This window comes from Nocardia sp. 149-1B, from assembly GCF_057747975.1.
The window spans coordinates 3610315-4064375 of the sequence record NZ_CM173233.1 but is presented as its reverse complement, the minus strand read 5'-3'; the positions used below and the strand labels follow the sequence as shown (position 1 = coordinate 4064375).

The window sequence follows — 454061 nt, the reverse complement described above, 5'->3', positions numbered from 1 at the left end:
GGGCACCGAGATCTGGACGCCGGCCCACATCGCGCCCGTGCTCGCCACCCCGCTGCACCACGACCTTCCGTGCCAGTGGTTCGACCCGATCCCCTCCGACCGGGTGCTCGAGGTCGGCGGCACCGTGCGGTGGCGGGAGTACGAGATCACCGTCCACGACCTGCCGGGGCACACGCTGTTCGCCGCGGCGTACGAGATCGAGGTCGACGGCGTCCGGGTGCTGGTCACCGGCGACCAGCAGGACGGGTCGTGGGTCCCGGGCGAGCGCGCCGAGACGCTCAACTACCAGTACCGAAACCGGTTCCAGGTCGCGGACTTCCGCAAGAGCGCCGCGCTCTACGCCCGGATCCGCCCCGAGCTGATGGTCAGCGGCCACTGGATGCCGCGCTGGGTCGACGACGCCTACCTCGAGATGCTGGCCCGCCGGGGCGAGGAGGTCGTGGATCTGCACCGCCTGCTGCTGCCCGACGACCTGCACCTCCCGGTCGACAGCGTGCTCGCGCGGCTGACGCCGTACTACTCGCTGGTCCAGTCCGGTGCGGAGCTCCTCCTCACCGCCGAGGTGCACAACCCGTTCGACCACGACGTCACCGCCGAGATCGGGCCCGTGACGCCGTACGGTTGGCACCACTCGGGGCCGGTGCGCCGGCTGGTGCAAGCAGGAGGGACGGAGCAGGTGGAGTTCAGGATCGTGGCCGCGGGGCCCCCGCGTCGTCGCGCTCGCGTCGCGGTCGACGTCCGGCTCGGTGAGCTGAGGCTCGGGCAGCACGCTGAGGCGCTCCTCGACGTGCTCGATCCCGAGGGTTCGCGATGAACCAAGCGAGCCGCCGCGCCACCCTCCGCGACGTCGCGGAGGCCGCAGGGGTGTCCCGCTCCACCGCCTCGCGGGCGCTGACCGGACAGGGGTACGTCGCGGAGTCGGTCCGCGACCGCGTGCGCAGCACCGCGCTCGAGCTCGGCTATGTCCCCGACGCGATGGCCCGCACGCTCAAGCAGCAGGTGAGCCGGTCGATCGGCATCCTCGTCACCGACCTGCGCAACCAGTTCTACGCCGACCTCGCCGCCGGGGCGAGCCAGCAGGCGAAGGCGAACGGCTACACCACGATGCTCGTCGACGACGGGCCGTCCGCCGGTGACGACGACTCGGTGGCCGAGGCCTTCGTCGCGCTGCGCGTCGGCGGCGTCGTGGTCACGCCGACCTCCGCCGCGGTCCCGGAGTACCTCGGGCGGCACCGGATCCCCGTCGTCGAGGTCGACCGGCAGTTCACCTCCGAGGTCAACGACGGGGTCGTCGTCGACAACCCCGCGGGCGCCCGTGCCGCCACCGAGCACCTGCTCGGGCTGGGCCACCGCCGGATCGCGCTGTTCATCGACGAGACCGACTGGACCACCGGCGAGGGCAGGTGCCGGGGCTACCGCGACGCGCTGCGCGACGCCGGGCTCGAGGTCGACCCCGACCTGGTGGTCTCGGCCGGCTGGGACGTCGAGGACTCCCGCGCCCGGGCGCTCGCGATGCTCCGCGGCCCCGACGCCCCCACGGCGGTCTTCGCCGCCAACAACGTGCTCGCCGAGGGCGTCTGGCGCGCGATCGCCGAGCTCGGCCTGGCTGTCCCCGGCGACGTGAGCCTGGTGGCCTTCGACGATGCGCCGTGGATGAGCATGGTGACCCCCGGGGTCACCGCCGTGGCCCAGGACTCCGTCGAGCTGGGGGCGGCCGCCGTACGCCGGCTGCTGCAGCGGCTCGAGCATCCCGACGCGCCGCCGGAGACGACCGTCGTGGAGGTCGAGCTGCTGACGCGCGGGTCCACGGGACCGGCTCCGCAGGCCTCCTGAACGCCCCGGCCTGGTTACGTTCCCACATTTCTGCCCGGATCGGTTGACCCGCCGGGAAAGCGGCGCCTACGATCCTGTGTGGGAACGTTGTCACATAGCGGTTCCCCGTTGACCCGGATCCGGAGGAACCTCATGCAGCAGGCGTTCCCGCCTGACGTGCCACCCGTGCTCGCGCTCGACATCGGCGGCACCAAGCTGGCCGTCGCGGTCGTCACCCCCGACGGGGTGACCCGAGGCTGGCAGCTCGGCCCCACCCACCGCGAGGAGGGTCCCGACCGGGTCCTCAAGCGGCTCTTCGAGCTCGGTCACCAGGCCGTCGAGGCCGCGGGTGCCGGGCCGGTCGCCGCGGTCGGCATCTCCTGCGGAGGCCCGCTCGACGCCGTCGCGGGGGTGCTCGAGTGTCCGCCGCACCTGCCGGGCTGGATCGACATCCCGGTCACCTCGCTCGCCGCTGAGGAGTACGGCGTCCCGGCGTACCTCGAGAACGACGCGACCGCCGGGGCCCGCGCCGAGCACCTCTTCGGCGCCGGGATCGGCGCGGGCACCATGGTGTACCTGACGGTGTCGACCGGCGTCGGCGGCGGCGCGATCATCGACGGCCGGCTGCACCGCGGTGCGGCCGGCAACGGTGGGGAGTTCGGGCACGTGATGGTCCACCGTGGTGGGCGGCCGTGCTCCTGCGGACGGCGCGGCTGCGTGGAGGCCTACGCCTCGGGCAGCGCGATCGCCGACCGGGCCCGCGAGGCGCTGCTCGACCACCCCGCCTCCGCGCTGGCCGGGCTCGACCCGCTCACCGCCATCGACGTGTCGCGTGCCGCCGCAGAGGGCGACCCGCTCGCCCGGCGGATCTGGGAGGAGACCACCGACGCCCTGGGCTGCGCGATCACCGATCTCGTCAACGTCTTCGAGCCCGACCTCGTCGTGCTCGGCGGCGGCGTGACCCGGTCGGGGTCGATGCTGCTGGAGCCCGTGCGTGCCCAGGTGCGCGCGGAGGCGATGGGGCCGGCGGCCCGGACCGCCCGGATCGAGCTGGCCAAGCTGGGCGACGCGGTGTGCGTCGTCGGTGCGGGCGCCGTCGCGCTGGAGAGGGTGGCCGCCGGTGCCTGACTGGATGCGTGCCCACGTCGCCGAGCACATCGCGGTGGCCCGCGAGCTCGACGCGCTGCTGCCCGACGTCGAGGCGGCGGCCGCCGCCATCATCGCCGCGTTCGACCACGGCGGGGTGCTCTACACGATGGGCAACGGTGGCAGCGCGGCCGACGCCCAGCACTTCACCGGTGAGGTGATCGGCCACTACAAGCGCGACCGGCGCCCGCTGCCGGCCGTCACCCTGACCACGGACGCGACCGCCGTCACCTGCATCGCCAACGACTACTCCTTCGACGACGTGTTCGCCCGCCAGGTCGAGGCGCTGGCCCGGCCCGAGGACGTCGTGTGCGTGTTCACGACCAGCGGCACCTCACCCAACGTGGTGGCCGCCCTCGCGCAGGCTCGGGCGCGCGGTGCGCGCACGCTGCTGTTCGGCGGTGGCACCGGGGGCGACTGCCTCCGGCACGCCGACGTGGCGCTGGTGGTGCCCTCGACCGCGACCCCACGCATCCAGGAGATGCACACGCTGATGATGCACGTGATCAGTGAGAGGATCGACGCCTGGGCCGCCGAGGAGGACCCCGAGTGACGCCAGAGCCGGACCGTCCCGCGCCGATCGCGAACGCCCCTTCGGGCGCTCAGCCTCGCGACCTCCCCGGCGTACCCCGCCCGGTCTCCACGCCCGGCCGCACTCTGCACATGGTCGGCAACGCCCACCTGGACCCGGTGTGGCTCTGGCCTTGGCAAGAGGGCTACCAGGAGGCCCGGGCGACGTTCTGGTCCGCGATCGAGCGGATGGAGGAGTACGCCGACTTCGTCTTCACCTGCGACCAGATCGTGCTGCTCTCCTGGGTCGAGGAGTCCGACCCGGTGCTGTTCGAGCGGATCAAGGAGAAGGTCGCCGAGGGGCGGTGGGTCAACGCCGGCGGCTGGTGGGTCGAGCCCGACTGCAACATGCCCTCGGGTGAGTCCTTCGTCCGGCAGGGCCTGGTCGGCCAGCGCTACCTGCGCTCGCGCTTCGGGCGCACGGCCACGGTCGGCATGAACGTCGACCCGTTCGGCCACAACGTGATGCTTCCCCAGATCCTGCGCGGCCAGGGCATGGACTCCTACTGCTTCCTGCGGCCCGGTCCGCACGAGAGCGACCTCGACGACACGCTGTTCTGGTGGGAGGCCCCTGACGGCAGCCGGGTGCTGGCCTACCGCATCCCGTTCGAGTACTGCTCACCGCCCGGAGAGGTCGCCGGCCAGACCGAGAAGTCGCTGGGCCAGCTGGACCGCAGCCTCGACACGCTGATGGTCTTCTACGGTGTCGGAAACCACGGTGGTGGCCCGACCAAGGCGAACATCGAGTCCATCCACCGCTACGACCGGATGGGCAGCTTCGGAAGGATGCGGATGTCCTCTCCCCGCGAGTACTTCGACGAGGTCGCCGCGCGGCTGGGCGAGGACGGCCTGGCCCGGCTCACCGTGCGCCGTGACGACCTCCAGCACCACGCGGCCGGCTGCTACTCCTCCCACTCCGGCATCAAGTCCTGGCAGCGGCGTGGCCAGGCAGCCGTGCTCTCCGCCGAGCGCTGGGCTGCGATCACGGCCCGCGCCGGTGGCACGCCGTACCCCCACGACGACCTCGACCGCGCCTGGAAGCAGGTGCTGTTCAACCAGTTCCACGACGTGCTGCCCGGCTCGGCGATCGAGTCGGCCTACGACGACGCGCGCGACCAGCTCGGCGAGGCGGTCGCGATCGCGAAGCGGATCATCACCCGCTCCCAGAACGTCATCGCCCGCGACATCGCGATCGAGCAGGACACCGACAGCTCGCCGGTCGTGGTCTTCAACCCGCACCCGTGGTCGGTCACCGCGCACGTCGAGATGCAGTACGGCGTGGCCCCGTCGGGTGTCCACGTCGTCGACGACGCCGGGGCCCTGGTGCCGTCGCAGGCCATCCAGTCCGTCGCCACCACCGACGACAAGGGACGCGGGGCGACCGCGTTCAAGGCGCAGGTGCCGGCGCTCGGCTACCGGCTGTTCCGGATGGTCCGTGGACCCCAGCCCGCCGAGCCGGCCTGGTCCGGCGGCGCGCCCGGCGAGCTCACCGCCTCGGACTCCGTCCTCGAGAACGCCGTGCTCCGCGTCGAGATCGACCCGGGCACGGGCTGGCTGTCGAGCCTCCTCGACAAGCGCACCGGGGTCGACCTGGTCGCCGGTGCTCGGGGCGAGCACACCGTGATCTGCGCGGACCCCACCGACACCTGGGGGCACCGGGTGCTGTCCTACGACTGGCCCGGCGAGCCGATGCGCACCACCCGCACGGTGCTCCGCGAGCACGGCCAGCTCCGCGCGCGGCTGCGCGTCGAGCGGGCGTGGGGTCGCTCCACCATGGTCGAGGAGCTGATCCTCGGCGAGGACAGCGACGCGGTCGAGGTGCGGGTGACCATCGACTGGCGCGAGCAGGCCCACCTGCTCAAGCTGCGCTTCCCGGTCGCGGTCGACGACCCGGTCGCGACGTACGAGATCCCCTTCGGCAGCCTCGAGCGGCCGGTCGACGGCGCCGAGGAGCCGGCCCAGTCCTGGGTCGACCTCACCGGCACCGTGGGCGGCGTGCCGGCCGGCCTGGCGGTGGTCAACAACGCCAAGCACGGGTACGACGCCGCACCCGCCGGCCCGGTCGACGACACCTCGCGCTCGGCCAGCATCGGCATCACCGCGGTGCGCAGCCCGGTCTACTCCTGGCACGACCCGCGGCTGCTCGACCCGGAAGGCTTCTACTCCTTCCAGGACCAGGGCACGCAGACGTTCCGCTACCTGCTCGTCCCGCACGCCGGCGACTGGCGCGAGGCCGGGCTGCACCGGCGGGCCGCCGAGCTCGGCGGCCCGGTGCGGGCGATGCAGGAGAGCTTCCACGAGGGCCCGCGGCCGGCGTCCGACTCGTTCGCGAGCGACGGCGGCACGCAGGTCCTGATCACCGCGGTCAAGCAGCACGAGGACGGCGACGACCTCGTCGTCCGGGCTGTGGAGACCTCCGGGCGGCCGGCCATCGGCATCCTCGACCTGCCGGTGGCCGGCATCCGCCTCGAGACCGCCTTCGGGCCGAGCCAGATCCGTACGTTCCGGATCCCGCGCGTGGAACCCACCGCGGTCGTCGAGGTGGACCTGATCGAGGACGACCTCGACGAGCCGTCGGCACCGATCACGGTGACGCTCCTCGATGGCTGAGGCCGAGCTCGAGGTCCGGGCGAGCGCCCCCGAGCTGGAGGTCGCGCAGCGGTGGGGCCCGACGCACCCCACCGGACGGCGCGACCTGGTCATCACCGTCACCCACCGGGGTGCGGCGCCGGTCGTCGCGAACGTGTCGGTCACGGCGAGCGTGCCCGCCGCCGACCCGTGGTGGCTGATGCCCGGGCTCTTCTACGGCGAGAACCGGCCCGAGGGCTGCTTCCGGGTCTTCCCGCGGTTCGAGGCGGGTGGTTCTCGGCCCGAGGAGCTGGTCAGCGACCACTGGGAGTTCCGCGCGGACCGGGCGTCCACTCCTGCCGCCTTCGTCTGGGGCGACGACGGTGGGGTCGCGCTGATCGGCGAGCAGACCACGGCGGTCGGCGTCACCGGGCTCTCGCTGGCGCACGCGGGCGCCATGGCGACCGTTGGCCTGCGGTTCCCGTACGCCGAGACCCCGGTGACCTACTACGGCTCCGCGGAGCCCCGGCCGGCACAGGTCGCGACGTACTCCTGGGAGCCAGGGGAGACCCGCACCTTCACGGTCGGGGTGGGTGCCCTCTCGGCAGACCGCCACGACTACGCCGCGCTGCTGCGTGAGGACTGGGCGCTGCGCCTCCCCGGTGCGCCCGTCGAGCCGTGGGTCGACGTCGTCACCGCGGCCGACATCGCCGCCGAAGGGCTGCACCGCTGGCACTTCGACCCCGACCCCGGCGTGCTGCTGGAGACCGTCGGCTTCGATCGCGAGGTGTCGGGCCAGGACGGCCGGCCCGTGGACCGGCAGGCGATGCACGTCGGCTGGGTCAGCGGCATCCCCTGGGCCTACGCACTGCTGCGCCACGGCCGGCGCGTGGCGAGCCCGGCGTACGTCGAGGCCGCCGAGCAGGTGATCGACCTGATCTGCGACAACCTGGCGCCGTGCGGGACGTTCTGGGGAACGTGGTACCGCGAGCACGGCTGGTCGCAGAGCTGGACGCCGATCCAGGGCGGCCTGCACGCGCGCACCCTGGGTGAGGCGACGCTCTTCCTCGGGCGGGCTCTCGCCGAGCACGTGGGGCCGGCCTCGTGGGACGAGGCCTACCGGGCCAACCTCGACGCCGTCGTCGCCCGGCAGCGTGCCGACGGCAACCTCGGCTCGGTCCACGACGCGCAGACCGGCGAGGTCGTCTCGTGGAGCGGCGCGTCCGGCCTGATCTGGGTCGCGGCCCTCGCCGAGGCCGCGCCGTACGACGACGGCCGCTACCTCGCCGCCGCCGAGCGGGCCGGCGACTACTACGTGCGCTTCGTGCTCGACGAGCTGATCTGCGGTGCTCCCGAGGACGTCGACCTGGCGCCGACCTCCGAGGACGGCTACTGCGCGCTGATGGCGTACGTCGCGCTCTGGCGGCGGACCGGCGCCAGTCGCTGGCTCGACCTGGCCGAACGGGCCGCGGACTGGATGCTGACGTTCCGGTACTCCTACAACGTCGACTTCCCCGAGCGGACGCCCCTGGCGGCGTACGCGTTCGCGACCCGCGGCGGCGACCAGGCCTCACCCTCCAACCAGCACCTGCACGCCTACGGGCTGGTGTGCACCGCCGAGCTCCTCGAGCTCGCGGTCGCGCTCGGTGACGACTTCTACGCCGAGCGGGCCCACGAGACGCTCGCGTGCTTCCGGCAGCTGGTCCCCGTCGAGGACGGTCAGGTCAACGGCTACCGCGGGATGATCACCGAGCGGTACTACCAGACCGAGTGCTTCCAGCCGCAGGGCATGTACCTCACGCTGTCGCACGCGTGGAGCGCCGGCGTCCTGCTGCTCGCGTGCGAGCAGGTGCTCGAGCCGTAGCGACGGGTGTGCGTCCCGGGCCACGCGCTCACCGCTGCTCGCGGACGACCTCCGCGATCGCCGACCAGTCGTCGAGCTCGGCCCCGGGGCGGCGCGCGGCCGCCTCGAAGGCGGCGCGCAGTACCGGTGCCGTCGGCAGGGTGAGACCGGCCGCCGCGGCCGCCTCCTCGGCCAGGCGGAGGTCCTTGGCGCCGAGGGCGACCGTGAAGCCGGCCGGACGGTAGGCGCGGCGGGCGATGAGATCGCCGTACCCGCGGTGGACGACCCCGCCGAACAGGGTCTCGGAGAGCAGCGTGGTGAACTCGGACGCCTCGACGCCGTAGGCCTCGACGAGCGCGACCGACTCGGCCAGCGCCTGCAACGCGTGGACGATGTTGTAGTTCACCGCGATCTTGACCAGCGCGGCGGTGCGCGGGGTGGGGCCCATCGGCCAGGTGCGCCGGCCGATGCTCGCGAGCAACGGCCCGACCCGCTCCAGCGCCTCCGGGCTCCCGGCCGCCAGGACGTTCAGCTGGCCGGCCGCGGCCACCGGTGGGCGCCCGAGCACCGGCGCGGCGACGTACTCGACGCCGGCGGTCGTCGCCACAGCGGCGAGCTCGTCGGTGGCGGCGGGACTGAGCGACGACAGGCAGACGTGCACCCGGCCACCCGGCTGTCCCGCGAACGCCTCCCCGGTGAGGACCGCCGAGGCCGCCTGGTCGTTGGCGAGCATCGAGAACGACGTCTCGCAGCCGAGCGCCTCCGCGGGCGACGCGGCCACCCGGGCACCCGCGGAGACGAGGGCCCGGGCTCGGTCCGCGGACCGGTTCCAGACCAGGACGTCGTGGCCGGTCTCCAGCAGCCGACCGGCGATCGCCGTCCCCATCGAGCCGAGGCCGAGGAAGCCCACCGTGCTCATCAGGCGACCCACACCGTCTTGAGCTCGCAGAACTCCCGGATCCCCTCCGCCGCCAGCTCCCGGCCCACTCCGGAGTCCTTGACGCCGCCGAACGGCAGCTCGGGGTGCGAGACGGTCATGCCGTTGACGAACACCGCCCCGGACTCGATGGCGTCCACGAGGTAGGCCTGCTCGTCGGGGTCGGTGGTCCACACGGACGCACCCAGCCCGAAGGTGGTGCCGTTGGCCACGGCGACCGCCTCCTCGGCGTCCGCCACTCGGTACGCCGTGGCGACCGGCCCGAAGGCCTCCTCGGTGTGCAGGCGCATCTCGGCCGTGATGCCGTCGAGCAACATGGGGGCGACGTACCACCCGACGGCCGGCACCGCACCGCCGCCGACCACCACCCGAGCACCGAGGGCGACGGCGTCGTCGATCAGGCCGAGGACCTCCTCGCGTCCCGACCGGGTCGCGAGCGGGCCGACGTCGGTGGACTCGTCCAGGGGATCGCCGACCTTGAGCGCGCGCAGCCCGTCGGCGAACCGCTCGACGAAGGCGTCGTAGACCGCGTCGTGGACGATGAACCGCTTGCCGGCGATGCAGGACTGGCCGTTGTTCATGGTGCGCGCCGTGACGGCCGTGCGGGCCGCGGCGTCGAGGTCGGCGCTGGGCAGCACGATGAACGGGTCGGATCCGCCGAGCTCGAGCACGGTGCGCTTGATCTCGCCGCCCGCGACGGCCCCCAGGGCACGCCCCGCCGGCTCGGAGCCGGTGAGCGTCACGGCCGCCACGCGGCGGTCCCGCACCAGCTCCTCGACCCGGGCGGCCGGGACCAGCAGGGTCTGGAAGGCGCCGGCCGGGAACCCGGCCCGGGCGAAGAGGGTATCGAGGTACAGCGCGGTCTGCGGGACGTTCGAGGCGTGCTTGAGCAGGCCGGCGTTGCCCGCCATCAGCGCGGGGGCAGCGAAGCGCAGGACCTGCCACATCGGGTAGTTCCAAGGCATCACGGCCAGGACCACCCCCATCGGCTGGTAGCGCGTCCAGGCCGCGGAGGCGCCGACGGCGGAGGGGTCGGCCAGGGGAGTGTCCGCGAGGAACTCGGCGGCCCGGTCGGCGTAGAAGCGCGCGGCCCGCGCGCACTTGAGCACCTCGGCGCGGGCCTGGGCGATCGGCTTGCCCATCTCGCGGGTGAGGAGGGGGGCGACCTCGTCGAGGTCGGCCTCCAGCAGTGCTGCGGCGCTCCGCATCCAGGCCGCTCGCTCCGCGAAGCCGGTGCCGCGCAGCGCCGCGACGGCGTCGCGGGCACGGCTGACCCGGCGCTCGACCTCGGCGGCGTCGTGGGCGTCGAAGCTGGCTTCGACCTCTTCGGTGGCGGGGTTCAGCGTGACGATGGGCATGGACACCTTCCGGGACTGACTCCAGTGAATGGATCCATTTCAGCCACAGAACGAGGCGATTGTCCAGGTCGAAGCGCGACTCATCGCGCTATTGGATCCACGAGCGGGAGGTTCAGGAGTGCAACGAGGGCAGGTGGGTCACGTGCGGCGAGGGCGCGCTCAGGCCCGCGGCGCGGTCGTCGGCTCGGCGGGCCACCACGAACCAGATCGCCCGGCAGGCCTCCTCGAACGGGTTGCTGAGCCGGTGCGGTGTCATCGCGTCGAACGTGATCGAGTCGCCGGGCTCGAGAGCGTGGACGTCGAAGCCCACCTGGACCTCGAGGCGGCCGGAGACGATGAAGCCGTACTCGTGCCCGCCGTGGCGCATCATGTCGTCGTCCGGACAGCTGGAGCTGCCGGGCGCGTACTCCACGTTGAGGAAGTCGACGTGCGGATCGGCGTCACGGGTGAGGCGCTCCCAGACCACGCCCGGGAAGGTGATCCGGGCGCGGTTGGCGGAGCGCTGGACCGGGTGCAGCACGCGCGGCCACAGCCGGGGCTCGAGGCCGTCGCGGTCGGGGAAGCGGTCGAGCGAGGACGCGTGGGCCGCGAGGTCGCCCCCGGCCCCGTCCTCGGTGCCGTTCGGCCGCCCCGGAGCGGTGGCGAGCGCCTGATCCGCACGGACGCCCGCGGCGTCGCCGTCGCGTGCGTCCTCCTCGGCGCCGGTCATCAGCTCGTCGAGCGAGATGCCCAGGCAGGTGACCAGCGAGTAGAGGGTCCCGACGCTCGCGTTGACCTTGTCGTTCTCGAGCTGCGAGATGAAGCTCGGCGAGACGCCGACCCGGCGGGCCAGCTCCCTGAGGGTGAGTCCCTCTGCCTGGCGGGCCGCTCGGAGCCGAGCGCCGAGCGCGGGCCCGGCCGAGACCCCGGAGGAGGGGTCGGTGCTGCCAGCGGTCATCAGTGCCTCGCGAGATCGTCGGGGAGCCCGGCCGGGCGCCGTCGTGTTCAGTGTAGGCGAACGCTGCGCCACGTCCACTGGTCGCTCCGAGGGCCCACTTTCCCGGTGTTTCGAGCGCCTTCCCGGCGTGGGCGCGCTCCCAGCAGGCAGGTTTTACCGTCACTGAACATTTCTTCCCTCATGTCCCTTGACGTTCAGTGGTGCTACATCTAGCGTCTCGCCGAGTGACCCACGCCACTACCGGACCGAGGAGAGCAATGGCCAGCACGAGGACCCTGTTGCGCGGAGGGACCGTCATCACCTCGCGGGAGACGGGCGAGGTCCTGGAGGACGCCGACGTCCTGATCGACGGCGAGACGATCGCAGCGATCGGGCACGACCTGCCGGAGGCCGACGCGGAGGTGATCGAGCTCGGGGGCCGCCTGGTGCTCCCGGGCTTCGTGGACACCCACCGGCACACGTGGCAGTCGGTCGTCCGCAACATCGCGTCCGACTGGTCGCTGACGGAGTACCTCGCCGGCCTGCACACCGGGCTGAGCCGGCACTTCCGTCCCAGCGACACCTACGCGGCCAACCTACTCGGGTCCCTCGAGGCACTGAGCGCGGGCATCACCACACTCGTGGACTGGTCGCACAACCTGTTCACCCCCGAGCACGCCGACGCCGCCGTCCAGGCGCTGCACGACGCCGGCCTCCGGGCGGTGTTCGCCCACGGCGGCGGTGCGCAGCAGTGGGGCGCGCCGCTGCCCTCGGCGGTGCCGCACCCCGAGGACGCCCGCCGCGTGCGTGCCGAGCACTTCTCCTCGAGCTCGGGCCTGGTGACGATGGCGCTCGCGCTGCGCGGCCCGCAGTTCTGCACCCGGGAGGTCAACCGGCACGACTTCGAGCTCGCGAAGGACCTCGACCTCGACGTCACCGTGCACGTGGGTGACGGCTACTGGGGCAAGTCCGGGCCGGTCCGGGTGCTGCACGAGGACGGGCTGCTCTCGAGCCGGACGACGTACGTCCACTGCTGCACGCTCGGCGACGACGAGCTCGACCTCATCGCCGAGTCCGGTGGCAAGGCGTCGGTCGCCCCCGACGTCGAGATGCAGATGGGCCACGGGTTCCCGGCGACCGGGAGGCTGCTGCGGGCCGGGATCCGGCCGAGCTTCTCGATCGACGTGTGCAGCAGCAACGGCGGTGACATGTTCGGGACGATGCGATCGGCGATCGGTGTCCAGCGAGCCCTGGACAACGCGCCGGCAGTCGAGACCGGCGAGGTGGTCGAGCGCATCGGGCTGAGCTGCGCCGAGGTGCTGATGTTCGCGACCCGCGACGGGGCCACCGCGGCGGGCCTCGGCGACCGCACCGGATCGCTCGAGGTCGGCAAGGCGGCCGACGTCGTCGTGCTGGCCGACGACCCGCTGGCGTTGCGCCCCCTCAACAACCCCTTCGGCGCCGTCGTCTACTCCGCCCACCCGGGCCACGTCCAGGACGTGTTCGTGGCCGGTCGCCGCGTCAAGCGCGACGGTCAGCTCGTCGGCGTCGACCTCGCCCGGGTGCGGCAGCTCGCCGAGGAGACCCGTGACCACGTCGTCGGGGCGATGGAGGGCGCCACGCTCGGTGGCTCCTGGCACCCGGTGGTCGGCGCCTGATGGCCGTGGACACCGCCGCTCCGCCGGCGCCGGCTCGGCGCGAGCTCCGCGACCACGTCCCGGTCTCGAGCCAGGTCGCTGCCTGGCCGGCGACCCGTGCCCTGGCAGCCGTCGCGCTGCTCTTCCTGGTCAGCCCCCTGGTCGCGTCGGGCAGCGTCAGCCACACCGCGGTCTACTCGATGCTTCCGTTCGCGGCCCTGACCGCGCTGGTCGCCGTCGGCCAGACGCTGGTGATCCAGCAGGGCGGACTGGACCTCTCGGTCCCGGGCGCGGTCACCCTGGGCGCACTCGTGGTCGCGAAGTTCGGCCACGAGGGCTCGTGGGGGCTGCCGACCGCGGTCGCCGTCGCGGTGCTCGGCACCTCGCTCGCCGGGCTGCTCAGCGGCCTGGTGGTGGCCTGGGTCCGGCTCCCTCCGCTCGTGGTCACGATCGCCACCAACGCCTTGCTGGTCGGGGCGGTGCAGTACGCCTCCGGCGGCTTCGGCGCACAGACCGACCCGGCCCTGAGCGACTTCGCCCTGGGCAAGGTGCTCGGTGTGCCCACCCTGGCGGTGCTCGCGCTCGTCATCGTCGTGGTCGCGCAGGTCGTGCTGAAGCTGACCCGGGCCGGCCGGCGTTTCGAGCTGGTCGGCGAGAACACCCGGGCGGCCGGCGTGATCGGCATCGGCACCACCTACCACCAGGTCGCGGCGTACTGGCTGTCCTCGCTGCTGGCGGCGGTCGCGGGCGTCCTGCTGGCGGGCCTCTTGCGCAGCCCGACCCTGACCGCCGGCGACACCTACCTGCTGCCCTCGATCGCCGCCGTGGTCTTGGGGGGCACCGCCCTCACCGGTGGGCGGGGCAGCCTCGTCGGCACGGCCCTGGGCGCCCTGTTCCTGGTCCAGCTGAGCCAGCTCGTCCAGACCTTCACCTCCCTGACAGCCGTCCAGAACATGGTGCAGGCCCTGATCATCGGGATCGGCATCGTCCTCCAGCTCCGTCTCGGCGGACCGAACGCGCGACTCTCCCTCGTCCTCCGACGGGCTCCGCGTCCGCGCTGAGCCCACACCACACCGGCACCGTCGCGGGCCATCCTCGCCGCGGCGCCGTCCACCACCCCTCCGGCTGACAGCGGTCCTACCTCTGCCGACGCCACGGGGCCGTCCCACCCACCCCGCGGCGGAGCCCTGCCCTGCTGCCCGACGGGGATCGGCCTGCCTCGGGCGCCCGTCCTCCCTGCCCTCACCCATCCGCGCCCTCGGGCGCAGCACACGTAAAGGACCACCATGAACGCGTTGCGCAACCACCGCGGCCGGGCCAGCGCCCTGGGCCTCGCGCTCCTCGCCGGAGCGGCACTCACCGCCTGCTCCTCGACGAACGCCGAGTCCGGGGACGCCGGCTCCTCGAAGGCCGACATCGCCGTCGGCAAGGTCGGCTCCGTCGACGAGTTCGCCAGCATCGACTCGGTCTGCGGCGACAAGGACGTGACCGTCGGCGTCGTCGACGGATTCGGCACCAACTCCTGGTCCAAGACCGTCAAGGCCGAGATCGAGAGCGAGGCGGCCAAGTGCTCCCACGTGACGAGCGTCGAGTACGCCGCCGGGCGCGGTGACCTCCAGGCCACCAACCAGGCGATCGTGAGCATGGCGGCCAAGGGCACCGACATCATCCTGGTGATCCCGGACGCGGGCCCGGGCGAGGCCCACCTGCCCTCGATCCGCAAGGCGACCAGCTCCGGCTCGATCGTGGTGCCGTTCGCCTCGGACCCCACCGGCAAGCCGGGTGCCGACTACCTCGACTACACCGACTGGAGGCCCTACGCCAGCGGCACCGCCTGGGCGCAGTGGGTCGTCGACCAGCTCGGCGACGCCGGCGGCAACGTGGTCTTCCTGGGTGGCCCGGCCGGATCAGCGGTCACCGCGGGCACGTTCGAGGGCATCAAGTCCGTGCTGGCCGACAACCCCCAGGTCACGCTGCTCAACAAGGAGCCCGTCGTCACGAACTGGGACCCCGCGGTCGCCCAGCAGGCGATGTCCGCCCTGCTGTCGCGCTACCCCAAGATCGATGCCCTGATCGTCGACTACGGCACCGCGGCCGGCGGCGTGATCCGCGCCTACGAGAGCGCCGGCAAGAAGCTGCCGCCGCTGGCGACCACCGACGACAACTCGCTGAGCTGCGGGTTCGACGCCCTCAAGGCCGACAACCCCGACTACGAGCTGGCGACCGTCTCCAGCCGCACCTGGATCGGCCGGGTCGCGCTGCGCAAGGCGCTCGCGAGCATCAATGGGATCGACGACACCGAGCCGTCGCTGTTCGACCTCGGCCTGGCCGAGGACTCGACGCAGGGCGCCGCCGGCGCGAAGCTGCCCTCGCAGGCGTGCCTCCCCGACGCCCCGCCGGACGCCGCTCCGTCCTCCCTGCTCACGGCCGACGAGCTCGCGAAGGTCTTCGGCTGAGCCATGAGCATCGTGACTGACGCGGCCACCGGTGCCGGGGTCGAGGCCGTCGAGGCGCTCCGGCTCGACGGGATCGGCAAGACCTATCCGGGCGTGCGCGCCCTCGACGACGTGAGCATCACCCTCACGGCAGGGCGCGTGCACGCCATCTTGGGTGAGAACGGCGCCGGCAAGTCGACCCTCGTCGGGATCGCCGCCGGGTCGGTCGTCCCTGACGGCGGCACGATCGTGCTCGGTGGCCGCAGCTTCACCAGGCTCCGGCCGGCGCTCGCGCGCGACCGGGGGCTGGCGATCGTCTACCAGACCCCGGCGCTCGCACCGTCCCTGACGGTGACCGACGCCGTGCTCACCCTCCTTCCCGCCGAGCGGCTGCCCGCTCGGCGGGAGGCGGAGGCCTGGCTGCGCGGGCACTTCTCGGAGCTGGGGCTGACCATCGACCCGGCCGCGGTGATCGGAGACCTCAGCCAACGTGAGGCCCACCTGATCGAGATCGCTGCCGCCCTCGCCTCCGAGCCCTCGGTCCTCGTCCTGGACGAACCGACCGAGGCACTCGGCGCGGAGGAGACGGAGTGGCTCTTCGAGCGCGTGCACGAGCTGCTCGCGCGAGGCGCCGCCGTCGCCTACATCACCCACCGCATCCCGGAGGTGGTGGCGATCGGTGACGACCTCACGGTCCTGCGGGACGGCAAGGTCGTGGGCCGTGGCGAGGTCGCGGACTTCGACGAGGACCAGATCGTCGGCCTGATCATCGGACGGTCCCTCGAGACGACCTTCCCGCCCAAGTGCGCGGACTCCTCGGACGGTCCGTTGCTGGCGGTCGCGGGCGCCTCGGGGTCCGGGTTCTCGGGCGTGTCCTTCCAGGTGCGTCCCGGCGAGATCGTCGGCCTCGCCGGTGTCGAGGGCAACGGTCAGCGCGAGGTGCTCCGAGCACTGGGTCGAGGCGGACTCCGCTCCGGCGTCGTGTCGATCCGGGGACGCGACGTACGCCTGCGCGGCTCCCGCGACGCGGTGCGGGCCGGCATCGTCTTCCTCCCGGGCGACCGGCTGGGTGAGGCGATGTTCGGCGGACTCTCGATCCGGGAGAACGTCGTCGCTCCCTCGCTCGACGCCGCGATGCCCGGGGGATGGACCCGGCGCGACCGGGAGTACCGGCTCACCCGCGAGGCCGTCGACCAGCTCGCCGTGAAGACCGCGACCCTCGAGTCGGCGGTCTCGTCGCTCTCCGGCGGCAGCCAGCAGAAGGTCCTGCTCGCGCGCGCCCGGCTCGGCCGGCCCGCGGTGCTCCTGGTCGAGGACCCGACTCAAGGGGTCGACGCCGGAGCGCGTGTGGAGATCTACGCGTTCCTGCGTGAGATGGCGGCCTCCGGCGTCGCCGTCGTCGTGCTGTCGACCGACGCCGTGGAGCTCGAGGGACTCTGCGACCGGGTGCTCGTCTTCTCGCGCGGCACCCTGCGTGCCGATCTCGCCGGGGACGAGGTGAGCGAGCGTGCCATCACCGGCGTCGCCGTCCTCGCGGTCAGCGAGAGCGGTGGGCACACGACGGTCGCGGCACTGCCGCGCCGCACGCGCTCCGGGCTGCGGGGACACCTGCACACTCCCGCGCTGCTCGCACTCGTCGTGCTCATGGGTGGCTTCACGGCGGGCTCGTCGTCGTCGTTCCTCGAGCCGCTGAACATCGGCCAGCTGCTCGCAGCCGCGGCCGTCCTGATGTTCGTGGGGCTGGCCCAGCTGCTGGTCGTCGTGACCGGCGGCATCGACCTCAGCGTCGGCTCCGTGGTCGCGGCGTCGGGCGTGGTCGTGTCCTTCTTCGCGGGCGGGAGCGTCGCCGGGTTCGCCGTCGGAGCCGTCGTGGCGATCGCCGCCGGCGCGGTCGTCGGCCTGGTGAACGGTCTGCTGGTGACCTGGTGCGGCATCCCGGCGGTCATCGCGACCCTGGTCTCGTCCGTCGGCGTGGTCGGCATCGCCCAGATCATGAGGTCGGAGCCGGGGGGCTCGGCGTCCCTCGACGTGCTCACGGCCCTCGGCACCACGGTCGCCACCGTGCCGGTGGTGTTCGTGGCCGCCGTACTGTCCGCGGTGGCCGTCGCACTCGTCCTCGGGCGCACGGCTCTCGGGCGGGGGCTGCGGGCCACCGGGTCCGACCCGGTCAAGGCCAACCGGATGGGTGTCGCGGTGTCGCGGACCCGGGTCGCGGCGATGGTCCTGGGCGGGGTGCTCAGCGCCCTGGCCGGTCTCGTGCTCTACACCCAGACCGGGATCGGTGACGCCAACAGCGGCGGGGCGCTCACGCTCTCCTCCGTGACGATCATCGTCATCGCGGGCGTCAACATCTTCGGCGGTTCGGGCTCGGCCATCAGCGTCGCCGCCGCCGCCCTGCTGCTGCAGGTGATCACCAACTCCCTCACCTTCCTCGACCTCAGCTTCGCCTGGCAGTACTGGCTGCAGGGCGCGTTCGTGCTCGTCGCGGCCGTGCTTCCCATGCTGGCCGGTCGCCGCGGCGCCGCCACCACCCGCTGACGTCACCCCACTCACAGGAGACCCGATGTCCTCGACCACCCGACCCGTCCCCGCCGACCCCTCCCGCTTCGACGGCCGCCCGCTCGTGCTCCGCGACGGCATCGTCGTCACCGTCGACGACGCCGGCGTCCTCGACCGCGCCGACGTGCTCGTCGTCGGCGACCGCATCGAGGCCGTCGGCCCCGGCCTCGAGGTGCCCGAGGGCACCGTCGAGATCGACGCCTCGGGCGGCATCGTCATGCCGGGCATGATCGACACCCACCGGCACATGTGGCAGTCGGCCCTGCGTGGGTACGGCGGCGACTGGGCGCTGAGCCAGTACTTCGCCTTCTACTACCTGCGCTGGGGCGACGTGTTCCGGCCCGAGGACATCTACGCCGGCAACCTGCTCAGCGCACTGGAGTCGGTGGACACTGGGGTGACCACCACGCTGGACTGGTCCCACGGCCTGCGGACCACCGACCACGCCGAGGCGGCGCTCGAGGCGTTGCGTGCGATCCCCGGTCGCTTCGTACTGGGCTACGGCAACTACCTCGGAGCGCCCTGGGAATGGGCGAACTCACCGGAGTTCCGCGCCTTCGTCGGTCGGCACTTCTCCGGCACCGACGACCGCCTGAAGCTGCAGCTCGCCTTCGACGTGACCGGTGACCCCGCCTTCCCGGAGCGCGGCGCCTTCGACGCCGCGCGTGAGCTCGGGGTGCGGGTCACGACCCACGCCGGCGTCTGGGGCGCGACCACAGACACCGGCATCGAGCAGATGTACGAGCACGGCTACATGACCGAGGACATCAGCTACGTCCATGCCGCGACCCTTCAGCCCAGCAGCTACCAGAAGATTGCGGCGACCGGCGGCACCGTGTCGGTGGCGACCGAGAGCGAGCAGAGCGCCGGGCAGGGCTACCCGTCGACCTGGGAGCTGCGGAAGTACGGCATCGCGTCGTCCCTGTCGATGGACACCAGCGTGTGGTGGAGCGCGGACTTCTTCTCGGCCATGCGAGCGACGCTGAGCGCCGACCGGGTGCGCGACCACCTCGAGGCGCATCGGCGCAACGAGACCGTGGTCGCCAACCGGCTCCGGGCCGAGGACGTCGTGTGGTCAGCCACGATGGGCGGCGCCCGGGCGATCGGCATGGAGGACCGGCTCGGGTCGATCCGTCCCGGGAAGCTGGCCGACCTGGTGCTGCTCAAGAACGACGAGTCGCCCGCGATGACGCCGATCCTGCATCCCTACGCCCACATCGTCTACCAGGCCGGGACCGCCGACGTGCACACCGTCGTGGTCGGCGGCAAGGTCGTCAAGCACGACGGCCGGCGCCTGGGGTTGCCGCTCGCCCCCGCGCGCGACGCCGTCGCGGCCAGCGTGGCGCACGTCCGCGCCGCGCTGGGCGAGGACGCCTGGCACGAGGGCATGCGGCCCGAGCTCCCGCCCGCCGAGGAGCTCCAGAACCCCTACCGCTACACGGACGCCGGCGACGCCCACGTGCGGGCCGAGGTGGCGCCGTGATCCTGCACCTGGCGTTCTTCACCTGGGTCGAGGACGTCACCGACGAGCAGGTCGCCGTCCTGACCGCCGACCTGGAGGCGATGGCAGTGCAGATCCCATCGATCCTCCAGTACGCGTGCAGCCCGAACCTGCGGCTACGGCCCAGCGACGTCGACTTCGTCGTGGCCGCGGCGGTCGCCGACGAGGCAGGACTCGCCGCCTATCTCGACCATCCCGCTCACCTCGAGGTCCAGAGGACGTCGCTCGCCGGGATGGTCGGCGAGCGCCGGGCCGCCCAGCTGCCGATGCCGTTCGTGGTGGACGCCGTCGGAGTGCCGTGACCCACGGCCCGCGACCCGACCACGACCACGACCGATGCCCGCGAGGGCTCCAGGAGGAACGATGCTCAACACCGCGACCACCGGCAGCAACGCCGTCGACTGGGAGGAGCGGATCGACTTCGGCCGGCTGCGCACCGAGCGTCTGCGCCGGCTGAAGGACGAGCTCGCGAAGTCCGAGTGCGGGGCGATCCTCGCGTTCGACTTCTCCAACATCCGCTACATGACCTCCACCCACATCGGCACCTGGGCGATGGACAAGCTGATCCGCTTCAGCCTCCTCACCCGGGAGACCGACCCGATCTCGTGGGACTTCGGCTCGGCCGCGAAGCACCACCAGCTCTACAACCCGTGGCTGGGCACGACCACCGCCGAGGCCGACGCGGACCCCCACGCACCGCACCACGGCGCCGTGCGGCCGCGCGCGGAGTCCGGTGCCCGCGCCGGCATCTCGACCCTGCGTGGCGCGTTCACGCCGGACGCCGGGATCGCCGAGGGGGTCGCGCGCAAGATCAAGCGCGAGCTGGAGAAGTTCGGGGTCGCGGACCAGCCGCTCGGGGTCGACGTCATCGAGCTGCCGATCCTGTTCGCGCTCCAGCAACAGGGGATCACGGTCGTCGACGGCCAGCAGGTGTTCATGGAGGCGCGGCGGATCAAGACCGACGACGAGGTGCGGCTGCTGACCCATGCCGCCTCGATGGTCGACGCGGCGTACGACGAGCTCTACCGCTTCCTGCGGCCGGGCGTGCGCGAGAACGAGTGCGTCGGGCTGGTCGCCAAGACCCTGTACGACCTGGGCTCGGAGTACGTCGAGGGCGTCAACGCGATCTCGGGGGAGCGCTGCTCGCCGCACCCGCACGTCTTCTCCGACCGGCTGATCCGGCCCGGCGACCCGGCGTTCTTCGACATCCTGCACAGCTTCAACGGCTACCGGACCTGCTACTACCGCACGTTCGCGGTCGGGTCGGCGAGCCGGGCACAGCACGACGCCTACCACCGGGCGCGCGAGTACATGGACCGGGCGATCGCGCTGGTGCGTCCCGGCGCGACCACCGCCGACATCGTGTCGGTCTGGCCGACCGCGCAGGAGTTCGGGTTCCCCGACGAGGAGGCGGCCTTCGCGCTGCAGTACGGCCACGGGGTCGGCCTGTCGATCTGGGAGAAGCCGATCTTCTCCCGGCTCGTCTCCCTCGACCACCCCGAGGTGCTCGAGGCGGGCATGGTCTTCGCGCTCGAGACCTACTGGCCCTCAGCAGACGGCATCGGCGCCGCCCGGATCGAGGAGGAGCTCGTGGTGACGCCCGACGGCTGCCGGGTGATCACGAAGTTCCCGGCCGAGGAGCTCCTCGTCGCCGGACCGCGCTACCACGCGGTCGGTGGCGACCTGCCGACCATCCGCGATGCCGAGTCGCACAAGAACACCCCGTGGGGCACCGACCGGTGACCGCCGCCCGATCGCAGAGCACCCAGGAGCAGACATGACCGAACTCAAGATCGCCGTGCTGGGCACCGGCGCCAACGGCGCCGGCATCGGAGCCGATCTCGTCAACGCCGGGCTCGACGTCACGTTCGTCGAGCAGTGGCCGGCGCACGTGGAGGCGATGCGGGCGCGCGGCCTCGAGGTGCGCTCGGGAGGGCGGACGACGCTGACCCAGGTCGACGCGCTGCACCTGTGCCAGGTCGCCGAGCTCCGCGACCGCTTCGACCTGGTCTTCTTGGTGATGAAGGCCTACGACACGCGGTGGGCGTGCGAGCTGATCCGCTCGGTGCTGGCACCCGACGGGATCGTCGTCGGTCTCCAGAACGGCATGAGCGCCGTTGACATCGTCGACGTGCTCGGACCCGAGCACGCGGTGGGCGCGGTGATCGAGGTCGGGTCGCAGATGTTCGAGCCGGGCCTGGTGGTCCGGGACACCCCGACCGAGCAGTCCTGGTTCGCGGTCGGCACGCTCGAGGGAGGTCCGGCCCACCGCCTGGAGGAGATTGCGGCCGTGCTCGGCCATGCCGGCACCGTGGCGATCAGCGACGACATCCTCTCCTCGAAGTGGATGAAGCTCGTCGTGAACGCCACCGAGCTGGTCAGCGCGGCCATCGTCGACCTGCCGATGATCGAGGCCTCCGACCTGCCGGGGATGCGGGACTTCATGGTCCGCGCAGGAGTCGAGGCGCTCCAGGCGGCGCGCGACCTCGGTCACCGGGCGCTGCCGATCCTCGGGCTCGACTACGCGGTGGACGACCCCGCCGAGGACGTCGTGAACGCTCTCATCGACGCGGTCTACCACCACTTCGCGGTGCCCACCTCGCTCACCACCGTCCACCAGGACTGGATGAAGGGCCGCCGCAGCGAGGTGCGGGAGATCAACGGGCTCGTCGTCGACGTGGCCGCGCAGTTCGGCCGCACGGCTCCCGCCAACGCCGTCACCCTCGAGATCGCCCTCGAGATCGAGGCCGGGAGGGAACGGGCCGGACGGCACCAGCTGCCCCGCCTGCTGGCGGCGCTCGGCTGAGCCTCGCGGTGCCCCGAGGTCAGGAGACGATCTCGGGGTGCCGCGCCAGGGCGAGGCGGGTCCGCCGGATGTGGACCGCGAGCATCGCCGAGGCGATGTCGCCGTCGCGCCGGGTGACGGCGTCGAGGATGAGCTCGTGCTCGGCGTCGATGCGCCAGGACGCGTCACCGTGCTGCAGGAGCACGAACGCGCGACGGTAGTGCTGCGTGGTGTCCCACAGCCGGTTGACCATCGAGACCAGCTCCATGGCCGAGCTCCCGGCGTACGACGTCCAGTGGAACTCGCGATCCAGCACGAGGAAGCGCTCGACGTCGTCGGTCGCCGCGATCTCGTCCTGCACCTCGCGCATCCGCGCGACGTGGTCGTCGGTGAGGTGCGGGAGGCTGTCGAGGAGCAGCAGTGGCTCGATCCGCTCCCGGATCTCGTAGGACAGCTCCAGGTCACGCCGGGTCATCGTGCGCACCCATGCGCCGCTGTTCGCGCGGAGGCTGACCAGGCCACGCGAGTCCAGGATGCGCAGCGCCTCGCGCACCGGCAGGCGGCTCGCCTCGAACTCCTCGGCCAGCTCGTCCTGCTTGATCCGGGTGCCCGGCTCGAGCCGGCCGGTCAGGATCCGCTCGGCGAGGACGTCGGCGATGCGGTGGCTGGCGACGGGACTGGCGCCCTGGGTGTCTCCGGCCGTACGCGCGGGTCGTGGCATAGCTCCTCCTCCTGACCCGCCGAGAGTAGTGGTCGAGGTCGCGGGGTGCGGCGGGTCGTCAGGCGAAGTCCCCGGGCCGGTGGTCGAAGGCCTTGCCGGCCGGGTAGGAGACGAGCTCGAGCTGGAGCCCCCACGGGCTGAGGAAGTACACCCAGCGCTGGCCGAGGCTGGGCCCCGTGCTCGATGTCGGCTCGCCCAGCACCCGCAGCCCGTGGCCACGCAGGGACGCGATCGCGGCGTCCAGGTCGTCCACGTAGAGCGCCACGTGGTGACCGCCGACGTCGCTGTTGCGCGGCGGGGTGGGCGCCTGGCCGGGGGCGTCGTACTGGAAGACCTCGAAGATCGCCTGTCCGCCGAGCCGGTAGAACCGCAGCTCGCGCATCACCGTGCTCTCGTCCACGCCGAGGTGGACCCGCATCCAGTCGTCGCCCGGGTCGTCGTGACGGAACGGCCCGAGCCGGTACAGGTACTCGCAGCCCAGGACCTCGGTGAAGAACCGGTGCGCCTGGTCGAGATCGGGGACGGTCAGGCCGATGTGGTCGACCCGCCGGAGGCCGGGGAGAGGAGTGGGGGGCATGGGTTCTCCTTGGGTTGCAATGGATCCATTCGCACCCTATCTTGGGCCGAACCGGACGCGGAAGCGTCTGAGTGGATCCCCCTCAGCTTCGGAAGGTGCCTCCCTATGCCGACCCGCCACGACCTGGCCGCCGCTGCCCCGTGGGTGGAGCTCGCGACCGACGACCGCGACTGGTCGGGCGCCGACGCCGACGTCCTGCTGCAGCTGCTCGGCCGAGCGCAATGGATCCGATCGTTCGAGGAGCAGGTCCTCGAGCTCGCCGCGCAGTCCCTGGTCCACGGCCCGGCTCACTCCAGCATCGGGCAGGAGGGCGGTGCGGTCGGATCGGTGCTGCCCCTGCGCTCCGACGACTACGTCACCGGCTCGCACCGCGGGCACCACCAGTTCCTCGCCAAGGCCTTCGGACACGTGGTCGTGCCCAAGTCGGGTGCGCTGCCCGAGCTCACCCCCGAGGTGCACGAGGTGCTGCGGCGCACCCTCGCGGAGATCTGTGGTCTCGCAGACGGGTACTGCCGGGGCCGGGGTGGGTCGATGCACCTGCAGTGGGCCGAGGCGGGCGCGATGGGCACCAACGCGATCGTCGGCGGCGGCGTGCCGCAGGCCGCCGGCTTCGCCTGGAACATGCGGCGCGCCGGCACCGACGCGGTCTCGGTGACCTACTTCGGCGACGGCGCGGTCAACATCGGCTCGGTGCTCGAGACCTTCAACCTGGCCGCCGCCTGGAAGCTACCCGTCTGCTTCTTCATCGAGAACAACCAGTACGCCGTGTCCACCCACGTCTCCAAGGCCACCGCGGAGCCCCGGGTCTCGGGGCGCGGGCTCGGGTTCGGCATCCCCAGCTGGCGCGTGGACGGCATGGACCCGCTCGCCGTGCACCTGGCCATGACCGAGGCGCTCGAGCACATGCGGGCCGGCAACGGGCCCACCATCATCGAGGCCGACGTCTACCGCTACTTCCACCAGAACGGCCCCTACCCCGGCTCGGCGTTCGGCTACCGCGACAAGGCCGAGGAGAAGGCCTGGCGCGAGCGCGACCCGATCGACCAGCTGCGCGGTCAGGTGCTGGCGCGCGGGCTGCTGAGCTCGGCCGAGGTCGACGCGGCCAAGGCGGAGGTCGATGCGGTGATGCGCGCCATCGCCGACGGCTTCGTGGAGGCGCTGCCGGACGGCAAGCCCGGCCAACGGCGGATCCGGGCCGGGCTGTGGCCGGACCCGGGCTTCGTGGACGTCGGCGTCCGCGGGGACCTCTCCGAGCTCGACGGGGCGCGCTTCGAGGACGAGGACACCTACGGCGGCGAGCTCGGCGAGCGCCGGTTCATCGACTGCGTCAGCGAGGTCATGGCCCGCCGGATGGAGACCGACGAGCGGGTGGTCGTCCTCGGTGAGGACGTCGACGGCCTCAAGGGCGGCACCAACGGAGCGACCCGGCGGCCGCTCGAGGTGGCGCCCGACCGGGTCCTCGGCACCCCGATCAGCGAGAACGCCTTCACCGGCCTGGCCGGCGGCATGGCCCTCGATGGCCGCTACCGGCCCGTCGTGGAGTTCATGTACGCCGACTTCATGTGGGTCGCGGCCGACCAGCTGTTCAACCAGGTCGCGAAGGCGCGGCACATGTTCGGCGGGCACAGCGCGGTGCCGTTCGTGCTGCGCAGCAAGCTCGCCGCAGGCACCGGCTACGGGTCGCAGCACTCCATGGACCCCGCCGGGATCCTGACCTCGGCCCCCGGCCTGCGCGTCGTCGCGCCGTCCACGCCGTTCGACTACGTCGGCCTGATGAACACCGCCCTCGCGTGCGACGACCCGGTCGTGGTGCTCGAGCACGTCGACCTCTACGGCTCCACGGGCATCGGGCCGGTCGACGACCTCGACTACCTCCTGCCGGTCGGGCGGGCGGCGCTGCGCAGCCGGGGGGACGACCTCACCGTGATCACCTACCTCTCGATGGTGGGGCACAGCCTCGAGGCGCTGGACCAGGTTGCCGCGGAGGGTGTCGCGCTGAGCGCCGACGTGGTGGACCTGCGCTGGCTCGACCGGGCCTCGCTCGACTGGGACACGATCGAGACGAGCGTGCGGCGGACGAACCGGGTGCTGATCGTCGAGCAGGGCGCCGTCGGTACGTCGTACGGCGCCTGGCTCGCCGACGAGATCCAGCGCCGGCTCTTCGACTGGCTCGACGCGCCGGTCGAGCGCGTCACCGGCGGTGAGGCGTCGCCGAGCATCAGCAAGGTCCTCGAGCGGGCCGCGATCGCGCGGACCGAGGACGTCGCCGTGGCCCTGCGCCGCATCGCGGCCGAGTGACGACCCGCCGGAACCCCGAGAGGAACGACATGGCTGACCTGCTTCCCGTGCCCGAAGTCGCGGCGGGAGCCACCGACGTGCTCCTCGCCGAATGGCTGGTCGCGCCCGGTGAGGAGTTCAAGGCCGGCGACCCGATCGTCGTGCTCGAGACCGACAAGGCGGTCGTCGAGGTCGAGGCGGAGAGCGGTGGCGCGCTGCTGCGCTCGCTGGTGGCGCCCGGGACCCGGGTCGACGTGGGCGCCCCGATGGCGCTGGTGGGCACCCTCGCGGAGGCCGGCGGTGATCTCGACGCGATGCTCGCCGGCCTCGGCCTGGCCGGCTCCGCGCTGGTGACCGCGGGCCCACCTGTCGACGAGCCGGGTCCGGAGCCGGCTCGGCAGGCGGCACCGGCCCCGTCGTCCCCCTCCGGCCGGATCTTCATCAGCCCCATCGCTCGCAAGCTCCTCGCCGAGGCGGGGATCGCCCCCGAGGAGGTCGCGGGCACTGGGCCGCGCGGACGGATCCGCCGGCACGACGTCGACGCCGCGATCGCGGCGCGGGCGACCGCGCCGGTGGCATCGTCGGTGGCTGCGTCGATCTCGCCCGCCCCGGCGGCCCAGGACCGGGAGACCGCGGCGGGGTGGACCGAGGACCCCCACAGCCGCCTGCGGCTCGCCCTGGCCCGACGGCTCACCGCCAGCAAGCAGGAGACGCCGCACTTCTACGTCAAGAGGTCGGCCCGGGCCGACGCGCTCCTGGCCCTGCGCGCCGAGCTCAACCGGGTCGCGCCGGCGAAGGTCTCGGTCAACGACTTCATCCTCAAGGCCGTGGCCGTGGCGCACCTGGAGGTCCCCGAGGCCAACGTCACCTGGGCTCCCGAGGCGATGCGGCGCTACGACAGCGTGGATGTCTCGGTGGCGATCGCATCGCCTCGGGGCCTGGTCACCCCGGTCCTGCGTGGGGTCGAGCACAGCTCGCTGAGCGCGATCGCGGCGCAGGTGCGTGGCTTCGTCGAGCAGGCGGCCGCGGGCCGGCTCCAGCAGCGCGACCTCGAGGGCGGGTCGATCTCGGTGTCCAACCTCGGCATGTACGGAGTCGAGGAGTTCGCGGCGATCATCAACCCGCCGCAGTCCGCGATCCTCGCGGTCGGTGCGGTGCGCCAGGTGCCCGTCGTGGTCGAGGGCTCCGTCGAGATCGCCGCGACCGTGGACCTGGTCCTCTCGGTCGACCACCGGGCGATCGACGGCGCTCTCGCGGCGCGGTGGATGGCGGCGCTGGTGACCGCCCTGGAGGAGCCGTTCCGGCTCATCGTGTGAGCAGCGGTCACACGTTGCCGAGGAAGCGCTCGACCTCGATGCGGACCGCGACCCGGGCGGGGTTGGGCCGCGGCTGGCGGTAGCGCAGGGTGTAGCGCTCCATCGCCCGGCGTACGGACTCCTCGTCCTCGAGCACCTCGCCACGTCCCTCGATCGTGGACCAGCGGCGGCCGTCGACCTGGCAGACGGCCAGCACCGGGTTGTCGCGCACGTGCCGCACCTTGCGGGACGTCCCGGACGTGATCACCCAGGCGCAGCGCCGTTCGACGTCGACGGTCACCCCGACGGGCACGACGTGTGGGGTCCCGTCGCGACGCAGCGTGGTCAGCGTGCACAGGTGTCGCTCGCTCCAGAAGTCCATCAGGTCCTGGGGGAACGCGTCCCAGCCCGGTCGCCACGTGGTCACCCGGAGATCCTGCCATGTCAACAAGGGTTGACAGATCGGCCGTGTCAACTTATGTTGACAACCATGACCGAGACGAGCGAGGCGGCGGCCACCGCGACCGCAGCGGCGGACGCCGACCCCCGGGTGGGGCTGCGGGCGGTCCGGGCGCTGCGCCGCCTGGTCGAGCACCTCGAGACGACCCAGGTCCGGCGGGCCCGGGCCGCGGGGTGGTCGTGGCAGGAGATCGCCGAGGCGCTCGGCGTGAGCAGGCAGGCCGTGCACAAGAAGCACGGCCGCGGCTGATCCAGGGCTGAGGAGCGAGACATGTTCGAACGGTTCACCCGATCCGCGCGGCGCGTGGTCGAGACGGCGGTGGAGACGGCCCGCGAGCAGGGGGCCGCCGAGGTGCGGCCCGCCCACGTCCTGGCGGGGCTGCTCGCCGACGAGACGTCGACGGCCGCGCGGGTGCTCGCCGGGCTCGGTGCTCCGGCCGAGGAGGCGCGGCGGGTCGCGGACGGTCTGCGGAGCCCCTATGTCGAGGGGCTCGACGCCGACGACGCCGAGGCGCTGAAGGTGCTGGGCATCGACCTCGACGAGGTGGTGCGCCGGATCGGCAGCGACCTCGAGGGCCGGGCGCCGCGCCGGAGCCACCTCCGCTTCGCCCGGTCGTCGAAGAAGGCGCTCGAGCTGGCGCTGCGCGAGGCGATCCACCTGGGGGACGGGTTCATCGGCACCGAGCACCTGCTGCTGGGGCTGGCGCGCACCGACGATCCGGTGGTGCGCGGGACGTTGGCCGCCTTCGACCTGACGCTGAGGGACCTCCGGGCGGGCGTCGGCGACCTGGACCGCCGTACCGGCTGATCGGCTGCAGCGCCCGGTGGCAGGATCGGGGCATGACCTACACCGCCGCCGACGACCGCTACGAGACCGACGCCACGGGGATGAGCTACCGGTTCACCGGGCGCAGCGGACTGCAGCTGCCGGTGATCTCGCTCGGGCTCTGGCAGAACTTCGGTGACGACCGTCCCGAGGACTCCCGGCGCGCGATCCTGCGCCGCGCGTTCGACCGAGGGGTGACCCACTTCGACCTCGCGAACAACTACGGCCCGCCGTACGGCCGGGCGGAGGAGAACTTCGGGCGCTACCTGCGCGAGGACTTCGGGTCCTACCGCGACGAGCTGATCATCTCGACGAAGGCGGGCTACGACATGTGGCCCGGCCCGTACGGCCAGGGCGGTGGCTCGCGGAAGTACGTGCTCGCCTCGCTCGACCAGTCGCTGGGCCGGATGGGCCTCGACTACGTCGACATCTTCTACAGCCACCGCTTCGACCCCGAGACGCCGCTCGAGGAGACGATGATGGCGCTCGACCATGCGGTGCGGCAGGGCAAGGCGCTGTACGCCGGCATCTCGTCGTACTCCGCCGCGAAGACCAACGAGGCGGCCGCGATCGCGCGCGACCTCGGCACGCCGCTGCTGATCCACCAGCCGTCGTACTCCATGCTCAACCGCTGGATCGAGGAGGACCTTCTCGACGAGCTCGAGCAGCAGGGGATGGGCTGCATCGTGTTCTCGCCGCTGGCCCAGGGGCTGCTGACCGACCGCTACCTCGACGGCGTCCCGGCCGACTCGCGCGCGGCGCGGCAGGGGTCCTCGCTCCCGGGTGACCACCTCGACGAGGCCACACTCACCCATGTCCGACGGCTCAACGACCTCGCGCAGTCGCGTGGGCAGAAGCTCGCTCAGCTCGCCCTGCAGTGGGCGGTGCGCGACCCGCGGGTGACCTCGGCGGTCATCGGCGCGAGCTCGGTCGAGCAGCTCGACGCGAACCTCGACGCACTGAGCTTCCCCGACCTGACCGCGGAGGAGCTCAAGGCCATCGACGACCACGCGGTCGAGGCCGGGATCAACCTGTGGGCGCGCTCGACCGCGGAGTGACCGCGCGGTCGCGGCTGTTCTCCCACACCTGGCAGCCGACGAGCACCACCCCGGCGAGCAGCGCCCCGGCGAGCACGTCGATCACGTAGTGCTCGGCGTTGTAGACCAACGCCGTCGACATCGTCAGCGGGTACAGCAGCAGCACCCACCGCCACCGGCTGTGCAGCCGCTGGACGCCGTAGAGCGCGATCAGGAACGAGATGCCCGCGTGCAGCGACGGCATCGCCGCCACCGGGTTGCCGACACCCTGGAGGATCAGGTCGATCCGGCCCAGGCCGACGCGGTGCCAGCCGCGGGCGGTGATCCGGGTGACGTCGGCGTCCAGCCAACCCCCCTCGGACGCCATCCACGGCGGCGCCATCGGGTAGGCGATGTAGACGAAGAGGGCCCCGAAGTTGATCACCAGGTATCGCCGCATCCACCTGATCCACTCCGCCCGTCGCCGGACCCACAGCACCGCGGCGATCGTCAGTCCGCTGACGAAGTGCGTGGCGTAGACGGTGGTGAAGAGGAGGTCGTACCACCGCGGGTCGCTGCTCTTGTGGCACGGGTTGCCACACAGGGCGCCCTGCAGCCGCACGGTCGGGAGCTCGCCGCCCCCGAGCCAGGTGTCGACGTGGATCGGCATCATCACGTGCACCGGGAGGCCGAGCTCGTCGGTCAGCCCGCGGCTGTAGAAGTAGATGACCAGTCCGACGACCGGCAGCCACCAGTCCTTGAGGAAGTTCAGGTGGTAGCGCGGCCGGGCCTCGATGTTCCAGGCGACCGTTCCCAGCCACAGCCACAAGAACAGCTGCACGGTGTCGTTGGGGATGCCGAGCAGCTCCGACCAGACGGCCAGCGCGACGGCGTACGCCACCATCGCCAGCACCCGCATCCGCCGGCGGGTGCTGGGATAGGGGAGCGGCCGGAGGGTGATGGAGACAGAGGTCTCCGGCTCCTCCACGCCCCGCGTCATGGGCAGAGTGTAGGAGCCCTGGCGGCTAGCGTTCGCTGCGGCTGTCGCTCACGACGCCTGGGTAGGCCTCGACCAGGCCGGTGAGCGCCGCGTCCGTGCGGTCGATGCCGAACACCTCGCGCAGCTGGGCGATCACGACGTGCTGGATGGCCGGCCACGCCTGCGTCGCCGGCAGGACCGGATCGATGCAGCCGTCGGTGGCGAGCGGCACCAGCGCGGCCGGGATCGGTACGCCGAGCAGGTCGGCCAGCGCGATCAGCCCGCCGTCCGAGGCGCCGACCTCGCAGAGGTCGCTGAAGGCGAGGTGCCCGGCTCCGCCCAGGAGCACGAGGCGCTTGGGCGCCTGGAGGTCGGCGTACGCCTGCTCCATCCGGTCGAGCCCGACGATCGTGTCGGCGGTCCCGGCCATCAGCAGCCCGGGCTCGTCCGGCACGGCCGTGGCCGTGTCGTCGAGCGCGCCGACCGAGGCGCCGGCCAGGCCCACGAAGGTGTCGACCCGCTTGTCGACGGTGGCGAGGTTCTCCACCGCCCGGCCACCGGCCGAGTGCCCGACCGCACCGATGCGTGTCATGTCGACCCGACGGTGCAGCCAGCTGCGCTTCTGCGTGGTCCGCTTGCCGACGAGCGTGATCGTCGCCCGCAGGTCCTGCACGTCGGTGGTCGTCCCCGCCGGACCGCCGAGCACCTTGGTCAGGTCGCGGCTCGGGTGGTCGGGAGCAGCGACCACGAAGCCCCACGACGCCAGGGCCGAGGTCAGGAACGTCGACTGGTCCCGGAACCCCGCGAACCCGTGGCTGAACACGACCAGGGGGAACTTGCCACGCGCGACCGGCACCGCGCGCACGCCACCGCTGGGGTAGGCGACCGACTCGCCCGGCGGCACCAGGGCCGCGAGGAAGTCCGGGAGCCAGTCGACGACGTCGTAGGTGCCCACCGGGTGCCCGGCGACATCCGCCTTGCGGGCGGGGTACCAGACCTCGACCGACGACCCGGACGGCAGCTTCAGGGTGCGCTCGCCCACGCCGTACGGCCCCGGCCCGCTGTAGCTCGTGGGCGTCGGCGTCGGGGCGGTGACGCTCTCGGCGGAGGCCGGAGCCGCGAAGCCGCTCAGTCCGGCGGTCAGGGCAGCGATGGCAGCAGCGGCGCGGAGCCGTGTGAGGTGGGTCACGACGGCGACGGTAGACGTCCACCACCGCCCTCGCTGGAGAACCGGGCAGGAGACGTCCGTACCTCCAGACCGGCACTGGGCTCCGAGTCCCTACCCGTCGGCGACGAGGCCGCCGGGGACGGGGCGCCTATGCCTGTCCGGCCGTCCTGTGGAGAAGCGCCGGGCGGGCGCCGGGAGCGGGGAAGCCTCCTCCCATGACGAGACTCACGACGACCCTCTGCCTGCTCGCAGCGCTCCTGGCCTTCCTGCCCCTCGCGGGCTGTGCGTACGGCGGTGACCTGCCGTCGCGGGAGGTCGAGATCGCCGACGGGGCGATCGCACTCGACCTGCCGGCCGAGTGGCAGCCCGCGCCGGACCACATGGAGCCGCCGACCGTGCTGGTCGCCGAAGGGCCTGAGCAGGACGAGCACCTGGTCGTGAGCGTGTTCGACGGGGAGGACACGGCGGAGCAGCGGGCCATCGAGACGGTCACCGGCTACATCGACGCCTACGGCCTTCCGTGCCGCCGGGTCGACGACAACCCGATCTGGGACGGCCCCGCCTTCGACTGCGCCGACCACACCCGCCGGCCCTGGATGCACAAGGTGCTGGTCCCGGTCACCGGCCACGGGGTCAGCGCCCTCCTGCTCGTGCAGGCGAAGGCTGACTCCTTCGACGAAGCCGCGGAGGTCATGCGGCCCGTGGTCGACTCGTTCATCTGGCAGTGAGACGTAAACCTGGTGCCCGGTTGCATCCGATGCCGGACAATCGGTCGACGTGGGACACGTGGACGTTGCCGGGGTGCGCTATGAGCTGCCCGACGGACGAGTGCTGCTGGACGACGTGTCTTTCCGGGTGGGCGAGGGTGCCAAGGTCGCGCTGGTCGGGGCGAACGGCGCGGGCAAGACCACGCTGCTGCGGATCATCACCGGCGACCTGACCCCGCACGCCGGGGTGGTCACCCGCTCGGGCGGCCTCGGGGTCATGCGGCAGATGGTCGGTGCCGGGCTCGGCGAGGCGCCCACGGTCGCCGACCTGCTGCTCAGCGTCGCACCTGCGCGGGTCCGCGCCGCGGCGTACGACGTCGACGCCTGCGAGCGGGCGCTGATGGACACCGACGACGAGAAGTCGCAGATGGCCTACGCGCATGCGCTCTCGGAGTACGCCGACGCCGGCGGCTACGAGCTCGAGGTCACCTGGGACGTCTGCGCGACCGCGGCGCTGGGGGTGTCGTTCGACCGGGTGAAGTACCGCGAGCTCAGCACGCTCTCGGGCGGTGAGCAGAAGCGGCTGGTGCTGGAGTACCTGCTGCGCGGGCCCGACGAGGTGCTGCTCCTCGACGAGCCCGACAACTTCCTCGACGTGCCCGGCAAGATCTGGCTCGAGGAGCGCATCCGCGAGTCGGCCAAGACCGTGCTGATGATCAGCCACGACCGGGAGCTGCTCAACAACACCGCGACCCGCGTGGTCACCGTCGAGCTCGGATCGGCCGGCAACACCGTGTGGATGCACCCGGGCGGGTTCGCGTCCTACCACCAGGCCCGCGCGGACCGCTTCGCGCGCTTCGAGGAGCTGCGGAAGCGCTGGGACGAGGAGCACGCCAAGCTCAAGCAGCTGGTGCTGCACTACAAGATCAAGTCCGAGTACAACGACGGCATGGCCTCGCAGTACCGCGCGGCCCAGACCCGGCTGCGCAAGTTCGAGGAGGCCGGCCCGCCGACCGAGCAGCCGCGCGAGCAGCAGGTGACGATGCGGCTCAAGGGCGGGCGCACCGGCAAGCGGGCCGTGGTGTGCGAGCAGCTGGAGCTGACCGGTCTGATGAAGCCCTTCGACCTGGAGGTCTGGTACGGCGAGCGGGTGGCCGTCCTCGGCTCGAACGGGTCGGGCAAGTCCCACTTCCTGCGACTGCTCGCGGCCGGAGGGACGCGTCCCGACAAGGAGCACGAGCCGGTCGGCGAGGTGGAGATCGCACCGGTGCGGCACGGCGGTCTGGCCAAGCTGGGGGCACGCGTGCGCCCCGGCTGGTTCGTGCAGACCCACGAGCACCCGGAGCTCCGGGGCCGCACGCTGCTGGAGATCCTGCACCGCGGCGACGAGCGTCGCGACGGCATGGGGCGCGAGCAGGCCAGCCGGGTGCTGGACCGCTACGAGCTGGCCCACGCGGGCGAGCAGCGGTTCGAGTCGCTGAGCGGCGGCCAGCAGGCCCGCTTCCAGATCCTGCTGCTCGAGCTGTCCGGCGCGTCGCTGCTGCTGCTCGACGAGCCGACCGACAACCTCGACGTGCAGTCCGCCGAGGCGCTGGAAGAGGGGCTCGAGGCGTTCGAGGGCACGGTGCTGGCGGTCACCCACGACCGCTGGTTCGCCCGGGGCTTCGACCGGTTCCTCGTGTACGGCGCCGACGGTGAGGTCTACGAGTCCGACGGGCCGGTGTGGGACGAGGGCCGGGTGCAGCGGGTCCGATGAGCGCCCTGCAGGTCCGCGAGGTCGACCCCTTCGACTCCGACGCGTTGGAGGCGTGGCACGCGGCGTACCTCGCCTCCGACCTCGCCGCACCCGAGGGCGTCACCTCACCGTGGCAGCTCGAGGAGGTACGGGCGATGCTGCAGGACCAGGGGACGCGGCACCGCATGACCGCGTACACCGGGGTGACGGCCGGTCGGCTGGTCGCCGCCGGGCTCCTCCGCGCGCCGCTCGTCGACAACACCGACACCGCCGAGCTGATGGTGCACGTGGTGCCGGACGCCCGCCGCCATGGCCACGGCTCCGCGCTGCTCGCCCACCTCGAGCAGCGCGCCCGCGACGCCGGCCGCACCGTCCTCCACGCCGAGTCGTCCTGGCCGTACGACGCCGGGCCCGACGGTGCCGGCGAGGCCGGGCCGGCCTTTGCTGCGGCCCGCGGCTTCAGCCTCGGGCTCGGCGACGTCAAGCGCGTGCTCCGACTGCCGGTGCTCGACGGGGTCCTCGACGACCTCGCAGCCGAGGCCGAGGATCACCACGCGGGCTACGAGCTGAGGTCGTGGGCCGGTCCGGTGCCCGACGAGCTCGCCGAGGGCTGGGTGCGGCTGTCCTCGACGCTCAACACCGAGGCCCCGGCCGGCGAGATGCACCGCGAGGCGGAGTCAGTGGACGTGGCGGTGCTCCGCGAGGCCGAGGCCAACCAGGTGGCGCAGGGTCGGACGAAGTACAACACCGTCGCGCTGGACCCGGCCGGCCACGTGGTCGCCTACTCCGATCTCGCGACCACGATCCACGAGCCCGGCAAGGCCTACCAGTGGGGCACCCTGGTGCGCCGCGACGCGCGGGGTCATCGGCTCGGGATGGCGGTGAAGGTGGCCAACCTGCGGCTGCTGCAGGCCGAGCGGCCCGACATCGTGCTGGTCACGACGTACAACGCCGAGGTCAACGCGCACATGGTCGCGGTGAACGAGCGCCTGGGCTTCGCGCCGATCGGTCGCCTCGGGGAGTTCCAGAAGCGAGCGCCCTCAGCCCGAGCTTGCGAGGGCTGAGACCCGGGCGCCGGATCGAGTAGCCGCGCGACCGACGGAGGAGGTCGTGACCGGCGTATCGAGATCGGTTGCACTGGCCCCGTTCATCGACCGGCGTGCCTTCCTCGGCACGAGAAAGGGCCCCACCGGCGTGACGGGAGACGGACCTGCTGTGCCGGTGGGGCCCTGATCCCTTCCCGGAGGCGAGAAAGGTTCGGGGGAGCTGGGTCAGGAGTTGGATGCCTTCGCGTCCGAGTCCAGCTCGAGGGTGACGGTCTTGGAGTCGCCGTCGTGGGTGTAGGTGACGCTGACCTTGTCGCCGGGCCGGTAGGACCGGATCGTGGCGACCAGGGAGTCGGCGTCCTTGATCAGGTGGTCGTCGACCTTGGTGATCACGTCGCCCTTGGCGAGGCCGGCGTTGTCGGCCGTCGATCCGCTGGTGACCTCCTGGATCTGCGCGCCCTCGGTGACCGTCGCGCCGGGCTGGTTGGCGCCGACGGGGGAGACGGAGATGCCGAGCCGGGCGTGGGTCGGCGTCTCGCCGTTGCGCATCTGGTCGACGATCGGCATCACCTCGTCCATCGGGATCGCGAACCCGAGCCCGATCGAGCCGGCCTCGCCCTCACTGGAGCTGGCCGTGCGGATCGAGGAGTTGATGCCGACGACGTTGCCGTTGAGGTCGACCAGCGCGCCGCCGCTGTTGCCGGGGTTGATCGCGGCGTCGGTCTGGATGGCGGGGTACGTCGTGCTGTTGCCCTGGCCGTCCGAGCCGACGTCCACGGGCCGGTTCAGCGCGCTGACGATGCCGCTCGTGACGGTCGAGTCGAGCCCGAACGGCGAGCCGATCGCGACCACGCTCTCACCGACCTTGAGGTCACTCGACTTGCCGATGGTCGCGGGCACCAGGCCGGAGACGTCCTGGGCCTTGATGACGGCGGTGTCGGTCAACGGGTCGGTGCCAAGGACCTCGGCCTTGGCGGTCGAGCCGTCGTTGAACGAGACGCTGATCGTGCCGCCGTCGCCGGCCAGCTCGACCACGTGGTTGTTCGTCAGGATCTCGCCGTCGGAGCTGAGGATGATGCCCGAGCCGGAGCCCGCGCCCTGCGCTCCCGAGACGTCGATCTCGACGACCGAGGGCAGCACCTTGGCGGCCACCTGCTCCACCGAGCCGGCCGGTGCCTCGGAGTCGGGGCTGTCGACCACCTGGGAGGTCGTGCGGGTGTCGGGGCTGCCCGCGTTCGAGGACCCGTTGTCATCGAACGCGCTCCAGGCGGCTGCGCCGCCGACACCCGCCGCGCCACCCGCCACCAGTGCGGTCGCGACGACCGCGGCGGCGAGACCCGTACGGCGAGGGCGACGCTGGACGGGCAGCGGCGCCGTCAGGTTCGTCGTGCTCGCCGAGCCCGCCGGAAAGGCCGGCGGACCCTCCGGAGGCGGACCCAGAGGATGGGGGCCTTGGGGGTAGGGGCCCTGAGGCTGGGCGCCCTGAGGGTTGCCGCCCTGAGGATCGGCGGAGTTGTACGGGTTCTCCGGTCCCGGGGGCGGACTGGTGGGCTGGTCGTTCATGCCTCAACCATGCGGGGGCCGCCTGTGACGTTGCTGAGACTGCGCTGGGGCGGTCCGAAGAAACGCACGGCGTGCGGTCAGCCCTCCTCGGCCTCGACCGCGAGCGTCATCTTCTTCAGCAGTCGCGCCAGGGTGGCCCGCTCGGCCGGCGAGAGCACGTGGACCACGTCGTCCTCGGCCCGGCCACGCAGGTCCATGGCCTGCCGCCAGATCCGCGCCCCACTGCGGGTGACCTCGATCTCCACCCGGCGGCGGTCGTCGGCATGGGCGCGGCGTTGGATCCATCCGGCCTTCTCGAGCCCGTCCAGGCGGCCGGTCATCCCGGCGCCGCTGATGCCGAGGTCGGCGGCGAGCGCCGACGGGCTGGCGTGTCCGGGGGTGTCGCGGATCATCAGGTGGTGCAGGGTCTTGTACTCGAAGTCCTGCAACCCGACCTCAGCCAGTGCGTCCTGCGTGGAGGTGCGGAAGTGCTGGACCAGCCGGCTGATGCGCACCACGATCGCCTCGACGTCGTCCTCGAAGTCGACGTCGATCCAGTGGTCGCGCCAGCGGGCCACGTGCCGGTCGGCCCAGTCCTCCTGAAGGTCCACGGACCCATCGTAGGAGATAATTCGTTGACGAATAGTTCGCTGGCGAATTAGATAGCGGCGTGCCCTCGCTCGATGACCCGTCCGCTCGGCAGGACCGGCTCGGTCCGCTGCGGTTCCGCAACTTCCGCCTGCTGGTGACGGGCTCGGCCACCAGCTCGCTCGGCAACGCGATCGCGCCGGTCGCGCTGGCGTTCGCGGTGCTCGACCTCGGCGGCTCGGCCTCCGACATCGGGCTCGTGGTGGCGGCGTACGCCCTCGCCGACGTCGTGACGGTGCTGTTCGGCGGCGTCCTCGGAGATCGCGTCGCCCGGCAGCTGATGATGGAGGGCTCCAACGCCGCCTGCGCGGTGAGCCAGGCCGTGGTGGCGGTGCTGGTCATCGGCGGGTGGGCCAGCGTGCCGCTGCTCGCGCTGTTCGGCGCCGTCAACGGCAGCCTGGGCGCCCTCAGTGGGCCCTCGTCCTCGGCGATGACCAAGATGACGGTCCCGGCCGAGCGCCTCGGGTCCGCGGTCGCTATGCGCGGCCTCCTCCAGACGAGTGCCGCGGTGGTCGGGTACGCCGTCGGCGGGGTCCTGGTCGCTGCTGCAGGACCGGGTTGGGCGATCGGCGTGGACGCCGCGACGTTCGCCGTCGCCTCGTTCTGCTTCGGTCGCATCGACGTCCCCCACACGCGACCGGAGGGCACGCGTGCGTCGTTCCTCGACGACCTCGGTGACGGCCTGCGCGAGGTCCTGCGGCACACCTGGCTGTGGCTGCTCATCGGCCAGGCGCTGCTCTACCACCTCTTCTACGGCGGCGCGCAGTCCGTGCTCGGGCCGATCGTGATCGGGGACGAGTTCGGCCGGTCCAGCTGGGGCCTGGCCCTGGGCACGCTGATGGCCGGGTTCGTCGTCGGCGGACTGATCTGCCTGCGGTGGCGGCCCCGCCGGGCGCTCCCGATCGGCACCGCCCTGCTGTCGCTGACCGCGGCGTTCCCCCTGGCGATGGCGCTCAGCGACCACCTGTGGCCGATCCTCCTCGGCGCGTTCCTGCACGGCGTCGGCCTGCAGATCTTCGACGTGTTCTGGCAGCTCTCGATCCAGGAGAACATCGCCGAGGACAAGCTCGCCCGGGTCTTCGCCTTCGACCTGGTGGGGTCCTTCGTCGCCCGGCCGCTGGGCTACACCCTCGTCGGGCCGGTGGCCGAGGCCGTCGGCTTCGACCGGTGGCTGGTCGTCGTCGGCTGCGTCATGGGCGGATCGGCCCTGCTCTCGCTGCTCTCCCCGGAGGTCAGGGCACTGCAACGTCACGGCTGAGGCCCGGCGACTGGTCCAGCCCTCAAGACAGGATTGCGACGTTCCGCGTCCGTCGCCCCTCCGTTCTGGCATGGTCGAGGCCGTAGACCTACTGGGGGGTTGGTTTCGATGAACATCTGTCTGTCCGCGCGCGCCCGTCGCGCTGTCCGTCGGCCGCTGGCCATCGCACTCGTCTCCGGGGCCTTGACACTCGCCGGCCTGCAGACCGCGATCGTCGAGCCGGCCGGTGCCACCACGCCCGCGACCTGTGTGCCGGTCTCGAACGCGTTCGGTCCAGCCACCGGGTGGACCGAGTTCGTCGAGGGCGACGGCACCCGGGGCGCCGAGTCCGAGGGGGCCATCGCCTACGGTGGCAACCACACGGCCTCCGGCATGACGGTGAACAAGGACGCCTCGGGCTTCCCGGTCGGGTCGGCGTCGCTCGTCGTGGTGGGCAGCCACGGCACCTACAACCTTCAGCACGGCAGCGCCTACCTCAGCCCCCAGAGCGGCGTGAACTTCAACGGGTCGGGCCACTACCTCGCCAGCAACCCGGTCGACTTCGCTGCTGCGTTCGCGCAGCTGCGCACGCTCTCGGACCAGTGGGGCGCCGCGGCGGCCACAGGCACCGTGACGGCCGGGGTCACCGGCGGCAATGCCGCGTTGATCCTCACCGGGACCAGCACCTCGCTGAACGTCTTCGACCTGACGAGCGCCCAGGCCGCCGAGCTCGCCGCGGGCAAGCACGTCGGGTACGACGTGCCCGCGAACGCCACCACGATCATCAACGTTCCCGGCACGAACGTGACCATCGCGGGCCAGGCGTGGCTCCGCACCGGCTCGACCTGGAGCCAGGTCAACGACGGCAATGTCAAGGGCACCCAGAGCGGCCTCGTGTGGAACTTCCCCCAGGCCACGTCGCTGACCCTGGCCTACGGATCGGCGTGGGCCGGGCATCTGCTCGCGCCCCGGGCCGCCGTCACGGTCACCTCCGTCGGGCACACGATCGGGCAGGTCATCGCGAAGTCGTTCTCGTCCGGGTTCGAGACCCACCTCAACCTCTTCCCCAGCCAGGCGTGCGTCCCGACGCCGCCGGAGACCCCCGGCGCGTCCGACGTCACCATCACGAAGTCCGCGTCGACGGCCACCCCCCTGGGCGGCTCCACGTTCAGCTACGTGCTGACCGCCACCAACGTCGGCGACGCCACCGCCACCGGCGTGACGATCCAAGACGTGCTTCCCGCTGGAGTCACCTACGTGTCGGCGACCTCGCCGTGCACGGTGTCGGGCGGTGTGGTGAGCTGCGCGGTCGGCACGCTCGTGGCCGGAGCGTCCACCTCAGTGACGATCACGGTGACCGCGAACCCGATCGCCGGTGCCGGTCCGGTCGTCCACCCCGGCGGTGACCACTGGATGACGCCGTACCACCCCGAGTCGCAGGTCGACCTCGAGCCCGGGCAGCAACGCAGCATCACGCTCGCCTGCAACCCCGGCGACATCCTCAGCGACGGTGACTTCCGGATCGACCACGTCGACCAGGGGACCGGCGCGTTCGCCGACGTGAAGGTGCTGAGCTCGCAGAGCACCGGCACCGGGACCTGGAAGGGCGTCATCCGCAACGACGCGACCGGCCGCGTGCAGGCGAAGGCGTTCATCGTCTGCCTCCCCGGCACGACCGAGGGTGGCAACGACGGGCACCGGCACAACCTGCTGGTCGACGGCGCCCCCGTGACGGCCACTCAGTCGCTGCCCGCCGGACGTACCGACGTCGCCGTGACCTGCCGGGCCGGGACCGTTCCGATCGCGCCCGGCTACGACCTCTCCTCCGCGGGCGCTGCCCTGGTCGCCTCGGAGACCGACCAGACCGCACGCACGTGGACCCAGACCTTCGTCACGGCCGCTCCGGTCACGGTGACCGTCAGTGCGCTGTGCCTCTCGACGACCACGAGTGCCGTGGGTGGGCACACCCACCAGCTCCACTTCACCCACGTGGTCCGGACGGTGAGCGTGCCGATGCTGACCCCGGACGAGGGCACGGAGTTCAAGGTCGCCTGCCCCGACGACGCCAAGGGCGTGGTGGCGACGTTCGACCTGCCGCCCGGCGTGACCACGTGGGGCCACGACCCCCGGCTCAAGGAGCGGGCGTTCCGCCTCTACAACCCGTCGAACAGCGCCCAGACCGCCACGATCGACCTGGTCTGCCTCCACGACCGGGTCGGCACCGACATGGGCACCGACGACCCGGTGACCGTGGTCAACACCGCCACCGTCTCGTCGGTCTCGACCGACGCCAACCCGGCCAACAACGCCGCCAGCGCCACCGTGACCGTCCTGCCCGGCACGGCGACGACCACCGTCGCCGGGCGGGCCGTGGTCCGGGGCGCTGCCCTCAGCCTGCAGGTGCTGTCCTCGATGCCGGGGCGCGGCGCGCTGGCGGTGCGTGCGCACGGCGTCGTGCTCGCGCGAGGCTCGGTCGGCCTGCGTGCCGGTGGTGCGACCACGGCGAGCCTGCGGCTCACCGACGCCGGCCGGCGACAGCTGTCCCAGCTCGAGCAGGTGACGGTGAGCGTCGACCCGACGCGCGGCAAGACGGTGCGCCAGAGCGTGGCGCTCCAGCGGTAGACGTCAGACCGGCAGGCCGCGGCTGCGCAGCTCGGTGCGCAGGGCGGCCGCGTCGGTGAACAGGATCGCCTGCATGCCCAGCGCCGCCGCGGCGTCGACGTTCGCCTGCTTGTCGTCGACGAAGACCAGCTGGTCCAGCGGCAGCCCGCTGCGCTCCGCCACGATCTCGAACACCCGGGCGTCCGGCTTGGCGACCTTCTCGGTGCCGGAGACGACGACGTCGTCGAACAGCGCCATCACCTCGAAGTTCTCCGGGGCGTGCGGGTAGAGCTCGTGCGACCAGTTGGTCAGCGCGAACAGCGGCACCCCCGCGGCGTGCAGGTCGCGCACCACGTCCCCGGTGCCCGGCACCTCCCCGAGCAGCGACTCCAGGAAGTGGGCGCGATACGCCAGGGCGTGCTCGAGCCAGTGCGGGTGGCTGCGGCGTACGGCGTCCTCCGCGTCCGCCCACGTGTCACCGGAGTCGGGGCCGAGGTTCCACGCCATGAAGTCGAAGTCGTCGGCCTCCAGGAACCGCTTCGCCTCGTCCGCCCCCACGCCCGCCGCGATCGCGGGGTAGGGGTCCCAGTCGATGACCACGTTGCCGAGGTCGAAGACGACTCCCTGGGGGATGGCGAGTTTCATCGGCCGGCCGACGAAACTCGTGGCTGGACGACGAAGCTTCGTCGTCCAAGGTCGAGAAACGTCGGCCGGCCGACAAAACTGGACCGCTCTCCGGTCACGCCCAACGCTCGGCAGCGGGCACGAAGTCCAGGCCGCGCTCGCCGGTGTAGATCTGCTTCGGGCGCGCGATCTTCTGCTCCTTGTCCTGGACCAGCTCGAGCCACTGGGCCAGCCAGCCCGGCGTGCGGCCGATCGCGAACAGCACCGTGAACATCTCCGGCGGGAACTGGAAGGCCTCGTAGATCAGCCCCGAGTAGAAGTCGACGTTGGGGTAGAGCTTGCGCTTGACGAAGTACTCGTCCTCGAGCGCGATCTTCTCCAGCTCCAGCGCGATCTCCAGCAGCGGGTTGGTGCCGGTGACCTCGAAGACGTCCTCGGCGGACTTCTTGATGATCTTGGCGCGCGGGTCGTAGTTCTTGTAGACCCGGTGCCCGAAGCCCATCAGCCGCTCGTTGCCGTCCTTCACCCCCTGGATGAAGGAGGGGATGTTCGACTTGGTGCCGATCCGGCGCAGCATCCGCAGCACCGCCTCGTTGGCGCCGCCGTGCAGCGGGCCGTAGAGCGCACCGACGCCGGCCGCCACCGAGGAGTACGGGTCGACCTGGGTCGACCCGACCGAGCGGACCGCGTTGGTCGAGGCGTTCTGCTCGTGGTCGGCGTGCAGGATGAACAGCACGTCGAGGGCCTTGACCAGGCGCTCGTCGGCCTCGAAGCGGTGCTCGCTCATCTTGAACAGCATCGAGAGGAAGTTCGCGGTGTAGCCGAGCTCGTTGTCGGGGTACACGAACGGCTTGCCCTGGGCGTGCCGGAACGACCAGGCGCCGAGCGTCGGCATCTTCGCGATCATCCGCACGATCTGCATGTGCCGGTTGTCGGCGTCGCTGATGTTGCGGGCGTCGGGATAGAACGTCGAGAGAGCACCGACCGACGCCATCAGCATCCCCATGGGGTGCGCGTCGTACCGGAAGCCCTGCATGAACTCCTTGACGTTCTCGTGGACGAACGTGTGGTAGGTGATCTCGTGCACCCAGGACTCGTACTCGGCCTTCGTCGGCAGGCTGCCGTGGATCAGCAGGTAGGCGACCTCGAGGAAGCTGGACTTCTCCGCCAGCTGCTCGATGGGGTACCCGCGGTACTCCAGGATGCCCTTGTCGCCGTCGATGAAGGTGACGGAGCTGCGGCACGAGGCAGTGTTCACGAAGCCGGGGTCGTAGACCGCCAGGCCCGGCGTGTCCTCCTCGGCCTTGATCTTGCCCAGATCAGCGGCCTTGATGGTGCCGTCGGTGATCGGGACCTCGTACTCCTGTCCGGTGCGGTTGTCGCGGACGGTGAGGGATTCAGTCACGCCTGCCAACTTAGTCTGCGGCGTGGCGGCATGCGAAACCCGGTGTCCGTGGGTGGAGAATGGACGGTTGCCAGGAGCCCGTCCGGGAGCGCCTGCCCTTTTGACCTGTACGTCGAGCGCCCCGTACTCTTGTCAGTCGCGCCTCCTGCCGCGCTCGCTCCGATGGTGTTCATGGACTTTCCGTGCCACGGGGAGCGGGTGCAGATCCGGACCTCACCTCGGTGAGCAGCCGGGCCGTGTTCGTCAGAAGGCGTGGCTCCACCACCCGGGAGCAGCAGCTCTCCGGGGCCCGACGAACGAAGAAGGAAACTCTTCCGTGCGCACGTACAGTCCCAAGCCCGGCGACATCCAGCGCGAGTGGCTCGTCATCGACGCCACCGACGTCGTCCTCGGCCGCCTGGCGGTGCAGACCGCCAACCTCCTGCGCGGCAAGCACAAGGCGATGTTCGCCCCCCACGTCGACACCGGTGACTTCGTCATCATCGTCAACGCGGAGAAGGTCGCCCTGTCGGGTGACAAGAAGACCACCAAGATGGCGTACCGGCACTCCGGCTACCCGGGCGGTCTCTCTGCCACCCCGATCGGCGAGATCCTGGAGAAGGACGCTCGCAAGGCCATCGAGAAGGCCGTGTGGGGCATGCTCCCGAAGAACAAGCTCGGCCGTCAGATGCTGAAGAAGCTGAAGGTCTACTCCGGGCCCAACCACCCGCACGAGGCCCAGAAGGCCACGCCGTTCGAGATCAAGCAGATCTCCCAGTAATCCGCCTGTACGAGCACTGAGAAAGCCTGAGGAACATGAGCGACACCACCAGCGAGGTCGAGGAGACCTACGAGGCCGACGAGCAGGGCATCGCCTACAGCTCGGAGAGCGCCCCGTCCGCCGACGCCCCGCAGCGTCCCGCCACCATCGCCCCGGCCAACGCCACCGGCCGCCGCAAGGAGGCGGTCGCCCGCGTCCGGATCGTCCCGGGCACCGGCCAGTGGACCGTCAACGGCCGCACCCTGGACTCCTACTTCCCCAACAAGCTGCACCAGCAGGTCGTGAACGAGCCGTTCGCGAACCTCCAGCTCGAGGGTCGCTTCGACGTCATCGCCCGCATCCACGGCGGCGGCATCACCGGCCAGGCCGGCGCCCTGCGCCTCGGTGTGGCCCGCTGCCTGAACGCGATCGACGTCGAGGCCAACCGCCCCTCGCTCAAGAAGGCCGGGCTGCTCACGCGTGACGCCCGCGTCATCGAGCGCAAGAAGGCCGGTCTCAAGAAGGCCCGGAAGGCCCCGCAGTTCTCCAAGCGCTGATCAGGCGCCGCGTGGGCGGGCGCCTGGCTGCGTTGTCGTCGGTCGACGGCCAAACCCGGGCCGCCTTCCCTCCTCCGCCTTGCCATGCACTCCGCCACGCGACGCCTGTCGGAGGGTGAGTAGTAGATGAAGCGGATTTTCGGCACGGACGGGGTCCGGGGCCTGGCGAACGGTCAGCTGACCGCCGAGCTCGCCCTGGACCTCTCCGTCGCCGCTGCCCGTGTCCTGGCCGACCGGGGCGAGTTCGAGGGGCACCGTCCCCTCGCCGTCGTCGGCCGGGACACTCGCATCTCCGGACAGTTCCTCGAGCACGCGGTCGTCGCGGGGCTCGCCTCCGCGGGCGTCGACGTGCTGCGGCTGCGGGTGCTGCCCACCCCGGCCGTCGCCTACATGACCGACGCCCTCGGTGCCGACCTCGGCGTGGTGATCAGCGCCTCGCACAACCCGATGCCCGACAACGGCATCAAGTTCCTCGCCCGCGGTGGCCACAAGCTCGACGACGCCGTCGAGAAGCTCATCGAGCAGCGCCTCGCCGAGGAGTGGGAGCGGCCGCTGGGCGGTGACGTCGGGCGGGTCACGCCGTACGCCACCCCCGTCGAGGAGTACGTCGGGCACCTGGTCGGCACGATCAGCCGGCCGCTCGACGGCATCAAGGTCGTGCTCGACTGCGCGAACGGGGCGGCGCACGAGGCCGGCCCCCGCGCGCTGCGCGCCGCCGGCGCCGAGGTGATCGCGATCGGGGTCGACCCCGACGGGCTGAACATCAACGACGGCTGCGGCTCCACCCACCTCGGACCGCTGCAGGTCGCCGTGGTCGAGCACGGTGCCGACGTCGGCTTCGCCCTCGACGGCGACGCGGACCGCTGCCTGGCCGTCGACCACCAGGGCAACACCGTCGACGGCGACCAGCTGCTCGCGGTCCTCGCGCTCGGCATGGCCGAGTCCGGCCACCTGGCGAAGAACACCGTGGTCGCGACCGTGATGAGCAACCTCGGGTTCGTCAAGGCCATGCGTGCCGCGGGGGTCGGCGTACGCCAGACCAAGGTCGGCGACCGCTACGTGCTCGAGGCGATGCGGGTGTCGGGCTACTCCCTCGGCGGTGAGCAGTCGGGCCACGTGATCATGAGCGAGCACGCCACCACCGGTGACGGCATCCTGACCGCGCTGCACGTGCTGGAGCGGATGGCGGTGACCGGTCAGAGCCTGCAGGCGCTGGCGTCGGTCGTCACCCGGCTGCCGCAGGTGCTGGTCAACGTCCCCGACGTGGACAAGAGCCGCGCCGACGAGGACCCGGTGCTCGCCGCCGCGATCGCCGAGGAGGAGGCCGCGCTCGGCGACACCGGTCGCGTGCTGCTGCGACCGTCCGGCACCGAGCAGCTCGTCCGGGTGATGGTCGAGGCCGCCACCCAGGAGGAGGCGGTGTCGGTGGCCGGGAGGCTGGCCGACGTCGTGAAGCGACAGCTCAGCCTCTAGGGCGGGGTGCTGCCGCGCCGCTCAGCGGGGGCCCTAGGCTGACCCTCGTGGGGTTCAGCGGGACGACCGGCCCGGCGCTGGCCGTGGAGGGTCTGGGGAAGACGTTCGGCTCGATCCGCGCCGTGGACGACCTGAGCTTCGGCGTCCGACCCGGTGCGGTGACCGGGTTCCTCGGTCCCAACGGGGCCGGCAAGACCACCACGCTGCGGATGCTGCTCGGCCTGACCCGGCCCACGGCCGGACGAGCGCTCGTCGGTGACCGGCCGTACGCCGAGCACCCGACCCCGGCGCGGGTCGTCGGCGCCGCGATCGAGTCCTCGGGGTTCCACCCCGGACGCACCGGTCTCGGGCACCTCGAGGCCTACGCGCCGCAAGCCGGTGTCGACAAGGCGCGCTGCCACGAGCTGATGGAGTTCGTCGGGCTCGCCGAGGCCGCCGTCCGGCGGGTGGGTGGCTACTCGATGGGGATGCGGCAGCGGCTGGCACTGGCCACCGCGCTGCTGGGCGACCCACCGGCGATCGTGCTCGACGAGCCGGCGAACGGGCTCGACCCCGAGGGCATCGTGTGGCTGCGCCAGCTGCTGCGGAGCTTCGCGGCCCAGGGCCGCACCGTCCTGGTCTCCAGCCACGTGCTCGCGGAGGTGCAGCACACCGTCGACGACGTGGTGATCATCGCTGCCGGCCGCCTGGTCCACGCCTCCTCGCTCGCCGACCTCGCTGGGCTCGCGGCCCCCGAGACCTACGTCGAGTCGCCCGCGGCACAGGCGCTTGCGGACCTGTGCCGCGAGCGTGGCTGGACGACCCGCCCCGAGGGGCCCGGCCTCGTGGTCACCGGCGTGCTCGCGGCGGAGGCCGGGGCAGCGGCGTACGCCGCCGGGATCGAGCTGCACCAGCTGGCCAGTCGCGGCGCCGGTCTCGAGGACGTCTTCCTGCGGCTCACAGCGGGCGACTCATGAGGGCCGCGCTGGTCGCGGAGTACCGCAAGCTCCTGAGCACCCGGATGTGGTGGCTGCTGCTGCTCGTGCTCGCGGGCTACCTCGCGTTCATCGGCGTGGTGATGGCCTCGTCGTTCGTGTTCGCGTCCGAGGACCCGAGCAGCGACTCGGTGACCCTGCACGGGGTGGAGGCGGCCCGCTCGATCTACGCCCTGACCAATGCCGTCGGCTACGTGTTCCCGCTGGTCATCGGCAGCATGGCGATCACCACCGAGTTCCGCCACCAGACCATCACCCAGACGCTGCTGGTCGAGCCCCGCCGCGGCGTACTGCTCGGTGCCAAGCTGCTGGCCACGCTCCCCGTCGGGCTGCTGTACGGCGTGGTGGGCACCCTCGCGGTCGTCGGCGCGAGCGCCCCGCTGCTCGCCGGATGGGGTGACGGCGCGTTCCTCACCGACGGGTCGGTGCTCGAGGTGCTGGCTCTGGGCGTGGTCGTCACCGCCTTGTGGGCGATGATCGGCGTCGCGTTCGGCAGCGTCGTGCCCAACCAGGTCGCCGCGATCGTGGTGATCTTGGCCTTCACCCAGTTCGTGGAGCCGATCGCTCGGCTCGCGCTCGGCTCCTTCGACGCCACGGACGCGATTGCCAAGTTCCTGCCTGGCGCCGCTGCCGACGGGTTGATCGGCTCCAGTCTCTTCGGCGAGCTGGGCGGCGGCGCCGAGCTGCTGTCGCGTCCGGTCGCGCTGGCCGTGCTGCTGACGTACGCCGGAGGTCTCGCGCTCGCCGGCCGGTTCACCACCCTGCGCCGCGACGTCGGTTGAGCCGGGCTGGCTCGGGCTGATCCGGGGTGATCCGGGGTGATCCGGGATGGGCGGTGTGCTGTCCACGTGGCTGGGGCCCGATTGGGTGGAGGAGTCACCGCCGGCCTGGGCTGATCCGGCTGCGCCGGGCCGACCCGGCGCCAGTTGCCCGGTGTTCTCGTCCACAGGACTCGGGTGGGGCGGTGTCGAGACGGGGGGCTCGGGGTAGACACCCGGCATGACGCGGGTCCGGATCGCGCAGGTGCTGGCCGTGCTGGCCACGCTCGCCGTGCTGGGCACGAGCGCGGTCGCGACGGCCCAGTGGGGGGCCGACGAGCACCGGGAGCGACCGGCACCGGATCGGGGTGATCCCGCCGGGCTGATCGTGCGGGATCCCCGCACCGGCGCGACGTTCGAGGTGCCGGGCGACCGCTGGCGGGTGGAGGGGAGGGCGGTGCGCATCTACTACGCCGACGACGCCGGCCGGCCCACCGCCGTGGTCCGGGGCCCGGCGGTGTTCCGGCCGGGATACTGCGCGGCCGCGAAGGACTCCAACCGCGGCTTCGCGGGCTTCACCCGGCAGGGCTTCGGGGCATGGCTCAGAGGACTCGGCCGGGTGGTCTCGCAGGCGGAGGGTCGTCTCAGGCTCCCCGACGGCACCGTCGCGCGGCTTCGGTGGGCGCAGGTGGACCCACCGGCGACCGGTCGCTGCGGCACGCCGCAGGTGTACGTCGCGATGGTGCTGGCCGGCGACACTCGGGTGGTCGTCGTGGCGGACGCCGGCGCGCCGGGGACGCTGCCAGAGGAGCAGGTCGAGGCGGTCCTCACCAGCCTGCGGCTCGCCCCCTGATCGGGCTAGAGCTTGCGCAGCCGCACGTAGCGCACCGAGTGGTCGCGGTCCTTGCGCAGGACCAGCGTGGCGCGCGAGCGGGTCGGGAGCACGTTCTGGGTCAGGTTGGGCCCGTTGATCGTGTCCCAGATCCGCCCGGCCTCCGCGACCGCCTCGTCGGCGGACAGCGTGGCGTACTTGGCGAAGTAGGACCCGGTGTCCTGGAACGCGGTCTCCCGCAGTCGCAGGAAGCGGGAGACGTACCAGTCGCGGATCGTGCTGGTCGCGGCGTCGACGTACACGCTGAAGTCGAAGAAGTCGCTCAGCGTGAGACCGGTGCGGCCGTCCTCACGCGCACGCGGCGGCTGCAGGACGTTGAGGCCCTCGATGATCACGATGTCGGGCCGGCGGACCACGACCTTCTCGTCGGGCACCACGTCGTAGACGAGGTGGGAGTACGTCGGGGCCAGCACCTCGTCCTTGCCGGACTTGATGTCCACCACGAACCGCAGCAGGGCGCGGCGGTCGTAGGACTCCGGGAACCCCTTGCGCTGGAGCAGGCCGCGCCGCTCGAGCTCGGCGTTGGGGTACAGGAAGCCGTCGGTGGTCACCAGCGCGACATTCGGGTGCTGCGGCCAGTGGGCGAGCATCTGCTGCAGGACACGTGCGGTCGTGGACTTGCCGACCGCCACCGAGCCGGCCAGGCCGATCACGAACGGCGTGCGCGGCGGCTGGTCCTGGTGGAGGAACTCCTCCTGGCGGCGGTACAGCCCGCTCGCGGACTCGACGTACAGGCTCAGGAGCCGGGAGAGCGGGAGGTAGATCTGCTGGACCTCGTCGAGGTCGAGCTGGTCCCCGAGCCCGCGCAGGCGCTGGATCTCCTCGGCGCTGAGAGGGTTCTCCACCTCGCTGGCGAGCGCCGCCCAGGCGGAGCGGTCCAGCTCGAGATAGGGGGAGGACTCCCGACCGGCGTCGGCGGGGGTCACCTCGCCGTGGGCAGCGCCGTGAGAGGGCATGATGGCGATTGTTGCAAAGGCCCGCCGTTACAGTGACACCCGTGTGCGGGATCGTGGGTTACGTAGGTCACCAGGCTGCTCAGGACGTCGTCATCGAGGGGCTCCGGAGGCTGGAGTACCGCGGCTACGACTCCGCCGGGATCGCGCTGGTCGCGGACGGGGCGCTGGCCACCGACAAGCGGGCCGGCAAGCTGGCCAACCTCGAGAAGGCGATCGTCGACAGCCCGCTGCCGGCCTCGACGACCGGCATCGGGCACACCCGGTGGGCCACCCACGGTGCGCCGAACGACGTCAACGCCCACCCGCACCTGGGACGGGCGGCGCGCGTGGGGCTCGTGCACAACGGCATCATCGAGAACTTCGCCGAACTGCGGGACGAGCTCGAGGCCGCCGGGCACCGGCTGCTCTCCGAGACCGACACCGAGGTCGCCGCGCACCTGCTCGAGGCGGAGGTGGCCGCCGGCGCGGACCTCACCGAGGCGATGCAGCGCGTCGTACGGCGCCTCGAGGGCGCGTTCACCCTCGTCGCCGTCGACGCCCAGGACCCCTCGCGGGTCGTCGCCGCCCGGCGCAACTCACCGCTGGTCGTCGGCATCGGCGAGGGCGAGAACTTCCTCGGCTCCGACGTCGCGGCGTTCATCGAGCACACCCGGGAGGCCCTGGAGCTCGGCCAGGACCAGGTCGTGACGATCACCCGCGAGGGCGTGTCGGTCACCGGCTTCGACGGCACGCCCGCGGAGGGCCGGCGCTACCACGTCGACTGGGACCTCTCGGCCGCCGAGAAGGACGGCCACGACTGGTTCATGCGCAAGGAGATCTACGAGCAGCCGCACGCGGTCGCCGACTCGCTGCTGGGCCGGCGTACGCCCGAGGGCCACCTGCACCTGGACGAGATGCGGCTCTCCGACCAGGAGCTGCGCGACGTCGACAAGATCATCATCATCGCGTGCGGGACGTCGTTCTACGCCGGCATGGTCGCGAAGTACGCCATCGAGCACTGGACCCGCACGCCGGTCGAGGTCGAGCTGGCCTCGGAGTTCCGCTACCGCGACCCGATCCTCGACTACTCCACGCTCGTCGTCGCGATCAGCCAGTCGGGGGAGACCGCCGACACCCTGCAGGCGATCCGGCACGCGCGCACCCAGCGCTCCAAGGTCCTCGCGATCTGCAACACCAACGGCTCGACGATCCCGCGCGAGTCCGACGCGGTCATCTACACCCACGCGGGCCCCGAGATCGGGGTCGCGTCGACCAAGGGCTTCCTCACCCAGCTGGTCGCGTGCTACCTGCTCGCGCTGTACCTCGCCCAGGTCAAGGGCACGCGGTACGGCGACGAGATCGACGAGGTGATGAACCAGCTGGAGGAGATGCCGGCCCACATCCAGCGGGTCCTCGACGACGACGCGAGCGTCTACGAGCTGGCGCGCGAGCACGGCGACGCGACCTCGGTGCTGTTCCTGGGCCGCCACGCGGGCTACCCGGTGGCGCTCGAGGGAGCGCTGAAGCTCAAGGAGCTGGCCTACCTCCACGCGGAGGGGTTCGCCGCGGGTGAGCTCAAGCACGGGCCGATCGCGCTGGTCGAGCAGGGGCTGCCGGTGTTCTGCGTGGTGCCGCCCGCCGGCCGGGACCAGCTGCGGGACAAGATGGTCAGCGGTATCCAGGAGGTCCGCGCCCGAGGGGCTCGCACGATCTGCCTGGTCGAGGAGGGTGACGACGCGATCACGCCGTACGCCGACGTGGTGATCCGCCTGCCCCAGGTCCCCGTGCTCCTCCAGCCGCTGGTGGCGGTCGTGCCGCTGCAGCTGTTCGCCTGCGAGCTGGCGACCGTGATGGGCCACGACGTCGACCAGCCGCGCAACCTCGCCAAGTCCGTCACGGTCGAGTAGGCGCACGTGATCGTCGGGGTCGGCATCGACGTGGTGGACGTCGAGAGGTTCGGGGTCTCGCTGGCCCGCACCCCCGGTCTCGCCGACCGGCTGTTCACCGCTCACGAGGCCGGCCGGCCGCTGGCGTCCCTGGCGGCGCGGTTCGCGGCCAAGGAGGCGCTGGCCAAGGCGCTCGGCGCGCCGGTCGGCATGCACTGGCACGACGCCGAGGTCGTCTCCGAGGAGTCGGGCCGTCCGGTGCTCGAGATGCGCGGGTCCGTCCTGCGCCAGGCCACCGAGCTGGGTGTCGCCTCGGTGCACGTCTCGCTCTCCCACGACGCCGGCATCGCCTCCGCCGTGGTGGTGCTGGAGTCCTGAGCGGGTCCAGGCACCGTGCTCAGGCACACGACCCGTCCCCGCGGAGCCCGCTAGCGTGAGGGGCATGAGGAGCGCGCACACGACTGAGCAGGTGCGGGCGGCCGAGGCCGAGCTGATGGCCACGCTGCCGGAGGGTGCGCTGATGCAGCGGGCCGCGGCCGGGCTGGCGTACGCCGCGCTGGACCTGCTGGGGTCGGCGTACGGACGACGGGTGCTGCTGCTGGTGGGGTCGGGCGACAACGGCGGGGACGCGTTGTACGCCGGGGCGCTGCTCGCCCGGCGGGGCGTCCAGGTCGAGGCGTGGCTGCTCTCCGAGCGGGCGCACGCGGGCGGCGTCGCGGCCCTGCGCGCGGCCGGGGGCCGCACGATCACCGGCGAACCGCGCCGGCCCGACCTCGTGGTCGACGGGATCGTCGGCATCGGTGGCCAGGGCGGCCTGCGAGACGACGCGGTCGCGGCCCTCGCCACGGTCGCGGGCGTGCCCGTGGTGGCCGTCGACACGCCGTCGGGCGTCGGCGTCGACACCGGTGAGCTCGACGGACCGCACGTGACGGCGGCGGTCACGGTCACGTTCGGCACCCACAAGGTCGCCCACCTGGTCGACCCGGCGGCCGCGGCCTGCGGCGTGGTGCAGCTCGTGGACATCGGCCTCGACCTGCCGCAGGCGCCGGTGGAGTCGCTGCAGCCCGAGGACGTGGCGGCGCTGCTGCCGCGCCCGCACGGCGAGGTCCAGAAGTACCAGCGCGGCGTGGTCGGCGTGCGCGCGGGCTCGGCGCAGTACCCCGGCGCCGCGCTGCTCAGCGTGTCCGGCGCGTCCAGCGGCCTGTGCGGGATGGTGCGGTACGTCGGGGACGCCTCCGTGGCCGACCGGGTCCGCGCGGCCCATCCCGAGGTGGTGGGCGCCGGCCAGGTGCAGGCGTGGGTGGTCGGGTCCGGGGGTGGCGACCACGCCGGGGACGAGCTGCGTGCGGCCCTGGCCGACGGGGTGCCCGTGGTGGTCGACGCCGATGCGCTTGCCCACGCGGACGGGCCGCTGCCGGTGCCGGCCGTGCTGACGCCGCACGCCGGCGAGCTGTCCCGGATGCTCGGCGTGGACCGCGCCACGATCGAGGCCCGGCCGCTCGAGCACGCGCGCCACGCGGCTGCGACGTACGGCTGCGTGGTGCTGCTCAAGGGCCGGCACACGCTGGTCGCGACCCCGCAGGGCCGGGTGCGGGTGACGACCACCGGCACGCCCTGGCTGGCGACGGCCGGAGCCGGTGACGTGCTCGGTGGGCTGATCGGGGCCCTGCTGGCCGCCGGCCTCTCGCCGTACGACGCGGCCTCGGTCGGCTCGTGGCTGCACGGGGCCGCCGCCACCCTGGCCGCGCACGGCGGCCCGATCGTCGCCGGTGACGTGGCGCGTGCCATCCCGGCAGCCGTCCGCAGCCTGCCGGAGGCGTGATGGGACAATCGTTCCCATGAGTTCCACCCCACGGAATCGCACGGTTCCCCCGCTGCGCTCCTCCACCGCACGATTCCGCGGGGACCCCGAATGACGTCCACGCCGGTCGCGCGCCCCGAGATCGTCGTCGATCTCGCTGCCGTCCGGCACAACGTCCAGCGGCTCCGCGAGGTCGCCGGCGTGCCGACGATGACCGTGGTCAAGGCCGACGGCTACGGCCACGGGATGGTCGAGGTCGCGCTGGCCGCGCGCCAGGCGGGCAGCGAGTGGCTCGGGGTCGCCACCGTCGACGAGGCGCTCGCGCTGCGCGCCGCCGGGGACGAGGGCCGGGTCCTGTGCTGGCTGCACGCCCCCGGGGAGAGCTTCGTGGCCGCCGTCGCCGAGGGCGTCGAGGTGACGGCCTCGACCGTCGACGAGCTCGACCGCATCGCTCGGGCCGCAGCCGAGACCGAGACGGTCGCCGCGGTGCAGCTCAAGGTCGACACCGGCCTGTCCCGCAACGGCGCCACGGTCGATGCCTGGCCCGGCCTGGTCGCGCGCGCCCGTGCCGGCGAGGCCGAGGGCCGCTGGCGGATCACCGGCATCTGGTCCCACTTCGCGTGCAGCGACGAGCCCGACCACCCGGCCAACGACGCGCAGGAGCAGGTGTTCCGCGACGCGCTGGCGATCGCCGAGGCCGCCGGGCTGCGGCCCGACGTCCGTCATCTCGCCAACTCCGCCGCCGGCCTGCTGCGCCCGAGCAGCCGGTTCGACCTGGTGCGGTTCGGGCTGGCGTCGTACGGGCTCGACCCGGCGCCCGGCCACACGGCCGACCTCGGCCTGGTGCCCGCCATGACGCTGCGCGCCCCGCTGGTCGGCGCCAAGCCGATCGCGGCCGGCGCGGGGGTCTCCTACGGCCACACCTGGACCGCCGACACCGCGACCACCGTCGGCCTGGTGCCCCTGGGGTACGCCGACGGCATCCCGCGGCACGCCAGCAACGCCGCCCACGTGCTGGTCGAGGGCAAGCGGCGGCCGATGCGGGGCCTCGTGTGCATGGACCAGTTCGTGGTCGACCTCGACGGTGACCTGCCCGTGGCCGGCGCCGACGTCGTGCTGTTCGGTCCGGGCACCGCAGGCGAACCGACCGCCCAGGACTGGGCGGACGCCGCCGGCACGATCTCCTACGAGATCGTCACCCGGATCGGCGGCCGGATGACCCGGATGAGCAGGAGGTACGTCGACTCGTGAGGCTCCGCACCCATCTGATCGGCGCCGCCGCGACCGCGGGCCTCGCCGCCGCGGGCGCCCGCGTCGGCGTCGCGCGCCAGCGCCGCGCGATCAGCCGCCGCCCGGCGGACACCCACCCGGCCTTCGGGTCGCTGCGCTCGCAGCCCGTGACCGTGGTCGCCGACGACGGCACCCCGCTGCACGTGGAGGTCGACGAGTGCGAGGGCTCGCCGCTGACGCTGGTGTTCTGCCACGGCTACGCCCTCAACCTGGACTGCTGGCACTTCCAGCGCGAGCACTACCGCGGTCAGGTGCGCGCGGTCTACTACGACCAGCGCTCCCACGGCCGGTCGGGCCGCTCGCCGATCGGCAGCGCCACCATCGACCAGCTCGGCCGCGACCTCCTCACGGTGCTCGACGCGGTCGCTCCCGACGGCCCGGTGGTGCTGGTGGGCCACTCCATGGGCGGCATGACGATCGTCGCGCTGGCCGACGAGCACCCCGAGCTCTTCGGCGACCGCGTGGTCGGCACCGCCCTGCTCTCGACGACCGCCGGCGGGCTCGACCCGACCCGGGTGCTGCTGCCGATCGCGCCCCCGTGGGCGGGCATCGGCGTCCACCGCGGGGTCGCGGCGCTGGCCCGCGGACACCGGGCCGTGGACGTCGTACGCCGTCTGGGCCGTGACGTGGCGCTGGTCGCCACCGACCAGCTCGCGTTCGGCGACGCGGTCCCCGCCAGCTACGTCGAGTTCGTCGACAAGATGCTCTCGGACACGCCGTTCGAGGTCGTCGCGGAGTTCTTCCCCGGGTTCGGGAGCCTCGACAAGTTCCACGCGGTCGGGGTGCTGGCGAAGGTGCCGACCGCGATCGTGTGCGGCACCGAGGACCGGCTCACCTCGATCGGCCACAGCCGCAAGCTCCACTCGATGATCCCCGGCTCGTCGCTGCTGGAGTGCCTGGGCGCCGGGCACATGGTGATCCTGGAGCGCTCCGACGAGGTCAACGGCGAGCTCGACCAGGTGCTCGAGGCCACGGGTGAGGTGGAGCGCCGGTGACGGTCGATCCACGGCTGAGCATCCGCCACGTCGGTCCGGAGGCAGCCAGCTCGGTCCTCGCGGTCGTGCGCGCGGCGTTCGAGGCCCGCCCACCCCTGGACCCGCCGGCCGCGGCGCTGAGCGAGACCGAGGAGTCGATCGCGCAGCTGCTGTCCGGACGCGGCGGCCTGCTGGCGTGCCTCGGCGAGCAGCCGGTGGGGACGCTGGTGCTCGACCGGGTCGGGAGCACGACGTACCTGCGCCGCTTCGGGGTGAGCCCGTCGGCCCAGGGCCACGGTGTGGCCGCCGCCCTGATCGAGGCCGCGGTCGAGGCCGCGGAGGGCTCCGACGACCTGACCGTGGTCGCCCGCGAGGAGCTGCCGGCGACGATCCGGTTCTGGGAGCGGCAGGGGTTCCGCGAGATCCGGCGCTACCGGCCCAACGTCGAGCTCCGCCGCCCGCTGCGCACCCATGTGCTGCAGGCGCCGGACGCGGAAGCCATGCGCGGGCTGGGCCGCTCGCTGGCCGGACAGCTCACCGCCGGTGACCTGATCGTGCTGAGCGGCGAGCTGGGGGCGGGCAAGACGACGTTCACCCAGGGCCTGGGGGCCGGGCTGGGGGTGCGCGGTGAGGTCACGTCCCCGACGTTCGTGATCGCCCGCGTGCACCCGTCGCTGGTGGGCGGCCCCGACCTCGTGCACGTCGACGCCTACCGGCTCGGCGGTCTCGACGAGCTCGACGACCTCGACCTCGACACCTCCCTCGACGACGCCGTGACGGTCGTGGAGTGGGGCGAGGGTCTCGCCGAGGGCCTCTCGGAGTCGCGACTGGAGGTCGTGATCGTGCGCAGCGAGGGCGACGACCCCGCGAGCGCGGACGACGGTCTCGACCCGCGCCGGGTCGAGCTGACCCCGGTCGGTCCCCGCTGGCACGCCCTGTCGTTCCGCGGCCTCGGCTGAGCCCGGCTGAGTCCGACGACGGCCCCGCGGTAGCCTCCCGGGGTGTCCAGCAACGTGAAGCTCGTGATCGTGACCGGCTCCGGGCGCAGCGGGACCAGCAGCGTCGCCGGCACGCTCAAGCGCCTCGGCCTGCACGTCCCGCAGCCGGAGGTCGAGGCCGACGAGTCCAACCCGCGCGGCTACTACGAGCCGCTGTGGGTCACGGAGTTCCACAAGGAGCTGCTCAACCCGATCCCGGTGCGCACGATCGACTCGCGCCCCACGGCACCCGAGCGGGCCGCCGAGGCGGTGACCCCGGAGGTCGAGCAGCGGCTGCACGACTGGCTGGCCGGCCAGCTCGACCACCCCCAGCTGGTGATCAAGGACCCGCGTGAGTTCTGGGTCCACGACCTGTGGGTACGCGTCGCGGGTGAGCTGGGTGCCGAGGTCACCACGCTGACGATGCTGCGGCATCCCACCGAGGTGGTGCGCAGCCGCGACACGGCGTACCTCACCGAGCAGACGCCGGCCTTCCGCCGGCAGCGCGAGACCACCAACGTGGCGGCGTGGGTCAACGCGGCGTTCGAGACCGAGCGGGCGACGCGCGCCCACCGGCGCGCGTTCGTGCCGTACGCCGACCTGGTCGCCGACTGGCGCACCGCGATGACCCGGGCGGGGGAGCAGCTCGCGATCACCTACGACGGCGACCTGGCCGCACCGCACCCCGTCGACGACTTCGTCGACCAGCGGCTGAACCGGTCGCAGGTCACCTGGGACGACCTCGTGGTGGCTCCGCAGCTGCGCGACCTGGCCGAGCGCACCTGGGCCGCGATGAACACGCTCGTGACCAGCCCCCACGACGAGGCCGCGGCCGCGACGCTCGAGCAGCTGCGCACGGAGTACGTCGAGATGTACGAGTTCGCGGCCGCGATCGCCCTCGACGAGACCACCGCCCAGGTCGGTCGGGTGCGCCGCAACCTCAACCGCAAGCTGGCCAACCGCGACCAGCGGATCGCCCGGCTCGAGGAGCAGCTCAGGGGGCGGTGAGCTCGCGCTCCCACGGCGCGGTGACCGGGAAGTACGTCGAGAAGAACGCCGCCAGCTCCTGGTCCAGGCGCTCGGCGACCATCGCGTAGTCGTGGTGGTCGCCCAGGCAGAAGAAGTCCTGGTCGCGGCGCAGCAGCTGCTTGAGCTGACGGTTGAGGTCGCTGTTGCTGAGGTTGACGAACTCGAACTCCGCCTCGCCGAGGTAGGCCGTGCCGGTGGTGAGCCCGTAGTGCTGGCCCAGCGAGCTCAGCATCGAGACGTCGGTGTCGGAGCGGAACGGCGCCGCCGCGGTCGCGGCGACCGCCTCGGGGAACCGCCGCTCGATCTCGTCGAGCACCGATCGCCGGTGGGGGTGCGGGGTGTGCGCGAGGTTGTTGGTCGTCACCACCCCGAACGCCTCCTGCAGGAGCCGCCGGTTGTTCCACGCCGCCTTGAGGAACGGGGCCGCGCCCGGCACGTCCTCGAGCCCGACCTGGGTGGGCGACATGAACGCCGCGAAGAGACCGGCGGGGCTGAAGAAGATCTCGGGGCGCACCGGCCGGCCCAGGAACACGTCGTCGTTGAGGTACACGAAGTGCTCGGTGAGGTCGGGCACGTGGTGCAGCGAGGTCTCGATCGCGTGCGAGTTGAACGTCGGGAGCGCCTCGGCCGGCAGGATCTCCCGGTGGTCGACGACCCGGATCGCGGGATGAGAGGTGTCCAGCCAGTCCGGCACCTGCCCGGCGGTGACGAGGTGGATGCGGCGCACCCACGGGGCGAACAGGTGCAGGCTGCGCATCGAGTAGCGCAGCTCGTCGCGGGAGACGAAGCGCGCCCGACCGCTCGACTCGCGGGTCAGCGCGGTGCCGGTCGCGCCCGCGAGCCGCTGCTCGCGGGCGGCGTTCCACTCCGGGTCGTTGCCGTCGACCCAGGTGTAGACGACGTCGACCGGGAACCCACACTCGTTGACCGTGCGCTGCGCCATCAGGGGCAGGGTGCGCACCGCGACCCCGTCGACCTCGATGTCGACGGTGGCCGTGCCGCGGGGGATCCGCCGGGTGTAGCGGTTGTCGCGCGGCGCGATCAGCTCGTCGTCGATGCTGGTCTCCCAGAACTCGAGCGCGACACCGCAGCCCTGCCCGAGGACGCTCGCGCGGTCGCCGTCCTCGGGCCAGGGCTCGAGGAAGACCGCGCCGGTGTGACCGCGGCGCAGGTCGGCGGCGGTCGGTGCGACCGGCCCGCGGCGCTCGGGCCAGCCCTTGGCGGCGGGCTCGCGCAGGCAGAGGTACGCCGGGAGCTCCGCCTCGGCGAGGGCGACCAGGACCGCGTCGCGCGCGGACATCGGCACCACGACCGACGGCGTCGGCGACTCGTGCTCGGGGATCACCAGCCACTCGTCGGTGGCCGAGCGGACGGCCGCGACGGCCGCCGCCAGGGCGGTGTGGCGCGCCTGGGCGGGCGTGATGCCCGCGAGGTCGGCCGCGGGTGCGGACGCGGCGGCCTGGCGGCGGGGTGCCCCGGCGCGGGCCGTCACCTGGCCGAGCGTGCCGCGGCGGGCCCGGGCGTCGGAGAAGATCCCGACCCACTGCTCGGCCAGCGCGCGGGCGTCGTACTGCCGCGAGGAGTGGAAGGCCCCGGTGCCGAGCCTGCTGCGCAGGTCGTCGTCGGTGGCGAGCCGCAGGAGCGCCGCCGACATGCCGGCGACGGAGCCGGGTGCGACCAGCAGGCCGTTGACCTCGTGCACGACGATCTCGCGCGGCCCCGACGGGCAGTCGAAGCTGGCGACCGGGACCCCGGCGGCCATCGCCTCCTGCAGCACGAGGGGGAAGCCCTCGGTGCGCGAGGTGAGGGCGGCGATGCTCGCCTTGGCCCACTCGCCAGCCATGTCCGTGGTGGTGCCGGGCAGCTCGACGCGGTCGTAGAGCCCGAACTTGCGGACCTGGCGACGCAGCTCGTGGCGCTGGAAGCCGTCACCGAGGATGCGCAGCCGCCATCCCGGCAACTGGTCGGCGACCTCGCCGAAGGCCTGGACGAGCTTGTGGAACTGCTTCTCGAGCACGAGGCGGCCCGCGGAGACGATCAGCTTGCCGTCGAGCCTCGAGCGCGGCGCGAAGCCCAGGGGAAGCGGGTTGGGCATCACGACGAGCTCGGGGGTGAGGTCGCCGAGCTGCTCGCGCAACCAGTCCGCAGTGGTGGGGGTGAGCATCGCGACCACGTCGGCACGCGGCGCGAACGCCAGCAACGGCTCCAGGCCGCCGGCACGGTCGGAGGACGAGCGGTGCTCCTGGTGCACGAGCACCGTGCGGTCGGGCACCAGCTGGGCGACGGCGGCGAGCAGGGACGGGGTCACCGTGACCACGACGTCGGCGGCCAGTGCGGGCAGCGCCTCGGCCATCGCCACGTCGGTGAGCGCGGAGAACTGGTTGTCCCAGTGCGGCGGGACCAGCACCGACGCGCGCTCGCTCAGGACCCGCGCCTCGGGGTCCTTCAGCGCCTCCTCGCGCACGTCGGCGAGGTAGTCGACACGCACCCGCGCGTCGATGTCGTAGTGGGGGCGGTCGGCGCTGCGCGTGATGCTCACCAGGCGTACGTCGTGGTCGCCGGCGAGCGCGTTGGCCTGGGTGATCGCCGACCGGGACGTGCCTCCCATCCCGTCGGCGTTGAACACGACGTAGGCGATCCTCATGCCTCGCCGCCCACCGCTGCCGGGTCGACCACGCGGGCGAGCAGCGTCGCGTCGGGGGCGTACCGCATCCGCAGCCGGTGCTCGTCGGAGCCGGTCGCGTTGAGGACCGGGAGCAGCACGGCGGCGTTGGGGCTGGCGAGGTCGTTCGCCGACCGGCGCAGCGGCACCCAGGACTCCGGGGACCCCAGCCCCCACCGGAGCAGCTGGTCGCGGCCCTCGGGCAGGCCGGCCTCGGTGATCGTCGCGACCAGGACGTCGGGGACGTCGTCCTGGTGGGTCACCGGGAAGGTCGCCACGACCGCGTCCTCCTCCAGGGCGAGCAGCGCGGCCTCGGGTCGTCCCGGCCGAGAGTGAGCCGCGAGCGTGAGCCGCACGCCGGTCTCGGTGAGGTCGATGCCGAGCACGTCGCAACCGGGCTCGGGGCGGGTGCGCCGCACCCGGAGCATGCCGTCGTCGGTGCGCACGAGCCCGAGCTGCCAGGCGCCGCCCGGGGCGGGCGGCGTGCGCATCGGCGTCCGCGCGAACGGCGCGGTCCACACGGTGAGGGGACGGCCGCCGGGCGGGACCACCACCACGTCGTAGCCGCACTCGTCCTCGCCGGGGAGGTCGAGCAGGTCCGCGCGGACCGAGCGGTACGCCGGGTCCTGCTCGGGCAGGTCGCTGTGGAGCGGGTGCACCTCGCCCGCGTCGTCGCGCAGCGCGAGCACGCCCGCGACCGGCTCGAGGGCGAGCCAGAGGGTGTGGCCGTCGAGGATCCCGGCGTACGCCGCGACGGGGCTGCCGCGGGGCGGAACCGGTGGTGGCGGTGGGTCCTCGGCGCCGGGTGGGACGCCGTGGTCGCCGGGGCCGCTGTGGCCGGCGTGGTCACCGGGGCCGCCGGACGGCCGCCGGAGCCGGGTGGAGAGCTTCACGCGGTGATCAGAGCCCCGTGACGCCCTCGTCGCCGTAGCCCTCGGCCTGCTCGTCGAAGGTCTCGTGCTCCAGCAGGTGGAGGATCGGCACCCCGAGGCGCCGGCGGGCCTTGGAGGTCCAGTCGAGGTGGAAGAACTCCGCCACCACGTGCGGCCGGGTCAAGATGATCGCCTCGCGGCCGTCGACGGCGGCGACCTTGGCGGCCAGGGCGTCGATCGGCGGGTCGGTGACGATCTCGCCGACCGCGGTCGCGCCGCTGGAGCGCAGCGCCTCGAGCGTGGACTCGAGCTCCGCGCTCGAGCGCTCCTCGCAGTCCTTGCGCACCGCGTCGAGGTCGACCTCGCCCATCGGCATCGTGGGGGTGGCGAGCATGTCGCCCGCCGTGAGCGAGCCCATCGCGGACTCGATGCGAGCGGCGGCGTCCTCCAGGGGGAGCAGCACGTAGTAGGTGACCGGCTCCTCGAGCCCCTCGTGCAGCGAGTGCACCTGGGCGGCGTCCCGGGGGGTCAGGGCCTGCTCGACGAGGAGCACGACGGCGTAGTCCCCGGCGGTGCTCGCCGACGGGCTCTGGGGCGAGTTCTCGGACATGGTGCTGCCTCCTGGGCCTGCGGGGAGTCGAGTCAGTCGACGCTCAGAATCCTAGCGAGGTCATAACCGACCGGTTCGTCGAGTTGGTCGTAGCCGCACGACTCGGGGTCACGGTCGGGGCGCCAGCGCCGGAACTGGGCGGTGTGGCGGAACCGGCGTCCCTCCATGTGGTCGTAGGCCACCTCGAGGACCAGGTCGGGGCGCAGGGGGACGAAGGAGAGGTCCTTGCCCTGGCTCCAGCGGCTCTGGGTGCCGGGGACGCGGTCGGGGTTGGCCGTCAGGAACTCCGACCAGCGGCCCCAGGGGTGCTCCTCGATCGGGACGACGAGCGGCTGCAGCTCCTCGATCAGCTCCGCGCGCCGGGCGGCGGTGAAGCTCGCGCTCACCCCGATGTGCTGGAGCTCGCCGTCGGCGTAGAGGCCCAGCAGGAGGCTGCCGAGCAGCGGCTTCTCCGGCGTGCTGGTCTTGTGCTCGCGATAGCCCGCGACCACGACGTCGGCGGTCCGCTCGTGCTTGATCTTGAGCATGCTCCGCACGTTCTGCTGGTACGCCGCGGTCAGCGGCTTGGCCACCACGCCGTCGAGACCCGCGCCCTCGAACTGGTGGAACCACTTCTCGGCGAGCGCCGGGTCGGTGGTCGTCCGGGTCAGGTAGCAGGGGCCGGTCAGCCCTGCGAGCGCCGCCTCTAGCGCGGCCCGGCGCTCCGCGAACGGGCGCTCGGCGTACGACTCGTCACCGAGCGCCAGCAGGTCGAACGCCACGAACGACGCCGGGGTCTTCTCGCTGAGCATCTCGATGCGCGAGGCCGCCGGGTGGATGCGCTCCTGGAGCACCTCGAACTCCAGCCGGTCGCCCACCGCCACGAAGACCTCGCCGTCGAGCACGCACCGCTCGGGCAGCTGCTCGCGGGCCGCGGCCACGACCTCGGGGAAGTAGCGGGTCAGCGGCTTGGTGTTGCGGCTGGCCAGCTCGACCTGGTCACCGTCCTTGAACACGATGCACCGGAAGCCGTCCCACTTGGGCTCGAAGCTCAGCCCCCCGTGCTTGGCGGGGTCGGGGATGCCCTTCACCGACTTCGCGAGCATCGGCTGGACGGGCGGCATCACGGGCAGGTCCACAGGCCGAGGTTAGCCGCGCCTCGCGCGTCGACTTCGTCGCCGCGCGCGGTCGCGGATCGCTCTGGGGTCGGTCGTCAGACGGTGTGGCCGCGCCTCGCGCGTCGACTTCGTCGCCGCGCGCGGTCGCGGATCGCTCTGGGGCCGGTCGTCAGACGGTGTGGCCGCGCCTCGCGCGTCGACTTCGTCGCCGCGCGCGGTCGCGGATCGCTCTGGGGCCGGTCGTCAGACGGTGTGGTTGCGGGAGGCGCGCCGGCTGCGGATTCAGGCCCCCGTGGCATCGGCAGGGCGTCGGGCCTCGTCGCAGCGAGCCTCGAAACCACCGCACCCGCGTGCCTGCCCTAGCCTTGGGGGGTTCCCTCCGGGGAGCGTTCCCCGGTTGGTCTGCCGGCAGGGCCCGCCTGACTTTGAATCAGGACTAGCGACGTAGGTTCGACTCCTACCCGGGGAGCACAGTTCACCTCCTCCTCGGCGCCACCTCGACCGCACGCCCTAGAGTGAGACGACCGGCCACCTCGGAGGGGAAGCTGCGTGAGCGCAGAACAGGCGACGGGACTGACCGTCATCGTGCTGGCCGCCGGAGGCGGCACCCGCATGAAGTCCAAGACCATGAAGGTGCTGCACCCGATCGCGGGTCGCACGATGATCGAGCACGTGCTCGTGGCGGCCCGGGCGATGGAGCCGGACCGGATCGTGGCGGTGGTCGGCCACCAGCGTGAGCAGGTCTCAGACCACATCCGTGGGCTCGGCCCCGACGTCGTGCTCGCCGTCCAGGAGGAGCAGCTCGGCACCGGGCATGCCGTCCGGGTCGCCATGGAGGCGCTCGCCCGGCAATGGGGGAGCACGACCGGCACCGTGGTGGTGGCGTACGGCGACACCCCGCTGCTCGAGGGCGAGTCGCTGCGCGCGTTCGCGGCGGAGCACGAGGCCGCCGAGCGCGCCGTCAGCGTGCTCAGCGGGATCGTCGACAACCCCTTCGGCTACGGCCGGGTGCTGCGCAACCACGAGGGCGATGTCGAGGCGATCGTCGAGGAGAAGGACGCGACGCCGGCCCAGCGCGAGGTGTGCGAGATCAACTCCGGCATCCTCGCGTTCGACGCGGAGTTCCTGAGCAGCGCGCTGCCGCGGATCGGCAACGACAACTCCAAGGGCGAGTACTACCTCACCGACGCGATCGGGATCGCCCGCGAGGACGGCCTCACCGTCGGCGCCCACACGATCGAGGACGTCATGCAGACCGAGGGCGTCAACGACCGCGCCCAGCTCGCGCGGCTCGGCGCCGAGCTCAACCGGCGCATCGTCACCCGGTGGATGCACGACGGGGTGACGGTCATGGACCCCGCCACCACGTGGATCGACGCCGACGTCGTGCTCTCCCCGGACGTCACCCTGCTGCCCGGCACCCAGCTCCTCGGCACCACCGTGGTGGCCGAGGACGCGGTGATCGGCCCCGACACCACGCTCAAGGACTGCGAGGTCGGCGCCGGCGCGCGGGTCGTGCGCTCCCACGGCGAGCTGGCGGTGATCGGCGGCGAGGCGACCGTCGGCCCGTTCTCCTACCTGCGCCCCGGCACCAACCTGGGGGCCGGCGGCAAGATCGGGGCGTTCGTCGAGACCAAGAACGCCACGATCGGCGACGGCGCGAAGGTCCCGCACCTCTCCTATGTCGGCGACGCCGAGATCGGCGAGGGCACCAACATCGGCGCGGGCACGATCTTCGCCAACTACGACGGGGTGAACAAGCACCGGACGAAGGTCGGGCGGCACGCCCGCACCGCGTCGAACAACACGTTCGTGGCCCCGGTCGAGATCGGTGACGGGGCGGCCACGGGTGCCGGGACCGTCGTACGCCGCGACGTGCCGCCCGGCGCTCTGGCGGTGTCGAGCGGCCCGCAGCGCAACATCGAGCGCTGGGCGCTGGACAAGCGCCCCGGGACCGCCCAGGCGCGAGCAGCGTCACAGGCTCTGGGGGAGACCGCGGACGCTGGTCGGGACGGTGAACGGGACGTGGCAGAATCCTGACCATCCCCCTCCGGCGACCCCCGTCCGATGACTGAGGAGCAGCACACCGTGACCGGAATGAAGAAGACCACCGAGAAGAACCTCATGGTCTTCAGTGGCCGGGCACACCCGGTGCTCGCTGAGGAGGTCGCCACCCTGCTGGGCACGCCGCTGACCCCGCAGTCGGCGTACGAGTTCGCCAACTCCGAGATCTACGTGCGCTACGAGGAGTCCGTCCGCGGCTGCGACGCCTTCGTGATCCAGAGCCACACCGCTCCGATCAACGAGTGGATCATGGAGCACCTGATCATGGTCGACGCGCTCAAGCGGGCCTCGGCCAAGCGGATCACCGTGGTGATGCCGTTCTACGGCTACGCCCGGCAGGACAAGAAGCACAAGGGCCGCGAGCCGATCTCGGCCCGGCTGATGGCCGACCTGTTCAAGACCGCCGGCGCCAACCGGCTGATCACCGTCGACCTGCACGCCGACCAGATCCAGGGCTTCTTCGACGGACCCGTCGACCACCTGATGGCACTGCCGATCCTCGCCGACTACGTCAAGGAGAAGTACGGCCACCAGCCGCTCGCCGTGGTGTCTCCGGACGCCGGCCGGATCAAGGTCGCCGAGCGCTGGTCGGCTCGACTCGGTGGCGCGCCCCTGGCGTTCATCCACAAGAGCCGGCGCACCGACCGCCCGAACGAGGTCGTCGCCAACCGCGTCGTCGGCGACGTCAAGGGGCGGATGTGCGTGCTGGTCGACGACATGATCGACACCGGTGGCACGATCGTGAAGGCCGCGGAGGCGCTGATGAACGATGGCGCCGCGGGCGTGGTCATCGCCGCCACGCACGCGATCCTCTCCGACCCGGCCGTCGACCGGCTCAAGAACTCTCCGGCCGCGGAGGTCGTGGTCACCAACACGCTGCCGCTTCCTCCCGAGCGCGAGTTCGACAAGCTCACCAGCCTCTCGATCGCCCCGCTCGTCTCACGTGCGATCCGTGAGGTCTTCGAGGACGGCTCGGTCACCTCGATGTTCGACGGGCACGCCTGACGGGGACGCGCCAGCGGACCCGTCGATGGTGGTCGAGCAAGGAGCGCGGCTGAGGGACGAAGCAGCGACCGACGTGTCGAGACCCGGTGAGACGGGCGCGGACCTCAGCTCACATCGTCTCTCCAGTCCTCCCACTGCCGGCGCAGCACCGTCGGCAGGTCGCCTGTGAGGGCCTGGTCGAGCGCGACCACCTGTGCGGCGTCCAGCGCGAGGGCCGGCCGGCTGCGCCCGACGACCAGCGCGAACGCCTGGCCGCGCCGGGCCCAGGCGGGCGCCTCGCGCAGGTAGCGCTCGACGTACGGCGCCAGCAGCTCGGTCTGCTCGACCGACCAGAGCCCGCTCATGAGTGAGCCGAACCGGCGGTTGTCGACATTCGGGTCGGACACCGCCGCCCAGGCCTCGTCCTTGGCCCGTGCGGTCGGCCGAGCAGCGCGGGCGGCCGCAGCACCGAGCTCGGCCTCGACGCCCGGCTCGCGGAGTCGCTGCTCCTCGATCAGATCGGCGCCGGCGGCGCCGGTCTCGGCCAGGCGACGCACCGCCCGCCAGCGCAGCGCGGGGGAGAGCGGCAGGTCGCCCAGGGTGCCGGCCTCCAGCCAGCCGCGTATCGTCGCCGTCTCACGGGAGGTCGCAGCGAACCCGGACGCGAACGCGAGCGCGAGGTCGGGCGTGCACGCGTGCATGAGCCCGGTCTCGCACGCGGAGGCGATCTGGTCGAGTGCGGTGGCGGCGGCGCCAGCCGGAACTCGCAATGGCAGCACCCGGTCGAGCGTGCGTCCCAGGACGGCGGAGATCAGCGTGGCGCTGCGCTCGCCGGGGAGGTGCTGTGCCACCAGGTCGACGAAGGCGAGCGGGTCCAGGAGCCGCGTCTGCACCTCGTCGAAGGCCATCGTCCACAGCACCGCGCGGGTGAGGTCGTCGTCGACGCGGCACAGCCCGGCGGCGACCGCGGCACGTGACGCCGGGTCGAGCAGGACGCGGGCGAACGTCTCGCCGTGGCTGTTCGCCACGACGACCCGGCCGGCGAACGCCGGGAGCGCGACGGGCTCGTCGCCGATGTCGACCAGCTGGCCGCCGACCTCGGCCCAGGAGTCGTCGTACGCCGTGACTCGCAGGCGGTGCGGCCGGGTGCCGTCGCGGCGCACGACCGGAACGTCTCCGTCACGCTCGACGCGCACGGTGTCGAAGCCAGTGGTCCGCAACCACAGCCGGACCCACTCCCGCACGTCGCGGTCGGACGCCTCGTCCAGGGCGGTCACGAAGTCGTCGAGGGTCGCGTTCGCGAAGCGGTGCCTCGTCAGGTAGGTGTTCACGCCGCGCAGGAACGTCTCGTCGCCGAGCCAGGTCACGAGCTGGCGCAGCACGGAGTTGCCCTTGGCGTAGGAGATCGAGTCGAAGATCGTCGCGGCCGCGTCGACGTCGGGCACGTCCTCGGCCTCCGGTGCGACCGGGTGGGTCGAACGGCGCTCGTCGGCGTCGTACGCCGCTGGCTTGCGGGCGGCCTCGTGTCCCAGGATCGCGCCCGGGTAGCCCGCGCCGTCGGCTGCGACGCGGTAGCCGAGGTAGTCGGCGAACGACTCCTGCAGCCAGCTGTCCTCCCACCACGTCATCGTCACCAGGTCGCCGAACCACATGTGCGACATCTCGTGGGCGATCACCGCCGCGCGGAACATCCGCAGGTCCTCGGGGACGGCGCCGCGGGGGAGGTACTCGTCGCGGTAGGTCACGCACCCCGGCATCTCCTGGGCGCCCCAGTTCAGCCCCGGAACGAAGACCTGGTCGAAGGAGTCGAACGGGTAGGGCTCCTCGAAGATCCGCGCATAGTGGTCGAAGCACCCCTCGGTGATCGCCCGCAGGTCGTCGAGGTCGCGGTCGAGCTCGGCGACCAGCGACGCGCGGGCGTGCCACCCGAATGGCAGGTCGGCGTGCTCCCAGCGCCGCGAGACCCACGGCCCAGCGGCGACCACGAACAGCGCCGGGGGGATCGGCGGCGTCGCCGCGAACTCCCAGGCGCCGTCGGTCTCGGCTCCCGGCGCGCGCAGCGTGCGGCCGTTGGCGAGCACGGTCGAGGCCGGATCGGCCCGCACCGTCAGTGCGATCGGCGCCTTGAGGTCGTTCTGGTCGAAGCAGCAGAAGACCTTCTGCGCGATGTCCATGCCGAGGTAGGCACCGACGTACGTCGCCCCGTCGGCCGGGTCGACCATCCGGTGCATCCCGTCGCCGTCGGTGACGTAGGGCAGCCGGGCGCTCACCACGACCTCGTGCTCGCCGCCGAGCCCGTCGAGGTGCAGGCGCCGCCCGTCGTACGCTGGATCCGCCGCTGCGCCGTCGAGCGTCACCGTCAGGTCCGAGGCGCCGGTGAGCTCGAGGAAGGTCCGCTCGGCGGACGCGGTGAAGCGCACGGTGGTCCGGCACCCGAAGGTCCCGCCGCCGGGCGAGGTCAGGTCCAGCTCGATCGCGTAGGAGACGGCGGAGACGGCGGAGGCGCGCTCGCGCGCCTCCGCAAGCGTGAGGGACCCCGTGGGTGACATGGGTCGACCCTACGTTTTCGCGCAGCGCCCGTTCGCGGCTAGACTTCTGCGGTTGCCTCGGCGAGGGACCGGCCAGTGCACCTGGGTCGGTCCGTGATCGACAGGGCTGGCTGATCCGTCCGGACGTGCCGCCTCGATCCGAGCCGCGGCCCCGAGACCGAGAACCACCATCAGGCCAGCACCACCGAGGAGAAGAGCGCATCATGTCCGAGAAGATCAAGGCCGAGACCCGCACCGAGTTCGGCAAGGGCGCCGCCCGCCGGATCCGCCGCGAGAACAAGGTCCCGGCGGTCCTGTACGGCCACGGCAACGACCCGATTCACGTCACGCTGCCCGGCCACGAGACGATGATGGCCCTCAAGCACGGCGGCGCCAACGCCCTGCTCGAGCTCGACATCGACGGCAAGGCCCACCTTGCCTTGACCAAGCAGGTCCAGATCGACCCGATCAAGCGGCTGCTCGAGCACATCGACTTCGTCGCCGTCATCAAGGGCGAGAAGGTCACCGTCGAGGTTCCGGTGCAGCTGGTCGGCGAGGCCGCCCGCGAGACGCTGGTCGTCACCGAGACGGCCACCATTCAGCTCGAGGCCGAGGCCACGCACATCCCCGAGTTCATCGAGGTCGACATCGAGGGCGCCGAGGCGGGCACGCTGATCCACGCGTCCGACCTCAAGCTGCCCTCCGGCAGCACGCTGCTGCTCGACCCGGAGACGCTGATCGTCAACGTGACCGGGCAGCAGTCCGCGGAGGCCCTCGAGGCGGAGCTGGAGGAGGCCGAGGCCGAGGCCGGCATCGAGCGCGAGGAGTCCGACAACGACGTCGACGAGGTCGGCGCCGAGTCGTCCGAGGGATCCTCCGAGGAGTGACCTTCGGTCACCTGCGTCAACTGATTCGTAGAGAGGGCCGGGATCGCGTGGCCGACTCCACCACCCCCGTGTGGCTGGTGGTCGGGCTGGGCAATCCCGGCCCGACCTATGCCAGCCACCGCCACAACGTGGGCTACCTGGTCGTCGACGAGCTCGCGTCTCGACTGGGGTCACCGTTTCGTGCCCACAAGTCGGGTCGCGCGGAGGTCGTCGAGGGCCGGCTGGGCATGCCCGGGCAGGACGGTCCGCGCGTGGTGCTGATGAAGGCTCGCTGCTACATGAACGAGACCGGCGGCCCGGTCAAGCAGCTCGCCGGCTTCTACAAGGTGCCGCCGGAGCGGATCATCGCGATCCACGACGAGCTGGACATCGCCTTCGACACGATGCGGGTCAAGCTCGGCGGCGGCGACAACGGGCACAACGGCCTGCGCTCGATGCGCTCCTCGCTCGGCACCGGCGACTTCTTCCGGATCCGGGTCGGCATCGGCCGGCCGCCGGGTCGGCAGGACCCGGCCGACTTCGTGCTGTCGAGCTACTCCACGGCCGAGCGCAAGATCCTGCCGTTCCAGGTGGACCGCGCCGCCGACGCGGTGGAGACGCTGGTCAGCGAGGGGCTCGAGCGCACCCAGCAGCAGTTCAACTCCTGATCGACGTTGACCCGCCCGAAAGTCTCGGGCGGGTCAACGTCGGATCGGGTGCTCGATAGGGTTCGGGGCATGAGCTTCGACCCCGGCACCCCGCCCGCCGCCGCCGCGACCGACGACCACGTGCTGGCCGCCTGGCTGGCGACGGTCGCCGGGGATCGCCTCCTCGAGGTGCGCCAGGAGGGTCTCGAGGGCCGCGAGCTCAAGGACGCCGGCGACCGTGCCGCCCACGAGCTGCTGATGGACCTGCTCGCCCAGCACCGGCCGGGCGACGCCGTGCTGTCCGAGGAGGGCAAGGACGACAAGGTGCGGCTGACGAGCAGCCGGGTCTGGATCGTCGACCCCCTCGACGGCACCCGGGAGTTCTCCGAGGTTCCCCGCGACGACTGGGCCGTGCACGTCGCCCTGTGGGTCGACGGCGACCTGGTCGCCGGCGCGGTCGCCCAGCCCGCGCTCGGCGAGACCTTCCACACCGGCGCGCCCCCCGTCGTACCCCCGAGCACCGCGCCGCGCCCGCGCATCGCCGTCTCACGCAGCCGTCCGCCGGCGTTCGTGCACGCGCTCGCCGAGGAGCTGGACGCAGAGCTGGTGCCGATGGGCTCGGCCGGGGTGAAGGTGATCTCGGTGGCCCGCGACCTCACCGACGCCTACGTCCACGCCGGCGGCCAGTACGAGTGGGACTCCGCGGCACCGGTCGCCGTCGCCCGTGCGGCCGGTCTCTTCACCTCGCGCATCGACGGCACGCCGCTGGCCTACAACCAGGAGGACGTCTACCTGCCGGACCTCATCGTGTGCCGCCCCGAGCTGGCCGAGCGCATCGTCGCGTTCGTCGCCGAGCACGGCTACGAGTGAGGCCTCGGGCCGGCGTACGCACGCCGGCCCCCGGTGCCGGCCGACCGGTCAGGGACTCGGTTCGGGAGCCTGCCAACCCACGCTGCGCGCCAGGCCGGCAGCGGCCAGCTGCGAGCTGACCTCGAGCTTCGCCAGGATCGACTTCACCTGGGTGCGGACCGTCGCCTCCGAGACGAAGTCGTGGCGCGCGATGTCCCGGACCGGGTGGCCCTCCATCAGCTGACCCAGGATCTCGCGCTCGCGCGGCGTGAGCGTCGCGAGCTTGTCGCGAGCCGCCTGCTGCGCGCGACACCGCTCCTGCCACAGGCGGAGGAGCTCCTCGCGCTCCGCGTGGTCGATCACGGGCAACCCCTGGCTCAGCCTGCGCACCACCGCGAGGATGTCGTTCAGCGGCTGGTTCTTCGACACGACCTTGCGGGCGCCGTGCTGCACGCACTCACCCCAGCGGGCGTGGTCGGTCGACGCGGTGACCACGACGACGTTGACGCCGGACCTGGCCAGCGGGTTGATCAGGTCGACGCCGTCACCGAACCGGCCCAGATCCAGGTCCACGAGCGCGATGCGTGGCTTCCACCGGTTCGACACGGCGAGCACCTGCCCGGGCGCACTGGGGTGGTCGGGCACCGGGACGCGCCGTACGTCGTAGCCCTCGAGGGTCAGTGCGAGCTCCAGCGACTCGGCGAAGAGCGCGTGGTCCTCGACGACCACGATGCGCACCCTGCTCCTGGCCGGCGCCGGGTGCATGGTCATCACGGTGTCCACCACCATGCCGTCCGATCGGATCGATCCTGGTGGTGCTGACCTCCGATGTCCCGCATCTGACTCTCCCCCGTCATGGCGCGTGCCCGACCGTACGCCGGACCGGTGGCCGCGCAGGGAGCCTCGTGGGCAATCCCCCATTTGGGGGACGCCCGACCTGTCGCGTCCGGTGGGGGTCCCCAATATCAGGGTGCGGCCGGTGTCGACCGGTGTCCGCCGGCGAGGCGGGGACCACGCTGGTGGGGTCATGTTCCAGCGCCGAGTCGTCGTCTGCGCCGACCACCTGCTGGTGGTGGAGTCGGTGGGGGCGGCGTTGTCCTCTGTCGGGTTCCGGACCCAGCGGGTCAGGGGCTGGCCGGTCGACGCGGGGGAGGTGCCGGTCGAGGCCGAGGTGGGTGTCCTCCTCAGCGACCTCGAGCCCGACGCGCGCCTCGAGGAGGCCCGTGCCCTGGTGAGGGGGACGGCGCCCCCGTGGATCGTCCTCGCGGGCGCAGCTCCGGGGCCGACCTGGGGAGGGGTCCTCGATGCCGGCGCGGCCGCGGTGCTGTCCAGCACCGTCAGCCTCGAACGGTTGTGCGGCGCGATCGAGAGCGCCGCGAACGGTGAGCCGGGGCTGGGTCCTGACGACGAGCAGGCGCTGGTGGAGGCCTGGCGGGTCGTCGGGCTCGGGCGTTGCCTGGTCATCGGACGGGTGCGGTCGTTGACCCCGAGAGAGCTGGCGGTGCTGCGCGAGCTGCATGCAGGAGACGCCGTCGCCCGGATCGCCGAGCGATCGGGTGTGGCTCGTGCAACGGTGCGCAGTCAGGTGCAGGCGATCTTGCACAAGCTCGGTGTCCGCACGCAGCTCGCAGCCGTTGCGGTCTACGACACGGTGAAGGACGACGTCGCCGGTCCGGCTCGCACGCGGGACGCCTGCTGACCCGCCGGGCCGGGCGCCCCGGGTTCATGCCGATTCGCCGCGCAGCAGCCTCAGGTGCAGGTCCTGGGTCTGGGCGGAGGGGTCGGCGCCGAGCGTCTCGGCCAGGTGTCCGCGGCAGGCCTCGTAGGCCTCGAGCGCCCTCCCGGTGTCTCCGAGCGCCGCGTACGCCTGCATCACCAGGCGGTGGCCGGTCTCCGAGGAACGATCGGCCCGGACGGCCATCGTGGCGAGCTCGAGGGACTCGTGGGGTTGGTGCAGCTCGAGGCCCGCGGCCGCTGCGTCGCAGAGCAGCTGGTGCCAGGCATGGCGCAGGTTCTCCCGCTCGGCGAGGGCCCAGCTGCTCTCGTCGTCGTGGGCGTGGAAGTCGTCTCCGTAGAGCGGTCCGGCGGCGTAGAAGATCGCGAGCACCCGGGTGTGGTGCCGGATCCGCGCCGCTGCCGCAGCCCGGTGCGCGGCCTGCATGAAGCTCGAGGTGTCGACCCAGGCGTCGCTGAGCACCAGGCCGTCGGGTCGCCGGAGGACACAGTTCGTCCGCATGACACGGCGGATCTGACAGCACGCGGTGCGCAGGCTGGCCCGCCCGCGCTCGGGGTCGACGTCGGGCCAGAGCCGCTGAACGATCGTCTCCGTGCGCACGGAGCGTCCCCCGCTGAGCGCGAGCATGCAAAGCAGATCCCTGGTCTTGCCGGTTCTCCACTCCTCGAGAGCGACCACGGATCCGTCGAGCCGGCGCACCTCCAGCGGCCCGAGGAGCCTGATCTGGATGAGGTTCTGCCTGTCAGTCATGCCGATCGCCTCGTTCCTGCTCGCGGCAGGAACCGGTCGTGGACCGCTCTTCTGGTCAGGCTAGCCGCGTGCCTCGCCTCGTGCAGGCGAACGTGATCCGCAGAGCACAAGGTCCTGAGGGCGGTCCAGACCTGGACTCGGAGAGGGCCCACCAGCCGCATCCGGCCTCCGCCGACCGCCGCCATGGGGGGACATGGGTAGGGCGGAGCCGGCGCCACCGCAGCTCCCCGTGAAGGGCCGGTGCCGCGCGCAGCCCGGCACCGGGTGGTACGGCTGGTGAGCCGTTCCGGGCACCGGACTGGGTCCGGTGAGCTCCACGATCCCCGGTCGCGACGGCCCGCACATCCCCAAAACGTGGGAAACGCAGGCGTCGTGGACTCCTCAGTAGGCGCCGCGATGCCCGACCACCGCGCCCACGGTGCGCAGCAGGATGCGCGCATCGAGCCCGGGTGACCAGTCGTCGACGTACCGAAGGTCCAGGCGCAGCGACTCCTCCCACGAGAGGTCGGAGCGTCCGGAGACCTGCCACAGACCGGTCATGCCCGGCGTCACCGCGAGGCGCCGGAACGCGTCGGCGTCGTAGCGCTCGACCTCGCAGGGCAACGCCGGCCTCGGCCCGATGAGAGCCATCTGTCCCAGCACGACGTTGACCAGCTGCGGGAGCTCGTCGAGCGAGTACGTCCTCAAGAGCCGCCCGAGCCGGGTGATGCGGGGGTCGGCGTGCATCTTGAACAGCATGAGGTCCGCCGGCGTCCGGGCCGAGAGGGAGGCTTGCAGCTCGGCGGCGTCCGCCCGCATCGTGCGCAGCTTGAACATGGTGAACGTGGCACCGTCCTTCCCGATTCGGGTCTGACGGAACACCGCTGGGCCCGGCGACTCCGCGCGGATCAGGAGAGCGAGGAGAAGCAGGAGCGGGGCAAAGACGATCAGGCCGAGGGCTGCGAGGGAGCGCTCACCCACCAGCTTGCCGGCGTGGGCCGCGCCCGAGACCGGAGACGCCTGGGCCGGACGGAGCCGGACGAGTGGGACCGCTCCGGCGGCCGCCACCCGCAGGCGATCCGCTCGCGCCTGGGGCAGACCGGTGGTGACGAACAGGTCGGGGCCGTCGGCACCGGAGGTGTCCAGGTCCCAGCCGAGCCTGCGGATCAGCATCGGCTCGACGTGCGGGCAGGGGACGACGACGACGGCCTCCGCGCCGTGGGCGGAGACGCAGCTCCTGAGGTTGCCGAAGCCGGTGACGACGGGCACGCCGAAGTCGGCTTCGGTGGCGCGCTCGGTCAAGCACACCGCGACCACCGAGAGCCGCCCGCTGGCCTGGAGGTCGTCGAGCATCCACTGCACGCCGTGCGCGTGGCCCGCCAGGATCGTGCGTGCGGGCGCGCCGGTGCGCCTGGCGACGAGGTCGGCGATCACGTGCTGGGCGTACGCCGTCGCCGCGACCGCGGTCGTCAGCACCACCAACCGGGACGCGTCGACGGTGGCGCCCCGCAGTGCCGCGGGCAGGAGCACCGCGAGTGGCAGCACGGCCGCAGGCAGGAGGGTCCGGGTGCTCGGCTGCGGTCCGAGTGCCGTCGAGTCGTAGGCGCCGCCAGCCGCGAGCAGCCCCGTCCACGCCGCTGCGAGCCCTGCGGCCGCCAGCACGGACGCGCCCGGCGTCGTACCGACGAGCCCACCCCACGGCCGCACCGCCAGGGCGGCGAGGAAGGCGGTGAGCCCGTCGACGGCCGGCAGCAGGCGGGGCCAGGTGACGCGTCCGGGTGCGGTCAGGACCCGGCCGCGGGCCCGCTCCTCCAGGAGCGCCGAGGCGCGGAAGGGCAGCACGGTCGTCATATGAGATACCTCCTCGCACCGAGGGTCATCGCGCGCTCGTCGCGCGGTGTCGGCTGCGACGGCACATCCCGCATTTCGGTGATGGGCAGGCTGCGCGGCGCGTGGCGCCGACCGCCCAACCGGCCGCCCAACCGGCTGATCAGCCCAGCTCGCCGACCCACGACGCCGACGCGGGCATGGCCGGGAGGCACAGGACGAACGTGGACCCGGGGCTGCTCGAGTCGCTCGGGTCGAGCCGGAGGACCGCGCCCATCTGGTCGGCGAGCCGGCGGGCGATGCACAGACCGATGCCCTCACCCGGGGAGTCCAGGCGACGGACACCGCGCTCGAACAGGTCCTGCCGGACCTCCGGTGCGACACCGGGTCCGCGATCGTGCACCCCGATCTCCACGGTCTCGACGCCCGGGCAGACCGTCACCTCGACCTCGTTCCCGAAGGCATGACGGACCGCGTTCTCCAGCAGGACGTGGAGGACCTGGGCGACGTCGTCCTGGCGGCCCCACGCGCGGGTGGTGGTCCCTGCCCACGCGACATCGTGGCCGCGCACCCGGAGGGTCTCGACCAAGGTGTCGATGATGGCCCCGAGGTCGATCGACTCCGTGGGACCGGTGGCCTGGTCGGCGAGAAGGCGCTCCAGGCGGTCGAGCTCGGCGCCGTGCAGCTGCTCGAGCCGCGACCGGGCCGCCGAGTTCAGCTCGACCTGCCGCTCCTGCAACAGGTGGTACGACGCGACCAGCCCGCTCACGGTGGACCGCAGCTCGTGCAGCCGATCGCGCTCGTGGGCCAGCTCGGCCTCGAGCTGTGCGGCCGCGTCGTCGGACGCGCGGTCCGAGGCGTGGCCACGGTGGTCGCGTACGACGGGCGCGACGACCAGGCGCAGTCGCTCGACGGTCGACCGGATCGGACGAGGCTTCGCGGCGGGGCGCCTCATCGGGGACCCCAGCCGCGGCGGGCGGGCCCCGAGCTCCGGGTGCGGGTGTCCCTGTTGGATCTCATCGACGAATGCGTGGTGCATCGTGCCCCCTGGTGATGTTCCTCGAAGTCAAGCAACGCCGGCGCAAAACGAGCGTCAACAGAATGCGAAATCGGACGTGCAGCGGCCGCTGGTCCAGGCCACGTACGGCGAGGACGGGGGCTCATGGCGGCCCGTCCTCGGTCTGGGGGTGGGCCGCCAGCCACTGGTCCAGGCGGTCGTCCCGGACGGCGCGCCACAGCGCCGCGCCCCGTCGCCGGTCGAGCCAGACAACGCTCTGGTCACCGGCCCAGCCGAGGCCGCTCACGGGCGCGGTCAGGCAGCGGACGCCGTCACTGCCGGCGTCGCGGAGCGACCAGGCCAGTGTCGCCAGCTCGCGTGAGCTCCACCTGTCGTCGACCGAGACGTGGTCGGTCAGCATGTTGACGAACTCGACGATGCCGGTCGGACTGTCGCGCAGCCCCATCGTCTGCTCGGCCAGGGTGCCCAGCACCTTCTGCTGGCGCCGGACGCGGTCGAGGTCTCCGCCCGGCAGCCCGTAGCGCTGTCCGACGTAGTCCAGCGCGCGGTCACCGTCGAGGTGGTGGTCCCCGGCGGTCCAGGTGATGCCCCGCGCGGAGTCGTAGACGGTCTCGGGCACGGTGACGGTGATGCCGCCGACGGCGTCGATCAGCTCACGGAAGCCGTCCCAGTCGATCACCGCGAGATGGTCGATGTGGACGCCGGTGAGCTGCTCGACGGTCCGGATGGCCAGTGCCGCGCCGCCGTAGGAGTAGGCGGCGTTGAGCTTGGCCATGCCGTAGCCGGGGACCGGGACCCAGGAGTCGCGCGGCAGCGACGTCACCGTGATCTGATCGCGGTCCCCGTCAACGTGCACGAGCATGATCGCGTCGGAGCGCTGGGCGCCGTAGACCCACGCCGATCCGGCCGCCGACGACCCCGTGGTCGGCACCTTCGAACGGCGGTCGGTCCCCAGCAGCAGGATGTTCATCGCCGTGGCCGCGGATCCGGTCCGGACGCGCTCCGGGCGGGGCCCGAGCTCGTCGAACACCCCGGGTATCCGATCCACCTCGTCGAGCTGGTGGTCCAGGTAGGCAAGAGCCCCCAGCCCCGACCCGACGACCAGGGCCAGGCAGGCGGCCACGGCGATCAGCGCCCTGCGGGCGATGTGAGCAACGCTCGTGGTCATCCGCGCCCCCCGGGGATCGACCTGGGTGGTCCTGTCCCTCCGACCTTCGGCGTGCCGCCCGGCACGACGCCGGTGGGGGCGCCGGAATCCCCAAGAGTGGGGACCCTGGCGAGCTGTCGCCCATCGCGCCGTCCGGGCGAGGTCTGCTCGCACCGGGGCCGGTCGCGAGGGCGACCGCACTGCCGCGAGGAGGAGCCGTGACGACTCGCCGTCTCGCTGGACCGTCCGGACGTACGGCGGCGGTCGGCGCTGGCGTCGCAGCGGTCCTCCTCGGCGGAGCCGTCCTGATCGGGTATGGCACGCCCGACGACGCGGCCGGCCCCGACCACCCCGCGGCGGCGGTGGCTTCGGCGGGTGCGCCGGCGTCCCCGGCGTCGAGCGCGACGGCCCCTCGGCCCCCGGCGACGGTGCCTGCCGGGGAGATGCGGATCCGGCGCCCCGTCCCCCTCGACGTCACCGCGCACTTCGACGCGGTTCTGAGCCTGCGGGTGACCGGGGTCGACGCGGTCCGAGGTGTCGCCCGAGGGCCGGGCGAGATCGCGGGACCCGCCGTACGACTCACCGTCGAGATCAGCAACCGGGCGCGCCGCGCGGTGTCGCTGGAGAGCGTGGTGCTCTCCGTGTCGTACGGCGCGGCCGAGACGCCGGCCGTCACGTTGACCGGGGCGGACGCGCGACCGTTCGGCGGGCTCCTCGGAGCCGGGCGCTCCCAGGTCGCCCGCTACGTCTTCGCGATCCCCGTGGCGGAGCGCGGGGATGTCCAGGTGGTCGCGAGCTACACGGGAACGGCCCCCGGCGTGGAGCTGATCGGATCGGTCGCGTGAACACGGATCCCCGGGCGGGCTCGGCCGGCCGTCCCCAATTTCGCGTAGCGGGCGCCTCCTGCGGCCGGACGTGGTGCAGGTCGCTCCTAGCGTCCCGCAGGACCAAGGCCTCGAGCACGCCGTACCGGCGCGCCTGGTGATCGGAGCAAGGCAATGACGGTGATCGCAGCTGGCCGGACCCGGCACGTGGTCGGGCCCACGGTCAGGTACGACGTGGGGCGGGTCCTCCTGAGCACGCTGGTCGTGATCGCCCTCGCCGTGGCGGGCCTGCTGCTGGTCCCCGCACCCCGAGCGATGTCGGACACGGCGCCGCAGGATCCCCTCGACCCCCGGTCCCCGGTCACGGTGTCCGCCGACGGCCTGCCCACGGCCCAGATCGACGGTGTCGTCTGGTCGCAGGCCATCATCGGCGACATCGTCTACGCCGGCGGCAGCTTCACGACGGCGCGGCCGGCGGGGGCCGCCGCGGGGACGAGCACCGTGACGCGGAACAACATGCTCGCCTACAACGTGCGGACCGGCGAGCTCGTGACCTCGTTCGCCCCCTCGTTCAACGCCCAGGTCCGCGCGGTGACCGTCTCCCCGGACCGGACCCGGATCTACGTGGGTGGCGACTTCACGACGATCAACGGCATCTCGCACCGCCGCATCGCGGCGTTCGACGCCACCACCGGGGCGCTCCTCGCGTCGTTCAACCCGCCGATGAACTACCACGTGAACGCTCTCGTGGCGACGAACACCACCGTCTACGCGGGCGGTGAGTTCCAGGACGTCGGCACCCAGGTGCGCCAGGGTCTCGCGGCCTTCAACGCGGCGAACGGGGCGCTGCTCGCGTGGACGCCCGCGGTGACCGGGGGAGACGTGTGGGCGCTCGCGATCAACCCCGAGGGCACCAAGATCGCCGTCGGCGGGTCGTTCACGGCACTCAACGGCTCCGACAACCCCGGCTACGGCCTCGGCATGGTCGACGCCGCCACGGGCGTGAGCCTGCCGTTCCTGGCGAACTCGATCATCCGCGACGGCACTGCCGACGGCGCGATCACCACTCTCGCTGCCGACAGCGACTACGTGTACGGCGGCGGCTACACCTATGGGCGCACGGGCGGGACCTGGGAGGGGACGTTCTCGGCGTCCTGGGCCGACGGGTCGGTCCACTGGACCGACGACTGCCACGGCGACACGTACTCACTGCACGTGCAGGGAGACGTCGTGTACGCCGCCAGCCACACGCACTTCTGCGAGAACATCGACGGCATCCGCCAGGGGGCGGGCGACGTGGGCGACTACCCGTACTTCCGCGCGACCGCGTTCGGTCGCGACGTGACAGGCACGGTCACCTGGGAGCCCGACCAGGGACGCTACTTCAACTTCGAGGGGCAGCCGCGCTCCTCGATGCTGACCTGGTTCCCCAGCCTGAACGCCGGCACCTACACGGGTCAGGTGCAGGGCCCCTGGAGCGTGACCGGCAACGCCGACTACATCTCGATGGGCGGCGAGTTCACCCGCGTCAACGGCCGAGCGCAGCAGGGGCTGGTCCGCTTCGCGCGGCCCGGCCTGGCACCCAACAGCCAGGGGCCGAGCCTCTACAGCACGACGTACCCGTTGAACCTGCGCTCCACGGAGAAGGGCACGGTGCGGATCAGCTGGGCGACCAATCAGGACATCGACAACGACTACCTCACCTACCGCCTCTACCGCGACACCCAGAGCGGCGCCGGACTCCTGCAGTCCCGCAGCGTGCGGGCGAGCTGGTGGAACCCCTACGGCATGGACTACACCGACACCGGCCTCGACCCGGGATCTACCCACCGCTACCGGGTGGCGGTGACCGATGCGTACGGCAACATCGCGAACACGCCGTGGACCGAGGTCACGGTGGCCTCCACCGGCGCCGACAGCCCCTACGCCGATGCCGTCGAGGCGAGCGAGCCCACGCACTGGTGGCGCTTCGACGAGGCCTCGGGAACCACGGTCGCCGACGCGGCGGGCTTCCAGCCGTTGACCGCGACGGCGACGGGCGCGACGCTCGGGGCGCCGGGGGCGCTGCTGTCCGAGCCCGGTTCCACCGCGGTGCGGCTGGCCGGGTCGACGACGTCACGGGTCTACACGAGCGTGCAGGACAGCCCGCCGGACGTGTTCACGCTCGAGGCGTGGTTCCGGACCACCTCGACCAGGGGGGGCAAGCTCGTCGGCCGCGGTGACCGGATCGACCGCAACTCCAGCAAGACGGACCGGCAGCTCTACCTGGACAACGCCGGGCACGTCCTGTTCGGGGTGAAGCCCAACCAGAACCGGCAGGTCGTCGCCAGCCCCCAGACCTACAACGACGGCGCCTGGCACCTCGCCACGGCCAGTCTCTCCCCGGAGGGCATGCGACTGTACGTCGACGGCACCCTGGTGGGCGCGCGTTCCGACGTCACCGTCGGGGAGCACCTCGCGCTGGGCTACTGGCGTGTGGGTGGTGACTCCTTGAGCCGTTGGCCCTCGGCCCCGTCCAACGCGTTCTTCGCCGGCGACCTCGACGAGGTCGCGGTCTACTACCGTGCCCTCGGCGAGGCCGAGATCGCGGCGCACTACGTCGCCGCCGTCACGGGCAACGTCTCGCCGGTCGCGAGCTTCGGAGCGACCGTCGACGGCCTGACCGCGACCTTCGCGTCGACGTCGACCGACGAGGACGGCACGATCGAGAGCCTGGAGTGGGCCTTCGGCGATGGTGAGACGTCCACCGAGGCGGCTCCCGAGCACACGTACGCCGAGGCGGGAACCTATGCGGTGACGCTGACCGTGACCGACGACGACGGAGCCACGGGCACCGTCACGCAGGAGGTCGTCGTGACCGAGCCTGTTGCGCCGGTCGCGTCGTTCGAGACGACGGTGGAGGACCTCACCGTGACCTTCGCGTCCACGTCGACCGACGAGGACGGCACGATCGCGGGCCAGGAGTGGGCCTTCGGTGACGGTGGGACGTCGACCGACCCCAACCCGGTGCACACCTATGCCGAGGCGGGGACCTATGACGTCACGCTGACCGTGACCGACGACGACGGCGCCACCGGCACCGTCACCCAGCAGGTCGTCGTGACCGAGCCGGTCAACCTCGCCCCGGTGGCGTCGTTCACGGCGACCGTCACGGACCTGAAGGTGGGCTTCGGGTCGACCTCGACCGACGAGGACGGCACGATCGCGGGCCAGGAGTGGGCCTTCGGTGACGGTGGGACGTCGACCGACCCCAACCCGGTGCACACCTATGCCGAGGCGGGGACCTATGACGTCACGCTGACCGTGACCGACGACGACGGCGCCACCGGCACCGTCACCCAGCAGGTCGTCGTGACCGAGCCGGTCAACCTCGCCCCGGTGGCGTCGTTCACGGCGACCGTCACGGACCTGAAGGTGGGCTTCGGGTCGACCTCGACCGACGAGGACGGCACGATCGCGGGCCAGGTGTGGGCCTTCGGTGACGGTGGGACGTCGACCGACCCCAACCCGGTGCACACCTATGCCGAGGCGGGGACCTATGACGTCACGCTGACCGTGACTGACGACGACGGCGCCACCGGCACCGTCACCCAGCAGGTCGTCGTGGCGCCGGGCGCCGTGACCCCCTTCGCGCTCGACGGGTTCACCAGGACCCTCACCGACAGCTGGGGGACCGCTGACCTGGGCGGCACCTGGGTCCGGTCCGGGTCTGCGACGAACTTCTCGGTGGCTGACGGTGTGGGCCGGATCCGGATGGGACGCGCCGGCGCCGGTCCCGGCATGGTGCTGAGCTCGGTCTCCAGCACGGACACCGACCTGCAGGTCCGGGTCGGGGCGGACAAGGCGCCCACCGGCGGCGGCATCTACCTGACCGTGCAGCCACGGCTGCTGAGTGGGGGCGACGGCTACTTCGCCGACGTCCGGCTGGTCTCCGGAGGCGCGGTCGCGCTCTCGGTGGGGCGCAACACCGGTGGCACGGAGACGAGCCTGCGGTCGCGGACCGTGTCCGGCCTGACCTATGTGCCGGGCACCCTGCTCCACGTCCGGGTCCAGGCCATCGGCACCGCGCCCACCACCGTGCGGGCCAAGGTCTGGGCGGACGGTGCCGTCGAGCCCGTCGAGTGGACGGTGACCGCGACCGACACGACGGCGGCACTGCAGGTGCCTGGTGGCATCGGCCTGTACGCGTACCTGTCCGGCTCGGCGACCAACGCGCCCGTGCTGGGGCTCGTCGACGATCTGCGTGCGAGTCCGGCGTGACCTTCGCGGAGTACGTCCTCGTGCTGCAGCGACGCTGGCGGGTCTGGGGCGCCGGGCTCGCCGCCGGGCTGCTGGCGGCCGGCGTGGTGATCCTGATGTCGCCGACGCGCTACACGGCCACGGCCATGTCCTTCGTGACCGTGGCCGAGCGGGTGGACAGCTCCGGGCAGTCGGAGATCTTCCAGGGCTCGCAGTTCGCGGTCCAGCGAGTGAAGTCGTACGCCCCGCTCGTGAAGAGCCCCGAGGTCCTCGACCCGGTGATCGCGCAGCTGGGCCTCACGACCACCGTGCGGCAGCTCGGGCGGCAGATCTCGGTGAGCAGCGCGCCGGAGACCGTGCTGCTCGACGTCTCGGTGTCCGATGCGGACCCGGCTCTGGCAGCCCGTCTCGCGGACGCCGTCTCGGTGCGCCTGGGCATCGTCATCGAGGAGCTGGAGACGCCGCGTGACTCCCAGGTGTCCAACGTGAAGGTGTCGCTCGCCCGGCCGGCGGCGGAGCCCACGGCGCCGTCCTCCCCACGCGTGCTCGTCGACCTGACGCTCGGAGCGGCCGCCGGGCTCGCGCTGGGGCTCGCCGGTGCCGTGCTGCGGCACAGTCTCGACCGCCGCCTCAAGTCTGCCCACGACGTGCGGGCGCTCACCGGCATGTCCCCGCTGGGGTCGAGCCTCCACGAACGGTCCGCGCGTCGGCGCCCCCTCGTCGCGCTCGAGTGGCGGTCCACCTCCGCCGAGCGCTACCGCACGGTGCGCACCGCGCTGAAGTTCGCCGCGGTCGACCACGACCTGCGTCACTTCGTGGTCACCTCCTCCGTCACCGGGGAGGGGAAGACGACGGTCACCTGCAACCTGGGGATCGCCTGGGCACAGTCGGGGGCCTCGGTGTGCCTGGTCGAGGCCGACCTGCGCCGACCGTCCGTGTCGAGGTTCCTGGGAATCGACGGGAGCATCGGTCTCTCCGACGTGCTGGTCGGTGAGCGCGACCTGGACGAGGTGCTGGTGTCGTGGAACGACGGCATGCTCACGGTGCTCCCGGCGGGCTCGCTGCCTCCGGATCCGGCGGCGCTCCTCGGGTCGGCTGCCATGACGGCACTCGTCGCCCAGCTGCGCGAGCGGTTCGACATCGTCCTCTACGACTCGCCGCCGATGCTGTCGGTGACCGACGCCGTCGTCCTCGCGCGGTTGGTCGACGGGGTGGTGCTCGTCATCAGGTCCGGCCTCGTCCGCCGCGACCAGGTGACGGGCTGCTTGGAGACACTGCGCGGATCCCGGCTCACCTTGCTCGGCAGCGTCCTCGCCGGCGAGCGACGCCGTCGCGGGTCCGAGAGCCGCGACTACACGGCCCGCCTCGACGGGTCACGCGGCGAGCTCGCGACGTTCCCGGCCGGTGCGGCCCGGTCGGACGCGGCGACGCTCGCGGGCGACCCGGTCGACGTCGACATCCGAGCCGTCATGGGATCGGGCCGGTCGCAGGGAGCCGAGGTGACCGGGTCCGCCCTCCGGCTGCGCCCGCGGGGGACCGGGTCGGACCACTACTTCGTCCAGGTGGTCGTGGATGCTGCGGGGGCCGTGTCGCTGATGCTCGGCCTGCGGACCGGCGGCGTCGAGCGCACGCTGTGGGACGGGCCCGCCGACCGGGTCGTGGCCCCGGGCGAGCAGGTCGAGGTCCGGGTGCACGCGCGGGGCAGGTTCTCGACGCTGCTGCAGGCCAAGGCCTGGCGGGCCGACGAGCCCGAGCCCGACGAGTGGACAGCGTCGGTGACCGACCACACGCCGGCACTGCAGCCGTTCGGGGCCCGCCCGCTCCCGCCGGCCGGGTCGGAGCCAGACCCGGCGACCGTCCCGCGGACGGCCGCCGAGCCCGACGACGTCCCGGTCGGGCGACACGGATGAGTCTGCGGTCAGCCGTTCCAGGCACCCAGGTGGAGGACACCGGGCGTGCGTCCGAGCAGGCGGGCGATCGTCGCCGGCAGCGGTACGGCGACGCTCGCGGTCGCGTTCTGGACCTCGCTGGTCGGCCGCAGCGCCGCCGTCACCGCCGGGCGACCGACGATCTCGAGCCGTCGCCCCTCCTGACCGGTCGCCCGGTTGAACTCGTCCAGCGAGGTGAACACGTCGGGGTTCCCGGAGCCCTGGGACCACACGACGTCCCAGGTGGGGGCGGACCGGGTCGGGCGGGCGTAGACATTCCCGGAGGCGGTGACGCCGAGCTGGTCGGCACTGAACCGGCCGGAGTAGTCCTCGACGCACAGCAGGCAGTTGGCCTCGGGACGGCCGCGGGTCAAGACGTTGTTGTGGACGTCCACCGGCCCGTTGATCCAGGTCACGCCGGGCGTCGGCACCGGAAAGCGCGGATCGTGCCCGGGAGTGCGGGGATCGTTGGCGTCACGATCGTCCTGGACGATGTTCACGGGCCGGCCGTTGTCGACGATCGTGTTGTTCCAGATCGCGACGTCGCTGGTGTCGTTGACCTTGATGCCGAACCCGGCGTTCCCCGCGATCACGTTGTCGGCGACCGTCGCGGTCGCCGAGATCTCCAGCGACAGCCCGTGGTTGGTGTTGTCGCGCATGCTGCTGTCGATCACCGTGATGTCCCGAGCCGACTCGTCGAACCACAGCCCGCTGCCGTTGTTGCTGCGGATGTCGGCACCCGAGACGAGCACCCCGCGGGTGCGGTCGATCTTCACGCCGCCGGCGACGGGCGCCGCGTTGAACAGCTCGGTGTTGTTGCGGCGGCTCACGAGGTGCAGGACCCGGATGCGGTCGGCGTACGTCGCGCCCAGGCCGAGCATGCCGTTGCGCAGCACCTTGACGCGGTCGAGCACCGCGTCGGTGTCGGCCACGAAGAGCCCGGTGGTGGCGTTGTCGCTGATGACCAGGTGGTCGAGGCTCACGTTGGGCGCCTCGACGGTGACCGCACCCATGTGCGGCACCGAGGGGGCGAACCGTCGTACGTTGATGCCGTCGACCGTCGTGCCCGCCGCCCGGATGGAGAGCGCCTTCGCCAGGGTGCTCGCGAGGACGGTGTGGCCGGTCGGGTCGCTCCCGAGGAGGAGCTTGTCACCGGTCTCGTCGACGAAGAAGGCGCCGGGGCCGAGCTGGGACGCCGAGGCCACCTGTCGCTGGGCGACCCCGTCGAGCCAGACCTGGTCGGGGTGGGCCGCCATGGGGTGGTCGGGGTTGACGAACGACCAGTCGGGGTCAGTGCCGTCGGCCGCGCCCCAGGTGTAGGTGGGGCTGTGGTCGAACTGGACCGTCCACCCCGAGTGGACCCACGCGTTGCCCGACTGCTCCCACGTGGTGACCGGCGACGAGCCGTCCAGCCAGACCTTCTCCTTCGGTGCGGCCACGAGGGTGAGCTGCTTGCCCGCGGGCACCGTCACGGACTCGTGGTAGACGCCGCCGCGCACGACGATCCGGTCTCCCGCCGAGGCTTGGTCGATGGCGGCCTGGATGCTGCTCAGCGGCGACGCACTGGTGCCGCGGCCGGACGCTTGACCGTGGGGGGAGACCACGAGGGTCGAGCCGGCGGACGGCGTGACCGAGGTCGCCGGCGAGGTGCCGGCCGCCACGAGGGTGGCGCTCCCGAGCGCGAGAGCCAGGGAGAGGGACAGTCGAAAGGGGCGGGAGGTCGACAGGGGGCTCGATGAGGGCATGGGCATACCTCGGACGTGATGTGGCGCGGCCATGCATGTCCCCCTGGACGTGCTGGACGCTGCCATTCCCGGGCGAGCTTTGTCAAAAACCTGACGCCCGCCGGCGCTGTCGCGGTGCCCTCAGCCTTGATCCAGGCTCAGGGGCGCTGGATCCAGGCTCAGGGGCGGCTCCCGGAGCGCAGCCGCGACGAGCGCGCCGAGCCGTCGACGACCTCGAGCCGGCCGGCCCGGTTGACCGTGTGGAGGCAGCGCCCCGGCCAGGGTGGCCCGGGCGACACGCGGGCGACGACCCGCTGGGCGAAGGACTCGGTGGTGAGCTCGACGACCTCCGCCACGGCGAGACCCCCGCCGTACCTCCTCGAGCAGTCCTGTGCGGGGCGGAGCAGCCGGGTGCCGTGCAGCTCGAGCCGGCCGGCGGGCCGGGCGCTGGCGATGTCGACCAGCACCGGGTTGCGGTCATGGGGCAGCCACGGTCCGCGCAACCGGTCGGCGTGCCACAGGTGCAGGGTGTCGGAGCAGGATCCGCCATCGCGCACGGTCGCGGACAGCCACCACCTGCCGCCGTGGCGGAACGGTGTCACGTCGTTGGCGTCGATGCCCTCGAGCAGCACCGTGTCCAGCGTCCAGTGGTCGGGGAACGCGGTCGCGCGGTAGAGCTCGACCCGGTGTGCTCCGGAGGTCTCGGGGATCATCCAGAAGCAGCCGCCGTCCTGGAGAACGGCCGGGTAGGACAGGTGGACGGCGCTCTCCAGCACCGGCCGAGGGGTCGCACGAGGGCCGTTCTCGTCCAGCTCCACCACCGAGATCACTCCACGCCCGACGCGGTGGTCGAAGTCCTCGACGAACACGTAGGCGCGGCCGTCGACGAGGATCGGGAACGGGTCGGCGTAGAAGTGCTGCCCGTCGTCGGGCAGCCGGTGCCAGCCGAGCGTCGGGAGCTCGGCCTGCTCGAGGAGCCCGGGTCCGTCCACCCAGCGCCAGCCCACCCTCCAGTGCGGGCTGCGGTAGAGCAGGTGATAGGCCCGGCGGGCAGGCGCCGAGGCCAGGGACCGGCGCCAGGCCTGGGCGGGTGTCCGGTGCGGCGCGGGGCCGGTGGCGGGTCCGCCCTCCGGCTCGTCGGGGAGACGCAGCGACCGACCGGTGACCGCGGCCAGCGCCAGCTGCACGCACCCCGCGAGCACGTCGTCGAGCGCCGCGGTGGCCACCCCGGGCACCTCGCTGCCGGGACGGCCCTCGACCAGCACGCCGCCGTCCGCGTCGACGACTCGGACCACGGGGAACCGGCCCGCGAGGAGGGCGCGTACCGCAGCGTCCTCGTCCGTCTCGCCGTCGTAGGTGAGCCGCCAGCAGCCGGCTCGGTCCGGGGCGCCGGTGAGGTCGAGCCGGATGTCCGGCGGGGCGACGCCGCGGGCGTGTCGCCCCGATGTGAGACCGGAGAGGTGCTCTCCGGGGAGTGTCGCGGACCCGCTCGGAGCGAGGTGGTGCCACCGCTGCTGCCGGCGCTGCAGCGTGGTGGTGGCGGTGCTCCAGGTGCGTCCGGCGGGGACGCGTGAGACGCGGACGGACGCGCCCGCCTCCGTGAGAGCCTGGGCGAGCGTGGCGTGCCACCCGCGCAACCGGTCGCCAACCACGAGCAGCTCGACGTCCACGGGTCACCGGATCCCGGCCGCGGAGCACGCCACGAGGCTCCGGCCGAACTGCCGCGTCGACTCGGTGGAGATCCGGTGCACCAGGCGGTGTGGCGCCAGGTCGTGCTGGTGGGCGTCGGGGATGTCGTGGTCGTGGACGGGCAGAGGACGCCACGTCAGGGGCATCGCCAGCAGGTGCCGGGTGCGGGGGAGCTCCACCAGCCCCCGCCCGGTGTTCAGGGCGTCGACCCAGGACCACAGCCGGTCCTCGGCCGGCCCGGACTGTTGCGGCGGCCCCAGGCGCTCGGCCAGCGCTGCGGCCTCCCGGACGGTGAACGTGTACGGCGCCGCGAGCGGTGCCAGCCTCAGCAGACTCGCGCGCACCTGTCGGTCCGAGGTCAGGATCAGGTCGGCCAGCGCCACGTGGTCGTGGGTGAGCTGGCGCGAACGGTGCGCGGCAAGACGATCGGGGCACAGGCCGTGTGCGGCCGCCATGCTCGCCATCTCCAGACAGGCGGGCTGCCCGTCGACGGCGCGGACGCCCGCGCTCCCGACCTGGACCCGATCACCCGACCCCGCGAGCTCGAGCTGCTGGGCCAGCTGGAGGGCGACCAGGGGCGAACGACACACGTTGGCGCTGCAGACGACCAGGACGTGGAACCTCATGAGGACTCCCGGGCGGTGAGGGGGCTGACCCCCAGGGCGAAGCACAAGAACGGGACGTACGCCGGTGACGCGTCGAACAGCCCGCTCTCGAGCACGCTGCGGACGACCAGCAGCGTCAGCACGGCGAAGCTGAGCGAACGCAGCGGAGGCTCGAGCCGGAGTGCCCGGACGAGGGTGACCAGGACCATCGCCGCGAGGATCGCGGTGCCGATCACGCCGGCCTGCACCACCCCCGAGACCCAGGTGCTGTCGAGGATCTGCTCGCTGCGGTAGAGCGCCGACACCGGCACCTCCTTGACGGCGAGGCCGGACCCGAAGAGCCGGCTGGACCCGTCGTCGGCGTAGTGCACCGCGGCCTCCCAGGCCACCGTGCGGGAGTTGAGCGTGAGGGTGGCCGCCGGGTCGCCGCGCGTCACGTAGCTGGACAGCAGGGGCGTCAAGAACGCGACGAACAGCAGCGCGGGCACCAGGAGCGCGCCGACCACGACCAGCGCCGGCGGGATCCTCGCCGTCATCACGACCAGCAGCGCGAACGCGAGCAGCAGCGCCGCCAGGCCGGTGCGCGTGCCGGTCAGCCACACGACCGTCAGGAGGGGCGGGATCGCCGCGACGTCCCACCAGGTGCCGCTGCGGTTCACGCACCGCCAGACCAGGCAGACGAGGGGGACGCCGACGAGCAGCGAGATCTCGTTGGCGTTCAACGGCGGGATGCCGCCGTACAGTCGCCCCGACTCGGCCAGCGAGCCGAGGCCGGTGACGGTGCCCACCCCGGCGAGCACCAGCATCGCCGTGGTGAGGGCGCTGAGCAGCTCGGGCCACGGGTAGGCACGGACGAGCAGGACCACGGTCACCGTGATCAGCACGACCCGGGCGGCGAGGACCGCGGTGGCGAAGCCCGTGCCGTGCAGCAGCGCCCCGACCACGGAGATCGCCAGGTAGGCGGTGACCCAGGGGACCGGGCCGGCGCGCAGCTGTGCCCACGAGGGACCGGTGCGGGGTGCGGTGGCGGCGAGCACCAGCGCGAGCACACCGAGCGCCGCCTTCGCGAGCACCACGACGTCGAGCCCGCCGGAGTAGTAGACCCCGCGACGCCAGGCGACGGACGAGACCAGGACGACGAGCCACACCGTGAGCAGGCGGGTCGACGGCCGTGTGAGTGGCGACACAAGGACCGGTGGGTCGGGTGCGCCGAGCCGTGGCTCGGTGAGTGTGGCGGTCGGGCTCACGCGACCACCTCGCGGGGTGCGGCGAGTGCCGCCGTGACGGTGAGCGGGCGGAGCAGGAGCTGGCGGCACAGCACGCCGCCGGCGAACGAGCCACCCGCGAGCAGCCAGGGCGCGGACGCCGGGGGCAGGCCGAGGAGGACCAGCGCGATCGACACCGCCGCCAGCGCGAGTGCCGCATCGGCGACGCGCAGGCCCAGCACGGCGACCTGCCGTCCCCGGACCGCGGCCAGGCTCCCGTAGGGGAGCACGGCCGCGCACGACCCGGCATAGCAGCCCCAGCCGAGCAGGGCCGGGAGCGAGAGCCGGTAGGCCGAGCCCAGCAGGGGGCCCGCCAGGGGCACGGCGGCCGCCGCGGTCACCGTGACGACCAGCGCTCCGAGCAGCATCACCGCGGCGGCCCGGTCCGCGCGTGCGAGCAGCGTCGAAGCCGCGGCCGCGCGGTCCGCGGCGTACGACGCGAACAGGTAGGACCCGAGTCCCTGAACGAGGAGCATCGCGGGCGCCACCACGAGTCGGCTGGCCTCGAGCTGACCGACGGCCGCCGTGCCGGCCGCCACGAGCACGAGCCAGCGGGTGAGGTTGAGCGTCGTCGGCCGCACGAACTGCTGGACCGCGCGCCAGCCCCCGAAGCCGAGGACCTGACGCATCCCCCCGGGGCAGGGGCGAGGGCGGGTCCGCTCCGACACGGGCGCGCAGCCGAGGGCGATGCCGCACGCGGTGGCCTGGCCGAGCGCGACGGCCAGGAGGACGGCGGTCAGCGACAGGCGTCCACTCGCCGCAGCCACGGTCAGCGCGCCGACGGCAGCTCCGAAGGCGAGGCCGTCGACGAGCACCAGGTACCAGAACCGCAGCGCCGCCATGAGCAACCGGCGAGCCAGGTCGGCCGCCATGAACGCCCCCGTCGCGGCGCCGAAGGCGATCGCCTCCGTGGGGGACAGGCCGGCGGTCGCGACGGCGGCCAGGGGGCCAGCCGCCGTCGCGACCACGATCGTGAGCACCGCACAGCGGGCGAGGGCGGACCGAACGGCGGGGTCCTGCCGGTCGAGGACCGTGAGCGAGTCACCGACCAGGCCGGTGGACACGGCGGTGGCCATCACGATCGTGCCGAGGAGCAGCGCGAACACGCCGAAGTCCGCGGCCCCGAGTGCGCGGGCCGCCACGAGCTGCAGCACCAGGCTGCCGCCCGCGAGGGTCACCTGCCCCGCGAGGGCGCCCACGGCCGCCGGCACCCCGGTCTTCGCAGCTGTCGATCCGTGCCCCACCCTCATGGCGTCCCCGGGTGTGCCAGGCGGACCGGCGCGGCGTGCCGGCCCCGGATCCGGGGCCGGCGGCCACTGGCACTGCCGCGGACCGACTCCCCGGCCGCGAGCCGCGCGAGCAGGCGTTCGTAGCCGGCTGCGACGTCGTCCCAGCGGTAGCGCGACGCGGCGCGGGTCCGCAGCCTCCGGCCCGCCGCCGCCGACCCGTCGGGGTCGGACTCGGCCCAGGCGAGGATCGGGGCGAGGTCGTCGCTCACGGCGAAGAAGCGTGCGTCGGCGCCGGCCACCTCGCGGTTGAAGCCCACGTCGAACGCGACCACGGCGGCGCCCGCACCCATCGCCCGCAGCAAGGAGGGGTTGGTGCCTCCGACGCTGTGCCCGTGGACGTACGTCGAGCATCCGGCGTAGAGCTGGTCGAGCAGCTGCTGGTCCCAGACCGCACCGGCGAACCGGACCCGCGGGTCGCCGGCCGCCTGCTCGTGCACGTGGTCGGTGTAGCGATCGCCGTACGGTGCGGACCCGACGACGACGAGGGGCAGCTGCGCGGACGAGCGGCGGTAGCCGGTCACGATCTCGGCCACGTGGTTCTCCGGCTCGAACCGCGCGACCACGAGGTGGTAGGCGGCCGGCGCGAGGCCGAGCTCGCCGAGGCGGTCGGTGCACGGGTCCTGCTGCACGGGCGCGCCGTACGTCAGCAGCTCGGTGCGGACGCCGAACTCCGTGCGGTAGTAGTCGGCGATGCCCTGCGCGTCCGCGATCAGGGCATCGGCCCACCGCACGGCGAGCGTCTCGGCCCACCGGTAGTAGTGGCGGCCCGCGCCGTTCCACTTCGCCCGCTGCCACTCGAGCCCGTCCACGTGCACGGCGACCGGGACGTGCGCCCGACGCAGGGCGGGCAGGAACGGAGCGTTGGCGGCGTTGAAGACGGCGGCGACGTCGTGGTCGCCGGTGCGCCACAGGTGCGCCACCGAGACCGCCGTGTGGCTGAGCGTCTCCAGTGACCGCGAGTGCACGGCGGGCAGGTGCACCAGACGCATCCCGAGGTACTCCTCGGCCCGCGGCTCGGCTGCGTCGCGGCAGTAGACCGTGACGTCGTGCCCACGCTCGACCAGCCGCCGGCCGATCTCCTCCACGGCGGTCTCGAAGCCGCCGTACCGGGCCGGGACGCCACGCGTCCCGATCATCGCGGCCCTCATCGGACCACGCCCGCATCAGCGGCCCGCAGCTCGCGCCACCACTTGCGGCAGGCCAGCACGAGCAGGCCTGCGTTGGCGGCCAGCATCAGCGCGTAGCACGACACGAAGGCGACCGGCGCGCCGAGCAGGACGAACATCCAGCACTGGGTGCCGTAGTCGCTCGGCAGGATCAGCCACCGGCGCCAGGGGCCCTCCCCGCGCCGGGTGCGCTCGTCCGGCGCGGGCCCGCCCGCTGTGCGCAGGTGGGGGAGCAGCACGATCCCGAAGAAGCAGGTCACGTCGACGACCAGGTAGGCGAGCGGGAGCAGCAGCACCGCCTCGTTCGACACGGGCGCGAACCGGTAGAACGACACCAGCACCGCGATGTGCACCAGGCAGGTCTTCACGCAGTCGACCGTGTGGTCTAGCCACTCGCCCGCGACCGAGCCCCGCCCCCGCAGCCGGGCGAGCTGGCCGTCCACGGAGTCCATCACGTAGCCCAGGGCCAGCAGGACGGCGGCCACCACGCCGGTCCACCACGCCGGGCGAGCGAGCGCGACGACCGCGAGACCGGTGGCCGACAGCGTGGCGCTGACGGCGGTGGCGGCGTCGGGCGTCATCCCCATCTGGTGGACCAGCGCCGCGACCCGTCGAGCCGCCGGCCGGTTGACCGAGCGCGAGTACGCCGCGGTCCCGCGCGCCGGTTTCTGCGCCGCGGCGAGCGCGGCGAGGTCGGTGCGGAACCCCGTCGTCGTCGCACTCACGTCCAGCCCCCGTCTCGAGTCCTGGCCGGAACCTAGTGAGCCGGCAGGGGCCCGAGGGGGGAACCGTCTCCCCGGTCGCCAATATTGGGTGAAGCGCCGATCGCGCCCCGGCAGACGAAGGGGCACGTGGGTCGAATGCGGGTGTGTGGACACGGCATCCCGAGACGATCCTGGTGGCCAACCCGTCGGCCGACGTGTACGGGTCGGACCTGCAGATGCGCGAGAGCGTCGCCGCTCTCCTGGCGCGTGGCAGCCGGGTGGTGGTGGTCGTCCCGGCGCTGGGCCCGCTGGTCGCGATCCTCCGCGACCTCGGTGCGGAGGTCCGGGTCCTCGAGTTCCCGGTCCTGTGCCGGGCGGCTGCGTCGCCCCGGGGCCTGGCGCACCTGGCGGACGCCGCGGGCCGGGCGCTGCCCGGGATCCGCCGGTTGGTGCGCGATGTCGGCCCGGACGTGGTCTACGTCAACACACTGACGCTGCCCTGGTGGCTGGTCGCCACCCGTGGCCTGGACACGCCGACCCTCTGCCACGTCCACGAGGCGGAGGCCGCCGACCCGCCCGTCGTACGCCGAGGGCTGGCGGTGCCGTTGCTGCTCGCCGACCTGGTGGTGGCGAACAGCTCGACGACGGAGCGGTCGCTCCTGGAGTCGGTGCCGGCGCTCCGCCCACGGATGCGTCTGGTGCGCAACGGGCTGCCCGGACCTCCGGTCCCGCCGCACCTGCCGCGCCACGACACCCCTGGAGCCGCGACGCGGCTGGTCATGGTCGGCCGGCTGTCGCGGCGCAAGTCGCCGGAGACCGCGCTCGAGGCTGTCGCGCTGCTGCTCGCGCGCGGTCACGACGTGCAGCTCGAGCTGTGCGGCACACCGGCCGCGGGCCAGGAGGGGTTCGCTGCGCAGCTGCGTGCCCGCGCTCAGGAGCCGGACCTGCGCGGGGCGGTGACGTTGAGCGGCTACGTGACGCCCGTGTGGCCGGTCCTCGAGCGTGCGGACCTCCTGGTGGCACCGTCGCTCGGCGAGTCGTTCGGCAACGCGGTCGTGGAGGCGCAGCTGGCGCGCCGACCGGTGATCGCCACGGCCGTCCCAGGCCATCTCGAGACCGTGCGGCACGGCGTGACCGGGTTGTTGGTCCCCCCTTCGGACCCGCGCGCGCTGGCGGACGCAGTCGGCTGCCTGGCCGAGGATCCCGGGCTCGCGCTGCTGCTCGCCGACGCCGGTCACCGGGCGGCGCGGGCAGACTTCGGCATCGAGCGCTACCGGACCGAGATCGCCGACCTCGTCGAGGCGTGTGCTCAGACCCGGTCGACCTCGCGCCACGCGCGGCTCAGCTCGACCTCGTCGCCGAGCCGCAGGAGGGCCTGACGCAGCCGGGTGCTGGAGGTGTGCACGGTGTAGGGGAAGTAGACGACCTCGACGCCGACCGATGCGAAGTCCCGCTCGAGCTTGTCGCCCTTCGGGGTGCCGCGCCAGTCGTCGCCCTTGAAGATCCGGTCGAACCGGAGCAGCCGCCAGGTGTCGAGCTTCTCCGGGATCGTCTCGGCGTGCACGGAGTCGACGAAGTCGATGTGCCGGACGATCTCCAGGCGCTCGGCCAGGCAGATGAACGGGCGGGTGCCCTTGGCGAGCTCGCACATCTCGTCGGAGACGACTCCGGCGATCAGGTGGTCGCAGTGGGCTCGCGCGTGCTTGAGCACGTTGAGGTGGCCGACGTGGAAGAGGTCGTAGACCCCGGGGGCGTACCCGACCACTTCTCCCATCGACGTCCACCCCCATCCACGGCGGCCTCTCGGACAGCCGCGCCTTGCCAAGCAACCTAGGAGGCGTCGCGATCCTCCGACGGCCTCCGGCCGGACATACCCAAGACGGGGGAGGTTGACCCGGGGTGACCGTGCGGCATGCGGCAGCCGATTAACCGCTTGAGCCGACGGCAGGGACCCGTCAGGGTCGCGTCATGACCGCCTTCGTCTCGCACACCACCATCGACTGTCACAACGCCTTCGAGCTCTCGGAGTGGTGGAAGCCCGTGCTCGGGTACGTCGACCTCGACGGCGACCCGAACCTCCCGGGGCACGAGGAGTGCCTGATCCGCGACCCCGAGAGCGGCCACCAGCTGCTGTTCATCGAGGTACCCGACGACAGGGTCGTCAAGAACCGGATGCACCTCGACCTGCGTCCGCGCACCGGCACGCGCGACGAGGAGGTCGAGCGGCTGCTGGCCTACGGCGCGACGCAGGTCGCCGACCATCGAGGGATCCACGGCCTCGGGACGGGGTGGGTCGTGCTGGCCGATCCCGAGGGCAACGTGTTCTGCATGCTGCGCTCGGAAGGCGAGCTCGCCGGGTGAGCTGACGGTCGGGTGGTTTCGAGGCTCGCTTCGCTCGCACCTCAACCACCGTGGGCGGCCCGCTTCGCTCGCACCTCAACCACCGTGGGCGGCCCGCTTCGCTCGCACCTCAACCACCGTGGGCGGCCCGCTTCGCTCGCACCTCAACCACCGTGGGCGGCCCGCTTCGCTCGCACCTCAACCACCGTGGGCGGCCCGCTTCGCTCGCACCTCAACCACCGTGGGCGGCTCGCTTCGCTCGCACCTCAACCACCGCGTTCGGGGCGGGTGAACGGCAGGTGAACGAGGTTCTCCGGGCACCCGTGGCCCCTTCGGGCTAGGCGATGCCGGGCGAGTATGACCCGTTCGGACTAGAGCAAACCCCGGTGGCCGCGGAGTTCGGCAAAGGGGTCGGCGCTGTTCGCGCGGCGTTCATCGACAACGGCCCTTTCGTTCCGGTGCGCTCCTGACACTTCTGGCGATTCAGCACTCCGCTCCACCGAGCGGCGCGTGGAAACATCGTCAGAAAGCACCGCGTGACCACCCTTCCTGTGCCGGGCGCCTCCACCGAGGTGGTCCCCCGCAAGATCTCCCGCAAGGCGGCGGGAGTGGACGCGTTGTTCGTCCACTCGGCCCGCGCCGTCGGTGCGACCGTGCTCGTCATCACCGGCGGCGTCGGCCTGTTCCTCGGCTGGCAGGCCTACCCGACGCTCCAGCACTACGGCTGGAGCTTCTTCACCGAGGCGACGTGGCAGCCGGAGGCCGACGTCCTCGGCATCGCTGCCGTCCTGACCGGGACGCTCGAGGTGGCGCTGGTCGCCATGACGATCGCGTTCCCGCTCGCGCTGCTGACCGCGCTCTACATCAGCGAGTACGCGCCGGCCGTCATCAAGAACACCCTCGTCTCGATGGTGGACCTGATGGCCGCGGTCCCCTCGATCATCTGGGGGCTCTGGGGCTTCTTCCTGATCATGCCGCGGGCCGCCGAGCTCTCGGTGTGGCTGGACCGGAACTTCGGGTGGATCCCGATCTTCAACGTCCACGACGCCGACCCGAACGCCGCGGTCCTCGACATCTCGCGCTACAGCTTCAGCGCCTTCTGCGCCGGCATCGCGGTGTCGATGATGGTCCTGCCGATGTCGTGCGCGGTGATGCGCCAGGTCTTCTCCCAGACGCCCGAGGGCGAGAAGGAGGCCGCGCTCGCGCTGGGCGCCACCAAGTGGGGCATGGTCCGCACCGTCGTGCTGCCGTTCGGCCGCGGCGGCATCATCGGCGGCACGATGCTCGGCCTGGGCCGGGCGCTCGGCGAGACGATCGCGGTGCTGCTGATCATCTCCCCGGCGTTCGAGGTCAAGGGACGGATCCTCGAGGTCGGCACCAACACCGTGAGCGCGCTGATCGCCGGCCGCTTCGGTGACGCCAGCAAGAGCCAGCTCTCGGCCCTCCTCGCTGCCGGCTTCGTGTTGTTCCTGATCACCCTCGCCGTCAACACGCTCGCCGCCGTGATCGTCAACCGAAGCCGCTCGGGCGCCGGGACGGACGCCTGATGACGCTCGCCCCCCAGCTCGACGGCCAGACCAGTGACGCCGTCGGCACCACCTTCCTGCCGCGGTACGACGAGGACGCCCCGCAGGCGGTCCCCCGCAGCGCCCTGGGCCGGCTCACGGCCGACGAGCTGTTCGCCCGGGGGGGCTCCTGGGCCGCGGGCCTCGCCCTGGCGTGGCTGATCACCCAGCGGCTGCTGCCACTTCCCGGCCTGCCGTGGTTCCTCATCCTCTGGTTCGTCTCCGGCCTCGCGGTGACCGCGGTGACGGCCGGGATGTCCGGCGGCCTGGTGGAGGTGCGCGACCGGATCGCCGGCTCGGTGATCACGGTCGGCGCGATGCTCGTCGGCACGGCTCTGATCAGCGCGATCGTCTTCGTGGTGATTCGCGGCCACGAGCCGTTGCTGCACGCCAACTTCTACCTCCACGACATGTCGGGCGTGGGCCCCAAGGACCCCTTCGACCAGGGCGGCATCCTGCACGCGATCGTCGGCTCGCTGATCGAGCTCGGCATCGGCATCGCGATCACCCTGCCGCTCGGCATCGGGACCGCGGTCTTCATGACCGAGGTCGGGGGCCGGTTCGCCCGGGTGGTCCGGACCGTGGTCGAGGCGATGACGGCCCTCCCGTCGATCGTCGCCGGCCTGTTCATCTACACCGTCCTGATCGTCGCGATCGGCTACCCGCGCTCGGGTCTGGCGGCCTCGCTCGCCATCGCGGTGATGATGCTGCCGATCATCGCCCGGGCCGCGGACGTCGTCCTGCGGGTCGTGCCCAGCGGCCTGCGCGAGGCCGGTCTCGCGCTCGGCGCGAGCCGCTGGAGCACGGTCTGGTACGTCGTTCTCCCCACCGCCCGGCCCGGCCTGGCCACCGCGGTCATCCTCGGCGTCGCGCGCGGCGTCGGCGAGACGAGCCCGGTGCTGCTGACCTCGGGCGCCGCGTCGTTCCTGGTGACCAACCCGACCGACGGCGTGATGAACTCGCTGCCGCTGTTCGTCTACAGCCTGGTGCGCTCGGGTGAGCCGAACGCCATCGCCCGGGCCTTCGCCGCCGCCACCGTCTTGATGGCCATCGTGCTGGTGCTCTTCATCACCGCACGCCTGGTCGCGCGTCCCCGGAAGACCAAGCGCGCCAAGCTCAGCCGCCGGCTCACCGGAGGCACCAACCGTCTCGGGATCAACCTGCGCCGCGCCGACCCGCTCGTCGAGATGGGCCCCGTGCGCCCACCTGACGAGCTCGCGCTGACGTACCCGCCCGCCCCGAACGAGGAGATCCCGTGAACCGCCTCATCCGCACGATCCTGGCCATCGCGGCGGCGATGGCCTGCATCGTCGCCCTGCCGGCGGCCGCGAACGCGACGGTCTACGCACAGATCGAGGGCACCGGCTCCACCTGGTCCGAGCTGATCGTCCAGCAGTGGATCGCCGACGTCGACGCCAACGGCATGAAGGTCGTCTACACCGGCGGCGGCTCCACCAAGGGCCGCAAGGACTTCGCGCAGGACAGCACGGACTTCGCGATCTCCGAGATCCCCTACCAGGGCACCGACGAGCAGGGCCAGGCCGACACCAGCAACGGCCGCGAGTTCGCCTACCTGCCGATCGTGGCCGGCGGCACGGCGTTCACCTACCAGCTCAAGGTCGGCGGGCAGTTGGTGCGCAACCTGCGGCTGTCCGGCGAGACGATCGCCAAGATCTTCACCAACCAGATCACGAACTGGAACGACCCAGCGATCAAGGCCGACAACAACGGTCGCGCGTTCCCGTCGCTGCCGATCACGCCGGTGGTCCGCTCGGACGGATCGGGTACGACGGCGCAGTTCACCACCTGGATGGACCACGAGTACCCGAGCGTCTGGCGGCCCTACTTCGGCCAGTCCGGCCTGACGTCGTACTACCCGAAGAAGTCGGGCAGCCGGATGATCAGCCAGGCCGGCTCCGACCAGGTGATGAACACGATCAAGGGCTTCGCGGGCAACGGGACCATCGGCTACGTCGAGTACTCCTACCCGCTGAACGCCGACTACCCGGTCGTGAAGGTGCTCAACAAGGCGGGCTACTTCGTGGAGCCCACGCAGTACAACACCGCGGTCGCGCTGACGAAGGCCAAGATCAACCAGGACAAGAACAGCCAGCAGTACCTCACCCAGATCCTCGACGGCGTCTACACGAACCCGGACCCGCGGGCGTACCCGATCTCGTCGTACTCCTACATGATCATCCCGACGGGCAAGGACGACCCCCGGATGACGACCGCGAAGCGGCAGACGCTCGCGGACTTCATGTACTACTCGCTGTGCGCGGGGCAGACCAAGGCCGGTCCGTACGGCTATTCGCCGCTGCCGCTCAACCTGGTCCAGGCGGGCTTCTCCCAGATCGCCAAGCTGAAGCAGGCCGACTCGGCCGTCGACCTCACCGACCGCGACGTCACCAGCTGCAACAACCCCACGTTCGACGGCAAGAACCTCAACCACAACGTGCTCGCGGAGAAGGCACCGCAGCCCGCCGCCTGCGACAAGGTCGGCGCCGGGCCGTGCGGCACCGACACCGGCACCAACCAGCCGAGCACCGACGGCCCCAACGGCGCCGGCAACGGCAACGGGGGTGGCAACGGGACCAACGCCGGCGGTGGCCCGAACTCCGGCGGGCCGGGCGACGCGCCACCGGCGACCGACCCCGACACCGGCTTGCCCGTGAGCGGTGGCGGCGACACGACGTCCTCCGGTGACGCGATCTACGCCAGCCCGACCGAGCTGGTGTCCAGCCGACCCGGCGACCAGCGGACCTTCGGCTGGCTCGCGGTGCTCGAGCTGTTCGCCCTGGTGCTGCTGCCGGGCTTCTACGTGGCCGCGCTGCGGAGGCGGCAGTCGGTCAAGGCGCAGAGCCTGAAGACGGGGGGCCGGCCGTGAGGCGCGCGATCGCCCTGGTCCTGCTCGTCGCCGGCCTGGCCATCCCGGGCAGCGCCCTCGCGGACCCGTCCGCCGGTGACCACCAGCCCCGGAAGGCGAAGGACGGGTGGAGCGAGACCAAGACGCTCACCCGCAAGTTCGTCCAGGCGGACGGCTCGACGTACTCGTTCCCGAGCCACACCGTGACGGTGACCGCGGACGAGACCAAGAACCTGCGCGGCCGCCAGCGGATCCTCATCCGCTGGAAGGGCGCGCAGCCCAGCGGCGGACGGGCCAGCAACCCGTACGGCGAGAACGGGCTCAACCAGGAGTACCCGGTGGTGATCCTGCAGTGCCGGGGAGTGGACGACCCGTCGCTGCCGGCGAAGAAGCAGATCTCGCCGTCGACGTGCTGGACGGCGTCGGTCGCCCAACGCTCCCAGATCACCCGCTCCGAGGGTGAGGCGACCTGGACCCACGACCTGGAGGCACCGGCCGAGGACAAGGGCCGGATCACCGGGCTCGACCCGTTCCCGTCGGCCGAGGAGTGCCCGACCGCGGACATCGACCCGTTCTACACGCGGCTGACGCCGTTCGTGACCGCGAAGGGCAAGGTGTTCCCGGCCTGCGACGCCGACCACATGCCGCCCGAGGCGGCCGTGGGCGCGGCGTTCCCGCCGGCGGAGATCGCGGCGTTCACCGACACCGACGGCACCGGATCGGTGCAGTTCGAGGTGCGCAGCGACGTCGAGAACGAGTCGCTCGGCTGCAGTGACAAGGTCGCCTGCTCGATCGTGGTGATCCCGATCGTCGGGCTGAGCTGCGACCAGCCCAGCAGCCCGATGAGCCTCTCGGACCTCGCCTGCCGCAAGGGTGGACGCTTCCCGGCCGGTTCGAGCAACTTCGCCAACGAGGGCGCCGACCAGGCGGTCTCCCCGTCGCTGTGGTGGGCCGCGTCGAACTGGAAGAACCGGTTCGCCATCCCGATCACCTTCGGCCTGCCGCCGGACACCTGCGACGTGCTCGACCCGCGGCCGCCGACGGGCTTCTACGGGTCCGAGCTGCTCGCGCAGGCCGCGCTCCAGTGGGCGCCGGCGTACTGCCTGAACAAGCAGCGCTTCAAGTTCCAGCTCAACCAGATGTCCGACGAGGCCGGTTGGAACCTGATGGAGGACGGCGGTGGTGCGGCCGCGGAGGTCTCCTCGGAGCACCCCCAGCAGGGCGACGACCCGGTCGGCTACGCGCCGACGGCGGTGACCGGCTTCTCGATCGGCTACCAGATCGACAAGCCCGACAACGCGGGTGAGTACACCGACCTGAAGCTGAACGCCCGGCTCATCGCCAAGCTGCTCACCCAGTCCTACCTCGGCTCGGACCTCGGGCGTGGGCACCCGGGCATCGGGAACAACCCGCTGGCGATCATGAACGACCCCGAGTTCATCAAGCTCAACCCGGGGCTGAGCCAGATCTCGCAGGAGGTCGGTGCGACCGTCCTGTCGCTGTCGAACTCCTCCGACGTCATCGAGCAGCTCACGGACTACATCGCCCACGACAAGGACGCGATGGACTTCATCCACGGGAAGAAGGACCCGTGGGGGATGGTCGTGAACCCGAAGTACAAGAACCTCGACATGCCGCGCGCGGACATCCCGCTGCTCGACGACTACATCCCGGAGACCTCGAGCGACTGCCGCCAGAAGAACCCGGCGGTCTACTTCAACCAGCTCGCGGCCCCGGTGACGACTATGCGCAAGATCGCCGAGGCGCTCCTGGACGCGTGGCCCAACGTGCAGACCCGGTGCGACTTCGACCCGAGCACGGGGCTCTACAAGCTCGGCCGGATCGACCGCCAGTCCTACGGATCCCGGTTCATGCTAGGCATCGTCAGCCTCGGCGACGCCGACCGCTACGGCCTGCGCTCCGCGGCGCTGGAGACCAAGCCGGGCACGTACGTCGAGCCCACGACCAAGTCGCTGGCCGCCGCCGTCGGGCTCGCGAAGCAGAGCAAGCCGCTGCACCCGTTCGTGCTCGACCAGGGCGTCGTCCGCAAGTCGGGCGACGCCTACCCGGGCACGATGGTGGTCTACACCGCGGCCCGCCTGCAGAACCTGGCGAAGGACGACGCCGCGAAGGTCGCGCAGTTCATCCGGGTCTCGACGACCGAGGGCCAGAAGCCGGGCAGCGGGAACGGTGAGCTGCCCGACGGATTCCTCCCGATCGAGAAGACCGGCGTGACCGCGAAGCTGTTCAACGCCGCGCAGGACGCCGCTGACGCGATCGAGGCCCAGCACTCCCCGGCTCCGCACCCGAGTGGTGGCCCGGGCGACGGCGGCGCGGACGGCGGGGGAACCGTGTCGCCCCCGGGCGTCCCGGGTGACGGGGAGCCGTCGACCGCACCGAGCCCGTCCGCGGCGCCGTCGATCCCGCCCGCGGCGCTCGAGATGCCGGCCACGGAGCCCGTCGGCTCCGATCTCGCCGGTGGCCTGCTGCCGGTGCTGATCCTGCTCGGCGCGATCGGCTGTGTGGCCGCGACCGCGCTGCGGGTCGCCGCGCCGGTGGTCCGGAGGCGGAGATGACCGTGACGCTGGAGAAGCCGACGCGGCCTCGCCGGTCGCTGCGCCCCACGATCCGTTCGGGAGGGAGCCGCAAGAAGGCGGAGCGCGCGCCGCGACCGGCGCGCCGGCCGGTCGCACCGCCGGCCGGACCGCCGACGAGCGCCGACACCGCGTCCTCGGTGCTGTCGACGTCCTTCACGATGATCGCGATCGTCTGCCTCTGGATGGCGGCGCAGCTGCTCTTCCTCGGCTCGATCTCCGAGCACCGCGCCCAGGACCTGCTCTACGACGACCTGCGGCACGTGCTCGCCGGCCCACCGGACCAGGCACCGCCGCTCGGTCCGGTCGTCCCGGTCGGCGACCCCGTCGCCCTGCTGACGATCCCGGCCATCGGGGTCGAGCAGGTCGTCGTCGAGGGCACCGCGTCGGGCGACCTCCTGGCCGGTCCGGGCCACCGTCGCGACACGGTGCTCCCGGGTCAGGTCGGCACCTCGGTCGTCTACGGCCGGGCAGCGTCGTACGGCGCGCCGTTCGCCGACCTGCCCGACCTGCACGCGGGTGACGAGATCGAGGTCACCGGCGCGCAGGGGACCGTCACCTACACGGTCCTCGGCGTGCGTCGTGCCGGCGACTCGCTGCCGCAACCGGTGGCCGCCGGCGCCGGCCGCCTCACCCTCGTGACGGCGGAGGGGAGCGGACGCCTCGGCGCGATCGCACCCGACTCGGTCGTGTACGTCGACGCGGACGCCACCAAGGCGTTCCCCGCGCCGGCCGGCCGCCCCACGGCGGTCCCCGATTCGGAGAAGGCGATGGCCAAGGACCTGGGAGCACTGCCGCTCCTCGCCCTGTGCCTGGCCCTGCTCCTGGCGCTGACCCTCGGGGTCGTCGCCGCTCGTCAGCGATGGTCGACGGTGCTCGTGTGGGTGGTCGCCAGCCCCCTTGCGATCGCATTGTCCTGGGCCTCCACGGACGTGGTGATGCGGCTGCTGCCCAACCTGATCTGACCCGTCCCGCCCTGGGTCACTCGGGGCGCTCTCGGGGCGACACAGCAAGAACACCCGAAAACGCATCACCCATCACAGGAAGCGAATCAGGATGTTTGTACGCAAGACCCTCGCCGGCGTCATCGCCGCGACCCTCACGACATCGGTCGTCGCCCTCACGGCGGGCTCGGCCTCCGCGGCCGTCGACCCCGACGACACGACCTTCAACCCGACCACGGCCGACCTGATCGGCGTGGGCTCGGACACCAGCCAGCACGCGCTGAAGCTGTTCGCGGACGCCTGGAACGCCAGCGGCCAGGCCCCGGTCAAGCTCGCGACGTTCTCCGCCACCGGCGGTGGTGACATCCCGCTGCCCACCAAGGCGATCGCCCGCCCGAACGGCTCGGGTGCCGGCAAGGCGCTGCTCTACGGCACCGGCAACAACACCGACATCGACTTCGCCCGCTCCTCCTCGGCGCAGAGCACCGCGGAGACCCAGGCCGGTCTGCAGTCCTTCCCGTTCGCCCTCGACACCCTGGTGATGGCGGTCTCCAACAACACGCCGTCGAACGCGCCGGCCTCGCTGACCCCGGCGAACATCGTCGGCATCTACAAGGGCGACATCACCAACTGGTCGCAGATCGACCCGAGCAAGTCTGGTGTCATCGCTCCGAAGATCCCCCAGGCCGGCTCCGGTACCCGCAGCTTCTTCACCGCCCAGCTCAAGACGATGAACGGCGGCGTGGACGTCACGCTCGGTTCGGCCGTCAAGGAGGTGCAGGAGCACGACGACTCGCAGATCAAGGGCGACCCGAACGCGATCGCGCCGTTCTCCAAGGGCCGGGCCGGCCTCCTCGGCACCACGCTCCGCCTCGAGACCGGCTGGAGCGCCGACCGCGCCCTGTACAACGTGGTCCGCGGCACCGACGTCGGCAACCCGCTGATCCAGGGTGCGTTCGGCTCGAACGGCGCGCTGTGCTCCACCGACGCGCGTCCGCTGATCGAGGCCGCCGGCTTCCAGCAGCTCGCCACCCCCGCCCACGGCGGTGTGTGCGGTGCCCAGACCCAGACGGCGACCACGAACTTCACCGTCAACAAGCAGGTCGTCACCGCGACCGACCTCGAGGCCACCAGCTCCAAGGCCAAGTCCGCCACGCTGGTCGCCACGGTGACCGCCGCGACCTCGCCCTCGGGCACGGTCGACTTCCTCGAGGGTGACACCGTCGTCGCCAACGACGTGCCGCTGGTGTCCGGTGCGGCCACCTTCACCGCCACTGGCGTCTCGGTGGGCTCGCACACCTACAAGGCGGTCTTCACCCCGGCGGAGGGCTCGGCGTTCGAGTCCTCCGAGGGCACCGCGACCGTCTCGGTGTTGACCTCCGCCACCGTCTCCGAGTCCTTCCCGGCCTCGGTCGCCGCGGGCGCGAAGGCCAAGGGCACCGTCACCGTGGTCGGTGACGGCGCGACCGCCACCGGCAAGGTCACGATCATGCTCGGCGCCAAGACGCTGAAGACCGCCACGCTCAAGGGCGGCAAGGCGACGTTCACGCTGAAGCTTGCCAAGGGCAAGAACAAGCTCAAGGCCGTCTACTCCGGTGACGCCCAGGTCGCCGGCGCCACCAAGGCGTTCACGATCAAGCAGAAGTGACGTCAGCTCCACCGTGACATCAGCTCCACCGTGACACCGGCCGTGCCGGTCCGCCCCCTCCCGGGCGGACCGGCACGGCTCCCCATCTTCCGAAGGACAGCACCATGACGACTGCAGCCGACGAGACCACCGTCCTCCCGGCGGCGACCCCGCCCGTGGCCCTGGCTCCCGAGCTGGCCGAGATCGAGGCGCGCGAGATCACCGCGTGGTTCGGTGAGCGCAAGGTTCTCGACCGGGTCTCGCTGACGATGCCGGCCGGTGGCATCACCGCGCTCATCGGTCCGTCCGGCTGCGGCAAGTCGACGTTCCTGCGCATCCTCAACCGGATGCACGAGCTGGTGCCCTCGGCCCAGCTGGCCGGTGAGGTCCTGCTCGACGGCGAGGACATCTACGACCCCGCCAAGCGGCTCATCGACGCCCGTCGCGCGATCGGCATGGTGTTCCAGAAGCCCAACCCGTTCCCCGCGATGTCGATCCGCGAGAACGTGCTCGCCGGTCTCAAGCTCACCGGCACCAAGGTCTCGCGGTCCGCGAAGGACGAGCTCGTGGAGACCTGCCTGCGCAAGGGTGGGCTCTGGGAGGAGGTCAAGGACCGCCTCGACGCCCCCGGCGGAGGTCTCTCCGGCGGCCAGCAGCAGCGGCTGTGCATCGCCCGCTCGCTGGCCATCAAGCCGCGGGTGCTGCTCATGGACGAGCCCTGCTCGGCGCTCGACCCCACCTCGACGCGAGTGATCGAGGAGACCATGCGCGAGCTCGCGCAGGAGGTCACGATCGTGATCGTCACCCACAACATGCAGCAGGCGGCCCGGGTCTCGGACACCTGCGCGTTCTTCCTCGCCTCCCAGGGCACCCCCGGAGTCATCGTGGAGCACGGGGATACTGGTGCCATGTTCCAGAGCCCGCAGGACCCGCGGACCAGCGACTACGTGCACGGTCGCTTCGGATGAGTCGATGACCCATGCTCGTCTGATCGCGTCGTTCGCCACCGCGCTGCTCATCGTGACCGGCCTCGGCTACCTCGCCTCCCAGACCATCCTGGCGCGCCCGGAGCTGCCGGTGACCGGCTCCTCGGCGTACGTCGAGGCTCCGCGCCCGGACACCCGGATGGCGGCGCAGCAGGGTGCTCCGTCCGCGCCGACCGAGGTCGACCCGCACTGGGTGGCGCAGACGGCCGCCCAGGCCGGCATCCCGGCTCCGGCCGTGCGCGCCTACGCCGACGCGCAGCTTGCCGAGCCCGACGGCTGTGACGTCGGCTGGACCACGCTCGCCGGCATCGGCTGGGTGGAGTCGCAGCACGGCACGATCGGCGGACGCACGCTCGGCGACGACGGGCGGTCCTCGACGCCGATCCTCGGCCCCGCGCTGAACGGGCACGGCGACTTCGCCGCGATCCCCGCGACGCCGGAGACGACCACCTGGCACGGCGACCCCCGCTGGGACCACGCCGTGGGCCCGCTGCAGTTCATCCCGTCGACCTGGGAGACCTGGGGTGCCGACGGCGACGGCGACGGTACCGCCGACCCCAACGACATCGACGACGCGGCGTACGCCGCGGCCCGCTACCTGTGCGCGGACGGGCACGACCTCGAGTCCGGGCAGGGCTGGGCGGACGCGATCTTCTCCTACAACCACGCCCAGTCCTACGTCGACGCGGTGTACGCCGCGGCCTCGGCCTACGCCGACCGCACCAGCTGAGCGCTGCTGAGGCTGGACCGTAGACTGGGTCGACCACCCCCTGTCGCGCGCTGACCGGGGGCTCTCGTGCTGTCCGTCCCTCCTGGAGCCTCCTGTGCACCTCTCCGGCCTGGCCGACGCCGTCCTCGCCGACCCCACGCTCGCCGAGGCGATGGTCGACGCGCGTGGCGGCGGCGTACCCGCCCTCGACCTGACCGGCCCGGCGTCGCTGCGGCCCTTCGTGGTCGCCGGCCTGGTCCGCGAGGGGCGCACCGTCCTGGCAGTGACCGCGACCGCGCGCGAGGCCGAGGACCTGGTCGAGTCGCTCGGCGACCTGATCGACCCCGCCCTGGTCGCGTACTACCCGAGCTGGGAGACGCTGCCGCACGAGCGGTTGAGCCCGCGAAGCGACACGGTCGGGCGACGGCTCGCGGTGCTGCGGCGGCTGAGCCATCCGGGCACCGACGCCAGCAACGGTCCGCTCAAGGTCGTGGTCGCGCCGGTGCGCTCCGTGCTCCAGCCGCAGGTAAAGGGGCTCGGTGACCTCGAGCCGGTCGAGCTCGAGCCGGGGCAGACCGCACCCCTCGAGGACGTCGTACGCCGCCTGGCGGCCGCGGCGTACTCCCGCGTCGACCTGGTCGAGAAGCGCGGGGAGTTCGCGGTCCGCGGCGGGATCGTCGACGTGTTCCCGCCGACCGAGGAGCACCCGCTGCGCGTGGAGTTCTGGGACGACGACGTCGAGGAGATCCGGTCGTTCTCGGTCGCCGACCAGCGGACGCTGGACAAGGTCGACCGGCTGTGGGCGCCCCCGTGCCGCGAGCTGCTGCTGACCGACGAGGTGCGGGCGCGTGCCGCCGCCCTCGGCCGAGCCCACCCGCAGCTGCTCGAGCTGACCGACAAGATGGCCGCCGGCATCGCCGTCGAGGGCATGGAGTCCCTGGCGCCCGTCCTCGTCGACGACATGGAGCTCCTGGTCGACCTGATGCCCGCCGACACCCACGTGCTCGTGCTCGACCCCGAGCGGGCCCGCAGCCGCGCGCACGACCTGGTCGCCACCAGCGAGGAGTTCCTCGGCGCCAGCTGGGCCGCGGCCGCAGGTGGCGGCACGGCCCCGATCGACACCCTGATGCTGGGCATGGGTGCGGCGTCGTACCGCACCATCGCCGACGTGCGCGAGCGCAGCCTCGACCAGCACAAGCCCTGGTGGACGGTCAGCCCGTTCGGCATCGAGACGCAGGCTGAGACCGACCCGGACGTGATCGCCGGGGCGGTGCCCACCCGCACCGTCGCCGCGGCCAGCATCGACGCCTATCGCGGCGAGATGGAGCGGGCGATCGCCGACATCGACGGCTGGCGCCGCGCGGGGCACCGGGTCGTGGTGCTGCACACCGGCCACGGGCCGGCGCAGCGGATGGCCGAGGTGCTCTCGGAGCACGACGTACCGGCCCGCGTGGTCGACGACATCGGCAGCGCCGCCGACCTCACCGACAGCGTCGTCACCATCACCTGTGGTGCGATCGACCACGGATTCGTCGACGAGACCAACCGCCTGGCGATCCTCACCGGCGAGGACCTCTCGGGCCAGAAGGCATCGACCCGCGACATGCGCAGGATGCCGGCCCGCCGCAAGCGCCAGATCGACCCACTCGAGCTGAGCGCGGGCGACTACGTCGTGCACGAGCAGCACGGTGTGGGCCGCTTCGTGGAGATGAAGCAGCGCGAGGTCGGGGGAGCGGTCCGCGAGTACCTCGTGCTCGAGTACGGCGCCTCCAAGCGGGGCGGTCCGCCCGACCGGCTCTACGTGCCTGCCGATGCTCTCGACCAGGTCACCCGCTACGTCGGCGGCGAGCAGCCCTCGCTGGACCGGCTCGGCGGAGCCGACTGGACCAAGCGCAAGAACCGGGCGCGCAAGGCCGTCCGCGAGATCGCGGCCGAGCTCATCAAGCTGTACGCCGCGCGGCAGGCGACCCAGGGCTACGCGTTCGGCCCGGACACGCCGTGGCAGCGTGAGCTCGAGGACGCGTTCCCGTTCCAGGAGACCCCCGACCAGCTGACCACGGTCGACGAGGTCAAGGGCGACATGATGCGCACCGTCCCGATGGACCGCCTGGTGTGCGGTGACGTCGGCTACGGCAAGACCGAGATCGCGGTGCGCGCGGCGTTCAAGGCGGTCCAGGACGGCAAGCAGGTCGCGGTGCTGGTGCCGACCACGCTGCTGGTCACCCAGCACCTGAGCACGTTCGCGGAGCGGATGAGCGGGTTCCCCGTGGTGCTCAAGGCCCTCTCGCGCTTCCAGACCGACGCGGAGGCCCGCGAGGTCATGGCCGCGATGGCCGAGGGCTCGGTCGACATCGTGGTCGGCACACACCGGCTGCTCAACCCCGACATCCGGTTCAAGGACCTCGGCTTGATCATCGTCGACGAGGAGCAGCGTTTCGGGGTCGAGCACAAGGAGCAGATGAAGCGGCTGCGGACCTCCGTCGACGTGCTGTCGATGTCCGCGACGCCGATCCCGCGCACCCTGGAGATGGCGATCACCGGCATCCGCGAGATGTCCACGATCACCACGCCGCCCGAGGAGCGGCACCCGGTGCTGACCTACGTCGGCGCCTACGAGGACCGCCAGATCGTGGCCGCCGTACGCCGCGAGCTGCTGCGCGAGGGCCAGGTGTTCTACATCCACAACCGGGTCAGCTCGATCGACAAGGCCGCGGCCAGGATCCGAGAGCTGGTGCCCGAGGCGCGGGTCGCCACGGCACACGGCCAGATGGGGGAGCACCAGCTCGAGCAGGTGATGCTGGACTTCTGGGAGAAGCAGTTCGACGTGCTCGTCTGCACCACGATCGTCGAGTCGGGGCTGGACGTCTCCAACGCCAACACGATGGTCATCGAGCGCGCCGACACCCTCGGCCTCTCCCAGCTGCACCAGCTGCGCGGCCGCGTGGGCCGATCCCGTGAGCGGGCGTACGCGTACTTCCTCTACCCGCCGGAGAAGCCGCTCACCGAGACCGCGCACGAGCGGCTCGCGACCCTGGCCCAGCACTCCGACCTCGGCGGCGGCATGGCGATCGCGATGAAGGACCTCGAGATCCGCGGCGCCGGCAACCTGCTGGGCGGGGAACAGTCCGGCCACATCGCCGACGTGGGCTTCGACCTCTACGTCCGGCTCGTGGGCGAGGCCGTGCAGGAGTTCCGGGGCGCTGGGGCGTCCGGCGGGGAGCCGGAGCTCAACGAGGTCCGGATCGAGCTGCCCGTCGACGCGCACCTGCCGCACGACTACATCCCCAGCGAGCGGCTGCGGCTGGAGATCTACAAGCGCCTGGCCGAGGTCCGCTCCGACGAGGACGTCGACCAGATCAACGAGGAGCTCCTCGACCGGTACGGCGAGCCGCCGCAGGAGGTCGCCTCGCTGCTGATCGTGGCGAGGTTCCGCGCCCGTGCCCGCCGCGCGGGCATCGGCGAGGTCACGATCGCGGGCCGCAACGTCCGCTTCGCGCCGGTCGACCTGCCCGAGTCGCGGGTGGTCCGGCTCAACCGGATGTACCCCAAGTCGATCGTGAAGGCCCCGGTCAGCACGATCCTCGTCCCGCGTCCCCAGACCGCAGTGGTCGGGGGGCATCCGATCACCGGCATCGCCCTGCTTGAATGGGCTCGGCAAGTGATCGACGCTGTGATCGACCCGATGGCACCGATCCCGTGAAGAAACCTCAGGAGAGCACGTGAACCGCATCCGTCTGGTCGCCCTGGCCTCGGCCTCGATCTTCCTGCTCACCGGCTGCGGTGCCGTCCCTGCCTTCAGCCCCGGCGTGGCCGCGAGGGTCGGGGACGAGACCGTGTCGGTCGACAAGGTCGACGACGTGTCGACCTCGTTCTGCAAGTACGTCGAGGGTCAGCTCCAGGCCGGCCAGGTCCTCGCCCAGCACTACCTGCGCAGCCAGGTCGCCGGGTCGCTGGCGCTGCGGGTGGCGGTCGACCAGTTCGCCGCCGAGCAGGGCGTCTCGGCCGCTGCTGACTACGACCAGGCCGTCGCCCAGGCCGAGAAGCAGCTCTCCTCGCTGCCCCACGACCAGGTCCAGGCCGTCATCGACGTCCAGGGCGTGCAGGCCTACCTCCAGGCCGTCGAGAAGTCCGTCGGCGAGCAGCAGGGCGCGAGCGGCGACGACGCGACCAAGGCCGGTGAGAAGGAGTTCCAGGCCTGGCTCGCCGACCAGGACATCGACATGAACCCCCGGTTCGGGGTCTCCATCGCCGACGGCAAGGCCACCCCGGTCGACACCAGCCTGTCCTTCGCCCTGGGCGACACCTCCACCAAGGCCGACGCGGACCAGCCGGACACCGACTACGCCGGCGACCTCCCCGAGACCCAGCGCTGCGGCTGAGCGCCCTCTACGGTGGTTGAGGTGCGAGCGAAGCGATCCTCGAAACCACCCGGCCCAGGCGAGCCGCTCCTCGAGTTCCTCGAGGTGATGCGCCGGCTGCGCGCGGAGTGCGCGTGGAAGCGCGGCCAGACCCACCGCTCCCTGTCGCGCTACCTGCTCGAGGAGACCTACGAGACCCTCGATGCGATTGACACGGGTGACGCGACCGGCGACTGGGAGCACCTGCGCGAGGAGCTCGGTGACCTGCTGCTGCAGGTGTACTTCCACGCGGTGATCGCCGAGGAGGCCGGCGAGTTCACCCTCGACGACGTCGCGCGCGACATCGCCGACAAGATGTACCGGCGCAACCCGCACGTCTTCGGGTCCGCCGACGAGAACGCGGCCGGCGGCACCCCGGCCGAGATCAACGAGGTCTGGGAGCGGATCAAGGCCACCGAGAAGCAGCGCACCTCGGTCACCGACGGGCTCCCGCCCGCACTCCCCGCCCTGCTGTACGCCGACAAGGTCCTCGACCGGCTCGTCCGGGAGGGGCGCAGCCCGGTGGTCGAGCCGTCCCCTCCGCTGGTCGAGCCTGTCGAGACCATCCCCGACCACCGCATCGGCAGCCGCCTGCTCGCCCTGGTCGCCGAGGCCCGGGAGGCCGGCGTCGACCCGGAGCAGGCGCTGCGCGACGCCGTACGCGACCTCCTGGGTGCCTGACGACCCAGGTCACCCAGGAGCGCCGGTCACACGGGGGGCTCGGCCACCTGCTCGATCACGATCGACGCGTTGACGTTGATCTGGGTCCCGCCGGCCAGGGTCTGGAGCGTGACGGCGGAGATGGACGTGTGGTTGCGGAGCGTGAGGACGTCACCGGCCGCCAGGGTCACCAGCACCTCGCCCACGTTCGACTGGGTGCCGGCGGCGCTGCCGTAGGTGCCGCCCGCCACCGGGGCACCGTTGACGAAGAGCGAGAACTGGTTGGGCTCCACGGCCGAGACGACGAACCGGACGAGGTACGTCCCGGAGCTGGTCGCCATGATCGTCGTCGTGCCCGGTGTGTGGTCGAACCCGTTGAGGACGCCGTTGCTGTCGAAGGCGATGTCGGCCTCCATCGCCACCACCTGTCCGCTGGTGTTGTACACGTAGCCGCTGTTGCTGGCGGCGCTCAGGCCAGCGGGTCCGGTCGCGCCGGCGGGACCGGTGGCGCCCGTGGCACCGGTCGCTCCGGCCGGGCCGGTGGCTCCCGTGGCGCCGATCGATCCAGTCGCGCCGACTGCGCCGGTCGCACCGAGCGTGCCGGCGTCGCCCGTGGCTCCGGTCGCGCCCGTGGGGCCGGCGGGTCCGGTCGGACCGGTCATGCCGATGCCGCCGGTGGCTCCCGTGGCGCCGGCGGGGCCCGCGGGACCAGCGGGGCCGGCCGCGCCGGCAGGCCCGGTCGCGCCCGTGGCGCCGACTGCTCCCGCGGCTCCAGTGGCTCCGTCGGCACCGGCTGCGCCCGTCGCGCCCGTCGCGCCCGTCGCACCGGTGGCGCCTCGCTGCCCTTCACGGTTCCAGCGGATGTAGTTCTCGTTGGGACGGCACTTGGTGACGTCGTCGCCGGGGATCAGGCGCATCACGCCCGTCCTCATGTTGAAGCACGCGGTGATCGCGTCGTCGGGGGAGGGAGCGGCCACGGCCGCGGTCTGGCCCATGACGGCACTGACCGCCAACGTCGCGAGGGAGAGGGACAGAAGGCTGGCCGTGCGGGAGGTCCTGGTCACGGACGGAGCCTAGGGATCCGGCGCCCACATGGACACCGGTGGCCGGAAGATGGCGGACGATCGGGTCATCGACAGGCGCACAACGAGGGGTTCCCGCCCACCTGGGCTAGACCAGGTGGGCGGGGCCAAGCGGGACGTCGGAGATCGACCGCGTCGACTGGTGCGCGTCAGCCGAGCGACAGCCCGGCGGACCAGTAGCCCTGGATCGAGGCAGCGGTGTCGATGCCCGCGGTCACGTCGGCACGCACCACCACAATGGCCTGGGTCTGGTTGGTCATCGGGATGGACAGGCCAGTGGTCGTGCACGTCGAGACGGTTCCGATCGACACGATGCCGGTGAGGGGGGGAGCCAGCGTGCAGACCGCACCTGGCACTTGCGTGAAGACGTCGTTCGGGGTCGGAGACGTCCACAACTCGACCGTCAGGGTCACGCTGGTGCCGATCAGGGCGTTCCCGGCCGTCGTGGTGAAGTAGCCGTTGACGGCGGTCAGCGTGTGGTCGCCCGTGATCGGCTGCGCCAAGCCGGCGATCGCATTGTTCGTGCCGTCGATCGTCCCGCCTGTGATGGTGACGTTCTGGGCCGCACCGGCGCCGCTGATCGGCAGCACTGCCACTTTGTTGTTCAACCCGCCGAGCGTCGTCGTCACCGTCACGTTCTGGCCGCTGCTGCTGGCGAGCATCGGCCCGGAACCGTTGACGCCGGCGGGACCGGTCGCTCCGACTGCTCCGGTCGCGCCCTCGGCGCCCGTGGGTCCGGTGGCACCGGTGGCACCCGTGGGTCCGGTCGGACCGGTCATGCCGAGCGCGCCGGTGGCGCCCGCGGCCCCTGCGTCGCCGGTGGCCCCGGTGGCACCCGTGGGTCCGGTCGGACCGGTCATGCCGATGCCGCCGGTGGCTCCCGTGGCGCCGGTGGCTCCCGTGGCGCCGGTGGCGCCCGCGGCTCCGGCCGCGCCTGCGGGGCCCGCGGGACCAGCGGGGCCGGCCGCGCCGGCAGGCCCGGTCGCGCCCGTGGCGCCGACTGCTCCCGCGGCTCCCGTGGCTCCGTCGGCACCGGCTGCGCCCGTCGCGCCCGTCGCACCGGTGGCGCCTCGCTGCCCTTCACGGTTCCAGCGGATGTAGTTCTCGTTGGGACGGCACTTGGTGACGTCGTCGCCGGGGATCAGGCGCATCACGCCCGTCCTCATGTTGAAGCACGCGGTGATCGCGTCGTCGGGGGAGGGAGCGGCCACGGCCGCGGTCTGGCCCATGACGGCACTGACCGCCAACGTCGCGAGGGAGAGGGACAGAAGGCTGGCCGTGCGGGAGGTCCTGGTCACGGATGGAGCCTAGGGACACGCGGTGCCGTTGGCCATGGGCTGCCGGGAAAGTGCTGAGAGCGACGCCGGTCCGACGACAGCTGAGAGCGATCGGTCGCCACGAGCCTGGCGGAGGGAGCCGAGCCCCGCGACCGGAGACGGCATGATCTGCCGCGTGTCCGTCCCTCGCTGTCGCGCCGTGCTCACCTCGCTGGCGCCTGCGGTGCCGGCGGCGGTGGTCGCGTGGGTCGTCGCCGCGGCGGCGCTGCTGCCCGCCGACGCGCTCGCGGGGGTCCACTCCTACACCGGCAACGGGTACGACGACGGCGTGTATCTCGGGGCGTCGGTCCGGCTGCTGCACGGCTCGCTGCCCTGGCTCGACTACGACCTCCTCCATCCGCCCGGTGCGGTGTGGATCGGCGTCCCGTTCGCGATCCTGGGCGAGGTCACGCACGCCTCGGTCGGCCTCGCCGCCGCGCGCATCGCGACCGTGGTCGTCGCCGGGCTCGACGTGCTCCAGGCGGGGGCCGTCGTCAGGAGCCGCGGCCGACTGGCCGTGTTCGTCACCGCGATGCTGTTCGCGGTGATGCCCGTGTCGTACGCCGCCACGCAGACGCTGCTCCTCGAGCCGTACGTGGTGCTGTTCTCGCTCGCCGGGCTGACCGTGCTGACAGTTCGGTCCGGGGAGATCGCGAGCGGTCGGCGGCTCGTGCTCGCCGGGTCCCTGGTCGGCACGGCGATGTCCATCAAGCTCTGGGCGGTCCTGGTGGTGCTCGCCGTGGTGGTGGCGCTGCTCCCGTCGTGGCGGGCGATCCGGGACTGGGGCGTCGGAGTGCTCGCCGGCGCGGCGGTGGTGACGCTGCCCCTGGCGGTCCTCGCACCGGGACGCTTCGTCCACGACGTGGTCGTCGCCCAGCTCTCCCGACGCGACCTCGGCCGAGGCCCCAGTCTCCACGAGCGGCTCCCCGTCGTCCTCGGGCTCGAGGCATTCCCGGGCGGGGGTGCCGTCGCGTGGGCACCGTGGCTGCTGGCCGCGGCCGCGGCCGTCGTGGTGGCCGGCTTCGTCGCCGACCGGTCGCGCGGGCGGCTGGCTCGCCTCCACCTGGTGACGGCGGTCGTGGCTCTCGCGACCCTCGGCCTCATGTCCCGGCCACGCCAGTTCTTCGACCACTACGCGTACTTCGTGGTCGCCATGCTGGTGCTCCCGGTCGGCCTCGGCGTCGCTGCGATGGTCGACGTGCTCGCGACGCTGCCGCGGCGCGGCGGTGCGGGCGGCCGGCGCTCGCCGTGGCCGTCGCGGGCGGCGTGCCTGGTCCTGGTGCTGGCGGCACTCCGCCTGATGCCGGGTGCCGTCGAGCGCTCCTACGACTACACCGCCCAGAGCGACGACCCCGGCCAGCTGATCCGCAGCTACGTCCCGAGTGGTTCCTGTGTGGCGACCGACCTACCCACGATGCTGCTCGTCGCCGGCCGGCTGTCCACGTCGGCGTCCTGCGGCCCGCTGGACCCGTTCGGTGCGTGGTTCGCCGAGGACGACCTCTCGCCGCCCGGCGCCCCGCTGCCGTACGAGCCGGCCTTCGTCGACCACTGGGCCGCGTGGCTCGAGCACGCGGACTACGTGGTCCTGTCGATCGCGCAGAGCAGCTTCGTCCCGTGGACCCCGCAGCTGGTCGCGTGGTTCGACCGCCACTACGTCCTCGTGGGTGCCGGCCCGCGGACGTACGTCTACTTCCACCTTCCGGACGCCTGAGGCGCGGTCACTTGTACGACGGCGCCTCGACGTCGGCCATCGACGGATCCAGCTGGACGCCCTTGCCGAGGTACTTCGCACCCTCGTCCTTCTCTCCCAGGTGGACGAGGGCGAACCCGAGGCGCATGTAGGCGGCCGCCATCTTGGGCTCGGCCGCGATCACCCGGCGGTAGAGCTCGACCGCGGCCTCGAGGTCGGTGGACTCGGTTAGGATGCCCTTGTTGAAGAGCGCCGGGGCGAACGCGTCGTCGGAGGAGAGGGCGGCGTCGTACGCCGCCATCGCGGCCTTGTCGTTGCCCGCCCGCTGGGCGATCACACCGAGGTTGTAGTGCGCGTAGACGTTGCCCGGGTCGAGGGCGAGGACGTTCTCGAAGGTGCCCGTCGCCGCCGCGGTGTCGCCGGCGGCGAGCTGGTCGAGGCCCTTCTGGACGAGGGCGTCGGCGGCGGCTGTCGTGGACGACGCTCCCGCGCTGGCGTCGTCCTTCGACCCTCCGTCGCTGTCACACCCGGCACCGACGGCAGAGACGAGCAGAAGGACCGCGGAGGCAGCGAGCAGGCGCAGGGGTCTCGGCACGGCGCTCAGTGTAGGGAGCGACGGCCCTAGGATGCGCGCATGCCCGGCCTCGGACTGCACATGATCGTCAAGGACGAGGCACACGTGATCGAGCGGTGTCTGCGCAGCGTGCGCCCGCTCGTCGACTGGTGGGTGGTGTCCGACACCGGGTCGACCGACGGGACGCAGGACCTGGTGCGGCGCTGCATGACCGGCGTCGACGGCCTGCTGATCGAGCGGCCCTGGGTATCGTTCGGCCACAACCGGCAGGAGGCGCTCGAGGCCGCGCGCACGCTCGAGCAGAGGCGACCGGGTGACTACGTCCTCTGGATCGACGCCGACGACGAGCTCGTCGACCTGCCGGCCGAGATGCCCGAGCTGACCGCGGACGGCTACCACCTGGAGGTCCAGTACGGCGCCACCCGCTACCAGCGGCTGGCCGTGGTCAGGCTGGGCCGGCCGTGGCGCTGGGTGGGTGCGATCCACGAGCACCTCGAGCTGCCCGGGGCGACCCTCGACCGGCTGACCGCGCCGCGCATCGTCCAGCGGCACGAGGGCGCGCGGTCCCGTGACCCCGCGACGTACCTCAAGGACGCCGCCGTCCTCGAGGCCGAGCTGCGCCAGCACCCCGACGACCCGAGGACCCAGTTCTACCTCGCCCAGTCGTGGCGCGACGCCGGCGATCCCGAGAAGGCCGCCGCCGCCTACCGCGTGCGGATCGCGAACGAGGCGGGCTGGTCGGAGGAGCGGTGGTACGCCCGCTTCCAGCTCGCGGTGTGCCTGGAGCGCGGAGGCCGGCCGCACGCCGAGATCGCCGCGGCGTACCTCGATGCGTACGCCGCGCTTCCCTCGCGCGCCGAGCCGCTGGTCGAGCTGGCGCGGCTCGAGCGCCTCCAGCAGCGCTTCGAGGTCGCGGTCCTCTACGCCCGGACCGCGTCGAGGATCCCGCAGCCCGGTGCCGACGCGCTGTTCGTCGACCGCGACGCCTACGCCTGGCGGGCGCTCGACGAGCTGGCGGTCAGCTGCTACTGGTGCGGGCGCTTCGACGAGGGCAGGCAGGCGGCCGAGCGTGCCCTCGCCGTGCGGCCCGGAGACGAGCGACTGCGTGCCAACCTGGGCTGGTTCGACGCACGCTCCGGCTGACGGGGTGGTGCGCCGGTGCACCCCGGGCCACACGACCTGAACTCGCCGAGTCGTTGGTCCCGAGGACGCCTGGAGGACGGGTCGCGGGCCCCGGCACGGTCTAGGGTGGTCATGCCCGCAAGAAGACCCCCAGCAGACCCAATCCAGGAGCAGTCACGTGGCATCCATCGAAGCCGTCGGCGCCCGCGAAATCCTCGACTCACGAGGCAACCCCACCGTCGAGGTCGAGGTGCTGCTCGACGACGATTCCTTCGCCCGGGCCGCCGTGCCCAGCGGCGCCTCCACCGGCGCGTTCGAGGCGGTGGAGCTGCGTGACGGCGGCGACCGTTACCTCGGCAAGGGCGTGACCAAGGCCGTCAACGCCGTCATCCAGACCATCGCCCCCGCCGTCGAGGGCCTCGCCGCCGACGACCAGCGCCTGATCGACCAGACGATGCTCGCCCTGGACGGCACGCCCAACAAGGGCACGCTCGGCGCCAACGCGATCCTCGGCGTGTCGCTGGCCGTCGCCCGCGCCGCCGCCGACTCCGCCGGCCTGCCGCTCTACCGCTACGTAGGTGGCCCCAACGCCCACGTGCTGCCGGTGCCGATGATGAATATCCTCAACGGTGGCTCCCACGCCGACTCCAACGTCGACGTCCAGGAGTTCATGATCGCCCCGATCGGTGCGCCGACCTTCCGCGAGGCCATGCGCTACGGCGCCGAGGTCTACCACGCCCTGAAGTCGGTGCTGAAGAAGAAGGGCCTGTCCACCGGTCTGGGCGACGAGGGCGGCTTCGCGCCCAACCTGGACAGCAACCGCGCCGCGCTCGACCTGATCGCGGAGGCCGTCTCGGCTGCCGGCCTGACCTTCGGCAAGGACATCGCGCTCGCCATGGACGTCGCCGCGTCGGAGTTCTACAAGGACGGCGCCTACCAGTTCGAGGGCGGCGCCAAGACCGCTGCCGAGATGACCGCCTACTACGCCGACCTGGTGTCGTCGTACCCGATCGTCTCGATCGAGGACCCGCTGGACGAGGAGGACTGGGACGGCTGGAAGACCATGACCGACCAGCTCGGCAGCAAGATCCAGATCGTCGGCGACGACCTGTTCGTCACCAACGTCGAGCGCCTGCAGCGCGGCATCACCGGCGGCCAGGCCAACGCCCTGCTCGTCAAGGTCAACCAGATCGGCTCGCTGACCGAGACCCTCGACTCCGTCGACCTCGCGCACCGCAACGGCTACCGCTGCATGATGAGCCACCGCTCCGGCGAGACCGAGGACACCACGATCGCTGACCTCGCCGTCGCGACCAACTGCGGCCAGATCAAGACCGGCGCCCCGGCGCGGTCCGAGCGGGTCGCGAAGTACAACCAGCTGATGCGGATCGAGGAAGAGCTCGGAGATGCAGCGCGCTACTCCGGCGCGTCGGCGTTCCCTCGGTACGCCGGCTGAGCGAACCTAGGACGTATGCCGTCCGAGAGTCGCCGCACGCCGCCGCGCGCACCGCGCCCCCGGGGGCGGTCGGGACCTGGAAGGGTCTCGGCCGCCACCCGCACGGGCCGGCCCGTGCCGGCGGCGTCGGCGTCTCCGGGCACCCCCGGGCGGCCCGGCGCGGGGTCTGCCGAGAGGCGCCGGCCGCGGCTGACCGGCCGGGCCGCGATCCTCGTGCTGGTGCTCGCGGTCCTGACTGTCTCCTACGCCTCCTCGCTTCGGGCCTACCTGCAGCAGCGTGACCAGATCGGCGACCTCAAGAGCCAGATCGCCCTGCGCCAGGCCGACATCGACGACCTCGAGCGTGAGAAGCGGCGCTGGGAGGACCCCGCGTACCTCCGCCAGCAGGCGCGGGACCTCAACTTCGTGATGCCGGGCGAGACGGCGTACGTCGTCCTCGACGAGAACGGCGACCCGTTGCAGAGCGACACCTCCCTCACGGATCCGTCCACGGTCGCCCGCAAGGCCCCGAAGGCCTGGTGGTCCACCGCCTGGGAGTCCGTCGAGCTGGCCGGGCACCCGCCGGTCCCCGACCCCACCCCGACCGGCAAGATCGACGAGAAGATCACCGGCACCGACTGATCGCTGCCCCACGGTGGTTGAGGTGCGAAGCGAAGCGAGCCGGCACGGTGGTTGAGGTGCGAGCGAAGCGAGCCGGCACGGTGGTTGAGGTGCGAGCGAAGCGAGCCGGCACGGTGGTTGAGGTGCGAGCGAAGCGAGCCTCGAAACCACCTGCTGGAAGAATGCCCCCGTGATCGACGCCGACGACATCGCCGCCATCGAGGCCCAGCTGGGCCGCGAGCCCCGCGCCATCCACGAGGTCGGCCACCGCTGCCCGTGCGGCAACCCCGACGTGGTCACCACCGAGCCGCGACTGCCCAACGGCACGCCGTTCCCGACGACGTTCTACCTGACCTGCCCGCGGGCCGCGTCGCGGATCGGGACCCTCGAGGGGTCGGGCCTGATGAAGGAGATGCAGGACCGGCTCGCGGACGACCTGGACCTGGCGGCGGCGTACCGCCGCGCGCACGAGCGCTACCTGGAGTTCCGGGCCGGCCTGGGTCAGGTGGAGGAGATCGAGGGGATCTCCGCGGGTGGGATGCCCGACCGGGTCAAGTGCCTGCACGTGCTGGCCGGCCAGGCGCTCGCCCAAGGCCCCGGGGTGAACCCGCTCGGCGACGAGGTCCTCGAGCTGCTCGGCCCCTGGTGGGAGTCCGGCCCGTGCGTGGAGGTGTCCGACGGTGGTTGAGGAGGTTGCGCCGCAACCGTCTCGAAACCCGGTGGCGGCGATCGACTGCGGCACCAACACGATCAAGCTGCTCATCGGTGACCTCCCGGAGGTGGCGGTCCGCGAGATGCGGATGGTGCGCCTGGGCCAGGACCTCGACCGCACCGGCCGGATCGCCGACGAGGCGCTCGAGCGGGCGTTCGCCGCGATCGACGAGTACGCCGGGCTGATCCGCGCCCACGACGTGCCGGCTGACCGGATCCGCTTCTGCGCGACCTCGGCGACGCGGGACGCCGCGAACGCGGCCGACTTCGTCTCCGGGGTCCGTGACCGGCTCGGGGTCGAGCCGGAGGTCGTGTCCGGCGCCGAGGAGGCCGCACTCTCCTTCGCCGGGGCGGTGCGCCACCTGCACACCCGGCCCGAGCTGCCGGTGCTGGTGGTGGACATCGGCGGCGGCTCGACCGAGCTGATCCTCGGGTCGGCCGGCCCCGAGCAGGCGCACTCGATGGACATCGGGTCGGTGCGGCTGCACGAGCGCCACCTGCCCGGCGACCCGCCCACCCCCGAACAGGTGGCGGCCTGCACGGCCGACATCGAGGCCCACCTCGACGCCTCCCCCGTCGACGCCGCCGCGGCCGCGACCGTCGTCGGCGTGGCCGGCACGGTCACCACCTTGGCGGCCGCCGTGCTGGACCTCCCGGCGTACGACCGCGACGCGCTGGACCAGGCCGTCCTGCCCGTCGCCGACGTGCACGCCGCGGTCGACCGGCTGGTGGGGATGAGCCACGAGCAACGCCGGGCGCTGGGCTTCATGCACCCGGGCCGTGCCGACGTCATCGACGCCGGGGCGCTGATCCTGTCCGCGGTCCTGCGGCGCACCCGCGCCACCCATCTCGTGGTCTCCGAGGCCGACATCCTGGACGGGATCGCCTGGTCGATCGCGCGGTAGCCACCCGTTTCCCGACCGCACGAGGTGGGCACCGGGCCCTCATGAACGACCCACGTACGACGACGGACGAGCCGATCGGTGCGCTCGTGCACCGGCTGTCCGAGCAGATCCCGGAGCTGGTGCGCGGCGAGCTGCGCCTGGCCCAGGTGGAGCTCGCGCAGAAGGGCAAGCGCGCCGGGCTGGGCATCGGCATGTTCAGCCTGGCCGGCATCCTCGCGTTCTTCGGAGCGGCCACGCTGATCGCGACCGCGATCGTCGCGCTCGACCTCGTGCTGCCGCTGTGGGCGGCGTGCCTGATCGTCGCCGGCGTGCTGCTCGTCGGGGCGCTCGGCGCGGCGCTGGGTGGCCGCAACGAGATCCAGCAGGCGACACCGGTCGCGCCCGAGGTCACGATCGCCAACGTCAAGGACGACGTCTCGGCGCTGAAGGGGGAGTCCCGATGAGCAGCAACGGCACCTCGCCGGAGCAGATCGAGGCCGACCTCGCCCGCCAGCGCGAGGAGCTCGCTGCCACCGTGACCCAGCTCCACGCCAAGCTCGACGTGAAGTCGCGCGCCCAGCACAAGGCCGCCGGTCTCAAGGAGCGGGCCACCACCGCGGACGGCAAGCCCCGTCCCGATCTCACGGTCGCCGCGGTGCTCGCTCTCGCGCTCGTCGCCGGGCTCGTCGCCTGGCGACGGCACCACTGACACCCGCACGCACGACGAAGGAGACTCCATGAAGAAGCTCACCCTGCTCACCGGCTTCGCCGCCGGCTACGTCCTCGGTGCCCGCGCGGGCCAGGAGCGCTACGAGCAGATCAAGGCGGGCGCGTCGCGCTTCGCCCACAACCCCAAGGTGCAGGCAGCCGCCACCAAGGCCCAGGACACGGTGACCGAGCAGGCAGCCACCGCCGCCGACGCCGCCAAGGAGAAGGTCTCGGACGTCGCCTCGACGGCCGCCGACAAGGTACGCCGCGAGGCCTCGATCCAGCCCGCCCCCTGATCCGTCTCCGGGCTCGACAGGGGGTGCGGGAGGATGGCCGGGTGACCGGCCTGCTCCCGCACCCCGCCACGGGCGAGCTCTTCGACTCACCCGTCGCGCCCGGCACCGGGTGGCCGGGCGACCCGGCCACCGCGGCTACTCCCGTGGCCGCGACCGCGGCGCAGGTCGGCCGACTGGCGCGTACGTCGGACCTCGCCGAGCTCGACGCCCGGGTCTCGGTGTGCCGCGCCTGCCCGCGGCTGGTCCGCTGGCGCGAGGACGTGGCGCGCGACAAGCGGGCCTCGTTCTCGAACCAGCCCTACTGGGGGCGCCCGGTGCCCGGGTGGGGCGTGCCCGACCCGCGGGTGCTGGTCGTGGGCCTGGCCCCGGCCGCGAACGGTGCCAACCGCACCGGGCGGATCTTCACCGGCGACCGCAGCGGCGATTGGCTGTTCGCGAGCCTGCACCGCGTCGGACTCGCCACCCAGGGCACCAGCGTGCACGCGGCCGATGGTCTCGAGCTGATCGGCACCCGGATGATCGCGACCGTGCGTTGCGCGCCACCGCAGAACAAGCCCAGCGTCGTCGAGCGGGACACCTGCGCCCCGTGGATCTCCGCCGAGCTCGCGCTCGTGGTCGACACGGTCGAGGTCGTGGTCGCGCTCGGGTCGTTCGGCTGGGACGCGACCCTGCGCTCCTTCGCAGCCCTCGGCTGGGACGCCGTACGGCCCAAGCCGCGCTTCGGCCACGGCGTCGAGGCCGTGCTCACCGGCCCGGACCGCGACATCACGCTCCTCGGGTGCTACCACCCCAGCCAGCAGAACACGTTCACCGGCCGGCTCACCGAGCCGATGCTGGACGACGTCCTGCGCCGCGCCGCGGTCCTTGGGAGAATCGAGGCCTGATCGGCCCCCGTATCCCAACCGGCAGAGGAAGCCGCCTTAAAAGCGGCGCAGTCTGGGTTCGAGTCCCAGCGGGGGCACCGCGCGGACCAAAGTCCCGTCGAGATGTGCCTCAGGTCCTCCTCGGAGCCGCCGAATGTGGTGATATCGCCCGCCAACACGGGCGGCATCTCGGGCCCACCCCAGTCGACTCCGCAGGGAGTCCCCCATGGAAGGACCCAGGATGCGCAACATCCGTTGGACCGTCGGCCGCCGGATCACCGTGATCACCGGTCTCGGCCTGATCACCACCGCTGTCGTTGCCCTCGTCGCGGCGTCCGCCGCCGGCGGTGTCCGCAACGACGCCGGCCGCGCGCTCGCCCACCAGGACGCCCGGGCGATCTACCTGCAGCTCGACACCCGCTCCAGTGAGCTCAAGGTCGACGCGCTGAAGTCCCTCACCGCTGCCGACCCGGCCAGCCTCCAGGCCGACGTCACCGACGACACCGGCAAGGTGGCGGACTTCATCGCGCAGCTGCGCCAGATCCCGCTCGACCCGAACGACAAGGCCGAGATCGACGACGTCGAGAAGGCGTTCAAGGACTACACCGACGCGATGGCGGCGTTCGTCGACGGTGCGGTCGCCGACCAGGCGGCGCAGCGACGGCAGGCCGACCAGATCCAGGCGGCCAACGACAAGATGGACGTCGTCCTCAGTGCCGCCTCCGAGGCGCTCAGCAAGGACGCCGCGGCCGCGTCCGCGAACACGGTGTCCGTCGCCGGGTCCATGCGGACCACAGTGATCCTCGTCGCCGTGCTCGGTCTCCTCATCGCGGGTGCCAGCGCCTGGCTGATCACCCGGAGCCTGGTGCGCCCCCTCAAGGCGAGCATCGCGGCGCTCGAGCGGTTCGCGCGCGGTGACCTCTCGCACCGCCTTCCCGAGAAGTCCTCGGGCTGTGTCGGAGACTTGGAGAAGGCCTTCAACGGGTCCATCGAGTCCGTGAGCTCGATCGTGGGGACGGTCCGGTCCTCGGCGGATGCGGTGGCGGCTGCGTCGGAGGAGTTGTCGGCGTCGTCGCAGCAGATTGCTGCGGGTGCTGAGGAGACGTCGGTGCAGGCGGGTGTGGTCTCGGGTGCTGCGGAGGAGGTGTCGCGGAACGTGCAGACGGTTGCTGCGGGGTCGGAGGAGATGGGTGCGTCGATCCGGGAGATTGCGCATTCGGCGAATGAGGCGGCGCGGGTGGCTTCGCAGGCGGTGTCGATGGTGGAGGTGACCAACGAGACGGTGGGGAAGTTGGGTGCGTCGTCTCAGGAGATCGGGAATGTGGTGAAGGTGATCACCTCGATCGCGGAGCAGACGAACTTGTTGGCGTTGAACGCGACGATCGAGGCGGCTCGTGCTGGTGAGGCGGGCAAGGGTTTTGCGGTGGTGGCGAACGAGGTGAAGGAGCTGGCGCAGGAGACGGCGCGGGCGACGGAGGACATTGCTCGGCGGGTGGAGGCGATCCAGGCTGACACGGGTGGTGCGGTGGGTGCGATCGGTGAGATCGCGGCGATCATCACCTCGATCAACGACTATCAGTTGACGATTGCTTCGGCGGTGGAGGAGCAGACGGCGACGACGAACGAGATGTCGCGCAACGTGGCGGAGGCCTCGACGGGTTCGGGTGAGATCGCGACCAACATCTCCGGTGTGGCTGCTGCTGCTGACACCACGACGCAGGCGGTCAACCAGACGTTGACCGCGATCCAGGAGCTGGCGCGGATGTCGACCGAGCTGCGCTCCGAGGTCTCGCGGTTCAGCCTGGTGTGACCCCCTGCCCAGGTTTCCCCAGGAGGGGGCGGGGTACGGTCGCGTCCATGCAGGTACGCCGGTCTCTCGGGGATCTCGGACCGGTCGCTCGGGGTCCCCGGGTGACGTGAGCGGGTCGTCGGAGCGACGCTGGCTGCGAGCCCACCGGGCCGACCTCCTGCTCGTCGCGATCATCTCGGGTGCGGCCTTCGCGTTGTCGGCGTGGCTCGACCTGTTCGAGCGCTACTACCGCTGGTCGCGTCCCCACGAGCGGCTGAACCTCGACGAGCTGGTCATGGCGGGGATGGCGACCATCCTCGGGCTGGTCCTCTACGCCTGGCGCCGGCACCGCGAGACCGAGGCCGAGACCGCGGCGCTGCGGTCGACGGAGCGGGCACTGGCCGAGACCGGCGAGCGCTACCGCTCGCTGTTCGACTACCACCCGCACCCGGTGTTCTCGGCCGATCTCGAGGGTCGCTTCACCGCCGCGAACCGGGCCTCCGAGCTGCTCGCGGGCTACTCCGTCGACGAGCTGCGGTCGATGGACTTCTTCGCCCTCGTGACCGACGAGGACGCCGAGCGGACCGCCGAGGCGTTCGTGGCGGTGCTCGCGCGCGAGCCCCGGGTGCTCGACCTGCGGGTCCGCCACCGAGACGGCCGGCTGATCGAGCTGACCGTCACCGCCGTCCCGATCGTGGTCGGCGACGAGGTGGTCGGCGTCCACGGCATCGCCGAGGACATCACCGAGCGCAACCGGCTCCAGCGTGACCTCGAGGAGGCGCGTCGTGCCGCGGAGGACGCGAACGCGGCGAAGTCGGTGTTCCTCGCCAACATGAGCCACGAGATCCGGACGCCGCTCACCAGCGTCCTCGCCGCCAGCGAGCTGCTCGCCGACAGCGGGCTGGACCCCCACCAGCAGCGGCTGACCGACATCATGCACCGCTCGGGTGCGCGACTGCTCCGGCTGGTGGACGAGATCTTGGACCTCTCCCGGGTCGAGTCCGGACACGCGACACTGGACCGCAGCGAGCTCGATCCCCGCACCCTGATCGGCGACGTGGTCGCCCCCGCGGGCGAGGCGGCGCGTGCCAAGGGCCTCGACTTCGAGGTGGTCGTCGACGGTGCGCTCCCGGCCCGGGTGTACGGCGACGGCGTCCGCGTCGCGCAGGTGCTCACCAACCTCCTCGACAACGCGGTGAAGTTCACCCCCGTTGGCTTCGTGCGTCTCTCCGTGCTGGCCGAGCCCGTCGACGACGACCGGCTCGACCTCCACCTGGTCGTGGCGGACTCCGGCATCGGGATGAGCGCCGAGGAGCTCGGGGGCGTCTTCGAGTCGTTCCGACAGGCCGACCCCTCGATCACCCGCCAGTACGGCGGGAGCGGGCTGGGCCTGACGATCGCCAAGCAGCTCGTCGAGCTGATGGGCGGCTCGATCGAGCCGGCCAGCGCACCTGAGAGTGGCACGACGTTCACCGTGCGCCTCCCGCTCGCGTTGCGCTAGCGCCCTATCATCGCCAGGTGCCGCCGCTCTGGTCCCGACCCCGCACCCCCGAGCCCGTCCGCGAGCGGCCCGCCGGCCCACCGACGTCGGCCCCGGCCGGGTCTCGCCAGGTGGGGGAGGGGTTCTTCGACCGGTTCCCCGCCTTCTACGACACCAGCGAGACCTCGTCGTTCCCGTGGCGGCTGAACCTGCGCCACGAGGCGGTGTTCACCGAGAACGCCGACCTGTTCCCCGGCGCGCGCGTGCTCGACATCGCCAGCCACGACGGACGCTGGTCGATGGCCGCCCTCGAGGCGGGCGCGGCCTCGGTGCTCGGCGTGGAGGCCCGGCCCGAGCTCGTCGACCAGGCGAGCGCCACCCTGCGTGGCTACGAGGTCGACGAGTCGCGGTACCGCTTCGTGGCCGGCGACGTGTTCGACGTACTCGCCCGTGAGGAGCCGCAGGTCGACGTCGTCCTCTGCCTGGGCTTCCTCTACCACACGCTGCGCCACAACGAGCTCCTCACGCGGATCCGACGTACGGGCGCCCGACACGTCGTCATCGACACCGAGATCCACCGCGGCGAGGAGGCGGTGCTCTGGCTCGACGACGAGCACGTCGCGCGCCAGGGCAACGCCGTGGCCGACGAGTTCTCGTACGGCGACACCGTGCTGACCGGCCGGCCGACGCTCGCCGCCCTCGCACTGCTGGCCCGCGCCCAGGGGTTCACCGTCGAGCGCCTCTCGGACTGGGACGCGCTGCTGCGCGACAACCCCGAGGCCGACCAGGTCCGCGACTACCGGATCGGCCGGCGCGCGACCCTGCGGCTCACCCGCACCTGAGGCCGGCGCGGCTCGGGAACCAATCGAGGAGGCCAGGCGTTCAACCCGGTGAGCCCGCCTAGACTGGGCTCTACTGGTGACCCGTCAGAGCGACGACGCCCCCGGCCTCGAGGAGAGACCATGCAGAGCAACAATCCTGTGTTCCGCCGCTCGGAGGAGTTCCACGCCTCCGGCGCCAACGCCTACGGCAACCAGACCTACGCCGGCAACGGGTCGGCGCACCAGGGTTACGGCCAGACCGGCTACACCGACCCCGCCACCTGGGGCACCGGGACGCCCGGCCAGCCGGGCACCAGCCCTGCCGTGTCCAGCGGCCCGATGACGATCGACTCCGTGGTCCAGAAGACCGCGATCTCGCTCGGCCTGGTCATCGTGGCCGCGCTCGCCACCTGGGTGCTGACCCCCGACATCGAGAACGGCCAGGTGAGCGGCGGCCTGATCTCCGCGGTCACCCTCGGCTCGCTGGGCGCCTTCGTGCTCTCGATGGTCAACTCGTTCAAGCGAGTGATCAGCCCCGCGCTCGTGATGGCGTTCGCGGTGCTCGAGGGCGTCGCCCTCGGTGGCCTGAGCAAGCTCTTCGACGTGCAGTTCGGTGACGGCGTCGTCTCCGGCGCGGTGATCGGCACGTTCGCGGCCTTCGCCGGGACGCTGGCGGCGTACAAGGTCTTCGACATCAAGGTCGGCAACAAGTTCCGGATGTTCGTGATGGCCGCGGTGTTCGGCATGGTCGGCCTGAGCCTGATGGAGCTCGTGCTGAGCATGTTCAACGCCGACATCGGTCTGTTCGGCTTCGGCACGATGGGCATGCTGACCGCGATCGCCGGTCTCGCGCTCGGTGTGTTCATGCTGGTGATGGACTTCGACTTCGTCGAGCAGGGCATCGCCAACCGCCTCCCCGAGCGGGAGTCGTGGCGCGCGGCGTTCGCGATGACCGTCAGCCTGGTCTGGATCTACACCAACCTGCTGCGCCTGCTCGCGATCTTCAGCGACAACTGAGCTGCCCGAGGCGGCGCTTGCGCCGACTCGGACCCAGCAGCCAGATCGAGTAGCCCCGCGGCTGAGCGAAGCGAAGCCGCGACGGGCGAATCGAGATCCACCACATTGACCCGCCCGAAAGCCTCGGGCGGGTCAACGTGATTTCGGGCCGTCCAGCCAGGCGAGCACGGCCAGCACCCGGCGGTTGTCGTCGGGTGCCGGGGGCAGGTCCAGCTTGGTGAAGATCGCGTTGGTGTGCTTGCCGACGGCCTTCTCCGAGACGAACAGCCGGGCCGCGATGGCGGCGTTCGAACGCCCCTCGGCCATCAGCGTGAGCACCTCCCGCTCACGGGGCGTGAGCCGCTCCAGCGGTTGCTCGCGGCCGGCGCCGCTGACCAGACCGGCGACGACCTCCGGGTCGAGGACGGTGCCGCCGCCCGCGACCTGGCGGACCGCGGCCACGAAGCCGTCGACGTCCGCGACGCGGTCCTTGAGCAGGTAGCCCACCGCGCCCTCGCCGCTGGCGAGCAGCTCGCGGGCGTAGAGCGGCTCGACGTACTGGCTGAGCACGAGGACTGGGAAGCCCGGGCGGGCCCGACGGGCGGCGATCGCGGCGACCAGGCCCTCGGTGGCGTACGCCGGGGGCATCCGCACGTCGACGATCGCGACGTCCACGTCGGGCGAGGTCAGCGCTCGGGTGAGCGACGGCGCGTTGTCGACCGCCGCCACCACCGTGATGCCGCTCGCCTCGAGGATCCGCGTGAGCCCCACCCGGAGCAGCGCCTGGTCCTCGGCGACCACGGCCTTCAGTGGGGCTAACGGGTCGTCCGGCACGGGACCTCCATCGTCACGATCGTCGGCCCGCCTGCCGGGCTGGCCACCTCCAGTGTGCCGTCGAACGCCGCGAGCCGCCGCGCGATCCCGGCGAGCCCGCCGGCCGGGTCGTCGGTGTGGTCATCGGCGCCGCCCCGGCCGTCGTCACCGACCTCGAGGTGCAGCGTGCCGTCGGCGTACGACCCGACCACCCAGGCGCGGGAGGCGTCCGCGTGCTTGACGGTGTTTGCCAGGCACTCGGCGACCGCGAAGTACGCCGCGGACTCGACCGGCTCGGGGATGCCCCGGGGCAGGTCGACGGCAACGGTGACCGGCAACGGGATCGGCAGCGCGAGCGCCTCGATGCCACCGGCCAGGCCGCGGTCGGCGAGCGCGGGCGGATGGATGCCGCGCACCACCGAACGCAGGTCCTCCAGCGCCGAGACCGTGGTCTCCCTGGCTTCGCGCAACAGCTCGGCGGCGGCAGCGGGGTCGGACTGGAGCAGCTTCTCCGCGAGGCCGACGTTCATCCCGACGGCGGCGATCCGCGCCTGGGCGCCGTCGTGGAGGTCGCGCTCGATGCGGCGCACCTCGGCGGCCGAGTGGTCGAGGGTCTCGCTGCGCGAGGCCGCCACCTCCTCGACCCGGCGCTCGAGCCGCTCGACGCGGGAGTGGCCGAGGATGTTGCGCTCGGCGACCGCGCGGCCCCGGACCAGCGCCGGGGTCACGCACCACCAGACGACCAGCAGCGGCCCGTCGAGCAGCACGAGCAGCCACCACCAGAACCCGCCGTCGAAGACCACGCCGCCGAGGTGGGTGATCGGGGCCGTCAGCATCGCCACGGGCAGCAGCGACATCACGAAGCCACCGGTGGCGGAGAACCACAGGAAGCCCACGTCGCGCCAGCGCGCCTTGTCGGTCAGCCACCGCACCGGCCGGGTGACGACGTTGGTGCCGGTCGTGTCGGCGTACGCCGTGGTCACGCGCTCGCCCAGCAGGGAGCCGCTGATGCGCCGGTGCACGGCCGTCAACGCGGCCGTGGCGGGCACGACCCCGAGTGCGAGCACGAAGCCCGCGAGCACCAGCCCCAGCGGAATCGCCAGGAACGTCAAGATGCCCAGGGCCAGAGCCGGTGCTGCGAGGGCGGCGTAGACCGCGGAGACGGCCGTCAGCCGGAGCCGGTCGACCAGGGCGTCCCCGTCGACCGGCACCGGGCGGAGCGATCCGATCGGCCGCAGCAGCATGGTCGCCCAGTCTGTCACCGGGACGCACCCGCCGGCACGTGGGCGCGGCGGACCGCGGACCGCGCGGCGAGGAGGGTCAGAGCCACCGCGGCCGCCATCACCAGCGGCGGCAGCCAGAGCTGGCCGTCGGGCACCACACCCTCGTGACGGGCGATCCCGAACGGGATGACGGCCGCCAGTGAGGACACCGCCCCGAGCACCACCCCGATCGCGGCGACGCCGCGGGCCTCGGCGAGCACGGAGGCCTCGACCTGCTCGGGCGTCGCGCCCAGCAGCCACAGCTGGTGCAGCTCGGCGCGCCGGTGGGCCACCACGGCGGCGAACGTGTTGACCACGACCACCGCCGCGAACACCACCATCATCCCGACGACGACGTTGTTGAGCAGGTTGATGGTGCGGGCGTCGTCCTCGAACCCCGCCGGGCGGGTGCGGTTGTCGGTGCCCACGATCATGAACACACTGATGCCCGAGGCGGTGAGCACGATCACCGGCGCCAGGACGCCGCTCAGCAGCCGGGCCCGGCGACGTGAGTTGTACGTCGCCAGGTAGCCCGCCGGTCCGCGACCCAGCAGCGGCCGGGCCGGTGCCGAGAGGACGCGCAGCAGCCACGGCGCCAGGCAGCCCAGGCCGACCGCGACGAGAATGCCGAGCTGCCCGGAGGTCGCCATTGCGGAGTACGGGTCCGCATCGTGCGCGGTGACGGTGATCGTGACCACCGCCATCGTTGCGCTGTAGCCGAGCAGCAGCACGGCGGCGGCGATCCGCCACCACTGCAGCCGCCCCGAGCCGGGCCGGCCCTCGCTGGGGGTGATGCTCGCCGGGCCCCGGGTCGCGCGGCGGGAGGCGAGACCGGCGCCGAGCAGGCTCACCAGCACGACCAGCGCGGCCGTCGCCACCGGCGCGAGACCGGGCGCGTAGGTGACCGAGTCCTCGACGGTCCCGGTGTTGCGCAGCAGCGCCATCAAGAAGCCGCCGCCCAGCCACGCCAGCACCGCACCCAGTGCCGAGGCGACCGTCGCGACCAGGACCGTCTCGGCCCGGACCAGGCGGGACGTCTGGCGCGGGGTCGCGCCGATGGTGCGCAGCAGCCCGATCTCCACCTCGCGCTGGGTGACGGTGATGCCCACGGTCGAGACGACCGCGGAGAGCACGATGATCGCGCCCCAGGCGCCGACCACCGTGCCCATGGTCGTGAGCGTGTCGTGGTCCGCGGCCGAGACCGTCCCGGACGCACTCGCGGCCAGAGCGGCGAACGAGCCCATCAGCCCGGTGCCGAGCAGCACGGTCACGAACGTCGCGCTCGAGGCGGTCGCCCGGTGGCGCAGCGAACGCCAGGCCAGGCCGGTCATCGCGCACCGCCGGCGACGAGGTCGGACAGGTGTGCCAGCTGCCCGGCGACGGCATCGGCGGTGGGCCGGTCCATCCGCCCGGCCACGCGGCCGTCGACGAGGAAGACCACCGTGTCGGCGTACGACGCCGCCACCGGGTCGTGGGTGACCATCACGACGGTCTGGGCGAGCTGGTCGACGCTGTCGCGCAGCAGCGACAACACGCCGCGGGCGGTGGCCGAGTCGAGTGCGCCGGTGGGTTCGTCGGCGAGCACCACGGCGGGCTCGGTGACCAACGCCCGGGCGATCGCCACGCGCTGCTGCTGCCCGCCGGACAGCGCTCCGGGCAGGTGCGTGCGCCGGTCCCCGAGCCCGACCCGCTGCAGGAGGGCCGCGATCCGGTCGCGGTCGGGGCGGCGACCGGCGAGACGGAGCGGGAGCGCGACGTTCTGCTCGGCAGTGAGGTACGACATCAGGTGGAAGCCCTGGAAGACGAAGCCGATGCGTTCACGCCGCAGCCGGGTGCGGTCGTTCTCGCTCCAGTCGGTGACGTCGTGACCGTCGACGACTACCCGGCCGGCGGTCGGCGGCTCCAGGCCGGCGGCGCAGCTGAGGAAGGTCGACTTGCCGGACCCGGAGGGCCCCATGACCGCGGTGAAGGTCCCGGGGGCGAAGGCGAGGTCGACGCCGTCGAGCGCGGTGACCGCGCCGGCGCCCTCGCCGTAGGTACGGGTGAGGCCGTGGACCTCGAGAGAGGTGGTGGGTGAGTTCATGTCATCGACGCTAGGAGCGCCGAGGCCGGGTCTCGATGGGCCTGGACCGCCGATCGGGGTGGGGTTTTCCCTACCCCTCGGGGGCCGCCTGGAGCTCCTGGTCGGGGGCCTCGTCGTGGGCCTCGTCGTCCGAGTCGTCCGAGTCGTCCGAGTCGTCCGGGGCCTCGCCCTCGGTGCCGGGCCGGCGCCGGCGGTGGCGCAGCTCCACCCAGAGGCCGCGCACGCCGCGGCGGGAGCCGCCGACCTCGGTGCCGCCCAGCTCGGTGCCGGGGACGTTGACGGCCTGGATGGCGGCCGTGGTGATCGGCAGGACGCCCTCGCCGCGGTAGGCCTCCGGCTCGGCTTCGTCCTCGGGGATCAGGCCGAGTGCGGCGAGGGTGGAGGGGAGCAGCACGCCCGCCATGGAGCGGTAGCCGTCGGCCGAAGGGTGGAACTGGTCGGGCCCGAACAGGATCGCGGGAGCCGCGGCGAACTCCGGCCCGAGGATCGAGCCGAGGGAGACGGTGCGGCCGCCCTCCTCGACCACCGCGATCGTCTGCGCCGCCGCGAGCCGGCGCGACCAGGCCCGGGCCACCTGCTTGAGCGGTGGGGCGATCGGCTTGATCGTGCCGAGGTCCGGGCAGGTGCCGACGAGCACCTGGACGCCGGCGTCGCGGAGGCGGCGTACACCCTCCGAGAGGTGGCGCACCGACGCGGAGGGCAGCACGGTGTGGGTCACGTCGTTGCCGCCGATGAGGATCACCGCGATGTCGGGCTCGATCGGCAAAGCGGCGTCGATCTGGCTCGCGAGGTCGGAGGACAGCGCGCCCACGACCGCGAAGTCGCGCAGGTAGACCCGCCGGTCGGCCTGATCGGCCACCCCGGTGGCCAGCAACGCCCCGGGTGTCTCCTCGACGCGCTCCACGCCGTAGCCAGCGGCACTGGAGTCGCCGAGCACGACCACCTTGATCGCCGGGCCCGGGCGGCCCCGGCCGTACCAGCCGGTCGGGTCGGGCGGGTCGTCATCGAGGCGTCCGATCCGCTTGCGCGCGACCGTCGCCTCGGCCCGCAGGAGGCCGTAGAGCGCCCCACCGAGCACCGAGACGCCGCCGCCGCCGTACGCCGCGGCGGAGGCGAGCTTCCGAGCAGCAGCCGCTTTCCCCACGCCGCCACTCTACGGACGCGCCCCAGGCCGTGCTCCGGGGTTTACGCGATGGGGTCGGGCGCCTCTAGATTGGCGCGATGCAGTACGTGAACTCGCTCCTCGACCTGATCGGCAACACCCCGCTGCTCAGGCTCTCGACGTCCATGGGCTCGCTGAACGGCGCAAAGGGACCGATCGTCCTCGCCAAGGTGGAGTACCTCAACCCCGGCGGCTCGGTGAAGGACCGCATCGCGACCCGGATGATCGAGGCCGCCGAGGCATCCGGCGAGCTCCAGCCGGGCGGCACGATCGTCGAGCCGACCTCGGGCAACACCGGTGTCGGCCTGGCGATGGTCGCGCAGGCGAAGGGCTACAAGTGCGTGTTCGTATGCCCGGACAAGGTGAGCGAGGACAAGCGCAACGTCCTCAAGGCGTACGGCGCGGAGGTGGTCGTCTGCCCGACCGCCGTCGAGCCCGAGCACCCCGACTCCTACTACAACGTCTCCGACCGGCTCGCCTCCCAGCCGGGCGCGTGGAAGCCGGACCAGTACTCCAACCCGCACAACCCGCGGTCGCACTACGAGACCACCGGGCCCGAGATCTGGGCGCAGACCGACGGTCGCATCACGCACTTCGTCGCGGGTGTCGGCACCGGCGGCACGATCACCGGCACGGGCCGCTACCTCAAGGAGCAGAACGCTGCCGTCCAGGTGGTCGGCGCCGACCCTGCGGGCTCGGTCTACTCCGGCGGCACCGGGCGGCCCTACCTGGTCGAGGGCGTGGGCGAGGACTTCTGGCCCGAGGCCTACGACCGCGACGTCGCCGACCGGATCATCGAGGTCTCCGACGCTGACTCCTTCGCGATGACGCGACGGCTGGCCCGCGAGGAGGCACTGTTGGTCGGCGGGTCCTCCGGCATGGCCGTGCACGCGGCGATCCAGCTGGCCCACGAGCTGGAGGGGACGCCCGAGGGCGAGAGCGCCGTCATCGTCGTACTCCTCCCGGACTCGGGCCGCGGCTACCTCACCAAGGTGTTCAACGACGACTGGCTCGCGCAGTACGGCTTCCCCGTCGACGGTGCGGAGCGGCCGGTGCAGAACGTCGGCGAGGTGCTGCGCGGCAAGAGCGGCCGGCTGCCCGACCTGGTGCACACCCACCCGAACGAGACCATCGCCGAGGCCGTCGCGATCCTCCAGGAGTACAACGTCTCCCAGATGCCGGTCGTCCGCGCCGAGCCGCCGGTGGTCGCGGCCGAGGTCGTCGGCTCGGTGTCCGAGCGGACGCTGCTCGACCTGCTCTTCACGGGTACGGCGCGGCTCACCGACTCGGTCAGCCAGCACATGTCGCCCCCGCTGCCCACGATCGGCTCGACCGAGCCCGCGTCCGACGCGGTCGTCGCCCTCGAGGGTGCCGACGCGCTGCTGGTCCACGAGGACGGCAAGCCCGTCGGCGTCGTCACCCGCCACGACCTGCTGGCCTACCTCGCGCGCGGCTGACCGCCATGGTGGTTTCGAGGCTCGCTTCGCTCGCACCTCAACCACCGTCGCGGTGGTTGAGGTGCGAAGGCCGCCAGGCCTGAGCCTCGAAACCACCCCACCGACGCGTGCCCTAGGATGAGAACACGTTCTAGTTCTCCGGAGGCAACATGGCGGCGACGGGCACGCCCGCGATCGACGGGTGGTTCACGACCGGGCCGCAGCCCGCCCTGCTCGGGTCGCGGTGCACGACGTGCGGCACGGTCTTCTTCCCCCGGGCAGCAGGTTTCTGCCGCAACCCCGCCTGTGCCGGCGAGGAGTTCGAGGAGACCGAGCTCTCCCGGCGCGGGACGGTGTGGTCCTACACGGACGCCCAGTACCAGCCGCCCCCGCCGTACGTCCCTCGCGCCGACCCCTATGAGCCCTTTGCGCTCGCGGCCGTCGAGCTGCCGGAGGGCCTGGTCGTGCTCGGTCAGGTCGCGGAGGGGTACGGCGTGGCCGACTTGCGGGTCGGCGCCGAGGTCGAGCTCGTCGTCGAGACGCTCTACGCCGACGACTCCGGCGACCGCCTGATCTGGCGCTGGAAGCCGACCATCGAGCTGGGCGAGGAGGCCGACCAGTGAGCAACGACGTGGCCGTCCTCGGCGTCGGCATGCACCCTTGGGGCAAGTGGGGCCGCCCGTTCGTCGAGTACGGCGTGCACGCCGCCCGGGCCGCCCTGGCCGACGCGAGCGTCGACTGGCGCGACGTGGACCTGATCGTCGGCGGCGAGACCGTGCGCAACGGCTACGGCGGCTACGTCGCCGGCGCGACGTTCGCCCAGGCCCTCGGCTGGAACGGCGCCCGGGTGGCCACGTCGTACGCCGCCTGCGCCACCGGAGCCCAGGCCCTCGACACCGCCCGGGCCAGGATCCTCGCGGGGATGTGCGAGGTGGCGCTGGTCGTCGGCTCCGACACCACGCCGAAGGGGTTCCTCGCACCCAACGCGGGGGAGCGGTGGGACGACCCGGACTGGCTCCGGTTCCGGCTGCTGGGCATGACCAACCCGGCGTACTTCGCGATGTACGCGCGTCGCCGCATGGATCTCTACGGCGCCACCCAGGAGGACTTCGCCCGGGTCAAGGTCAAGAACGCCAAGCACGGGCTGGAGAACCCCCACGCGCGCTACCGCAAGGAGGTCAGTGTCGAGGACGTGCTGACCAGCGCCGTCGTCTCCGACCCGCTGCACCTGCTCGACATCTGTGCCACCTCCGACGGGGCCGCCGCGGTCGTGCTCACCTCCACCGAGTACGCCCGCCGGCACGGGATCGCGTCGCCCGTGCGGGTCAACGCGGTCTCGACCGTCACGCCGACCTTCCCCAACACCGTCCTGGACATGCCGAACCTCTCGACGGACTCCAGCCTCGTCACGGGCGTGCCGGACTCGACGTTCAAGGAGTCGATCGGGCGAGCGGCGTACGAGGAGGCCGGCATCGACCCGGCCGACGTCTCGCTCGCCGAGGTCTACGACCTCTCGACCGCCCTCGAGCTGGACTGGATGGAGGACCTCGCCCTCTGCAAACGCGGCGAGGCCGAGGCGCTGCTGCGGGCCGGCGACACCACCATCGGTGGCCGGATCCCCGTCAACCCGTCCGGCGGGCTGGCCTGCTTCGGTGAGGCCGTCCCCGCCCAGGCGCTCGCCCAGGTCTGCGAGGTCACCTGGCAGCTTCGCGGCCAGGCCGCCGGTCGCCAGGTCGAGGGAGCCCGTGTGGGCATCACCGCCAACCAAGGCCTCTTCGGCCACGGCTCGTCGGTGATCCTCAGCGTCTGACCTGCGTCAGCGACGGTGGTTTCGAGGCTCGCTTCGCTCGCACCTCAACCACCGTCGTCGCCCGATTCGGGTGGCTGTCGCTCGCACCTCGACCAGCGTCGTCGTCCGGTGGTTGAGGTGCGAAGGCCGCTAGGCCTGAGCCTCGAAACCACCGATTCGGGTGGCTGTCGCTTGCACCTCGACCAGCGTCGTCGTCCGGTGGTTGAGGTGCGAAGGCCGCGAGGCCTGAGCCTCGAAACCACCGATTCGGGTGGCCATCCACAGGCGGCGACAGCGCGATTGCCGTGCGCTGATCGCAGACCGACCCTGGCGCGATGCCCTACACCTACATCGTCCGCTGCTCGGACGGCACGTACTACGTCGGCAGCACCTGGGACGTCGAGGCCCGCGTCTGGCAGCACAACAGCCCTGACCTCGGCGCGCAGTACACGCGGCATCGCCAGCCCGTCGAGCTGGCGTGGGCCTGCTGGTTCGACTCGATCGAGCAGGCGTACCTGTTCGAGAAGCGGGTCCAGGGTTGGAGCCGCGCGAAGCGCGAGGCACTGATCGGAGGTCAGTACGACGCTCTTCCCGACCTCTCGCGACGCCTCGCGGTCCAGCGGCGGGTGCGAGAGAGCGGCGAGCCGCTGAACCGCCCCGGGATGTCCGGAGACTTCATTAGTTGGAAGAGGATGAAGTCATGGCACGTCCCAGCAAGTACCCCCGGGAGCTGCGTGAGCGCGCGGTGCGGGCGGTGGCCGAGTCGGTGGCGCAGGGTGAGTACCCCACTGAGTTCCAGGCGATCCGTGCGATCGCTGGTCAGCTCGGGCTTGGTTCGGCAGAGACGCTGCGCAAGTGGGTGCGTCAGGCCGAGGTCGACGGGGGCACTCGTCCGGGCAAGACGACCGAGGAGATCGTTGAGATCCGGGAGCTGAAGAAGAAGGTCGCTGAGCTCGAGCGGGCGAACCAGATCTTGAAGTCGGCCTCGGCTTTCTTCGCGGCGGAGCTCGACCGCCAACCCCGGTTCTGATCGAGTTCATCGACCAGCATCGCGACCTGTACGGAGTCGAGCCGATCTGCCGGGTGCTCACCGAGCACGGCGCCAAGATCGCTCCGTCGACCTACTACGAGGCCCGCACCAGGGCGCCCTCGAAGCGCGCCCTGCGTGACGCCGAGATCGTCGCGTTGATCCGGGTCGCGCGTGAGCACCGGTTCCGTGCCAGGTTCGGTGCCCGCAAGATGTGGCTGCACTTGCGTGCACAAGGCCACGACGTGGCCCGGTGCACCGTGGAACGGCTGATGGCCGCCCAGGGCTGGACGGGCGCGTTGCGGGGCAAACAGGTCCGCACCACGATCCCCGCCCCGGCCGACCCGCGCCCGGCCGATCTGGTCGACCGGGACTTCACCGCACCGGCCCCGAACCGGCTCTGGGTCGCGGACTTCACCTACGTCGCGACCTGGTCCGGCACCGTCTACGTGGCCTTCGTCTTCGACGTCTTCTCACGCCGGATCGTGGGCTGGCGGGCAGCCACACGGATGACCACCCATCTGGTCCTCGACTGCCTCGAGCACGCCCTGTGGACCCGCGACCGTGACGGTGTCGGCGACCTGACCGGGCTGGTGCACCACACCGACGCCGGCAGCCAGTACACCTCGTTCGCGTTCACCAATCGCCTCATCGAGGCCGGCGTGGATGCCTCAGTGGGTTCGGTGGGTGACGCCTACGACAACGCCCTGGCCGAGTCGCAGATCGGGATCTACAAGACCGAGCTCATCCGCCCCGAAGGCCCCTGGAGCGACGTCGAGGAGGTCGAGCTCGCCACCTTGACGTGGGTCACCTGGTTCAACACCGAGCGCACCCACGAATCCATCGACGACCTGACACCCATCCAGGCCGAGGAAGTTCACTACGCTGCACGAAACCGTCTCCTCCCGACCGGGTAGAGACACCACACGAAGTATCCGGAAACCCCGGGGCGGTTCACGCCGGGGTGAGGGTGGTTTCGAGGCTCGCTTCGCTCGCACCTCAACCACCGTGCTGGCTCGCTTCGCTCGCACCTCGACCACCGTGCAGGCTCGCTTCGCTCGCACCTCGACCACCGTCTGCGACTCTTTCGGACGGGGTTGGGCGGCAAATGGCCCGGACTTCGGTACGCCAGAGACGGGTGGGGGTGATCCAGGTCTCGCGGCCCGTGGTAAAACGGGACCTAGGTCCCGGACATGGGGTCCTGGGACCATGCCCTACTACCGGGGCCCTGGTTGAAGGTTCTATCCGTGGACATCCTCGACGTCGCACGGTGGCAGTTCGGCATCACCACCGTCTACCACTTCCTGTTCGTCCCGCTCACGATCGGGCTGACGCTGCTCGTCGCGGTCATGGAGAGCTTCTGGCTGCGCAGCGCGAAGCCCGAGTGGCTGCGGCTGACCAAGTTCTTCGGGAAGCTCCTCCTGATCAACTTCGCGCTCGGCCTGGTGACGGGCATCGTGCAGGAGTTCCAGTTCGGCATGAACTGGTCGGACTACTCCCGGTTCGTCGGCGACATCTTCGGGGCGCCGCTGGCCGTCGAGGCGCTGCTGGCGTTCTTCCTCGAGTCCACGTTCCTCGGCCTGTGGATCTTCGGCTGGGACCGGCTGCCCCGCAAGCTGCACGCGAGCTGCATGTGGCTGGTCCACATCGGCACGCTTGCGTCGGCGTGGTTCATCCTGGCGGCCAACTCCTGGATGCAGCACCCGGTCGGCTACAAGTACAACCCCGACACCGGCCGCGCGGAGCTCACCGACTTCTGGGCGGTGATGACCAACAAGGTCCAGCTCGTGACGTTCCCGCACGTGGTCGCCTCGGCGTACATGACCTCGGCCGCGTTCATCCTCGGCGTCAGCGCCTGGCTCTACGCCAAGAAGCGCTTCGAGCAGGACCGCGGGATGTACCGGATGGGCATCCGGCTGGGTGCCTCGGTGGCGCTGGTCGCCGGCCTGCTGGTGGCGGTCACAGGTGACGCCCAGGGCAAGGTGATGACCGACGTCCAGCCGATGAAGATGGCGGCCGCCGAGGCGCTGTACGACACCGAGAGCGACCACGCGCCGTTCTCCCTGTTCACGATCGGGACTCCGGACGGCAAGGAGGAGAAGTTCTCCATCACCGTCCCGGGCCTGCTCTCCTTCCTCGCCACCGGCCACTTCGACGGCAAGGTCGAGGGCATCAACGACCTGCGCGCGAAGTACCAGGACAAGTACGGCCAGGACCCCGGCGCGGCGTACTACTCGCCCGGCGACTTCACGCCGTACATCCCCATCACCTACTGGTCCTTCCGGTTCATGATCGGGCTCGGCCTCCTGGTCGCCGCCGGCGCCGCTCTCGTCCTCTTCCTGACCCGCAAGGGCCGCGCGCCGACCGCCCGCTGGTTCGGGCCCGCGGTCATCGCGATCCCGGTGGTCGCGGTGCTGGCGAACTCCTTCGGCTGGATCTTCACCGAGATGGGCCGCCAGCCGTGGGCGGTGTTCGGGCTGATGACCACCGCGCACGGCGTCTCGCCGGGCGTGAGCCAGCTCGAGGCGTGGATCTCCGTGATCGTGCTGACCCTGCTGTACGCCGTCCTCGCGGTGATCGAGGTCGGGCTGCTGGTCAAGTACGTGAAGAAGGGTGCCGACCCGTTCGCCGAGCCCCCGGACCCGACGCTGCGCGGCAGCGACGAGGACCAGGACCGACCCATGGCGTTCGCCTACTAAGAGAGACGGATCGATGGAGCTCACCACAGTCTGGTTCACCCTGATCGCCGTCCTCTGGATCGGCTACTTCACCCTCGAGGGGTTCGACTTCGGCGTCGGCATGCTGCTGCCGGTGCTCGCCCGTGACGACCGCGAGCGGCGGCTGATGATCAACACCATCGGCCCCCACTGGGACGGCAACGAGGTGTGGGTCCTGACCGCCGGCGGCGCGACGTTCGCGGCGTTCCCCGAGTGGTACGCCACGTTGTTCAGCGGGTTCTACCTGCCGCTGCTGCTGATCCTGGTCGCGCTGATCGTGCGCAACCTCGCCTTCGAGTACCGCCACCAGCGCCCCGAGCAGAGCTGGAAGGCCCGGTGGGACCTGGCGATCATCATCGGTTCGTTCCTGCCCGCGCTGCTGTGGGGCGTCGCGTTCGCGAACATCGTCCGCGGCGTGCCGATCGACGAGACCAAGGACTTCACCGGCAACCTGTTCACGCTGCTGAACCCCTACGGCCTGCTCGGCGGCGTCGTCACCCTGCTGCTGTTCCTCACCCACGGCGCGATGTTCATCGCCCTCAAGACCGACGGCGAGATCCGAGGCCGGGCACGCAACCTGAGCGTGCAGCTCGGCCTGGGTGCGGCCGTGGCGGCGGTCGTGTTCCTGCTGTGGACCCAGGTCCACACTGGCAACGTGGGCTCGGCGATCTTCTTCGTGCTCGCAGCGGCGGCGCTCCTCGGCGGGATCTTCATGGCTCACGCCGGGCGCGAGGGCTGGGGCTTCATCGGGACGTTCGTGACGATCGCGCTCGCCGTGGCGGGCCTGTTCGTGGCGCTGTTCCCGGACGTGATGCCCTCCACCACGGACGCGGCGTACTCGCTGACCACCACGAACGCGGCGGCCACGCACTACACGCTCAAGGTGATGACGATCGTCGCGGCGATCTTCACCCCCATCGTTCTCGGGTACCAGGCGTGGACGTACTGGGTCTTCCGCAAGCGGATCTCGGTGCACCACATCCCCGAGGCTGAGCTGGAGAACGCGGGCCGGTGAGGCCGGGCGACCCCCGGATCCGGCGGCAGCTCGCTCCGGCTCGCTCCCAGCTCGCGGTCGTCCTGGCCGCAGGTGTGGTGGGCAGCGTCCTGCTCGTCGCCCAGGCCTGGGTGGTCACCGAGCTCATCCTCGCGGCGCTCCACGACGGTGACGTCGGCCGTTGGGCGGCCCTCGTGGTCGCGGTGTTCCTGGCCCGGTCGGCGACCGGGTGGACCACCGACACGATGGCCGCCCGGGCGGCGGCGGTCGTCGGGACCGACGTACGTCGTCGCGTCGTCGCCGCGATCCTGCGCTCCGATGGCGCGCGCTCGTCCGGGGAGCTGGCGACGCTGGCGACCCGGGGCGCGAGCGCCGCGGAGCCGTACCTGACCCGCTACGTCCCGGCGCTGGTGCTGGCCGGGGTGTTGCCGTGCGTGACGCTGGTCGCGATCGCCACCCAGGACCCGATGAGCGCGCTGATCGTGGTCTGCACGCTGCCGCTGATCCCGGTGTTCGGGATCCTGGTCGGCCTGGCGACCCAGGACCGGGCCCGCTTGCAGTGGCGGGCGCTCGCCTCGCTCTCGGGGCACTTCCTCGACGTGATGCGCGGGCTGCCGACGCTGGTCGCGTTCCGCCGCGCCGAGGCGCAGGCGGCGACGATCCGCGCGGTCACGGACCGCTACCGCCGGCGCACCATGGAGACGCTGCGGATCGCGTTCGCCTCCTCCGCGGTGCTCGAGCTGGTCGCGACGCTGTCGGTGGCGCTGGTCGCGGTCACCGTGGGCCTGCGGCTCGCGCAGGGTGACCTCGACCTGGAGACCGCGCTCGTGGTGCTGCTGCTCGCGCCCGAGGCGTACTGGCCGCTGCGCCGGGTCGGCGCGGAGTTCCACGCCGCCGCCGAGGGGGTGGCGACGTTCGAAGCCGCCAGCGAGCTCACCGAGCAGCCCGAGGAGAGCGGCGTACGCCGGGCCGGGCCGATGTCGGTCGAGAACGTGACCGTCCTGCGACCGGGCCGGGCGGTGCCCGCGCTGGAAGACCTCTCGCTGAGCGTGCCCGACCGCGGCGTGACCGCGGTGACCGGGCCGTCCGGGTGCGGGAAGTCCACCCTGCTGGCGGTGCTCGCCGGACTGCTCGAGCCCAGCTCGGGCGTGGTCCGGGGGCCCTCGCGCAGCCAGATCGCCTGGCTGCCCCAGCGGCCGGTGTTCGTCGCGGGATCGGTGGCCGACAACCTGCGGCTCGCCGTGCCCGACGCCGATGAGGCGCGGCTCTGGGAGGCGTTGCGCCGGGTGGCGCTGGAGGAGCGGGTGCGGGACCTGCCCGCGGGGCTCGACACCCCGATCGGTGAGGACGGGGCGACGCTGTCCGCGGGCGAGCGGGCGCGGCTGGCGCTGGCGCGGGTCGTGCTGTCCGAGCGGCCGTGGGTGCTGCTCGACGAGCCCACCGCCCACCTCGACGCGCTGACCGAGCAGGTCGTCGCCGACACCGTGCAGGAGCTCGGACTCACCCGCGCGGTCGTGGTCGTCGCGCACCGGCCGGCCCTGGTGGCGCTCGCCGACCGTGTCGTCGAGCTGACCCCGCCGGAGGTGCCCGCGGTGGTGCCGACGGCCGAGGGCGCGGCCGCGCGCCCCGTGCCGGCCGACGCCCCGGCGCCGCCGCGCAGCCGCGGGCTGCTCGGGCCCACCCTCGTCGGGGGCCTCGCCTCCGCGTCCGGCGTCGCGCTCACCGCGACCGCCGGCTGGCTGATCGTGCAGGCCGCCACCCGCCCGCCCGTGCTCACGCTGCTGGTCGCGATCGTCGCCGTGCGGACGTTCGGCCTGGCGCGTCCCGCGCTGCGGTACGTCGAGCGGCTGCGCTCCCACGACGTGGTGCTCCGGATGCTCGCCGAGCGGCGGGTGGAGGTCTACGACGCCGTCGTACCCCTCACCCCCGGGGCGCTGGGCCGGCGCCGCGGCGACGTCCTCGCCGCGATCGTCGACGACGTCGACTCCGTGCTCGACCGCGAGCTGCGGGTGCGGATGCCACTGCGAGGGGCGTACGTCGTCGCCGCGCTGGCGGTGCTCGTCGCCGCGCTGGTCGAGCCGCGTTCGGCGCTGGTCGTCGCCGGGACCTGCGTGGTCGGCGGGGGAGTGGGCTACCTGCTCGCGCGCACCGGCGCCACCCGCGCTGAGCAGCGCGCGGTCGCCACCCGGGCGCGACTCTCCGACGTGGTCGTCGAGGTCGCCCAGACCGCCAGCGAGCTGCGCATGTGGCAGGCCGAGGAGCGCGCCCTCACCTCGGTGAGCCAGGTGAGCAGCGAGCTCGGTCGCGCCGCGGTCACCGCCGCGACCTGGCTGGCGTGGGCCCGCGCCGTGGTGCTCGCGGTCTCCGGGCTGGGCGTCGCGGCGATGGCGCTGCTGCTCGCACCCGTGGTCGCGGACGGCCACCTGTCCGGCCCGCTCCTCGCGCTGCTCGTCCTGATGCCGCTCGCCCTCGCCGAGGTCGCGACGTCGACGGCCGACGCCGGCGCCCTGTCGGCCCGCACCGAGGCGGCCGAGCAGCGGCTGGCCCGGATCGCCGCCACCCCGCCGGCCGTGGCCGACCCCGAGCACCCGCTGCCCGCCGACGGCGGGGACGAGCCCGGTGTCAGGCTGGGTGTCAGGCTGGGCGTCGAGCACGTCTGGGCGTCCTGGGAGGACCGGGAGGTGCTGCGCGACGTCTCGCTGGACCTGCAGCCCGGTGACCGGGTGGCCGTGGTCGGGCCCACCGGGTGCGGCAAGAGCACGCTGGCGCCGCTGCTCCTGCGGTTCGTCGACCCCGTGCGCGGCACCGTGCGCCTGGGGCACCAGTCGCTGCGCGACCTGGCCCTGGACGACGTACGCCGGACCGTCGGCCTGGTCGACGACGACCCGCACGTGTTCGCCACCACGCTCGCCGAGAACGTCCGGCTCGCCCGGCCCGGGGCGAGTGACGAGGAGGTCGAGGACGCGCTGCGCCGAGCCCGCCTGGGGGGCTGGCTCGACTCGCTGCCCGCCGGGCTGGACAGCTGGCTCGGCGACGGCCACGCCGGTGTCTCGGGCGGCGAACGGGCCCGGATCGCCATCGCCCGGTCACTGCTCGCCGACCAGCCGGTGCTCGTGCTCGACGAGCCCGCGGCACACCTGGACGGCGCGACCGCGGAGGCGCTGGCGGCGGAGGTGCTCGGCGACGAGGAGCGTCGTACGGTTCTCTGGATCACGCACGCGAACGCCGGACTCGACCGGGTCGACCGCGTGTTCGACCTCGGTGCTGGTAGAACAAGGGCATGAGCACCCCGCCCGAAGCCCCGGCGAAGATCCGCGTCTACCTCCTCGACGACCACGAGGTAGTCCGTCAGGGACTGCGCGCGCTGCTGGAGAGCGCGGGTGACATCGAGGTCGTCGGCGAGTCCGGCTCCGCCACCGACGCCAGCCACCGCATCCCGGCGCTGCGGCCCGACGTGGCCGTCCTCGACGCCCGCCTGCCCGACGGCTCCGGCATCGAGGTGTGCCGCACGGTGCGCGCCGTCGACCCGAGCATCTCGGCGCTGATCCTGACCTCCTACGACGACGACGAGGCGCTGTTCGCCGCGATCATGGCGGGCGCCGCGGGCTACGTGCTCAAGGAGATCAAGGGCTCCGACCTCGTCTCGGCGATCCGCCAGGTCGCGGCCGGCAACTCCCTGATCGACCCGACGCTCACCGCACGCGTCCTCGAGCGGGTGCGCAACCCACCGACGACCGCCCCGGAGCTGGCCGAGCTGACCGAGCAGGAGCTCAAGTTGCTCGCCTACATCGCCGAGGGCCTGACCAACCGCCAGATCGGCGAGCGGATGTACCTCGCCGAGAAGACCGTCAAGAACTACGTCTCCAGCATCCTGGCCAAGCTCGGCCTCGAGCGGCGTACCCAGGCCGCGGTGCTGGCCAGCAAGCTGCTCGGCGGCTGATCGCCGGCCGTCGCCCGCCCGGGTCGGGCGCGGGGTCGGCGGTGAACTGTCCACCTGCGGTGTGGTGTCCGGGGTGGATGACGCACCGCCCGCCCGGGTCGGCGCCCGCAGTGGCCCCGCTGTGACCGGCTGCTCAGCGCAGCGGGACCCGCCACACGAACGACGTACCGCACGGCTGGCGCGGGCCGAGCTCGAACGACCCACCGAGCGCGTTGGCGCGACGACGGGCGTTGCGCAGGCCGCTCTCGGCGCTGAGCGACCCCAGACCCACCCCGTTGTCGAGGACGGTCAGGCGCACCTCGCGGTCGTCGACGGCCAGCTCGACCTCGGCCTCGTCGGCGGCGGCGTGCCGGGCCAGGTTGGAGAGGGCCTCGCGGAGCACAGGCAGGAGCTGCTCGCGGACCTCGGGGGGTACGGCGGTGTCGACCGGGCCGACGGTCTGCACGCTGGGGTCGAACTTCAGCAGCGGCGCGTACTCGCGAGCCAGCTGACGCAGGTCGGCACGCAGCGACGGGGCGTGCCCGCGGTGCTGGAGCTCGAAGATCGTGCCCCGGATGTCCTTGATCGTCATGTCGAGCGCCTCGACGGCGTTGTCGATCCGCTCGGCCAGAGCCGGGCTGTTCGCCATCGAGCCGGCGCCCTGCAACTGCAGGCCGGTGGCGAACAGCCGCTGAATGACCAGGTCGTGGAGGTCGCGGGCGATCCGCTCTCGGTCGGAGGTCACCGCGAGCTCCGCGCGGTCCTCGATGGCCTGCGCCCGGTCCAGGGCCAGACCGGCCTGGTCGGCGAACGACGCGAGCAGCGCCCGCTCGTCGAACGCCAGTGGCGGGGTGCCGCCCTCGAAGAGGATCACCAGCAGGCCGCTGCCGACCAGGTGGGTGCGCAGCGGCACGAGCAGAGCTTCCAGACCATCGATGGTCAGGTCGACCGGCGAGGCGTCCCCCCGCGGCCAGACCTCGTCGCCGAGCAGCTCGAGGGCGCCCTCGACCTGCTCCTCGTCTGCGTCGTCCACGGCGGTCGTGTGCACGGCTACGCCGTTGTCGAGACGGAGCACCGAGGCCGCCACCGCCCGGGTCATGGAGCGGGCGGAGCGGGCCACCTGGCTCAGCGCCCGGCCGAGCTCGATGGGCGGCTGCAGGGTCTCGGAGAGCTCCGCGGACGCCTCGAGCCACTGCCGTCGGCGCTCGCTGAGCCCGTAGGCGCGGGCGTTGTCGATCACGAACCCGGCGGTGGTCGCGAGTGCCTCGACCAGCATCTGGTCCTCGGCTGTGAACGGTCCGCCGCCGGCCTTCTCGGTGAGGTAGAGGTTGCCGAACACCGTGCCGCGGATGCGCACCGGCACGCCCAGGAAGGCGTGCATCGGCGGGTGGTGGGCCGGGAAGCCGGCGGACTGCGGGTGCTCGGTCAGGTCGTCGAGGCGCAGTGGACGCGGCTCGTGGATGAGCAGGCCGAGGATGCCGCGGCCGTGGGGCGGGTCGCCGATCTCGGCGCGGTGCGGCCCGTTGATGCCGGTCGTCACGAACTCGGCGAGCACGAAGTCGCTGCCGACCACGCCCAGGGCGCCGTACTGCGCCCCGGTGAGCTGGGTGGCGGCCTCGACGATCCGCGACAGCACCGCGTTCAGGTCGAGGTCGGAGGAGATCGCCGAGACCGCCTCGAGGAGGGCTCGGGTGGACGCGGGCAGCGCCTCGTGGTGCTCGGACGTCACGGAGTCATCACGAACGCCAGTGTGCCGCAGTGTCGCGGGGTCGATCACACGGAACGCCGGACGGGCAGCGCCGCCTCGACGTCCCAGCCGGAGCCGATGCGCCGGCCGGACAGCTCGCTCCAGCGCAGGCGCAGGTGCAGGCTGCGACCGCCGGAGGCCCACGGGCGCGGCTCCCAGACCGCGCGGATGTGCTCGAGCTCCTCGCTGTCGGAGACCACCTCGCCCCGGCCACGGGCCACGACGCTCCATCCTCGCTGGCGCTCGTGGTCGAACTGGTCGACCTCGAACGCGAGCATGCTGTCGCGTCCGTACGTGCCCAGCACGCTGTACGGCGAGGTGCGCACCACGATCGTGTCGTCCACCACGGAGTAGTTGACCGGCACGATGTGGGGACCGTTCGGGGACGACAGCGCGATCCTGCCGCCGACGCCGGCGCGCAGCAGTCGCTCGCACTCCTCGCGGCTCAGGTCGATCGCTTCCGGCACGGGGTCCCCCTCGGGTGTTTTCTGTGGTGCTCCATGCTGTCCACGGGGTCGCTACGGTCAGCAGGGCCGATGGTCCTGACATGCGGGGCCTTCGGCGCTACTCGCTCCGGACCCCTCGGCGCACGGTGGATCCATGGAGACCACTGCGATTCCTGCGGGGACCATCGTCGTCGGGACGGACGGTTCCCCGTCCGGCGAACGGGCCCTCGAGTGGGCGATCGACCAGGCCCTGCTGGAGTCTCGGCAGCTGACCTTGGCCCACGGTGTGGACCCTTCTGGGTCCGTGTGGGTCGACCCAGCAGGGGTGGACCACCGAGCGGTGCTCGAAGCCCTGCACAGCGACGCGGTCGTGATGCTCGAGCACGCGCGCGAGCAGGTCGCCCGGCGGGCACCGGACCTGGTCGTGCACGAAGTCGTGCGGATGTCGGATGCCCGGCTGACGCTGCTGGAGCTCTCCGAGGAGGCCGCCCTCGTGGTCGTGGGCTCGCGGGGCCGCGGGCCGATCAAGAGCCTGCTGCTCGGCTCGGTGAGCCTCGCGGTCTCTCGTGAGGCGAGCTGCCCGGTGGTCGTGGTCCGGCCCAGCCAGCCCGGCACCGCCCGCAACGGCGTCCTGGTCGGGGCCGATGGCACCGACCGGTCGCTGGCGACGGTGGAGTTCGCCTACCGGCAGGCATCGCTGCACCGGATGCCGTTGACGATCATGCACTGCTTCTGGGACGCCCGTCCCGGCACCGAGGAGGAGCCGGTGGCCAGCGACGTACGCCTCGAGCTCGCGGAGTCGATCGCCGGGCTGGGGGAGAAGTTCCCGGAGGTCTCGGCTCGCACCGAGCTGGTGCGCGGGATGGCCGACGAGCGGCTGGTGCGTGCCTCGCAACGGATGGACCTCGTGGTCGTCGGTGCGCACCACGGCGGCACGCTCACCACGCTGCTCTACGGCTCGATCGCCAACGCGGTGCTCGAGCACGCCACCTGCCCGGTCGCGATCGTCCCGGAGCCGGAGGGCTGACCCGTGGACGCGGTGTCGACCGTGATGTCGCGCCGTGTGGTCGCGATCCGGTCCGACTGCGACCTCTCGGTCGCCGTCGACACGTTCCTGGCCTCGGCGGTGCGCCACCTCGTCGTCGTCGACCCCGACCGGACGGTCCGAGGTCTGCTCTCCATCGAGCAGGTCCTGGCCGCACTCGGCCTGCCCGGCTGGCCCGGGCGGGTCGGTGACCAGGTGCTGCTCGAGCCCGCCCGGGTGCGCCCCGACGACGACCTCCAGCGGGCCGCCGAGGTGATGCTCGACGCCCTGGTGGACGCGGTCGTGGTCGCCGACGAGACCGGTCGCGTCGTCGGCCTGCTCACCTGGGCCGACCTCGTGACTCATGTCGCCGGACGGCACCTGGCCGGTGAACCGGTGGTGCGGCCGTAGGTGCCGGGCTCAGTGCACGTCGCCCTCGACGTACACCCACCGGCCGGCCCGCTGCTCGAACCGGCTGCGCTCGCGCAGCTCACCCGGCACGCCGTCGCGCTCGTACGACGCCACGAACTCGACCCAGTCAGCCCCCGACCCGTCGATCCGCAGACCGGTCCAGGTGAGGCTCGGGTCGGGGGTGAGGTCGTCGGGCCGGGTGCGTGGGTGCCAGGTGCGGAACACGTAGTCGGTGTCGCCCACGGCGTATGCCGCATAGCGCGACCGCATCAGCTCCTCCGCGGTCTGTGCCGTGGCGGCCCCGCGGTGCAGCCGTCCGCAGCAGGCGTCGTAGGCCGAGCCGGAGCCGCACGGGCAGGTCCTGAGCCACGACATGTGGCGAGCCTATGATGCCGCGATGGGGATCCAGCGCACCGAGGCCGAGCGGATCGATGCCGCGCTGGAGGCCGTCCGCAAGGCGCTCTACGCGCTCAACGAGTCCGCCGACAAGCTGCGCGGCGCGCGGAAGCTGTCCGAACAGGACGTGGCCGGGGGCGGGGTGCTGTCCAGCCTCCTCAAGCGCGACGGGTTCGACCGAGCCGACCTCTCGATGCGCAGCGTCGACCTCGAGCTGGCCGAGGTGCGCCGGTGGCTCGCGGACGTCGAGATCGAGGACCTCAGTGGTCTCGGCATCGGGCGCGCCTCCCACGCCATGGACGCGTGGTTCGACAACGTCGTGACCGACCTGATGAACCACCAGCGGGTCAAGAACGCCCAGGAGCGCGTCGAGGTCCTGGGCCGCGCGCTGGTCCGGGTGCAGTCCGAGCTGCAGCGCCGACGCGCCCAGCTGGAGGCGTGAGCGCAAACGGAGACAGGGCCCGGTTGTTGATCCGCTGAGTAGCGTGGTGATGTGACCTCGGCTCCTTCCCCGAAGACGGTCGGCGAGCTCCGCGCCTCCGGCCACGTCCACAAGCACCTCCGCCAGGAGGTGCGTGACAACCTGCTCTCCGCGCTGCGCGAGGGCCGCGACCCGTGGCCCGGGCTGCACGGGTTCGACGACACCGTGATCCCGCAGCTCGAGCGGGCCCTGATCGCCGGGCACGACGTCGTGCTGCTCGGCGAGCGCGGCCAGGGCAAGACCCGGCTGCTGCGCACCATGGTCGGGCTGCTCGACGAGTGGACGCCGGTGATCGACGGCTCCGAGCTCGGCGAGCACCCCTACGACCCGATCACCCACGTCTCCCAACGGCGGGCGGCCGAGCTGGGCGACGAGCTGCCGGTCGCGTGGCGGCACCGCAGCGAGCGCTACTCCGAGAAGCTCGCGACTCCCGACACCTCTGTCGCCGACCTGATCGGCGACGTCGACCCGATGAAGGTCGCGGAGGGGCGGTCCCTGGGCGACCCGGAGACCATCCACTTCGGCCTGATCCCGCGCAGCCATCGCGGCATCGTGGCCATCAACGAGCTGCCCGACCTCGCCGAGCGGATCCAGGTCGCGATGCTCAACGTGATGGAGGAGCGCGACATCCAGATCCGCGGCTACGTGCTCCGGCTGCCCCTCGACGTGCTCGTCGTCGCGAGCGCCAACCCGGAGGACTACACCAACCGCGGCCGGATCATCACCCCGCTCAAGGACCGCTTCGGCGCCGAGATCCGCACCCACTACCCGACCGTGATCGAGGACGAGATCGCGGTGATCCGGCAGGAGGCCGACCTGGTCGCCGAGGTGCCGGACGCCCTGGTCGAGATCCTGGCCCGCTTCACCCGCGCCCTGCGCGAGTCCAACGCCGTCGACCAGCGCTCCGGCGTCTCCGCGCGGTTCGCGATCGCGGGCGCGGAGACCATCGCCGCCTCAGCGCTGCACCGGGCCACCTCCCAGGGTGAGGACGCCGCGGTCGCGCGGGTCGTCGACCTCGAGACGGCGGTCGACGTGCTCGGCGGCAAGATCGAGTTCGAGAGCGGTGAGGAGGGTCGCGAGACCGAGATCCTCAACCACCTGCTGCGTACCTCCGTCGCCGAGACCGTGCGCCACCACTTCCGCGGCCTCGACTTCGCCCTGCTGGTCGCCGCGATCGAGAACGGCGCGATGGTCACCACCGGCGAGCAGGTCACCGCGCGCGACTTCCTCACCGGCCTTCCGGTGCTCGGCGAGTCCGAGCTGTACGACGAGGTCTGCGACCGGCTGGGCGCGACCAACGACGGAGAGCGAGCCTGCGCGATCGAGCTGGCGCTGGAGGGCCTCTACCTGGCCCGCAAGATCGGCAAGGACGCCGCCGGCGGGGAGACCGTCTATGGCTGACCTATGGGCGGCACGCCGATGAAGGACCGGACGCGGTTCAAGCGCTACGAGGGCGGTGACCCGCTCGCGCCACCGGTGGACCTCGCGGAGGCGCTGGACGCCATCGGTGAAGACGTGATGGCGGGGTACTCCCCGGAGCGGGCGATGCGCGAGTTCCTGCGCCGCGGGGGGCAGGACCAGGCCGGCCTCGACGAGCTCGCGCGCCGGGTGGCCGAGCGCCGGCGTGAGCTGACCCAGCGTCACAACCTCGACGGCACCCTCCAGGAGGTGCGCGAGCTGCTCGACCACGCGCTGCTCGAGGAGCGCAAGCAGCTGGCCCGGGACGCGATGATGGACGACGCCGACCGCGCGTTCCGCGAGATGCAGCTCGAGGGTCTCCCGCCGTCGACTGCTGCGGCGGTGAGCGAGCTGTCGTCGTACGACTGGCAGAGCCGTGAGGCCCGCGAGGACTACGACAAGATCAAGGACCTGCTCGGCCGGGAGCTGCTCGATCAGCGGTTCGCGGGCATGAAGCAGGCGCTGGAGAACGCCGACGACGGGGACCGCGCCGCGGTCAACCAGATGCTCCAGGACCTCAACGGCCTGCTCGACAAGCACCGGCGCGGCGAGGACACCCGGGCCGACTTCGACGAGTTCATGGCCCAGCACGGCGACTTCTTCCCCGAGAACCCCCAGAACATCGACGAGCTGCTCGACTCGCTCGCCCAGCGCTCCGCCGCCGCGCAGCGGATGCTGAACTCGATGAGCCCCGAGCAGCGCGAGGAGCTCATGCAGCTCTCCGCGCAGGCCTTCGGGTCCCCGGAGCTGATGGAGTCGCTCAACCAGCTCGACGCCAACCTGCAGGCACTGCGGCCCGGTGAGGACTGGGGCGGCTCGGAGCGGATGGACGGCGACCAGGGCCTCGGGCTCGGCGACGGCACCGGTGTCTTCCAGGACCTCGCCGATCTCGACCAGCTCGCCGAGCAGCTGTCGCAGTCCTACGGCGGCGCCCGGATGGACGACCTCGACCTCGACAAGCTCGCCCGCCAGCTCGGTGACGACGCCGCGGTCGACGCACGCACCCTCCAGCGGCTCGAGCAGGCACTGCGCGACTCCGGCTACGTCAAGCGCGGCACCGACGGTCAGCTGCGGCTCTCGCCGAAGGCGATGCGCCAGCTCGGCAAGGCGCTGCTCCGCGACGTCGCGGAGCGGATGTCGGGCCGCCAGGGCCAGCGCGACCTGCAGCGCGCCGGTGCGGCCGGCGACCTGTCCGGCGCGACCCGCGAGTGGGCGTACGGCGACACCGAGCCCTGGCACGTGCCCCGCACCATGCTCAACGGCGTGCTGCGCCGCGCCGGCGACCCGTCCGCGCCGCTGCTGAGCATCGACGACGTCGAGGTGCAGGAGACCGAAGGCCGCACCCAGGCCGCGGTGGCGCTGCTGGTCGACACGTCGTTCTCGATGGCGATGGACGGCCGCTGGGTGCCGATGAAGCGCACGGCGCTGGCGCTCCACACGTTGATCCGCTCGCGCTTCCGCGGCGACGCGCTGCAGCTGATCGGCTTCGGGCGCCACGCCGAGGTGATGGAGATCGAGGAGCTCACGGGGCTGGACGCACGCTGGGACAAGGGCACCAACCTCCACCACGCGCTGCTGCTCGCCAACCGGCACTTCCGCAAGCACCCCAACGCCCAGCCGGTCCTGCTCATCGTCACCGACGGAGAGCCGACCTCGCACCTCGAACCCGACGGCGAGGTCTACTTCTCCTACCCGCCGCACCCGCTGACCGTGGCGTACGCCGTACGCGAGCTCGAGAACGCCGGCCGCCTCGGTGCGCAGACGACGTTCTTCCGCCTGGGCGAGGACCCGGGCCTGGCGCGCTTCATCGACCAGATGGCGCGCCGGGTCGACGGGCGAGTCGTCGCTCCTGAGCTCGACGACCTCGGCGCCGCGGTGGTCGGGTCCTACCTGGGTTCGCGGGCCCCTGGCCGCGGTTCGGGCGGTGGCGGCTACGACGACTGGTTCGGCGGTCGCGGGTTCTGGGTCGGTGGCTGAGCCCGCCTCCACGCGCGGACTGCTCACGTTCGGCCACGGCACGGCCGGGCGCGACGAGCTCGTCGCTCTGCTGCGCGGAGCCGGCGTCGCGCAGGTCGTCGACGTGCGCCGGTTCCCGGGCAGCCGGCGCGACCCGGACCTCAGCAGCGAGGCCATGGGCACCTGGCTCCCCGACGCCGGGGTGGAGTACCTCTGGGAGCCGCGGCTGGGCGGCCGGCGCCGGATCCCCGCGGAGCAGGACGCCGACGTAGACGGCTGGTGGCGGGTGGCGGCGTTCCGGGCGTACGCCGCGCACATGCGCACCGAGGAGTTCCGCGGCGGCCTGGAGGAGCTGCTCACGCGCCTGTACGTTGCCCCGACCGCCATCATGTGCAGCGAGTCGCTGTGGTGGCGCTGCCACCGCCGGCTGATCAGCGACGCCGTGCTCCTGCTGCGCGGCATCCCCGTCGGTCACCTGGCCCACGACGGCCGGCTGACCGAGCACGTGCCGCCCCCGGCAGCCACGGTCGTGGCGGGGCAGCTTCACTACGACGAGTGAGAGGGCAGCCGGCTTCGGCGTGCTACGGGACTAGGACGATCCGGCCGAGGACGCCACCCTGGTCCATCTGGCGATGAGCGTCGGCGGCCCGCTCGAGCGGCAGCACCGCGTGGACGACCGCCTGCAGCTCGCCACGTGACGCTCGGGCAAACAGGTCGGTTCGGACGGCGTGCCGCGCGGGAACGGGCACCGACCCGAGGCTGAACGTCGCGACCGATCGGGACTGCTGGAAGCTCTCCATCAGCCGCAGACCGAAGTCAGCCGGCGGGAACCCCGCGACCGCGCCGACCAGGACCAGGCGACCGTTCGGCGCGAGCCGGTCGATGAACGAGGGCACGTCGGGCCCGGCGACGACGTCGATGATGACATCGAACGACCCGGGCGCACCGGGGCTGCCGTTGCCGGCGCGGTCCAGGATGTCGGTCACGCCGAAGTCCCTGAGACGCTGGCCGCGCTCGACCGACGACGTGGTCACCGCGATGCGGCCGGCCCCGCGGCGGACGGCGATCTGCAGGGTCGAGAGGCCGATGCTCCCGGCTGCGCCGCGCACGAGGAGTGACTCGCCCGCAACGAGACGTGCGTGCTCGAGGGCGAAGTGGGCGACCGTCGCCGCACTGCCGAGCGTCACCGCCTGGATGGGAGAGAGTTCATCCGGGATGATCACGAGCTCGTCCACGGGCGCGACAGCGTGCTCAGCGTAGGCACCGGACGTGCCGGTGCCGGCCCACGCACGACGTCCGATCCATGCCGGGTCGACGCCGGCTCCGACCGCGGTGACCGCCCCTGCCACCTCCCCGCCCGGAACCATGCCACGCGGGAACCCCGAGCCGAGCGTGCCTCGGCGAATGGCCGCGTCGACACCGCCGACGCCGATCGCCTCGGAGCTGACCAGGACGTGACCGCGCGGCGGAGCCGGGATGGGAACGTCCACCACCGTCATGCCGCTCGGATCCCCGAACTCCTCGATCACCACTGCCTTCACGGGGTCTCCTCACCTGCGGGGTACCGTCACGACGTTAGGGGACGCTCCCGTCCACATGACGGAAGTGAGGAGCATGGGGTCGGAGATGCCTCAGAAGCTCCGCGCGGATGCCCAGGGCAACCGTGAGCGGATCCTGGTGGCGGCGCGGGAGGCGTTGTCCGAGCGCGGCCTGGACGTCGGCATGCGCGAGATCGCCCGTCGTGCCGAGGTCGGACCAGCGACCCTGTATCGCAGGTTCCCCACCAAGCAGGTCCTCGTCGAGGAGGTGTTCGAACTCGAGCTGCGGACCTGTCGAGAGATCGTGACCGACGGGTGTGCCGACACCGACCCCTGGCGCGGGTTCGCCTCTGTCGTACGCCGGCTCACTGCGTTGAACGTCCTCAATCGCGGATTCGTCGACGCGTTCATGTCGACTGAGCCCGATGCCGCTGCGATCGCCGGCCACCGGCGCGAGCTCCTGGGCGCCCTCGATTCGCTCGCGCGTCGGGCTCAAGCGGCTGGCGAGCTGCGTCGGGACTTCATCATCGACGACCTGGTGCTCGTGCTACTCGCCGGACGCGGGTTGGCGGCCGTGCCCGGTCCCGCGCGCGTCAAGGCCGCGGAGCGGTTCGCCGGACTTGCCCTTGACGCGTTCCGCGCACCGAGGCCGCCGGTGGTCGACGCGTGATGGCCTGCGCGGGGTGGCGGTGGTCGAGCGGTGTGCGGGCGCGCGGGTGGTCCCGCTTCCTGGTGGTTGGGGCGGCGTGGTTGCGGTCCGCGGTCGGGTTGCGGGTGCGCGGTGGCCCGGGTGCTGTGGTGAGGGCTTCCAGGTCTTCGGTCTATGTGCGTCGGGTGAAGGCGACCTTTCCGTTGGGGAGGTAGGTGGTCTCGTAGTCGGGGTCGTGCGCCCGCGCGTGGTGGTGGGGGCAGTAGAGCCGGGCGTGTTTGAGGTCGGTGACCCCGCCGGATGCCCAGGGTGGGTCGTGGTGGGTCTGGCAGCCGCCGGGTGGGGTGTCGCAGTCGTCGGAGGTGCAGCCGCCGTCGCGGATGCCGAGGGCGATCCTCTGGGCTTTGGTGTGGAAGCGGCGGGTGCGGCCGAGGTCGAGGACTTCGGAGGGTCCGCTGAGGACGGCGGGGATGATCCCGGCCTCACACGCCAACCGGCGGGCTTGGCCGGGGGAGATCACGGCGCCGGTGTCGAGGACCCCGGGCTTGAGGCCGTCGGTGAGGGTCTCGACCGGGATGGTCACGACGACGGTGGCGGACACTCCGCCGGCGTGGGGGAGCTTGTCGGCGGGGTAACGCTCGATCAGCTCGACGAACGCCTGGCCCATCCGTTCCGGGCTGGGCTTGCGTTCCCCGAGGTGGCCCTCGACCGCGGCGCGGTGTTTGGGGGCCGCGATCGCGAGGAGCTGCTTGCGGAGCATCTGCCCCTGGACGGTGGGCAACGCGAAGGTGCCGCGGGTGATGCCGTCGGGGTCGTCGTGCATCGTCAGGCGGGTGGCCTGGGCGGCGACCCGTTCCTCGGCCTGCAACAGCTTGGCCTGGTGGGCGTCGGCTGCTTCGGGGTCGATGACGTGCAACAGACCCTTGCCGAGGTGGCGTAGCGCGATGGCGTCGAAGTGGGCTGCCTGCCCGACGAGGTGTTCCTCGGCCTGTTGCACCAGCCCGGGGTCGAGGTGGTCGGGGAGGTCCTCGACCGCGCGGATGATGACCCGGGCCTGGTCGACCAGCAGGTCCCCAATCTTCAGCGCGTCGTGGACGACCGGGTGGTGCTCGAGGCCGGTGGCGAGGCGGGTCTTGCGGTGGGCCTCGGTCCTTGTCATGCGGGTGGTGTGGGCCCACCAGTTCGCCACCGACGTCGCGCCGACCTGCTCCGCCACGCCGACAGCGCCGGCGTGTGACGCGACCCGGGCTTCGAGCTCCGCGATACGAGAAGCAGCGCGGGTGATCTCGGTCAGCGTGTGGGCGGTCTCGTCGGTGCCCATGGACCACAGCGACGTATCGGAGATGTCGTCGAGGAGGGCGTGGAGATCGGTGACGGCGCGGCTGACCCGGTGTGAAGGGTGTGCTTGTGCGGTCATCGCCACTCCCGAGATGAAGTCGTGGCGACAGTCTAACGAACAGGTGTTCGAGTTGTCAAGGAGCAGAAGTCGACTCGTTCCGGCGGGGTGGTTTCGAGGCTCGGGCCTGGCGGCCCTCGCACCTCAACCACCGGAGGTCGGTGGTTGAGGTGTGAACCGCCCCGGGATGTCCGGAGACTTCATTAGTTGGAAGAGGATGAAGTCATGGCACGTCCCAGCAAGTACCCCCGGGAGCTGCGTGAGCGCGCGGTGCGGGCGGTGGCCGAGTCGGTGGCGCAGGGTGAGTACCCCACTGAGTTCCAGGCGATCCGTGCGATCGCTGGTCAGCTCGGGCTTGGTTCGGCAGAGACGCTGCGCAAGTGGGTGCGTCAGGCCGAGGTCGACGGGGGCACTCGTCCGGGCAAGACGACCGAGGAGATCGTTGAGATCCGGGAGCTGAAGAAGAAGGTCGCTGAGCTCGAGCGGGCGAACCAGATCTTGAAGTCGGCCTCGGCTTTCTTCGCGGCGGAGCTCGACCGCCAACCCCGGTTCTGATCGAGTTCATCGACCAGCATCGCGACCTGTACGGAGTCGAGCCGATCTGCCGGGTGCTCACCGAGCACGGCGCCAAGATCGCTCCGTCGACCTACTACGAGGCCCGCACCAGGGCGCCCTCGAAGCGCGCCCTGCGTGACGCCGAGATCGTCGCGTTGATCCGGGTCGCGCGTGAGCACCGGTTCCGTGCCAGGTTCGGTGCCCGCAAGATGTGGCTGCACTTGCGTGCACAAGGCCACGACGTGGCCCGGTGCACCGTGGAACGGCTGATGGCCGCCCAGGGCTGGACGGGCGCGTTGCGGGGCAAACAGGTCCGCACCACGATCCCCGCCCCGGCCGACCCGCGCCCGGCCGATCTGGTCGACCGGGACTTCACCGCACCGGCCCCGAACCGGCTCTGGGTCGCGGACTTCACCTACGTCGCGACCTGGTCCGGCACCGTCTACGTGGCCTTCGTCTTCGACGTCTTCTCACGCCGGATCGTGGGCTGGCGGGCAGCCACACGGATGACCACCCATCTGGTCCTCGACTGCCTCGAGCACGCCCTGTGGACCCGCGACCGTGACGGTGTCGGCGACCTGACCGGGCTGGTGCACCACACCGACGCCGGCAGCCAGTACACCTCGTTCGCGTTCACCAATCGCCTCATCGAGGCCGGCGTGGATGCCTCAGTGGGTTCGGTGGGTGACGCCTACGACAACGCCCTGGCCGAGTCGCAGATCGGGATCTACAAGACCGAGCTCATCCGCCCCGAAGGCCCCTGGAGCGACGTCGAGGAGGTCGAGCTCGCCACCTTGACGTGGGTCACCTGGTTCAACACCGAGCGCACCCACGAATCCATCGACGACCTGACACCCATCCAGGCCGAGGAAGTTCACTACGCTGCACGAAACCGTCTCCTCCCGACCGGGTAGAGACACCACACGAAGTATCCGGAAACCCCGGGGCGGTTCAGTGCGAGGAGCCCCAGCGACGAGCCTCGAAACCACCGCGCGGGGAGGCGGCGGTCAGGGGGCCGGGAGGAGGCCGTGGCCGCGGCGGACCTGTCCCGCCTTGCTGCCAACGACGGCGACCACAATCGGCCTGAAGCCGATGCACATCTCGACGCGGGCGCTTGGGCTTCGGCGGTTTCGAGGCTCGCGCCTGGCGGCCCTCGCACCTCAACCACCGTCGTCGAGGCGGCGGTCCGAAGGCCGGGAGGAAGCCGTGACCGCGGCGGACCTGTCCCGCCTTGCTGCCAACGACGGCGACCACAATCGGCCTGAAGCCGATGCACATCTCGACGCAGGTGGGTGGGCTTCGGCGGTTTCGAGGCTCGCGCCTGGCGGCCCTCGCACCTCAACCACCGTCGTCGAGGCGGCGGTCCGAAGGCCGGGAGGAAGCCGTGACCGCGGCGGACCTGTCCCGCCTTGCTGCCAACGACGGCGACCACAATCGGCCTGAAGCCGATGCACATCTCGACGCAGGTGGGTGGGCTTCGGCGGTTTCGAGGCTCGGTCCTGGCGGCCCTCGCACCTCAACCACCGTCGTCGAGGCGGCGGTCCGAAGGCCGGGAGGAAGCCGTGACCGCGGCGGACCTGTCCCGCCTTGCTGCCAACGACGGCGACCACCGACGACCTGAGACCGACGTACATCTCGACGCGGGCGCTTGGGCTTCGGCGGTTTCGAGGCTCGGTCCTGGCGGCCCTCGCACCTCAACCACCGTCGTCGAGGCGGCGGTCCGAAGGCCGGGACGAAGCCGTGACCGCGGCGGACCTGTCCCGCCTTGCTGCCAACGACGGCGACCACCGACGACCTGAGACCGACGTACATATCGACGCAGGTGGGTGGGCTGCGGTGGTTTCGAGGCTCGCTTCGCTCGCACCTCAACCACCGGATCCGCGGCGGACAGGCGGCGGTCCGAAGGCCGGGGACAATGGTGAGTGGAGCGCGCCGTATCCGCCTTGCTGCCATCCGCGGCGACCACCGCCTACCTCAAGCCGACGTCCGTCTCGGCGTGGCTGCGTTGGCTGCGGGGTCTCGACAAGCTCGACCAACGGCCAGGCGATCGTCGCACCTCGACCACGGCTCAGAGGCCGGGGACCATCCGGACCCAGTTGGCGCAGGCGCGGGTGTTGGTGCGGCGGACGCCGGCGCAGGGGGGCATCCGGTCGGGGCGTTCGAGCTCGTCGGTGTGGAGGTCGCGGACGAGCAGCTCGCGCACGAGCTCGTGCGCCTCGCCGACCACCAGGCAGTCGCAGATGACCAGCCGCTCGAGGTAGCGACGCTCCAGGGACGTCGCGGTGGGGGAGCGCAGGTCACGGAAGCGCTGCGCCCACAGCAGGGAGGAGTCGCAGCCGAACTCCTCGACCATCCGCCCCACGAAGCACACCAGGCACTCGCCCTCCTGTGGCTCGCGCTCGACCACGGCCGCCAGGTAGTGCTCGGCTCCCGCCGCCACCGACGTCTCGTTCATGGGGACTGTCTAGCGCCCGCCGCCGACATTACGGGTCCAAGGACCCTGGGGCGGCCGACTGAGCCGGGTGACCATGGGCCGGTGGAGCACGCGCGTGTCCGCGTCTACTGGCTGCCCCTCGGGGCGGGCGGGCGGCTCGTGGCGCGCAACGGCCGCGCCTTCGAGTCGTGGGCCGCCCGCCGCGAGCGCCGGGCTCCGTGCGACCTCTACCACGCGGCGCTCGAGGTGAAGATCTGCTCGGCGAGCTACGTCATCGAGATGGCACCCGCTTGGAGCCGGGTCGCCGAGGACCGCGGCGCGGTGGCGACCGGGCCGGTGGGGATGCGGTGGCTGGGCCGGCTGTCGCTGTTCCGCTACGAGGTACGCCGCTGGCGCGACGGCGTGATCCCCGACCGCGACGCAGCCGTCGGCGGGCCGGTGGCCGTCGGGACGGACTCCACCCGCGCGATCCACCTGCTCGCGCTCGTGCCGCTGGTGCCCGAGCTCACCTGGGGCCGCGACGAGCTCGGCCTGGGCGAGATGTGGAACTCCAACTCGCTGGTCGCCTGGCTGTTGGCCGGCAGCGGCCACGAGGTCGAGGGGCTGGGACCGCCGGCGGGTGGACGGGCGCCCGGGTGGGATGCCGGGCTGCGGCTGGTCCGGGCCTGGGACGACGTGGCGGCCTGAGCCAGCCGGTCAGGCCGGGTGCAGGATCGCGGCCAGCTCCTCGACGCCGTCGACGAGCCGGGTGCCGGGCCGGGCCCACGAAGCGTTGGCGTCCACCGGATGCACCGGCACGCCTGCCGGCAGCACTCCACTGGCGACCAGCGACGAGGCGAGCGCGGTGGCGCCGGCCAGGTCGTAGCCGCACGGCGCGACCACGATCACGTCGGGGGCGGCCTCGTGGACGCTCTCCCAGAGGACCCGCTCGGACCTGGCGCCGGCCTTGCCGAGGAGGGGTACGCCGCCGGCCGCCTCGATCATCTCCGGCACCCAGTGCCCCGGGGCGTACGGCGGGTCGGTCCACTCCAGGAGCATCACGCGCGGCCGAGCCCGGCCGGACACGTGGGCGGCCACCGCGGTCAGCCGCGCCCGCTGCGCGTCGACCAGCGCCGCCGCCTCGGCCTCGTGGCCGGTCACCACGCCGAGCTCCAGGATCGAACCGAAGACCTCGCCGAGCGTGTGCGGGTCGATCGTGAGGACCCGGGCGGTGCAGCCGAGGTGGGCGAGCGCGTCGTCGACGACCGAGACGTCGACCGCGCACACCGCGCAGAGGTCCTGGGTGACGACCAGATCGGCATCGAGGTCGGCGAGGGCGTCCTCGGCCAGGTGGTAGAGGTCCTCGCCGCGGGCCATCGCGCCCACGACGTACGCGTCGATCTCCGCCGGCGTCAGCCCGTGCGGCATCGCGGAGGTGGACACGATCGTGCGGGTGCGCGCGTCGGGAGGGAAGTCGCACTCGAACGTCACGCCCACGACATCGTCGCCGGCGCCGATCGCGAACAGGATCTCCGTGGTGGAGGGGAGCAACGAGACGATCCGCACGCCTCGACACTAGGGGGAAGGCCCTGGGGTCGAGGCGTGCGGATCGGTGAGGAGGCGGTCGTCAGGAGACCGTCTTCAGCGCCAGGTCGGTCATGTCGATCGACTTCGGGATCGAGGGCGCCGTGGCGTCCATCGACATCGCGCTCGTGTAGACGATGAACTTGCCCTGGCGGGCGAACAGCGTGTTGAACACCATCGACGTGGTCTGGTCGCCGGTCTTGCAGGTGGACTTCATCTGGTAGCCCCAGCGCTCGTCGCCGAGGCTGAACTTGATCTTCTTCATCGAGGTCTTGCAGTCCGGCTGACCGCCGCCACCGCCGCCACCACTGCCGCCGCCCGGGTTGGTCGGGCAGTCCTTGGTGGCCTTCGCGGACCCGTGCAGGTAGGCGATCGCGGCCTTCGTGCTCGGGAACTGCATCGCGGTCGCGGAGACCATGGGCCGCTCGCCGGTCACGACGTACGCGTCGGCGTCGCCGGAGCTGTAGTCGGGGGAGTACGACGCGCTGCGCTGCGACGCGCCCTTGATCACCTTGGTGGTGCCGCACTTCTTGCCCGGGCCGTAGACCTTGCCGGCGCTCTCGCTCGCGGTGCCGCCGTCGAGGTGGGGGTAGATCTTCGCGACGGCCTCGATCGTCGGGACCTCGGCGCCGGCCGCGGTGGCGGCGGGGGCGAGTGCGACGACGGTCAGGGCGGGGGCGACGAGCGCGGTCAGCGCCCGGGTCAGCCAGCGGCGGTGCATGGGGACTCTCTCTCGTTGAGGGGTGTTTGCTTCGGTGAGAGGACGATGTCGCGGGCCGCTTGAGGTCCGCTGGGAGCCGACTTGGAGAATGGCCGCGATGGACGACCCCACGGTGACCGTGCTCGCCCTGCTCGGCCTGGCGGGGCTCGCGGCAGGGTTCGTCGACGCGGTCGTGGGCGGCGGCGGGCTGATCCAGCTCCCCGCGCTCCTGCTCGGGCTCCCGGGTGCCAGCCCGGTCCACGTGCTGGCCACCAACAAGCTCGCCTCGATCTGCGGCACGACGGTGAGCAGCGCGACGTACTACCGCCGGATCCGGCCCGATCCGCGCACCTTCGGGCCGCTGATGCTCTTCGCGTTCGCCGGGTCCGCTGCCGGCGCCGTGGTCGCGAGCCACATCCCGGGGGAGGCGTTCCAGCCGATCGTGCTCGTCGCGCTGGTCGTGGTCGGCGCGTACGTGCTGTTCCGGCCGTCGCTCGGCGACGAGACGCTGCTGCGGTTCGCCGGTCACCGGCACACGACGGTGGCGATGCTGACCGGGCTGACGATCGGGTTCTACGACGGCGCGCTCGGCCCGGGTACCGGCAGCTTCTTCGTGATCACGCTGGTAGGTCTGGTCGGCTACAGCTTCCTCGAGGCCTCCGCCAAGGCTCGGATGGCCAACTGGGCCACGAATCTCGCCGCCCTGTGCGTGTTCGTCCCCCAGGGCGCGGTGGTGTGGCACGTCGGGGTCGTGATGGGCGGCTGCAATCTCGTGGGTGGTTACCTGGGGGCGCGTACGGCGGTCGCGCGCGGAGCCGGGTTCGTGCGGGCCTTCTTCGTGGTGGTGGTCGCGGCGTTCGTGGTCCGCATCGGCGGCGACGTCCTGGGGCTGTGGTCATGAGGCTGGGGTCGTGATCAGCTACCTCACGATCGCGCGCGACGCGGAGGCCGAGATCGAGGTCAAGCGCTCGCGGTTCCTGTGCACGCTCGTCCGGGTCGAGGACGAGGAGGCGGCCCGCGCGGTCGTCGACCGCCTGCGCCGCGAGCACTGGGACGCGCGTCACCACTGCTCGGCGTTCCGGATCGGCCAGGTCGAGCGCTCCTCCGACGACGGCGAGCCCGCCGGCACCGCCGGCGCCCCGATGCTCGAGGTGCTCCGCGGCCATGCCGGCGAAGGCGTGAGCGACGTCGTCGCGGTGGTGACCCGCTGGTTCGGGGGCACGCTGCTCGGTGCGGGCGGGCTGGTCCGGGCCTACGGCGACGCCGTCCGCGCCGGTCTCGACGAGGCGGGCACCCTGCGCCGCACGCTGGTGCGCGAGCACCTGCTGGAGCTCGACCACGCCGAGGCCGGCCGGATCGAGAGCGAGCTGCGGTCCCGCGGCGTCGTCGTGCTGGACTCGGCGTACGCCGCGAGGGTCACCCTGCGGCTCGGCGTACCGCCCGAGGAGGAGGCACGGCTGGCCGCACTGGTCGCCGAGCTCACCGCCGGCACCGGCGAAACGCGGGTGGCCGGCGAGCGATGGGTGGATAGCCTCACATCATGAACTCACCCCACGAAGCCGCTCGCTGCGCTCACGCCTCCGCGGGGACCCCGACATGAGCATTCCGGTGGACCTCGCCGACCTGCCGAAGACCCTGGCGGACTTCGACCGCGGCTACCTGCTGACCAGTGCGGAGGGGCGCGTCAAGGCGGTCTCGGTGCGCGCGGTCGCTGCCGACGGCACGCTGCGGGTCGCGAGCCCGGGCCGCGGGTCGGTCGCCAACGTCGGCGCCAACCCCACGGTCACCCTGCTGTTCCCGCCGCTGGAGCCGGGCGGCCTCACCTTGCTGGTCGACGGCACTGCGGCGACGGAGGGCGACGACGTGGTGGTGACGCCGGGCAGCGCGATCCTGCACGTGTCCGTCGCTGGGGACCGCGTATGAACACCTCACCGTTCTGGGTCAGCGCGTTCCTCGACTTCGCCCCCGACGACTTCGAGCGGGGCGTGGCCTTCTGGCAGGGCGTCACCGGCTACGAGCTCTCCGAGCGGCGTGGCCTCGACGGTGCGTTCGCCACGCTGGTGCCGCCGGACGGCGACGACTACCTGCGGGTGCAGCGACTCGGCGGCGGCGACGGGCGCGTGCACCTCGACCTCCACGTCGAGAGCCCGATGGTGGCCGCCGAGGCCGCGATCGAGCTCGGCGCCCAGGTGCTGATGCGCCACGAGCAGGGGTACGTCGTGCTCCGCTCGCCCGGTGGCTTCGTGTTCTGCTTCGTGCGCCACCACGCCTCGCACCGCCCCGCGCCGGCGACCTGGCCGGGCGGCAACCGCTCCTCCGTCGACCAGGTGTGCCTCGACCTGCCCTCCGACCTGCACGCGGCGGAGGTGGCCTTCTGGCAAGCGCTGACCGGGTGGGAGTTCCAGGACTCGGTGTCCGCGGAGTTCTCCCGGCTGCACCCACCGGACGGCCAGCCGTTGCGCTGGCTGCTGCAGCGGCTCGACGAGCTCGACGGCGAGGTCTCCGCACACCTCGACCTGGCCACCGACGACCGGGAGGCCGAGGCCGCCCGGCACGTCGCCCTCGGCGCGAGCATCGCCCGGGTCCACGAGCACTGGACCGTGCTGATCGACCCCGTCGGGACGACGTACTGCATCACCGGGCGCAAGCCGTGACGCGCGCGGACCCGCCCGTCGCAGCGGACGAGAGGACGACCCTGCTCGCGTTCCTCGACTACCACCGGGACACGCTGCGGCTCAAGACCGACGGCCTCGACGCCGCGCAGCTCGCGACCACGCTGCCGCCGTCGGAGATGACGCTCGGCGGGATGCTCAAGCACCTGGCGCTGGTCGAGCAGTCCTGGCTCCGCCGGGTCTTCCTCGGGGAGGAGTTCTCCGAGCCGTGGGCCTCGGTCGACTGGGACGCCGACTGGGACTGGGACTGGCACAGCGCCGTCGACGACTCACCCGAGGAGCTCCGGGCGCTCTTCGACGAGGCGGTCGCTGACTCCGACACGGTGATCGCAGCCTCGAGCCTGGACGACCCCGCAGTCCGGCCGGACAAGCGGACCGGCGAGCACGCCAGCCTGCGGTGGATCCTGCTGCACCTGGTGGAGGAGTACGCCCGCCACAACGGCCACGCCGACCTGATCCGCGAGTCGATCGACGGCGCCACGGGAGAGTGAGGGGCCGGGTCAGCCCTCGCGGAAGGCGACCCCGAAGCCTCCTCGCGGGTAGTGCCACCTCAGCCCGCGGTCACCTGCCAGGGCGAAGCAGGCCCCGCACTCGAGGCACGCGGCGTGCTGGACGACGATCGTGTCGTCGGGCCCCGGTGAGTAGACGTGGGCCGGACAGACGCGGGTGAGGAGCTCCAGCAAGCCGGTCGCCCGGGCGACGTCCTGGTCGATCTCGATGTGGGACTCCTCGTGGTCGACCGTGTAGCGGTTGCGCGCGAGCCGCTCGGGGACCGTTCCGATGCCGGCCATCACAACGACCTCGATGCCGAGAGCGCGTCGGCGGCGACCCTGCGGATCGAGACGCCAGAGCCGCGCAGGGTCCGCCACCCGGCGCGGACGAGGTGGCGGCGAGGCGAGGTGTCGAGGTCGTAGACGTCGTGGAGAACGTCGGCAGCGAGCTGGCCGTAGGCGCCGTACAGGCCCTGCCGCTCGAAGAAGCGCGGTGCTCGAGCGTAGGTCGTCATGTCCTGCCCCACGAACGACCGGTCCAGTGCTGCGGGATAGTCGGCCAGGGCCGCCATCGACCGGTCGCCGGACTCGAGCGCGCGGTGGATCACCTGGGCGGCCACGATGCCGGAGCCCGCCGCGAGGTCCATGCCGCGGACGGTGAAGCCGGTGTTCAGCGTCAGACCGGCGGCGTCGCCCACCACGACCAGCCCGGGCCTGGTGAGGTCGTGCATCATCGCGCGGCCGCCCTCGGCCACGAGGTGGCAGCCGTACTCCAGGGGCTCGCCGCCGGCGATCAGGGGTGCGATCGCCGGATGCGCCAGGAGGCGGTCGTGCAGGTCGCTGGCCGCGAGCCGGGAGTGCTCGAGCTCGTCGAGCCGGACCACGACGCCGACCGAGACCGAGTCACGGTTGGTGTAGAGGAACCCACCTCCGCCAAGACCGGCCGTGCAGTCGCCGACCAGGGCGTACGCCGCGCCCTCACCGGGCGCCAACCCGAACCGTTCCTCGATCATGGCGGCGGGCATTCCGAGCACCGACTTGACCCCGAGTGCCAGCTGCTGCGGCGGTGCTGCCTCGCGGATGCCGATGCTGCGGCACAGGAAGGAGTTCACGCCGTCGGCGGCCACGACCGCGTGGGCGCGCAGCTCGTCGCCGCCGGCCCGGATCCCGACGACCCGGTCGCCCTCGCGGATGAGGGTGTCGACGAGCACGCCCGGCATCACCACCGCGCCCGCGGACTCGCACTGGGCGGCGAGCCAGGGGTCCAGCCGGGCGCGCAGCACCGAGACCGCGTTGACGGGGCTCGCCAGACGGTCGTCGCTGTAGTCCAGCGTCACGTGGGATCCGGGGTTGAGGAAGGTCATGCGGTTGCTGGTGATCACCCGCTCGACCGGGGCCTGCGCGGCGAAGTCCGGCCAGACCTGCTCCAGGATGCGGCAGTAGAGGATGCCGCCGGAGAGGTTCTTGGACCCGGGAGCGGGCCCGCGCTCGACCAGCAGCACGTCGTGTCCAGCGCGCGCGAGCTGGTAGGCGCTCACGCATCCGGCGATCCCGGCGCCGACCACGATGACGTCGAAGTCGACGTCGGGGCCGGTGTCGGGGCCGGTGTCGGGGCCCGGTGACGAAGTCATGTCCCGCTCCTCGGGGTAGGTCCCCGGGATGGAGTGGGCGCTCCATCCCGGGGAGAGGGGGTCAGACGAGCACGCCGTGCTCGATCTGCTCGGCGATGTCGTCGGCCGCCAGCCAGCCCGACGTCAGGGAGAACCCGTTGGCCGAGCCCGGGATCGGGAGGCTGTAGCTCTCGCCCCAGAGACCTCCGGCGTCGCAGCCCACGACGTACAGGCCCGGGATCGGACGATCCTCCGCGTCGAGTGCGCGCCAGTGGTCGTCGGTGCGCATGGCACCCATGCTGATCATGATGCCGGTCTCCATCTTGACCGCGTAGAACGGCCCTTCGGCGACCGGGATCAGGTAGCGCGCCTCCTTGTGGAACCGCCGGTCCACGCCGTCGTGGCAGTAGTGGTTGTACTGGTCCACCTCCGCCGCGAGGACCGCCGGGTCGACGCCGATCTTGCCGGCGAGCTCCTCGATGGTGCCGGCGCCGAACACGTTCGTGCGGGACTCGTCAGCGGCGTCCGCCTCGATCTCGGTCGCGAGGCCGGGCAGCTTGGCGTAGTTGTTGATGTAGATGCCGAGTCCGACCTCGTTGCCCACCTCGACCAGCTTGCGGATCTGCTCCTGCCCGATGATCGCCCAGTACATGGCGTCCGGCAGGCCAGCGACGATGTCCCCGGCGTGGCCGAAGTTGAGTCCCGCGATCTCGTCGGTGAACCGCTTTCCGTACTTGTCGACCCACAGGTAGGGCTGGAAGCCGGCGCAGTTGGTCTCGCTGACGATCGCCTTGTCCCGCATGAACGGGAACAGCAGCAGGGTGCCGATGTTGCGGTTCACGACCGCTCCCGCCTCCAGCAGCATGTTGATGCCGTCGCCGGTGTTGCCCTTGCCGCCGACGTTGATCATCTTGCTGCCCACGCCGTAGCGCGTGTACTTGTCGAGCATCTCCGGGCTCGCTGCGTAGCCGCCGGTGCCCACCACGACCGCCTTCGCGCCGAGGTGCACCTCCTCGCCCGCGGAGTCGGTGGCGGTGACGCCGGCGACCTTGCCGTCGGTGACCACGATCCGGCGCGCCGGCGTGCTCAGGAAGATGTCGACCCCGCGTCGGCGTGCCTCGGCCTCCTGCAGCTCGATCACATGCGCGATCTCGCCCTCGGGCAGGTGCCAGGTGCGCAGCTCGCCGGGCTGGTCGGGGGCGGTGATCTGGACGTCGTGGTAGACGACACCGAGCTCCTCGCGCAGCTTCACGATGCTCGTCGCGGCGTTCTCGACGAAGCGCGACACGATGGCGGGGTCGGCCCGCCAGTGCGAGTAGTCGAGGTAGCGGTCGTACGCCTCGGCCTTGCCCACGTGGATGCCGCGCTTCTCCTGCTCGTCGGACTCGAAGGCGGCATGGCCCTCGGCGAACGCCGAGCTGCCGCCGACCTGCGGCTCCTTCTCGAGCAGTGCGCAGGTCAGCCCGTGCTGAGCTGCCTGCAGGGCAGCCGCCAGACCCGAGATGCCGCCGCCGATGACCACGACGTCGTACTCGGCGTCCAGTCGTTGCGTCATGACTCTTCTCCTCTTCCTTGCTGCTGTGAGCGGTCCTCGAGCAGCGCAGCGCGGAGCTCGGGGAGGACCTCGTAGAGGTCGCCGAGGATCCCGTAGTCGGCACGCTTGAAGATCCGTGCCTCGGGATCGTTGTTGACCGCGACCACCGTCTTGGCGTCGCGGACGCCGTCCAGGTGCTGGGGCGCGCCGGAGATGCCGACGGCCACGTACAGACGCGGTGCGATGTGCTGGCCCGAACGCCCGATGTAGCGCTCCTGGGGGATCCAGCCGAAGTCGTCGGCGATCGGCATCGAGCAGCCGATGGCGGCGCCGAGCGTCTCGGCGATCCCCTCGACGAGCGCCAGGTCTGCCTGGGCCTTCAGGCCCCGGCCGACCGCGACGACGCGAGCGGCCTGGGCGAGACCGCTGTCCGCGCTCGCGACCGGTTCGCTCTTCTCGATCCGTACGTCGGCGTCGTCGAGCCCCGTGAGCGGCTCGATCGGAGGCTCGGCCGATGCCCCGGGCACCGCCGCGACGTCGGGACCGGCGAACAGGCAGGCGACGGGGCCGGCCGACGCCAGCGTCTCCTGCACCCGGCCGCCGAGGTCGACCCGGTCGATCACGACTGTGGCTCCCTCGACAGCCAGGGACTGGGCGCCAGGGACCACGGCCGCGCCCAGGGCGTGCGCCGCGGCCCCGAGCAGGATCCGGGTCGGGAGAGCCGGAGTCGCCAGGACCGCCCGTGGCTCGGCGGTGACCAGCAGGTCGGCGACCGCCGGGGCATACGCCTCGGCCGGTACGCCGGGGGCCGGGTCGAGCCACGCGACGTGGTCGGGCCGCGCGGCTGCGGCCGCCTCGGCGAGGGGCCGGGGGCCGACGGCGAGGACCGCCACCGGCGCGCCCGTCGCGCGTGCGGCCAGCACCATCGCCGTGAGCTTGCGGTCGTCGGTCGCCAGCACCCACACGCCGCCGTTCACCACGGCGCCCGCGGGGCTCACAGCACACCGTCCGCGCGGAGAGCGGCAACCAGCTCGCGTGCCGCCACTGCGGGGGCCCCGTCGAAGACCCGGGTCTGGTGGCCGGGCACCGGACGCGTGCCCCGCGAGTCCAGCGCGCCGCGGCTCGGAACGTCCAGGTCGGCCAGCGACACGGTCGTGACCGGACGCCTGCGGGCGGCGAGCACCTCCTTCATCCCCGGTGCCTGCTTCTCCGCGGCGGCCGCGGCGACGCCGACGACCGCGGGCAGCGGCAGGCTGAGGACCTCGTCGAGGTCGTCGAGCCGACGAGCCACCTCCACCCGGCCGTTGTCCGTCCGGGCGGTGGAGGCGCCGAGGACACCGGGCCACCCGAGGAGCGCGGGCAGCGCGGCGGCGACCCCGGGGGAGCTGTCCGCGTCGCCGATGACGACCAGGTCGACGTCGCCGATCCAGCGGATCGCGGCCGCCAGCAGCTCGGCGGTGGCGGCGTTGTCCGGCAGACATGGCGCGTCCGTGACGGCGACGGCCTCGTCGGCTCCTCGGGCGAGTGCCCAGCTGGCGTCGCCGTCACCGATGGTGAGGCCCACGAGACGGCCGTCGGCCGCCGTGACGTCGCGGGCGAGCGCCACCGCGGCCGCGTCGTCGTCCCCGGGAACCATCGTGGCGCCCCGCCAGTCCACCGAGCCGTCGGCGCGGACCAGGGCGTCCTCCGGGTCGCGAGCCCAGGTGTACGCGACGACTGTCTTCATGCCTGTCATCGTGGTCGCCGGCTCGTGGCGCCCGATAGCACCGAAGCGCTACGCCGGGGTGGCGGATCCGATAGGGCCTCTTGGCCCGGGCCTCGCTCGGTGGTCCGACTCAGTCGGCGAGGCCGTGCCGCACGCCGTAGACCGCGACCTGGACCCGGCTCTTCATGTGCAGCTTGACCATCACCCGGCCGAGGTGCTTGCGGACCGTCGCCTCGCTGACGCACAGCGCCCGGGCGATCTCGTCGTTCGACATCCCGTCCACCAGTCGGCGCAGCACGTCACGCTCCCGCGCGGTCAGCACCGCGGCCGCCGGCGGCAGGTCACCGGTCGGCGACCCGCTGAACTGCGCGAGCACCCGCCCGGCGATCGCGCTCGAGAGCGCCACCTCACCCTCCCGGACCGCGACGAGCAGCTCGTGGAGGCGCTCGACCGGCTCGTCCTTGCTGAGGTAGCCGTGGGCGCCGTTGCGCAGCGCGTGGAAGACGTCCTCGCCGAGGTCGGACATCGTCAGCATGACGACGCGGGTGCTCGGGAGGAGGTCGTGGATGCGGCGGGTGGCCTCGACGCCACCGATCCCGGGCATCCGCACGTCCATCAGGACCAGGTCCGGTCGCAGCCGGAGCGCCGACTCGACGGCCCGCTCGCCGGTGGCGACGCTCGCGACGAGCTCGAAGTCGGCCCAACGCTCGATGAGGGCGGCGAGCCCGTCCCGGAACAGCTGATGGTCGTCGGCGACCAGCACGGTCGTCCGCTCGGGGTCAGGCGAAGTCATCGGCCGCCACCGGGATCGGAGCGAGCGAGCGCACGGGCGCCTCGGCGGTCAGGATGGTCCCGCGCGGGTCTGCGGCGCGGACGGTGAGGGTGCCGCCGATCTGCTCCAGCCGCTCGCGCATGATGCGTACGCCGAGCCGGGTGTCGAGGATGCTCGCGGGGTCGAAGCCCTCACCGTCGTCCTCGACCACGAGCCCGACCTTCGTGCTGGTGGCCTCGACACCCACCCGCACCCGGGACGCCCGTGCGTGGAGGTAGCAGTTCGACAGGGCCTCCTGGAGCACGCGCACGAGCTGGGCGCCCACCTCGATCGGGACCCGCTCGGCGAGATCCGGTCGCCGGCACTCCAGCTCGGTGGGCAGACCCCAGTCCCGCTCGAACTTCTGGACGTGGACGCGCACCTGGTCGAGGAACCTCCCCTCGGTGAGCGCGGCGTCGGCCCTCAGCCCGAGCATCAGGTGGCGCAGCCGGGCGCGCAGCTCACCGACCATCTCGTCGACCTGTCCGAGGAGGATCCGCATCGCCGCGAGGTCGCCCTGCTCGAGGTCGAGCTTCATGCTGGCGACCCGCAGGCCCAGACCCGCGACCTGCTGGGAGAGGTCGTCGTGGAGCTCGTCGCTGAGCCGGCGACGCTCCTCGAGCGCTCCGAGCTCGCGCTCGCGGGCCGCCACCTGCCAGCGGTAGAGGGCGCTCCCGATGATCCGGCCCGCCACGGCGAGGAACCCCCGGGTGGCCTCGGTCGGGACGAAGTCCCGGTCGAAGCACAGCAGGATCGCGCCCAGGTGGCGCCCGTCCGCGTGCAGGGACACGACGATCCCCGACGTACCGAACCAGGCCTTGAAGTCGTCGGGCAGGGTGCGCCACGCCTCGTCGTCGAGGTGATGGGACGCCGAGACCGGCCACTCGCCCCGGTTGAGCCAGGGCGCCCGGATGTGCTCGCTCGCCGGCATCGAGTCGAAGCCGGGGCCGATCGCCGCCCGGTCGGACTCGTCGGCCACGAGCCGCAGCACCGTCGCGGAGTCGTCGAGCAGGTAGGCCGGCGACACCGAGGCGCCGACGGCGTCCCGCACGATCCGCACGGCCCGCAGGAACGACTCGCGGTGGTCGCTCGACCACGTGAGCGTGTCGCTGATCCGAACCAGGTCGGACAGACGTGGGGGCACCGCGCCGACAACCGGCTGCACATGACCACGCTAGGGCCAACCCCGCGCCCGGGGATGGGTCGGAGGTCCTGGGCCGGTCCGCACCGTCCGGCGCGGTGAGGAGCGTCAGGCTTCGGCGAAGCCCGGCAGCGACTCGGTGAGGATCTGGCGGAACGGCGCCTCGCACTCCAGCTGGCAGAGCACGCCGACGCCGGCGAGCCAGGTGCGGTGGATGAGCAGGTACGACGGCGGCAGGTTGATCTTCATGCCGACGGTGTAGGCGGGGTCGCGGGGGTCGTTGATGCGGGCGAACTGGCTGCGCATCCACTCCCGGGAGAACCGGAACCGCTCGACCTTGGTCGGCTCCACGAACGGCGCGAGGTAGTCGAGCAGCTGGCGGGGGTCGACCTTGATCTTGTCCTTGATGAACCCCTCGCGGCGCAGGCCCTCGATCAGCTCGTCGGGGTCCTCGATGGCGGCGACGCGCAGCAGCCGGCCCATCGCCTCGGGCAGCCCCCGCTCGGGGAGGCGGGCGACCGCGCCGAAGTCGAGCACACCCAGCCGGCCCGGCTCGCCGCCGGGGCCGGGGAGGATCCGGTAGTTGCCGGGGTGCGGGTCGGCGTGCAGCATGCCGGTCCGGGCCGGCCCGGAGAACAGGAACCGCACGAGCAGCTCGCCGTAGTGGTCGCGCTCCTCCTGGGTGCCGTTCGCGATGATCGAGGCCAGGGAGGCGGGGCTCTCGAGCCACTCGGTCACCAGCACGGTCGCGCCGACGGCGACCACGTCGGGCACCACGATCTCGGGGTCGCCGCGGAACGCCTCCGCGAAGACCCGTTGCGCGTCGGCTTCCAGGTCGTAGTCGAGCTCGTCCTCGGCGCGCGCCTGCAGCTCGGCCACCAGCGGCTTGAGGTCCAACCCGGGGATCAGCGGCGCGGCGGTCCGCGCGACACGTGAGAGCTGGCGCAGGTCCGAGCGGAGCGCATCGCCGGCGCCCGGGTACTGCACCTTGACCGCGACCTCGCGGCCGTCGTGCCAACGCCCCTGGTGCACCTGCCCGATCGAGGCCGCCGCGGTGGGACCCCCGTCGAGCCAGACCAGGCGCTCACGCCAGTCGGGCCCGAGGTCGTGGGCGAGGATGTCGCGCACGGTCTGGGTCGGCATCGGCGGTGCGTCGTCCTGGAGCCGGGTGAGGTGCTCGCGGTAGGGGCCGGCCATGTCCTCGGGCAGCGCCGACTCCATGATCGAGAGCATCTGCCCGACCTTCATCGCGCCACCCTTGAGCTCGCCGAGGGTGCGGAACAGCTGCTCGGCCGTGCGCTGCTGGATGTCGGTCATCACGGCGTCCGCCGAGGCCCCGCCGATCCGGCGGCCCAGACCCACCGCGCTGCGCCCGGCGTACCCCAACGGCAGCGCGGCCAGCTTGGCCGTCCGTGCCACTGCCTTGCGGGGGAGCTCGGTCACCCGGACATTCTCCCCGACGACCGAAACGCGTGGTCCGCATGGGCTCGGCGCGGCGGGGTACGGTCCGATCGTGAGCCAGGAGTACGACGCCGTCGTCGTCGGCGCCGGACCCAACGGCCTGGTCGCGGCCAACCATCTCCTCGACCGCGGCTGGTCGGTGCTGGTGCTCGAGGCGCAACCGGACGTCGGGGGCGCCGTCGCCAGCAGCCGCGAGCTGCACCCGGACTTCGTGCACGACACGTTCAGCGCGTTCTACCCGCTGGCGGCGGTCTCACCGGCGATCCAGGGCTTCGGGCTGGAGCAGCACGGTCTGCGGTGGACGCACGCCCCGGCGGTGCTCGGTCACTGCCTGCCGTCGGGGGACTGGGCGCTGCTGCACCGTGACCGCGAGGTCACCGCCAGGCTCCTGGACACGCAGCACCCGGGCGACGGCGAGGCGTGGCTCGCGCTCTGCGCCGAGTGGGACCGCATCGGCGACGCGATCGTCGGTGCCCTGCTGACGCCGTTCCCGCCGGTGCGACCCGCGCTGGCGGCACTGCCCCGGCTGCGCTCGGTCGGGGGGCTGCGGTTCGTGCGCGAGCTGCTGACGCCGGCCGCGGACCTGGCGCGGCACCGCTTCGGTGGCGAGGCCGCCCGCATCCTCCTGGCCGGCAATGCGGGCCACGCCGACATCCCCTTGAGCGCGCCCGGGTCAGGGCTGATGGCGCTGATGATGACCATGCTCGGGCAGAGCGTGGGCTTCCCGGTGCCGGTCGGCGGCGCGGGCGAGCTGGCCCAGTCCCTCGCGCGCCGGCTGCGCTCGGGGGGTGCGGCGATCCACTGTGACAGCGAGGTCAGCGCGATCGAGGTCGCGAAGGGCCGAGCGGTCGCGGTGCGTACGGCGGCCGGTGAGCGCTACGCCGCCCGTCACGCGGTGATCGCGGACGTCGCCGCGACCAGCCTCTACGGGCGGTTGCTGCCCCCGGAGACGCTGCCCCGGCGCACCCGGGAGGGGATGCGCAGCTTCGAGATGGACCCGGCGACGGTCAAGGTGGACTGGGCCCTCTCGGGGCCGATCCCGTGGCGGTCGGCTCCGCCGTACGACCCGGGGACGTTCCACGTGGCCGACTCCGTCGAGCAGATCGCCGCGGCCATGCACCAGGTGGGATCACGGACGATCCCGGCCACGCCGTTCCTGCTCGCCGGCCAGATGACCACGACCGACCCGACCCGCTCGCCGGCGGGCACGGAGTCGCTGTGGGCCTACACGCACGTCCCGCAGGACACCGAACGCGACGCCGGCGACGGCACGGTTCGCGGGCTGTGGGACGAGGCCGACTGCGAACGGTTCGCCGACCGGATGCAGGCCCGCCTCGAACGGCTCGCGCCGGGCTTCGGCGACCGGGTGCTCGCCCGGCGGGTGCTCGGGCCGCGCGAGCTGGAGGCGCGCGACGCCAACCTCGTGGGCGGCGCGATCAACGGCGGTACGGCGCAGCTGCACCAGCAGTTGGTGTTCCGCCCGGTGCCCGGGTTGGGCCGGGCCGAGACCCCGGTGCGGGGCCTCTACCTCGGCTCGGCGGCCGCGCACCCGGGTGGTGGGGTGCACGGCGCGCCCGGCACGAATGCCGCGCGCGCCGCGATCGCCCACCGCCGGGTGCGCGTCCTGCGCTGAGCGCTCCGCTCAGGCGACGACGGGCGGGTCGACGGGCGGGTCGACCGGCGGGTCGACCGGCGCCTGGGCGGCCAGGCAGGTGTCCAACCGCTGCTGGGCCTTGTCCAGCCGCTGCTGCTGGGCCTTCTTGACCTTTCCGGCCTTCAGCTCGGCGACCTGGGCCAGGCGCAGCAGCTTCTGGGCCGCTGCCTTATGGCGAGGCGTCGTGGCCGCGGCCACCGCGGCCTCGGCGTCGGTGACCGTCACCTGGATGCGGTCGAAGACGGCCGTGACCCGCGCGAGCGCGTCCTGGGCCTTCGCCACCTGGGCGGTCTGGGTCGCGCAGGGAGCCGTCGGGTCAGGCGTGCTGCCGACCGCCTGCGCGGCGCCCGCCACGCCGGCGACCAGGCCGCCGCTGAGCACGACTCCCGCGGCCGCGGCCGCGATCGTACGAGTGATGTGTCCCATGTGGATCCCCTCTGACGCAGATGTCCCCCAACACGAGGGTCATCGGCTGGGGGACGGGCCTGCTTGAGGGGAGGACACCTGCCCGATGAGACAGGTTGCGCTCAGGCGACCGGTGGAGCCGGGGGCGCGGGCGGGGCCGGCTGGACGTAGGTGACGTACTCCTCCGACGGCATCAGGATCCACAGGATCGGGTAGATCAGCAGCTGGCTGCCGGGCAGCACCATCAGCGCGAGGACGAACAGGATCCGGGCCGGCCAGGGGTCGATGCCGAACCGGCGTCCGAGACCGGCGCAGACGCCGCCCAGGACCCGGTGGTCCCGTGGCCGGACGAGCCCGTTGCCGGCGAAGGTCTGGTGGATGTCGTTCATGGTGGCGCACTTCCTCTGGGTGGCTCTGGCGGTGGTCCGGGATGTCTTCCCCGGGTATCTCCACTGTGCGCCGCGGACGACCCCCGCCACATCGGGATCTGCCCTGTGCCGACCCTGATCCTCGAGCCGACGTGCCGGGGGTCAGGCGCCCGCCGGCCGCGGCTTGAAGCGGCGTACCTCGTGCGGCCACCCGCAGGCCTCCGAGATCTTGGCGGCCCACTTCTTGGCCTCGTCCGCGGTCGGGACGTCGATCAGGGCGAAACCGCCCAGCCACTCCTTGGTCTCCGCGAACGGGCCGTCGGTGATGATCGTCGTGCCGCTGGTCGGGTCGGCGCTGAAGGCCTCCTCGAGCTCCTCCACGAGACCGCCGGAGAACACGTGCACCCCGGCCTCCTCCATCTCGTGCACGACCGCCATCGCCAGCGGCCCCCGGCTGCGGAACCACTCCTCGGAGTGATCGCCGACCCACTGCTGGTTGAAGAACATGAGGTACTCCGCCACGTCTGCTCCCTTGCTCGAGCGGACCCGGTGCCCGCCGCTGCCTACGCTACGAATGGCGCGGGGCGGATACGACACCCTTTTCGGAGAGACGACGATGGGCATCTTGTCGTCGCGGGGCGGGTGACCTGGTCGTCTATCCTGAGGTCTTCACGAGCACAGGGGGTCTCGGGTGCGGGTGTCGAGCAGTGTTGCGATCGGTGTGTCGGCGGTGGTCCTCGCCGCCCTGGTGCAGGTGGTCCCCGCTGAGTCGGCGGGCACGGTGCCGATGTGTCAGGGTCACCGGGCGACGATCGTCGGCAAGCCCGCCGATCTCGAGCTCGACGGCACTGCGGGTGACGACGTGATCGTGACTCAAGGGGCCGCGAGAGTCCTGGGCGAAGGCGGGTCGGACCGAATCTGCGTGACCGGCGACAGCAGACCCCACGGCGGCACCAGCATCGACGCCGGGCCCGGAGATGACCGGGTGCGGGTGGCGACCTCCCGGACATATCAGCTCCGGGCCGTCCTCGGCGATGGCGACGACCGGATGGTGGTGGCGACCACCCCAACGGACCGGATCTATGCCCAGCTCGGTGCGGGCACGGACGTGTACCGCGGCGGCTCCGGCCCCGACTCGGTCAATGCCGACTCCGGGGCTCCTGCCGACGAGTACGACCGGATCAGCACCGGTGCCGGTGCTGATCACGTCACCGTCGGGAAGTTCGACATGCCGACCCACGATGACGTCGACCTCGGGCCTGGTGACGACCAGCTCCAGGTGCACGGATGGCTGGTGCCCGACGCCCGGCCGCTGGGCGGTGCTGGTTCCGACAGCCTCGATGTCAGGTGGGGCCCCTGTCATGGGCACGTGGGCGATCCCGACTGCGCGGACACGACCGAGTGGGTCATCGACAACAGGCTCGGGGTCGCCACCGTCGATGGTGTCGTGCAGACCCAGTGGTCCGGGTTCGAGGTGTTCCAGCCGTACACCTGGATCCCCGGACCGGTGACCTTCATCGGCAGCGACGCCGACGAGGTCGTGGGCGTGGAGCCAGGCGGCCTGGCCGGCGCGACCATGGGTGCGGGTGATGACATGCTGGAGATGTTCTCGGGGCGTATCGACCAGCAGCGCGCGATCTCCGGTGGCCCCGGGCGCGACACCCTCAGCGTGGGGGGCCATGCGCTGACGCTCGACCTGGCTGCAGGCGCGATGTGGGAGCGGCGCACCGGCTCGGCCACTGACCCGAGCGCGCGGTTCACCGGATTCGAGAGCGCCGCGGGTACAGGTAGCGCAGGAGTGCTGCTCATCGGCGACGAGGGGGACAACACCCTTCGCGTGTTCGGCTGCAACGTCGAGGCTCGCGGGGGTGCCGGTGACGACCACGTGTCGGTGTTCCCCGGCCTGCTGACCGGTGACGTGGTTCCCTGCGCACCCTCCGGACGAGACGCGCGCTTTGACGGCGGCCCGGGAGACGACGTGCTGCGCGGAGGTCAGGGCCCCGACCGTCTGGACGGCGGCGGCGGCTTCGACAAGGCCTACGGACTGCGAGGCAACGACGTCTGCCTCGCCGAGGTCCGCCGCGACTGCGAGCACTGACCTGCCGGCCACCCCCTGGCTGTCTCGTCGATGGCCGCAGGGGACCGAGCGAGCATCCCGTACCGCAAGCGAGGGCGGGCCCCGGTGAACGACCCGGGGCCCGTCGTCAGGTCAGGCGGTCTCGGGGAACTTGACCCCGGTGTTGGCGTGGCAGCGGTAGCCGTTCGGGTTCTTCGCGAGGTACTGCTGGTGGTGGTCCTCGGCGTAGTAGTACGTCGTGTCGCTCACCGGACGGATCTCGGTGGTGATCTGGCCGAGGCGGCGGCGCTCGAGCTCTGCGCCGTACACGGCGGTCAGCTCGCGGGCGACCCGCTCCTGCTCGGGGGAGGTGTAGTAGATCGCGGAGCGGTACTGGGTGCCGATGTCGTTGCCCTGGCGGAAGCCCTGGGTCGGGTCGTGGACCTCGAAGAACGTCTTCACGAGGTCGGCGAAGGACACCTGTGTGGGGTCGAAGACGATCCGCACGGCCTCGGTGTGGTTGGTCGCGCCGGAACAGACCTCCTCGTACGACGGGTTCGGGGTCGTTCCGCCGGCGTACCCGACCGAGGTCGACCAGACGCCCGGCACCTGCCAGTAGATCTCCTCGGCGCCCCAGAAGCAGCCCAGCCCGAAGACCGCCACCTCGTAGCCCTCGGGCACCTCGTCGGTGATCACGGGTGCGTCGAGGACGCGGTGTCGCTCGGAGATCGGGAACATGCGCTCGCTGCGGCCGGGCAGGGTCTGCTCGGGGGCGACCAGCTGGGCCTTGCGGGTGAGGAACACGGGCACTCCTAGGTGTCGCAGGGACGTTGCACAGTCTCCAACAACGGTGGTGAGCGTGGCGTTCCCGCTCAGAGGGGTCCTGCGTCACGCGCCACGTAGAGCTTGAGGTGACCGCGTCCGGCGTGTCGGCTCCGCCCCGACGCCGGCCGCGGATCGATCTTGGATCGATGATCCGACGGTGTGGTTGCGGAGCGCGCAGCGCGGCACTCTCAGCCGACCCCGTTGTCCTCGACGAACCCGGGCTCGAGCGCCACGGACTGGCAGGCGGTGCAGTGCGGATCGGCCATGCGAGCGAGCGTAGGCGACCTGGTGCGGTGGTTTCGAGGCTCAGGCGTGGCGGCCTTCGCACCTCAACCACCGGGTCGGCAACGGCCTCCGCGAACTCGATCGCCGTCGCGGTCGTTGAGGTGCGAGCGCAGCGAGCCTCGAAACCACCGCCGGCGAGCACCGGCGATAGCCTCGACCGCATGACCAGCCAGGAGCACCTCCACAAGTCAGGGTTCGAGACGCGTGCGATCCACGCGGGCTACGAGCCGGACCCGACGACCGGTGCGGTGATCCCGCCGATCTACGCGACGAGCACCTACAAGCAGGACGGCGTCGGCGGGCTGCGCGGCGGCTACGAGTACAGCCGCTCCGCCAACCCCACCCGCACCGCCCTCGAGGCCAACATCGCGGCGCTGGAGGAGGGGGAGCGCGGGTTCGCGTTCGCCTCCGGGCTCGCGGCCGAGGACACGCTGGTGCGGGCGCTGTGCCGGCCCGGCGACCACGTGGTGATCCCCGACGACGCGTACGGCGGCACCTTCCGGCTCTTCGACAAGGTCGAGCAGGTGTGGGGCCTGGCGCACAGCCCGGCGCCGGTGTCCGACCCGGAGGCGGTCGCCGCGGCGATCCGCCCGGGTGAGACCAAGCTGGTGTGGGTCGAGACGCCGACCAACCCGCTGTTGAACATCGGCGACATCGAGGCGCTCGCCGCCGTCGCCCACGACGCGGGCGCGCTGCTCGTCGTCGACAACACGTTCGCCTCGCCGTACCTCCAGCAGCCGCTGACGCTCGGGGCCGACATCGTCGTGCACTCCACCACGAAGTACTGCGGCGGCCACTCCGACGTGGTCGGCGGCGCCCTGGTCGTGCGCGACCTCGACCTCGCCGAGAAGGTCGAGTTCCACCAGAACTCCATGGGTGCGGTGGCCGGCCCGTTCGACGCCTGGCTGACGTTGCGCGGGCTGAAGACGCTCGCGCTGCGCATGGAGCGCCACTGCGACAACGCCGAGCGGGTCGTCGACTTCCTCACCAGCCACCCCAAGGTCGGCGACGTGATCTACCCCGGTCTCGAGACCCACCCCGGTCATGAGGTCGCGCAGCGGCAGATGCGGCGCTTCGGGGGGATGGTGTCGTTCCGGGTCACCGGCGGCGAGCAGCACGCCCTGCAGGTGTGCGAACGCGCCGAGATCTTCACTCTCGGCGAGTCGCTGGGTGGCGTGGAGTCACTGATCGAGCACCCCGGCCGGATGACCCACGCGAGCGTGGCCGGCACCGATCTGGAGGTCCCCGGCGACCTGGTGCGCATCAGCGTCGGCATCGAGACCGCCGACGACCTGGTTGCGGACCTCGAGCGCGCGCTTGCCTGAGGTCGGCGCGCCTGAGGTGGTCGTCTGCGTCGACTTCGGGTCGACGTTCACCAAGGCAACGCTGGTCGATCTCGCCTCGGCGCGGATCGTCGCGGCCGCGGAGCACCCGACGACGATCCCCGGGGCCGATGGACGAGGCGACGTCCTGGACGGGTACGACGACTGCCTGGCGGCCCTCGTCGCGCAGGACCCGCGGGCGGGCGACGCGGAGGTGCTGGCCTGCTCGAGCGCGGGCGGCGGCCTGCGCATCGCGGTGGTCGGCAACGAGGAGCTGGTCACCGCGGAGGCCGGACGCCGGGTCGCGCTCTCCAGCGGCGGCAAGGTGGTGGCCGTCCTCGCGGCGGCGGGTCGTGTGCCTGAGGACGAGGCATGGGCCGTTCTGGGGCACACGACCCTCCCTGACGTGGTGCTGCTGACCGGCGGCACCGACGGCGGCAACAGCGAGGTGCTTCTCGGCGCGGCCCGCGGGCTGGTCGCCGGCGGCTGGCGGGGTCCGGTCGTGGTGGCCGGCAACACCGAGGCGCAGGCCGAGGTGAGCGCGATCCTGGGCGACGTGCCGCACGTGCTGGCCGCCAACGTCGTACCCCGCATCGGCGAGCTCGCACCCGAGTCGGCTCGGGCCGCGGTGCGCGAGGTGTTCCTGGCCCACGTGATCGGCGGGAAGCACCTGAGCCGGCGCACGGACCCTTCGACAGGCTCAGGACAGCGCTTCGCCGCGATGGTCCGCGGCGCCACCCCCGACGTGGTGCTCACCGGGGTCGAGGTGCTCGCCCAGGGGGTCGGCGACGTGGTCGTCGTCGACGTCGGCGGCGCCACCACCGACGTGCACTCGGTCGTCGAGCTCGACCCCGACTCGATCGGCCGCGAGGTCGTCGCCACCACCCGGGTCACCCGCACCGTCGAGGGCGACCTCGGCATGCGCTGGTCGGCGCTGACGACCGTGGCCGACGCCCCGGAGCTCGTCGCGGCGGCCCAGCGGCGCCATGACGACCCGGGCTTCCTGCCGGACACCGCGGAGGAGCGCGAGGCCGACGAGGCGATCGCGCGCTCGGCCGTCGGGCTCGCGCTGCGCCGCCACGCCGGCCGGTCCAAGGTCGTGCTCAGCCCCGAGGGCCGGGTCGTCGAGCGCACCGGCAAGGACCTGCGGCGGGTCGGGTTGCTCATCGGTTCGGGCGGGGTGCTGCGGCACGGACGCCCGGATGTCGCCCAGCGGGTGCTCGCCGGGAGCACCGGCGAGATCGAGGGCGGCTGGCAGCTGCCCCGAGCGCCCCGAGTGGTGGTCGACGCCGACTACGTGCTGGCCGCGGTGGGGCTGCTGGCGGCCGACCACCCCGACACGGCGTACCGACTCGCCATGACGCTCGCCGAGCGCTGATCCGCTCGCCCGGGCCGTAGCCTGTCGCCGTGAGCAACGACGCTGACGACCAGGCCCTCGACGGGGCCGGCGACGGGGCGGGTGCGGGTCCCCCCGAGCCACGCCCCCAGGGCCGGCGTCGACTGCCCTCGATCCACCTGCGGCAGCGCCCCGCCGACGTGAGCGAGGAGGGCATCGCGGCCCGGCTTGCCCAGCAGTGGGCCTCCTTGCGCGACGTACGCCGCGCCGCGCCCGCCCCGGTCACGGCGGGGGCCTCGAACTTCAGCCGCGCCCAGGTGCCCTGGGGCCTGGACCTGGCCGCCGCCTGGGCGTGGCGCTTCCTGGTGATCGCGGCCGCGGGCTACGTGCTGCTCTGGCTGGTCGCGTTCTTCGCGGTCGTCACGATCCCGCTGGCGATCGCGCTGCTGATCTCGGCGCTCGCCGCACCGCTCGTCGGCGGGATGCACCGGTTGGGCCTGCCACGTGGACTGTCGGCCCTGCTCGTCGTGGTCGCCGGCATCGCGTTCGTCGTCGCGATGCTGACGTTCGCCGGCCAGCAGGTCGCCAACGGCGCCAACGACCTCGCCGACCAGTCCGCCCAGGGTCTGGGCGAGATCAAGGACTGGCTGCGCGACGGCCCGCTGCACGCCAGCGACTCGCAGATCGACCACTGGATCCAGTCGGCCCAGGACAAGCTCGAGAACAAGGGGAAGGGCTTCGACCTCGGCAACGTGACCGAGGTGGGCACCGCTGTCGGGCACATCCTGGCCGGGTTCTTCATCGTGCTGTTCTCGACGTACTTCTTCCTCGCCGACGGTGAGCGGATCTGGGCCTGGCTGGTGCGGCTCGCGCCCCGTGCCGCCCGGCAGCACGTCGACAGCTCGGGGCGGGTCGCATGGATCTCGCTGACGCAGTTCGTCCGCGCCACGGTCATCGTGGCGGCGGTGGACGCGGCCGGGATCATGACGGTCGCCGGCATCCTCGGGGTGCCGTTCGTGCTCGCGATCGGCGTGCTGGTGTTCCTCGGGTCGTTCGTCCCGATGGTCGGCGCGACCCTCGCCGGCACCGTCGCGATCCTCGTGGCGCTGGTCGACCAGGGCCCGATCACCGCGCTGTTCATGCTCGGCGGCGTGATCCTCGTCCAGCAGATCGAGGGCCACGTCCTGCAGCCCTTCCTCATGGGCCGCTGGGTGTCGCTGCACCCGCTCGGCGTGATCGTCGCGATCGGCTGCGGCGTGCTGGTCGCGGGCATCGCGGGCGCGCTCGTCGCCGTACCGCTCGCGGCCGCGCTGAACGCGGTCGTCCAGCACCTCGCGGTCAGCACCGACCCCGGAGACGACCCGGTCGAGGAGCTCGAGGAGGACTATGTCGAGATGGGGGCCTCGGTTGACGTCCCCGAGGAGGGCGGTAGCAGTGAGTGAGCGCGTGGGACTGGCCGACGTCGAGGAGGCCCGCCGGGTGCTCGAGGGGGTCGCGATCCGCACCCCCATGGAGGAGTCGCGCTGGCTCTCGGCCGTCGCGGGTGGCCCGGTCTCGCTCAAGTGCGAGAACCTCCAGCGCACGGGCTCGTTCAAGCCACGCGGCGCCTACGTCCGGATCTCCCGACTCTCACCCGAGGAGCGCGCGCGCGGCGTCGTGGCCGCGTCGGCGGGCAACCACGCGCAGGGCGTCGCGCTGGCCGCCCAGCTGCTCGGCATCAAGGCCACGGTGTTCATGCCCGAGGGGGCCCCGATCCCCAAGGAGAAGGCCACCCGCGGGTACGGCGCCGAGGTGCAGTTCCACGGCCGCTATCTCGAGGACGCGATGGTGGAGGCGCGGGCGTTCGCCGAGCGCACCGGAGCAGTGCTCATCCATCCCTTCGACCACGCCGACATCGTGGCCGGTCAGGGCACCGCGGGGCTCGAGATCCTCGAGCAGTCACCCGACCTGGAGACCGTGCTGGTGCCGACCGGCGGCGGCGGGCTGCTCGCCGGGGTCGCGATCGCGGTCAAGGCACTGCGCCCGGACGTCCGGGTGATCGGGGTGCAGGCGGCCGGTGCCGCGGCGTACCCCGCCTCGCTCGCCGAGGGGCGGCCGGTCCCGCTCACCTCGATGACGACCATGGCCGACGGCATCGCGGTCGGGCTGCCGGGGCAGATCACGTTCGAGGCGGTGCGCGACCACGTCGACGAGATCGTCACGGTGTCGGAGAACGCGCTGTCGCGCGCGGTGCTCGCGGTGCTGGAGCGCGCGAAGATGCTCGTCGAGCCCGCCGGGGCCGCGGCGGTCGCGGCGGTGATGGAGAGCCCGGGCTCGATCCGTACGCCGGCCGTGGCGGTGCTCTCCGGCGGCAACATCGACCCGCTGCTGCTGGGCAAGGTGATCCGGCACGGCATGGCGGCCGGCGGGCGCTACCTGAACCTGCAGGTCTGCATCCCCGACCTGCCGGGCGGCCTCGCCCAGCTGCTCACCGACATCTCCGAGGTCGGGGCCAACGTGCTCGAGGTCGCCCACGAGCGCATCTCGCCCACGCTCAACCTCCACGAGGTCGAGGTCCACCTCCAGCTGGAGACCCGCGGCGAACCCCACACCGCCCAGGTGCTGGCCCGGCTGCGCGAGCGCGGCTACCGGGTCGACGGCTACAACTAGCGCGAGTCGGCGCGTCTGCACGAAACGCAACGCCGAGTCGGCGCATCTGCACTTCTCCCTGGGGAGAACTTCGTGCAGTTGCGCCGACTCGACTGTTGTCAGCGTGCAGTTGCGCCGACTCGGCGGGGATAGTGACGCTCAGCCCTGGTAGGGGACCGCGTCCACGATCACGACCTGCAGCTCCTTGCCGTTGGGGGCGAGGTAGGAGACGGTGTCGCCCCTCTGGTGGCCGTTGATGGCCGCGCCCAGCGGGGACTGGGGGGAGTAGGCGGTGAGGCCCTCGGGCTCGATCTCGCGGGCGCCGAGCAGGAAGGTCTCGACCTCGTCGTCGTCATCGCCGACGAACTTGTAGGTGACGACCATGCCCGGCTCGACCACGCCGTCGTTGGGCGGGGTCTCGCCGACCTCGGCGCGGCGCAGCATGTCCTCGAGCTGGCGGATGCGGCCCTCGATCTTGCCCTGCTCCTCGCGGGCGGCGTGGTAGGCGCCGTTCTCCTTGAGGTCACCCTCGTCACGAGCGGCGCTGATGCGCGCGATGATCTCCTGGCGGACCGGGCCCTTGAGGCTCTCCAGCTCGGCCTGGAGCTTGTCGTAGGCGTCCTGGGTCAGCCAGACGATGTCGGGCTGTGCTGCCTGTGTCATCGGGTACTCCTGCTCACTTCGAGGTACGACGGTGCGAACCGCCCGTTCGTCGGTGGTGTCTCACCGGGTCCCGGGGAAACGGGCGTGTGCGAATACGCGCGGGGCCCTCTCCCTGGACGGCCCTGCGGGACAGTCAGATCGTCCACTGTAACAACTGACCCACGGAACCGCAGGTCAAGCGGCCTGTGGAGGGGTCAGCGCGGCCGGTTCTGGTTCGGCGTGGTGCAGCCCACCAGCTCCACGGACGTGGCGCGCCGCTCGGTCCGGATGCTCTGCTCGGTGCGCCCGCTCTGCGTCGGGTTGAACGGGAGCTCGCCCACCACGGTGTGGTCCTCGGCGTAGGCCCGCAGCAGACAGGTCGCCTCGATGTCGTCGCGGGCGAGGTCGACGCGCACCGACGCGGTCGCCTCGTGCGCGCTGACCACGTCGTAACCGAGCATCGCGGACTGCACCTCGGGGGTCGACTGCGCCCAGATCGTCCAGCCCAGCCAGCCGAGGAACGCCGCGGCCAGCGCGACGCTCGCAGCCAGCAGCACCCGGCGTCGCCACGGCGCGGGGGCGCCGTACCGGTCGGCCAGGTCGGTCTGCGCGCTCACCCCTTGATGCTCCCACCCTAGGATTGCCGGGTGACGCAGCACCCCACCCCGTCCTCGGAGAAGCCCCGCGCGGGCCTCCGGCTCATGCACGTGCACGCCCACCCCGACGACGAGTCGTCGAAGGGCGCCGCGAGCACCGCCAAGTACGTCGCGGAGGGCGTCGACGTCCACGTCGCGACCTGCACCGGCGGCGAGCGTGGCTCGATCCTCAACCCGAAGATGGACCGGCCCGAGATCCTGGCCAACATCTCCGAGATCCGCCGCCAGGAGATGGAGAGGGCCCGCGACATCCTGGGCATCCGCCAGGACTGGCTGGGCTTCGTGGACTCGGGTTGGCCCGAGGGCGACCCCAAGCCGCCGCTGCCGGAGGGTTGCTTCGCCCTGGTGCCGCTGGAGGAGGCGATCGTCCCGCTGGTCCGGCTGATCCGGGAGTTCCGCCCGCACGTGCTGACGACGTACGACGAGCGCGGCGGCTACCCGCACCCCGACCACGTGAAGTGCCACGAGATCAGCGTCGCGGCGTTCGAGGCCGCCGCCGACCCGGAGCGGTTCCCCGAGCTGGGCGAGCCGTGGCAGGTCCTCAAGCTGTACTACCACCACTCGTTCAACCGCCCGCGGATGATCGCGATCCACGAGGCGATGCTCGAGCACGGTCTCGAGTCGCCCTACGCCGAACGCCTCGAGCAGTGGAAGCCCGAGCCGGAGTGGGACGCTCGGATCACCACCCGGGTGCCGTGCTCGGACTACTTCGGGGTGCGCGACCAGGCCCTGCTCGCGCACGCCACCCAGATCGACCCCGACGGGTTCTGGTTCGCCGTGCCGCACGAGCTCCAGCAGAAGGTCTGGCCCACCGAGGACTTCGAGCTGGTCGTCAGCCACGTCGACTCCCCGACCCCGGAGGACGACCTCTTCGCCGGCATCACGAACCCGGCCTGACCCGGCCCGGAGCCCCAGGCCGACGACCGTCTGAGAGGATCGGACCATGCAGCTGCTCACCCTCGCCCCGGACCTGATGACGTTCGTGGTCTCGCTGGCCGACCAGGTGCCCGACGAGAAGGACGTCAAGGCCGGCTGGCTGGCGTTCGCGATCTTCATCGGCCTGGCCCTGGCCGTGGCGTTCCTGGGCTTCAGCCTGGTCAAGCAGCTGCGCAAGACCCAGGCGGCCAAGGAGGCCGGGGTCTACGGCCCCACCGACACCTCCGATGAGATGCCCTGACCTGAGCTTGCGAAGGTCAGGATCCAGCAGCCAGGTCGAGTAGCCGCGCAAGCGAGGCACGAGCTTGCGACCGGCGTATCGAGACCAGGCGCACCCGACCGTCTGAGGCTCAGTTCACGCCGACTCGGCGGAGTTCGAGGTCAGCGCCGCACCACACGCACCAGGCAGTCCCAGGCGGTCCGGACCGGCTCCTCGCCATGCCCGTCACCGACGGTCCGGGGCACCCGCTCGGCGCGGACGAGGTCGTACGCCGGACCCTCCGCGAGGTCGCTCAACACGTCCTCGGCGGTCATCAGCACCGCCGGATCCTGCGGTCCGCCCGTGCCCTCGGTGAGGTTCGTGGAGTCGTGCGCCACCAGCAGGAACGTGCCGCCGGGCACTAGCGCGGCGTACGCCGCCCTGACGGCCGAGCGTCGCTGCTCCGCCGGCAGCTGCAGGTAGGCGATCAGCACCAGGTCGTACGCCGACGGCTCGTCCCAGGTCGTCGCGTCCGCGCAGACCCAGCGCACCGCGACGTCCCCCGCCAACCGGCGGCCCTTGTCGAGCGCGATCGCCGAGAAGTCCGCGGCCGTGACGTCCCAGCCGTTCCGGGCCAGCCAGATCGCGTTGCGCCCCTCGCCGGCAGCCAGGTCGAGGGCCCGTCCAGGGGCGAGGCCACCGATCTCGGCGGCGACGAACTGGTTCGGCTCGGCCGACCACACCAGCTCGCTGGCGGCGTACCGCTCGTCCCAGTCGTGGGCGTCCACGGCTCGATCTAACCACGCCGGCCGGCGCTCGCCGGCTCACCCGCCGGCAGCGCAGCGGTCGGCAGCAGGAGCACGGGGCACGGGGCGTCGTGGAGCACCGCCCGGGTGACGGGCCCCAGCCGCGATCCCAAGGCTCGGTGGATGCCGTGCCGGCCGAGCACCACGAGCCGCGAGTCCGCGGCGGCACGCAGCAGCGCCGGCAGCGGGGACCCGTGCTGCACGTCGATGTCGACCGGCACCGCGACGTCCGGCCGCAGCGGCCGCAGCACGTTCTCGATGTCTTCGCGTGCCCACGCCTCCCACTCCCGGCCGACCCGCTCCAGCACGGCGTCGTCGTAGGGCGGCGGGAACGACCAGGTGTGCAGCACCCGCAGCGGCGTGCCGTGCTCCTGGGCGAGCGCGACGCTGGCGTGCAGCAGGTCGGCGCTGTGCTCGGGGGCGTCGATCCCCACGGTGATCGGCCGGTCGTCGTCGCTCGGCGCGGTCCAACGGGGCGGTACGCAGACCAACGGGATGGGCGCGCGGCGTACGGCGGCGCCGTCGAGCGAGCGGGTCAGGCTGCGGATCAGGTGCAACAGGTCGCGGCGCTGCAGGACCACCATGCGGGCGTCGACGCTCGCGTCGAGGACGCTCTCCACAGCAGGACCGCGCACCAGCGACCCGGAGACCTCGATCGCCGGGTCGAGGAGGTCCTGGGCTCGGCGTACGGCCTGGTGGAGGACCTCCGCGGCGGAGACCTGGGTGACCGGCGGTCCCGACAGCGACGGGCCCGGTTCGTAGGCGTGGACGAGGCGGACCGGGCAGCCGTGGACCGCGGCCTCGCCGCCGGCGTAGCGCAGCGCGGCGTCGAGATCGCCCCGCGGGACGCTGACGACAACGGGACACGAGTTCATCCTGGCCTCCTCCGAGTGCGGCCGCCTTGCCCCGAGCCTCCCCCCGGCGAGCCCGTCAGGGCAGGGCCGGAGGTCCCTTGCGGTCCGCGGACCGAGCGGGGGTCAGCGCTGGCGCGCGACGAGCCACAGCCCGATGCCGGAGATGCCGACGACGACGAGCCCCGCGACCAGCAGCACCGCTCCGATGGTGTCGAGCACCGGGACCTCGGCGCCGACCGACACCGCGGCGGAGACCGGGGTCGTGCCCTCCCCGTTCATCACGACCAGCGTCCACGCGCCGTCCTCGGGCTCCCACGTGATCGACTGGGGGCCACGGCCACTGGCCGAGCTCGCCCAGAACGTCGCGTCGGTGGGCGCGACGCGTGGGGAGCCACCGTCGACGAACGCCAGATCCGGCCGGCCGTCGTCGTCGAAGGGGTCGAGGACCGTGGACTGCGCGACATCGCGGAGGTAGCGGTCCACGTCCGCGGTGCGAGCCACCCCGATGAAGACGCCGTTGGGCGTGTCCGGGTCGGCGGTCGCGGTCATCGTGCCGAGGAAGCGGGCGGGCAGGTCGAGGGTGGTGGAGTCGGTGCGGATCTCGGCGCTCTCGGAGCGGACCGCATAGCCGGGGGACTCCCAGGTGTGGGTGCTGCCCATCACGAACCCGTCGTCGTTGCGCAGGGTCGAGTCCGCGAGTCGCAGGGCGCCTCCGCCGACCAGCATCCCGACGCCCAGCAACAGGAAGACCGCCGCGGCGATCGCCGCCGCGATCCGGCCGGCGCCCCAGGGTCGGCGCGGCGCGATGTGCACCGGAGGGACCGCAGGAGGGACCACGGGGGGCACGGACGACGGGACGGACACGGTCATACGGGGACACGACCTTCGCAGGCGAACAGCGAGCTCACTCGCCATTCAGCCTGCTCAGACCCGTGACCGGGTAGCAGGGGAGAAGGTCCCAGCGGTCCAGAGGCCTTGGCCACGGCAGCACGCCCCGGGCCACCACGGTGGCCGGTCAGACGGCACCGGCGCCCCGGTGCGCACCACGCCGACCAGGGCTCGCTGCGACCCCGGTCGGCGGTGCGTCACGCGGGGCGCCAGCACCGCCCGGTCCGGTCCGCTCCCGTCGCTCCGGTCAGCGAGGGGAGGAACCACCCCGACACCACGCCCAGCAGGCCACCGGCGACGCCCCCTGTCACGGTCCCGAGGACCAGGACCGACCAGACCGGCCAGGACGCCTCCGGCGCTGTGGCGCCGAGGAAGATCACGACCATGGCCACCGGCCAGGCCGCGGTGTTGGCGGTGACCCACCGCCACGGGTGAGGTACGGCTCCGCGCATCGTCGCCGCCTGGGCGGCACCGAGGATGGGGCCCATCACCAACCCGAGTCCGGCGGCTCCGATGAGCACCTCCGCCAGCAGCGGCTGGCTGCTGTCCGAGCTGTCCCCGAGGGCAGCGGGCGCCGACGCGCCGGCCCACCCGAGACCGGCCACCAGCACCGTCGCCGCCAGGTAGCGGACCCGGACCAGGCCCGGAGCCACCCGGGACAGCACGTGCGACTGGGCCCAGCCCAGCGCCGTGCCCTCGACCAGGCCTCCGGCGACCACGACGCTCAACCCGCCAGCAACGCCGAGGCCGTCGGCCGACCGGGCCACACCAGCGGCCGCGGTCATGCCGACGGCTTCAGCGAGCGCGCACGCCAGCACCCAGGCCTGGTACGGCGTTCGCACGCCCGCGCCGGGCCGGGTGGTGAGCACGGCCTCATTCCACCCGTTCCCGGCACGGACGATCAGAGCATTAGGTCATGTCTTCATGACCCGTCACCTCACGTCGGACCCGGGTCCCGATGCCCGTGCGGCGAGGACCGCGCGAGCGGCCTCCCACCGGGCGACCGGCACGCGGAACGGCGAGCACGACACGTAGTCGAGGCCGACCTCGTGGAAGAAGTGGATCGACTCGGGGTCGCCCCCGTGCTCACCACACACGCCCAGGTGCAGGTCGGGCTTGGCCTTGCGGCCCAGCTCGGCGGCCGTCCGCACCAGCGCGCCCACGCCCTCGGTGTCGAGGGTCTCGAACGGCGAGGTGGTGAACACCCCGTGCTCGAGGTAGGTGGCGAAGAACTCCGACTCCACGTCGTCGCGCGAGAAGCCCCACGTCATCTGGGTCAGGTCGTTGGTGCCGAAGGAGAAGAAGTCCGCCCAGTGGGCGATCTTGTCCGCCGTGACCGCGGCGCGGGGGATCTCGATCATCGTGCCGATCGGGATGTGCAGCTCGACGCCCTGCTCCTCGAGCACGGCGGCGACGACCTCCTCCAGCTGAGCACGCACGAGTGCGAGCTCACGCTCGGTCGACACCAGCGGCACCATGATCTCGGGCCGCGGGTCTCCGCCCGCCAGCACCCGAGCCGCTGCGGCCTCGGTGATCGCCCGGGCCTGCATGAGGAACAGGCCGGGGATCGTGATGCCGAGCCGGACGCCGCGCAGACCGAGCATCGGGTTCTGCTCGTGGAGGCGCTTCACGGCATGGAGCAGCTTGTGGTCGTGCTCGTTCACGGCGTGACGCTCGTCGTCCAGCGCGACGCGGACCGCGAGCTCGGTCATGTCGGGCAGGAACTCGTGCAGCGGCGGGTCGATCAGCCGGATCGTGACCGGCAGGCCGTCCATCGCCTCGAGGATCTCGGTGAAGTCCTGGCGCTGGAGCGGCAGCAGCTTGTCCAGAGCGGCGGCCTGTCCGGCGTCGTCCTCGGCGACGATCAGGTGCTCCACCAGCTCGCGACGGTCGCCGAGGAACATGTGCTCGGTGCGGCACAGGCCGATGCCGGCCGCGCCGAACCGGCGCGACCGCTGGGCGTCCTCGGGGGTGTCGGCGTTGGCCCGCACCTCGAGGCGGCGTACCTCGTCGGCGTGCATGAGCAGCCGCGCCACGGCGTGGGCGACCGGGTCGTCGACGTCCTCGCCCTCGAGCTTGCGCACGACCGCGGAGTCGCTGACCGGCACCTCGCCGAGGAACACCTCGCCGGTGCTGCCGTCGATCGAGATCACGTCGCCCTCGTTGATGACCGGGCCGTTGCGGACGATGAAGCGTCGGTTCTCCGCGTCGACGTCCAGCGCCTCGGCGCCACACACGCAGGTGCGCCCCATGCCCCGCGCCACGACGGCGGCGTGGGAGGTCTTGCCGCCCCGGCTGGTCAGGATGCCCTGCGAGACGACCATGCCGTGCAGGTCGTCGGGGTTGGTCTCCTTGCGGACCAGGATGACCTTCTCTCCGCGGCCGGCCCACTCGACGGCCGTCGCGGAGCTGAAGACCGCGCGGCCGACGGCTGCGCCTGGGGAGGCGTTCATGCCGGTCGCGACCGCGCGCCGGTCGGGGTCGGGGGCGAAGCGTGGGAACATCAGCGCGGCCAGCTGGTGGCCGGTCACCCGCATCATCGCCTCGTCGCGGTCGATGAGGAGCTCCTCGGCCATGTGCACCGCGATCCGGACCGCGGCCTCCGGGGTCCGCTTGCCGACCCGCGTCTGCAGCATCCAGAGCTTGCCGTCCTCGATGGTGAACTCGATGTCGCACATGTCGCGGTAGTGCTTCTCCAGCTTGGCCATGATCTCCATGAGCTGGTGGTACGACGTGGCGTCGATCTGCTCGAGGTCCGCGAGCGGGACCGTGTTGCGGATGCCGGCGACGACGTCCTCGCCCTGGGCGTTGGTCAGGTAGTCGCCGTACACGCCGGGGGCGCCGCTGGCGGGGTCGCGGGTGAAAGCGACACCGGAGCCCGAGCTGGCGCCGCGGTTGCCGAACACCATCGCCTGGATGTTGACGGCGGTGCCGAGGTCGTCCGCGATTCGCTCCTGGCGACGGTAGAGCGCCGCGCGGGGGGTGTTCCAGGACTTGAAGACCGCGAGGATGCACTGCCGCATCTGCTCGGTCGGGTCCTGGGGGAAGTCCGATCCGGTGTGCTCGCGGATGACGACCTTGTACTCCTCGACGAGCTCGCGGAGGTCCGCGACGACGAGCTCGGTGTCCGCGATGACGCCGCGGCGCTTCTTGAGCGCGTCGAGCCGGTCGGCGAACGCGTCGTGCTCGATGCCGAGCACGGTGCCGCCGAACATCTGGAGCAGCCGGCGGTAGGAGTCGGCGGCGAACCGCTCGTCCCCGCTCTGGTTGGCCAGGCCGACGACGGACTCGTCGTTGAGCCCGACGTCGAGCACGGTCTCCATCATCCCGGGCATCGAGAACTTGGCGCCGGAGCGGACCGAGACGAGCAGCGGATCGGTGGGGTCACCGAGGCGCCGGCCCATCTTGTCCTCGAGCGCTCGCAGGTGCTCGGCGACCTCGGCCGCCAGGCTGTCTGGTTCCTTGCCCTCGACGAGGAAGGCCCGGCAGGCCTCCGTCGAGATCGTGAACCCGGGGGGAACGGGCAGACCGAGGTTGGTCATCTCGGCCAGGTTGGCGCCCTTGCCACCCAGCAGGTCCTTGAGTTCCTTGTTTCCCTCTGCGAAGTCGAAGACGAACGTTGTCATGGACCGAGGGTGGACCTGAGCCTCAAGGTAAAGCGAGGGGCGAAGGTCCTGGGCCGTAGCGGTCGTGACCCGCGGCCCGCGGCACCGGGCCATTGGTCCCTAGGACCTGGTCCTCGGGGTGCTCGACGGTGGATCCGAGAGATCGGAGACCCGATGCACACCACTCCCGCGCCCGTCGTCGTGGCGGTCGGAAACAAGGGCTCACGCGCAGCGGTCGACTTCGCCGCCGCCGAGGCGCTCCGGCAGCGTCGTGGGCTCCACCTGGTGCACGGGATCCACACCGGCCCCGCCGACGCACCGCCCGACATCGTCGACTACGCGCGACTGGAGGAGGAGGCGGGTGCGGTGCTCGGCGCCGCCGTACGCCATGCGGTGGCCGTCGTCGGGGGCCTGGTCCCGGTCACCTCGACGCTCTCGCGGGCCCCGGCCGTCGCGGCGGTCTACGCCTCCGCGCACGACGCGCCCCTGGTGGTCGTGGGTCGCTGCCCCGAGTCACGGCTCACCCATCCCTACGTCCGGTCGGTCACCGGTGGCGTCGCCGCCCGGGTGCACGTCCCCGTCGTGTCCGTGCCCGACGGCTGGTCGGACGACCTGGCGCCTGCGCACGTCGTGGTCGGGATCGACCACCCCCAGCAGAGCGTCCCGGTGCTGCACGAGGCGTTCCAGGCCGCCCGCGACCGGCGCGCCCTGCTCACCGTCGTGAGCAGCTGGTGGGACGCGACCGCCTACGTGCACGATCCCGAGGCGTTCGCCGAGGACCGCACCTGGCCCGAGCGGCTGCGCACCGACGTCGAGACGGTGCTGCCCGAGCTGCAGGCGGAGTACCCCGACGTCGTCGTCGAGCTGCACGTGCGCAAGGCCCGGCCCGGCGCGGTCCTCATCGACGCCTCGCGGCACGCCTGCCTGCTGGTGCTGGGCCGCCACGACCCGGTGCTGCCACGCGACTCCCACCTCGGGCCGATCGCCCGGTCGGTGCTCGCCGAGGCTGCCTGCCCGGTGCTGCTCACGACCCCGCGCCGGCCCAGCCGGATCCGTCGCGCCATCCACCTCGACCCGCAGCCGGCCTGAGGCCGGGGCGTCCGGCCTCGAGACTCTCGAGAACGGCCGTGCCCAGGGCGGATCCTCTGGGACCTGGACGCCAGCGCAGCCGTTCAGGCGTCCAGTGGGACGACGGCGACGCTGCACGACGCACGCTCGACCACGACGGGAGCGATCGAGCCGTAGACGAGCTCGTCGAAGAACGGCTTGCGCCGGTGGCCGACCACCACGAGCGCGGCGTCGCGCGACGCGCGGAGCAGCCGCTCGTCGACCATGCCGCGGGTCAGCTGCGTGTGCACCTCCACGTCGGGGTGTGCCTCGGCGTGCGGCCGGACGGCGCGGTCGAGCACGAGCCACTCGTCGTCGAGGCCCGGCTCGCCCGGGGCCACGTCGCGGGCGCCCTCGGCGAGCTTCACCGCGTCCCAGAAGCAGTGGAACACCCGCAGCGGCAGGCGCCGGGTCCCGGCGAGGCCGAACGCGACCTCGAGCACCGTGGCGTCGCCGGGCTCGCCGGCGATCCCGGCGAGTACGCCGGGGACGTGCGCGCGCCCCGGCTCCAGCTGCGGATCGGGTCGCACCACGACCACGGGACAGGTCGCGTGCTTGACCAGTGCACTGCTGACCGAGCCCAGCAACAGGTGCCGCAGCGGGCCGAGGCCCCGGGTGCCGACCACGAGCAGCCGCGCCCGGACCGAGGCGTCGAGGAGGATCTCGCGCGGGTCGCCCAGGTGCACGAGCTGGTGGATCTCGAGGTCCGGGTACGCCGTACGGACCGGGCCCTCGGCCTCGTTCAGCAGCGCGCGCCCGTCCTCCTTCAGCACCAGGCAGACCTGCCGGTGCCCGATGCCGGTGCCCTCGAGCCACCCGGTGCCGGCCGGTGCGGGGGTCGGCCCGGCGTGGACCAGCACGAGGGGACACCGTTCGGCGGCTGCCTGCGCTGCCGCCCAGCCGAGGGCGTGGGACGCGGACTCGGAGCCGTCGACACCGACGACGACGGCACCGGTGGGCACGGTGGTGGTCATGCCTCCACCCTCGGCTCGCCGTCGCACACCGGCCACGGGCGGAGGGCTCCGGGACCCAGGACCTAGGACCCGGTGGGGTCGGCGGGTGGCCGGCGGCGGCCGGCGGAGCGCTTGGGTGAGTCGCCGATCAGGACCTCCTCCAGAGCCCGGCGCGGGGTGCGGGGCAGGGCGCTGCGCGAGATCTCCTGCCACCCGATCCGGACCAGGAGCTGCGGGTGCAGCAGCCCGCCGAGGATGTCGTGGTGCAGGGCCTCGCGGGTCTCGTCCACCTCGATGACCTGGCTGAGCGGGACCACCGAGAGACCGTCGTTCATCGCGTGCAGCCATACCTGGCTCAGCGCCTCCCCGGCGCGCAGCCACGCGTCCGGGCCGTCGGTCTCGGTCGCGATCACCAGGAGGCCGTCGGAGTTCTCGATCGTGCCGCGGGGATCGTCGGGAGGCTCCTCTACGAAGCGCGAGACGCGGCTGGGGGTGCGGGCGCCGGGCTCGGGCAGCAGCTCGCTGGGGATGCCGTCGACGGCACTGTGGTCGAGCCAGGAGCGCTGCTCCGCGGCGAAGCGCCGGTCCGCCCGCTCCACCACGGTCGCCCGGCTCACCAGCAGCTCGACCCGGACCCGGTCGGGGGCCGCGGTCACCGCGACCACGCTGACCTGGTCGGTGGCCGGAGCGGCGGCGAGGCGCGCCAGCCGCTCGGGCGGGATCGGCCACGAGGTGAACCGTCGGCGGTCCGTACGGCGGTCCAGGAGCGCCTGGAGGTCCGCGACGGCCCCCGCGGGCCGGGCGCCGCTGCGCAGGTGCAGCGTCGCGAGGTGGTCGGGATCGCGGGGGTCGGGGGACCGGGTGATCTCGGCCGGCCAGCCGAGGGCGTCGGCGGCGACGGCCGCCTGATGGAGCGCCGCGCCACAGCTGATCGCCAGGTTGCGCCCCGAGGGGTCGGCCACCGGGAGCTGTCGGGTCCGGTCGGCGTACAGCTCCACCCGGTCGCCCCGCACCCGCCACAGCCAGGGCTGGCTGTTGTGGATGCTGGGCGCGCGCAGGGCGTACTCCGTCACGCGCAGGCCCGGTGCGGTGTCCGGGCGCGCGAAGCCCGGGGCCGCTGACGTCACGTCGGCCTCCCTGGTTCTGGACATGGTGGTTGCCCCCTCCGAGCAGTCCGTCCACGATCCGCGTTGGAGGGCCTTTGGACCAGAGACCTAGGTCCCGAGACCTGGTGACCAAGAGCGGGGTCAGTCGACCCGGACCTCGATCACGCCGGGGACGGTGTGGGCGACCACGTGGGCCAGCGAACGCTCGGGTGCTCCCGAGGGCCCCGACACGTTGACGATGCCCTCGGAGACCTCCACCAGCCAGTCGGCGTGGCCGAGCGAGGCGAGCAGCTCGTCGACGTCCGCGGCGATCTTGTCGTCGGCGCGGGCCAGCACCTGGACGACGTCGCTGCGGCTGACGACCCCGACCAGGTGGCCGTCGTCGTCGACGACCGGGAGGCTCTTCACCGCGGTCGACGTCATCACGTCCACCGCGCGGGCCAGGTCGTCCTTCACGCGCACCGACACTGGGTGGCGGGTGTAGACCTCCTCGACGGTGCGGGGCGGGAAGACCGGCTCGATGGAGACCGGGCGCTCCTGGGCGCGCGGGTCCGGTGCGAGGACGTCGCGGATCAGGTCGGCCTCGCTGACCACTCCCTGGAGGCGGCCCGAGCCGTCGACCACCGGCATGCAGGTGATGCCGTACTCCGCCAGGCGCGACAGCGCCTCCTTGATCGTGGTCGAGGGACGCACCGTCATGGGCTCCGGTGTCATCAGGTCCTGCACGAGCATCGTGCTCTCCCTCCAACGGGTCGTGCGCCGACGGATGTCTCGTCGGTCCTGCCTTCAGCCTCGGCCGCCAGGGGCTCCGGACCCAGGGACAAAGGTCCCCCGGACCGGGGGCCATCGACAGGCAACATCCGGCGTGGCTCCACCTAGGTTGGGGAGCATGGAGGAGGTACAGCGGACGAGCGAGCAGATCACGGTCTACCTGCTCGACGACCACGAGCTGGTGCGTCGGGGCATCAGGGAGCTGCTGGAGAGCGAGGGCGACATCGTCGTCATCGGTGAGTCGGGCCTGGCCGTGGAGGCCGCCCGTCGCATCCCGGCTCTCCGGCCCGACGTCGCGATCCTCGACGGTCGGCTGCCCGACGGGTCCGGCATCGACGTGTGCCGTGACGTCCGCTCGGTCGACCCCGGCATCGCGGCGCTGATCCTCACGTCGTACGACGACGACGAGGCGCTCTTCTCCGCGATCATGGCCGGCGCCGCGGGCTACATCCTCAAGCAGGTCAAGGGCACCGACTTCGTCGAGACGGTCCGCAGGGTCGCCGCCGGGCAGTCGATGCTCGACCCGGCCGTGACCGCGCACGTCCTCGACCGGCTGCGCGCCGGCCCGCGGATGGACCCCTCCATCGAGCAGCTCACCGCCCAGGAGCAGCGCATCCTCGAGCTGATCGGCCAGGGGATGACCAACCGCCAGATCGCCGCCCACCTGTGCCTGGCCGAGAAGACCGTGAAGAACTACGTGTCCTCGATGCTGGCCAAGCTCGGGCTCGAGAGCCGCACGCAGGCCGCGATCTTCGCGACCAAGCACCTCGGCGTCTGAGCCCGCGACGTCGGCCCGGCACCCCGGGGCGCGCTCGACCACGGTTGACGGCGCGGTTGACGGCGCAGGTGATGGCGCAGGTGATGGCGCAGCTGGACGCTCAGGTGCCGCTGGCGCCGTAGAGCCGGCGCCCGGTGACGTCGTGCACGTCGACGCGGACGAACAGCGTGCGGGCGCCCGTCGGCCACACCTCGAGGCCGATCAGCATGTCCGGCACGTCCTGGGCCTCGACCAGCTCGGCGGTGCCGACCACGACGACGCTCCACCCGGCCCGCGTAACCGGGTCGATCTGGTCGACCTCGACGACGACCCGCTGGCCGCTGCACTCGCGGGCCAGGGTGGACCCGGCGGTGGTGCGGAACCACACGGCGCCGGCGACGACGGTGTAGTTGACCGGGACGACCGCCACGCCCTCGGACCCCACCCACGCGACGCGCGCGATGTGAGCGGTCTCCAGCAGGCTCCAGCAGTCGTAGGAGAGCAGGGTTGCCAGCCGGCCCTCCGATTCCGGTCGCGTCATCATGTGGTCCTCCGTCTGCCGTCATTGCCAGCGGGTTCTCCCGGGTGGTTCCCACCACGCTCCCCCCTGTGACCAGTGCCTCCCAGGCCGCAGGGACCCGGTCTTCCGGGACCTTGGTCCCAGAGCCGTCGCGACTTGATAGCGTCTCCTTCGCCGGATCAACAGGGAGGCTGGCATGGACACGCAGCCGCACGCGGGGCCCGACGGCGAGATCGACCGGCTCGGCTCCTCACCCGTGCTTCCGCTCGACAACCAGCTCGCCGAGAGCGGCTTCGACGACCTGCTGCGCGAGGTGCTGGTGCGCGTGCACGGCGTGCTCGACGACCGGGCCCGGTGGCGGCTGCTGCTCGACGCCGTGGTCACCATGGCCGCCGACCTCTCGCTCGACGACCTGCTGACCCGCATCGTCGAGATCGCCAGCGACCTGGCGGACGCGCAGTACGCCGCCCTCGGCGTGCTGGGCGCGGCCAACGACCACCGGCTGCAGACGTTCGTCACGCACGGCGTGACCCTGGCCCAGCACAGCGCGATCGGCGACCTCCCGACCGGGCACGGGCTGCTCGGCCTGATCATCGACCAGCCCACGCCGTTGCGGTTGCACGACATCGCCGAGCACCCGGCGTCGTACGGCTTCCCGGCCAACCACCCGCCGATGCGGTCGTTCCTGGGTGTGCCGGTGCGGATCCGCGACAAGGTGTTCGGCAACCTCTACCTCACCGAGAAGGTCGGCGGCGGGGACTTCACCGAGCAGGACGAGGCCATCGTCGTCGGGCTGGCGGCGGCCGCGGGCGTGGCGATCGAGAACGCCCGGCTGCACGAGGAGGCCGCACGCCGCGAGCGGTGGCTGGCCGCGACGGCCGAGATCACCGCGCGACTGGCCGGTCCGGGTGGGCAGGACGAGGCGCTCCAGATCGTCGCCGACCACGCCCGGTTGCTCGCCGACGCCGACGTGTCCTGGATCGTCGCCGGCCCCGACGCGAGCGGCCTCAGGCTGCGGGTGGTGTCGGGAGAGCCGGCCGACCACGCGGCGATGGCCAGCGTCGACCTCGGCTCGTCGCTGACCAGCAGCGTCGTGCGCACCGGCGCCCCGGTCGCGGTCGAGGACATCTCCGCGGACCCGCGCGCGGTCAACGTGCCCAGTGCGCTCGGCTGGCCCGCGATCGGGCCCGCGATCATCGTGCCGCTGCGGGGCAGCGCCGGAGTCGAAGGCGTGCTCGCCCTGGGCTGGCGCCCCGAGCACCTGATGGCCTTCCACGCGGTCGACCCCTCGCTGCCGGCCAGCTTCGCCGAGCAGGCGGCGCTCGCCCTCGAGGTGGGCCGGGCCCGCGAGGACCGGCAGCGGCTGGCGCTGTTCGAGGACCGCGACCGGATCGGCCGCGACCTGCACGACCTGGTCATCCAGCGGCTGTTCGCGGTCGGCCTCGGTCTGCAGAGCACCGCCCGGGCCGCCGACCGGCCCGACATCGCCGACAAGCTCGACGCCGCCGTCGACGACCTGGACGCGACGATCCGCGACATCCGGCGCACGATCTTCGCCCTCGGCTCTGGCGACAACGCCTCCGACATCCAGGCGGAGGTCACTCGGATGGTCGACCGTGCGGCCGGCACCTTGAAGTTCCGCCCGGCGCTGCGGTTCGAGGGCCCCGTGCGCACCCGGATCGGAGCCGACGTGGCCCCCGACGTGCTCGCCGTGCTCACCGAGGCGCTCTCCAACGCCGCCCGGCACGCCCAGGCGAAGTCCGTCTCCGTCGAGCTCGTCGTTGTCGACGGCATCAAGCTGACCGTCGCCGACGACGGCCGGGGCATCCCCGAGGACGTGCCGCAGAGCGGCCTGTCGAACATGCGCCAGCGTGCCGAGCGCCGCGGCGGGCACTGCACGATCACCTCGCGCCCCGGCGAGGGCACCACCGTGGAGTGGTGGGTCCCCTCCTGACCTGCAGAGTCGGCGCCGTGGCGCGCCGACCGCAGGCGGCGAGCGGCCCGCAGGCTGCGCGCCGACCGTCACCACACCGTCGGGCGACTGACCCCAGAGCGATCCGCGAGACGCGGTCAGATGAACAGCAGCTGGGCGCCCTCGGTCATCTCGATGAAGTCGGAGGCGCTGATGATCGCCTCGACGCCGTCGTAGAGGTCGTCGTCGGTGAGGTGCTGCATGTCCGCGGACATCCGGCACGCCCAGAGGTGCCCGCCGGACCCGATGATCTGCTCGAGGAAGTCGGGTACGGCGGGCACGTCGAGGTCCGCGATCGCCTTGCGCATCTGGTGGGTGGCGATGGCGGTCATGCCGGGCAGGCCGCCGAGGCCCTGGGGCATGTGGGTCGCCGGGTTGCCGACCGGGGTGAACTTCAGGTCGGCCATGTGCTTGCGGTTGATGATGTCGAAGCCCCAGAACGTGAAGAACAGGTGCACCTCGACGCCCTCGCCGAGCGCTGCGTTGGCGAGGATCAGCCCGGGGTAGGCCATGTCGAGGCTGCCCTTGGAGCAGATGATCGCGAGCTTGCGGCCCGTGGACGGGGTGTCGAACGACGGGACGAGAGGACTCGTGTCAGTGGTCGTGTCAGTGGTCGCATCGGTGGTCATGGTCGTCTCCTCACACGCAGCCGCGGGGCTTGGGCAGGCCGGCGACGTACGCCATCTTCTTGGCGGGCTTGACGGGGAAGAGCTCGAAGAGCCGCTTCACGGGGACGCCCAGGCCGGTGCTCACGCGGCGCAGGGTCGGGGTCTCGCCGGCGCGTGCGTGCTCCGCGCGCAGGAACTCGAGCACGGTCCAGTGCTCGGGCTCGAGCGTGATGCCGATCTGCTCGGCGAGCGCCGTGGCGACCTCCTGGCTCCACTCGGCCGGGTCGGTCAGGAAGCCCTCGCTGTCGACGGTCAGGGTGTGGCCGCCGATGGTGGTCGTGCTCATCGCTCCTCCTTCTGTCGGCCCGCGCTCAGGCGGGGACGTGCTTGCCGGCCATGCTCATCGCGGCGGGCAGCGGGATCGGCCGCCCCGGCAGAAGGACGTTCCAGTAGATCCAGGGGAACGCCTGCTTGGCGAGATGGTTGAGCCGCGACTCCTCCAGCAGGCTCATCGGGCCGACGTACGGCACCGGGAACCGCCCGGGCAACGGCTCGACGTCGTAGTTGAAGTCGATGAGCAGGGCCTTGCCGTCGCCGCTCTCGATGAAGCAGTTGGCGTGGCCGTCGAACCGGTGGGTCATCGGCCGGCCGGCGATGTGGTCGAGGAAGTTCTCGACGAAGACGTCGACGGCGAAGTGGGCGACCGAGCCGGCCTTGGAGGTCGGGATGTCGGAGGCGTCACCGAGCGCGAAGATGTCGTCGTAGCCACGGGCCAGGAACGTCTGCGGGTCCACCGGCACGTAGTTGAGGTCGTTGCCGAGGCCGGAGCGGCCGACGAAGTTCGCGCCCATGTTCAGCGGCACGGTCACCAGCAGGTCGAACGGCACCGAGCGCCCGTCGTACGAGAGGAGCGCCGAGGCGTCCTCGTCGACCTGCTCGACGACGAAGTCGGTCTCGACGGTGATCCCACGCTCCTCGAGCAGGTGGCCGAGGCGTGCGGAGGCGATCGGCCGGGTGAACGCACCCGAGAGCGGCGTCACGAACACGACCTCGGCGGCGTCGCGGCAGCCGCGCTCGCGCAGCCACGCCTCGGCGAGGAAGGCGAACTCCAACGGCGCCACCGGGCACTTGATCGGCATCTCGGTGATGTGCACGACCAGCCGTCCGGAGCTGAACCGGGCGAGCGCCTCGCGCAGCAGGGTGGCGCCCTCGAGGGTGTAGAACTCGTGGACGGTACGCCGCCACAGCGCGCCGGTGACCCCGGGCGTCTCCTCGGGCCGCGGGGTGGTGCCGGTGGCGATCACCAGCTGCTCGTAGCGCAGCACGGTGCCGTCGGCGAGGCGCACCTCACCGCGGTCGGGGTCGACGACGTCGACGTCGGCGGTGATGAACCGGACCCCGTCGGCGATCTGGGCGTGCCTCGACCGGGTGATCCGCGTGGGATCGGCGCCACCGAACGGAACGTAGAGGTAGCCCGGCTGGTAGGGGTGGACGTCGTCGCGATCGACGACGGTGATGTTCCACAGGGCCGGGTCGAGCCGGCGGCGGAGCTTGTTGACGACCATGGTCCCGGCGGTCCCGCCGCCGAGGACGAGCAGCTCGTGCATCGCGCCCACTCCTCTCGTGGCTCAGCTCGCTGCTGCGCCGGGGTCGCCGGAGTGCCAACGGCGGGCCGCGACGGCGACCTCGCGGGCCCAGGCGACGGCGTGGTCCAGCTCGCCGTCGACCAGGGGGCCCTTGACGTCGTGGACCAGGAACGGCGTTGGCCGCGACACCAGGTGGTAGCCGCGGCGGGCCAGGAGGTGCGAGGCCCGGGTCGAGGCGGCCTTGGGCAGGCTGCGCACCTTGGTGACCCGGGTGTCGAACGCGGCGGCCGCCCGGCTCCTGGCCTCCTCGCGGGGACCCATGGCACCGATCCACTCGCGCATGCCGGTGCTCGCCAGCTCCGGGTCGGCGCCCTGCCGGACGGCGTCCTGCCGGGTCGAGGGCCTGCTCAGGGAGAACGCGTGGGTCGGGGCGCCGACGACCAGGAGGTCGAAGGCGGCGTCGCCGGGCGCCGGCGCGTGGCGCACGTCGACGAGCTCGGTGGTGACGCCCTCGCCGCGCAGGCCCTCGGCGACCGCGGCCGCCACGTCCCGGGTGGACCCGAACATCGACTCGTAGACCACCAGGGCCGTCAGGGGCGTCGGGGCGACCTGCTCGGGATGTGGCTGGTTGCTCATGTCGGTGACTCCTGCCCCACGGTGGTGTGCGTCACCTTTCAATGTGGATCCGGTCGGTCGCACCCGCACGGGCCGAGGGACCACGTGCCCCGGGCCCAAGGTCCCTGTTGCCGGCCGGTGGACACGGGGACATTGGCAGGAGGAGGACTCCAGGAGGTCGCCGATGTCCGATGCGGTCCCGCGCAGGCACCCCGGGGTCGAGCGCTACCTCGAGGAGCGGGGCCAGCACGCACAGGCCCGGCTCGCGGACGCGATCACGGCGTTCGCCGGGTCGATGCCGTTCGTGTACCTGCACGCGATCGCGTTCGCGGCGTGGATGCTCGTCGCCGAGTCGAGTCCCTGGCCGACGCTGACCCTCGTCGTCTCCCTGGAGGCGATCTTCCTGTCGACGTTCGTGATGATCGGGCAGAACCGCCAGGCCGCGGTCCAGCAGGCCAAGGCCGACCACGACTTCGTCGAGCAGGAGCTGGAGCTGAAGACCAACACCCAGCTCACGCGTGACATCCACCGCCTGCTGACGGAGCTCAACCGTCGAGAGGGCAGCCCGGAGCCCGACTGATCCGAGGAGGATACGACATGCTCGAGACGAAGCCCGCGAAGGTGCTGCTCGGGGTCGGCGACGAGGACGTCGAGGGTGCGCTCGCCTACGCCCTGGCCGAGGCTCGGCGTCGCGGGGTCGGGGTCCACGCGTTGCACGCCGTACCGGCGGTGAGCATCGGTGCCGACCCGAGCACGATGGTGATCGAGGGCGACGTGCTCTGCGCGCAGGGCAGCCGGATCCTCGACGAGGTCGCCCGGCGCCTCGAGCACGAGCTCGGTGAGCTGCCGGTCAGCACCGAGCTGCACAACGGGCCGGTCGTGCCCGCGATCACCGGCACCAGCCGGCACGCCGCCGTCGTCGTCCTCCAGCGGCAGCGGATGGGGCACCCGGGGCGGATCCCCACGCTGTCGGTGACCAACGCGGTCGCGGCGCACGCGGACGTGCCGGTCGTCGCGGTGCCGGCGGGCTGGCACCCCGACGAGGAGCGCGACCGGCTCGTCGTCGCCGGTCTCGGTGACGTCGAGGTGTCCGCCGACGTGGTGCGCACCGCGCTGGAGGAGGCGACGCGGCGCGGTGGCCGGGTCCGGCTCGTGCATGCCTGGCACTACTCCGCGGGCTACGACGATCTGGTGTTCGCGGGCTCGGGCGGGCAGACGTACGACGACCAGCTGCGTCGTGAGCTCGAGGCGGGTCTGGCGCCGTTGCTCGCCGAGCTCCCCGACGTACCGGTGGAGCTCGTGACCGCCCACGCGCGGCCGGCGGACGTGCTGGTGGCCGAGTCCGCGACCGCGGGGCTGGTCGTCCTGGGCCGGCACCGCTCCTCGATGCCGTGGGGCCCGCACCTCGGCTCGGTCGTGCGCGCCGTGCTGCGCGAGTCGTCGTGCCCGGTGGAGGTCGTCGACCCCGCGCCCACCGGCACGCCCTGAGCCAGGCTGAGCGGCGGGCCCGCGGCCGGGCCGAAGGGCCCGGGCGCGGCGGGCACTCGACCCTGCTGCCGGGCGCGGTGCGGGTCAACCATGGAGGTGACGGAACGACCGTCACGTGCGAGTCAGCTCGACGACAGCTCGACACCAACTCGACAACAGCTCGACAACAGCTCGACAACAGGAGGTCAGTCATGACCACTCAGCCACGCCCCGTGGTCATCGGAGTCGACGGATCGGACGCGAACGCCGGCGCACTGCGCTACGGCGTCGAGGAGGCCCGCCGGACCGGCGCGCCGGTGAAGCTCGTGCACGTCGTGCCCGACTACGTCCCGATCTCGCCGATGATGCCACTGACGCCCTCCGAGCTCACCGAGACCGGTGCCGCCGTGCTCCGGCAGGCCGAGGCCCAGGTCGCCGAGCTCGCCCCCGACCTCCAGGTCGAGGGCTGGCTGCACCACGGCACCCGCCCGGTGCAGCTGGCGAACGCCGCCGAGGACGCGCAGGTGGTCGTCGTCGGTCGCGACAACCGGCCCCTGCTCGAGCGCCTGCTGCGCGGTGACACCGCCGCGGGCGTGGCCGCGCGTGCCTCGGTGCCGATGGTGCTCGTGCCGGCCGACTGGACGCCCGCCCCGGCCCACGGCGTGGTGCTCGTCGGCGTGAAGTCCCCCTCGCACTCCGCCGCCCTGCTGGGTGACGCGATGGAGCTGGCTGCCGAGCGCGGCGCCAAGCTCGTGGTCCTCCACGCGTGGAAGCTGCCGAGCGGCTACGACGACATCATCGAGTCGCGGGTGGCGGCCGAGGACTGGCGTCGCCAGTCCATCGACGAGATGGAGGCGCTGCTCACCGACTGGCGGGTCGCCTTCCCCGACGTGGAGGTCGAGATCCGCGTCGTCCACGACCACCCCAGCTTCGCGCTGGTCGAGGGCTCGGCCGAGGCCGACGTCGTCGTGCTCGTCCGCCGGGCGCACGGCGTCCCCGCGGCGACCCACCTCGGGGGTACGGCGCGCGCGGTCCTGCGCTCCTCGCTCTGCCCCGTGCGTGTGGTGCCGCCGGACGCGATCCCCCCGGCCCCGGGCGCCGTGCTCGAGCAGGCGGGGGCGATCTCGAAGTGACCGCGCCGGCGGGCACCTCCGGGCTGTCCGCCGCCGAGGCCGCTGCGCGGCTGGAGGAGCAGGGGCCGAACCTGCCACCGCGTGGGCGACCGCGACGGTTGCTGGGCCGTGTCGTCGACCAGCTCCGCGACCCGATGATCCTGCTGCTGATCGGCGCGTTCGTGGTCATCGTCGCGCTGGGCGACGTGGCCGACGCCTCGATCATCGCCGCTGTCGTCGTGCTCAACACCACGATCGGCGTGGTGCAGGAGGTCCGGGCCGCCAACGCGCTGGCCGCGCTCGACCGGATGGCGGCGCCCTGGGCGAACGTCGTGCGGGACGGGCAGCTGACCCGCATCCCCGCCCCGGACGTGGTGGTCGGCGACCTGGTGCGCCTCGAGGCCGGTGACGTCGTACCCGCCGACGGCGAGCTCGTGGAGGCCGCCGGGCTCCAGGTCGACGAGTCCGCGATGACCGGCGAATCGGTCCCGGTCATCCGCGGGCCGGGGGAGGACGTCCTCGCCGGCACCGTGCTGACCCGGGGCCGGGGTTTCGCGGTCGTCTCGCGCACCGGCGCGTCGAGCGGGCTGGGCGGGATCGCCGCCCAGATCGCGGCCGCCGGGGTGCGGCCCACGCCGCTGCAGGTCCGGCTGGCCCGACTGTCGCGCCAGCTGGTCGTGCTGACCGTCGCGGTGGCCGTGCTGGTCCTGGTGCTGGGTCTGCTGCGCGGGGAGCCCTTCTCGGACATGGTGATCCTGTCCGTGAGCCTCGCGGTGGCGGCGATCCCCGAGTCGCTTCCCGCCGTGGTGACGATCGCGCTCGCCCTCGGGGCCTACCGGATGGCGCGCCGCTCCGCACTCGTGCGGCGGCTGCCCGCGGTCGAGACGCTCGGCTCGGTCACCGTGCTCGCCTCCGACAAGACCGGCACGCTGACCGAGGGCCGGATGGTGGTCCAGGAGCTCTGGTCGCCGCTCGGGACCTGGCAGGTGTCCGGGCACGGGTACGCCGTGGCCGGCGAGCTGGTGGCCCGGGACGCGGACGTCGTACCGGCCGACCTCGACGATCTCGCCCGCGACCTGGTGCTGTGCAACGACGCGCGGCTCGGCGGGCCTGCCGACGGCTCGGCCGGCGCGGCCGCGGAGTGGTCGGTCGTCGGTGACCCCATGGAGGCGGCCCTCCTGGTGGCCGTCGCCAAGCACGACCGCGCCGCACTCGAGGCGGCCGCGACCTGGGAGCGTGTCGACGAGACGCCGTTCGACAGCGAGACGAAGCGGATGACGACCCTGCACCGGGCCGGCGACCGATGGCTCGTGGTGTGCAAGGGCGCGCCGGAGGCCGTGATCGGCCTGCTGGCCGACCGCGACGTCGCAGCCGCCGCCCAGGCCGCGGCGACAGGCCTGGCCGAGCGGGGGTTCCGCGTGCTGGCGGTCGCCGACCGGGAGGCCTCGACGCGACCCGGCCGGCTCGACGGGCTCGACGGGCTCGACGGGCTCGACGACGGGCTGGTGCTGCGCGGGCTGGCGGCGCTCGCCGATCCGGCCCGCGCCAGCGCGGAGGAGGTCGTGCGCGCCTGCCGCGAGGCCGGCATCCGCACGGTGATGATCACCGGCGACCACCCGGCGACGGCGCGCGCGATCGCCGACGAGCTGACCCTGACCCGCGAGGGGCCCGAGCTCGTCGAGGGCGACGCCGTCGGTCGCGGAGAGCATGTCGACCGCGTGGATCGCATCGGCGTCTACGCGCGGGTCCGCCCCGAGCACAAGGTCGACATCGTCGACGCCTGGCAGCGACGCGGTGACGTCGTCGCGATGACCGGCGACGGCGTCAACGACGCGCCCGCGCTGCGTCGCGCCGACATCGGCATCGCCATGGGCGACCGCGGCACCGAGGTCGCGCGGCAGGCCGCCGACCTGGTCCTGGCCGACGACGACCTCCGCACGGTGGTCGTCGCGGTCGGCGAGGGACGGCGCATCTACGGCAACATCCGGCGGTTCCTGCGCTACGGGCTCTCCGGCGGCTTCGCGGAGGTGCTGGTGCTGGTCGCCGGCCCGTTCGTCGGCATCCCGATCCCGCTCGGGCCGGGGCAGATCCTCTGGATCAACATGATCACCCACGGCCTCCCCGGAGTGGCGTTCGGCGGCGAGCCGCCCGACCCCGCGGACATGAAGCGGCCCTCACCGTCCCCCGAGCGGTCGGTCCTCGGCCAGGGCCTGCTGCGCCAGATCGCCATCGCCGGCACATTGATCGCCATCGTCGCCCTGGGCGCGGGGCTGCTCGCTCCGGACAGCCACCGGCAGACCTGGGTGTTCCTCACCCTCGGGCTCGCGCAGCTCGGGGTCGCCCTGTCGCTGCGGGCCCCGCGCGGTGGGCTGAACTGGCGCGCGCGTGGTCTCGAGGTCGCGGTCGTGATCGCCGCGGCGTTGCAGGTGCTCGCGGTCGCGTGGTTCCCGCTGCGCGACCTGCTCCGCACCGACACGGTGCCGGTAGCCGATGCGCTGGCCGTCCTGGCCCTGAGCGTTGCTCCCGGGCTGGTGCTGGGGCTGTGGCAGCGGTTCAGTGCTCGCCGGGGGAGTGCTCGCCAGGGTTGAGCCACCGACCGGTGATCTCGTCCACGTCGATGATCACCGTCGCCGAGCGCGGGCCGCGCACCCACGGCTCCGGACCCGTCGCGTCGCCCGGCTCGCCGTACTGCACCTCGGCGCGGCCGCGCGCGAGCACGCTCCAGCCGGTGTGCGTGTCCTCGTCGATGCGGTCGACCTGGAAGGCGACCCGCTCGGCGTCGGCCTTCTGGACCATCGAGGAGTACGCCGCCGTGCGGATCTTGATGGTGCGCCCATCGACGGCGAAGTTCACCGGGATCACCGTGGGTCCGTTCGACGTCGTCCAGGCGATCCGGCCCACCGGGGTGGTGGTGAGCAGCTGCCAGCACTCGTCCGCCGGAAGGTCCACCAGCTGTCCGCGGGCTGCGTTCTCCATGTCTGCTCCTCCGGTCCGGGTCGGATCCACGTACTCCGAGTAAACCCGACCGACCCAGTACCTCCGCAGGTACCACGTCCCCCTGGGCGGGGGACCTACGTCTCTCCCCGCCCCGAGGGCTCAGGAGCATGGTGGAGGAACAGGCTTCAGGCACGGGGCAGGGCGAAGGAGGTCAGTCATGGACGAGATCGGGGTCCTCGTGGCCGTCGGACCGGGTGGCATCGGCGACGGTGCGCTGGAGGTCGCCGCCGCCGAGGCGTTGCGCCTCGGAGCGGGTGTGTCGCTGGTGCACGTCGCGCACTCCCCGGTCGCCAGCGTCCCGGCCGAGGCCGAGCACGAGCGTGCCATCGACGAGGCCCTCGCCCAGGTCGGGCTCGGCGTGCTCGCCGACGCCGCCGACCGGGTGCGCGTCCTGGTCGACGGACGGGCTCCGGTCACCACCGAGGTCGTCGACGGGCCGGTCGCCCGCACGATCGTCGAGCGTGGCGGCCAGGCCTCCCTGATCGTTCTCGAGGCTCGCGCCATCGGACCGATGGGGCGGCTCGTCACCCGCTCGGTGTCCTCGAACGTCGCGGCCCACGCGCACGTGCCCGTGATGGTCGTCCCGGCGAGCTGGACCTCCGCGGTCGGCGGCGACCTGCCGGTCACCGTGGGTGTCGGTGAGCCGCTCGACGTCAAGCACGAGGTGCCCGCCGCCCTCGAGCTCGCCCGGGCGACCGGACGGCCCCTGGTCGTCCTGCACGCGGCCTGGATCGCCGAGCCCTACCAGGGTGTCGCCTTCGCCGGGTACCCGCGCCAGCGCTGGCTCGACGACGCCTACCGCGAGCTCGACACCGCCTTGGCGGGCATGACGACCGCCGAGGACCCCCGGAACGCCGTGACCTGCGACGTGCACTGGACGCGGCCGGCGGACGCCCTGGTGCGCGCCACGCAGCGGTCCTCCATGCTCGTGCTGAGCCGCCGCCCGGTGACCCGCACCCTCGGCGCCCACCTGGGCCCGGTCACCCGCGGGGTGCTGCACCACGCCGAGTGCCCGGTGCTGGTGGTGGACCGGGAGCATTGACCGTCTCCTGACCGGGTCGTCACCCGGGCAGTGTGTCGCCCTCCTCTGTCCGTACGACGTCCGGTGGAGGGGCACACCATGAGGAGGTGGCACGGATGAGCAGTCCCGTCCTGACGTTCCTGGGTGCGGCCGGTTCGGTGACCGGCAGCAAGTTCCTGGTGGACACCGACATCTCGCGCACGCTGGTCGACGCGGGGCTCTACCAGGGCCTGGCCGACCTGCGACGGCGCAACTGGACGCCGTTCCCGGTGCCGGCGTCCGGCCTCGGCGCGGTGGTGGTCTCGCACGCCCACCTCGACCACTGCGGGCTGCTGCCCCGGCTGGTGAAGGAGGGGTTCGACGGGCCGATCATCTGCTCGCCGGACACCGCCGAGCTGGTCGAGATCGTGCTGCGCGACAGCGCCCACCTGCAGGAGGAGGACGCGCGGCAGGCCAATGCCGGTGGCTACAGCAAGCACTCCCCGGCGCTTCCGCTCTACGACCTCGGCGACGTCGAGCGCACGCTGCCGCTGCTGACGCCCACCGAGTTCGAGACCGCGGTCGACGTGGCACCCGACGTCCGGGTCGTGCTCCGTCCGGCCGGCCACATCCTCGGCTCGTCGACGGTGCTGCTGGAGACCGCGGGCCGGCGCACGCTGTTCAGCGGCGACCTGGGCCGCGGCTTCCACCCGATCCTGCGGGCCCCTGCGGACCCGCCGGCCGCGCACGCGGTCGTCGTCGAGTCGACGTACGGCGACCGCCGCCACCCGCCCCCGGACCGCGACGTCCTGGCCGGGGCGCTGCGGCGCACCCTGGGCCGCGGTGGAACGGCGCTGGTACCGGCGTTCGCGGTCGACCGCACCGAGCTGGTGCTGCTCGAGCTGCATCGGCTGATGGAGGCCGGTGAGGTGCCACGGGTGCCGGTGTACCTGGACAGCCCGATGGCGCTGCGTACGCTCGACGTCTACCGGCGGGCTCTCGGCAGCGGATCGCTGCAGCTGCGCCCCGACCTCGACGGGGTGCGGGCGGCGCTCGGTGCCCTCGAGGTCGAGCCGGTGCCGGACGCCGCCGGCTCGATGCGGCTGAACCGCCCCGACCGGCCCTGCATCGTGGTGTCCGCCTCCGGCATGGCCACGGGCGGGCGCGTGGTGCACCACCTCGCCCACCAGCTGCCCGACCCGCGCAACAGCGTGATCCTCACCGGTTACCAGGCCGTCGGCACCCGCGGTCGCCAGCTCCTCGACGGCGCTCGCCAGGTCAAGATGCACGGTCGCTACGTGCCGGTGCGCGCGGAGATCGTCGACGTACCGTTCTTCTCGGTGCATGCCGACGCCGACGAGATCCTGGCCTGGCTGTCGCGGGCGCCCGAGCCGCCGGAGGTCGTGTACGTCGTGCACGGCGAGCCGTCGGGGTCCGCGGCGCTGGCGCGGCGGATCGTCGAGGAGCTCGGCTGGACCGCGGTCGTGCCGCGGCTCGACGAGCGGGTGCGCCTGGACTGAGCCAGGCTGACCCTGGATCCACGCTGAGACTGGTGGGTGACCGTCGGCCGGGTCCGCGGTGACCTTGTGCTCTGACCTTCGACACGGTCGAACCGGTGTGCTTGACCCAGCAGGCAGCGTGGCCCGCTGGCGACCGACACGCGACTGATGGAGGCGGCACATGACACAGCAGCAGCTGACCGAGGACCAGCCGACGGTGGAGCTCACCCTCGAGGAGTGCTGGGCTCTGCTCTCGGAAGCGGAGGTCGGCCGGCTGGCCTACCGTCTGGTCGACGAGATCCACCTCGTCCCGATCAACTACGCGGTCGAGGGCCGCTCGATCCTGTTCCGCACCGCGGCCGGCAACAAGCTCCTCGCCGCCGAGCTGGAGTCCGAGGTCGCCTTCGAGATCGACTGGTTCGGCGACGACGCCGCCTGGTCGGTGCTCGTCCGCGGCCACCTCCGCCACCTCGACGAGGTCGAGGAGGACCGTCTCTCGGGGCTCGACATCCACCCGTGGGTGCCGACCCTGAAGTACGACCACGTGGAGCTCACGCCCACGGCCGTCACCGGTCGCCGGTTCCTGCTGCGCCGGTCCTGACGGTCCCCGGACGGCGATCCAGCACGAGACTCAGCGAGAGGCTCAGGCGCTCTCCATCGCCGGGAGGTAGGTCCCGTAGCGGGCTGCGCCGTTCAGCGCGGCCCGGTGCAGGAGGGCCGCCTGCGCCGCGTCGCGGTGGGAGTCGTCGCCGTCCCAAGCGGCCAGCACGGGCGCCTGCAGGGCCCGGCCGAAGGAGAAGCTCAGCTGCCACGGCTGGGTCCCGTGCCGGTTGATCGCATCGAGCCGTGCCGTGGCCTGCTGGTCGCTCTGCCCTCCGGAGAGGAACACGATGCCGGGTACGGCGACCGGCACCGACTCCCGCATCACCGTGACGGTCCGCGCCGCGATCGTCTCGTCGTCGGCCTGCTCGGCGCACTCGGTGCCGGGCAGCACCATGTTGGGCTTGAGCAGGGTGCCCTCGAGGTGCACCCGGTGCTCGGCGAGCTGGTCGTAGACGGCCCACAGGATCCCGATCGTGACCTCCGCGCACCGGTCGATCGAGTGCGGCCCGTCCATCAGCACCTCGGGCTCGACGATCGGCGTGAGGCCGGCCTCCTGGGCGAGCGCGGCGTACCTGGCGAGCAACTGGGCGTTGGTCTCGAGGCAGGTCCGGGTCGGCCGGCCCTCGCCGATCTTGATCACCGCGCGCCACTTCGCGAACCGGGCGCCGAGCTCGGCGTACTCGTCGAACCGACGGCGCAGTCCGTCGAGGCCCTCGGTGGCGACCTCCCCGGGGAACCCGGCGAGGTCGGTGGTGCCGGTGTCGACCTTGATGCCGGGGATGATGCCGGCGGCCGTGAGGACCTCGGTGAACGGCGTGCCGTCGGACGTGCGCTGCCGCAGCGTCTCGTCGTAGAGGATGACCCCGCTGATGTGCTCCGACAGGCCGGGCGTCGTGAGCAGGAGCTCGCGATAGGCGCGTCGCACCGGCTCGGTCGACTCGACGCCGACGGCCGCGAGCCGTCTCGCGATGGTGGGGGTGCTCTCGTCGGCCGCGAGGATCCCCTTGCCGGGGGCGACCAGTGCCTCTGCCGTCCTGACCGTGGAGCTGCGTGTCATCGTCACCGCCTCCTCACCCGCACACCCTCCCGGAGTCGGCAGGAAGTCCGCCGGGGGTCAGGCCGGGTCGGTGCGGGTCGGAAGGCCGACCCGGTCGCTCCCAGCCTGGCGCAACGAGGAGAGGTGCGCCACGGACCAAGGTCTGCACGGTGCCGGGATCTTGCGCTGACGCCGCGACCGGTGACGTGCATCCTCCGGCTGAGGGACCTTGGCCTCTGCGCTGGGAGCGCCGGGTCGCGGACGCTCGGAGGGACAGGGTCGCGCCACGGAACACGCAGACGACGGGAGGTGTGCCGGTCATGCCCGCACCCACCCCCACCCCGATGCCGATGCCGATGCCGATGCCGGTGGTCGAGCCGGCACCCGCGGACGTGCTGCTGCGCGACGGCACGATCGCGGTGATCCGGCCGGTGCGGCCCGCGGACATCCCCGGGCTCGTCGAGCTGCACGACGGCGTGTCCGACGACAGCCTGCGGCTGCGGTTCTTCAGCCCCAGCCGGTACGCCGCCCGCGAGTACGTGGAGCACCTGCGCAACGCCCCCGACACCCGGGCGCTGGTCCTGGAGCGGGACGGCCGGATCTGCGCGCTCGCGACCGCCGAGCCGGTGGAGCCGGGTGCCGCCGAGGTGGCCTTCCTGGTCGCCGACGACCTGCACGGCATGGGCGTCGGCAGCCTGCTGCTCGAGCACCTGGCGGCCGCGTGCCGCGAGTGCGGGGTGCGGCGCTTCCTGGCCGAGGTGCTCTGGGAGAACCGGGCGATGCTCGATGTGTTCCTCGCCGCCGGGTTCGCGGTGGTGCGGCACAACGAGGGCGCCAGCGTCAGCGTCGAGATGGACACGGTCGCCTCCGCCGAGGCGCTGGCGGCGGCCGACGACCGCGAGTGCCAGGCAGAGGCGCGTTCGCTGCAGCCGCTGCTCTACCCGCGCGGCGTGGCCGTCGTGGGGGCGCGGTCCAACGGCAGCGGGGTCGGGGCGGCGATTCTCCGGTCGATCATCGAGGGGCGCTACACCGGTGGGCTCTACGTCGTGCACCCGCGCGCGAGCGAGGTCGAGGGCGTGCCCGCCGTACGCCGTCTGTCGGCGGCGCCCGGGACGGTCGACCTCGCGGTGATCGCGGTGCCCTCCACCAAGGTGCTCGCGGCGCTCGAGGACGCGGGTGACGCCGGCGTGCCCGCGGCGGTGATCGTGTCCTCCGGGTTCGGCGAGCTGGGGGAGCAGGGCGCGCGGCTGCAGCAGCAGATCCTCGCGCTGGCCCGGCGCCGCAGCATCCGGGTCGTGGGCCCCAACTGCCTGGGCCTGATGAGCCTGGGCCCGGAGGTCAGCCTCAACGCGTCGTTCAGCGGCTCGGTGCCGCCCCCGGGTGGTCTGGCCGTGGCCTCGCAGTCGGGTGGCGTCGGGATCGTGCTCGCCGACATCGCCCGCGACCTGGGGCTCGGCGTGGCGTCGTTCGTGTCGCTGGGCAACAAGGTCGACGTGTCGAGCAACGACCTGCTCGCCGCGTGGCGCGACGACCCGCGGGTGACCGCGGCCGCGCTCTACCTCGAGTCGTTCGGCAACGCCCCGAAGTTCGCCCGCTTCGCGCGCCGCTTCGCCGAGCGCAAGCCGCTGCTGGCGGTGGTCGGCGGCCGGTCCTCCGGTGGACGTCGGGCCGGCGCCTCGCACACGGCTGCCGCGGCCTCGCCCGCGGTCGCCGTCGACGCGCTGTTCGCCCAGGCCGGCGTGATCGGCTGCGACGGCGCCGAGGACATGGCGGAGGCCGCGTTGCTGCTCGCCGAGCAGCCGCTGCCGGCCGGTCGCCGGGTCGCGGTGCTCACCAACGCGGGCGGGACCGGCGTGCTCGCGGCCGACGCCGCGGACTCCTGGGGGCTCGCGGTCCCCGAGCTCTCGTCCCGGCTGCGCACCCGCATCGGCCGGCACGTCAGCGGCACCGTCGGCACCGGCAACCCGGTCGACACGGGCGCCGCGGTGGCCGCGAAGGACCTGGGCGCGATCGCCGACCTGCTGCTGACCTCCGACGAGGTCGACGCGGTGCTGGTGCTGCTGGTGGCCACCGGTGCCAACGACGCGGTCGCCGGCATGCAGGCCGTGACGGCGGCCCGCGCAAGCCATCCCGGCAAGCCGCTGGTGCTCGTGCCGATGGGTGGGCTCCCGGTGCCGCCCGGGGGGCTCCCCGGGGTGACGACCTACCGCAACGCCACCTCCGCGCTGCGCGCGCTCGCGCGGGCCGCCGCGTACGCCGAGTGGCGGGCGCACCCGGTCGAACCGGCGCCCGCCGTCGACCGCGACCGGTCCGAGGACGCCCGCGCGGCCGCGGCCGCACTGCTGGGCTCGGCGACCGACGAGGTCGGTTGGCTCTCGGTCGCCGACGCGACCGGCCTGCTGGCGGCGTACGGCCTGGACCCGCTGGGCGAGGTGGTCCACGGACCCGAGGCCGCGGTGGAGGCGGCCGGCTGGCTGGGCTATCCGGTGGCGGTGAAGGTGGCCGGGCGCGAGGTCCCGCACAAGAGTGACCGGGGGCTGGTCAAGGTCGGACTGGGCTCGGCCGAGGAGGTCGCCGCCGCCGTGGGCGCGTTCGAGCAGGAGCTCGGCGGAGCCGACGTCCCGGTGCTCGTCCAGCAGGTCGCCACCGGGGTCGAGATCGCGCTCGGCGTGGTGCGCGACCCGCGGTTCGGGCCGCTGGTGATGGTGGCTGCCGGCGGGGTCGCCGTCGACGTGTGGAAGGACCGCACGTTCATGCTGCCGCCGGTCTCGCGCAGCGACGCGCTGCGTGCCGTGAAGTCCCTGCGGATCTGGCCGTTGCTCGACGGCTACCGCGGTTCCCCGCGTGGCGACGTCGACGGCCTCGTCGACCTGGTCGTCGAGCTCGGCGCGCTCGCCGAGGACGTCCCCCAGGTCGCCGACGTGGACCTCAACCCGGTGATGGTCGGACCGGAGTCCTGCGCGATCGTCGACGCGAAGGTCCGCCTCGACCGCGGTGCCGCGCCCGACCCTGGCATCCCGCGCCGGCTCCGCCCCGGCAGCTGATCGCGCCGTCCGCGGCTGAGCCCGGATCCACCGAGCTGCTGTGGCGCGCAGCAGGCGAAGGCCTGGGGAGACATGTCCTAGTGCTCTGGTGAGGAGCGCCGGCGTGGGTGCAGGCTGGTGGCACCGTCTCGAGGAGGTGCGCGGCATGCCCGAGATCCAGCCCACCACGGTGATGGTCGGCGTCACCGAGGAAGAGGACGTCAGCGGCGCCCTCGCGTTCGCGGTGGCGGAGGCGCTGCGTCGTGGGGTGGGCGTCCATCTCCTGCACGTGGCGCCCGCGGTGCCGCTCGGGCCGGTCGGCCAGGACGAGGTCGACCGGACCGGGGTCGACCTCCTCGCCCGGACGGCGCGCACGCTGGCGTCCGAGCGGGCCGGCACCCTCCGGGTCACCACCGAGCTCCGGCACGGCCCGGTCGCCGCGAGCCTGGTCGAGGCGACCGAGCACCCTGGGCCTCCGGGGCGACCCGCGCTCGTGGTCCTGCAGCACCAGCGGATGGGCCGCCCGGGGCTGGTGCCCACGCTCTCGGTCACCAACCCGGTCGCCGCACTCTCGCGGGTGCCGGTCGTGGCCGTGCCCGCCGGCTGGCACGAGGCGCGGGCCGAGCACGTTGCCGGCCCGGTCACCGTCGGCGCCGACGACGGCGACGGTGCACCGGTCGTGGTGCGGGCCGCGCTCGCCGAGGCCCGGACGCGCGGCTGCGGCGTACGCGTGCTCAACGCCTGGCACTTCCGCGACCCCTACGACGACCTGGTGTTCCACGGAACGGCCGGCGACGCCCACACGGAGGAGCGTCGCCGGCTGCTCGTCGCCCGGCTGGGCGGCGTGCTGGAGGAGTACGCCGACGTGCCGGCCGAGCTGGTCGTCGTGCACGAGCGGGCGGCCGACGCGCTGGTGGGGACCTGCGCGGACTCCGCCCTGCTCGTCATCGGCCGGCACCGCCACACGATCCCGCTGGGCCCGCACCTCGGCTCGGTGGTGCGTGCGGTGCTGCGGCACGCCACCTGCCCGGTGATGGTGGTCGACCCGGTGCCGCGGACGGCCTGAGCACCCGCGCGCACCCGGCGGGCGGTGGCCTGTCCACCTCAACCGTCCGCCCCGGGGTGGATGGTCCACCGCCCACCCGGGGGGACCAGCCCGACCGGGCCACTCCGGCCTGCGGTGCCGACCTGGCTAGCCGGCGTCCTTCCGGGGCCGCCGGGCCGGCCGGGCCGGCCGCTGCAGCACGTTCGTGAGCGTCTCGGCGAAGTGCTCGGGGCGGTCGATCAGCCAGCTGTGGTCGCCGGGGACCGTGACCACGTGCGGGTCGTGCAACGCCCCGATCAGCGACTCCGCGCACGCCCAGGGCACGACAGTGTCCTCGCGTCCCCACAAGATCACGACGGGCAGCCGGCGCCGCTTGAGGTCCTCGAGCTCGGCGACCAGGTTGGCCTCGCGCGCCAGCCCGCCGACCCGCCACAGCGCCGCGGGGTGGCGCAGGACGTTCGGGACCGCGTCGGCCGCGACCACCGGCAGCACCCTCATCAGCCCGCGGACCGAGAACGCGTGCGCGGTCAGGTGCAGGCCCCAGTCCCACACCGGCCGCTCGGCCATGGTGCGGCTGCTCTCGCCGCGCTGGGTCCACGTCGACCCGCCGATGGAGTTGACCAGCACCAGCTGCGAGACCAGGCGGGGGTGGGCGTGCGCGGTCTTGAGCGCCACCGCTCCACCGAAGGAGTGGCCCACCAGGGTCACCCGCTCCGAGACCCCGACGGCGGCGGCGAACGCGGCGACCCAGTCGGCGTACCCGGCCAGGCTGAAGCGCCCCTCCGGCAGCGGTGCCGTGCCCCCGAACCCGGGCAGCGCGGGCGCCAGCACGCGATAGCCCTGTCGGGCGAGCTGTTGCAGGCTGCGCCGGTAGGTCCGGTCCGACAACGCCCAGCCGTGGAGGAACACCACGACGGGCCCGCTTCCCGCTTCGCCGTACGTCGCCGCGCGCCGGTTGACGGTGATGCGCCGCCAGCTCAACGCGGCGGGTGTCGTGTGCCGTGTGTCCATGGCGACCGCCTCTTCCGGTGTCTCGATCGTCACGCCCGGCGGGAGCACCCTCCAGAGCCTTTGGTCCCCGGGTGGCGGGCCTCGCCGTGCCACGTGGCCCGGGTCACGTCGGGGAGAAGGTCCCCGTGGGTCGTGGCCCGCGCCCCTGAGGGACCGGGTGGTCGCGGGACGACTCTGGAGACGTCGGGGTCCGGCTCTCCGGGCCCGTCGGGAAGGGACCGACATGGAGCTGCCGACCGGGTTCGACGCCAACGACCTGGGCGAGGTCCTCGACGCCCTGCCCTCACTGGTCGCGTACGTCGACGCCGCGGGCGTGGTCCGCTACACGAACGCCGCGGCCGCGACCTGGCTCGGCCGGCCGTCCGCCGACGTCGTGGGGCGCTCGGTCGAGGACCTCCTCGACGAGGCGGGATGCGCGAGCACCCACGACCGGCTCGTGGCCGCGCTCGGCGGCCGGACGCAGCGCTTCGAGCGGGCGCTGCCCGGGCGGGACGCCCGGACCCGGCACGCGCTGGTCGAGATGGTCCCGCGGTCCAGGGAGGAGCGCTGCGACGGCTGCTACGTGCTGGTCACCGACATCACCCGGCGGGTCGAGGCCGAGGCGGGACACGCCGCCAGCGTCGTACGCTCCGCGTTGCTGACCGAGCGCAACGCGCGCGCCGCGGGCGCGAGCGACTCCGCGATGCAGGAGCTGTTCGCGATCGGGCTGCAGCTGGACCGGATGGTCCGCCACCCCGAGACCGCCACGGCCGAGGCCGCGCCGATCCTCGAGCACCTCGCCCGCACGGTGGACGCGTTGCGCGGCTCGGTGCGCCACCTGATCGTCGAGTCGCAGCCGGGGTCGACATCGGGGGCCGTGCGCTACGTCGTCGAGCTGTGGTCCGGAGGACCCGTGCGGTTCGAGGGACCCGTCGACGATCTGGAGACGGAGGTCGCGCACGAGCTGCTCGGCGCCCTGAGCGAGATCCTCGCGGCGGCCGCCCGGCACGTCCCCGACGGGCTCGCGGTCCACGTCCGGGTGCTCGACGCCGTGCTCGAGGCGGTCGTGACCGTCGAAGGCGGCCGGCGCGACGACGGTCCGATCGGCACCGACGTGGAGGCGCTCGGCCCGCGCACGCTCCGGCCCGGCGCGTCCATCACCGTCGTCGCCGAGGACCCGACCCGGACCGTGATCACCTGGCGCCGCCCGATCGGCGACCCGGCGCGCGGACGCTGACCCGGACGCGCTGCCCGCCCGGTCGCGCGGGGGCCGGCCCGGGCCTGGCCGGGCGTGCCTCGTGGGTCGGTGGGTGCGAAGGGGGCGGGGCCGGCGTGCACCCAGAGGAACATGGCGACGTCGACTCCAGCGCCGGCCGGCCACCGCCCCGTGCGCCGAACCTAGCGGCGGGCCGGGTCGTGCCGCCCGGGCAGAAAGGGTCGACCTGGCGGGACCTTCGCCCCCGTTGCTTCCCGATGCCGAGCCGGCGCAGTCTGAGCCTCAGGCTGCGCCGGCTCGGCACGGAGGAGGTCAGCCGGTGGTGAGGCCGAACCGGTGCAGCAGCGAGCGGGCGTGGACGGCCTGTCGGAGCGGGCGGACGCCGGCGACCTCGGCGTAGGACCGCGACAGCGAGTAGTGGGTCAGCTGAGCGCCGACGACCCGGTGGCTCAGCGCCGGGTGGGCGACGACGGTGAGCACCTGGTTGCCGTGCGCGCCGTCGTCCTCGTCGGCGGTGATCACGATCGCGAGGTGGCCCGTGGCCCAGTCGGGGCCGTTGAGGACGCGGCGCACGTGGCTGCGCAGCCACCCGTCGGCCTGGCCGAGCGAGCAGTCGTGGGCGTCGTTGCAGAGGTCCGGGATCACCATGCCGACCGCGGGCAGCGCACCGGCGTCGACATCGGCGGCGAAGCGGCGCAGCGGTACGTCGTTGCGGCGGCACAGGCGGCGCTCGGCGGGGAAGTAGGCCCAGGGGTTGTGCTTGACCGCGTAGGTGCCGCTGCTCTCGACCTGGCAGCGCGACCCCATGGACTCGGCGTACAGCCTGGCGGTGCTGCCGGCGCGGACCGCGCGGCCGAAGACGCTGGCACCGGCGAGCCGGTGTGCCGAGGGCGCCGCGTCGTCGGCGATCCCGAACGTGTCGCCGCCGGCGATCGCGAGGTAGTTGGGCAGCGAGGGGTGGGTGACGCCGTGGTAACGAGTGGCATAGCCGTAGCGCTGCGCCAGCCGGTTGGTGAACGGCATCTCGTCGCGCATCTGGTCCAGCGAGTGGTTCTCGACCACGAACACCAGCAGCTTGGTGACGCCGGTGTCCGTGCCGGTGCCGGTGGCGGCAGCTCGGGCCGCGTCGGCGCTCGCCGGGAGCTCCGGGGCGTTCGCGGTCGACGGTGGCGCCAGGGTCAGCGTGAGACCGAGCGCGAGACCGAGGGCGAGCAGGGGGGTGGCGACGGCACGACGGAGCATCATCCGAGGCTACGTCGTCGTCCGGCCCAGGGCGCGGCCGGCACCGGCGGCGGCCACCTGCAGGGCGGCGAGCAACCGCGCCCGGTGGTGGCGGAAGTCGGGCACCACCAGGCCCATCGCCGCGGCGACCTCGTCGCCGGCCCGCACCGGCACGGCGAGCGAGCTGGCGCCCAGGGTCATCTCCTCGGTGGTGGTGGCGTAACCGTCGCGCGTCACCCGGGCCAGCTGCCCGGCGAGGCGTTGTGCAGACGTCACGGTGTACGCCGTGACCGGCGCCAGGTCGGCCAGCACCCGCTCGCGGACCTCCACCGGGGCGTGCGCGAGCAGCACCTTGCCGACGCCGGTCGCGTGCAGGGGCAGCCGAGTGCCCATCCGGCTGACGACCGGCACCGAGGCGACGCCTGAGAGCCGGTCCACGTAGAGCGCGGCGTCGCCGTCGCGCACCGCGAGGTGGACGGTGGCCCGGGTAGCGGCCTGCAGGTCGGCGAGGAAGGGGGCGGCGACGTCGCGCAGCCGGGTCTGCACCGGGGCGAGCAGCCCCAGGTCCCAGATCAGTCGGCCCACGGCGTACGCGCCGTCCTCCTCGCGCACCAGCGCACCGCCCGCCACCAGCTGGCGCGCGATCCGCAGCGTGGTCGGCGCCGAGAGCCCCGACCGGCGGGCCAGGTCGGCGAGCGTGAGCCGGCGGTGCTGGTCGTCGAAGGCGCCGAGCACGTCGAGGGTGCGGGCGACGAGGGAGGCGCCGGGCGCCGAGCCACCGGCCACGCGACCTCCTCGAGCCGTGTTTCACTGAGTGTAACCCTGCTCTCGACGCAGTCCGCCCGCGGTCCGTACCGTCCGCGCCACGAGACAGGAGCGTGGATGACCCAGGCAGTGAGCACGAGGAGCCGCACCCAGGTGGCGATCGTCGGTGGTGGCCCGGCGGGGCTGTTGCTGTCGCACCTGCTGCACGTGGCCGGGATCGAGTCCGTCGTGCTCGACACCCGCAGCGCCGGGGAGATCGAGGCCACCCACCGCGCCGGCATCCTCGAGCGCGACAGTGTGCGGCTGCTGGTCGAGTCGGGAGTGAGCGGCCGGGTGCTCGCCGAGGGGCACGAGCACCAGGGGATCGACCTGCGCTTCGACGGCGCGAGCCACCGCATCGACTTTCAGGCCCTGGCGGGCGCGTCGTGCTGGCTCTACCCGCAAACCGAGGTGTTCGTGGACCTGCACCGGGCCCGGCTCCGCGACGGCGGCGACCTGCGGTACGGCGTCGCCGCGACCGAGGTGGTCGACGTGCTCGACCGGCCGCGGGTGCGCTACACCGACCCCGATGGCACTCCGCACGAGGTGGCCGCCGACCTCGTGGTCGGCGCCGACGGGTCGCGCAGCGCCTGCCGCGGCCTGGTCGACCCGCGCCGGCAGTACGCGCGGGAGTACCCGTTCGCCTGGTTCGGGGTGCTCGTCGAGGCACCGCCCAGCGCGCCGGAGCTGATCTACAACCGGGCACCCGAGGGCTTCGCGCTGATCAGCCAGCGCACCGACACCGTCCAGCGGATGTACTTCCAGTGTGACCCCGACGAGGATGCCTCGACCTGGTCCGACGACCGGATCTGGTCGGTGCTGCAGCGCCGGCTCGCCGGAGACGACGGCTTCCGGTTGCAGGAGGGCCCGGTGCTCGAGCGCACGGTGCTGCCGTTCCGTAGCTTCGTGCAGACCCCGATGCGGCACGGCCGGCTGCTGCTGGCCGGCGACGCCGCGCACACGGTCCCGCCCACCGGTGCGAAGGGGCTCAACCTCGCCCTGGCAGACGTCCGGGTGCTGGCCGAGTGCGTCGAGCTGGCCCTGCTCCGCGGCGACGACGCGGCGCTCGACGACTACACCGGGCGCGCCCTGGACCGCGTGTGGCGGGCCCAGCACTTCTCCTACTGGATGACGACGATGCTGCATCGGCTGCCCGGTGCCACCGACTTCGACGAGCTGCGCCAGCTCGGCGAGCTCACCAGCCTGGTCTCCTCCGAGGCCGGCTCGACCTACCTCGCGGAGGGATACACCGGATGGCCGCAGTGACCCCCAACCCACCCCCAGCCCCCTTCGCCTCGTCCGGCGTCGCCTCGTCCGATGCCGCCGCGTCCACGCAGGACGAGATCAGCGCGGAGATCGAGCGGATCTCGCGGGAGTACGCCGACTCCGGCGTCGTCGAGGACCGGGTCCGGCTGGACTACCCGCCGTACCGCTCCAGCGTGCTGCGCCACCCCACCAAGGACCCGCACCATGCCGACCCCGAGGGCATCGACCTGTGGGCGCCGGTCTTCGGCCAGCGCGACGTCGACCCGCTCGAGGCCGACCTGACCATCCAGCACCGCGGCGAGCCGATCGGCGAGCGCCTCGTGGTCACCGGGCGGGTCCTCGACGGCGAGGGGCGGCCCGTGCGCCACCAGCTGGTCGAGGTCTGGCAGGCCAACGCGGGCGGGCGTTACATCCACAAGCGCGACCAGCACCCGGCGCCGATAGACCCGGCCTTCACCGGCGTCGGGCGCTGCCTCACCGACGCCGACGGGTGGTACCGCTTCACCACGATCAAGCCCGGACCCTACCCGTGGAAGAACCACCGCAACGCGTGGCGGCCCGCGCACATCCACTTCTCGGTATTCGGCAGTGAGTTCACCCAGCGGCTGGTCACGCAGATGTACTTCCCGGGCGACCCGCTGTTCGCGCTCGACCCGATCTACCAGGCGATCACCGATCAGGCCGCCCGCGACCGGCTGGTCGCGACCTACGACCACAGCGTGACGACCCACGAGTGGTCGACGGGCTACCGCTGGGACATCGTGCTGACCGGCAGCCACCGCACGCCTCTCGACGAGGAGACCCCGTGAGCCTGCCACCCACCCCCGGCCAGACCGTCGGGCCGTTCTTCGGCTTCGCCCTGCCGTACGCCGGAGGCGACCACCTCGTCGCGCCGGGCCATCCGGACGCGATCCGGCTGCACGGCAGGGTCCTCGACGGCGTCGGCGACCCGGTGCCCGACGCGCTCGTCGAGATCTGGCAGGCCGGGCCCGACGGGCAGGTCGTCCAGCAGCCCGGCTCGTTGCGCCGCGACGGCTGGACCTTCACCGGCTGGGGCCGCGCCGAGACCGATCGCACCGGGCGGTACACATTCACCACGCTCGAGCCGGTTGCGGCGTCACCGGGGGCCGCACCGTACGTCGCGGTCACGGTGTTCGCCCGCGGCCTGCTCGACCGGCTGCTGACGCGGGCCTACCTGCCCGGATCGAGCGACGCTCTCCTGGAGTCCGTCCCCGCCGACCGCCGGCATACGCTGGTCGCGCTCCGCGACGAGCAGGGGCTGGTGTTCGACATCCGGCTCCAGGGCCCGGGCGAGACGGTGTTCCTCGACCACGCGCCAGACTGATCGCATGGCAGACCTGTTCTGGCCCGGCGACGAACGTGCCGGGACGCACTTCACGCAGGCGGCGTTCCTGCGCGCGATGATCGCGGTCGAGGAGGACTGGCTCGGGCGTCCGATCGAGGTCTCGGTCGACCTCGACGGGCTCGCCCGCGACGCCGAGGCCGGCGGCAACCCGGTCATCGCGCTCGTGCGGATGCTCCGCGAGGGGCTCACGCGCCTCGACCCGGACGGCGCGCGGCTGCTCCACCGTGGGCTCACCAGCCAGGACGTGGTCGACAGCGCCCTGATGCGGATGGCGGAGAGCGCTGTCGGCGACCTGCGCCGCGACCACGCCCGGACCGTCGACGGGCTGGTACGTCTGGCCGAGGAGCACCGCGACACCCCCCTGGTGGCGCGCACGCTGACCCAGCACGCGGTGCCGACGACGTTCGGCTTCCGGGTCGCGGCCTGGCTGACCGCCGTCCTCGACGCCGACGACGACCTGGCCCGGCTCGAGTTCCCGCGTCAGCTCGGCGGCGCGGCGGGGACCCGCGCGGCGCTGGTGGAGCTGGGCATCGACCCGCCCGAGGACGCGCCACCGTGGCACACGACCCGCGCGCCGGTGACCCGGCTCGGCGACGCGCTGGTCGGCTGCACCGACGCCTGCGCCCGGATCGCCAACGACGTGCTCACGATGTCCCGGCCCGAGATCGGCGAGCTGGCCGAGGGCGCCGGTGGTGGCTCGTCGACGATGCCCGGCAAGGCCAATCCGGTGCTGTCCGTGCTGGTCCGTCGCGCCGCGCTGACCACGCCCCAGCTGGCAGCCAACCTGCACGTGGCCGCCGCGCTGCAGGTCGACGACCGCGCCGACGGCGGATGGCACGCGGAGTGGGCGACGCTGCGCGACCTCGTACGCCGGAGCCTGGTCGCGGCCTCGCAGACCGCCGACCTGGTGGCCGGCCTCCAGGTCCATCCCGACCGGATGGCCGTCACCCTGGCGGCGGCCGGCGACGCCGTGCTCGCCGAGCAGCGCACCATGGCCGAGGTCGCCGGTCACCCACCCGCTCCGTCGTACCTCGGCGACGCGGGCCGTCAGGTCGACCGCGCGGTCGCCCGGGCCCGCACCCTCCTGGAAAGGGAACGATGATCCCCACCGTCACCGCCGTCCGCATGACCCTGGCCCGGCACCGCGGGGAGCTCCCGCTGCTGGTGCTGGGCCCCTCGCTCGGCACCACGGCCACCACCCTGTGGAGCGCGTGCGCCGCCCACCTCACCGACGCGTTCGACGTGCTCGCCTGGGACCTGCCCGGCCACGGGCACAACCGCTCGGCGGCCGCCGAGGACTTCGACTTGGCCGAGCTCGCCGCCGGGGTGCTGCGCATCGTCGACGACGTGGTCGCGGACCGGGGCCAGCCGCGCGGCGCCTTCAGCTACGCCGGCGACTCGGTCGGCGGTGCGGTCGGGCTGCAGCTGCTGCTCGACGTCCCCGAGCGGGTCACCGCGGCGGCGCTGCTGTGCACGGGGGCGCGGCTCGGGACCGCCGAGTCCTGGGCCGAGCGCATCGACCAAGTGCGGGCGTCGGGGACGTCGGGGCAGGTCTCGGCCGCCGCCGGACGGTGGTTCGCTCCCGGCTTCCTCGAACGGGAGCCCGAGCGTGGCTCCGCGCTGCTGCACGCGCTGCAGGACGCCCTCGACGAGGGCTACGCCCAGGTCTGTGGCGCGCTCGCCGGCTTCGACGTCCGCGAGCGGCTCGGCGAGATCGCCGCGCCGGTGCTGGCGATCAGCGGGTCGGTCGACGCCGTGGCTCCGCCCGACCTGCTGCGTGCGGTCGCGGACGGGGTCCAGCACGGCACCTACGCCGAGCTCGAGGGGGTCGCCCACCTGGCGCCCGCCGAGGCACCGGCCGAGGTGGCGCGGCTGTTGCGCCGGCACCTCCTCGGGGAGGAGCCCGTCGAGATCCACCCGGCGCCCACCGACGAGCGGTACGCCGCCGGGCTCGCCGTACGCCGCGAGGTGCTCGGCGACGAGCACGTCGACCGTGCCACCGCCGCCGCGACCGGGCTGACGCGCGACTTCCAGGAGCTGATCACCCGCTACGCGTGGGGTGAGATCTGGACCCGGCCCGGGCTCGACCGGCGCAGCCGCTCAATCGTGACCCTCACCGCGCTAGTCGCTCGCGGCCATCACGAGGAGCTCGCGATGCACCTGCGCGCCGCCCTGCGCAACGGCCTGAGTGTCGAGGAGATCCAGGAGGTGCTCCTGCAGACCGCGATCTACTGCGGGGTGCCTGACGCCAACACCGCGTTCCGGATCGCCCAGCAGGTGCTCGAGGAAGGTTGACCCGCCCGAAACTCTTGGGCGGGTCAACTCAGAACGGGAACGTCCGCGGGGTGTCCCGGGTCGTGAGCCACTGCAGCTCGGTGAAGTCCTCCACCGCGAATCCCACGCCGAAGCGGCCCCACCCGCTGCCACGGGTGCCCCCGAAGGGCATCTGCGGCTCGTCGTTGACCGGCTGGTCGTTGACGTGCACGATCCCGGCGTCCAGGCGCCGGGCCACCTCGAGGCCCTCCACCGAGCTGCGGGCCAGGACGGCCGCGGTCAGTCCGAACCCGGTCGCGTTGGCCCGGCGGACGGCCTCGTCGCGGTCGGCGACCACCTCCAGCACGACCACGGGACCGAAGGTCTCCTCGAGGGCGAGCTCGACGTCCTCCGGGACATCGGTGAGCACCGTCGGTGGGTAGCAGGGTGGCTGTGCCCGGCCGCCGGTCAGGATCCGGGCCCCGTGGGCGACCGCCTCCTCCACGCGCCGGGTGACGACCGCCAGCGCCCACTGGTTGATCAGCGGACCGACCACCGTCCGCGGGTCGCTCGGGTCGCCGATCGGCAGCGACGCGACCTTGGCGGTGAACAGCTCGGCGAACTCCTCGGCGATCGGTTGCTCGACATAGATCCGGCGGGCGCCCATGCAGACCTGGCCCTGGTGGACGAAGGCGCCGTACGCCGCGGCGTCGGCGGCGTACTCCAGGTCGACGCCCTCGAGCACGAGCAACGGGTTCTGCCCGCCGAGCTGGAGGAGCACCCGCTTCAGGTGGCGCCCGGCGGCCTCGGCGAGTCGCCGGCCCGTGGTGGTGGAGCCGGTGAAGTTCAGGCGCCGGACCATGGGGTTCGCGATCAGCTCGTCGCCGATCGCGCCCGCCTCACCGGGGGCGTGGGTGACCACGTTCAGCACCCCGGGCGGCAGGCCGGCCTCGGCGAACAGCTCCGCCCACAGCGCCCCGCCGCTGACCGGGGCCTCCTCCGAGGGCTTGAGCACCACCGTGTTGCCGAGGGCGATCGGGCCGGCGATCGCCCGGCCCGACAGGGTCAGCGGGGCGTTCCAGGGGGCGATGGCGCCGACCACGCCGACCGGGCGGCGCACCGCGAGCGCTTGGGTGCCGGGCACGTCGGAGGGCAGCACCTGGCCGGTGGCGGCGTAGGGGAGGCTCGAGCACTGCCGCAGGAGCGAGAGGCTGAAGGCGAGCTGGTGCTCGGCGAAGTGGCGCGCGCAACCGGTCTCCAGGGCGAGCAGCGTCACCACGTCCTCGCGACGCTGCTCGAGCAGGTCGGCGGCGCGGAGGAACACCCGCTGGCGCTCGTGGGGGAGCGAGACCGACCACGAGGCGAAGGCCTCGTGGGCGACGTCGATCGCCGCCCTGGTGTCGTCGGCGTCGCCGGCCGCGACGGTGCCGATCACCGCTCCCGACCAGGGGTCGCGGACGTCGAAGGAGCGGGCGGCAGCCGACTCCACCCAGCGACCGCCGATGTGCTGGAGCACGTGCGGGGCCGCGCCGCCGGCCACCCGGCGCACGAAGGTGCCGGAGCCCGTGTCACTCACGGGGGCACCCTAGGCACAGGCGGGCGACGTCACGACAAGCGTTCCGGTCGACCGATCGAGGTTCCATCAGACGGAACCCGTTGCCGATCCGAGGTAGCCCAGTCGCTGCGAGATCTGGTGGGTCGTGCGGCGCAGGGGTTCCTCGAGGCGACCGACCACCGCGTCCATGGAGGCGTTCCAGGCGCTGAGGTGCACAGCGATGTTGACCGCCGCGACGACGTGCCCCACGCGGTCGCGCACCGGCGCCGCCAGCGACCTCAGGCCGGGGGCGAGCTCCTCGTCGTTGACCGCGATGCCGGCGGCCGCGACCTCGGCGAGCGTGGTCATCAGCTGCTCGCGGGCGGTGATCGTGTGGGGGCCGCGGCGGGCCAGGTCGGTGCGGTCGAGGATCGCACGCACGGTCGCCGGGTCACGGTGGGCGAGCAGGACCTTGCCCATCGACGTGCAGTACGCCGGCAGCCGGGCCCCGACCTGCACGTTCAGCTCGATCCGGAACCCGGCGCGGGTCGGCCGGCGTCGGTCGACGTACACGATGTCGGACCCGTCGAGCACGGCCATGTTGACGGTGTAGTTGGTCTCGTCGGCGAGGGCCTGGAGCAGCCGGCCGGCCACCTGGGAGATCTCGAGCGACGTCACCGCGGCGAAGCCCAGGCTCAGCGCCTGCGGACCAAGCTGGTAGCGGCGCTCGTCGGGGGCGGGCTCGAGGAACCCGAGGGCGAGCAGGCTGGCGACGTAGCGGTGGCAGGTGCTCTTGCTGAGCCCGACCGCGCGGGCGATCTCGACCAGGCCGAGCGGCTCGCGGCGTTCGGCGAGCGCCGAGAGGATCGACAGGCCCCGCTCGAGCGACTGGGCCCCGGAGCCCCCCTCGGCGGGCACGGACGGTGAGGACGTGGCCACCCCCGACATCCTAGTGGAACCCGGTCCCGCGGGGTCGAACGTCTCGTTGACGTGTGGCGGCGGTCACGCCGAGCATCCCGACCACGCCACGTCCGGCCCGCGCGGTCGACGCTCGAGAAGGAGTTCTGTCGTGAGTCACACCTCTGCCAGCGGCATCAGCCGCCGCGGTCTGCTCAAGGGGGTCGGTCTCGGTGCTGCGGCCGTCGGGAGCATGCCCCTGCTCAACGCGTGCGGTGGGCTGAAGGGCTCGTCGTCGTCCTCCTCCGACGTCCTGCGGATCGGGTACGTCAGCCCCCAGACCGGCGCCCTGGCTGGCTTCGCCGCCGCGGACAACTTCATCGTCAAGCAGATCAACGCCGCGGTGAAGAACGGGATGACCATCGGCGGCAAGAAGCGCCGGTTCGAGATCGTCGTCAAGGACACCCAGTCCGACCCCAACCGGGCCACCGAGGTGACCCGCGAGCTGATCAACGACGGGGTCGACCTCGTCGTGGGGTCCTCGACGCCGGACACCACCAACCCGGTCGCCGACCAGTGCGAGGCCAACGGCGTGCCCAACGTGACGACGATCGCGCCCTGGGAGGCGTGGTTCCACGGCCGCAACGGCAAGTCGGGCGAGGGCTTCAAGTACACGACGCTGTTCTTCTTCGGCATGCAGCAGTTCGCCGACTGCTTCTTCCCCATGTGGGACCGGATGGGGGTCACCAGCAAGGACGTCGCCTGCCTGTGGCCCAACGACACCGACGCCAACGCCTTCCGCGAGGGCCTCGGCGCGATGATGAAGAGCTCCGGCTACCGGGCCGTGGACGGCGGCGCCTACGAGGACGGCGCCACGGACTTCACCGCCCAGATCGCGGAGTTCAAGAAGTCCGACGCCGAGCTGTTCACGTGCACGCCGATCCCCCCGGACTTCCAGACCTTCTGGAAGCAGGCGCAGCAGCAGGGCTTCCGGCCCAAGCTCGCCACGGTCGCCAAGGTGATGCTGTTCCCGACCGAGGCCGAGGCGCTCGGCAAGCTGAGCAAGAACATCGCGACCGACATCTGGTGGAGCCCCTTCCACCCCTACGCCTCGGCCCTGGACGGCACGACCGCCAAGCAGCTCGCGGACGGCTACGCCCGCGACACCGGCCACCAGTGGACCCAGGCCCTCGGCTCGATCTACTCGCTGTTCGAGGTGGGGATCCAGGCGCTCAAGGACGCCGACGACCCGAAGGACAAGGACGAGGTCGCGTCCAACCTGCGCAGCATGAAGCTCAGCTGCATGAGCGGCGACCTCGACTTCACCGACGGGCCCGAGCCGGGCATCGCCATCCAGCGCCCGGTGGGCGGCCAGTGGCGCGAAGGCACCGACTTCCCCTGGGACGTCGTGATCGTCGACAACACGCCGAACCCCGACGTGCCGGTGGGTGGCGACCTGCTACCCACGAACGCCTGATGGGGGGCTCGGACTCCGACCTCCTCACCCTGCGCGGCGTCAGCAAGAGCTTCGGGCGGGTCGTCGTCGCGACCGATCTCGACCTCACCGTGCGGGACGGGGAGTCCCTGGGCATCGTGGGCCCGAACGGCGCAGGGAAGTCGTCGCTGTTCTCGATGATCTCGGGCGACCTGCGCCCCGACCGGGGAGCCATCCGGCTCGCCGGAGCCGACGTGACCCGGGCGAGCGCGTTCGCGCGGACCCGGGCCGGGATCGGACGCACCTATCAGGTGCCGCGACCCTTCGAGCACCTCACGGTCTTCGAGAACGTGCTGGTCTGCGCCCACCAGGGTGCTCGGCGCCGCGGTCGCGAGGCCTGGAACGCGGCCGCGGACGTCCTCGAGGTCACCGGCCTCGCGCCGCAGGCCAACCTGGAGGCCGGGCGGCTCGGGCTCCTCCAGCGCAAACGCCTCGAGGTCGCGCGGGCGCTCGCGACCGGGCCGAGGCTGCTGCTGCTCGACGAGGTCGCAGGTGGACTGACCGATCCCGAGGTCGCCGAGCTCGTCGAGGTGGTCCGGACACTGCACGGGCAGGGCCTGGCCGTCGTCTGGATCGAGCACGTGGTGCACGCCCTGGTGAAGACCGTCGACCGGATGCTCTGCCTGGCCGGTGGCCGGGTGGTCGCCGACGGGGCCCCGATGGAGGTCCTCGCCGACCCCGACGTCCGCGAGCTCTACCTCGGCACCGGGCCCGAGACCGACCCTCCCGACCATCCCGACCACTCGCACCAGGAGGAGACCTCGTGACCCTGCTGAGCGTCCGAGGACTCGACGTGCACCACGGACAGCTGCACGCGGTCCGCGGCGTCGACCTCGACATCGAGCGTGGCCAGGTGATGGCCGTGATCGGCGCGAACGGCGCCGGCAAGTCCACGCTGCTGCGTGCGCTCGCGGGCGCCCACCCGCCGACGGCCGGCACCGTGACCTTCGACGGCCGCGACATCACCCGGGTCCCGGCGTACAAGCGTCTGAGCGCGGGCATCGCGCTGGTGCCGGAGGGGCGCCGGCTGTTCCGGTCGATGACCGTGGAGGAGAACCTGCTCACCGGCACCTACCGGGGCCGCCCGGGCCCGTGGACCCTCGCGAAGGTCTACGAGCTGTTCCCCTGGATGGCCGACCGGCGACGGCAGAACGCCGCCCAGCTCTCCGGCGGGGAGCAGCAGTCGGTCGCGATCGGTCGAGCGCTGGTCGCCAACCCCGAGCTGGTCCTGGTCGACGAGCTTTCGCTAGGGCTGGCCCCGGTCGTCGTACGCCGGATCTACGGCGTCCTCCCGACGATCGTCGCGGAGGGCACGACCGCGCTCATCGTCGAGCAGGACGTCACCCAGGCGATGCAGGTCGCTGACCACGTGCATTGCCTGCTCGAGGGCCGGTCGGTGCTCGCGGGTCGGCCCGCGGAGCTGAGCGCGGAGCAGGTCGAGCGCGCCTACTTCGGCATCGACGCGCCGGCGGGGGTGGCCTGAGTGGACTGGGTCAACGCCATCGTCCAGGGGCTCCTCCTGGGCGGCCTCTACGCACTGTTCGCCACCGGGCTGTCGGTGATGTTCGGCGTGATGCGGGTGGTCAACCTCGCGCACGGCGACCTCGCCGTGGTGGCCGCCTTCCTGGCTCTCGCGCTCATCAGCGGCGGAGTGCCGCTGTGGTTCGCGGTCGTCATCGCGGCGCCGCTGTTCGCCCTGCTCGGCTACGCCACCCAGCGGGTGCTGCTGCAGCGCAGCCTCGCCGCGGGGCCGACGTCCACGCTCGTGGTCACGTTCGGCCTCTCGATCGTGATCCAGAACCTGCTGCTCGAGCACTACTCGGCCGACACCCGCACGCTCGACGGTGGCAGCTTCGCGACCGGGGCGTTCGAGATCACCGACCAGCTCACCGTGCCCTACCTGCCGCTGGTCACGTTCCTGCTCGCGGTCGTCGTGCTCGTCGGCATCCAGCTGTTCCTCTCCCGGACCGGCCTCGGCCGGATGCTGCGCGCGTCCTCCGACGACCGCGAGGCAGCCGCCCTGGTCGGCGCGGACAGCCGCCACGTCTACGGGATCGCCACCGCGATCGCGTTCGCGACCGTCGCGCTGGCCGGCGTGATGATGGCGATGCGGTCGTCGTTCGACCCGGCGACCGGTCCCTCGCGGCTGCTGTTCGCCTTCGAGGCGGTCGTCATCGGCGGCCTCGGCTCGCTGTGGGGAACCCTGCTCGGCGGCATCGTGCTGGGCCTGACCCAGGCGATCGGCGCCCAGATCGACCCCGCCCTGACCATCCTCGGCGGGCACCTCGTGTTCCTGCTGGTGCTGGCGTTCCGGCCGCAGGGCCTGCTCCCCGGGAGGGCCTCGTGAACCCCGTCGCCGCGCCTGCGCGCCCCGTCGCCGTACGCCGCTCGGCCCGCTCGACCCGGCTCACGACGAGCGGCCTGGTGGTGACCGTGCTGGTCCTGGCGGTGCTGCCGTTCGTGGTGTTCGCCGGCGTCACCGACTCGCTGGTCAACCTGTTCGTGCTGATCGCGCTGGCCAGCATGTGGAACCTGCTGGCCGGGTTCGGCGGCCTGGTCTCGGTGGGCCAGCAGGCCTACCTCGGCATCGGCGCCTACTCCGTGCTCGTCCTCGCCGAGCAGGGGGTGCCGGCGTACGCCGCAGTGCTGCTCGCCGCGCTCGTCGCCGCCGTGTTCGCGGTCCCGACGTCGTGGCTCGCGTTCCGGCTGCGGGGCGACTACTTCGCGATCGGTACCTGGGTGATCGCCGAGGTGTACCGCCTGGTGACGACCCGCATCGACAGCCTCGGCGGGGCGAGTGGCAAGTCGCTGACCACGCTGTCGGGCATCGACCCCGTGGTGCGTGGCGCGCTGACCTACTGGGCCGCGCTCGCCGTCGCGCTGGCTTCGGTGCTGGTCTGCTACCTGCTGCTGCGCAGCCGTGTGGGCCTCTCGCTGATGGCGGTGCGGGACGAGGAGACCGCCGCGAGCGCGGTGGGGATCGACGTGCCGCGAGCCAAACGCCTGGTCTACCTGATCAGTGCCGCGGGCTGCGGCGCTGCCGGCGGGGTGCTGCTCGTGGCCTCGCTGAGCGTGAACCCGAGCGCCGTCTACAGCGTGCAGTGGTCGGCGTACATGATCTTCATCGTCGTCATCGGAGGCATCGGCTACATCGAGGGGCCGCTGGTGGGGGCCGTCGTGTTCTTCGGGCTGCAGCAGCTGCTCGCAGACTACGGCAGCTGGTACCTCATCATCCTCGGCATCGTCGGCATCGCCGCCGCGATCTGGCTGCCGCGCGGCCTGTGGGGGACGCTCGCCGACCGGGCCCGGATCAGCCTGTTCCCCATCGGCTACCACCTGGAGCGGGCCGAGCCGCCGGCCCCCGAGACCGGGCACCCCCAGCCGTGACCGGTCTCCACGACCTCACGCTGCTGGAGGCCGCGCACGCGATCCGCACGCGCGCGGCGTCACCGGTCGAGCTCACCGAGCATGCCCTGGCGCGGATCGAGGAGACCGAGCCCGACGTGCACGCGTGGACCACCGTCACCGCTGACGCCGCCCGCGCGGCGGCCCGGGACGCCGAGGCGGCCGTGGTGGCCGGCGCCGGCCTCGGCCCGCTGCACGGCGTGCCGATGGGGGTCAAGGACCTCATCGACACGGCTGGCATCCGGACGACGTACGGCTCACCGCTCCACGAGCACCACGTGCCGGTCCGGGACGCGACCGCGGTCGCGCGGCTGCGGCGCGCCGGCGCGATCCTGCTCGGCAAGCACGCCACCCACGAGCTCGCCTGGGGTGGTCGCACCGACAGCGCCCACTTCGGACCGACCCACAACCCGCACCGCCGCGGGCGGGTCCCCGGCGGCTCGTCCGGAGGGTCGGCCGCCTCGGTGGTCGTCGGCAGCTGCTGGGGGGCGCTCGGCACCGACACCGCCGGCAGCGTGCGGATCCCCGCGGCCCTGAGCGGCTGCGTCGGGTTCAAGCCCTCCCGCGGCCGGGTCAGCCTCGCCGGGGTGCTGCCGCTCGCGCCGTCGCTCGACCACGTCGGCGCGCTGGCGCGCACGGTCGCCGACGCCGCCGCGATCCTCGACGCGGTCGCCGGTCCCGACCCGGCGGACCCCGGCACCCAGGCGCTGGAGCCCGCCGAGCCCGACGGCGGCCCGCTCGTCGTGGCCGCCCTCGGTGGCTGGGCGACCGCCCTGCTCGACCCCGGGGTGGTCGACGCCCGGGCCGCGGCTTGCGCGAGACTCGCCGCCGCCGGCGTCGAGGTCGTCGAGGTCGACCTGCCGGCCGAGTCTGCGACCACCCGGGCCGTGCTCACCCAGGTCCTGGCCGAGGCGCACGCCCGGCACCGGGCGGCGTTCGCGGAGCGACCGGACGCGTTCGGCGCCGACCTCGCCGCGCTGCTCGACCGACCCGGCCCCACCCCGCGGGAGCTGGCGGAGGCCGCGGCGGTCGTTGCGCGCACCTCGGCGCTGCTGCTCGAGCTGCTGACGACGTACGACGCCCTGGTGCTGCCGACGGTGCCCGTCGTCGCCCCACGGATCGGCGCCCCTACCGTGCGGCTCGCGGGCCCGGACGGGGAGGTCGACCTGCCCGTCGAGCTCGCCCTGACGCGGCTCACCTCGCCCTTCAACGCCGCAGGCCTGCCGGCCGTGAGCGTTCCCGCCGGCGCGGTCGACGGGCTGCCGGTGGGCATCCAGGTCGTCGGCCGGCCGTGGGGCGACCGCACCGCGCTCGCGGTCGCCGCGCTCCTCGAGCACCCCGCTGCCACCCCCCGTCGAGAGGAGCGTTGATGAGGATCTCCGCCGCCGTCGTCGAGGAGGTCGGCGCGCCGTTCTCCGTGCAGGAGCTCGACCTCGACGACCCCGGACCGGGCGAGGCGCTCGTGCGGATCGTGGCCACCGGGATCTGCCACACCGATGAGATCACCCGTCACGGCGACCTGCCGATGCCGTTCCCCGGCGTGCTCGGGCACGAGGGCGCCGGTGTGGTCGAGGCCGTCGGACCCGATGTCACAGGGGTCGCGGTCAGCGACCACGTGGTGATCGGCTGGCCGTCCTGCGGGACCTGCCGCAACTGCCGCGACGGCGAGCCGCGCTACTGCGCCCGGCTCGGCGAGGCGCTGTGCGGCGGCGCCCGCCTGCTCGGCCCGCGCGCCGGCAACAGCGCGCTGAGCCGCGGGGGAGAGCCCGTCCATGGGCACTTCTTCGGACAGTCGTCGTTCGCGACCCACGCGCTCACCTGGGCGGAGTCGCTGGTCGTGGTGCCCCGCGACGCGCCGCTCGAGCTGCTCGGGCCGCTCGCGTGCGGCATCGCCACCGGCGCGGGGGCGGTGTTCCACACGGTCCGCCCGGGCCCCGGCACCAGCCTGGTCGTGTACGGCGCCGGCGCGGTCGGCCTCGCCGCGGTGATGGCCGCGCGGCTCACCCCCGCCAGCCGCATCGTCGCGGTCGACCGGCACGACCACCGGCTCGACCTGGCCCGCAGGTTCGGCGCGACCCACACCGTCAACGCCGACCGCGACGACCCGGTCGCCGCGGTGCACGACATCTGCGGTGGTCCGGCGGACGCCGCGCTCGAGTGCACCGGGGTGATCCCCGTCGTACGCCAGGCCGCCGACAGCGTGGGGATGCGCGGCACCTGCGTGCTCATCGGGGGCGCGCCCGCCGGGGCGGAGCTCAGCCTCGACCACCTGACGACGCTGTGGGGCAAGCGCGTCGTGGGCACCCTCGGCGGCAGCGGCCGCAGCGAGGTCCTCATCGGCAGCCTGGTCGAGCTGCACGCCCAGGGCCGGTTCCCCTTCGACGAGCTCGTCCGCTTCTACCGGCTCGATGAGATCGGCTCCGCCCTCGCGGACGCCGCCGGAGGGGCGGTCCTCAAACCCGTTCTCCGCATCTCGAGCGCCGGCTGACCGCCGGCACCATCCCTCTCGCTCGCGACCCGAGCGGCAAGCAGAAAGGAGCGCGTCGTGGGACTTCTCGACGCCGTCGACTGGCAGGGCAACATCTTCAAGGCCGGGACCTGGCAGGAGGGCCGTGGCGGCGACTACGCCGTGGTCGAGCCGGCCACCGGTGCCGAGCTCGCACGCATGGGAGCGGCCACCGCCGAGGACGTCGCCGAGGCCGCGGCCTCCGCCGCCGAGGCCCAGCACGACTGGGCTGCGCTGCCCTACACCGCGCGCGCCGCGGTGCTGCGGCGGGCCGGTGACCTGTGGACCCAGCACGCTGAGGAGATCAGCGGCTGGAACGTCCGCGAGGTCGGCGCGGTGCCCGGCATGGCCGGGTTCGCGCTGCACGTCGCCGCCGAGGAGTGCTACGAGGCGGCGGCGCTCACCGGGCGGCCGATCGGCGAGCTGCTGCCGACCGAGCAGCCCCGGCTCTCGATGGCCAAGCGGGTGCCGGCCGGCGTCGTCGGCGTGATCTCGCCGTTCAACGTCCCGATCATCCTGGGCATCCGGTCGGTCGCCCCGGCGCTCGCGCTCGGCAACGCCGTGCTGCTCAAGCCGGACCCGCGCACGGCGGTGACCGGCGGCACGTTGATGGCCCGGGTGTTCGAGGAGGCCGGCGTACCGCCCGGGGTCCTCCAGCTGCTCCCCGGCGGCGCCGACGTCGGCGAGGCGATGATCACCGACCCGCACGTGCGGGTCATCTCGTTCACGGGGTCCACCGGCGTGGGCCGCCGGATCGGGGAGCTCGCGGGGCGGCACCTCAAGCGCGCGCACCTCGAGCTCGGCGGCAACTCAGCGCTGCTGGTGCTCGACGACGCCGACGTCGAGGAGGCCGTCAACCTGGCGGCCTGGGGGTCGTTCTTCCACCAGGGCCAGATCTGCATGACCACGGGCCGGCACCTGGTGGCCGACCGGATCTACGACGACTTCGTCGAGGCCCTCGCGGCGAAGGCGACGGCGCTGCCGGTCGGCGACCCGGCGACTGCGGAGGTGGCGCTCGGCCCGGTGATCGACGCCGGCCAGCGCGACAAGATCCACCGGATGGTCGTCGCCAGCGCCGAGCAGGGTGCGTCGCTCGCGGCCGGCGGGACCTACGAGTCGCTGTTCTACCGTCCCACGGTGCTCGCCGACGCGCCGCTGGCCGCCCCGGCGTTCGCCGAGGAGGTGTTCGGCCCGGTCGCGGCGGTCACCCGGGTCACGTCCGTCGACGATGCGGTCCGGTTGGCCTCCGACAGTGACTACGGCCTCTCGCTGGGCATCGTCACGCGCGACGTGATGCGAGGTCTCGCGGTGGCCGACCGGATCCCCACCGGCATCGTGCACATCAACGACCAGACCGTAAACGACGAGGCGGTGGCGCCGTTCGGCGGTGTGAAGGCGTCCGGCACCGGATCCCGCTTCGGCGGCGCGGCGGCCAACATCGAGGCGTTCACCGAGACCCGGTGGATCACGATGCGGGGCGAGCCGGCGCGCTACCCGTTCTGAGCGGACCCATGACGATCCGCTCGATGACCTCGGCGACGTGGTGCACGGCCGGCGAGGCCTCGTCTCGCCGGCCGGCGAGCGCGAGGTCGATCGCGGGCGGGTCGACCAGGGCGACGTACGAGACGCCCTCGAGCCCGAGGCTGCGCACCGGCTCGGGCACGAGCGCGACGCCGAGCCCCGCGGCGACGAACACCACCATCGTCGCGGTCTCCGCGACCTCGACCAGGGATGAGGGCTCGAAGCCCGCGTCGCCGCAGGCGCGCAGCACCTGCTCGTGGAGGGAGGACCGGTGACCCGAGGGGTGCACGACGAACGGCTCACCGGCCAGCTCGGCCAGCCGGATCCGGCGGCGGCCCGCGAGCGGGTGCGCCTCCGGGAGCACCGCCACCAGCCGCTCGGACCGCAGCGGCCGGACCGCCAGAGCGGTGTCGGCCTCGGGACGCAGCAGAGCGAGGTCGAAGGTGCCGTCGGCGAGCCCGGCGACCAGCCGCGGGCTGAGCACCTCGCCGCGCAGCTGCAGGTCGAGGTCGGGGAGCTCGGCGCGGACCTCGCGCGCGACGCGGGGGAGCACGTCGTAGGTCGCGGTGCCGATGAACCCGACCGACACCCGCCCGGCCCGGCCGGCGGCGAGCAGGGCCATGTCCGACTCGGCCCGCTCGACGCCGGCGACGATCCCGCGGGCGTGCTCGGCGAACCGCCGACCGGCCTCGGTGAGCTCGACCCGCCGGGTGGTCCGGCGGAACAGCTCGACGCCCAGCTCGCGCTCGAGCTGCTTGACCTGCTGGGAGAGCGCGGGCTGCGCGACGTGCACCCGGGCCGCCGCGCGGCCGAAGTGGCGCTCCTCCGCGAGCGCCAGCACGTACCGCGCGTGTCGCAGCTCCATGCGCGCATCTTATCGATGGAGATGATGAATCGAGCCACTATGAGTATTGGACCTGATAGATGATGCCGCCTAGCGTCGGAGGCATGAGCTCAGCCTTCGTGTACGCCGCGGTCCGCACCCCGTTCGGCCGGTTCGGCGGCGCACTCGCCGGCGTCCGCCCCGACGACCTCGCGGCCACGGCGATCACCGGCGCCCTGGCGCAGGTGCCCGACCTCGACCCGGCGGCCGTCGGCGACGTCGTGTGGGGGTGTGCCAACCAGGCGGGCGAGGACAACCGCAACGTGGGCCGGATGGCCGTCCTGCTGGCGGGACTGCCGGTGTCAGTGCCGGCGGTCACCGTCAACCGCCTGTGCGGGTCCTCGCTGGATGCGGTCGTCGCCGGGTCGCGGGCGATCGAGGCGGGGGACGCCGAGGTGGTGCTGACCGGCGGCGTCGAGTCGATGACCCGGGCACCCTGGGTGCTGCCCAAGCCCGAGCGCGCCTATCCGGCGGCCGATGTCACCGCGGTGTCCACGACGCTGGGCTGGCGCCTCGTCAACGAGCGGATGCCCGCCGAGTGGACGGTGGCGCTCGGCGAGGCCAACGAGCTGCTGGCCGAGCGCTTCGCGATCCCGCGGGACCGGCAGGACGAGTTCGCCGCCCGCTCGCACATCCTCGCTGACGCCGCCTGGGAGGCGGGCTTCTACGATGATCTGGTGGTGCCGGTCGACGCCGGGAACGGGCAGAGCGACCTGCGCCGCGACGAGGGCATCCGACCCGGCTCGAGTGCCGCGGCGCTCGCGGCCCTGAAGCCGGTGTTCCGCCCCGAGGGCTCCATCACTGCCGGCAACGCCTCCCCGCTCAGCGACGGGGCGTCCGTCGTGCTGCTCGGCTCCGAGGCCGCGGCCTCGGTCATCGGGCGCGACCCGGTCGCCCGGGTCGCGGGCCGCGGGGTCAGCGCGGTCGAGCCGCAGTGGTTCGGCTACGCGCCGGTCGAGGCCGCGGACCGGGCGCTGGCCCGGGCCGGGATCGGCTGGGGCGACGTGGCGGCGGTCGAGCTCAACGAGGCCTTTGCCGTGCAGTCGCTGGCATGCGTGGACGCCTGGGCCCGCCAGGGCCTCGACCCCGCGGTCGTCAACGCCAAGGGCGGCGCGATCGCGATCGGCCACCCGCTCGGCGCCTCCGGGGGCCGCGTCGTCGGCACTCTCGCGGCGCGGCTGCGCGAGTCGGGGAGGCGTTGGGGCGTCGCCGCGATCTGCATCGGGGTGGGCCAGGCCCTCGCCGTCGTGCTGGAGAACCCGGAAGGTACGCCGTGACCGCGACGATCTGCGCGACGGTCGCCGAGGCGGTCGCCGGCATCCGGGACGGCGCGGTCGTGCTCGTCGGCGGCTTCGGCATGGCCGGGATGCCGGTCGAGCTCGTCGACGCCGTCATCGACCAGGGCGCCACCGACCTGACCGTGGTCTCCAACAACGCCGGCAACGGCGACACCGGCCTGGCCGCGCTGCTGGCGCAGGGCCGGGTGCGCAAGGTCGTCTGCTCGTTCCCGCGCCAGCAGGACTCCTGGGTCTTCGACGGGCTCTACCGTGCCGGCCGCATCGAGCTCGAGCTGGTACCGCAGGGCAACCTGGCCGAGCGGCTGCGGGCCGCGGGTGCCGGCATCGGGGCCTTCTACACGCCCACGGGTGTCGGCACGCCGCTGGCCGAGGGCAAGGAGACCCGCGAGATCGAGGGCCGCACCTTCGTCCTCGAGCACCCGATCCGGGGCGACGTGGCACTGGTCGCGGCGCACCGTGCCGATCGGATGGGCAACCTGGTCTACCGCAAGACCGCCCGCAACTTCGGCCCGGTGATGGCCGCGGCCGCGCGGACCACGGTCGTGCAGGTGCGGGAGGTCGTCGAGACCGGAGAGCTGGACCCCGAGGCGGTCGTGACCCCGGGCATCTACGTCGACCGGGTGGTGGCGGTGTGAGCCTGAGCAAGCACGAGATCGCCGCCGTGGTCGCCCGTGACATCTCACCGGGGTCCTACGTCAACCTCGGCATCGGCCAGCCGACGCTGGTGGCCGACCACCTCGCGCCCGGCTCCGGGGTGGTGCTGCACACCGAGAACGGCATGCTCAACATGGGTCCGGCCGCGACCGGTGACCGGATCGACCCCGACCTGACCAACGCCGGCAAGTCCCCGGTGACCGAGCTCCCGGGAGCGTCGTACTTCCATCAGGCCGACTCGTTCGCGATGATGCGCGGCGGCCACCTCGACGTCTGCGTGCTCGGCGCGTTCCAGGTCTCCGCCAGGGGAGACCTCGCCAACTGGCACACCGGCGCGCCCGACGCGATCCCCGCGGTCGGCGGGGCGATGGACCTCGCCACCGGGGCGCGCAGCGTGTTCGTGATGATGGCGCTGTTCGCCAAGGACGGCTCGCCCAAGCTGGTCCCGGCCTGCACCTACCCGCTGACCGGCGTCGGGTGCGTCGACCGCGTCTACACCGACGTCGCGACCTTCGAGATCACCCCGGAGGGCGTCGTGGTGCGCGAGACCTTCGAGACGTCGTACGACGAGCTCGCCGCCCGCCTCGACGTGCCGCTGCTGAGGCCGCCGGCCTGAGGGGAGCGGTCGTGGTCGGCCAGGTCGTGGAGGCTCTGCGCGGCGGTTCCGCCGGCGACCAGCGTCAGGACGAGCGCGAACCCGACGGCCAGGCCGCGAGCGGGCAGCCGGTCGGCGGCGTGCTTGCCGAGCACGGCGGCCCCCATCGCGGCCAGCGCGAACGGCACCACCACCCGCATGTCCACCGGAGGGCCGTCGAGGCGGACCAGCAGCGACGTCGCCGCGTTGAGCGCCACGACGACCAGCGACGTGCCGACCGCCTGCGGCATCGGCAGGCCCACGACCAGCACGAGGACCGGCACCACCACGAAGCCGCCGCCGACACCGAAGAACCCGGTCAGCACCCCGACCAGCAGCGCCGCGAGCACCATCGCCGCCGGTGAGGTACGCCGGTCGGCGGTGCCGCAGCGCCCGCCGATGTCCGCCCGGCCGGCCGCCATCAGGGCCGCGGCGACCACCATCAGCACCGAGAACGCGAGCAGCAGGGTGTCCTCGTCGATGCCGTGGTTGAGCCTGCTGCCGACCCACGCCCCGGGAGCGCCCAGCACCCCGAAGGCAACGGCGAGGCGCCAGCGGACCTGGCCGCTGTGAACGTGGGACGCCGCGCCGGTGACGGCGGACAGCCCGACGACCACCAGGCTGCCGGTCGTCGCCGCCTGCGCGGACTGGCCGAGCAGGTAGACCATGGCCGGCACCGTCAGGATCGCCCCGCCCCCGCCGAGCCCGCCCAACACGGAGCCGACCAGCAGGCCGAGCACGACGGTGGCGAGGAGCGTCATCGGCCGGCCGCTGCCCCGGTCACGGTGGCCTGCAGGACCTGCGGCTGGTCGAGGTCGGTCCGCAGGCTGAACCGGTCTCCCCGCACGACCGTCTGCCGCCACTCGACCGGCTGCCCGGCGAGCTCGCCGGTGCGGTCGATCGCGAACGCCGCGGTGCGGTCGGGGATGCCGAGCAGCACCCGCTCCGCCGTGGTCGGCACCACTGCGCGCACCTGCTCGCGCCCTCCGGTGAGCCGCACCCCGCAACGGTCGCGCAGCTCGGCGTACAGCGAGGTCCGGGTGAAGTCGGCCTCCAGCAGCGGGGTGGCCAGCCGGGCCGGCAGCCAGACCCGGTCCATCGCGAGCGGCTCGTCGTCGACCAGGCGAATGCGCTCGAGGTAGACCAGCGGCGTCGACTCCTCCAGCCCGAGGCGGGCCGCCACCGTGCCGTCGGCCCGGGCGTCGAGGGCGCGCACGATGCTGCGCTGGCTGTGGCCGGCGGCGCGGGCCGACGCGAACAGGCTGTAGAGCGTGCCCTGGGGTGGGGTGATCTCCGTGCTGTCGGAGCCGGCCACCCGCGGCGCGCGGCCGCGTCCGGCCTCGACCAGCCCCGAGGAGCGCAGCTGGCGCAGCGCCTCGCGGACCGTGTGCCGGCTGACGGCGTACTGCTCGACGAGCGCCAGCTCGCCGGGGAAGGAGTCGGCGAACTCGCCGCGGCGCAGGCGGCGCTCGATGTCGGCGCGGACCTGCGCCCACAGCGGCATCGGACTGGTGCGGTCGACGGGCACCATGGCTCACCTTCGCTGCTCAAATGTACGGACATCCGGACAATAGCGTGGATGCGAGACTGGGCGCATGCCGGCCCACTCCCTGCGCCACCTGACCTCGCCCGTGACCGACGCCGCGCAGCGCGTGGGCACCCCGCCGCCCGCCCCCGCGCGGGTGAGGCTGGCCGGCGCCGCGCTCCCCCTGGTGGGCTCGGCCCGGGTGTACGTCTGCGGCATCACGCCGTACGACGTCACCCACCTCGGCCATGCGGCGACGTTCGTGTGGGCCGACCTGCTGGCCTCGGTGCTGGACGGCACCGGGGTCGATGTCGCGACCTGCCGCAACGTCACCGACGTCGACGACGTGCTGCTCGAGGCGGCTGCCCGGCGCGGCAGCCACTTCGACGAGCTCGCCGTGACCCAGGAAGCGGTCTTCGACCGGTCGATGCGGGCCCTGCGCGTCGCCACCCCGGCCCACCAGCCGCGGGCGCGCCACTACGTCGACGCGGTCGTCCAGCTGGCCCAGGTGCTGCTCGACCGCGGCGCGGCCTACGAGCGCGACGGCACGGTGTGGTTCCGGGGCGCGGCGGTCGCCGGCCGCACCGGGCTCGACCGCGACCGCGCGCTGGCGCTCTCCGCGGCGTACGGCGACGACCCGGACGACCCGGCCAAGGACGACCCGTTCGACGTCGCCGTGTGGCGGCCCTCGTCGGACCAGCAGCCGGCCTGGCCGAGCCCGTGGGGCTGGGGCCGGCCCGGCTGGCACGCCGAGTGTGCCGCGATGGCGATGGCCGTCCACGGAACGAGCGTCGACGTGCTCGTCGGCGGCGACGACCTGGTCTTCCCGCACCACGCCTACCAGGTGGCGATGGCCGAGGCGGCCAGCGGCGTCGCTCCGTTCGCCCGGGCCGAGCTGCACGTCGGGGAGGTCCGCGTCGACGGCGCGAAGATGGCGAAGTCCACCGGCAACCTGGTGCTCGTCGACGACCTGCTCGAGCACGTCTCGCCGGCAGCCCTGCGCCTGCACCTGCTGCACCGCCGCTACGACGAGCCCTGGGACTTCGAGACCGAGTCGCTCGGTGAGGCGCAGGAGCTGCTCGAGGCGCTCTACGCCGCGGCTGCCCGCCCGGGGAGCGGCGACCCGTGGGCCCCGGCGCAGGCGCTGCGGTCGGACCTCGACGTACGCACGGCTGTCGCCCGCGCCCTCGACCAGGGTGGGGAGTCCGCGCGCCGCCTGATCACCCAGCTCCGCCTGGGGTGAGTCGGCGGGGCGTGGTCAGGTGGTCCAGATAGCCTGACGGCATGGCCGGCCAGCGCGACGCGCAGAAGCAGCGGACGCGTCGCCTCCTCATCGACTCGGGGCTCCGTGCGTTCCAGGACAAGGGCTACGCGGCCGCCACGATCGACGACATCGCCACGGGCGCCGGGACGACCCGCACGACGTTCTACCTCCACTTCACCTCCAAGACCGAGCTCCTGCAGGCGCTGCTCGTCGACCTCGACGAGCTGGTGGCGAGGAACGACCAGGTGGACCTCACGGGCGTCATCGCGTCAGGTGACCGCCAGCTGATCCGCTCCTGGCTCGCGAGCCGCATCGACCAGTGGCCCGAGGTGATGCCGCAGTTGACCGCTGCCTTCCAGGCCGCCGCGATCGAGCCCGACATCGACCGGGACGTCGACGCGTGGTTCGAGCTCGCGATCACCCGCATCCGCGACGGCCTCGCCGCCGCCGGCCGGTTCGAGCCGGAGAGCCGTCTCGTTCGCGGGGCGCTGGCGTTCGGCCAGCTCGAGAACTTGTCGCGGCGCTGGGCCAGGCGGGGCTGGAGCAGCGCCGCCGAGCGGGACCTCGCGCTGGACCTCCTCACCGACAGCTGGTGCACGCTGCTCGTCGGATAAGGCGCGAGCACGCGACGCAACCTTTGTCGCGGTGGCGTCGTCAGTGGGGTACGAAAGGGGTGCCCGATGGCGATCTCGACCACGAGACAAGCGCAGGACCTGCCGACGTTCGAGGAGTACGCCGCGACGGCGTGGCCCTCGCTCTACCGGTCCTCCTACCTGCTGACCGGCAACCACGCGGACGCCGAGGACCTCGCCCAGCAGACGCTGGTGCAGGCCTACCGGTCCTGGGGGAAGGTGAGCCGGGCCGACCAGCCGGCGGCCTACCTGCGCCGCATGCAGACCAACCTGTTCATCACCGACCGGCGGCCACGCGGCCGCCGGCTCGAGCTGCTCACGGACGCGCCGCCCGAGCCGCGCCCCGCGCCGAGTGCGGGTCCCGAGGACCGGATGGTGCTCTGGCCGCGCATCGCCTCGCTGCCGCCGCGGCAACGGGCGGTGATCGTGCTGCGCTACTACGAGCAGCTCAGCGAACGCGAGATCGCCGACGCACTCGGTTGCTCCACCGGCAACGTCAAGTCCACGGCGCACCGCGCGCTGAACGCTCTGCGAGCCGCGATCGGCCCGCAGGCACCCGGCCGAGAGGAGGCCTGAGATGACCACCGAGCTCGAGAACACGCTGGCCCGCGAGCTGCACGAGGTCGCCGACGGCGTCCAGGTGCCGCCGATGCCGGAGCTGCAGCCTGATGTGGGCCCCAGGTCCCGGGGACACCTCTGGCAGCCGCTGCTGGTGGCGGCGTCGGTCGCAGTGATCGTCGGCGTCGCCGCGCTGATGCTCTCTCGGCACGACGCAGGCACGCCCCAGCCGACCCCGTCGCCCAGCCCTCCGGCGGTGACGGCGACCGACGGCTCGGATCGGACGATCGCGGGCACCACCCCGAAGGTCCCCTACGTCATCGACCAGCGCCTGTACGTCGAGGGCACCCAGGTCCCGGGTACCTGGTGGCTCGTCGAGTCCCGGGCGGGCACCTGGGTGGGCCAGCGGACCGACGGCTCGTGGTGGTGGGGCGCGACGGGGGTGGACGCCAGCAAGATCGACGCCCAGCTGGACCAGCCGCCGGTGATCTCACCGCACGGCGGTCAGGTCGCGTTCGTCGACTCGAGCAGCGGCCGAGCGAGCGTGAACGGGTTCACCACCGAGCCGGACGGCGAGGGCTTCGGCATCAGCCCGATCGCCGACCTGCCCGCCACCGAGGACGGCATCGCGGTCGGCGTCCGCGCCGTCACCGACGACGGCGACGTGATCGTCCAGGGCACCCGGACCAGCCTGATGTGGCGCACGCGCTACCAGGACCAGCGTGCGGTCGTGGACCTGAGCGAGACCGCCCCCGACCAGGTGGTGCTCCAGGGCACCGCCGCGGGCCTGGTCGTCGTCGACGGGTCCGGCGGTGCCACCGACGCGACCGACACCGAGCCCTACCTCGCGACCGTCGCGGCCGACGGGACCCTCGATCGCGTCGGCTCACTGCCGACGTACGACGCCCTCGACGTCAACCAGGAGGGCACCTGGCTGGTCCGGTCGCCGGCCGGCACCCTCGCCGGGGAGGTCACCTCCGTCTCGAGCCTCCGCGCGCAGCCGGTCACAGGTGGCGACGAGGTGACCCTGCACGCGCCGCAGGGCTGGAGCTTCGCGAACGGCGCCTGGACCTGGGAGGACGAGGAGGACTTCCTCACGGTGCTGCTGCCGGCCGAGGGCGGTGACCAGGCTGTTGCCCGGCCGGCCCGCTGCAACGTCACGCTGGCTGCCTGCCGGACGCTCCCGGTGCCCGCGATCGGAGCGACGGCCGTGGCGGCCGCCTCCAGCGCCGAGGAGGTCCTGGCCCTGGTGGTCCAGGCGGCGGCCGACCGGGACCGCGGCGCACTGGCCGACCCCGGCGTCATCGCGGTCGGCGACTGGGACCAGCTGGTCGGCTACGCGGCCGGACGCGGCGGCTCGGTCGCGAGCTGCCGTGACAACGGTGGAGGTACGAAGGACTGCGAGATCGACTTCGCCGCCGACCCCGCCACGACCTACTACGCGATCGTGGAGCCCGCGGACAACCGCTACGGATGGCGGGTCACGTACGTCGGCGTCGGGGGCGCCTGAGCTCCCGCGTCCGGTCGGTCAGGCGTTGCCGGTCCGGCGCCGCACGGGGTGGCGCCGGGGTTGCGGCGCCGGGTGCCGCAACCGGTAGATGTAGTAGTCGCCGTCGACGTGGACCAGGCGGTACTTCCGGTCGAACACCGGCTGGGCCCGGGTGGCGTCGACACCCCACGTGGCGAGTGAGGAACCGTCCACGACCGCCCACGTCGGTGGGGTCGGTCCGGTGATCACCGCGCTGAACTCCGCGAGGTGCGGGTCGAGCACCCGCACCGGCAGGCTCCACAGCTGTGGGTAGGGACTGCTCAGGCCGGCCGACTCCAGGATGGCCGGGTTCCCGAACGCGACGACGCCGGTGTCACCGGGCCGGGCGTGCGCCTCCAGGAACTGCGCGACCTCGACGCTCGGGCTGTCGCTCCGCCCACCGACGGCGATGCCCCCGGCCGAGACGAGCCCCGCGACGACGGCGTAGGCGAGCCCGGCCGCGACCCACCGGCTCCGCGCCGGCACGTGGTTGGCGACGGCAGCCGACGCCAGGACCAGGCCGGGGATCAGGCCGATCAGGTAGTGGAGCCAGTAGCTGCCGCCCGACGCGGCGGCCACGGCCTCCCAGGCGAGCACCACCCCGGCAAGCAGGCGCAGGTCGGGTCGCGAGGGGCGCGCGCGTGTTCCGGAGGCCAGCCGCCACCGGCGGATCCGCGGCACCAGGGCGAGCAGGATGACCGCCAGGGCACCGCTGGTGAGGAACGAGACCACGAGGGTCTCGGCCCGGGCGGGCGTGTTCGCGCTCGCCTCGGTCGAGATCACCGCGGCCGCGTCGGCCCGGAACACCACCACCGCGCGCCACAGCTCCACCGGGCCCGTGCCGCGCGACGCCGCCCAGGTGAGCACGGAGCCGAGCACCGCGCCGGCGCCGAGCGTGTACGCCGCCGCCGCCCGGACCGCCACGCTGCTCCCGGAGCGGACCAGCAGCCACACGATCACGGTCGCGGCCAGCACGAACCCGTCGAGCATGCTCTGCTTCACCAGCACGGCGGCCATCGCGGTCGCGCCCGCGAGCGCCCACCACGGACCCGACGCCCGCAGCCACCCCTGTCGTGGGGGCCTGGGGCGCAGGGCGACCAGGACGCCGATCGTGCTCGCGAACAGGAACGGGAGGGCCAGCAGCTCGCCGTCGACCTCGCCGGCGCCGAGCAGCGGCGAGGTCGTGAAGACCGCGGCCGTCGCTGCCGCCAGGGCCGGTGCCCAGCGCGAGGAGGGCGCGGCCAGCGCGCCGATCCGGCCGGCGAGCAGCACCGAGACCATCACGGCCACGAGCCCGAGGACCCGCAGCGCGACCATGCCGCCCCCGAGGTGGGCGAGCTGGAACATCCCGATCAGGAGCGGTGGCCGGTCGACCCAGTAGTTGCCGTAGAGCGAGTCTCCGGGCGACCACTGCGAGGCCACCATCAAGAAGCCGCCCTCGTCGGAGGACAACGGCCGGCCGATGCCGGGCAGGACCAGGAGCCCGGCACCGAGCGCCAAGACGACCACTGCTCGCGGACCCCGGACCAGCGCCCGGACCGGACCCGGCACGCGGCCGAGCCCGGACAACCGGTCCGGCTCGGGGTGCCGAGCCGGTTGCTGGAGCAGGGGACCGCTCATGTGGTCGCCGGGTCGCTCCGGTGGGTGTCCCCGTGGTCGAGACCGAGGCCGCCGTGGTCGGAGCTGTCGTCGAGGTGGTGGTCGCGCAGCGGCCCCACGTCGGCGCCGGTCGCGGCCCACCGGGTGAGCAGGAGCTCGCTCGCGGCCAGGGTGCGGCGCCACGAGCCGGGCGCCGAGGTCCGGTCGGTGTCGTGCAGCAGCACGGTCCCGCCGGGGCGCAGGGTTCGCTCGAGCGAGGTCACGATGCGGCTCGGGGTCGCGCGGCGCTCCCAGTCGCGGCCCCACGCCGACCACAGCACGGTCCGCAGGCCGGCTGCCTGCGCGGCTGCCAGCGCTGCAGGACTCAGCACGCCGTAGGGCGGTCGGTACCACCTCACGGCCTCGCCGGAGAGGTCCTCCACGATGGCCACGGTACGCCGCACCTGGTCGGCCAGAACGCTCGCGCGGGTCCGCAGGACGCACCGGTGGTCCCAGCCGTGGACGCCGATCTCGTGCCCGGCCTCCACCATCTCCCGGAGCAGCCAGCGGTGCTGGTCGGCGTGCTCCCCGAGCACGAAGAACGTGGCGCGCTGGCCGGTCCGGTCCAGCAGCCGCAGGAAGTGCGGGGTCGTGGCCTGGTCCGGTCCGTCGTCGTAGGTCAGCGCGATGTGCCGTGTGGGGCTGATGCCGGCCAGCGCGGGGCTGAGCCGTCGGCGCAGCGGCCCGATGCCCGCCACGGCCACGTCCACCCCGGTGCTCATCGGTCGACCTCCAGGACCGCCGCCGGGTGCCATGCCGTACCCCGAGCCGCGCCCCGTCCGGTGACCCGTCCTGCGACCTGTTCCGTGACCCGGGTCGTGGCCAGGGCCGTGACGAGGTCGGGTGCCGTGCACGGGGGGAGCGAGCCGCGGGTGGTGCCCAGGACGGCCCGGGCCAGCACCAGGGGCAGCTCGTCCTCGTCGCGCGCCCACGGCACCAGCCCGGCGGCCTCGAGCGCGGCGGCGTTGGTCTCCCCGTGCCCGGGAAGGCACCGGTAGCTGAGCACCGGGACCCCCGATCCCAGCGCCTCCAGGCTCGTGAACCCGCCGGCGTTCTGCACGACGCAGTCGCTGGCGCGGAGCAGGTCGGGCATGTCGTCGCGCCACCCGAGTGCCACCACGCCGGGGTGGCCATCCAGGCGGCCGCGCAGGGTCGTGTTGGTGCCGCAGACGACGACCGGCAGGGCCAGCCCGGTGGCGGCGATGTCGAGGGCCGCCTGCTCGAGGTCACCGACCCCGAGGGAGCCGCCGACCACCAGGGCGAGGTCGGCGTCCACCGGCAGCCCGAGCCGGACGCGCAGCTCTTCAGTGGTCTCGACGGCCGGGCGGGTGCACGAGCTCGGCAGCAGCGGTGCGACCACGGTCGTCGTCCCGCCGAGCTCACGGGCCTGGACCGCGGTGACCTCGTGCAGGGCGAGGTGGAGATCGACGCGGGGGTGGACCCAGAGCGGGTGCACCGAGGCGTCGGTGAGGTAGGTGACGACCGGAACGCCGAGGCGGCCGGTCGCACGCAACCGGCCCAGCGCCTGGCTCGCGAACGGGTGGGTGGCGATCACCAGGTCCGTGCCGGTGACACACGCCCGGATCTGCCGCGCCGGCAGCGCCACGATGCGGGTGGCCACCCGGTGGGCGAGCCGGCCGGGCCGCAGCCGCCGCAGCAGGAAGCCCCACGTCCCGGGCACGGTCTGCAGCTGCGTGAAGTAGGCCCGGCGCAGCAGCCGGCCCAGGCCGACGGGGAAGAGGTCGACGACGTCCCACCGGCGTACGACGTGTCCGGCCGCGACCAGGCGCTCGGCGATCTCGTGGGCGGCCGCGTCGTGACCGGCACCGTAGCTCCCCGAGATCACGTCGACGGTGAGGCGCTCCCCGGCCGTGAGCAACGCGCGTGGCGACGCATCGGCCCGGTCGACAGTCCGGTCGGCGAAGACGAAGCGCCGGTAGGACCAGAAGCGGAAGGCCGTGCCGAGGGCGAGACCCACGACGTTCGCCGAGATGTTGTCGGCCAGCCGGCTGGTCAGGCCCAGCAGGTCGTGGCTGACGACGAGGGCGACGACCGAGAACCCCAGGCCGATCAGGTTGAACAGCACGAAGAGCGCGACCTCGCGCCCCCGGTCACTCGCCCGGTCCCGCCAGGTGAGCAGGCGGTTGCCGAGGTAGGTGACCACCATGGCGACCGCGACGGCCAGCACCTTGGCTCCGGTCGGCGAGACCTGGCCGCGCAGGACGTTGAAGGCCAGGACGTCCACGACGTACCCGGTCCCGCCGACGGCCAGGAAGCTGAGCACCTCGCGGCTCGGCAGCACCCGGGCGAGGCCGGCGGATCGGGGCCGGGTGATGGTCATGGTCGGAGACTCGCGCGCGGCACCTGCCAGCTACCTGACTGCTCGCCCGTCGCCCGAGGACGCCGCAGGCTCGCGAAGACGTCGTCCTCCAGAGGGCCGCCCGGGGGCCGGCCGACCTCGCGGAACCACTCCCGGCCGAGCACCCGGCGGGCCAGCGGCCGCGGGAGCGCGAGCAGGACCGCCAGGGTCCGCGGCCGGTCGCCGCCGGTGGTCTGGGTCGCGTGCGCGCGCAAGGACGCGAGCTTGGCGTCCAGGTGTGCACGTACGTCGACCTCGTGGGTGAGGTCGGCGCGGGCGGTGTAGATCCCGGCGGTGTCGGGCAGGGCGGGCAGCGAGGCGATGCGGGAGAGCCGGCGCAGCAGGCCGAGGAGCCGCTCGATCAGGGCCCGGTCGAGCGTGGCCTCCAGCAGCACCGGGGTGCCGGCGAGCTCGGCGGCACGGCGCCCGACCCGGTGCACCTGGACGTGGTCGGGGTGGCCGTAGCCCCCGGCCGGGTCGTAGCTGGTGAGCACGTCGGCCCGCTCCTCGCGCAGGATCGCGGCCAGCCGCCCGGCGGCCTCCTCGACGTCGACCTCGCAGTACGGCGTCCCCGCGTGACCGGAGTCGCCACCGGAGTCGGCGTAGCCGAGCACCTCGACCCGGGAGACGCCGAGTGCCTGCGCGGAGACCTCCAGCTCGCGGACCCGCCGGGCCCCGAGCGAGGCGTCCGCGGTCGATGCCAGGCCGGCCTCGCCGGCCGTGGCCACGACCAGCACCACCCGATGGCCGTCGGCGGCCGCCCGCGCGAGCGTGCCGCCGGTCAGCAGGGCCTCGTCGTCGGGGTGGGCGTGGAACGAGACCAGCGTGAACGGTCCGGTGCTCATGGCGCACCCACTGCAACCAGGCGGGTCAGCCGTGCGCGACTCGGCGACATGGCCGCGGCATAGACCGCGTCGGTGCGCACGAGCGCCTGGGCCCAGTCGTGACGGGGCGGCACGATCGCGTTGTGGTGCGCGATCCGGTCCCGCAGCGACCGGTCGGCGACCAGCCGGGTGACGTGGGCGGCCAGTGCCCGGTCGGTCGGGCCCAGCAGCCCCTCGGTGCCGTGACCGACGAACTCCACGACCCCGCTGTGCGAGCTGGCCACCACGGGCAGCCCGGAGGCGCGGGCCTCGAGGGCGGCGATGCCGAAGGACTCCAGCTCCGCCGGCGCGAGGAACACGGCCGCGCCGGTGAGCTCCTGCCGGATCGCGGACCGGTCGATGCGCCCCCGGAGCTCGACCCAGTCGTTCATCCGGTGCCGCCGCAGGTACCTCGCCAGGGCCGGGCGCTGCGGGCCGTCCCCGATGACCACGGCGCGCAGCGGGAGCTCGTCCGGGAGCCGGCGGCGCACGTCGCGGAGGATCGCGGCGAGGGGGAGGGTGCGCTTGGTGCGCGTCAGCCGCATGACGCTGACCACGGTGGGCGTCGAGCTCAGCGCAGGGAGACCGTGCGGCCGCCAGTCGTCGACGTCGATCGCGTTGGGCAGCACGTGGACCGGGACGCCGGGGCCGAGCATCGCCCGCAGCGGTGCCGCCGCGGGCTCGCTGACCGCCGACCACGTCAGCGGCCAGGAGCCCAGGCGCAGCAGGGCATGGGCGGTCGCGGGCAGCGGACCGAGCCGGGACCACATCGAGTGCACCGTGACCAGGGTGGCGACCCCCGACATCGACGCTCGTCGGGCGGCGGTCGTCGCGAACGGGGAGAACACCGAGACGTGCACGTGCACGACGTCGGGTGCGAGATCGGCGATGATCCGCCGCAGCGCGGCGTCGGCCCGGGTCAGTCCGGTCACCAGACCGTTGCCGGCGTCGATGCGGTGCACCCACGGGTCGTCGGCGGCGTCGGACCCGGCCGCCGTCGTGGTCGCGACGTGGGCGTCGTGGCCGGCGGCGCGCTGGTGGCGCACCAGGTCGCGGAGGTGGATCTCGATCCCGCCGAGACGGGGGAGGTAGCAGTCGCTGACGTGCAGGACGCGCATCAGAGCCTCGGCTCCGGCGCCGGTTCCGCTGCCGGACCGCGATGCAGCTGCCACAGCCACACCGCGAGGCCCACGCCACCGACCGGGATCTCGAGGCCGTAGGTCAGCGCCCGGTAGAGCAGCACCCCGGCGACCACGCCCGCCGGCGTCCCCCCGAACGCCAGCAGGGCGCCGGTGAGCCCGACCTCGACGACGCCGGCGCCGCCGGGCGTGAGCCCGGCCAGAGTCAGCAGCCGCTCGACGGCGAACCCGCCGAGCACCGCCGCCGGCGCGAGCCCGGAGCCGGTGGCGGCCAGGCACGACCACATCAGCGCGAACAGCAGCGCGGTGTAGAGCACCATCCCGAGGCTGAGCCTCGGCCAGCGGGTCCGGACCAGCGCGCTGCAGCGCTCCTGCAGACCGACGAGCGCCTGGCCCGGCCGGACCCGCCGCGAGGAGCGGACCGCCCGGAGGGCGCCGTTGCTCACCCGGTCGAGCAGCCTCCCGGCGTACGCCGCCGTCGCGGGGCGGGCGAGCACGGCCAGCACCGTCGCGCAGCCCGCTGCCAGGACCGTGGCCCCCAGCAGTGCCGGCCCCAGGGTTCTCCCGAGCGACACGCTCGTGGCGAGGGCGACGACCGGGACGGCCGCCAGCGGCAGCGCGAGCTTGACCAGGACGTCCCAGATGTTGGTGACCACCGTGTAGGCGGCGAACTCCTCCGAGGCGAAGCCCCAGTGGCGGACCATCCGGTGGTTGACGGCGATGCCGGCCGCCCCGCCGAGGGGCAGCACGTTCGCGACGGCGCTCCCGGTCAGGCTCAGGGTCAGGGCCCGGCGGTGCGTGAGCGTCGGGAGCGCGGCGGTCAACGTGATCGTGTGGGAGAGCAGGCCCAGCCCCCACAGCACCACCAGGGCGGCCAGCTCGACCGCAGGCACGCCGGAGACCACCGACCAGGTGCTGGCCCACGGGACGCCGGTGGCCGTCGGGAGGACCAGCGCCAGCAGGACCACGGCCAGGCCGCCGCCGAGCACCCAGCGGGCGCGTGCCACCAGGCTGCGGCTGCCGATGTCGAGTCCCACGGTCGTCGTGCTCACGAGCCCAGGGTCGGATGAGCTGCCTGCACGCCACCTGACTGCATCCTGGACCCCGGTCAGGTGGGTTGCAGGTTCGCCCGTGGAGGCTCGTGAGGTGCTCGCCTCCCTGCCCTCCGTGCCGTACGTCGCGGGCGCCCCCGCCGGGAACGACGGGTCCGTGGACCGCGAGCCCGACCACGGCTGGCTGGTCCGGCTCGGCCTGGTCGCCCTCGCGTTCGCCGGCGTCGCGCTGTGGCGCTCGTGGGCGGTCGGGATCCCGGTGCGCGACCCGGGCGGGGAGATCCTGCGCACGCGGGTCGCGATCACCGCGGGGGTCTTCGTGGTGCTGGTCGTCGTCGACGCGGTCCGCCGCGCCGGTCGCGGCCGGCGCCGGCCGGGGCTCGTGCTGGAGATCGTGCGGCAGCGGTGGCCGGCGCGGCGGCTGCTGGTGGCGGCGGGCTGCCTGCTCGCCTACCACCTGGTCTACGCGAGCTACCACAACCTCAAGAGCTGGGACGTCCTGAACGCCCCGCGCGACGGCGCGCTGACCCGGGTCGACCAGGCGCTGTTCCTCGGACACTCGCCAGCGGTCCTGCTGCACGACCTGCTCGGGCAGCACTGGTCGGCGTACGTCCTGGTCGCGGTCTACGAGTCGTTCCCGACGCTGATGTCCGTGGCGTTCGTGGCAGCGGTCGTGTTCGCCGACCGGCTGCGCGACGGGGTCGTCTTCCTGGCCTCGGCGAGCTGGATCTGGATCCTCGGAGTGGGCACGTACTACCTCGTCCCCTCGCTCGGCCCGTTCAGCGACCGGCCGCAGGACTTCGCGAGCCTGCCCCACACGATCGTGACGACCACCCAGGCGACGTACCTCGCGCAGCGGACCCACCTGCTGGCCGATCCGTCAGCCCATGATGCGTTCGCGCAGGTCTCGGCGTTCGCCAGCCTGCACGTCGGGGTCACCACGGTGATCGTGCTGATGGCCGCCTACTACCGGCTGCGGCGTACGACCATCGCTCTCACCTGCTACCTGGCGCTGACGATGGTGGCCACGGTCTACCTGGGGTGGCACTTCGTGGTCGACGACCTCGCCGGTCTCGCGATCGGCGCGGCGGCCGTCGGGCTCGGGGTGCTGACGGTCTACCCGCCCTGGCGTAGTCCCCGTGTCGTTCAGGATGATGGCAGGTACGCCGAGCGAGGCTCCGAGCAACCGTCGAGGAGGAGGTGACCCGATGCTGATCGGAGTGTGCGAGGACGACGCGTCGATCCGCCGCCTGCTCGGGGAGGCCCTGCGGTTCGCCGGGCACGAGACGATCATGGCGCACGACGGGGGCGAGGCGCTGCGTCGCTTCGGCGCCGACAGCGCCATCGACGTGATGGTCCTCGACATCGGGCTGCCCGACTCCGACGGCCGCGACGTCTGCCAGGCGCTGCGCTCGGCGGGGCAGAACGCGCCGGTGCTCTTCCTGACCGCGCTCGGGGCGACCCACGAGCGGCTGGCGGGGTTCGGGGCCGGGGGCGACGACTACGTCGCGAAGCCGTTCGAGCTCAAGGAGCTCATCGCGCGCCTCGAGGCCCTCGGCCGGCGCGGGCGTCCCCCGCTGGTCACCACCTCCGGACTCGAGCTCGACCCGGCGCGCCACACGGTGCGGACCGGCGCGGGCGAGGTGCTTCTGACGCCGACGGAGTTCCGGATGCTGGCCGCGATCACGTCGCGCCCCGACGAGGTGGTTCGGCGGCGTAGCGTGATCGCCGCAGCCTGGCCGGAAGGAGCCGTCGTGGCGGAGAACACCGTGGACTCCTTCATGCGCCGCATCCGCACCAAGCTGGACTCGATCGGCTCACCGGTCTCGATCGAGACGGTCCGCGGCGTGGGGTTCCGCCTCCGGTGATCCGGCCGCGCCCGCTGCGGTCCTTCCGCGGGCAGCTCGTCGTGCTCACCGCCGGCAGCACCGCCGTCGCGATGGTGCTGCTCACGGTCGTGGTGCAGATCGTGCTCGCGTGGATCACCGGCAACGACGTCGACCGGGTCCTGCAGGACCGCGCGGAGGCCGTGACCAGCTCCGCCACCACGGGAGCCGGCGGCCGGGTCGCCGTACCGGATGGCCAGCTCGATGCCGGCATCGCCGTCTACGACGACCGGGGGGACCTGGTGGCGGGCGTACCACCCGTGAGCCTGCGCGACCCTTACTCCGAGCTCAGCACGGCGGAGTCGACGACCCTGCGCTCCTACGGCGAGCACGGGCGGATCCTGGCCGAGCCGTTCGTGACCGCCGACGGTGCGGCGGGTGTGGTCGTCCTCAACGAGCGGCTGGAGCCCTACGAGGAGGCCGAGCGCCTGGCCCTGATCGTCTCGCTGCTGACGGGCGTGCTGACGACGGTGGCGGCCGCCGCCATCGCGGCCTGGGCCACCCGGCGGGCGCTGGCGCCGGTCGCGGTGATGGCGGAGACCGCCACCGAGTGGAGCGAGCACGACCTGAGCCGGCGCTTCGACCTGGGCCCGCCCGACAACGAGCTCAGCGCGCTCGCGGGAACGCTCGACCAGCTGCTGGAGAAGGTCGCCTCGGCGATCCGCTCCGAGCAGCGGCTGACCTCCGAGCTCGCCCACGAGCTGCGGACGCCGCTGACCACCATCCAGGGGATGGCCGACCTGATCCTGCTGCGGGACACCCTCTCCGACGACGCGCACAACGACCTGGAGGAGATTGCGGCGGCCGGCCGGCGGATGGCCGCGACGATCACCGCGCTGCTCGACCTCGCCCGCAGCGAGGCCCAGATCGTGGCGGGCACGCACTGCCAGCTGCGTGAGGTGCTCGACGACGTCGCCGACCACGTCGGCACCGGACCCGTCGAGCTCGTCGTGGACGCGGCCGAGCTCGGCCTCGGCGTCCCGCATGACCTCGCGGTCCGGGCGATCAGCCCTGTGGTCGAGAACGCGCTGCGGTTCGCGCGCACCCGGGTCACGCTTGGCGCGGCCGCCGTTCCCGGCGCCGTGGAGGTCCGGGTCGACGACGACGGGCCCGGGATCGCGGCGGCCGACGCGGAGCGCATCTTCGAGCCGGGCGTCACCTCGGGGAGCGGCCCGGGTGCCGGGCTCGGCCTGGCCATCGCTCGCCGGATCGCCCGCACCCTGGGCGGCGACGTCGTGGTGGGGTCGAGCCCGGGGGTCACGCGGGTCGTGGTCCGGCTGCCGCGCGGCTGACGGCGCCCCGGGGCGCAGGTTTCCCCGGGTACCCGGGGAAACCGCCACTTCTCGGGTGAAGCTTCGGCCGACAAGTGCAGGCTTTCCCCCTCGCCATCATGTCCGGACGGTCAAGAGGTAGGGCGTCCGACCGGCGATCCGGGTGACCATGATGCTCGTCACGGTCATCGCCAGGCCGATACCGGCGAGCACCACCAGCTGGAACTCCGCGGCCCCGGCCGGCCCGGCGCCACCGAACAGTGCGCCCACGAAGGCCCCCGGCAGGGTCACCAGCCCGGTCGACTTCGTCTGGTCGAGCGTGGGCAGCAGCGACTCGCGCACCGCCTCCCGGCCGATCTCCTCGTGCGCCCGCGCCGGGGTCGCGCCCAGGGACAGCCACGCCTCGATCTCGTCGCGCCGTGCGGTCGCACCGCGCAGGAAGTTGCGCCCGGCCAGCGTGGCGGCGCTCATCGCGTTGCCGATCACGATGCCCGCGACCGCGACGAGGTAGCGCACCTCCAGGTCCACGAGCTGCAGCGCGAACACCGTGACGAGCGTCAGGGTCGCGCCGGCGAGCACACCGGCCACGGCGGCCCGCCGCCCGTGCCAGAGCTCCGCCAACCGGCGTACCGCCGTCCAGGACGCGGTCGTGAGCATCAGCACCAGGAACAACACAACGGTCCACGGCACGGCGAGGATGCCGCGCAGCAGGAGCGCGACGACGCTGAGCTGCACGACCGCGCGGGTCAGCGCCCACAGCGGGAACAGCCCCAGACCCACGCCCGCCCACCGGGCCAGCCCGACCGTGAGTGCGACGAGGACGAGCAGCCCGAGCCCGAAGCCCAGGTAGTGCCCGGCATCTCCCATGGCGCCATTGTCTCCGCGGTGCCGCCGGCGCCGAGGTCGGGTCGCCGGCGGGGTCAGCCGACCGGGTCCGGCCCGACGACCGTCACGGGGATGCCGAGGTGTGCCAGCCGGTGCTCTAGGTCCTGGTGCAGCACCGACGCCATGTGGTGAGCCGGCAGGGGCGCCAGCATGATCTCGTCGACGGGCTCGCTGTAGACCGTCTCTTCGACGGCGTCCATCGGGTCGTGGCGCACCGAGACGGACCCGATGATGGGGCCACCGGCCGCCTCCTCGAGCTCGGGGAGCGCTCGCCGCAGGACCTGCTCGGCCTCGGCCGCCTTGTCGTGGCGCTCGGGGTGGAGCAGGTGCAGCTCCGCGCGAGCCGGGTTCAGCACGACGAGGCGGAACTGGACGTCCCCGCTCCCGGCGCGGGTCCGCAGGGCGGCGACGAGTCCTGGGGTCGGGTCGGCCTTGTCGGTCACGACGAGGATCCGGTGGGTGCGCAGCTCCGGCATGGCAGGACCTTTCGAGGGCGGGTGGGTGGGGGGTCAGTGCTCGGCGATGTGCGCGCGCTCGGTCCGGTCCTTGTCGGTGATCGTCAGGTAGACGACGACGGCGAGGATCGTCCCGAGGAACAGCAGGCTCGTGCCGAACGTGCCGAGGCCGAGGCCGCCCTCGGAGCGGTCCGAGGCCAGGTAGTCGCCGATGTTGGCGCCCAGCGGGCGGGTCAGGATGTAGGCCAGCCAGAACGACAGCACCGGTCCGGCGCCCAGGCGCCAGGCCACCAGCACCGCGAGGATCAGCCCCAGCGGCAGCATGATCGAGGCACCCGGCGACCAGCCGGTCAGCTCGAGGGTCCAGTCGCCGGTCGCCGTACCCAGCGCGAACGTGACCAGGACGGTCAGCCAGTAGAACGCCTCGCGCGGGGTCGTGACGATCGAGTGGATCGACAGCGTCCGCTCCCGGGCGTACCAGATGCCGAACACGACGGCGAGCAGCACCGAGAACACCGTCGTGCTGATCCACAGCGGTACGCCGCGCGCGTCGGTCAGGTTGTCGGTCAGCAGCGTGCCCACCACGCTGATCAGCACCACCGCCAGCCAGTACACCGACGGGACGTAGCGGTTGAGCCGGAACTGCAGCACCAGCGCGACGACCAGCGCCGCCGAGAACACCAGGGTGGTGTTGGTCAGGCCGAAGCCCAGGGTCTCGTTGATGTAGTCGGCGAAGCTCTCCCCGACGGTGGTGCACAGGATCTTGATGATCCAGAAGTACACGGTCACCTCGGGGACCTTGTTGAGCATCAGCCGGCCACGGGTCTGCACCTGGGAAGTCGTCGTCATGGCGGCCACCCTCGGCGAGCGCACCTGCCATCGACCTGACCGCACGGGTCCACCCGTGCAGTCAGGTCGATGGCAGGTGGGCGCACCTACGGTCGCGGCCATGTCGTCACGCGTGTTCCGTGCGCCCAAGGTGCCCGAGGTCTTCCTGCTGTTCTGGATCGTCAAGCTGCTCACGACCGGCATCGGGGAGGCGGGCGCCGACTTCATGGGCACGATCAGCATCCCGCTGGCGGGCCTCGTGGGCGTCGGCGGCTTCTTCGCCGCACTGCGGCTGCAGCTGCGCGCCGACACCTACCACCCGGTCCGCTACTGGGTGACGGTGCTGATGGTGGCGGTCTTCGGCACGATGATCGCGGACGGCCCGCACGTCGCGCTCGGGACGCCGTACTACGTCGACTCGGCGATCTACTTCGTGCTGCTGTGCGGGCTGCTGACCTGGTGGCAGCGCAGCGAGGGGACGCTCTCGGTGCACTCGATCACCACGTCGCGCCGGGAGCGGTTCTACTGGGGCACGGTGCTGCTGACCTTCGGTCTCGGCACCGCGGTCGGCGACACGACGGCGATCGACATGGGCCTCGGGTTCCGCTGGTCGATCCTGATCTTCGGCGCGCTGATCCTGGTGCCGTTCGTGCTGTGGCGCCTGGGGCTGAGCGCGACGATCGCGTTCTGGGCGTCGTACGTCCTGACCCGCCCGCTGGGTGCGTCGGTCGCCGACTGGCTCGGCAAGCCGCCGTCCCAGGGCGGCCTCGGCTGGGGCGACGGCACCGCCACCGCCCTGGGCCTGGGCGCCTTCGCCGTGCTCGTCGCCTACCTGGCGATCACGCACAGCGACGTCGAGGGCGCCCACGCCCACCCCGAGCTCACGACGAGGGAGTCGGACCCGGAGCCGCTGACCGACGCACCGCACCGCTGACCCGCGCCGCCCGCCCACCTGACCGGAGGTGGTTGCCGATGATCCAGCCGAAGCCGAACGCCGACAGCAGGCCGTTGCCCGAGGAGTAGCCCCCCGAGGCCGGGCCGGCGAGGCCGCACGCGGTGCCACCGCCGGCGAACAGCCCCGGCACGGGGGCGCCATCGACCAGGACTCGGCCGGTGGTGTCGACCACGACGCCGCCCTGGGTGGCGAGCACGCCGTGGGTCACCCATGCGAGGTGGTACGGCGCGGCCAGCCGCCGGCGCCCCGGGAGCGGCTCGAGCGCCTGGGCCGCAGCCTCGGGGGAGACGCCCAGCGCCCCGGCGAGCGCCGTCAGGTCCGGCAGGTCGCGGATCGCACCTGCCGTCAGGCAGTCGCGCATCATCTCGGAGTGCCGCGTGGCCGCCATCGCCTCGGCGTCCCAGACCATCGCGGCCCGCTCGCCGGGCTGCTCGCGCAGGACCGCGGCCATCGAGGAGTAGCCGTGCGCCTCCTCGTCGACGAAGCGCCGACCGTCGGTGCCGAGGAGCACCGCCCCGTTGAACTGCAGCGCGGGGGAGACCCGGGTGCCGTGGCCGACGACGACCAGGCCGCTGCGCAGGCAGGCCCCCAGGTTGCGGAACGTGGCGCCCAGCCCGGCCAGCCACGGCACCGCCGATCCGGTCGCGGTCGAGACGCCGCCGTAGAAGGGGGTCCCGAGGTCGCTGCAGTGCTCGGCCATCAGCTCCGGTGAGGCGGCGAAGCCGTCGGTGGCGAGCACCACCGCACCGGCGCGGACCCGCTGCCGTACGCCGTTCTGCTCGATGACCACCCCGGTGACGACCCCGTCCTCGACGACGAGGTCGACCGCCGGCGCCTCGTCGACGAACGCGACGTTCGGGAGCAGGTCGAGCGCAGCGCGCAGGTGCGCCATCAACCGTCCGCCGCCGAGGCGGCCGACGTCGGTGTGCAGCCGCGGCACGGACATCCCGGCCCGCGGCATGTCGACGCCGATCTCGACCGGGTAGCCGAGCTCGTCGGCGATCCACTCGACCAGGTCGGGGGCGACCTCGCACAGGGCGCGGACGACGTGGGCCCACTCGTCGTCCCCGCTGGCCGCCAGGATGTCTGCGGCGTGCTGCCCGGGGGAGTCGACGATCCCGGCCTCGCGCTGGAAGCGGGTGCCGCCGGCCGCCAGGCTGCCGCTGGAGATCGCGGCGTTGCAGCCCTCGCGCGTCGACCGCTCGAAGACCGCGACGACCAGGTCGGAGTCCTGCGCCGCTCGCAGCGCGGTCATCACCCCGCAGGCCCCGCCACCGGCGACCGCGACGTCGACCTCGAGGTCCCAGGAGTCCTCCGTGCTCATCCGAGCACCTCCGGCAGGCCGTAGAACGCGCGAGCGGCGTCGACGACCTCGCGGGCCGGCTGCGAGGAGTGGAACCCGACCCGGGTGGGGTGCAGCCCGGTCGCGGCGTGCTGGGCGGCGCGCAGCTCGGCGACCCGGACGCAGGTGCCGAGCGAGTCGAGCACCGGCACGTCGCCGACCCGGTGCACACCCTGGTCGGCGAGGAACACGTTCAGCGGGCCCTCGCCGGGGACGATGACGTTCGCACCGGCATCGATCGCCCGCCGGGCGGCCTCGCTGAACGCCGCCAGCAGCGGCTCGGGGTCGGCGTACGCCGCCATCACGTCGGTGAACCCCGCGGCCACCTGCACGATCGGGCCGACCAGCGACTCGAGCCGGTAGTGCTGCACGTTGCGGCGCAGCTGCGGGGTGAGGGCCTCGATGAAGTTCACGACCCCGACCCGGTCGCCGAGCATGCCGGCCATCAGCAACGAGGTGTGACCGAAGGCCACCACCGGGATGTCGACCAGCGACCGCACCTCCTCGTAGGCCGTGTCGGGGATCGTGGCGATCAGGAACGCGTCGTACTCCTCGTCCTGGGCGCGCAGTGCCGCCTGCACGAACTGCTCCTTGTGCAGCCCGGCGAGGTAGGCGTGCCCGATGTGGGTGCCCGGGTAGGCCGAGGGGTAGGTGCCCGGTGCCATGCCGTGCAGGTCGATCTGCGTGCCGGGCGCGGCCTGCGAGCTGAGGTGCCGGGCGAGCGCGTCGCGGTAGTGCGGCACGTCGTCGAGCACCGTGAAGCTCTGGTGCCAGATCCTCATGGGCGTGCGGCCTCCTGGCCGGCGATCCGGCCGAACGTCGCGCCGCGCAGCACCGACGTCGAGCCGGTGTAGTTGGAGTAGTAGAGCCCGGTCAGCTCCCCGGCGGCGTACAGGCCCGGGATCCGGCGGCCGTCGCGGTCGACGACCTCGGCGGCCGGCGTGGTCTTCAGCCCGCCGAACGTGAACACGTTGGCGGCCATGATCGGGTAGGCCTCGAACGGACCCTCGGAGACCGGGCGGGCCCAGTGCGACTTCGGGGGCGTGAGCCCCGTGGTCGCGAGGCCGTCGGGTGCGGCGTGGTCGAAGTCGCCGTCGCCGCAGGCGGCGTTGTACGTCGCGACCGTGTCGGCCAGCGCGTCGGCGGGGACCCCGATGCGCGCGGCGAGCTCCGCCAGCGTCGCGGCGGTCACCGGCGGCTGGTCGGTGCGGATGCCCGAGCGGAGGTTGGGGATGGCCAACGCCTGCTGGTCGAGCACCACCCACGCGACGCCCTGGGGCTGCGCCTGGATGTCGCGGGTGGTGCGCTCGTACCACGCGTCGATCGGCCCGCGGGCCTCGTCGACGAACCGGCGGCCCGCCGCGTTGACGAGGATCCCGTAGGGGAAGCAGAAGATCGCGGCCTCGGGCTCACCCGAGCGCGGGTCGACCGGCTCGGCGTGGAACAGCGCGAAGTTGCCGGCAGTCGCGGCACCCAGGGCGAGCGCCATCTCGAGCCCCTCGCCCTTGTTGTGGTTGCCGCCCCGGGCCACCGGTCGCGTGGTCAGGGCGCGGTCGCCGTGGTAGCGCGCCATCAGCTCCGCGTTGCCCTGGTAGCCGCCCGAGGCGAGCACGACCTGGCCGCGCAGCTCGACCGGGCCGGCGGGCGTCTGGGCGAGCACGCCCCGCACGCCGGCCCCGTCGGGGTCGGTCAGCAGCTGCCGGGCCGTGGTCTCGAAGCGGAGCTCGACGCCGAGACCGCGGGCCGCCTTGCCCATGGTCTCGACGATCGCGAGGCCGCCCCCGACCGGCGCCATCCGGGTGGTCGAGGTGGTGAGGAACGGCGTGGGCAGGAACTCGAAGCGCAGCCCGTGCTCGCCCATCCACGCCAGCGTCCCCGGGGCCTCGGCCGCGAACGTCGCGACGTAGTCGGGGTCCACGACGTGGTGGGCGCGGTAGAGCCCGGAGCGGCGCTCGGGCGGCAGCGCCGCGTCGCGCACGACGCTGGGGTCGGGATGGCCCATGAAGTCGTCGACGAGTGCGTCCTCGAGGCCGTCCGCGGTCTCCTCCAGCGACCGCATCCGCAAGAACGCCTCGGTGTAGCGGGTGTTGCCGCCGGTCTCGGCCTCGGTCGAGCGCTCCAGCAGCACCACGCGCGCGCCGGCCTCGGCCGCCGCGCACGCCGCGGACAGGCCGGCGACGCCGCCGCCGACCACCACGACGTCGTACTCCTCCACGGCCCTCATGCCAGGCTCCCGAGCAGCTCGTCGGCGGAGGTGACGCGTCCGAACAGCGGCAGCATGTTCTGCACGGAGAACTCGTGGAAGTCCGGCCGGAACGACGCGCACATGTCCTCGACGACCGTGACCTGCAGGCCGGCGTCGCTGGCGTGCCGGGCCGCGGACTCCACCACGAGGTTGGTCGCGACGCCGCCCAGGACGACCTCGCCGACACCCTCAGCAGCCAGCACGTGCAGCAGCGGCGTGCCGACGAACGGGTCGACGCAGCCCTTGTCCACCACCGGCTCTCCCGGCAGCGGGGCGAGCGCCTTGACGATCTGCGCCTCGGGGGAGCCGGCGAGCATCACGCCCTGGTCGGGGTAGGCGTCGAAGCGGGCGAGCCGGTTGGTGCGCAGCACGTACGTCGGGTCGAAGGCGAGCCGCACGTGCACGACCAGCCACCCGGCGGTGCGGGCGGCCTCGAGCACCCGCTCGGCGGTGGCGAGCACGTCGCGCTCGGCGACCTGGGCGGCCAGCGGAGGCATCCGCAGGTGCGGGCCCTCCTCGCACAGCGCGACCTGGTAGTCCAGGAGCAGCAGGGCCTTGCGGGTGTTCTGGGTCATCGCGTTCCTTCGGTGATGGCGTGGTGATGGCGGGTGTCGGGGACGGGTGTCACCAGGCGGACCAGCCGCCGTCGACGTAGACCACCTGACCGGTGACGTACGACGAGGCGGGCGAGGCCAGCAGCAGCAGGGGACCGTCCAGGTCGGTCTCGGGGTCGCCGAGCCGGCCGAGCATCGTGCGCCCGGAGAACCAGGCGAGCCGGTCGGGGTCGGCGCCCAGCGGTGCGGTCATCGGCGTCGGGTAGAAGACGCCGGGAGCCAGGCAGTTGACGGTGATGCCGTGCGGGCCGAGCTCGGCGGCGAGCGCCCGGGTCACGTTCGCCACGCCGGCCTTCGAGGCGTAGTAGGCCGACTCCGGCACCGGCCCGACCCGCTCGGCGTAGACGGTCGTGAGGTTCACGATCCGCCCCGACCGCTGCGGGGTCATCGCCATGCCGGCCTCGCGGCCGACCAGCCAGGTGCCGGTGAGGTTCACGCGCACCACGCGGTCGAACTCCTCGAGCGTGGTCTCGTCGTACGCCTTGCGCAGCATCACGCCCGCGGCGTTCACGACGACGTCGACCCGGCCGTGGGCGGCGACCACGGTGGCGAACAGCGTGGCGACCGACGCCTCGTCGGTCACGTCGACGTGGTGCGGGGCGCCGGCGAGGTCGGCGACCTCGACGCGTGCTCCCTGCCCGGCGAGCGCGACCGCTGCCCGGGCGCCCAGCCCGCCGGCGCCGCCGACGACCAGCGCGACCTGGCCGGTGAGGTCGAAGGGGCTCACCATGCCAGCTCGCTCGGCTCGGCGGCGGCGCGCCCGCCCGCGATGCGGCCGAAGATGCCGGCCTTGCCGATCGAGGTGCCGGTCATGTAGCCGGCGCCGTGGAACCCGCCGATCACCTCGCCCGCGGCGTAGAGCCGCTCGATCGGCTCGCCGAACACGTCCAGCACCCGCATCCGGGTGTCGACGGTGAGCCCGCAGTACGTCGCGAGCACGACGGTGCCGGAGGGGTGGGCGTAGAACGGCGGCCGGTCCAGCGGCAGCAGGTCGCCGACGCTGCTCGACAGCGCCCGGCGGCCCATCGCGTCGGGCTCGCCGTCGTGGATGCGGCGGTTGTAGTCCTCGACCGTGGCGACCAGGGAGCCCTCGGGCAGTCCGATCGCCGCCTCGAGCTCCGCCACGGTGCCGGCCCGCAGGAGCATCCCGGCGCGCTCGCGGCCCGCGAACTCGTAGATCGGCACCTCGTCGTTGCTCGCGGCCATCACCCGGGCGTCGAAGACCTGCCAGGTCGTGACGCCCGGTTGCGCCAGCGCGGCGTCCCCGATCTCCTTGTAGGGCAGCGACTCGTCGGCGAAGCGGTGGCCTTCGCGGTTGACCGCGATCGCGCCCTTGTAGACGGCGAGGATGCCGGTGCCGTCCTCGTCGGGGTGCGGGCGGTGGTAGATCCCGTAGGTGCCCTTGACGTACGGCGTGTCCACGACGCCGGCGCCGAGCTGCCAGGCCATCAGCAGCCCGTCGCCGGTGCACCCGGGACCGCCGGCGCGCAGCGCGTGCTCCATCTGCGGGGCGAACCGGGCCAGCAGCTCGGGGTCCTGGGAGAAGCCGCCGGTGGCGACGACGACCGCGTCGGCTTCGATGCGGTGCGGACCTTCGGGGCCCTCGACCTCGACGCCGACGACCCGGCCGCCCTCGCGCAGGATCCGCCGGGCGCCGGTGTCCATCACCAGCCGGGCACCGAGCCGGCCGGCCGCCCTGAGCAGCATCGTCAGCATCGCCGTGGTGTCGGTGGGGTGGGAGCGGGGCGCCGACTGCCCGGACGCGGCGTGCACCTCGCCGTACCGCACGCCGTGGGCCCGGAGCCACCGGTAGGTCTCGAGCTGGTGCTCGCAGTAGAGGTCCACCAACGCCTCGTCGTTGCGGTGCTTGCCGGTCTCGAGCAGGTCCTTGCGCAGCAGCTCGGTCGAGTCGGCGATGCCTTGCGCTGCCTGCTCGTCGGTCCCGGCGTACGCCGAGAGGCCGGCGGACCGGACGGTGGAGCCGCCGATCGCGTCGGTCTTCTCGAGCATCACGGCGTACTGCCCGGCCTCGGCGGCCGCCAGCAGCGCGGCGCACCCGGCCAGGCCGGAGCCGAGCACCAGCACGCCGACCCGGTCCGGCAGCTCGGTCTCGTAGGGGAGCCCGGGGATCACCGCACGTCTCCCGGCCGGTCGTAGTAGGCCTCGGCCGCACCGAACTCGGGCAGGTGGAACAGCTCCTGGCGCTCCCGCCAGGTCGCCATCCGGTCCGCGCGCGACGCGGTCTCACCGGCGGCGGCGAGATGGGCGAGCGCCTCGCGACCGGCGCTCAGCATCGAGCGCATCAGGTAGTTCGCGAACAGGGCCACGTCGAACCCGAGCGCGGCGTACTCCTCCATCGAGAGCTCCGGGGTCTTGCCGCCCTCGACGACGTTGACGACCAGCGGGACACCGGAGAGCTCCGTGCCGACCCGGCCCAGCTCCTCGACCGTGCGCGGGGCCTCGACGAACAGCACGTCCGCCCCAGCCTCGGCGTAGGCGTGCCCGCGCTCGATCGCGGCGTCCAGGCTCTCGGCACTGCGTGCGTCGGTGCGGGCGACGAGGACCAGCGCGTCGTCGGTGCGGGCCTCCAGTGCGGCCACGATCTTGGCCTGCATGTGCTCGGTGGGGATCAGCCGGTGGTCGTCGAAGTGGCCGCAGCGCTTGGGCATCTCCTGGTCCTCCAGCTGCAGCGCGGCCGCGCCGGCCCGCTCGAGCAACCGGACGGTCCGCATCGTCGACAGCGGGCCGCCGTACCCCGTGTCGGCGTCGACCACCACCGGCAGCCGGGTCGACTCGGTCAGTCGCGAGACGTGGTCGACGACCTCTCCCAGCGAGATCAGGCCGAGGTCGGGGACGCCGTACTGCGCGTTGGCCAGGCCGGCGCCGGTCGCGTAGACCGCGCTGAACCCGGCCTGCTCGGCCAGCCGCGCACCGAGGGCGTCGGTGACGCCGGGCAGGACGAGCGTGGCCCGCGCGGCGAGCGCGGCGCGCAGCGCGATGCGGCGCTCGTGGGCGCTCGGCATCCGGCCGACGCCGGTCAGGGCGTCGGCCCACGGCCGGTGCGCGACGGGGGGTGGGGTGGGCATGGCCCGAGGCTCGCACCGGTGTGCCGCGAAGGCCGCGGACCGCGTCCCGCTCTCCGGCACGGAGGACGGGAGATCCGGTGGGCGTGCGGGTTTCATCACCTCAGCAAGCCGACGACGACCAGGAGTGACGAATGAGCGAGCTGACCGACGAGGGCACCAGCCGGTACGTGCAGACCAAGAGCTGGAAGCTGCACTACAGCGAGGCCGGCGAGGGCCACCCGGTGATCCTGCTGCACGGCAGCGGCGCCGGCGCCACGGGCTGGAGCAACTTCCGGCCCAACCTCGGCCCGCTCTCGGAGCGGTTCCGGGCGATCGCCTGGGACGCCCCGGGCTGGGGCAGGTCGGACTCCGCCCCGTCGGACCAGTACGACCACCCCGAGGCCGTCATCGAGCTGATGGACGAGCTGGGCATCGAGAAGGCCGCACTCGTCGGCAACTCGATGGGCGGCATGATCGCCCTCGCCGTGGCGGCGCGGCACCCCGAACGGGTCTCGCACCTGATCACGATGGGCCCCGGCAGCTTCTTGGAGCTGCCCACGCTGTTCGGCCCGGGCGACGGGCCCAGCGAGGGCCTGAAGATCCTCTTCGAGGGCTACCGCAACCCGACCCCCGAGGTGATGAAGAGGCTCGTCGACATCATGGCGTTCTCCCCGGAGTTCGCCACCGACGAGCTGGCCAAGCTGCGCTCGGACGCCGCTCTCTCGCGCCCCGACCACCTGGAGAACTTCCTCAAGGGCATGGCCGCGGGCCGCGGACCGGTCTCCAGCCCGGCCACGCCTGCGGAGGTGCGCTCGATCACCGCGCCGTCGCTGCTGATCCACGGGCGGGACGACCGCGTCGTGCACTTCGAGCACTCCATGCGCCTGGTGTCGATGATCGACAACTCCCGCTTGGTGCTGCTCAACCGCTGCGGCCACTGGGCGCAGATCGAGCACGCCGACGAGTTCAACCGGCTCGTGGCCGACTTCGTCGCGAACAACTGAGGGGAACGACGTCATGCACCCCGACGAGAACCCAGTGCTGAGCCGGGTCGAGGAGGCCGCCGAGGTCTTCCGGTCCACCGCCGCCGAGAGCGAGGAGCTGGGCCGGCTGAGCGACGTCTCTGCCAAGCAGCTGCGCGACAGCGGCGTGATCCGGATGCTCCAGCCGCGGGAGTACGGCGGCTACGAGGCGCACCCGGTCGAGTTCTTCGAGACCGTCCTGCGGGTCGGGTCGCTGTGCGGCTCCGCGGGCTGGGTCGCCGGCGTGGTCGGTGTCCACCCGTGGCAGCTGGGCCAGTGGGACAAGCGGCTCCAGGAGGAGCTGTGGGGCGGGGACCCCGACACGTGGATCGCCTCGCCGTATGCCCCGATCGGCCGGGCCCGCAAGGTCGAGGGTGGCTACCGGTTCAGCGGCCGGTGGCCGTTCTCCTCCGGCACCGACCACTGCGACTGGATCATCCTCGGCGGCCTGATGGTCGACGACGACGGCACCGTCATCGACTCGACGCCGTGGAACTTCGTGCTCCCGCGCGCGGACTACGAGATCCACCACGACTCCTGGGACGTGCTGGGCCTGCGGGGCTCCGGCAGCAAGGACGTGTCGGTCCGCGATGCGTTCGTCCCCGACTACCGGGTCAACAAGCCGACGAACTTCGAGGACGGCTACCAGGCCGGGCTGGTCGGCCGGGACGCGGCGACCTACCAGGTGCCGTTCGGCACGATCTTCCCCGCGGCGATCAACTGCGCGACGCTCGCGATGGCCGAGGGCGCTCTGGCGGCGTTCGTCGACTACACCCGGCAGCGGGTCACCGGGCGCGGGCCGAAGGCGATCTCCGACCCGGTGCAGCTGATCGCGCTGGGCGAGGCCGCGGCCGACATCCATGCCAGCCGGGTGCAGTTCCTCGACGACTGGTCGCGGTTGATGGACGTCGTCGAGGCAGGGAGGCGGATCACCCGCGAGCAGCGGATCGCGCTGCGGCGCAACGGCGTGCGCGCCGTACGCCGCTCGGTCGACGCGGTCGACCGGCTGTTCATGAACGCCGGGGGTGGAGCGTTGCAGCACGACCAGCCGCTGCAGCGCTTCTGGCGCGACCTGCACGCCGGGATGAACCACATGTGCAACGTCGCCCCCCCGCTCTACCAGGCCTACGGACACGACCTGTTCGGGCTCGAGGTCGAACCGTTCGGGTGGTGACCGGGCGGGCGGGAGCGTCCGACGCGGCGACCGGGTCCCGAGGCGCCGGCGTCCCCACCGGGCGTGCGCCCGCCGGCGCCTACCAGGTGCTCGCGGTCGTGTTCCTCGCGACCGTGGTGATCTCGCTGAGCTCGACGATGCTGGCGATCGCGCTGCCGAGCATCGCGGCGGACCTGGACGCGAGCGCGTCCGGCACCGGGTGGGCGCTCACGGCGTACCTCCTGACGAACACTGCCTCGATGCTGCTCATGGGGCAGGTGGCCGACGCCGCCGACCCGCGCCGGATGTTCCTCGGCGGTCTCGGGGTCTTCACGCTCACCAGTGCGGGGCTCGCGCTGGTCGACGGGGTCGCGGAGCTGGTCGCGCTGAGGGCGCTCCAGGGTGTGGGCGCCGCGATGCTGCTGTGCAACGCGGTCTCGGTCCTGGTCACCGTCTTCCCGGGCCGGCTGCTCGGCCGGGCGATGGGCGTCTACCTCGCGGGGTTCTCGATCGCCCAGGTCGCCGGACCCTCGGCCGGCGGGCTCGTCGCGGCCACCGTGGGGTGGCGCTACCTGTTCCTGTGCTGCGTGCCGATCTGCCTGGTCGCGCTCGCCTGGGCGCACCGCGCGCTGGGCCGGCTCCCCGCGCGGCCGCGCCAGCGGCTGCGCATCGACGTGCCCGGCAACCTGACGGCCGCCGCCCTGCTGGTGCTGCTGATCGGGGCGATCACCCTCGCGCCCGACCGCGGGTGGTCCGACCCGTGGGTCCTGTCCGGGCTGCTCGGCGGGTGCCTGCTGGTGCCGGTGCTGTGGCGGGTGCTGGTGCGGTCGGACCATCCGGTGCTCGACCCGGCGCTCCTGCGCGACCCGGTGTTCGCGCGTGGCCTGCTCGCCGGCTTCCTGGTGTCCTCGCCCCGGCTCGGCATGGTGGTCGCCGGCGGGCTGTACTTCCAGGGCCTGCGCGGCGCCACCGCGCTCCAGGCCGCCGGGCACGTCACGGTGGCCGCGGCCGGCCTCACCGCCGGAGCGCTGGTCGCCGACGTCCTCGCACGGGAGTACGGCGCGCGCCGGGTGAGCCTGGTCGCCGCCGCGGTCTCCGTGTCGGGACTGCTGGTGCTGGTGCGCGCCGTCGACCCGGGGCCGGCGGGCCCCTCCGACGGGCTGTTCACCGCCGGGCTGCTGCTGGTGGGCCTCGGCACCGGGGTCTTCCACCCGATCAACGTCAGCGGCCTCATGCGCGGCGTCCCCGCCGACCGGGCCGGGTCGGTCAACGCCGTCCGGGTGACGCTGCAGAGCACGAGCCTGGCGCTCGCCTCGGCGATGTCGGTCGCGCTGGCGGTCGCGTTCGTCGGACCGGCCGCGGCCGCGTCGTTCCTCTCCGGGGACCCGGGCGCGCTCAGCCCCGCGGACGTCGACGGGATCGTGCTCGGCCACCAGGTGCTGTTCGGGATGTTCGCGGTGCTGGTCGTCGCCGGGGCCGCCGTCACGTGCGTCAGGCCGCGCGGCCCCGGCCCCGGCCCTGGCCCCGGTCAGCCCCGGTAGTCGCGGGAGATCGCCTCCGCCGTACGCCGCACCTCGGCCGCCGCCGTCATCGGGTTGAAGCGGGTGGCGGGTCCCGAGACCGACACCGCGGCCACCGCGCGGCCGTCGCGGCCCAGGATCGGGGCGGCGGCGCAGACCAGGCCGAGCTGGATCTCCTCGCGGTCGAAGGCGATGCCCTCGGCGCGGATCCGGGAGAGCTCCTTGAGGAAGCGTGCCGGGTCGGCGACCGAGTAGCGGGTCCGGCGGACCAGGCCGCCCTCGAGGACCGTGCGGATCGCCTCGCGGTCGCTGAACGCCAGCATCGCCTTGCCCAGCGCCGAGCAGCCCGCCGGCATCCGGCCGCCCACGGCGCTGGCGACCTGCACCGTGTCGTGGCCGTGGATCTTCTCCAGGTAGACCACCTCGGTGCCCTCGAGCACCGCCAGGTTGACCAGCCGCTGGGTTTTGACCACCAGCACGCCCAGGTGCGGGGCGGCGGTCTCGCGCAGCCCGTCGGGGCGGCAGAGCGGGACGCTGTTGCCCAGCTCGAAGAGGTGCCGGCCCAGGCAGTAGTCCCGGCCGATCCGCTCGACGTACCCACCCTGCTCGAGGTGGGTCAGCAGCCGGAACGCGGTCGACTTCGGGACCCCCGCACGCCGCGCGATCTCGCTCACCCCCAGCGTGGGCCCGGCGTCGCGGAACGCGTCGAGCAGCTGCAGGGCCTTCATCACCGAGGGCATCACCGGCGGGGGTGCCTGCTGGTCGGACTCGCCCTGGTGCTGGGTCGAGGCCTCGGGCATCAGCGTGCTGGTCATGCGTCCTCCTGCGAGCGGGCCTGTGACCGCGGTCACGGGCTGTGGTGCGCATCACTGTAACGATCGATACAGGGAAAGCCAATAGTTGACGGTGAAATCTCCTGTGCCCGCTTGAGAGGGCTCGTCTTTGCGTATCGATCACTCCACGAAGACCGCGCCCTGCTGCGGGCGCGGACGCGGGCTCGCCCCCGGCCGGGGGTGGGCTATCCACCGCGTGGTGGGCCGGCGAGGTGGATGAGCCACCGCCCGCCCGGGGTCGGCCGGGGTCGGCCGGGGTCAGCCGGCGGCGGGGGAGGGCGCGACCCGGGCGGCCGCGTCGAGCATGGCGACCAGCAGCTCGGTGAAGAGCTCGACGTCCCAGGTGGGCTCATCGAGCTGGTAGGAGAAGAACAACCCGTCGGAGAGAGCCATCGTCAGCAACGCCATCGCTTCCGGCGTGCCGGGTACGGCGCCGTCGCCCAGCACCAGGGCGTACCAGTGCTCCTGGACCATCCGCGCCTGCCGGCGTACGGCGACGAAGCGGGCGCGCGCGGCGGGCGGGTCGGTCCGCCGGAGCAGCAGCAGCATGTGACCGATCCGGAGGAACAGTGGTCGCTCGGCCAGGCTGCGCAGGCTCACCGTGAAGTGGTCGCGGAGCTGGTCCTGCCACCGACTGCCGGGGGCGGGCGGGAGCCAGGCCGGCTGGGCGACGTACCACTCCTGGTAGGAGTGCTCGATCGCCGAGGCGATCAGGTCGTCCTTGTCCTTGAAGTGCCAGTAGAGCGAGCTCGCGGGCAGCCCGGCACGCTTGCAGATCCGCGAGATCGAGGCGCCGTCGTAGCCGCTCTCGGCGGCCACGTCGGCCGCGGCGCGCAGGAGCCGCTCGCGACCGGAGTCCGGCTCGGCGACCACCAGGCGCACCGGTGGGATCCGGCGGCCGTTGCGCTGCGGGGATTCGTCGCCCGAGACGAGGAGCCGTGCCGCGGCCGCGAGGCCGTGCGCGAGCACCCGCAGCAGCGGCGTGAGGTCCTCCTGCTCGTCGGACTGGTGGGCGAGGAAGAGGCCGTCACTGCTCGCGATGGTCAGCAGTGCGAGCGTCTGCGCGTGCCGTCCGCCCGGACCGGCGTCGTCGCCGAGGGCGCGGGCCCACCACTCGGCCAGCCGGGCCAGTGCCTGGGCGCGGACACCCAGGAACCGCTCGCGCGGGGCGGTGCCGACCGCGGGGCCGGTCTCCAGGGCCAGCAGCAGCCCCATCCGCCAGAAGTCGGACTCCCGGTCGAGCCCGTTCGCGGTCGCGACCAGCTGGGCCAGCACCTCCTCCTCCAACGGGCGGGAGAGGTCGAGGTCGAGCCACCGCGGCTGGTCGTCGGCGAAGCGCCGGTAGCCGTGGTCGAGGGCGTCGGCGAGCAGGTCGTCCTTGTTGCGGAAGTGCCAGTAGACCGAGCTGGCCGGCAGCCCGCTCGCCTTCGTGACCTGCGCCATGGTGGTGCCGACGTAGCCACGCTCCCCGGCGATCCTGAGCGTCGCGTCCAGGATCGTCCGTCGGGACGCCTCGCCCTGCGAGTGCTGACGGGTCGTCTTGCGTGCCATGGCTCCGCTCCGGATCGGGTGTGCCGCGCACCGGCGGCTCGAGTCTAGTGACGCGCTAGGAGGTGGCGGCCGCGGTCGAGCCGTGCCGGTGACCGGCGGTGCTCTCGCGGCTGAGCTCGGGGGCGATGACGAGCACGAGCGTGACCAGGGCCCCGACGCCGGCGGCGGCCATCGTCAGCCCCATCAGCGGCCCCGAGACGCCGCCGAGCGAGACCAGGGGCGGTACGGCGGCGCCGAGCAGGAACTGGCTGGCACCCAGGAGGGCGGCGGCGGCACCCGCGTCGGCGGCGTGCGGCACGAGCGCGAGAGCGGTGCTGTTGCCGAACGACATGCCCAGGCCGGCGAGCACCAGCCACAGCGGCAGCGCCACGAGGGTGAGCGGGGCCTCGACCAGGAGCAGGGCGGCGAGCGCGATGGTGGCACCCGACACCACGATCAGGCCGCGCCGGAGGAGCACTGCCGGGCCGAGGCGGCCGACCAGGCGGGCGCTCACCTGGCTGCCGACGATCATGCCGGCGGCGTTGGCGCCGAAGACCCAGGCGTACGCGACCGGGCCGAGGTCGTAGGTGCCGCGCAGCACGAACGAGCTCATCGAGATGTACGCGAACAGCACGACGCCCAGCAGCGCGCTCAGCGCCAGGAAGCCCCGGAACCGGCGCTGGGCGAGCAGGCCGCGCAACGCCCGCTCGCGGACCGGCGACGCCGAGCGCACCCCGGTCGGCCGGGTCTCGTGCAGCACCAGCCAGCACGCCGCGAGGAGGAGCAGGCCGACCACGCCGAGGAACACGAAGATGCCGCGCCAGTCGGTGAGCGCCAGCAGCTGGCCCCCGAGCAGCGGGCCGACCACCGGGGCCAGGCCCATCACCAGCATCAGCTCGGAGAACACCTTGGCGGCGCGCGCCCCGTCGTACACGTCGCGCACGATCGCCCGGGCCACGACCATCGCGGCCGCGCCGGCCAGGCCCTGCACCAGGCGCAGGGCGAGCAGCACCCACACGTCGGTCGCCACCGCGCACAGGAACGACGTGACCGCCAGCACCAGCACGCCCCAGCGCAGCGGGCGCATCCGGCCGATCCGGTCGCTGAGCGGGCCGGCGACCAGCTGGCCCAGGGCCAGGCCGACCAGGCACACCGACATCGTCAGCTGGGCGAGCGCGTCGGACGTCCCGAGCGAGCGGGCGAGGTCCGGCAGGCCCGGGAGGTAGAGGTCGGTGACCAGGGGTGCCACCGCGGTGAGCGCGCCCAGGGTCACCAGCACGGCGCGGGACAGCTCGCCGGGGACCTGGGAGGGGTGCGGGCAGGGGTGGGGCTCGGTCACCGCCGCATCCTGGCGGGCCGAGGGCGCGGCGTACGACGGCTCCGTGCCTGTCCGCGGCACGCCGCAGGCTCGGCCGCGCGCGTGCGGGCCGGCCGGTCCGCAGAGCGGCACACGTCGCTGTGTGACGCCCACCACGAGAAGTCATGGTCGGCAGGTCTCGGCTCCATCCAGCGGCCGACCGGCCGACGGCAGGCAAAGGAAGACCCATGTCATCTCATCGTCAGACCGCCCGGCGGACTGCGGCGCTCGTCGCGACCGCAGCCCTCGTGAGCATGCTCGGTGCCTGCGCGCAGGACACCGTCAAGGCGGCGGCCGACACCCCCGGCAACGCCCAGGACAGCGCGGCCGGCATCGCGCAGGCCAAGGAGGCCGTGGCCGGGTGGCGTGACGCCATCACCGAGTACCCCGCGGAGCCGGCGCTCTCCACGACCCCGGACCTGGCCGGCAAGAAGATCACCGTGATCCCGCTCGGTGACCAGATCCCGGTGATCCACGGCGTCGCCGTCGGCATCCAGGACGCGATGAAGGCCGTGGGCGCCACCGCCACGATCTGCGACGGCAAGTTCACGCCGACCGCGGTGGCCGACTGCCTCAAGCAGGCCGGTGACCAGGGCGCGGACGCGGTCGTGTCGCTGTTCATCGACTATGCGATGGCGGGGACCGCCTTCGACGCGCTTGCCGCCAAGGGCGTCCCCGTGCTGGTCGGCGGGGTCGCGCCGAGCGGCGGCCGTGAGGCGGACGGCACGCTCGCCTTCTACGACAACACCGGACGGGTCGGGAAGCTCTACGACGCCATGTCGATGTCGGCGCTCGCCCAGGGCGGCACGGACACCAACGCGCTCTGGCTGCGGTTGATGGACTCCTCCACGACCCGCGACGCCAGCGACCAGGGCGTGGCGACGTTCAAGAAGCTCTGCCCCTCGTGCGGGATCGCGACCGCGGACTTCACGACCGCCAACCTCGACAAGCTGCCGTCCGCGGTCAGCGCCGCGATGGTGGCCCACCCCGACACCAACGCCCTGATCGTCCCGGTCGACAGCTTCGTGCCCCCGGCGATGCAGGGCCTGCAGAGCTCCGGCAAGGCCGACCAGGTCAAGGTGTTCTCCTCCAGCTCGGACCTCGCGGGTCTGCAGCGGGTCGCCGCCGGTCAGCAGGCCTCCGACCTGGGTACCCCGGTGATCTACGAGGGCTGGAAGTACGCCAACGGCCTGATGCAGCTCCTCGCGGGCGACCCGGTCGAGCCGGCCGACGCGATGGTCACCCGGGACTTCACCGCGGACAACGTCGGTGACCTGGACCTGACCGACCAGGCCTACTTCACGCCCGACTGGTTCGGTGACGACAGCTTCAAGGACGCCTTCCTGCAGGCGTGGGGCGTGAGCTGACGATGGGCACCGCTCCTCGGCTGGAGGCCCGTGGCGCCAGCAAGACCTTCGGCCCGGCCAGGGTGCTGCACGACGCCCACCTGGTCGTCCAGCCCGGGGAGATCCACTCCCTCGTGGGACAGAACGGGTCGGGCAAGTCGACGCTGGTGAAGATCCTCACCGGCTACCACGCGCCCGACAGCGGGATGACGCTCGAGGTGGACGGGCAGCCGCTGGCGCTGCCCGTCCAGTGGCGCGCCGCCCAGGCGGCGGGGGTGTCGGTCGTGCACCAGGACGTGGGCCTCCTCGACCACCTGACGGTCAGCGAGAACGTCGGCGTGGGCGGCTTCGTCCGCTCCCGTTTCACCGGCCGCATCGACTGGCGCCGCCAGGACGAGCTGGTCGCGGAGATCCTGGGCCGCCTGGAGATCCCGGTGCACCCCCGCACGCTGGTGGGCGAGCTGGCCCCCGCGCACCGCGCCGGCGTCGCGATCGCCCGGGCGATGCGGGCGACCGTGCCGGGGCAGGGGCTGATGATCCTCGACGAGGCGACCCGGGCACTGCCCCGCGAGGACCTCGCCCGGATGCACGACCTGCTCGCCCGCGTCGTTGCGACCGGTACGGCGGTGCTGATGGTCAGCCACAACCTCGAGGAGGTCCTGACCGTCAGCGAACGGGTGACGGTCCTGCGTGACGGGCGGGTGACCGGTGCCGGGCTGCCGACCGCCGAGCTGAGCGAGGCCGACCTGGCCCGGCTGATGCTCGGCACGACCGTCGACGCCGTGACGCGCGCCCCGTCGCCGTACTCCGCGGGCGACCCGCCAGCGGCGGTCGTCGAGGGGGTCGAGGTGGACGGCCGTCCGCTGTCGATCACGATCCGGCGCGGCGAGGTGGTGGGCCTGACGGGTCTGCCCGGCACCGGCTTCGAGAAGCTGCCCTACCTCCTGGCGGGTGCGGCCCGCTCCACCTCGGGGACGGTCACCACCCCCACCGGCCGGGTCGACCTGGCCCGGGCCGGGGTGGCGGACGCGTTGCGGGCGGGCATCGCGCTGGTGCCCGAACGGCGCGTCCGAGACGGTGTCGCCCTCGAGCACAGCGTCCGCGACAACCTGGCCCTGCCGAGCGTGCGGCGCCGCGGCCGGCCGTGGCTGGTGCGCCGGGACTGGCAGGAGCAGCTCACCGCCGACTGGGTCGCGCGGCTGCGGATCAAGGTGCGTTCCGGCGACGACCTGGTCAAGGAGCTCAGCGGCGGCAACCAGCAGAAGGTGCTGTTCGCGAAGTGGCTCTCCACCGACCCCGACCTGCTCGTGCTGCACGAGCCGACCCAGGCCGTCGACGTGGGCGCCCGCGCCGACCTGCTGCTCGCCATCGGCGACGCGGCCGCGGCCGGCCGCGGGGTGCTGCTGGTGAGCACCGAGCCCACCGACCTGGTCGAGATCTGCGACCGGGTGCTCGTGCTCCATCCCGGCGTCGAGCCACGGGAGATGCGCACCGACGACCCCGACGCCCTCCTCGAGGCGATCTACTCCGTTCCCACGACCACAGGAGCACTCCATGCCTGAGACCACCGCGGCCGAGACCGCTGTCGACCAGCTCGTCAGCGACGACGAGACCTCTCGACGGCTCGTCGCCGACAGCGGCACCGTCGTGATCGCGCCCGCCCAGGGGGAGTCCCCGCGTCTGGGACGGGCTGGCGGCATGCTGCGCACGGCCGCCTCGAAGTACGCGCTCATCGGCGTGTGGGCGCTGATGGCGCTCTACTTCTACACGCAGGTGCCCGACACGTTCGGCACCAGCGGCACCTTCTCCTCGATCTTCGGATCCCAGCAGGTGCTGGTGTTCCTGGCCATGTCGGCGCTCGTCACGCTGGCGGTGGGGGAGTTCGACCTCTCCGTCGCGGCGATGATGGGGATCACCGCCACGGTGATCCCGGTGCTGGCCGGCGTGCACGGCATGAACATCGTGCTGGCGTGCGTGATCGGGGTCGGTGCGGCGGTGCTCGCCGGCGTGGTCAACGGGTTCTTCGTGGTCGTGCTCGACGTGTCGTCGTTCGTCGTCACGCTCGGCATGGCCACGCTGCTCACCGGCGTCGCGCAGCTCGCGTCCGGGTCCACGATCGTCTCGGTCAACAGTCCCCGGCTGGCGAAGATCGCCATCGGTGACGTGCTCGGCATGCCGGTGTCGTTCTGGTACGGCATCGCGCTCGCGCTCGTGATCGCCTACGTCCTCGCATGGACCCCCTTGGGGCGCGCGATCGTGTTCGTCGGTGCCAACGCCGAGGTGGCCCGCCTGGCTGGCATCCGGGTGCAGCGGGTCCGCTTCGGTGCGTACGTCGTCGCGGGTCTGCTCGCCGGCCTGGCCGGGTTGATCCTGGTGGCCACCGTCGGTGGCTTCGACTCCTCGACCTCCAACAGCTACCTGCTGCCCGCGCTGGCCGCGGTCTTCCTCGGCACGGCCGTGGTGCAGCCGGGTGCGTTCAACCCGATCGGGACCATGGTGGCGATCTACTTCCTCACCACCGGCATCTTCGGGTTGCAGCTGCTGGGTTACGCCGGCTGGATCCAGAACGTCTTCTACGGCGGTGGACTCGTGATCGCCGTCGCGCTGGCCAAGGTGGTTCGCGACCGCTCCCGGGCGCGCTGACCGACCCTGTCGCCGACCCCGCCGCGGATCCGGCGGTCGGCCCGACCGCCACCCGATCCCCCCGGGCCGATCGCCGGGCCACGCGTGCCGGGGACCGGCACGCCGCGGTGGTGGCGCAGGTCACATCGTCCTTACCGTCGCCGTAGTGATCGCTACAGGCGTCCGACTCGCGGCTCCCGCCGCACCCAGAGATCCAGAGATGAGGAAACCCATGCACGAGTCCAGGCACGAGGTGGTGGAGAAGGTCCGCAAGGCCTCCGACGTCCTCCGGGAGGAGGCCGTGCCGAGCGACCAGCTGGGCCGGCTGACCGACCGGACCGTCGAGGCCATGAAGGAGACCGGCCTGGTCCGGCTGCTCCAGCCGGTCGAGCACGGCGGCTACGAGGCCACGCTGCCCGACTTCCTCGAGGCCGCGATGACCGTCGGTGCGGCGTCGCCGTCGGCCGGCTGGGTCGCCGGGGTCGTCGGGGTCCACCCGTGGGAGATCGCGATGATGGACCCGCGTCTCCAGGAGGAGATCTGGGGCGAGGACCAGGACACCTGGACGGCCTCGCCGTACGCACCGTTCGGCCGTGCCCGTCGCGTCGACGGCGGCTTCCTCTTCACCGGCCGGTGGCCCTACTCCACCGGCACCGACCACTCCCAGTGGGTGATCCTCGGCGGCATCGTCGTCGACGACCAGACCGGCCAGCCCGGCACGCCCCCGGACATCCGGCACTTCGTGATCCCGCGTGCGGACTACGAGATCGTCGAGGACTCCTGGAATGTCATGGGCCTGCTCGGCACCGGCTCCAAGGACGTGCAGATGACCGACGTCTTCATCCCCGACTACCGCGTGGTCGAGGCTCCGGTGATGCTCGCCGGCGGCTACGAGCACCGGCAGGAGGGCAAGCCGCTCTACCGGCTGAAGTTCCCGCTCGTGTTCTCCGCGGCGATCGGCGCCGCCACCCAGGGCATCGCCCAGGGCGCGCTGGCCGCCTACCGCGACTACCTCGTCACGCGGGTCTCCGCCGACGGCATCGTCGGCCGGACCGACCCCACCCAGCTGACCGTGTACGGCGAGGTCGCGGCCGACATCGCCGCGAGTCGGTGCCACCTGCTGACCTCGGCCGCGGAGCTGCAGGCACACGTCACCCAGGGCGGTGAGATCACCCGCACCCAGCGGCTCACGTTCCGCCGCGACCAGGTGCGCGCCACGCGACGCGCCGCCGATGCCATCGACCGGCTGTTCAAGATCAGCGGCGCGAGCGGCATCCGCACCGACTTCCCCAACGAGCGCTACTGGCGCGACCTGCAGGTCGGCCTGAGCCACATCTGCAACGTCGCCGAGAACGTCTACACCGGCTGGTCCACCAACGACCTCGGCGGCGAGGCCAGCCCGGCCCTGTTCGTCTGACCCCATCCCATCCACACAGGAGCTGCAGCAATGATCACTTCGCTCGCCTACCTCGGGGTCAACTCACCCCGGTCGGAGGACTGGCGCCGCTTCGGGGCCGGGTTCCTCGGCGCCGAGCTCGCCGAGGACGGTCCCGACGGCTCGGTCCGCCTGCGGGTCGACGACGCGCCATGGCGCATCCAGATCCACCCGGCCGCGGAGGACTCCGTCGCCTACTTCGGCTGGGCCGTCGACCACGAGGAGGACCTCGACGTCGTCGTGGAGCGCCTGGCCGCGGCCGGCATCACCGCCGAGCGCGGCTCCGCGGAGCTCGCCGACGCGCGTGCGGTCAACCAACTGGTGTCGTTCACCGACCCGTGGGGATTCCCGCACGAGGTCAGCTGGGGCCAGCACTTCCACCCCGCGACGTTCCGCCCCGGGCGCGCCGTCTCCGGGTTCGTCACCGGCACCCAGGGCCTCGGTCACGTGCTGCTGATGATGCCCGACATCGAGGCCGGCCACCGGTTCTTCCACGACGTGCTGGGCTTCAAGCTCTCGGACAAGATCATCGTCCCGGGCTCGCTCAACGCGCGGTTCTACCACGTCAACGAGCGCCACCACACGCTCGCGCTCGGCCAGTGCCCGCCGGGCGTCGCGGTCTTCAACCACCTGATGCTGCAGATGAAGTCGATCGATGACGTGGGCTCGGCGTACGACATGCTCGACGAGTACGACGTCCCGATCACGCTCACCCTGGGCCGCCACACCAACGACAAGACGTTCAGCTTCTACTGCGCCACACCGTCGCTGTTCAACGTCGAGGTCGGCTACGACGGCATCGAGGTCGGCGCCGACTGGGTGCCCTACACCTACGGAGCCACCGCCATCTGGGGCCACAAGCTCGACCCCGAGGCGAAGAACCGGCCCCCGGGCATCGTGCACCCGCTCGCCGACTGACCACCTCGGTCTCACACCACTGCCCCGGACGTCAGACGTCCGGGGCAGTGGTCGTTCTCGGGTCGGCCCCGGCTGTCGGGTCGTGTGCCTGAGGCCGGTCCATCGACCGCTCTCAGGCACACGACCCACACGGACCGCGAGGACCGCGAGGGGGCCGCGAGGGCTCAGAGCGGGAAGTCGGCCTCGTACCACGCGCGGTACGCCGTGGCCTGCTCCACCCCGCCGCCGGCGAGGTCGCGCTCGACGCAGGAAGCCGCGGCGCGCACCTCGTCGATCCAGCCGCTGACGACGTGGCCGGGTACGCCGGCGGGCAGCTGCGTGGCACGCAGCACGAGCGCCACGCGACCGTCGGGACCGTGGACGGGCACGACGACCGCGCCGACGTCGTAGGTCTCGCCCGGCAGCACGTCGACGTCGTCGAAGAAGTGGCGGGTCTGGGCGAGGACGGCCCGGACCGCGCGCTCGCGGGCCGGGGTGAGCTCGCCGGAGGCGTACTCCGCCAGCGCCTCGTGCAGCCGCTCGTACTCGCTGCGCGCACCGGGTCCGACCATGCTCAGCGCGACGCCGCGCTCTGCGACGGTCGCCAGCCGGGCCCGGTAGCACTCGACCAGGCCCGGGTCGTCCGGGGTGACCTTGGCCAGCCAGCGCTCGACGACGTCGGGGGCGGCGCCGGCGACGTACGCCTCACCGATCGGGGGGATCAGCGGGACCCGCTGGCCCAGCGGCTCGACCATGGTCGCGGTGCCGCCGTACGCGCTCACGACCGTGGTGAGCTCGTCGGGGCTGACCGCGACGAGCGCGGCCGCCTCGCACTCCAGGCGCGCGGCGATCCGTTCGACCTGGGTGCGTGCACGGTCGCCGAGCCTGACCGCGGCGATCAGGTGGGCGTCGGCCTTGGCGGCCATGCCCGCGGGGGAGAAGCCGCCGTACCCGCCCTGGAAGAACAGCAGCGGCGTCGCCGGCCGGGTCACCTCCATCGCGTCCACCGCGCACAGCACGATCCAGTGGTCGCCGGCCTCGACAACCGACTCCTGGCGGCAGTGCACGTGGGCGACGGCGTCGGTGAGCACCGGCGCGCCGTACGCCGAGGGGGACCAGTCGACCTCGTCGAACTTGCCCGGCCGGGGCACCGCCATCGTGCGGCACAGCGCCAGCTGGTCGTGCGCGAGCACGTTGACGCAGAGCGCGTCGGCCAGGGCCAGCCGCTCCCACGTGCGCGAGCCCACCTGGGGCATGAACGTCACGAGCGGCGGGTCGATCGACACGCTGCTGAAGGTGCCGACCACCATCCCGACGGGCTCACCGTCGACGGTGCCGGTCACCACGGCGACGCCGGTGGGGTAGTGCCCCATCACGTCGCGGTACTGGGTCGGGTCGATGACGCTGCGCTGCACGGTCTCCATCCCTGCACGGTGCGCGCGCTCGCGGGCAGGCTCAAGACTGCCATGCCGCACTCCGGCACGCCGGGGGGCACGCGGGGGGCACGCGGGGGGCACGCGGGGGCACGCAGCGAGACCCCGAGCACACGGTTCCGGGGACCGGCACGCATCGCTGGCCCGGGCGGGCCGGCTCCCCGGAGGGTTCGGGCCATGGCCCCACACCTCCTCGCCCGAGAGGCGCAGCTCGACGCCGCGGCGGAGCGGCTCCTCGTCGCCGCCCGCAGCGGGGTGCCGTGCACCCCGGTGCGCGACCTCATCGGCGCCGACGACGTCCAGGCGGCGTACGCCGTGCAGCAGCGCCTGACCGCGATCCGGGTGGCGGGTGGCGCTCGCGTCGTCGGCCGCAAGATCGGCCTGACCTCGCCGGCCGTGCAGGCCCAGCTGGGCGTGGACCAGCCCGACTTCGGGGTGCTCTTCGACGACATGGAGCACCACGGCGGGGACGTCGTGCCGGCCGGCTCAGTGCTGCAGCCGCGCGCCGAGGCGGAGATCGCGTTCGTGCTCGGCGAGGACCTCGCCGAGGGCGATCTCGGGATCGCCCGGGTGCGGGCCGCGGTCGGCCACGCGATGGCGGCGATCGAGATCTGCGGCAGCCGGGTCGCCGGCTGGGACATCAGCTTCGGCGACACCGTCGCCGACAACGCCTCGGCGGGCGCCTACGTGCTCGGACCCGAGCGGGTCCGGCTCGACGCGTTCGAGCCGCGCGAGGCCGTGATGACGATGACGATCGACGGCGAGACCGTCTCCACCGGCTCCGGCGCGGCCTGCCTCGGCGACCCGCTGGCGGCCCTGGCCTGGCTCGCCGCGCGGGCCCGCGAGCTCGGCGACCCGCTGCGCGCCGGCCAGGTCGTCCTCTCCGGCGCCCTCGGCCCGATGCGGCCCATCGCCCCCGGACAGCGGGTGCGCGCCACCATCACCGGCCTCGGTGCGGTGACCTTCACCTACGGGGAGCAGTCATGAGCGGGCGCACCAAGGTCGCGATCATCGGTTCGGGCAACATCGGCACCGACCTGATGATCAAGGTGTTGCGGGGCTCGCAGCACCTCGAGATGGGAGCGATGGTCGGCATCGACCCCGCCTCCGACGGGCTCGCCCGCGCCGCGCGGTTCGGCGTACCGACCACCCACGAGGGCGTCGAGGGGCTGATCTCGATGCCCGGCTTCGAGGACATCGAGATCGTCTTCGACGCCACGTCGGCCGCCGCCCACCGCGCCAACGCCGCGCGGCTGCAGCCGCTCGGCAAGACGATGATCGACCTCACGCCCGCGGCGATCGGGCCGTACGTCGTGCCGGCGGTCAACCTCGAGGACCACCTCGACGCACCCGATCTCAACATGGTCACCTGCGGCGGCCAGGCCACGATCCCGGTGGTCGCGGCCGTGGCCCGCGTCGTCCCGGTCCTCTATGCCGAGATCGTCGCGAGCATCGCCTCCAAGTCGGCCGGGCCGGGCACCCGCGCCAACATCGACGAGTTCACCGAGACCACCTCGCAAGCCATCGTCGAGGTCGGGGGTGCGGCCGCCGGCAAGGCGATCATCATCCTCAACCCCGCGGAGCCGCCACTGATCATGCGGGACACGGTGTTCTGCCTGATCGACACCCCTGACGAGGCCGTGCACGAGGAGGTCCGCGCCAGCATCGAGAAGATGGTGGCCGACGTGTCCGCCTACGTCCCCGGCTACCGGCTCAAGCAGCAGGTCCAGATCGTGCCCGTCCCCGACGACCAACCCGTGCAGACGCTGCTGGCCGACGGCGCGACCAGCCGGCCGACCCACCAGGTGTCGGTGTTCCTCGAGGTCGAGGGCGCCGCGCACTACCTGCCGGCGTACGCCGGGAACCTCGACATCATGACGTCCGCCGGCCTCCAGGTCGCCGAGCGGATCGCGGCCCGGAAGGCGAACGGCTGATGAGCACCCCGATCTTCGTCCAGGACGTCACCCTGCGCGACGGCATGCACGCCGTACGCCACCGGATCACCCCGGCCGACGTCCGGCGCATCGTCGCCGCCCTCGACGAGGCGGGCGTGGACGCGATCGAGGTCGCCCACGGCGACGGCCTGGCTGGCGGCTCGCTCAACTACGGTCCCGGCTCCCACTCCGACTGGGAATGGATCGAGGCCGCGGCCTCGGTGCTGGAGCGGGCCCGGCTCACCACGCTGCTGCTCCCCGGTGTCGGGACGATCCACGAGCTGAAGCGCGCCTACGAGCTCGGCGTCCGGTCGGTCCGGGTCGCGACCCACTGCACCGAGGCCGACGTCTCGGCCCAGCACATCGCGACCGCACGCGAGATCGGCATGGACGTGTCGGGGTTCCTGATGCTGTCGCACATGGCCGGGCCGGAGGAGCTCGCGCAGCAGGCCAAGCTGATGGAGTCCTACGGCGCCCAGTGCGTCTACGTCACCGACTCCGGCGGGCGCTTGACGATGAACGACGTGGCCGCGCGGGTGCGGGCCTATCGCGACGTGCTCGACGACGTCACCGAGATCGGCATCCACGCCCACGAGAACCTCTCGCTCTCGGTCGCCAACTCCGTCGTCGCCGTCGAGAACGGGGTCTACCGGGTCGACGCCTCTCTCGCCGGTCACGGCGCGGGCGCCGGCAACTGCCCGATCGAGCCGTTCGTCGCGGTCGCCGACTTGATGGGCTTCGAGCACGGCTGCGACCTGTTCAAGCTCCAGGACGCCGCCGACGACCTGGTCCGCCCGCTCCAGGACCGGCCGGTCCGCGTCGACCGCGAGACCCTCACGCTCGGGTACGCCGGGGTCTACTCCAGCTTCCTGCGCCACGCCGAGGCCGCGTCCGCGCGCTACGGCGTCGACGTCCGCGACATCCTCACCGAATGCGGTCGGCGCCGGCTCGTCGGCGGCCAGGAGGACATGATCGTCGACATCGCCCTGACCCTCGCCGAGGGTGCTGCCTGAGGAGCTGACGCTCTGTGCCGTGCGTCGAGGCTGAGCTCGTGAGCCCGGGCGTCAGTGCGTTGCGAGCTGTCCGGTGAGGCGTCCGTGGCGATCGGCGCTCGAGGGGTTGAGGCCGACGATGGTGACGGCCTTGCCCTTGCGCGCGTACTTGGTGGTGATCGCGTCGAGCGAGGCGACCGTGGAGGCGTCCCAGATGTGGGAGTCGGTGAGGTCGATGACGATCTGGTCGGGGTCCTCGGCGTACTCGAACTGGGTGTAGAGGTCGTTGGAGGAGGCGAAGAAGAGCTCCCCGGTGACGCGGTAGACCGCGGTTGCGCTGCCGTGCTCGTCCTCCACGAGCTCGCGGTGGGTGTCGGTGAGGTGCGCGACCCGGCGGGCGAAGAGCGTCATCGCGACGAGCACGCCGACCACGACGCCGATCGCCAGGTTGTGGGTGGTCACGGTGACCAGCACGGTGGCGCCCATGACCGCGGTCTCGGACTTCGGCATCCGCCGCAGAGTCCGGAGCTGGACGGAGTGCCAGTCGAAGGTGCCCACCGCCACCATGATCATCACGGCCACCAAGGCGGCCATGGGGATGCGGGCCACGATGTCGCCGAACCCGACGACCAGGACGAGCAGGAAGACGCCGGCGAGGAACGTCGAGATCCGGGTCCGCGCCCCGGACACCTTCACGTTGATCATCGTCTGCCCGATCATCGCGCAGCCGCCCATGCCGCCGAAGAGGCCGGTGACGACGTTCGCCGCGCCTTGACCGAGAGCTTCGCGAGTCTTGTCGGAGTGGGTGTCGGTGATGTCGTCCACGAGCTTGGCGGTCAGCAGTGACTCGAGGATGCCGACCAGCGCCATCGCGAGCGCGTAGGGAGCGACGGTCTGCAGTGTGTCCAGGGTGATCGGCACGTCGGGGACGAACCACGAGGGGAGGCTGTCGGGGAGCTTGCCCTCGTCCCCGACGTCAGGGACGTTGACGGCGGCGACCAGGGTGAATGCGGTCAGGGCCACGATGGCGACCAGCGGGGCCGGGACGACCTTGTTGATCCGTGGGAAGCCGACGATCACGGCGATGCCGACCGCGATCATCGGGTAGACGGCCCAGGGGACGTCGAGCATGTGGTCGATCTGGGCCTCGAAGATGAGGATGGCCAGGGCGTTGACGAACCCGACCATCACCGAGCGGGGGATGAACCGCATCAGCTTCGCGACGCCGGCTGCGGCGAGGACGACCTGGATGACCCCGCCCAGGATCACCGTCGCGATGAGGTAGTCGTAGCCGTGGTCGCGCATCACCGGGGCGATGACGAGCGCGACGGCGCCGGTCGCAGCCGAGATCATTGCGGGGCGACCACCGAGGAACGAGATCGCCACCGCCATCGTGAACGAGGCGAACAGGCCGACGCGGGGGTCGACGCCGGCGATGATCGAGAAGGAGATCGCCTCGGGGATCAGGGCGAGCGCAACCACGAGGCCGGCCAGCACCTCGGTGCGCAGCAGCTTCGGTGAGCGCAGGGCGGCGCGAACACTGTTGTCGGGGACCGCGTGGGCGGCGCCGGAGACGCTGGGGGCGCCGGAGACAGGCGTACTCACAGGAGTGCTCCGTTCGAGGGGGGTGACCCGCCACGTGCACATGGCACGTGGCACGTGCGCGAAGCGCTGGGAGGGGGTCGGGGTGGTCAGGTCTGCGTGCGCCCGGGTTGGTCTCGCGCGCGGCACGTGCGCGACCATGGACGCGTGCCGGCGTCTTCGCCGGCGGAAGTCTGACCCAGACTCTACCCTCACGTGAGGGTAGAGTTGAATTGACGGCGGAAAGGGTAGGCCTCGTGGGCAGCACCCCCGACATCCCCGGCCCGGCCGTCATGCACATCGGCGAGGTCGCCGCGCGCACCGAGCTGTCCATCCGCAGCCTCCGGCACTGGGAAGAGGTCGGCCTCCTCGTGCCGTCGGGCCGGACCGAGGGCGGGTTCCGCCTCTACACCCACGACGACGTCGACAAGATCATGGTCATCCGGCGCATGAAGCCGCTCGGCTTCTCGCTCGAGGAGATGAAGGCCGCTCTGGGCGACATCGAGACCCTCCGCGACGCGGAGGCGCCCGAGACCGACCGGTCCGGCGCCCGCAGCAGGCTCGAGGCCGTGCGGGCCGAGGCAGTCTCCCGCCGGCAGCGCCTCGTGCGGCAGCTCGAGATGGCCGACGAGTTCATCGGGCTCCTCGGTCGCGAGACCCGCTGAGGGAGGGGCCCGCGCCGGCGTCCGCACAACCTGTCCTGGGCAGCTCGGGCACAAGGTCCCTACGACGGCGCGCGTGACGGTTCTACGTTTCAAGCGTGGCTGGTTCAAATCTCGTTGAAGTGTCCGTCGGGACCAACCCTCGCGAGGATGACCGAGCGGCTGCGTTGCTGGCGGTGGTCGCCGACCCGGTGCGGTGGTCGGTGCTGCGGCGTCTCGTCGAGGGGCAGGCCTGCGTGTGCGACCTGCAGGCGCACGCCGACGTCGCGCCGAACCTCCTCTCCTACCACCTCAAGGTGCTGCGCGACGCCGGACTGGTGACCACCTCCCGGCGCGGCCGGTGGATCGACTACCGGCTGGCCGCCGATGCGTCCGCACGGCTCGCCGCTGCTCTTCCGGTCTGAGGTGGGAGGTCGGGCGTGAGCATCGTCGAGCACCTGCCCACCACCGGGCGCGGTCGTGGCGGGATCCTGGCGGGAGCCGCCGTGCTCTGGGCGGCGGCCTACTGGGTCAACGGCGCGTTGTGGGACCGCATCTTCTACGACGTGCTCGGGATGGCGCCGACCGGCCGACTGACCGAGACGCTGCACTTCTTCTTCTTCGACACGATCAAGATCGCCCTGCTGCTGAGCGGCATCATCTTCGTGATCACGATCCTGCGCTCGTACATGAGCGTCGAACGCACGCGCGCGCTCCTCGGCGGGCGCCGTGAAGGCGTCGGGAACGTGCTGGCGGCCGGCCTGGGAGTGATCACCCCGTTCTGCTCGTGCAGCGCGGTCCCGGCGTTCATCGGGTTCGTCGCCGCCGGCGTCCCGCTCGGAGTGACGCTGAGCTTCCTCATCGCCAGTCCGCTCGTCAACGAGATCGCGATCGGCCTGCTGCTGAGCCTCTTCGGGGTGCAGGTCACCGCCCTCTACATCGGCGCCGGGCTCGGCATCGCGATCCTCGCCGGCTGGGTGCTCGGTCGCCTGCGCCTGGAGAGGTGGGTGGAGCCGTTCGTGTTCGAGACCAAGCTCGGTGGTCAGGTCATCGACTCCACGGCCGGGCTCACCTTCAGCCAGCGGATCCAGATGGGCGCGGAGGAGGTCGGTGTCATCGTCGGGAAGATCTGGCCCTACCTGCTGGTCGGGATCGGGCTGGGCGCCGTCATCCACGGGTGGGCACCCGAGGACTTCTTCACCAGGTACGCCGGCACCGACAATCCCTTCGGTGTCGTGGTCGCCGTGATCATCGGTATCCCGCTGTACTCCAATGCGGCCGGGATCCTCCCGCTCGTGGAGGCCCTGCACGACAAGGGCCTGCCGATGGGCACCCTGCTCGCGTTCATGATGGCCGTCGTCGCTCTCTCGCTCCCCGAGATGATCCTGCTCCGCCGCGTCCTCAAGCCGCAGCTGCTCGCCGTCTACATCACCGTCGTCGGCACCGCCATCGTCGCGGTCGGCTACCTGTTCAACGCCGTACTCACCTAGAGCCCCGAGGGGCATCGGAAAGGAAGCTCATCATGATCGTGAAGGTCCTGGGGCCCGGCTGCAAGAACTGCGTCAACCTCGAACGCGTCACCCGTCAGGCCATCGACGACCTCGGCCTGGACGCGACCGTGCAGAAGGTCACCGACTACCCGACCATCGCCGGGTACGGCGTGATGTCGACCCCGGCCCTCGTCGTCGACGAGGTGCTGGTCTCCTCCGGCCGCGTCCCGACGGTCGCCGAGGTGCGGGAGCTGCTCACCACCCCCTGACGGCCCGTCGTTCACGCGCCGTTCCTCGGTCGTTCGCGTCGCCCGCCCTCGCCGAAGACATCGATGTCTGTCACTATCGACGCATGTCGAAGTCTGGTTGCGACCCGAACGATGCGCTCGCGTGCTGCAGCACACCGCTGACGCGTGAGCCGATGACCAGCGGACGGGCGGACAAGGTCGCCCCGTTGCTCCGAGCGCTCGGGGACCCGGTCCGGTTGCGGTTGATGTCGATGGTCGTGTCCCACGAGAACGCCGAGGCCTGCGTGTGCGACCTGCTGCCGGCGTTCGACCTGTCCCAGCCGACGATCAGCCACCACCTCAAGGTGCTCCACGAGACCGGGCTGCTGGACCGGGAGAAGCGCGGTGTCTGGGTGTACTACCAGGCCCGGCCCGAGGCGCTCGAGGCGCTCGCCGGCCTCTTCGTCAGCGACGACCTCGCTGTGCTCGCGTCGGCAGGTGTGCCCGCATGAGCGACCGTTCGACGGGCGCCGTCCACGAGACCGCGGCCGCCCCCGAGGACGTCGCCGTACTGCAGCGCCTGTCCACGCTCGACCGGTTCCTGCCCGTGTGGATCATCGCGGCGATGCTCGCCGGGCTGGTCCTCGGCAGGACGGTCTCGGGCCTCGACGATGCGCTCGCGAAGGTCGAGATCGGCTCGGTGTCCCTGCCGATCGCGATCGGGCTGCTGGTGATGATGTACCCCGTCCTGGCGAAGGTCCGCTACGACGAGCTCGGTCACGTCACCGCCGACAAGCGGCTCCTGGTCACCTCGATCGTGCTGAACTGGATCCTGGGGCCGGCGCTGATGTTCGCCCTCGCGTGGCTGATGCTGCCCGACCTGCCCGAGTACCGCACCGGCCTGATCATCGTCGGCCTGGCCCGGTGCATCGCGATGGTGCTGATCTGGAACGACCTGGCCTGTGGTGACCGTGAGGCGGCCGCCATCCTGGTCGCCATCAACGCGATCTTCCAGATCCTCGCGTTCGCGGCGCTGGGCTACTTCTACCTCGAGGTGCTGCCGGGCTGGCTCGGGCTCGAGGACACCGGCGGTGCCTCCGGTGGGCTCGACGTCTCGGTGTGGGAGATCGCCAAGTCGGTCCTGGTCTTCCTCGGCATCCCGCTGCTCGCCGGGTTCCTGACCCGCACGCTGGGCGAGCGGGCCAAGGGCCGGGAGTGGTACGAGGCGCGCCTGATCCCCGCGATCGGCCCGGTCGCGCTCTACGGCCTGCTGTTCACGATCGTCATCCTGTTCGCCCTCCAGGGCGACACCATCACCAACCAGCCCCTCGACGTGGCGCGCATCGCGTTGCCGCTGCTGGCGTACTTCGCCGTGATGTGGGCCGGCTCGTTCGCCCTCGGCAAGGGGCTCGGGATGAGCTACGAACGCACCACCACCCTCGCGTTCACCGCCGCCGGCAACAACTTCGAGCTCGCGATCGCGGTCGCCATCGGCGTCTTCGGCGTCACCTCCGGCCAGGCCCTCGCCGGCGTCGTCGGACCTCTCATCGAGGTGCCGGTCCTCGTCGGCCTCGTCTACGTCGCCCTCTGGGCGCGCCGTCGCTACTACCCGGCCGTGCCTGCGGCCCCGCAGACCTAGGGAGTCGCCATGCCCGCAGTCGCCGACCCGCCCACCAGCCCGACCCCGCTGTCGCTGCGCACGGACTTCACCGGATGGCACCTTCTCGAGCCCGAACACCTGCTGCACCGCATCGCCGAGGAGCTCAGCCCCGAGTTCGCCGGCGTCTTCGGGCCCGAGACCGTCTACGCGTTCGTCGCCGACGCCTACCAACGCATCGCGGCCGAGGCCCGGATCAAGGCCTACCTGCCGACCCTCACCGCCCAGATCGCCCATCACGCCCTCATCGACCACGCCCGCACCCAGAAGGACATCCCCATGACCACCATCCCCGAGGTCCTCTTCGTCTGCGTCCACAACCAGGGCCGCTCCCAGATGGCCGCCGGGCTGCTGAACAAGCACGCCGCCGGCCGCGTCCACGTCCGCTCCGCGGGCTCGGCCCCGGCGGACACCGTCAACCCGGTCGTCGTCGACGTCATGGCCGAGGTCGGCATCGACATCTCCCAGGAGTTCCCCAAGAAGCTCCTCACCGAGGACGTCGCCGCCTCTGACGTGGTGATCACCATGGGCTGCGGCGACGCCTGCCCGATCTTCCCCGGCAAGCGCTACGAGGACTGGGCGCTCACCGATCCCTCCGGCAAGGGCGTGGACTCCGTGCGCGCCATCCGCGACGAGATCGACGAGCGCGTCCAGAAGCTCCTCGCCGAGCTGCTCGCCGAGTAGCCGCTCGCGCTGTTTGCGCGGTGGCAGAGACTGGCCACCATGCCCAACCGCCTCGCGAGCGCGACCTCGCCGTACCTGCTCCAGCACGCCGACAACCCGGTCGACTGGTGGGAGTGGGGACCGGAGGCGTTCGCGGAGGCGCGCCGCCGCAACGTGCCGGTGCTGCTCAGCGTCGGGTACGCCGCGTGCCACTGGTGCCACGTGATGGCGCACGAGTCGTTCGAGGACGAGGCGACCGCGGCGTACCTCAACGAGCACTTCGTCAGCGTCAAGGTCGACCGTGAGGAGCGACCGGACGTCGACGCGGTCTACATGCAGGCGACCACGGCGATGACCGGGCACGGCGGCTGGCCGATGACCTGCGTGCTCGACCACGAGGGCAGCCCGTTCTTCGCCGGCACCTACTTCCCCGACCAGCCGCGACACGGGCAGCCGGCGTTCCGCCAGGTGCTCGAAGCGCTCACCGACGCCTGGCACACGCGCTCCGACGAGGTACGCCGAGTGGCCGCGTCGCTCCGCGACCACCTCGCGTCCGGCAGCCCCGCCACGGCGGGTGCGCCGATCACGCGTGAGGTGCTCGACGGGGCGGTGCGCACGCTCCGCGGCGAGTTCGACCCGCAGTCGGCCGGGTTCGGCCCCGCCCCGAAGTTCCCGCCGTCGATGGTGCTGGAGTTCCTGCTGCGGCACGGCTCGGCCGAGGCGCTCGAGATGGCTGGTGCGACGCTCGACGCGATGGCCCGCGGCGGCATGTACGACCAGCTCGGCGGCGGCTTCGCGCGCTACTCGGTCGACAACGACTGGGTGGTGCCGCACTTCGAGAAGATGCTCTACGACAACGCGCTGCTGCTGCGGGTCTACGCCGAGTTGGGCACCGACCTCGGCGAGCGGATCGTCCAGGAGGTGGCCGAGTTCCTGGTCACTGAGCTGCAGACGGCCGAGGGTGGCTTCGCCTCCGCGCTGGACGCCGACTCCGAGGGCGCCGAGGGCACCTACTACGTCTGGACCCCGGCGCAGCTGACCGAGGTGCTCGGTCCCGAGGAGGGCCCGTGGGTGGCGCAGCTGTTGGGCGTGACCGAGCAGGGCACGTTCGAGCACGGCACCTCCACGCTGCAGCTGCGTGTCGACCCGCACCCGCGCGAGCTCAGCCGCTGGCTGATGGCCCGGAAGGAGCTGCGCTGGGCGCGGGAGCGTCGCGAGCGGCCCGCCCGTGACGACAAGGTCGTGGCGGCGTGGAACGGGCTCGCGATCAGCGGTCTGTGCCGCGCCTCGACCCTGCTCGACCAGCCGGAGCTCCTCGACGAGGCTGACCGCGCGGCCAGCCTCCTGTGGCGTGTCCACATGGTCGACGGCCGGCTCCGCCGGGTCTCCCGCGACGGCGTCGTCGGCGCGCCCGCCGGTGTGCTCGAGGACCACGGCTGCGTCGCGGCCGGCTTCCTCGACCTGCTGCAGGCGACCGGGGAGCCGGTCTGGCTCGAGCGCGCCGGCGTGCTGCTCGACCTGGTGCTCGAGCACTTCTCGGCCGACGACGGTGGCTTCTTCGACACCGCCGACGACGCCGAGGCCCTGGTCGCCCGGCCCCGCGACCCCTCCGACAACGCCTACCCCTCCGGCCTCTCGTCGGCGGTCCACGCGTTGTCGACGTACGCCGCCCTCACCGGCTCTGGCCGCCACCGCGACGCCGCCGAGGCCGCGCTCGCCTCGGTCGCGACCCTCGCCGAGCGCGCGCCGCGCTTCGCCGGCTGGTCGCTGGCCGCGGCTGAGTCGATGCTCGACGGGCCGGTCGAGATCGCGATCGTGGGGGAGTGGTCGCCCGAGCGGAACGAGCTCGAGGCCCGGGCCCGGCGGCACCCCGGGGCGGTGGTCGTGGTGGCGGACGAGGCGGACGAGGACATCCCGCTGCTGGCCGGTCGCACCGACCTCGACGGCCAGCCGGCGGCGTACGTCTGCCGGCACCTGGTCTGCCAGCGGCCGGTCACCACGGTGGAGGAGCTGGACGCGGCTCTGTCCGGCTGAGCCTGTGGTGTCGGGTCGTGTGCCTGAGCACGGGCCATGGACCGTCGTCAGGCACACGACCCATTCCCCGGCGACCGTCAGCCGGGTACCGTGACAGTCCCACTGTGACTATCACTGTGACGGTCCCCCCAGGAGCACGCGATGACCCAGGCCCCCGCCCGTCCCCAGCCCGGACCCGGCTCCGCCTCGACGTTCGAGTCGTTGAACCCCGCGACCGGCGAGGTCGTCGGCGTCTTCCCGGTCCACGGCGAGGACGAGGTCCGTGCCGCCGTCGCCCGCGCCCGCAAGGCCGGCGACTGGTGGGCAGGGCTGACGTTCAAGGAGCGCAAGGTCTACCTGAACACCTGGAAGTCGGCGATGGCGCGCCGGCTCCCGGAGCTCGCCGACCTGATGCACCACGAGATGGGCAAGCCGCGCTCCGACGCCATGCTCGAGGCGACGCTCGCCATCGAGCACATCGCCTGGGCGGCCGGCCACGCGGGCAAGGTCCTGGGCCGGCACCGCGTCTCGCCCGGGATGCTGATGGTCAACCAGGCGGCGACGATCGAGTTCCGCCCGCTCGGGGTGGTCGGGGTGATCGGACCGTGGAACTACCCCGTGTTCACCCCGCTGGGCTCGATCGCCTACGCGCTCGCCGCCGGCAACGCCGTGGTCTTCAAGCCCAGCGAGCACACCCCCGCGATCGGCGAGTGGCTGGCCCGCACGTTCTCCGAGTGCGTCGGCCGGCCGGTCTTCCAGGTCGTCACCGGTGGCGGCGAGACGGGTGCCGCGCTGTGCCGCTCGGGCGTCGACAAGGTCGCGTTCACCGGGTCCACCGGCACCGGCAAGCGGGTGATGGCCGCGTGCGCCGAGACGCTGACCCCCGTGGTCATCGAGGCCGGCGGCAAGGACCCGCTGATCGTCGACGCGGACGCCGACGTCGTGGCCGCCGCCGACGCCGCGCTGTGGGGCGCGTGCAGCAACGCCGGCCAGACGTGCGCCGGCGTCGAACGGGTCTACGTGCACGAGCGCGTGTACGACGAGTTCGTCGCCGCGATCACCGACAAGGCCCGCGGGCTGAGCGCCCACGCCGGTGACGACGCGAAGATCGGCCCGATCACCATGGCGAGCCAGGTGGGCGTCATCCGCCGCCACATCGACGACGCGCTCGCGCGGGGCGGACGCGCGCTGGTCGGTGGCGCCGACGCCGTGGGCGAGCGGTTCGTCCAGCCCACGATCCTGGTCGACGTGCCGGAGGACTCCGCGGCGGTGCAGGAGGAGACGTTCGGCCCGACCGTGACGATCGCCAAGGTGCGCGACATGGACGAGGCGGTCGCGCTGGCCAACGGCACGCCGTACGGCCTCGGGGCGACGGTGTTCAGCAAGGACAACGGGATGGCGATCGCCGAGCGGATCCGCTCGGGGATGACCGCGATCAACGCGGTGATCTCGTTCGCGGCGATCCCGAGCCTGCCGTTCGGCGGCGTGGGCGACTCCGGGTTCGGGCGCATCCACGGCGCCGAGGGGCTCAAGGAGTTCACCTACGCCAAGGCGATCGCCCGGCAGCGGTTCAAGCCGGCGCTGGCGCTGACGACGTTCGACCGCACCGACCAGGCCGACCGCCGGCTCGCGGCGATCGTCCGGACCTTGCACGGCCGCGGCTGAGGGCCACCAGCTGGTCGCCGAGCTCGGAGCGCAGGTAGAGCACCGAGCGGCCGTGCCGCGCTGAGGTGAGCAGGCCTGCGTCGCGCAGCGCCCGGAGGTGCTGGTTGACCGCGGTCGGGGTGACCCCGAGCCGGACCGCCAGCTCGGTGGAGGACGCCGGTGCCTCCAGCAGCACCAGCAGCCCCGTGCGGACCGCTCCCAGGATGCCCACGAGGGCGTCGGGCCGGACCGGCCGGTCGCTCTCCCACAGGGAGCCCGCGCCCCGGGCGGGGTACATGATCAGCGGCGGCTCGTCGGCCGAGATCGGCGCGGTCGCGTTGCGACTGAAGAACGTCGGCGCCAGCGTGAGCCCCTCACCGGCGGTGGTGCGCCGGTAGCCCAGCGTCGAGGTCATCTCGACGACGACCACGTCGTCGGCCAGCCGGATCCGCGGGGACAGGTCGGCGAACATCGCTGCCAGTCCGTCGCGCGCGATCGTGCGGCCGCGGTGCACGATGTCGGCCTCGAGGACCGCGCGCATCCGCGGCCACCAGGGCTCGAAGCACGTGGTCCAGTACGCCGCCATCGCCTCGACGATCCGCGCCAGCACCCGGTCGGCTCGCCCACGCAGAGGAGCCGGTCGAGCGGCCCGGTCCGGGTGCACCTCGGCGATGTCGGCGCGGACCACCTCCACGGGCGTGCGTGCCAGCGCCTCGAGCTCGTCGTCGAAGCGGGTCAGCGGCGACCACGGCCGCGGCGTGAGGAAGTCGGGACTCCACATGCTCTCGTTGGTGAGCGCGAGCAGCATGTCGGCGTCGAGCCCGGCCCGAGCCTGCTCGGTCAGCTGCAGCCAGCGCAGCTGCAGGGGGAACCGCCCCGGCTGTCGCCAGGTGCGCAGCGAGAGCGCGAGCTCGTTCATCGGCGAGATCGCGAACCGCACCTCGCCGAGGTCGGCGCCGGCGAGCTCGTACTCGATCAACATGAAGCACAATGCTATATCGATGGTGCTGCGGTGCGGCTCCTGTCAGAAATGTCCGCGTGCCCCGCCGACCGCTCCTCCCCGTCGAGCCCGTCGAACGGGCCCTCACTCTCTCGACCATGACCGCGGCGCTCTCGACCGGCCTGTTCTTCAGTGTGAGCGCGTTGTACTTCACCCGCGTGATCGGGCTGCCGGCGACCACCGTCGGCCTCGGCCTGACGATCGCGGGCGCGGTCGGCGTCGCGGCGTCGTACCTCGGCGGGCACCTCGCCGACCGGGTCGGCGCCGACCGCCTCCAGCTCGCCGCCAACGCCGTCCAGGGCGCGGCGCTCCTGGCCTATGTCTGGGCCGGTACGGCGCTCTCGTTCACGCTGATCGCCTGCGTGGCGGTCGGGGGGCGCAGCCTGCAGGGCACGGCGAAGGCCGCGCTCCAGGCACGGTGGTTCACCGGGCCCGACCGGGTCGCGGTGCGGGCCCGGCTGCGGGTGGTCACCAACGTCTTCATCGGCCTCGGCACCTGCCTGGCGGCAGCCGCCCTGGTGGTCGGCACCGCGGGTGCCTACCGGGCCACGATGGTGCTGGTCGCGCTGCTCACCGCCGTCGCGACCGTTCCGCTCGCGGGACTGAGGACGCGGGTGCCGACGCTGGCGACCCGCCTCGCCGTCGACGTCGACGCCGACGGCGCACGGCTGCGGGGTCCCTCACCGCTGCGCGACCGGACCTACGTCACGTCGGTCGCGCTGAACTCGATGATCGCGATGCAGTTCGGCATGCAGAGCGTGGGCGTGCCGCTGTGGATCGTCACCCGGACCGATGCCCCGACCGTGGTCATCTCGGTGCTGCTGGTGATCAACACGGTGTTCGTCGCGCTCTTCCAGGTGCGGGCGTCACGCGGGACGCACGAGATCGCGCACGCGGGCCGCACGGTGCGGCGCGGCAGCCTGCTGCTGGCCGGTGCCTGCGTGCTGTACGGGTCGGCGGGCAGCCTGGGGGCAGTCGCGGCGGTCGTCGTCCTGGTGGTCGCCGAGCTGGTCGGCTCGGCTGCCGAGGTGTGGTGCGAGGCCGGCGGTTGGGGTCTGGCGTTCGAGCTGGCCGACCCACGCAGCGCCGGCGCCTACCAGGGCCTGTCGCAGACCGGCTACGCCGTGGCGAACATGCTCGCCCCGCTGGTGGTGACCGCGACCGCGGTCGACCACGGCCTGCCCGGGTGGGCGCTGTTGGCGGCGCTGTTCGCGGCAGCTGGCGTCTCGGTGGCCGCGCTGGCGGGCCGCGCCGCGACCCGGCGTACTCACGCGGTGGCGCTGGTCGCCTGACCGGTGAGCCGCGGCAGCAACACCGGCAGCACCGCGTCCAGGTCCTCGTTGAACAGCAGGTGCTTGGACGACTCCACGAGCAGCAGGTCCTTGCTCGGAGCCTGGATCCGCTCGTAGACGGCGCGGATGTAGGGCAGCGGGAACAGGGGATCGCCGCTGCCGGCCACGACCGTGACCGGGCACCGGCAGGGACGCAGAGGCGTGCCGAGCATCCCCGCCAGGAGTCCCAGCGGGTAGCTGCGCCGGCCGAGCGGATCGGCGAAGAAGCGGTCCACGACCGCCGGGTCGTCCGAGACCCGGGTGAGGTCGAGGTAGGCCCCAACGGGGACCGGGACCGCGGGAGCCACTCGACCCGCGAGCGCAAGGAGCCGCCGGGCCGCCGGGTAGGCGCCGCGGAGCGGGCCCGGGGCCCGGGTGACGGCGACGGAGCCAGGCAGCTCGGGGTCGAGAGCGTTGTGCGCGAACACGTGGTCGACAAGGTCGCTCTCGGCGGCCACCGCCAGGGCGAGGATCCCGCCCTGGCTGGATCCCAGGAGCAGCCGGCGCCGGCCGGGCAGGGACCGGGCCGCCCAGGCCAGCGCGTCGGCGGCGTTGGCCACCAGGTCGGCGAACCGGAGGTCGCGGCGTACCCGGGGGCTCTTGCCGTGCGCGGCGAGGTGGACGCCGACCACGCTCAGGCCGGACCGGTTCAACGCGTCGAGGAAGTCCTCGTAGAAGAGGGGGTGCGTCATCGTGCCGGGGAGGAAGACCACCGCCGGCGCATCCGGCTGGCCCTCCCACACCGAGAGGACGATGGGGAACCCCGCCGAGACGACGAGGACCTCGCGGTAGGCCTCCGGGCGCTGGACCGCGTTCAGCGCCTCCTGCTCGAGCGTGCGCATGCCTCAGGCGTACCACTCGGCGTCGCGCCGCGTGGCCGATCCGGTGGATCAGCGCAGCGCGTACGTCGCGAGCGACACGCCCACGTAGTGGGAGGCGAACGCCAGGATCGTGAACGTGTGGAACACCTCGTGGAAGCCGTACCACCGCGGCCACGGGTTGGGGCGCTTGAAGCCGTAGACGACGCCGCCGAACGTGTAGAGAGCGCCGCCGACCACGATCATCACGAAGATCGCCGTGCCGACGCCCACGCCGCCGATGTCGGTCGCGCCGTCGAGGAAGGCCGGGATGAAGAAGACCGCGGCCCAGCCCATCGCGATGTAGATCGGGACGTAGAGCCAGCGCGGCGCGTCGGTCCAGAACACCCGGAACAGCACGCCGAGGACGGCGCCCGTCCACACCGTGGCGAGCAGCGCGACGCGCTGGTTGCCCTCGAGCAGCATCAGGCTGAACGGCGTGTAGGAGCCCGCGATCAGCAAGAAGATGTTGGCATGGTCGAAGCGGCGCAGGAACGCCCACGTCCGTGGCGACCAGGTGCCGGTGTGATAGATCGCGGACACCGAGAACAGCACGAGCGCGGAGCCGGTGAACACCGCGGAGCCGATGCGTGTCGAGGTCGTCGGGGAGAGCGCGACCAGCACGATGCCGGCGGCGAGGGTCAGCGGGGCGACGCCCAGGTGCAGCCAGCCGCGCAGCTTCGGCTTCAGGTCGGCGACCGCATCATGGAGATGATCGAGCCCCGCGCGTACCGCGTCGTTGGCACCCGTCCTCGCTCGGTCCATCGCCTGGTTCATGGTCCGAACCTACCCGGAGGTAGGGCAGCGCATGCCCCCGTGGTGGCCCGACGCGGTGAACGTCACGTTCGCGTCGGGGACGGTGGGTCGCCGCGAGCGCCGGTAGCATCGCAGTCGTGGCGGACTGGAAGCGTGGCCTCCGACGGGTGCTCTACCCGGCGTACGAGGCACGGATGCTGCGCCGGATGCCGTCGGAGAACCTGCCCAAGCACATCGGGGTGATGCTCGACGGCAACCGGCGCTGGGCCAAGGCCGTCGGCCGCGGCACCGCCGACGGCCACCAGGCCGGAGCGGCGAACATCGAGCCGCTGCTCGGCTGGTGCGACGAGGTCGGCACCGAGGTCGTCACGCTGTGGCTGCTCTCGACCGACAACCTCAACCGCCCCGAGCGCGAGCTCGCGCCGCTGCTCGACATCATCGCCGACGCGGTCGACTCCCTCGCCGACCAGAAGCGCTGGCGGCTGCACCCGGTCGGCGCGCTCGACCTGCTGCCGGCCTCGGTCGCCCAGCGGCTCAAGGCCGCCGAGGAGGCGACCCGCGACGTCGACGGCATGCTCGTCAACGTCGCGGTCGGGTACGGCGGGCGCCGCGAGATCGCCGACGCCGTGCGCTCCATGGTCCTCGAGGCCGCCGAGAACGGCACCTCGGTCGAGGAGCTCGCAGCGATGATCGACGTCGAGTCGATCGCCGAGCACCTCTACACCCGCGGCCAGCCCGACCCCGACCTGGTGATCCGCACGTCGGGTGAGCAGCGGCTCGGGGGGTTCCTGCTCTGGCAGAGCGCGAAGTCGGAGTTCTACTTCTGCGAGGCCTACTGGCCCGACTTCCGGCGCGTGGACTTCCTGCGCGCGCTGCGCGCCTACACGCTGCGTGAGCGCCGGTTCGGTTCCTGAGGTCCCCTCCGGGCGGGCGCCGGAGTCCCGGCCGGTGCGGTGTTACGGACACATGACGTTCACCCGCGCGCCCGGGCGTGTCGCCCGAAAACGCCCGGATCGCGGCGTACTTTCGCCGTATCGGTGAGTGGGGAAGCTCACTGTAATCGGGAGGCCCGTTCGTGAGACATCACGACTGCACCGCACGGCAGCCTGGCTGCCGCGTGATCGGGAGCCGGCACTCCGGCGCTCGGGCTCGTTCCGGTCCGTCAGCTTGATCCACGGCCGGGGCGTCGAGTGCACGCGCCGGCCTGCGAAGGGGTAACCGTGCCGCAGGCTCCGAACTCGCAGCGATCCGCTTCCACCACGAGGGCTCGTACTCACGCCTCACCGACCGTGCGCACCTACGTGCTCGACACCAGCGTGCTGCTGGCCGACCCGGGCGCCCTGCACCGGTTCGCCGAGCACGAGGTCGTGCTCCCGGTGGTGGTGATCACCGAGCTGGAGGGCAAGCGGCACCACCCCGAGCTCGGCTTCTTCGCCCGCAGCGCGCTCCGGATGCTCGACGACCTCCGGATCACCCACGGGCGCCTCGACGAGCCGGTTCCGGTCGGCGACGAGGGCGGCACCGTCCGCGTCGAGCTCAACCACACCGACGCCGAGTCGCTGCCCTCGGGGTTCCGCCTCGGTGACAACGACACCCGGATCCTCGCCGTCGCCCGCAACCTCGCCAACGAGGGCTACGACGTCACGCTGGTCTCCAAGGACCTGCCGCTGCGCATCAAGGCCTCGGCGGTCGGCCTGGACGCCGAGGAGTACCGCGCCGAGGCGATCAGCGACTCCGACTCCGGCTACTCCGGCATGGCCGAGCTCGAGGTCGCCTCGGCCGAGCTCGACGAGCTGTACGACGACGGCGTGCTCGACCTGGAGGAAGCGCGTGACCTGCCCTGCCACCAGGGCCTCGTCCTGCTCTCCGACCGCGGCACCGCCCTCGGCCGGGTCGGTCCCGACAAGCGGGTGCACCTGGTGCGCGGCGACCGGGAGGCGTTCGGCATCCACGGGCGCTCCGCCGAGCAGCGGATCGCGCTGGAGATGCTGCTCGACCCCGACGTGGGCATCGTGTCGCTGGGCGGGCGCGCCGGCACCGGCAAGTCCGCGATGGCGCTGTGCGCCGGCCTCGAGGCGGTGATGGAGCGCCGCCAGCACAAGAAGGTCGTGGTGTTCCGCCCGCTGTTCGCCGTCGGTGGGCAGGAGCTGGGCTACCTGCCCGGCTCGGAGTCGGAGAAGATGTCGCCCTGGGCGCAGGCGGTCTTCGACACCCTGGGCGCGATCACCTCCCGCGAGGTCATCGAGGAGGTCCTCGACCGCGGCATGCTCGAGGTCATGCCGCTGACCCACATCCGCGGCCGGTCGCTGCACGACTCGTTCGTGATCGTCGACGAGGCGCAGTCGCTGGAGCGCAACGTGCTGCTCACCGTGCTCTCGCGGATCGGCGCCGGCTCCAAGGTCGTGCTCACCCACGATGTCGCCCAGCGCGACAACCTGCGGGTGGGTCGCCACGACGGCGTCGTCGCCGTGGTCGAGAAGCTCAAGGGCCACCCGCTGTTCGCCCACGTCACCCTCACCCGCTCCGAGCGCTCCCCGATCGCCGCCCTCGTCACCGAGATGCTGGAGAACGTCACGCTCTGAAGTGGCCGGGCCCTGGTGCAGGTTTCCCCGGGTACCCGGGGAAACCTGCACTCATCGGGCGGAACCTCACCCGACAAGTGCAGGGATTGCCCAACGGCTGTGACTGGTGTGACGCGTGAGGTGACCTAGGTCCCAGAATGGCCGGTCGTTGCTCACAATCTCGGCCGTTCGGTTTGCAACGACCCGCCAGGTCGGGCATGGTGACCGTGATCTTTTCGTGACCTACCGACCTCGGGTGTCGGTGGTCCGGGGGGTACCACCCGATGTCGTCTACCCGATAACGAGCCCTTGTCGAAACGCGCGAAGTACGAACCGAGGCACCGGCACGCCCCGGAGCCGACCCTCACCGCCGCGCCGCGCAAAGCGCTGCGCAACACCGTGGTGCTCTCCTCGGTCGCCGTGGCGGCCACCGGGGTCGCCGTGTCCGGTGGGGTGCTCAGCAGCCCCTCCGCGGTGAGTGCCGCCTCCGAGGACCTCGGCTCGACCGTGACCTCGCCGCTCTCCGGCGGGCACGCGGTCAACGACCGCGACCCGGTCGTCTCCCGCGGCTCGATCTCGCGCACCTCGGCGGACCGGCGTGACACCGCCGACCCGGCCAAGAAGGCGGCCCTGTCCGTCGACGGCGGCCCGGCCGTCACCCGCTCGGTCGACGTCGCCGACGGGGACCCGCGCGAGATCGCCAAGGCCCTGATGCCGCAGTTCGGCTTCTCCGCCGACCAGTTCGGCTGCCTCGACTCCCTGTGGACCCGCGAGAGCGGCTGGAACGTCAGCGCCGACAACCCGTCGTCGTCGGCGTACGGCATCCCGCAGGCCCTGCCCGGCTCCAAGATGGCCTCCGCCGGCTCCGACTGGGCGACCAACCCGGTCACCCAGATCACCTGGGGGCTCGGTTACATCCAGGACCGCTACGGCAGTCCGTGCGGCGCCTGGGCGCACTCCGAGGCGACCGGCTTCTACTGAGTCACGCTCCCGCGAGTGAGCTCGCGAAGTCGCGGTCCAGGGCGGGAGGTCGAGTAGCGCTGCCGCTGAGGGACGAAGCGGCAACGCGCGTGTCGAGACCCCCGGGGTTGGCAGACTCATCTGCCGGCCCTAGGGGTGGGTCATGCTCTCCACGTCGAGGGCCTCGTCCAGCTGCGCCTCGGTGAGCTCGCCGCGCTCGACGTACCCGATCGCGATCACGGTCTCACGGATCGTCGCGCCCTCGGCGAGCGCCCGCTTGGCGATCTTGGCGGCGGCCTCGTAGCCGACGTACTTGTTCAGCGGGGTGACGACCGACGGCGAGGACTCGGCGTACTGCCGCATCCGGTCGGCGTTCGCGGTGATCCCGTCCACGCATCGCGATGCCAGCACCCGCGACGCCGCGGCGAGCAGCCGCGTGGACTCCAGGACGTTCCGGGCGATCACCGGCATCGCGACGTTGAGCTCGAACGCCCCGCTCGCGCCGGCGGCGGTGACCGCGGCGTCGTTGCCGATCACCTGGAAGCACACCATCAGCGTGGCCTCCGGCAGCACCGGGTTGACCTTCCCCGGCATGATGCTCGACCCGGGTTGCAGGTCGGGCAGGTGGATCTCGGCCAGCCCCGTCGTCGGCCCGGAGGACATCCAGCGCAGGTCGTTGCAGATCTTGGTGAGCCCGACCGCGATCGTGCGCAGCACCCCGCTGAGCTCGACCAGCGAGTCGCGCGTGCCCTGGGCCTCGAAGTGGTTGCGCGCCTCGGTGAACGGCTCGCCGGCCGTCTCGCCGAGTACGGCGATCACGCGCGCGGCGAAGCCCGGCGGGGTGTTGATGCCGGTGCCGACCGCGGTCCCGCCCAGGGGGAGCTCCCGGACCCTCGGCAGCACGGCCTCGAGGCGCTCCGCGGCGTACCGGATCGTGGCGGCGTAGCCGCCGAGCTCCTGCCCGAGCATCACGGGCGTGGCGTCCATGAGGTGGGTGCGCCCGGACTTCACCAGGCCGGCGAACTCCTCGGCCTTCCGCTCCAGGCTGGCGGCCAGCGTGTCCAGGGACGGCAGCAGGTCGCCGGTCACCGCGAGCGTCGCGGCGACGTGGATCGCCGTGGGGAACGTGTCGTTGCTCGACTGGCTGGCGTTCACGTGGTCGTTGGGGTGTACCTCGGTGCCGGCGCGCTGGGCGATCGTGGCGATCACCTCGTTGGCGTTCATGTTCGAGCTGGTGCCCGAGCCGGTCTGGAAGACGTCGATGGGGAACTGGTCGTCGTACTCACCCGCGACCACCGCCTCGGCCGCAGCCACGATCGCGCCGGCGCGGTCCTGGTCGAGGACCGCGAGCTCGGCGTTGACGGTGGCCGCGGCCGCCTTGACCCGGCCGATGGCGTGGATCAGGGCGGGCTCGATCGGCGTGCCGCTGATCGGGAAGTTCTCGACCGCTCGTTGGGTCTGGGCCCGCCACAGGGCGGCGGCGGGGACCCGGACCTCGCCCATGCTGTCGTGCTCGATGCGGAAGTCGTCCTGGTCGCCAGAGCTCATGTCTCGGACGGTACCCGCGACACGAACAACCAGTACCGCTCGTCGCGGTCCTGCAGGCGTACGTCGTGCCCGTAGCCCGTGGCGTTGCCGAACACCTCGCGCATCCGCTCGGCGAGGTCGGGCGCGTCGGCGGCCGACCACACGGCGAGCGCGCCCCCGGGTCGCAGCACCCTGCGCGCCGATGCGAGGAACGGTGCCTCGTACAACGCGGCGTTCACGTCGTGCACGAGGTAGCCCGGTCCGTTGTCGACGTCGAGGAGCAGCAGGTCGTACGACGCCGGGTGGGCCTCGGCCAGCGCCTCCGCGATGTCGGCGACGACCACGGCGACCCGCTCGTCCGCGAGCAGCGCCGGTCCGTGGGGGATCGTGCCGGCTCGCATCCAGTCGACCAGCGCCTGCTCGATCTCGACGACCGCGACCTTCTCGACGCGCGCATCAGCCAGCACGGCGTGCATGGTGAACCCGAGACCGAGCCCGGCCACGATCACCGCCCGCGGGTCCTCGACCTGGGCCAGCGCCGACTCGGCCAGCGCCTGCTCGGTGCTGACCTCCAAGGTGTCCATCACAAAGACGCCGTTGGCCCGCAGCTCCAGCGAGGTCGGGGCGTTGTCGTCGCGCCGCTGGCGCAGCACCAGCTCGCCGCGGTCGGTCTCGGCTCGCGCGATCTCGACGTACTCCATGCCGCCAGTCTTGCGGACGGCCCCCGCAGCGCCGCCCCCGGACGTCATCACTAACGTGGCACAGGGGGCTCGGTTGTGATGACGTCCCGCCGGCGCCGCGGCCCGCTACTCCGCCGAGCGCACCCGTACGCCGGCGGGGCCGATCGAGCTCAGCGGCACGGTCACGGTCCCACCCGGGTCGGTGAAGAAGTCGTTGCCCTTGTCGTCGACCACGATGAACGCCGGGAAGTCCTCGACCTCGATCTTCCAGACCGCCTCCATGCCGAGCTCGGGGTACTCCAGCACCTCCTGGCTCTTGATGCAGTCCTGGGCGAGACGGGCCGCGGGGCCGCCGATCGAGCCGAGGTAGAAGCCGCCGTGAGCGGCGCAGGCGTCGGTGACGGCCTTGGAGCGGTTGCCCTTGGCGAGCATCACCATCGAGCCGCCGGCGGCCTGGAACTGCTCGACGTAGGAGTCCATCCGCCCGGCGGTGGTCGGTCCGAAGGAGCCGGAGGCCATGCCGGCAGGGGTCTTCGCGGGCCCGGCGTAGTAGACCGGGTGGTCGCGCAGGTACGCCGGCATCTCCTCGCCGGCGTCCAGCCGCTCCTTGATCTTCGCGTGCGCGATGTCGCGCGCGACCACGAGCGGACCGGTGAGCGAGAGGCGCGTCTTGACGGGGTACTTCCTCAGCTCCGCGAGCACCTCGGTCATCGGCCGGTTGAGGTCGATCTTCACGACCTCGCCGCCCGAGATCTCCTCGGCCACCCCGGCGGCGGGCATGTAGTGCGCGGGGTCCATCTCGAGCTGCTCGAGGAACACGCCCGCGGGCGTGATCTTGCCGAGCGCCTGGCGGTCGGCCGAGCACGAGACGGCGATCGCGACCGGGCACGAGGCGCCGTGCCGCGGCAGCCGCACCACGCGCACGTCGTGGCAGAAGTACTTGCCGCCGAACTGCGCCCCGATGCCGAACGACTGGGTGAGCTCGAAGACCTGCTGCTCCAGCTCGAGGTCGCGGAAGCCGTGCGCGGACATCGTGCCCGAGGTCGGCAGGTGGTCGAGGTAGTGCGCGGAGGCGTACTTCGCGGTCTTCATCGCGAACTCCGCGGACGTCCCGCCGATCACGATCGCGAGGTGGTACGGCGGGCACGCGGCCGTGCCGAGGGACCGGATCTTCTCGTCGAGGAAGCTCAGCATCCGCTGGGGGTTGAGGACGGCCTTGGTCTCCTGGAAGAGGAACGACTTGTTGGCCGACCCACCGCCCTTGGCCATGAACAGGAACTTGTACTCGGGGGTCCCGTGCGACGGCGTGGAGTAGATCTCGATCTGCGCCGGCAGGTTGGTGCCGGTGTTCTTCTCCTCGTACGTCGTGATCGGCGCGAGCTGGGAGTAGCGCAGGTTGAGCTTGGTATAGGCGTCGTACACGCCCCGCGAGATCGCCTCGCCGTCGTCGCTGCCGGTGAGCACGCCCTCGGACTTCTTGCCCATCACGATCGCGGTGCCGGTGTCCTGGCACATCGGCAGCACGCCACCGGCGGAGATGTTGACGTTCTTGAGCAGGTCGAGTGCCACGAAGCGGTCGTTGCCCGACGCCTCCGGGTCGTCGATGATCCGGCGCAGCTGCGCGAGGTGCGCCGGCCGCAGGTAGTGCGCGATGTCGTGCATCGCCTCGGCGGTCAGCCGCTGGATCGCCTCCGGCGAGACCTGGAGGAACGTCTGGCCGTTGGCCTCGAACGTCGAGACGCCCTCGGTGGTGATCAGCCGGTACGGCGTCTCGTCGGGGCCGATCGGCAGGAGGTCGGAGTACAGGAACTCAGGATCTTGCGCCACGAACCATCAGCGTAGACCTCCGACTACGCTGACGATCATGGAGGGACAGCTCGAGCCCCGCCCGGGACGACCCGGCGACCCCGCGGTGCTGCGGATCTCCGATGCGGAGCGGCACCAGGTGGCCGAGATCCTGCGCGAGGCGGCCGGCGAGGGACGCATCGACCTCGACGAGCTCGACCAGCGCCTGGAGGCGACGTACGCCGCCCGCACGTACGCCGACCTGGTGCCGATCACGATGGACCTCCCGGCGCACCGCCCGGCCCACCCGACCCCGGTCGCCCCTCCGCATCCCTCGCCGGTGGTGCCCGGCCCCGACCACGAGCGGCACGTCGCGATCATGTCCGGCCTCGACCGCAAGGGAGCCTGGGTGGTGCCGCGCCAGATGACCGTCCTGGCGATGATGGGCGGCGCCGACCTCGACCTGCGCCAGGCGAGCTTCGCCGCGCAGGAGGTCGTGATCACCGTCAACGCGTTCATGGGCGGCGCGCAGATCACCGTCGGTCCGCACACCAACGTGGTGATGGAGGGCATCGGGATCATGGGCGGCTACTCCGGACCCGACGGTCGTACGCCGGCCGAGCTCGACGAGACCTCGCCGACCGTGCGGGTGCGCGGCGTCGCGATCTGGGGCGGCGTCGCGGTGGACCGCAAGCCGCTGAGCGGCCGCAAGCCGCGCCGGGAACGCCGCCGGGACTAACTGCCCGACGAACTACTGACTCAGGTACTCCCCAGGGGTGTGCCCGCGCCGGTACGGTGACCATGCTCACCTTTACTACGGATCGTCCGGCACGTACCTGCCGGTGAAGGAGTTGTTCCAGCATGGCAACAGTCAGGTTCGAAGAGGCACAGCGTTGGTACCCCGGTACCGACAAGCCGGCGGTCCCGGGCATCTCGCTCGAGATCGGAGACGGGGAGTTCGTGGTCCTCGTCGGTCCCTCCGGGTGCGGCAAGTCCACGACCCTCCGGATGCTCGCCGGCCTCGAAGAGGTCAACAAGGGCCGGATCTTCATCGGCGACCGCGACATCACCAACACTCCGCCGAAGGACCGGGACATCGCGATGGTGTTCCAGAACTACGCGCTCTACCCGCACATGTCCGTCGCGGACAACATGGCCTTCGCGCTGAAGATGGCCAAGGTCCCCACGGAGGAGCGCAACAAGCGCGTCCAGGAGGCCGCCCGGATCCTCGGCCTGACCGACTACCTCGACCGCAAGCCGAAGGCGCTCTCCGGTGGCCAGCGCCAGCGCGTCGCCATGGGCCGCGCCATCGTGCGTCAGCCGCAGGTCTTCTGCATGGACGAGCCGCTGTCGAACCTCGACGCCAAGATGCGTGTGCAGACCCGCACCGACATCGCCAAGCTGCAGGCCGACCTCGGCGTCACCACCGTCTACGTGACCCACGACCAGGTCGAGGCCATGACGATGGGCGACCGGGTCGCGGTCATGAACGAGGGCGTCCTCCAGCAGGTCGACACGCCGCTGGCGCTCTACGACCGGCCCGTGAACCTGTTCGTCGCCGGCTTCATCGGCTCCCCGCAGATGAACCTGATGAACGCCGTCGCCGAGAACCGCCAGGCCAAGATCGGCGAGTACCTCGTGCCCGTCGACGAGGCCGCGGCCGCGCGCATGCAGGGCAACATCACGGTCGGCGTCCGTCCCGAGGCATGGCGCGTCGTCGGCAGCAGCGAGTCCGGGCTGCCGGTCAAGGTCACGGTCGTCGAGGACCACGGTGCCGACGCGTTCATCCACGGCACCTGCGGTGTCGAGGGCACGCCGAGCAACATCGTGATCCGGGTCGCCGGCCGCGATCACCCGCAGAAGGGCGACACGATGTACGTCACGACCGACCCGCGCAACGTGCACGTGTTCGTCACCGAGACGGGCGAGCGCCTCTCCGCCTGAGCCGGGCCGGTGGTTGAGGTGCGAGCGTAGCGAGCCTCGAAACCACCGAGACGTGGCAGGGCGGCGACCGTGGAGGTCGCCGCCCTGCTTGTCTTCCTGGATTTCGACGCGCCCGTCGCCGCTTCGTTCCTCAGCCGCGGGGCTTGCTCGATCTGGCGGAGCCCACGCGACGCGTTCGTCCCTCACGCGCCGCTGCTCCGCTCAGCCGTACGCCGGATGCCGGCGACGAACGTGCCGAAGAGCTCGTGGGGGAGGTCGTGGCCCATGCCGTCGATGAGCAGCAGCTCCGCACCGGGTACGGCGGCCGCGGTCGCGCGCCCGCCGGAGACGTGGACCATCTTGTCGGCCAGGCCGTGGATCACCAGGGTCGGCACCCGCACGCTGCGCAGCCGTTCGCTGCGGCTCGTCTGGGTGATCACGGCGAGCATCTGGCGCAGCACGCCCTCGGCGCTGACGCCCCGGTCGTAGGTCTCGCCGGCCCGCTTCTCCACCTCCTCCCGGGTCTGCGGGTAGCCCGGGGACCCGATCAGCGTCCACACCGCCACGCTGCTGCGCACGTACGCCGAGCGGCCGGGCCGCCGCCCGCCCAGCAGCGCGGGGAACAGCGTGGGGTGCTGCCAGCCGACCGTGCGCTTGCCGGTGGTCGACATGATGCTGGTCATCGACAGCACCCGCTGGGGGTGGGTGATCGCCATCGTCTGCACGATCATGCCGCCCATGGAGACACCGACGACGTGGGCGGCGGGCAGGCCGAGGTGGTCGAGCAGTCCGAACGCGTCATCGGCCAGGTCGCGCATGTCGTAGGGGACCCGCACCCGGGCCCCGCCGAAGGCACGGATCAGCGTCGCCCGGCTCACCCGCGCGTCGAGGGTCGTCGAGCGGCCGGTGTCGCGGTTGTCGTAGCGGATCACGTAGAAGCCGGCGCGGGCCAGCGCCTCGCACAGCTCGGGGTCCCACCAGTTCATCGGGCCGCCGAGGCCCATCACCAGCAGCAGCGGGTCGCCGTCGGGGTCACCGAACGTCTGGTAGCACAGCTCGATGCCGTTGCCGACCGGGGCGAAGAGCTCCTCGGAGGTCTGGACCGGCGTCGGCGGCACGGGCGGAGGCGTTTTCCCCTCGTCGGTGGGGGTACCGGATCGTCGGGCCACACGCCCAGTCAACCAGGCCCTCGGCCCGGTTGAAACGCAAAGGGACGGGCCATGACCGGAATGATCCGGCGATTGCCCGGAAATCCGGGCAGAAAGGCCCTACCGTGGCGAACGTGACCTCGAGCACACTGGCCGACTTCCTCCTCCCGGAGGGTTTCGCCTGCCCCACGCCGGCCGCGGTCCTGCGCGAGGGCAGCGCGGTGCTCGAGGCGGGCCGCTACGCCTGGCGTGCCGCGGGCGCCCGCCGGTCGCGGCGGACCACGCCGTACGCCGCCCGGCCGGCCTCCCGGCACGGTGACCCGGTGATCCTGGTCCCGGGGTTCCTGGCCGGCGACGGCACGCTCGCGCTGATGGCGCGCTCGCTGCGCGAGCAGGGGTTCCGCACCTACCGCTCCCAGATCCACGCCAACATCGGCTGCACGCTCAATGCGGCCGCCCAGCTGGAGTCGCGGCTCGAGTCGATCGCGATGCGGCGCGGCTCCCGGGTGCAGGTCGTGGGCCACAGCCTCGGCGGCATGCTCGCCCGCGGCATCGCCGTACGCCGTCCCGACCTGGTCTCCAACATCGTCACGATGGGCAGCCCGATGCTCGCGCCGGGTGCCCACCACCCCTCGCTCGCGGCCAGCGTCGATCTGCTGGTGCGACTGAGCCGGGCCGGCATCCCCGGCCTGATGTCGCAGGAGTGCGTGGCCGGGTCGTGTGCGCGGCAGAGCTTCAGCGAGAGCCGCCAGCCGGTGCCGCTGGGCGTCGACTTCACGGCCGTCTACTCCAAGCGCGACGGGATCGTCGACTGGCGGGCCTGTGTCGACCCGCTGGCGCGCGCGGTCGAGGTGAGCGCCTCGCACCTCGGGATGGCGTTCGACCCGCGGGTGATCGACGTGGTCAGCGGCGCGCTGCTGCGCACCAGCGAGATGCCCGTTGCCGAGGCCGAGAGCGCCTAGGACCCTGCTGAACAATCCGCGCGGCTGCGCGCCGACCGGTGGAGCGTTGGCGGCGTTCGCCTCGGTCGAAGTGACCCGCCACGCCCTTCCTCGGCAGCCTTGCCACCGCACGCACCGGTCGCCGCTCGCGTTCGCCCGTCTTGTTCAGCAGCGTCCTAGCGCAGCTCACCGCCGATAGACCGACACCTCGTTCGCCTTGACGGCGAACACCACGCGTACGCCGGGGGTCAGGTCCAGCTCGGCCGCGGACTGCACGGTGACGTCGGCGGCGAGGTGGCCGGCACGCACCCGCAGCTGGTCGCCGTGCGGCTCGAGGTCGGTGACGGTGACGGCCAGGCTGTTGCGGGGGCTGCCACCAGGGGCCTCGCGGAACACCGAGACGGCGCTGGGCCGGAACACCGCGACCGCGGGCTCGCCCGCGGCCGGGCCGGTCTCCGCGGCGAGACCCCGGATCACGACGCCGTCGACGTCGACCACAGCCCCGTCGCGCCAGGTCCCGGCCACCATGTTGAGACCGGCGATCCGGGCCGCGAACGGGCTCCGGGGGCGAGAGAGGACCTCGGCGCTCGGACCCTCCTCGACGACCCGGCCGCCCTCGAGCACCACGACCCGGTCGGCCAGCAGCAGGGCGTCGAGCACGTCGTGGGTCACGAGCACGACGGTCCGGTCGGCCAGGACCCGACGCAACGTCTGGCGCAGTGCAGGGGCGACCGCGACGTCGAGGGCCGCCATCGGCTCGTCGAGCAGCAGCAGGCGGGGATCGGCGGCCAGGGCGCGAGCCACCGCGACCCGCTGGGCCTGCCCGCCCGAGATCTCTCCCGGGCGCCGATCCGCGAGGTCCGCCGCGTCGACCTCGGCGAGCCAGCGCTCGGCCGTCTCGCGAGACGCCCGCCGGCCCTGGCCGAGGCTGCGCGGGCCGAACGCCACGTTGTCACGCACGCTCAGGTGCGGGAACAGCAAGGCGTCCTGCGACAGCAGCGCGACCCGTCGCGAGTGCGGTGGGACGAAGCTGCGCTCGCCGGTGAGCTCGCGGCCCTCGAGGACGACGCGGCCCCGAGCGGGGCGCACGGTGCCGGCGGCGACGGCCAGGACCGTGGACTTGCCGGCGCCGTTCGGGCCCAGCAGGGCCACGGTCTCGCCCTCGGCCACCTCGAGGGTCACCTGCACGTCGCGGTCCGCCACTGTGGCGGTCAGCTCGAGCGTCACGGGCGCCGCCCCAGCCGGGCGAGGCCGATCACGGCCACGGCGACCACCACGAGCACGAGCGACATCGCGACGGCGGCGTCGGGGTCGGTGACCCGCAGGTTGTAGATGTACAGGGGCAGCGTGCGGGTCGTGCCCTGGAGACTGCCGGCGAACGTGATCGTCGCGCCGAACTCGCCCAGCGACCGCGCGAACGCGAGCACCGCGCCGGAGACCAGGCCGGGGAGGACCAGCGGGATCGTGACGCGCCGCAGCACGGTCGTCGGGCTCGCGCCCAGGGACGCGGCGACCACCTCGTAGCGCTGACCGGCGCTGCGCAGCGCACCCTCCATGCTGACGACCAGGAACGGCAGCGACACGAAGGTCTGGGCGAGCACCACCGCGGTGGTCGAGAAGGCCACCTGGACGCCGAGCAGGTCGAGCTCGTGGCCGAGGAGGCCCCGACGACCGAAGGTGTAGAGCAGCGCGATGCCCCCGACCACCGGTGGCAGCACGAGCGGCAGCAGCACCAGGGACCGTACGACGCCCTGTCCGGGGAACTCGGTGCGGGCCAGCACCAGCGCCATGGGTACGCCGACCACCACGCACAGCGTCGTGCTGACCAGGGATGTGCGCAGGCTCAGGGACAGGGCGGTGAGCGCCGAGTCGGAGGTGACCAGGCCGGGGAAGTCGCCCCACGCCACTCGGCTGACCATCCCGCCGAGGGGCAGGACGACCAGGGCCGCGCCGAGCGCCGCGGGCAGGTAGATCCAGCGCGGGAGCACGGGTCTAGTGTCGCGTCTCGGAAGTTGTTGACCGGTTGGCGGCCTCAGGGTGGGCGCATCGCGAGGCGCCGGCGCGCCGCCATACCCGCTCGTCTCGCAAGCGTCGGCAACGCAGCGAGGTGCGTGCCATGGGGGCGCGAAGCGCCCGAGAACTTCTGGGACGCGACACTAGGGGTGCCCGAACCCGGCGCCGGCGAGGATCTGCCGGCCCGTGTCGCCGAGCACGAGCTCGACGAACTCGCGCGCCAGGTCGGGGTCGGCGGCGCCGTCGAGTGCGACGATCGGGTAGGTGTTGACGACCGTCCGTGCCTCGGGGAACTCGATGCCCTGCACCTGGTCGCCCGCGCCCAGCACGTCGGTGCGGTAGACCAGGCCGGCGTCGGCCTCGCCGGAGGCGACCTTGGCGAGCACGTCGGTCACCGACTGCTCCTCGCTGACCGGCTTCAGCGTGACGCCGGCCTGCTGCGCCACGGACTTTGCCGCGGCCCCGCACGGCACCTCGGGCGCGCACACGACGAGGTCGAGCCCCGGCTTGCCGAGGTCCTGCAGGCTGCTGATGCCGGTCGGGTTGTCCGGTGGGACGGCGATCTCGAGGGTGTTGGTCGCGAAGTCCTGCGGGTCACCGGCGGCCAGCCCGTCGCCGGTGAGCTTGTCCATGTTGGCGGTGTCGGCCGAGGCGAACACGTCCGCCGGGGCGCCCTCCTGGATCTGGGTCACCAGGTCCGAGGAGCCGCCGAAGCTGAGCTGTACGTCGACACCCTTGTGCTCGGCCTCGAACTCCTGGGCGATCTGCTCGAACGTCGAGGTGAGCGACGCCGCGGCGTACACCGTCAGCGTGGTGCTGTCGCTCTTGCCGTCGTCGGACCCGCCGCACGCGGTGAGCGAGAGAAGGAGGCCCAGCGCGAGCAGGGCGGGGGCGGTCCTGTTCTTCACGGGCGCTCCACGACGACGTTGGTGGACTTGACGGAGGCGATGGCGCGTACGCCGGGCTCGAGGCCCAGCTCGTCGGCGGCCTCCGCGCTCATCAGCGAGACCATCCGGTAGGGCCCGCAGATCAGCTCGACCTGGGCCATGACGGTGTCCTTCTTGACCTTGGTGACGATGCCGGCCAGCCGATTGCGGGCGCTGACCGCGGCGGCTCGGGTCGCCTCGCGGTCCGGGTGGTCGGCGAGGGACTCGGCCAGCGCGGCGAGGTCGGGCCCGGGCACGACGGTGCGCCCGTCATCCTGCCGGCTGGCCACGCGGCCGGCCTCGACCCAGCGCCGCAGCGTGTCGTCGCTGACGCCGAGCAGCTCGGCAGCTTCCGCGATCCGGTACGTCGTCACGCAGCGATCATGCCGCAGATGCGGGACTTTGCACCAGCATTGGCCCGCAAGTGCGTCAGGTCACGAGCGCCAGCGTGGCGACCGCGGCCAGCAGGGTCAGGGGAGTGGCGACCAGCGAGACCCGGTGGAACTCGCTCAGCGAGGGCCGCTCACCGAGGCGGACGAGGGTCCGGCGCCAGAGCAGGTTGGCGAGAGACCCGGTGTAGGTCAGCCCGGACCCGATGTTGAGACCGAGCAGGGCCGCCAGCACCGCGGGCTCGCCCAGCGGCGCGACGAGCGGCACGACCAGCAGCGTCGCGGAGAGGTTCGTCAGCAGGTTGGCCAGCACCGTCGCCAGGACGGCGATGACCAGGAGGTCGACGAACGAGGTGCCGCCCGGCACCAGGTCCGCGATCCGGTCACCGAGGGGGCCCTCCGCGAGTGCGGCGACCACCACGCCCAAGCACAGCACGAAGACCGCGAACGCCGGGTGTGCCGCCCGGACCGCCTCCGGCACCGTGAGCATCCGTCGGCGCGCTGCCCAGCCCACCAGCAGCACCGCGGCCGCGGTCGAGACCCAGTAGGGCTCCACCCCGAGCGGAGACCCCACGCCGAAGCCGACCAGCATCGAGGTCACGACGACCACTGGCACCGGCGAGAGGTCGGGGGCCGGCTGGGCCGGGCGACCGGCCGCCGGCTCGGCGGCCAGGTCGCGCCGGAACAGCAGCCGCAGGACGGCGTACTCCACGACGAGCACGACCGCCAGCACCGGCGCCATCACGAGCGCGAAGCCGCCGAAGGTCAGGTCGAGGTGCGGCATCGCCAACAGGTTGGTGAGGTTGGAGACCGGGAGCAGTAACGAGGCGGAGTTGGCCATCCGCAGGCAGGCCTGGGCGCCGGGCCGGTGCGTGGCGCCGGTGGCTACGGCCGCGGTCACCACCACCGGGGTGAGGAGCACGACGGTCGCGTCGAGGCTTAGTACCGCCGTGACCGCCGCCGCCAGCAGGAACACGCCGGTGAACAGCCGGGCCGGCCGGCCGCGGCTGGCGGTGCGCACCCGGGCGGCCGCCGCCGCGAAGAGCCCGGCGCGGGCGCACACGTCGGCGACGACCAGGATCGTGACCAGGAACGCCACGACCGGGCCGAGGTGGCGCAGGGTCGCCTCCACCTCCGCCCGGTCGAGGACCCCCGCCGCCAGCACCGCGCCGGCGGCGGCGAGACCCGCGCCGAGCTCGACCCGCGCCGAGGGGTGGGCGTACGCCGTCACCAGCAGGACGACCAGGGCCGCCACGGGGACGAGGTCGGAGGGCGGCACCCGGCGAGGCTAGACGAGGTCGCCAACTGCGAGGATGGCGCGGTGAGCGAGACAGCCCAGCCCGGACAGCCCGGACGTCCGGGTCGCTATCCGCGCACGACCGGCGGCCTGATCGGCTCGATCATCGTGCTGGTGCTCGTGGTGGTCGGCATCGTGGTCGTGCGGGCGACCTTCCGACAGACCCCGACGTACGAGCCCGAGCACATCGACTACCTCGCGCTGGTGACGAGCGTCCAGCAGACCGGGCTGAAGCCGGCCTACCCGGCCGAGCTGCCCGAGGGGTGGTACGTCAAGGACGCTGCCTTTACTCCGGGGGACCGGCCGGTGCTCGATCTCGCGATGACCACCGGCGACGACCGCTTCGCCGGGCTGCACCAGGAGGACCGGTCCGTCGACGAGCTCGTCGACACCTACGTCGGCGGCGACGCCATCGAAGGTGATCGGGTACGGATCCCCGGGACGATCGCTCCCGAGTGGCAGACGTTCTCCGACCCCGGCGGCGACCACGCCTTCGCCGCGGAGCTCGGCGAGGAGGTCGTGCTCGTCTATGGCTCCGCGCCCGAGGCCGAGCTGCGGGCGCTGGTCGAGTCGCTCACGACGAAGCCGCTGACGCCCTGACGCCCTGACGCCCTGACACCGACGTGACGAGTCCCCCGCCCCCGGAGCGGGGACGGGGGACTCGACGCCTGGTCGATCAGCTGAGCGTGACCGTCTTGGTGGCGTTCCCGTCGGCCGTCGTGATCTTCACGCTGACCTGGCCGGCCCCGAGGTTCCGGCCGGCGCCGGTGGTCGGGACCACGACCCACCGCGGGGTGGGCGAGGCGGACAGCGACTTCGTCGCCTTCGCGACCACGTCGCCGCCCTTGCTCACCCGGATCGAGAGCGAGCAGGCCGACGGGCAGGTCAGCCGGATGCGGACCGCCGTGGTCTTGCCCTGCTGGTTGAACGTCCGATCACCGCTGCCGCCCAGCAGCATCCCGTCCGGGGTCACCGAACCCCCGACGATCGCGATGTCGGCCGTCGACGAGCTGTCGCTCGGGTCCTCGGTCGCGTGGACGGTCGCGGTGTTCCGCACGTGGTAGTACTGCGCCTCGTCCGGAGTCCGGTCACCGACACAGGTGACTTGGATGTCGGCGTTGGACGCGTGGTCCCAGTCGTCGTTGTAGAACCGGAACATGTAGTTGTCGCCGCGCTGCTCCTTGCCCAGCGACAGCAGCCCCGCGCTGCTGCCCCGGTAGCCGCCGGTGATCGCCTTCGACTCCGGTGCGCACTGCTGGACACCCTCGTCACGGGTCTCGGGCGCCACGGAGATCGTGTCGCTGCGAGTGGACGTCGTCAGGCTCGCGGTGTGGCCGTTGCCGGAGCTGGTGGTCGGGGCCAAGCACGAGACGTCGAACGTCGCCACCGTGTCCGCGTCGTGGTCGACGACCCAGGTCCAGGCATTCCCGACGGCGTACGACGCGCGGATCACGGCGACCCCGTCGCCACTCACGGTCGACGACGGTGCGATCGGGGTGTACCCGGCCGCGCAGGTGCTCGTCACCGTCTCGCCGGCCGCCGGCGAGGCGGCGGGAGAGAGCGATCCGGCTCCGGTGGACCCGGTGACGACGATCGCGTGGGTGTGGCCGTTGGTCGAACCGACCGTGCCGCCGAGGCACGTCACCTTCACCTTGCCCTGGGCCCGCTGCTCGCCGAGGTTGGTCGCGGTGACGGTCCATCCCCGGGTGGCAGCGGCCGGTGTCGGTGCGCTGTTCGAGGTCACGATGTCGGAGTAGTAGCCGCCCTGGTCGACGCTGTCGATCAGCAGGCCACCGTCGGTGGGCACGTAGCCGGCGGGGCACATCGCGGTGTAGGTCCGCGGCTGGCCGTTGGCGGGCAGGTCCGCGAAGACCTCCTGCTTCTGCACGTCCACGACGTGACCGATGTCGGGCTGCAGCCCTGCGCTGGTGACGGTGCTGCTGACCTTGGCCTTGAAGGAGACGTCCGAGCTCGTGCCCGTCGGCAGGCTGCCGCCCGTGCAGCTCAGGGTCCTCCCCGTCACGCTGCACCAGTCGGGTCGATCCAGGGATCCCGCGACGTAGGTGAGGTCGGCGGGGAGCACATCGGTGACGGTGATGCCCGTGGCCGGGCCGCCACTGTTGGCGATCGTGATCCGGTACTCGACCGTCGAGCCCGGCGCCGCCTGGATCGCCGGCGAGTAGTGCCGCGCGAAGTCGTAGTGGTTGCCGCCGTACGTCATCTCCGAGATCACGCCGCTGTTGACGCCGGAGGCCCCGGAGCCGAGCGAGAACCCGACGGCGTAGACCGTGGCGCTCGGGCCGAGGGCGGCGACCCAGGCCGGCAGGGTGCCGTACCACGGGTAGCCGTTGACCAGGCCGTCACAGGGCGGGGTGTGGCCGTGGCACGAGGGGGCCAGCAGCTTGGCGTCCGCCGAGCTCGAGCTGGAGAGCCACCAGTTGCTGCCGTTGTCGCTGGGGACGTTGACCAGGATGTTCCAGTCGCCGACGCCGTTGCCGAGAACGCCGTCGGTGTCGAAGACGATCTGCATGCCGGGCATGAAGATGCCCTCGCTCTGGGTCCAGCTCATCGATGCCGAGCTCGGGATCGGTCCCGACTGAGGCCAGTACTGCGCGGCCTTGTCCGCCGGCCCGGTGGTCCGGACGGTGAGCCCCGTGGCGCCGAACGTCGCACTCGCGCCGTTGCGGACGTCGCTCAGCTCGGAGTCGAAGGTGACGGGCGGGTCGGCGCTCGCCACGGTCTTGGTGATCGACACGTCTGCGGGGGCGGCCGCCTGGGCCGCGTCGATGGCGAGGAGGGGGAGCACCAGCGTGGTCACGCTGACCACCGCGGCTAGTCCCCCGATTCGCAGCTTGCTGTGCATGCTTCGCACGCTCGTTCCCTTCCCCTCGAGGAACGTGCCCGATCACGCACCGCGCCTGTTGCCGACTGTTCGAACCTTAGGGACTGGGAACGCCCAAATCGGCCGTCGTTCAAAAACATCGCAACAGGCGATCCACAGAGCGGTAACGGCGACCGGTTCACGCTCAACGGGACGGTAACGACTAGTCCACAGGATCAGACCGATGGTAAAGACCGATGGTCAAGACCGTTGGTCAAGACCAGCGCGGATCACTCGTCCTGGTCGCCCTCGACGGCGGCGTCCAGACGGGCGCGGGCGCCGTCGAGCCAGTCCTGGCAGATCGTCGCGAGCCGCTCCCCGCGCTCCCAGAGCGCCAGCGACTCCTCGAGGGTGGTGCCGCCCGTCTCCAGGGCCCGGACCACCTCGATCAGCTCCTCGCGCGCGGCCTCGTAGGTCGGGGTCTCCTCGGTGGCGGCAGGGGACTTCTTCTTCTCAGCCATCGTGCTCCTCGCTCTGCCCTTCGAGGGGCTCGGTGTGGGTGGTGGTCGCGTGGATCCGGCCGTCGGCGACCCGCACGCTGATCGGCTGTCCGGCGCTGACGCCGGCGACCGAGGTGAGCACGTGCCCGTCGCCGTCCTGGAGCACGGCGTAGCCGCGCTGCAGGGTGGCCAGGGGGGACAGCGCCCGGGCGCGGGCTCGCTGGTGACCGATGTCGTCGGCGGCTCGGTCCAGGGCGTGCCCCAGGGAGCGGCGGGCCCGGTCGCGGAGCTGGTCGACCTCGTCGTGCCGGGCATCGACCAGGCTGCGGGGGTCGGCGAGCGCAGGACGCGAGCGCAGCGCGTCGAGGCCGGCCTGCTCGCGGGCCAGCCAGCCGGCCAGCGCGCCGCGAGCACGCTCGCGGGCTCGGCGTACGTTGCGCTGCTCCTCCGCGACGTCGGGGACCACGAGCTTGGCCGCGTCGGTGGGGGTGGACGCGCGGACGTCGGCGACCAGGTCGAGCAGTGGTGAGTCGGGCTCGTGGCCGATCGCGGAGACCAGCGGCGTGCGGATGCGGTGGACGGCGCGGATCAGGGCCTCGTCGGAGAACGGCAGCAGGTCCTCGACCGAGCCGCCGCCGCGGGCGACCACGATCACCTCGACCGCGGCGTTGCGGTCGAGGCGCTCGACCGCCTCGATCACCTCGCTGGCGGACCGGGGCCCCTGCATCGCGGCGTACGCGACCTCGAACGTGACCGCCGGCCAGCGGCGGCGGGCGTTCTCGAGCACATCGCGCTCGGCGGCCGAGTTGGGAGCCGTCACCAGGCCGACGGTGCCGGGCAGGAAGGGCAGCGGCCGCTTGAGCTCGGCGGCGAACAGCCCCTCGGCGGCGAGCAGCTGGCGGCGCCGCTCGAGCCGGGCGAGCAGCTCGCCGAGGCCGACCATCCTGATCTCGCGGGCGTAGAGGGACAGTGTGCCGCGGTTGGCGTAGTAGGAAGGCTTGGCGTGCAGCACCACGCTCGCGCCCTCGACCAGCGGCGGGTTGAGGCCGTCGAACAGCGTGCGCGAGCAGGTGACGGGCACCGAGATGTCGGCGACGGCGTCGCGCAGCGTGAGGAACACGGTGTTCATGCCGGGGCGGCGGCTCACCTGGGCGACCTGCCCCTCGACCCACACCGCGCCGAGCCGGTCGACCCAGCCGGCGATCGCGTTGGCGATCTGCCGCACCGGGGCCGGCGACTCGAGCGAGGTCTCCAGGGCCATGCCCGCGAGATTAGGGGATCGCACCCCCACACCTAGACTGGCGGGCATGAGCACCGAGATCGGCATGCCGCCCGTGCTGTCGCCGCAGGAGGCGGAGAAGGCCGTCCTGCTGGCGGCGCCGCGCGGCTACTGCGCCGGCGTCGACCGTGCGGTGATCACCGTCGAGAAGGCGCTGGACCTCTACGGCGCGCCCGTCTACGTGCGCAAGCAGATCGTGCACAACAAGCACGTGGTCGCCGACCTCGAGTCGCGTGGGGCGATCTTCGTCGAGGAGCTCTCCGAGGTGCCCGAGGGCCAGACCGTGGTGTTCTCCGCCCATGGCGTGTCCCCGGAGGTGCACCGGCAGGCCGAGGAGCGGTCGCTGAAGACCATCGACGCGACCTGCCCGCTCGTCACCAAGGTCCACCACGAGGCCAAGCGCTTCGCTGGCGAGGACTACGACATCCTGCTGATCGGTCACGCCGGCCACGAAGAGGTCGAGGGCACCGCGGGCGAGGCCCCGGAGCACATCCAGCTGGTGCAGGGCCCCGCCGACGTCGCCGGCATCACGGTCCGCGACCCGAAGCGCGTCGCGTGGCTCTCCCAGACCACGCTGTCGGTCGACGAGACGCTCGAGACCGTGGCCGCCATCCGTGAACGCTTCCCGGACCTGCTCGACCCGCCCAGCGACGACATCTGCTACGCCACCCAGAACCGGCAGCTGGCGGTCAAGGAGATCGCCCAGGGCTCCGACCTGGTGATCGTGGTCGGCTCGGGCAACTCCTCCAACTCGGTGCGGCTGGTCGAGGTGGCACTCGAGGCCGGCGCGCGGGCGTCGTACCGCGTCGACGACGCCGCCGAGATCGACGAGGCCTGGCTCGAGGGTGTCCGCACGGTCAGCGTGACCTCGGGGGCGAGCGTCCCGGAGGAGCTGGTGAAGGGCGTCCTGACGTTCCTGGCCGAGCGGGGCTACCCCGACGCCAAGGCCGTGCACAGCGCCGAGGAGTCGCTGATCTTCGCGCTGCCCCCGGAGCTGCGGCGCGACCTCAAGGCCGCGGGACGGAGCTGAGACGATGGCCCGCTACGTCGACGTCCACCCCGACAACCCCCAGCCGCGGCTGCTCGGCCAGATCGCCGACGCGCTGCGCGAGGACCAGCTGATCGCCTACCCGACCGACTCCGGCTATGCGCTGGGGTGCCGGCTCGGCAACCGCGACGGCCGCGACCGCATCCTGCGCATCCGCGGTCTCGACGAGAAGCACCACTTCACGCTGATGTGCAAGGACTTCTCCCAGCTGGGGCACTTCGTCCAGGTCGACAACGCGGCGTTCCGGGCGATCAAGGCGGCGACCCCCGGTCCCTACACGTTCATCCTGCCGGCCACCCAGGAGGTGCCGCGCCGGTTGATGCACCCCAAGAAGCGCACGGTCGGCGTGCGGATCCCCGACCACGTGTTCGACCAGGCCCTGCTCGAGACCCTCGGCGAGGCGCTGCTGACCAGCACCCTGATCCTCCCCGGCGAGACCGAGCCGCGCAGCATGGGCTGGGAGATCAAGGAGGAGCTCGACCACGAGGTCGACCTGGTCGTCGAGGCCGGGGAGACGCTGGCCGAGCCGACCACGGTCATCGACTGGTCGGAGGGCTACCCCGAGGTGGTGCGCGTCGGCGCCGGCGACCCCGACCGCTTCGAGGCGGCCAACACCCGCTGACGTACGGCGAGGATCGCCCCGCACAGCAGGTAGCCCGTGACCAGCGCACCCGCGTGGTGGGCGAGCCCCGTGACCACCGCCTGCACGACACCGTCGCCCGGGTCGGCGATCGTGTCGGGCCGGGTGGCGCCCAGCAGCGCGAACACCACGACCATCAGCATCGGCGGCAGCACGCCGACCGTGAAGAAGTCGGCCGGCCGCACGGCCAGCGCGGTGGCGATGCAGAGCAGCACGAAGCAGACGTCGAACAGCAGGCCCACGTGGCCGACGAGCGACTGGTCGAGGACGACCGCCGTGAGGGCGAGCGCCAGCCCGAGCGCGACGACCTGCCGGCCGGGCTCGTGACCCTCCTCCCAGAGGGTGCGGCGCTGGCTCACCGTGGGGCTCGCCTCTCGGTTCACAGGGCCACGGTATGGTCCGGCCCCGGGTCGTCGTCGGCGGCGCGCCGTTCCACGGACCGCAGGCCTGTGGGTGGTAGAGACCGGGCCGTGGACTCGACCTGGCGGGGTGTGGGGAGTCCCTCGTCGGTGACGGAGAGGTCCGCGAAGCGGCGGGCGCTGACCAGCACCCGGGACTCCAGGGAGCCCACGGACTGGTTGTAGTGGCCAACCGCGGCGTTCAGGGAGCGGCCGAGCTGGTCGAGGTGGCCGGTCATGCCGAGCAGCCGGCCGTGGAGCTCGCGCCCCAGCCGGTGGATCTCGCGCGCCTGGTCGGCCAGCGCCTCGTGGGTCCAGCCGTGGGCGACCGTGCGCAGCAGCGCGATCAGCGTGGTGGGGGTGGCGAGGACGACCTGGCGCGCGGCCGCGTACTCGATCAGGCCGGCGTCGGTCTCGAGGGCGGCGGCGAGGAACGACTCGGCCGGGACGAACAGCACCACGAACTCGGGGCTCTCCTCCAGGGAGCGCCAGTACTGCTTGGACCCGAGGACGTCGATGTGGGTGCGCAGCTGGACGACGTGGCGGCGCAGGTGGTCGCGGCGTGCGTCCTCGTCGTCGGTGGAGGTCGCGTCGAGGTAGGCGTCCAGCGGCACCTTCGCGTCGACCACCACCTGCCGCCCGCCGACCAGGTGCACGACGAGGTCGGGGCGGCGCGCGCCGTCGTCGAGCCGCACCTGCTCGGTGAAGTCGCACCGGTCCACCAGCCCGGCGAGCTCGACGGCGCGGCGCAGGTGCAGCTCGCCCCACCGGCCGCGCACCTGGGGCTTGCGCAGCGCGGTCGACAGCGACTGGGTCTCGCGGCGCAGGCCCTCGGCGCTCAACCGCATGTCGAGCACCTGCTGGTTGAGCTGGCCCTGCCAGGTGGCGCGCTGGTGGTCGAGGTCGCGCATCTGGTCGCTGAGCCGGTCGAGGCCCTGCATCACCTCGGCCTGGTCGACCATGCCCTCGGCGAACGTCGTGCGCGAACGCGCCCACAAGACACCGACCAGGCACCCGAGGGCGAGCCCGACGAGCAGGGTGAGGAAGAGCGCGATGGTCTCCATGGCCCCAGCATGGCGGGGCCCACCGACAGCCCGGCCGTGGCGCGTCGCGAGGGCTGTCGGATTCGGCTGCTCAGGCCAGGTCGACGACCACGGGGGCGTGGTCGGAGGCGCCGGTGCCGGCCCGCTCCTCGCGGTCGATGAACGCGCCGGTCACGCGGGCAGCCAGGGACGCCGACCCGAGCACGAAGTCGATGCGCATGCCGCGGTTGCGCTCGTAGCGCTGCCGGTAGTAGTCCCAGTAGGTGTAGACCTCCGGGCCCGGCGCGTGCGGACGGACCACGTCGACGTACCCGTCGTCGAGGAAGGCCTGGAAGGCCGCGCGCTCGGGCGGGGTGACGTGGGTCGACCGCGCGAACTGCGCCATGTCGAACACGTCCTCGTCTGCCGGGGCGATGTTCCAGTCACCCACGAGCGCGACGTCCTGGTCGCGCCAGCCGAGCGCGGCCTCGCGCAGCCGGGCCAGCCAGTCGAGCTTGTAGACGTAGTGCGGGTCGTCGGGCTTGCGGCCGTTGGGGACGTAGAGCGACCAGACGCGTACGCCGCCGCAGGTCGCGCCGATCGCGCGCGACTCGACGTCGGCGGACTCACCCCAGCCCGGCTGGCCGGGGAACCCGGTCTCGACGTCCTCGAGCCCGACCCGGCTGATCACGGCCACGCCGTTCCACTGGTTCACGCCCGCCACCGCGACCTCGTAGCCGCGGGCCTCGATGCCCATCAGCGGCAGCTGGTCGGCGCGGGCCTTGGTCTCCTGGAGCGCGAGCACGTCGATCTCGTGCCGGTCCAAGAAGGCCTCGACCCGGTCGATCCGCGAGCGCAGGGAGTTGACGTTCCAGGTGGCGATCCGCACGACGCACACCCTAATCCGGCGGCATGTCCGGGCCGCCAGACCTATCCTCGACACCATGGCGCCGACCCTGACCGAGATCCGGCGCTATCTCGTCAAGTCGTGCGCCGGACACCCGGTGGCGTCGGCGGTCGTCGAGCCCTGGGGGCTCGCCGGCGACCGCCGATGGATGGTCGTCGACGACGACGGTGTGCCGATCACGGCCCGCGACGTGAACCGGATGGTGCTGGTCCACGCCGAGCCGACGGCGACCGGACTGCGGCTGGAAGCTCCCGACCTGCCGACCCTCGAGGTCGCGGTGCCGAACCCGGCGCTGCAGGTCCCCGTCGAGGTCTGGGGCTCCGAGCTCACCGCGGCGAGCGCCGGGGCGGAGGCCGACGCGTGGTTCGGCAAGGTGGTCGGCCAGCCCGCGCGGCTGGTCCATCTCGACGACCCGCGGCGACGCACGACCGACCCGAGGTTCAGCGAGCCCGGCGACCGGGTCTCGTTCGCGGACGGGTTCCCGTTGTTGCTGGCGACCGAGGACTCGCTGGCCGCGCTGAACGACGAGATCCTGATGGCTTCGTACGCCGAGCGCGAGCCGCTCCCGATCAGCCGCTTCCGCCCGAGTGTCGTGGTCGCGGGCTTCGAGCCGTGGGCGGAGGACGACTGGCGGCGGGTCCGGATCGGTGACGCGGTCTTCCGGGCGGTCAAGGGTTGCGACCGGTGCGTGATGACCACGATCGACCCGGACACCGGTCTGCGCGAGAAGGAGCCGGTCGCGACGCTGGCGCGGATCCGGCGCTGGGACGGCAAGACCTGGTTCGGCGTGAACCTGGTCCCGGACAACCCCGGGGTGATGATCCGGGTGGGCGACGACGTCGAGGTGCTCGAGGCGGTGTCGCCCGGAGACGGCCCGGTGCGCTGACCGGAGGCGCGTCCTCTGCTTGGATGCGGCGCATGGAGCACCCATGAGACGCACCGTGCAGTGGCTGCTCGTCGGCGCGATCGCGCTCGACGTGGCCTACTGGTCGATCTGGTTCGCCGACCGTGACGCGCTCGCGAGCGAGCACACGCAGGCCTACTACGACTTCGAGAACGCCTTCCCGCTCGCGGACCTCTGGCTCGGGATCGCGTGCGCGCTGGCGCTGGTCACGCTGACCCGTCGTACGCCGGCGGCGCTGTTCTGGCTGATCGCCGCGGGAGCCTCGGGGATGTACCTGTTCGGCATGGACCTGCTCTACGACCTCGAGCACGACATCTTCGCCTCAGGTGGGGGAGGAGTGATCGAGGCCGGCATCGTCACGGTGACGCTGGTCTTCTCGCTGATCGTGCTGCGGTTCGCGTGGTCCCGGCGGGCCGAGCTGCTCGCCGGCGATGCGGGGAGCACCTCGCCCGCGCCGTAGACTCGCCGCCCGTGGCACTCACCATCGGCATCGTCGGACTGCCCAACGCCGGCAAGTCCACCCTCTTCAACGCCCTGACCAAGAACAACGTGCTCGCGGCGAACTACCCGTTCGCGACGATCGAGCCGAACGTCGGTGTGGTGGGGGTCCCCGACGAGCGGCTCGCGAAGCTGGCCGAGGTGTTCGGCTCGGCCAAGCTCCTGCCCGCGACCGTCGAGTTCGTCGACATCGCGGGCATCGTCCGCGGTGCGTCCGAGGGCGAGGGGCTGGGCAACAAGTTCCTCTCCCACATCCGGGAGTCGGCTGCGATCTGCCAGGTGACGCGCGTGTTCCGCGACGAGGACGTCACGCACGTGGACGGTGAGGTCAACCCGGCCAGCGACATCTCCACGATCCAGACCGAGCTGATCCTCGCCGACCTGCAGACGGTCGAGAAGGCGATCCCGCGCCTGGAGAAGGAGGCGCGCACCAAGAAGGAGCTGGCCGCCAACCTCGAGGCCGCCAAGGAGGCGCTCGCCCACCTCGAGGCCGGTACGCCGATCATCGCCACGTCGGTCGACCGCACGCTGATCCGCGAGCTGTCGCTGCTGACGGCCAAGCCGTTCATCTACGTGTTCAACTGCGACGCCGACGAGCTGGGCGACGACACCCTGAAGAACCGGATGCGCGAGATCGTCGCGCCGTCCGAGGCGATCTTCCTCGACGCGAAGTTCGAGGCCGAGCTGGTCGAGCTCGGCGACGACGACGAGGCCCGCGAGATGCTCCACGAGATGGGCGTCGAGGAGCCCGGTCTGGAGGTGCTGGCCCGGGTCGGCTTCGACACCCTCGGCCTGCAGACCTACCTCACCGCCGGCCCCAAGGAGACCCGCGCCTGGACGATCCCCCAGGGTGCGACCGCCCCCGAGGCTGCCGGCGTGATCCACACCGACTTCCAGCGCGGCTTCATCAAGGCCGAGATCGTCTCCTTCGACGACCTGATGGAGGCCGGCTCCATGCTCAAGGCCAAGGAGGCCGGCCGGGTCCGCATGGAGGGCAAGGACTACGTCATGCAGGACGGCGACGTCGTCGAGTTCCGCTTCAACGTCTGAGCCGCTGCGGCGAAGCCGCAGCGACGCGAAGAGGTTGAGGGAGCCCCGCAGCCGAGCCTGCGAGGCGGCGACGGGCGGCTCGAAACCTGAGACACGAGGTCACCGGACACGATCGGCCGGGCGGCGATCGGTGGCCTGAGATCGAGCTGCACGCTCAGAACGTGGTGCGGTCCTCACCTCGACGCCGGGTCACCCAGACCGCGGCGCCGACCAGCAGCCCGCCGGTGACGATCAGCGTCAAGGCGGCGGAGAGCCGCCCGGGGAACCACTCGACCATCGCGCGCGGAGCCGTCCACAACAGCAGGACGGCACCCACGCCGAGCCAGGCCAGGTCGCGCTCGACGAGCGCAAGGACCACGAGCCCGAGGGCCGTCGCGACGCCGAGAACGATCCCGATGTCGGTGCCGCCTGATCCGATGGTGACCGTGCCGAAGCCGGCGGCGACCGCCCCGGTCGCCACCCCGACCTCGCGGGGTTCGAGCAGGCCGCCCCAGGCCATGGCCGCCCACGCGACACCGACGACCCACACGGCGAGCCCCGGGCTGGAGTCGGAGTCCGTGATGCGGAGCCCTGCGGCCGCCGCCCAGAGCATCACGGGCACGAGCAGCGCGAGCTGCTGGAGCCAGGTACGCCGCAGCCGCCACAGCACCGCGGCCAGCACGGCGGTCGGCGGCGCGAGGATGAGCAGCGCGTCCTCGTCGGTCTGGTCGAGCAGGTCGACGGACAGCACGGTGAAGAACGCTCCGGTCGCGGCGACCCCGAGAGCCCACAGGACGGAGCGGAGCCGGCCCGCAGCTGGACCGAGCCGGTCGGGCACGGCAGCACCGGCGACGACGAGCGCGATGGCGGCGGCAGCGACGAGCACCATGCGCAGCCCGATCGGGAGGTCCGGCCAGTACAGGCCGACCAGCAGCCCCGTGCCCACCAGCATGATCACGCCGCCGAGGTAGCCGAGCGCCTCGACCACGAGCGAGGGCCCGGGCTCTTCCACGCGCAGCGGGCGCTGGATGCCCGGGGAGCTCTGCCGACCTGCGGACCGCGCCTCATGAGCCGCGATGGCCTGACCCTGCTCACGCGTGATCAGGCCGGCCCGGACCCAGGCGTCGATGCGCCGGGTCAGCGCGGCGGGAGCGGTCGGCTGACGTGGCGAGGCGGGGGCGATGCGGTGGACGGCCGTGGCTCGCATGGCAACCTCCTGGGATGCCGCGGACGGGCGGGACCCGCCCGCACCTCCATGCTGCGCGCCGGTGCGCGCGCACGGCAGGGCCCAAAGGTGGTCCGAGACGGGACCTAGTGGTCCCCCGGATTGGGCTGCCCGGTCGTGGGCCTCACGACCGGCTAGGAGGCGTTCTCAGGCACACGACCCGTCGCCGGGCCGGCGAGCGTGACCACGGGTCCGGCGTCCGGGCGCCACCCGGGCGGCCCGAACACGTAGCCGAGCTTGTCGCGCAGCGTCGGGGCCCGGCGTACGTCGCGGGCGATCGCGGCGTACTCATGGGTCTGCAGCCGGACGAGGTGGTGGGTGCCGACCGGGGTGGTCAGGCCGTACGTCGGGCGGTGCAGCTCGGGCTGGAACGAGCCGAAGAGCCGGTCCCAGACGATCAGGATCCCGCCGTAGTTGCGGTCGAGGTACTCCGGGTCGCTGCCGTGGTGGACCCGGTGGTGCGAGGGCGTGTTGAGCAGCAGCTCGACCGGCCGCCACAGCTTGTCGACCCGCTCGGTGTGCACGAAGAACTGGTAGACGAGGCTGACCGAGAAGCCGAGGAACACCAGCGCCGGCGGCACCCCGAGCAGGGGGAGCGGCAGCCAGAAGAGGATCTCCGCGGAGTTGTTCCACTTCTGCCGCAGCGCCGTGGCGAAGTTGAAGTACTCGCTCGAGTGGTGCGCCTGGTGGGTGGCCCACACCAGCCGCACCCGGTGGGCGACCCGGTGTGCCCAGTAGAACAGGAAGTCGACCCCGAGGATCGCGATCGCCCAGGTCCACCAGGCGTCGACGGGCAGGTGCCAGGGAGCGACCCAGGCGAACAGGGCGGCGTAGAGCACCAGCGCCCCGGCCTTCCACAGGCTCATCGTGAGGATCGAGACCACGCCCATCGACAAGCTGGCGACGGCGTCGCGGCGGTCGTAGCCACCGGGCAGCGGCAGCGCCCGGCCGTCCGGGGCGCGCCGGTCGGCGTCGGGGCGCTCGTCCTCGAGCAGGTATGCCGCAAGCCCCTCCAGCCCGACGAACAACAAGAAGAACGGCGCCGCGAGGGCCACCGGGTCGTGCAGCGCGTCCGGGATCGACTGCCAGAGGTTCGCGACTGCCTGCATGCGGGCAGACGATAGTGGAGCGCCCGGGCCTACGCGATGCTTCTGAGCGCGTCGATCAGGGGCCGCGGGTCGGGGGCCTCACCCGTCGCCTGGAGGATCACCGTGTCCGCGCCGGCCGCGCCGAGTGCGCCGAGCCGGCCGGGCAGCCCGGGGAGGTCGTGCGGACCGACCTCGACGTAGACGGCCAGGTGGGCGTCCCGCACCAGGGCGCGCGCCCGGCGTACGGCGTCGGTGTCGGCGGACGAGTCGAGCAGCAGTCCGTCGGCGACCTCGCCGGCCAGCGCGATCGTGCGGGGGCCGTGACCGCCCAGGAGCAGGCGGGGCGGGATCGGTGGCGGCCAGTCGAGGGCCACCCGGTCGAGCTGGACGTAGCGGCCCGAGACGTCCACGGTCTCGCCGGCCAGCAGGGACCGGACCGCCGTGGTGTGCTCGCGCAGGAGCGTCAGCGGCGACTCGACGGACGCCCCGACCTGGGCCATCCACTCCTGCACGCCGTGGCCGAGGGTGACGGCCAGCCGGCCGGGGAACATCCGGGCGAGCGTCGCGATCTCCATGGCGGCCAGCGCCGGGTTGCGCAGGGGCACCGGCAGCAGCCCGACGCCCACGACGAGCCGCTCGGACCAGGCGAGCGCGGCGGCCGCGGTGGTCAGCCCACCCTCGAGGAAGCAGTCCTCCCACAACCACAGCTCGGCAAGCCCGCCCGCCTCGGCGTGCTCGACCACCGCGCGCAGGTCCTCGGGTGGCGACTGGGGACGGAAGACGACGCCGGTGCCGGGGCCGGTCGTGGGGCCGTTCGTGGGGGCCATGGCGCCAGCCTGCCACGGCCCGTGGACGTCAGTGCTTCGGGGACCGCCGGGAGCGGATGGTCTGCACCGCCTGCTTGATCCGGCGCTGGTTGGCGGGCTTGCGCGACTCGTCGTAGAGCCTCTTGGCGATGCCGATGGCGGCGGCGGTGCGGAACAGCTTCATGTCGGGTGCGGTACCCGCCGCGCCGACACCGATGCCTGTCAGACGCTGGCGACCCAGCGGCCCAGGACGGTCTCGAGCGACCCGGGGTTGACCGGCTTGGAGAGGTAGTCGTCCATGCCTGCTTCCAGGCACCGATCGCGGTCCTCGGTGCTGGCGCTCGCGGTCATCGCGATGATCGGCGTGTGGTGCACGTCGCCTTCGAGGCGGCGGATCTCCCCGGTCGCCTCGAACCCGTCCATGCCCGGCATCTGCAGGTCCATGAGCACGGCGTCGAAGCGCCGGCGGCCCATCGCCGCCAGCGCGGCGAGCCCGTCGCCGGCGACCTCGGCGGTGTAGCCGAGGTGCTCGAGGATGCCGACCGCGACGAGCTGGTTGATCTCGCCGTCCTCGACCACGAGGATCCGGCCGCGCCCGACAGGGGTCGCGGGTACCCGCAGCTCCACCGGCTCGCGGTGGGTGCCGACGATCTCCAGCAGCGTGGAGTGGAGGCGGGAGAGCTGGACCGGCTTGGTCATGCTCGCCGCGATACCCACCGAGCGGGCCTCGGTCTGGCTGACGTCGCCGCCGGAGGTGAGCAGCGCCATGCCGATGCCGTCGAGCTCGGGCTCGCTCGAGATGCGGTGGGCCAGCTCGAGGCCGTCCATCTCAGGCATGCACAGGTCGAGCACCGCGAGGTCGAAGGGCCGCCCGGTCCGTACGGCGCCGGCGAGCGCCGCCAGGGCCTGCACACCGCTCTCGGCGAGCTCGACCTTCATGCCCCAGGCGCTGAGCTGGTCATGGAGGATCGTGCGGTTGGTCTGGTTGTCGTCGACCACGAGCACGCGCATCCCGGCGAGGTCGTCACCGCCGCGCGGCGCGCTGGCCGAAGCCGTCTCCGCGAGCCCGAGCGGGAGCGTGAACCAGAACGTGCTGCCCAGCCCGGGCCGGCTGTCGACGCCGATCTGCCCGCCCATCGCGGTCACCAGGTGCTCGCTGATCGCCAGGCCCAGACCGGTCCCGCCGTAGCGACGGGTCGTGGAGGAGTCGCCCTGGGCGAAAGGCTCGAAGAGACGGGCGCGGTCCTCGTCGGCGATGCCGATCCCGGTGTCGCTGACCTCGAACCGCACCAGCAGGCCCGTGTCGGTGCTCGCGTCGAGGCTCGCGCGCACGAGCACCTCGCCGCGGCTGGTGAACTTGACGGCGTTGCCGGCGAGGTTGAGCAGCACCTGGCGCAGTCGGGACGGGTCGCCGCGCAGGCCGGTGGGGAGCTCGGGGGAGCAGTAGGCGAGGAGCTCCAGGCCCTTCTCCTGCGCCGGCTCCGAGGTCAGCTCGGCGACCTCCTCGATGATCTGGACCAGGTCGAAGTCGATGGTCTCCAGGTCCAGGCGGCCGGCCTCGACCTTGGAGAAGTCCAAGATGTCGTTGATGATCGACATCAGCGCGTTGCCGGCGTTGTGGACGCCCTCGGCGTACTGGCGCTGGCGCTCGTCGAGCTCGGTCGAGAGCAGCAGCCCGGTCAGCCCGATGACGCCGTTCATGGGCGTGCGGATCTCGTGGCTCATGGTGGCGAGGAACGTCGACTTGGCGCGCGAGGCCTCGAGTGCCAGGTCCCGGGCAGCGGCGAGCTCCAGCCGGGTCTTGTACTCCGAGGTCAGCAGGCGCTCGGTGCGCCAGAAGGCGACGAGCGCCATCGCGAAGACGCCGACGGCGATCGCCAGTGACCGCTCGCGGCCCGTGTGCTCGGTGACGAGCAGGAGGGTGGGCGGGACGAGCATCGGCCCGATGGCGATGCCGAGCTTGACGAGGGGGCGCTGGTCGCGCACCGCCTGGTCGGGGACCGGGTCGATCACGACAACCCGGCGGAACGTCCAGGTGGCCATCAGTACCGCGCCGAGCATCCAGCCGGAGTCGAGGATCGCGGAGAGGGTGCCGGTGGCGGAGGTCGCCAGGTAGCCGGTGTCGGAGATCAACCAGCACAGGGCGCCCAACGGGAGCCCCGGGCCGATGACCTTGCGGGTCCTGCGCTGGGACCCCGCCCGCAGGACGAGCGCGAGCAGCACCGCGTCGAAGACGGGGTAGGTGGCCCACACGACCCGGGTCAGCGCCGACACGTCGTCTCGCGCCATGATCGTGTGGATCGACATGCTCCAGAACACGAGCAGGCTGACCACGACGATCGTCAGGGAGTCGATGACCGAGTCGAGGTCGGTGCGGAACCTGCCGTCGCTGCGCCGCAGCATGGTCATCGACACCGCTGCGCCGATGCCGACGTAGCTGAGCAGGTAGGGGATGTCGGCCACCGAGACGTCCGGTTGGTGTCCGGTCCAGACGTAGATGACCCAGATCAGGTCGCCGAGCGCCGATGCGGTGAGGCCGCTGGCGAGCAGTGCGGGGACGAGCCGGTGCTCGCGCGGGGTCAGCGCGGTCCCGGTCCAGGCGGCGAGGGAGCCGAGCCAGACGCCGAGGAGGTACGTCGTGTCACCCACGGTGCCGGTCGGCCGGATCAGGTGGAGAATCACGAGTACAGCCGTCAGCCCCCACAGGCTGACGGCAGGCCGAACCGGTCGGATGCCTCGCAACGTTCCCCCTTTCCAAGATCGTAACGGGTGGATGGGTCTCAGGTCCTGGGTTCAAGGGACCCTCGCGACCGGGACGAACGACCTAGACTCCCGCCACCATGAGGAACTCCACGAGGGTCCGTCCCGGTATCCGGGCACTCGACCGGCTGATGAAGGCGAATCCCGGGTTCTCGGTGGCCCGGATGTCGGCCGAGCAGCTCGAGAAGGCGCAGTCGGCGACGATCCCGGACGGCGGCCCGGCGAGCCTCGTGCTCGGCCGGCTCCAGCCGGGCGTCGACGTACGCACGACGTCGTTCCCGGCGCGTCACGGCGAGCTACCGGTGCGGGTCTACACCCCGCAGAGCTTCTCGCGACGACCGCGACCGGTCGTGCTCAACTTCCACGGCGGCGGGTTCGTGCTCGGCAGCGCCCGGCAGTGCGACTGGACCTGCAGCATCGTGGCGAAGGAGCTCGATGCGGTCGTCGTGTCCGTGGACTACCGGCTGGCGCCGACCCACCGGTTCCCCGCGGGCGTGGAGGACTGCCACGACGCCCTGCTGTGGACCGTGGCCCACGCGGCCGACCTGGGCGGCGATCCCGAGCGCCTCGGCGTGATGGGCGACAGCGCCGGCGGCAACCTCGCGACCGTGGTCGCGATCCTGGCCCGTGACGCGGGTGGCCCGCGGATCGGGCACCAGGCGCTGATCTACCCCGCCACCGACTTCACCGACCGGGTCGAGAGCGACGCGTCGTACGTCGCGAACGTCCGCGGGATCGTGCTGTCCAACGAGGACATGGAGGTGTTTGCCGGCCACTACGTCACCGACGACGTCGACCTCAGCGACCCGCGGCTCTCCCCGGCCCTCGCCGACCTGCGCGGGCTGCCTCCCGCGGTGGTCGTCGTGGCGGGCCTCGACCCGCTGCACGACAGCGGGGTGCGCTACGCCCAGGCGCTCGCGGACGCCGGCGTGCCGGTGCGGGTGGAGGACTTCCACCTGATGCCGCACGGGTTCCTCAGCTTCCCGTACCTCTGCCGGTCGGCGCGGCCTGCGATGACCGCGATCGTCGCCTCCCAGCGCGCCGCGCTCGCCTGAGGATCAGCCCGCGGCCTCGACCAGCTTGCGGCGCAGGGCGAGGGTCGCCCGGCTGTGCAGCTGGCTGACCCGCGACTCGGTCACACCCAGCACCTGCCCGATCTCGGCCAGCGTGAGCCGCTCCCAGTAGTACAGCGCGACCACGACCTGGTCGCGCTCGGGCAGCTCGCGCACCGCTGCCAGGAATCCCGGCGGGATGTCGTCGTCGGCGCCGGGCAGGTCGGCCGTCGCCCGCGGTGCCTCGTCGTCCTCGAGCACGGTCTCGAAGCTCACGACGCTGGTGTGGGCCGTCTGGCCGTAGATCTTGCGCAGCTCCGCGACGGTGATCCCGAGCTCGGCGGCCACCTCGGCGTCGTTGGGCGCGCGGCCCAGGGACCGTTCGAGTGCGGCCTGGGCGGCGTCGATCTCGCGGATCTTCTCGCGCACCGACCTCGGCACCCAGTCGGTGGCGCGGAGCCCGTCGACCATCGCCCCGCGGATCCGGGACACGGCGTAGGTCTGGAACTGCAGGCCGCGCTCGGGCTCGAACTTCTCCAGCGCGTCCATCAGCCCGATCACCCCGTCGGAGACCAGATCGGCCTGCTCGACCGCCGGCGGGAGGCCGGACCGCACGCGGCCGGCCACGAACTTCACCAGGGGTGAGTAGTGCACGATCAGGCGGTCGCGGGCCTCGCGGTCGCCGTGCTGCTTGAACCGGTCCCAGAGCACATCGACGGGGTTGTCGGTCAACACGCTCACCTCCCGTGGTCGTGGGCCCAGGCTAGTGGTCACCACCCTTGGTTCGTCCCGGATGAACCAACGGCGGCAACCACGAGTGGCAGTTCCCCGTCCGTCCCGGGACATGCTCGCGTCGTGTCAGGCAGGCTCGCCGGCGTACTCGAAGTGCCACGGCTCGGGCCGGCTCCCGCCGGCCGCCGCCCAACCGGGATGGACCCAGCCGTACGACGGAGCGTGCCTCACCATCCAGTCGAACTCCTCGGAGTCGAAGCGCTCGATCCCGCCGCACAGGTCGACGGCCAGACCGAGCCCGTGCACGGAGGTTCCCGGAGCGGCGGCGAGGCCGGGCTTGGTGCTGAACGTCTTCTCCTGGCCCGCGCGCGACCGGTAGGAGTCGGTGATGCACAGCGGGCTGCCGAGGCCCTCGGCGTACGCCGCGGAGAGGAGCCGGAACGCCACCGCGGCGTCGCAGCGCAGCCGCTGTGCGCCTTCCGGCGTCGCGGGGCACAGGGCGGTCGCCGGCATCTCCCCGTTGGGATAGGTGATCCGCGGCCGCTCGGGGACGTCGAGCACGAGCGCCGGGTCGTAGGCCTCGCCGTCCAGTCGGATCTCGAGGTGCAGGTGTGGCCCGCTGGCGTTGCCGCGGGCGCCGACGAGGCCGACTGCGGCGCCCCGCTGCACGACCTGGCCGGTGACCACGTCGACCCGGGAGAGGTGGGCGTACCAGCTCTCGACGCCGCCGCCGTGGTCGATCCGCACCAGGGTCCCGGCCCAGGCGGGGTGCTCCACGGTGACGGTGCCGGAGCCCACGGCGACGACCGGCGTCCCGGTCGGCGCCGCGAAGTCCAGGCCGGTGTGCATGCCGGTCGACCAGCGCGGTCCGGCACTGCCGAAGCCGGCGGTGAGGTGGTAGGCACCCGGCGCGACCGGCAGGCCGAGGACCGCGCCTGACGCGGCGGTCACGTCGGTCGTGGCCGCGCCGCAGACGCCGCCGGACGGGGGTGGGGCGTGGTGCCCGCCGCTCGCCACTCCGGCGCGGCGGACCCCGAGCACCGGGCCGGTCAGCGGCCGCACGGCCGCGATGCCGGTCACAGGATCGGCGACGACGACCTGGTCGCGACCGACGTACACGCCGGTGGCGCCGAGGCCGTCGCGACGGCCGCCGAGCACGATCACGTCACCGATCTGCACCGAGGACGCCGGGACCGGACGCAGCCGGTCCCACTGGCCGGCGGCGTCCGCAGGCAACGGCTCGACCGACGCGGAGGCACCCCAGGCGTTGGCGACCAGGCCGCCGCAGGCGTAGGTCACCGGGTCGACCGCGCCGGGCACCTGGAGCAGTCCGACTCGGTGGAACGCGTCGGAGACCGCCCGGACGGCCTCGGCCGAGACGACGATGAGCGTGCGCGAGCCCGGCGGGTCGAGGACCGCGACGCCGGGTGAGTCCTGGTTGCGCGCGTCGCGCAGCGGCTCGAGCGGTGCGGCCGGCCCCGCGGCCAGGTCGGCGAGCGAGGGTGGCACGACGGCGTTGGCGGCGAGCGTGCGCAGGTAGTGCTGCCAGGCGCGCAGCGCCCGCTGGTTGCGACGGTCCTGGGCGGGGTCGGTGACGGCGTACGCCGGCTGGAACCGGGCCCGCCGGATCGCGGCGTCGGCCACCTGGCTCGCCGTCCACGCGGCCTCGACCCGCGCCTGCCGGCGCTCGGCCTGCTCCCAGGCGAGCCGGGCGTCCTCGGTCTCGGCGATCCGGTCGGACAGAGCGTCGTCGACGATCGTGACGAGGTTGCGCGCGAACGCCGCGTCGTCGGCCGCCTCGGCGGCGCGGTCGAGGTCGGAGGGCCCTGGGTCGAGCAGGTCACCGACCGCGTGGAAGAACCCGCCGCCCTCGTCCTCCACCAGGGCGCGGAGGCGGGCTGCCTCGGCCTCCGCGTCTGCGGCGGAGGCGGCCAGCCGGTCGCGCTGCTCGCTGAGGGCAGCCACGTCCGCGCGCGCCTGCTCGTACGCCGCGCGGGCATCGTCGACCGACGGTGCGGAGGTGCTGGACGGGGACGTGGACCCGGTGGCGGTCGCAGGACTCACCAGGAGCGGGACCGCCAGGACCGACGCGACGCACCCGGCGGCGAGGTGCAGCAGGAGTCGCGTGGTCATCGGGATCACTCGTCGAGGAAGGCGATCTCCTGCAGCAGCGCCAGCGAGTGGCGCTCCTCGGGATCGGGCAGGTCGGGCAGCGGAAGTGCCGGCACCGGCAGTGCCGCCAGCGGCGGCGGGGTGGGTGCCGGGGGAGCCACAGGTGTGACGGTCGCCGGGGGAGCGGCCGGGATCGGGGCGAGCGCGGGGGCCGGGACGGCGAAGACCGTGCGCACCACCGCGGCCATCTCGCGCAGCAGCGCGACCGCCTCGTCGTGGTCGACGGTCGGCGCCGGCTCACCGGTCACGATCTCCATGGATGTCCTTGGCTGATGAGGGGCTGATGACGGAGGGGTGAGCCGCCCTGTTGAGCGGCTCCACCCCTCGCGGCGTGTGTCAGCAGCCAGCTCCCGCGGTGGGCTGAAGGCCTCCGCCGTTCTCCAGGTACTTCCACTGCTTGGCGACTGCGTTGGCCGAACCACCCGCGTTGAAGCCGGAGATGCAGAAGTCGCCACCGGTGGTGGTGCCAGAGACCGCGAAGGTGGTGCCTGAATCCTTCTTCCATCCCGCCGCCAAGAGGCTTGCCTCGGAGAAGGCGACAGAGGTGGTCGGGTTGTCGGTGGTGATCGTCGCCGCCACTGTCGCGGCATTCTTGAGGTCCGACTTGATACTGGCGTCGACCCCCTTCTGACGCTGGTTGAGGAAGATCGGGATGGCGATCGCGGCCAGGATGCCGATGATCACGATGACGACGAGGAGCTCGATCAGGGTGAAGCCCTGGTCCTTCTCCTTCAGGGACTTCTGCATCCGAGCAAGCATGGAGCTTCTCCTGTGGGGGTTGGGGATTGTCGATGCGCGGATCCCCACAGGTCGTGCGGGGGCGGTGCGCTCTGTCACCAGGAATGTCGGTGCCGGGGACGTCCGACTTGAGGTTCCGTGGCCGATTTCACCCGGCGTACCGGGGCGTGATCTCACCGAAGGTCTTCTGGCCCCAGCCGGAGCGCACCGGGTCCAGGAAGTACGGCGGCGGGGCGTACCGCAGCCGGCTGTCGTAGTGGTAGTCCTTGAGGTAGCCGGTGCCGCTGCTGGTGCCCACGATGCCGCGGAACCGCTGGGCGATCGCGCCGTACAGGTGGATGCTCCCCTGCGGGGAGCCGATGTCGTAGGCCTGCACCTCGAAGCTGTGCTGCAGGGTCAGGATCGCGGCGTTCAGCTTGGGGCTGGTGTTGAACGTGCCGTCCGGGCCCTTGAGGTCGTCCTGGGTGCGGCTCCACGACCAGCACGTCCCGCCCCAGCTCCACTGACACGTCCGGCCGACGGGGTGGTAGATCTGCACCGAGTTCTCGGCGATCAGCCCGAGCACGTCCGGGCCGTTGTCGCCGCCGGCGTAGGTGAGGTCGTCGGTGACCACGACGTTGTTGTCCGCGGAGATCGTCAACCGGCCGTTGAGGGTCCCCTCGACGAGCACCGTGCCGTAGCGGCAGTTGGCGTCCCACAACGTCTGGTTGTAGTCGTCGGCGACCGGGTAGCCGTCCCCGATCGAGCCGGTCGGGCACGGGCCGCTGGCAGGCTGGGCCTGACCTGACGGGACGTCCTGGACCATGATCAGGTTGTTGTCCGGGACCGGCACGGTCTGGGGCCAGGCCGCGTTGGGATTGCCGCACGCCGGGTTGGGGATGGTGCGCGACCACCTGCTCCAGACCGTCATCGTCGCGGGCCCGCCGTTGGGGGCGTTGAGCACGATCCGCGTGGGCCCGGTGTAGAGGCAGCCCGGACGCGCGGTCCGGGCCGGGTCGACGTACTGCCGCAGGTCCCCGATGCTGTCGGGCATGTCGACCGGGCTGCGGTAGGCGATGCCCTTCTGGAACGTCGGGTTCGCGCCGTTCACCCGTCGGTAGCAGCTGGTGGACGGCGGCGGGGTGCCCGTCATCGACCGGCACGCCGGCAGCGACGTCGTCACCGCGCCGGTGAACAGGGTGCTGCCGCCGATCAGCATCGCGTCGTTGGAGTGCACCGGGCCGTCCAGCCGGTCGCCGGACACGAACTGGATGTCCTCGCAGTAGCTCAGGTCGCGCTGGGGGGTGTCCCAGTAGTGCCGTCGGCACTTCGCCGCCGCCGTCGTCGGGTTGGGGTAGTCGGCGGGGTCCTTGGTCTCGTAGTCGGTGTAGTAGAGGAACTCGCCGAACCCGCCGCGCCGCAGGGTGACCTGGATCGTCCGGGTGACGCCGCGGCTCGCCTGGGTCGTCCCGGCCCGGCCGGTCGCAATCAGGTCGATGGTCCCGTCGATGGGGGTGGAGGAGACGTCGACGTCGACGTGGAACTGGGCCCGGTCGGAGCCGGGGACCGTCAGCCAGCCGGGCGAGGTGGAGGAGTTCCAGCCGCAGCTGTTCGGGCGGCTGGTGGCTCCCTTCAGCGCCGGGTTCGTGCAGTCCACCGAGCGCCAGTAGCCGTCGTTGGCGATCAGCCGGGCGAGGTAGTCGTCGACACCGGCCTCGGCCGCGGCGAACGCCTGGTTCCAGGCGGTGGCTCGCTGCGCGGACTCCGAGGTGCGCATCGCATGCGTGAGGGCCACGCTGACGAAGATCGTGAGGACGGTCATCGTCGCGAGCACGATGATCAGTGCTGATCCCTCGTCGCGGGCCCGACGGGAGGTGGTGGCGGTCCGGCGGCGGTTCATGACGGCTGCACCAGGAGGTTGATGTCGGCGTTGGGCAGGCGGACCCGCTGGACCTGGGTGCTCGGGGGGTACGTGCCCGGTGTGGGGCGGGTCTGCGAGGTCACGACGACGTCGATGCTGGACACCCGGGGCAGGTCGGTGCTGGCGAGCGAGCCGCCGGCGATCGGGGCCCCGCCGAAGTCGTAGTAGCCGAACATCGGCGTGGCCGGCCAGTCGAGCCCGCGGGCCAGGACATGGGTGTTGACCACGCACCCGGCGGTGCCGACGACGCAGTAGGTGTAGCGGTTGCCGGACAGCGCGATCGGAGGCTGGGAGGTCTCCCGGAGCATGCCCTGGCCGGCATGCGCGGGATCCTGGAGCACTTCCAGGGTGACCAGGCTGGGGCCCTGGCCGGTGTTGTCGAGGTTCGCGTAGAAGGTCACCCGGGTCGCGGTCGCCGCGACGATCGCGGTGTCCGCGCAGGTCGTGCACGTCAGGCTGTCGAGCTGGTCGGGGAGCACGGCAGTGCGCAGCACCTTGCTGACCGCGGCGATGCCCTGCTGTGCCTGGGCAGCGCTGTCGAGCCGTACGCCGAGGCCGTCACTCGTGCGCAGCCCGAGGATCGCGGTGGATCCAACGATGACGACGAGCACCACGAAGAGCCCGGCCGCCACCAGGACCTCCGCGAGCGTGAAGCCGCCGTCGCGTTCGGGATGCTCGCCCGAGCACCGCAGGGAGGTCACGGGACGCTCACCACGGGAGGTACGGCGTGGGGGTCGGCGCTCAGCGCGACGTCGGTGGTGCCGGTGACACCGGTGGCGGCCACCTGCCAGACCCCGGCTGGGGCGCTGGTCTTGAGGACGCCGTCGGGGCCGGCGGTGCCCAGGGTGAGATCGGCGCCCGCAGGGCAGAGCGAGTCGGCGCCATGGTGCAGCCGCACCGCGGCGCCGGCCAGCGTGTGCACCTCGAGAGGGACGAGCCTGACCACCGCGGTGGTGACGCCCCCCGGGGTCGTGGTGACGGGAAGGTCCGGCGCTCCGCTCAGCGCAGGGTCGGCGTCCTGGCAGCCGCCTGCCCACACCCCGTAGCCGCTCGGGTAGGGCCAGAGATCGGTGACCAGCCGGGGGTTTCCCGAGCCGGGGACGGCTCGCAGGCCGGTGGGCTGGAGGCCGCTGTTCATCAGCGTGACGGGCACGTCGCCGGACGGCAGCGCGAAGCCGTCGTCGGTGGTGAGGGACACCGAGATCGTCGCCGACTCGTCGTACTCGATCGTGCCTCGCCAGAGCTGTCCGGGCTGCACCGTCGCGTCCACCGACCCCGTCGGGTCGCCCTGCAGGTTGACGAAGTGGGGTTGCGAGGCGGTGACCGTGTAGGTGCCGTCGGGGAGGTGGTCGAGCAGCACGCACCCGTCGGCCGCGGTCATCCCGGTCTTGGTGGCCACCGCCGACTGCGCCGTCACGGGTACCCCCGCCTTGGGCTGTCCGGCGCTGTCGACGACCTTGAGGCCGATGTGACCGAGCAGCGAGGAGTACGTCCCCTTGGGCGGGGTCATCACCGTGTCCATCGTGACCGGCGGCCGGTGTCCCAGCTCCGGCCAGGAGACCTCGACCTTGACCCGGAGGTAGGCGAGCTCGGCGGTGGTCCCGTCGTCGCAGGCGGAGGCGGTCGAGCCGACCGGGGTCCACTGCGCGGTGCGGACCACCGTGTAGGGCACGTTGTTGACGACCAACGGCTCACCGGCGGTGCCGCCGGGGAGCGGGCTCGGGTTCACCACCCGGTTGGCCTCGACGCTGCTGGGGCCGCGGATCACCGACGTGAACCCGTCCCGGGCGATCTCCAGCTCCCGCGAGGCGAGACTGACCGCCTCGAGCCGGGCCTGGTCGTCACGGGTCAGCGTGATCGTCGAGAGCAGCACCGTGATCACGGCGGTCGACATGATCGCGAGCAGCCCGAGGGCGACGACGACCTCGATCAGCGTCATCCCCGCGTCGCGAACGGGGGACGGGGTCTGTCGGCGCCGCACCGCTCACCCGATCATGTCGTAGATCTTGAACATCGGCATGTAGAGCGCGACGATCATCGACCCCACCAGCGCGCCGAGGAACGCGATCATCAAGGGCTCGATGAGCGCGGTCAGCGCCTCGGTCATCGCCTCGACCTCGGCGTCGTAGAACTCGGCGATCTTGGCGAGCATCGCGTCGATCGCCCCGGACTCCTCGCCCGAGGAGATCATCTGCACGACCATCGGGGGGAACACGTCGTGGTGGGCGAGTGGTCCGGCGACGGACTCGCCCTGACGGACGGACTCCTGGACCTCGTGCAGGGCACGGCCGATCACGACCGAGCCGGTGGTGTCCGAGACGATGTCGAGGGCCTGGAGGATCGGGACCCCGGCGGACAGCAGCGTGCCGAAGTTGCGGGAGAAGCGTGCCAGGGCGAGCTTGCGGAACAGCGTGCCGAACACCGGGATCCGCAGCTTGAGCGGGTCGACGACGTTGCGGACCCGCTCGGTCCGGCCGTAGCGACGCCACCACCAGACGAACCCCGTGAGCAGCACGAGGAAGACCGGCACGGCGACCTTCATCGACGCCGAGAGCATCACGAGGATGCGGGTCGGCAGCGGCAGCTCACCGCCGAGGTCTGTGAACATGTTCTCGAAGACCGGGACCACGAAGATCAGCAGCGCCACGCACATCACGATCGCGAGCACGAACACCACGGTCGGGTAGGTGAGCGCGGCCTTGATCTTCCCGCGCAGCTTCACCTCCGCCTCGATGTTGTCGGCGATCTGGCGCATCGAGGTGTCCAGGAAGCCGCCGGCCTCACCGGCCTTGGTCATGCTGGTCATCAACGGTGGGAAGACTCGCGGCCACTTGCCGAACGCCGACGACAGGCTGTGGCCCGCCTCGACATCCTGCTTGACGGCGCGAAGGACCTTGCGCAGCTCGGGGTTCTCGACCTGCTCGGCCATGATCGTCAGGGCCCGGAGCATGGTCAGCCCGGCGTCGATCATGGTGGCGAACTGGCGGGCGAAGACCGCGAGGTCCTTCTGCTTGACCCGCTTCTTCAGCCCGAGCTTGATCTCGCGCTGCATCCCGACGTTGGCAGGCTTCACCTCGAGCGGCACGTAGCCCATCGAACGGAGCCGCTCGACGACGACGGCCTCCGAGACGGCCTCGACCTTGCCCTCGGTGAACCGTCCGCGGGCGTCTCGGACCTTGTAGCTGTACTGCGTCGCCGCGGACATCACTCCCACCCGGAGGTCGCGCGGGTGACGGTCGACCCCACCAGGGTCTCGAAGTCGGCCCGGTTGGTGCAGTGCTCGAGCCCCGCCTCGTAGGTGATCCGGCCACCCTTCACCAGCGCGGCGAGGTGGCTGTTCAGGGTCTGCATCCCGTCCTTGGCACCGGCCTGCAACGAACCCTGGATCTGCTGGAGCTTGTCGTCGCGGATCATCGCCCGGATGCCGGGACTGCAGACCATCACCTCGACGGCCGCCACGCGCCCGGCGCCGTCGACGGTCTTCACCAGGGTCTGGCACACGACGCCCTGGAGAGTGGCGGCGAGCTGGGTGCGGACCTGCTGCTGCTGGTCGGCTGGGAACACGTCCACGACCCGGGTGATCGTGTCCTGCGCCGACTGGGTGTGCAGGGTGGCGAAGACCAGGTGGCCGGTCTCCGCGGCGGTGAGCGCGACCGAGATCGTGTCGAGGTCGCGGAGCTCGCCGACGAGGATGACGTCCGGGTCCTGGCGCAGCACGTGCTTGAGTGCGGTGCGGAAGTCGTGGGTGTCGCCGCCGACCTCGCGCTGGTTGACGATGCAGCCGCGGTGCTCGTGGAGGAACTCGATCGGATCCTCGATCGTCACGATGTGGCCACGCCGGCTGCGGTTGATCTGGTCGATGAGGGCAGCGAGCGTGGTGGACTTGCCCGAGCCGGTGGGGCCGGTGACCAGCACCAGACCCCGCTTGAGGGTGGCGAACCCGGCGACGACGTCCGGCATGCCGAGCCGGTCGAGCGGCACGATCTCCCAGGGGATCAGGCGCATCACCGCGCCGACGGCCTCGCGCTGCTGGAACACGTTCACGCGGAACCGCGCCTGCCCCGGCACGGCGTAGGCGAAGTCGAGCTCGAGCTCCTCCTCGAACCCCTTGCGCTGGCGCTCGGTCATCACGCCGTACAGCGCCGTGCGCAGCTGCTCGGGGGTGAGCGGCGGGTAGCCCTCGATCGCCTCCATCTCGCCCCGCAGCCGCAGGGTCGGCGGTGCCCCGGCGGTCAGGTGCAGGTCGGAGCCGCCCCGCTGCAGCACCTGCATCAAGAGGTCGTCGAGGACGATGCGCGGACCCGGAGCCGCCGTCGGAGCCGGCGTCGGATCGGGCTCGAAGCGACGTACGCCGGCTGGCGCAGTGACCGGGACCACCGGGACCACCGGTGCTGCCGGGGGCGCGGCGGAGGCCGCGAGGGGCGCGGGAGCCACTCGCCGGGCGCCGGCGAGCGGCAGGCCGAACCCGTGCGGGGGTGCGTCGTTCACGGGGGTCCTCCGAGCAGGGGGAAGAGTGGTCCACCCGTGTCATCGGTCGTCTGGCGCCGACCCTTGAGGGCCGGACCGGATCTGCTCCCGCCGGGACCCGTCAGACGACGACCCGGAGGACCTCCTCGATCGAGGTGCGACCCTGGGCGACCTTGTGCCAGCCGTCGAGCTTGAGCGTGGTCATGCCCTGCTCGCGAGCGGTCCGGCCGATCTCGTCGGTCGAGGCCCGCGCCACCGCCAGCCGGGAGATCTCCTCGGTCACCCGCATCACCTCGTGCAGCGCCATCCGGCCGCGGTAGCCGGTCTGCGAGCAGGACGAGCAGCCCACGTGCCGGTGGAGCACCGGCAGGTCCTGGCCCTCGTCCCACGGGAACCCGATGCGCACCAGCTCGGCGGCCTCCGGCTGATAGGGCTGCTTGCACCGCTCGCACAGGGACCTGCACAGCCGCTGGGCCACCACCGCGTCGAGCGCGGAGCCCACCAGGAACGGCTCGATCCCCATCTCCACCAGGCGCGTCACCGCCGACGGTGCGTCGTTGGTGTGCAGGGTCGAGAGCACGAGGTGCCCGGTCAGTGCCGCCTCGACAGCGATCTGCGCGGTCTCGTGGTCGCGGATCTCACCGATCAGCACGATGTCGGGGTCCGAGCGCAGGATCGAGCGGAGCGCGGAGGCGAACGTCAGCCCGGCCTTCGCGTTGGTCTGCACCTGGTTGATGCCCGCGAGGCGGTACTCCACCGGGTCCTCGACGGTGATGATGTTGACGTCGGGACGGTTCAACAGGTTGAGGGTCGCGTACAGCGTCGTCGACTTGCCCGAACCGGTCGGACCGGTGGCGAGGATCATGCCGTACGGCTTGGTGTAGGCGTCGCGGTAGCGCTCGTAGTTCTCGTTGCTGAAGCCCAGGTCGTCGAGGCCGAGCTGGGTGTTGCTGGTGTCGAGGATCCGGGCGACGACCTTCTCGCCCCAGACGGTGGGCAGGGTCGCGATGCGCAGGTCGACGCGGCGTCCGTCGTGGGTGACCGTCATCCGCCCGTCCTGGGGGACGCGGCGTTCGGCGATGTTCATCTCGGCCATGATCTTGAGCCGGGAGATCACGCCGTTCTGGATGCTCTTGGGCGAGCGGTGGGCGTCGTGGAGGACGCCGTCGATGCGGTAGCGCACCCGCATGTCTCGCTCGGTGGGCTCGATGTGGATGTCGGAGGCCCGGTCGCTGATCGCCTGGCTGATGAGCAGGTTGACGAACCTGACCACCGGGGCCTCGTCGGAGACCTCGGTGAGACCGGCGAGGTCGTCCGCCTCGTCGTCGAGGGTCAGGTCCGAGGTGAGGTCGTGCAGCTCGCCCTCGGCCCGGTAGACCTGGTTGATCCGGGAGTCGATGTCGGCACGACCGGCGATCGCGAACCGGATCCGGCTGCGGGTCAGGCGGGCGAGGTCGTCCTTGAGCTCGATGTCACCGGCCTGACGGACGCTGACAGCGACCAGCAGCTCGTCCTCGTCGCGGGCGAGGGGCAGGACGCCGGCGCGCCGCGCGAACTCGGCGGGCAGCAGGCTCACCGCCGCCATGTCGACGATGAAGTCCGACAGCTCGACGTACTCCAGTCCGGCCGAGGCCGCGGCGGTGCGCACCACGGCGGCCCGGTCGACCCAGCCGCTGTCCAGCAGCACCTCGAGCACGCTCTGGGACCGCTCGTCGGCGAGCCGCGTCGCCTCGGCGAGCTGCGCGCCGGTGATCTGCCCGCTGTCGAGGAGTGCGCGCACGGTGTCACCGGAGCTCTGCGGTCGCATGCTCACCCCTGGGGGATGACCGACAGCGCGGCCCGGGGGTTGGCGCGGTAGCGCACGATCAGCTCCCCGGTGGCCTCGTCGATCCGCTGGTGCAGGGCGCGACGGTACGCCGTCAGCTGCCGCTCCGCGTCGGTGAGCCGGTCCACGGCGTCGGCGACCTGGTCGGGCTCGCGTGGGTCGACCTCGGTGCCCCACATCTCGCTGAGCTCCGGGAGCTCGGGGAGCGGGTCGGCGGCGCGGACGCTGACCAGCGCCCGTCTGGTCTGGCCGGTGCCCGTGTCGCCGAGGACCCGGACCAGGTCGGTGACGGTCAGTGGGTGGTCGGAGGCCGAGCCCGCTGCGAGGAGGTCGAGCCGGGCGTGGACGAGGCGGCGCCAGTACGACACCCGGTCCTCCTCGGCCTCCAGTCGCCGGCGGTAGTCGCGCAGCCCTTCGAGGTCGAGCCCGGCGAGCTCTCCGGAGGGCACCGCGTCCAGGACGGGGCGTCTGCGAGAAGCGGTCACCGCGGTGCCTCCCCGTCGACCAGCGCCGGGTCGACCCCGGCTCGTTTGAGCATGACGGTGAAGTCGTGGGTGTTGGAGCTGACGAGCTTGGCATCCGCGACCGAGACCGTGCCGTCGAGGACCAGGCGCACGAGATGCTGGTCGAAGGTCTGCATCCCCGAGTAGCCGCCGTCGGCGACGATGTCGGGGATCGTGTCGGTGCGGTCGGGTTCGGCCACCGCCTGCGCGAGCCGAGGCGTGTTCACGGCGACCTCCATGGCGACCACCCGCCCCTGGCCGTCGGCGCGCGGGACCAGGCGCTGGCACACGATGCCCCTCAGGGAGGCCGCGAGGCCGAGCCGCACCTGCTTCTGCTCGTGCGGGGGGAAGAAGTCGATCACCCGGTTCACGGTCTCCTTCGCATCGGTGGTGTGGAGCGTCGACATCACGAAGTGCCCGGTCTCCGCCGCCGACAGCGCGGCCCGGACGGTGTCCGGATCGCGCATCTCGCCGATCAGGATCACGTCCGGGTCCTGGCGCATGGCTGCCCGAAGCGCCACTGACCAGTCGGCAGTGTCGGTACCCAGCTCACGCTGGTTGACGCTCGCGACCTTGTCGCGGTGGATCACCTCGATGGGGTCCTCGACGGTCAGGATGTGCACCGGGCGCGAGGAGTTGATGGCGTCGACCATGGCCGCGAGCGTGGTCGTCTTGCCCGACCCGGTCGGGCCGGTGACGAGCACGAGCCCCCGGGGCTCGAGCGCCAGGCTCCGGATCACGTCGGGCAGTGCGAGGTCGTCGAGCGACTGCGGCTCGTCGCCCACCAGGCGCAGGACACAGCCGACGGCCCCGCGGGAGCGGAACGCGTTGACACGGAACCGGCCGATGCCGGGGACGGACAGCGCGTAGTCGGCCTCGTTGGTGGCGGCGAAGTGGGACGCGACGTCGGCGGGCATGGTCTCGTGGACGAGCGTCTCGACGTCCTCGGCGGTGAGCGGGTCGACCTGGAGCGGGACCAGCGAACCCGAGATCCGCACGCGTGGTGGGCTGCCGACCTTCACGTGCAGGTCCGAGCCGTGGTTGACCACCACGGCCTGGAGGAAGGGCGCAATCCGCAGTGGGGTCGCGGATGCCTCCCGAGAGCTGATCACGCCTCTGTGTACCACGCCGTACGGAGCCGGCCGGCGGGAACCGCGGTCGAGCGCCCGGCTCCTCCAGACCGCTCGGTGAAATCCGGTGCCGATCGTCAAGTGGGGCGTGGCGGGCGCCGATGACTGCGGTGACGCACTGCGCCCATCCGGAGCGCGATCCATCTGCCCGGCCGACTTCTCGAGGAATCCATGTCACGCACCCTGGTCGGACTCGACATCGGGAGCTCCGGTGTGCGAGCCGCCGAGTTCGCTGGCGGGGTCGTGGGCGGCCGACGGCGCTCGACCCTGCGTCGCTTCGCGCAGGTGCCGCTGCCGGCCGGCGTGGTGCGAGCCGGGGCCGTCGTCGACGGGGAGGCGCTGACCGCGGCCCTCAAGGCGCTCTGGTCGAAGGGGAGGTTCGGCTCGCGCGACGTCGCGCTGGGTGTGGCGAACGCCGGCGTGCTGGTGCGCCAGCTGGACCTGGACTGGATGCCGCCCGAGGACTTCCGCAAGGCGCTGCGCTACCAGGTCCAGGACGTGCTGCCGTTCTCGGTCGACGAGGCCAACCTCGACCACCACCTCCTCGAGGAGCTCGAGACCACCGCGGAGGACGGCACGACCCGGCGGATCGCCCGGATCCTGCTGGTCGCGGCCTCCCGCGACATGGTCGACACCTTCGTCGACGCCACCCGGCGCGCCAAGCTCCGCACGCGGACGGTGGACCTGCTGCCGTTCGCGCTCCTGCGCGCCCGGACCCCGATGCTCACCGGGGACCCGTCGGTGACCGAGGCGTTGGTCGACGTGGGGGCGGACGTGGTGTCGGTGGTCGTGCACAGCGGCGGCATCCCGCGCTACGTGCGGATGATCTCCGGGGTGGGCGGTGACACGGTCACCCAGGCCGTCCAGCAGCGGTACGACTGGACGTGGGAGGACGCCGAGCGGACCAAGGTGTACGTCGGGCTGCCCGGTCACGCGCACCTCGACCCCAGCCAGCTCACCGGCCTCGCCCCGCGCACCGACGGCCTCGACCATGCCGCCCAGCAGGTCGTGGAGGTGGCGGCCGGTCGCCTGGTCGAGGAGATCAGCACGACCCTGGACTTCTACCGTGACTCGGGCACCGGGGACGAGCCCGACCCCGCCCACCACCCCGCCCGTGCCGACGTCCGCGGTCTCGCCGCGGGAGCGGGCGCCGGAGCGGTCGGCCGGGTGCTGCTGACCGGGTCGGGAGCGGAGCTGGGCGGCTTCGCGGAGCTGCTCGCTGCGCGCCTCGACGTACCGGTCGAGCGCCTCGACCTGCTCGGCCACGTGCGGACGCCCCGCCGGCTGCGGCTGGCAGCGGCCGACCGACCCGCGCTCGCGGTGCCGGCCGGGCTGTGCGCGGGGGTGGCTCGATGAGCCGTGCTCGTGCCCAGGGTGCCACGGTGCCAGCGGTCAACCTGCTCTCGGAGTCGGCCTTCGCGCGGCTCGCGGCGCGACGACTGCGCCATCGGTTCGGCGCCGGAGCGGTGCTGATGGTGGCGATCGTCGCCGGCGCCTGGGGCTTCCAGCACCTGCGGGTCGAGGACGCTCACAAGCGGGTCGCCGTCGAGCAGGCCGAGACCACCCGCCTGACGGGGGAGACCCGGGTGCTCGCGCCCGTGCGGACCTTCGTCAACGGCGTCGCCGTCCAGCAGCAGACCGTGGAGAGCGCGATGGCCGGCGAGGTCTATCTCTCCGACGTCCTCGACGGAGTCCGCGCCGCGACACCGACCGGTGCGCAGCTGGCGACCGTCGCGGTGACGGTGACGCCGACGACCGGGGCGGACGGCGCCGCCGTCGTGGGCGCCGCGTCGGCCTGCCCCGGCCCGGACCCGTTCAACACCCGCACGGTCATCGGCTGCGTCACCCTCTCCGGCACCGCCGGCAGTCGCGCCGAGGTCGGCGACATGGTGATCGCGCTGGGGGCGTCGCCGCTCTTCGTCGAGCCGTTCATCTCGACGACCACGACCGGGGAGTCCGACGCCGTCACGTTCAGCGGCTCCGTCGGCCTCTCGGAGAAGGTCTTCAGTGGCCGGTACGCCGACCCCACCGCCGCGGCCTCCGCCGCGGGCACGGGCGGCTCGTGATGGACCTCGGGACTCCCGCAGCGACCAAGGTCGTGGGCTCGCTGGCGATGCTCGTCGTCGCCGGCCTGGGCTGGCTGCTCGTCGTCGGCCCCGAGACCGACTCGCTCGCCCAGGCCCGCGACGAGGTGACCGCGGCCCAGGACCAGAACGCCCTCCTCACCGTGCAGCTGGCGGCGCTGGAGAAGCAGCGTTCGGCGCTCGCCGACACCCGCCGGGAGGCCCGGCGGCTCGGTGCGTTGTTCCCGCCCACCGCGGACCAGCCGGGGCTCTTCGAGGACGTCACGGCCGCCGCGGTCGACGCGGGCATCGGCGCCCAGGGCGTCACCACCCTGACGCCCACCCCGCCGCTGCTCAGTGTTCCCACCGACCCCGCGGCCGACCCCGCGGTCGACCCCGCGGCCGACCCCGCTCCCGACCCCGCGGTGCCCGCCGTCGGAGCCCAGCTCGCCCGGCAGACGGTGACCGTCGCGGTCGTGGGGACCTATGACGAGACGCAACGGCTGCTGGAGAACCTCGAGCACATGTCGCGGGCCTACCTGATCACCGCGGTCGCGCTCGCGGGCGACGCCGAGGGCGGCGACTTCACCACCACGATCACCGGCGACATGTTCGTGATGCCGCCCGTCGAGGACCCGGGGAAGACCGTCAACCTGTCCAGCACGACCGATCCCGCCGGCACGGAAGGATGACCGTGGACACCCACCCTGCACTGCTCCTGGCGCTCGGACTGGCGCTGATCGCCTGCTCGGCGCTCGTCGGGCTGGTGATCCTGGTCCGCAGCCGGCGCATGGCGGACGCTCCCGAAGCCGACGCACACGCCCAGCCCGACTCCGCCGCCGACCTGGAGCCGGTGCTCGACCCAGTGCTCGACCCAGTGCTCGACCCGGTGCTCGACCCGGTGCTCGACCCAGTGCTCGACCAGGTGCTCGACCCGGGGCTCGAGCAGGAGCCGGGTTCGGCGGAGGTCCGCGCCCTGCGCGCCCAGGTTCGGGTGCTGGAGGAGGCGCTCGTCGCCGCCGAGCTCGCCGCAGCGCCCTCCCCTGCGCAGGGTCAGCCGCTGGCGTCGTACCGGCGCCAGGTGCGCAGCGCCGTCCAGGCCGTCGCGGCCGGTACGTCGAGCGAGGACGGCCGGTACGCCGTGGCGCGGGTCGTTGCCGCGATCGAGCGCCTCGACGCGCCGGTCGGGCTGGTGCGGCCCGTCCTGCCGGGTGGGCCGGCGCGGCCCGTCGAGGCGACGGTGACGAAGATCGAGACGACCGTGGAGACGACGGTCGACGTCGTCGCGGGTCGCTCCGGCCTGGTGGTCGTGGCGCCGTTCGTCGAGAGCGCGCTGCGGCCCCCGACGGTCGAGGAGCCGGCCCCCGCGCCTGAGGCCGAGGTCGTCCTGCCGGTGCCGCCGCCCGCTCCCGCGGAGACCCGCCGCGGCCGCCGCCGCCCGCGCCGTCCCGCCGCCTGACTCCCCGAGGATCGCCGATGACCACCACCGAGCACGAACTGCGGCTGCCCGTGGCGTACGCCTCGCTCTCGCGCCGGCACGCCGGCGAGGGAGACCTGCGGAGCGCGCAGCTCGCAGCCTGGACCGGCGACGTGCACGTGCTCGAGGAGCTGCTCTGGGAGAACGGCCTCGCCCAGGCTCCCGATCCCGCGGCAGAGCTGGCGGCGGTCGGTGAGTCGGTCGCCGCCGCCCTCGACGAGCTCGCCGACGCCCTGCCGGGCGGGCCCCGGACCGCTCGCGAGGTCGTGGAGGCGGCTCGGGAGGCCCTGGTCCGGACGTTCGACGAGTCCGTCCACGGTCTGCTGCTCGACCGGCTCGGCGACCTCGCCCACCTCGACGAGTGTCGTGCGACCCCCGGCGCGGACCGGGCCGCCCGGCTCTCCGACCGGCTGGCGGGCCGCGATCCCGAGGCCCTGGCCGCCGAGCTGAGGACCGCGGCGGACGACTGCGCGACGACGGCCGGCCTGCTCGCCGCCGACGGCGAGCCCGAGGCGGCCGCACGGCTGGCGATGCAGGCCGACGCCGCGGCGTTCGAGGCGTACCTGGTCGCCACGGCGCTGGCCGCCGGCGACGTGTCGCTCGCGACCGTCGACCTGAGGTGGGAGCTCGCGGCGGACGATCCGGGCCAGGGGCCGGACCGCCGCCGCCTGGCCGCGGTCGTCGGGACAGCCGAGCGCGAGGCGCTCGTGCGCGCCTTGGGGTCGGAGCACTCGCCTTGAGCTCCCTCCTGCTGGTGACCCTGGTCGCGTTCGGCCTGCTCGGCCTGGTGATCGGGTCCTTCCTCAACGTCGTGATCCACCGGGTCCCGGCCGGCCTGTCACTCGTCTCGCCCGGCTCGGCGTGCCCGGCGTGCGGACACCAGGTGCGGCCGCGCGACAACGTGCCGGTGCTCTCCTGGGTGGTGCTGCACGGCCGGTGTCGCGACTGCGACGCCCCGATCGCCACCCGCTACCCGCTCGTCGAGCTCACCACCGGCTTGCTGTTCGTCGTCGTCGGCTGGCGCTTCGGTTCCACGCCGTACGCCGTCGCGGCGCTCGTGGTCGCGGCTGCCGGCGTCGCGCTGTTCATGATCGACATCGACCACCGACGCCTGCCGTTCGCGATCACCGGCGCGATGGCCACCGGAGTCGTGATCGCGCTCGCGATCGACGCGGTGCGCCACGGTCCGGGGCCGGTGGTGCCGGCGCTGCTGGCCGCCGCCCTGTGGCTGGCGGTGTACGCCGGCATCTGGCTGGTCACCGCGGGCCGCGGCATGGGTCTGGGTGACGTCGCGCTCGCGCCGGTGCTCGGCCTCGCGCTCGGCTGGCTCGGCTGGGGGCCGGCCGCGGTCGGCCTCGGCGCGGGCTTCGTGGTCGGCGCCGCGGTGGGGACCGCGCTGCTGGTCTCCGGGCGAGCCGCCGCGGGCGCCAAGGTGCCGCACGGCCCGTTCCTGCTCAGCGGTGCGGCGATCGGCATGCTCGCGGGTGCTCCGCTCGCGACGGCGTACCTCCGCCTCGTCGGCCTCGGCTGAGCCACCCGGGAACCGGTCTGAACCGCACTCAAGCGGGTGCCTCGGCGCACCGATGAACAGACAACGGCCGACGCTCCGGCACCCAGGGGTGCGGGGTCTCGACGGGGGACATCGGCGCGTGGGGAGTCGCGAAAATCGCGCGACATGGATTGTGCATTTGTTCTGAGGACCGGAAGGACCGACCACTAGCATGACGGGGAACGGCGCGGCGCTGGGTAAGCCGCTCGTGCCACTCGCCTCGGGGACAGACGCTCTCGTGGCCAGTCCGCCGTCCGGGGGGATGATGCGCGAGATCGACCAGGGGCAGCTCTTGGCGAGCATTGCCGCGACCTCGCACGACTGCATCCTCTCGCTCGACGGGGAGGGCTCGATCCTCTGGGCCAGCCCCGCCACCGAGCAGGTGCTGGGGTGGCGGCCGGAGGACCTCGCCGGCAGCGACCTGGGCGTGCTGTTCCCGCGTGACGGCACCGGCCTGCGCGAGGCGAGCGTCGGTCGACTGCTGGCCGGCGAGCGCGTCGAGCCCTTCGTCGACGCCGGCGTACGCCGGGACGGCTCGATGTTCAAGGCCCAGCTGACCCTCGGCCCGGTCCACGGTCCCGACGACGAGATCACCGGCGTCATCGTGATCCTGCGCGACGTGACCGCCCTCCTGCACGAGCAGCGCGAGCTCGCGCTGGCGCTGGAGATGTCGCGCGCCCACTTCGATCAGGCCACCACGCCGCAGGCGATCCTCGACCTCGGCGGCCACCTCGAGTCGGTCAACCCCGCCTGGTGCGAGCTGTTCGCGCACGGCGAGGGATGGTTCGCCGACTGCGACCTCGTGGACCTCGTCGACCCCGAGGACGCCGAGGAGGTCCTGGCCTGCATCACCCGGCTCAGCGCCGGCGAGATCGGCTCGATCAGCCACCAGGGCCGATTCCGTGACGCCCGAGGGCGCGAGCTGCGCCTGCGCCTCGACGCGGCGCTGCTGCGCGAGCCCGACGGCCGCCCCTACGCCATCGCCGCGTCCGTGAGCGACCTCGACGGTGCCGAGCCCACCGGCCTGACCGGCCTCGATCACGTCGACACCCCGGCCGCGGTCGACCTCGACGCCGCTCGCGAACGGCTCGCCGACGCCCTGGCCCGCCGGGCCTGGGACACCGCGATCGTGATGGACCGGCGGCTGCGCATCACCTACGTCTCGGGCGCGCTCGCGCGGCTGCTGCACTACCGCCCCGAGGACGTGCTGCACCGTCAGGGCCGCGAGTACCTCCACCCCTCCGACGCCCCGATCGTGGCCGGCATGCGCAACCGGCTGCTCGCCGTGCCGCGCAGCGCCGAGCACGCCGTGCTCCGCGTGCACGACGGCGACCAGCGCTGGCGCTGGATGGAGATCACCGCGACCAACTGCCTCGACGACCCCGAGATCGCCGGCATCGTGGCCAACCTGCGCGACGTCACCGAGCGGGTCCGCACCGAGGAGGCGCTGCGCCTGTCCGAGGCTCTGCACCGCGCGATGGTCGAGACCGCGCTCGAGGGCATCATGGCGACCTCCCCCGACGGCAAGGTGCTGTTCGCGAACGAGACCGCCGCCGAGATCGTCGGCAGGTCGGTGGAGGAGATGTACGGCGAGGACCCGCGCGAGCTGTTCGGGCTCCCCGAGCTGCGCACGGTCGAGGAGGTCGCCTCCCACGAGGTCGTGCACCTTCGCCCCGACGGCAGCGAGCGGATCCTGGAGGTCTCCCGCCGTCCGCTCAACAGCCACAACGGCCACCTGGGATCGCTGGTCTCGGTCTACGACGTGACCGACGCCCGGCTCGCCGAGCGTGCGCTGCGTCGCCGCGCGCTGCACGACCCGGTCACCTCGCTGCCCAACCGCTACCTGTTCCTCGACCGCCTCGAGACCGCGGCCGCGCGGCAGCGGCGGTTCGAAGGCCGGGGGACCGCGGTGCTGTTCATGGACCTCGACGGCTTCAAGCAGGTCAACGACGGGTTCGGGCACGAGTGTGGCGACGCGGTGCTGCGCGAGGTCGCCGCCCGCCTGCTGGCCTCCGTGCGCGGCACCGACACGGTCGGCCGGCTCGGTGGGGACGAGTTCGCGGTGATCTGCGAGGACACCGGGGTCGAGGAGGCGCTGGTCGTCGGGCACCGCATCCTCGACGCGCTGGGGATGCCGGTGCGGGTGGGCGACCACGACCACCCGATCCGGCTCAGCGTCGGGATCGCCGTGGCCCCGCCATACGCCTTCGACGACCTGGTCCGTCGCGCGGACGAGGCGATGTACCAGGCCAAGCAGCGCGGCGGCGGTCGGGTCGCGGTCGCCGGCCAGGCCGACGCGGCCGACGCGGCCGGCCGCGACGGCGAGACGGACTAGCTCGCGGTCGAGCCGTCGGCCGCGCGGGGCTCGAGGGCCATCGCGCCGTGCGCTGAGCAGTCCGCGGGGTGGTCGCCGTACTCCAGCGTCAGCTCGGCGACGCCCTGGAGCCGGGTCCGCAGGTCGGTGGAGACCTGCTGGCTGAGCAGCGGGCGGTTGACGTGGCCGAGCTCCGCGTGCACGCCGATGCGGGCGCTGGCCGCGCCCAGGCGGCGTACGACGGAGCCCACCACGAGCTCGTAGCGCGTCGGGTCGAGACCGCCGTCGGAGCCGGTCACCTTGCGGAGCGTGTCGTAGGCGTCGAGCTCGATCAGGTGTCCGCGCGCGAGCATCGTGGCGTGCAGGGGGCCGAGCGCGCGGGCGAACGCGGCGCGCCTGGCCGGGGTGGTGATCACCAGCCACGCCTGCCCGGACTGCAGTCCGCCGCGCAGGCAGCAGGCGGTGGTGGTCGTCTCGGGCCGGACCGCCGTGGGCACGATCACCGCGGGTGCGGGGCTCGGGTGGGGGCGCCGGGCGGCACGAGCGGGAGCGTCGGGCTCGGATGCCGCTTGCAGGGCCAGCGGCATCCGGGCGACGCCCCGGGCGCCGGGCAGCTCGGTCATCGGCACCGCCGGGCTCCACCAGAAGCCCTGGGCCCGGGCGCAGCCGAGCTCGCGGAGCAGCTCGCGCTGATCGGCGGTCTCGACCCCCTCGGCGATGGTCTCGAGACCCAGGCCATGGGCCAGGCGCACGATCGCCTCGGCGATCGCACGGTCCTCCGGCCGGTCGACGGCGTCGCGGACGAACGAGCGGTCGATCTTGACCCCGGTGACGGGCAGCTCGCGCAGGAAGCTGAGGGAGGAGTAGCCGGTGCCGAAGTCGTCGAGAGAGATGCCGGCGCCGAGCGCCCGCAGGCCGGCGAGGGAGGCGCGCGCAGCCTCACGGTTCTGCAGCAGCGCGGTCTCGGTGATCTCCAGCACGAGTGCGGCCGGCGGCAGTCCGGAGCGCTCGAGGGCGCGGGCGACCATGTCGACCAGGCCGGAGTCGTCCAGGGACCGGGCCGAGAGGTTCACCGCCACCCGGATGCCGGAGGCGAGGTCGCCCGAGCGGAGGGCAGCGGCGGTCTCGCGGCAGGCCCGGTCCAGGACCCAGCGGTCCAGGTCGGAGACGAAGCCGTGCGACTCGGCCAGCGGCACGAACGTGCCCGGCGGCACGGCGCCCCGGGTGGCGTGGTGCCAGCGGGCGAGCGCCTCCAGGCCCACGATCTGGTCGGTCGAGAGGTCCACCACGGGCTGGTAGTGCAGGTCGAGCGCGTCGGCGTCGAGCGCGGCGCGCAGGTCGGCCGCCAGCAGTCGCTGGTCGGCGGCGAAGCGCGCGAGCGCGGGGTCGAACACCTGGCTGCGCGACCGGCCGCGGGCCTTCGCCTCGTACATGGCGGCGTCCGCGCGCTTGAGCAGCGTCTCGGCGTCGCAGTCGAGCGGGGGAGAGACCGCGATGCCGACGCTGACGCCGATCCGCACCGCGCGGTGGTCGACCTCGAACGGCGCGCTGACGGCCGCGATGACCTGCTCGGCCATCATGCCGGCGGCGTCGACGCCGGTGTCGGGGCAGACCAGGACGAACTCGTCGCCACCGATCCGGGCGACGACGTCGATGGGCCGGGCCAGGGCCCGCAGCCGGAGGGACACCTCGGTGAGCACCCGGTCGCCGGCGAGATGACCGTGCACGTCGTTCGCGGCGCGGAACTGGTCGAGGTCGAGCAGCAGCACCGCGACGGGGTTGCCGCGGCGCCGGCCCTCGGCGAGCGCCTGGGTGAGCCGGTAGGTGAGGAAGGAGCGGTTCGGCAGCCCGGTGAGCGCGTCGTGCATGGTCTGGCGCACCAGCTCGGCCTCGAGCTCGAGCCGGTCGCTGATGTCGCGGGCGACGACCACGAGGCCGCCGGCCTCACCGTCGGCGTCGTCCGGGAGGCCGCTGACACTGATCGAGACCTGCGCCATCCGGCCGTCGCGCGTACGCCGCAGCGTGTCCAGGCCCTGGATCGGCTTGCCGGAGCGCACCATCGCCTGGATCCGGCGGGGCTCGTCGCTGCCCGGCGGGTGCAGCACGGACATGTTCTGGTCCAGCATCTCGGCAGCCGAGTAGCCGTAGAGACGCTCGGCGCCGTCGTTCCAGGTCACGATCCGTCCGTCGACGGTGGTGGTGAACACCGCGTCGGCCACCGACTCCATGATCCCCGCGAGGCGGGTGACCGAGGCTTGGGCCTCGTGCAGGGAGGAGCGGACCCGGGCGTGCTCGATGGCGCGACGGACCAGACGCAGCCAGTTGCCGGTGAGATCGGCCTCGTTCAGCACCAGGTCGGCGAGGCCCTCGAGGGAGTCGGGGACCACGTGAGCGCCGTCGACGACGAGCACGGTGGCGGCGTCGCCGGCGCGGCCGCGCAGGGTGTGGGCGACGTTCTCGGCGGTCACGTCCGGGGGACCGACGTGGGCCAGGACGCAGTCGAAGGCGGCCGAGTCGAGGGCGGACAGGGCAGCGGGGAGGTTGAGGGCGTGGGTCGGGAGCAGCTGGTCGGCGACCGCGTTGAGGCAGGTCGAGAACGTGCCCGCCGCCCCCGTCCCGTCGCTCACGACCAGGACGGCGGGCGGGCAGTGCACATCAGGCACTACTCCGCTCGACACCAGGACTCCCTCCCGAGATCCCTTTCGGCGCCTCGGGAGCCCTCCCAAGCAGTTTCCCCGAGACAGAGGCCAGTGTGACCGCTGTGACGGATGATTCGCACCAATACGGACGAAGTTGTCCAGACCGGGTGGTGTGTGGACGTCGGGCAGCGTGAGCGGCGCCACGTGCGAGGATCTCCGCTCGTGGACACCGATGTGGCAGATGTCGCTGATGTGATCGTGGTCGGCGCCGGGCTGGCGGGTCTGACCGCCGCCGCCGAGGTCGCCGACGCCGGCCGGCGGGTCGTGCTGCTCGACCAGGAGCCCGAGCAGTCGCTCGGTGGCCAGGCGTTCTGGAGCCTGGGCGGTCTGTTCCTCGTCGACAGCCCCGAGCAGCGCCGGATGGGCATCAAGGACTCGCGCGAGCTCGCGATGCAGGACTGGCTGGGCAGTGCGCAGTTCGACCGCGACGAGGATCGCTGGCCGCGGCGCTGGGCCGAGGCGTACGTCGACTTCGCGGCCGGTGAGAAGCGGTCCTGGCTCCGCGAGATGGGGCACCGGCTGTTCCCGGTCGTGGGCTGGGCCGAGCGCGGTGACGGGCGGGCGGACGGTCACGGCAACTCCGTGCCGCGCTTCCACCTGACCTGGGGCACCGGCCCCGGCGTGGTCGAGCCGTTCGAGCGGCGGGTCCGCGAGCACGCGGCGTCCGGGCGGATCCGGCTCGCGTTCCGGCACCGGGTCGACGACCTGCTCGTCGAGGGCGGTGCCGTGGTGGGCGTGCGCGGCATGGTGCTGGAGCCGAGCTCGGTCGACCGGGGCAAGGCCAGCAGCCGCGTCGAGATCGGCGACTTCGAGCTGCGCGCGCAGGCCGTGATCGTGACCAGCGGCGGCATCGGCGGCAACCACGACCTGGTGCGCAAGACCTGGCCCGCGCGCCTCGGCGCCCCGCCGAAGACGATGGTCGCCGGCGTACCCGCCCACGTCGACGGGCGGATGCTCGGCATCACCGAGGCGGCCGGAGCCAACGTGATCAACCCCGACCGGATGTGGCACTACGTCGAGGGCCTGCGCAACTGGGACCCGATCTGGGACAACCACGGCATCCGGATCCTGCCGGGACCCTCCTCCCTCTGGCTCGACGCGACCGGCAAGCGGCTGCCCGCGCCGTACTTCCCCGGCTTCGACACCCTCGGCACGCTCGCGCACCTGCGCACCACCGGCTACGACTACTCGTGGTTCGTGCTGACACAGAAGATCATCGAGAAGGAGTTTGCGCTCTCCGGCTCCGAGCAGAACCCCGACCTCACCGGCAAGGACGTCAAGCTGCTGCTCTCCCGAGTGCGCGCCGGCGCGCCCGGTCCGATCGAGGCGTTCAAGCAGCACGGCGAGGACTTCGTGGTCGCCGACTCGCTCACCGAGCTGGTAGCCGGGATGAACCGGCTCGCCGACCCCGAGGCGCCCGCACTCGAGGAGCCGGCGCTGCGCCGGCTGATCGAGGCGCGCGACCGCGAGATCGACAACGCCTACGGCAAGGACGCCCAGGTCACCGCGATCCGGGGCGCCCGCAACTACCGCGGCGACAAGCTGATCCGGGTCGCGACCCCGCACAAGCTGCTCGACCCCAAGGCCGGCCCGCTCATCGCCGTACGCCTCAACATCTTGACCCGCAAGACCCTCGGCGGCCTCGAGACCGACCTCGACGGGCGCTGCCTGCGCGCCGACGGCGAACCGTTCCCGGGCCTGTACGCCGCCGGTGAGGTCAACGGCTTCGGCGGCGGCGGGATGATGGGCTACAACGCGCTGGAGGGCACCTTCCTCGGCGGGTGCCTGTTCTCGGGCCGTACGGCGGGCCGCGCCGCCGCCCGCGCGCTCTGAGGTCTCCCGGCGCTGTTGTCTGAGCGCCCGATGGCCTGCGCGGGGTGGCGGCGGTCGGGCGTCTGACGGGCAGGCGTGTGGTTCCGCTTCCTGGTTTCCGAGGAGGCGTGGTTGCGGTTCGCTGTGGTTGGGGCGGCGTGGTTGCGGCGGGCGCGGGTGCTGCGGGTGCGCTGGGGCCCGGGTGCTGTGGTGGAGGTCGAGAACTTCGTCGGTCTATGTCCTTCGGGTGAAGGCGACCTTGCCGTTGGGGAGCAGGGTGGTCTCGTAGTCGGGGTCGTGTGCTCTGGCGTGGTGTCGGGGACAGTAGAGGCGGGCGTGGGTGAGGTCGGTGCCACCGCCTGATGCCCAGGGTGGGTCGTGGTGGGTCTGGCAGCCGCCGGGTGGGGTGTCGCAGTGGTCGGCGGTGCAGCCGCCGTCGCGGATGCCGAGGGCGATGCGCTGGGCTTTGGTGTGGAAGCGGCGGGTGCGGCCGAGGTCGAGGACTTCGGAGGTCCCGCTGAGGACGGCGGGGAGGATGCCTGCTTCGCAGGCGAGGCGGCGGGCTTGGCCGGGTGAGATCACGGCACCGGTGTCGAGGACCCCGGGCTTCAGGCCGCCCTGCAGGGTCTCGAGGGGGATGGTGACCACGATGGGCGTTCACGCCACCTGCTTCGGGGAGCTGGTCGGCGGGGTAGCGCTCGATCCACTCCACCAGCGCGAGGCCCATCCGCTGCGGTCCGGGCTTGCGTTCGCCGAGGTGGCCCTCGACCGCGGCCCGGTGCTTGGGGGCGGCGATGGCAAGGAGCTGCTTCTTGAAGGCCTCGGCCTGCGCGGTCGGGAGGGTGAACCGTCCCCGGGTGGTGCCGTCGCCGTTGTCGGTCATGGTGAGCCGGGTCGCCATGGCTGCTTCGCGTTCCTCGCGCTCCAACAGCTTGGCGTGGTGGGCGTCGGCGGCTTCGGGGTCGATGACGTGGAGGAGTCCTTGGCCGAGGTGGCGTAGCGCGACGGCGTCGAAGTGCGCTGCCTGTCCGACGAGATGAGCCTCAGCTTGTTCGACCAGCCCGGGGTCGACGTGGTCGGGGAGGTCCTCGACCGCGCGGATGATCACCCGGGCCTGGTCGACCAGCAGGTCCCCGGCCTTCAACCCTGCCTGGACGACCGCGTGGTGTTCGAGGCCGGTCGCGAGGCGGGTCTTTCGGTGCGCCTCGGTGCGGGTCATCCGGGTCGCATGGGCCCACCAGTTCGCCACCGATGTGGCGCCGACCTGCTCGGCCACACCCGCGGAGGAGGCGTGGGTGGCGATCCGGGCCTCGAGCTCAGTGGCCCGGGCGATCACGTGGGTGAGGCGGACCAGGGTGTCGGCGGTCTCGTGGACGTCCATCGACCACAGGGAAGCATCATCAACGCTGTCGAGGACGTCTGAGAGCTGTGTGACGGCGCGCGACACGTGGTGTCGTGGGTGTGCTTGTGCGGTCATCGCCACTCCCGAGAAGAAGTTCGTAGTCACACTGTATCGAACAGGTGTTCGAGAGTCAAGGTCTGGCGGAACTTGCTCTTGCTGGGGGTGGTTTCGAGGCTCGTCGCTAGCGCTCCTCGCACCTCAACCACCGTCGTCGAGGCGGCGGGCAGAGGGCCGGGAGGAGGCCGTGACCGCGGCGGACCTGTCCCGCATTGCTGCCAAGAGACGGCGACCACCGCCGACCGGAAGCCGACGTACATCCATCGCCCTGCGTGGGCTGCGGGGGCCTCGACGAGCTCGACCGCCGTGGGAGGTGACGCGTCGTCAGTGCGCGCCGGCGAGGTTGAGGCCGATGACGCCCCCGACGATCATCGCGAGCGAGAGGGCCTTCGCCCAGCCGATCGACTCGCCGAGGAACGCGATGCCCACGACGGCGACCAGGGCGGTGCCGACGCCGGCCCAGATCGCGTAGGCGACCGACACCGGAAGTGTGCGCACGACGATCGTGAGCATCCAGATGGAGAGGCCGTAGCCCCCGAGCACGAGGGCGGTCCAGAGCGGGTCGGTGAAGCCGTCGGCTCGGGGCAGGAGGGCGGTGGACACGACCTCGATGCCGATCGCGGCCATCAGCAGCACCATTGCGGCGAGCACGGGAGTCCTTAGAGTGGGAGAAACGTAGCGACTGCTACAAGCGTAGCACTCGCTACACTCCCACCATGGATCGTCGGGGGGAGCTGCTCGACCGGGTCACCGACCACGTGCTCGAGCACGGGCTGATCGGGCTGACGCTGCGCCCGGTGGCCGCCGCGATCGGCACCAGCGACCGGATGCTCATCTACCACTTCGGCAACCGCGACGCGCTCGTCTCCGCGGTGGTCGTGCGGTCGGGGGAGCGAGCGATCGCGGAGGTCGACGCACTGCCGGGTGCGCCGAGCGTCCGCGCGGCGGTCAACCGCCTGTGGACGGCGTACGGAACCGAGCCCCTCAACGCCTGCCTCGACGTCTACGTCCAGGCCGCCGCCACCGGGCTCTTCGGCAGTGAGCCGTACCTGACCGAGGCGCGGGCCAGCAACGAGCGTTGGGCCGCCGCGCTGCGCGACTACCTGGTGCGCAGCGGGGCGCCCGTGCGCCGGGTGGCCCGGATCGTCACGCTGGTGGACTCGGCGCTCTACGGGTTCCACCTGGATCTGGCCACGGATCGTCCCGAGGAGCTGGCGCGCGGCGTCGACGACCTGGCCCGGGCAGCCCAGGCGATCGCCGGCTGATCCGTCCCGGTCCACCCGGCCGGTCCGCGCCGACTGGTCCACACCAGCTGCCCGCGAAACACAGTGTTCACACCGGCGACCCGGGGGCGCGCGCGGGCGGAGAGTCCCTCCGCATTCGCCGCACAGATATGTTGTCCGCCGCAACAAACTCGGCACATCTGGTTAATTCTTCAACCCTAGTCTGCGTCGGCCGGTCGGCTCTCGACCGCGATACAGACAGGAGTTCACGTGAGGCTCTCCACCTCCACGAGGCGCCGCTCATGGGCGCTGGTTCCACTACTCACCGCTCTTCTCGTGGGCTCGGCGGTCGTCCCGACGGTGTTGGCCGAGGCCGCTGAGCCGGCCTCGCCCAGCGCCTCACCCAGTGCACCGTCCACCCTCCCCGACCCGATGGCCCGTGGCGACTACACGCCGGTCACGATCCAGGAGACCAAGCTCGGGCTGGCCTCGCTCCAGGAGCCGGACTCCGCCGGTGGCGCCCCCACGGCGGGTACGGCGGCCGCGCCCGCGCAGCTCGAGATCCGCGGCGCGCTGTACTACCCCTCTGATCGCACCGAGCCCTCGCCGCTGATCGTGATCGTCCACGGCAACCACGGCTCCTGCGACTCCGGCCAGGACTCGGCGACCGCGACCTGTGCGCAGTACAAGCGCAACGAGGCCGGCTACGCCTACCTCGGCGAGAACCTCGCCACCTGGGGCTACACGACGTTCTCCCTGTCCCAGGACCAGCTGATGATGCGGCAGGACAACTCCAAGGGGAAAGGCATGCACCAGCGGCGGCTGCTGATCGCCGCGGCCCTGGACGCTCTCAGCAAGGCCAACGAGCCCGGCGGCCTGCCCGCCGACGCGCACACCACGATCGGGACCACGCTCGCCGGCCGGCTCGACATGACCCGCATCGGCCTGATGGGCCACTCTCGCGGCGGTGACGCGGTCACGAGCTTCATCGACTACAACCGGATCCGCACCGACGGCCCCCGTTACCCCCTGCGCGGCGTGATCGCGCTGGCGCCGGTGGACTACGAGCGCAAGGCGCCGTACGGCGTCCCGTTCATGAGCGTGCTGCCGTTCTGTGACGGGGACGTCTCGAACCTGCAGGGCGCCCGCTTCTACGAGCGCAGCCAGTACATCAACGGCAACGACCCGTTCCCGCGGATCCAGTCGTCCCAGCTGGGCGCGATCCACAACTGGTACAACACCGTCTGGTACGCCGACGGCGGTGCCGACGGCCAGGCCAACAACGACGCCGCCTGCGGCAACTCGGCGCCGTTCGCGACCAACAACGTCCACCCGCACAACCTGCGGCTCAGCGGTGCGGCCAGCTACACCGACCCGAGCAAGAACTACAAGGTCGACAACTCCGCGACCTACGACCCCACGGTGAACACGAAGATCTCGGGCGACCCCGATCGCATGGGTGACCAGGAGAAGATCGGCCTGGCCACCATGGCGGCGTTCCTGCGGCGCTACGTCGGCGGTGAGGGTGCGTTCGAGCCCTACCTGACCGGCGAGCTCTCGGACACCGACTCGCACCTGCAGATCCCGGCGTCCGCCTGCCCGACCAGCGACTCCGGCATGCGTATCCCGTGCAAGGAGCGGGTCTCGACGAGCTACTTCGCTCCTCCGCAGGAGCGGGTCGACGTGATCCGGCCCGAGGTGCAGAACCCGCTCGGTCTCGACGCCCTGGGCGGCTCGCTCAGCGGCGGCGGATTCGCCTACCCGTACGTCGACAACGGTGGCGTCACGCTGCCCGAGCCGACCGCGGGCGGCTACGACTGGTGCAACCCCGAGCCCGACGACTTCGCGCCGGGCCAGCTCGGCAAGAGCACCCAGCCGACGGCCGCCAAGGCCTGCCCGCTGCCGGGGAAGGCAGCGCTCGGCGGTCAGAACGGCATCCGCGAGAACGGTCCGGTCAACCAGTCCTACGGTCGCCAGCTGGCGCTCGCCTGGGAGCCGGGCAGCAAGGCCCACCTCACCGCGGACATCCCGGCGGCGTCGCAGGACATGAGCGGGCTCAAGGCGCTGGCCATGGGTGCGGACGTCAACTTCTTCGACCTGCGCAACCCGGGTGCCGACAACCGCGGCGACAACACCAAGGACACGACCAGCGCGGGCTGCACGACGGCCCTGCCCTGCTGGCCCAACGAGCTGCCCCAGTCCTACGACCCGGCGTCGTCGACGCAGGACTTCCTCATCGTGTTGAAGGACACCGAGGGTCACGAGGGCGTCGTCCACGCCGGCGACGAGCGGTGGGGCAACGCCCTCCACATGTCGACCGGCACCAACACCGCCAACACGCACATCGTCCTGGACCAGATCCGCGTGCCGCTCAGCGAGTTCGCCGACCAGGGCGTCGACATCAGCTCGCTCGACCAGCTGGAGCTCCGCTTCGGTGAGGACGGGACGCCCGCGTCCGGTTCGATCCAGCTGGCCGACGTGCGGTTCCAGGAGGCCGCGGTCGCCGAGCCGCTGATCCTCTCCGACGGCAACGAGGCCGACGGCGCAGGATTCGGTCCTCCGGCCACCGGCCCGGACCCGGCGGACTTCCTGTCGTCGTACGACAACAGCTTCGGCAACCTGAGGCTGAACGACATGGTCGCCAACCCGGACGGCAACACCACCTGGGTGGTCGACGACGACCGCGCCCAGTGCCCGGCGGCGAACTTCACCTCGATCCAGAAGGCCGTCGACTTCGCCTCCCCGTGGGACACGATCGTGGTGTGTGAGGGCATCTACCAGGAGTCCTCGACCCCGATCTCCGGCAACGGCAACCCGGTCGCCACCGGCGCCAAGAACGGCCTGACGATCAACAAGCCGCTCAAGATCAAGGGGGCCGGCGCGGACAAGGTCACGATCATGCCCGACCAGTCGCTCACGACCCTGGCCGGACAGACGCCGTACCTGCGCGACGGCGGCGGCAACGTCGTCACCGTCTCGCGGCAGTCGCTCGGCTCGACCGACACCAACGAGATGTTCGTGGACATCTCGGGCGTGACGGTGACGGCGGGCAACACGTACGCCGAGGCCGGCATCGCGTTCTTCGGAGCGGCCGGCCGGGTCTCGGAGAGCGTGGTCGGCCCGATGAAGGTCGCCACCACTCCCGAGGAGCTCGCCGCCAACCCGCACGGGTGGGGCATCGTCAAGACCGGCGTCATCCAGGGCGCGGGCTCGGGAACGGTCGAGAGCGAGGTGACGGTCGCGAACAGCCTCGTCACCGGCTACCAGGCCGGAGGCATCCTGTTCGACGGCGCGAAGGGCACCGACGGGGCTCCGGCCAACACGGTCCGCACCGGGATCCGGCAGCACGGCTACGTGACCGGGACGGTCGTCACGGGGAGTGGCAGCAGCCTGTTCCCCCAGACCGGCATCAAGTACACGAGCGGGATGAACGGGTTCGTGAAGAACAGTCGCGTGACCGGCAACTACTTCGAGCCGGACCCCGCGACGTCCTTCGGCATCCTGCTCACCGACGCCGGCACGGACACCGCCAGCGGGCTCGTCGCCCAGGGCGACGTGCTCACCGGCAACGGGTTCGCTGCGTACAACGCCAACGCGGACCTGAGCGGCGTGCGGACCGGTGCGCCGTTCGAGGTGCAGTCCAGCTACCTCGGCTCGGCGGCTCCGGTCCCGGGCGGTCCGGCCGACCCGAGCGCCGGTGTCGAGGCGATCTCGGGCACGGACTCCGGGGGCGCCGACTCCGTCGCGATCACGTCCCTGGCGGAGACACCGCCTGACGGCGTGCCCACCGGCGTCGGCTCGGTCAGCGACAGTGCTCCGACGGCCACGGTGATCGACCCGGAGGACGGTTCGGAGGTCGCCGTGGGCGAGACGCTGCACCCGCTGGTGCGGGGGATCGACGACTTCGCCGTGAAGTCGGTGACCCTCCTGGCCGACGGCGTGCCGGTCGGCACGGTCGCGACGGCGCCGTACGAGTTCAGCTGGAGGCCGACGGGTGACGACCTCGGTGAGGAAGTGAGCTTCGAGGCAGTCATCACCGACTCCGCGGGCCAGCAGGCCAGGTCGGTGCCGGTGACGGTCTCGGTGCCGGACCCGGCCGGGCCGCCCACGACCGGTCCGACCGCGCCGCCGACCACCGGCCCGACGGATCCGCCGACGACGGATCCGACCGACCCGCCCACGACGGACCCGACGGACCCGCCGACCACCGAGCCGCCGGTGACGCCGACGTTGACGCTCGGGCGGGTGGTGAAGTCGAAGTCCGCCGGCACGGCGACCGTCGCGGCGCGCGTCAACACCGCTGGTACGGCGACCCTCACCGGTCCGAAGGTGGTGACCACGACGGGAGCGGCGTCAGGACCGTCCACCGTCACGCTCCTGGTCATGGTCGACCGTGAGCACCGGGCGATCCTGCGGAGGACCGGGAGGCTCGAGGTGACGGTCCGGGTCACCTTCACCTCCGAGGGAGGGATGGTGACCGGCACCAAGACCCTGGTCCTGGTGAAGAAGAAGCACTAGCCGGGCCAAGGCCCGAGCAGACGAGGCGTCCGTCCCCACCGGGGACGGGCGCCTCGTCGCATGCCTACTTGTCGTCCTCGTAGATGCTCCACCAGCCGATGGCCTCGGGGTTGACGATGATCGTCAGGCGCTGGCCGGGCTGGCCCGCCATCTCCACGGCGACCTCGACGAGCTCCGCGCCGTCGAACCCGTCCCGGAGCCGGGCGAGCAGCTCGGCGTTGTCGGTCTCGGCGGGGAGGGTCCAGCTGTCGTCGGTGTTCCCGAGGAGGAGGTACTTAGCCATGCCGGCCACCGTATAGGTGTGGCCCGCGTGCCAGGGAAACGGCGCGACTCAGACGAACGCGACGGCGAGCAGGACCGCGCCGACGACGACCGCGATCGTCATCAGGTATCCGAGCCCGAAACCGGGCAGCGGCTGACGGGTCCTCATCGCGTGCTCGACCCGGGCCCAGCGGATCAGCGCGAAGACCGTCACCAGTGCCCCGAAGAGCACCAGCGTGACGGCGAGCGTCGTACGCACCCACGTGGTCCCCGGCACTTTCAGTGCGTGCAGCGCCACACCGCCGGCGAGCATCGCCAGCGCAGTGCGCACCCAGGCGAGGAACGTCCGCTCGTTCGCGAGGGTGAAGCGCGGGTCGGGCTCCTCGCCCGGTCCGTAGACCCAGTGCGGGCGCCGGTCGGTCATGACAGTCATGCTGCCGTACGCCGGGCTCCTCAGGGCAGGGGGTTCAGTGCGCCGTCGCTGTACAGCAGCCGGTTGTCGCTGGTCAGGACCAGGTGCCCGATGGGAAGCGGGTCGTCCCACACCTCCTTGCGGGCCACCGGTCGGTGGTCGCGGCTGATCTGCCACAGCTCGCTGATGTAGTCGACCATCTGGGGCGCGAACCGGTTGTCGCGCAGCCACATCGTGTCCCCGAAGACCTCGCCGAGCAGGTAGTTCGTCGCCCCACGCCCGTCGGGCGTGGCCATCGTGACGGTGCCGCCGTGCGCGATCTGGGTGATCCCGTCGGCGCGCCGGACGCTGACGTCGTGCACCTCGCCGTGCAGGTAGAGGTCGACATGGTGCTCGGCCATCGTCCGCCAGAACGCCGAGTCCTGGCCGCCCCGGTAGTAGATGCCCGAGGACCCGTACTCCCGGACGGGGCGCAGGACGGGTACATGGCCCTGGACGACGATCCAGTCCGTGCCACGACGCTCCGCCGCGGTGAGCGTCCGATCCAGCCACCCGAGCTGCTGCGGGTCCAGCCGGGCGACGACGTCGCGCCGGGTGCGTTCGAAGACGTCGACGGTGACCAGGAGCACCTCCGGGTCGACGTACGTCGCATAGGCGGTGCCGTGCGCGGGACCACGCGGCGTGTCCCGCAGGTGGTCGGGCGCGAGGACGTTGGCGTGGAACGCCTTCTTGAAGGTCGCGACGTTGTCCAGCTTGAACCGGGTGCGTCCCGGCTGGCTCCCGCCCGACCAGGGGTTGTCGCCGATGTCGTGGTCGCCCACCGCAGCGTGGACGTCCAGGCCCCGCTCGTCGAAGCGCAGACGCCACTGGGAGAAGTAGAAGTCGGCCGCGCGCCGCAGTGCCGCCTTGCGCTGTGCGTTGGTGCTCGCCGGTCCGAAGATCCCGGTGTGGCCGTCGTCGTACCCCCAGTGGCCTTCGACCAGGTCACCGGCGACGAGGACGTCGTCGGGCGCCTCGGCCTCGAACGTGTCCAGGATCGTGTCGATCGTCGCGGCGTAGGAGGAGTTCCAGGAGTTCGGGAGGCCCGCGTGCCACGTCTTCAGCGTGCTGACGTCGGCGATGTCGGCGTTCATGAAGTCGGGGGAGGACAGGAACGTGTAGTCGGGCGCGGCGTCCGGACGGTCCGGCTCCACGCCGTTGGCCGGCAACGGCCGCGGGACCGGCCGGGGGTAGTACGCGGCCGTCGTCCGGGTGACCGGCGCAGACGGGGAGGAGGTGGCGTCCGCACCTGCAGTGAGGCTTCCGGTCAGGAGGGCAGCGACGCCGAGCGCGCCGCACGCGGTCACGACCGCACGGGTCGGGTGGCGGAGATCCATGCGAGCGCGGCTCTTCCTTCTCGAGAAGCCAGGATTCTCCCCCGGCACCAGAGGAGTCGGACGATCGGGTCGGCGGTTGAACCGTTCCGCGTGTGAGCCACGTCATCTCTGCCGGCGCTGGCAGGTCTCTAGGCTCCGCGGGTGACCTACGAGTTCGACGAACAGATCGCGGTGACCCGGCGGGACGAGACGACGTTCGGGGCCGACCTCGCGGCCGGGTGGTCGGTGGGCGGGGGGATCAACGGCGGCTACCTGCTCGCGGTGCTCGGCAACGCGCTGCGGCACACGCTCCCGGACAAGCCCGACCCGATCGCGGTGTCCGCCTACTACCTCTCCGCCTCTGCTGCGGGGGAGGCGACGGTCAGCGTCGACGTGCGCCGTGACGGCGGCAGCGTGGCGACCGCGGCCGCCGAGCTGCGGCAGGGCGAGGACGTGCGGATCACCGCGCTCGCGACGTACGGCGACCTCTCCCGCCTCGGGGACGACGTCCGGACCACGGCCGACGAGCCGGACATGCCGCCCCCGGGCGAGTGCGTGCCCAACACGATGGCTCCGGCGGAGCTGCGGGCGGTCGCGCCGCTCATGGAGCGCTTCGACATGCGCTTCCACCCCGACCACATCGGCTGGGCGGTGGGGGAGCCGAGCGGCAACGGCGTGCTGAGTGCGTGGTTCCGGCTGGTCGACGGCCGCGAGCCGGACCCACTCTCGCTGCTGATGGTCGTGGACGCCCTGCCGCCGGTCACCTTCGACCTGGGCATGCCTGGGTGGGCGCCGACGCTCGAGCTGACCGCTCATGTGCGCGCCCGGCCGGCGCCGGGCTGGCTGCGGGTGCGGCATGCGACCCGCAACATGGCGGGCGGGATGTTCGAGGAGGACTGCGAGGTGTGGGACTCCGCCGGCCGGCTGGTGGCCCAGAGCCGGCAGCTGGCGCGTCAGCCGCGTCCGTAGGCGGTCCGCCGACTCCGTGCATACCGGCGTGCGTGCCGGGTACGGCGTGATCGGGCGTCGGTCTAGACCGGCGGGGTGGGGGTTGCCCTCGACAGGGGGCTTCTCAATCGCGCCCGGGAGCGCCTCGGGCGCAACAGCAAGGAGGAATCACGCATGATTCGCAGCGGAATCAAGGGCGGCCTCGCCGCAACAGCGGTGACGAGCCTCGCGGTGGCAGGACTTCCGTTCCTCGCGTCCTCGGCCTCGGCCAACCCACTGACCACGGGCCTGGACGCCAACGCCGTGACGTTCTACAGCCAGTACGCCCCGGGCGTCTCCGCCGAGAACGACGGCTCCAACTCGACCATCTCGCTGGTCGTCGGCGGTGGTGCGAACGTCGGCTCGGTGCAGTTCCAGGCCACGCTCACGCCGGGTGGCACGCCGATCAACATCGGCACCCCAGTGAGCCGCAACGCCGACGGTGTCTTCGCGTTCGACTGGACGCCGTCGTTCCCCGTCGGGACCACCGCCGTGGAGTTCTCGGCGGTCCCCAACACCGGACAGGCCAACACCGCCACCAGCGGCCCGCAGCTCGTGCTGAGCGACGCGATCGCCAACACCGTCGAGCTGAGCAGTGAAGGCAGCCTCGGCGTGTTCCAGAGCCCGTACGCCGCGGACTCCGGCGGCGACTTCGTCGGCCTCACCGGCACGACGTCGGACGCCGGCAGCGTCGCGCTGAGCACGCGCAGCGCCAACCCGTCCACCCCGGCGGGCACCTCGAGCGCGTCGTCGACGGTGACGGCGCCGGCCACGAACGGCACCTTCGCGGGCATCCTCGACATCGACGGCTACAGCTACTCCGGTGGCGCTGAGCCCAACCAGATCGTGTTCGGCGCGGCCACCCAGGCGGCCGGGGCAACCGACGACGTCGAGGCGTCGACCCTCTACGTCCAGCAGATCAAGACCGTCACCGCGCAGGCCTCCCGCACGAACGTGCCCGCGGGCCAGAAGGCGGACGTCACCGTCACGGTCAAGGACCAGAGCGGCAAGCCGGTCGCCAACGCGCTGGTCGACTACAACACCCCGGACGGCAGCGACCCGGGCACGGAGCCTGACGACTCCTCGACCGCCGCGCAGCGCACCGACGCGCGGGGCGTCGTGACCTTCAGCAACCTCGGCGCCGGCAGCTACACGTTCTATGCCAACACCACGAGCGAGGTCGACACCCAGAGCGCGGGTGACGTGGCCGCCTCACCGGTGACGATCACCGACTACACGCCGACCAACACCTCGCTGGTGGCCTCCGCGGTCGACGGGTACGCCGACTTCGACCTCGACGAGGTCACCGGCGCCGAGAACGGCGACGACTTCGTGGCCACCCTCAAGGACCAGAACGGCGCCCCCGTCGAGGGCCAGCCGGTCGAGTACAGCTGGCACTTCCAGCCCAGTGCCGGCGGCACGCCCACCGACAGCGCCTTCGCGAGCGCCGGCAACACCGACGCCAAGGGTCAGGTCGCCGTGCCGTTCCCGAACAGCGGCGCCGCCGGCACCTACACGCTCAACGTGCGCCGTCCGAACGTGAACGGCTCGGGGCTCCTCAACGGCACGCCCCTGACCGTCGACGTGGCGGAGTCCGAGATCAGCTTCGCCGACGGCGACTCGGTCAACGCTCCGGTCAACGGCTCGGCCACGATCAAGGGCACCCTCGCCCTGGTCAACGGCGCGGGTGCTCTCGGCGGGCGCACCGTCACGGTCACCTACACGCCGGGTCTCGGTGGCGACGCGTCGTTCTCGACGAGCCAGCCCGCGGGCACCACGCGCAACAACGCCGTGCAGGCGACCGCGGTCACCGCGGCCGACGGCTCGTTCTCGGTGTCCCTCACGGACCCGACGGTGCCGCCGAACGTGCCGCCGACCAACGAGTCGGGCACGCTGACGGCGGTGGCCACCGGCCTGAACACCGGTGACACCGACACCTCCGCCGACGCGCGCGACAGCATCACGGTGAACTTCAAGCAGGCCGACACCGTGAGCGGCATCGACATCGCCACCGACGTCCTCGCGCCCAACGGCACCGGGATCCAGGCGGCCGGTCCGGGTGTCCCCGTCGACCTCGACATCACCGTCCGTGGCGCCGACGGCGACTCCAACCCGAGCAACGACCCGAAGCTGGGTGACGTCCCGGTGCAGGTCAGCGTCGACAAGGGCTTCCTCAGCCCCAACGCCGAGACGACCGACGACCTCACCCTGGCCAGCGGGCACGACAAGGCCGGCGACCTGTGGGGCTACTTCAAGAACGACGGCACCAGCGAGACCGTGACGACGGCCGACTCCGGCTCGGGTCAGGGCACCACCGGTCTGGTCGCCGCGATCGAGAAGGACGCCGGGTTCGACGACGACGGCCTGACCCAGCTCACCGTGACCGTCAAGGCGGGCAACGTGACGCAGACCAAGACCATCACCTACGACGTGCGTGCGCTGCTCAACGCCACCGACGCCTCCTTCGAGCGGGCCGACGGCGAGCCGACCGGCGACGTGCCGACCACGGAGAAGGTCGGGATGCAGCTCTATGTCCACGACCAGTTCGGCAACCTCGCCGGTGACGAGAAGGCCAAGATCAGCGACAGCTCGCCGATCGCGGACTTCGACACCGACGAGTCCGCGGACTCGACGTTCACGGACTTCACCAACTCGGGTCCGGGAGTCACCGCGTTCTCCGACAAGCCGGCGACGCAGACCCTGACCGCGCTGATGACGCCCGGCCAGGTCCTCGTCGACGCGGCCGGCAACGCCACCAGTGACTCGTCCAAGACGCTGTCCGTCGACTCCGACCCGATCAACTGGGTCGAGCCCACGCAGCCGCAGCCGCCGGTCTCGATCGTCTCCCGCCTGACCGGCTCCAGCAACGGCGGTCGCGCGGACCGGCTCACCGTCACTGCTTCGAAGGTGGCCGCGGGTGCGAAGGTCACGCTCTTCAAGATCGTGAAGGGCAAGCGGGTCGCGGTGAGGTCGGGCGTGCTCGGCGCCGACGGCAAGGTCACCCTGCGTGTCAAGGACCGCAACGGGAAGGCGTTCACGACCTACATCGCCCGCGTGATGGCGACGGCCACCACCAAGGCGGACACGACGAACAAGCGGAAGATCCGCTGATCGTCGAGCACCAACGAGTCGGACGGGCCCGCGGCGTACACGCGCCGCGGGCCCGTCCGCGTCCGCTTGGGTGGCCATGTTTGACTGCTGGGCATGCGTTCTCGAGGACTCTCCCTGGCCCTGACCGCCCTCTGCACGATGGCTGCGCTGTCCGCGTGCAGCAGCGACGACAGCGACGGTGACGAGCCGAAGAGCGGAGGCTCGGAGTCATCCGCCTCGGAGAGCCCGACCATCTACCCGGTCGACGGGTGCCAGGCGAAGGTGGGCATCAGCGGTGCCCTCCAGGTGAAGTGGAGCGGCAATGCGATGGCGACCCCGTCCGGGGACGCGACGACCTATCAGGCGAGCAACAACAAGAGCAGCTGGGTGGCGGTCACCACGGCCGCCGGCGATGCTCCGGCCCAGGTGGTGGTGACGGTCAAGGGCACGACCTACGACGTCCCCGACAAGAGCGTGACGGTCAAGGAGTCGGCGGACGGGCTCACGGCCACCGCGTCGGCTGAGGTGTCCAAGGGCAAGGTGGCCAAGGTGCAGGCGAAGTTCACCTGCGACAAGACCGCGGGCTGAGCCTCGACGCCGTCCCTCAGGCTCCGGCGAGGTCGCGGTCGTGGATCGCAGGCCCGCGGTCGAGCCACCACTGGGCACCCCGCTGGGTCTCCGGGTCACCGGTCTTGGCGAAGTCCGCCAGCTCGGGGGCGGCGGCCATGCCGAGGGCGAACAGCGTTGCGTGCCGCTCGGCGGTCCGCGCCGCCTCGTACCGTCCCGCGATCGCGGCGCTCTGGTCGGGGGTCAGCTGTCCGGACAGGCCTGCGTTGACCAGCGCCCGGGCGCGGACGGTCGGGCGCTCCTCGATGATGGCGCGGTCGGCGATCTGGTCGCTCAGCCCGCAGTCGCCCAGCCGCATAAGCACGGTCCAGGCGCGGGCGGCGAGCAGCTCGTTGTCGTCGGCGGCCAGCCGTAGGCAGTGACGTGCCGCCGCCGGGGCGTACGGCGAGGCGGCGATCAGCAGCGCGGCGTGGTGTCGCCGGGGCTTGTGTGAGTGGAGCAGCGCCTCGCGCAGCAGCCGGCGCAGCATCTGGTCGGGCTCCTGCGCCTGGTGCGCGGGCGTGTCCGCCTGGATGGCCGGAGCGAGGTCGGCGACCAGGGACGCGGCTCGGGCCGCCGGGACCATCTCGTCGCCGGCCCGGGCGTTGGTGACCAGGCCGAAGGCTCGACGGGTCCGCAGACCTCCCGCCACCCGCTCCCAGGAGTGGTCCGGGAGCCGGACGGCGAGGTCGAAGGCATCCAGGCGGCCGTCGAGCGACTCACCGCGGCGCAGCGCGCCGAGCACGTGGGACTCCAGCGGGGGGAGCGCGGCCTCGTCGAAGTGGCCGCGGGACAGCTTGATCGCGGCCACCGAGGACGCCGCGCGACGCAGGTAGACGTTGTCGGTGTTCGCGGAGAGCAGGCGCAGGGTCAGGTCGGCGGCCGCCCGGTCGGGAACCTCCGCGAGCAGGTTGAGCACCGGTGCGACGACCTGGGCGTCGGGCGCAGTCACGAACCGGCCGATCGCCATCAGGAGGTGCTGGCGGGCGATCGGGTGGCCGATGAAGGCCGCGGCCGCTTCGTAGCGGCGTACGTAGCCCGGACCCACCGCCCGCCCGAGCTCGCTGACCAGCTCGTGGGTCACCTGAGCCCACTCCCGGTCGCGGAGGAACACCCGGTCGTAGCGGTTGAGCTCGTCGGTCAGGCGCAGCCAGTGCGCGCCGGTCGCGACGCCCTGCTCCGTCCTCTCGAGGAGGCTCTCGACCTGGGAGTTGGTCAACGGGGTCTCGTGGGCGGGATTGCGGCGGACCGACGGCCCGTCGCCGAACGAGCGGCGCAGCCCGTTGGCGACGGCGACCAGCCAGCCCTCCGGGAGGCCGAGCACCACCTCGTACGTCGCCGTGACCGCGGCCGGCAACGGCTGCAGCCCGGACTCCCAGCGCGACACTCGGGAGGCGTCGACCGGGATGCCGCGCTCCTTCAGCGCGGCGATGAACCCCTCGCGCCGGGCCAGGTCGGGATCGGGACCCAGGACGCGGGCCACGGTGAGCAGCCAGGCCACCCGCTGCTCACAGCCCACCCGGCCGGAGCTCAGCGCGTGCGGGTCCTCGGGGAGTCGCTGCGGGCGCCCTCGTCGTCGCACTGGCGGCGGCGTGCGCTCCTCTGACATGATCCCCCGATCGTCGGGTGTCCGTGCGGCACACTGCCCGCCACCCGAGACCATTTATTGCAGGTTTGCTTCGGCACTGCAACAACCGCCCCGTGACGTGAGCAGCATCCCTAATGTCTCCCTTGGCACTCGGGATCCGTTCACGCGTGCCGAACACGGGGCTCTCGGGCCTCATGTAATGAGGCGGGAGATCGTCCCGGCCTATTCACTCCGGAAGGAAACACAGCATGAACAGCAGCGGCATCAAGCGGGGACTGGCGGCTACCGCCGTCGCCGCTCTGGCGGTTACGGGTCTTCCGTTCCTCGCCTCTTCGGCTTCCGCCGTCACCGGCGACGCCATCTCGGTCGGCTCGGTCGGCCCGACGCTCAACGGCGGCGCCGCGGGCGGCGTCATCCGCCTCAAGGCGACCGGCCTCACCGCCTCGGACGTGGACGGCACTGACCCCACGAGCGAGGTCGCCATCATCGGCACCAACCTCACGAGCCCCGCCAACAACGCCAACCAGACGGTTGCGATCGTGGGCACCCCGACGTTCATCGCGAGCGGCTCGGCTCAGGACTCGGCTCCGGCTGACGGCCAGGCCGAGGTTCTGGTCCACGTTTCGGCGACCACCCCGGCGGCTGGCGACACGGCGACCTACGCGCTCTACATCGACGACAACGGCGACGGTTCGGTTCAGGCCTCTGAGGCTCGCACCCAGGTCTCGCAGATGACCTCGGGCGTCGTTGCCGCGCTCGCCGTCTCCCCGACCGCTCAGACCGCCCCCCTCGGCGTCGAGAGCGGTGCCTACACGGTCACGTACAAGGACAGCGCCGGCCGCACCACGCAGCCGACGGCCAACACGGTCCTTTCGGTCTCGAGCGGTGGCGCCGCGACGTTCAACGCCTCGCCGATCACGCCGACCCAGGCCGAGCTCGGCACCGCCACCTTCAAGGCGACCGGTACGGGCACCACGGGCCTGCGCAACATCTCGGTCGCCAACGGCGCCGTGACCGCTGCTGCGCAGCTCGACGTCATCGCTGCTGCGACCGGCATCGTCGAGTCCGAGGTGGACTTCGTCACCGGCGCCGACAGCTGGAAGGGTGACGGCACCGACACCTACGCGGGTGGCGTCTCGGTCCGCACCGACCAGGGTTCGGTCAAGCTGGACATCAAGTCCCCGTCGAACGCGGGCAAGGTCGTCAGCATCACCACGACCGGCACCGGCCTCACCTTCGGCGGCACGGCTGCCAAGACCCAGACGGTGACCCTCAACGCTCAGGGCGTCGGCTCGCTGACCTTCACCCCTGACGCTGGCACCGTCCAGGCGGGCGACAGCTTCACCGTCGTCGGCGCGGGCATCAACACCACCGTCACCTACGCGGCCCCCGCCATCTCGGCGGCGACCGTCACCCCGGACGCGATCACCTACCTGTCGTCCTACGGTGGCTCTGTCACCGCGACCGTCACCGTGACCGACCAGTTCGGCACGCCGGCGGCCGGCACCTACGTCACCGTGCAGCGCACGGGCGGCGCGGACGCTGACGCGGCCGAGTCGGCCCGCAAGCAGGTTGGCGCCGACGGCAAGGTGTCCTTCACCCTGACCGACACCAAGGCGACCGCGGCCTCGCACGGCACGGACACGCTCAGCTTCAAGGTGTACGCCGGTCAGTTCGACACGACGGCGCTCGCCACCGACGTCAGCTCGCACATCGACTACACGGCCACCGGCCAGGGTGCGGACTTCTTCTTCACCGTGGACGGCACCCTGCCGGCTGGTGCTGGGTACGACCCCAACGCCACGTTCGCGAACCCGCTGACCGACACCACGGCCGACAACCTGGGTGACAGCGGCGACGAGTCGATCGCGCTGAACATCGTCGGCGGCACCGCGAGCTCTGCGGTCACCGTGGGCGTCACCAACGGCGCCCTGGTCCTGAAGAACGGCGAGACCCGCCTCTCGCAGGGTTCGGCTTCCGACACCGGTGTGCTCGGTACGGACAACTTCAAGATCATCGGCACCAAGACCGGCCTCGTGACCGTCACCATCACCAGCGGTGGCATCACCAAGACCGCTCAGGTGTCGGTCCACTCGGGCGCCGAGATGACCCCGGCCGTCAGCACCGCGTTCTCGGCTCGCAACGTCGAGGTCACGGCTCCGGAGAAGGCCAAGGCCGGCGAGACCGTTCCGTTCGTCGTCAAGGTGACCGACTCCTTCGGCAACCCGGTCTACGGTGTTCCGTCCTCCGCTCTGACCAAGATCGTGAGCGGCGACGCTCAGGTCGTCGGTGACAGCGGCACGACGAACGCGGCCGGCGAGCTGACCGTTCAGGTCGCGCTCAACAACAACGCTGACTCCCCGGTCGGCCTGCAGGTCACCGGCACCGGCTACGACTTCGGCGCCGCTGCCAACCGCCTCACCGCCGCCAGCACCACCGACGACGGCACCGGCCTGACCAAGTCCGAGAACGTCGACTCCGCGTCCGTCGCCAACGTCGTCAACATCGCGAAGCTCCAGGCGGCTGTCGACGCGGCCCAGGCCGAGGTCAACCAGGCCCAGGGCAATGTCGACGCGGCCAAGGGTGACCTCTCGGTCGCCAAGGCCGAGCGCTCGGTCGCCCAGGCCGAGGTCAAGGCTGCCAAGCAGGACCTGCGCAAGGCCCAGAAGCACCACAAGGGTGTTGCGGCTGCTCGCAAGGCTCTGCGCCAGGCCCGCGGCGACCTCCGGATCGCCAACGCCAAGGTGAACGCGGCCCAGGCCACGGTCAACCGCGCCAACGCTGCCCTCACGGCGGCTCAGGCCAAGCTCGCGGCCGCTCAGAAGGCCCTCGAGGACGCGCAGAAGTGACCCTGGTCTTCTGACCAGCTAGCACTGCTCTGGGTGGCTCCCGGACTCCGGTCCGGGAGCCGCCCCCAGAACCACCTGGGGTGAGGGCCAGGCCTACGGACCTGGCACGAGCCCGACCGGGGGCGTTGCTCCCGCAACCCCCGAGCACCACATCTGAACCAAGTCGGGACACACAGACGCGGTCCGGGCCATTCTCTGTTTGCCGCTGCGCGAGAATGGTCCGGACCGCCTGTCTCACCCTAGGGCAAGCAGTCCCGGAAGCCCGGCAACCAAGCGCCACCGCCACGGTGGCGCTTGTCGCATGTCTGGACCGTTTTCGGGTGGTGGTTTCGAGGCTCCTCGCTGGCGCTCGTCGCACCTCAACCACCGGAGGTCGCTGGCGCTCGTCGCACCTCAACCACCGGAGGTCGCTGGCGCTCGTCGCACCTCGACCACAGGAGGCCGGCAGTCGCTCGCGCGCCTCAGCTGCGCGGTGACCGTGGCGGTGCCGGCAGCGAGACGATCCAGCGGCGGCGGGGATGCTCGGTGACCGTCCAGAGCCGCGTCCCGTCGGGTGAGGATGCCAGGTCCTCGGGACCCATCGGCAGCGCCCAGCGGCGCTCGCGCAGAGCGCCGGGGCGCCCCACCCACAGCGAGCCCGGAGTCCAGGGGCCGTGCGAGGCGGTCATCGCGTAGGTGTCATCGATGCGGACGACGCCCTGGGCCCGGACCACCGCTCCGTCGCCCAGGTCCACGGGGCCGCCGTCGACTGCGAGGTGGGCGATGCGCCGCGTCTGGCGGGGGTTGCCGTACTCGCCGACGACCAGCTGATCAGGCTGGTCGGGCACCGAGGAGACGAACGAGAACCGCAGCGGCTCGCCGTCGTGCTCGGTCGGTGCGAGCCGGTGGCGGACGGGCAGGACGAAGCCCGCCTCGGTGCGCACGACGTCGTCGGTGTCGGCGACCCACAGCCCGGCCCGGGTCGCCGCGACGTGCAGGCGCGTGCCGTTCCAGGCCAGACCGCCGGCGTGCACCCGCAGCGGCACGTAGCCGTCCTCGGTCGGCCGCACCAGCGGCACGTGCCGATACCTGCGGGCGCGCAGGTCGACCACGCTCAGCCGGGACCCGCCGCCCTTCGCGTACCAGGTGACCCCGAGCACCTCGGGTCGCGGGCCGGGCGAGACTCCCTGCGGCCACCAGTCCGGGTCACGGCGGTCGGCGGCGTCCCAGGTCCAGGCGCGGTGCCGGGACAGGCACGGCGCGACCGTGCGCCGCAGTCGTCGGTCGAGGTCGTGCAGCACCGCGGTCAGACCCACCCGCCCGCCGTACCTGCTCGCCAGGACATCGACCGCGGACGCCAGGTCGTCCACGCGCGTGAGGTGCATCCGGGTCACGGTAGCGTCGCGCGGGTGGCGGAGGTCGTGGGCGCAGCGATCGTGCGGGATGGGCGCGTGCTCGCGGCGCGGCGTACGTTCCCCGCCGAGGCGGCCGGCCGGTGGGAGTTCCCGGGCGGCAAGGTCGAAGCGGGCGAGAGCGCCGACGAGGCCCTGGTCCGTGAGATCGCGGAGGAGCTCGGGTGCACCGTCGCGGTCACCTCGTGGCTCTCATCACGCGTCGCGATCGGCGAGCGGCACGTGCTCACGGTCGCCTTCGCGCGCCTGGTCGACGGCGAGCCGGACCCTCACGAGCACGACGAGACCAGGTGGCTCGGCCCCGCCGACCTCGACGACGTGGACTGGCTCGACCCCGACCGGCCGTTCCTGGAAGAGGTGCGCGCGGCCCTGGAATGATGGGCACGTGCGCGGGATCTTCTTCGACGAGGCCGAGGCCCGAGCGGTCGTGGCCCAGCTCACCGCCGACGGCTACGACGCGCGCGTCGAGCGCGAGCGCCTCGCCGGCGAGGACGACGACGAGGGCCACCCCTGGGCGGTGCTGAGCGACGCGCCGGCGTTCGTGCTGGAGGTGCTCGTGGAGCGGTACGACGGGTGGCTCGACGCCGACGAGCCGGCGGCCGCGCCCGCGCCGCTGGACCTGCCGACCCAGCCGCGGAAGATCAAGCGGCCCTGAGGGGTTGTGCCAGGGCCGCGTTCAACACCTCTCCCTAGGATCACTCCATGACCGCTGACCAGCGCCTCCTGCTCGTGCACGCCCACCCCGACGACGAGTCGATCGGCCAGGGCGCCACGATGGCGAAGTACGCCGCCGAGGGGCGCGGCGTCACGCTGGTGACCTGCACCGGTGGCGAGATGGGGGAGATCCTGGTCCCCGAGCTCGAGCACCTCGCCGCCGACCAGGAGGACCGCCTCGGTGAGCACCGCCGGGGTGAGCTGGCCGATGCGATGAAGGCACTGGGCGTCACCGACCACCGCTACCTCGGCGGGTTCGGCGCCTACCGCGACTCCGGCATGAAGTGGCACGACGACGGCCACGCGATCCCCGCGGACGACATCCACGAGAACGCCTTCTGGCACGCCGACCTGACCGAGGCCGCCAACCACCTGGTCGAGGTGATCCGCGAGGTCCGCCCGCAGGTGATGGTCACCTACGACCAGTTCGGCGGCTACGGCCACCCCGACCACATCCAGGCCCACCGGGTGGCGATGTACGCCGCCGCGCTGGCCGCGGTCCCGTCGTACCGCAAGGACCTCGGCGAGTCCTGGGACGTTGCGAAGATCTACTGGGGTGCGATGTCCGAGAGCCGGATGCGCGCGGGTCTGCGCTCGCTGCGCGACGCCGGTGACACGACGTCCTTCGAGGGCATGGACCCCGATGGACCGCTGCCGCACTTCGTGACCGCGGACGAGGACCTCGCGGCCGTCGTCGACGCGCAGGACTACGTCGACCACAAGATGGCCGCGATGCGCGCGCACGCCACGCAGATCACCACCGACGGGCCGTTCTTCGCGCTGTCCAACAACCTCGGCAGCGTCGCGTGGGGCCTGGAGTTCTTCCGGATCGCCAAGGGCACCCGCGGTGAGCTGAACGAGGACGGTCTCGAGACCGACCTGTTCGCCGGGCTCTGAGTCGGTCCTGGGTGCGGTTCCTGGCGGCCGTCGGCCTGCTCGTCGCCGGTGCGGCGACGGGCGTCGCGACGGTCGCGCTGCACGAGATCAGCTGGGGGATCGTGCTGGGGCTCGGAGCCACCGCGGTCACGGTGTTCGCGCTGCCGGCCGGCTGGTGGTCGCGCCTGGCGTTCGTGGCCGGGTGGGATGGGATGGTCGGCTGGCTGACCGTGCCCCGCGCCGAGGGCGACTACCTGATCAGCCAGGACGTGCCGGGCTACACAGTGCTCGTCGCGGCGTTGGTGCTGCTCGTCGTCGGCATCGCGACGCTGCCCCGACCCGTGCGCCCGTCCTCCTAGGATGGCGCCCGTGACGAAGCGATCGCCCGACCCCGCCCGTGAGAAGGAGGGCGGCAAGGTCGTCCTGCTGATGCTGGCCGGGCTGGTCGTGATCTTCGCCGGCGCGTACGTCGCGCTGTACCTCGCCGCCGGCGACAAGGTCCCCCGCGGCACGACCGTGGCCGGCGTCGAGGTCGGCGGCCGCAGCCCCGCCGCGGCCGAGGCCGCGCTGCGGGCCGGCCTCGCGGACCGGGTGGACCGGCCGATCGCCGTCACGCTCGACGGCGAGACCACCGAGCTGGTGCCCGAGGACGTCGGCCTGTCGGTCGACTACGCCGGGTCGATCCGCGCCGAGGGCGCGGAGCGGAGCTGGAGCCCGAGCCGGCTGTGGGACTACTGGACCGGCGGGGAGGACCTCGCACCCGCGCTCCACACCGACGGCGCGCTCGACAGCCTGGCGGACCGGGTCGGCACCCCGGCTAAGGACGGGGACGTCCGGTTCGAGGACGGCAAGGTCGTGGTCGTCGACCCGGTGCCGGGGGAGGGCTTCGACCCGGAGGCGGCGTACCAGGCCATCCAGCAGGTCTATCTCGACGACGATCCCCGCCTCGAGCTGCCGGTCGTCACGACCCAGCCGGAGATCGACGAGGCCGACGTGCAGGAGGCACTGGACAGCTTCGCCAACCCGGCCATGTCGGGGCCGGTCACGCTCGTCTTCGGCGACTCGCCGGTGCGGCTCGAGCCGTCGGACTTCGACGCGGTGCTGGGCATGCGGGCCGAGGACGGCACGCTGGTGCTCGACCTGCACCAGAAGCGACTCACCCAGCTCGTCGACTCCGGCATCAGCCAGGACGGTGCCCCCGTCGACGCGACCGTCGCGCTCGTCGACGGCAAGCCGAAGGTGATCCCCGCCAAGCCCGGCGTCACCTACGACCCCTCCGACGTCAGCGACGCGTTCCTCGAGCTCGTCACCCGCGAGAACGGCAAGCGCGAGATGAAGGTCGCCTCCACCGTCGCCGAGCCGGACTTCACCACCGCGGACGCCAAGGCGCTCAAGATCCGCGAGCAGGTCTCGACGTTCACGACGTACTACCCCTACGCGGAGTACCGCAACATCAACATCGGCCGCGCCGCCGAGCTCGTCGACGGCACCGTGCTCAAGCCCGGCGACACCTTCTCGCTCAACGACATCGTCGGCGAGCGCACCCGCGAGAACGGGTTCACCGAGGGCTTCATCATCAGCGACGGCATCTTCAAGGAGGACCTCGGCGGCGGGGTCTCCCAGATGGCGACCACGACGTTCAACGCGATGTTCTTCGCGGGCCTCGAGGACATCGAGCACAAGCCGCACTCGTTCTACATCGACCGCTACCCGGTCGGCCGCGAGGCGACGGTCGCGTGGGGATCGGTCGACCTGCGGTTCCGCAACGACACGCCGTACGGCGTCCTCGTGCACGCGCACGTCACCCCGGCGACGCCGTCCTCCCAGGGCGTGGTCACCGTGACGATGTACTCGACCAAGTACTGGGACATCTCCACCACCACCTCCGACCGCTACAACTACCGGCCTCCCGCGACCCGGACGCTCACCACCGCGGACTGCTATCCCAACACCGGGTACGCCGGGTTCGACGTCGACGTCACCCGCACGTATCGGCGCCACGGCGAGAGCGCCGTCGATCACCACGAGTTGTTCCACACGGCGTACACGCCCTCGGACACGGTGATCTGCAAACCGCCCGACCATCGTTGATCGAGCAGTGAAGGCCCCCTGGGGCCTGAGCGTGTCGAGATCCCCGCAGCCGGCGCGCGGCGTCGAGTGTCGTGGTCGCCGTGGTGGGTGGGCTGCGGGGGTCTCGACAGGCTCGACCAACGGCGGGGCGGCGTGACCGTGGTCACGGCGGCTCGTTGAGCGGGCATGCGACTGCTGCTCGGTGCCCTGCTCGTCTCGCTGCTCGCCACGCTGGGCCTGACCGCACCGGCCGGCGCGGGTGGGCTGCCGCTGCCGACCAACCCGTTCGGTGACCCGACGGGCGCCAACGACTGGTCGTGCAGGCCGAGCGCCGAGCGCCCGGAGCCGGTGATCATCGTGCACGGCACGTTCGGGGACAAGAAGAGCCTGCTCGACGACCTGTCCGCGGCGATGGTCGGCGCGGGGTTCTGCGTCTACTCCTTCGACTACGGCAACCGCGGCACCGGCGACATCCCGACCTCCGCCCAGCAGCTGAAGACGTTCACGACCAAGGTGCTGGCCGCGACCGGGGCCGCGAAGGTGTCGATGGTCGGCCACTCGCAGGGCGGCATGATGCCGCGCTACTACGTCAAGTTCCTCGGCGGTGCGAAGGTCGTCGACGACCTCGTCGGGCTCTCGCCGTCCAACCACGGCACCACGATCGTCGGCGACCAGTCCAACCCGCTCACCGGCGGCATCTGCCCCGCCTGCAACCAGCAGGCTGCTGGCTCGGACTTCCTCACCAAGCTCAACGCCGGCGACGAGACGCCGGGGTCGGTGAGCTACACCCAGATCAGCACCAGGTACGACGAGGTCGTGGTGCCCTACACCTCGGCGTTCCTCGCGGCCGGCCCGCGCACCACCAACGTCACGATCCAGGACTCCTGCCCGGGCGACCTCGCCGAGCACGTGTTCATCCCCATGAGCCGTACGGCGATCGCGTGGACGCTCAACGCGCTCACCCGACCGGGTGCGGCTGATCCTGCCTTCCGGCCGGGATGCTGGCCGGCGCTACCGTGACAGCCCGCCGAACGCACGCCCAGAACAGGTAGCCGTCCTCGTTGTCGGGGGCGACGTCGGGCTGGGTGCGGCCGCGGCTGTCGGTGGCCCGGGTGACCAGGACGTGCTCGCCGGCCCGGTCGGGGATCCAGGAGTGCTCCCACTCGGCCCACGCGGAGGGCTCGTTGGTGCCGGTCAGGGATGCCTCGTCCCAGGTCTGACCGCCGTCGGTGCTGACCTCGACCATCCGGATCGACGCCTCCCCGGCCCAGGCCCGGCCGCGGAGCACCGAGACCGCGCCGACCACCGGCGAGCCGACCACGTCGACCACGCTCTTGACCGGCATCGCGCCGAGCTCGCCGTGCGGACCGTCCCAACCCTCGCCGTGCATGCGGTACCACCGGGTGTTCCACGGCGAGGTCACCCGGGTCGTGGTGACCCGCAGCTCGCCGAGCCACTTGATGCTGGCGATCCCGACCCACCCGGGGACGACCAGCCGCACCGGGTAGCCGTGGTCGCGAGGGAGCGGTTCGCCGTTCATCTCCCACGCGACCAGCACGTCGTCGAGCGCCTTCGCGACCGGCAGCGGACGGCGTACGCGCCCGTGGTCGACGCCGTCCTCGACGTAGGAGTCGTCGAGCCCGACCGCCATCACCTGCCGGGCGTCGAGCTGCAGCCCGGTGTGCTCCAGCAGCGTGCGCAGGCGTACGCCGGTCCAGCGGGCGACCCCGATCGCGCCGAGGCCCCACTGGGTGCCGGGGCGCGGGGTGCCCTGCTGGCCGGCGAACAGGCTGCGCCCGTTGCCGGTGCACTCGATCGCCCGCTCGTAGGTCACCGGCGTGAAGGTCTTCAGCTCCTCCAGCGAGTAGACCCGATCGCCCAGCACCCCGTCGCCCGAGACCAGGAGCCGCCAACTGGCGGCGTCGATCTCGGGCGCCGAGGTGTGGTTGCGGACGTAGAAGCGGTCGTTCGGGGTCAGCCGCGGGACGTCGCGGTCCCAGACGGTCTCGACATCGGTGCCGTGGTGGACGAACCAGTCGGGATCACCGACGGGCCGCCCGGTGCGGTCGCGCAACATGTAGAAACCATACTGAAGAACCCGAGTTTGGTGCGCATCAGGGGGTGAGTCGCGTCAGGTCGCGCGGGAACAGCGTGACCTCGCGGATGTTCGCGACTCCGGCCAGCCGCGCCGTCCACCGCTCGAGCCCGATCGCGAACCCGCCGTGCGGCGGCATCCCGTGCTCGAACGCCTGCAGGTACGACGTGTACGCCGCCGGGTCCTCGCCGCGCGCGCGGATCGCGGCGTCGTACGCCGAGGGCCGGTGCAGTCGCTGCCCGCCGGTCACGAGCTCGAGCCCCCGGAACAGCAGGTCGAAGCTGTTGCTCCAACGGTCGTCGTCCGGCTGAGGGTGCGTGTAGAAGGGCCGCTTCGCCATCGGGTAGCCCTCGACTGCCACGAAGTCGCTGCCGTGCTCGGCCAGCGCCCACGCCCCGATCGCCCGCTCGTGCTCGGGCGCGAGGTCCGGTTCGTCCTCGGGTGCACCGACCAGCGCGAGTGCGTCGCGGAAGTGGATCACCGGGATCTCCTCCGGCACCACCGGCACCTGCGCCCCGGACCGCTCCACGGCGGCGCCCGCGTGCTCGTGGACGGCCTCGACCATCCCCGCCAGGACCTCGCGCAGCACGGCCAGCACGTCGCGGTGGTCGCGGATGAAGCCGAGCTCGACGTCGAGCGAGACGTACTCCGCCAGGTGCCGCACGGTGTCGTGCGGCTCGGCCCGGAACACCGGCCCGACCTCGTAGACCCGCTCGAACACCCCCACGAGCTGCTGCTTGTAGAACTGCGGGCTCTGCGCGAGGTACGCCGGCCGACCGAAGTAGTCGACCTCGAACACGTTCGCGCCCGACTCGGTCGCCGACGCCACGAACTTCGGCGTCTGGATCTCGGTGAACCCGTCCGCGTCCAGCGTCGCGCGGAACCCGCGAACCGATGCCGCGGCCAGCTCCCACCGGGCCCGCTGCTGCGGGTGCCGCCAGGTCACCGGGGCGTGGTCGAGCAGGGTCGGCAGACTGACGTCGAGGTTCGGGCGCCACAGCTCGACCGGAGGTGTCACCGCCGGCTCGGTCAGGGCCGTGATCACCGGCTCGGTGACCTCGGTGCCGCCGGGGGCCTTGGCGTTCTCGGTGGCGATGCCCACGACCTCGACGGTCGTCTCCTCCGGCGGCACGGGCGAGCCGTTGCGGACCACGACCTGTGCGAGCCCGCTGCGGTCGCGCACGACCAGGAACGTCAGCCCGGACAGCTCCCGTCGGCGGTGGACCCAGCCCTGCAGGCGAACGGTCTCGCCGGGGGTGGCGGTGGGCAGGTCGGAGCACAGCGTTCGTGGTGGGGTGCGTTGATGCATGGTTACCTCCAGCAGGCGGAAAGCCCTGGAGGTGTGGGCGGGGGCTAGATCGCGGTGCCACCACACCTTCGCCGATTGCCCGTCGCCGGGTCTCGGCCTCTCGTCGGTACGCCGATCCGCGCGGGTCCGGCGCTCACGAGGGTTGTCAGGCCTCACCGGTCCGCTCCCAGGGTAGGTCGGCACGCCGCGACGACGCCACCCCGTTGCCGCCGTACGCTCGGGCCGTGCTGGTCCATCTCCGCTTGACCGTGCCGGGCGAGCTGTCCGAGCCGGTCCGCTCACTGCTCCTCGAGCACGACTGCACCACCAACGTGACCGTCGCCGAAGGTGCCTGCCTGCAGCCGCCGGGTGACCTCGTGGAGTGCGACGTCGCGCGCGAGCAGGCCGGAGCGCTGCTCACGGAGCTCGAGCGGCTCGGGCTCGGGGAGTCGGGCGGCATCGTGATCACCACTCCGACGGGCACGCCGTTCGCAGCGGCCCGACGCCTCGAGGCCACCGCGCCCGGCCACCCCGACGACGCGGTGATCTGGGAGGCGGTCGAGGCGCAGGCGGAGTCGGGCGCCGTCCCGACGGTGTCCTACCTGATCTTCCTGGTGATCGCGGTCGCGCTCGCCTCGATCGCGGTGATCACCGACTCTGCAGTGCTCGTGGTGGGCGCGATGGTCGTGGGGCCGGAGTTCAGCGCGATCGCGGCGGCCTGCGCCGGCATCGTGCTCGGCCGCTGGGGCCTGACCGCGCGCAGCCTGCGGCTGCTCGTGCTGTCGTTCGTGTTCGCGATCGCGGTGGTCGCCGTGCTCGCGCTCCTCGGCCGCTGGGGCGGAGCGATCACCAGCGAGGACGTGACCCGGGCCCGCCCCAACACCGGGTTCATCTGGCATCCCGACCTGTGGTCGTTCGTCGTCGCGCTGCTCGCGGGCGCCGCCGGCGCACTGGCGCTGGCCATCGAGAAGACCGCCACGATGGTGGGCGTCTTCATCAGCGTCACCACCGTGCCCGCGGCCGGCAACCTCGCGCTGGGGCTCGCGGTCGGCGAGTCCGGCGAGATCACCGGATCGCTCGCGCAGCTGGGCGCCAACATCGGCGGGATGATCCTCGCCGGCACACTGCTGCTGGCGTTCATGCGCGTGGCCTGGCCCTGGTTGACCGCCCGCAGCGAGCGCCTGCTGGGGGCTCAGTCCGGCGGCGCCAGGTAGCGGTAGGCGTGGTGGGTGGTGAAGCCCAGCCCCTCGTAGAGCGCCAGCGCCGGCGCGTTGTCGCCGAGCACCTGGAGGTACGCCGTGGTCGCGCCGCGCTCGGCGCCCCACTCCAGCAGCGCCGCCATCACCGCGAGGCCCAGCCCCTGGCGCCGGTGCTCGGGGGCGACCTCGATGCTCCGGAACCCCACCCAGTCGCGGTCGTATGCCGCCACTCCGCTGGCCCGGTCCCCGATCCGCACGGTCACCAGCTCGCCCCGCTCATCGAGCTCGGACGGTGGATCCAGTGGTCCGGCGGCCCCCGCTGGTCGAGCTTGTCGAGACCCCCGCAGCGCACGCAGGGCCTGGCTCACTCCACTGACCTGGAACAACGTGTCGGCGTCGTTGCTCTCCAGCCCCCACCCGTGGCTGCGGAACAGCTCGTCCTCGGCGGAGTCGGGCAGCACGGCAGCGATCGGCCGGCCGGTGCGGCCGGCGTAGAACTCGACGACCCGGTCGTAGGCGTCCTCGGCCCTGGCGGGCGCCATCGCCAGCACGGAGTTGGCCCGCCGCGCGGTGGAGGTGGGGGAGTGGCGCAGCAGCCAGTCGCCCAGTGGCTGCGTCTCGAGATCGGGCCAGAGCGCCAGCGCCCGGACCTGCGCCTCCTGCGGCGTGGCGCGCAGCCGCATCGAGGGCCGCGGTGGCACCGGCTTGCCGGAGACGATGTCGGCGATCGCGATCACCATCGGCTCACCGGTCTCCGGCTGGACGACGCAGGCGCCGTCGGCCCACGACGTGCAGACGCCCAGGGTGTCGGAGAACGCCGGCCCGCCCGTGGGGCCGGTCTGGCCGCGCAGGACCCGGCGTACGACTACTCGCTTGCCCACGACGTGCGGGCCCAGGGTGTGTGACCCCATGGGGTGCTGAGGTGTCGTCGGTGCGTCCCCGGCCTGCTGCGCGCCGCCCTGCGGGCGCCTCGCTGCGTTGTCGTCAGTCGTCGACACTCCGTGTCGCCTCCCTCCTCCGCCTTGCCAGGCGATCCGCAGGGCGACGCTCGCGACGGCCCTGGACGCGCCGACGACACCTGCCCACATACTGAGGGTCTGCCTCGTCGACCACGGTCCGGATACTAGGCTGTGGCCGAGCTCTCTCCCCGCTATGTCCCAGGAGGAACCGGTGACCTACGTCATCTCCCAGCCGTGCGTCGACGTCAAGGACCGGGCGTGTGTCGACGAGTGCCCCGTCGACTGCATCTACGAGGGCAAGCGGATGCTCTACATCCACCCCGACGAGTGCGTCGACTGCGGCGCCTGCGAGCCGGTCTGCCCGGTCGAGGCCATCTTCTACGAGGACGACACCCCGGAGCAGTGGAAGGGCTACTACGACGCCAACGTCCACTTCTTCGACGACCTCGGCTCGCCCGGTGGCGCGGCGAAGATGGGTGAGATCGACCACGACCACCCGATGATCGCCGAGCTCCCGCCGCAGAACCAGGACCACTGACCCGTCCGTTGGTTGAGGTGCGAACGAAGAGAGCCGCCCTCGGTGGTTGAGGTGCGAGCGAAGCGAGCCTCGAAACCAACGGTCTCCGAGCGCCTCCCGGACTTCCCCTGGGACCGGCTGGTCCCCTACGCCGAGCGGGCGCGCGCCCACGCGGACGGCATGGTCGACCTCTCGATCGGCACGCCGGTCGACCCGACCCCCGAGGTCGTGCAGGAGGCGCTGCGGCGTGCTGCCGACTCCCCGGGGTACCCGGTCACCGTCGGCCGCGCGGACCTGCGCGAGTCGTGCCTGGACTGGCTGGCGCGCCGGCACGGCGTGACCTGCTTCGACACGATCGACGACACGGTGCTGCCGGTGATCGGCACCAAGGAGCTGATCGCCTCGATGGCGGTGCACCTCGGCATCGGCCCGGGTGACCTCGTCGTCTACCCCGAGCTGGCCTACCCGACGTACGAGGTCGGGGCCGCGCTGGCGGGAGCCCGCGCCGTGGCGACCGACTCGCTGACCTCGCTCGGCCCCGAGCGGCCCGCGCTGCTGTGGCTGAACTCCCCGTCGAACCCGACCGGGCGGGTGTTGCCGCCCGAACACCTGAAGAAGGTCGTGGACTGGTGTCGCGAGCGCGGCACGATCCTGGTCTCCGATGAGTGCTACCTCGAGTGCGCCTGGACCGACCGGCCGGTCTCCGTGCTGCACCCGTCGGTCTCGGGTGGCTCGGCCGAGGGCATCCTCGCGGTGCACTCGCTCTCGAAGCGCTCCAACCTGGCGGGCTACCGCTGCGGGTTCGTCGCCGGCGACAGTGCGCTCATCCATGAGCTGCTCGCGGTGCGCAAGAACCTCGGGCTGATGATGCCGGGGCCGCAGCAGGTCGCGATGAAGGCCGCGCTCGACGACGACGCCCACGCCCTCGAGCAGCACGCCCGCTACGCCGCCCGCCGCGACAAGCTGCGTGGGGCGCTGCTCGCCGCCGGCTTCACGATCGACCACTCCGAGGCGTCGCTGTATCTGTGGGTCAGCCGCGACGAGGACTGCTGGGACACCGTCTCCTGGCTCGCCGAGCGCGGCATCCTGGTCGCCCCTGGCGCGTTCTACGGCCGCGCCGGATCCCGCCACGTGCGGGTGGCGTTCACCGCCACCGACGAGCGGGTCGACGCGGCCGTCGCCCGGCTGGCGTAGCGGGCCACGACGGCCTCGAGCACGGACCGCACGTAGTCGGGGTCGAACATCATGTCCTCCCAGGTGAATCGCAGCACCAGCCAGCCGTCGGCGACCAGCAGGTTGTAGCGCTTGGCGTCCCGCGCGAGGGCCTGTCGGTCGCCGTGCCAGGCGAAGGAGTCGGCCTCGAGGACCACGCGCAGCTCGGTGTCGACCAGGTCGGGACGACACCAGGGCGTCACGCTCGTGATGAGGACCTGGGGGACCGCCCCCAGGCCGGGCACCTGGTTGGCGATGGCCCGCAGGCATGACTCGAACGGATTCGCTGCCTCCGCGCGTGCGTCGCGCGCCACCGCGCGCACCCGCGCTGCTCCGCGACCATGGGCCAGGGCGGCTGCCTGGCGCAGTGCAAAGACGTCGTCGGCGCGCAGGGCCGAGTCGGCGACAGCCAAGGCTTCGTCGTAGGGGAGTGAGCGCAGGCACTGCAGCAGGGTGAGCACCTTGCCGGTGGCGATGCGGTCGAGATCGGCCGGGTCGATGTCGGTGTAGTGGACCTGCACCGGGCCCCAGCCGCCCGAGGGCGCCTTGCGCCCCCGCGGCACTGAGATGTGCGGGCGGCCGGGGACCGTCTTGACGGCCCAGCCGTGGTGGATCGCCGCGCTCGTCAGGCTCAGCACGGTCGAGCGCGCGTGGGCGGCCGCGACAGCCTCGTCCACCGCCGGCAGTGCGTAGCGCCCTCGTGCGGGAACCACGATCGCTCCGGACTCCACCGCCCGGTCCACGTCGAGCCGCGAGGTGGCCGCGACGAGCACGGTGCGGGTGGCGACGCCGCCCAGCTCCCGCAGCACCTCGGTGACGTCCACGCCGTCAGTGTGCCGAGGTCGCGCCGGCCAGGTCGGCGCTCATCCACAGGTCAGCGGCCGCCGAGGATTCGCTCCACCGAGACGATCCGGTCGTGGCCGCCCCAGCCGGTGCCGACGTCGCGGCCGGGGCCGCCGTTGAGCAGGTCGTCGACGTCGGAGCCGAAGATGCGGTCGTTGCCGCCGCGGCCGAAGATCCGCACGGGCCGCCACAGCGACCCGGCGGTGATGTTGTCGGGGCCGTCGGTGCCGAGGATCGTCCAGAGGTCGCCGTACGGGCCGGAGACGTCCTCGAAGTCGGTCACCGCCACCGACCAGGTGAGGTGATCGACTCGGGCGACGGCGGTGCCCGCGGCCATGTCGAGCCGGCCTGTCGTGTGTCCGCGCCACCGGTCCTGGCGGTCGACGAAGCCCAGCTCGGTCAGGTAGTCCTTGCCGGGACCGCCCGCCAGCACCTGGCCTTCGACCGGCGTCACCTGGTCGTTGATCGAGTCGTCTCCGGGGCCGCCGTAGGAGCGGTCCGCGCCGCCCTGCGCCTGGATGCTGTCGCCTCGCGCGCCGCCGCGCAGGACGTCGTCCCCGTCCCCGCCCTCGAGGTCGTCGTGGCCCGCGCCGCCGATGAGGGTGTTCGGCGCGAGGTCCGGCTGCTCGGAGTCGCGGTCACCGGCCCACAGCGAGTCGTCGCCGGCACCGCCGTCGATGTGGTCGCCGCCGAGTCCGCCGTAGAGCACGTCGGGGCCATCGGTCCCGGTGATCACGTCGTCGTAGGGCCCGCCCACCACCGTGCCGATCCCTCCGACGATCGTGTCGGTGCCGTCGCCGGTCGCCGTGCCGGCGGGCAGGTCGACCACCACCGGGCCGGGGGCATGGGCGTAGGTCACCCGGTCCTCGGAACCCTCGTGCCGCGGGTCCAGCCCGCCGTCGAGGACATCGTCACCGGGACCGCCCTCGAGCTCGTCACCGAAGTAGAGGTAGTAGTCGGTGTCCTCGGCCTCCTTGGCGTCGGCGCCCCCGAGCAGCTGGTCGTCGCCGGGTCCGCCGATCAGCCGGTCCTGCCCGAACCCGCCGCAGAGCACGTCGTCGCCGCCCAGCCCGAGGAGTACGTCGTTGCCGCCCCCGCCGGCGATCACGTCGGGCCCCTCGGTCCCGCGCAGCGTCTCGTCCCTGCCGGTGCCCCGGATCGTGGGGCTCGCGCACGGGTCGTCGGCCGATGCCGGTTCCAGCGCGAGCAGCGAGGTGAACGTAAGTGTGGCGGCGGCCAGGACCCGAGTGGCTCTCATCGGGCCACCCTAGGCAGATGTCAGTCGAAGACGTCGACGTGCACGTGGTCGCGGTGCTCGAGGATCCGGATGTCGCCCGACGTCTCGGGTGGGTCGTAGTCGCGCCAGCCCTCGTCGGAGGAGGATCCCGAGGTCCAGATCCGGTCGTCGAAGATCACGTGCTCGATGCCGAGCCGGTCGGCCATCGCCACGAGGTACTGCGCGATCGCCCAGCCCCGGACCTTGTTCTCCGTGCTGATGGGGCGCACGAAGATGTCGACCGCGCGGCCCTCGTAGTGGGCCGATCCCTTCATGTGCCCGCTCGACACACCCCCGGGCGCGAAGCCGCCGAGCGGCGGGTCGCCGAACATCTCGCCGACCTCACGGCGTACGACGTCCGCGCGGTGCGTCAGCCCGGAGGCGAGCAGGCGGTCGCTCTCGGCGTCGGGCGCGTCGTTGATGCGGCAGCTGAACGCGTGCCGGGAGTTGCCGGTCAGCGCCGAGGCCAGCACCCGGGCGTCGGCCTCGTGGTCGGCGTACGCCTCGGGGTAGCCGGAGCGCTGCACCTCCTGGGCCGCGACCGTCACCCGCATCGACTCGTAGTCGCCGATCCGCTCGAGCGCGTCGTAGAACGCGTTGGTCGCGTAATAGGGATCGAGCACCTGCTTGGCGGTGCCCCAGCCCATCGAGGGCCGCTGCTGGAACAGGCCCAGCGAGTCGCGGTCACCGGACTCGACGTTGTAGAGCTTGGACTCCTGGTACGCCGTGGCCAGGGCGATCGTCGCGGCCCGGGCGGGCATGCCCCGGCGGACCGAGACCGCGGCGATCAGCGCGGCGTTCTCGGCCTGCTCGACGGTCAGGCTCACCGTCCGCCCGCCCACCGTGGCCGTGCACTCGTCGGACTGCAGCAGCGGTGCGACGTGGTTGATCACGCCGTACCCCACCGCGGCCGCCACGCCGACCGCGGCGAGCCCCAGCAGGGCCGCCCCCGTGCGCAGCCTCATGTCGCCCCCATGCGACCAGTGTCCGGGAGGGGTGAAATCGTCAGTTGGCGTGCAGGGCAGCGTTGAGCTCGATGCGGCCGCTCTTCCACGGCACCGCCTCGATCGCGCCGGTGACCGAGTTGCGCCGGAACAGCACGTTGCTCGCCCCGGACAGCTCGCGGGCCTTGACGACCTTGGGGCCGATGCCGTCGAGGGTGTCGATGACGGTGACCTTGGTGCCGGCGGTGACGTAGCAGCCGGCCTCCACGACGCAGTCGTCGCCCAGCGAGATGCCCAGGCCGGCGTTGGCGCCGAGCAGGCAGCGGCGGCCGATGGAGACGACCTCCTTGCCGCCGCCGGACAGCGTGCCCATGATCGACGCGCCGCCACCGACGTCGGAGCCGTCACCGACGACCACGCCCGCCGAGACGCGCCCCTCGACCATGCTCGCGCCGAGCGTGCCCGCGTTGTAGTTGACGAAGCCCTCGTGCATGACCGTGGTGCCCTCGGCCAGGTGGGCGCCGAGCCGCACCCGGTCGCCGTCGGCGATCCGGACCCCGGTCGGTAGCACGTAGTCGAGCATCCGGGGGAACTTGTCGACGCCGAAGACCGTCACGTGCCGGCCGTTGGCCCGCAGCCGCGCGCGGACGGTCTCGAAGCCCTCGACCGGGCACGGCCCGGCGTTGGTCCACACGACGTTGGCGAGCAGGCCGAAGATCCCGTCGAGGCTCACCGAGTGGGGTACGACGAGCCGCCACGACAGCAGGTGCAGCCGCAGCCACACGTCCTCGGTGGTGGTGGGCGGCGCCTGCAGGTCGGGCACCTCCACCAGCAGCACGTCGCGGGTGACGCCGCGGTCCTGGTCGGTGCCCTGCAGCGCGCTCAGCTCGGCCGGCGTGATGGCGTCCGAGGGCATCGGGCCCAGCGCGGGGGAGGGGAACCAGACGTCGAGCACCGTGCCGTGGGCGTCGATCGTGGCGAGGCCGAAGCCCCATGCCTGCTTGGGGGCTTGCCGGGGTGCGGTTGTCGCGGTCACGGCGTCCAGCCTAGGGGGAGGCGCTCACTCGCCGGTGTGACCGTCCACGGCCTCGCGCAGCAGGTCCATGTGGCCGAGGTGGCGGGCGTACTCCTTGAGGACCTGCTGCATCACGTCCCGGATCGTGGCGATCCGGTCGCCGGGATCGAGCACGAAGTCCAACGCCTCCTCCGAGAGTCCGTCGAGCCACGCGTCGGCCCGGACGGCGCTCGCCCGCCAGGTCGCGAACGCCTCCTCCACGACCGCGGGGTCCGCGACCGCGTCGTCGAACTGCGAGTCCCAGCGCCCTCCGCGCACGAACAGCGACGGCTCCTCGGGGTGCTGCTGGAGGACGCGCACGAACCAGTGGTGCTCCATCTGGGCCAGGTGGCGGACCAGGCCGAGCAGGCTCAACGAGCTGGGCTGTACGGCGCGCCGCGCGAGCTGCTCCGCGTCGAGGCCGGCGGTCTTGCGCTCCACGGCCTCCCGCTGGTCGGTCAGCCACCGGCGCAGGGTCGCCAGCTCGCTCATGACGCCCGGCGCCCGTCGATGCACTCGCGCAGCAGGTCGGCGTGGCCGCAGTGCCGGGCGTACTCCTCGATCAGGTGGACGACGACCTCGCGCATCTCGATGTCTCCGTCGGCGTGCTGCCCCAGGTGGCCGGCGGGGTGGGTCGCCTGGAACTCCTGGCCGTAGGCGACCTCACGTCGCCAGGCCTCCCACGCCTCGGCCACCACCGCGTCGTCGGCGACCGCGCCGTCGAAGTCCGCGTCGCGGTTCTCGTCCTTGCTCCACATCTTCGGCAGTGTGAGGTCTCGATCCATCACTCGCTGCCACCAGGAGTACTCGACGGCGGCGAGGTGTCGCAGCAGGCCGAGGAGCGACATCGTCGAGGGCGGCACCGCGCGCCGGGCCAGCTGCTCGGCGTCGAGTCCGGCGCACGCCGACTCGAACTCGCTCCGGAAGTGGTCGAGGTAGGTGCGGAGCACCTCGTCCTCACCGCGGCACATCTCGTCGCTCATGGGGACACTCGACCAGCCGGGGTTCGCCCGCCGCAACACCGATTCCGCGTTAGCGTGTCGCCATGCACGGACGCCGCTCTCTCGTCGCGGCCGTGCTCCTCACCCTGGGGGTCCTCGCCGGGCTGGTGGCGGTGAGCGCCCCCGCGGGCGCCGACGCGGTCCTGCTCTGGCGGTTCGAGCAGCGGCCCGACGGGCTGCCGGCCACCACCGAGCCGGCCCAGACGCTGTCGACGGCGTACGCCGACCTCGGCATCAGCCCCGCCGGCTCCGCCCTGCACGCGACCGTCGAACTGGCCGGCGTACCGACCCCTGAGACCGCCTCCGACCTGCACCTGCGGATCGGCACGGTCGACCCAGCCTCCGGTGCGTGCGTGACGGACTGGGAGCTGGCGGTGCCGACCCTCGACCCGAGCGGTCCTGCGTCGCGCGACGGGACCACGATCAAGGTCGCGGTCTCGACGGATCGTCCGGACGACACCGATCCCCGGTGCGGCTCGGTGTCGCTGGTGGGCGCCGACGGTGCCGTGCTCGACGAGCTCGCGGACGACCAGTCGAGCCTCGTGATCGCCGACCCCGGAGCCCGCGCCCGGATCGAGCGGGTGACGGGCACCCACGTGCGCGCCGGGCACTGGTCGACCGTGTGGGTGCGGGTCGGCCACCGGGGCGCGGAGGCCGACGGCGTCGTGGTGACCGGGACCGGGTCCGGGGTCCGGGTCCGCGCGTACACCGCGCACCTGACGCTGCGAGAAGGCGACGAGGTCTGGACGCCGCTGGAGGTCCTCGTGCGTGGCAACGTCCCGCGTCCGCTGAAGATCTCGGCCCGGCCGTTCGGCAACCTCGCGTTCGTGTTCCCCGGCACCCGGCAGGTGCTGCTGCGTCCGGCGCCCTGACCGGCTCGCCGAACGGAATTGGCCCGCCGGGCGCACCGCGCCGTACGCTGTGGCCACAGGCGTTCGAGCCGTCATCAGCGGCGAGCCCCGGGAAGAACGGCCCATCGCGAGGTGGGCTCAGTAGAACCCGGCGGGTAGGCCCGTCACAGCTGTGAACGAGTGGTTCCTCGTCCTCCGGACGGGAAGCAAGCAGGGTGGTACCGCGGTCTGCACGGATCGTCCCTGCGGTTTCGACAAGCTCAACCACCGGAATCGCAGGAGAGAGCCACCCATGACGTATCCGAAGGTCTCGACGACCGGCACGGACGCCGTTCCGTCCTCCCCGCGCTTCCCGGAGATCGAGGAGCGGGTGCTGGAGTACTGGAAGGCCGACGACACCTTCCAGGCGAGCATCGACCATCGCGACCCCGGCGAGAACGGCGCGAACGAGTTCGTGTTCTACGACGGCCCGCCGTTCGCCAACGGCCTGCCGCACTACGGCCACCTGCTCACCGGCTACGTCAAGGACCTCATCCCGCGCTACCAGACCATGCGCGGCAAGCGCGTCGAGCGCCGCTTCGGCTGGGACACCCACGGGCTGCCCGCCGAGCTGGAGGCGATGCGCCTCAACGGCATCAAGACCACCGACGAGATCCTCGAGCTCGGCATCGAGAAGTTCAACGAGGCCTGCCGCGCCTCGGTGATGAAGTACACCGGCGAGTGGCGCGAGTACGTCACCCGGCAGGCGCGCTGGGTCGACTTCGACAACGACTACCGCACGATGAACCCCGACTACATGGAGTCGGTGATCTGGGCGTTCAAGCAGCTGTTCGACAAGGGCCTGGTCTACGAGGGCTTCCGGGTGCTGCCCTACTGCTGGAACGACGAGACCCCGCTGTCCAACCACGAGCTCCGCATGGACGACGACGTCTACCAGGTGCGGCAGGACCCTGCGGTGACCGTCGGCTACGAGGTCACCACTCCGGGTGATTTCCAGGGCGTCAAGCTGCTCGTCTGGACGACGACCCCGTGGACGCTGCCGAGCAACCTCGCGGTGATGGTCGGCGAGGACATCGAGTACGTCGTGGTGTTGGTCGACGGGGTGCGGTACCTGCTGGCCGACTCGCGGCTCTCGTCGTACGCCCGCGAGCTGGGGGAGACCCCGGAGGTCGTGTGGCGGGGTCCGGGCAGCGAGCTGGTCGGGCTGGTCTATGACCCGCCGTTCACCTACTACCGCGGCCACGACCGCGCCTTCCGCGTGGTGGCCGCCGAGTTCGTGACGACCACGGACGGTACGGGTCTCGTGCACACCGCCGGTGCCTTCGGTGAGGACGACAAGGTCGTCACCGACCGCGAGGGCATCGAGGCCGTGATGCCGGTCGGCAAGGACGGGCGGTTCACGTTCCCGGTCGCGGAGTACGAAGGCATGCAGGTCTTCGACGCCAACCCCCACATCATCGACGACCTCAAGGCGCACTCGGGCGCGGTCACCCCCGGCACCGTGCTGCTGCGGCGCGAGACCTACGACCACAGCTACCCGCACTGCTGGCGCTGCCGCGAGCCCCTGATCTACAAGGGCGTCTCGTCGTGGTTCGTCGAGGTGACCGCGTTCAAGCAGCGGATGCTCGAGCTCAACCAGGACATCAACTGGGTGCCCGGCCACATCCGCGACGGCCAGTTCGGCAAGTGGCTCGAGAACGCCCGCGACTGGTCGATCACCCGCAACCGCTTCTGGGGCTCCCCGGTGCCGGTGTGGACGAGCGACGACCCGGCGTACCCCCGCATCGACGTCTACGGCTCCTTCGAAGAGATCGAGCGGGACTTCGGGCGCTTACCGCGCAACCAGGACGGCCAGCCCGACCTGCACCGGCCGTACGTCGACGACCTGGTGCGCCCCAACCCCGACGACCCGACGGGCAAGTCCATGATGCGCCGCGTCTCCGACGTGCTCGACGTGTGGTTCGACTCGGGCTCGATGAGCTTCGCCCAGGTGCACGTGCCCTTCGACAACCAGCAGTGGTTCGAGCACCACTTCCCGGCGGACTTCATCGTCGAGTACATCGGCCAGACCCGCGGCTGGTTCTACACGCTGCACATCTTGGCGACCGCGATCTTCGACAAGCCGGCGTTCGAGAACTGCATCAGCCACGGCATCGTGCTCGGCTCCGACGGCAACAAGATGTCGAAGTCGCTGCGCAACTACCCCGACGTCCGCGAGGTCTTCGACCGCGACGGCGCGGACGCGATGCGCTGGTTCCTGATGTCCTCGCCGATCCTGCGCGGCGGCAACCTGGTCGTGACCGAGCAGGGCATCCGCGACTCGGTGCGGCAGGTGCTGATCCCGCTGTGGAACAGCTGGTACTTCTTCCAGCTCTACGCCAACGCCGCCGGCCACGAGGCCACGCAGCGCACCGACTCCGCGCACCCCATGGACCGCTACATCCTGGCCAAGCTGCGCGACTTCGTGGCCGAGATGACGACCTCGCTCGACGCGTACGCCGTGGCCGAGGCGTGCGACGCGACGCGGTCGTTCCTCGACGTGCTCACGAACTGGTACATCCGCCGCTCCCGCGACCGGTTCTGGGAGGGCGACGCCGACAGCTTCGACACCCTCTACACCGTGCTCGAGGTCGTGTGCCGCGCGACCGCGCCGCTGATGCCGCTGGCCACCGAGGAGGTGTGGCGCGGCCTGACCGGCGGGCGCTCGGTGCACCTGGCCGACTGGCCGTCGGCCGAGTCGCTGCCGGCTGACGAGGCGCTGGTGGCCGCGATGGACCAGGTGCGTGAGGTCTGCTCCGCCACCTCCGCGCTGCGCAAGGCGGCCAACCTGCGCAACCGGCTGCCGCTGTCGACCCTCACGGTGGTCGTCGACGACCCGGCCGCGCTGGGCGGGTTCGAGGCGATCGTCCGCGACGAGGTCAACGTCAAGGAGATCCGGCTGCTCGCGGCCGAGTCGCCCGATGCTTCGTCGTACGGCGTGGAGCAGCGGCTGACCGTCAACGCCCGCGCGGCCGGTCCGCGCCTGGGTCGCGACGTCCAGACGGCGATCAAGGGCTCCAAGTCGGGCGACTGGTCGGTGGCCGACGACGGCACGGTCACGTCCGGTGGGCTGGTGCTCGAGGAGGGGGAGTACACCCTCGAGACCGTCGCGGGCTCCGCCGACAGCGGCACGGCCACCGGCGTGCTGCGCAGCGGCGGGTTCGTGGTGCTCGACACCGAGGTGACCCCCGAGCTGGCGGCCGAGGGCCTGGCCCGCGACCTGGTGCGTGCGGTCCAGCAGGCCCGGCGCGACGCCGGCCTGGACGTCTCCGACCGGATCGCGCTGACCATCGGCGGCTCCGAGGAAGTGCAGGCCGCGGCCCGCACCCACGAGCAGCTGATCACCGCCGAGACGCTCGCGACGTCGTACGACGTGGTCGCCGCCGACGGCCCCGAGCCGCAGGTGACCGTCACCAAGGCCTGAGGTCTCCCGGACGTCATACGGGCGGAGCAACCACTTGCACTGTCCGTATGACGTCCTCGAGCCGGCCGAGCCCGGTTGACGTCCACAGGGGGCGCCGGGGGCGTGGTCGTCCCCAGGTCGGGTGACGGCGAGTCGTGAACGGCGGGCGGCGGGCGAGGCTGCTCGCATGCCCCGACGTACCCCCGCCGACGATCCGCGACTGGTCGCGGTCCGCGAGCTCGCGAGCGAGCAGGGCGAGGTCGTGTCGCGCAAGCAGGTGTACGCGCTCGGCGTCACTCGCTGGGAGGTCCGCGCCGAGGTGCGCGCTCGGCGCTGGCAGCTGATCGGTGACCAGTCCGTCTGCGTCCACAACAGCGTGCTGAGCGAGGCCGGCGAGCGGTGGGCGGCGGTGTTCCAGGGCGGCCCGCGGGCTCAGCTGGACGGTGCGTCGTCGCTGGTCGCGGACGGCCTGGAGCGGTTCGCGGTGGACCGGGTGCGCGTGTCGGTGCCGCGCGGGGCGCGCGTACGCCGCAACCGGCGCTTCGACATCCGGCAGACACGACGCTGGGCCGCTGAGGACCGGGTCGACCTCGGCATACCCCGCACGCACGTGCCGGTGGCCGCGATCCGGGCCGGCCTGTGGGCGCGGACGGACAAGGAGGCGACGTACGTCCTGACGCTGGTCGTGCAGCAGGGCATGGCTTCGCCCGAAGCGATCGGCGCCGAGCTGCTCCGGGTGCGCCGGGACAGGCGGCGGCTGCTCCTCCACGCTGTCGTCAACGACCTCCTCGACGGGGCGCGGAGCCTGGGCGAGATCGACGTGGGGCGCGAGCTGCGGCGGCGGGGGTTGCCCGAGCCGGCCCGGCAGATGCTGCGCCGCGACCGCGCGAACCGCTACTTCCTCGATCTGTACTGGCCCGACCTGCGCCTGGTCGTCGAGGTCGACGGCATCCACCACACCTGGGCCGAGAACGTCGTCGGCGATGCGCTGCGCCAGAACGCCCTCGCGTTGGACGGCGACACCGTGCTGCGGGTGCCGCTGCTGGGCCTGCGCCTCGACCCGCAGGCGTTCTTCGGGCAGATCGAGGACGCGATGCGGGCCGCGGGCTGGGCTCGTCGCGCCGCCTGATCCTCAGGACGTCATACGGAGGGAGCAACCGCTTGCTCCGCCCGGATGACGTCCCGGGCGACTCAGGCGAGGCCGAGGCGGCCGGCGAGGCGGTCGAGGGAGGCGAGGACCTCGTCGGGGGACTTGTCGGGGACGCCCCAGATCAGCTCGGTGGCGCCGGCCTCGGCCCAGGCCATCAGGTCGTCCGGGTCGGGCTTGAAGGCGATCAGGATCCGGATGTCCGGAGCGCCCGAGCGGCCGGCCTCGGCCCAGGCCTTCTTCAGCGCCTCGATGTTGCCGGAGATGTCGCTCTCGCGGGGCGTGGTCATCCAGCCGTCGGCGTTCTCGGCGATCCAGCGGAACGTCTTCGGCCCGCCGCCGGCGCCGATCACCAGCGGGATGTGCCCGGCCGGCTTGGGGTATGCCCACGACGGCCCGAACGACACGAACTCCCCGTCGTACGACGCCTCTTCCTGCGTCCACAGCGCCCGCATCGCCTGGACGTACTCCTTGAGCACCGTACGGCGGCGGCCGGCCGGGACGTGGTGGTCGGCGAGCTCGTCGGTGTTCCAGCCGAAGCCGGCGCCGATGTCGACGCGGCCGCCGGAGAGGTGGTCGAGCGTGGCGATCTGCTTGGCGAGCGTGATCGGGTCGGACTCCACCGGCAGCGCGACCGCGGTGGCGAGCCGGATCCGCGAGGTGACCGCGGCGACCGTCGCCAGCGAGACCCACGGGTCGAGCGTGCGCAGGTAGCGGTCGTCGGGCAGCGTCTCGTCACCGGTGCCGGGGTGTGCCGCCTCGCGCTTGACCGGGATGTGGGTGTGTTCGGGCACGTAGAACGTGTCGAACCCCCGCTCCTCCGCGGCCGCGCCGAGCGCCGCCGGGGTGATCCCGCGGTCGGAGGTGAACAGGACGAGTCCGTTGCGCATCCGCCCAGACTAGAACGTGTTCCAGTTCGGTGGGAAGCCTAGGCTCGGCGCATGTACTCGACGACCGCGAGCATCGTCGTGCCGGCCGACCGGGACACCGTCTACCGAGCCCTCCTCGACCCGGGTGCCGTGGCGGCCTGGCGGGTGCCGGACGGCATGCGCGGCACCGTGCACGAGCTCGACGCGCGGGTGGGCGGCCGGATCCGGATCTCCCTGACGTACGACGACCCCGCGGCCGCCGGCAAGTCCGACGGCGCGACCGACACCTACTCCGGGGTGTTCACCGAGCTCGTGCCCGGGGAGCGCGTGGTCGAGGAGGTCGAGTTCGACTCCGACGACCCCGGCCTGGCCGGCACCATCACGACCACCACCACGCTGCGAGAGGTGCCGGGCGGGACCGACGTCGAGATCCGCCTGGACGGGGTGCCCGACGCGGTGCCGCCCGCCGACAACGAGACCGGCACCAGGATGGCGCTGGACAAGCTCGCGCGGCTGGTTGGATGGACGCCGTGACCCAGACCCAGCTCGACCTCACCACCGACGTCGTCACACTCACCGAGCAGCTCGTCAACATCGAGTCGGTCAGCCGCAACGAGCAGACCATCGCCGACGCGGTCGAGACCGCGCTCGCGTCGTACGACCACCTCACGGTCACCCGCCACGGCAACACCGTCGTGGCGCGCACCGACCTCGGGCGCGGCGAGCGGGTGGTGATCGCGGGCCACCTCGACACGGTGCCGCTCAACGACAACCTGCCGGCGCGCTACGACGGCGACCTGCTCTACGGCCTCGGCACCTGCGACATGAAGGGCGGCGACGCGGTCATCCTGCGGCTCGCGGCGACCCTGACCGAGCCCGACCGCGACGTCACCTATCTCTTCTACGACGCCGAGGAGATCGAGGCCGAGCACAACGGCCTCAACCTCCTCTCGCGCACCCACCCCGAGCTGCTGGCCGCCGACTTCGCGATCCTCATGGAGCCCTCCAACGCCGGCGTCGAGGCGGGCTGCCAGGGCACGCTGCGCGCCGAGGTCCGGACCACCGGCGAGCGCGCCCACTCCGCACGCAGCTGGCGCGGCGTCAACGCGATCCACAAGGCCGGCGAGGTGCTCCGCCGCCTCGAGGAGTACGACGCCAGGCGGCCGGTCATCGACGGGCTGGAGTACCACGAGGGACTCAACGCGGTGGCCGTCCGCGGCGGCGTCGCCGGCAACGTGGTGCCCGACGAGTGCGTCGTCGAGGTCAACTTCCGCTTCGCCCCCGACCGGACCGAGGCCCAGGCGGAGGCGTTCGTGCGGGACTTCTTCGACGGCTACGACGTCACGCTGACCGACTCGGCTCCGGGCGCGCTGCCCGGGCTCGACCGGCCGGCGGCCAAGGCGTTCGTCGAGGCCGTCGGCGGCGAGGTGCACCCGAAGTTCGGCTGGACCGACGTCGCCCGGTTCACCGTCCTCGGCGTGCCGGCGGTGAACTTCGGCCCGGGCGACCCGCTGTTCGCCCACAAGCAGGACGAGCACGTGCCCGTCGAGCAGGTCCGCCGCTGCGAGGACCTCCTCCGGGCCTGGCTGGGAGGTCGCTGACATGGTCCGCTCGAAGTCCAAGGGCCCGATCGTCCAGCGCCGCGACCAGGTCGACGCCGGCACCACCGACCAGCGGCTGCTCGACAGCCGCGGACCGTCCGACTGGGTGCACACCGACCCGTGGCGTGTGCTGCGCATCCAGGCCGAGTTCATCGAGGGCTTCGGCGCCCTGGCCGAGCTCGGGCCGGCGATCTCGGTGTTCGGATCCGCTCGCACGCGCACCGACCAGCCGGCGTACGCCCTTGGTGAGGAGGTCGGCCGCAAGCTGGCCGATGCCGGCTTCGCGGTGATCACCGGCGGCGGCCCGGGCGTGATGGAGGCGGTCAACAAGGGCGCGAGCGAGGCCGGCGGGATCAGCGTGGGTCTCGGCATCGAGCTCCCGTGGGAGGCCGAGCTGAACTCCTGGGTCGACGTCGGCATCAACTTCCGCTACTTCTTCGCCCGCAAGACGATGTTCGTGAAGTACTCCCAGGGCTACATCGCGCTGCCGGGCGGACTCGGCACCCTCGACGAGCTCTTCGAGGCGATGACGCTGGTGCAGACGCAGAAGATCACGTCGTTCCCGATCGTGCTGCTCGGCGTCGCGGAGTGGAGCGGGCTGCTCGACTGGATGGGCGCCCAGATGCTCGAGGACGGCCGGATCAAGCAGAGCGACCTCGACTCGCTGCTCGTCACCGACGACGTCGACGAGGCCATCGCCCTGATGGTCGCCGCGCGGGCGGGTGAGCAGCCGTGATGTGGCTCTTCGCGATCCTGATCGTGCTCGCGCTCGGCGGGATCGCGGTGGTGGCGGCCGGCCGCGGCGCCCCGCTCGCGGAGGTGTACGACGACCGCCCCGACTCCGGCGTGCCCGCGGAGGGCCCGCTGGTGGCCGAGGACCTGCGGCGGGTGCGGTTCCCGCTGGCGTTCCGGGGCTACCGGATGTCGGACGTCGACGCGCTTCTCGACCGGCTCGCCGACCAGCTGGCCGACCAGCTCGCCGATCAGCCAGGGGACCGCGCGGACGAGATCAACGCCGCCCGTCCGCTGGATGAACCGTCCACGCCCAGTGCGGGTCGTGGCGACGAACCCACCGCGTAGGGCACACTTCGCACCGTGTCGACCGAGGAGATCGTCGTCTACATCCTCACCGCGCTGGCGGCCGTGGTCGTCGTGCTGACCCGGGTGCGCCTGGGTCGCGGCGAGGGTGGTGCCGGGCGACTGCGGACCTCCCGGGTCCTGCTGCACGTGCACACCGTGGTCGGGGTGCTCGCCCTGGTGTCCTGGACGGCGTTCCTCGTCGCAGGCGGGGACACCACCGTCGGTGGCGACACGGCCGGCATCGTGGCGCTGGCACTGTGGTGGATCGTCGTCGCGGCCGGACTGCTGATCCTGGTGCGGTGGCTGCCCAGCCGGGGCCGGCACGCCTCGGACGGGAGCGCCGACAGCTGGTCGGACGGCCCCGGCCTCTCGATCCTCGCCCACGTGGGGATGTTCGTCGGTGTCTGCGTGTTCACCTGGGCGTACCTCAAGGCCTACGTCTGAGTAAGGTCGAGGATCATGCGCCTCGGGATCCTCCTCACGACCATCCTCGCCTCCAGCCTGCTGGGCCTCACGCCGGCCGCGTCGTACGCCGTGCGCGCGCCGGTCGACCGGCCGGCCGTGGTCGAGACGCGGGTGATCGGCCACTCCGTCCAGGGCCGTCCGATCACGGCGTACCGGCTGGGTGAGCGGGGCAAGCCGAAGGTGCTGCTGATCGCCACCATGCACGGCAACGAGGGGTACCCGCGCCAGATCCTGGCCGCGCTGCGCGACGGCCGCCCGGTGCACGGGCTGAACCTGTGGGTGCTGCCGGTCTACAACCCCGACGGGTTGGCGCACCACACCCGCAAGAACGCGCACGGTGTCGACCTCAACCGCAACTTCCCGTTCCACTGGGCCGACCTCGACGGCGACCACGAGTCGGGTCCTCGGGCCGGGTCGGAGCCCGAGACCCGGGCGGCGATGCGGTTCCTCCGAGACGTCCGTCCGCGGTGGATCATCAGCTTCCACCAGCCGTTGCACGGCGTCGACACCGACACCAAGAGCCAGCGTTTCTCCCGCCGGGTCGCGGATGCGCTCGACCTGCCCCGCAAGTCCTTCACGTGCGGCGGCGTGTGCCACGGCACGATGACCGGCTGGTTCAACCACCACTTCCGCGGCTCGGCCCTCACCGCCGAGTACGGCGCGCACCCGACCCGGCGGCTGATGCGCACGATCGCGCCGCGGCAGGTGCTCTCGATCTGGGGCGCGCGGAGGTAGCTGCGACCGCTGAGCGACTGGGTCTCGACACGCCGGTCGCGACTTCGTTCCTCAGTCGCGCGGCGCGGCTCCTGAGGAGCCGAGGGACGAGGCGTCTCGAAGGGCGACCACCATCAGCGGATCCGCTGACGCGTCTCCGCTAGCGACCCTCGAACACCGGCTTCTGCTTGGCCACGAACGCGGCCACCGCGGCGCGGTGGTCGGCGGTGGCGCCGGTCTTGGTCATCATCGCGCTCTCGACCTCCAGCGACTCCTCGAAGGAGTGGCCGGCGGCGTACGCGACCGACTGCCGGATCGCACCGAGAGCGACCGTCGGACCCGCGGCCAGCCGGGTGGCCAGGGCGCCGACCTCGGCCGCCAGCTCGTCGGCGGGCACGACCTTGGTCGCGAGGCCGAGCTCCAGCGCCTCGGCCGCGGGCACCGTGGAAGGGAAGTAGAGCAGCTCGATCGCCTTCGCCCGGCCCACCAGCCGCTGCAGGCTGTAGCTGGCGCCGGTGTCGCACGAGAGCGCGACGTTGGCGAACGCCAGGTTGAACCCGGCCGTGTCGGCGACGATGCGCAGGTCGCAGGCGAACGCCAGGCTGGCGCCGGCGCCGGCCGCGACGCCGTTCACCGCCGCGATCACGGGCTTGGCCATGCCGGCCAGCGCGGTGACGATCGGGTTGTAGTGCTTGTCGACGGTGGTGAAGAGCAGGTCGCTCCCGCCGTTCTCGAGCAGCTCGATGTGCTCCTTGAGGTCCTGGCCGGTGCAGAACGCCTTGCCGCTGCCGGTCAGGACGACGCAGCGCACCGCCGGGTCATCGGCCACGGCGCGGACCGTCTCGAGCAGCAGCTCCTTGGTCGCGATGTCGAGGCTGTTGTAGGCGTCCGGGCGGTTCAGGGTGATGGTGCCGACGCCGTCGGTGACATCGAGGAGGACGGAGGGCTCAGTCATGCGGGCATCTTGTCAGGCCCCGAGGCAGCGCGCGACGAAGCGGTCCGCCCCGGGCTTGAGGCGCTCCGCCTCGGTGGTGAACAGCTGCGCGGCCGCCCGCCCGGGCCAGTCCGCCGGCAGCAGGGCGTCGGGGAGACCGGGGTCGGCGAACAGGAACTTGCGCCACTCGTGCACCAGGTGGAACCGCGCCGCGAACGCCGCCTCGTCGGCGTCCTCGTGCCTCGCGAGGTGCTGCCGCACGAGGTCGGTCGAGGCCTGCAACCAGCCGTCGTAGGACTCCCGGAGCGCCTCGAGGTCCCACGCCGCCGTCGGCGGCGGGTCGAAGTGGTCCGCGCGGGCCGTGCCGGCCGAGGCGCCCTCGCGCTCGAGCACGGAGGTCAGCTCCACGCGGTCGAACGGGCTGACCCACACCTGGTCCGCGAGCTCGGCGTACCCGATGAACGTCAGCCCGGCGCGCAGGCGGGTGCGGGCGGCGCGACTGGCCGGTGGCGCGACGAATGCCAGGTGCCAGTGGCCGTCCCATGCGGGGACCGCTCGCCGGTAGACCCGGTTGCCGGTCTCGTCGAGCCGCCGGTTGGCGCGGGTGGTGGTGCGGTAGCCGCGGCCACCGCTGATCTGGACCGGTTCGAGCCAGCCCTGCATGACCATCCGCGAGATCGCGGTGCGCACCGCCGGCCCGGCGATGCCGACGGGGTCGAGCATCCGCACCAGCGCCGCCACCGGGGCCTGGCTGCCCCGGGCGCGCAGGTGGTCGCCGTACACGTCGAAGAGCGCCGAGCGGGCCTGCATGGGTGGAGTCTGCCAGCCTGTTGCGGGCCCGGCGGTGGCCTGGTGGTGGCCTGGTGGTGGGCTGTGCTCCGCGTCACCCATCGATAGGGGATAATGGTTGGTGCGTACGGCGCAGCCGGGTCCCTCGGAGTCCCGCTGCCACATCACAAAAGGAAGGTGCGCGGATGGCGGCGATGAAGCCGCGGACGGGCGACGGTCCGCTGGAGGTCACCAAGGAAGGGCGCGGCATCGTGATGCGCGTCCCGCTCGAAGGCGGTGGTCGCCTGGTTGTCGAGCTCAACGCCGAGGAGGCCGGCGCTCTCGGAGACGCCCTCAAGGACGTCGTCGGCTGAGCCCGGTGCCCTCCACTCCCACATCGGCTCGGACCCCGACCCTCCCCAGTCAGGTCTCTCCACCCGACTTCGCCCTCAGCGCGGCGCTGCCGCATGCCGTCCTCGGTGTCGAGGTGGTGGCGCTGCCCGTGCTCCCCGGCGACACCGAGGGAGATCCGGTGGTCCTGGGGCCCGGGGCCGCCGAGCTCGGGGACCTGATCGGGGTGGACCTGCTGGCGATCCTGGAGGACGACCGTGCCACCGGCAAGCCGGGCCAGGTCACCTCGGTGCCGGTGCCCCTCGGGGCGCCCGACAACGCCGAGCTCCGCCGGATCCTGCTCGCCGGGGTCGGCGCGCAGACGCCCGGCGACCTCCGCCGGGCCGGGGCGGCACTGGCGCGGGCGGTGCGAGACCGCGCGTCGCTCGCGACGACCGTGCCCGCGGTCACCTCCGAGGAGGGTCTCGAGGCGTTCGTGGTGGGGATGATGCTCGGGTCGTTCGGGTTCAACTGGCGCTCGGGCCCGGCGGCATACCAACCCGTCGGCAGGGTCGTCCTGGCCGGGCTGCCCGACACCTTGCGGCTCGCACCCGCCCTGGACCGGGCCGTGGCGATCGGCGGCGCCGGCTGGCGTGCGCGGATGCTCGCGACCACCCCCTCGAACCTGAAGAACCCGCCCTGGCTGGCGGCCCAGGCCGAGGCGCTGGCGCAGGAGAGCGGGCTCGAGATCACCGTCTGGGACGAGCACCGGCTCGCCGACGAGGGCTTCGGCGGACTGTTGGCGGTGGGACGCGCCTCGGCGACGCCCCCGCGGCTGATCCGGCTCGACTACACCCCGCGCAAGGCCGGACGCCGCACGCCGACGGTCGCGCTGGTCGGCAAGGGCATCACCTTCGACACCGGCGGCCTGTCGATCAAGCCCGGCGAGGCGATGGTCAACATGAAGCGCGACATGACCGGCGGCGCGGTCGTGATGGCCACGATGGCGGCGCTGCGCGCCGTCGACTGCCCGGTGCGGGTGGTCGGGCTGATCGCCGCGGCTGAGAACTCCGTCGGTGGCGACGCGATGCGTCCCGGCGACGTGATCCGCCACTACGGCGGCCGGACCACCGAGGTCACCAACACCGACGCCGAGGGCCGGCTGGTGCTCGCCGACGCCCTCGCGTACGCCGTCGCCGAGATCGAGCCCGCCGTGCTGGTCGACGTCGCCACGCTCACCGGGGCGGTCAAGGTCGCACTCGGGCAGCAGGTCGGCGGCATGTTCGCCAACCACGACGCCCTGGCTGCCGCGCTGCACGACGCGGCCGAGCGTGCCGGCGAGCCGCTGTGGCGCCTGCCGCTCTCGAGCGCGTACGAGCCCAAGCTCTCCTCGACCGTGGCCGACGCCGACAACGGCCCGAGCGGGCCGGGCTCGATCGTGGCGGCGCTGTTCCTGCAGCACTTCGTCGGCGGCCTGCCCTGGGTGCACCTGGACCTCGCCTCGGTCGGGGACGCCCCGGACGAGCGCGACGAGTGGACGAAGGGGCCGACCGGCTTCGGAGCCCGCGCCCTGCTCGCCTGGCTGGGCTCCGAGGAGCCCCTGGCCGGGGTCACCTCGTGAAGGGCCTCACCGTGCGCTGGTCGCTCGCCGAGGCGCCCGCGGGCGTGGAGGATCAGCTGGCGTCGTACGTCGCGGACACCTCGCACGCACGGTTCACCGGCCAGGACGGGCTGCGCTTCAAGACCTGGCGCTGCCGTCCGGGGGAGTGGTTCGAGGGCTGCTACGTCTTCGCCACCGACGCCGCGCGCGAGGAGTTCCAGTCCGCGTTCACCCGCACGGCCGACGATTCTCCCGGCTCGCAGATCATCGGCACGTCCCCGATCCTCATCGAGGCCTGCGAGATCGTCGCGGTCGCCGAGGGTGGCGACGGGTTCCTCGCCGCCGGCCGGTTCTGACGCCGGCGGCGGTTGCCTGCACCGACCCTCAGGCCTCGGGGTTCCACTCCTTCTTGGCGACCAGCAGGCCGTCACCCACCGGGAGCAGCACCGAGACCAGGTCGTCGTGCTCGGCGACCTGGCGGCCGAGCTCACGGATGGCCACGGTCTCCTCGTCGCGCTGGGCCGGGTCGGCGACCCGGTCGTGCCACAGGGCGTTGTCGAACGCCACGACCCCACCGGGACGCAGCAGCCGCAGCGCCTCCTTGAGGTAGGCGGAGTACTCGGTCTTGTCGCCGTCGCAGAACACCAGGTCGTAGTGGCCGTCGGTGAGCCGGGGGAGCACGTCGAGCGCCGCGCCCGAGATCGTGCGGGCGCGCTGGCTGGGGATGCCGTCCTCGGTGAAGGACTGGCGGGCCAACCGCTGGTGCTCCGCCTCGACGTCGACCGTGGTCAGCACCCCGTCGGAGCGCATGCCGCGCAGCAGCCACAGCCCCGAGACACCGGTGCCGGTGCCGATCTCGACGACCGCCCGGGCGTCGAGGACCGAGGCGAGGAAGCGCAGCGCCGCGCCGCCACCGGGACCGATCGGGGCGACCCCGACCTCCTCGGCGCGGGCCCGGGCCGCGGCCAGGACGTCGTCCTCGGCGACGTACGCCTCGGCGTAGGACCAACTCGCGGACTTGAGTGGCGTGGTGATGGTGTCCTCCTGAGGCTGGTCGAGCGGACTCACCGTACCGTGATCGATGGGAACGTTGCGGGACCCGCGGACGTTGGACCCGACGAGACACGGAGAAGAAACACCAGCCTCACAGGATTCTCTCAGTACGCGTCTCTACCGTCAGGAAGGACAAGACGCTGTTCCCCCAGGCACGCAAGAGCCGGCAGCCAGCCGAGGAGGCATCCATGGACACTCCGGTGCCCCCCACTGCCGAGGTCCTTCCTTCGTGGGAGGAGATCGTTGAGCAGCACTCCGATCGCGTCTTCCGCCTCGCCTACCGGCTGACCGGCAACCGCCACGACGCCGAGGACCTCACCCAGGAGGTCTTCGTCCGGGTGTTCCGCTCGCTGTCCACCTACACGCCCGGCACGTTCGAGGGCTGGCTGCACCGCATCACCACCAACCTCTTCCTCGACCAGGCCCGCCGCAAGCAGCGGATCCGCTTCGACGCGTTGTCCGACGAGCGCGCCGACCGGCTCACCAGCAGCTCGCCGAGCCCGGACGCGGCGTACGCCGACCGCACCTTCGACGACGACATCGAGCGCGCGCTCGCCACGCTGCCGCCGGACTTCCGCGCCGCGGTGGTGCTCTGCGACGTGGAGGGCCTGACCTACGAGGAGATCGCCGAGATCCTCGACGCCAAGCTCGGCACCGTGCGCTCGCGCATCCACCGTGGCCGCGCGATGCTGCGCACCGCTCTGGCCCACCGGGCCCCGAGCGCGGGCCGCGTGCGGTACGCCGGGCCCGCGGGCGCTCAGCTCCTCACGGGCTGGAGGCAGGCGACGTGATCGGCCACCTGGGCTCGCGAGCCAGCGCGCTGCTCGACGGACAGCTCTCCCCCGAGGACACCGAGCGCGCGTGGGACCACGTGCACTCCTGCCACGCGTGCCGCGACCTCGTCGAGCACGAGGGCTGGGTCAAGACCCGGCTCGCCGGGCTCTCCTTCGAGGTCGCCAAGCCTTGCCCCCCGTCCTGGCTGAAGGGCTCGATCCTGGACGCCTCCGGGGCGTGCCAGTCCACTGGTGCCTACCTGTCGATGTCCGGGGCGATGGCCGGTGCCATGTCGGGCGCTGCCGACCACCGGCGCCGCAGCCTCGGGCTCGCCGCCCTCGGCGGCGGGGCCGTGGGTGCCGCCGTGATGGGTGTCCTGGTCTTCGGGGTCGCACCCGCGGACGCGCCCTCGCTCGACCGCCGGGCGCCGGTCTCCTCGATCACCAACACCGACGCGCCCCGCACCGCGACGCCGACAGTCCCGGTCGCCCAGGTCACTCGCAGCACCAAGCAGCGGTAGCCCGGCGCCCGCGGATTTCGCCCGCGGGGTCAAGATAGGCCTGTGACGCAGGACGAGCCCCGCGACGACGAGCCGACGCAGCCGATCACGGCAGCGCGCCCCGCGACGCCACCACCCACGTGGGTGCCCCCGGTGACCCAGTCCCCGCCGTACCGCTGGGCGGGGCTGCCGCCTGCCGCGCCGACGGCGTACCCGGGCCAGCAGCCGTTCGGCCCCCCGCCCGTCGGGCCGCCTCAGCACGTCGCCCCGCGCGGCCGCGTCCCCGGCTGGATCTGGCCCGTGGTGTGCGTGCTCGCGCTCGTGCTCGGCCTGGTCGGCGGCGCCGTGGGCGGTCTGGTCTACGAGCGGGTCAGCGACGACGAGTCGGGGACCGTGGCCAGCGGGCTGTCCGGGGTCGACACGGTCTCGCAGGCCCCGCTGGCGGCCGACAACGGCTCGATCGAGGCGGTCGCCGCCAAGCTGTTGCCGAGCACGGTGCAGATCTCGGCGGAGTACGACGGCCAGCGTGGCGGCGCGACCGGGTCCGGGTTCGTGCTCGACCGGCAAGGCCACGTGATCACCAACAACCACGTGGTCGCCGACGCCGACGAGTCCGACGGCCCGATCGAGATCGTCGACCAGGACGGCAACCGCTACGCCGCGACCGTCGTGGGGCGCAGCGCCGTCTACGACCTCGCGGTCCTCTACGCGGACGACGCGCGCGGCCTCACCCCCGCGGCGCTCGGGGCCTCGCAGGCGCTGCGCGTCGGCGAGGGCGTGGTCGCCATCGGGTCTCCGCTCGGCCTGAGCTCGACGGTCACGGCCGGCATCGTCAGCGCTCTGCACCGGCCCGTCACCACCGGTGACGTCGGCAACGACTCCTCCTACATCAACGCCGTGCAGACCGACGCGGCGATCAACCCCGGCAACTCCGGCGGACCGCTGGTCAACCTCCGTGGCCAGGTGGTCGGGGTCAACTCCGCGATCGCCACCACGGGCGGCAGCGCCGGCGGCGAGTCGGGCAACATCGGCGTCGGCTTCGCGATCCCGATCGAGCAGGTGCGTGTCACCGCCGACCAGATCCTGCGCACCGGCAAGGCCCGCTACCCCGTGATCGGCGCCAAGGTGCAGACGGGCCAGAACGACGGCAAGGGCGCGGAGATCGACTCCGTCATGCCCGACACCCCCGCCGCCGAGGGCGGGCTCCGCAAGGGCGACGTGATCGTCGCGGTCGAGGGCGCCCGGGTCACCGACGGCATCGCGCTGATCGTCGCGATCCGGGCCCACCAGCCCGGCGAGACCGTGGAGTTCACCATCGAACGCGATGGTGAGGAGAAGACCGTCGAGCTGACGCTCGGGGCGGAGACCGGCTGACCCCGTCCGACGTGCGGTCGCGGGGCGCCACGCAAGCAGGGTGTTCGACCGCTCCGTGTTCGCCCGCTCAGAGTCCGCTGGCTCTGTGTCCGCCTGCTCGGTGCGGATGACGTCCCGGGCGGGCCCGGCCCCAGCTCAGACGTCGACGTCGGACCGGGTGTCGGCGTCCTCGTAGGGGTGCTCGTCGACGAAGGTCTTGGTCTCGGCGTACATGCGCTGGATGAACTCCTCGAGCTGCGCGGACTCGACCCGCCACTGACCCCGGCCGCCGATCTTGATCGCGGGGAGGTCGCCGCGCCGGACCAGCGCGTAGACCTGCGCGCTGGAGGTGTTGAGGACCTCGGCGACGTCGGCGAGCGTGAGGAAGCGGGGGGTGCCGGCCATGGGGTCATCGTCGCACTTCGGGTCCGGCGGGCGGCCGCGACCCGCATTGCCTGTGGAGGACGGGTTTCGGACGGCTGTCCGCGGGCGATGATGTGCCCGTGACCCGCAGGCCGCCCCAGCGTGCCGAGACCGGGGTGGTGGCCCCGGTCCCGCCGGCGACGCGCGCCACCCGTCCTGGCTGGCGCGACCCGCGGCTGTGGATCGGGGTGCTGATCGTCGCGGTGTCGGTGGTGTCCGGCTCCCGGCTGCTGGCCGCCGCCGACGACACGGTGTCGGTCTGGGCGGTCGCCAGCGATGCCGGCCCGGGCGCCCAGCTGAGCGCCGGGGACCTGGTCGCGCACCGGGTGCGCTTCGACGACGCCGGCGATCTCGGCCGCTACTTCGCCGTCCGTGACGAGTTGCCGGGCGACCTCCGGCTGGTGCGCGGTGTGAGCGCGGGGGAGCTGCTCCCGCGGGCAGCCGTGGGGTCGGCCGAGGACGACGCCGACACCGTCGAGCTGCCGGTCGCGGTCGATGCCGAGCAGGTGCCGCCCTCGGTGCACGCCGGGTCCGTGGTCGACGTCTACCTGCTCGCGGGCAAGGTCCGTGACCAGAGCGGGCCGGCACTCGAGGCGGCCACCGTGGTCGACGCTCCCGACATCGAGACGACGTTCGGGTCGGCCACCGGTCGGCGTCAGCTGGTGCTGGCGGTCCCCGAGACCGACGCGGCCGCGTTCTTGGACGCGCTGGGCCGGGCCGACAGCCCGGTCCTGACCATCGTCCGCCGGAGCTGACCGGTGCCCGACCGCGCGCTCGTGCTCATCGTCGCCTCCGGCGCGGCGTGGGAGCCCGACGTCCTGCGCCGGCTCGGGGAGCACCCGGGGATCGTGGTGCTGAAGCGCTGCGTCGACGTCGACGACCTGCTCGCCGCCGCGACCGCCGGGCAGGCCGACGTCGCGGTGCTCGGGCTCGACGCCCCCGGCCTCGACCGCAACGCCGTCGAGCTGCTCCGCAAGCACGGCGTACGCCCGGTCGCGATCGCGCCGGGCGGCGCAACGCTCGACGGCGGCCTCCTGCGCGCCACCCGGATCGGCATCCACCGGGTGGTCGACGACGACGATCTCGGCACCCTGCCCGACGCCGTGCTCGCCCCGGAGGCCCCTGCCACCGCCGTGCGACCTCCGCCCCCGCCGGTGCTCGGGCCGCCGCCCAGCGGGCCGCCGCCGGCGCCGACGGTCGCCGGCCGGGTCGTCGTGGTCTGGGGCCCGGCCGGAGCGCCGGGACGCACCACGCTGGCCACCGCGCTGGCGGCCGAGTCGGCCCGCCGAGGCCGGCGTACGGTCCTGGTCGACGCGGATCCGTACGGCGGCGCCGTGGCGCAACAGCTCGGCATCCTCGACGAGGTCTCGGGGCTGCTCTCGGCGGCTCGGCTGGCTCCCTCGGGCCAGCTCGAGGAGCGCTTCGCCTCCGTGCAACGCGGCATCGACCCGCACCTGAGCGTGGTCACCGGCCTGCCCCGGGGCGACCGCTGGGTCGAGATGCGGACCGGTGTGATCGAGCACCTCCTCGAGGTCGGTCGCGAGCACGGTGACGTGGTGGTCGACACCGGGTTCAGCCTCGAGGAAGACGCCGTGCCCGACCTGGGCACCCGTCCCGGTCGCAACCAGATGACGCTCGGTGCGCTCGAGGTCGCCGACGAGGTGGTGGTCGTGGGCGGCGCCGACCCGGTCGGGCTCTCGCGGCTGGCCCGCGGGCTGGTGGAGCTGCGCGAGGTGACGGGCGGTCGACCCGTCCACGTGGTCGTCAACCGGATGCGTCCCACGCTGGGCTGGTCCGAGCGCGACGTCGCGGGCATGGTGAGCGGGTTCGCTCGGGTCGCCGGGCTGCACTTCCTCCCCGAGGACCAGGCGACCGCCGACCGGGCGCTGGTCACCGGCCGCACGCTCGTCGAGGTCGGTGACTCACCACTCGGCCGGGCGGTCGCGCAGCTGGTCGACGCGCTGGCCGCGGTGCCCCAGCACCGGGCCGAGGCTCAGGCGGCGAACAGCAGGTAGAGCCCGCCGACCGTGAACGCCACCATCGCGAACAGCAGCGGCAGCTGCCCGGTGAGCTGGTGACGCGGCGGCAGGATCTTGATCGCCCGGTCGTGGGCCGCGATCACGCCCAGCACGTGGCCGGTGACGACCGCGAGCACCTTGAGGTTGGCCAGGAACGTGGGGTGGTAGGAGAACCAGGACCACAGGTGGAGGTTCGCGGTGCCCAGGTAGTTGCTGCCGTCGCTGAACGGGTCGCTCGCCTGGATCAGGGTCAGCTGGCCGACCGACACCAGGTAGCTCAGGTAGTGCGCCACGATGTAGCCGACGATGATCGGCACCACCGAGTGCGCCAGCAGATCGGGCAGCTCGCTGCGGCGCAGGTCGTCCCCCAGGCCGGTGAGCACGCAGCCGAGCGCGAAGATCAGCCCCACGCCCACGCAGAACGTCAGCAGCGCCAGGTTGTTGAGCAGGTACGGCGAGGTGTCGTGGCCCTGGACGAACGAGAGCCAGCGGCTGGAGTCCTTGAAGGAGTCGAACGCGGTACTGCCGAACAGCACCGCGACCACAGCCACCAGGCCCGGTCGCACCGGCGTCGTGTCCAGGTTCGCGAGCGGGCTGCGCACCAGCAGGGCCCCGTCGCGCCGGCCCCACAGCGAGAGCCGCGAGACGAGCGTGGAGTAGACCTCGAAGGGGTCGGCGCGCGCGTAGAAGGTGTTGCCGAACAGCGCGCCTCCGACCAGCATCACCGCGACGTACCCCGCACACCACAGGCGCACCGGGCCGAGCTCGGTGGAGTACGGGTAGACGAGCTCCATCCACACGAACGCGAACAGTCCCAACGCCGCCGGCCAGTAGCCGAGCCGCTCGGGATAGACCAGCAGCCCGCGCTCGGGATCGCTGCCCGAGACCTTCGCGAAGGCCAGGTTGATCGTGCGGACCGGGCTGATCGCCTTCCACACCGGGCCCAGCAGCAGCGAGAGCGGCACCAGGCCGACCCACCACCACACGTAGAAGATGCCGAAGATCGGGTTGGTCACCAGGTCCTTGCCGAACACGGCGGCCATCGCGGCGTAGAGGAACACCACGAACCCGAAGACGCGGCACGCGATCCGCCAACCGGCGGAGTCCACGATCGAGCCCAGTGCCGGCGCCGGACGGCCGCTCGTGGCGGCGTCGTACCGCGGCTGGCGCCAGGCGACGGCCAGCACCGTGAACGAGACCACCAGCGCCGCGCTGGCGCCGGCGATCGCGAGCTCCGGTGAGATCGGGAGGTCCTTGGCGCCGCCGATCCCGTGCGCGAGGGTGATGCCGTCCACTCAGCAGTCCCTCATCGGACCTCGAGCTGCACGATCACCTTGTCCAGGGTGTGCGACTCGACGTCGACGATGCCCGGCTGGTCGATGCCCTTGATCGTCACGGTCGACTCGCCCGCGTCGTACTCGAACTCCTGCTCGGGGCTGGAGTGCACGTGGATCTCGCCGGGCGCGTCCGCCGTGACCTTCAGCTCGACGTCCTGCCCGACGGCGACCTCGACCCGCTCGCCGTTGGGGGTGACGCTGTCGCCCTTGACGGTCATCTCGATGACCTTGGGCCCCGTGTCGGCCTTGTCGGGGGAGTCACTGCCACCGCATGCGGTGAGAGCGGTCAGGGCACACAGGAGTACGGCCAGGGAGGCCACGGTACGGCGCATCATCCAGTCCTTCTGCTCGGGCGGCGTCAACGTCTGTAACGTCTGTCAGAATCGCACGGCCCACCAACGCCCGGGACGCCGCCCCCGGCGGCGCGACGAAAGGGACCCCATGACCGAGAGGCTCCGTCCGCGTGACGTGGCCATCCTGGCCGAGGAGTCACCGTCGACGCCGATGCACAACGCGACCGTCGAGATCTTCGAGCCCGGCACGTCCGGCTTCGACTACGGACGGCTGGTCGGCCTCGTCCAGGACCGCATCGCCTTCGTGCCGCGCTACCGGCAGCGGGTCCAGCCCGTGCCGGGCCGGATGGCCAACCCGGTGTGGGTCGACGACGACCACTTCGACATCGGCTACCACGTACGCCGTTCCGCGCTGCCCCGCCCGGGCAGCCTCGACCAGCTGCGTGACCTGGTGTCGCGGATCGTGTCGCGCCCGCTGGACCGGAGCCGGCCGCTGTGGGAGATGTACTTCATCGAGGGACTTGCCGACGGCCAGGTCGCGATCCTCTCCAAGTCCCACCAGGTGCTCGTCGACGGCATCGAGACCGTCGACCTCGGGCAGGTGCTGCTCGACAAGTCGCCCGCGCCCAAGGAGCTGGGCGGCGACGGGTGGCGGGCGCACAGCCGGCCCTCGCCGCTGGGGCTGATGGCCGCGGCCGTGCGCGAGTCGCTGACCGAGCCCGAGACCGTGGTCGACACGGTGCGCAGCACCACCGGCAGCGTGCTGCGGGGCATCGCGGCGACCGCCCGGTCCACCGCCCGGGTGGTCGACGCCCTCGCCAACCGCACCCCCAGCGGAGACTCGCCGATCATCGGGCCGCTGTCCCAGCAGCGTCGGGTGGTGGTGGTCCGCACGGACCTGGCCGACTATCGCAAGGTTCGCGAGGCCCACGGCGGCACCGTCAACGACGTGGTGCTCGCGACCGTCACCGGTGCCTTGCGCGCGTGGCTGATGACCCGGGGGGAGTCGATGCGCGGCATCCGTCAGGTGCGCGCGATGGTGCCGATCTCGGTGATCGACGACGAGCTCGAGGCGACCTCGCTGGGCAGCCAGATCGCCGCGCACTTCGTGGACCTGCCGGTGTGGGAGGCCAGCCCCGTCGTCCGCCTCCACCAGGTCTCCTACTCCTTCCAGGCGCACAAGGACACGGGTCGGGCGGTCGCGGCGAGCCGGATCGCGAGCATCTCCGGCTTCGCGCCCGCGACCTTCCACGCGGTCGGCTCCCGGGTCGCCGCGGTCGAGCGGCGCCGGGGCTACCAGCTCAGTGTCACCAACGTGCCCGGACCGCAGGCCCCGCTCTACGCCGCCGGGGCCCGGATGGTCGCCACCTACCCCGTCCCTCCGCTGCTCGAGGGGCATCCGCTGGCGATCGGCGTGACGTCGTACGACGGCCACGTCTACTACGGCCTCACCGCCGACCGCGACATGCTGTCCGACGCCGATCTCCTCGGCCAGTGCGTCCGTGACGCCCTCGACGAGCTCGTCGACTCCGCGTCCGGTGGCCGGGAGCGGGTCCCGCGTGGTCGCAAGAAGCGCAAGCCTCCGGAGGAGAAGTCGTGAGCGTCCGGGTCTACCTGCCGACCACGATCGACCGGCTGCGTGCGGAGCACGCCGACGGTGCCTTCGTCGTGACCGACGACGTCGTGGTGGTCGACGGTGCCGAGGACGACGAGGAGGCGGAGTACGACGCGCTGATGACCGCGGCATCCGTCTCTGCGGGACTGGTCGCCGGCCCCGGTCCGCGGGTCGTGGTGGTCGCCGAGCTCGAGGCCGAGCCCCAGGCCGGCTGGACGATCCCGCTCAAGCGGGTGGTTGCCGTTCACGCCGACACCGAGGACCGCCCGGCCAACGCCGACCCCGACGACGACCTCGGCTGGTTCGCCACCCAGGAGATCCCCCACCTGTTCTGACCGCGTCTGGCGTGCCGAGTCGGCGCGTCTGCACGCGTGTGGGGGTCGAGTCGGCGTGTCTGCACGCGTGTGGGGGTCGAGTCGGCGTGTCTGCACGCGTGTGGGGGTCGAGTCGGCGTGTCTGCACGCGTGTGGGGGTCGAGTCGGCGTGTCTGCGCGCGTGTGGGGGTCGAGTCGGCGTGTCTGCGCGCCTCGGTGCGGAACTCAGCGGGGTGGGGTGTGCAGTTGCGCCGACTCGGCGGGGTGGGGTGTGCAGTTGCGCCGACTCGGCGGGGTGGGGTGTGCAGTTGCGCCGACTCGGCGGGGTGGGGTGTGCAGTTGCGCCGACTCGGCGGGGTGGGGTGTGCAGTTGCGCCGACTCGGTGTGCTGGGGTGTGCAGTTGCGCCGACTCGGCGGGGTGGGTGTGCAGTAGCGCCGACTCGGCGGCCGCCCGAACCGCTCGCTACGCTCGCAGGCATGGACGCTGTCACCACCCCGCCGGCCCCCACCAACGAGCCGAACCTGACCTACGCGCCGGGCACCCCCGAACGGGAGGCCCTGACCGCGGAGATCGCCAAGCAGGAGAAGAAGCAGAAGAACCTGCGCGCCTACGTCGGCGGCCGGTGGAAGGCCGGAGGTGGGGTCGAGGTCCAGGTCGTCCAGCCCCACGACCACCAGCACGTGCTGGGCACCCTCAAGTGCGCGACCCAGGCCGACGCCCGGGCCGCGATCAAGGCCGCGAACGACGCCGCACCCGCGTGGCGCGACATGGACTTCGACGACCGGGCCGCGATCATGCTCAAGGCCGCCGACCTCCTGGCCGGACCGTGGCGACAGCGGATCAACGCCGCGACCGTGCTGGGTCAGTCCAAGACGCCGTTCCAGGCCGAGATCGACTCCGCCTGCGAGCTCATCGACTTCTGGCGGTTCAACGTCCACTACGCCCGCCAGATCCTGGCCGAGCAGCCGATCCGCAACAGCCCAGGCGTGTGGAACCGCACCGACCACCGGCCCCTGGAGGGCTTCGTCTACGCGATCACGCCGTTCAACTTCACCGCGATCGCCGGCAACCTGCCGACGGCGCCGGCGCTGATGGGCAACACCGTCATCTGGAAGCCCTCGGCCACCCAGCAGCTCGCCGCGTCGCTCACGATGGAGCTGCTCGAGGAGGCCGGCATGCCCCCGGGTGTCATCAACATGCTCCCCGGCCACGGTGCCGACGTCTCCGAGGTCGCGCTCGCCAGCCCGGACCTGGCCGGCATCCACTTCACCGGCTCTACCCGGGTGTTCCAGCAGCTGTGGCGCCAGGTCGGCGACAACATCGAGGGCTACCGCGCCTACCCGCGGATCGTCGGTGAGACCGGCGGCAAGGACTTCATCGTCGCCCACCCCTCGGCCGACCCCGACGTGGTGCGCACGGCGATGATCCGCGGCGCGTTCGAGTACCAGGGCCAGAAGTGCTCCGCCGCCTCGCGTGCCTACGTCGCCCGCTCGGTGTGGACGAAGCTCAAGGACTCGTTCCTCTCCGAGGTCGAGGGCATCACCGTCGGCGACCCGACCGACTTCTCCAACTTCATGGGAGCGGTCATCGACGAGCGTGCCTTCGTCAAGCACAAGGCCGCGATCGAGCGGGCGAAGCGCTCGCGCAAGCTCGACGTCCTGGCCGGCGGCACCCTGGACGACTCCGTCGGCTGGTTCGTGCGCCCGACCGTGATCGAGGGCGGCGACCCGACCGACGAGATGTTCAGCACCGAGTACTTCGGGCCGATCCTCGCGGTGCACGTCTACGAGGACGGCGACTTCGAGCGTGTCGTCCGGGCGATGGAGTCGAGCTCGCCGTACGCCCTGACCGGCTCGATCATCGCCCAGGACCGCCGGGCGATCGCGTGGGCGCAGGCCGAGCTGCGGTTCGCGGCCGGCAACTTCTACATCAACGACAAGCCCACCGGGGCGGTCGTCGGCCAGCAGCCGTTCGGCGGTGGCCGGGCCAGCGGGACCAACGACAAGGCCGGTGCGGCGTCCAACCTGCTGCGCTGGACCTCGCCGCGGTCGATCAAGGAGACGTTCGTCCCGCCGACCGACTACCGCTACCCCTACCTCGGCTGATGATCCCCCTCCACATGGGGCCGCTGCACCCGGTCGAGCAGGTGCTCACCCTGGTGCTGGCGTTCGGCCCGTTCGCGCTCCTCGCCCTCGTGGTGTGGCTGCGGCGACGGGCCGACCGCCGCGCCGAGATGAGCGAGCAGCCGAGCGGGGCGACCAGCGGGGACACGAGCGCCGGCCCGGGCGAGGAGCATCAGGCCGACAGGTAGTCGTGCCCTACCCGCTCCTCGGCCACCAACGCCTTGCGGAGCAGGTCGGAGACCAATCCCTCGATCTTCCCGCCGACGAGCGGGAGGTTGACCTTGATCTCGACCTCGACGGTCTCGACCGTGGTGCCGTCGGTCTCCACCAGCGTGATCGTGCCGTCCATGTGACCGGGCTTGCCGGGGATCGTGACGTGCAGCTCGGCGGTGTCGGGCGCCGACCACTCCTCGCGCTGGACGATGTCGATCTCGTCGCCGACGAACTTCTTCGCGAACGCCGGGATCCGCTCGGTGTGCTGCACCTGCTCGACGGTCACGGTCATCGTGTCGCCCGACCGGTCGACCTCCACGTCGGCGCGGAGCACGTGTTGGTACTCGCAGACCGCCTCGCGGAACCGGGGGTCGGCGAGCATCTCCACCACCCGGGTCAGCGGCGCGTCGTACGTCATCTGGTGGTGCAGGTGCCGCGACATCAGCGGCCCGCGAGGTAGTCGATGCCGACGCCGTGCTCGGCGTCCATGCCCGCCGCAACCTTGTCGCCGAGCAGCTTCTCGAGCTTGCCGCCGATCAGCGGGACCTTCACCTTGATCTCGAGCTCGACGACCTCCACGGTGCCGGAGCCCTCGGGCTGCAGGGTGATCGTGCCCTTGAGCGTCGAGGGCTTGCCGGGGGTGTCGATCTGGAGCGTGCCGCCGGTCGGGTCGGTCCACTGCTCGCGCTGGACGGCCCGCGTCGAGGACCCCGCGAAGGTACGGGCGAACGACGGCAGGTCGTCGGTGCGCTGCAGCTGGTCGGCGGTCAGCGAGAATCCGTCGCCGTCGCGCTCGAGGGTGACCTCGGCGGAGATCACGTCCTGGGCGGCGCAGGCGGCTTCCCTGAACGCGGGGTCGGCCAGCATCTCGAAGACGGCGGCCGGCGGAGCGTCGTAGTGCAGCTCGTGTCGGAACTTCATGGGGACATCATGCCCGCGTCTCGCGGATCGGCGCCTGGGGCACAGGGCGCATGGACCCTTAGGGTGCGCACCATGAGCGAGAACTTCGTCTCCTTCGGGGAGCAGGGTGCCCAGCTGACCTACGGCAGCTATCTGCGGCTGCCGCAGCTTCTCGACGCCCAGCACCTCGAGTCGGACCCACCGGCGCACGACGAGCTGCTGTTCATCACGATCCACCAGGTCTACGAGCTGTGGTTCAAGCAGCTGCTCCACGAGGTCTCGGCGGCTCGCGACGCGATGCTCGGCGGCGAGGCCGGCGGACGGTTGTGGTGGGCGCAGCACCTGCTGACCCGGGTGCACGTGATCGAGCGGGTGCTGGTCCAGCAGGTCGACGTGCTCGAGACGATGACGCCGCAGGACTTCCTGGAGTTCCGTCAGCGGCTGGCCCCGGCGAGCGGGTTCCAGTCGGTGCAGTTCCGGGAGCTGGAGTTCCTCTCCGGGGCGAAGGACCCGGCGTACCTCAAGCGGTTCCGCGGCATCACGCCGGGGGAGAAGGAGCGGCTCGACGCCCGGCTCACCGAGCCGACGCTGTGGGACGCGTTCCTCGCGGTGCTGCGCTCCTTCGACCTGCCGGCGGACTCCGACGAGGACGTCATCACCTCGGTGCGGACCGCAGCGCACGACCGGTCCCGGTACGCCGTCGTCTGGGCGCTGTCCGAGGCGCTCCTCCAGCACGACGAGCTCGCAGCCCACTGGCGCGCGCGGCACGTCGTCATGGTCGAGCGGATGATCGGCAGCAAGTCCGGCACCGGCGGGTCCAGCGGCTCGACGTACCTCCGGTCGCGGCTGCCCGTGCAGTACTACCCGCTGCTGTGGGGCGTGCGCAGCGACCTCTGAGTCGAGTCGGGACCTCTGACGATCGAGTCCGGAGGAAACTCCCGATTCGATCGCCAGAAGTCACGACTCGACGGTCAGAAGTCCCGACTCGACGGTCCCAACTGGTGGGTAACCAGGACCGCGGCCTAGTGTCGGTCCCGTGTCAACGACGACGCGTGAGCAGGACCTGTCCGAGCTGCTGGCCGGGGCGATCGCCCTGGCGCGCAAGAGCGACGATCCGGGCGGTCCGCCGCAGGACACCGTCGCCGAGCTGATCCGCACGTACTACCGCCACGTCGCGCCCGAGGACGTGGGCGACCGCTCCGACGCGGACCTGTACGGCGCGTTCGCGTCGCACTACGAGCTCGCGGGCCAGCGCCCCCAGGGCACGGCCCGCGTGCGGGTGCTGACCCCCGGTCCGGGCGATGCCGGCTGGTCGGCCTCGCGCCGTTCCGTCGTCGAGGTCGTCGTCGACGACATGCCCTTCCTCGTGGACTCCCTGACGATGGAGCTCTCGCGCCAGCGGCGCGACGTGCACGTGGTGGTGCACCCGCTCTTCGACGTGGTCCGCGACATCACCGGCGCCCTGCGTGAGGTGCGACCGGTCGACGACGAGGCCGAGGAGCTCGGCTGGTCGGGCCGGGAGTTCGCCCGCGAGTCGTGGATGCACGTCGAGATCGACCGGATCCCCGAGGGCGACGACGTCCGCGAGATCGAGGACGCCATCCAGCGCGTGCTGCGTGACGTGCGCGAGTCGGTGGAGGACTGGTCGAAGATGCACGCGCAGGTCGCCGACATCGTCCACGAGCTGACCGTCGACCCGCCCGAGACGGTCGACAGCGAGGAGGCCCGCGAGGCGCGCGACCTGCTCCAGTGGCTGGCCGAGGACCACTTCACGTTCCTCGGCTACCGGGAGTACCACCTCGAGCGGCAGGACGACGGCGAGCACCTGCGGGGTGTGCCGGGCACCGGCCTGGGCATCCTGCGCCCCGACCAGGACATGTCGACCTCCTCGGGCAAGCTGCCCCCTCAGGCCGCGGCGAAGGCGCGGGAGAAGACGCTCCTGGTGCTGACGAAGGCCAACTCGCGCTCGACCGTGCACCGCCCGGCCTACCTCGACTACGTCGGGGTCAAGAAGTTCGAGAACGGCGAGGTCGTCGGTGAGCGGCGGTTCCTCGGGCTGTTCTCCAGCGCCGCCTACACCGAGTCGCTGACCCGGATCCCGATGCTGCGCGACCGGGCCGCCGCCGTGCTCAAGCGCATCGGGTTCTCGCCGCAGAGCCACGACGGCAAGGCACTGATGGACACCCTCGAGACCTATCCGCGCGACGAGCTCTTCCACACCTCGGTCGACGAGCTCGCGCCGATGGCCGAGGCCGCCATGCACGCCCGCGAGCGGCGGCAGCTGAAGATGTTCATCCGGCGCGACACCTACGGCCGCTACGTGTCGGTGCTCGTCTACCTGCCGCGCGACCGCTACAACACCGCGGTCCGCGAGCGCTTCTCCGACCTGCTGCGCCAGAGCCTCGGCGGCGACACGGTGGAGTTCACCGTGCGCCTCACCGAGTCGACGACCGCCCGCGTCCACTTCGTGGTGCACCCGCCGAAGGGCTCGACGATCCACGAGGTCGAGACCGCCGACCTCGAGCGCCGGCTCACCGAGGCCTCGCGCTCGTGGCGCGACGACTTCGCGGCCGCCGTGCTCGAGGAGTACGGCGAGGAGCTCGGCGCGTGGATGGTCCGGCGCTACCAGGACTCCTTCCCCGAGGCGTACAAGGAGGACTTCGCTCCGCGGATCGGCGCGACGGACCTGGGTCGGCTCGAGGCGGTGGCGGTCGGTGAGACCGGTGCCGGCATCGACCTCTCGCTCTACCAGGACCTCCATGCGGGCCAGGGCGAGGCCCGGCTCAAGGTGTTCCGGATCGGGCCGGCGCTCTCGCTCTCGGAGGTCCTGCCGATGCTGTCCTCGATGGGCGTCGAGGTGGTCGACGAGCGACCCTACGAGCTCGACGGGCTGGGCCGCCCGACGTACATCTACGAGTTCGGGCTGCGCTACGGCCGCGCCCTGCCCGACGACTCCCGCGAGCTGTTCCAGGACGCGATCCGGGCGGTCTGGGAGGGGCGCAACGAGATCGACGGGTTCAACTCGCTCGTCCTCGGCGCCGGGCTGACCTGGCGGCAGGCGACCGTGCTGCGCGCCTACGCGAAGTACATGCGCCAGGGCAACGCGCCGTTCGCGCTCGACTACATCCACGAGGCGCTGGGCAGCAACGTCGACATCACCCGGCTGCTGGTGCTGCTCTTCGAGATCCGCTTCGACCCGTCGGCCGACCACGACCGCGCCGCTGAGATCGAGGAGCGGATCACCCGGGCGCTCGACGACGTCGCGAGCCTCGACCACGACCGGATCCTGCGCTCCTACCTCGCGCACATCCGAGCCACGCTGCGCACCAACTACTTCCAGACACCCCGGGGCGGCGGTGTACGCCCCTACATCTCGTTCAAGCTCGACCCCTCGGGGGTGCCGGACCTCCCCGAGCCGCGGCCCCGGTTCGAGATCTTCGTGTACTCGCCTCGCGTCGAGGGCGTGCACCTGCGCTTCGGCGCGGTCGCCCGCGGCGGTCTGCGCTGGTCGGACCGGCGCGACGACTTCCGTACCGAGGTGCTCGGCCTGGTCAAGGCGCAGATGGTGAAGAACACCGTGATCGTGCCGGTGGGCGCGAAGGGCGGGTTCTTCTGCAAGCAGCTGCCTGACCCGTCCGACCGCGACGCGTGGATGGCCGAGGGCATCGCCTGCTACAAGACGTTCATCTCGGGGCTGCTCGACATCACCGACAACCTCGTGGACGGCGAGACCGTCCCGCCGGAGCAGGTCGTGCGCCACGACGGCGACGACTCCTACCTCGTGGTGGCCGCCGACAAGGGCACCGCGACGTTCTCCGACATCGCCAACGGGGTGGCCAAGGACTACGGCTTCTGGCTGGGTGACGCGTTCGCGAGCGGCGGGTCGGTCGGCTACGACCACAAGGCGATGGGCATCACCGCCCGCGGCGCGTGGGTCGCGGTCCAGCGGCACTTCCGCGAGCGCGGCGTCGACTGCCAGACCGAGGACTTCACCTGCGTCGGCATCGGCGACATGTCCGGCGACGTGTTCGGCAACGGCATGCTCTGCTCCGAGCACATCCGCCTGGTGGCGGCCTTCGACCACCGCGACATCTTCTTGGACCCCGACCCCGACGCGGCCACGTCGTACGCCGAGCGCAAGCGGCTCTTCGAGCTGCCGCGCTCGAGCTGGCAGGACTACGACCACTCCCTGATCTCCGAGGGCGGCGGGGTCTACTCCCGCGCGCTGAAGAAGATCAAGCTCAACGACGGCGTACGCCGGGCCCTCGGCATCGACGCCGGCGTCGAGACGATGACGCCGGCCGAGCTGATGCGCGCGATCCTGCTCGCGCCGGTCGACCTGCTCTGGAACGGCGGCATCGGCACCTACGTGAAGGCTTCGACGGAGCCGCACACGGCGGCGGGCGACAAGGCCAACGACGGCATCCGCGTCGACGGCCGCGCCCTGCGCGCCCGGTGCGTCGGCGAGGGCGGCAACCTCGGGTTCACCCAGCTGGGCCGCATCGAGTACGCCCTCGAGGGTGGCCTCGGCTCGGCGGGCTCGGTGCGGGGCGGTCGGATCAACACCGACTTCATCGACAACTCCGCGGGCGTCGACACCTCCGACCACGAGGTGAACCTGAAGATCCTGCTCGACCGCGTCGTCAAGGGCGGCGACCTCACCGAGGAGCAGCGCAACACGCTGCTCGCCGCGATGACCGACGAGGTCGCCGACCTGGTGCTGCGCGACAACTACGAGCAGAACCTCGCCCTAGCGAACGCCGCCGCGAACGCCGGCCCGATGCTGCACGTCCACGAGGACTGGATGCGCAAGCTCGAGCACGACGGACTGATCAACCGCGAGCTCGAGGGCCTGCCCGACAGCAAGGAGGTACGCCGCCGGCTCGACCGCGGCGCCGGCCTCACCACGCCGGAGCACTCCGTGCTGCTCGCCTGGACCAAGATCGCGCTCGCCGAGGAGCTGCTGACCTCGGAGCTGCCCGACGACCCCTACTGCGACCAGGACCTGCGCGCGTACTTCCCGCGGCAGATCCAGGAGGGCTTCGAGCCGCAGGTCCACCAGCACCCGCTGCGCCGGGAGATCATCGTGACCCAGGTCGTCAACGACCTGGTCAACGGGGCCGGCATCACGTTCTGGCCGCGGCTGTCCGGCGAGACCGGGGCGACCGGCGCCGAGCTGACCCGGGCCAACTTCGTGGCGCGGGAGATCTTCGGGTCGCTGCCGCTGCGCGAGGAGCTGGCCGCGCTGGACAACCAGCTCGATGCGGCCGTGCAGACCCGGATGCGCCTGGAGATGCGCACGCTGGTCGAGCGGGCCTCGCGGTGGCTGGTCAACAACCGGCGCCCGCCGATGGACAGCCAGCGGACCGTCGACCAGTTCGCCGGGCCGGTCCAGCAGACCATGGCGCGGCTGCCGGAGCTGATGACCGGCCGCGAGCTCACGGCGTACGACGACCGGCGCGCCCGCCTCGAGGCCGACGGGGTCCCCGCCGACCTGGCGAGCCGGGTGGCGGTCCTCCCGCCGGCGTACATGCTGCTCGGCGTCGCCGAGGTCGCGGCCCGGGAGAAGCTCGCGCCGGAGGACGTCGCCCGGGTGCACTTCGCCCTCGGCGAGCGCCTCGGTCTCTCCTCGCTGGTGCAGCGGATCCTCGGCCTGCCGCGCGACGACCGCTGGCAGACCATGGCCCGCGCCTCCCTGCGCGACGACCTGCACGACGTGCACACCCAGCTCACCGCCCAGGTGCTCGCCACCACCTCCCCGGACGACTCCGCCCCGGCGCGGATCGCCGCGTGGGAGGAGGCCGACGAGGTGCTGGTGTCGCGGGCGGCCGGGACGCTCGAGGAGATCTGCGCCGACGACGCGGCCGACCTCGCGCGGCTCTCCGTGGGGCTGCGGGTGGTCCGGGGGCTGATCGCGACCGGGTGAGCCTCTGGGCGGGATATCCCGTCGCTCGGTGTCGGTGGGTCGACCTAGGATCGATCAACGATGCCTGACGATCTCGGACCCGCCCCCGACCAGGACCCGCCCGCCGGGGTCCACTCGCTGTGGCGCCTGCGTGGCTACCTCCGCCCGCACGCGCTGTCCCTGGCGATCATGCTGACGGCCTCGCTCGGCGGGGTCGGCCTCTCGATCGCGATCCCGCTCGTCACCAAGGCCATGATCGACGGCCCGATCACCCACCACCACTCGCGCGGGCTGATCGGGCTGGGGCTGCTCGCGCTCGCGCTCGGCGTGCTCGAGGCGGTGCTGATCTGGTGGCGGCGGTGGGTGCAGTCGACCACGGTGCTCGACCTCGAGACCGCCATGCGCGGCGACCTCTACGACCACCTCCAGCAGCTGCCGATGAGCTTCCACAGCAAGTGGCAGTCCGGTCAGCTGCTCTCGCGTGCCACCACCGACCTCTCGGCGATCCGCCGGTTCAGCGGCTTCGGGCTGATCTTCCTGATCACCAACATCCTCCAGCTCACGATCGTCACCGTCGTGCTGCTGGAGATGTACTGGCCCCTCGGGCTCGTCGTGGCCGCGACCGCGGCGCCGATCGTGTGGCTCTCGATGCGCTTCGAGAAGTCCTACGTGCTGGTCTCGCGCCGGGTCCAGGACGAGCAGGGCGACCTCGCCACGCTCGCCGAGGAGGGCGCGGTCGGCATCCGGGTGATCAAGTCGTTCGGTCGCAGCGAGCACGTCTCGCGGCAGTACGAAGCGGCCGCGCGCAGGCTGCACGCCACCAGCATGGACAAGGTCCGGCTGTCGGCGAAGTTCTGGACGTTCCTCGAGGTGATCCCCAACCTCGCGGTGGTGGTCGTCCTGCTGCTCGGCTCGATCGGCGTCGGCAAGGGCTACCTCACGCCCGGCGAGCTGGTCGCGTTCATCACGCTGATGCTCTCGCTGGTCTGGCCGGTCGCCTCGCTCGGCGTGATCCTGGCGATGGCCCAGGAGGCGATGACCTCGAGCGCCCGGATCCTGGAGATCTTCGACACCGCCCCCGCGATCGTCACCGGCACCCGCGAGATCGAGCACCCGCGCGGGCACGTGCGCTTCGAGCACGTCGACTTCGCGTTCCCGGACGCTCCCGACGAGGTCGTGCTGCGCGACGTCAACCTCGACATCGCCCCCGGCGAGACCGTCGCGCTGGTCGGTGCCACCGGGTCCGGCAAGACCATCCTGACCGCGCTGGTGCCGCGCCTCTACGACGTCACCGGCGGGCGGGTGACCATCGACGGCGTCGACGTCCGCGAGCTGCGGCTCGGTCATCTGCGCCAGCTGGTCGCGACCGCGTTCGAGGAGCCCACGCTGTTCTCGATGAGCGCGCGAGAGAACCTCACTCTCGGCCGCGCGGACGCCACCGAGGACGAGATCGAGTCCGCCCTCGACGTCAGCCAGGCCGGGTTCGCCCAGGACCTCCCGTGGGCGCTGGACACCCGGATCGGTGAGCAGGGGATGGCGCTCTCCGGCGGGCAGCGCCAGCGCCTGGCCCTCGCCCGGGCGGTGCTCGCCCGACCGCAGGTACTCGTGCTCGACGACACCCTCTCCGCCCTCGACGTCCACACCGAGAAGCTCGTCGAGGAGGCCCTGCGCCGGGTGCTCGCCGACACCACGGGGCTGGTGGTCGCGCACCGCGCCTCCACGGTGCTGCTCGCCGACAAGGTCGCGCTGCTCCAGGACGGCACGATCACCCACGTGGGCGACCACCGCGAGCTGCTCGCCACCGTTCCGGCGTACCAGGAGCTGCTCGCGGCCGAGAGCCTCGAGGACGCCGACGCGGAGGGGGGCGCCGCGTGAGCACGGACCCGGGCAGCGCCGGCAACCACACCGACGACACCGACGTCCGCCGGTGGCGCGGCGTCGCGGAGGTCGACGCCGACGAGGCCGCGGAGCGGATGACCTCCGGCAGTCTGGGCGGTGGCTCGCGCCGGCTCCTGCGCGACCTGCTCACGCCGTACAAGCGCGCCATCCAGGCGCTGATCCTGATCGTCCTCGTCGAGAACGCCGCCCGGCTCTCGATCCCCTACCTGGTCAAGGTGGGCATCGACACCGGCATCCCGCCGATCCGCGAGTCCGGCGACCTCGAGCCCTTGTTCGTGGTCGTCGGCGCGGTGCTCGTCGCCACGCTGGTCCAGGCCGTCGCGCGCAACCTGTTCCTGGTGCGGTCGGGCAAGATCGGCCAGGACGTCCTCTTCGAGGTGCGGCGCCGGGTGTTCCGTCACTTCCAGGTGCTCAGCCCGGCCTTCCACGACGGCTACACCTCCGGACGGGTGATCTCCCGCCAGACCTCCGACGTCGACGCGATCTACGAGATGCTCGAGACCGGCTTCGACGGCCTGGTCACCGCCGCGCTGACGCTGGTCGGCACCGCCGGCATCCTGCTGTTCCTCGACGTCAAGCTCGGCCTGGTCGCGCTGTTGTGTGGTCCGTTCCTGGCCCTGCTGACCAACTGGTTCCGCAAGGAGTCGGCCCGCAGCTACCAGGCCACCCGCGAGAAGGTCGCGCTGGTCATCGTCCACTTCGTCGAGTCGATGGGCGGCATCCGCGCGGTGCAGGCGTTCCGCCGCGAGCCGCGCAACCAGGAGATCTTCGACGACGTCAACGACCAGTACCGCGCCGCCAACCTGGTGGCCTTCCGGCTGGTCGCGTGGTTCATGCCCGGCATCCGCCTGATCGGCAACGTGACGATCGCGCTCGTGCTGCTCTACGGCGGCTACCTCGCCTACCAGGGCGAGGTCACCGTCGGTGTGCTGGCGGCGTTCCTGCTCTACCTGCGCCAGTTCTTCGAGCCGATGATGGAGATCTCGCAGTTCTACAACACCTTCCAGTCCGCCTCCGCCGCGCTCGACAAGCTCGCCGGCGTGCTCGACCAGCAGCCGGGGGTGCCGGAGCCGGCGCAGCCGAGGGAGCTGCCGCCCAGTCGCGGGGAGATCCGCTTCGACCACGTGAGCTTCGAGTACGTCGCGGGCCGGCCGGTGCTGCCCGACCTCGACCTGACCGTGCCGGCCGGCCAGACGCTGGCGCTGGTCGGCACCACCGGCGCCGGCAAGACCACGCTGGCCAAGCTCGCCACCCGCTTCTACGACCCCACCGGCGGCCGGGTGCTGCTCGACGGGGTCGACCTGCGCGAGCTGTCCTCCGACACGCTGCGCGACCGGGTCGTGATGGTCACCCAGGAGAACTACCTGTTCTCGGGGACCGTCGCCGACAACATCCGCTTCGGCCGGCCGACCGCGTCGCTGGAGGAGGTGGTCGCGGCGGCCTCCGCCCTGGGCGCCCACGACTTCATCACCGCGCTGCCCGAGGGCTACGACACCGACGTCAGCAACCGCGGCGGCCGGCTCAGCGCCGGGCAGCGCCAGCTCGTCGCGTTCGCGCGCGCGTTCCTCGCCGACCCGGCGGTGCTGATCCTCGACGAGGCGACCTCCTCGCTCGACGTGCCCAGCGAGCGGCTGGTCCAGCGGGCGCTGCGCACCGTCCTGGCGGGCCGCACCGCGGTGATCATCGCCCACCGGCTCTCGACGGTCGAGATCGCCGACCGGGTGCTGGTGATGGAGCACGGCCGGATCGTCGAGGACGGCTCGCCCGCCGACCTGATCGCCGGAGGAGCGGGCCGCTTCTCCGACCTCCACCAGGCCTGGCTCGACTCGCTCGCCTGACCATGTTGACCCGCCCGAAAGTTTCGGGCGGGTCAACATGGATGGGGGCCGCCAACGTCCGTGGAAGACCAATACCCTGTCGCGCATGACCGATCTGACCCGGGCCGGGGTGGCCGAGACCGCACGACTGGTGGCCGGCGGTGAGATCTCGGCGCGGGGTGTGGTGGAGCAGGCCCTGGCCCGCATCCAGGAGCGTGATCACGCACTCAACGCGATCTCCCGGCTGCTCGTGGACGAGGCGATCGCCGAGGCGCAGGCCCGCGACGAGGCCCTCACCGCCGGCGGGCCGGTCGGGCCGCTGCACGGCGTACCGATCGTGATCAAGGAGGAGATCGACGTCGCGGGTGCGGTGACGACGTTCGGGGGCGAGGCCAACTCCACGCCGGCCGCCGCCGACGCCGAGCTCGTACGCCGGCTCCGCGTGGCGGGCGCGGTCGTCGTCGCCAAGACGACCATGCCGGAGTTCGGCGCCTTCCCGTTCACCGAGTCGACCTCCCGCGGCGTGACCCGCAACCCCTGGGACACCGCACGGACCCCCGGCGGCTCCAGCGGGGGGACCGCGGTCGCGGTCTCCGCCGGGATGGTGCCGGTCGGGATGGGGGGCGACGGCGGCGGCTCGATCCGCATCCCCAGCGCCAGCTGTGGGCTCTTCGGGCTCAAGCCTCAGCGCGGCCGGGTCACCACCGCCCCGCACCCGCACCTGTGGTGGGCGCTGGGCACCGCCGGTCCGCTCACCCGGAGCGTGCTCGACAGCGCGCTGGTCTACGACGCGATCCGCGGCAACGTCGAGGGCGACCTCTACACCGCCGGCGGCGACGAGCCGTTCGTGGCGGCGGCCGGCCGCGAGCCGGGGCGGCTGCGCATCGGCTGGTCGACCAAGCCGGTCACGCTCGGCGTGCGACCCGACCCGGTGCACGTCCGGGCCGTCCAGGACACCGCTCGACTCCTCGCCGACCTCGGCCACGACGTCCGCGAGGTCGACCCCCGCTACCCGGACCCGACGGCGGCGTTCGTGCCGCAGTTCTTCGCCGGCATCCGCACCGAGGCCGACCAGGTCGAGCACTTCGACCGGCTCGAGCGGCGCACCCGCGAGACCTACCGCCTCGGCTCCTGGGTGACACCCAAGGTCATCGACCGCGCCCTGCGCACGACCGAGCAGGTCTCGGCGAAGGCCAACCGGGTGTTCGAGGGCCCCCAAGAACTCGACGTCCTCCTCACGCCAACGATCGCGCACCGGCCCCCGCGGGTCGGCCGGCTCGACGGCGTCGGCACCGTGCGGGCGTCGCTGCGCGCGATGCCCGCGATCGCCTACGCCGCGCTGTGGAACGTCGCCGGCAACCCTGCTGCCTCCGTGCCGTGCGGGGTCGCGGCCGACGGGCTGCCGGTCGCCGTACAACTGGTCGGCCGCACCGACGACGAGGCCACGCTCTTCTCGCTCTCGGCCCAGATCGAGGCCGCGCGGCCGTGGCCGCTCCTGGCGGGCGAACGCTGATGGCCGCGATCGAGGTCGCGGACCTCACGATGACGTACGGCGACCTGCGCGCGGTCGACGGCGTCAGCCTCACGGTCGGCGACGGCGAGTTCGTGGGCATCCTCGGCCCCAACGGTGCCGGCAAGACCACGCTCCTGGAGATGGTCGAGGGGCTGCGCAAGCCCGACTCCGGCTCGGCGACCGTGCTCGGTGAGCCGGTCTGGCCGCGCAACGCGGGACTGCTGCCGCGCATCGGCGTCCAGCTGCAGGCGTCGGCCTTCTTCGACCGACTGACCGCACGCGAGCAGATCCACACCTTCGCCGCGTTGTACGGCGTCCCCACCCGGCACGCCGACGAGTGGCTGGATCGGGTGGGTCTCGTGGAGAAGGCGGACAGCCGGGTCGAGGACCTCTCCGGCGGCCAGGTGCAGCGGCTCTCGATCGCCTGCGCCCTGGTGCACGACCCCGAGCTGGTGTTCCTCGACGAGCCCACCGCGGCGCTCGACCCGCAGGCTCGGCGCAACCTCTGGGAGCTGTTGTCGGGCCTCAACGACTCCGGTCGGACGGTCGTGCTGACCACGCACTACATGGACGAGGCCGAGGTGCTCTGCGACCGGGTGGCGATCATGGACCACGGCCGGATCCTCGAGCTCGACACGCCCGCGGCCCTGATCCTCGGCCTGGACGCGCCGACCCGCATCACGCTCGCCGACGGCGAGGTGGTCACCACCCGGGATCCGGCCGCCGAGCTCGCCCGTCTGGCGGAGGCGGGTCGCCTCGACGGCGTCCGCGTGCAGACCGGCACGCTCGAGGACGTGTTCCTCGAGCTCACGGGCCGGGAGTACCGAGCATGAGCCGCGGCACGGCGTTCCGTGCGATCTCGGTCGCGATCGTGCGCGGCTTCGTCCGCGACCGCACGTCGGTGTTCTTCGCCGTCGTGTTCCCGCTGATGTTCCTGGTGCTGTTCGGCGGGCTGTTCTCCGACCAGTCCCAGCCGCGGCTCGACCTGGTCGAGGTCGGCGACGTGTCGCTGGTCGACGACCTGCCCGCCGACGCCCGGGCCGCCTTCGAGGACACGTTCGACGTGACCTCATCCACCGACCTCGACGACGCGATCGACCAGGTCCGCAAGGGCGACGCCGACGTGGCGCTCGAGCAGCGCGGGGACACGCTCGTCGCCCACTACACGCTCACCGACCAGGCCCGGGCCGCGATGACGCAGGGCGCCCTGCGCGCGTTCGTCGACGGCACCAACGTCGAGCTGACCGGCGAGCCCCCGGCGTACTCCCTGGAGGTCGTGTCGGTCGAGGACGAGTCGATCGACACGATCCAGTACTACACGCCCGGCCTGCTGGGCTGGGCGGTCGCGATGAGCGCGTCGTTCGGTGCCGCCGCGACCCTGCAGGGCTGGCGGCAGACCAAGCTGCTGCGCCGACTCCAGCTGGCCCCGGTGTCGACCCGCACGGTCGTGGGCGCGCGGGTCAGCGTGACGATCGCGATCGCGCTGGTGCAGATGGCGATCTTCCTGGGTGTGGGCGCGGCGTTCTTCGGGCTCACGCTCACCGGCGCGTGGTGGGCGGCGGTGCCGCTGCTCGTGGTCGGCACGCTGTGCTTCATGGCGATCGGCCTGCTCGCGGGTGCGATCACCAAGACCCAGGAGGGCGCGGTAAACGCCGCGAACTTCATGGTGCTGCCGATGGCCTTCCTCTCCGGCTCGTTCTTCCCCCTCGACGCCGCGCCCGGCTGGCTCAAGCTCGTCTCCAGCCTGCTCCCGCTCCGGCACCTCAACGACGGGATGCTCGACGTCATGGTCCGCGGCGAGTCGTGGACCGCAGCCCTGGCGCCGATCGGGATCCTCGCCGCCTTCGCCCTGGTCGTGACCCTGGTCGCGGCCCGCCTGTTCCGCTGGGAGACCACGTGACCACGCTGTTCCAGACCCCCTTCGCGCGGGTACGACGGCTCGTCGCCGGCCCGCTGGGCCTGTCGAGCCCGCTCGCCGGACGCACCGTCCTGGTCACGGGTGCGTCCTCGGGCATCGGCGAGGCCACCGCGCTCGCGGTCGCGCGCACCGGGGCGACGGTGCTGCTGGTGGCCCGTCGGGTCGACGAGCTCGAGCGGGTCCGGCTCGAGATCGAGGAGTCGGGTGGCCGCGCGGCGGCGTACCCCTGCGACCTCACCGACGGCGACGCCGTCGAAGCGCTGGTCGCGCGGGTGCTCGACGAGCACGGCACCGTGGACTACCTCGTCAACAACGCCGGCCGCTCGATCCGCCGCTCGCTCGCCCTGAGCGAGGAGCGGTTCCACGACTTCGAGCGCACGATGGCGATCAACTACTTCGGCCCGGTGCGGCTGACGATGGGCCTGCTGCCGGCGATGCGCGAGCAGGGCTTCGGGCACGTGGTCAACGTGCTCAGCTGGGGTGTCCAGATGAAGGCCCCGAAGTTCAGCGCCTACCTCGCCTCCAAGACCGCGCTCGACACCTGGAGCCGGATCGCGGGCCGCGAGACCTACGGCGACGGGGTCACGTTCACCAACATCCGCTTCTCGCTGATCCGCACCGCGATGTCCGCGCCGACCGAGGCGTACGCCGGCCGTGGCGCCAGCCCCGAGCATGCCGCCGCTCAGGTGCTGCGCGCCCTGGAGGAACGACCGCTGACGGTGAACACCATCGCGGGCGACGTCGGCGAGCTGGTGAACATCCTCGCGCCGCGCCTCAGCGACTGGCTGTTCCACCGCTTCGACGCGATGTTCCCCGACTCCGAGGCGGCACGCGGGGTGAGGGTCAGCTCGTCGGCGGAGCCATCACCATGAACGAGATCCCGCTGGGGTCGGCGATCGAGGCGAGCCGGCCGAACGGCGAGTCGTCGGGAGGCATCACCTGTGATCCGCCGAGCTCGATCGCCGTCGCGACCGCAACGTCGGTGTCGGGCACCTGGACGTAGAACTGCCAGTGGGAGGGACCACCGGCCAGCAGCTCGCGGGCGTCCATGATCCCGGCGCGGGCCCCGTCGTCCATGCCGAGGGTGGTGTAGCGGAAGCCCTCGGAGTCGCTCATGGTGTGGGTGGTCCAGCCGAAGACGTTCTCGTAGAACGGGATCACCGCGTCGTAGTCGCTGCTGAGCACCTCGAACCACGCGGGCGCCCCCACCTCGCCACGGACCCCGAAGCCCGGCATGCTCAGCGGCTGCCAGACGCCGACCGCGGCGCCGGCCGGGTCGGTCACCCACGCCATGTGGCCGAGGTCGCCGACCTGCATCGGCTCCAGCAGCACCTGCCCGCAGTTGGCCTTCGCCATCGCGACGGTGTCGGCCGCGTCGTTGCTCTCCAGGTAGACGTTCCACGCGTTGATGCCCTGGCCGTCGTTGCGCATGCACCCGGCGACCTGCACGCCGTCGCGCTCGAACGTCACGTACCCACCGAACTCGGGGCCGGAGTCGACAGCGGTCCAGCCGAACAGGCCGGCGTAGAACGCCTTGGCGCCCCCGACGTCGGGGGTGAAAAGCTCGATCCAGATTGGCTCGCCGGGAATCGTGCTCATCGGCCTGCTCCTTCAGGTGGGGGACGGTGCTGCTCGATCAGACCGGCCGCGGCCGGCGTTCTCATCGGCGCGACGCTCCAGCAGCCGGCGCTCGTCGGCATTGTTGCTCCGGCGCGCGGCCTCGCGGAAGGCGTCCGCGGCCGCGTGGTGGCGACCGGCGTGCTCGAGCAGGTCCCCCCGGACCGCGGCCGGCACCGGCGAGGACGCCAGGGACGGGTCGCCCGCCACCGCGTCGAGGACGGCGAGCCCGGCGTCGGGCCCGAAGGCGCGGCCGTGAGCCACCGCGCGGTTGACCTCGACCACCGGGCCCGGCGCGGCCCGCGCGAGTACGTCGTAGAGCCGGGCGATCGCCCTCCAGTCGGTGTCCTCCGCGCGGACGGCCCGGGCGTGGCACGCAGCGATCGACGCCTGCAGGACGTAGGTGCCGACCGGGCGCCCGGCACGGCCCAGCGCCTCGGCCCGGTCGAGCGCTCGGAGTCCGCGCCGGATCAGCAGCCGGTCCCACCGGCGCCGGTCCTGGGCCTCGAGCAGCACCGGGGTGCCGTCCTCGGCGCGGCGGGCGGCGAGCCGTGAGCCCTGCAGCTCCAGCAGGGCCTGCAACCCGAGGACCTCGGGGTCGTCGGGGACCAGCGTGCTGAGCATCCGGGCCAGCCGCATCGCCTCCAGGCACAGCTCGGGCCGCGTCCAGCCCTCGCCCGCGGACGCTGCGTACCCCTCGTTGAAGACCAGGTAGACGACGGCCATGACATCGCCCAGCCGTTCGTCTCGCTCGCGGCCCACCGGCGCCTCCATCGTGGCGCCGCTCCGGGCGAGCTGCCGCTTGGCCCGGGAGATCCGCTGGCCCATCGTGGCCTCCTTGACCAGGTAGGCGCGGGCGATCTCGCCGGTCGTCAGGCCGCCGACCAGGCGCAGCGTCAGCGCGGTCCGCGACTCCGGTGGCAGGCTGGGATGGCAGCACAGGAACGCGAGCCTCAGCACGTCGTCCTCGATGTGGTCGACGGCCTCGTCGAGGTCGGGCATCACCGTCTCCTCCCCGGCACGCGCGAGGTCGTGGGCGATCTCGGCCGTACGCCGGCGCAGCGTGTCGTTGCGCCGGAACTGGTCGATCGCCCGGCGCTTGGCCACCGCGGTCAGCCACGCCCCGGGGTTGGCCGGGACGCCCTGGTCGGGCCACGTCTCCAGTGCGGCGACCAGGGCGTCCTGTGCAAGGTCCTCGGCCAGGTCGAGGTCGCGGATCATCCGGGCCAGGGCGGCCACGAGCCGCACCGACTCGCGCCGCCAGACCGCCGTGATCGCCTGGGCCGTCGGGGTGGGGGCCGGTGGGTGCCCCGTCACTGTCCCGGAGCGCTGAACATCTGCCGGATCTCGACCGAGCCCTCCCAGCCTGGCCAGTGCTGCTGGTGCAGCTCGAGCACCCGGCGGGCGCCCTCGACGGCCTCCTCGTGGCTGCGCACCTCGGTGATCGCGTAGCCGCCGGCGACCTCCTTGCCCTCGGCGTAGGGCCCGTCGACCTGGGTGATCGCGCCGGAGCGGAGGTGGATCTCGGTGCTGTCGCGCATCCCCGACAGGCCGCCGGCCTCGAGCATGGTGCCGTCGGCGAAGGCCTGGCCCATCTCGGCGCCCATCGCCTCCACGAGCGCCGGGGGCGGCTCGCCGAGATCCTCGATCATCTTCACGAACGTGATGTAGCGCATCGGTGCCTCCTGCTGTCGCGGGTGTTGTCAGGAGTACGTCGGACGAGCGGCCCCGGTTTCGACAGCCGGCCTCGCTCAGCTCGCCTTGCGGGCCGCGGCCTTCTTGGCGGGTGCCTTCTTGGCGGCGGTCTTCTTCGCCGGGGCCTTCTTCGCAGCCGTCTTCTTCGTGGCCGCCTTCGTGGCCGGCGCCTTCTTGGTCGCCGCCTTCTTCGCGGGCATCGCCTCGTCCTTCGACTCGTCCTCGTCCTCGTCCGAGTCGGACCCCGAGCCGGTGGGTGCCTCGCCCCGCGCGGACTTGGCCGCGTCGACGGAGCGCTGCAGCGCGGCGAGCAGGTCGACGACCTCGCCGGAGGACTTGGTCGACGTGGCGGTGCGCTTGACCTCGCCGCCCTCGATCTTGGCCTTGACGACCGCCTCGACGGCCTCGGCGTAGTCGTCCTCGAAGTCGGCGGGCTCGAAGTCACCCGCCAGCGTCTCGACGAGCATGTTGGCCATCTTGACCTCGGCCGGCTTGACGTCGCCGGTCTCGACGGAGAAGTCGGGGGTGCGGACCTCGTCGGGCCACATCATGGTCTGCAGCACGATGACGTCGCCCTTGTCGGTGGAGCGCACGCGCAGGACCGCGACCGAGGTGCGCTGGCGCAGCGCCACGGTGACCACGGCCATCCGGTCGGCGTCCAGCAGCGCCTGGCGCAGCAGCGCGTAGGGCTTCGCCCCGGACTTCTCGGGCTCGAGGTAGTAGGACTTCTCGAACAGCATCGGGTCGATCTGGTCCGAGGGCACGAACTTCTCCACCGCGATCTCGCGCGAGGAGGTCGACGGCAGCTCGGCGAGGTCGTCGTCGGTGAGGATCACCATCTCGCCGTCCTCGGTCTCGTAGCCCTTGGCGATGTCGGCGTACGGCACCTCCTCGCCATCGAGCGAGCACACCCGTTGGTACTTGATCCGGCCGCCGTCCTTCGCGTGCACCTGGCGGAACGACACGTCGTGCGACTCGGTCGCGGCGTAGAGCTTCACGGGCACGCTGACCAGCCCGAAGGACACCGCGCCCTTCCAGATCGCACGCATCCGCTGTCCTCCTCGTCGTGGGGTGCCCGCCGTGGTCCCCGGAGTAAGTGCCCAGTGTGACTCATGGGAATGCCCGGAGTCATCGCCTCAGGCAGGATGGGCCCATGCGCCCCATGCTCGCCACCCAGGGCCGGCACGTGCCCGCCGGCGACGCCTGGGCGCACGAGGTCAAGTGGGACGGCGTTCGCGCCCTGACGGACGTGACCGGTGGCGAGCTGCGGATGACCAGTCGCAACGAGAACGCCATCACGATCGCCTGGCCCGAGCTCGCGACCAGCCCGCTGGGTGAGCGGGACCTGCTCGTCGACGGGGAGATCATCGCCCTCAACGCCCGCGGGCTGCCCGACTTCCGCACGCTCCAGGAGCGGATGCACGTGCGCAAGGCGACCACCGCCGCCCGGCTCTCGCGGGAGGTGCCGGCGACCTACATGGTCTTCGACCTGCTCCGGCTCGACGGCCGCGGCCTGACCGGCGAGCCGCTCGACGTACGCCGTGAGCTGCTCACCGGCCTCGAGCTCGACGGCACCTGGCAGGTCCCGGCCGCGTACGACGACGGGGCGATGCTGTACGACGCGACCCTCCAGCAGGGCTTCGAGGGCATCGTCAGCAAGCGGCGCACGTCGCGCTATGTGTTCGGGGAGCGCTCCCCGCACTGGCAGAAGTTCGCCCACCGGCACCGGGTGACCTACGTCGTGGGCGGCTGGCGGCCCCAGGAGGGCACCACCGACCGGCTGGCCTCGCTGCTCGTCGGGGAGCCGGGTCCCGATGGCCTGCTCTACCGCGGCCGGGTCGGCAGTGGCATCGGGCCCAAGCAGGGCGCGGCGCTGGCCGGGCTCGTCGCCGGACTCGGCCGAGCCGACAGCCCGTTCGCCGACGAGGTGCCGTTGGTCGACGCTCGGGGCACCCACTGGCTCGAACCGGTGGTCGTGGTGGACATCGACACCCACGGAGTCGGGTACGAGCGCCTGCGCCAGCCCTCGTTCCAGGGGGTCCGCTCCGACCTCACCCCGGAGGACCTGCGCACATGACCCGTGTCCTGCTAGTTGTCCTGGCGCTCACGCTGCTGACGCCGGCCCCCGCCGCCATCGCCGACCCCGTGCACGTGCGGCTCGACGGCGTCGACGTACGCCTGCGCGACGGCACCACCCAGGTCGTCACGGTCAACCACACGACCGGCTACCGCGCCCGGGTCACCTGGTGGGTCCAGCGCGACGGGCGCTGGGAGCAGCGGCTGCAGGCGACCGACGGCCGGATCGGGTACGGCGGCCTGGTGGCCGGACGGCACCGCCACCAGGGCACCGGCACGACGCCGCTCGGCACCTACGACCTGCCCTGGGCGTTCGGCACCCACCGCGCGGACCCGGCCTGGGGCCTGCGCTACCGCAGGATCCGGAGCGGCGACTTCTGGGTGGAGGACAACGGCAGCGAGTTCTACAACCGCTACCGCAACCAGCGCCAGGGCGGGTTCCGCTGGCGGCTCCCGGTCAGCGCCCCGAACGGCTCCGAGCGCCTCACCGACTACCCCGTGCAGTACGAGTGGTCGATCGTCACCAGCTTCAACGCCCGCCAGGTCCGGCACCGAGGCGCGGGGATCTTCCTGCACGTCAACGGCTCCGGGGCGACTGCCGGCTGCGTGAGCGCGCCGCGGCGGTTCATCCGGGCGCTGATGTTCCGGCTCGACCCCGACCAGCGGCCCGTGATCGCGATCGGCCGCTGAGGGCGTCGTGGCCGCCGAGAAGGAGGAAGTCCGCGTCGAGGTCGATGGCCGCACGCTGACGATCAGCAACCTGCACAAGGTGCTCTATCCCCGCACCGGCACCACCAAGGGCGAGGTGCTCAACTACTACGCCCAGGTCGCTCCGGTGCTGCTGCCGCACCTCGCGGACCGGTGCGTGACGCGCATCCGATGGCCGCACGGGGTGCAGGACGGCAGCTTCTTCGAGAAGAACGTCCCAGCGCGCACGCCCTCCTGGGTGCGTACGGCGAAGGTCCCGACCACCGGGTCGCGCGCCCAGTCCGCGGGTGACACGTTGGTGTTCCCGATCGTGGAGGACCTCGCGACGCTCACCTGGCTGGTCAACCTCGCTGCGCTCGAGCTGCACGTCCACCAGTGGACGGTCGACGGCCGGGGCCGCCCGCGCGGCGCCGACCGCCTCGTGATCGACCTCGACCCGGGCGAGCCCGCGGGCCTGCACGAGTGCTGCCAGGTGGCGCTGATGGTGCGCGACCGGCTGGCCGAGCGCGGCCTGGGCGCCACCCCGGTCACCAGCGGCAGCAAGGGCCTGCACCTGTACGCCGCGCTGCCGGACCCGCTGCCGCCGGAGGAGTCGACGGCGCTGGCCAAGGAGGTCGCCGAGGAGCTCCAGGCCGAGCACCCAGCGCTGGTCACCGCGACGATGACCAAGGCGCGGCGCTCGGGGAAGGTGTTCCTCGACTGGTCCCAGAACTCCGGCTCGAAGACCACGATCTCGCCGTACTCCCTGCGCGGCCGGGAGCTGCCGACGGTGGCGACACCCGTGACGTGGGCCGAGGTCGAGGCGGGCTCGGACGACCCGATGGAGCTGGGTCAGTTCCGGTTCGAAGAGGTCCTGGAGCGGGTCGCCGACCACGGCGACCTGTTCGCCGTACCCGGCTGAGATCGGCGGATCGGGGCCCGGACGTCGACGAAATCTGTTACCGAATGGTGGATCTTCCGTGGCGATCGTGTTCATCCGACGTGGAGCGAGCGTGCCTACCTTGAGGATGAAGCACTGAGCATCAGGGGATGACATGACCACCACGACAGCTGCCACCACGGCCAGGAAGCTCATTCTTCCTGTCGGCAGCGTCGTGGGCGCCGGTTTGCTGGCGATGGCGATGGGCGTCCCCTGGACGAGCGCCAGCGAGGGAGCCTCCGGGATCCGGTTGCTGGCCGACGACAACCAGGGCGCGACGCTGACCATCAGCAAGATCGAGCCCGGTGAGTCTGTGTCTCGCAGCGTCACCATCCGCAACTCCGGTGGTGCCCCGTCGAGGCTGTCCTTCCAGGAGACCGGAGACCCCGCGCCGTTCGCGGACGGGGAGCTGCACCTGGTGATCGACCAGGACGGACGCACGCTGTACGACGGCGACTTCGCCGCCATGAGCGACATCGCGCAGGACGTGGGCACGCTCGAGCCCAGGGGTTCGAGCACGTTCACGTTCACGGTGTCGCTGCCCGACGACGCGCCGTTCGCCAACCAGGGCGCACCCGCGTCGGCGTCGTACACGTGGGTCAACTCCGCACCTGGCACCTCGAGTTCCTTCGGCTAGGGGGAACCACCTGCACTGATCGGACCATCGGGACCAGACGGCCACGCGCACCGGGGGGGAGCGCGTGGGACCACCGGACGGGCCCGAACCTGGACGAGTCGTACGGCGCACCTGGGGGGCGCGCCGAACGGCCCGCCCATCCCGGAGGACCTGTCTGTCCGGCGCTGAGTGGGGAAGCGTCGGACGGGCATCCTCCCTGACCCGCACTCGGAGACATCCCCGCATGGAGATCACGACCTCCCCGCACCGCCCGGCGTCGACGCCGTGGGGGCGCTTGCTCGTGCTCGTGGTCATCCTCGCGCCCGTCTCGGTCCTCGTCCTGCTGCCGATCGGCCTGGGCCTGGACCGCTACGTCATGTCCGGCGGCTCCATGGACAGCGGTGCCGAGGGCGGGATCCCGCAGGGGGCGATCGTCCTCGAGCGCGCGGTCCCGGTCGGTGACCTGCGACGTGGGGACGTCATCACGTTCCGGCCACCCGCGAGCGCCGGGGTCGACGGTCTCGTGACCCACCGGATCGTGCACATCGGCCCCGAGGGGATCATCACCCGCGGCGACGCCGAGCCGGCTCGCGACCCGTGGGTGCTGCAGCCCTCCGGCCCCACGCTGCCCCGGGTGGTCCGCACCCTGCCGTGGGTCGGGTACGTCTACCTGGTGATCTGCCACCCGATCACCAGGACCCTGCTGGCCGGCGCCATCGCGCTCCTCGTGCTCGTGATCGCCGCGGAGATCCGCCGGCGCCGGGAGGCGGCCGCGGCGCGCCGGGCCGACCCTGGTACGGCGAGCGCGCCCCCGCCAGCGACCGCGTCACGCGAGACACGGGGGGGCGAAGGTTGAGCACTCTCCTCGGAGCGGGTGCCTCGGGCCCTATGCTCCCTCCCATGGCGCACCGAGTTCTAGTCGTGGAGGACGAGGAGGACATCGCGTTCCCTCTCGTCCGGACGCTGGAGCGCGAAGGGTACGACGTCTCGTGGGTGGACAGCGGCCAGAAGGCCCTGGACACCCTGGCGACCTCCCCCGAGGTCGTGATCCTCGACCTCGGTCTCCCGGACATCGACGGCCTCGAGGTGTGCCGTCGCGCCCGGGAGGCGGGGTTCGAGGGGGCGATCATGATCGTCACCGCCCGTGCCGGCGAGCTCGACCGGGTGGTCGGGCTCGACTACGGGGCTGACGACTACCTGGCCAAGCCGTTCGGCCTGGCCGAGCTGCAGGCGCGCGTGCGCGCCCTGCTGCGCCGTACCTCCTCCACCTCGGCCGTGGCCGAGGACGCAAAGCCCGGCGGGCTGCGCATCGACGTGGATGCCCGGCGGGTGTACGCCGGGGAGGAGGAGGTCCCGTTGACCGGCAAGGAGTTCGAGGTGCTGAACATCCTCGCCGCCAACCGGGACAAGGTCGTCTCCCGCGGCCGGCTGATGGCCGACGTGTGGGACGAGAACTGGTACGGCTCGACGAAGACGCTCGACGTCACCATCGGACGGCTGCGCCAGAAGCTCGAGAGCGTGGGTGTGACCGACCGAGTGGTGGCCGTTCGAGGCGTGGGATTCCGCCTCGAAGGCGGAACCGCAGATGCGTGAGCGCCTCACCGCTGCGTTCGTCGTCCTCACCATCATCCTGCTCCTCGGGGCCGGCATCGTCCGCTCATTCGTGCTCCGCGACCTGATCCAGGAGCAGGAGGGCGTCCACCTGCGCCAGGAGGTGGAGCTGATCGGCGCGATCGTCGACGACCGAGCGGCCGCCGGCGGCGAGATCGACGACGCGTTCCTGAGCGGTCTGGTGAGCCCGGACAGCCGCCTGGAGTACGACCCCGCCCGCGGCGACTCGCTGGTCGTGCACGGCCACGACTACGCGGGGAGCGACGACCCCGACTCCGACCTGTCCACGGTCCTCGCGCTCGACGGCGGCCAGCTCACGCTGAGCCAGTCACCCCAGGTCATCCGAGACATCGTCGGCCGCGACACCGGGTCGATCGCCGCGCTGTTCGTCCTGATCGCCGTCGTCGCCGGCATCGCCGGGTTCCTCATCGCCTCGGCCCTGTCCTCGCCGTTCCAGCGGCTGGCCATCGCCGCCGCCGCGCTGGGTCGCGGCCGGTTCGACCTCGAGCTGCCCCGCACCCGCATCCCCGAGGCGCGCGCGATCTCGATCGCGCTGCGCGCCAGCGCGCACCAGCTGGAGGACCGGGTGCACCGTGAGCGGGCCTTCGCCGAGCACGCCTCGCACGTGCTGCGCACCCCGCTGACCGGTCTGCGCCTCGAGCTGGAGGACCTGACCCTGCGCGACGACGTCCCGCCCGACGTGCAGGCGGCCGCGACGCGCAGCCTCGCCGCGGTCGAGGAGGTCGGTGCGGTCGCCTCCGAGCTGGTCGAGATGACGCGGCGCGGCAGCCTGGTGGCCGGAGCCGAGCTGCCGCTCGTCGACCTGGCCACCCAGCTCGCGCAGCGCTGGGCCGACCGGCTCGGGGTCCGCAACCGCATGCTGACCGCGGCCGCCGAGGGCGACCTGACGCTGACCTACACGCCCGGACCCGTCGAGCACGTCACCGACCTGCTGCTCGCCGACGTCGTACGCCGCGGCGCGGGGTCCGTGCGCATCGTGTTCCACGGCGAGCAGGGCGGCCACCTGCGCATCCGCGTCGAGTGCGAGGAGCGTGGCCGGGAGGCGGACGGCGCCGAGCCGATGGACCGCATCGCCCAGGTGACCTCGGTCGTCGAGGCGCTCGGTGGGCGGGTGACCGGCGCCCACCCGGCCGACGGCATCGAGGTGCTGCTGCCGCGTCGGTGAGCGTCGGGACGACCGTCCGGGGACAATGGGCCCCATGACCCACCGCCCGATCGAGACCTGGCTGACCGACATGGACGGCGTGCTCGTCCACGAGGAGGTGCCGATCCCGGGCGCCCAGGAGTTCATCTCGGCCCTGCAGGCCTCCGGGCGGCGGTTCCTGGTGCTGACGAACAACTCGATCTTCACCCCGCGCGACCTGCGTGCCCGGCTGCTCGGCAGCGGCATCGACGTGCCCGAGGACGCGATCTGGACCTCGGCGCTCGCGACCGCTCAGTTCCTCGACGACCAGCGGCCGCACGGGACGGCGTACGTCGTCGGCGAGGCCGGCCTGACCACGGCGCTGCACGACATCGGCTACGTGATGACCGACCGGGACCCCGACTACGTGGTGCTGGGGGAGACCCGCACCTACTCCTTCGAGGCGATCACCCGGGCGATCCGGCTGGTCGACGGCGGCGCCCGCTTCATCGCCACCAACCCCGACGTGAGCGGGCCGAGCCAGCAGGGCATGCTGCCGGCCACCGGGTCGGTGGCCGCGCTGATCAGCACCGCGACCGGGCGCCAGCCGTACTTCATCGGCAAGCCGAACCCGCTGATGATGCGCAGCGCGCTGAACCGCCTCGAGGCGCACTCCGAGACCACGGTCATGGTCGGCGACCGGATGGACACCGACATCATCAGCGGGCTCGAGGCCGGCCTGCGCACGATCCTGGTCACGACCGGCTCGACACGCCCCGAGCAGGTGGCTACCTTCCCCTACCGGCCCACCCGCGTGGTCGACTCCGTGGCCGACCTGCTCGAGCTCGTGGAGCCCGCCGCGATGTGACGTTCGTCCAACCGGACGGCCGATCCACGCGGGGAGTGTGGCCCGGGCCACCCTCGACCCGGTCCGCCGACTCGCGATCGGGCGCGCCGTCTGGTTAACGTCCCCGACCGTTTGCACCATGCACAACCGGTCGCGGGTACGCCGAGTCCTGCCCGTCCGTGACCGGTCGACAACATCCGGGGCAGGAGTGGGGGACCCACCTTCGCGGTCCCGCTCTAGGAGGCTGCTGAACAACTGCTCGTCGCGAGCGTCGCGATGGGCGTGCGATGGCAAGGCGCCGGAGGGAAGGCGGGCTGGATGCCCGACGACCGACGGCAACGCCGCCAGCGTGCGTCCAGCGCGACGCGCAGCAGAGCGTGTTGTTCAGCAGGCTCCTGCACGGGACCGCTCGGGGTGAAGCCACCAGCCGGTGGCCGGGCACCTTCCACGCCCGAACCCGACAGCTCACCTCACAGGCGTGGGAAGGAAACCACGCACATGACCCTCATCCTGCGCGCCCTCGCCAGCGGCGCCCTCGTCATCGGGCTGCTCACCACCGCACCCGTCACCCTCGACCGCGCCCACGGCGCCACGGCCACCGACCGGCAGACCCAGCAGCGGGCGGCCCGCAAGGCCACGCTCCGCAAGGTGGGCCTCGCGACGCGCATCGCCGTGCACCAGAAGGGCGACCCGTACGCCTCCGGCGCCGCCGGCCCGAACGCCTTCGACTGCTCGGGCCTGACGTTCTACAGCTTCCGCCGGGCGGGGTTCTCACACATCCCGCGCACGTCGGCGGCCCAGGCGCACTTCGCCACGCGGATCAAGCGCAGCGCCATGCGCCGCGGCGACCTGATCTTCTTCTACGACGGTGGCGGGGTCTACCACGTCGGCGTGTACGCCGGCTTCATCCACGGTCACCGGTGGGTCCTCCACGCGCCGTACTCCGGCGCGCGCGTGCGCACCGAGCGGGTGTGGACCGACCAGTGGTTCCCCGGGACCCTGCGCTTCCACTGACGTAGAGGGTCGAGTCGGCGCGTCTGCACGCCGTCCGGGCCGGTCCCGGGACCCTGTTCCCGGGACCACGCGCGGACGGACGAGCAACGGCCCGGGGACGAGGGACCAAGGACCCGGGGCAGGGGCTTTACCTCTCTGCGAGAGTGAGGCCATGACCAACGGCGACACCGAGACAGGGGGCGTCGGCGCCACCGGCGCGGCCGCGGCACGACGAGAGATCGGGGTCACCGAGCTGATCCTGCGCGACGCCCATCAGAGCCTGATGGCGACCCGCATGGCGCTCGAGGACATGGTCGACGCGTGCGCGGACATCGACGCGGCGGGCTACTGGTCCGTCGAGTGCTGGGGCGGCGCGACGTACGACGCGTGCATCCGCTTCCTCAACGAGGACCCGTGGAAGCGGCTTCGGACCTTCCGCAGGCTGATGCCCAACAGCAAGCTGCAGATGCTGCTGCGCGGCCAGAACCTCCTCGGCTACCGCCACTACGAGGACACGGTCGTCAACAAGTTCGTCGAGAAGTCCGCCGAGAACGGCATGGACGTCTACCGGACCTTCGACGCCCTCAACGACGTGCGCAACGTGCGCGAGGCCATCAAGGCGGTGCGCCGAGTCGGCAAGCACGCCCAGGGCACGATCTGCTACACCGAGAGCCCGCTGCACACCGTGCAGGGCTACGTCGACATGGCCAACGAGCTGATGGAGCTCGGCTGCGACTCGCTCTGCCTCAAGGACATGGCGGCGCTGCTGCGGCCGCAGCCGGCCTTCGACATCGTCGGGGCGATCAAGGAGTCGCTGGGCCAGGACGTGCGCGTCCACGTGCACTGCCACGCCACCACCGGCGTCACGCTGGTCAGCCTGATGAAGGCGATCGAGGCCGGCGCCGACGTGGTCGACACCGCGATCTCCTCGGTCTCGATGGGCCCGGGGCACAACCCGACCGAGTCGCTGGTCGAGATGCTGCACGGCACGCCGTACGAGACCAACCTCGACGACGAGCGGCTGCTCAAGATCAAGGACCACTTCGCGGTGGTGCGGCCGAAGTACACCGAGTTCATGTCCGCGATCACCGGCGTCGAGACCGAGATCTTCAAGAGCCAGATCCCCGGCGGCATGATCTCGAACATGGAGTCGCAGCTGCGCCAGCAGGGCGCGGGCGACCGCCTCAAGGAGGTCCTCGAGGAGGTGCCGCGGGTCCGCAAGGCCGCCGGCTACCCGCCGCTGGTGACCCCGTCCAGCCAGATCGTCGGCACCCAGGCCGTGTTCAACGTGCTGATGGGCCCCTACAAGGTGCTCACCGCGGAGTTCGCCGACCTGATGCTCGGCTACTACGGCGAGGCCATCGGCCCGCGCGACCCTGAGATCGTCGAGGCAGCGCACGTGCAGACCAAGAAGGACCCGATCACGGTCCGGCCCGCCGACCTGCTCGAGCCCGAGTGGCAGAAGCTCTGCGACGAGGCCAACGCCCTCGAGGGCGCCGACGGCAGCGACGAGGACGTGCTGACCTACGCGATGTTCCCGGGTGTCGCGCCGAAGTTCTTCCTCGAGCGGCCCGAGGGCCCGAAGAACGTCGGCAAGGACCCAGCACAGCAGGCGGCCGAGAAGCTCGCCGCCGCTGCCACCCCCGGCACCGGCCCGGTCAAGGGCCCCATCCACTACGCCGTCTCGCTGAACGGTCACAAGCACGACGTGACCGTCGAGCGAGCCTGAAGGGATCACGGTGAGCAAGAACAAGCACCACCACGCGTCCATGGAGGACCGGATCGCCGAGCTCGCCGAGCGGCGCCACCAGGTCGAGCTGGGCGGCGGTGAGGCCCGCCTGCAGAAGCAGCGCGACGCCGGCAAGCTGACGGCCCGCGAGCGGATCGCCGCCCTGCTGGACGACGGGACGTTCCAGGAGACGGGCATGTTCGCCCGGCACCAGTCGACGTACTTCGGGCTCGACAAGGCCGACTACCCCGCCGACGGTGTCGTCACCGGCGAGGGTGCCGTCCTCGGTCGCCCGGTCCACGTGGCCAGCCAGGACTTCACGGTCGCGGGCGGCTCGGCGGGCGAGGTCCACAGCAACAAGGTCGTCGCGATGATGAAGGCCAGCCTGACGACCGGTACGCCGTTCGTGTTCATCAACGACTCCGGCGGCGCCCGGGTCCAGGAGGGCATCGGTTCGCTGGCCGGCTACGGCCGGGTCTTCTACAACAACGTGCTGCTGTCCGGTGTCGTCCCGCAGGTCGCGATCATCGCCGGCCCGTGCGCGGGCGGCGCGGCGTACTCCCCGGCGCTGACCGACTTCATCATCCAGACCCGCAAGGCCCACATGTTCATCACCGGGCCGAACGTCATCGCCCAGGTCACCGGTGAGCAGGTCACCTCCGACGCACTCGGCGGCGCCGACGCCCACATGGCACGTTCCGGCGTGATCCACTTCGTGGCCGACGACGACGACCAGGCGATCCTGATCGCGAAGAAGCTGCTCAGCTTCCTGCCGCAGAACAACACCGAGGACCCGCCGATCGTCAACCCCGACGACACGATCGAGCCCGACCCGGAGCTGCAGAAGATCGTGCCGCTCTCGGACAAGAAGGGCTACGACGTCCGCGAGGTCATCGCGCACCTCGTCGACCGGTCGGACTTCCTCGAGGTGCAGGCCGGCTACGCCCAGAACATCGTGATCGGCTTCGGCCGCATCACCGGCCGCACGGTCGGCATCATCGCCAACCAGCCCAGCGTGATGTCGGGCGTGCTCGACATCAACGCCTCCGACAAGGGCTCCTGGTTCGTGCGGTTCTGCAACGCGTTCAACATCCCGCTGGTCACGCTGGTCGACGTGCCGGGCTTCCTGCCCGGTGTCGCCCAGGAGCACGGGGGCATCATCCGCCACGGTGCCAAGCTGCTCTACGCCTACTCCGCCGCCACCGTCCCGAAGCTCACGGTCGTGCTGCGCAAGGCCTACGGCGGCGCGTACGTCGCGATGTGTTCCAAGGACCTGGGTGCCGACAAGGTGTTCGCCTGGCCGACCGCCGAGATCGCGGTGATGGGTGCCGAGGGTGCCGCCGAGATCGTGTTCCGCCGCGAGATCGCCGAGGCCGACGACCCCGAGGCCAAGCGCGCGGAGCTGGTCGAGGAGTACCGCTCCACGTTCTCCACGCCGTACGTCGCGGCCGGCCGCGGCCTGGTCGACGACATCATCGACCCCTGCTGCACCCGGGCCGAGCTGTCGCGGGCGCTGGAGATGCTGGCCAGCAAGCGCGACGTGCGGCCCGCCAAGAAGCACGGGTTGGGCCCGACGTGAGCCCCGACATCAGCGTCGAGCAGGAGCTGCTCGCCGCGGTCCGCGAGCTCACGGAGCGGGTGGCGGCCCTCGAGGCCGAGGTCGCCGCCGTCCGCGCGCGGCAGGAGCAGGAGATTCCCGAGGAGGTCGTGCTCGCGATCTCCGCCGCGGTGGCGTCGTTCCTGGGCCACCGCGCCAAGGTCAAGCAGGTGCACTACCGGAGCGGTCAGGCGTGGGCCCAGCAGGGCCGCGTGGCCGTCCAGGGTCACCGGATCATCCACGGTGCCCGGTGAACGGCCAGGCGAAGGCGAAGGTGAGGACATGCAGCTGAAGGTGACCGTCAACGGCCAGGTCTACGAGGTCGAGGTCGAGGTCGAGGAGGAGCAGCCGCCCACGCTCGGCATCTTCATGGCCGGTGGCAACTTCGCCCCGCCCGTGGCGGCTCCCGCCGCTGCTCCCGCCGGTGGCGACGGCGACGGCGTGCGCGCCCCGCTGGCCGGCACCGTCGCCCGGATCCCGGTCGAGGAGGGCCAGGCCATCGAGGCCGGCGCCGTCCTGGTCGTGCTCGAGGCGATGAAGATGGAGACCGAGATCACCGCTCCCGCAGCCGGCACTGTCGGCCGGGTGCTGGTGAAGCCCGGTGAGGCCGTCAGCGGCGGCCAACTGCTCGTCGAGCTGTCCTGAGGGGTTCGGCTCGTTCGAAGACGGAAGGATCCCCGGTTCGTCCCGGGGATCCTTCCGCATGTCCGGGGTCGTGAGCGGCCCGGGCCGGGACTCGTTCCTGCTGCCGGAAGCGTCGTCGTTTGGTCCCCAACGACAGATCGGGAGCGCTCCCATCCGTCGTTGGTGACCAAACGACGGACCAGGCCGGCCCCGGGAGGCAGTGACCAGGCAGGGACCAGGCAGGGTCCGGGGCTACGGCGTGCCGGTGAAGTACGGCGAGTACGCCCAGGTCTTCTTCAGCAGCTGGGCGTACTCCACGTTGAAGGGCGTACCGCCGGTGCCCTGCAGGGGCAGCCACGGCCGGCTCGCCCAGACGTAGGCGTCGACGTACTTGGCAGCGGTCCGGGCGGAGGTGGGGTCCAGCCCCCAGGCGGGGTTGTCCACGTCGGTGGTGGGTGGGATGCCGAGGGCGTCGCACGGTGTCTTCTGCGTCTTGGTCCTGCACGGCGGAATCGCGCCGGGCGGGGTGTAGTGCGAGGCCCCGGGTGGGTTGATCTCGCGGCCGTGGAAGGGGTGGCCGTTGTCTGAGGTGTCCAGGATCGCGTGCTTGCCCGCGATGCCCATCCGGGCCAGCGCGTCGGACACCTTCTGGACGAAGTCGATCTCACGGTCCATGTAGTTCGCGTGCGTGATGTTCATGGAGAAACCGCGGGCGTACTGCACGCCGCTGAGCCGCAGGTACTTCGCCACCGACGCGACGTCGCCGCGGGCCCAGTCCTCGGAGCCCATGTCGAGGTAGGCCGTGGTGTTGGGCAGTGCCGAGAGGGTCTTGACGGTCCAGTTGAGCATCCGTGCGGGCAGCAGGGCCTGGTGCCGGCCGTCCTGGTGCACGTGGCCCTCGAAACCGTCCTTCACGAAGTAGCCGTCCGGCTGCACGATCACCGCGACCCGGCTGGAGCCGATGCCCGCGGCGAAGCTGGTCACGAAGCGGCGGTACGACGCCTGCTCGGCCGGCGTGGGCAGCCGGTCCGCGATGCGCTCCTGGCCCTCCCAGGGGAACATCCGGAACAGCGAGACCGTCACCACCTTGTCGGGGTCGCCGGCCTGCGCGTTCTCGACGTAGGCCCGCACCTTCTCGCCCGCTCGGTCGTCGGGGATCCAGTGGCCGAACCACGTGGCCTTGGCGATCATCGCGAACAGGGCGAGGTCTTCCTGCTGCGCCTGGCCCAGCTTGTTCCACCCGATGTAGGCCGGGTCCTGCAGGCCGGTGTAGACGCCCCACTCCCGGCCCGCCAGGGGGTTGGACGGGTTGGCCTTCTGCACGGTCGTGACGGGTGCGATGTAGAGCGTCTGCTCGGTGTACGCCTCCTGGCCGGTCGCCACCCCCAACGTGCCGCGCACGGCGATCTCGTAGGTGTGGCCGAGCGTGAGGCCCTTGTCGATCGTGAACGAGGTGGTGAACAGCGGGACCGTGCCGACCACCTCGCCGTCGAGGAGGATCTCGTAGCCGAGCACCAACGGCAGCCCGGTGGTGGGCGGGTCCCACCTGACCTCGATGGCCGGAGCTCCGGGCGTGACCGTCGTGCGCAGGTTCTCCGGCGGACCGCTCGTGGCCCGGGGCGCGGCGGAGCTCGCCGGGGCCGACGCGTGCGCCGGCGTCCCGTACGAGGCGAGCGTCAGCGCCGCCAGGGCCGCCGCGAGGGCGCTGGCCGCCAGAGATGTACCGAGACGGTGGCTCATGGGGGTCTCTTCGGCAGGGGAGTCCGCCATGTGAGGATAGCGTGACCTGCGTCACATCGACCAGGGATCGGTCGACGGTCGGGTGCCCGCTCCCACGTCCCGTCGGCAGTTGTCCACAGGCGGAGGTCCGTCCGGGTTTGAGCGGGCGCTGCGGCTGGAAGACTGCCGGCCAAGGAACCATCTCGGGGGACTAGATGTCACTGACCCACCCATCGACCCACCCGGCCGGTCACGTGTCGGCTCGGCGTACGGCGAACGCGCACGAGGAGCTCGTCGAGCAGCTCGACCAGCACGTGCGCGAGGCCGTGCGGCGCGAGGCCGTCGACCCGCAGCGCGAGGCCGACCTGGTCCGGCGGATCGCCGAGCGGGTGGTGCGCGACCACGACGACCACAGCCTCACGGGCGCGGTCGCCCCGGTGCCCGACATCGACTCGATGGTCGGCGAGCTGGTGGCCCGCGTCTCGGGGTTCGGCCCGTTGCAGCCGTTCCTCGACGACCCCACGGTCGAGGAGGTGTGGATCAACGACCCGAGCCGGGTGTTCGTGGCCCGCCACGGCCGCCACGAGCTCACCACGCTGGTGCTCACGTCGGCCCAGGTGCAGGAGCTCGTCGAGCGGATGCTCAAGAGCAGCGGCCGGCGCATCGACATCAGCCAGCCGTTCGTCGACGCGATGCTGCCCGAGGGCCACCGGCTGCACGTGGTGCTCGAGGGCATCAGCCGGGGGTTCTCGGCGGTCAACATCCGCAAGTTCGTGCTGCGCGCGGCCCGGCTCCACGACCTGGTCGAGCTGGGCAGCCTGACGCCGGGCGCCGCTGCGTTCCTCGATGCGTCGGTGCGTGCCGGGCTCAACGTCCTGGTCGCCGGCGGCACTCAGGCCGGCAAGACCACGATGCTCAACTGCCTGGCCGCCGCGATCCCCGGTGGTGACCGCGTGGTGTCCGCGGAGGAGGTCTTCGAGCTGCGGTTCCAGCACCCCGACTGGGTGCCGCTGCAGACCCGTCAGTCCGGCCTCGAGGGCACCGGCGAGATCCGCCTGCGCGACCTGGTCAAGGAGAGCCTGCGCATGCGGCCGAGCCGCATCATCGTGGGCGAGGTCCGCGCCGAGGAGTGCCTCGACCTCCTTCTCGCGCTCAACGCGGGGCTGCCCGGCATGTGCACGATCCACGCCAACAGCGCCCGCGAGGCCCTGGTGAAGATGTGCACGCTGCCGCTGCTCGCTGGTGAGAACATCTCGGCGCGGTTCGTCGTGCCGACCGTCGCGGCGAGCGTCGACGTGGTGGTCCACCTGGGCATCGACGAGCGGGGCGTACGCCGGGTCAACGAGGTGGTCGGTGTGCCCGGCCGGGTCGAGAACGACGTCATCGAGACCGAGCCGCTGTTCGAGCGCCGCGCGGGCGAGCTCCGGCGTACCGGCGGGATGCCACCCCACCCCGAGCGCTACGAGCGGCTCGGGATCGACGTACACCGATTGCTGGCCGAGGAACACTGATGGGTGCGCTCGTCGGGCTGGGTGTCGGCGTGGGGCTGATGCTGGTCTGGAGCGCGTTCGCGCTGCCGCGCAGCCCCCGTGCCGATGTCGGTGGTCGCGGCCGGGCCACGGAGCTGCTGGCCCGCGCGGGCCTCGGACAGGTGTCGGTGACCGGCTTCGTCGCGCTCTGCCTGGTGTGCGGCCTGGTCGTGACCGTGGTGATCGAGGCGATCTCGGCGACACCGCCGGTGGCGTTGGCCTTCGGGCTGATGGGCGCCTGGATGCCGGTGGCGATCGTGTCGGGGCGGGCGCGGCGACGCCAGCGCGAGCTCGCCGAGGTCTGGCCCGAGGCCGTCGACAACCTCACCTCCGCGGTCCGTGCCGGGATGTCGCTTCCGGACGCGCTGTCCGCCCTGGCCACCCGCGGTCCCGAGCCGCTGCGCGAGGCCTTCGACCAGTTCGCGCTCGACTACCAGGTGACCGGCCGGTTCGGTGAGTCCCTCGACCGGCTCAAGGACCGTCTGGCCGATCCTGTGGGCGATCGCGTGGTCGAGGGCCTGCGCATCGCCCGCGAGGTCGGGGGTGGCGAGCTCGGCCGGCTCCTGCGCAACCTCTCGACGTACCTGCGCGACGACGCGCGCACGCGCTCGGAGCTCGAGTCGCGGCAGTCCTGGACCGTCAACGGCGCCCGTCTGGCCGTCGCGTCGCCGTGGCTGGTCCTGCTGCTCATGTCCTTCCAGTCCGAGGTCATCCACCGCTACGCCTCGCCCACGGGCGTCGTCGTGCTCGCGGTCGGCGCGGGCGCCTGTGTGGTCGCCTACCGGTTGATGATGCGGATCGGCCGGCTCCCCACCGAACGGCGGATCCTCTCGTGACCCCGTCGGTGTGGGGTGCGCTCCTCGGCGCCACCGCAGCCTCGGGCGTGCTGCTCGTCGCCGCGCGGGTCCGGGTCGTGCGCCGACCCCAGCTGGCCGTGCGGGTGCTGCCCTACGTCCGTGACCTCCCGCGGGTGGGCCACACCCCCGAGCTGCGGGTCACCTCGTCCTCGCCGACGTCGGCCGCCGCCGGGGTCTTCGGCCCGGTCCTGCGCTCCGCGGCCGACACGGTCGAGCGGGTGCTGGGCGGAGCAGCGTCCGTGCGCCGGCGCCTGCAGCGGGCGGGGCTCGACAAGACCGTGCACGACTTCCGTGTCGAACAGGTCCTGTGGGGGCTGATCGGGTTCGCGGTGGCCGCGGCCTGGGGCGTGCTGCGGATGCTGAGCGCCCCCGGATCGGCCGTGGGGTCGCTGCTGTTCTGCGTGATCGCGTTCGTGGCCGGGGTCCTGGCCCGCGACACCTACCTCACCAGCCAGGTCCGCAGCCGCGAGCGGCGGATCCTCGCGGAGTTCCCGACGGTCGCCGAGCTGCTCGCGCTCGCGGTCGCGGCCGGCGAGGGGCCGGTCGCCGCCCTGGACCGCGTCGTACGCCGCAGCGGTGGTGAGCTCTCCAGCGACCTGGGCAGGGTGCTCGCCGAGATCCGCACGGGTGAGCCGGTGGCGGTGGCGTTCGACGCGATGGCCTCGACGACCGGGCTGCCTCTGGTTGCCCGCTTCGCCCAGGGCGTGGCGGTGGCGGTCGAGCGCGGCACGCCCCTGGCCGACGTGCTGCAC

The 454061-nt window shown here is 72.4% G+C and carries 412 protein-coding genes, 2 tRNA genes, 3 pseudogenes, 1 riboswitch and 2 other annotated features (2 of these 420 only partly in view); of the genes and pseudogenes, 245 read left to right on the top strand and 172 right to left on the bottom strand.

Annotated elements, in window-relative coordinates:
• The 6 genes from AC3ANS_RS19390 to AC3ANS_RS19365 form a co-directional block, all read left to right on the top strand.
• On the top strand, positions 1-814 hold the 3' portion of the coding sequence (locus AC3ANS_RS19390; protein WP_488293216.1) for an MBL fold metallo-hydrolase. It extends 1031 nt beyond the left edge of the window; 814 of the gene's 1845 nt are visible here — the last part of the coding sequence; its start codon lies beyond the left edge, outside the window; it ends in the stop codon at positions 812-814.
• Entirely contained in the window at positions 811-1833 is a 1023-nt protein-coding gene (locus tag AC3ANS_RS19385; RefSeq protein WP_488293215.1) for a LacI family DNA-binding transcriptional regulator, read from the top strand. The genes AC3ANS_RS19390 and AC3ANS_RS19385 overlap by 4 nt, the downstream gene beginning before the upstream one ends.
• Before the next feature lie 132 nt (positions 1834-1965).
• Complete coding sequence (locus AC3ANS_RS19380; protein ID WP_488293214.1) at positions 1966-2940, top strand: ROK family protein; 975 nt, start codon at positions 1966-1968, stop codon at positions 2938-2940.
• A complete protein-coding gene (locus tag AC3ANS_RS19375) occupies positions 2933-3511 on the top strand; it encodes a D-sedoheptulose-7-phosphate isomerase (RefSeq protein ID WP_488293213.1) in 579 nt (192 codons plus the stop codon). The genes AC3ANS_RS19380 and AC3ANS_RS19375 overlap by 8 nt, the downstream gene beginning before the upstream one ends.
• Entirely contained in the window at positions 3508-6138 is a 2631-nt protein-coding gene (locus tag AC3ANS_RS19370; RefSeq protein WP_488293212.1) for an alpha-mannosidase, read from the top strand. Before AC3ANS_RS19375 ends, AC3ANS_RS19370 begins: the two co-directional genes overlap by 4 nt.
• Positions 6131-7960: a hypothetical protein gene (locus tag AC3ANS_RS19365; RefSeq protein ID WP_488293211.1), complete on the top strand. Its 1830-nt coding sequence runs from the start codon at positions 6131-6133 to the stop codon at positions 7958-7960. The genes AC3ANS_RS19370 and AC3ANS_RS19365 overlap by 8 nt, the downstream gene beginning before the upstream one ends.
• A 28-nt stretch (positions 7961-7988) precedes the next feature.
• Here AC3ANS_RS19365 and AC3ANS_RS19360 read toward each other — a convergent pair whose 3' ends face one another.
• The 3 genes from AC3ANS_RS19360 to AC3ANS_RS19350 all read right to left on the bottom strand — a co-directional run bounded on the left by AC3ANS_RS19360 (position 7989) and on the right by AC3ANS_RS19350 (position 11171).
• Positions 7989-8858 carry an NAD(P)-dependent oxidoreductase gene (locus AC3ANS_RS19360; protein ID WP_488293210.1) on the bottom strand — a complete coding sequence of 290 codons (870 nt, stop codon included), beginning with the start codon at positions 8856-8858 and terminating at the stop codon, positions 7989-7991.
• Positions 8858-10234, bottom strand: coding sequence for an aldehyde dehydrogenase family protein (locus AC3ANS_RS19355; RefSeq protein ID WP_488293209.1), 1377 nt, complete (start codon positions 10232-10234; stop codon positions 8858-8860). Before AC3ANS_RS19355 ends, AC3ANS_RS19360 begins: the two co-directional genes overlap by 1 nt.
• Positions 10235-10346: 112 nt before the next feature.
• On the bottom strand, positions 10347-11171 hold the full coding sequence (locus AC3ANS_RS19350) for a helix-turn-helix domain-containing protein (protein WP_488293208.1): 825 nt from the start codon (positions 11169-11171) through the stop codon (positions 10347-10349).
• 257 nt (positions 11172-11428) lie between these two features.
• On the opposite strand from AC3ANS_RS19350, the gene AC3ANS_RS19345 reads away from it, so the two are divergent.
• From AC3ANS_RS19345 to AC3ANS_RS19310, 8 genes are all read left to right on the top strand, one after another.
• Entirely contained in the window at positions 11429-12808 is a 1380-nt protein-coding gene (locus AC3ANS_RS19345; RefSeq protein WP_488293207.1) for an amidohydrolase family protein, read from the top strand.
• 5 nt (positions 12809-12813) lie between these two features.
• Complete coding sequence (locus tag AC3ANS_RS19340) at positions 12814-13848, top strand: ABC transporter permease (RefSeq protein ID WP_488293206.1); 1035 nt, start codon at positions 12814-12816, stop codon at positions 13846-13848.
• 225 nt (positions 13849-14073) lie between these two features.
• Complete coding sequence (locus AC3ANS_RS19335; RefSeq protein WP_488293205.1) at positions 14074-15243, top strand: substrate-binding domain-containing protein; 1170 nt, start codon at positions 14074-14076, stop codon at positions 15241-15243.
• A 3-nt stretch (positions 15244-15246) separates the two neighbouring features.
• The gene (locus tag AC3ANS_RS19330; protein ID WP_488293204.1) at positions 15247-17760 is read left to right on the top strand and encodes an ATP-binding cassette domain-containing protein; all 2514 of its coding nucleotides are present in this window, start codon (positions 15247-15249) and stop codon (positions 17758-17760) included.
• 25 nt (positions 17761-17785) lie between these two features.
• A complete protein-coding gene (locus tag AC3ANS_RS19325) occupies positions 17786-19264 on the top strand; it encodes an amidohydrolase family protein (protein ID WP_488293203.1) in 1479 nt (492 codons plus the stop codon).
• Entirely contained in the window at positions 19261-19584 is a 324-nt protein-coding gene (locus tag AC3ANS_RS19320; RefSeq protein WP_488293202.1) for a Dabb family protein, read from the top strand. The genes AC3ANS_RS19325 and AC3ANS_RS19320 overlap by 4 nt, the downstream gene beginning before the upstream one ends.
• A 61-nt stretch (positions 19585-19645) precedes the next feature.
• Positions 19646-21025 (top strand): M24 family metallopeptidase, encoded by a 1380-nt coding sequence (locus tag AC3ANS_RS19315; RefSeq protein ID WP_488293201.1) that lies wholly within the window; start codon positions 19646-19648, stop codon positions 21023-21025.
• A gap of 34 nt (positions 21026-21059) precedes the next feature.
• On the top strand, positions 21060-22088 hold the full coding sequence (locus tag AC3ANS_RS19310; protein WP_488293200.1) for a ketopantoate reductase family protein: 1029 nt from the start codon (positions 21060-21062) through the stop codon (positions 22086-22088).
• Positions 22089-22107: 19 nt separating this feature from the next.
• On the opposite strand, the gene AC3ANS_RS19305 is transcribed toward AC3ANS_RS19310, so the two are convergent.
• Complete coding sequence (locus AC3ANS_RS19305) at positions 22108-22788, bottom strand: GntR family transcriptional regulator (RefSeq protein ID WP_488293199.1); 681 nt, start codon at positions 22786-22788, stop codon at positions 22108-22110.
• 58 nt (positions 22789-22846) lie between these two features.
• Positions 22847-23365 carry a VOC family protein gene (locus AC3ANS_RS19300; protein ID WP_488293198.1) on the bottom strand — a complete coding sequence of 173 codons (519 nt, stop codon included), beginning with the start codon at positions 23363-23365 and terminating at the stop codon, positions 22847-22849.
• A gap of 105 nt (positions 23366-23470) precedes the next feature.
• Here AC3ANS_RS19300 and AC3ANS_RS19295 point away from each other — a divergent pair, with 105 nt between their 5' ends.
• Both AC3ANS_RS19295 and AC3ANS_RS19290 read left to right on the top strand, forming a co-directional pair.
• Positions 23471-25663 (top strand): alpha-ketoacid dehydrogenase subunit alpha/beta, encoded by a 2193-nt coding sequence (locus AC3ANS_RS19295; RefSeq protein WP_488293197.1) that lies wholly within the window; start codon positions 23471-23473, stop codon positions 25661-25663.
• 29 nt (positions 25664-25692) lie between these two features.
• Positions 25693-26958, top strand: coding sequence for a 2-oxo acid dehydrogenase subunit E2 (locus AC3ANS_RS19290; protein WP_488293196.1), 1266 nt, complete (start codon positions 25693-25695; stop codon positions 26956-26958).
• A 7-nt stretch (positions 26959-26965) separates the two neighbouring features.
• Here AC3ANS_RS19290 and AC3ANS_RS19285 read toward each other — a convergent pair whose 3' ends face one another.
• Positions 26966-27364 carry a TIGR03618 family F420-dependent PPOX class oxidoreductase gene (locus AC3ANS_RS19285; protein ID WP_488293195.1) on the bottom strand — a complete coding sequence of 133 codons (399 nt, stop codon included), beginning with the start codon at positions 27362-27364 and terminating at the stop codon, positions 26966-26968.
• A 63-nt stretch (positions 27365-27427) separates the two neighbouring features.
• Here AC3ANS_RS19285 and AC3ANS_RS19280 point away from each other — a divergent pair, with 63 nt between their 5' ends.
• Genes AC3ANS_RS19280 through mgrA form a run of 3 tightly spaced genes read left to right on the top strand, consistent with a single transcriptional unit; the run spans position 27428 to position 29280 of the window.
• A complete protein-coding gene (locus AC3ANS_RS19280) occupies positions 27428-27646 on the top strand; it encodes a helix-turn-helix domain-containing protein (RefSeq protein ID WP_488293194.1) in 219 nt (72 codons plus the stop codon).
• A 21-nt stretch (positions 27647-27667) separates the two neighbouring features.
• Positions 27668-28204 carry a Clp protease N-terminal domain-containing protein gene (locus tag AC3ANS_RS19275; protein ID WP_488293193.1) on the top strand — a complete coding sequence of 179 codons (537 nt, stop codon included), beginning with the start codon at positions 27668-27670 and terminating at the stop codon, positions 28202-28204.
• Between the two features lie 32 nt (positions 28205-28236).
• Entirely contained in the window at positions 28237-29280 is a 1044-nt protein-coding gene (gene mgrA, locus AC3ANS_RS19270) for an L-glyceraldehyde 3-phosphate reductase (protein ID WP_488293192.1), read from the top strand.
• On the opposite strand, the gene AC3ANS_RS19265 is transcribed toward mgrA, so the two are convergent.
• Entirely contained in the window at positions 29249-30238 is a 990-nt protein-coding gene (locus AC3ANS_RS19265) for a phosphatase PAP2 family protein (RefSeq protein WP_488293191.1), read from the bottom strand. The genes mgrA and AC3ANS_RS19265 overlap by 32 nt on opposite strands.
• A gap of 25 nt (positions 30239-30263) precedes the next feature.
• On the bottom strand, positions 30264-31406 hold the full coding sequence (locus tag AC3ANS_RS19260) for an alpha/beta hydrolase family protein (protein ID WP_488293190.1): 1143 nt from the start codon (positions 31404-31406) through the stop codon (positions 30264-30266).
• 194 nt (positions 31407-31600) lie between these two features.
• Here AC3ANS_RS19260 and AC3ANS_RS19255 point away from each other — a divergent pair, with 194 nt between their 5' ends.
• From AC3ANS_RS19255 to AC3ANS_RS19245, 3 genes are read left to right on the top strand one after another with little or no spacing between them, the layout of a single operon-like run.
• Complete coding sequence (locus tag AC3ANS_RS19255; protein WP_488293189.1) at positions 31601-32113, top strand: hypothetical protein; 513 nt, start codon at positions 31601-31603, stop codon at positions 32111-32113.
• 49 nt (positions 32114-32162) lie between these two features.
• Positions 32163-33848, top strand: a complete 1686-nt coding sequence (locus tag AC3ANS_RS19250; RefSeq protein ID WP_488293188.1) for an ABC-F family ATP-binding cassette domain-containing protein — start codon at positions 32163-32165, stop codon at positions 33846-33848.
• Positions 33845-34891, top strand: a complete 1047-nt coding sequence (locus AC3ANS_RS19245; protein ID WP_488293187.1) for a GNAT family N-acetyltransferase — start codon at positions 33845-33847, stop codon at positions 34889-34891. The genes AC3ANS_RS19250 and AC3ANS_RS19245 overlap by 4 nt, the downstream gene beginning before the upstream one ends.
• A 207-nt stretch (positions 34892-35098) precedes the next feature.
• Here AC3ANS_RS19245 and AC3ANS_RS19240 read toward each other — a convergent pair whose 3' ends face one another.
• Both AC3ANS_RS19240 and AC3ANS_RS19235 read right to left on the bottom strand, forming a co-directional pair.
• The gene (locus tag AC3ANS_RS19240) at positions 35099-36436 is read right to left on the bottom strand and encodes a S1C family serine protease (protein ID WP_488293186.1); all 1338 of its coding nucleotides are present in this window, start codon (positions 36434-36436) and stop codon (positions 35099-35101) included.
• Positions 36437-36513: 77 nt separating this feature from the next.
• Positions 36514-37026 carry a MarR family winged helix-turn-helix transcriptional regulator gene (locus tag AC3ANS_RS19235; RefSeq protein WP_488293185.1) on the bottom strand — a complete coding sequence of 171 codons (513 nt, stop codon included), beginning with the start codon at positions 37024-37026 and terminating at the stop codon, positions 36514-36516.
• Positions 37027-37085: 59 nt separating this feature from the next.
• Here AC3ANS_RS19235 and AC3ANS_RS19230 point away from each other — a divergent pair, with 59 nt between their 5' ends.
• A complete protein-coding gene (locus AC3ANS_RS19230) occupies positions 37086-38321 on the top strand; it encodes an MFS transporter (protein WP_488293184.1) in 1236 nt (411 codons plus the stop codon).
• Positions 38322-38429: 108 nt separating this feature from the next.
• Positions 38430-40922, top strand: coding sequence for a choice-of-anchor A family protein (locus tag AC3ANS_RS19225; protein WP_488293183.1), 2493 nt, complete (start codon positions 38430-38432; stop codon positions 40920-40922).
• 3 nt (positions 40923-40925) lie between these two features.
• On the opposite strand, the gene AC3ANS_RS19220 is transcribed toward AC3ANS_RS19225, so the two are convergent.
• Both AC3ANS_RS19220 and AC3ANS_RS19215 read right to left on the bottom strand, forming a co-directional pair.
• Positions 40926-41546 (bottom strand): HAD family hydrolase, encoded by a 621-nt coding sequence (locus AC3ANS_RS19220; protein WP_488293182.1) that lies wholly within the window; start codon positions 41544-41546, stop codon positions 40926-40928.
• 94 nt (positions 41547-41640) lie between these two features.
• Positions 41641-42930: a citrate synthase gene (locus AC3ANS_RS19215; RefSeq protein WP_488293181.1), complete on the bottom strand. Its 1290-nt coding sequence runs from the start codon at positions 42928-42930 to the stop codon at positions 41641-41643.
• Between the two features lie 316 nt (positions 42931-43246).
• Between AC3ANS_RS19215 and rplM the strand changes: the two genes are divergently transcribed.
• From rplM to AC3ANS_RS19185, 6 genes are all read left to right on the top strand, one after another.
• Positions 43247-43690 (top strand): 50S ribosomal protein L13, encoded by a 444-nt coding sequence (gene rplM / locus AC3ANS_RS19210; protein ID WP_488293180.1) that lies wholly within the window; start codon positions 43247-43249, stop codon positions 43688-43690.
• Positions 43691-43725: 35 nt separating this feature from the next.
• Positions 43726-44226 carry a 30S ribosomal protein S9 gene (gene rpsI, locus AC3ANS_RS19205; protein ID WP_488293179.1) on the top strand — a complete coding sequence of 167 codons (501 nt, stop codon included), beginning with the start codon at positions 43726-43728 and terminating at the stop codon, positions 44224-44226.
• 126 nt (positions 44227-44352) lie between these two features.
• On the top strand, positions 44353-45699 hold the full coding sequence (gene glmM, locus AC3ANS_RS19200; RefSeq protein WP_488293178.1) for a phosphoglucosamine mutase: 1347 nt from the start codon (positions 44353-44355) through the stop codon (positions 45697-45699).
• A 47-nt stretch (positions 45700-45746) separates the two neighbouring features.
• On the top strand, positions 45747-46655 hold the full coding sequence (locus AC3ANS_RS19195) for an ATP-binding cassette domain-containing protein (protein WP_488293177.1): 909 nt from the start codon (positions 45747-45749) through the stop codon (positions 46653-46655).
• The gene (locus tag AC3ANS_RS19190; RefSeq protein WP_488293176.1) at positions 46652-47455 is read left to right on the top strand and encodes an ABC transporter permease; all 804 of its coding nucleotides are present in this window, start codon (positions 46652-46654) and stop codon (positions 47453-47455) included. The genes AC3ANS_RS19195 and AC3ANS_RS19190 overlap by 4 nt, the downstream gene beginning before the upstream one ends.
• A gap of 217 nt (positions 47456-47672) precedes the next feature.
• The gene (locus tag AC3ANS_RS19185) at positions 47673-48284 is read left to right on the top strand and encodes a DUF8017 domain-containing protein (protein ID WP_488293175.1); all 612 of its coding nucleotides are present in this window, start codon (positions 47673-47675) and stop codon (positions 48282-48284) included.
• A 5-nt stretch (positions 48285-48289) separates the two neighbouring features.
• Here the strand turns inward: AC3ANS_RS19185 and coaA are convergent, their stop codons facing one another.
• The gene (gene coaA / locus AC3ANS_RS19180; protein WP_488293174.1) at positions 48290-49279 is read right to left on the bottom strand and encodes a type I pantothenate kinase; all 990 of its coding nucleotides are present in this window, start codon (positions 49277-49279) and stop codon (positions 48290-48292) included.
• Positions 49280-49320: 41 nt separating this feature from the next.
• Here coaA and glmS point away from each other — a divergent pair, with 41 nt between their 5' ends.
• The 7 genes from glmS (at position 49321) to AC3ANS_RS19145 (ending at position 57194) form a co-directional block, all read left to right on the top strand.
• Positions 49321-51165, top strand: coding sequence for a glutamine--fructose-6-phosphate transaminase (isomerizing) (glmS, locus tag AC3ANS_RS19175; protein ID WP_488293173.1), 1845 nt, complete (start codon positions 49321-49323; stop codon positions 51163-51165).
• Between the two features lie 6 nt (positions 51166-51171).
• The gene (locus AC3ANS_RS19170) at positions 51172-51522 is read left to right on the top strand and encodes a holo-ACP synthase (RefSeq protein WP_488293172.1); all 351 of its coding nucleotides are present in this window, start codon (positions 51172-51174) and stop codon (positions 51520-51522) included.
• 64 nt (positions 51523-51586) lie between these two features.
• On the top strand, positions 51587-52966 hold the full coding sequence (locus AC3ANS_RS19165; protein WP_488293171.1) for an NAD(P)H-hydrate dehydratase: 1380 nt from the start codon (positions 51587-51589) through the stop codon (positions 52964-52966).
• 90 nt (positions 52967-53056) lie between these two features.
• Positions 53057-54196: an alanine racemase gene (alr, locus tag AC3ANS_RS19160; RefSeq protein WP_488293170.1), complete on the top strand. Its 1140-nt coding sequence runs from the start codon at positions 53057-53059 to the stop codon at positions 54194-54196.
• Positions 54193-55230, top strand: a complete 1038-nt coding sequence (locus AC3ANS_RS19155; RefSeq protein ID WP_488293169.1) for an alpha/beta fold hydrolase — start codon at positions 54193-54195, stop codon at positions 55228-55230. The genes alr and AC3ANS_RS19155 overlap by 4 nt, the downstream gene beginning before the upstream one ends.
• On the top strand, positions 55227-56168 hold the full coding sequence (gene tsaE / locus AC3ANS_RS19150; RefSeq protein WP_488293168.1) for a tRNA (adenosine(37)-N6)-threonylcarbamoyltransferase complex ATPase subunit type 1 TsaE: 942 nt from the start codon (positions 55227-55229) through the stop codon (positions 56166-56168). The genes AC3ANS_RS19155 and tsaE overlap by 4 nt, the downstream gene beginning before the upstream one ends.
• Before the next feature lie 42 nt (positions 56169-56210).
• The gene (locus tag AC3ANS_RS19145) at positions 56211-57194 is read left to right on the top strand and encodes a sulfotransferase family protein (protein WP_488293167.1); all 984 of its coding nucleotides are present in this window, start codon (positions 56211-56213) and stop codon (positions 57192-57194) included.
• Here the strand turns inward: AC3ANS_RS19145 and AC3ANS_RS19140 are convergent.
• Genes AC3ANS_RS19140 through AC3ANS_RS19125 form a run of 4 tightly spaced genes read right to left on the bottom strand, consistent with a single transcriptional unit; the run spans position 57181 to position 62477 of the window.
• A complete protein-coding gene (locus AC3ANS_RS19140; RefSeq protein ID WP_488293166.1) occupies positions 57181-59859 on the bottom strand; it encodes a stealth conserved region 3 domain-containing protein in 2679 nt (892 codons plus the stop codon). The genes AC3ANS_RS19145 and AC3ANS_RS19140 overlap by 14 nt on opposite strands.
• Positions 59856-60770: a hypothetical protein gene (locus tag AC3ANS_RS19135; RefSeq protein ID WP_488293165.1), complete on the bottom strand. Its 915-nt coding sequence runs from the start codon at positions 60768-60770 to the stop codon at positions 59856-59858. The genes AC3ANS_RS19140 and AC3ANS_RS19135 overlap by 4 nt, the downstream gene beginning before the upstream one ends.
• A 7-nt stretch (positions 60771-60777) precedes the next feature.
• Positions 60778-61359 carry a hypothetical protein gene (locus AC3ANS_RS19130; RefSeq protein ID WP_488293164.1) on the bottom strand — a complete coding sequence of 194 codons (582 nt, stop codon included), beginning with the start codon at positions 61357-61359 and terminating at the stop codon, positions 60778-60780.
• A 32-nt stretch (positions 61360-61391) separates the two neighbouring features.
• Complete coding sequence (locus AC3ANS_RS19125) at positions 61392-62477, bottom strand: ATP-dependent DNA ligase (protein ID WP_488293163.1); 1086 nt, start codon at positions 62475-62477, stop codon at positions 61392-61394.
• Between the two features lie 369 nt (positions 62478-62846).
• Here AC3ANS_RS19125 and AC3ANS_RS19120 point away from each other — a divergent pair.
• From AC3ANS_RS19120 to AC3ANS_RS19110, 3 genes are all read left to right on the top strand, one after another.
• Positions 62847-62925 (top strand) — tRNA-Gln (locus tag AC3ANS_RS19120).
• 80 nt (positions 62926-63005) lie between these two features.
• Positions 63006-64496, top strand: a complete 1491-nt coding sequence (gene glmU, locus AC3ANS_RS19115; protein ID WP_488293162.1) for a bifunctional UDP-N-acetylglucosamine diphosphorylase/glucosamine-1-phosphate N-acetyltransferase GlmU — start codon at positions 63006-63008, stop codon at positions 64494-64496.
• Between the two features lie 57 nt (positions 64497-64553).
• The gene (locus AC3ANS_RS19110; RefSeq protein ID WP_488293161.1) at positions 64554-65525 is read left to right on the top strand and encodes a ribose-phosphate diphosphokinase; all 972 of its coding nucleotides are present in this window, start codon (positions 64554-64556) and stop codon (positions 65523-65525) included.
• A gap of 104 nt (positions 65526-65629) precedes the next feature.
• Here the strand turns inward: AC3ANS_RS19110 and pepN are convergent, their stop codons facing one another.
• Positions 65630-68053: an aminopeptidase N gene (gene pepN / locus AC3ANS_RS19105; RefSeq protein ID WP_488293160.1), complete on the bottom strand. Its 2424-nt coding sequence runs from the start codon at positions 68051-68053 to the stop codon at positions 65630-65632.
• Between the two features lie 203 nt (positions 68054-68256).
• Here pepN and AC3ANS_RS19100 point away from each other — a divergent pair, with 203 nt between their 5' ends.
• The 3 genes from AC3ANS_RS19100 (at position 68257) to AC3ANS_RS19090 (ending at position 70415) form a co-directional block, all read left to right on the top strand.
• Positions 68257-68919, top strand: coding sequence for a 50S ribosomal protein L25/general stress protein Ctc (locus AC3ANS_RS19100; RefSeq protein ID WP_488293159.1), 663 nt, complete (start codon positions 68257-68259; stop codon positions 68917-68919).
• Between the two features lie 47 nt (positions 68920-68966).
• Complete coding sequence (gene pth / locus AC3ANS_RS19095) at positions 68967-69566, top strand: aminoacyl-tRNA hydrolase (RefSeq protein WP_488293158.1); 600 nt, start codon at positions 68967-68969, stop codon at positions 69564-69566.
• 69 nt (positions 69567-69635) lie between these two features.
• Positions 69636-70415: a 3'(2'),5'-bisphosphate nucleotidase CysQ gene (locus AC3ANS_RS19090; RefSeq protein WP_488293157.1), complete on the top strand. Its 780-nt coding sequence runs from the start codon at positions 69636-69638 to the stop codon at positions 70413-70415.
• A 48-nt stretch (positions 70416-70463) separates the two neighbouring features.
• On the opposite strand, the gene AC3ANS_RS19085 is transcribed toward AC3ANS_RS19090, so the two are convergent.
• Positions 70464-71183 (bottom strand): LuxR C-terminal-related transcriptional regulator, encoded by a 720-nt coding sequence (locus AC3ANS_RS19085; protein WP_488293156.1) that lies wholly within the window; start codon positions 71181-71183, stop codon positions 70464-70466.
• Between the two features lie 238 nt (positions 71184-71421).
• On the opposite strand from AC3ANS_RS19085, the gene AC3ANS_RS19080 reads away from it, so the two are divergent.
• Positions 71422-72093, top strand: a complete 672-nt coding sequence (locus tag AC3ANS_RS19080) for a helix-turn-helix transcriptional regulator (protein ID WP_488293155.1) — start codon at positions 71422-71424, stop codon at positions 72091-72093.
• 24 nt (positions 72094-72117) lie between these two features.
• Here AC3ANS_RS19080 and AC3ANS_RS19075 read toward each other — a convergent pair whose 3' ends face one another.
• From AC3ANS_RS19075 to AC3ANS_RS19060, 4 genes are all read right to left on the bottom strand, one after another.
• Positions 72118-72879 carry an AfsR/SARP family transcriptional regulator gene (locus AC3ANS_RS19075; protein ID WP_488293154.1) on the bottom strand — a complete coding sequence of 254 codons (762 nt, stop codon included), beginning with the start codon at positions 72877-72879 and terminating at the stop codon, positions 72118-72120.
• 381 nt (positions 72880-73260) lie between these two features.
• Positions 73261-74709 (bottom strand): exopolysaccharide biosynthesis polyprenyl glycosylphosphotransferase, encoded by a 1449-nt coding sequence (locus AC3ANS_RS19070; RefSeq protein ID WP_488293153.1) that lies wholly within the window; start codon positions 74707-74709, stop codon positions 73261-73263.
• Positions 74710-74848: 139 nt separating this feature from the next.
• A complete protein-coding gene (locus AC3ANS_RS19065; protein WP_488293152.1) occupies positions 74849-75640 on the bottom strand; it encodes a sensor histidine kinase in 792 nt (263 codons plus the stop codon).
• Between the two features lie 205 nt (positions 75641-75845).
• Complete coding sequence (locus AC3ANS_RS19060; RefSeq protein ID WP_488293151.1) at positions 75846-76871, bottom strand: LCP family protein; 1026 nt, start codon at positions 76869-76871, stop codon at positions 75846-75848.
• A 197-nt stretch (positions 76872-77068) separates the two neighbouring features.
• Between AC3ANS_RS19060 and AC3ANS_RS19055 the strand changes: the two genes are divergently transcribed.
• The 3 genes from AC3ANS_RS19055 (at position 77069) to AC3ANS_RS19045 (ending at position 83823) form a co-directional block, all read left to right on the top strand.
• Positions 77069-77695, top strand: coding sequence for a hypothetical protein (locus AC3ANS_RS19055; protein ID WP_488293150.1), 627 nt, complete (start codon positions 77069-77071; stop codon positions 77693-77695).
• Positions 77696-77848: 153 nt separating this feature from the next.
• Positions 77849-81934, top strand: coding sequence for a PKD domain-containing protein (locus AC3ANS_RS19050; RefSeq protein ID WP_488293149.1), 4086 nt, complete (start codon positions 77849-77851; stop codon positions 81932-81934).
• A complete protein-coding gene (locus AC3ANS_RS19045; protein ID WP_488293148.1) occupies positions 81931-83823 on the top strand; it encodes a tyrosine-protein kinase domain-containing protein in 1893 nt (630 codons plus the stop codon). Before AC3ANS_RS19050 ends, AC3ANS_RS19045 begins: the two co-directional genes overlap by 4 nt.
• A gap of 8 nt (positions 83824-83831) precedes the next feature.
• Here the strand turns inward: AC3ANS_RS19045 and AC3ANS_RS19040 are convergent, their stop codons facing one another.
• The 7 genes from AC3ANS_RS19040 to AC3ANS_RS19010 form a co-directional block, all read right to left on the bottom strand.
• Positions 83832-85586 (bottom strand): right-handed parallel beta-helix repeat-containing protein, encoded by a 1755-nt coding sequence (locus AC3ANS_RS19040; protein ID WP_488293147.1) that lies wholly within the window; start codon positions 85584-85586, stop codon positions 83832-83834.
• Between the two features lie 158 nt (positions 85587-85744).
• Complete coding sequence (locus AC3ANS_RS19035; RefSeq protein ID WP_488293146.1) at positions 85745-87235, bottom strand: glucosamine inositolphosphorylceramide transferase family protein; 1491 nt, start codon at positions 87233-87235, stop codon at positions 85745-85747.
• 3 nt (positions 87236-87238) lie between these two features.
• Entirely contained in the window at positions 87239-87880 is a 642-nt protein-coding gene (locus AC3ANS_RS19030) for an arsenate reductase/protein-tyrosine-phosphatase family protein (protein ID WP_488293145.1), read from the bottom strand.
• Positions 87877-89106 carry an O-antigen ligase family protein gene (locus AC3ANS_RS19025; RefSeq protein ID WP_488293144.1) on the bottom strand — a complete coding sequence of 410 codons (1230 nt, stop codon included), beginning with the start codon at positions 89104-89106 and terminating at the stop codon, positions 87877-87879. The genes AC3ANS_RS19030 and AC3ANS_RS19025 overlap by 4 nt, the downstream gene beginning before the upstream one ends.
• A complete protein-coding gene (locus tag AC3ANS_RS19020; RefSeq protein ID WP_488293143.1) occupies positions 89103-90335 on the bottom strand; it encodes an MATE family efflux transporter in 1233 nt (410 codons plus the stop codon). The genes AC3ANS_RS19025 and AC3ANS_RS19020 overlap by 4 nt, the downstream gene beginning before the upstream one ends.
• A 35-nt stretch (positions 90336-90370) precedes the next feature.
• Positions 90371-91549: a DUF1972 domain-containing protein gene (locus tag AC3ANS_RS19015; protein ID WP_488293142.1), complete on the bottom strand. Its 1179-nt coding sequence runs from the start codon at positions 91547-91549 to the stop codon at positions 90371-90373.
• 8 nt (positions 91550-91557) lie between these two features.
• Positions 91558-92304: a CDP-alcohol phosphatidyltransferase family protein gene (locus tag AC3ANS_RS19010; protein ID WP_488293141.1), complete on the bottom strand. Its 747-nt coding sequence runs from the start codon at positions 92302-92304 to the stop codon at positions 91558-91560.
• 143 nt (positions 92305-92447) lie between these two features.
• Here AC3ANS_RS19010 and AC3ANS_RS19005 point away from each other — a divergent pair, with 143 nt between their 5' ends.
• Positions 92448-93662: a glycosyltransferase family 4 protein gene (locus AC3ANS_RS19005; protein WP_488293140.1), complete on the top strand. Its 1215-nt coding sequence runs from the start codon at positions 92448-92450 to the stop codon at positions 93660-93662.
• On the opposite strand, the gene AC3ANS_RS19000 is transcribed toward AC3ANS_RS19005, so the two are convergent.
• Entirely contained in the window at positions 93593-94057 is a 465-nt protein-coding gene (locus AC3ANS_RS19000; RefSeq protein ID WP_488293139.1) for an FAD synthase family protein, read from the bottom strand. The two genes, AC3ANS_RS19005 and AC3ANS_RS19000, sit on opposite strands and share 70 nt — an antisense overlap.
• A 194-nt stretch (positions 94058-94251) precedes the next feature.
• On the opposite strand from AC3ANS_RS19000, the gene AC3ANS_RS18995 reads away from it, so the two are divergent.
• The 12 genes from AC3ANS_RS18995 (at position 94252) to AC3ANS_RS18940 (ending at position 110992) form a co-directional block, all read left to right on the top strand.
• Positions 94252-94644 carry a VOC family protein gene (locus AC3ANS_RS18995; protein WP_488293138.1) on the top strand — a complete coding sequence of 131 codons (393 nt, stop codon included), beginning with the start codon at positions 94252-94254 and terminating at the stop codon, positions 94642-94644.
• Between the two features lie 515 nt (positions 94645-95159).
• A complete protein-coding gene (gene pstC / locus AC3ANS_RS18990; protein WP_488293137.1) occupies positions 95160-96170 on the top strand; it encodes a phosphate ABC transporter permease subunit PstC in 1011 nt (336 codons plus the stop codon).
• Entirely contained in the window at positions 96170-97447 is a 1278-nt protein-coding gene (gene pstA / locus AC3ANS_RS18985; protein ID WP_488293136.1) for a phosphate ABC transporter permease PstA, read from the top strand. Before pstC ends, pstA begins: the two co-directional genes overlap by 1 nt.
• On the top strand, positions 97444-99075 hold the full coding sequence (locus tag AC3ANS_RS18980; protein ID WP_488293135.1) for a substrate-binding domain-containing protein: 1632 nt from the start codon (positions 97444-97446) through the stop codon (positions 99073-99075). The genes pstA and AC3ANS_RS18980 overlap by 4 nt, the downstream gene beginning before the upstream one ends.
• Positions 99072-101630, top strand: a complete 2559-nt coding sequence (locus AC3ANS_RS18975) for a hypothetical protein (protein ID WP_488293134.1) — start codon at positions 99072-99074, stop codon at positions 101628-101630. Before AC3ANS_RS18980 ends, AC3ANS_RS18975 begins: the two co-directional genes overlap by 4 nt.
• Positions 101627-102613 carry a sortase gene (locus AC3ANS_RS18970; RefSeq protein WP_488293133.1) on the top strand — a complete coding sequence of 329 codons (987 nt, stop codon included), beginning with the start codon at positions 101627-101629 and terminating at the stop codon, positions 102611-102613. Before AC3ANS_RS18975 ends, AC3ANS_RS18970 begins: the two co-directional genes overlap by 4 nt.
• 91 nt (positions 102614-102704) lie before the next feature.
• Positions 102705-104240, top strand: coding sequence for an Ig-like domain repeat protein (locus AC3ANS_RS18965; protein ID WP_488293132.1), 1536 nt, complete (start codon positions 102705-102707; stop codon positions 104238-104240).
• Between the two features lie 173 nt (positions 104241-104413).
• Complete coding sequence (locus AC3ANS_RS18960; RefSeq protein WP_488296528.1) at positions 104414-105187, top strand: phosphate ABC transporter ATP-binding protein; 774 nt, start codon at positions 104414-104416, stop codon at positions 105185-105187.
• A gap of 4 nt (positions 105188-105191) precedes the next feature.
• Complete coding sequence (locus tag AC3ANS_RS18955; protein ID WP_488293131.1) at positions 105192-105935, top strand: lytic murein transglycosylase; 744 nt, start codon at positions 105192-105194, stop codon at positions 105933-105935.
• Positions 105936-106029: 94 nt separating this feature from the next.
• Complete coding sequence (gene mfd / locus AC3ANS_RS18950) at positions 106030-109614, top strand: transcription-repair coupling factor (protein WP_488293130.1); 3585 nt, start codon at positions 106030-106032, stop codon at positions 109612-109614.
• 19 nt (positions 109615-109633) lie between these two features.
• Positions 109634-110293: a SurA N-terminal domain-containing protein gene (locus tag AC3ANS_RS18945; protein ID WP_488293129.1), complete on the top strand. Its 660-nt coding sequence runs from the start codon at positions 109634-109636 to the stop codon at positions 110291-110293.
• 21 nt (positions 110294-110314) lie between these two features.
• Positions 110315-110992, top strand: coding sequence for a nucleoside triphosphate pyrophosphohydrolase (locus tag AC3ANS_RS18940; protein WP_488293128.1), 678 nt, complete (start codon positions 110315-110317; stop codon positions 110990-110992).
• A 26-nt stretch (positions 110993-111018) separates the two neighbouring features.
• On the opposite strand, the gene AC3ANS_RS18935 is transcribed toward AC3ANS_RS18940, so the two are convergent.
• The gene (locus AC3ANS_RS18935; RefSeq protein ID WP_488293127.1) at positions 111019-112035 is read right to left on the bottom strand and encodes a BclA C-terminal domain-containing protein; all 1017 of its coding nucleotides are present in this window, start codon (positions 112033-112035) and stop codon (positions 111019-111021) included.
• Positions 112036-112202: 167 nt separating this feature from the next.
• Entirely contained in the window at positions 112203-113351 is a 1149-nt protein-coding gene (locus tag AC3ANS_RS18930) for an exosporium glycoprotein BclB-related protein (protein WP_488293126.1), read from the bottom strand.
• Positions 113352-113505: 154 nt separating this feature from the next.
• Here AC3ANS_RS18930 and AC3ANS_RS18925 point away from each other — a divergent pair, with 154 nt between their 5' ends.
• The gene (locus tag AC3ANS_RS18925; RefSeq protein WP_488293125.1) at positions 113506-115080 is read left to right on the top strand and encodes a glycosyltransferase 87 family protein; all 1575 of its coding nucleotides are present in this window, start codon (positions 113506-113508) and stop codon (positions 115078-115080) included.
• 7 nt (positions 115081-115087) lie between these two features.
• Here the strand turns inward: AC3ANS_RS18925 and AC3ANS_RS18920 are convergent, their stop codons facing one another.
• Positions 115088-115654, bottom strand: a complete 567-nt coding sequence (locus AC3ANS_RS18920) for a tetratricopeptide repeat protein (RefSeq protein WP_488293124.1) — start codon at positions 115652-115654, stop codon at positions 115088-115090.
• A 39-nt stretch (positions 115655-115693) separates the two neighbouring features.
• Between AC3ANS_RS18920 and AC3ANS_RS18915 the strand changes: the two genes are divergently transcribed.
• From AC3ANS_RS18915 to AC3ANS_RS18850, 14 genes are all read left to right on the top strand, one after another.
• Complete coding sequence (locus AC3ANS_RS18915) at positions 115694-116776, top strand: glycosyltransferase (RefSeq protein ID WP_488293123.1); 1083 nt, start codon at positions 115694-115696, stop codon at positions 116774-116776.
• A 157-nt stretch (positions 116777-116933) separates the two neighbouring features.
• Complete coding sequence (gene eno, locus AC3ANS_RS18910; protein ID WP_488293122.1) at positions 116934-118211, top strand: phosphopyruvate hydratase; 1278 nt, start codon at positions 116934-116936, stop codon at positions 118209-118211.
• A 114-nt stretch (positions 118212-118325) separates the two neighbouring features.
• Positions 118326-118832 carry an FtsB family cell division protein gene (locus tag AC3ANS_RS18905; protein WP_488293121.1) on the top strand — a complete coding sequence of 169 codons (507 nt, stop codon included), beginning with the start codon at positions 118326-118328 and terminating at the stop codon, positions 118830-118832.
• Between the two features lie 169 nt (positions 118833-119001).
• Positions 119002-119499, top strand: a complete 498-nt coding sequence (locus AC3ANS_RS18900) for a DUF501 domain-containing protein (RefSeq protein WP_488293120.1) — start codon at positions 119002-119004, stop codon at positions 119497-119499.
• Positions 119492-120427, top strand: a complete 936-nt coding sequence (locus AC3ANS_RS18895) for a Ppx/GppA phosphatase family protein (RefSeq protein WP_488293119.1) — start codon at positions 119492-119494, stop codon at positions 120425-120427. Before AC3ANS_RS18900 ends, AC3ANS_RS18895 begins: the two co-directional genes overlap by 8 nt.
• A gap of 41 nt (positions 120428-120468) precedes the next feature.
• Entirely contained in the window at positions 120469-120870 is a 402-nt protein-coding gene (locus tag AC3ANS_RS18890; protein ID WP_488293118.1) for a phage holin family protein, read from the top strand.
• On the top strand, positions 120867-121115 hold the full coding sequence (locus AC3ANS_RS18885) for a DUF3618 domain-containing protein (protein WP_488293117.1): 249 nt from the start codon (positions 120867-120869) through the stop codon (positions 121113-121115). The genes AC3ANS_RS18890 and AC3ANS_RS18885 overlap by 4 nt, the downstream gene beginning before the upstream one ends.
• A 28-nt stretch (positions 121116-121143) precedes the next feature.
• Positions 121144-121410, top strand: a complete 267-nt coding sequence (locus AC3ANS_RS18880; RefSeq protein WP_488293116.1) for a hypothetical protein — start codon at positions 121144-121146, stop codon at positions 121408-121410.
• Positions 121411-121451: 41 nt separating this feature from the next.
• Positions 121452-122294, top strand: a complete 843-nt coding sequence (locus AC3ANS_RS18875; RefSeq protein ID WP_488293115.1) for a uracil-DNA glycosylase — start codon at positions 121452-121454, stop codon at positions 122292-122294.
• A gap of 3 nt (positions 122295-122297) precedes the next feature.
• Positions 122298-122371 (top strand) — tRNA-Leu (locus AC3ANS_RS18870).
• Positions 122372-122514: 143 nt separating this feature from the next.
• The gene (locus AC3ANS_RS18865) at positions 122515-124083 is read left to right on the top strand and encodes a methyl-accepting chemotaxis protein (protein WP_488293114.1); all 1569 of its coding nucleotides are present in this window, start codon (positions 122515-122517) and stop codon (positions 124081-124083) included.
• 106 nt (positions 124084-124189) lie between these two features.
• The gene (locus tag AC3ANS_RS18860; protein ID WP_488293113.1) at positions 124190-125563 is read left to right on the top strand and encodes a sensor histidine kinase; all 1374 of its coding nucleotides are present in this window, start codon (positions 124190-124192) and stop codon (positions 125561-125563) included.
• Positions 125564-125580: 17 nt separating this feature from the next.
• Positions 125581-126384: a class I SAM-dependent methyltransferase gene (locus tag AC3ANS_RS18855; RefSeq protein WP_488293112.1), complete on the top strand. Its 804-nt coding sequence runs from the start codon at positions 125581-125583 to the stop codon at positions 126382-126384.
• A 120-nt stretch (positions 126385-126504) separates the two neighbouring features.
• Positions 126505-127380, top strand: coding sequence for a Bax inhibitor-1/YccA family protein (locus AC3ANS_RS18850; protein WP_488293111.1), 876 nt, complete (start codon positions 126505-126507; stop codon positions 127378-127380).
• Positions 127381-127512: 132 nt separating this feature from the next.
• Here AC3ANS_RS18850 and AC3ANS_RS18845 read toward each other — a convergent pair whose 3' ends face one another.
• The 5 genes from AC3ANS_RS18845 to AC3ANS_RS18825 all read right to left on the bottom strand — a co-directional run bounded on the left by AC3ANS_RS18845 (position 127513) and on the right by AC3ANS_RS18825 (position 132661).
• On the bottom strand, positions 127513-128169 hold the full coding sequence (locus AC3ANS_RS18845) for a LuxR C-terminal-related transcriptional regulator (RefSeq protein WP_488296527.1): 657 nt from the start codon (positions 128167-128169) through the stop codon (positions 127513-127515).
• A 5-nt stretch (positions 128170-128174) separates the two neighbouring features.
• The gene (locus AC3ANS_RS18840; protein ID WP_488293110.1) at positions 128175-129416 is read right to left on the bottom strand and encodes a sensor histidine kinase; all 1242 of its coding nucleotides are present in this window, start codon (positions 129414-129416) and stop codon (positions 128175-128177) included.
• A gap of 14 nt (positions 129417-129430) precedes the next feature.
• Entirely contained in the window at positions 129431-130765 is a 1335-nt protein-coding gene (locus AC3ANS_RS18835; RefSeq protein WP_488293109.1) for an ABC transporter permease, read from the bottom strand.
• A complete protein-coding gene (locus AC3ANS_RS18830) occupies positions 130762-131517 on the bottom strand; it encodes an ABC transporter ATP-binding protein (protein ID WP_488293108.1) in 756 nt (251 codons plus the stop codon). Before AC3ANS_RS18830 ends, AC3ANS_RS18835 begins: the two co-directional genes overlap by 4 nt.
• Positions 131518-131587: 70 nt before the next feature.
• On the bottom strand, positions 131588-132661 hold the full coding sequence (locus AC3ANS_RS18825; protein ID WP_488293107.1) for an SGNH/GDSL hydrolase family protein: 1074 nt from the start codon (positions 132659-132661) through the stop codon (positions 131588-131590).
• A gap of 77 nt (positions 132662-132738) precedes the next feature.
• Here AC3ANS_RS18825 and AC3ANS_RS18820 point away from each other — a divergent pair, with 77 nt between their 5' ends.
• From AC3ANS_RS18820 to AC3ANS_RS18780, 9 genes and pseudogenes are all read left to right on the top strand, one after another.
• Complete coding sequence (locus tag AC3ANS_RS18820) at positions 132739-134136, top strand: cystathionine beta-synthase (protein ID WP_488293106.1); 1398 nt, start codon at positions 132739-132741, stop codon at positions 134134-134136.
• Between the two features lie 149 nt (positions 134137-134285).
• Positions 134286-134738 carry a Zn-ribbon domain-containing OB-fold protein gene (locus AC3ANS_RS18815; protein ID WP_488293105.1) on the top strand — a complete coding sequence of 151 codons (453 nt, stop codon included), beginning with the start codon at positions 134286-134288 and terminating at the stop codon, positions 134736-134738.
• Positions 134735-135925, top strand: a complete 1191-nt coding sequence (locus AC3ANS_RS18810; protein ID WP_488293104.1) for a lipid-transfer protein — start codon at positions 134735-134737, stop codon at positions 135923-135925. Before AC3ANS_RS18815 ends, AC3ANS_RS18810 begins: the two co-directional genes overlap by 4 nt.
• 314 nt (positions 135926-136239) lie before the next feature.
• Positions 136240-136446: pseudogene (locus AC3ANS_RS18805) on the top strand (GIY-YIG nuclease family protein); the annotation flags it as partial.
• A 158-nt stretch (positions 136447-136604) separates the two neighbouring features.
• Positions 136605-137848 (top strand): IS3 family transposase gene (locus AC3ANS_RS18800; RefSeq protein ID WP_488293087.1). Its coding sequence is split into 2 segments (ribosomal slippage): positions 136605-136893 and positions 136893-137848, totalling 1245 coding nucleotides; the frame shifts between segments, so codons are not numbered across the junction.
• Positions 136892-137020: a sequence feature (AL1L pseudoknot), on the top strand. (Overlaps the previous gene by 129 nt.)
• Before the next feature lie 330 nt (positions 137849-138178).
• Positions 138179-139630, top strand: coding sequence for a cytochrome ubiquinol oxidase subunit I (locus tag AC3ANS_RS18795; RefSeq protein WP_488293103.1), 1452 nt, complete (start codon positions 138179-138181; stop codon positions 139628-139630).
• Positions 139631-139643: 13 nt separating this feature from the next.
• Entirely contained in the window at positions 139644-140663 is a 1020-nt protein-coding gene (cydB, locus tag AC3ANS_RS18790) for a cytochrome d ubiquinol oxidase subunit II (RefSeq protein WP_488293102.1), read from the top strand.
• Entirely contained in the window at positions 140660-143926 is a 3267-nt protein-coding gene (cydD, locus tag AC3ANS_RS18785) for a thiol reductant ABC exporter subunit CydD (RefSeq protein WP_488293101.1), read from the top strand. The genes cydB and cydD overlap by 4 nt, the downstream gene beginning before the upstream one ends.
• Positions 143923-144582 (top strand): response regulator, encoded by a 660-nt coding sequence (locus AC3ANS_RS18780; protein WP_488293100.1) that lies wholly within the window; start codon positions 143923-143925, stop codon positions 144580-144582. The genes cydD and AC3ANS_RS18780 overlap by 4 nt, the downstream gene beginning before the upstream one ends.
• 133 nt (positions 144583-144715) lie before the next feature.
• Here the strand turns inward: AC3ANS_RS18780 and AC3ANS_RS18775 are convergent, their stop codons facing one another.
• Complete coding sequence (locus AC3ANS_RS18775; protein WP_488293099.1) at positions 144716-146290, bottom strand: GAF domain-containing sensor histidine kinase; 1575 nt, start codon at positions 146288-146290, stop codon at positions 144716-144718.
• Positions 146291-146334: 44 nt separating this feature from the next.
• Entirely contained in the window at positions 146335-146775 is a 441-nt protein-coding gene (locus tag AC3ANS_RS18770) for a pyridoxamine 5'-phosphate oxidase family protein (RefSeq protein ID WP_488293098.1), read from the bottom strand.
• 133 nt (positions 146776-146908) lie between these two features.
• On the opposite strand from AC3ANS_RS18770, the gene AC3ANS_RS18765 reads away from it, so the two are divergent.
• Entirely contained in the window at positions 146909-147781 is an 873-nt protein-coding gene (locus tag AC3ANS_RS18765; protein WP_488293097.1) for a universal stress protein, read from the top strand.
• A 3-nt stretch (positions 147782-147784) separates the two neighbouring features.
• Positions 147785-148189 carry a CBS domain-containing protein gene (locus AC3ANS_RS18760; RefSeq protein ID WP_488293096.1) on the top strand — a complete coding sequence of 135 codons (405 nt, stop codon included), beginning with the start codon at positions 147785-147787 and terminating at the stop codon, positions 148187-148189.
• Positions 148190-148198: 9 nt separating this feature from the next.
• On the opposite strand, the gene AC3ANS_RS18755 is transcribed toward AC3ANS_RS18760, so the two are convergent.
• A complete protein-coding gene (locus AC3ANS_RS18755) occupies positions 148199-148564 on the bottom strand; it encodes a YchJ family protein (RefSeq protein ID WP_488293095.1) in 366 nt (121 codons plus the stop codon).
• Positions 148565-148586: 22 nt separating this feature from the next.
• On the opposite strand from AC3ANS_RS18755, the gene AC3ANS_RS18750 reads away from it, so the two are divergent.
• From AC3ANS_RS18750 to AC3ANS_RS18735, 4 genes are read left to right on the top strand one after another with little or no spacing between them, the layout of a single operon-like run.
• Complete coding sequence (locus AC3ANS_RS18750; protein WP_488293094.1) at positions 148587-149027, top strand: hypothetical protein; 441 nt, start codon at positions 148587-148589, stop codon at positions 149025-149027.
• Positions 149028-149078: 51 nt separating this feature from the next.
• The gene (locus AC3ANS_RS18745) at positions 149079-150467 is read left to right on the top strand and encodes a MoxR family ATPase (RefSeq protein ID WP_488293093.1); all 1389 of its coding nucleotides are present in this window, start codon (positions 149079-149081) and stop codon (positions 150465-150467) included.
• A gap of 18 nt (positions 150468-150485) precedes the next feature.
• Positions 150486-152501: a vWA domain-containing protein gene (locus tag AC3ANS_RS18740; RefSeq protein ID WP_488293092.1), complete on the top strand. Its 2016-nt coding sequence runs from the start codon at positions 150486-150488 to the stop codon at positions 152499-152501.
• Positions 152494-153039, top strand: a complete 546-nt coding sequence (locus tag AC3ANS_RS18735; protein WP_488293091.1) for a DUF488 domain-containing protein — start codon at positions 152494-152496, stop codon at positions 153037-153039. Before AC3ANS_RS18740 ends, AC3ANS_RS18735 begins: the two co-directional genes overlap by 8 nt.
• A gap of 22 nt (positions 153040-153061) precedes the next feature.
• Here the strand turns inward: AC3ANS_RS18735 and AC3ANS_RS18730 are convergent, their stop codons facing one another.
• Positions 153062-154021 carry a zinc-binding dehydrogenase gene (locus AC3ANS_RS18730; protein ID WP_488293090.1) on the bottom strand — a complete coding sequence of 320 codons (960 nt, stop codon included), beginning with the start codon at positions 154019-154021 and terminating at the stop codon, positions 153062-153064.
• Positions 154022-154106: 85 nt separating this feature from the next.
• On the opposite strand from AC3ANS_RS18730, the gene AC3ANS_RS18725 reads away from it, so the two are divergent.
• The gene (locus tag AC3ANS_RS18725) at positions 154107-154688 is read left to right on the top strand and encodes a TetR/AcrR family transcriptional regulator (protein WP_488293089.1); all 582 of its coding nucleotides are present in this window, start codon (positions 154107-154109) and stop codon (positions 154686-154688) included.
• Between the two features lie 151 nt (positions 154689-154839).
• Here the strand turns inward: AC3ANS_RS18725 and AC3ANS_RS18720 are convergent, their stop codons facing one another.
• Positions 154840-156084 carry an HNH endonuclease signature motif containing protein gene (locus AC3ANS_RS18720; RefSeq protein WP_488293088.1) on the bottom strand — a complete coding sequence of 415 codons (1245 nt, stop codon included), beginning with the start codon at positions 156082-156084 and terminating at the stop codon, positions 154840-154842.
• A 204-nt stretch (positions 156085-156288) separates the two neighbouring features.
• Between AC3ANS_RS18720 and AC3ANS_RS18715 the strand changes: the two genes are divergently transcribed.
• A protein-coding gene (locus tag AC3ANS_RS18715; RefSeq protein ID WP_488293087.1) for an IS3 family transposase occupies positions 156289-157532 on the top strand; the annotation gives its coding sequence in 2 pieces (ribosomal slippage) (positions 156289-156577 and positions 156577-157532; 1245 coding nt in all).
• Positions 156576-156704: a sequence feature (AL1L pseudoknot), on the top strand. (Overlaps the previous gene by 129 nt.)
• Before the next feature lie 1154 nt (positions 157533-158686).
• Here AC3ANS_RS18715 and AC3ANS_RS18710 read toward each other — a convergent pair.
• Positions 158687-159073 (bottom strand): DUF2695 domain-containing protein, encoded by a 387-nt coding sequence (locus AC3ANS_RS18710; protein WP_488293086.1) that lies wholly within the window; start codon positions 159071-159073, stop codon positions 158687-158689.
• 81 nt (positions 159074-159154) lie between these two features.
• On the opposite strand from AC3ANS_RS18710, the gene AC3ANS_RS18705 reads away from it, so the two are divergent.
• Positions 159155-159739 carry a hypothetical protein gene (locus AC3ANS_RS18705; protein WP_488293085.1) on the top strand — a complete coding sequence of 195 codons (585 nt, stop codon included), beginning with the start codon at positions 159155-159157 and terminating at the stop codon, positions 159737-159739.
• Positions 159740-159748: 9 nt separating this feature from the next.
• On the opposite strand, the gene AC3ANS_RS18700 is transcribed toward AC3ANS_RS18705, so the two are convergent.
• Both AC3ANS_RS18700 and AC3ANS_RS18695 read right to left on the bottom strand, forming a co-directional pair.
• Complete coding sequence (locus AC3ANS_RS18700; RefSeq protein ID WP_488293084.1) at positions 159749-160597, bottom strand: ABC transporter substrate-binding protein; 849 nt, start codon at positions 160595-160597, stop codon at positions 159749-159751.
• A gap of 61 nt (positions 160598-160658) precedes the next feature.
• Positions 160659-161336, bottom strand: coding sequence for a hypothetical protein (locus tag AC3ANS_RS18695; RefSeq protein WP_488293083.1), 678 nt, complete (start codon positions 161334-161336; stop codon positions 160659-160661).
• Positions 161337-161433: 97 nt separating this feature from the next.
• Between AC3ANS_RS18695 and AC3ANS_RS18690 the strand changes: the two genes are divergently transcribed.
• Genes AC3ANS_RS18690 through AC3ANS_RS18670 form a run of 5 tightly spaced genes read left to right on the top strand, consistent with a single transcriptional unit; the run spans position 161434 to position 164478 of the window.
• Entirely contained in the window at positions 161434-162216 is a 783-nt protein-coding gene (locus tag AC3ANS_RS18690) for a TSUP family transporter (protein ID WP_488293082.1), read from the top strand.
• Between the two features lie 13 nt (positions 162217-162229).
• A complete protein-coding gene (locus AC3ANS_RS18685) occupies positions 162230-162859 on the top strand; it encodes a YigZ family protein (RefSeq protein WP_488296526.1) in 630 nt (209 codons plus the stop codon).
• Positions 162860-162911: 52 nt separating this feature from the next.
• Positions 162912-163238, top strand: coding sequence for a pyridoxamine 5'-phosphate oxidase family protein (locus AC3ANS_RS18680; RefSeq protein ID WP_488293081.1), 327 nt, complete (start codon positions 162912-162914; stop codon positions 163236-163238).
• A complete protein-coding gene (locus AC3ANS_RS18675) occupies positions 163235-163969 on the top strand; it encodes a VOC family protein (protein WP_488293080.1) in 735 nt (244 codons plus the stop codon). The genes AC3ANS_RS18680 and AC3ANS_RS18675 overlap by 4 nt, the downstream gene beginning before the upstream one ends.
• Positions 163966-164478 carry a DinB family protein gene (locus tag AC3ANS_RS18670; protein ID WP_488293079.1) on the top strand — a complete coding sequence of 171 codons (513 nt, stop codon included), beginning with the start codon at positions 163966-163968 and terminating at the stop codon, positions 164476-164478. The genes AC3ANS_RS18675 and AC3ANS_RS18670 overlap by 4 nt, the downstream gene beginning before the upstream one ends.
• Positions 164479-164487: 9 nt before the next feature.
• Here AC3ANS_RS18670 and AC3ANS_RS18665 read toward each other — a convergent pair whose 3' ends face one another.
• The 8 genes from AC3ANS_RS18665 to AC3ANS_RS18630 form a co-directional block, all read right to left on the bottom strand.
• A complete protein-coding gene (locus AC3ANS_RS18665) occupies positions 164488-164778 on the bottom strand; it encodes a ferredoxin family protein (protein ID WP_488293078.1) in 291 nt (96 codons plus the stop codon).
• Positions 164778-166109, bottom strand: a complete 1332-nt coding sequence (locus AC3ANS_RS18660) for an FAD-dependent oxidoreductase (protein ID WP_488293077.1) — start codon at positions 166107-166109, stop codon at positions 164778-164780. The genes AC3ANS_RS18665 and AC3ANS_RS18660 overlap by 1 nt, the downstream gene beginning before the upstream one ends.
• Before the next feature lie 61 nt (positions 166110-166170).
• Positions 166171-167643, bottom strand: coding sequence for an FAD-dependent oxidoreductase (locus tag AC3ANS_RS18655; RefSeq protein WP_488293076.1), 1473 nt, complete (start codon positions 167641-167643; stop codon positions 166171-166173).
• Positions 167640-168620, bottom strand: a complete 981-nt coding sequence (locus AC3ANS_RS18650) for an electron transfer flavoprotein subunit alpha/FixB family protein (protein WP_488293075.1) — start codon at positions 168618-168620, stop codon at positions 167640-167642. Before AC3ANS_RS18650 ends, AC3ANS_RS18655 begins: the two co-directional genes overlap by 4 nt.
• On the bottom strand, positions 168617-169348 hold the full coding sequence (locus tag AC3ANS_RS18645; protein WP_488293074.1) for a hypothetical protein: 732 nt from the start codon (positions 169346-169348) through the stop codon (positions 168617-168619). The genes AC3ANS_RS18650 and AC3ANS_RS18645 overlap by 4 nt, the downstream gene beginning before the upstream one ends.
• A 109-nt stretch (positions 169349-169457) precedes the next feature.
• Positions 169458-170120, bottom strand: coding sequence for a response regulator (locus tag AC3ANS_RS18640; RefSeq protein ID WP_488293073.1), 663 nt, complete (start codon positions 170118-170120; stop codon positions 169458-169460).
• On the bottom strand, positions 170107-171303 hold the full coding sequence (locus tag AC3ANS_RS18635; protein ID WP_488293072.1) for a sensor histidine kinase: 1197 nt from the start codon (positions 171301-171303) through the stop codon (positions 170107-170109). Before AC3ANS_RS18635 ends, AC3ANS_RS18640 begins: the two co-directional genes overlap by 14 nt.
• An 84-nt stretch (positions 171304-171387) precedes the next feature.
• Positions 171388-172722 carry an ABC1 kinase family protein gene (locus tag AC3ANS_RS18630; RefSeq protein WP_488293071.1) on the bottom strand — a complete coding sequence of 445 codons (1335 nt, stop codon included), beginning with the start codon at positions 172720-172722 and terminating at the stop codon, positions 171388-171390.
• Positions 172723-172792: 70 nt separating this feature from the next.
• Here AC3ANS_RS18630 and AC3ANS_RS18625 point away from each other — a divergent pair, with 70 nt between their 5' ends.
• Positions 172793-174373 carry a phytoene desaturase family protein gene (locus AC3ANS_RS18625; RefSeq protein WP_488293070.1) on the top strand — a complete coding sequence of 527 codons (1581 nt, stop codon included), beginning with the start codon at positions 172793-172795 and terminating at the stop codon, positions 174371-174373.
• 9 nt (positions 174374-174382) lie between these two features.
• Here AC3ANS_RS18625 and AC3ANS_RS18620 read toward each other — a convergent pair whose 3' ends face one another.
• The 3 genes from AC3ANS_RS18620 to AC3ANS_RS18610 all read right to left on the bottom strand — a co-directional run bounded on the left by AC3ANS_RS18620 (position 174383) and on the right by AC3ANS_RS18610 (position 175689).
• Entirely contained in the window at positions 174383-174820 is a 438-nt protein-coding gene (locus tag AC3ANS_RS18620) for a hypothetical protein (RefSeq protein ID WP_488293069.1), read from the bottom strand.
• A 101-nt stretch (positions 174821-174921) separates the two neighbouring features.
• Positions 174922-175188, bottom strand: a complete 267-nt coding sequence (locus tag AC3ANS_RS18615; protein ID WP_488293068.1) for a PspC domain-containing protein — start codon at positions 175186-175188, stop codon at positions 174922-174924.
• A 141-nt stretch (positions 175189-175329) separates the two neighbouring features.
• Positions 175330-175689, bottom strand: coding sequence for a YciI family protein (locus tag AC3ANS_RS18610; protein ID WP_488293067.1), 360 nt, complete (start codon positions 175687-175689; stop codon positions 175330-175332).
• A 175-nt stretch (positions 175690-175864) separates the two neighbouring features.
• Between AC3ANS_RS18610 and AC3ANS_RS18605 the strand changes: the two genes are divergently transcribed.
• Entirely contained in the window at positions 175865-177265 is a 1401-nt protein-coding gene (locus tag AC3ANS_RS18605; protein ID WP_488293066.1) for a hypothetical protein, read from the top strand.
• Positions 177266-177376: 111 nt separating this feature from the next.
• Here AC3ANS_RS18605 and msrA read toward each other — a convergent pair whose 3' ends face one another.
• Complete coding sequence (gene msrA / locus AC3ANS_RS18600) at positions 177377-177961, bottom strand: peptide-methionine (S)-S-oxide reductase MsrA (protein ID WP_488296525.1); 585 nt, start codon at positions 177959-177961, stop codon at positions 177377-177379.
• 533 nt (positions 177962-178494) lie between these two features.
• Here msrA and AC3ANS_RS18595 point away from each other — a divergent pair.
• Genes AC3ANS_RS18595 through ilvA form a run of 4 tightly spaced genes read left to right on the top strand, consistent with a single transcriptional unit; the run spans position 178495 to position 183640 of the window.
• Entirely contained in the window at positions 178495-179658 is a 1164-nt protein-coding gene (locus AC3ANS_RS18595; RefSeq protein ID WP_488293065.1) for a cystathionine gamma-synthase, read from the top strand.
• On the top strand, positions 179651-181033 hold the full coding sequence (locus AC3ANS_RS18590; protein ID WP_488293064.1) for a glutamate mutase L: 1383 nt from the start codon (positions 179651-179653) through the stop codon (positions 181031-181033). Before AC3ANS_RS18595 ends, AC3ANS_RS18590 begins: the two co-directional genes overlap by 8 nt.
• Before the next feature lie 29 nt (positions 181034-181062).
• Positions 181063-182433 (top strand): AI-2E family transporter, encoded by a 1371-nt coding sequence (locus tag AC3ANS_RS18585; RefSeq protein ID WP_488293063.1) that lies wholly within the window; start codon positions 181063-181065, stop codon positions 182431-182433.
• Positions 182378-183640: a threonine ammonia-lyase gene (gene ilvA / locus AC3ANS_RS18580; protein WP_488293062.1), complete on the top strand. Its 1263-nt coding sequence runs from the start codon at positions 182378-182380 to the stop codon at positions 183638-183640. Before AC3ANS_RS18585 ends, ilvA begins: the two co-directional genes overlap by 56 nt.
• Positions 183641-183778: 138 nt before the next feature.
• Here ilvA and greA read toward each other — a convergent pair whose 3' ends face one another.
• Complete coding sequence (gene greA / locus AC3ANS_RS18575; protein WP_488293061.1) at positions 183779-184282, bottom strand: transcription elongation factor GreA; 504 nt, start codon at positions 184280-184282, stop codon at positions 183779-183781.
• A 194-nt stretch (positions 184283-184476) separates the two neighbouring features.
• Positions 184477-184878, bottom strand: a complete 402-nt coding sequence (locus AC3ANS_RS18570; RefSeq protein WP_488293060.1) for a DUF4307 domain-containing protein — start codon at positions 184876-184878, stop codon at positions 184477-184479.
• A gap of 84 nt (positions 184879-184962) precedes the next feature.
• Here AC3ANS_RS18570 and mca point away from each other — a divergent pair, with 84 nt between their 5' ends.
• Positions 184963-185814, top strand: coding sequence for a mycothiol conjugate amidase Mca (mca, locus tag AC3ANS_RS18565; protein ID WP_488296524.1), 852 nt, complete (start codon positions 184963-184965; stop codon positions 185812-185814).
• Between the two features lie 46 nt (positions 185815-185860).
• Positions 185861-186094, top strand: a complete 234-nt coding sequence (locus AC3ANS_RS18560) for a hypothetical protein (RefSeq protein WP_488293059.1) — start codon at positions 185861-185863, stop codon at positions 186092-186094.
• A 140-nt stretch (positions 186095-186234) separates the two neighbouring features.
• Here AC3ANS_RS18560 and AC3ANS_RS18555 read toward each other — a convergent pair whose 3' ends face one another.
• The 5 genes from AC3ANS_RS18555 to ppdK all read right to left on the bottom strand — a co-directional run bounded on the left by AC3ANS_RS18555 (position 186235) and on the right by ppdK (position 192226).
• A complete protein-coding gene (locus AC3ANS_RS18555) occupies positions 186235-186840 on the bottom strand; it encodes a class I SAM-dependent methyltransferase (protein ID WP_488293058.1) in 606 nt (201 codons plus the stop codon).
• A gap of 8 nt (positions 186841-186848) precedes the next feature.
• On the bottom strand, positions 186849-187733 hold the full coding sequence (locus AC3ANS_RS18550) for a universal stress protein (RefSeq protein ID WP_488293057.1): 885 nt from the start codon (positions 187731-187733) through the stop codon (positions 186849-186851).
• Positions 187734-187835: 102 nt separating this feature from the next.
• Positions 187836-188549 (bottom strand): hypothetical protein, encoded by a 714-nt coding sequence (locus AC3ANS_RS18545; protein WP_488293056.1) that lies wholly within the window; start codon positions 188547-188549, stop codon positions 187836-187838.
• A 248-nt stretch (positions 188550-188797) separates the two neighbouring features.
• On the bottom strand, positions 188798-189469 hold the full coding sequence (locus AC3ANS_RS18540) for a hypothetical protein (RefSeq protein ID WP_488293055.1): 672 nt from the start codon (positions 189467-189469) through the stop codon (positions 188798-188800).
• A gap of 63 nt (positions 189470-189532) precedes the next feature.
• Entirely contained in the window at positions 189533-192226 is a 2694-nt protein-coding gene (gene ppdK / locus AC3ANS_RS18535) for a pyruvate, phosphate dikinase (protein WP_488293054.1), read from the bottom strand.
• Positions 192227-192379: 153 nt separating this feature from the next.
• Here ppdK and AC3ANS_RS18530 point away from each other — a divergent pair, with 153 nt between their 5' ends.
• The gene (locus AC3ANS_RS18530) at positions 192380-193294 is read left to right on the top strand and encodes a universal stress protein (RefSeq protein ID WP_488293053.1); all 915 of its coding nucleotides are present in this window, start codon (positions 192380-192382) and stop codon (positions 193292-193294) included.
• An 83-nt stretch (positions 193295-193377) separates the two neighbouring features.
• Here AC3ANS_RS18530 and AC3ANS_RS18525 read toward each other — a convergent pair whose 3' ends face one another.
• The 3 genes from AC3ANS_RS18525 to AC3ANS_RS18515 form a co-directional block, all read right to left on the bottom strand.
• A complete protein-coding gene (locus AC3ANS_RS18525; protein WP_488293052.1) occupies positions 193378-194286 on the bottom strand; it encodes a universal stress protein in 909 nt (302 codons plus the stop codon).
• A 62-nt stretch (positions 194287-194348) separates the two neighbouring features.
• Positions 194349-195416 (bottom strand): Acg family FMN-binding oxidoreductase, encoded by a 1068-nt coding sequence (locus AC3ANS_RS18520; protein ID WP_488293051.1) that lies wholly within the window; start codon positions 195414-195416, stop codon positions 194349-194351.
• Between the two features lie 96 nt (positions 195417-195512).
• Positions 195513-196103 carry a CBS domain-containing protein gene (locus tag AC3ANS_RS18515; RefSeq protein ID WP_488293050.1) on the bottom strand — a complete coding sequence of 197 codons (591 nt, stop codon included), beginning with the start codon at positions 196101-196103 and terminating at the stop codon, positions 195513-195515.
• A gap of 157 nt (positions 196104-196260) precedes the next feature.
• Between AC3ANS_RS18515 and AC3ANS_RS18510 the strand changes: the two genes are divergently transcribed.
• The gene (locus AC3ANS_RS18510; RefSeq protein WP_488293049.1) at positions 196261-196920 is read left to right on the top strand and encodes a response regulator; all 660 of its coding nucleotides are present in this window, start codon (positions 196261-196263) and stop codon (positions 196918-196920) included.
• Between the two features lie 100 nt (positions 196921-197020).
• Here AC3ANS_RS18510 and AC3ANS_RS18505 read toward each other — a convergent pair whose 3' ends face one another.
• Complete coding sequence (locus tag AC3ANS_RS18505) at positions 197021-197440, bottom strand: pyridoxamine 5'-phosphate oxidase family protein (protein WP_488293048.1); 420 nt, start codon at positions 197438-197440, stop codon at positions 197021-197023.
• 175 nt (positions 197441-197615) lie between these two features.
• Here AC3ANS_RS18505 and AC3ANS_RS18500 point away from each other — a divergent pair, with 175 nt between their 5' ends.
• Positions 197616-199373 carry a sensor histidine kinase gene (locus AC3ANS_RS18500; RefSeq protein WP_488293047.1) on the top strand — a complete coding sequence of 586 codons (1758 nt, stop codon included), beginning with the start codon at positions 197616-197618 and terminating at the stop codon, positions 199371-199373.
• Positions 199374-199489: 116 nt separating this feature from the next.
• Here the strand turns inward: AC3ANS_RS18500 and AC3ANS_RS18495 are convergent, their stop codons facing one another.
• From AC3ANS_RS18495 to AC3ANS_RS18480, 4 genes are read right to left on the bottom strand one after another with little or no spacing between them, the layout of a single operon-like run.
• Complete coding sequence (locus tag AC3ANS_RS18495) at positions 199490-200020, bottom strand: DsrE/DsrF/DrsH-like family protein (protein ID WP_488293046.1); 531 nt, start codon at positions 200018-200020, stop codon at positions 199490-199492.
• 10 nt (positions 200021-200030) lie between these two features.
• The gene (locus AC3ANS_RS18490) at positions 200031-200345 is read right to left on the bottom strand and encodes a TusE/DsrC/DsvC family sulfur relay protein (protein WP_488293045.1); all 315 of its coding nucleotides are present in this window, start codon (positions 200343-200345) and stop codon (positions 200031-200033) included.
• Positions 200346-200370: 25 nt separating this feature from the next.
• Positions 200371-201606, bottom strand: coding sequence for a type III sulfide quinone reductase, selenoprotein subtype (gene sqr / locus AC3ANS_RS18485; protein ID WP_488293044.1), 1236 nt, complete (start codon positions 201604-201606; stop codon positions 200371-200373).
• Between the two features lie 21 nt (positions 201607-201627).
• Positions 201628-202221: a flavodoxin domain-containing protein gene (locus AC3ANS_RS18480; protein ID WP_488293043.1), complete on the bottom strand. Its 594-nt coding sequence runs from the start codon at positions 202219-202221 to the stop codon at positions 201628-201630.
• Between the two features lie 163 nt (positions 202222-202384).
• On the opposite strand from AC3ANS_RS18480, the gene AC3ANS_RS18475 reads away from it, so the two are divergent.
• From AC3ANS_RS18475 to AC3ANS_RS18460, 4 genes are all read left to right on the top strand, one after another.
• Positions 202385-202780: a DUF1003 domain-containing protein gene (locus tag AC3ANS_RS18475; RefSeq protein ID WP_488293042.1), complete on the top strand. Its 396-nt coding sequence runs from the start codon at positions 202385-202387 to the stop codon at positions 202778-202780.
• Positions 202781-202797: 17 nt separating this feature from the next.
• Positions 202798-203688 (top strand): universal stress protein, encoded by an 891-nt coding sequence (locus AC3ANS_RS18470; protein WP_488293041.1) that lies wholly within the window; start codon positions 202798-202800, stop codon positions 203686-203688.
• A 191-nt stretch (positions 203689-203879) separates the two neighbouring features.
• Positions 203880-204800, top strand: coding sequence for a universal stress protein (locus AC3ANS_RS18465; RefSeq protein ID WP_488293040.1), 921 nt, complete (start codon positions 203880-203882; stop codon positions 204798-204800).
• Positions 204797-207367: a cation-translocating P-type ATPase gene (locus AC3ANS_RS18460; protein ID WP_488293039.1), complete on the top strand. Its 2571-nt coding sequence runs from the start codon at positions 204797-204799 to the stop codon at positions 207365-207367. Before AC3ANS_RS18465 ends, AC3ANS_RS18460 begins: the two co-directional genes overlap by 4 nt.
• Here AC3ANS_RS18460 and AC3ANS_RS18455 read toward each other — a convergent pair.
• Positions 207333-207755, bottom strand: a complete 423-nt coding sequence (locus AC3ANS_RS18455) for a pyridoxamine 5'-phosphate oxidase family protein (RefSeq protein WP_488293038.1) — start codon at positions 207753-207755, stop codon at positions 207333-207335. The genes AC3ANS_RS18460 and AC3ANS_RS18455 overlap by 35 nt on opposite strands.
• Positions 207756-207933: 178 nt before the next feature.
• Between AC3ANS_RS18455 and AC3ANS_RS18450 the strand changes: the two genes are divergently transcribed.
• The 3 genes from AC3ANS_RS18450 (at position 207934) to AC3ANS_RS18440 (ending at position 210876) form a co-directional block, all read left to right on the top strand.
• Entirely contained in the window at positions 207934-208818 is an 885-nt protein-coding gene (locus AC3ANS_RS18450) for a universal stress protein (protein WP_488293037.1), read from the top strand.
• A 95-nt stretch (positions 208819-208913) separates the two neighbouring features.
• Positions 208914-210296, top strand: coding sequence for an MBL fold metallo-hydrolase RNA specificity domain-containing protein (locus tag AC3ANS_RS18445; protein ID WP_488293036.1), 1383 nt, complete (start codon positions 208914-208916; stop codon positions 210294-210296).
• Positions 210297-210456: 160 nt separating this feature from the next.
• Positions 210457-210876, top strand: coding sequence for a pyridoxamine 5'-phosphate oxidase family protein (locus tag AC3ANS_RS18440; protein ID WP_488293035.1), 420 nt, complete (start codon positions 210457-210459; stop codon positions 210874-210876).
• A 42-nt stretch (positions 210877-210918) separates the two neighbouring features.
• Here the strand turns inward: AC3ANS_RS18440 and AC3ANS_RS18435 are convergent, their stop codons facing one another.
• A complete protein-coding gene (locus AC3ANS_RS18435) occupies positions 210919-211935 on the bottom strand; it encodes a class I fructose-bisphosphate aldolase (protein WP_488293034.1) in 1017 nt (338 codons plus the stop codon).
• Positions 211936-212234: 299 nt separating this feature from the next.
• On the opposite strand from AC3ANS_RS18435, the gene AC3ANS_RS18430 reads away from it, so the two are divergent.
• Together AC3ANS_RS18430 and AC3ANS_RS18425 are read left to right on the top strand one after the other, a co-directional pair.
• Positions 212235-214958 carry a bifunctional acetate--CoA ligase family protein/GNAT family N-acetyltransferase gene (locus AC3ANS_RS18430; RefSeq protein ID WP_488293033.1) on the top strand — a complete coding sequence of 908 codons (2724 nt, stop codon included), beginning with the start codon at positions 212235-212237 and terminating at the stop codon, positions 214956-214958.
• Between the two features lie 103 nt (positions 214959-215061).
• Positions 215062-216003: a universal stress protein gene (locus AC3ANS_RS18425; RefSeq protein ID WP_488293032.1), complete on the top strand. Its 942-nt coding sequence runs from the start codon at positions 215062-215064 to the stop codon at positions 216001-216003.
• A gap of 126 nt (positions 216004-216129) precedes the next feature.
• Here the strand turns inward: AC3ANS_RS18425 and AC3ANS_RS18420 are convergent, their stop codons facing one another.
• Positions 216130-216993, bottom strand: a complete 864-nt coding sequence (locus AC3ANS_RS18420; RefSeq protein ID WP_488293031.1) for an alpha/beta fold hydrolase — start codon at positions 216991-216993, stop codon at positions 216130-216132.
• Between the two features lie 223 nt (positions 216994-217216).
• Here AC3ANS_RS18420 and AC3ANS_RS18415 point away from each other — a divergent pair, with 223 nt between their 5' ends.
• Positions 217217-218209 carry a PAS domain-containing protein gene (locus AC3ANS_RS18415; protein WP_488293030.1) on the top strand — a complete coding sequence of 331 codons (993 nt, stop codon included), beginning with the start codon at positions 217217-217219 and terminating at the stop codon, positions 218207-218209.
• A 291-nt stretch (positions 218210-218500) separates the two neighbouring features.
• On the opposite strand, the gene AC3ANS_RS18410 is transcribed toward AC3ANS_RS18415, so the two are convergent.
• Both AC3ANS_RS18410 and AC3ANS_RS18405 read right to left on the bottom strand, forming a co-directional pair.
• On the bottom strand, positions 218501-219430 hold the full coding sequence (locus AC3ANS_RS18410; protein WP_488293029.1) for an alkaline phosphatase family protein: 930 nt from the start codon (positions 219428-219430) through the stop codon (positions 218501-218503).
• Between the two features lie 9 nt (positions 219431-219439).
• Positions 219440-220195: an IclR family transcriptional regulator gene (locus AC3ANS_RS18405; RefSeq protein ID WP_488293028.1), complete on the bottom strand. Its 756-nt coding sequence runs from the start codon at positions 220193-220195 to the stop codon at positions 219440-219442.
• Between the two features lie 96 nt (positions 220196-220291).
• Between AC3ANS_RS18405 and AC3ANS_RS18400 the strand changes: the two genes are divergently transcribed.
• The 5 genes from AC3ANS_RS18400 to pcaDC are packed head-to-tail and all read left to right on the top strand — an operon-like array spanning position 220292 to position 225140.
• Complete coding sequence (locus AC3ANS_RS18400; protein WP_488293027.1) at positions 220292-221479, top strand: 4-hydroxybenzoate 3-monooxygenase; 1188 nt, start codon at positions 220292-220294, stop codon at positions 221477-221479.
• Complete coding sequence (gene pcaH, locus AC3ANS_RS18395; RefSeq protein WP_488293026.1) at positions 221467-222288, top strand: protocatechuate 3,4-dioxygenase subunit beta; 822 nt, start codon at positions 221467-221469, stop codon at positions 222286-222288. The genes AC3ANS_RS18400 and pcaH overlap by 13 nt, the downstream gene beginning before the upstream one ends.
• Positions 222285-222824 carry a protocatechuate 3,4-dioxygenase subunit alpha gene (pcaG, locus tag AC3ANS_RS18390; RefSeq protein ID WP_488293025.1) on the top strand — a complete coding sequence of 180 codons (540 nt, stop codon included), beginning with the start codon at positions 222285-222287 and terminating at the stop codon, positions 222822-222824. The genes pcaH and pcaG overlap by 4 nt, the downstream gene beginning before the upstream one ends.
• A gap of 4 nt (positions 222825-222828) precedes the next feature.
• A complete protein-coding gene (locus tag AC3ANS_RS18385) occupies positions 222829-223947 on the top strand; it encodes a lyase family protein (RefSeq protein ID WP_488293024.1) in 1119 nt (372 codons plus the stop codon).
• Complete coding sequence (pcaDC, locus tag AC3ANS_RS18380; RefSeq protein ID WP_488293023.1) at positions 223944-225140, top strand: bifunctional 3-oxoadipate enol-lactonase/4-carboxymuconolactone decarboxylase PcaDC; 1197 nt, start codon at positions 223944-223946, stop codon at positions 225138-225140. The genes AC3ANS_RS18385 and pcaDC overlap by 4 nt, the downstream gene beginning before the upstream one ends.
• A gap of 28 nt (positions 225141-225168) precedes the next feature.
• On the opposite strand, the gene AC3ANS_RS18375 is transcribed toward pcaDC, so the two are convergent.
• Together AC3ANS_RS18375 and AC3ANS_RS18370 are read right to left on the bottom strand one after the other, a co-directional pair.
• Positions 225169-226674, bottom strand: coding sequence for an aldehyde dehydrogenase family protein (locus tag AC3ANS_RS18375; protein ID WP_488293022.1), 1506 nt, complete (start codon positions 226672-226674; stop codon positions 225169-225171).
• A gap of 66 nt (positions 226675-226740) precedes the next feature.
• Complete coding sequence (locus tag AC3ANS_RS18370) at positions 226741-227571, bottom strand: IclR family transcriptional regulator (protein ID WP_488293021.1); 831 nt, start codon at positions 227569-227571, stop codon at positions 226741-226743.
• Between the two features lie 130 nt (positions 227572-227701).
• Between AC3ANS_RS18370 and AC3ANS_RS18365 the strand changes: the two genes are divergently transcribed.
• The 8 genes from AC3ANS_RS18365 to AC3ANS_RS18330 are packed head-to-tail and all read left to right on the top strand — an operon-like array spanning position 227702 to position 236438.
• Positions 227702-229006: an ABC transporter substrate-binding protein gene (locus AC3ANS_RS18365; RefSeq protein ID WP_488293020.1), complete on the top strand. Its 1305-nt coding sequence runs from the start codon at positions 227702-227704 to the stop codon at positions 229004-229006.
• Positions 229006-229791 carry an ABC transporter ATP-binding protein gene (locus AC3ANS_RS18360; RefSeq protein WP_488293019.1) on the top strand — a complete coding sequence of 262 codons (786 nt, stop codon included), beginning with the start codon at positions 229006-229008 and terminating at the stop codon, positions 229789-229791. The genes AC3ANS_RS18365 and AC3ANS_RS18360 overlap by 1 nt, the downstream gene beginning before the upstream one ends.
• A complete protein-coding gene (locus AC3ANS_RS18355) occupies positions 229788-230507 on the top strand; it encodes an ABC transporter ATP-binding protein (protein ID WP_488293018.1) in 720 nt (239 codons plus the stop codon). The genes AC3ANS_RS18360 and AC3ANS_RS18355 overlap by 4 nt, the downstream gene beginning before the upstream one ends.
• Positions 230508-231371, top strand: a complete 864-nt coding sequence (locus AC3ANS_RS18350; protein WP_488293017.1) for a branched-chain amino acid ABC transporter permease — start codon at positions 230508-230510, stop codon at positions 231369-231371.
• A complete protein-coding gene (locus tag AC3ANS_RS18345; protein WP_488293016.1) occupies positions 231368-232411 on the top strand; it encodes a branched-chain amino acid ABC transporter permease in 1044 nt (347 codons plus the stop codon). Before AC3ANS_RS18350 ends, AC3ANS_RS18345 begins: the two co-directional genes overlap by 4 nt.
• Complete coding sequence (locus AC3ANS_RS18340) at positions 232408-233799, top strand: amidase (RefSeq protein WP_488293015.1); 1392 nt, start codon at positions 232408-232410, stop codon at positions 233797-233799. The genes AC3ANS_RS18345 and AC3ANS_RS18340 overlap by 4 nt, the downstream gene beginning before the upstream one ends.
• Positions 233799-234917, top strand: coding sequence for an NAD(P)-dependent alcohol dehydrogenase (locus AC3ANS_RS18335; RefSeq protein ID WP_488293014.1), 1119 nt, complete (start codon positions 233799-233801; stop codon positions 234915-234917). The genes AC3ANS_RS18340 and AC3ANS_RS18335 overlap by 1 nt, the downstream gene beginning before the upstream one ends.
• Before the next feature lie 57 nt (positions 234918-234974).
• The gene (locus tag AC3ANS_RS18330) at positions 234975-236438 is read left to right on the top strand and encodes an aldehyde dehydrogenase family protein (protein ID WP_488293013.1); all 1464 of its coding nucleotides are present in this window, start codon (positions 234975-234977) and stop codon (positions 236436-236438) included.
• Here the strand turns inward: AC3ANS_RS18330 and AC3ANS_RS18325 are convergent.
• Positions 236401-237321: a LysR substrate-binding domain-containing protein gene (locus AC3ANS_RS18325; RefSeq protein ID WP_488293012.1), complete on the bottom strand. Its 921-nt coding sequence runs from the start codon at positions 237319-237321 to the stop codon at positions 236401-236403. The two genes, AC3ANS_RS18330 and AC3ANS_RS18325, sit on opposite strands and share 38 nt — an antisense overlap.
• An 83-nt stretch (positions 237322-237404) precedes the next feature.
• Between AC3ANS_RS18325 and AC3ANS_RS18320 the strand changes: the two genes are divergently transcribed.
• The 3 genes from AC3ANS_RS18320 to AC3ANS_RS18310 are packed head-to-tail and all read left to right on the top strand — an operon-like array spanning position 237405 to position 239907.
• Positions 237405-238616 (top strand): thiolase family protein, encoded by a 1212-nt coding sequence (locus AC3ANS_RS18320; protein ID WP_488293011.1) that lies wholly within the window; start codon positions 237405-237407, stop codon positions 238614-238616.
• Positions 238613-239272: a 3-oxoacid CoA-transferase subunit A gene (locus AC3ANS_RS18315; protein ID WP_488293010.1), complete on the top strand. Its 660-nt coding sequence runs from the start codon at positions 238613-238615 to the stop codon at positions 239270-239272. The genes AC3ANS_RS18320 and AC3ANS_RS18315 overlap by 4 nt, the downstream gene beginning before the upstream one ends.
• Positions 239269-239907 carry a 3-oxoacid CoA-transferase subunit B gene (locus tag AC3ANS_RS18310; RefSeq protein WP_488293009.1) on the top strand — a complete coding sequence of 213 codons (639 nt, stop codon included), beginning with the start codon at positions 239269-239271 and terminating at the stop codon, positions 239905-239907. Before AC3ANS_RS18315 ends, AC3ANS_RS18310 begins: the two co-directional genes overlap by 4 nt.
• A 65-nt stretch (positions 239908-239972) precedes the next feature.
• Here AC3ANS_RS18310 and AC3ANS_RS18305 read toward each other — a convergent pair.
• Together AC3ANS_RS18305 and AC3ANS_RS18300 are read right to left on the bottom strand one after the other, a co-directional pair.
• Positions 239973-240686: pseudogene (locus AC3ANS_RS18305) on the bottom strand (sulfite exporter TauE/SafE family protein); the annotation flags it as partial.
• Positions 240683-241456 (bottom strand): GntR family transcriptional regulator, encoded by a 774-nt coding sequence (locus tag AC3ANS_RS18300; protein ID WP_488293008.1) that lies wholly within the window; start codon positions 241454-241456, stop codon positions 240683-240685. The pseudogene AC3ANS_RS18305 and the gene AC3ANS_RS18300, both read right to left, overlap by 4 nt.
• Before the next feature lie 64 nt (positions 241457-241520).
• Between AC3ANS_RS18300 and AC3ANS_RS18295 the strand changes: the two genes are divergently transcribed.
• From AC3ANS_RS18295 to AC3ANS_RS18280, 4 genes are all read left to right on the top strand, one after another.
• On the top strand, positions 241521-242693 hold the full coding sequence (locus AC3ANS_RS18295) for a cysteine--1-D-myo-inosityl 2-amino-2-deoxy-alpha-D-glucopyranoside ligase (protein WP_488293007.1): 1173 nt from the start codon (positions 241521-241523) through the stop codon (positions 242691-242693).
• Positions 242694-242734: 41 nt separating this feature from the next.
• Entirely contained in the window at positions 242735-243328 is a 594-nt protein-coding gene (locus tag AC3ANS_RS18290) for a TetR/AcrR family transcriptional regulator (RefSeq protein WP_488293006.1), read from the top strand.
• Between the two features lie 66 nt (positions 243329-243394).
• Positions 243395-243922, top strand: a complete 528-nt coding sequence (locus AC3ANS_RS18285) for a SigE family RNA polymerase sigma factor (RefSeq protein ID WP_488293005.1) — start codon at positions 243395-243397, stop codon at positions 243920-243922.
• Between the two features lies 1 nt (position 243923).
• On the top strand, positions 243924-245414 hold the full coding sequence (locus AC3ANS_RS18280) for a hypothetical protein (RefSeq protein ID WP_488293004.1): 1491 nt from the start codon (positions 243924-243926) through the stop codon (positions 245412-245414).
• Positions 245415-245432: 18 nt separating this feature from the next.
• Here the strand turns inward: AC3ANS_RS18280 and AC3ANS_RS18275 are convergent, their stop codons facing one another.
• Genes AC3ANS_RS18275 through AC3ANS_RS18250 form a run of 6 tightly spaced genes read right to left on the bottom strand, consistent with a single transcriptional unit; the run spans position 245433 to position 252483 of the window.
• Positions 245433-247052, bottom strand: coding sequence for a hypothetical protein (locus tag AC3ANS_RS18275; RefSeq protein WP_488293003.1), 1620 nt, complete (start codon positions 247050-247052; stop codon positions 245433-245435).
• The gene (locus tag AC3ANS_RS18270; RefSeq protein WP_488293002.1) at positions 247049-247792 is read right to left on the bottom strand and encodes a polysaccharide deacetylase family protein; all 744 of its coding nucleotides are present in this window, start codon (positions 247790-247792) and stop codon (positions 247049-247051) included. The genes AC3ANS_RS18275 and AC3ANS_RS18270 overlap by 4 nt, the downstream gene beginning before the upstream one ends.
• A complete protein-coding gene (locus AC3ANS_RS18265; RefSeq protein WP_488293001.1) occupies positions 247789-249411 on the bottom strand; it encodes a GtrA family protein in 1623 nt (540 codons plus the stop codon). Before AC3ANS_RS18265 ends, AC3ANS_RS18270 begins: the two co-directional genes overlap by 4 nt.
• Positions 249408-250274, bottom strand: a complete 867-nt coding sequence (locus AC3ANS_RS18260) for a PIG-L family deacetylase (RefSeq protein WP_488293000.1) — start codon at positions 250272-250274, stop codon at positions 249408-249410. The genes AC3ANS_RS18265 and AC3ANS_RS18260 overlap by 4 nt, the downstream gene beginning before the upstream one ends.
• The gene (locus AC3ANS_RS18255; RefSeq protein WP_488292999.1) at positions 250271-251410 is read right to left on the bottom strand and encodes a glycosyltransferase family 4 protein; all 1140 of its coding nucleotides are present in this window, start codon (positions 251408-251410) and stop codon (positions 250271-250273) included. The genes AC3ANS_RS18260 and AC3ANS_RS18255 overlap by 4 nt, the downstream gene beginning before the upstream one ends.
• Positions 251410-252483, bottom strand: a complete 1074-nt coding sequence (locus tag AC3ANS_RS18250) for a lysylphosphatidylglycerol synthase transmembrane domain-containing protein (protein ID WP_488292998.1) — start codon at positions 252481-252483, stop codon at positions 251410-251412. The genes AC3ANS_RS18255 and AC3ANS_RS18250 overlap by 1 nt, the downstream gene beginning before the upstream one ends.
• Positions 252484-252562: 79 nt before the next feature.
• Between AC3ANS_RS18250 and AC3ANS_RS18245 the strand changes: the two genes are divergently transcribed.
• Genes AC3ANS_RS18245 through AC3ANS_RS18235 form a run of 3 tightly spaced genes read left to right on the top strand, consistent with a single transcriptional unit; the run spans position 252563 to position 255661 of the window.
• Complete coding sequence (locus AC3ANS_RS18245) at positions 252563-253687, top strand: phosphatase PAP2 family protein (RefSeq protein WP_488292997.1); 1125 nt, start codon at positions 252563-252565, stop codon at positions 253685-253687.
• A gap of 4 nt (positions 253688-253691) precedes the next feature.
• Positions 253692-254351: a response regulator transcription factor gene (locus AC3ANS_RS18240; protein ID WP_488292996.1), complete on the top strand. Its 660-nt coding sequence runs from the start codon at positions 253692-253694 to the stop codon at positions 254349-254351.
• Entirely contained in the window at positions 254348-255661 is a 1314-nt protein-coding gene (locus tag AC3ANS_RS18235; protein ID WP_488292995.1) for a HAMP domain-containing sensor histidine kinase, read from the top strand. The genes AC3ANS_RS18240 and AC3ANS_RS18235 overlap by 4 nt, the downstream gene beginning before the upstream one ends.
• Positions 255662-255757: 96 nt before the next feature.
• Here the strand turns inward: AC3ANS_RS18235 and AC3ANS_RS18230 are convergent, their stop codons facing one another.
• From AC3ANS_RS18230 to AC3ANS_RS18220, 3 genes are read right to left on the bottom strand one after another with little or no spacing between them, the layout of a single operon-like run.
• Positions 255758-256507 (bottom strand): ABC transporter permease, encoded by a 750-nt coding sequence (locus AC3ANS_RS18230; RefSeq protein ID WP_488292994.1) that lies wholly within the window; start codon positions 256505-256507, stop codon positions 255758-255760.
• 53 nt (positions 256508-256560) lie between these two features.
• On the bottom strand, positions 256561-257001 hold the full coding sequence (locus tag AC3ANS_RS18225; RefSeq protein ID WP_488292993.1) for a hypothetical protein: 441 nt from the start codon (positions 256999-257001) through the stop codon (positions 256561-256563).
• A 33-nt stretch (positions 257002-257034) separates the two neighbouring features.
• Positions 257035-257829, bottom strand: coding sequence for a COG4705 family protein (locus AC3ANS_RS18220; protein WP_488292992.1), 795 nt, complete (start codon positions 257827-257829; stop codon positions 257035-257037).
• Between the two features lie 100 nt (positions 257830-257929).
• Here AC3ANS_RS18220 and AC3ANS_RS18215 point away from each other — a divergent pair, with 100 nt between their 5' ends.
• Complete coding sequence (locus tag AC3ANS_RS18215; protein ID WP_488292991.1) at positions 257930-258742, top strand: COG4705 family protein; 813 nt, start codon at positions 257930-257932, stop codon at positions 258740-258742.
• On the opposite strand, the gene AC3ANS_RS18210 is transcribed toward AC3ANS_RS18215, so the two are convergent.
• Genes AC3ANS_RS18210 through AC3ANS_RS18180 form a run of 7 tightly spaced genes read right to left on the bottom strand, consistent with a single transcriptional unit; the run spans position 258690 to position 266050 of the window.
• Positions 258690-260087: an FAD-dependent oxidoreductase gene (locus AC3ANS_RS18210; RefSeq protein WP_488292990.1), complete on the bottom strand. Its 1398-nt coding sequence runs from the start codon at positions 260085-260087 to the stop codon at positions 258690-258692. The genes AC3ANS_RS18215 and AC3ANS_RS18210 overlap by 53 nt on opposite strands.
• Positions 260084-260887, bottom strand: a complete 804-nt coding sequence (locus AC3ANS_RS18205; RefSeq protein WP_488292989.1) for an aspartate/glutamate racemase family protein — start codon at positions 260885-260887, stop codon at positions 260084-260086. The genes AC3ANS_RS18210 and AC3ANS_RS18205 overlap by 4 nt, the downstream gene beginning before the upstream one ends.
• Positions 260884-262329 carry an FAD-dependent oxidoreductase gene (locus AC3ANS_RS18200; RefSeq protein ID WP_488292988.1) on the bottom strand — a complete coding sequence of 482 codons (1446 nt, stop codon included), beginning with the start codon at positions 262327-262329 and terminating at the stop codon, positions 260884-260886. Before AC3ANS_RS18200 ends, AC3ANS_RS18205 begins: the two co-directional genes overlap by 4 nt.
• The gene (locus tag AC3ANS_RS18195; RefSeq protein ID WP_488292987.1) at positions 262326-262925 is read right to left on the bottom strand and encodes a cysteine hydrolase family protein; all 600 of its coding nucleotides are present in this window, start codon (positions 262923-262925) and stop codon (positions 262326-262328) included. Before AC3ANS_RS18195 ends, AC3ANS_RS18200 begins: the two co-directional genes overlap by 4 nt.
• Positions 262926-262974: 49 nt before the next feature.
• Positions 262975-263694, bottom strand: coding sequence for an SDR family NAD(P)-dependent oxidoreductase (locus AC3ANS_RS18190; RefSeq protein WP_488292986.1), 720 nt, complete (start codon positions 263692-263694; stop codon positions 262975-262977).
• Positions 263688-265097 (bottom strand): FAD-dependent oxidoreductase, encoded by a 1410-nt coding sequence (locus tag AC3ANS_RS18185; RefSeq protein WP_488292985.1) that lies wholly within the window; start codon positions 265095-265097, stop codon positions 263688-263690. The genes AC3ANS_RS18190 and AC3ANS_RS18185 overlap by 7 nt, the downstream gene beginning before the upstream one ends.
• Positions 265094-266050 carry an isocitrate lyase/PEP mutase family protein gene (locus tag AC3ANS_RS18180; RefSeq protein ID WP_488292984.1) on the bottom strand — a complete coding sequence of 319 codons (957 nt, stop codon included), beginning with the start codon at positions 266048-266050 and terminating at the stop codon, positions 265094-265096. Before AC3ANS_RS18180 ends, AC3ANS_RS18185 begins: the two co-directional genes overlap by 4 nt.
• Before the next feature lie 131 nt (positions 266051-266181).
• Here AC3ANS_RS18180 and AC3ANS_RS18175 point away from each other — a divergent pair, with 131 nt between their 5' ends.
• Genes AC3ANS_RS18175 through AC3ANS_RS18165 form a run of 3 tightly spaced genes read left to right on the top strand, consistent with a single transcriptional unit; the run spans position 266182 to position 269745 of the window.
• The gene (locus AC3ANS_RS18175) at positions 266182-267033 is read left to right on the top strand and encodes an alpha/beta fold hydrolase (protein ID WP_488292983.1); all 852 of its coding nucleotides are present in this window, start codon (positions 266182-266184) and stop codon (positions 267031-267033) included.
• Between the two features lie 13 nt (positions 267034-267046).
• Positions 267047-268225: an acyl-CoA dehydrogenase family protein gene (locus AC3ANS_RS18170; protein WP_488292982.1), complete on the top strand. Its 1179-nt coding sequence runs from the start codon at positions 267047-267049 to the stop codon at positions 268223-268225.
• A complete protein-coding gene (locus AC3ANS_RS18165) occupies positions 268222-269745 on the top strand; it encodes an MFS transporter (protein WP_488292981.1) in 1524 nt (507 codons plus the stop codon). The genes AC3ANS_RS18170 and AC3ANS_RS18165 overlap by 4 nt, the downstream gene beginning before the upstream one ends.
• On the opposite strand, the gene AC3ANS_RS18160 is transcribed toward AC3ANS_RS18165, so the two are convergent.
• The 3 genes from AC3ANS_RS18160 to AC3ANS_RS18150 form a co-directional block, all read right to left on the bottom strand.
• Positions 269733-270539 carry an IclR family transcriptional regulator gene (locus AC3ANS_RS18160; RefSeq protein ID WP_488292980.1) on the bottom strand — a complete coding sequence of 269 codons (807 nt, stop codon included), beginning with the start codon at positions 270537-270539 and terminating at the stop codon, positions 269733-269735. The genes AC3ANS_RS18165 and AC3ANS_RS18160 overlap by 13 nt on opposite strands.
• Positions 270540-270815: 276 nt before the next feature.
• A complete protein-coding gene (locus tag AC3ANS_RS18155) occupies positions 270816-272108 on the bottom strand; it encodes a TetR/AcrR family transcriptional regulator (protein ID WP_488292979.1) in 1293 nt (430 codons plus the stop codon).
• 55 nt (positions 272109-272163) lie between these two features.
• Positions 272164-273426 (bottom strand): multidrug effflux MFS transporter, encoded by a 1263-nt coding sequence (locus tag AC3ANS_RS18150; RefSeq protein ID WP_488292978.1) that lies wholly within the window; start codon positions 273424-273426, stop codon positions 272164-272166.
• Between the two features lie 206 nt (positions 273427-273632).
• On the opposite strand from AC3ANS_RS18150, the gene AC3ANS_RS18145 reads away from it, so the two are divergent.
• From AC3ANS_RS18145 to AC3ANS_RS18125, 5 genes are all read left to right on the top strand, one after another.
• Entirely contained in the window at positions 273633-274811 is a 1179-nt protein-coding gene (locus AC3ANS_RS18145; RefSeq protein WP_488292977.1) for a sugar ABC transporter substrate-binding protein, read from the top strand.
• Positions 274796-276352, top strand: coding sequence for a sugar ABC transporter ATP-binding protein (locus tag AC3ANS_RS18140; RefSeq protein WP_488292976.1), 1557 nt, complete (start codon positions 274796-274798; stop codon positions 276350-276352). Before AC3ANS_RS18145 ends, AC3ANS_RS18140 begins: the two co-directional genes overlap by 16 nt.
• Positions 276345-277433 (top strand): ABC transporter permease, encoded by a 1089-nt coding sequence (locus AC3ANS_RS18135; RefSeq protein ID WP_488292975.1) that lies wholly within the window; start codon positions 276345-276347, stop codon positions 277431-277433. Before AC3ANS_RS18140 ends, AC3ANS_RS18135 begins: the two co-directional genes overlap by 8 nt.
• A gap of 211 nt (positions 277434-277644) precedes the next feature.
• Positions 277645-278829: an acyl-CoA dehydrogenase family protein gene (locus tag AC3ANS_RS18130; protein ID WP_488292974.1), complete on the top strand. Its 1185-nt coding sequence runs from the start codon at positions 277645-277647 to the stop codon at positions 278827-278829.
• Positions 278830-278859: 30 nt separating this feature from the next.
• Positions 278860-279765 carry a VOC family protein gene (locus AC3ANS_RS18125; RefSeq protein ID WP_488292973.1) on the top strand — a complete coding sequence of 302 codons (906 nt, stop codon included), beginning with the start codon at positions 278860-278862 and terminating at the stop codon, positions 279763-279765.
• Between the two features lie 164 nt (positions 279766-279929).
• Here AC3ANS_RS18125 and AC3ANS_RS18120 read toward each other — a convergent pair whose 3' ends face one another.
• Positions 279930-281168 (bottom strand): flavin reductase, encoded by a 1239-nt coding sequence (locus tag AC3ANS_RS18120; RefSeq protein ID WP_488292972.1) that lies wholly within the window; start codon positions 281166-281168, stop codon positions 279930-279932.
• A gap of 186 nt (positions 281169-281354) precedes the next feature.
• Between AC3ANS_RS18120 and AC3ANS_RS18115 the strand changes: the two genes are divergently transcribed.
• The 3 genes from AC3ANS_RS18115 to dmpG are packed head-to-tail and all read left to right on the top strand — an operon-like array spanning position 281355 to position 284124.
• Positions 281355-282164, top strand: a complete 810-nt coding sequence (locus AC3ANS_RS18115) for a 2-keto-4-pentenoate hydratase (RefSeq protein WP_488292971.1) — start codon at positions 281355-281357, stop codon at positions 282162-282164.
• Positions 282161-283111, top strand: a complete 951-nt coding sequence (locus AC3ANS_RS18110) for an acetaldehyde dehydrogenase (acetylating) (protein ID WP_488292970.1) — start codon at positions 282161-282163, stop codon at positions 283109-283111. Before AC3ANS_RS18115 ends, AC3ANS_RS18110 begins: the two co-directional genes overlap by 4 nt.
• Positions 283111-284124 carry a 4-hydroxy-2-oxovalerate aldolase gene (gene dmpG / locus AC3ANS_RS18105; protein WP_488292969.1) on the top strand — a complete coding sequence of 338 codons (1014 nt, stop codon included), beginning with the start codon at positions 283111-283113 and terminating at the stop codon, positions 284122-284124. Before AC3ANS_RS18110 ends, dmpG begins: the two co-directional genes overlap by 1 nt.
• Positions 284125-284175: 51 nt before the next feature.
• Here dmpG and AC3ANS_RS18100 read toward each other — a convergent pair whose 3' ends face one another.
• Positions 284176-285708 (bottom strand): SulP family inorganic anion transporter, encoded by a 1533-nt coding sequence (locus tag AC3ANS_RS18100; protein ID WP_488292968.1) that lies wholly within the window; start codon positions 285706-285708, stop codon positions 284176-284178.
• 233 nt (positions 285709-285941) lie between these two features.
• On the opposite strand from AC3ANS_RS18100, the gene AC3ANS_RS18095 reads away from it, so the two are divergent.
• The 9 genes from AC3ANS_RS18095 (at position 285942) to AC3ANS_RS18055 (ending at position 294040) form a co-directional block, all read left to right on the top strand.
• Positions 285942-286349 (top strand): MerR family transcriptional regulator, encoded by a 408-nt coding sequence (locus tag AC3ANS_RS18095; RefSeq protein ID WP_488292967.1) that lies wholly within the window; start codon positions 285942-285944, stop codon positions 286347-286349.
• Positions 286350-286468: 119 nt separating this feature from the next.
• Entirely contained in the window at positions 286469-286750 is a 282-nt protein-coding gene (locus tag AC3ANS_RS18090; RefSeq protein ID WP_488292966.1) for an ArsR/SmtB family transcription factor, read from the top strand.
• 15 nt (positions 286751-286765) lie between these two features.
• On the top strand, positions 286766-287815 hold the full coding sequence (locus AC3ANS_RS18085) for a permease (protein ID WP_488292965.1): 1050 nt from the start codon (positions 286766-286768) through the stop codon (positions 287813-287815).
• Between the two features lie 32 nt (positions 287816-287847).
• Positions 287848-288084 (top strand): thioredoxin family protein, encoded by a 237-nt coding sequence (locus AC3ANS_RS18080; RefSeq protein WP_488292964.1) that lies wholly within the window; start codon positions 287848-287850, stop codon positions 288082-288084.
• Positions 288085-288167: 83 nt separating this feature from the next.
• On the top strand, positions 288168-288554 hold the full coding sequence (locus tag AC3ANS_RS18075; RefSeq protein WP_488292963.1) for an ArsR/SmtB family transcription factor: 387 nt from the start codon (positions 288168-288170) through the stop codon (positions 288552-288554).
• Positions 288551-289681, top strand: a complete 1131-nt coding sequence (gene arsB, locus AC3ANS_RS18070; RefSeq protein ID WP_488292962.1) for an ACR3 family arsenite efflux transporter — start codon at positions 288551-288553, stop codon at positions 289679-289681. Before AC3ANS_RS18075 ends, arsB begins: the two co-directional genes overlap by 4 nt.
• Before the next feature lie 9 nt (positions 289682-289690).
• Positions 289691-290383, top strand: coding sequence for an arsenate reductase/protein-tyrosine-phosphatase family protein (locus AC3ANS_RS18065; protein WP_488292961.1), 693 nt, complete (start codon positions 289691-289693; stop codon positions 290381-290383).
• A 39-nt stretch (positions 290384-290422) separates the two neighbouring features.
• Complete coding sequence (locus tag AC3ANS_RS18060; RefSeq protein WP_488292960.1) at positions 290423-292396, top strand: thioredoxin domain-containing protein; 1974 nt, start codon at positions 290423-290425, stop codon at positions 292394-292396.
• A gap of 141 nt (positions 292397-292537) precedes the next feature.
• Positions 292538-294040, top strand: a complete 1503-nt coding sequence (locus tag AC3ANS_RS18055) for an aldehyde dehydrogenase family protein (protein ID WP_488292959.1) — start codon at positions 292538-292540, stop codon at positions 294038-294040.
• On the opposite strand, the gene AC3ANS_RS18050 is transcribed toward AC3ANS_RS18055, so the two are convergent.
• On the bottom strand, positions 293946-295001 hold the full coding sequence (locus AC3ANS_RS18050; protein WP_488292958.1) for an ArsR/SmtB family transcription factor: 1056 nt from the start codon (positions 294999-295001) through the stop codon (positions 293946-293948). The two genes, AC3ANS_RS18055 and AC3ANS_RS18050, sit on opposite strands and share 95 nt — an antisense overlap.
• Before the next feature lie 8 nt (positions 295002-295009).
• On the opposite strand from AC3ANS_RS18050, the gene AC3ANS_RS18045 reads away from it, so the two are divergent.
• On the top strand, positions 295010-296311 hold the full coding sequence (locus AC3ANS_RS18045; protein WP_488292957.1) for an MFS transporter: 1302 nt from the start codon (positions 295010-295012) through the stop codon (positions 296309-296311).
• On the opposite strand, the gene AC3ANS_RS18040 is transcribed toward AC3ANS_RS18045, so the two are convergent.
• Both AC3ANS_RS18040 and trhA read right to left on the bottom strand, forming a co-directional pair.
• On the bottom strand, positions 296287-297192 hold the full coding sequence (locus tag AC3ANS_RS18040; protein ID WP_488292956.1) for an alpha/beta fold hydrolase: 906 nt from the start codon (positions 297190-297192) through the stop codon (positions 296287-296289). The genes AC3ANS_RS18045 and AC3ANS_RS18040 overlap by 25 nt on opposite strands.
• Positions 297193-297240: 48 nt before the next feature.
• Positions 297241-297984 carry a PAQR family membrane homeostasis protein TrhA gene (gene trhA / locus AC3ANS_RS18035; RefSeq protein WP_488292955.1) on the bottom strand — a complete coding sequence of 248 codons (744 nt, stop codon included), beginning with the start codon at positions 297982-297984 and terminating at the stop codon, positions 297241-297243.
• Positions 297985-298100: 116 nt separating this feature from the next.
• On the opposite strand from trhA, the gene AC3ANS_RS18030 reads away from it, so the two are divergent.
• The 3 genes from AC3ANS_RS18030 (at position 298101) to AC3ANS_RS18020 (ending at position 301505) form a co-directional block, all read left to right on the top strand.
• Positions 298101-298877 carry an isoprenyl transferase gene (locus tag AC3ANS_RS18030; RefSeq protein ID WP_488292954.1) on the top strand — a complete coding sequence of 259 codons (777 nt, stop codon included), beginning with the start codon at positions 298101-298103 and terminating at the stop codon, positions 298875-298877.
• Between the two features lie 375 nt (positions 298878-299252).
• A complete protein-coding gene (gene phoH2, locus AC3ANS_RS18025) occupies positions 299253-300545 on the top strand; it encodes an RNA 5'-3' helicase PhoH2 (protein ID WP_488292953.1) in 1293 nt (430 codons plus the stop codon).
• A 288-nt stretch (positions 300546-300833) separates the two neighbouring features.
• Positions 300834-301505 carry an aggregation-promoting factor C-terminal-like domain-containing protein gene (locus AC3ANS_RS18020; RefSeq protein ID WP_488292952.1) on the top strand — a complete coding sequence of 224 codons (672 nt, stop codon included), beginning with the start codon at positions 300834-300836 and terminating at the stop codon, positions 301503-301505.
• 129 nt (positions 301506-301634) lie between these two features.
• Here the strand turns inward: AC3ANS_RS18020 and AC3ANS_RS18015 are convergent, their stop codons facing one another.
• From AC3ANS_RS18015 to AC3ANS_RS18005, 3 genes are all read right to left on the bottom strand, one after another.
• Complete coding sequence (locus tag AC3ANS_RS18015) at positions 301635-303032, bottom strand: class II fumarate hydratase (RefSeq protein WP_488292951.1); 1398 nt, start codon at positions 303030-303032, stop codon at positions 301635-301637.
• Positions 303029-303712: a spermidine synthase gene (locus AC3ANS_RS18010; RefSeq protein WP_488292950.1), complete on the bottom strand. Its 684-nt coding sequence runs from the start codon at positions 303710-303712 to the stop codon at positions 303029-303031. Before AC3ANS_RS18010 ends, AC3ANS_RS18015 begins: the two co-directional genes overlap by 4 nt.
• A gap of 105 nt (positions 303713-303817) precedes the next feature.
• Positions 303818-305518: a fumarate hydratase gene (locus AC3ANS_RS18005; RefSeq protein WP_488292949.1), complete on the bottom strand. Its 1701-nt coding sequence runs from the start codon at positions 305516-305518 to the stop codon at positions 303818-303820.
• Positions 305519-305555: 37 nt separating this feature from the next.
• Here AC3ANS_RS18005 and AC3ANS_RS18000 point away from each other — a divergent pair, with 37 nt between their 5' ends.
• Both AC3ANS_RS18000 and AC3ANS_RS17995 read left to right on the top strand, forming a co-directional pair.
• Positions 305556-306215: a DUF1707 SHOCT-like domain-containing protein gene (locus tag AC3ANS_RS18000; protein ID WP_488292948.1), complete on the top strand. Its 660-nt coding sequence runs from the start codon at positions 305556-305558 to the stop codon at positions 306213-306215.
• 122 nt (positions 306216-306337) lie between these two features.
• The gene (locus AC3ANS_RS17995; protein ID WP_488292947.1) at positions 306338-307420 is read left to right on the top strand and encodes an ABC transporter ATP-binding protein; all 1083 of its coding nucleotides are present in this window, start codon (positions 306338-306340) and stop codon (positions 307418-307420) included.
• Positions 307421-307602: 182 nt separating this feature from the next.
• Here the strand turns inward: AC3ANS_RS17995 and AC3ANS_RS17990 are convergent, their stop codons facing one another.
• On the bottom strand, positions 307603-308517 hold the full coding sequence (locus AC3ANS_RS17990; protein WP_488292946.1) for an alpha/beta fold hydrolase: 915 nt from the start codon (positions 308515-308517) through the stop codon (positions 307603-307605).
• Positions 308518-308681: 164 nt separating this feature from the next.
• On the opposite strand from AC3ANS_RS17990, the gene AC3ANS_RS17985 reads away from it, so the two are divergent.
• On the top strand, positions 308682-309509 hold the full coding sequence (locus AC3ANS_RS17985) for an alpha/beta fold hydrolase (RefSeq protein WP_488292945.1): 828 nt from the start codon (positions 308682-308684) through the stop codon (positions 309507-309509).
• Between the two features lie 165 nt (positions 309510-309674).
• Here AC3ANS_RS17985 and AC3ANS_RS17980 read toward each other — a convergent pair whose 3' ends face one another.
• The 5 genes from AC3ANS_RS17980 to AC3ANS_RS17960 form a co-directional block, all read right to left on the bottom strand.
• The gene (locus AC3ANS_RS17980) at positions 309675-310715 is read right to left on the bottom strand and encodes a sulfate/molybdate ABC transporter ATP-binding protein (RefSeq protein ID WP_488292944.1); all 1041 of its coding nucleotides are present in this window, start codon (positions 310713-310715) and stop codon (positions 309675-309677) included.
• Complete coding sequence (locus AC3ANS_RS17975; RefSeq protein WP_488292943.1) at positions 310712-311476, bottom strand: ABC transporter permease; 765 nt, start codon at positions 311474-311476, stop codon at positions 310712-310714. Before AC3ANS_RS17975 ends, AC3ANS_RS17980 begins: the two co-directional genes overlap by 4 nt.
• Positions 311477-311644: 168 nt before the next feature.
• Positions 311645-312409 carry a molybdate ABC transporter substrate-binding protein gene (modA, locus tag AC3ANS_RS17970; protein WP_488292942.1) on the bottom strand — a complete coding sequence of 255 codons (765 nt, stop codon included), beginning with the start codon at positions 312407-312409 and terminating at the stop codon, positions 311645-311647.
• The gene (locus AC3ANS_RS17965) at positions 312406-312801 is read right to left on the bottom strand and encodes a TOBE domain-containing protein (protein WP_488292941.1); all 396 of its coding nucleotides are present in this window, start codon (positions 312799-312801) and stop codon (positions 312406-312408) included. Before AC3ANS_RS17965 ends, modA begins: the two co-directional genes overlap by 4 nt.
• Before the next feature lie 55 nt (positions 312802-312856).
• Positions 312857-314095, bottom strand: a complete 1239-nt coding sequence (locus tag AC3ANS_RS17960; RefSeq protein WP_488292940.1) for an SLC13 family permease — start codon at positions 314093-314095, stop codon at positions 312857-312859.
• A 42-nt stretch (positions 314096-314137) separates the two neighbouring features.
• Here AC3ANS_RS17960 and AC3ANS_RS17955 point away from each other — a divergent pair, with 42 nt between their 5' ends.
• Positions 314138-314713: a DUF4245 family protein gene (locus AC3ANS_RS17955; RefSeq protein WP_488292939.1), complete on the top strand. Its 576-nt coding sequence runs from the start codon at positions 314138-314140 to the stop codon at positions 314711-314713.
• Positions 314714-314789: 76 nt separating this feature from the next.
• Here AC3ANS_RS17955 and AC3ANS_RS17950 read toward each other — a convergent pair whose 3' ends face one another.
• From AC3ANS_RS17950 to xseA, 3 genes are all read right to left on the bottom strand, one after another.
• Positions 314790-316976: a hypothetical protein gene (locus tag AC3ANS_RS17950; RefSeq protein ID WP_488292938.1), complete on the bottom strand. Its 2187-nt coding sequence runs from the start codon at positions 316974-316976 to the stop codon at positions 314790-314792.
• Between the two features lie 248 nt (positions 316977-317224).
• On the bottom strand, positions 317225-317455 hold the full coding sequence (locus tag AC3ANS_RS17945; RefSeq protein ID WP_488292937.1) for an exodeoxyribonuclease VII small subunit: 231 nt from the start codon (positions 317453-317455) through the stop codon (positions 317225-317227).
• A complete protein-coding gene (gene xseA, locus AC3ANS_RS17940) occupies positions 317448-318695 on the bottom strand; it encodes an exodeoxyribonuclease VII large subunit (protein ID WP_488292936.1) in 1248 nt (415 codons plus the stop codon). The genes AC3ANS_RS17945 and xseA overlap by 8 nt, the downstream gene beginning before the upstream one ends.
• 46 nt (positions 318696-318741) lie before the next feature.
• On the opposite strand from xseA, the gene AC3ANS_RS17935 reads away from it, so the two are divergent.
• Together AC3ANS_RS17935 and AC3ANS_RS17930 are read left to right on the top strand one after the other, a co-directional pair.
• Complete coding sequence (locus AC3ANS_RS17935) at positions 318742-319743, top strand: 4-hydroxy-3-methylbut-2-enyl diphosphate reductase (RefSeq protein ID WP_488292935.1); 1002 nt, start codon at positions 318742-318744, stop codon at positions 319741-319743.
• 4 nt (positions 319744-319747) lie between these two features.
• A complete protein-coding gene (locus tag AC3ANS_RS17930) occupies positions 319748-320383 on the top strand; it encodes an L-threonylcarbamoyladenylate synthase (RefSeq protein WP_488292934.1) in 636 nt (211 codons plus the stop codon).
• Here AC3ANS_RS17930 and AC3ANS_RS17925 read toward each other — a convergent pair.
• The 3 genes from AC3ANS_RS17925 to AC3ANS_RS17915 form a co-directional block, all read right to left on the bottom strand.
• Positions 320317-320784 (bottom strand): DUF6542 domain-containing protein, encoded by a 468-nt coding sequence (locus AC3ANS_RS17925; protein ID WP_488292933.1) that lies wholly within the window; start codon positions 320782-320784, stop codon positions 320317-320319. The two genes, AC3ANS_RS17930 and AC3ANS_RS17925, sit on opposite strands and share 67 nt — an antisense overlap.
• Entirely contained in the window at positions 320781-321863 is a 1083-nt protein-coding gene (locus tag AC3ANS_RS17920; RefSeq protein ID WP_488292932.1) for a DNA recombination protein RmuC, read from the bottom strand. Before AC3ANS_RS17920 ends, AC3ANS_RS17925 begins: the two co-directional genes overlap by 4 nt.
• 70 nt (positions 321864-321933) lie before the next feature.
• Positions 321934-322710, bottom strand: coding sequence for an exodeoxyribonuclease III (locus AC3ANS_RS17915; protein WP_488292931.1), 777 nt, complete (start codon positions 322708-322710; stop codon positions 321934-321936).
• A 55-nt stretch (positions 322711-322765) separates the two neighbouring features.
• On the opposite strand from AC3ANS_RS17915, the gene AC3ANS_RS17910 reads away from it, so the two are divergent.
• The 3 genes from AC3ANS_RS17910 to ychF are packed head-to-tail and all read left to right on the top strand — an operon-like array spanning position 322766 to position 325180.
• Positions 322766-323614, top strand: coding sequence for an MOSC domain-containing protein (locus tag AC3ANS_RS17910; RefSeq protein ID WP_488292930.1), 849 nt, complete (start codon positions 322766-322768; stop codon positions 323612-323614).
• A 43-nt stretch (positions 323615-323657) separates the two neighbouring features.
• Positions 323658-324092 carry a hypothetical protein gene (locus AC3ANS_RS17905; RefSeq protein WP_488292929.1) on the top strand — a complete coding sequence of 145 codons (435 nt, stop codon included), beginning with the start codon at positions 323658-323660 and terminating at the stop codon, positions 324090-324092.
• An 11-nt stretch (positions 324093-324103) separates the two neighbouring features.
• Entirely contained in the window at positions 324104-325180 is a 1077-nt protein-coding gene (ychF, locus tag AC3ANS_RS17900; RefSeq protein ID WP_488292928.1) for a redox-regulated ATPase YchF, read from the top strand.
• Positions 325181-325334: 154 nt separating this feature from the next.
• On the opposite strand, the gene AC3ANS_RS17895 is transcribed toward ychF, so the two are convergent.
• The 5 genes from AC3ANS_RS17895 to AC3ANS_RS17875 form a co-directional block, all read right to left on the bottom strand.
• Complete coding sequence (locus AC3ANS_RS17895; RefSeq protein ID WP_488292927.1) at positions 325335-326366, bottom strand: DUF2157 domain-containing protein; 1032 nt, start codon at positions 326364-326366, stop codon at positions 325335-325337.
• Positions 326367-326518: 152 nt separating this feature from the next.
• Complete coding sequence (locus AC3ANS_RS17890; protein WP_488292926.1) at positions 326519-327493, bottom strand: sterol desaturase family protein; 975 nt, start codon at positions 327491-327493, stop codon at positions 326519-326521.
• Between the two features lie 29 nt (positions 327494-327522).
• Positions 327523-328299 carry an LLM class flavin-dependent oxidoreductase gene (locus AC3ANS_RS17885; protein WP_488292925.1) on the bottom strand — a complete coding sequence of 259 codons (777 nt, stop codon included), beginning with the start codon at positions 328297-328299 and terminating at the stop codon, positions 327523-327525.
• A 28-nt stretch (positions 328300-328327) separates the two neighbouring features.
• Positions 328328-328462, bottom strand: a complete 135-nt coding sequence (locus AC3ANS_RS17880; protein WP_488292924.1) for a hypothetical protein — start codon at positions 328460-328462, stop codon at positions 328328-328330.
• Between the two features lie 38 nt (positions 328463-328500).
• The gene (locus AC3ANS_RS17875; protein WP_488292923.1) at positions 328501-330960 is read right to left on the bottom strand and encodes a hybrid sensor histidine kinase/response regulator; all 2460 of its coding nucleotides are present in this window, start codon (positions 330958-330960) and stop codon (positions 328501-328503) included.
• Positions 330961-331118: 158 nt separating this feature from the next.
• Here AC3ANS_RS17875 and AC3ANS_RS17870 point away from each other — a divergent pair, with 158 nt between their 5' ends.
• Positions 331119-332093, top strand: a complete 975-nt coding sequence (locus AC3ANS_RS17870) for an alpha/beta hydrolase (RefSeq protein ID WP_488292922.1) — start codon at positions 331119-331121, stop codon at positions 332091-332093.
• Between the two features lie 3 nt (positions 332094-332096).
• Here the strand turns inward: AC3ANS_RS17870 and AC3ANS_RS17865 are convergent, their stop codons facing one another.
• The 12 genes from AC3ANS_RS17865 to AC3ANS_RS17810 form a co-directional block, all read right to left on the bottom strand.
• Positions 332097-332822, bottom strand: a complete 726-nt coding sequence (locus AC3ANS_RS17865; protein WP_488292921.1) for a FliA/WhiG family RNA polymerase sigma factor — start codon at positions 332820-332822, stop codon at positions 332097-332099.
• Positions 332823-332948: 126 nt separating this feature from the next.
• On the bottom strand, positions 332949-334955 hold the full coding sequence (locus AC3ANS_RS17860; protein WP_488292920.1) for a peptidoglycan DD-metalloendopeptidase family protein: 2007 nt from the start codon (positions 334953-334955) through the stop codon (positions 332949-332951).
• 5 nt (positions 334956-334960) lie between these two features.
• Positions 334961-335251 carry a hypothetical protein gene (locus AC3ANS_RS17855; RefSeq protein ID WP_488292919.1) on the bottom strand — a complete coding sequence of 97 codons (291 nt, stop codon included), beginning with the start codon at positions 335249-335251 and terminating at the stop codon, positions 334961-334963.
• A 79-nt stretch (positions 335252-335330) separates the two neighbouring features.
• A complete protein-coding gene (locus tag AC3ANS_RS17850; protein WP_488292918.1) occupies positions 335331-335741 on the bottom strand; it encodes a prepilin-type N-terminal cleavage/methylation domain-containing protein in 411 nt (136 codons plus the stop codon).
• A 139-nt stretch (positions 335742-335880) separates the two neighbouring features.
• Complete coding sequence (locus AC3ANS_RS17845) at positions 335881-337611, bottom strand: pilus assembly PilX family protein (RefSeq protein WP_488292917.1); 1731 nt, start codon at positions 337609-337611, stop codon at positions 335881-335883.
• Positions 337608-338333, bottom strand: a complete 726-nt coding sequence (locus AC3ANS_RS17840) for a PulJ/GspJ family protein (RefSeq protein ID WP_488292916.1) — start codon at positions 338331-338333, stop codon at positions 337608-337610. Before AC3ANS_RS17840 ends, AC3ANS_RS17845 begins: the two co-directional genes overlap by 4 nt.
• Positions 338330-339613, bottom strand: a complete 1284-nt coding sequence (locus tag AC3ANS_RS17835; RefSeq protein WP_488292915.1) for a carboxypeptidase regulatory-like domain-containing protein — start codon at positions 339611-339613, stop codon at positions 338330-338332. The genes AC3ANS_RS17840 and AC3ANS_RS17835 overlap by 4 nt, the downstream gene beginning before the upstream one ends.
• A 3-nt stretch (positions 339614-339616) precedes the next feature.
• Positions 339617-340837: a type II secretion system F family protein gene (locus tag AC3ANS_RS17830; protein WP_488292914.1), complete on the bottom strand. Its 1221-nt coding sequence runs from the start codon at positions 340835-340837 to the stop codon at positions 339617-339619.
• Positions 340837-342120 carry a type IV pilus twitching motility protein PilT gene (locus AC3ANS_RS17825; protein WP_488292913.1) on the bottom strand — a complete coding sequence of 428 codons (1284 nt, stop codon included), beginning with the start codon at positions 342118-342120 and terminating at the stop codon, positions 340837-340839. The genes AC3ANS_RS17830 and AC3ANS_RS17825 overlap by 1 nt, the downstream gene beginning before the upstream one ends.
• 100 nt (positions 342121-342220) lie before the next feature.
• The gene (locus tag AC3ANS_RS17820) at positions 342221-343906 is read right to left on the bottom strand and encodes a GspE/PulE family protein (protein ID WP_488292912.1); all 1686 of its coding nucleotides are present in this window, start codon (positions 343904-343906) and stop codon (positions 342221-342223) included.
• Between the two features lie 2 nt (positions 343907-343908).
• On the bottom strand, positions 343909-344409 hold the full coding sequence (locus AC3ANS_RS17815) for an RsiG family protein (RefSeq protein ID WP_488292911.1): 501 nt from the start codon (positions 344407-344409) through the stop codon (positions 343909-343911).
• Positions 344406-345539 carry a type IV pilus twitching motility protein PilT gene (locus tag AC3ANS_RS17810; protein ID WP_488292910.1) on the bottom strand — a complete coding sequence of 378 codons (1134 nt, stop codon included), beginning with the start codon at positions 345537-345539 and terminating at the stop codon, positions 344406-344408. The genes AC3ANS_RS17815 and AC3ANS_RS17810 overlap by 4 nt, the downstream gene beginning before the upstream one ends.
• A gap of 189 nt (positions 345540-345728) precedes the next feature.
• Between AC3ANS_RS17810 and pilM the strand changes: the two genes are divergently transcribed.
• The 7 genes from pilM (at position 345729) to AC3ANS_RS17775 (ending at position 352981) form a co-directional block, all read left to right on the top strand.
• Entirely contained in the window at positions 345729-346913 is a 1185-nt protein-coding gene (gene pilM / locus AC3ANS_RS17805; protein ID WP_488292909.1) for a pilus assembly protein PilM, read from the top strand.
• Complete coding sequence (locus tag AC3ANS_RS17800) at positions 346910-347623, top strand: hypothetical protein (protein ID WP_488292908.1); 714 nt, start codon at positions 346910-346912, stop codon at positions 347621-347623. Before pilM ends, AC3ANS_RS17800 begins: the two co-directional genes overlap by 4 nt.
• Positions 347620-348312, top strand: coding sequence for a hypothetical protein (locus tag AC3ANS_RS17795; protein ID WP_488292907.1), 693 nt, complete (start codon positions 347620-347622; stop codon positions 348310-348312). The genes AC3ANS_RS17800 and AC3ANS_RS17795 overlap by 4 nt, the downstream gene beginning before the upstream one ends.
• 2 nt (positions 348313-348314) lie before the next feature.
• Positions 348315-349079: a hypothetical protein gene (locus tag AC3ANS_RS17790; RefSeq protein WP_488292906.1), complete on the top strand. Its 765-nt coding sequence runs from the start codon at positions 348315-348317 to the stop codon at positions 349077-349079.
• Between the two features lie 17 nt (positions 349080-349096).
• Positions 349097-349837 carry a hypothetical protein gene (locus AC3ANS_RS17785; protein ID WP_488292905.1) on the top strand — a complete coding sequence of 247 codons (741 nt, stop codon included), beginning with the start codon at positions 349097-349099 and terminating at the stop codon, positions 349835-349837.
• Entirely contained in the window at positions 349834-350628 is a 795-nt protein-coding gene (locus AC3ANS_RS17780) for a prepilin peptidase (RefSeq protein ID WP_488292904.1), read from the top strand. Before AC3ANS_RS17785 ends, AC3ANS_RS17780 begins: the two co-directional genes overlap by 4 nt.
• 256 nt (positions 350629-350884) lie before the next feature.
• On the top strand, positions 350885-352981 hold the full coding sequence (locus AC3ANS_RS17775) for a sensor domain-containing protein (protein WP_488292903.1): 2097 nt from the start codon (positions 350885-350887) through the stop codon (positions 352979-352981).
• On the opposite strand, the gene AC3ANS_RS17770 is transcribed toward AC3ANS_RS17775, so the two are convergent.
• On the bottom strand, positions 352978-355638 hold the full coding sequence (locus AC3ANS_RS17770) for a putative bifunctional diguanylate cyclase/phosphodiesterase (protein ID WP_488292902.1): 2661 nt from the start codon (positions 355636-355638) through the stop codon (positions 352978-352980). The two genes, AC3ANS_RS17775 and AC3ANS_RS17770, sit on opposite strands and share 4 nt — an antisense overlap.
• Positions 355639-355833: 195 nt before the next feature.
• Between AC3ANS_RS17770 and AC3ANS_RS17765 the strand changes: the two genes are divergently transcribed.
• Positions 355834-357492, top strand: a complete 1659-nt coding sequence (locus tag AC3ANS_RS17765; protein WP_488296523.1) for an FAD-binding dehydrogenase — start codon at positions 355834-355836, stop codon at positions 357490-357492.
• A 213-nt stretch (positions 357493-357705) separates the two neighbouring features.
• Here AC3ANS_RS17765 and AC3ANS_RS17760 read toward each other — a convergent pair whose 3' ends face one another.
• The 3 genes and pseudogenes from AC3ANS_RS17760 to AC3ANS_RS17750 form a co-directional block, all read right to left on the bottom strand.
• Complete coding sequence (locus AC3ANS_RS17760; protein ID WP_488292901.1) at positions 357706-358119, bottom strand: HNH endonuclease signature motif containing protein; 414 nt, start codon at positions 358117-358119, stop codon at positions 357706-357708.
• Positions 358120-358303: 184 nt separating this feature from the next.
• Positions 358304-358852 (bottom strand): annotated as a pseudogene (locus AC3ANS_RS17755) (DUF222 domain-containing protein); the annotation flags it as partial.
• Between the two features lie 402 nt (positions 358853-359254).
• Positions 359255-359581: a DMT family transporter gene (locus AC3ANS_RS17750; RefSeq protein ID WP_488292900.1), complete on the bottom strand. Its 327-nt coding sequence runs from the start codon at positions 359579-359581 to the stop codon at positions 359255-359257.
• A 65-nt stretch (positions 359582-359646) separates the two neighbouring features.
• On the opposite strand from AC3ANS_RS17750, the gene AC3ANS_RS17745 reads away from it, so the two are divergent.
• Together AC3ANS_RS17745 and AC3ANS_RS17740 are read left to right on the top strand one after the other, a co-directional pair.
• Positions 359647-360195, top strand: coding sequence for a TetR family transcriptional regulator (locus tag AC3ANS_RS17745; RefSeq protein ID WP_488292899.1), 549 nt, complete (start codon positions 359647-359649; stop codon positions 360193-360195).
• Positions 360196-360423: 228 nt separating this feature from the next.
• Entirely contained in the window at positions 360424-364671 is a 4248-nt protein-coding gene (locus AC3ANS_RS17740; RefSeq protein WP_488292898.1) for an Ig-like domain-containing protein, read from the top strand.
• 64 nt (positions 364672-364735) lie between these two features.
• On the opposite strand, the gene AC3ANS_RS17735 is transcribed toward AC3ANS_RS17740, so the two are convergent.
• From AC3ANS_RS17735 to AC3ANS_RS17725, 3 genes are read right to left on the bottom strand one after another with little or no spacing between them, the layout of a single operon-like run.
• Positions 364736-364954: a hypothetical protein gene (locus tag AC3ANS_RS17735; RefSeq protein WP_488292897.1), complete on the bottom strand. Its 219-nt coding sequence runs from the start codon at positions 364952-364954 to the stop codon at positions 364736-364738.
• A 48-nt stretch (positions 364955-365002) separates the two neighbouring features.
• Complete coding sequence (locus tag AC3ANS_RS17730; protein WP_488292896.1) at positions 365003-365356, bottom strand: YidH family protein; 354 nt, start codon at positions 365354-365356, stop codon at positions 365003-365005.
• 29 nt (positions 365357-365385) lie between these two features.
• A complete protein-coding gene (locus AC3ANS_RS17725; protein ID WP_488292895.1) occupies positions 365386-366720 on the bottom strand; it encodes a metallophosphoesterase family protein in 1335 nt (444 codons plus the stop codon).
• 141 nt (positions 366721-366861) lie between these two features.
• Here AC3ANS_RS17725 and AC3ANS_RS17720 point away from each other — a divergent pair, with 141 nt between their 5' ends.
• The 3 genes from AC3ANS_RS17720 to AC3ANS_RS17710 all read left to right on the top strand — a co-directional run bounded on the left by AC3ANS_RS17720 (position 366862) and on the right by AC3ANS_RS17710 (position 371364).
• Complete coding sequence (locus AC3ANS_RS17720) at positions 366862-367668, top strand: thioesterase family protein (protein WP_488292894.1); 807 nt, start codon at positions 366862-366864, stop codon at positions 367666-367668.
• A gap of 153 nt (positions 367669-367821) precedes the next feature.
• Entirely contained in the window at positions 367822-370797 is a 2976-nt protein-coding gene (locus AC3ANS_RS17715; protein ID WP_488292893.1) for a beta strand repeat-containing protein, read from the top strand.
• A 93-nt stretch (positions 370798-370890) separates the two neighbouring features.
• Complete coding sequence (locus AC3ANS_RS17710; RefSeq protein WP_488292892.1) at positions 370891-371364, top strand: hypothetical protein; 474 nt, start codon at positions 370891-370893, stop codon at positions 371362-371364.
• A gap of 16 nt (positions 371365-371380) precedes the next feature.
• On the opposite strand, the gene AC3ANS_RS17705 is transcribed toward AC3ANS_RS17710, so the two are convergent.
• On the bottom strand, positions 371381-372991 hold the full coding sequence (locus AC3ANS_RS17705; RefSeq protein WP_488292891.1) for a hypothetical protein: 1611 nt from the start codon (positions 372989-372991) through the stop codon (positions 371381-371383).
• A 227-nt stretch (positions 372992-373218) separates the two neighbouring features.
• Here AC3ANS_RS17705 and AC3ANS_RS17700 point away from each other — a divergent pair, with 227 nt between their 5' ends.
• Positions 373219-375819: a hypothetical protein gene (locus AC3ANS_RS17700; protein ID WP_488292890.1), complete on the top strand. Its 2601-nt coding sequence runs from the start codon at positions 373219-373221 to the stop codon at positions 375817-375819.
• Between the two features lie 461 nt (positions 375820-376280).
• On the opposite strand, the gene AC3ANS_RS17695 is transcribed toward AC3ANS_RS17700, so the two are convergent.
• Entirely contained in the window at positions 376281-377183 is a 903-nt protein-coding gene (locus AC3ANS_RS17695) for a hypothetical protein (RefSeq protein WP_488292889.1), read from the bottom strand.
• A gap of 24 nt (positions 377184-377207) precedes the next feature.
• Between AC3ANS_RS17695 and AC3ANS_RS17690 the strand changes: the two genes are divergently transcribed.
• The 6 genes from AC3ANS_RS17690 (at position 377208) to AC3ANS_RS17665 (ending at position 381890) form a co-directional block, all read left to right on the top strand.
• Positions 377208-377588 carry a (deoxy)nucleoside triphosphate pyrophosphohydrolase gene (locus tag AC3ANS_RS17690; RefSeq protein ID WP_488292888.1) on the top strand — a complete coding sequence of 127 codons (381 nt, stop codon included), beginning with the start codon at positions 377208-377210 and terminating at the stop codon, positions 377586-377588.
• Positions 377589-377595: 7 nt separating this feature from the next.
• On the top strand, positions 377596-377865 hold the full coding sequence (locus AC3ANS_RS17685; RefSeq protein ID WP_488292887.1) for a hypothetical protein: 270 nt from the start codon (positions 377596-377598) through the stop codon (positions 377863-377865).
• 47 nt (positions 377866-377912) lie between these two features.
• Entirely contained in the window at positions 377913-378821 is a 909-nt protein-coding gene (gene mshB / locus AC3ANS_RS17680) for an N-acetyl-1-D-myo-inositol-2-amino-2-deoxy-alpha-D-glucopyranoside deacetylase (RefSeq protein ID WP_488292886.1), read from the top strand.
• 11 nt (positions 378822-378832) lie between these two features.
• Positions 378833-379159 carry a hypothetical protein gene (locus tag AC3ANS_RS17675; RefSeq protein ID WP_488292885.1) on the top strand — a complete coding sequence of 109 codons (327 nt, stop codon included), beginning with the start codon at positions 378833-378835 and terminating at the stop codon, positions 379157-379159.
• Between the two features lie 10 nt (positions 379160-379169).
• Complete coding sequence (locus tag AC3ANS_RS17670; protein WP_488292884.1) at positions 379170-380891, top strand: VanW family protein; 1722 nt, start codon at positions 379170-379172, stop codon at positions 380889-380891.
• A 165-nt stretch (positions 380892-381056) separates the two neighbouring features.
• Positions 381057-381890 (top strand): esterase/lipase family protein, encoded by an 834-nt coding sequence (locus tag AC3ANS_RS17665; protein ID WP_488292883.1) that lies wholly within the window; start codon positions 381057-381059, stop codon positions 381888-381890.
• Here AC3ANS_RS17665 and AC3ANS_RS17660 read toward each other — a convergent pair.
• Together AC3ANS_RS17660 and aspS are read right to left on the bottom strand one after the other, a co-directional pair.
• Positions 381829-382947, bottom strand: a complete 1119-nt coding sequence (locus AC3ANS_RS17660; protein WP_488292882.1) for a sulfite oxidase — start codon at positions 382945-382947, stop codon at positions 381829-381831. The two genes, AC3ANS_RS17665 and AC3ANS_RS17660, sit on opposite strands and share 62 nt — an antisense overlap.
• Before the next feature lie 37 nt (positions 382948-382984).
• Positions 382985-384274, bottom strand: a complete 1290-nt coding sequence (gene aspS, locus AC3ANS_RS17655) for an aspartate--tRNA(Asn) ligase (protein ID WP_488292881.1) — start codon at positions 384272-384274, stop codon at positions 382985-382987.
• Positions 384275-384498: 224 nt separating this feature from the next.
• Between aspS and AC3ANS_RS17650 the strand changes: the two genes are divergently transcribed.
• The gene (locus AC3ANS_RS17650; RefSeq protein ID WP_488292880.1) at positions 384499-385467 is read left to right on the top strand and encodes a DUF389 domain-containing protein; all 969 of its coding nucleotides are present in this window, start codon (positions 384499-384501) and stop codon (positions 385465-385467) included.
• Here AC3ANS_RS17650 and AC3ANS_RS17645 read toward each other — a convergent pair.
• Complete coding sequence (locus AC3ANS_RS17645) at positions 385446-386333, bottom strand: GNAT family N-acetyltransferase (protein ID WP_488292879.1); 888 nt, start codon at positions 386331-386333, stop codon at positions 385446-385448. The two genes, AC3ANS_RS17650 and AC3ANS_RS17645, sit on opposite strands and share 22 nt — an antisense overlap.
• Before the next feature lie 289 nt (positions 386334-386622).
• On the opposite strand from AC3ANS_RS17645, the gene fdxA reads away from it, so the two are divergent.
• On the top strand, positions 386623-386949 hold the full coding sequence (gene fdxA, locus AC3ANS_RS17640; protein ID WP_296602013.1) for a ferredoxin: 327 nt from the start codon (positions 386623-386625) through the stop codon (positions 386947-386949).
• 51 nt (positions 386950-387000) lie between these two features.
• A complete protein-coding gene (dapC, locus tag AC3ANS_RS17635; RefSeq protein ID WP_488292878.1) occupies positions 387001-388122 on the top strand; it encodes a succinyldiaminopimelate transaminase in 1122 nt (373 codons plus the stop codon).
• Here dapC and AC3ANS_RS17630 read toward each other — a convergent pair.
• Genes AC3ANS_RS17630 through AC3ANS_RS17605 form a run of 6 tightly spaced genes read right to left on the bottom strand, consistent with a single transcriptional unit; the run spans position 388035 to position 393240 of the window.
• Positions 388035-388964: a DUF559 domain-containing protein gene (locus tag AC3ANS_RS17630; RefSeq protein WP_488292877.1), complete on the bottom strand. Its 930-nt coding sequence runs from the start codon at positions 388962-388964 to the stop codon at positions 388035-388037. The two genes, dapC and AC3ANS_RS17630, sit on opposite strands and share 88 nt — an antisense overlap.
• A gap of 50 nt (positions 388965-389014) precedes the next feature.
• Complete coding sequence (locus tag AC3ANS_RS17625; protein WP_488292876.1) at positions 389015-390241, bottom strand: calcium-binding protein; 1227 nt, start codon at positions 390239-390241, stop codon at positions 389015-389017.
• Positions 390242-390261: 20 nt separating this feature from the next.
• Positions 390262-391224 carry a VldE C-terminal domain-containing protein gene (locus AC3ANS_RS17620; protein ID WP_488292875.1) on the bottom strand — a complete coding sequence of 321 codons (963 nt, stop codon included), beginning with the start codon at positions 391222-391224 and terminating at the stop codon, positions 390262-390264.
• A gap of 40 nt (positions 391225-391264) precedes the next feature.
• On the bottom strand, positions 391265-392239 hold the full coding sequence (gene dapD, locus AC3ANS_RS17615) for a 2,3,4,5-tetrahydropyridine-2,6-dicarboxylate N-succinyltransferase (protein ID WP_488292874.1): 975 nt from the start codon (positions 392237-392239) through the stop codon (positions 391265-391267).
• A gap of 24 nt (positions 392240-392263) precedes the next feature.
• Positions 392264-392749, bottom strand: a complete 486-nt coding sequence (locus tag AC3ANS_RS17610) for a DinB family protein (RefSeq protein ID WP_488292873.1) — start codon at positions 392747-392749, stop codon at positions 392264-392266.
• Positions 392746-393240 carry a DinB family protein gene (locus AC3ANS_RS17605; RefSeq protein ID WP_488292872.1) on the bottom strand — a complete coding sequence of 165 codons (495 nt, stop codon included), beginning with the start codon at positions 393238-393240 and terminating at the stop codon, positions 392746-392748. The genes AC3ANS_RS17610 and AC3ANS_RS17605 overlap by 4 nt, the downstream gene beginning before the upstream one ends.
• 62 nt (positions 393241-393302) lie before the next feature.
• On the opposite strand from AC3ANS_RS17605, the gene AC3ANS_RS17600 reads away from it, so the two are divergent.
• From AC3ANS_RS17600 to AC3ANS_RS17590, 3 genes are all read left to right on the top strand, one after another.
• Entirely contained in the window at positions 393303-394130 is an 828-nt protein-coding gene (locus tag AC3ANS_RS17600) for a hypothetical protein (protein ID WP_488292871.1), read from the top strand.
• A gap of 271 nt (positions 394131-394401) precedes the next feature.
• Entirely contained in the window at positions 394402-397572 is a 3171-nt protein-coding gene (ileS, locus tag AC3ANS_RS17595) for an isoleucine--tRNA ligase (RefSeq protein WP_488292870.1), read from the top strand.
• A gap of 166 nt (positions 397573-397738) precedes the next feature.
• Positions 397739-398680, top strand: coding sequence for an endonuclease domain-containing protein (locus AC3ANS_RS17590; protein ID WP_488292869.1), 942 nt, complete (start codon positions 397739-397741; stop codon positions 398678-398680).
• Between the two features lie 62 nt (positions 398681-398742).
• Here AC3ANS_RS17590 and AC3ANS_RS17585 read toward each other — a convergent pair whose 3' ends face one another.
• Positions 398743-399588: an LLM class F420-dependent oxidoreductase gene (locus AC3ANS_RS17585; RefSeq protein WP_488292868.1), complete on the bottom strand. Its 846-nt coding sequence runs from the start codon at positions 399586-399588 to the stop codon at positions 398743-398745.
• 51 nt (positions 399589-399639) lie between these two features.
• Between AC3ANS_RS17585 and AC3ANS_RS17580 the strand changes: the two genes are divergently transcribed.
• Genes AC3ANS_RS17580 through AC3ANS_RS17555 form a run of 6 tightly spaced genes read left to right on the top strand, consistent with a single transcriptional unit; the run spans position 399640 to position 403448 of the window.
• Positions 399640-400101 (top strand): SRPBCC domain-containing protein, encoded by a 462-nt coding sequence (locus AC3ANS_RS17580; RefSeq protein ID WP_488292867.1) that lies wholly within the window; start codon positions 399640-399642, stop codon positions 400099-400101.
• Positions 400098-401168 carry a succinyl-diaminopimelate desuccinylase gene (gene dapE / locus AC3ANS_RS17575; protein WP_488292866.1) on the top strand — a complete coding sequence of 357 codons (1071 nt, stop codon included), beginning with the start codon at positions 400098-400100 and terminating at the stop codon, positions 401166-401168. The genes AC3ANS_RS17580 and dapE overlap by 4 nt, the downstream gene beginning before the upstream one ends.
• Before the next feature lies 1 nt (position 401169).
• Positions 401170-401904, top strand: coding sequence for an LOG family protein (locus AC3ANS_RS17570; RefSeq protein ID WP_488292865.1), 735 nt, complete (start codon positions 401170-401172; stop codon positions 401902-401904).
• Entirely contained in the window at positions 401904-402248 is a 345-nt protein-coding gene (locus AC3ANS_RS17565; protein WP_488292864.1) for a DivIVA domain-containing protein, read from the top strand. Before AC3ANS_RS17570 ends, AC3ANS_RS17565 begins: the two co-directional genes overlap by 1 nt.
• Positions 402249-402263: 15 nt before the next feature.
• Positions 402264-402692 (top strand): hypothetical protein, encoded by a 429-nt coding sequence (locus tag AC3ANS_RS17560; protein ID WP_488292863.1) that lies wholly within the window; start codon positions 402264-402266, stop codon positions 402690-402692.
• Positions 402693-402707: 15 nt separating this feature from the next.
• Positions 402708-403448 carry a DUF2817 domain-containing protein gene (locus tag AC3ANS_RS17555; RefSeq protein ID WP_488292862.1) on the top strand — a complete coding sequence of 247 codons (741 nt, stop codon included), beginning with the start codon at positions 402708-402710 and terminating at the stop codon, positions 403446-403448.
• A gap of 139 nt (positions 403449-403587) precedes the next feature.
• Here AC3ANS_RS17555 and AC3ANS_RS17550 read toward each other — a convergent pair whose 3' ends face one another.
• Together AC3ANS_RS17550 and AC3ANS_RS17545 are read right to left on the bottom strand one after the other, a co-directional pair.
• Entirely contained in the window at positions 403588-404382 is a 795-nt protein-coding gene (locus AC3ANS_RS17550) for an enoyl-CoA hydratase-related protein (protein WP_488292861.1), read from the bottom strand.
• 12 nt (positions 404383-404394) lie between these two features.
• Positions 404395-405171, bottom strand: a complete 777-nt coding sequence (locus tag AC3ANS_RS17545) for a PaaX family transcriptional regulator (protein ID WP_488292860.1) — start codon at positions 405169-405171, stop codon at positions 404395-404397.
• A 164-nt stretch (positions 405172-405335) separates the two neighbouring features.
• Here AC3ANS_RS17545 and AC3ANS_RS17540 point away from each other — a divergent pair, with 164 nt between their 5' ends.
• The 3 genes from AC3ANS_RS17540 to AC3ANS_RS17530 are packed head-to-tail and all read left to right on the top strand — an operon-like array spanning position 405336 to position 407415.
• Complete coding sequence (locus AC3ANS_RS17540; protein WP_082574674.1) at positions 405336-405503, top strand: DUF3117 domain-containing protein; 168 nt, start codon at positions 405336-405338, stop codon at positions 405501-405503.
• 5 nt (positions 405504-405508) lie between these two features.
• Positions 405509-407080 carry a leucyl aminopeptidase family protein gene (locus AC3ANS_RS17535; protein ID WP_488292859.1) on the top strand — a complete coding sequence of 524 codons (1572 nt, stop codon included), beginning with the start codon at positions 405509-405511 and terminating at the stop codon, positions 407078-407080.
• On the top strand, positions 407077-407415 hold the full coding sequence (locus tag AC3ANS_RS17530; RefSeq protein ID WP_488292858.1) for a hypothetical protein: 339 nt from the start codon (positions 407077-407079) through the stop codon (positions 407413-407415). The genes AC3ANS_RS17535 and AC3ANS_RS17530 overlap by 4 nt, the downstream gene beginning before the upstream one ends.
• A 28-nt stretch (positions 407416-407443) precedes the next feature.
• On the opposite strand, the gene AC3ANS_RS17525 is transcribed toward AC3ANS_RS17530, so the two are convergent.
• Positions 407444-408094 carry an O-methyltransferase gene (locus AC3ANS_RS17525; protein WP_488296522.1) on the bottom strand — a complete coding sequence of 217 codons (651 nt, stop codon included), beginning with the start codon at positions 408092-408094 and terminating at the stop codon, positions 407444-407446.
• A gap of 206 nt (positions 408095-408300) precedes the next feature.
• Here AC3ANS_RS17525 and sigE point away from each other — a divergent pair, with 206 nt between their 5' ends.
• The 3 genes from sigE to AC3ANS_RS17510 are packed head-to-tail and all read left to right on the top strand — an operon-like array spanning position 408301 to position 410759.
• Positions 408301-408903 (top strand): RNA polymerase sigma factor SigE, encoded by a 603-nt coding sequence (gene sigE, locus AC3ANS_RS17520; protein ID WP_488292857.1) that lies wholly within the window; start codon positions 408301-408303, stop codon positions 408901-408903.
• The gene (locus AC3ANS_RS17515; protein WP_488292856.1) at positions 408900-409406 is read left to right on the top strand and encodes a hypothetical protein; all 507 of its coding nucleotides are present in this window, start codon (positions 408900-408902) and stop codon (positions 409404-409406) included. The genes sigE and AC3ANS_RS17515 overlap by 4 nt, the downstream gene beginning before the upstream one ends.
• A gap of 42 nt (positions 409407-409448) precedes the next feature.
• On the top strand, positions 409449-410759 hold the full coding sequence (locus AC3ANS_RS17510) for a S1C family serine protease (protein ID WP_488292855.1): 1311 nt from the start codon (positions 409449-409451) through the stop codon (positions 410757-410759).
• A 135-nt stretch (positions 410760-410894) separates the two neighbouring features.
• Here the strand turns inward: AC3ANS_RS17510 and AC3ANS_RS17505 are convergent, their stop codons facing one another.
• Positions 410895-411143: a helix-turn-helix domain-containing protein gene (locus AC3ANS_RS17505; RefSeq protein WP_488292854.1), complete on the bottom strand. Its 249-nt coding sequence runs from the start codon at positions 411141-411143 to the stop codon at positions 410895-410897.
• Between the two features lie 98 nt (positions 411144-411241).
• Here AC3ANS_RS17505 and AC3ANS_RS17500 point away from each other — a divergent pair, with 98 nt between their 5' ends.
• A complete protein-coding gene (locus tag AC3ANS_RS17500) occupies positions 411242-411916 on the top strand; it encodes a hypothetical protein (RefSeq protein WP_488292853.1) in 675 nt (224 codons plus the stop codon).
• 3 nt (positions 411917-411919) lie between these two features.
• Positions 411920-413176, top strand: a complete 1257-nt coding sequence (locus tag AC3ANS_RS17495) for a CpaE/TadZ family protein (RefSeq protein WP_488292852.1) — start codon at positions 411920-411922, stop codon at positions 413174-413176.
• On the opposite strand, the gene AC3ANS_RS17490 is transcribed toward AC3ANS_RS17495, so the two are convergent.
• Complete coding sequence (locus AC3ANS_RS17490; RefSeq protein WP_488292851.1) at positions 413155-414474, bottom strand: hypothetical protein; 1320 nt, start codon at positions 414472-414474, stop codon at positions 413155-413157. The two genes, AC3ANS_RS17495 and AC3ANS_RS17490, sit on opposite strands and share 22 nt — an antisense overlap.
• An 11-nt stretch (positions 414475-414485) precedes the next feature.
• A complete protein-coding gene (locus tag AC3ANS_RS17485) occupies positions 414486-414878 on the bottom strand; it encodes a hypothetical protein (protein WP_488292850.1) in 393 nt (130 codons plus the stop codon).
• Positions 414879-414957: 79 nt separating this feature from the next.
• On the opposite strand from AC3ANS_RS17485, the gene AC3ANS_RS17480 reads away from it, so the two are divergent.
• The 4 genes from AC3ANS_RS17480 (at position 414958) to AC3ANS_RS17465 (ending at position 419051) form a co-directional block, all read left to right on the top strand.
• Positions 414958-416409 (top strand): WS/DGAT/MGAT family O-acyltransferase, encoded by a 1452-nt coding sequence (locus AC3ANS_RS17480; RefSeq protein WP_488292849.1) that lies wholly within the window; start codon positions 414958-414960, stop codon positions 416407-416409.
• Positions 416406-416759, top strand: coding sequence for a DUF6912 family protein (locus AC3ANS_RS17475; protein WP_488292848.1), 354 nt, complete (start codon positions 416406-416408; stop codon positions 416757-416759). Before AC3ANS_RS17480 ends, AC3ANS_RS17475 begins: the two co-directional genes overlap by 4 nt.
• Before the next feature lie 457 nt (positions 416760-417216).
• On the top strand, positions 417217-418845 hold the full coding sequence (gene pruA, locus AC3ANS_RS17470; protein WP_488292847.1) for an L-glutamate gamma-semialdehyde dehydrogenase: 1629 nt from the start codon (positions 417217-417219) through the stop codon (positions 418843-418845).
• Positions 418845-419051, top strand: coding sequence for a hypothetical protein (locus AC3ANS_RS17465; RefSeq protein ID WP_488292846.1), 207 nt, complete (start codon positions 418845-418847; stop codon positions 419049-419051). The genes pruA and AC3ANS_RS17465 overlap by 1 nt, the downstream gene beginning before the upstream one ends.
• Here the strand turns inward: AC3ANS_RS17465 and AC3ANS_RS17460 are convergent.
• Both AC3ANS_RS17460 and AC3ANS_RS17455 read right to left on the bottom strand, forming a co-directional pair.
• A complete protein-coding gene (locus tag AC3ANS_RS17460) occupies positions 419036-419518 on the bottom strand; it encodes a DUF2505 domain-containing protein (RefSeq protein ID WP_488292845.1) in 483 nt (160 codons plus the stop codon). The genes AC3ANS_RS17465 and AC3ANS_RS17460 overlap by 16 nt on opposite strands.
• Positions 419518-419997: a DUF2505 domain-containing protein gene (locus AC3ANS_RS17455; protein ID WP_488292844.1), complete on the bottom strand. Its 480-nt coding sequence runs from the start codon at positions 419995-419997 to the stop codon at positions 419518-419520. The genes AC3ANS_RS17460 and AC3ANS_RS17455 overlap by 1 nt, the downstream gene beginning before the upstream one ends.
• 72 nt (positions 419998-420069) lie before the next feature.
• On the opposite strand from AC3ANS_RS17455, the gene AC3ANS_RS17450 reads away from it, so the two are divergent.
• The 8 genes from AC3ANS_RS17450 (at position 420070) to AC3ANS_RS17415 (ending at position 433900) form a co-directional block, all read left to right on the top strand.
• The gene (locus AC3ANS_RS17450; RefSeq protein WP_488292843.1) at positions 420070-420873 is read left to right on the top strand and encodes a tryptophan 2,3-dioxygenase family protein; all 804 of its coding nucleotides are present in this window, start codon (positions 420070-420072) and stop codon (positions 420871-420873) included.
• Positions 420874-421012: 139 nt separating this feature from the next.
• Positions 421013-425902: an NAD-glutamate dehydrogenase gene (locus AC3ANS_RS17445; RefSeq protein ID WP_488292842.1), complete on the top strand. Its 4890-nt coding sequence runs from the start codon at positions 421013-421015 to the stop codon at positions 425900-425902.
• Between the two features lie 60 nt (positions 425903-425962).
• Positions 425963-427756: an ABC transporter ATP-binding protein gene (locus tag AC3ANS_RS17440; protein ID WP_488292841.1), complete on the top strand. Its 1794-nt coding sequence runs from the start codon at positions 425963-425965 to the stop codon at positions 427754-427756.
• Between the two features lie 98 nt (positions 427757-427854).
• Entirely contained in the window at positions 427855-429618 is a 1764-nt protein-coding gene (locus AC3ANS_RS17435; protein ID WP_488296521.1) for an ABC transporter ATP-binding protein, read from the top strand.
• An 85-nt stretch (positions 429619-429703) separates the two neighbouring features.
• A complete protein-coding gene (locus tag AC3ANS_RS17430; protein WP_488292840.1) occupies positions 429704-431110 on the top strand; it encodes an amidase in 1407 nt (468 codons plus the stop codon).
• Positions 431110-431943, top strand: a complete 834-nt coding sequence (locus AC3ANS_RS17425; RefSeq protein ID WP_488292839.1) for an ABC transporter ATP-binding protein — start codon at positions 431110-431112, stop codon at positions 431941-431943. The genes AC3ANS_RS17430 and AC3ANS_RS17425 overlap by 1 nt, the downstream gene beginning before the upstream one ends.
• On the top strand, positions 431940-433010 hold the full coding sequence (locus tag AC3ANS_RS17420) for an ABC transporter permease (RefSeq protein ID WP_488292838.1): 1071 nt from the start codon (positions 431940-431942) through the stop codon (positions 433008-433010). The genes AC3ANS_RS17425 and AC3ANS_RS17420 overlap by 4 nt, the downstream gene beginning before the upstream one ends.
• Positions 433007-433900: an SDR family NAD(P)-dependent oxidoreductase gene (locus AC3ANS_RS17415; RefSeq protein WP_488292837.1), complete on the top strand. Its 894-nt coding sequence runs from the start codon at positions 433007-433009 to the stop codon at positions 433898-433900. Before AC3ANS_RS17420 ends, AC3ANS_RS17415 begins: the two co-directional genes overlap by 4 nt.
• Here AC3ANS_RS17415 and AC3ANS_RS17410 read toward each other — a convergent pair.
• From AC3ANS_RS17410 to ku, 4 genes are all read right to left on the bottom strand, one after another.
• Positions 433872-434627 (bottom strand): VOC family protein, encoded by a 756-nt coding sequence (locus tag AC3ANS_RS17410; RefSeq protein WP_488292836.1) that lies wholly within the window; start codon positions 434625-434627, stop codon positions 433872-433874. The two genes, AC3ANS_RS17415 and AC3ANS_RS17410, sit on opposite strands and share 29 nt — an antisense overlap.
• A 12-nt stretch (positions 434628-434639) precedes the next feature.
• The gene (locus tag AC3ANS_RS17405; protein WP_488292835.1) at positions 434640-435962 is read right to left on the bottom strand and encodes an RNA polymerase sigma factor; all 1323 of its coding nucleotides are present in this window, start codon (positions 435960-435962) and stop codon (positions 434640-434642) included.
• On the bottom strand, positions 435959-436321 hold the full coding sequence (locus tag AC3ANS_RS17400) for a YciI family protein (RefSeq protein WP_488292834.1): 363 nt from the start codon (positions 436319-436321) through the stop codon (positions 435959-435961). Before AC3ANS_RS17400 ends, AC3ANS_RS17405 begins: the two co-directional genes overlap by 4 nt.
• A gap of 75 nt (positions 436322-436396) precedes the next feature.
• Positions 436397-437389, bottom strand: a complete 993-nt coding sequence (ku, locus tag AC3ANS_RS17395; protein WP_488292833.1) for a non-homologous end joining protein Ku — start codon at positions 437387-437389, stop codon at positions 436397-436399.
• A 104-nt stretch (positions 437390-437493) separates the two neighbouring features.
• On the opposite strand from ku, the gene ligD (AC3ANS_RS17390) reads away from it, so the two are divergent.
• The 13 genes from ligD (AC3ANS_RS17390) to AC3ANS_RS17330 all read left to right on the top strand — a co-directional run bounded on the left by ligD (AC3ANS_RS17390) (position 437494) and on the right by AC3ANS_RS17330 (position 449225).
• On the top strand, positions 437494-438417 hold the full coding sequence (gene ligD / locus AC3ANS_RS17390; RefSeq protein WP_488292832.1) for a non-homologous end-joining DNA ligase: 924 nt from the start codon (positions 437494-437496) through the stop codon (positions 438415-438417).
• A complete protein-coding gene (locus tag AC3ANS_RS17385; protein ID WP_488292831.1) occupies positions 438414-439106 on the top strand; it encodes a L,D-transpeptidase family protein in 693 nt (230 codons plus the stop codon). Before ligD (AC3ANS_RS17390) ends, AC3ANS_RS17385 begins: the two co-directional genes overlap by 4 nt.
• 7 nt (positions 439107-439113) lie before the next feature.
• Positions 439114-440025, top strand: a complete 912-nt coding sequence (gene ligD, locus AC3ANS_RS17380; protein WP_488292830.1) for a non-homologous end-joining DNA ligase — start codon at positions 439114-439116, stop codon at positions 440023-440025.
• 133 nt (positions 440026-440158) lie between these two features.
• The gene (locus AC3ANS_RS17375; protein WP_488292829.1) at positions 440159-440680 is read left to right on the top strand and encodes a hypothetical protein; all 522 of its coding nucleotides are present in this window, start codon (positions 440159-440161) and stop codon (positions 440678-440680) included.
• A gap of 223 nt (positions 440681-440903) precedes the next feature.
• Positions 440904-441515 carry a S24/S26 family peptidase gene (locus tag AC3ANS_RS17370; RefSeq protein ID WP_488292828.1) on the top strand — a complete coding sequence of 204 codons (612 nt, stop codon included), beginning with the start codon at positions 440904-440906 and terminating at the stop codon, positions 441513-441515.
• A 44-nt stretch (positions 441516-441559) separates the two neighbouring features.
• Entirely contained in the window at positions 441560-442252 is a 693-nt protein-coding gene (locus AC3ANS_RS17365; protein WP_488292827.1) for a response regulator transcription factor, read from the top strand.
• Complete coding sequence (locus AC3ANS_RS17360; protein ID WP_488292826.1) at positions 442245-443456, top strand: ATP-binding protein; 1212 nt, start codon at positions 442245-442247, stop codon at positions 443454-443456. The genes AC3ANS_RS17365 and AC3ANS_RS17360 overlap by 8 nt, the downstream gene beginning before the upstream one ends.
• 34 nt (positions 443457-443490) lie before the next feature.
• Positions 443491-444282, top strand: coding sequence for an HAD-IIA family hydrolase (locus tag AC3ANS_RS17355; RefSeq protein WP_488292825.1), 792 nt, complete (start codon positions 443491-443493; stop codon positions 444280-444282).
• A gap of 380 nt (positions 444283-444662) precedes the next feature.
• A riboswitch (cyclic di-AMP (ydaO/yuaA leader) is annotated at positions 444663-444731 on the top strand.
• A gap of 28 nt (positions 444732-444759) precedes the next feature.
• Positions 444760-445275: a C40 family peptidase gene (locus AC3ANS_RS17350; RefSeq protein WP_488292824.1), complete on the top strand. Its 516-nt coding sequence runs from the start codon at positions 444760-444762 to the stop codon at positions 445273-445275.
• Positions 445276-445426: 151 nt separating this feature from the next.
• A complete protein-coding gene (locus tag AC3ANS_RS17345) occupies positions 445427-446983 on the top strand; it encodes a methylmalonyl-CoA carboxytransferase subunit 5S (RefSeq protein WP_488292823.1) in 1557 nt (518 codons plus the stop codon).
• Between the two features lie 40 nt (positions 446984-447023).
• Positions 447024-448562 (top strand): acyl-CoA carboxylase subunit beta, encoded by a 1539-nt coding sequence (locus tag AC3ANS_RS17340; protein WP_488296520.1) that lies wholly within the window; start codon positions 447024-447026, stop codon positions 448560-448562.
• The gene (locus AC3ANS_RS17335; protein ID WP_488292822.1) at positions 448559-448834 is read left to right on the top strand and encodes a hypothetical protein; all 276 of its coding nucleotides are present in this window, start codon (positions 448559-448561) and stop codon (positions 448832-448834) included. Before AC3ANS_RS17340 ends, AC3ANS_RS17335 begins: the two co-directional genes overlap by 4 nt.
• A 28-nt stretch (positions 448835-448862) precedes the next feature.
• Positions 448863-449225, top strand: coding sequence for a biotin/lipoyl-containing protein (locus AC3ANS_RS17330; protein WP_488292821.1), 363 nt, complete (start codon positions 448863-448865; stop codon positions 449223-449225).
• Positions 449226-449456: 231 nt separating this feature from the next.
• On the opposite strand, the gene AC3ANS_RS17325 is transcribed toward AC3ANS_RS17330, so the two are convergent.
• Positions 449457-450944, bottom strand: coding sequence for a glycoside hydrolase family 6 protein (locus tag AC3ANS_RS17325; protein WP_488292820.1), 1488 nt, complete (start codon positions 450942-450944; stop codon positions 449457-449459).
• Between the two features lie 194 nt (positions 450945-451138).
• Here AC3ANS_RS17325 and AC3ANS_RS17320 point away from each other — a divergent pair, with 194 nt between their 5' ends.
• The 3 genes in view from AC3ANS_RS17320 to AC3ANS_RS17310 are tightly spaced (each overlapping or abutting the next) and all read left to right on the top strand, a layout consistent with a single transcriptional unit that may run on beyond the window.
• Positions 451139-452434 carry a TadA family conjugal transfer-associated ATPase gene (locus AC3ANS_RS17320; protein ID WP_488292819.1) on the top strand — a complete coding sequence of 432 codons (1296 nt, stop codon included), beginning with the start codon at positions 451139-451141 and terminating at the stop codon, positions 452432-452434.
• Positions 452434-453288: a type II secretion system F family protein gene (locus AC3ANS_RS17315; protein WP_488292818.1), complete on the top strand. Its 855-nt coding sequence runs from the start codon at positions 452434-452436 to the stop codon at positions 453286-453288. Before AC3ANS_RS17320 ends, AC3ANS_RS17315 begins: the two co-directional genes overlap by 1 nt.
• A protein-coding gene (locus tag AC3ANS_RS17310; protein WP_488292817.1) for a type II secretion system F family protein crosses the window boundary here: on the top strand, positions 453285-454061 show its 5' portion. The gene runs 165 nt beyond the window's last position; only the first 777 of its 942 coding nucleotides appear in the window; its start codon is at positions 453285-453287; its stop codon lies off the right edge, out of view. The genes AC3ANS_RS17315 and AC3ANS_RS17310 overlap by 4 nt, the downstream gene beginning before the upstream one ends.

Excerpts from the sequence above, each read along its gene's own strand:
- AC3ANS_RS19385 (WP_488293215.1), top strand. The coding sequence starts at position 811 with ATGAACCAAGCGAGCCGCCGCGCCACCCTCCGCGACGTCGCGGAGGCC.
- AC3ANS_RS19380 (WP_488293214.1), top strand. The coding sequence starts at position 1,966 with ATGCAGCAGGCGTTCCCGCCTGACGTGCCACCCGTGCTCGCGCTCGAC.
- AC3ANS_RS19365 (WP_488293211.1), top strand. The coding sequence starts at position 6,131 with ATGGCTGAGGCCGAGCTCGAGGTCCGGGCGAGCGCCCCCGAGCTGGAG.
- AC3ANS_RS19360 (WP_488293210.1), bottom strand. The coding sequence starts at position 8,858 with ATGAGCACGGTGGGCTTCCTCGGCCTCGGCTCGATGGGGACGGCGATC.
- AC3ANS_RS19355 (WP_488293209.1), bottom strand. The coding sequence starts at position 10,234 with ATGCCCATCGTCACGCTGAACCCCGCCACCGAAGAGGTCGAAGCCAGC.
- AC3ANS_RS19350 (WP_488293208.1), bottom strand. The coding sequence starts at position 11,171 with ATGACCGCTGGCAGCACCGACCCCTCCTCCGGGGTCTCGGCCGGGCCC.
- AC3ANS_RS19345 (WP_488293207.1), top strand. The coding sequence starts at position 11,429 with ATGGCCAGCACGAGGACCCTGTTGCGCGGAGGGACCGTCATCACCTCG.
- AC3ANS_RS19335 (WP_488293205.1), top strand. The coding sequence starts at position 14,074 with ATGAACGCGTTGCGCAACCACCGCGGCCGGGCCAGCGCCCTGGGCCTC.
- AC3ANS_RS19330 (WP_488293204.1), top strand. The coding sequence starts at position 15,247 with ATGAGCATCGTGACTGACGCGGCCACCGGTGCCGGGGTCGAGGCCGTC.
- AC3ANS_RS19325 (WP_488293203.1), top strand. The coding sequence starts at position 17,786 with ATGTCCTCGACCACCCGACCCGTCCCCGCCGACCCCTCCCGCTTCGAC.
- AC3ANS_RS19315 (WP_488293201.1), top strand. The coding sequence starts at position 19,646 with ATGCTCAACACCGCGACCACCGGCAGCAACGCCGTCGACTGGGAGGAG.
- AC3ANS_RS19310 (WP_488293200.1), top strand. The coding sequence starts at position 21,060 with ATGACCGAACTCAAGATCGCCGTGCTGGGCACCGGCGCCAACGGCGCC.
- AC3ANS_RS19305 (WP_488293199.1), bottom strand. The coding sequence starts at position 22,788 with ATGCCACGACCCGCGCGTACGGCCGGAGACACCCAGGGCGCCAGTCCC.
- AC3ANS_RS19300 (WP_488293198.1), bottom strand. The coding sequence starts at position 23,365 with ATGCCCCCCACTCCTCTCCCCGGCCTCCGGCGGGTCGACCACATCGGC.
- AC3ANS_RS19295 (WP_488293197.1), top strand. The coding sequence starts at position 23,471 with ATGCCGACCCGCCACGACCTGGCCGCCGCTGCCCCGTGGGTGGAGCTC.
- AC3ANS_RS19290 (WP_488293196.1), top strand. The coding sequence starts at position 25,693 with ATGGCTGACCTGCTTCCCGTGCCCGAAGTCGCGGCGGGAGCCACCGAC.
- AC3ANS_RS19280 (WP_488293194.1), top strand. The coding sequence starts at position 27,428 with ATGACCGAGACGAGCGAGGCGGCGGCCACCGCGACCGCAGCGGCGGAC.
- AC3ANS_RS19275 (WP_488293193.1), top strand. The coding sequence starts at position 27,668 with ATGTTCGAACGGTTCACCCGATCCGCGCGGCGCGTGGTCGAGACGGCG.
- mgrA (WP_488293192.1), top strand. The coding sequence starts at position 28,237 with ATGACCTACACCGCCGCCGACGACCGCTACGAGACCGACGCCACGGGG.
- AC3ANS_RS19265 (WP_488293191.1), bottom strand. The coding sequence starts at position 30,238 with ATGACGCGGGGCGTGGAGGAGCCGGAGACCTCTGTCTCCATCACCCTC.
- AC3ANS_RS19255 (WP_488293189.1), top strand. The coding sequence starts at position 31,601 with ATGACGAGACTCACGACGACCCTCTGCCTGCTCGCAGCGCTCCTGGCC.
- AC3ANS_RS19245 (WP_488293187.1), top strand. The coding sequence starts at position 33,845 with ATGAGCGCCCTGCAGGTCCGCGAGGTCGACCCCTTCGACTCCGACGCG.
- AC3ANS_RS19240 (WP_488293186.1), bottom strand. The coding sequence starts at position 36,436 with ATGAACGACCAGCCCACCAGTCCGCCCCCGGGACCGGAGAACCCGTAC.
- AC3ANS_RS19225 (WP_488293183.1), top strand. The coding sequence starts at position 38,430 with ATGAACATCTGTCTGTCCGCGCGCGCCCGTCGCGCTGTCCGTCGGCCG.
- AC3ANS_RS19220 (WP_488293182.1), bottom strand. The coding sequence starts at position 41,546 with ATGAAACTCGCCATCCCCCAGGGAGTCGTCTTCGACCTCGGCAACGTG.
- rpsI (WP_488293179.1), top strand. The coding sequence starts at position 43,726 with ATGAGCGACACCACCAGCGAGGTCGAGGAGACCTACGAGGCCGACGAG.
- glmM (WP_488293178.1), top strand. The coding sequence starts at position 44,353 with ATGAAGCGGATTTTCGGCACGGACGGGGTCCGGGGCCTGGCGAACGGT.
- AC3ANS_RS19190 (WP_488293176.1), top strand. The coding sequence starts at position 46,652 with ATGAGGGCCGCGCTGGTCGCGGAGTACCGCAAGCTCCTGAGCACCCGG.
- AC3ANS_RS19185 (WP_488293175.1), top strand. The coding sequence starts at position 47,673 with ATGACGCGGGTCCGGATCGCGCAGGTGCTGGCCGTGCTGGCCACGCTC.
- coaA (WP_488293174.1), bottom strand. The coding sequence starts at position 49,279 with ATGCCCTCTCACGGCGCTGCCCACGGCGAGGTGACCCCCGCCGACGCC.
- AC3ANS_RS19165 (WP_488293171.1), top strand. The coding sequence starts at position 51,587 with ATGAGGAGCGCGCACACGACTGAGCAGGTGCGGGCGGCCGAGGCCGAG.
- alr (WP_488293170.1), top strand. The coding sequence starts at position 53,057 with ATGACGTCCACGCCGGTCGCGCGCCCCGAGATCGTCGTCGATCTCGCT.
- AC3ANS_RS19140 (WP_488293166.1), bottom strand. The coding sequence starts at position 59,859 with ATGAGGATCGCCTACGTCGTGTTCAACGCCGACGGGATGGGAGGCACG.
- AC3ANS_RS19130 (WP_488293164.1), bottom strand. The coding sequence starts at position 61,359 with ATGTCCGAGAACTCGCCCCAGAGCCCGTCGGCGAGCACCGCCGGGGAC.
- AC3ANS_RS19110 (WP_488293161.1), top strand. The coding sequence starts at position 64,554 with ATGAAGAAGACCACCGAGAAGAACCTCATGGTCTTCAGTGGCCGGGCA.
- pepN (WP_488293160.1), bottom strand. The coding sequence starts at position 68,053 with ATGTCACCCACGGGGTCCCTCACGCTTGCGGAGGCGCGCGAGCGCGCC.
- AC3ANS_RS19100 (WP_488293159.1), top strand. The coding sequence starts at position 68,257 with ATGTCCGAGAAGATCAAGGCCGAGACCCGCACCGAGTTCGGCAAGGGC.
- AC3ANS_RS19090 (WP_488293157.1), top strand. The coding sequence starts at position 69,636 with ATGAGCTTCGACCCCGGCACCCCGCCCGCCGCCGCCGCGACCGACGAC.
- AC3ANS_RS19085 (WP_488293156.1), bottom strand. The coding sequence starts at position 71,183 with ATGGTGGTGGACACCGTGATGACCATGCACCCGGCGCCGGCCAGGAGC.
- AC3ANS_RS19080 (WP_488293155.1), top strand. The coding sequence starts at position 71,422 with ATGTTCCAGCGCCGAGTCGTCGTCTGCGCCGACCACCTGCTGGTGGTG.
- AC3ANS_RS19075 (WP_488293154.1), bottom strand. The coding sequence starts at position 72,879 with ATGACTGACAGGCAGAACCTCATCCAGATCAGGCTCCTCGGGCCGCTG.
- AC3ANS_RS19070 (WP_488293153.1), bottom strand. The coding sequence starts at position 74,709 with ATGACGACCGTGCTGCCCTTCCGCGCCTCGGCGCTCCTGGAGGAGCGG.
- AC3ANS_RS19065 (WP_488293152.1), bottom strand. The coding sequence starts at position 75,640 with ATGAGGCGCCCCGCCGCGAAGCCTCGTCCGATCCGGTCGACCGTCGAG.
- AC3ANS_RS19060 (WP_488293151.1), bottom strand. The coding sequence starts at position 76,871 with ATGACCACGAGCGTTGCTCACATCGCCCGCAGGGCGCTGATCGCCGTG.
- AC3ANS_RS19050 (WP_488293149.1), top strand. The coding sequence starts at position 77,849 with ATGACGGTGATCGCAGCTGGCCGGACCCGGCACGTGGTCGGGCCCACG.
- AC3ANS_RS19040 (WP_488293147.1), bottom strand. The coding sequence starts at position 85,586 with ATGCCCTCATCGAGCCCCCTGTCGACCTCCCGCCCCTTTCGACTGTCC.
- AC3ANS_RS19030 (WP_488293145.1), bottom strand. The coding sequence starts at position 87,880 with ATGAGGTTCCACGTCCTGGTCGTCTGCAGCGCCAACGTGTGTCGTTCG.
- AC3ANS_RS19015 (WP_488293142.1), bottom strand. The coding sequence starts at position 91,549 with ATGATCGGGACGCGTGGCGTCCCGGCCCGGTACGGCGGCTTCGAGACC.
- AC3ANS_RS19000 (WP_488293139.1), bottom strand. The coding sequence starts at position 94,057 with ATGGGAGAAGTGGTCGGGTACGCCCCCGGGGTCTACGACCTCTTCCAC.
- AC3ANS_RS18995 (WP_488293138.1), top strand. The coding sequence starts at position 94,252 with ATGACCGCCTTCGTCTCGCACACCACCATCGACTGTCACAACGCCTTC.
- pstA (WP_488293136.1), top strand. The coding sequence starts at position 96,170 with ATGACGCTCGCCCCCCAGCTCGACGGCCAGACCAGTGACGCCGTCGGC.
- AC3ANS_RS18970 (WP_488293133.1), top strand. The coding sequence starts at position 101,627 with ATGACCGTGACGCTGGAGAAGCCGACGCGGCCTCGCCGGTCGCTGCGC.
- AC3ANS_RS18965 (WP_488293132.1), top strand. The coding sequence starts at position 102,705 with ATGTTTGTACGCAAGACCCTCGCCGGCGTCATCGCCGCGACCCTCACG.
- AC3ANS_RS18955 (WP_488293131.1), top strand. The coding sequence starts at position 105,192 with ATGACCCATGCTCGTCTGATCGCGTCGTTCGCCACCGCGCTGCTCATC.
- AC3ANS_RS18915 (WP_488293123.1), top strand. The coding sequence starts at position 115,694 with ATGCCCGGCCTCGGACTGCACATGATCGTCAAGGACGAGGCACACGTG.
- AC3ANS_RS18890 (WP_488293118.1), top strand. The coding sequence starts at position 120,469 with ATGAACGACCCACGTACGACGACGGACGAGCCGATCGGTGCGCTCGTG.
- AC3ANS_RS18885 (WP_488293117.1), top strand. The coding sequence starts at position 120,867 with ATGAGCAGCAACGGCACCTCGCCGGAGCAGATCGAGGCCGACCTCGCC.
- AC3ANS_RS18880 (WP_488293116.1), top strand. The coding sequence starts at position 121,144 with ATGAAGAAGCTCACCCTGCTCACCGGCTTCGCCGCCGGCTACGTCCTC.
- AC3ANS_RS18865 (WP_488293114.1), top strand. The coding sequence starts at position 122,515 with ATGCGCAACATCCGTTGGACCGTCGGCCGCCGGATCACCGTGATCACC.
- AC3ANS_RS18850 (WP_488293111.1), top strand. The coding sequence starts at position 126,505 with ATGCAGAGCAACAATCCTGTGTTCCGCCGCTCGGAGGAGTTCCACGCC.
- AC3ANS_RS18840 (WP_488293110.1), bottom strand. The coding sequence starts at position 129,416 with ATGCTGCTGCGGCCGATCGGATCGCTCCGCCCGGTGCCGGTCGACGGG.
- AC3ANS_RS18835 (WP_488293109.1), bottom strand. The coding sequence starts at position 130,765 with ATGACCGGCCTGGCCTGGCGTTCGCTGCGCCACCGGGCGACCGCCTCG.
- AC3ANS_RS18830 (WP_488293108.1), bottom strand. The coding sequence starts at position 131,517 with ATGAACTCACCCACCACCTCTCTCGAGGTCCACGGCCTCACCCGTACC.
- AC3ANS_RS18820 (WP_488293106.1), top strand. The coding sequence starts at position 132,739 with ATGCAGTACGTGAACTCGCTCCTCGACCTGATCGGCAACACCCCGCTG.
- AC3ANS_RS18815 (WP_488293105.1), top strand. The coding sequence starts at position 134,286 with ATGGCGGCGACGGGCACGCCCGCGATCGACGGGTGGTTCACGACCGGG.
- cydB (WP_488293102.1), top strand. The coding sequence starts at position 139,644 with ATGGAGCTCACCACAGTCTGGTTCACCCTGATCGCCGTCCTCTGGATC.
- AC3ANS_RS18780 (WP_488293100.1), top strand. The coding sequence starts at position 143,923 with ATGAGCACCCCGCCCGAAGCCCCGGCGAAGATCCGCGTCTACCTCCTC.
- AC3ANS_RS18765 (WP_488293097.1), top strand. The coding sequence starts at position 146,909 with ATGGAGACCACTGCGATTCCTGCGGGGACCATCGTCGTCGGGACGGAC.
- AC3ANS_RS18755 (WP_488293095.1), bottom strand. The coding sequence starts at position 148,564 with ATGTCGTGGCTCAGGACCTGCCCGTGCGGCTCCGGCTCGGCCTACGAC.
- AC3ANS_RS18750 (WP_488293094.1), top strand. The coding sequence starts at position 148,587 with ATGGGGATCCAGCGCACCGAGGCCGAGCGGATCGATGCCGCGCTGGAG.
- AC3ANS_RS18740 (WP_488293092.1), top strand. The coding sequence starts at position 150,486 with ATGAAGGACCGGACGCGGTTCAAGCGCTACGAGGGCGGTGACCCGCTC.
- AC3ANS_RS18725 (WP_488293089.1), top strand. The coding sequence starts at position 154,107 with ATGCCTCAGAAGCTCCGCGCGGATGCCCAGGGCAACCGTGAGCGGATC.
- AC3ANS_RS18720 (WP_488293088.1), bottom strand. The coding sequence starts at position 156,084 with ATGACCGCACAAGCACACCCTTCACACCGGGTCAGCCGCGCCGTCACC.
- AC3ANS_RS18710 (WP_488293086.1), bottom strand. The coding sequence starts at position 159,073 with ATGAACGAGACGTCGGTGGCGGCGGGAGCCGAGCACTACCTGGCGGCC.
- AC3ANS_RS18695 (WP_488293083.1), bottom strand. The coding sequence starts at position 161,336 with ATGCACCGCCGCTGGCTGACCCGGGCGCTGACCGCGCTCGTCGCCCCC.
- AC3ANS_RS18690 (WP_488293082.1), top strand. The coding sequence starts at position 161,434 with ATGGACGACCCCACGGTGACCGTGCTCGCCCTGCTCGGCCTGGCGGGG.
- AC3ANS_RS18680 (WP_488293081.1), top strand. The coding sequence starts at position 162,912 with ATGAGCATTCCGGTGGACCTCGCCGACCTGCCGAAGACCCTGGCGGAC.
- AC3ANS_RS18675 (WP_488293080.1), top strand. The coding sequence starts at position 163,235 with ATGAACACCTCACCGTTCTGGGTCAGCGCGTTCCTCGACTTCGCCCCC.
- AC3ANS_RS18665 (WP_488293078.1), bottom strand. The coding sequence starts at position 164,778 with ATGGCCGGCATCGGAACGGTCCCCGAGCGGCTCGCGCGCAACCGCTAC.
- AC3ANS_RS18660 (WP_488293077.1), bottom strand. The coding sequence starts at position 166,109 with ATGACTTCGTCACCGGGCCCCGACACCGGCCCCGACACCGGCCCCGAC.
- AC3ANS_RS18655 (WP_488293076.1), bottom strand. The coding sequence starts at position 167,643 with ATGACGCAACGACTGGACGCCGAGTACGACGTCGTGGTCATCGGCGGC.
- AC3ANS_RS18645 (WP_488293074.1), bottom strand. The coding sequence starts at position 169,348 with ATGAAGACAGTCGTCGCGTACACCTGGGCTCGCGACCCGGAGGACGCC.
- AC3ANS_RS18640 (WP_488293073.1), bottom strand. The coding sequence starts at position 170,120 with ATGACTTCGCCTGACCCCGAGCGGACGACCGTGCTGGTCGCCGACGAC.
- AC3ANS_RS18620 (WP_488293069.1), bottom strand. The coding sequence starts at position 174,820 with ATGGGACACATCACTCGTACGATCGCGGCCGCGGCCGCGGGAGTCGTG.
- AC3ANS_RS18615 (WP_488293068.1), bottom strand. The coding sequence starts at position 175,188 with ATGAACGACATCCACCAGACCTTCGCCGGCAACGGGCTCGTCCGGCCA.
- msrA (WP_488296525.1), bottom strand. The coding sequence starts at position 177,961 with ATGTTCCCGATCTCCGAGCGACACCGCGTCCTCGACGCACCCGTGATC.
- AC3ANS_RS18595 (WP_488293065.1), top strand. The coding sequence starts at position 178,495 with ATGACCAGCCAGGAGCACCTCCACAAGTCAGGGTTCGAGACGCGTGCG.
- ilvA (WP_488293062.1), top strand. The coding sequence starts at position 182,378 with ATGTCGAGATGGGGGCCTCGGTTGACGTCCCCGAGGAGGGCGGTAGCA.
- greA (WP_488293061.1), bottom strand. The coding sequence starts at position 184,282 with ATGACACAGGCAGCACAGCCCGACATCGTCTGGCTGACCCAGGACGCC.
- mca (WP_488296524.1), top strand. The coding sequence starts at position 184,963 with ATGCACGTGCACGCCCACCCCGACGACGAGTCGTCGAAGGGCGCCGCG.
- AC3ANS_RS18560 (WP_488293059.1), top strand. The coding sequence starts at position 185,861 with ATGCAGCTGCTCACCCTCGCCCCGGACCTGATGACGTTCGTGGTCTCG.
- AC3ANS_RS18550 (WP_488293057.1), bottom strand. The coding sequence starts at position 187,733 with ATGAACTCGTGTCCCGTTGTCGTCAGCGTCCCGCGGGGCGATCTCGAC.
- ppdK (WP_488293054.1), bottom strand. The coding sequence starts at position 192,226 with ATGACAACGTTCGTCTTCGACTTCGCAGAGGGAAACAAGGAACTCAAG.
- AC3ANS_RS18530 (WP_488293053.1), top strand. The coding sequence starts at position 192,380 with ATGCACACCACTCCCGCGCCCGTCGTCGTGGCGGTCGGAAACAAGGGC.
- AC3ANS_RS18525 (WP_488293052.1), bottom strand. The coding sequence starts at position 194,286 with ATGACCACCACCGTGCCCACCGGTGCCGTCGTCGTCGGTGTCGACGGC.
- AC3ANS_RS18520 (WP_488293051.1), bottom strand. The coding sequence starts at position 195,416 with ATGTCCAGAACCAGGGAGGCCGACGTGACGTCAGCGGCCCCGGGCTTC.
- AC3ANS_RS18515 (WP_488293050.1), bottom strand. The coding sequence starts at position 196,103 with ATGCTCGTGCAGGACCTGATGACACCGGAGCCCATGACGGTGCGTCCC.
- AC3ANS_RS18510 (WP_488293049.1), top strand. The coding sequence starts at position 196,261 with ATGGAGGAGGTACAGCGGACGAGCGAGCAGATCACGGTCTACCTGCTC.
- AC3ANS_RS18505 (WP_488293048.1), bottom strand. The coding sequence starts at position 197,440 with ATGACGCGACCGGAATCGGAGGGCCGGCTGGCAACCCTGCTCTCCTAC.
- AC3ANS_RS18500 (WP_488293047.1), top strand. The coding sequence starts at position 197,616 with ATGGACACGCAGCCGCACGCGGGGCCCGACGGCGAGATCGACCGGCTC.
- AC3ANS_RS18495 (WP_488293046.1), bottom strand. The coding sequence starts at position 200,020 with ATGACCACCGATGCGACCACTGACACGACCACTGACACGAGTCCTCTC.
- AC3ANS_RS18490 (WP_488293045.1), bottom strand. The coding sequence starts at position 200,345 with ATGAGCACGACCACCATCGGCGGCCACACCCTGACCGTCGACAGCGAG.
- sqr (WP_488293044.1), bottom strand. The coding sequence starts at position 201,606 with ATGCACGAGCTGCTCGTCCTCGGCGGCGGGACCGCCGGGACCATGGTC.
- AC3ANS_RS18480 (WP_488293043.1), bottom strand. The coding sequence starts at position 202,221 with ATGAGCAACCAGCCACATCCCGAGCAGGTCGCCCCGACGCCCCTGACG.
- AC3ANS_RS18475 (WP_488293042.1), top strand. The coding sequence starts at position 202,385 with ATGTCCGATGCGGTCCCGCGCAGGCACCCCGGGGTCGAGCGCTACCTC.
- AC3ANS_RS18470 (WP_488293041.1), top strand. The coding sequence starts at position 202,798 with ATGCTCGAGACGAAGCCCGCGAAGGTGCTGCTCGGGGTCGGCGACGAG.
- AC3ANS_RS18465 (WP_488293040.1), top strand. The coding sequence starts at position 203,880 with ATGACCACTCAGCCACGCCCCGTGGTCATCGGAGTCGACGGATCGGAC.
- AC3ANS_RS18455 (WP_488293038.1), bottom strand. The coding sequence starts at position 207,755 with ATGGAGAACGCAGCCCGCGGACAGCTGGTGGACCTTCCGGCGGACGAG.
- AC3ANS_RS18450 (WP_488293037.1), top strand. The coding sequence starts at position 207,934 with ATGGACGAGATCGGGGTCCTCGTGGCCGTCGGACCGGGTGGCATCGGC.
- AC3ANS_RS18445 (WP_488293036.1), top strand. The coding sequence starts at position 208,914 with ATGAGCAGTCCCGTCCTGACGTTCCTGGGTGCGGCCGGTTCGGTGACC.
- AC3ANS_RS18440 (WP_488293035.1), top strand. The coding sequence starts at position 210,457 with ATGACACAGCAGCAGCTGACCGAGGACCAGCCGACGGTGGAGCTCACC.
- AC3ANS_RS18435 (WP_488293034.1), bottom strand. The coding sequence starts at position 211,935 with ATGACACGCAGCTCCACGGTCAGGACGGCAGAGGCACTGGTCGCCCCC.
- AC3ANS_RS18430 (WP_488293033.1), top strand. The coding sequence starts at position 212,235 with ATGCCCGCACCCACCCCCACCCCGATGCCGATGCCGATGCCGATGCCG.
- AC3ANS_RS18420 (WP_488293031.1), bottom strand. The coding sequence starts at position 216,993 with ATGGACACACGGCACACGACACCCGCCGCGTTGAGCTGGCGGCGCATC.
- AC3ANS_RS18415 (WP_488293030.1), top strand. The coding sequence starts at position 217,217 with ATGGAGCTGCCGACCGGGTTCGACGCCAACGACCTGGGCGAGGTCCTC.
- AC3ANS_RS18410 (WP_488293029.1), bottom strand. The coding sequence starts at position 219,430 with ATGCTCCGTCGTGCCGTCGCCACCCCCCTGCTCGCCCTCGGTCTCGCG.
- AC3ANS_RS18400 (WP_488293027.1), top strand. The coding sequence starts at position 220,292 with ATGACCCAGGCAGTGAGCACGAGGAGCCGCACCCAGGTGGCGATCGTC.
- pcaH (WP_488293026.1), top strand. The coding sequence starts at position 221,467 with ATGGCCGCAGTGACCCCCAACCCACCCCCAGCCCCCTTCGCCTCGTCC.
- AC3ANS_RS18385 (WP_488293024.1), top strand. The coding sequence starts at position 222,829 with ATGGCAGACCTGTTCTGGCCCGGCGACGAACGTGCCGGGACGCACTTC.
- pcaDC (WP_488293023.1), top strand. The coding sequence starts at position 223,944 with ATGATCCCCACCGTCACCGCCGTCCGCATGACCCTGGCCCGGCACCGC.
- AC3ANS_RS18360 (WP_488293019.1), top strand. The coding sequence starts at position 229,006 with ATGGGGGGCTCGGACTCCGACCTCCTCACCCTGCGCGGCGTCAGCAAG.
- AC3ANS_RS18335 (WP_488293014.1), top strand. The coding sequence starts at position 233,799 with ATGAGGATCTCCGCCGCCGTCGTCGAGGAGGTCGGCGCGCCGTTCTCC.
- AC3ANS_RS18325 (WP_488293012.1), bottom strand. The coding sequence starts at position 237,321 with ATGGAGCTGCGACACGCGCGGTACGTGCTGGCGCTCGCGGAGGAGCGC.
- AC3ANS_RS18320 (WP_488293011.1), top strand. The coding sequence starts at position 237,405 with ATGAGCTCAGCCTTCGTGTACGCCGCGGTCCGCACCCCGTTCGGCCGG.
- AC3ANS_RS18300 (WP_488293008.1), bottom strand. The coding sequence starts at position 241,456 with ATGGTGCCCGTCGACCGCACCAGTCCGATGCCGCTGTGGGCGCAGGTC.
- AC3ANS_RS18295 (WP_488293007.1), top strand. The coding sequence starts at position 241,521 with ATGCCGGCCCACTCCCTGCGCCACCTGACCTCGCCCGTGACCGACGCC.
- AC3ANS_RS18290 (WP_488293006.1), top strand. The coding sequence starts at position 242,735 with ATGGCCGGCCAGCGCGACGCGCAGAAGCAGCGGACGCGTCGCCTCCTC.
- AC3ANS_RS18285 (WP_488293005.1), top strand. The coding sequence starts at position 243,395 with ATGGCGATCTCGACCACGAGACAAGCGCAGGACCTGCCGACGTTCGAG.
- AC3ANS_RS18280 (WP_488293004.1), top strand. The coding sequence starts at position 243,924 with ATGACCACCGAGCTCGAGAACACGCTGGCCCGCGAGCTGCACGAGGTC.
- AC3ANS_RS18275 (WP_488293003.1), bottom strand. The coding sequence starts at position 247,052 with ATGAGCGGTCCCCTGCTCCAGCAACCGGCTCGGCACCCCGAGCCGGAC.
- AC3ANS_RS18270 (WP_488293002.1), bottom strand. The coding sequence starts at position 247,792 with ATGAGCACCGGGGTGGACGTGGCCGTGGCGGGCATCGGGCCGCTGCGC.
- AC3ANS_RS18265 (WP_488293001.1), bottom strand. The coding sequence starts at position 249,411 with ATGACCATCACCCGGCCCCGATCCGCCGGCCTCGCCCGGGTGCTGCCG.
- AC3ANS_RS18260 (WP_488293000.1), bottom strand. The coding sequence starts at position 250,274 with ATGAGCACCGGACCGTTCACGCTGGTCTCGTTCCACGCCCACCCCGAC.
- AC3ANS_RS18255 (WP_488292999.1), bottom strand. The coding sequence starts at position 251,410 with ATGCGCGTCCTGCACGTCAGCGACTGCTACCTCCCCCGTCTCGGCGGG.
- AC3ANS_RS18240 (WP_488292996.1), top strand. The coding sequence starts at position 253,692 with ATGCTGATCGGAGTGTGCGAGGACGACGCGTCGATCCGCCGCCTGCTC.
- AC3ANS_RS18230 (WP_488292994.1), bottom strand. The coding sequence starts at position 256,507 with ATGGGAGATGCCGGGCACTACCTGGGCTTCGGGCTCGGGCTGCTCGTC.
- AC3ANS_RS18225 (WP_488292993.1), bottom strand. The coding sequence starts at position 257,001 with ATGCCGGAGCTGCGCACCCACCGGATCCTCGTCGTGACCGACAAGGCC.
- AC3ANS_RS18220 (WP_488292992.1), bottom strand. The coding sequence starts at position 257,829 with ATGACGACGACTTCCCAGGTGCAGACCCGTGGCCGGCTGATGCTCAAC.
- AC3ANS_RS18215 (WP_488292991.1), top strand. The coding sequence starts at position 257,930 with ATGTCGTCACGCGTGTTCCGTGCGCCCAAGGTGCCCGAGGTCTTCCTG.
- AC3ANS_RS18210 (WP_488292990.1), bottom strand. The coding sequence starts at position 260,087 with ATGAGCACGGAGGACTCCTGGGACCTCGAGGTCGACGTCGCGGTCGCC.
- AC3ANS_RS18205 (WP_488292989.1), bottom strand. The coding sequence starts at position 260,887 with ATGAGGATCTGGCACCAGAGCTTCACGGTGCTCGACGACGTGCCGCAC.
- AC3ANS_RS18200 (WP_488292988.1), bottom strand. The coding sequence starts at position 262,329 with ATGAGGGCCGTGGAGGAGTACGACGTCGTGGTGGTCGGCGGCGGCGTC.
- AC3ANS_RS18195 (WP_488292987.1), bottom strand. The coding sequence starts at position 262,925 with ATGACCCAGAACACCCGCAAGGCCCTGCTGCTCCTGGACTACCAGGTC.
- AC3ANS_RS18190 (WP_488292986.1), bottom strand. The coding sequence starts at position 263,694 with ATGGTGAGCCCCTTCGACCTCACCGGCCAGGTCGCGCTGGTCGTCGGC.
- AC3ANS_RS18180 (WP_488292984.1), bottom strand. The coding sequence starts at position 266,050 with ATGCCCACCCCACCCCCCGTCGCGCACCGGCCGTGGGCCGACGCCCTG.
- AC3ANS_RS18175 (WP_488292983.1), top strand. The coding sequence starts at position 266,182 with ATGAGCGAGCTGACCGACGAGGGCACCAGCCGGTACGTGCAGACCAAG.
- AC3ANS_RS18170 (WP_488292982.1), top strand. The coding sequence starts at position 267,047 with ATGCACCCCGACGAGAACCCAGTGCTGAGCCGGGTCGAGGAGGCCGCC.
- AC3ANS_RS18160 (WP_488292980.1), bottom strand. The coding sequence starts at position 270,539 with ATGACCAGCACGCTGATGCCCGAGGCCTCGACCCAGCACCAGGGCGAG.
- AC3ANS_RS18155 (WP_488292979.1), bottom strand. The coding sequence starts at position 272,108 with ATGGCACGCAAGACGACCCGTCAGCACTCGCAGGGCGAGGCGTCCCGA.
- AC3ANS_RS18145 (WP_488292977.1), top strand. The coding sequence starts at position 273,633 with ATGTCATCTCATCGTCAGACCGCCCGGCGGACTGCGGCGCTCGTCGCG.
- AC3ANS_RS18135 (WP_488292975.1), top strand. The coding sequence starts at position 276,345 with ATGCCTGAGACCACCGCGGCCGAGACCGCTGTCGACCAGCTCGTCAGC.
- AC3ANS_RS18130 (WP_488292974.1), top strand. The coding sequence starts at position 277,645 with ATGCACGAGTCCAGGCACGAGGTGGTGGAGAAGGTCCGCAAGGCCTCC.
- AC3ANS_RS18125 (WP_488292973.1), top strand. The coding sequence starts at position 278,860 with ATGATCACTTCGCTCGCCTACCTCGGGGTCAACTCACCCCGGTCGGAG.
- AC3ANS_RS18120 (WP_488292972.1), bottom strand. The coding sequence starts at position 281,168 with ATGGAGACCGTGCAGCGCAGCGTCATCGACCCGACCCAGTACCGCGAC.
- AC3ANS_RS18115 (WP_488292971.1), top strand. The coding sequence starts at position 281,355 with ATGGCCCCACACCTCCTCGCCCGAGAGGCGCAGCTCGACGCCGCGGCG.
- AC3ANS_RS18110 (WP_488292970.1), top strand. The coding sequence starts at position 282,161 with ATGAGCGGGCGCACCAAGGTCGCGATCATCGGTTCGGGCAACATCGGC.
- dmpG (WP_488292969.1), top strand. The coding sequence starts at position 283,111 with ATGAGCACCCCGATCTTCGTCCAGGACGTCACCCTGCGCGACGGCATG.
- AC3ANS_RS18080 (WP_488292964.1), top strand. The coding sequence starts at position 287,848 with ATGATCGTGAAGGTCCTGGGGCCCGGCTGCAAGAACTGCGTCAACCTC.
- AC3ANS_RS18075 (WP_488292963.1), top strand. The coding sequence starts at position 288,168 with ATGTCGAAGTCTGGTTGCGACCCGAACGATGCGCTCGCGTGCTGCAGC.
- arsB (WP_488292962.1), top strand. The coding sequence starts at position 288,551 with ATGAGCGACCGTTCGACGGGCGCCGTCCACGAGACCGCGGCCGCCCCC.
- AC3ANS_RS18065 (WP_488292961.1), top strand. The coding sequence starts at position 289,691 with ATGCCCGCAGTCGCCGACCCGCCCACCAGCCCGACCCCGCTGTCGCTG.
- AC3ANS_RS18060 (WP_488292960.1), top strand. The coding sequence starts at position 290,423 with ATGCCCAACCGCCTCGCGAGCGCGACCTCGCCGTACCTGCTCCAGCAC.
- AC3ANS_RS18055 (WP_488292959.1), top strand. The coding sequence starts at position 292,538 with ATGACCCAGGCCCCCGCCCGTCCCCAGCCCGGACCCGGCTCCGCCTCG.
- AC3ANS_RS18050 (WP_488292958.1), bottom strand. The coding sequence starts at position 295,001 with ATGTTGATCGAGTACGAGCTCGCCGGCGCCGACCTCGGCGAGGTGCGG.
- AC3ANS_RS18045 (WP_488292957.1), top strand. The coding sequence starts at position 295,010 with ATGCTATATCGATGGTGCTGCGGTGCGGCTCCTGTCAGAAATGTCCGC.
- AC3ANS_RS18040 (WP_488292956.1), bottom strand. The coding sequence starts at position 297,192 with ATGCGCACGCTCGAGCAGGAGGCGCTGAACGCGGTCCAGCGCCCGGAG.
- trhA (WP_488292955.1), bottom strand. The coding sequence starts at position 297,984 with ATGAACCAGGCGATGGACCGAGCGAGGACGGGTGCCAACGACGCGGTA.
- AC3ANS_RS18015 (WP_488292951.1), bottom strand. The coding sequence starts at position 303,032 with ATGAGCTCTGGCGACCAGGACGACTTCCGCATCGAGCACGACAGCATG.
- AC3ANS_RS18010 (WP_488292950.1), bottom strand. The coding sequence starts at position 303,712 with ATGGAGTACGTCGAGATCGCGCGAGCCGAGACCGACCGCGGCGAGCTG.
- AC3ANS_RS18000 (WP_488292948.1), top strand. The coding sequence starts at position 305,556 with ATGGAGGGACAGCTCGAGCCCCGCCCGGGACGACCCGGCGACCCCGCG.
- AC3ANS_RS17995 (WP_488292947.1), top strand. The coding sequence starts at position 306,338 with ATGGCAACAGTCAGGTTCGAAGAGGCACAGCGTTGGTACCCCGGTACC.
- AC3ANS_RS17950 (WP_488292938.1), bottom strand. The coding sequence starts at position 316,976 with ATGCACAGCAAGCTGCGAATCGGGGGACTAGCCGCGGTGGTCAGCGTG.
- AC3ANS_RS17945 (WP_488292937.1), bottom strand. The coding sequence starts at position 317,455 with ATGGCTGAGAAGAAGAAGTCCCCTGCCGCCACCGAGGAGACCCCGACC.
- xseA (WP_488292936.1), bottom strand. The coding sequence starts at position 318,695 with ATGGCCCTGGAGACCTCGCTCGAGTCGCCGGCCCCGGTGCGGCAGATC.
- AC3ANS_RS17935 (WP_488292935.1), top strand. The coding sequence starts at position 318,742 with ATGAGCACCGAGATCGGCATGCCGCCCGTGCTGTCGCCGCAGGAGGCG.
- AC3ANS_RS17930 (WP_488292934.1), top strand. The coding sequence starts at position 319,748 with ATGGCCCGCTACGTCGACGTCCACCCCGACAACCCCCAGCCGCGGCTG.
- AC3ANS_RS17920 (WP_488292932.1), bottom strand. The coding sequence starts at position 321,863 with ATGGAGACCATCGCGCTCTTCCTCACCCTGCTCGTCGGGCTCGCCCTC.
- AC3ANS_RS17910 (WP_488292930.1), top strand. The coding sequence starts at position 322,766 with ATGGCGCCGACCCTGACCGAGATCCGGCGCTATCTCGTCAAGTCGTGC.
- AC3ANS_RS17905 (WP_488292929.1), top strand. The coding sequence starts at position 323,658 with ATGAGACGCACCGTGCAGTGGCTGCTCGTCGGCGCGATCGCGCTCGAC.
- AC3ANS_RS17895 (WP_488292927.1), bottom strand. The coding sequence starts at position 326,366 with ATGCGAGCCACGGCCGTCCACCGCATCGCCCCCGCCTCGCCACGTCAG.
- AC3ANS_RS17890 (WP_488292926.1), bottom strand. The coding sequence starts at position 327,493 with ATGCAGGCAGTCGCGAACCTCTGGCAGTCGATCCCGGACGCGCTGCAC.
- AC3ANS_RS17885 (WP_488292925.1), bottom strand. The coding sequence starts at position 328,299 with ATGGCCCCCACGAACGGCCCCACGACCGGCCCCGGCACCGGCGTCGTC.
- AC3ANS_RS17880 (WP_488292924.1), bottom strand. The coding sequence starts at position 328,462 with ATGAAGCTGTTCCGCACCGCCGCCGCCATCGGCATCGCCAAGAGGCTC.
- AC3ANS_RS17870 (WP_488292922.1), top strand. The coding sequence starts at position 331,119 with ATGAGGAACTCCACGAGGGTCCGTCCCGGTATCCGGGCACTCGACCGG.
- AC3ANS_RS17860 (WP_488292920.1), bottom strand. The coding sequence starts at position 334,955 with ATGACCACGCGACTCCTGCTGCACCTCGCCGCCGGGTGCGTCGCGTCG.
- AC3ANS_RS17855 (WP_488292919.1), bottom strand. The coding sequence starts at position 335,251 with ATGGAGATCGTGACCGGTGAGCCGGCGCCGACCGTCGACCACGACGAG.
- AC3ANS_RS17850 (WP_488292918.1), bottom strand. The coding sequence starts at position 335,741 with ATGCAGAAGTCCCTGAAGGAGAAGGACCAGGGCTTCACCCTGATCGAG.
- AC3ANS_RS17845 (WP_488292917.1), bottom strand. The coding sequence starts at position 337,611 with ATGAACCGCCGCCGGACCGCCACCACCTCCCGTCGGGCCCGCGACGAG.
- AC3ANS_RS17830 (WP_488292914.1), bottom strand. The coding sequence starts at position 340,837 with ATGTCCGCGGCGACGCAGTACAGCTACAAGGTCCGAGACGCCCGCGGA.
- AC3ANS_RS17820 (WP_488292912.1), bottom strand. The coding sequence starts at position 343,906 with ATGCGACCGCAGAGCTCCGGTGACACCGTGCGCGCACTCCTCGACAGC.
- pilM (WP_488292909.1), top strand. The coding sequence starts at position 345,729 with ATGTCACGCACCCTGGTCGGACTCGACATCGGGAGCTCCGGTGTGCGA.
- AC3ANS_RS17800 (WP_488292908.1), top strand. The coding sequence starts at position 346,910 with ATGAGCCGTGCTCGTGCCCAGGGTGCCACGGTGCCAGCGGTCAACCTG.
- AC3ANS_RS17785 (WP_488292905.1), top strand. The coding sequence starts at position 349,097 with ATGACCACCACCGAGCACGAACTGCGGCTGCCCGTGGCGTACGCCTCG.
- AC3ANS_RS17745 (WP_488292899.1), top strand. The coding sequence starts at position 359,647 with ATGGATCGTCGGGGGGAGCTGCTCGACCGGGTCACCGACCACGTGCTC.
- AC3ANS_RS17735 (WP_488292897.1), bottom strand. The coding sequence starts at position 364,954 with ATGGCTAAGTACCTCCTCCTCGGGAACACCGACGACAGCTGGACCCTC.
- AC3ANS_RS17730 (WP_488292896.1), bottom strand. The coding sequence starts at position 365,356 with ATGACCGACCGGCGCCCGCACTGGGTCTACGGACCGGGCGAGGAGCCC.
- AC3ANS_RS17725 (WP_488292895.1), bottom strand. The coding sequence starts at position 366,720 with ATGGATCTCCGCCACCCGACCCGTGCGGTCGTGACCGCGTGCGGCGCG.
- AC3ANS_RS17715 (WP_488292893.1), top strand. The coding sequence starts at position 367,822 with ATGATTCGCAGCGGAATCAAGGGCGGCCTCGCCGCAACAGCGGTGACG.
- AC3ANS_RS17710 (WP_488292892.1), top strand. The coding sequence starts at position 370,891 with ATGCGTTCTCGAGGACTCTCCCTGGCCCTGACCGCCCTCTGCACGATG.
- AC3ANS_RS17705 (WP_488292891.1), bottom strand. The coding sequence starts at position 372,991 with ATGTCAGAGGAGCGCACGCCGCCGCCAGTGCGACGACGAGGGCGCCCG.
- AC3ANS_RS17700 (WP_488292890.1), top strand. The coding sequence starts at position 373,219 with ATGAACAGCAGCGGCATCAAGCGGGGACTGGCGGCTACCGCCGTCGCC.
- AC3ANS_RS17695 (WP_488292889.1), bottom strand. The coding sequence starts at position 377,183 with ATGCACCTCACGCGCGTGGACGACCTGGCGTCCGCGGTCGATGTCCTG.
- mshB (WP_488292886.1), top strand. The coding sequence starts at position 377,913 with ATGACCGCTGACCAGCGCCTCCTGCTCGTGCACGCCCACCCCGACGAC.
- AC3ANS_RS17665 (WP_488292883.1), top strand. The coding sequence starts at position 381,057 with ATGCGACTGCTGCTCGGTGCCCTGCTCGTCTCGCTGCTCGCCACGCTG.
- AC3ANS_RS17660 (WP_488292882.1), bottom strand. The coding sequence starts at position 382,947 with ATGTTGCGCGACCGCACCGGGCGGCCCGTCGGTGATCCCGACTGGTTC.
- aspS (WP_488292881.1), bottom strand. The coding sequence starts at position 384,274 with ATGCATCAACGCACCCCACCACGAACGCTGTGCTCCGACCTGCCCACC.
- AC3ANS_RS17625 (WP_488292876.1), bottom strand. The coding sequence starts at position 390,241 with ATGAGAGCCACTCGGGTCCTGGCCGCCGCCACACTTACGTTCACCTCG.
- AC3ANS_RS17620 (WP_488292875.1), bottom strand. The coding sequence starts at position 391,224 with ATGAGGCTGCGCACGGGGGCGGCCCTGCTGGGGCTCGCCGCGGTCGGC.
- AC3ANS_RS17610 (WP_488292873.1), bottom strand. The coding sequence starts at position 392,749 with ATGAGCGAGCTGGCGACCCTGCGCCGGTGGCTGACCGACCAGCGGGAG.
- AC3ANS_RS17605 (WP_488292872.1), bottom strand. The coding sequence starts at position 393,240 with ATGAGCGACGAGATGTGCCGCGGTGAGGACGAGGTGCTCCGCACCTAC.
- AC3ANS_RS17600 (WP_488292871.1), top strand. The coding sequence starts at position 393,303 with ATGCACGGACGCCGCTCTCTCGTCGCGGCCGTGCTCCTCACCCTGGGG.
- ileS (WP_488292870.1), top strand. The coding sequence starts at position 394,402 with ATGACGTATCCGAAGGTCTCGACGACCGGCACGGACGCCGTTCCGTCC.
- AC3ANS_RS17590 (WP_488292869.1), top strand. The coding sequence starts at position 397,739 with ATGCCCCGACGTACCCCCGCCGACGATCCGCGACTGGTCGCGGTCCGC.
- AC3ANS_RS17585 (WP_488292868.1), bottom strand. The coding sequence starts at position 399,588 with ATGCGCAACGGACTCGTCCTGTTCACCTCCGACCGCGGGATCACCCCG.
- AC3ANS_RS17580 (WP_488292867.1), top strand. The coding sequence starts at position 399,640 with ATGTACTCGACGACCGCGAGCATCGTCGTGCCGGCCGACCGGGACACC.
- AC3ANS_RS17570 (WP_488292865.1), top strand. The coding sequence starts at position 401,170 with ATGGTCCGCTCGAAGTCCAAGGGCCCGATCGTCCAGCGCCGCGACCAG.
- AC3ANS_RS17565 (WP_488292864.1), top strand. The coding sequence starts at position 401,904 with ATGTGGCTCTTCGCGATCCTGATCGTGCTCGCGCTCGGCGGGATCGCG.
- AC3ANS_RS17555 (WP_488292862.1), top strand. The coding sequence starts at position 402,708 with ATGCGCCTCGGGATCCTCCTCACGACCATCCTCGCCTCCAGCCTGCTG.
- AC3ANS_RS17550 (WP_488292861.1), bottom strand. The coding sequence starts at position 404,382 with ATGACTGAGCCCTCCGTCCTCCTCGATGTCACCGACGGCGTCGGCACC.
- AC3ANS_RS17545 (WP_488292860.1), bottom strand. The coding sequence starts at position 405,171 with ATGCAGGCCCGCTCGGCGCTCTTCGACGTGTACGGCGACCACCTGCGC.
- AC3ANS_RS17540 (WP_082574674.1), top strand. The coding sequence starts at position 405,336 with ATGGCGGCGATGAAGCCGCGGACGGGCGACGGTCCGCTGGAGGTCACC.
- sigE (WP_488292857.1), top strand. The coding sequence starts at position 408,301 with ATGGACACTCCGGTGCCCCCCACTGCCGAGGTCCTTCCTTCGTGGGAG.
- AC3ANS_RS17505 (WP_488292854.1), bottom strand. The coding sequence starts at position 411,143 with ATGGCCGGCACCCCCCGCTTCCTCACGCTCGCCGACGTCGCCGAGGTC.
- AC3ANS_RS17480 (WP_488292849.1), top strand. The coding sequence starts at position 414,958 with ATGACCGAGAGGCTCCGTCCGCGTGACGTGGCCATCCTGGCCGAGGAG.
- pruA (WP_488292847.1), top strand. The coding sequence starts at position 417,217 with ATGGACGCTGTCACCACCCCGCCGGCCCCCACCAACGAGCCGAACCTG.
- AC3ANS_RS17465 (WP_488292846.1), top strand. The coding sequence starts at position 418,845 with ATGATCCCCCTCCACATGGGGCCGCTGCACCCGGTCGAGCAGGTGCTC.
- AC3ANS_RS17460 (WP_488292845.1), bottom strand. The coding sequence starts at position 419,518 with ATGTCGCGGCACCTGCACCACCAGATGACGTACGACGCGCCGCTGACC.
- AC3ANS_RS17455 (WP_488292844.1), bottom strand. The coding sequence starts at position 419,997 with ATGAAGTTCCGACACGAGCTGCACTACGACGCTCCGCCGGCCGCCGTC.
- AC3ANS_RS17450 (WP_488292843.1), top strand. The coding sequence starts at position 420,070 with ATGAGCGAGAACTTCGTCTCCTTCGGGGAGCAGGGTGCCCAGCTGACC.
- AC3ANS_RS17440 (WP_488292841.1), top strand. The coding sequence starts at position 425,963 with ATGCCTGACGATCTCGGACCCGCCCCCGACCAGGACCCGCCCGCCGGG.
- AC3ANS_RS17435 (WP_488296521.1), top strand. The coding sequence starts at position 427,855 with ATGACCTCCGGCAGTCTGGGCGGTGGCTCGCGCCGGCTCCTGCGCGAC.
- AC3ANS_RS17430 (WP_488292840.1), top strand. The coding sequence starts at position 429,704 with ATGACCGATCTGACCCGGGCCGGGGTGGCCGAGACCGCACGACTGGTG.
- AC3ANS_RS17425 (WP_488292839.1), top strand. The coding sequence starts at position 431,110 with ATGGCCGCGATCGAGGTCGCGGACCTCACGATGACGTACGGCGACCTG.
- AC3ANS_RS17420 (WP_488292838.1), top strand. The coding sequence starts at position 431,940 with ATGAGCCGCGGCACGGCGTTCCGTGCGATCTCGGTCGCGATCGTGCGC.
- AC3ANS_RS17410 (WP_488292836.1), bottom strand. The coding sequence starts at position 434,627 with ATGAGCACGATTCCCGGCGAGCCAATCTGGATCGAGCTTTTCACCCCC.
- AC3ANS_RS17400 (WP_488292834.1), bottom strand. The coding sequence starts at position 436,321 with ATGCGCTACATCACGTTCGTGAAGATGATCGAGGATCTCGGCGAGCCG.
- ku (WP_488292833.1), bottom strand. The coding sequence starts at position 437,389 with ATGCGTGCGATCTGGAAGGGCGCGGTGTCCTTCGGGCTGGTCAGCGTG.
- ligD (WP_488292832.1), top strand. The coding sequence starts at position 437,494 with ATGCGCCCCATGCTCGCCACCCAGGGCCGGCACGTGCCCGCCGGCGAC.
- AC3ANS_RS17385 (WP_488292831.1), top strand. The coding sequence starts at position 438,414 with ATGACCCGTGTCCTGCTAGTTGTCCTGGCGCTCACGCTGCTGACGCCG.
- AC3ANS_RS17375 (WP_488292829.1), top strand. The coding sequence starts at position 440,159 with ATGACCACCACGACAGCTGCCACCACGGCCAGGAAGCTCATTCTTCCT.
- AC3ANS_RS17370 (WP_488292828.1), top strand. The coding sequence starts at position 440,904 with ATGGAGATCACGACCTCCCCGCACCGCCCGGCGTCGACGCCGTGGGGG.
- AC3ANS_RS17365 (WP_488292827.1), top strand. The coding sequence starts at position 441,560 with ATGGCGCACCGAGTTCTAGTCGTGGAGGACGAGGAGGACATCGCGTTC.
- AC3ANS_RS17360 (WP_488292826.1), top strand. The coding sequence starts at position 442,245 with ATGCGTGAGCGCCTCACCGCTGCGTTCGTCGTCCTCACCATCATCCTG.
- AC3ANS_RS17355 (WP_488292825.1), top strand. The coding sequence starts at position 443,491 with ATGACCCACCGCCCGATCGAGACCTGGCTGACCGACATGGACGGCGTG.
- AC3ANS_RS17350 (WP_488292824.1), top strand. The coding sequence starts at position 444,760 with ATGACCCTCATCCTGCGCGCCCTCGCCAGCGGCGCCCTCGTCATCGGG.
- AC3ANS_RS17345 (WP_488292823.1), top strand. The coding sequence starts at position 445,427 with ATGACCAACGGCGACACCGAGACAGGGGGCGTCGGCGCCACCGGCGCG.
- AC3ANS_RS17340 (WP_488296520.1), top strand. The coding sequence starts at position 447,024 with ATGGAGGACCGGATCGCCGAGCTCGCCGAGCGGCGCCACCAGGTCGAG.
- AC3ANS_RS17330 (WP_488292821.1), top strand. The coding sequence starts at position 448,863 with ATGCAGCTGAAGGTGACCGTCAACGGCCAGGTCTACGAGGTCGAGGTC.
- AC3ANS_RS17325 (WP_488292820.1), bottom strand. The coding sequence starts at position 450,944 with ATGAGCCACCGTCTCGGTACATCTCTGGCGGCCAGCGCCCTCGCGGCG.
- AC3ANS_RS17320 (WP_488292819.1), top strand. The coding sequence starts at position 451,139 with ATGTCACTGACCCACCCATCGACCCACCCGGCCGGTCACGTGTCGGCT.
- AC3ANS_RS17315 (WP_488292818.1), top strand. The coding sequence starts at position 452,434 with ATGGGTGCGCTCGTCGGGCTGGGTGTCGGCGTGGGGCTGATGCTGGTC.